The sequence below is a fragment of the Nocardia sp. CS682 genome (genome assembly GCF_004634405.1).
Lineage (GTDB): Bacteria > Actinomycetota > Actinomycetes > Mycobacteriales > Mycobacteriaceae > Nocardia > Nocardia ninae.
The window spans coordinates 456,299-917,671 of record NZ_CP029710.1 but is presented as its reverse complement, the minus strand read 5'-3'; the positions used below and the strand labels follow the sequence as shown (position 1 = coordinate 917,671).

Sequence of the window (461,373 nt, the reverse complement as noted above, 5' to 3'; positions counted from 1 at the left end):
CGGGAACTCACAACCGACGGTCTGCGCCGACCGCAACAGCGCCACCGTGTCCTTGGGCAGGCAGGACCCGCCCCACCCCGGCCCGGGGCGCAGGAATTCCTTGCCGATCCGCTGGTCGTACCCCATGCCCGTGGTCACGTCGCTGATGTCCGCGCCGAGATACTCGCACAACTCGGCGATGGCGTTCACATAGGACAGGCGAGTGGCCAGGTAGCAGTTGGCCGCGTACTTGATCATCTCCGCGCTCGCCGATCCGGTCAGCAGAACCGGCGCGTCGAGCCGCCGGTACAGTGCGGCAACACGTTCGGCGGAGTCCGGATCGTCGGCACCGACCACGATCCGATCGGGATTCAGGAAGTCGTAGATCGCGGACCCTTCCCGGAGGAACTCCGGGTTGGACACGACCGTGACATCCTCGCGGCCGATCAGATCGTTGATCCGCACCGCGGTACCCACCGGCACCGTCGACTTGTTCACCACGACACAACCGGGCAGCAGCTGGTGCCGCAACTCCGCCACGACGGACTCGAGCGTGCTCAGATTCGCCGCTCCATCGCGCCCCATCGGTGTCGGGACACACAGGATGACGAACTCGGCCTCGGCGACCGCCGCGCCGGCGCCGAGCACGAAATTCAGTCGCCCGGCGGCCAATCCGTCCACGACGAGCTCGCACATGCCCGGTTCCGCGATGGTGGATTCACCGCCGGACAATGTCTTCACCTTCGCCGGATCGACATCCGCGCAGATCACTCGATGGCCAAGCGAAGCCAGGCACACCGCCGTCGTCAGTCCGACGTAGCCGGCGCCGACCACGGCGACAGTTGTATTGAACACAGCATTCATCTCCTTGTACTTCTCACCTCCCAGCACCGAGCAGTGAACGAGTGACACGCGGGGCATGCGGGCAGAGAAAATCTCACGAACTAAGGGGTAAAGCGGAGTACGGACGGGCGAGCTCAGAGCGGAATGGCTCGAATGCCCTTGAACGGAGCCTCTTTTCCGAGATAGTCGACGGTTTCGAACAAACCGACCGCGTCCATCGGGAATCGGGCACCGGCCTCGGCGGCGAAGATGCACGGCTGGATCGTCTTGCGTTCCGAGGCGCCGGAGCCACCGCTCTTGCGAATGTGCTTGTGCGTGTGGATCAGGATCGGCATGAACCCGCCGCCGAGGAACGAACCGTTCTGCAGGATGGCACCGCCGACGCAGTCGATCACCAAACCCTTGCCGAGAATGGAATCGCGACCCTGGTAGTAGTAGGACGGTGTCGCGAGGGTGCCGTGTTCGACGTGGAAGACACCGGCCGAGAGGCCGATGATCGAGCGGCCGCTGATCCGCAGCACGGATTTGTAGAAGTCCACCAGGATCGGTCGGACCTTGGCGTCGGGCAGTTTGAACTCCGGGCACAGCAGGACGATGCGCATCAGCTCCGCGAGGGTGATCCCGGCGCCGTCCGGACCGGGAAACTCCTGGTCCCAGGGCACCAGGTAGTCCGACGGGGCGATCATGGTCGTGCCCGCATCTTCCACGATCAGCCGTTCCGCGTCCGACGTCGCGGCCGGCACCCGGGTGTGCCCGAGCACCCGCCCGGCGAGCAGGTACCGGCTCTCCAGAGTCTTGGCCTTGCTCGCGGTGATCAGCAGGTCGATCCGCGCCTCGGCGGTGTCCGGAATGGTGAACAGGTGATCGATGCCGTCGGTCGGCACGTTGATCTTCGCCTCGAGACTGCGCGCGGGCAGCGGCTCGTAGGAGTCCACGACCTCCTGGAATGCGCCGGCGAACTCGCCGAGCCCGAGCCGAACCAGTTCCTCGGCAGCGTGCGCTCGATAGTCGTAGGGGATGGACATCGAGGTCGACAGCACGACGCCGGCCAGCAGGGCCCGGTGCCGATCGTCGTCCAGCGACTCCGCGGCCAGTTCCAGCGACAGATACGCCGACCGTTCGCCGGGCCGGTGCACCCAGCTCACGGTGTAGGGGTGTTCGAATCGGCAAGCCTGCGCGAACAAGTCGTACGCGGACTCCTCGGATTTGATCTCGGTCGCGATCCGTGTGCGGGCCGACTCCACATCCGTGACCTCGGGCAGCATGTCGGGGGCAACGCGCAGCAGTGTCGAAACTTCCTCGAAGGTTTGCATGGTGAATCTCTTTCAATCGTGCGAATTGATCGCGTTTTCTAAACTTTTATGAACTGACCGCCGAGGTCTGCCATGAACTGATGCTCCGGCAGCCGCAGCGGGGGAGTGGATACCGCAGTGCGGCACAATAGATCCAACTGGATGAGCAGCGCCTCCTTGAAATGGTTTCCGGAGACCGTGAACCGATGCTGCGACGCGGCATCGCGGATATGGACGGCGTGTTCGTTCTTGTAGTCGACCGCCACGCCGTAATGCGGTTCGAATACCAGGGTCACGTGTCTGCCGGAGGCGAACTCCACGTCCGCGAAGCGGTAGCGCAACTCGTCGCCGTAGGGGATCAGTGCACGCTGGATGTGGTCCTTCGCGACATCTCCGGAGAAGGCGAAACCGGCCAGGTCCGCGAACCCGATCACGCCTTTGGACGAGGCGTAGATTTCGACCTCGGGCAAACCCGGTATCGACGTGCACACCCGCATCTCCGGTGTCACCGAGATCGGTACCGTGCGCAGGTAGGTCTGATACTGGTCGGCCGGCAGGACCGAACGCAGAATGCTCAGCATGTGGAAGAACTCGTAACCTGGCTCGCCGTACTCGGTGTCGACGAACCTGCCGTTCGCGACGTCGCGCTCCCGGTTCTTGGTGAACTCGATCGTGATCTTCCTGATCTCATCCGATGCGCGGAACCGCCGCACCGACTCGGTGAAGCGCCGTACCGCCGCGCTGTAGGCGTAGACGTCGTTGACGACGATCCGCGCGCGCGGATACCGCCGGACCAGGCGCGTCAGATCGGCGAATTCCGTTGGGTAGCATGCCGGCTTCTCGAGCAGAATGCGGGCGTCCCGTTGGTAACTCAGTACCTCGCCGAGTACCGGCAGATGCGTGGCGGTCGGCGTGGCGACGACCCACGCCGCCACCTCCGCCGGGTCGGGTACCAGCGCCAATCGGTCGAAGTTCGCCGCAGCCTTCTGGTCGACGGTGCTGACCTGGTGACCCGCCTGCGCGAAGTACGCGGCGTGCCGTGCGCCGATCATTCCGGCGCCGATGACAACGATGCGCATGTCAGGCCGCCCTGGCGCGAAGCGCGTACTCGGCGGCGTGCGTTCCGGCCGCACGGCCGAGCACCGCACCGGCCATTAGCCCGGTGCCCGCTGGATAGCCTTGGTCATACAGTCCGCCGACGATTACGCCGGCCGCATACAGTCCGTCGATCGGCTCGCCACCGCCGCGAACCTCGGCGTTTTCCGTCACCGAGAGCCCGCCGTAGGTGAAGGTCAATCCGGAGACCACCGGAACAAAAAGGAACGGCGGCGCGTCGAGATGGGTGACCGCTTGCGGGTCACTGTTCAGGCGTTTCACCTCATCGAGCAGCTGGCCGCCGTCGATGCCGAGTTGCCGGGCGCCGTCCTCCAGGGTCGGGGTGATGATGGACGCGGGGTCGCTGAAATAGCTGTCCGGCAGCAGCCCGGCATTGATGACCTTGCTGTCGAAGATCTGGTAGGCGATCTTGCCCGGCTGGTCCATGATCTTCTGCCCGAGCGTGACGTAGGCCAGATTGCTGTATTCGGCGCACTCGTCGAAGAATCGGCGTCCGGATCGGTTGACGACGATGCCGTGCGGAAAGGCGTAGCGCGTCAGCTCATGCGACCTCGACATCTGCCCTGGCAACAGGTAACTCGGCAGCCCGATGCCTTGCGGCGTCGTGTGACATTTTCGCCAGTTGCCCGCGGTATCCGCGCCGACCGCGATGGCCGCCGCCAGCGGAAGTCCGTCGTTGAACGGCACGCCGCGCAGTTTCACCTCTCGCCACGGATCACCGAGGTGGTGTCCGCGCATCTGCGCGTTTCCCTCGAATCCGCCGGAGGCGAGGATCAGCGCATCGCAGACGACGGGGAACGCCGGGCCGGAACCATGCAGGCGGTACTTCCCGCCGACCGGCTCGATGCCGGTCACCGGACTGTCGTAGCAGACGACACCGCCGAGACGTTCGTACTGCTCGAAGTTGCGTTCTTGCATGGCTTGCCCGCCGCCATCGAAAACCACGGGTACGTCGCCGGGCAGCGGATTCTTCCTCGGTACCCACCGCTGGCCGAGGCCGTGCAGCCAAGTAATGGCGTTGTTGGCGCGGTGAATAATGGACTCGATGAGCGCGGCATCGACTTGGCTGCCGGAGACGCGGAGCCAGTCGTCGAGATAGTCGTCCTCGGTGTATTCGCGCCGCCCGGCCAGCAGGTCATCCACGCGGCGGTCGTCCGGCTCGCCGAGCAGGGTGGCGATGTAGGACCGGTCGTGCCAGGGGAATCGCACACTCTTCGTCAAGGCGCTGTTTCCGCCGCGCAGTTCTTTCGGCGCCGACTCGAGTACGGCGACCGAATTCACGCCGGCCTGCAACGCTGCTATTCCCGCACAGAGACCCGCATTGCCTGCCCCGACAACAACGACCTGCCATTCAGGTGGCATACTTTTCTGGGCATTCATTCAGGACCCTCCTTTAGGTGAATTCCCCTGGGGCAGTAGGCGGCATCGCCGAATAGCCCGTAAGCGCCGTGAGACGCACGTCTTCTGCTCGAGTGGGGATGGGCTGTTGCTCGCGGACCGCAATGTGCGCGGGCGGGCCCATCGTGGGTGAACCGATGACCGGGGTGGATATCCGTGGTCCAGCGGGCGCGGTTCCGTCGGGGAGTTCGAGATCCCTCCGACATCCGAGCTCCGGCGGGGCGGATGGCAGCGGCGTTTGGTCGTTTCAGTCTTGCGGCGGGCGCTGCGGCCCGACAAGCGTTCGCGCTGTTCAGGCCGTGTTCGGGACACATCGGGCATGTTCGTGAACGTGCTCGAACATCCATCGGCCGCCTCGGCTTGCCCCGGCTACCAGCACCGACGCCCGGTTCCGGCAGCCGCGGTTCCGGCGTTGCACACCCCTTGTCCGAATCCGGGCGTGAACGAACGTTCGGCCCGGCTCTGGCCGCTCGTACTCGACAAGTACGTGTGAAAAACGGTGCCGGACAACGCTATGTAGGTAGCCCCGAATGGGGGGTCTTGGAAACACAAGTGGTGCACTGAATTTGAGCAACAGCAAGTACCTGCTACTAGGCACTTCAGTGCAATCTGTTGTGCTCCAATCGGTTCGGGACGTTAGAGACGGTCGAAGTTGGGTATACCGATTCGAAAAACTTCTGCCATGCTGGAGGCTATGGAGCGCGAGGAGGGGGAACCCGCCCTATCGTCGACCTACCTACCCGAGCCGGAAGGGGTCGGTTCTCCCACGGAGTTCATCACCGCATTGCGGCTGTTGAAGGCATGGTCGGGGTTGGCTTACCGGCAATTGGAGGGCAAGGCCGCGGCGTCCGGCGATGTGCTTCCGTCCAGCACGATCGCGACCACGCTGGGGCGCGACACCTTGCCCAGGGAACGATTCGTCATCGCGTTCACCCACGCCTGTGGCTTGGACGACGACCAGGTGAAGAAGTGGCTCGATGCCCGCAGGCGGATCGCGGTGCTGGATCAGTCGCAGCAGGTCAGGGCAGTCGCCGAGAGTGTTCCCGCCGACGAGCCGGACTCGGTCGTAGCGACCTCGGAAGACCGGCCGGGACGGCGTCTTTCGCGCTGGTGGCAGTTCGTCAACCTCGCGGTGGCCGTGGTACTCGGCGTCGCGGTCACCCTGAGTGTGCAGGATCTCGTGTTGCACAACCGCGACGACACGGTGCCCACGGCGAGTCAGCCGGTGGCGGGCTTGGCGCTCGCCGATGTGGGGAGTTGGGTACGCATCCAACCTGCCCGTACGCCGGAACTGTGCCTGGCCGAGGGGCGCGACCGTACTCAGCGTTATCCGACCGCCATTGCGGCCCAGCGCCCCTGCACGCAGTCGTCGCCGCGCGTCTACCTCGACCCGATCGACGAGGGCGTGGTGCAAATCCAGTGGCACCACGCGAAATACGGCATCGGCTGTCTCACCGTCCTGGTCGAGGGGCCGGGCGACAATTTGCTGGAGCCACGGGACGACTGCGCCGACGACAACCCCGCCCAGCAGTTCCGGATAGAGCCGACGGGTCCGACGACCGCGGCACGCTTTCGCATCCGCACTACCGCCACCAACCACTGCCTGGCGCTACGTGACCAGGACACCGTCGACGGCGCGGAGATCGTGCAGGGCAGATGTTCCGGCGCCCGAGACCAGGAATTCCTGATCCACCTGATTCCGCCCGCATAGCCGAGCGGTTGCGGTAGCCGGACTGAAACCCGGCCTCGCGCAGCGGATTACGGCTGCACACCGGCGCGCCAGCGCGCCGTCTCCCGCCCGATCTCGGTGACCGGCGGCTCGTCGTAGAGCCATTCCCTGGCGATCCGGTGCCAGTTGTTGGTGATCTCTAATTGGCCGAGCGCGGCGAAGGTGAACAGGTCGGACCGGCGAGAGAACACATGCTCGGGGGGTAGTCGCTGCTGTCGCATACCGCGGAATTCCCCGGCCCTCGGGTCGACGGCGAGAATCAAAGCGCCAGTGGCGAGTTCGGGCGTGATGGTGATCTCCTCGTCGACCAGATGCCAGCCGGCGGCCGCCCACACATACTCCAGGCATTCCTGCGCGGTGACACCCGACTGCGGGTCGACGATGCCGCGCTGGACCCACATGTCGTACAGATCGTCGCCGCGGTACTCGCCCGCGGCCCGCAGGCACGCCCGCTCCAGCTCGACGTGCACCGGGTCCATGCTGTGGTATAGCCCGAAATCCACGAAACCGAGCTTGCCGTCCGCCGCGAGCATGACATTGCCTGGATGCGGATCACCGCAGAACTCGAAGTCCGCGAAGAGCGAACTTATGTAGAAACGATAGATCAGCTCGCCGATCCGATTGCGTTCCGCGTCCGGCAGCACCCTGATCCGTTGGTACGGTTCACCTTCGAGAAACTCGGTCACCAAAACATGTGGCCCGCAATATTCTTCGATGCTGTCCGGGACCGTGACGAACGGATGGTCCCGGTAGCGCCCGGCAACCCGGTGCTGGGTCCGCGCCTCGCGCACGTAGTCGAGCTCGCTGCCGATGTTGCGCGCGATCTCGTCGAGCACGTCGGTGTCGGCCGCGCTCGGCAACATGGACTTCCACAGCCTGCTGAACGTCGCCAGATTGCGCATGTCCGCTTCGACGGCGTCGTCCACACCCGGATATTTGACCTTGACCGCGACCGCGCGCCCGTCGTGCAGCCGGGCCCGATACACCTGACCGATCGATGCCGCGGCGATCGGCGTCTCGTCGAAGTCGGCGAACACGCGCGCCATCGGCCCGAGATCGTCCTCGATCACCGTCCGCATAGCCGGGAACGCCACGGTCGGTGCTTGATCGCGCAGCTCGGCAAGCTTGACCCGGAACATTTCCCGGTGCGCTTCCGGCAGCAGGTCCACGTCGAGCACCGACAGCATCTGGCCCAGCTTCATCGCCGCGCCCTTCAATCCGCCCAGCACGGTGACGAGTTGTTGCGCCGCTTGCAAAGTCGACCGTTCGGCGAGCACCTGCCGCGCCTGTTCGGTGCGCCCGATCATCGACAACCGCGTGCCCATCCCGCGCAGCGCCTGGCCCGCCGCCAATCGGCCGAGCTTGCTCCCGCGCGCGAGACGACCTTTCGGCACCCGATCGCCCACTGTCGTACCTCCATCGGCCTACCGGCCGCTCGTCGCGGTGGCATCACTCTCGCACATTCGGCGCCCGGACTAAACTGAGCAAAGCTCATTTCGAAGGAGTACGCGATGCCGCCGAAAGCTGTGGGTCAGCGCCGCCGTCCCACGCAGGAACGGGCCAAGGCGACCCGCGAGCACATCCTGGACACCGCCGCGCAGCTGTTCGGCGAACGCGGCATCGCCAATACCTCGACCAACCGGATCGCGGCGGCGGCCGGGGTGAGCATCGGCACGGTCTACCGGTATTTCGCCGACCGCTCGGTCATGGTCGAAGAACTGCTGCGGCGCCTGCTGGAGAACATCGAACAACGGTTCTCCCAGCGGGTATTCGGCCTCGGCGAGAAGCCGAGCGTCGAGGTGATCACCGGGATCCTGGAGGTCATCGCCGACGAGCTGGTGGAGAACGCCCAGCTGGTGCGGGCACTGGTCGCGGGCGTGCAGTTCTACAGCAGCGGGATCCCCGAATTCGAACCACGGCTGCGGCTGCTGGTGAAGGTGATGGTGATCCAAATGCTCGGTCCCGGCGACGATCACGAGTACGACGTGATGACCTTCGTCATCATCAACACCGGCTTCGCGGCGGTGCTGCGGGCGACGGCGCTGGAGGTGGACAGCGCGGCGCGGGCGGAGGCGCTGCAGATGACGGCACGGATGATCGCGGCGTGGGTCGACGTGGAGACCCGAGCGGTGCGCGCCAAAAAGTGAGCACCTCGCTATCTACTGCCGAGGTCGTCGGTACGCGGGCCGGGTGTTGATTCGGTATCTCACCTGGTGAGCGGGCCAGAATGCCTTCGGCGACGAGCGCCGAAAGAGGAGTAGAAGGTGAGCCCGCGCTCGGTTTACCGTTGCTTCCACATAGCAAGAGCCCGATAACAGCGAAGTTCTCGGCCGTGGCAGACGCTCAGTTGCTTGCCGACGGCCCCCGTCGCTGCGGTTCACGGCAGACAAGGAGGCCACCGGTGACGATCGAAAGTCTCGACCGACCCGAGCTCGGTGTGCTCGAGCGACAGATTTCCGCGACGGCGCGCGATCTCGATGAACTGACCCGCGCGGTGCTCGACCACGTCGCGGCGTCCGGGCCGTTGCCCGCGGCCGCGCTGCACGGCGAGGTCAAGGTCGTGGTCCGGATCTGCCTCGGCTGGCTGATCCAGCGGTTGAACGGGCACCCGGTGCGCGCCGCGACCGACGGGCTCGAAGCCGCGGCGGCAGGCTGTGCCCGTGCCGGTGTTCCCGTCGATACGGTGCTGCACGCCGTCAACGTGGGCTGCAAGATGGGACTGGACCTGATCGCGCGTTCCGGTCCGGCGGACACCCTCGGCGTCGTCACCGGCATGGGCCGGGTCGTCGAACTGTCCAAGCTGGTGACCGCCGCCGTGTGCAAAGCCTATGTGCGCGAACACAAAGCCGACGCGGTCGAACACCACACGGCCACACACAACTTGACCTCGGTGCTGCTCGGCGGTCAGCCGATTCCACCCGAAATGCGTTTCGCCGCCGAGTATTTCGTGCTCGCCATCGCACTGCCCGCGCACCCCGACGAAAGCCGTCCCGGTCTCGACCGTCAGGTAGTCGCGCGGCGCAAATTGCGCCGCCTGCAATCAGCGCTCGCGACGCTGCTCGGTGGCGAGGCGCTGTCGCTGCTGTCCGTCGACGGCGGAACCGTGCTCGTGCCGACTACCGCGCGGACCGACGCCGAACTCGATGGCCTGGTACAGGCTTTGGCCGAGGCGGCGTGCGTGCCGATCACTGCCACCGTGGTGACCGCCCGCCCCGACCAGGTGTCCACCGCGGCGCGTCAAGCCCACGAACTCCTCGATACGGCGCAACGCATGGGACTGGAGCCCGGTGTGCACCGCTTCGCCGAATTGGCGCTGCAACACCAACTCAGCCGCCCCGGTGTCGCCCGCGACCTGCTCGGCAACCACCTCGCGCCGCTGGACGACCACCCCGAATTGCGCGAGACCTTGCAGATCTACATCGAGACCGACCTGAGCAGGCTGCGGTCGGCCGAACGCCTCGGCATCCACCCGAACACCGTCGACTACCGCCTCCGCCGCATCGGCGAGCTCACCGGTTTCGACCCGGCCCGAGCCAGCGGAGTGTGGTACCTGCGTTCGGCATTGGTCGCCCGGATGGGTGCCGCGCACGGTCGGCGGCGTTCGCAATAGCTCGGTCGCGCCGACTCGGTGTGGGGGCCAACGGGTTACGTTGACCCCCGATCGAGTTCAGTGGGCTATTGCAAGGTTTGGATAGTTCCGGCGGAGCGCTGAGCTTCGTAGTAGGTACCGCCGGGGTAGTAATCGGCGGTTGTCGAGCCGGTGACGAAGTCGCCCGCCCACGCGGTGGCTAGCGTTTGCAGGGCCGAGACGTTCTTCGCCTGCGGTGTGCCGCAAGCGATCTTGTCCGGGCCGGGTGCGCTCGAGGCCTCCACATCGATATGTGATCCGGTGGTGAGCCGGACCCCCAGGAAAGGCCGGGAGATCTGCCCGAGTAATTCCTTCGTTCCGTTACCGTCGCGGTTGCAGCTGTACGGGGGAGCGGAGATGGCCAGGATCGGCAACGAAGTATTACTCAGGTGATTGAGCGAACTGCTGAGGTTGTTGCCGACGAAACTCTTCGCGGGGTCGAACAGAATGAGCCCGCGGACTGCGGCGAAAGCGGCCGCATAATCCGACCGCAGCACCTGGGTGACATACGGTACGGCCTCACCGGCCGCGGAATGCCCGGCGAACACCATGGCCTTCGGGAGCGCCAGATCGGGCCGCCCCGCCTTCTTCTTCGCGTCGGCGAAGCTGCGGCCGAGTTTGTCGCCGGGGTCGGCGGCCTTGCCGAACAGATCGGCCACGTTGTGCAGGAAATTGGTGTTGTTGCCCAGGTTTTCCAGCGTGCAGCCGAAGATGTTGGCGGTGGGCAGGGTCGGGGCGAAGACCAGAAAGCCTTGCGCGGCAAACTTTCTCGCGGTCTCGTCGACCGCGTCGTTGGAACTGGCGAAGCCATGCTGCAACCAGAGCAGTGCCTTGGGGGCACCTGCGGGGAAGTACCAGTCGCTGCTCTGGCGCAGCATGGTGAATGCGCAACGGACTTCGACGGTATTTTCCACCTTGGCCGCGGCCGATTCGGCGCGTGCGGTGGGAATGGTGAATGCGGTGGCGGCGGCGATCAGGCCGATGGCGACCAGCAGACGTTGGATGATAGCCAACGTGACTCCTGTGTTTCACTGTGAGAAACGGTGTTTCGTGTCTCGGAAGATAAATTTGGGGCCGCCGACCCCGCTGGGTCAAGGGCGCGGACCGAAAGGAGTTGGTCCGTTGTCCATTTCGGTTCGGCGCGGAATCGTTCCTCCTTGGCCACCGTCGATCGGCGCGCCGCTGGTCCGGGCCTCGAACAACGCTGAGGGGCAACGGCATTGCGGGCCGAACAGACGCCGGGATTCTGGCTAGGGGGCTGGACGACAGGCTGGTCGAATCAGCCGTTCTGCCGCCGCGCGACGGCGTCGAGCCAGTCGCCGATCATGTCGGCGGTTTCGGCGATCAGGAGATCGCGGTTGAGATCCGGGGTGGGGCCGAGTGCGAACCGCAAGCAGGCGGCCAGTCCGGCGTTGACCATCACGAAAGCTCTGACCTCGAGTTCTTGCGGTGGTGTCGGGCCGAGTCGGTGTAGCAGATAAGCCCTGGTGAGCAGGAGTAGGCGGCGTTCGAGGTCGGGCAGGCCGACGCCGTGCGCGGTGGTGTCGGCGGCGAGTGCCCGGACCAGGCCCTCTCGTTCGGACACCACATCCAGCACCGCGGTGAGGCTGTTCGCCACCGCCTCGCGCGGCGTGACGGTCACGCCGGTCACCACGGTTTCGGCGAAGCGCTCCTCCAATTCGGTGAGCAGCTCGGCGCGGAGCACCTCGATGATGGCGTTCTTGTCGGCGAAATAGCGGTAGAGCGATCCGATGCTGATGCCCGCTTGCGCGGCGATGTGATTGGTCGACGTCTCGGCAATGCCGCGTTCGGCAAAAAGCTGAGCAGCGCTGGCCACGATGTGGTCGCGGGTTTCCCGGGAACGCGCTTGCTGTGGCCGTTTTCGCTGATCAGAGCGGTCGTTCGTAGCCATCGGGCGGCCGTCGCAAACTGGAGTAGAAGGTGAGCATTTACTCAACTTACAGTCTATTCATGACGATCGACGCCGAACGGGCCCCCGCGGAGTTCCGATACTGGGCCCGCATCACCGATCCGCGCGTACAGCGGATGCGTCGGCTGATCCGGCGCGTCGCACGATTCGATCCGCAACCGGACGCGGAGCTGGTCCGGAATTTCGCCGCCGCCTACTATCAGGCCGACCCTGTCGCCGAGGCCTTCGTCGACGAGGTGTACCTGGGCGATCTCGGCCCCAAGGCCGGCCGGGCAATGCTCGATCAAGCCCTCACTCACGGCATCGACGCGGTTCCCGACGCACCGCGCTCGCTGATTCGCCTGTTCGAGGAGTTCGACACCGCGCCACCCTGGTTGGACCAAGACCTGGTGGACCTCGGCGCCCGAGTCTTCCGCCGTTGGGGCACATCGGTATTCAGCTTCGCCACGACGAGCACCCTCGAAATGTACTCGGAGAGCTCTATCGCCAAACCGCTGTCCTACACCGGCGGCTACGCCGGCGAACGCGCCCACAAGCGGCAGCTCGAAACCGTCCGATTCTGGATCGACGTCTCCGACGCAGGCGGCCTGGCACCCGGCGCCCGAGGACGCCAGACCGCGATGCGAGTACGGATCATGCACGTGTTCATCCGGCGCAAACTGATGCAACGCCCCGAATGGGACCTCGATGCCTGGGGTGTGCCGATCAGCGTCGGCGACGCAACCCTCACGCTGATGGCAGGCAGCGTCGTACCCGGCCTGGCGCTCTGGAGCCTGGGCTACCAGACCACCATCCGCGAGATCGAAGCGACCATGCACTTCTGGCGCTACGTCGGCCACCTCCTCGGCGTCCAACCCGACTGGTACCCCACCGATTTCAAGGAGGGCGCCCAGCTGATGTTCGCCGCGATGGTCAAGCGTGCCAACACCGCAGGCACCGACGGCGCCGAACTGGTGGAGTCCTACCTCCCCGCCTTCGCCCCGAAACCCGGCACCCCCTGGCGCAAACGCCTCCGCGACGAAATCAACTACCGCATCCAAATCGGCTACACCGCCGTCTGGCTACCTCCGGCCACGTACGCCAAACACGCGATGCCCCAACGCTTCCCATGGATCCTCCACCCCATCGCCCAAGCCCCCCTGATCTTCGCCTGGGAAACCCTGCGCCGCACGATCCCCGGAGTGGACAACCTCACCGACCAGGTCCAGTGCCGACGGCGCGAGGCGTGGTATCGCCACGAGGTCGGGGATCGGCACGCGGAGTTCCGTCCGATCGAGGAATTTCGCCGCTGAAAGTCTGGCGCAGAAGAGTTTCGAAGAACTGCCCATCGGCTTGGTGGGGAACCGATGTCGACGCTACGCGCCGTAGCCGCCGACCTGTCAACCAGTAATATGCGGTTAGGTGGTGTCCCTGGATGCTGCTACTCAGCTCGTGCGTCTGGGGTGCCGCCCGGCAGGTCGGCCAGTGCAACGTACGGTTCGGCAGTCGAAGTGGCCGTTGATTCTCACGAATACTGTTGTGCAGCAATGTGTTCATGACGTTACAAACGGTCGTGCTCGCAAAGGATGATCGATCACAGCGGATGCGGCAAAACCCGAGAGTGGTTGCGGTCCAACGCAGTCTGCTGTTATACAGGAACTGGCTACCTGTAAACGCTACTTAGACGGTATGAGCGAACTTGTGTCGTACGGAGTGACATGCCCGACAACGACAGTGTCTGCGGTGACGGTCCTGTAGTAGCGCCTGTTCGTGACAGCGAAACGTGCGACGAGGTGCGGACGCTACGGCACGGGGCGTTCTGGATCGGCGTGCCGGGACTGTTGACCCTGGCGGTTGTCTATGGGTACGGCCGTTACGGATATGGGCTGTTCTTGCCTCAGCTACAACGCGAATTCGGCGGTAGTGCAGGTGTTTTAGGGGCGATATCCAGCGGCGGCTATGTCGCCGAACTGCTCGTGCTCGTTGTCGTCGCGCGGATGTCCGGCCGCTGCAGTTCCCGCGTTCCGGTCGTGATCGGCGGATTGAGTGCGAGCGTCGGCATGGCACTGATGGCGATAGCGCACAGCATCACGGTGCTGGCAATCGGGGTCGCCCTCGCGGGGACCGCACCAGGCTGGGTGTGGGCTCCGTACTCCGACGCCGTGGCGGCAGCTACTCGTCCCGGTGCACGCCGGCACGCTCTCTCGATGATCAGCGCCGGCACCACCTTCGGAGTGATGGTCGCCGGGCCCGCCGTACTACTGGTCTCCGATTCGGGATGGCGAGCCATCTGGTTGGCAGCCGCCTGTTTCGCGATGTTGGTCACCGCGTGGAACTTTCGTGTGCTGCCCAAGTCGGCGCATCGAATCTCGCTGGACGACACTTCCGGGAGCCCGCCTTGGAGAGGGCTGTTGCGCAGTAGACAACACCGCCGACTACTGACCGCGGCATTCTCTGTCGGCCTCGTTGGTGCGGTCTACTGGTCCTATGGCGGCATCATGGTGGCTGGTGCACACGCCACAGCAAGCGTCAGTGCCCCGTTGTTCTGGAGCCTGATCGGCGTCGCCGGGGTGATCGGCACCGGCACCGGCGCGCTCGTCGCGAAATGGGGCATGCCAACAGTATTTGTCGCCGCTCAAGTATCTACCTTACTGTCCTGCGGCATACTCGCAATTGGCCGCCCGTCGGTTGTCCTTTTCGTTGCGGCGGCCGCGCTCTACGGTTCGGGTTTTATGGTCGCGGGCACCTTGGTGTCGTTGTGGAGTGCCCAGTTGTTTCCCGACCGGCCGACGGCCGGACTCAGCGTGGTCATCATCGCGCTCACGGTCGGTGCCGCGGCCGGACCCGCGGCCTTCGGAGTGCTCGTGGACTTGTTCGACCTCGAGATCGTGTTCGCCGTATTGTCGATAGCGGCAGCGGCGACATTGTGGGTACGTCCGCGCCGAATGGATGTCGATGTCGGGCGTGACCCACTCGATCCGCAGGCGCGACAACCGTGAGCGAATCTTGCAGGAGTGTTCCGATGGAACTGGAACGAGTTGGGGGAAAGCTGTGTTTGGACTTCGCGAACACTGTCGGACCTCGCTACTCGCGGCCGGGCAAGGAGCCGGAAGAATTTCTGCAGAACAGCGGGGACTTCGTGCGCTGGTGCGTGGAGTCCAGCATCATCGCTGCGGGCAGCGTGACCGCGCTCGAGCGTGACGTGACCGACGAATCCGCCGGTCACGTCACGTATTCGTACTGCATCGAGATTCGCGAAGCGATCTATCGGGTCTTCTCGGCTATTGCCGCGTCACACGAACCTCATCCCGGCGACGTTTCGGCCATCTTGTCGAGTTACGCAGCGCTGCTCGATGATGCCGTGCTGCGTGTCGAGCCGGACCGTGCCACGCTGACCTGGCCCGGCATCACTGCCGGAGCGACGCTCGGGCCGATCGTGCTGTCGGCGGTGGATCTACTGCGTGAGGGCTCTTTCGACCGTATACGGCAATGCCCGGGGCACGAGGGTTCCTGTGGCTGGCTCTTCTATGACACCTCGAAGAACAATTCGCGGCGGTGGTGCAGCATGTCGATGTGCGGCGCACACTACAAATCTCATCGTCAGAACGCGCGTAAAAGCACCGCGAGGGTTTAGCCGGCATCCGCACTCACTTCGAACCCGAATCGGTCATGACTGGCTTCACGCCGGGTTCGACCACTGGCATCGTAAGTGGGGGCGGTGTTGCGGATCGGTTCAGTGCCCACAGGGCGGTGGCGCAGGCGGCGCCGATGAGGGTGAGGGTGGCCCAGATCAGTGACGGGTAGCCGGATTTGGTGAGGTGGTCGAAGACGGCGCCGGTGGTGAGGTTGCCTAGGAGGATGCCGATTCCGACGATGGTGTTGTAGAAGCCGTAGTGGGTGGCGACGAGGCGGTTGCGGGCGAGGGTGACGACGGTGTCCATCTCGCAGGGGAATACGGCGGCGGTGGCTAGTGCCAAGAGTGCGGCGCAGGTGAGTAGGGCAGTGGTGGCAACCGGGGTGCCGCCGGGGATGGTGGCGTTGGGGGCGAGGAACAGGGGGAGGAAGGCGGTCGACATGAGGGCCATGCCGAGCACCAGGCCGCGGCCTGAGCCGCCGCGGCGGGCGAGCCATCTGGTCATCGGGAGTTGTCCGGCGATGGCGACGATGCTGCTGACCGCGAAGATCGCCGCGACCAGTCCGGTGTCGGAAGCGCCTGGGCCGACTACGATTCCGGCTTGCAGCGGCAGGGCGAGGTACACCTGGAAAGACAGCACGTAGCAGCCGACCATGACGACCGAGAACAACAGGAACGGCCGATTGCGCACCACCAGACGCCAATTGGCGAGCACCGAATCGCGCACGCCGGCGCGGTCGGTGTCGCGGGTGGTCGGCAACCAGCGCAGCTGCACCACCGTGAGGACGGCGAACACGATCGCGGCCACTCCGGCGGTGGCGCGGAAATCCCACGCCGTCAATGCCAGTCCGACCAGTGGGCCCGCGAGGATGCCCGCCTGATAGAAGATGTTGAACATGGCGAAGGCCGCTACTCGGCGTTCGTCGCCGGCGTCGGCGGCCAGGTAGGCGCGCACGGCGGGGTTGAAGAGAGCGCCCGCGAATCCGGTGGCCGCTACCGCGATCAGTACGGCGGGCAAGGTGTCGGCAAGCGCGAGCAACGCGAAACTTGCTGTGCGCAAAGCGCATCCGGCGACGATGAGCGGCTTGTAGCCGAATCGGTCGGCCAGCGTGCCGCCGACCAGAAACATGCCCTGCTGGGTGAAGTTCCGCACGCCGAGCACGAGACCGACTGTCCAGGCGGCCATCCCGAGCCCGCTGGACAGGTGCGAGGCGAGGTAGGGCATCAGCATGTAGAAGCCGAGATTGATGCCGAACTGGTTGACCATCAGCACCTGGCTCGGCCGGTCGAATACGGCCCAGCGCCGCCACAACCCGCTCATCGCGACACCGCCGCGGTCGGTGCGACGACCGTGGTGCAGCGGGTCCAGTGCCGTACCACCTGCTCGCGCGGGTCGCCGACCACGTCGGGCTCGGTCGGCACCGGCAGGTCGAAGAATCCGTGTTCGGTGCAGTAGTCGTCGTTGTAGACGGTGTCGGTGTAGCGGTGCGGTCCGTCCGGGAACACCGCGGCGATCCGGGTGCCCACCGGCTGGGTGCGCGCCAGCCACCCCGCGACCAGCGCCACCGCGCCGACGCTCCACCCCCCGCTGCAATAGTGCGTTGCGGCCAAAGTCCGTGCTGCCCAGACCGCTTCGTGTGGAGCTACCCAGTGCACTTCGGCGAAGGCCGGATAGTCCACGTTCGCGGGATGAATGCTGGAGCCGAGCCCGCGCATCAGCCGGGCCGCAGCGGGTTGCCCGAAGATGGTCGAACCGATCGTGTCGACCCCGATCAGCCGAAGGTCGGGCTGGAAGCGGCGCAGCACCCGCGCCACCCCGGCCGAGTGGCCGCCGGTGCCGACCGAGCACACCAGCACATCGATGTGCCCGAGTTGGGTGAGCAACTCCAGCGCCAGCGATTGGTAGCCGTCGACATTGTCCGGATTGTTGTACTGGTCGGGACACCAGGAACCGGGATACGTGGCCAGCAGCTGCGCCACTCGATCGCGACGCGCCTGCTGCCAGCCGCCGATCGCGCAGGGTTCGGTGACCAGGTCGACGGTCGCGCCGTAGGCGGTCAGCATCCGCCGCAGCATGGGCTCCATGCCCGGGTCGGTCACCAGGGTGACCGGATGGCGATGCGCGATACCGGCCAGCGCCAGACCCAAACCAAGGGTGCCACTGGTGGATTCGATGATTCGCGCACCTGGTCGCAGGGTGCCGCGGGCCACCGCGCGTTCGACCATGTGCAGCGCGGGACGGTCCTTCATCCCGCCCGGATTGCGACCCTCGAGTTTGGCCCAGAACCCCTGGCCATCCAGGGCGAACGGCTCTCCGATCCAGAGCACCGGGGTGTCCCCGACGAGCGTCGCCGGGCGGCGGCGCGCCTGTTCCTGGGCGTGGAGATGATCGGCGGACAAGACGACACGATCGACAACGGCACTGCACATGCGTGAACTCCTAGCATCGAATCGGCATCCGAGATGCCGGGTGAATATCGGACGAACCCGCGCGTCGGCCCGCCGTTATCCGGTGGCCGACCGGGTGCCCGTCAGCACCGATCGATACAGAGATCTCGCAAAATGCCACGGCCGTCCGGCGCGGCGATCCGCCACGGCCCCCAGCCGGCGAATCTTGGCCGTCGGCTCGTATCCGCTTGTGCGTCAACACTATCGAGGTCTGCGGTGGTCGTGCCGACCTCGTGCTCGGCTTCGCGCTGCGGCGTCCTGGCCAGACAACCCTGCTCGTGGCCTTCGGTGGCCGGATCCGCATGGGTGGTCGCGCCGAGCGACTTCTCCGCGGCGACGAGGGTGGGCACCGGCTCGGCCGTCCCGGAAACGCCGGGCAGCCCCAGCACGCACATGAACAGCGCGTGGGCGAGCAACAGTGCGGCAGCGGCGAGCGCGACGGCGATGCCACGCCTGCGTGGTGCCTCGACTCGCACTGTCACGAAAATCACGATAGCGGAAAACAACGCCGTACCAAGGTCGGTGGCTCCCCAGTTGCTGCCGTTTCACGAAACGTTCGGCGAGCCGTCACCTCCAGCGCACCAACCCCATCTGTACAAGATTGCTGGCGAATGAATCGTAGGGGTGCGGCGTTGCCACTCGGCATACGGAACGGTCTCTATGATCGGTCGAGTGACATGGGTGGGTGTTGATGTCGTGGCCGACAATCTCGCTGCACGCGGGTCGTCGGGGTGTGCGTTCGAGAATGTCGACCTGGAGGTCGCGGCCGGCCGGTTGGCGGTGTTGGTCGGGTCGGCCGGTTCGGGCCGCACGTCGCTGCTGTGGGCGTTGTCGGGGCGGATGCGGCTGGTCACGGGTCGCCTCGTCGTCGGCGGTCACCGCTACGACGAAGACCCCGGCGCGATTCAGGATGCGGTGGCGATCGCGCGGCTCGATCCCGGCTGTGTGCTCGATCCGTGGCTGCGGGTCGAGGAGGTGATCGCCGAGCGTGCCCTCATCGGCGGACCACAGTTCACCGAGTCGGCATTGGCGGCGACCTTCGCCACGATGGGAGCGGCCGCACCCGCCGGGCAGCGGCTGGTGGGGGAGCTGGCGCCGGGTGAAGAATTGGTGCTCGCGGTGGCCTTGGCGGCCGCTCAGCAGCCGGGGGCCGTGGTGGTCGACGACGTGGGCGCGGGCTGCACCAGCAGCGAAGCACGGTGGGTCTGGGAGTGTCTGCGGGAGTTGACTTTTCACGGCTGCACCGTCATTGCCGCCGCCACCGCGCCGCCGCCGTTCGACGACATCACCGTGCTCACCCTGACCCCGCCGCACCCGACCGGCGCGCGGGCCGCCGACCGATCCGACCTCCAGGAGAACGCGTGAAGGCACTACGGCTGGCGCTGCTCGAGTTCCGGCGATTCCGCGGTCCGCTGCTGCGCAAGCTCGTGCCGATCGGGCTCGCGCTGATACCGCTGCTCTACGGCTCGCTGTATCTGTGGTCGAACTGGGATCCCTACGGCAAAACCGATCAGATCCCGGTCGCCGTCGTCATCGAGGACCGGCCGGTCACCGCGAACGGGCAGGTCGTCGACGCGGGCAAACAGTTCGAGCAACAGTTGCGCGCGACCCCGAAGTTCCAGTGGCACTTCGTCGATCGGCGCGCCGCGGAGGATGGACTCGTCCACGGGCGCTTCTACTTCACCATCACCGTCCCGCCGGACTTCAGCCGGAAACTGATCAGCGCCGAGAAACCGATTCCGGAACGGGCCACCCTCGGCATCACGCTCAACGACGCCAACAATTTCATCGTCGGCGTGGTCGCCGACGTGGCACGCTCCGAGCTGCAGAACCAGGTGAACAGCGCCGCCCACGCGGCCTACGCCAAGGCCATCTACGGCGACCTCACGCTGGTGAAACAGCAGCTCGAGGTCGCGGCAACCGGCGTGCACGCGCTGGTGGACTCGTCGGTGCTCGCCCAGCAGGGCACGGCAGCGCTGGCCGCCGGACTGGACGGGTCGACCGCCGGGACGGCTCAGATCTCCGACGGGGTCGCGCGACTCGCGCAGGCGAGCAACGAGGTCGACACCGCGGTGACCCAACTCGTCGACACCGGCACGGCGACCCTGCCGACGGCCGCCGGGGCACTGTCCAACGCGACCGGTGCCGCCGCGCAATCGCTCGAACTGGTCAGGGGCGGTGCCGATCTGGTGCGTCAGCAAGCCGACCAGGGCAGTGCCGACCTGCGCCAGCTGGCGGTCGCGCACCCCGAACTGCTGCTCGACCCGACGTTCCGTCAGGCGCTCGACCACGTGCAGGCCGTCGGCTCGACCGCGGGTAACGTCGCCGACACCGCCCGGCAGGCCCACGACGCCGCGGCGCAGGCCAGCGACCAGGCCGGTCAGCTGGCGGGCAGTGTCGACATCGTGCGGCAGAATCTGCGCGCCGCCGCGGCACCGTTGCACGCCCTGACCGCAGGCGCCTCGACCGTGTCCGGTGGCGCCATCCAGATCACCAACAGCCTCGCGTCCCTGCAGGCGAGTAGTCGGACCTTGCAGACCGGTGCGGACCAATTGCATTCCGGGGCAACCAAAGTCGCCGACACCGTCGACTCCGCGTTGGTGAAGATTCCGGATACCAGCCCCGAGCAGACCGCGGCCGCGGCGGATGTACTCGGCTCGCCGGTGGGTATCGTCAGCCACAATCTCAACCCGGCCGGGTTGTATGGGCGTGGTCTCACACCGTTCTTCTTCGCGATCGCGCTGTGGGTGTTGGGGCTGCTGGCTTATCTGTTCATCCAACCGCTCAACCAACGTGCGGTGGCGAGCCGGATCAGTCCGTGGACCGTGGCGGTCGCCGGGTGGCTGCCGGTGGCGGGTATCGCTGTCGCGGGCGGTCTCATCCTCTACGGGGTGGTCCAGGTGGGGCTGCGGCTCGACCCGGTACGTCCGATACAGACGGCGGGGTTGATGATCCTCGCGGCGGCGGCCTTCGTGGCGATCGATCACTTCCTGCGCGTCGCGTTCGGTGTTGTCGGAGAAGCGCTCTCGCTGGTTCTGCTGATCTTGCAGCTGACCTCTTGCGGCGGTCTGTATCCGATCGAGACAACGCCTGCGCCGTTCCGGATCATTCATCCGTTCCTGCCGATGACCTACCTGGTCGATGGGCTACGGGTCACGATTTCCGGTGGGCTCACCGGTAATCTGGTGCGGGACTGTGTGGTCCTGCTTGCGTTCTTGCTCGGCTCCCTCGCCTGCACCGCCTTCGTGGTGCGCCGGCAGCGGGTCTGGACGATCAACCGCCTGCACCCCGCCGTCGAGGTCTGAGTGGCGGTCAGGCCGGACTCCCTTGCGGTGCAGAAGAAGTCCGGCCTGCTGCGTGCTCGCGTTCTTGCCGACTAGAAGGGGCCGCCGCCGTCGAATCCGCCGCCGACGCTTGCTAGATCGCCGAATCCGCCGCCGAAGAGATCTCCGCCGCCGGATTGGTTTCGCCGGCCACCGCCGAACCAGTCGAAGTCGTCACCGCCGCCGGTGCTGAACAGGTCACCACCGCTGCTGAACAGGTCGCCGGTGTTGAACATGTCACCGCTGTCGCCACCGCTGAACATGTCTCCACTGTCGCCACCGCTGAACATGTCACCGACATCGCTGAACATGTCTCCGCCGGTGTTGAACATGTCTCCGCCGGTGTTGAACATGCCGCTGTCGCCGCCATCGCTGAACATGCCGCTGTCGCCGCCATCGCTGAACATGCCGCCGCCGTCGGCGGCATCATTGGTCCAGCTGTCGAGCCAGTCGAATCCGTCACCACCGTCGCCGTCGCCGAACGGGTCACCGCCGTCGCCGCTGTCGTCACCGTAGGGGCTGCTGCTGTCGCCGCTGTCGTCGCCGAACGGGTTGCTGCCGTCGCCGCCGTCATCGCCGAACGGATTGCTGCCGTCGCTGCTGTCGCCGCTGTCGTCGCCGAACGGGTTACTGTCGTCGCCGTACGGGTTCCCGCCATCGGAGGCATTGTCGTCGCCGCCGGACGGATCGGACCCGTCACCGGGCTGGCTCGACTGATCATCCCCGCTGTCTTGCCCCGGCTGACTCGGCGTTGGTTTGGGACGCTGGCTGTTCGGGCTACCCGGTTTGGTGCTGTCGCCAGGTTTTGTCTGGTCGTTCGGCTTGTTGGGCTTGGTCGGGTCGCTCGAATTGCCAGGCTTCCCCGACTTATACATGCTGTTCAGCTGATTGATCTCATTTTTGCTCAGCGGAGTCGGGCCATTGTTGCACCGGTTGACCGAGCTGGCCATGATGCTACAGCCGCTGTCATTGTGATCGAGGCCGATAGAGTGGAGTAATTCGTGCGCGGCGACCTCGGTGCGGTCGGCGGGATCGTAATTGCGTGTCTTCGGGTCGAGTTTCACGAACGGGCCGTTGTCCCACCCGCCGAGCCCGGCCACGTCGCCCTGGAAATGTTCGTTGCTGATGTCGATGGCGCCGTTGCCCGTTCCGGGTTTCAACACGAAGTTCAGGCCCGGCGTCGAGTTCAGGTGTTTGACGGCGTTCTCGATGCCCGCGTCTTTGATCTTGTTGTTGTAGTGGATGATTGCCTTGCCGTCGGAGTCATAGCCCTGGATCTTCGCTCGGAAGCCGAAGCTTGGCGCCTGAGCCGCCGCGGTGGCGGTGGTGGTCAGGCTGAGCGCGGCGGGCCCGATCAGGGTGCCCGCGACCAGTGCAGCGAATAGCCGGGGTGTGGCATTCGTGGGTGACTTCTTGGCGCGATGTTTTCCGCGGTAGTGGCGACGGTTGGCAGCGGGCGGCATAGCGCGGAGACCTCCGATGAGTGCTAAAGGTGGGATTTCTGCCGAGCCCGAATAGCGGCTGATGCCGGAACTATTATCAGCCGCGAATCATGAAGAGCGCGTTATGTGCTCGTGATCGGCACGGACGACTGTACCGAGGGAACGGCGAAAGAGCACAGTATGTAAGGGAGGTCTTAGCTGGTGAAGATATATCTACGGAGCAGTTAAGCCTGTATTGCAGGATTTGTTAGTTCGATTGTGGCCCAGTGCTTTCGGGCTACCGGGTGTCGAGCGCACGGGCCAGCTGCGGCCAGGAGTTGCGCAGGTCGGCTTCGAACAGACCCCAGGTGTGCGACCCCGTCCGGCGGTCGACATGGACGGCGGGCACACCGAGCGCAGCGAGTCTGCCCGCGAAGGCGGCGGTGCACCTGCTCGCGATGGCCTCGACCGGCGGCATGGGCAGACCGCTCCGGTCGATCACGCCGGGGATACCGGACGCGGCCGAGAGGTAGATGGTTTTGCCTGCGAGCGCGCCCGCCCGCGCGAACGCGTCATGCGTGCGCCACCCGTCCGAGCCCGGCGCACCCCACATGTTCACCGGGTTGCCACCGCCGCGCAGCACCTGCGCGCTGACCATCGCCATTCCGAATACGTCTGCGGACCACGGACAACCGCTGTACGCCGCGACGGCGCGGTAGAGGTGCGGCGCCTGGATCGCGAGATCGATCGCCGAGCCCCCGCTCATCGACACCCCGGCGATCGCGTTCCGGCCGGTGGTGTGCAGGTAGGCATCGACGATCGCGGGAAGTTCGCGGGTGAGGTAGGTCTGCCAGCGGGCGCGACCGATTATCGGATCGTCGGCACGCCAATCGGTGTACATGCTGAACGCCCCGCCGATCGGCAGCACCACATTGACGTTCTTATCGGCGAAGAATTCCCGGACCTCGGTGTTGTGCCACCACGAGATACCGTCCTCGCCGCCACCGATGCCGGTGAGCAGGTACAGCGTCGGCGCCGGGCCATCGGCCGCCCGGATCACATGATTGCTGACGACCTGATCCATCGACGGTGAGTAGACGTCGATGCGGGTGACGGCCCGGGTGACCGGCGTTTCGCTGATCACGCGGACCTCGGCGGGAGCCGCGGTGGCGGGCGCCGACAGCGCGGTCACCGCGACTGCGGTCACCAGCAAGCTGACGAGTGCCAACCAACACCGTGAATTCGCCATCCCCTCGGTTATACCGCCGCACGAATCGCCGGTCGGCGCCGAACACGCGCGCCACGTAACAGTGTTATCGATCGGCTATGCATTGCTTGACACTCGGTGATCCGGACCTTCGACCGGGTATGCCGAGAGAAATAGGCCTTCTCCACAAAGTGAGGTGCCGCGCGATGCTCGAGACAGAACACATCGCAAAGTTCATCGAGGACGGATTCGTGCACGTACCCGGCTCGTTTTCTCGCGCGCTCGCTGAGCGCTGTGTCGAGATCATGTGGCCGGGCACCGGATGTGCTCCGCATGATCGGACCACCTGGACAAAGCCGCTCGTCCGCTTGCCCGAATACAGTGACGAGCCATTCCGCACCGCCATCCGGATGCCCGGTCTGGAAAAAGCTTTCGACCAGCTGGTCGGCCCCGGTCGGTGGCGGCGCAGGTCCGGTATCGGCCCCATCCCGGCCCGTTTTCCGCACACCGAGTCCCCGGGCGACGACTACTGGCACTTCGAGGGCAGCTACTTCCCGGAAGGCTGGAAAGGCCACTCGTTCACCAACTACCGTTCCCGTGGCTGCGCGTTGCTCATGCTGTTCTTGTTCACCGATGTCGCCGAGTCCGACGCACCGACCCGGCTCCGCGTCGGCTCCCACCGGGCCGTGCCCGGCCGGCTGCGCCGCTACGGAGACGAGGGCATCGATGCCACCCGCATCGACGAGACCGGCGTACTCGAGGCCACCGCCGACTTGCCGGTCGCGTACGCCACCGGCAGCGCGGGCGATGCCTACCTGTGTCACCCGTTCCTGATCCACGCCGCCCAGCCCCATCACGGCGACACGCCTCGCTTCATGGCAACACCCACCCTGGAACCCACCGCCCCGCTGGAATTGGATCGGGCCGACGGCACCTACTCGCCTGTCGAGGCGGCCATTCGGGTGGGGCTCGGTATGCAGGAAAGCGAAAACCGTTGCAGGGGAGCGCTACCCGGAGGTAGGCGATAGTTCGATGGTGTCCCGGGCGGCGGTGACGGTGCGGCGGACGTAGTCGGGATGGGTAAGGGGCACTTCGAGGAGCGCTGCGGGCACGTCCAGGAGCTCGAGGACCTCGGCATGCAGGTCGGCACCGTCGATCACCAAGCGCGCCAGGACCATCGCGTGCGTCGCGGAGAACAGACTGTTGCCGATCCAGTACTTCGCCGGCCAGGACGTCGGTCACCCATGCCGTGCGCGTGTGTAGCGGACCCGCGTCTACGCGATCGATAGTCAATTCTCCAGTGCTCCCGATGTAGGTCGTGCCCGGCGCATCGCGGCCGGGTGATGGATCTAGATCAGTCGTGGAGTCCAGTACACGTGGCTGCCGGGCGCGAGACTATGCGGAGAATTGCCGAGGATCGATGCGATCTTGCGGTGCGCCGCAGACCGAAGGTGACCGTGCCGCAGGAGTTTCCGGCTCGATCAGGCGGCGATGCGCACCCCCGTCAGCCGTCCTCGGCGAGAATTCGCAACGTTTCGCCGAGCTTTGCGGCGAGGTGCTCGAGTTGGTCCGGCGTAATGCTCTTGCCGAAGGCCGCGGTATCGAGAAGCTGGCGCCGGACTTCGTCGATCTGCGCCTGCGCGAACGCGATTCGGGAGAGTTCGAGCGACGGGGGAGTGGGTCTCATCGAGGGATCCGTTCTGTCGGTGCGTGCTGTTCACAACTGCTGGTTGGGTATTGGGGCGTGTCGTTTGTTGGACACCGGGCCGTGAATCGAGTCGAATCAACCTCGTGTCGGGTCTGGATTGCGAGCTCGTATTGCGGGATATGCCATGCCATCGGTGCGGTGACGCCTTGTTCTGCGCGGTGCGAGTGCCGCATTCGTTTTTGCGCGCCGACGGTACCGAGGTGGGCGGGACCCGCACGGTAGGACTTTGCGCCGACTGTGACAAAGAGAATCCGGCGGCCCGAGCGCTCATCGACTATTTCGCGGGGTGTGGCGAGGCGGCGAGTGCGCCCGAGGCGGCGACGCTGCTCGGGGACTGGCTGCGCGAGGTCCTGCCCGCGCGGATCGACGACGCTCAGCTGGCGATGCTCCAGACCGACGGCACCGTCCGCACCTGACGGTCGACGCGGGCGGTGCCGAAATGCTCTGTCATGTCAGCACTTTGACGCCGCGCACCGCCCGCAGTTCACCGAGCAGGGCCGAGCTGACCGTCACCGGGTAATTGTCGACCGCGAGCGTGGTGCGCCGGTCGCGGTAGCACAGCACGAGGCGCACCGGGGTCCCGCCGCGGTGGGAACGCAGCGCCGATTTCAATTCAAGAACACTGTCGCGACGGGTGGACTCTGCGTTGATTTCCAGCATCAGTGGCGGCGCGTGCTCGCCACGTTCCACGGAACTGATATCGAGCGGAGCTAGATGGGTGCCGAAGATGCCCATTCTGTCCTCCCGCCAATTCACTCGGCCTTCCACTGCCACAACGGCGTCCACGACCAGGTCGGTGGTGAACAAGTTGTAACTCTTCGGAAAGAACAGTACTTCGACCGAGGCATCCAAGTCCTCGATGACCGCGATCGCCCAGCTTTCACCCTTTTTGTTGACCCGGCGTTCCAGGGCGGAGATCATGCCCGAAATCACGATCGTTCCCTCCCGTGGCGCGTTGGCCAGGACATGGGCGATCGGCTTCGGTGCCGCCTTGCGGAGAATGTGATTCGTGCCGTCGAGTGGATGCCCGGAGACATAGAGCCCCAACATTTCTCGCTCCAGCCCGAGCAAGGTCTTGCGCGGCCACTCCTCGCCGTCGAATTTCAAATGACTCAGCGGTGAGGAGTGGCTGGACGTCTCCTCGGCGCCACTCTCGACGCCGAACAAATCGAACTGCCCCATCGCCTCTTGCCGCTTGAGTCCGGTGACCGCATCAACCGCTTCCTCGTGCACGTCGATGAGCGCCTTGCGCGGATGATCGAACGAGTCGAACGCGCCGGCCTTGATGAGCGACTCCAGCACGCGCTTGTTGCAGCAGACCAGCTCCGACTTCTCGATGAAATCGGCGAACGAGGTGTACTTGCCCTTTGTGGTGCGGGTCTTGATGATCGACTCGACCACATTGGCCCCGACGTTGCGGATACCGCCGAGCCCGAACCTGATGTCGGTGCCCACGGCGGAGAACCGCAGCGACGACTCGTTGACATCCGGCGCAAGCACTTTTAGTCCGAGCTGGCGGCACTCGGCCAGGTAGATCGCCGACTTGTCCTTGTTGTCGGCCACCGAAGTGAGCAGGGCCGCCATGTATTCGGCCTGATAGTTGGCCTTGAGGTAGGCGGTCCAGTAGCCGACCAGCGCGTACCCCGCCGCGTGCGACTTGTTGAACGCGTACCCGGCGAACGGCAGCACGGTGTCCCACAGGGCCTGCACCGCTTCGTCGGAGAACCCGTTCTCGCGCATACCCGCGCGGAAGCCCTCGAACTCCTTCTCCAGGACCTCGAGCTTCTTCTTGCCCATCGCCCGGCGCAGCACGTCGGCGCGGCCCATCGAGAAGCCTGCCACCCGCTGGGCGATCTGCATGATCTGTTCCTGGTACACGACCAGGCCATAGGTCTCGGCGAGGATGTCGCGCAGCGGCTCGGCCAGTTCCTCGTGGATCGGCTCGATCGCCTGCCTGGCATTCTTGCGGTCGGCGTAATTGTTGTGCGTGTTCATCGCCATCGGCCCCGGCCGATACAGCGCGTTGACGGCGATGATGTCCTCGAACCCGGTGGGGCCCAACCGCCGAAGCAGTTCGCGCATCGCGTTGCCATCGAGCTGGAAGACGCCGAGGCTGTCACCGCGACCGAGCAGCTCGTAGGTCTTCGGATCGTCGGTGCCGAGCGAGTCGAGGTCGACCGTCTCGCCGCGGTTGGCCTCGATGTTCTCGATCGCATCGCCGATCACAGTGAGGTTGCGCAGGCCGAGGAAGTCCATCTTGAGCAGGCCGATGGCCTCACAGGACGGGTAGTCCCAGCCGGTGATCATCGAGCCGTCCTCGCGCCGCCACAGCGGGATGACGTTCGCCAGCGGCTCCGAGGACATGATCACCGCGCAGGCGTGCACGCCCGCATTGCGGATCAGGCCCTCCAAGCCGCGCGCCGTCTCGAAGATGGTGGCGACGTCTTTGTCGGTCTCGATCAGCGAACGGACCTCGGCCGCTTCGGGATAACGCTCGTGCTTGGGGTCGACGATGCCCGACAGCGGGATATCCTTCGCGGCGACTGGCGGCGGCAGCGCCTTGGAGATCCGGTCGGCGATGGCGAAACCCGGCTGGCCGAAGTGGACTCGCGCGGAGTCCTTGATCGCCGCCTTCGTTTTGATCTTGCCGAAGGTGATCACCTGAGCGATGCGGTCGCTGCCGTATTTCTCCGTCGCGTAGCGCACCATCTCACCGCGGCGGCGATCGTCGAAGTCCATATCGATATCGGGCATCGACATGCGCTCGGGATTGAGGAATCGCTCGAACAGCAGACCGTGGTGGATGGGATCCAGATTGGTGATGCCCATCGCATACGACACCAGCGATCCGGCCGCCGAGCCACGCCCCGGGCCGACCCGAATGCCTTGCTGGCGTGCGTAATTCATCAGGTCGGCGGTGATGAGGAAGTAGGCGGGAAACCCCTTCTGCACGATGATGTCGATCTCGAACTCGGCGCGGCGCAGGTACTCCTCCGGCACGCCGCCGGGCAGTCGCCAGGCGAGGCCGCGCATGACCTCCGCGCGGAACCACGAGGTCACGTCGTAGCCCTCGGGCGCTTCGTAGATCGGCATCCGGTCGGTGTGCTCCCACACCTCGGCGTAGGACTCGACCCGTTCGGCGATCAGCAGGGTGTTGTCGGCCGCGCCGGGCACCTGGGCATCCCAGTACGCTCGCATCTCGTCGGCCGACTGCAGGTAGTAACCGTCGCCGTCGAACTTGAACCGCGTCGGATCGCTGAGTGTCTTCCCCGCCTGGACACACAGCAGCGCGGCATGCGCCTCGGACTGATCCTTGGTGACGTAGTGCGAGTCGTTGGTGGCCAACGGCGGAATGCCCAGTTTGGCGCTGATCTCGAGCAGTCCGTCGCGGACCGACCGCTCGATGGGTAGGCCGTGGTCCATCAGTTCGACGAAGAAGTTCTCCTTGCCGAAGATGTCGCGGTAGTCGGCGGCCGCCTGGATCGCCTCGGCGTGCTGGCCGAGCCGCAGCCGGGTCTGCACCTCGCCGGACGGGCAGCCGGTGGTGGCGATGATGCCCTCGGCATGCCCGGCGACCAGCTCCCGGTCCATCCGCGGCTTGCGGTAGTAGCCCTCGATGCTGGCCAGCGAGGACAGCTTGAACAGGTTGCGCAACCCGCGCGCGTCGCGCGCGAGCATCGTCATGTGCGTATAGGCGCCACCACCGGAGACATCGCCGCCGACGCCCTCCCCGTTCGACCCGCGCTGATTCGCCTGCCCCCAGAACACCGGCTTCTTGTGGAACCGGCTGCCCGGGGCCAGATACGCCTCGATGCCGATGATCGGCTTGATACCCATCTTCGTGGCGACCTGATAGAACTCGTCGGCCCCGAACATGTTGCCGTGGTCGGTCATCCCCACCGCGGTCATCCCGAGCCGCCCGGCCTCCTCGAACAGCGGCTTGATCTTCGCCGCACCGTCCAGCATCGAGTACTCGGTGTGAACATGCAGGTGAACGAACGAGGACAACGGACGCCTCCAGATGGACTCAGACTCGGGAAAGGTTTATTCGAGCCGAGCGGGCGATCTTGGGTCAAACAATCGACACGCACCCTGCGACAACCAGTGGTTGTCTTGGCTGGCCCTGCGTCGCAAGCTATTCCGGCCGAGGACCGGATACACAGAGCAAGGACTGCGCGATGGTGTCGATGACGGCGTTCCGGTGCGCGGTCAGGTAGAAATGTCCGCCCGTGAAGACCGTGGTCTCGCAGCTCGCGGTGGTGTGGCGCGCCCAGTCGCTCGCCTCTGCGACCGTGGTTTTGGCGTCGTCGTCCCCGACCAGCACGGTGATCGGAGCTCGAACGGTGGCCCTCGGCGCGCACCGGTAGGTCTCGATCGCCCGGTAGTCGCTGCGGATCGCGGGCAGGATCATGCGCAGCACCTCCTCGTCCCCGAGTAACGCAGTGTCGGTGCCGCTGAGCTCCCGGATCTCCGCGACGAGCGCGTCGTCGCCCCGGGTGTGCACGTTCTCGTCGCGATACCGGGAGGGCGCCCGACGGCCGGAGGCGAAGAGCATGGCCAGCACGATGCCGTCCCGCTCCTCGAACAGCCGGGCGACCTCGAAGGCCAGGATCGCGCCCATGCTGTGGCCGAAGAAGGCCATCGGAAGGGCGGCCCACGGTTTCAGCGCGGCGTAGATCTGTTCGGCGAGTGCGCCGATGTCATCGATACACGGGTCGAGGCGACGATCTTGCCGCCCCGGGTATTGGACGGAGAGCACCTCCACCGCGCCCGAACCAGACAGCGCGGCGGACACGGGGAAGAAGAAGCTCGCCGAGCCACCGGCGTGCGGAAAGCAGATCAACCGGATCGCCGCGGCGGGCACGGGATGGGGCCTTCGGATCCAGCGGGCGTTGTCCACGATAGGTTCCGGCATGTGCTGGTACTCCTGTGATCTCTCGGTCGAAAACCCCGCTCCGCCAGCCGAATCGGCCAGCGGAGCGGGTTGGCTGCGGTCAGTAGCGGCGTTCGCCGTCGCCGCTCAGCGGCGACCACCACTGGGTGTAGTTCGTGGTGCCGTCGCCGAAGATCCCGCCTGCGCCCTCGACCACCTTGCCGTCCTGCCACTTGAGCATCTGCACGCCGGAGATATCGAGCACGTCGAACGGGGAGGTACTGCCCTCCGGTGCGCCCTTGCGCACGGCGTGAATCCGGTTGGCGTCGATCGAATAGCCGTCCTCGTTGTTGATGAGCAGCGTGACGGGCTGCATGCTCCACGTGCCGCCGGAGGCCTCCAGCATGCCCTGCACATAGGACATGAAGTCATCGATGCCGACGCGCCAACCCGCCTGCGCGTGGCTGCCCGGCGCCAGGAAGCGCAGGTCCTCCGACCAGTACAGCGCGGTCTTCTCACGGTCTCCTGAGCTGACCGCCTGGTAGGCGGCGGCGACCAGTTCGGGGGTGATCTCGGTCATTTCGTCCTCTCTTGTTCGGTTGTTACCGGCAGTGCGGCGAGCCACGAATCCACCGCCAGCGCGGCGTCTTCGGCGTGCTCACCCACGATCGTGAAGTGGTCGCCCGCGACCGCCAGGTCGGCGTCGCAGAGCTTCCAGGACGGTCCCCAATCGGCCTCGGCCAGTGGCGTTCCGTCGGTATCGGGCAGCGCGTCGGCGGCGCGCAGGAACAGCGTCGGTGCTTCGATGCGGCGCGGCTCCCAGGCGCCGAACACCTCGAAATAGCCACCCATCGCGGTGAGTGACACGTGATCCATCGACACCAATTCGCTGCGCCGCCCGAACAATCCGTGTGTGAACGCCCGGCTCAGCCGCGGATTCATCTCCAGGGGTAGATAGGTGTCGATGAGCACCACCGCGGCCGGTGGCGTATCGGTCTGCTCCAGGTGGGCGGCGACCTCGTGCGCGATCCAGCCGCCCGACGAGTAGCCGAGCAGGACGTACGGCTCGCCCGCCGCGTGCGCGAGCACCGCCTGCGCCTGCGCCTCGGCGAGCGCCGCCACCGTGCTCGGCAGCCGTTCGCCGGCACCGAATCCCGGCTCGGGCAAGACAATGGTGTCGCGGCGGTCCCGCAGCGTCGCGGCGAACCGCGCGTACTGGTGCGCACCGGACATCGCCACCACCGCGGGAAAACAGATCAACCGGGGCCGCTGTGGTCCACGGGCCAGCGGTACCGGGTTCGGCCACCGGTCGAGTTCGTCCGGTCCGTGGAACACCGGCCGCAGCCGCGCCGCGACCCGCGCCAGCTCCATGCCCGCGTCGATCCGGTCCTCGACGCACGCGAGGCGGAAGAGGGCGCCGAGCGTGTCGTCCGCCGCGGCGGCAGGCGGCGCGGCCGTTTGTGCCAATTCGTCGGACAGGAATCGGATCAGCGCAGGCGGCGTCGGGTGGTCGAAAACCAGGCTCGCGGGCAGTCGCAGGCCGGTCGCGCGTTCGAGCCGGTTGCGCAGATCTACCGCGGTCAACGAGTCGAAGCCGAGCTCGGTGAACGCCCGCCCCTCGTCGAGCACCTCCGGTGCGGAGTGACCGAGCACTGCGGCCACCTCGCGCCGGGCCAGCTCGAGCAGCGCCTCTTCGCGTTGTTCGCCGGACAATTCGGCGAGCCGGGTGGCCAGATCGTGCTCCGGCGCCGCGGCGGTATCGGTCCGAGTTGGCCGGACCAGGCCGTGCCAGATCGGGGGCAGCGGCTCGCGGGCCGCCGTGGCCCGCAGCGCCGCGGTATCCGCGTGCACCGGCACGAGCAGGGCTTCCGGCCGGGTCAGCGCCGCGTCGAACAGCGCGAGACCCGCCTCGGTGCGCAAGGGCACGAGCCCGCCGCGTACGAGCCTGCGTCGTTCGGTCGCCATGCCGTCTTCGCTGTCCCATGGACCCCAGGCCAGCGATACCGCCGGGAGCCCGTTCGAGACACGGTGCGCGGCGAGTGCGTCGAGGAAGGCGTTACCCGCCGCGTACGCCGCCTGCCCGGCCGAGCCGAGGATGCCTGCCACCGAGGAGAAGAGAACGAAGGCCGCGGTAGCACCGCAGAATTCGTGGAGGTACCACGCCGCGTCCACCTTCGGGCGCAGCACCCGGGCCAGTTGTTCGGCGGTGAGCGACTCGACCACGCCATCGTCGAGCACACCGGCGGCGTGGATCACCGCGTGCACCGAGCGTCCCGCCAGCAGGGCGGCGACCTGGTCGCGCTCGGCGACATCGCAGGCAGCCACCTCGACCCGGGCACCGGCCGCCGCCAATTCCGCACGCAGCGCGTCCATCGCGCCGCCTCGGCTGACCAGCAGCAGATCGCGCACGCCGTGCGCGGCGACGAGGTGGCGGGTCAGCAACTGCCCGAGGGCCCCGGATGCACCGGTCACCAGGACGGTGCCGCCGCTCAAATCGACCGGGGTCGAGGCGGATCCGGTGAGCTGAGCGAGCCGGGGGACGTGCACGCCGCCGTCGCGGAGGGCCGCCTCCGGTTCGCCGGACGCTAGCGCGGCAGCGAACTGCCGCCAGCCCGGCGTTCGCGCACTCGACGCGATATCGAGGGTCAGCACCCGGCCGGGGTGCTCGGCGTGGGTCGCACGCAGCAGACCGGTGAGCGCGGCCATGATCGGGTTCGTCGCGGCGTCGCGGGTCACCAGAACCAGGCGGCTGGCGGCGAAGCGCTGGTCGGCCAGCCACCTCTGCAGGACCGTCAGCACGCGGGTGGTCAGCTGGGTGGTTGCCGAGGGCAGATCGCCGCCGGGTTCGGCAGGCGCGAAGTACACCGCGTCCGGCACGGCGCCGGAAGTCGTTGCCGCCGAGCCCAGTTCCGCCAGATCGGCATACCGCTCCACCTGGCCGCCGCTGCCCCCCAGCATCGAGATCAACCACTGGTCGTCGTCCAGCACGGCCCACCACGCCGGGGCCGTGGCCTGCTTCGTCGGCAACTCCGGCCAGCGCAGTCCGAGCAGCGATCGGGGGGTCTCGGGCCGCGCGTGGTCAATCGCCGCGGGGCGCAGGGTGAGTGCGGCAACGCTGCCGACCTCGTGGCCGTCGAGATCCCAGAGGCGCAGTTCCACTGTGTCGTTGCCGGCCTGCCGGAGGCGCACCCGCAATGCGGTGTGGCCGACGGATGCGACTTGTACACCGCGCCAGGCGAACGGCAAACTCGGGGCGGCGTCGGCGGCCGCGACGAACTCGCCGAGTCCGATGGCGTGCAATGCCGCGTCCAGCAACGCGGGGTGCACGAGGTGGCCGGTCGCGGTAATACCCTCCGGCAGTGCCACCTCGGCGAAGACCGCCTCGGCGGTGCGCCACGCGGCACGCAGGCCGCGGAACGCGGGGCCGTAGTGCAAGCCGTTGTCCGCCAGCCGATCGTAGATTCCCGCGAGGTCCAGTCGCTGTGCGTCCTGCGGCGGCCATGGCGGCACGGCCACCTCGGTCCGCGGCACACCCGATTCGGTGAGGACCGCGGTAGCGTGGCGCCGCCAGGTGTGCTCGGTGCCGGACTCACGGCTGTGCACGCGTGCGGTTCTGCGGCCGGCGTCGTCCGGCGCGAGGGTTACCCGAATGTCGAGCGGCACACCGGCGTCGAGCACGAGCGGTGTCTCCAGGATCAGGTCGTCGAGCTCGCCGAGACCGCATGCCGAGCCCGCGTGCAGGATGAGATCGACCTGCGCTGTGCCGGGTAGCACGACCTGTTCGCCGACCGCGTGATCCGCGAGCCAGGAGTGTGTGTCGAGACCGATGCGCCCGCAGAACATCAGCGCATCCGACTCCGGATCGGCGACGACCGCGGTCAACATGGCGTGGTCGGCGTGGTCGACACCGGCTGCCGCGAGATCCGCCGGACCGGAGACGCGATGGTCGAGCCAGTAACGTTCGTGCTGGAAGGGGTAGGTCGGCAGCGGTGTGGCGCGTGCACCGGTGTCGGCGAAGTAGTTGGGCCAGTTCGGGTTCGCGCCGCGGGTGATGAGGTGGGCGAGGGCCGCGGTGAGGGCGTGCGGTTCCGAGCGTCCGGTGCGCACGCTGAGGCTCGGCACGGCTCCGGCGGGCAGGTGGGCGATGAGCGATGGCTCAGGACCTATTTCCAGATAGGTGCCTGCGGCGATGGTGGTGATGGCGTCGGCGAAGCGGACGGTGTTGCGGGCATGGCGGATCCAGTGCTCCGGGTCGGTGAGGGTGGCTGCGTCGACGGGCTTGCCGGTGACGGTGGAGACCACCGGGAGGACGGGCGGGGAAAACGTGAGGCTCGCGAGGGTGTCGCGGAATTGGTCGAGGATGGGGTCCATCAAGGGAGAGTGGAAGGCGTGTGAGACGCGTAGCCACTTGGCCCGATGTCCGGCGAGCCGATCGACGATGCCGGTGAGTACGGTGCGATCGCCGGACAGGACAACGGATTCGGCGCCGTTGACGGCGGCGATGCCGACTGTATCGCGATGGTTGTCCAGGTAGGGCAGCACGTCGGCTTCGGCCGCGGCCACGGCGACCATGGCGCCGCCTTCGGGTAGCGATTGCATGAGCCTGCCCCGGGCGGTGATCAGCGTGGCGGCGTCGGCGAGGGTGAGGACACCCGCGATGTGCGCGGCGGTGATCTCGCCGATGGAGTGGCCGGTGAGCGTGGTCGGCGCGATGCCCCAGTGTTCCCAGAGCCGATAGAGGGCCACTTGCAGGGCGAACAGTGCTGGTTGCGCGAGGCAGGTTCGGTCGAGCACTTCGGCGTCGGTGCCGAAGACGATCTCGCGCAACGATTCCGGGAGATGCCGGTCGAGCTCCGCGCAGGCCGCATCGAAAGTCGCGGCGTAGACAGGGTAGGTGTCGTAGAGCTCGCGGCCCATGCCGAGGCGTTGGGTGCCCTGCCCGGAGAACACCATGGCCAGACCGCTCGGGGACACTCGGCCGACGGTGACATCCGGATGCGAGCCACCCCGCGCGAACGCCAGCAGAGCCTGCCCGCCCTGCACCGGATCGTTGGCTACCACCACCGCCCGTTCGTCCAACGCGGCGCGGCCAACGGCCAGCGAGTAGCCGACGTCGGCGAGGGTGCCGTCGTCGAGAGCGTCCGCGAGCCGAGCCGCCTGGGCGCGCAACGCCGTCGGCGTGTGCGCAGACAGCACCAGCGGTACGACGGGCACGGTGCGCGCGCCGTCGGATTCGGTGTCGGACACCGGCGCTTGTTCGAGAATGATGTGGGCGTTGGTGCCGCTGATGCCGAACGACGAGACGGCGGCGCGGCGCGGTCGGTCGCTGTCGGGCCAGGCCTGGTTTTCGGTGAGTAGAGCGACCGCGCCCGCGGTCCAGTCGACTTCGGGTGTGGGTTGGTCGATGTGCAGGGTGCGGGGCAGGGTGCCGTGGCGCATGGCCATGATCATTTTGATGATGCCTGCGGCGCCTGCGGCGGCTTGGGTGTGGCCGATGTTGGATTTGATCGAGCCGAGCCAGAGGGGTTGGTCGCGGTCTTGTCCGTAGGTGGCCAGTAGTGCTTGGGCTTCGATGGGGTCGCCGAGTCGTGTTCCGGTGCCGTGCGCTTCGACGGCGTCCACCTCTGCGGGGCGGAGTCCCGCACTTGCCAGCGCTTGGCGGATCACGCGTTGCTGGGATGGGCCGTTGGGTGCGGTGAGGCCATTGGACGCACCGTCCTGATTGACCGCCGAACCACGGACGACGGCAAGCACCTGGTGTCCGTGGCGGCGGGCGTCGGAGAGCCGTTCGAGCAAGAGCAGGCCGACGCCTTCGCCCCAGCCGGTGCCGTCGGCGGTGCTGGAGAACGCTTTACAGCGTCCGTCGGGTGCGAGTCCGCCCTGTCGGCTGAACTCGGTGAAGGTGGTCGGCGTCGCCATCACGGTGACGCCGCCGGCCAGGGCCATGGTGCACTCGCCGGTGCGCAACGCCTGCGCGGCCAGATGCAGCGCGACCAGCGATGAGGAGCATGCGGTGTCGATGGTGACGGCGGGGCCTTCGAGTCCGAAGGTGTAGGAGATACGGCCGGAGGCGACGCTGCCCGCGCTGCCGTTGCCCAGATATCCGGCAACCTCCTCCGGGGCTCGGTCGAAACGCGCAGCGTAGTCGTTGTACATGACGCCGGTGAAGACGCCGGTCTTGCTGCCGCGCAACGACATCGGGTCGATGCCTGCGCGTTCGATGGTCTCCCAGGTGGTTTCGAGCAGCAGTCGCTGCTGCGGGTCCATCGCGAGCGCCTCGCGCGGCGAGATGCCGAAGAGTGCGGCGTCGAATTCGGCTGCCTCGTGCAGGAATCCGCCTTCCCCGGTGGCGGAGCCGCCGGGACCGTAGATGCTCGCCTCGTCCCAGCCGCGATCGGTGGGGAACGCGGTGACCGCGTCCTTACCGTCGGACACCAACCGCCACAGCTGCTCCGGGCTGCCGATGCCGCCGGGATACCGGCACGCCATGCCGACGATGACGATCGGATCGTTATGGGCAGCAACGGCGATGACCGGGGTGGCGTCGAGTCCGGCCGTGCCGAGCAGCTCGCCACGGAGGTGTTCGACCAGCGCGGCCGCGTTGGGGTGATCGAAGATCAGGGTGGCCGGAAGGTCGAGTCCGGTCACCGCGTTCAGGCCGTTGCGGAACTCGACGGCGGTGAGCGAGTCGAAGCCCAGGTCGTGAAAGGCACGCGTGGGGGCGATCGCGGACGGGTCGGCATGGCCTAGCACGGCCGCCGCGCGTTCGCTGACCAGGGTGTGCAGGGCGGTGTCGCCATCCGCCGGAGACATCCGGCGCAAACGCTCGCGGAACGAATCCGTCTCGCCCGCAGCGGCTCTGCGCGGCGCCGTGGACACGAGAGCACGCAGCAGCGGGGGTACCGATCCGGTGGCGGCGGCGAGCGCGTGCGGGTCGAGATGCATCGGTATCGCCACGCTGGCGTCCGCGGTCAGCGCCGCGTCGAACAGCCGCAGCCCCTCTTGCTCGGCCAGTGCCCGCATACCCCGCCGTGTGGTGGCGGTGTGCGCCATGCCGGTGTTCCAGAGTCCCCAGGCGATGCTGGTGGTGGGGTGTCCGGTGGTGGTGCGGTGGTGGGCGAGGGCGTCGAGGTAGGCGTTGGCTGCGGCGTAGTTGGCTTGGCCGGGGGAGCCGAGTGTTGCTGCGGCGGAGGAGAACAGGATGAGGGTGGTGTTGTGGTGTCGGGTGAGTTGGTGGAGGTGCCAGGCGGCGGTGGCTTTGGGGGCGAAGCTTCGGTGTAGGTGCTCGGGAGTCTGATTGGTGAGGACGGCGTCGTCGAGGACGCCCGCGCAGTGCACGATTGCGGCGAGTTCGCGTCCGTGCAAGACGGCGGTGAGTTCGGCACGGTCGGCGACATCGGCGGCGACTGCGGCCACTGTTGCTCCGGTAGCGGTCAATTCCGCGAGCAGTGCCGCGGGAATCGGGCGGCGCGCCGCGAGCACGAGGTCGCGCACGCCGTGCGTGTGCACGAGGTGGCGAGCCAGCAGGCCGCCCAGTGCTCCGGTGGCGCCGGTGATCAGCACCGTGCCCGCCGTCCAGTCCGGCCCTGCGGTGATACCGGCCTGCGCGCGTACCAGCCGGGGCGCATACATCGCGCCGCGCCGGACCGCGATCTGGTTTTCCCCGGCTGCCACCGCGGCGATGACCCGCTCGTGCCATGCGGAGTCGGGGTCGTCGACGTCCACCAGCACGAACCGTTCGGGATGCTCGGACTGTGCCGACCTGGTCAGACCCCATACCGCCGCATTCGCGAGCGCCGTGGGCACATCGGCTGGCTCGTCGTCGTGGAGCAACTGCGAGCCGGTGGTGACCACCGCGAGGCGGGTGGCCGGGGCGTGGTCGTCGGTCAACCAGTCCTGCAGGAGCGAGAGTACCTGTGCGGCAGCGTCTTCGGCGGCACCGGTGGCCGCGCGCACCGGTAGGAAGACCACCTCCGATGCCGCGGTGGGTGCTGAGTCCGGCAGCGGCATCCAGGCGGTCCGGAACAGCGAGCGGTGGAGCTGATCCGTCGCCGCCGACCGGGGTAGTGGCCGCAGTGTGAGCTGTTCGATGTCGAGCACCGGCCGATCCGCGGCATCGGTGAGCAGCAACGAGACAGCGCCTCGCCCGGCCGGGGCGATGCGCACCCGCAGGTGCCGGGCGTTGACGGCGTGCAGCGTGATGCCGCGCCAGGCGAACGGTACGACGGGAGTGTCGGCCTCGTCGAGGAACTCACCGAGGCCGATGGGGTGCAGTGCGGCGTCGAGCAGCGCCGGGTGCACCGCGAAGCGGTCCGCGTCCTCGTGCTGCGCCTCGTCCAACTCGACCTCGGCGAAGACCTCGTCGCCGCGCCGCCACATCCGGCGCACGCCCTGGAAGGCTGGGCCGTAGTGCAGGTCCGGTCGATCGCCGTAGAGCGCATCGATATTCACCGGTGTCGCCTCGGCGGGCGGCCATGCGGCGTGGTCCGCGCGGGGCCGAGCGACCTCGGCGGTGAGCCGTCCTTCGGCATGTTTGGTCCACGGCTCGTCCGGGGTGGCGTCGGCGGCGCGGGAGAAGACGGTGACGGTGCGCCCGGTGGTGTGTGGCTCGTCGACGAGGATCTGGAGCTGGACCTCGGTGTCCCTGGGCAGGACCAGGGGCGCGCCGAGGGTGAGCTCGGCCAGGTGCGGATAGTTGAGGTGTTGCCCGGCCTGCAGCGCGAACTCGACGAACGCGGTGCCGGGCAGCAGTACGTCACCGTGCACGGTGTGGTCCGCCAGCCACGGGTGGGTGCGCGGGGACAGCGTGCCGGTGAGCAGGGCGCGATCGCCGTCGGCGAGGCCGACCGCGGTATCGAACAGCGGGTGGGCCGAGTGCCCCACGGCCTCGGCCGATTCGAGCCAGTAGCGCGCGTGCTGGAAGGGATAGGTCGGTAGCGGCACGTCCTGTGCGCCGCTGTCGGCGAAGTAGTGGTGCCAGTTCGCGTTCAGTCCGCAGGTGACCAAGCGGGCAAGGGCGGCAGCGAGCGCGCGTGGTTCCGGTTGGCCTGCGCGCATGCTGGAGACGGCTCCGGCGGGCAGGTGGGGGATCAGCGCGCTGCCGGGGCCGATCTCCAGGTACGCGGCCGGGTCGCGGGTGGCGATGGTGGCAACGGCATCGGTGAAGCGGACGGTGTTGCGGGCGTGGCGGATCCAGTGCTCGGGATCGGTGAGAGTATGGTGGTCGACCGGCTGGCCGGTGACGGTGGAGACCAGCGCGATGGTCGGTGCGTGGAGATTCAGACCGGCGATGACGTCGCGGAATCGGTCGAGGATGGGGTCCATCAACGGGGAGTGGAAGGCGTGGGAGACGCGCAACCACTTGGTCCGGTGCCCGTCGAGTCGGCCGACTATTTCGGTGAGTGCGGCCTTGTCTCCGGACAGGACAAGGGAGTCCGGCCGGTTGACGGCGGCGATGCCGACCCGGTCTTCGTACCCGCGCAGCTGCGCGCGGATGTCGTCCTCGGCGGTGTCGATGGCGACCATCGCGCCGCCCTCGGGCAGCGATTGCATCAGTGCGCCGCGGTGGACGACGAGGGTGGCTGCGTCGGCGAGAGTGAGTACGCCCGCGGCATGCGCGGCGGCGATCTCCCCGACGGAGTGCCCGGCCAGCACGGCGGGCGCGACACCCCAGTGTTCCCAGAGCCGCCACTGCGCGACGTGCAGGGCGAACAGTGCGGGCTGGGCGTACTGCGTGCGGTCGAGGAGCTCGGCATCGTCGCCGAAGACGATCTCGCGCAACGGTTTCGGCAGGTGTCGGTTCAGCTCCGCACAGGCGGCGTCGAAGGCTTCGGCGTAGACGGGGTACTGGTCGTAGAGTTCGCGCCCCATGCCGAGGCGTTGGGTGCCCTGCCCGGAGAACACCACGGCCACACCGCCCTTGGCCGCGCGGCCGGTGACCGCCGCCGCGGGGTGCTCGCCCGCGGCCAGGGCACGCAGGGTCTGCCGGTACTCCTCACTCTCGCCGCACAGGATGACGGCGCGTTCCTCGAACGGAGCACGGGTGGTCGCGAGCGAGTAGCCGATATCGAGCGGGTCGGCGTCGCCCACCTGGTCGGCCAGCCGGGCCGCGTACGCGCGCAGCGCCTCCGGTGTTTTGGCCGACAGCAGCCACGGCACGACCGGCGGGTGAGTCCGGTTGTCCGCGAGCAACTCCTGCTCCGGTGCCTGTTCCAGGATCACGTGGGCGTTGGTCCCGCTGAAGCCGAACGAGGACACCCCGGCTCGGCGGGTGCCGCCGCGCTCGTCCCAGGCGACGGGTTCGGTCAGCAGTTCGACCGCACCGGAGTCCCAGTCGATTTCGCTGCTGGGCGCCTCGACGTGCAGCGTTCGCGGCAGAGTGGCGTGCCGCATGGCGAGCACCATCTTGATCACGCCGGCGATGCCCGCCGCGGCCTGGGTGTGGCCGATATTGGACTTGATGGAGCCCAGTCGCAGCGGGTGCTCGCGATCCTGCCCATAGGTGGCAAGCAGGGCCTGGGCCTCGATCGGGTCGCCGAGCCGGGTTCCGGTGCCGTGCGCCTCGACCGCGTCGACCTGATCGGCGCGCAACCCGGCATCGATCAGGGCATCCCGGATAACGCGCTGCTGCGACGGCCCGTTCGGCGCGGTGAGGCCGTTGGACCGGCCGTCCTGATTCACCGCCGTGCCGCGCACCACCGCCAGGATCGGATGACGGTTGCGGACGGCGTCGGAGAGCCGCTCGACCACGAGCACGCCCGCACCCTCGGCCCAGCCGGTGCCATCGGCGTTGTCGGAGAACGACTTACAGCGGCCGTCCGAGGCCAGGCCCTGCTGTCTGCTGAAATCGATGAACGGCGCCGGGCTCGCCATCACGGTGACGCCGCCGACCAGGGCGAGCGAGCATTCCGCACGCCGCAGCGCCTGGCCGGCCAGGTGCAGTGCCACCAGCGACGACGAGCAGGCGGTGTCGATCGTGATCGCGGGGCCCTCCAACCCGAGCGTGTACGCCAGCCTGCCGGAGGCGATGCTGCCTGAGTTGCCGGTACCGAGGAAGCCCTCGACCACGGCCGGGATCCGCGCCAGGCGCGAGGCGTAGTCGTGGTACATGACACCGACGAAGACGCCGGTGCGGCTGCCGCGCAGCGCGCCGGGCACGATGCGCGCGCGTTCCACCGCCTCCCACGCGGTTTCCAGCAGCAGTCGCTGCTGCGGGTCCATGGCGAGCGCCTCCCGCGGGGAGATGCCGAAGAACTCCGCGTCGAACTTCGCCGCGTCGTAAAGGAATCCGCCCTGCAGGGTGTCGACGCTGCCCGATTCGCCGGGTCGTGCGTTACGCAGCCCGTCGATGTCCCAGCCCCGGTCGTCGGGGAACCCGCCGATCGCATCCCGCCCGGACTCCACCAACTGCCACAGCTGTTCCGGCGTGGTCACCCCGCCCGGATACCGGCATGCCATACCGACGATGGCCAGCGGTTCGCGGCTGCTCTCCTCGGCGTCGCGCAGCCGCTGGCGGGTGTCGCGCAGCTCGGCGGTGAGCCGCTTGAGGTACTGAAGGGTCTTTTCCTCGTTCACGTCACGTCACTCTCGTCAGGACAGGCCGAGCTCGTCGTCGATGATGTCGAAGACCTCGTCCAGGTTTGCGTTGGCCAATACGTCGCCGTTGCCGTTGCCGGTCGCGGTGTTCTCCCGTGCGTCGAGCAGGGACCGCAGCCTGCTACGCACCCTGGCCGCGTGCTGCGGCTCGAGATCCGCGAGATCGGCTGCCAGCCGGTCGATCTCGGCGAAAATTGATTCCGGCGTTGCCGATGCGCCGGACAGCAACGCGCCGAGCAGGTGTTCGAGCAGCGCGGCGGGGCTGGGGTAGTCGAAGACCAGCGTTGCGGGCAGGCGCAACCCCGTCGCCGTGTCCAGCGCACCGCGCAGTTCGACGGCCATCAGCGAGTCGAAGCCGAGATCGGTGAAGGGCCGGTCCAGCTCGATCGCCTCGGCCGAGCCGTGCCCGAGCACCGCAGCGACGCGACCGCGGATCAGCTGTTCGATCCGCTGGCGTTGCTCGGGTGCGGGCAGCCCGCGCAGGGTGTCGGCCAGCGCATGGCGCGGCGCGGCCGACGCGCTGGCCGCGCGGGCCGGCCTCGGGACCAGATCGCGCAGGACCACCGGGAGATGCCCGTCCATCGCGCGGCGGCGCAGCACCGCCCGGTTCACCGGCAGCGGCACGACGACCGGTTCGGCACCGGCCACGGCCGCGTCGAAGAGCGCGAGTCCGTCCGCTTCGGTGATCGGCGCGAGACCGGTGGCCGCGAGCCGCCGCCGATCGGAGGCGCTCAGCCTGCTCGCCATGCCGGTGTTCCAGAGTCCCCAGGCGATGCTGGTGGTGGGGTGTCCGGTGGTGGTGCGGTGGTGGGCGAGGGCGTCGAGGTAGGCGTTGGCTGCGGCGTAGTTGGCTTGGCCGGGGGAGCCGAGTGTTGCTGCGGCGGAGGAGAACAGGATGAGGGTGGTGTTGTGGTGTCGGGTGAGTTGGTGGAGGTGCCAGGCGGCGGTGGCTTTGGGGGCGAAGCTTCGGTGCAGGTGCCCCGGCGTCTGGTGTTCGATCGTCGCGTCGTCCAGCGCACCCGCGCCGTGCACGACGGCGAGCGGGCGGTCCCGCGGGATCGTGTCGAGCGCGGCGGCGATCTGCCGCGGATCGGTGAGATCGCAGGCGAACTGGGTGACGGTGGCGCCCTCTGGTTCCGGTGCGTTGCCGCCCCGGCTGAGCAGCACCATCTCGCGGACACCGTGTACGTCGACGAGGTGCTGCGCGAGGAGGGTGCCCAATGCCCCGGACGCACCGGTGATCAGGACGGTGCCCGAGCTCCAGTCCGGGCCCGCCGATGCGATGGCGGGCGCGGAGACGAGGCGGGGAACGTGAATCCGGCCGCCGCGCAGCGCCATTTGCGTTTCGTCCGAAGACAACGCGTGCGGCAGCGCGGCCCACGATCGCTCGTCGTCATCGATGTCCACCAGCAGCAGGCGACCCGGTCGCTCGACCTGCGCCGTGCGGACCAGGCCCCACACCGCCGCCCCGGCGGGCGCGGGCTCGCCGTCCACCGCCACCGCGTTGGCGGTCACGACCACGAGCGTGCGATCGTCGGCGAAGGACTGGATCGTGTGCAGTACCTCGGTCACCGCGGTCAGCGCGGCGTCGGGGTGTGGGTCGTCGCCGTGGTCGGTGCGCAGCAGCACGTGCGTGGCGTCCGCGGGGCCGTGTTCGTCACCGAGGTCAATGAAAACGGCGGTCGCCCTCGGTGTTTCGAGCGGACGCCAGGCCGGAAGGAACATCGACCGACCGGCGCCGGCGAACTGCTCCGGCGCGATCTTGCGCATGGTGAGGCGCTCGATCTCGGCGATGGGCCTGCCCGTGGCATCGGCGACCAGCAGCGCGACCGCGTCCTCACCTTTGGGCGACAGGCGGGCCCGCGACACCGGCGAGCCAGCGGCGTGCACGGTCACGCCGGACCACGAGAACGGCAGGCGCGCTTGGCCGTCCTCACCGAACATCCGGCCGACGCCGACGCCGTGCAGTACCGCGTCCAGCAGCGCCGGGTGCAGGTCGAAGCCGTCCGCGCGGTGGCCCTCGTTCGGCGGGAACGCCACCTCGACGGCCACGTCCTCACCGATCCGCCACGCGGACCGCAGGCCCTGGAACAGCGGCCCGTAATCGACGCCGGCCGCGGCGAATCGAGCGTAGACGTCCTCGACCGGCAGTGCGACCGCACCCGCGGGTGGCCAGGTCTGCAGCGACCACGACGGTTCGGCGACGGGCGCGGCATCCACGATGCCGGTGGCATGCGGCTGCCACGGCTCGCCGGGTGCGTCGAGCCTGGAGTGGATGGTGACGCCGCGGCGGCCGTCGCCGTCCGGTTCGGCCACCGCGATCTGCACGTCGACGGCGCCGGTTTCCGGCAGCGTCAACGGGTTCTCCAGGGTGAGCTCCCGGAGGCCGCGTAGTCCGGCCGCCTGCACGGCCTGCAGCACGAGCTCCACGAACCCGGTGCCGGGAAACACGACCGTGCCCGCGATGTTGTGGTCGGCCAGCCAAGGCTGGGCGGCCAGGGACAACCGAGCGGTGAGCAGCACACCGCCGGTATTGGCGAGTTCCAGGCGCGCGGCGAGCAGCGGATGATCGGAGTCGGCCCGACTCGGTGCGGCGGTGGCGTCCGGCCAATAGCGGGTGCGCTGGAAGGCGTAGGTGGGCAAGGCAACTCGGCGTGCTCCGGTATCGGCGAGGTAGCCGTGCCAGTCGGGGTCGATCCCGCCCGTGACGAGCCGCGCGATGGCGACGGTGATCGCCTCGATGTCGCCCTGTTTGCGGTGCAAGGACGGGATCGCCGTACCGGGCAGGTGCGGGATCAGCGCGGCATCCGGCCCGATCTCGAGGTAGACCGAGGCCGCGGTGCGCGCCATCGCCTCGGCGAAGCGCACGGTGCCGCGGGCGTGCCGGACCCAGTAGCCGGGATCGGCCAAAGTCGCCGCGTCGACCGGGCCGCCGGTCACGGTGGAGACGAACGGCACTGCCGGAGCCGAGTACGTCAGCTGCGCGACGACGTCGCGGAACTCGTCGAGGATCGGCTCCATCAGCGGTGAATGGAAGGCGTGTGAGACGCGTAGCCAATGCGTGCGCCGCCCGGGCAGGCGGTTGGTGATCGTGCTCAGTGCGTCGTGCGCACCCGATAGGACAAGCGAATTCGGGCCGTTGACCGCGGCGAGGCCGACCTCGTCGGCGAATTCGTCGAGCAGCGGCCGGATCTCGTGTTCGGTGGTCTCGACGGCGACCATCGCACCGCCCGCGGGCAGGGACTGCATGAGCCTGCCGCGGGCGCTGACGAGGGTAGCCGCATCGGCAAGACTGAGGACGCCCGCGGCATGTGCCGCCGCGATCTCACCGATCGAGTGCCCGGCTACCGACGTGGGGGTGACGCCCCAGCTTTCCCACAGCCGGTAGAGAGCGACCTGTACGGCGAACAGTGCGGGTTGGGTGTACTGCGTGCGGTCCAACAGTCCCGCGTTGTCCCCGAACACCGCGTCGCGCAACGGATGTGGCAGCTCGACCGCGGCGCAGGCCGCATCGAAGGCCGCAGCGTACACGGGATAGGTGTCGTACAGTTCGCGCCCCATGCCGAGGCGCTGAGAGCCTTGGCCCGAGAACACCATCGCCACGCCGTCGCCCGTGCCGCTACCGGTGAGCACCCCCGCCGGGACCTCTCCGGCTGCCAACGCGGCCAACGCGCGCCTGCGATCGTCGAGATTGCGGCCGAGCACTACCGCCCGGTGTTCGAACGAATGACGGGTGGTGGCGAGCGAGTAGGCGATATCCAGCATCGAGGCGTCGGAGTCGAGCCCACGCGCCAGCTGGTCAGCCTGCGCACGCAGCGCGACCTCATCCCGCCCGGACAGCACCCACGGCACCGGGGCCGGTGTGGGTCGTGGTGCGTCGGATTCGGCTGGGGCCGGGGCTTGTTCGAGGATGATGTGGGCGTTGGTGCCGCTGACGCCGAATGCGGACACGCCTGCCCGGCGGGGCCGGTCGACCGTAGGCCAGGCGTGGTTTTCGGTGAGTAGCGCGACTTTCCCGGTGCCCCAGTCGACTTCGGGTGTGGGTTGGTCGATGTGCAGGGTGCGGGGCAGGGTGCCGTGGCGCATGGCCATGATCATTTTGATGATGCCTGCGGCGCCTGCGGCGGCTTGGGTGTGGCCGATGTTGGATTTGATCGAGCCGAGCCAGAGGGGTTGGTCGCGGTCTTGTCCGTAGGTGGCCAGTAGTGCTTGGGCTTCGATGGGGTCGCCGAGTCGTGTTCCGGTGCCGTGCGCTTCGACGGCGTCGATATCGGCGGGTGTCAGCCCCGCGTTGGTCAGTGCTTGGCGGATGACTTGTTGCTGAGCGAGGCCGTTGGGTGCGGTGAGCCCGTTGGAGGCACCGTCCTGGTTGACCGCTGAGCCGCGCAGGATCGCCAGCACGGGATGCCCGTTGCGTCGTGCGTCGGCGAGACGCTCGACGAGGAGCAGGCCGACGCCTTCCGCCCAGCCGGTGCCGTCGGCGTTGCTGGAGAACGCTTTACAGCGTCCGTCGGGTGCGAGTCCGCCCTGTCGGCTGAACTCGGTGAAGGTGGTGGGGGTCGGCATCACGGTGACGCCGCCGGCCAGGGCCATGGTGCATTCACCGTTGCGTAGGGCCTGTGCGGCCAGATGCAGTGCGACCAGCGATGAGGAGCATGCGGTGTCGATGGTGAGCGCGGGGCCTTCGAGTCCGAAGGTGTAGGAGATACGTCCCGACGCCACACTGGTGGTGTTGCCGGTGAGTAGATACCCCTCGGTGCCGTTGGCGCCGTTCTGCAGCAACGAGACGTAGTCCTGGCTGTTTCCGCCGACGAACACGCCGGTCTTGCTGCCGCGCAACGACATCGGGTCGATGCCTGCGCGTTCGAAGGTCTCCCAGGTGGTTTCGAGCAGCAGTCGCTGCTGCGGGTCCATCGCGAGCGCCTCGCGCGGCGAGATCCCGAAGAACGCCGCATCGAAATCCGCTGCCCCGTCCAGGAAGCCACCGCAGGTGGCGGTGCTGCTGCCGTGCGCGCCGTCCGCGGATTCCAGCAGCGCGCCGAGGTCCCACCCGCGGTCGGTCGGGAATTCGGAGACGGCGTCGCGGCCCGCCAGCGTCAGCTCCCACAGCTCCTCCGGCCCGCGAACGCCGCCGGGAAAGCGACAGCCGAGTGCGACGATGGCCAGCGGCTCGTCCGACTCCGTGACTGTCGTCGTCACGACATCGGTCGGCGACTCCTCGGCGAAGAGCGAGCTGAGATGCGCGGCAAGCCGGGCCGGGTTCGGATGATCGAAGACCGTGGTGGCGGGGAGGGTGACGCCGAGCGAGGCGGCGAGGCGGTCGCGCAGCTCCACGGCGGTCAGCGAGTCGAATCCGAGGTCACGGAACGCCCGGTCCAGCTCGACCTCGCCGCGGTCGGTGTGCCCGAGCACGGCCGCCACTTCCGTACTGACGAGCTCGTGCAGGTGCGTTCGTCGTGCCGCGCTGTCGAGGGCGGAGAGTGGATGCCGGGCAGCGCTTTCGGACACCTGCCGCGTGTCGAGCAGTGCGCGGGTCGCGGGCAGATCGGACAGCAGAGCGCTTGGCCGGGCGGAGACGAACAGCGGCAGGAAATCCGCCCAGTGCACGTCCGCGACGGTCGAGCAGGGCTCGTCGTCGCGGACCGCCTGCTCCAGCGCCGCGATCGCGAGATCGGGCGACAGCGGGAGCACACCGCGGCGGCGCATGTGCTCGCCGGACTTGCCCTCGGCCATGCCGCCCTCGGCCCACGGGCCCCAGGCCACCGAGGTCGCGACGAGCCCGCGATCGCGGCGGTGCCGCGCGAGCGCGTCGAGATAGGCGTTGGCGGCGCCGTAGGCGGCCTGTCCGCCGGTGCCCCACACGCCGGACACCGAGGAGAACAGGACGAAAGCGTCCAGCTTGCGGTCACCGGTCAGTGCGTCGAGATGGGCCGCGCCCGCCGTCTTGCCCCGCACGATCTCGGCGAACTCGTCGATCCCGAGGTCGGACAGGGGCGTCAGCTGGCCGGCACCGGCGGTGTGCACCACAGCGGTCAACGGGGTGTGATCCGGCACGGCCGCAAGCAGTTCCGCGACCGCCGTTCGGTCGGCCACGTCGCACGCCCTGATGGTCACCGTCGCGCCGAGAGCGGACAGTTCGGCCGTCAATTCGGCCGCACCCGGTGCCGCGGGGCCGCGGCGGCTGACGAGCAGTAGCTGCTCGGCCCCGCGGCGGGCCAGCAGGCGGGCGACGTGCGCGCCGAGTGCGCCGGTGCCGCCGGTGATCAGGATGGTGCCGCGCGGCTGCCACGGTGCGACCTCGGGCGCGGGCTGCGGTGCGTGGATGAGCCGCGCAGCGAACACCCCCGATGCCCGCAGCGCAAGCTGGTCCTCGCCCGCGGGATAGGCCAGCAGCGCGGGCAGTCGGGTCAGCGTGTGCTCGTCGAGGGTCGGGGGTAGATCGATGAGCCCGCCCCAGCCCTGCGGCCACTCCAGCGCGACGGCGCGCCCCATGCCCCAGAATTGGCTCTGTGTGGGCGAGTGCAGCCGCTCGGAGCGGCCGATCGCGGCAGCGCCGCGGGTCAGGCACCACAGCGGTGCGCTGAACTCGGTGCGCTGCAACGCTTGCACCAGGTCAACGGTCGCGGTGAGCCCGCGCGAGAGCGTCGGATGCCGCTGGTCGGGTTCCTCGTCGAAGGCGAGCAGCGACAATACCCCCGCGAGCCCCGAGCCGTCGCCGAGGTCACCGGCCTGCCCGATCCGCACCTGCGCGCCTGCGGCACGCAAGGCGGCGAGCACGGCGCGCACGTCCGCGTCGTCGTGCCCGGCCTCGGGTACCACGACGCCCCAGGTGCCCGAGAGCTCCTGCGCGGCGGTGCTGAGCGGGGTCCAGGTGACGCGGTAGCGCCAGGAATCCACCACGGACTGTTGGTGTCTGCGGCGGCGCCAGCCCGCGAGCACGGGCAACGCGGCCGCCAGCGTCTCGCGGTCGTCGCTGGCCAGTTCCCGCGCCAGCGCAGGCAGATCGGACCGTTCGATCGCACCCCAGAATCGGGACTCGGCGGCGTCCGGCTGCACCGCCGCATCGTGCGACTGCTCGTCCTGCTCGAGCCAATAGTGCTTGCGCTGGAAGGGGTAGGTCGGCAGGAGCGCGGTCTGTGCGCCGGTGTCGGCGAAGTAGTTGTGCCAGTTCGGGTTCGCGCCGCGGGCGAGCAGCCGGGCGAGGGCCGTGGCGAGTGCGGGTGGTTCTGGTTGCTCGGCACGCAGGCTTGCCACGGCTCCGGCCGGGAGGTGCGGGAGCAACGAGCGGGTGGGTCCGATCTCCAGGTGGGTGGCCGGTGCGCGGGTAGCGATGGCGGTGATGGCGTCGGCGAAGCGGACGGTGTTGCGGGCGTGACGGATCCAGTGTTCCGGGTCGGTGAGCGTGGTCGCCTCGACGGGCTTGCCGGTGACGGTGGAGATCATCGGGAGGACGGGTGCGCGGAAATCCAGTCCGACGAGGGCGCTGCGGAATTGGTCGAGGATGGGGTCCATCAAGGGGGAGTGGAAGGCGTGTGAGACGCGTAGCCACTTGGGCCGGTGTCCGTCGAGCTTGCCGACGATCTCGGTGAGCGCCGCGTGATCTCCCGACAGCACAAGGGAATTCGGGTTGTTGATGGCGGCGATGCCGACGCGATCCTCGTATCCGCGTAGGCGGGGGAGAACGTCCTGCTCGGTGGTGTCGATGGCGACCATCGCGCCGCCATTGGGGAGCGACTGCATCAATCTGCCGCGGTGGGCGATGAGGGTGGCGGCGTCGGGGAGGGTGAGGACGCCTGCGATGTGTGCGGCGGTGATCTCGCCGATGGAGTGCCCGGCGAGCACCGCCGGGGCGATGCCCCAGTGTTCCCAGAGCCGGTAGAGGGCGACCTGTAGGGCGAACAGTGCTGGTTGGGCGTGCTGGGTCTGGTCGAGCAGCGCGGGGTCATCACCGAAGACGATGTCGCGCAGGGGTTTTGTGAGGTGCCGGTCGAGTTCGGCGCAGACGGTGTCGAAGGCGTCGGCATAAACGGGGTAGGCGTCGTAGAGTTCGCGGCCCATGCCGAGGCGTTGGGTGCCTTGGCCGGAGAACACCATAGCCACCCCGCCCTCGGCGGCGCGACCGGTGACCACCCCCGGTGCGGCCGGTCCGTTCGCGAACGATCGCAGCATGTGCGCGCGTTCGGCCGCATCGCCATCGACGAGCACCAACCGCTCATCCAGTGCGGCACGCGTAGTCGCGAGGGAGTATCCGAGGTCGAGCACGTCGGTCTCGTCGCCGATCCGATCGGCGACCCGGCTCGCCAGGGCGGACAGCGCCGCCTTGTCCCGTGCCGACAGCACCCACGGCACTATCGGTGGCGGCGCCTGCGTGGTGTGCACGGGCGTCGGCTCCGGCGCCTGTTCGAGGATCACATGCGCGTTGGTGCCACTGACACCGAATGCGGAGACCCCCGCTCGACGGGGTCGGTCGCGGCCGGGCCACTGCTGATCCTCGGCGAGCAGCGAAACCGCGCCCGCGGTCCAATCGACGTGCGGGGTGGGTTCATCGACGTGCAGGGTGCGCGGCAGGACGCCGTGCCGCATAGCCATGACCATCTTGATGACACCTGCGGCGCCCGCGGCGGATTGGGTGTGCCCGATGTTCGACTTGATCGTGCCGAGCCACAGCGGCTCGTCGCGGTCCTGACCGTAGGTGGCCAGCAGTGCCTGAGCCTCGATGGGATCGCCCAGACGCGTCCCGGTGCCGTGCGCCTCGACGGCGTCGACCTCCACCGGCCGCAGCCCCGCGTTCGCCAGCGCTTGGCGGATGACGCGCTGCTGTGCGGGACCGTTGGGTGCGCTGAGGCCGTTGGACGCGCCATCCTGGTTGACCGCCGAACCCCGCAGCACGGCGAGCACGGGATGGCCGTTGCGCCGGGCGTCGGACAACCGTTCCAGCAGAACGACTCCGGCGCCCTCGCCCCAGCCGGTCCCGTCCGCGGCCGCCGCGAAGGCCTTGCAGCGTCCGTCCGCGGCCAGGCCACGCTGGCGGCTGAACTCGACGAAAGCCGCAGGCGTTGACATCACCGTTACGCCGCCCGCGAGGGCCAGCGAACACTCCCCGGCCCGCAACGACTGCGCCGCCAGATGCAGCGCCACCAGCGACGACGAACAGGCGGTGTCGATGGTGACCGCGGGCCCCTCGAGGCCGAAGGTGTAGGAGACGCGGCCGGAGACAACAGCCGTCGCCGTACCCGTGATCAGATAGCCCTCCGCGTTCTGCGCGGCGCCACCGGTGCCGTAGTGCGAGGTGGCAGCGCCGATGAACACACCGGTTCGGCTCTCCCGTAAGCCATCCACCGCGATGCCTGCCCGCTCGAACGCCTCCCACGCGGTCTCCAGCAGGAGCCGTTGCTGCGGATCCATCGCGATCGCTTCCCGCGGCGAGATGCCGAAGAGCGCGGCATCGAACTCCGCGGCGGGAATGAAGGCGCCTTCGCGGGCATAGGTGGTGCCCGGCCTGGACAGGTCCGGGTCGTAGATGCCCCCGACATCCCAGCCGCGGTCGGCGGGGAACTCCGTGACCGCGTCGCCGCCGCGAGTCACCAGGTCCCACAACGCCTCCGGCGAATCGACGGCACCGGGGAACCGGCAGCTCATCGCGACGATCACCACCGGATCGTCGTCCCAGGCCGCCGCCTCGACCGCCGGTGTGGTCTCGGCGAGGTCACCGGACAGTTCCCGCGCCAGGTGCGTTGCCAGCGCGGCCGGTGACGGATGATCGAAGACCAAGGTGGCGGGCAGCGCCAGTCCGGTCGCGGTCCGCAGACGGTTGCGCAACTGGACCGCGGTGAGCGAGTCGACACCGAGGTCCCGGAACGCGACCCGTGCGGACACCGCGTCGGGCGTGGCGTGCCCGAGCACGGTGGCCGCCTCCGTGCGCACGAGGTCCAGCAGGACCCGGTGACGTTCGGCGGCGGCGAGCCCGGCCAACCGCTGCCGCGCACCGTTGTCCGGCGAATTCGCGGCGGCAGTGCGCGGTTCGTCCAGCGCGGACCGCGCCTCGGCGAGGTCGTCGATCAGCGGGCGGCGGCGCGCCGCGCTCAGCACCGGTGCGAAGGTGCCCCATTCGATGTTCGCGACGGTGACGGTGGTGTCGTCCCCGTCGAGTGCCCGCCGCAGCGCTTCGACGGCGAGTTCGGGTGCCATGGCGGGTAAACCATTGCGGCGCAACGCCTCTTCGGCCCCGCCCTGGGCGGCCATGCCGTCGCCGCCCCAGGTTCCCCAGGCCACGGCCAAGGCATGCAGCCCACGGTCGCGGCGGGCCTGTGCCAGCGCGTCCAGGTAGGCGTTGGCGGCGGCGTAGGCCCCTTGCCCGCTGCCGCCCCACACGCCTGCGCCCGAGGAGAACAGCACGAACGCGTCCAGCGGGATGTCGGCGAACGCGTCGTCGAGGTTGCGGGCGCCGCGTGCCTTGGCCGCCCAAGCCTGGGCCAGCAGCGTGTGGTCGGTGTCGCGCAGCGACGCGGTGGTGCCGACGCCCGCGGTGTGGAACACGGCGGTGATCGGGGTGCCCAACCCGCTGCGCAGTTCGTCCAATGCGGCGCGGTCGGCGACGTCACACGCCTCGACGTCCACGCGAATGCCGGGCGCGAGTTCGGCGAGTTCGGCCCGCAACTCGCGGGCGCCGGGAGCGTCGATACCGCGCCGGCTGGTGAGCACGAGGTGCCGCACCCCTGCCTGGGCCAGCCAGCGTGCGACGTGGCCGCCGAGTGCGCCGGTTCCGCCGGTGACGAGCGCAGTGCCCGAGGTGGTCCAGGAGCGTTCGGTGACCCCGGCGGCGGCGCGGGTCAGCCGCCGGGCGAAGACACCCGAGGCGCGCACGGCGAGTTGGTCCTCGTCCCAGCCGCCCGCCAGGATGGTCGCGAACCTGGTCGCGGCCCGGTCGTCGACCTGCGCGGGCAGGTCGACGAGACCGCCCCACCAGCGCGGGAATTCGAGACCGGCCACCTGGCCGAGGCCCCAGACCGCCGCCTGATCCGGAGCGCGGAGGCGGTCCGCGCGTCCGAGGGAGACTGCGCCGGACGTCACGCACCACAGCGCGCCCGCCAGGTCGGTGTCCGCGCAGGCTTGCAGCAACGCGAGGGTCGCGGCGGCCGGATCGGCGTCGAACGCGAGAAACGAGAGCACCTGGCGCGGTTGGTGCTCGGTGAGCAGCCCGGTGATCGCGTCGTGTGAAAGCGTGCTGTCGAACGGGATTCGGATGACGTCGGGCAGTGCGGTCAGCGCGGCCGAGACCGCGGGATGGGCGGTGTGAGCGGCCGAGACGAAGGCGAGAACTCGCCCGCTCGCCGCCGCCGTGCGCGCCGCAGGAAGTGGCCGCCAGGTGATCTGGTAGCGCCACCGGTCGACGGTCTCGCGGGTGGCGCGGCTACGCCGCCAATCCGACAGCAGCGGCAGCGCGGGCCGCAGCACGTCGCGCGAGTCCTGATCGCCGACTGCCAACATCGCCGCCAGCGCCTCGAGATCCTCGTGCTCGACCGCATGCCAGAATTGCGCGTCCGCGGTATCTTCGGCCACCACGGCGCGGGCCGGTGCGTCGAGCCAGTAGCGCGTGCGCTGGAAGGCATAGGTGGGCAGGGGGATTCGACGTGCGCCGCCGAACTGTGCGGTCCAGTCGACGTCGATCCCGTTGGTCCATGCCTCGGCCGCCGCGGCGTGTACCCGGGTCTGCGCGCCGTCGTTGCGGTGCAGGGTGCCGATCGCGACCACCGTGTCGGCGGACTCCTGGATGGCCGCGGTGAGTACGGGGTGTGGGCTCGGTTCGATGAAGGTGGTGTGGGTCGGCAGCAGGGACTCGACCACGGGGTGGAACAGGACGGTCTGGCGGAGGTTGCGGAACCAGTAGTCGGCGGTGAGTTCGGTGCCGTCGAGGCGGGTGCCGGTGACGGTGGAGTGAAAGGGGATGCGCCCGCTGCTCGGGTCGACCGGTGCGAGCGCCGAGGTCAACTCGGCGCGCAGGGCGTCGACGTGCGCCGAGTGCGAGGCGTAGTCGACCGGGATGCGGCGGGTACGGACGTCTTGTGTTTCCAGTGCGGCCAGGAGGTTTTCGAGTGCGTGGGCGGAGCCGCTGACGACCGTGGACTGCGCCCCGTTGCGGGCGGCGATGCCGAGGTCGGGGTGCCCGGCGAGGAGGTGCTCGACGTCCTTGGCGGGTAGCGCGATGGCGGCCATGCCGCCGTGTCCGGCGAGGCGTTCGCCGATGATCTTGCTGCGCAGGGCGACGATGCGGGCGGCGTCGTCGAGGGTGAGGATGCCTGCGACGGTGGCGGCGGCGATCTCGCCTTGGGAGTGGCCGATGACGGCCGACGGCTCGATGCCGAGCGTGCGCCACACCTCGGTGAGGGCGACCATGATGGCCCACAGGGCGGGCTGTACTACGTCGACGCGGTCCAATGCGGAATGGTCGGTGCGCAGCACCTCGGTGAGTGACCAGTCGACGAATGGTGCGAGCGCGTGTTCGCAGCGGGTGATGGATTCGGCGAAAACCGGTGAGCTGTCCAGGAGTTCGGCGCCCATGCCGGCCCATTGCGAGCCCTGGCCGGGGAAGACGAACACGATCTTGCCCGGCGTATCGACGGTGCCCTCGACGACTGCGGGGTGCGGGTTCCCGTCTGCCAGCGCCTGCATCCCGGCGAGTAGGGCTGCGCGGTCCTCGCCGACGACGACCGCTCGGTGAGCTAACACCGCGCGCCCGGAAGCCAACGACCAGCCGACGTCGACCGGGTCGCGATCCGGTTCGGCGAGGGGCATCAGCCGGCGGGCCTGCGCGCGCAGGCCCGCTTGGGTGGTGGCCGACAGCGGCCACGGTACAGACGTCGGTGCCGGACGTGCTGCGGCTTCGGGCGCGGCGTCCGCACCGACCCCGGCCTGTTCGAGGATGACGTGGGCGTTGGTGCCGCTGATGCCGAAGGACGACACGCCTGCGCGGCGCGGTCGATCGTTGTCGGGCCAGGGTTGGTGCTCGGTGAGCAGCGCGACTTTCCCGGTGCCCCAGTCGACTTCGGGGGTGGGCTGATCGATGTGCAGGGTGCGGGGCAGAACACCGTGGCGCATGCTCATGATCATTTTGATGACACCGGCGACACCGGCGGCCGCCTGGGTATGGCCGATATTCGATTTGACCGAGCCCAACCAGAGCGGGTGCGTGCGGTCCGCGGCGTAGGTGGCGAGCAGTGCCTGGGCCTCGATGGGATCGCCGAGGCGTGTTCCGGTGCCGTGTGCTTCGACGGCGTCCACGTCGGCCGGTCGCAGTCCGGCGTTGCTGAGGGCCTGTCGGATAACCCGTTGCTGGGCAGGGCCATTGGGTGCGGTGAGGCCGTTGGAGGCACCGTCCTGGTTGACCGCGGAACCGCGCAGGACCGCAAGCACCGGATGACCGTTGCGCTGGGCGTCGGAGAGCCGTTCGAGCAAGAGCAGGCCGATACCCTCGCCCCAGCCGGTGCCGTCGGCGGTGGCGGCGAAGGCTTTGCACCGGCCGTCGGGGGACAACCCGCCCTGCCTGCTGAACTCCACAAACGTTCGCGGCGTGGACATCACGGTCACCCCGCCGGCCAGGGCCATGGTGCACTCGCCGGTGCGCAACGCCTGCGCGGCCAGATGCAGCGCGACCAGCGATGAGGAGCATGCGGTGTCGATGGTGACGGCGGGGCCTTCGAGTCCGAAGGTGTAGGAGATACGGCCGGAGGCGATACTGCCCGCACTTCCGTTACCGAGGTGCCCGGACACTTCCTCCGGAACCCGTTCGAAACGGCCCGCGTAGTCGTTGTACATGACGCCGGTGAAGACACCGGTCTTGCTGCCGCGCAACGACATCGGGTCCAGGCCCGCGCGTTCGAAGGTCTCCCACGAGGTCTCCAGCAGCAGTCGCTGCTGCGGGTCCATCGCGAGCGCCTCGCGCGGCGAGATCCCGAACGGGGCCGGGTCGAAATCGGCGGCCTCGTGCAGGAAGCCCCCCGCACGCACGCCGGACGCGCCCGGCGCGTCCGGGTCTGCGGCGAACAGTTCGTCGAGCGGCCAGCCGCGATCCTGCGGGAACGCCGAAATGGCGTCGCCACCGGAGGACACCAGGCTCCACAGTGCTTCCGGGCTGTCGACACCGCCGGGGAAGCGACACGCCATCGCCACGACCGCGATGGGCTCGCGGTCCCGGTTCTCGACCTCCGACAGCCGTTCCCTGGTCTGTTGGAGATCAGCGGTGACCCGCTTGAGATAGCTGAAGAGCTTTTCGTCCTGCGCCATGCGCACAACCGCCTGTCGATTCGAACGGATTTCGGTACGGGACTGCGTCAGAGGTTGCGGTCGATGAACTCCATCAACTCCTCCGGCGTGGTGGTGTCGGCAAGGTCGATGCCATGGCTGCCGTTGCCGTTGCCGTTGCCGTTGCCGTTGCCGGCGCCGCGCCCGTGCCAGGTCGTGAGCAGGCTCGTGAGCCTTTCGCTGACCTGTTCGTGGTCGGCCGCCGTCTCGGCCTGCAGCAGCACGGCCAGCCGATCCAGCTCCGCGAGCAGCGTGTCGGTGGCTCCGGGCAGCTCGCCGTCGAGGAACGCGGCGAGTGCCTCCGGTGACGGATAGTCGAACGCGAGGGAGGCGGGCAGCGGCAGACCGGTGCGGGCGGTGAGCCGGTTGCGCAACTCGACCGCGGTGAGCGAATCGAAGCCCAGATCGGTGAAGCTCCGGCGAGCATCGAGCGCGGCGGGCGAGGCGTGGCCGAGCGTCGCGGCGACCTCGGTACGCACCGCGTCGAGCAGCACACTGCGGCGCTCCTCGCCGCCGAGTCCGGTGATCCGGTCCCGCAGCGAGTCCGCCTCTCGCGCAGTGGCTTCGAGCTCCGGCGCGGCAGCGGGGACCAATCCACGCAACACGGCGGGCACCTCGGCCGCGTCCCGCAGCGCCGCACGATTCAGTAGCAGCGGAACGACGAGCGCCGCCTCGGATCCGAGGGCCTCGTCGAACATCGCCAAGCCCTGTTCTGCTCGGATCGCTACCACACCCGTGCGGGCCAGGCGGCGACGATCGGCCTCGTCCAGTTCGCCCGCCATCCCTGCCGTGGCATCCCACAGGCCCCACGCCAGCGAGAGCGCGGGCTGCCCCTGCTCCCTTCTGGTCTCGGCGAGTGCGTCCAGAAACGCGTTCGCGGCAGCGTAATTCGCCTGCCCTGCCGAACCGAGTACGCCGGCGGCGGACGAGAACAGCACGAAGGCCGAGAGACCCATTTCACGGGTGAGCTCGTGCAGATGCCAGGCCGCGTCGGCTTTCGGCGCGAACACAGTACGCAGGCGCTCGCCCGATTGACCGGCCAGCGTGGCGTCGTCGACCAGGCCCGCGCAGTGCACGACCGCGGACAGCGGCCACTGCTCGGGCAGCTCGACCAACAGCCGTGCCAGCGCCGCCCGGTCGGCGACGTCGCACGCCGCGAAGGCCACCTCGGCGCCGAGCGCACTTAATCGAGCGGCCAAACCGTCGGCACCGGGGGCGTCGCCGCCGCGGCGGCTGACCAGCAGCAGCCTGCGAACCCCGTGCGAGCGAACCAGATGCTCGGCGACCAGGCCGCCCAGCGCGCCGCTCGCACCGGTTACCAGCACCGTGCCGTCCCAGGAGACGGCCTCGGCGGCTGGCGGCGCGTGGCGGACCAGCCGCGGCGCATACGCCTGGTGACCGCGCAGCGCGAGCTGCGCCGCACCGGAGGCCGCGGCGGCTGCCAGTCGCGAGGCGTCGCCGTCGGTGTCCACCAGCACCAGTCGGCCGGGGTGCTCGACCTGGGCCGAGCGCACCAGCCCCCACACCGCGGCAGCGGGCAGGCGGCGATCCGGATCGCCGGACCGGAGGCCCTCGGTCACCACGAGCAACCGGGAAGCGGTGCTGGATTGCCGCGCGAGCCAATCCTGCACCGAACGCAGTACCTGTTCGGCTGTGCGCCGGGCCGATTCGGCGAGATCGCCTCGATCCGACGGTCGCACAACGACTTCGAGCACCGTGTCCCCGGGGGGTAGCTCCGTCGCCACCGGCAGCGCGACCGGCTGCCAGTCCAGCCGCAGCGAAGCGGCCCGCGCCGAGCGCGCCAGATCGGCGGAGACCGGCCGCCCGACCAGCGACGCGACCGAGACGAGTGCAGCGCCGGACGCGTCGGCCAGGTCGAGCGAGACCTCGTCCGGCCCGCGGCGAACGAGCCTGACCAGCAGCTCACTACCCGCACGACCGTGCAGTTGCACACCCGACCACTGGAACGGCAGGTTCGCCTGCGCGCCCGCGTCCACCGCGGTGGCGTGCAGCGCGGCATCGAACAGGGCCGGATGTATCGCGAAACCCTCGGTCGCATAGTCGGATCGGATCGAGGCGAACATCTCCTCGCCGCTGCGCCATACCGCACGCAGCCCCCGGAACGCCGGACCGTAGCCGATGCCGATCTCGTCCATCCGCGCGTAGAAGTCGGCGATGTCGACCTGCGTCGCGTCCGCGGGCGGCCAGCGTACCGGCTCGACGGGGCGCTCGTCGGCCGCCGCGGCCAACACGCCGTCGCAGTGCCGCGTCCACGGATCATCGGGCTCGGCGCCCTCCGGCCGGGAGAACACCGCGACCGCCCGGCAGCCTGCCGCGGGCTCGTCGACCTCGACGCGGATCTGCACACCCTCGGTCTCGGTGAGTACCAGGGGGACACCGGTGACGAGCTCCGCCAGCCGCGGGTAGCCGCTGTGGCGTCCCGCGTGCAGCGCCAGATCGACGAACGCCGTGCCAGGGAACAGCACCGCGCCGTGCACGGTGTGGTCGGCCAGCCACGGCTGGGACGGTAGCGATACCCGGCCGGTGAACAGCATCCGATCCGACGACGCAGCGGTCACCGCCGCCTTGAGGATCGGATGGTCCGCGCTGTCTAGCCCCGCCGTGCCCAGATCGATCGACCCGGCGGGCTGGTTGTCGAGCCAGAGGTGCGTGCGCTGGAACGGGTAGGTCGGCAACGGTGTCGGACGGGGGTTCGTTCCGGCGAAGTAGGCGTGCCAGTCCAGACCGACACCGCTGACGACCAGGTGCGCGAGCGCGGTGGCGAGTGCCGCTGGTTCGGGCCGATCGTGCCGCAGCGAGGCGACCGCGGTGCCGGTGACATGTGCGATCAGCGTTGCGGTTGGGCCGATCTCCACATGCACCGCAGGGGCGAAGGCCGCCATCGCGGTCACCGCGTCGGCAAAGCGCACCGCCTGCCGTGCATGCCGGACCCAGTGCTCGGGATCGGCGAGGGTGGTGTCCTCGATCGGCGCTCCCGTGACGGTCGAGACCATGGGGAGCTGCGGTGCCGAGAACGTCAAATCCGCGACGGCGCTGCGGAACTCGTCGAGGATGGGTTCCATCAGCGGGGAGTGGAAGGCATGCGAGACGCGCAGCCACTTGGTCCGATGCCCGTCGAGGCGCGGGCCGATCTCGGTGAGGGCGGCGCGATCACCGGACAGCACCAGGGAATTCGGGCTGTTGATGGCCGCGATGCCGATTCGATCCCGGTATCCGTCCAACAGTGGCAGGACATCGCGCTCGGCGATCTCGACGGCCACCATCGCCCCGCCTTCGGGCAGCGACTGCATCAACCGGCCGCGGACCGCGATGAGAGTGGCCGCGTCGGCGAGGTCGAGCACCCCCGCGACGTGCGCGGCGGCGACCTCGCCGATGGAGTGCCCGGCGACGACGGCGGGCGTGACGCCCCACGATGTCCACAACCGGTAGAGGGCGACCTGCAGCGCGAACAGGGCAGGCTGGGCGTACCCGGTCTGGCTCAACAGATCGGGGTCGGCACCGAAGACGATGTCCCGCAGGGGTTTCGGCAGCTGCGCGTCGAGATGTGCACACACCTCGTCGAACGCTTGTGTGTACACCGGGTAGGCCTCGTAGAGTGCCCGCCCCATGCCGAGCCGCTGGGAACCCTGACCGGAGAACATCATCGCCACCGTGCCCTCGGTGACACGTCCGGTGATCACGGACGGGTGCGTCGTCCCTTCGGCGAGCGCGCGCAGCGCCGCCGTTCGGTCGGTCTCGTCGGAGACGAGGACGATCGCGCGGTCCTCCAGCGCCGCCCGAGTGGTGGCCAGCGACCAGCCGACATCGAGGATCGAGTCGGCGTCGGACAGGTCGTCCGACAGTCGAATCGCCTGGGCCCGCAACGCGGCTGGGCCGCGAGCGGACAGCAGCCACGGTACGACCGGCAGCGCACGCGGTTCGTCGAGTTCGGTGTCGACCGCCGGTGCCTGTTCGAGGATGACGTGGGCGTTGGTGCCGCTGACGCCGAACGCGGAGACACCGACCCGGCGCGGTCGTGCGACAGCTGGCCAGGGCTGGTTTTCGGTGAGGAGCGCGACTTTGCCGGTGTCCCAGTCGACTTCGGGTGTGGGTTGGTCGATGTGCAGGGTGCGGGGGAGGATGCCGTGGCGCATACTCATGATCATTTTGATGACACCGGCGGCGCCTGCGGCGGCTTGGGTGTGGCCGATGTTGGATTTGACCGAACCCAGCCAGAGGGGTTGATCCCGTTCTTGCCCGTAGGTGGCCAGCAGTGCTTGGGCTTCGATGGGGTCGCCGAGTCGTGTTCCGGTGCCGTGGGCTTCGACGGCGTCGATATCGGCCGGGCGCAAGCCCGCGTTGGCCAGTGCTTGGCGGATGACGCGTTGCTGGGACGGTCCGTTGGGTGCGGTGAGGCCATTGGACGCGCCGTCCTGGTTGACCGAGGAGCCGCGCAGGATCGCCAGCACCGGATGACCGTTGCGCCGGGCGTCGGAAAGACGTTCCAGCAGCAGCAGACCGGCGCCTTCGCCCCAGCCGGTGCCATCGGCGGTGGCGGCGAAGGCCTTGCACCGACCGTCCTGCGCCAGCCCGCCCTGCCTGCTGAACTCCACGAACGGGGCGGGCGTCGCCATGATCGTGACGCCACCGGCCAGCGCCATCGAGCATTCACCCGAGCGCAGCGCCTGCGCCGCGAGGTGCACCGCGACCAGCGAGGACGAGCACGCGGTGTCGACGGTGACCGCTGGCCCCTCCAGGCCGAAGACATAAGCCACCCGCCCGGAGGCGACGCTGCCCGCGCTGCCGTTGATCAGATAGCCCTCGACATCGGCGGGCACGTCGGTGAGCCGCGCGCCGTAATCGTGGTACATCACGCCGGCGAAGACGCCGGTCTTGCTGCCGCGCAACGACATCGGGTCGATGCCCGCGCGTTCGAACAGCTCCCAGGAGGTTTCCAGCAGCAACCGCTGCTGCGGGTCCATCGCGAGCGCCTCGCGCGGGGAGATGCCGAACAGGTCCGGATCGAACTCGGCCGCGTCGTAGAGGAACGCGCCCTCGCGCGGCGCGCCCGGATCCCAGCCGCGGTCCGCGGGCATGGCCGATACGGCGTCGCCCGCGGCGGAGATGAACTGCCAGTACGCTTCCGGTGTGCTGGCACCGCCGGGGAACCGGCAGCTCATCGCGACGACGACCACCGGGTCGTCCGCGTGCTGCCCGGCGTGCGCCGGTGCCGGTGCCGGGTCCACGCGTCCGTACAGTGCCTGCTCGATGTGCTCGGCGAGCGCGGTCGGGTTCGGATGGTCGAAGACGATGGTGGCGGGCAGGCGCAGACCGGTCGCGGTGTTGAGCCGGTTGCGCAACTCGACCGCGGCGAGCGAGTCGAAGCCGAGGTCGCGGAACGCGCGCGCCGACGGCACCGCCTCGGGGGTGCCGTGCCCGAGAACCGCTGCGGCGCGGGCACGGACGAGGTCGAGCAGTGCACCCGCCCGGCGGTCGGCGGGGATGTCGGCCAGCGGGTCGGCGTCGTCGTCCTGGCGGGCCGCGGCGCGGCGCACCGGCACGCGGACCAGATCGCGCAGCAGCGGTGGGATCGCGCCGCCCGCCGCGATGAGCGCCGCGGCCTCTACCCGAAGCGGAACCAGCGCGGCGTCTTCGTGTTCGCCACGCCACGCCGCGTCGAACAGCGTGAGGGCGGACTCCGTGCGCATCGCACCGATACCGAGTCCGGCCAGGCGGCGCAGGTCCGCGTCGGTCAGCCCGGAGGTCAGCGCGCTGCGTTCGTCCCACAACCCCCACGCCAGCGCTACCGCGGGCACACCGCGCTGCCTGCGGTAGCGGGCGAGGGCGTCGAGGAATGCGTTCGCCGCCGCGTATCCGGCCTGCCCGGCGGAGCCGAGCACGCCTGCGGCCGAGGAGAACAGGACCAAGCGGCGCACGTCGTGCCGCTCGGTCAGTTCGTGCAGGTGCACCGCGGCGTCGACCTTCGGCCGCAGCACCGTGTCGAGCTGCTCCGGGGTGAGCGACTCGACGACACCGTCCGCGAGCGTCCCCGCGGTGTGTACCACGGCGGTCACCGGATGAGTGGTCTGTAAGGCCTCGAACAGTCTGGTCAGCTCCTGCCGGTCGGCGACGTCGCACGCGACGATCTCCGCCTGCGCACCGGCGGCCCGCAGCTCGGCGAGCAGCTCGGTGGCGCCGTCCGCGCGTGGACCCTGCCTGCTGACGAGCACCAGGCGGCGGACACCGTGTTTGTCGATCAACTGCCGGGCCACCAGCCTGCCGAGAGTTCCGGTGCCGCCGGTGATCAGGACGGTGCCATCGGGATCGATAAGCGCGGCGGGCGCGGTGGCCTCACTCGCGGGAACCAGCCGGGGGAATCGGGGACGGCCATGGCGCACCGCGATCTGCGGCTCGCCGCCGGCCACCGCGAGGGGCAGCCGCTGGTACGAGTCCTCGGCGTCGTCCAGGTCGGCGAGGACGAATCGGCCGGGATGCTCGGTCTGCGCCGACGCGACCAGACCCCAGACGGTTGCGAACCGGGTGGCCGCTGGGTCGTCCGGCAGGACTCGCACCGCGTGCCGGGTGACCAGCACGAGCTGCGAATCGTCGAACAGCGGTTCGGCGAGCCAGTGCCGCAGCAGTTCCGACACCCGCAGCGCCTCGTCGCGTGCGATCGCGGCCGACGGCTCGGTGCGCTCGTCGGGGCGCAGGTCGAGGCGGGCGAACACCAGGCTGGGTAGCTCGGCGTCGTCCTCGTCGAATGCCGCGGCCAGCGCGGCGAGTTCGGCCGCGTCCGACACCTCGACGTGCGAGACGATGTCCGCGGGCACCACCGAGGCAGGCGTGAACACGCTCCATTCGACGCGCAAGAGTGTGTCGGTGCGTCCGGCGCCGAGCCGGGTGAGTCCGGCGAGGTCCACCGGCCGCAGCACCAGCGCCTCGGCCTCGGCGATCAGCACGCCCGCGGTGTCGGTGATCGACAGCCTGGCCTCGGTCCCAGATACCGTGTGCAGGTGCACGAACGCCGCTGTAGCACCGGTCGTGTGCACGCTGAAGTTGCGCCACTCGAACGGCAACACCGAGGGGGCGCCCTCGCGCAGCGGAGTCGCGAGCAGCACGGTCTGCGTGGCTGCGTCGAGCAGCGCCGGATGCAGGGTGAACCGTTCGGCGGCCGCATGTTGCGCTGCGGGCAACGCTATCTCGGCGAATACGTCACGGCCGCTACGCCATACGGCCCGCAACCCCTGGAACGCCGGACCGTAGGAGTAGCCGTGTCCGGCGAAGCGTTCGTACACGGTGTCGATCGGCAGCGGTTCGGCGCCTGGGGCGGGCCGGGCTGTGGAGGTGGCCGCGGCCGGGCGGCCCGAGCGGGTGAGTGTGCCGCTGGCGTGCAGCGTCCACGCGTCCCCTGCGAGCACGTCCTCCGGCCTGGCGTGCACGCTGACCGTGTGGCGGCCGTCGCCGGTCGAGGCGACCCGCACGCGCAGTTGGCTCGCGCCGCGCTCGGGCACCACCAGCGGGGTGGTGAGCGTGAGCTCCTCGACGAGGTCGCAGCCGACCTCATCGCCCGCGCGCACCGCCAGCTCCAGCACCGCCGTACCCGGCAGCAGGAGCACACCCCCGACGGCGTGATCGGCGAGCCACGGGTGGGTGTCGAGCGAGATCCGGCCGGTGAGCAGAACTTCCCGCCCATCCGGTTGGTCGACGCGCGCTGAGAGCAGCGGATGGTTCAGCGGCGTCTGCCCGGCCGCCGCGAGATTCGCAGCGCCGGTGGCCGACTCTTCCATCCAGTAGCGGGTGTGCTGGAAAGGGTAGGTGGGCAATGGGATCGCTCGTGCGCCGGGCAGCTGTGCGGCCCAGTCGACAGCGATGCCGGTGGTCCACGCCGTCGCCGCGGCGGTGAGCAACCGGGGGAGGCCGCCGTCGGCACGGCGCAGCGTCCCGATCGCGGTGACCGCAGGCCCGGATTCCGCGAGAGCCGGAACCAGCACGGGATGCGGGCTCGGCTCGATGAATACGGTGCGGTGCTCGGCGACCAGGGTCTCGACCGTGGGGTGGAACAGCACCGGCTGCCGGAGGTTGCGGAACCAGTAGTCGGCGGTGAGTTCGGTGCCGTCGAGCGGGGTGGCGGTGACAGTGGAGTAGAAGGTGATGTCCCCGGCGCGCGGACGCACCGGTGCCAGCGCCACTTCGAGCTCGGCGCGGATGATTTCGACGCCGGGCGTATGGGAGGCGTAGTCCACCGGGATGCGGCGCAGCCGGACCTCGCGCTGTTCGAGGGTTGTCAGGAGCTGCTCCAGCTGCTGCCGCGGTCCGGCGACCACGGTGGATTGCGGTCCGTTGTGGGCGGCGATGTCCAGGCCGGGATGGTCGGTGAGGAGGTGCTCGACGTCCTCGGCGGGCAGGGCGATGGAGGCCATGCCGCCGTGTCCGGCGAGGCGTTCGCCGATGATCTTGCTGCGCAGGGCGACGATGCGGGCGGCGTCGTCGAGGGTGAGGATGCCTGCGACGGTGGCGGCGGCGATCTCGCCTTGGGAGTGGCCGATGACGGCCGACGGCTCGATGCCGAGCGTGCGCCACACCTCGGTGAGGGCGACCATGATGGCCCACAGGGCGGGCTGTACTACGTCGACGCGGTCCAATGCGGAATGGTCGGTGCGCAGCACCTCGGTGAGTGACCAGTCGACGAATGGTGCGAGTGCGTGTTCGCAGCGGGTGATGGATTCGGCGAAAACCGGTGAGCTGTCCAGGAGTTCGGCGCCCATGCCGGCCCATTGCGAGCCCTGGCCGGGGAAGACGAAGACGATCTTGCCCGCGGCGTCGGCCGTGCCTTCGACGACGTTCTCGGCCGGTGTTCCGTTGGCGAGCGCGGTCAACCCGGCGAGCAGCTGCTCGCGGTCCTCGCCCACGATCACCGCGCGCTGGTCGAGCACGGCGCGGGTGGTGGCCAGCGACCACCCGATGTCGGCCGGGTCCCGGTCGGCGACGGCCAGCAAGCGCCGCGCCTGCTCACGCAGTGCCGCAGCAGTTTTCGCGGAGAGCACCCAGGGCACCGCGACGGGCTCGGGGCGTGGGGTCGCCGGCTCGTCCGTGACGGGCGGCTCTTCGAGGACGACGTGCGCGTTGGTGCCGCTGACGCCGAAGGAGGAGACCGCCGCGCGGCGCGGGCGCCCGTGGCCAGGCCACGCCTGATCCTCGGTCAACAGCCGGACCTGCCCGGCAGCCCAGTCGATCTCGGGGGCGGGCTCGTCGACGTGCAGTGTGCGCGGCAGGACGCCGTGCCGCATGGCCATGATCATTTTGATAATGCCCGCGGCACCGGCGGCGGCCTGGGTGTGGCCGATATTGGATTTGACCGAGCCGAGCCACAGCGGTTGCGTGCGGTCGCGCCCGTAGGCCGCCTGCAACGCGTGCGCCTCGATGGGGTCGCCCAGTCGCGTTCCGGTGCCATGGGCTTCGACGGCATCCACGTCGTCGGGCCGCAGCCCGGCGTTGGCCAGTGCCTGGCGGATGACGCGTTGCTGGGCTGGGCCGTTCGGCGCGGTGAGCCCGTTGGAGGCGCCGTCCTGGTTCACCGCGGACCCGCGTACCACGGCGAGTACCGGCAGCCCGCGGCGCCGGGCCTCGGACAGGCGCGCCACCAGCAGCAGTCCCACGCCCTCGGCGGCGCCGAATCCGTCGGCGTCGCCGGCGAACGCCTTGCACCGGCCATCGGGCGAAAGCCCTTGCTGGCGGCTGAATTCGGTGAACATATGCGGCGTGGACATGATGGCGATGCCGCCGGCCAGCGCGGTGGCGCATTCACCGCGCCGTACCGCCTCGGCGGCGAGGTGCAGTGCCACCAGCGAGGACGAGCACGCCGTGTCGATGGTGACGGCCGGGCCCTCCAGCCCGAAGGTGTAGGAGATGCGGCCCGAGGCGACACTGGGGGTCGCCCCGGTCAGCAGATAACCCGCCAGCTCCTGCGGCGGCTCAGCCAGCCTGGTCTGGTAGTCGTGATAGCTCATGCCGACGAATACGCCGGTATCGCTGCCGTGCAACGACATCGGATCGAGGCCCGCGCGTTCGAAGGCTTCCCAGGCGGTCTCCAGCAGTATCCGCTGCTGTGGATCCATCGCCAGCGCCTCGCGCGGCGAGATCCCGAACAGTGCCGCATCGAAGTCCGCCGCGTCGTGCAGGAATCCACCGCGTCCCGTCACCGAGGTGCCCGGCCCGCCGGGCACCTCGGGGAGCAACCGTGCGAGGTCCCAGCCGCGGTCGGTGGGGAGGTCGCCGATCGCGTCGCCGCCGTCGGCGACCAGTCGCCACAGACCCTCCGGCGAGTCGATCCCGCCCGGATAGCGGCATGCCGCCCCGACGATCACCACCGGGTCCTCGTCGCCCGCCGCCGCGAGCGCGGCAGGTGCCTCGGTCTCGTCCGCGCCGACGAGCACGGACTCGAGATAGCGGGCGACCGCGCCTGCCGTCGGGTAGTCGAACACCAGGCCCGAGGGCAGCCGCACGTCGGCCTCGGCGCCGAGCCGGTTGCGCAATTCCACGCCGGTGAGCGAGTCGAATCCCAGTTCCTGGAACGGCTTTTCGGCCTCGACGTTGTGCGGGTCGGCATGCCCCAGCACGGCGGCGATTTGTGCAAGGACCACCTCGAGCACCGCCGCCGACCGCTGCTTCGGTGGCAATGCGCGCACCCGCGCGGCCAGCCCGGAGCCGGCCTCGTCGTCCCGGCCGCCTGCACCCGCGTCCAGTTGCGCGCGGACCTCGGGCAGCGCCTCGATCAGCGGCCGCCTGCGTGCCTCGGTGTAGGCGAGGAAGAAACGGTCCCACCGGACATCGGCCACCATGACGGTCGCCGGGTCCGCGGCGGTGCCGCCGATGAGCAGCGCCAGCGCGTGGTCGGGTGCCAGCGGCGGCACACCGTGGCGGCGCAACCGGTCCTCGACGCCGCCGACCGCGGCCATGCCGTCGCCCGCCCACGGGCCCCACGCGTAGGAGGTGGCGGGCAGGCCGAGGCCCCTGCGGTGTTCGGCGAGTGCGTCCAGATAGGCGTTGCCTGGCGCGTAGCCGCCCTGCCCCGGAATGCCGAGCACGCCGGAGATCGAAGAGAACAGGACGAATTCGGCCAACTCCAGGCCCGCGGTGAGTTCGTGCAGGTGTCGCGCGCCCTCGGCCTTCACCCGCAGCACTCGGTCGAGCTGGTCGACGGTGAGGGAGTCGACCACCGCGTCGTCGAGCAGGCCTGCGGCGTGGACGACCGAGGTCACCGGGAACCGGTCGAGCAGCTGTGCCACCGCGTCCCGGTCGCCCACGTCGCACGCCACGATGCTGACTTCGGCACCGAGGGAACGCAATTCGGCGGCCAGCTCCTCCGCGCCCGGTGCCTGCGGGCCGCGGCGACCGGCGAGCACGAGATGGCGCACGCCCTCGACGGCGAATCGTCGAGCGACGTGTGCGCCGAGCGCACCGGTGCCACCGGTGATGAGCACCGTGTCTCGTGCCACGGGCGAGGCTGTGCTGGGTGCGGCCGTGGCGTGCACCAAACGCCGTGCGAAAATCCCGGATTCACGAATGGCGACTTGATCCTCGGTGCGCTGGGCCAGCACCGCGAGCAGCCGCTCGATCGCCCGATCATCGGGCGCGGCGGTGACGTCGACGAGCCCGCCCCAGCGCTCAGGCTGCTCCAGCGCGACGACTCGCCCGAGCCCCCACACCTGGCTCTGCGCGGGATTACGCAGGCCGTCGGTCCGGTGCACCGTGACCGCACCCGATGTCAGGATCCACAGCGGCGCTTCGAATCCGGCATCGGCGAGCGCGTGGACCACCGTCAGTGTCGCCGCAGTGCCCGCCGAAACGGCGGCGCTGCCCGGATTCGGCGTCTCGTCGAGTGCAAAGAGGGACAGCACGCCGTCCACCTGCTGCGGAAGAAGCTCGCGCAGTGCAGCGCGATCCGTTGCGCCCGGCCGCAACTCGACGACCTGTGCGCCGCCCGCGCGCAGCGCCGCCCGCACCGCCGGTGCCCAGGCGGGTTCGTGCGCGGCGGACGGGGCGAGCACGAGCCACGTACCGGCCGGTGCCCCACCGGCGATCGTGGTTGCCGGTGTCCACTGGACCGTGTACCGCAGGGCGTCGAGGTCCCCACGCGCGCGGCGTGCTTCGCGCCAGCGTGCCAGCGCGGGCGTCGCCTGGGCGAGCCAGTCGGGCCGGTTCTCGGGCAGACCGAGCATCGTCGCGACCGTGTCGGTGTCGTCGGACTCAACCGCCGCCCAGAACCCGGTGTCGTCGGATTCGGCGGCCGCCGGTTGCACCGCACTGTCGAGCCAGTAGCGACTGCGCTGGAAGGGGTAGGTGGGCAAGGGGATTCGGCGGGCCGCGGGGAACTGCGCGGGCCAGTCGACGGGGGCGCCGTGCGCCCAGAGGTGTGCGGCGGCGGCGAGCAGGTCGACGCGGGAACCTTGGTCACGGCGCAGCGTGCCGACGGTGCTGACGGCAGTGTCGACCGCGTCCGCGGTGTCCTGGATGGCCGCGGTGAGTACGGGGTGTGGGCTCGGTTCGATGAAGGTGGTGTGGGTCGGCAGCAGGGACTCGACCACGGGGTGGAACAGGACGGTCTGGCGGAGGTTGCGGAACCAGTAGTCGGCGGTGAGTTCGGTGCCGTCGAGGCGGGTGCCGGTGACGGTGGAGTAGAACGCGATGCGGCTCTGTCGCGGGGCGATCTGCGCGAGTGCCGCGTCCAGCGCGGCGCGGATGCTGTCGACATGTGCGGTGTGCGAGGCATAGTCGACGGGGATGCGGCGCACCCGGATCGCGCGTTGTTCGAGGACCGAGAGCAGTTCTGCCAGCGGCTGCTGCGCTCCGGCGACCACGGTGGATTGCGGTCCGTTGTGGGCGGCGATGTCCAGGCCGGGATGGTCGGTGAGGAGGTGCTCGACGTCCTTGGCGGGCAGGGCGATGGAGGCCATGCCGCCGTGTCCGGCGAGGCGTTCGCCGATGATCTTGCTGCGCAGGGCGACGATGCGGGCGGCGTCGTCGAGGGTGAGGATGCCTGCGACGGTGGCGGCGGCGATCTCGCCTTGGGAGTGGCCGATGACGGCCGACGGCTCGATGCCGAGCGTGCGCCACACCTCGGTGAGGGCGACCATGATGGCCCACAGGGCGGGCTGTACTACGTCGACGCGGTCCAATGCGGAATGGTCGGTGCGCAGCACCTCGGTGAGTGACCAGTCGACGAATGGTGCGAGCGCGTGTTCGCAGCGGGTGATGGATTCGGCGAAAACCGGTGAGCTGTCCAGGAGTTCGGCGCCCATGCCGGCCCATTGCGAACCCTGGCCGGGGAAAACGAACACCACATCGCGCACCGTCCGCGCCGCACCGCGAACGAGCTCTGGATGCGGCCGCCCCGCGCCGAGCGCGTCCAGCGCCGCGGCGCGCTCGGTGGTGTTCGCGCCGAAAACGGCAGCGCGCCATCCGAATACCGAGCGCGCGGTGGCGAGCGTGGCACCGACCGCGACCGGATCGGGCGTATCCTGCTCGCGCAGATAAACACTCAGCTGCCGCGCCTGGGCACGCAGCGCAGTCTCGTCGACGGCCGACAGCAGCCACGGCGCGGCGAGCTCGTGATCGGTCGCACCGTCGCGTGGTTCGGTCGTCGGAGCCTCGACGGGCGGCTGTTCCAATACCACGTGGGCGTTGGTGCCGCTGATGCCGAAGGACGAGACCCCGGCGCGTCGTGGCCTCCGGTGTTCGGGCCAGGGCTGCTGCTCGGCCAGCAGTCGGACCGCGCCCGCGGACCAGTCGACGTGGGTGGTCGGCGCATCGATGTGCAGTGTGCGCGGCAGCACGCCATGCCGCATGGCCATGACCATCTTGATCACGCCCGCGACACCGGCCGCGGCCTGACTGTGGCCGATATTGGACTTGATCGAGCCGAGCCACAGCGGTTGCGCGCGGTCCGTGCCGTAGGTGGCGAGCAGCGCTTGGGCCTCGATCGGGTCGCCGAGTCGCGTCCCGGTGCCGTGCGCTTCGACGGCGTCCACGTCCGCGGGGCGCAGCCCGGCCGAGGCGAGGGCCTGGCGGATAACCCGTTGCTGGGACGGGCCATTGGGCGCGGTGAGGCCGTTGGAGGCGCCGTCCTGATTGATCGCCGAGCCGCGCACTATCGCGAGCACCGGATGGTTGTTGCGCCGGGCGTCGGAGAGGCGTTCGACTAGAAGCAGACCGACGCCCTCGGCCCAGCCGGTGCCGTCGGCGCTGTCGGCGAACGCCTTACAGCGACCGTCCGGCGACAACCCGCCCTGCCTGCTGAACTCGACGAAGATACCGGGGGAGCTCATGACGGTCACGCCGCCGGCCAACGCCATCGAGCATTCACCGCGCCGCACCGCCTCCGCGGCGAGGTGCAGGGCGACCAGCGACGACGAACACGCCGTGTCGACGGTGACGGCGGGACCCTCCAGCCCGAGCGCGTAGGCCACCCGGCCCGAGGCCACGCTGCCGGTGGTGCCGGTCAGCCGGTAGCCATCGGTACCGTCGGACGGTTCGTGCAAGCGCGGACCGTAATCCTGGGCCATCGCACCGATGAACACCCCGGTGTGGCTGCCGCGCAGCGTCTGCGGGTCGATGCCGGTGCGTTCCAGTGCCTCCCAGGCGGTTTCCAGCAGCAGCCGCTGCTGTGGGTCCATGGCGAGCGCCTCGCGCGGGGAGATGCCGAAGAACGCCGCGTCGAATTCGGCCGCATCGTAGAGGAATCCGCCCCGAGAGGTCACCGAGGCGCCCACGCCGTCGAGATCCCAGCCGCGGTCCGCGGGGAAGGCGCCGATCACGTCCCGCTCGGTGGCGACCAGCCGCCACAGTTCCTCCGGCGAGGACACCCCGCCCGGGTAGCGGCAGGCCATGCCGACGATCACCACCGGATCGTCGTCGTCGGCCACCGCGCGGGCCTGCGCGACCGGGGCAGCGGCGGACGTGCCCCGCACCCGTTCCTCCAGATGGACGGCCAGGGCCAGAGGTGTCGGATAGTCGAAGACCGCGGTCGGCGGCAGGGCGACCCCGGTCGCCCTGGCCAGGTCGGCGCACAGCGTCGCCCCGACGATCGAGGTCAGCCCCTGCGACCGGAACGGTGCCGTGTCCTCGACCGCGCCGGGAGCGTCGAAGCCCAACGCCACCGCGGTGTGCCTGCGCACCATGTCGAGCAGCACATCACGCAGGTGCTCGGTGCCCGCCTCGCGCAGGCGCAGTGCCAGCGCCGACATGTCCTGCGCCACTGCGGCGTCGAGGGTGTCGAACCAGTGATGCGTGCGTTGGAAGGGGTAGGTGGGCAACGGTACTCGGCGCGTGCCGGTGCCGAGCACCGTGGTCCAGTCGATCGCGACCCCGGCGTTCCAGGCCTCGGCGGCCGAGTTCAGTAGCCGGGTGCGGCTGCCCTCGTCGCGCCGCAGGGTGCCGATCGCCGCGACCGGCACCGCGGCCGCCTCGGCCGTTTCCTGAACGCGGACCGTGAGCACCGCATGCGGGCTCGGTTCGATGAACGTCGCGTGCCGTCGCAGCAACGCCGTCACGACGGGTTCGAACAGGACCGGCTCGCGCAGGTTGCGGCACCAGTACGCCGCGGTCAACTCGGTGCCGTCGAGGGCGCCGCCGGTGACGGTGGAGTGGAAGGCGATCTCCCCGGCCCGAGGCGTGATCGGCCCGAGGGCGTCGAGCAATTCATCGGTGACGGCGTCGACGTAGGCCGAGTGCGAGGCGTAGTCGACGGGCACTCGCCGCACCCGGACCGCGCGGTTCTCCAGCAGCTCGAGCAGTCGTTCGAGTGGTTCGGACGGGCCGCTGACCACGACCGACCTCGGCCCGTTGAGCGCCGCGAGGCCGACCTCGGGGTAATCGCCGAGAACCGAGCGCAGCTCGTCGGCGGACAGCGCGACCGTCGCCATGCCGCCCCGGCCCGCGAGGTGCGTGGCGATGATCCGGCTGCGCAACGCGACCACGCGCGCCCCGTCGGAAAGCGAGAGGATTCCCGCCACACACGCGGCGGCGATCTCACCCTGCGAGTGACCGACGACCGCTGCCGGGCGCACCCCGAGCGATCGCCACACGTCCGACAACGCGATCATTACCGCCCACAGCGCGGGCTGCACCACGTCGACCCGGTCCAGCGAGGCGGCGGGCCCGACGCCACGCAGCACTTCGGTGAGTGACCAGTCCACGAACGGCGAAAGGGCGTTCGCACACCGATCTATCGATGCGGCGAATACTGTTGAGGAGTCGAGTAATTCGGCCGCCATGCCGACCCACTGCGAGCCCTGACCTGGAAAGACGAACACCGGGTCGACCGTGCCGACCACCCGGCCGAGCGACACCGAGGCGGCAGGCTCGCTCGACGCGACCGCGGCGAGCCCGTCGAGCGCCGCGTCGACGGCGTCGCGATGGGGCGCGAGCACCACGGCGCGGTGCTCGAATCGTGAACGGGCGGTGATCAACGACCGGCCCACGTCGAGCAGGTCCGAACCGTGCTCCAGCGCGGCGGCGAGCCCGGAAGCCTGCGCGCGTAAGGCTGCCGCACTGGCGGCCGAAAGTACCAGCGGCACCGGCGTCGGCGCGGCGGCCGAGTCGTCGGCCCGGCGCACCTGCACCGGCGGTGGCGCGGAAACCGCGACGTGGCAGTTGGTTCCGCCGACGCCGAAGGAGCTCACCCCGAACACTGCCGCCGTGTCCGGCATCGGCTCGGTGGCCGTCTGGACGCGCAGATTCAGCGCATCGAGCGGGATCGCCGGGTTGGGTGTGCGGAAATCCGCGGTGGGGACCAGTGTTCCGGCGCGCACGCAAAGCGCGGCCTTGATGAAACCGGCGATTCCCGCTGCGGCCTCGAGGTGGCCGATATTCGATTTGATGGACCCGACCCGCAGCGGGTCGCCCGCCTCGCGCGCCGCACCGATCACCGCGCCCAGCGCGGCGGCCTCGACCGGGTCACCGGCCGCGGTGCCGGTGCCGTGCAGCTCGAGGTTGCCCACCGTGGCGGGGTCGATCTCCGCGAGCCGGTAGGCGGCCCGGATCGCCGCGGCCTGCCCCTCGACGGTCGGCGTCGAAAGGTGATCGCCGCCACCGTCATTGGTCACGGCGCTGCCACGGATGACACAGTAGATGTCGTCGCCGTCGGCCAGCGCCGCGGCCAGCGGCTTCAGCACGACGGCACCGCCGCCCTCACCCTGGGCGAAACCATTGGCGCGCGCGTCGAATACGTGGCAGCGGCCGTCCGGGGACAGCGCCCCGATCCGGTGCGCGGCGATGGCGTGGTGCGGGGTGAGCCGCAGGTTGACGCCGCCGGCGATGGCGATGGAGCACTCGTCGCGGCGCAGGCTCGCCGCGGCGAGGTGGACGGCGACCAGCGATGAGGCCTGCCCGGCATCGACGATGAGGCTTGGGCCCTTCGCCTGCAGGAAGTACGACACCCGATTGGCCACGATGGAGCGCTGGGACCCGGTGAAGGTGTACGGGGTGATCGTGTCGGCGCCCCGGCCGCGCACGAGGGTGGTGTAGTCGTCCCCGGCCACCCCGACGAACACACCGGCCCTGGTGCCTGCTACCGATCGATCCGGAATCCCGGCGTCCTCCAGCGCTTCCCAGCTCAGCTCCAGCATCAGCCGCTGCTGCGGGTCCATCATCGCGGCCTCCGCCGGTGACACCCGGAAGAAGTCGGCATCGAACCCAGCCACGTCGTCGAGGAAGGCGCCGCGCCGGATGATGTCGGCCTCGGCCTCGGACACACCCGCCAGTGCGTCGGGTGCCCAGCGTCCGTCCGGGACCGGTGTCTCGACGGCGGTTCCGGACGTCAGCAGCGACCACAAGGCGTCCGGGCTCGCCGCGCCGGGAAACCGGCAAGCGATTCCGACCACAGCGATGTCACCGTCGATAGGCAGCGGCATCTACTTCCCCCTTCGTGGGTTCGTGTCGACTCGGAGACCGATCGTGTCGTCTCGCGTCGGCGGCGCGGCGGCGTAATTCGAATGAAGAATTACGCCGCCGTGGCGAAAGCGGAGGCTCGACGCGATGTTTCGCATCGAACGTCGATCACCGATTGAGCGGTGTCGGCGGACCGGCGAGAGTTGTCTCTTTCTAATAATTTCTACTGAATACGGACCCGTCGGTAAAGTGGACCTTCGTACACGCAAATCAGGCTGTGTACAAAAGTTCAGTTACCCTGTCCCAAAGTCCAATTGGCGGGAATTCCGACGGGCGTCGGTCACTGCAGCAGACGAGACCGCAGGGCGGCACCGAAGTCGCCGTATGGGTAGCCGCTCGGGCACGGGTCGCTGGCCTCGGTCAACCGCGCGACTTCATCGTCATCGAGGGTGAGATCGCGGGCGGCCAGGTTGCTAGCCACCTGTTCGCTGTTGCGGGCGCCGAGCACCACGCAGCTGACACCGGGCCGGGCGGCGACCCAGGCCAGGGCGACGACGGCGGGCGTCACGTTCCTCGTGACGGCGATATCGTGCAGGATCTTCAACACCTCCCAGGTGCGATCCCGCGCGACGTGCGTGCTGTAGAGGGCCGCGACGTAGTTGTCGTGCATCATCCCGCGGTCGAGGTGCTCGCCGAAGCGGGAGCCCTCGGGCCTGGTGTGCGCGGAGTACTTGCCGGTGAGCAACCCGCCGGAGAGCGGAGACCAGGCCAACAAGCCGAGGTCGTTGGCCAGGCCCGCCGCGATGATCTCCCATTCGACCTCGCGGCACAGCAGGCTGTACTGCGCCTGGTACACCACCGGTCCGATCAGGCCGAGCGCCTTCGCCAGGTCGACGGCCTTCTGTAGCTGCCACCCGGTGAAGTTGGACACCCCGATGTACTGGATCTTGCCTTGGCGCACAGCGCTGTCCAGGAAGGTCAGCGTCTCCTCCAACGGCGTCAGCGGATCCCACGCGTGCACCTGGTAGAGCGGTATGGAGTCGACGCCGAGCTTGGTGAGCGAGGTGTCCAGCGCCCGGGTCAGATTGTGTCTGGTGTTGCCCCATTCGTTCATCGCGGCGCTGGTGGTGTATCCGCCGCCCTTGGTCGCGATCAGGACGCGTCCGCGGATCTCGGCGGGTTGCTTGCTGAACCAGCGGCCGACGATCTCCTCGGCCCGCCCGCCGGTGTAGCCGTCCGCGGTGTCCACCAGCAGCCCGCCGGAGTCGACGAAAACATCCAGCGCGCGGCCCGCTTCGGCCTCGTCGGTGGAGTCGCCGAAGGTCGCGGTGCCGAGCGCGAACACCGATGTGCCGACGCCACTGGCTCCGAGTAGTACGTGCTTCATCTATTGCCACCTCGCTGGCCTGTGGTCCCGAGCAAACGTTTTCATCCTCGCCCAAATGTGCCGCACAGTTGAATTGAACTTTCGTACAGGAACGGCCCGAAATGCACAAAGGTTCAATTCCCACCCGGGTTTCGGTGCGGTACTAACGAATTGATGTGCAGCGCACCTTCCACGGGATCCGAGGATGAGAATGTCCGATAAAGTGCCGGAAGTCGACTACGATCACCATTCGGCCGAGTACGCCCGTGATCCATGGGCCGCAAACATTGCCTTGAATCGCCGAACGCCGGTGGCCTACAGCAAGAACCACGGTGGTTTCTGGTTGGTGACCGGCTACCAGCAGGTGTCGCAGGTCGCGCACCAGCCGCAGTTGTTCTCCTCGGCGCACGAACTGCCCAACACACCGGGCCGGCCGCAGGGGACCGTCGTGCCCGCCTCCTCGTTCCGCGGGTTACCGCTCGAGCTCGACCCACCCGAATTCCTGGAGTGGCGTAAGGCGTTGGCCGCCTTCTTCTCGCCGCAGGCGGCACGGCGGCTGCGTCCCCGCATCCAGCAGTTCGCCACGTGGTGTGTGGATCAGCACATCGAGAGCGGCGAGATCGATCTCGTCCTGGATCTGGCGAACCCGGTGCCCGCGCTGGTCACGCTCGACCTCGTCGGGTTGCCGATGGATGACTGGCGGTTGTACGCCGACGTCGTGCACGCGTTGGTCTACACGCCCCCTGGCACACCGGAATTCGCGCGGGTCGAGGCGGGCTTCGCGCAGCTCATCGAGACCGTGCGGGAGCTGATTCCGCAGCGGCGCGCCGACCCCGGTGACGACCTGCTCAGCTTCTTGACCCAGCTCGAGATCGACGGCGCCAAGATCTCCGACGAGGACATCGTCGCGGTGTGCAACGCGGTCATCCCCGGCGGGGTCGACACCACGACGGCGCTGCTGGCCTCCACCCTGGACTATCTGGAGCACAACCGGGCAGCGCGGCAGCGGCTGATCGACGCGCCGGAGTCGATTCCGGCGACGTGCGACGAGTTCCTGCGCTATTACACCCCGGTAATGGGCGTCGGTCGCACCGCGACGGTGGACACCGAACTCGACGGCTGTCCGGTCGGCAAGGGCGAGCGGGTCCTGTTGTCCTGGGCCGCAGCGAATCTCGACGAACAGGTCTTCCCGAACCCCGACGTCATCGACCTGGATCGGGACGCCCGCAAGCAGGCCGCGTTCGGCATCGGCATTCACCGGTGCATCGGACGGCACATCGCCCGAATGGATTTCGAGGTCGTCATCGGTGAGGTGTTGCGGCGGATGCCCGACTACCACATCACCGCGGCCGAGAAGTATCCGACCGTCGGGCAGATCAACGGGTTCGTGCGCATGCCTGCACGTTTCACGCCGGGATCCCGGGTCGGCGCGCAAGTCGCCGGCGTAGCCGCACTACCGACGCTGTCGCACTGACCCGAGACGAGGAGAACCATGAATCAGCAGCAGCGAACGCTGCGCCTCGGCGCCTGTATCGATGGCCCCGGCGGCCACATCGCGGCCTGGCGAGACCCGCAGACCCCCGCGGACGCGCAACTGGACTTCGCGTTCCATCGGCGCAACGCTCAGGCACTCGAACGTGCCGTGTTCGACGCCATTTTCGTCGCGGATGTCGTCGCGCTGTGGGGCACGGATGTGCAGCACCTCAGTCGGACCGCCCGCAACGAACACTTCGAGCCGCTGGCCCTGCTCTCGGCCTACGCCGCGACGACCGAGCGCATCGGCCTGGTCGCGACCGCGACCACCACCTACAACGAACCCTACGATCTGGCAAGGAAATTCGCGTCCCTCGATCACCTCAGCGGTGGCCGGGCGGGCTGGAACGTGGTGACCTCGGCCGCGCCGTGGGAATCGCGCAACTTCGGCTTCCCCGAACACATGGAGCACGATCTGCGCTACGCGCGCGCGGACGAGTTCATCGCGGTGACGAACCGGCTGTGGACCTCGGGCGCCGAGCCGATCGAGCACAGCGGACAGTTCTTCAGCGTCCCCGGTCCGCTCAACGTGGCTCCCTCGCCACAGGGTCGCCCGGTGATCTTCCAGGCGGGTGCGTCGCCGGTCGGCCGCGCGTTCGCGGCCAGGCACGGCGAGGTGATCTTCACTCGGCATACCCGGCTGTCCGACGCCCAGGAGTTCTACGCCGACTTGAAGGCGCGCGCTGCCGGAAACGGCCGCAGCCCCGGCAACATCCAGATCTGGCCCGGACTGCAGCCGATCGTCGCGAGCACGCAGGCCGAGGCCGAGGATCGGCTGCGGCAGTTGCAGGAACTGATGCCCGACATCGTCGCGCTGCGCGCGCTGCAAGCCCAGTTGGGTGAGGTGGACCTGACCGAGTATCCGCTGGACGGCCCCGTGCCGGACCTTCCCGTCACGAACAACTCGCGCAGCACCGCCCAGCGCTGGATCGACCTCGCGCGCCGAGAGAACCTGACCCTGCGCCAGCTGTCGGTGCGCACGGCCGGAGACATCGTCGCGGGCACCCCCGAACAACTCGCCGACCATATGGAGACCATGTTCACTCAGGGCGCGGCGGACGGATTCCTCATCGACTTCCCTTCGCTGCCGAGTTCATTGGACGATTTCGTCGAGCACGTCGTGCCGGAGCTGCGCAGGCGGAAACTGCTGCGCGAGTCTTATGTCGACGGCACGCTACGCGACAATCTCGGCCTCACCGAGTCGGCGCTGGCAGGTACGCGATGACCCTCGTGCTCTTCGCGCAGTTGACCACCGCGGGCAGCGGCGGCGGCGACGGTCGTGCGACCTTCGCCCACGTCTGCGAGTGGGCGCGCGCCGCGCAGCGCGCGGGGATCGACGCCCTGCTCTTCGACGACAGCCAAGAAGTCCAGCCTGCGGGTCAAGGGGCCTTCGAGGCAGGCACCCTTACCGCCGCACTGGCCGCCGCGACGGACGGCATCGGCTTGGTGCCGTCGATCTCGACCGACCACCTCGCGCCGTATCACGTGGCCCGGCTACTCGCAACCATCGACTACCTGAGCGGCGGTCGCGCGGGCTGGGAAATGGCCGCGAACGGAGCGGGGCTGGCCAGGGCCGAGGAGTTCGCCGAGGTCGTCTGCGGTCTGTGGGACAGCTTCGCCGACGACGCGTTCCTGCGCGACCGCGAGTCCGGCGTCTACTTCCGGCCTGAGCGGCTGCGCTCGCTCGACCACAAGGGCGAGCACTTCGATGTGGCGGGGCCGCTGAACATAGCCCGCCCGCCGCAGGGACATCCGGTGCTGGTGCGCCGTGCCGACAGCCCCGAGGCCGCCGCGCTCGCGGGCCGGGTATCCGACATCGCTGTCGTGCCGATCGATCGGGCCGACGAAGTGCGCGAGATCGCGGACGCGGTAATCGAATCGGCGCACGCGGCTGGTCGCCGGCGCGGCGACGTGCTGATCCTGCTGGAGCGCTCGACGGCCACGCCCGTCGAGCACCTGATCCGATTGGCCGGGTCCGGTGTCGTCAACGGCTTCAGTGTGGTTGCCGCGCAGCATGATTCGGCGGAAAGGGCGTATGCCGACATGCTGGAGATCGCCGGCGCCGTGCGCCGCCGCTCACCGGCGGCGTCGGACGCGACATTGCGGGCGCGGCTCGGTTTGCGCCGTCCCCTCGGTACATGGAGCGCGGCGTGAGGACTGCTCGACCACCACAGACAGGAGCTGATCACCGATGAGCGCATATCCGAATCTCCGCGACAAGGTCGCCGTGGTCACCGGCGGAGCTTCCGGGATCGGTAAGGGCATCGCCGAGCAACTTATCGCCGAGGGGATGCAGGTGATCATCGCCGACATCGAGCGCGAGGTACTAGCGCAGACCGCGGCCGAGATCGGTGCGGTCGGCATCCATACCGACGTCAGCGATGTGGACAGCGTGCGGACGCTGGCCAAGGCGGCCATTGATCGGTTCGGCACCGTGCACGTCGTCTGCAACAACGCGGGCGTCGGGCCGATCGGCCGGATCGCCGACCTCACGATCGAGGACTGGCAGTGGATGCTCGGTGTCAATCTCTTCGGCGTCATCCACGGGGTGCAGACCTTTCTGCCGATCTTGCAGGCCAACGCGGACGGCGGCCACATCGTGAACACCGCATCGATTTTCGGGTTGTTCGCCCAGCCGCCGTTGGCGGCCTACGCCGTCAGCAAGTACGGGGTGGTCGCGCTCACCGAGGCGCTGGCCGGCGAGCTCGAGCAGGACGGATCGAAGGTCGGCACGACCGTATTGTGTTCGGCGACCGTGCAAACCAACGTTGCCACCAGTACCCGCAACCGGCCGCAGCGCTACGCGGCCGGGGGATTGAGCGACTTCGAGATGACCGAGGAGGAGTACCGGGCACAGCGCTGGCTGACACCCGACGAGGTCGGCAAGATCGTGGTCGGTGCGGTCAAGCGGGGTGACCTGTACGCCGTCACCCATGCCGAGTGGTACGCCCCGATCGAGCAACGGCACCGGGACATCGCCGCCGCCTTCGACCGGGCCGCCGCATACGGCCCGACGGTCGACTCGGCGAAATAGCACGAGCAAGAGGGCGCGGCTTCCGACTGGAAGCCGCGCCCTCTTGCTATGTGGGTAAAAAATCACCGGGTCGCTGTGGGCAGCGACCCGGTGATCATCGACTGTCAGCCACGAGTGGCGGTGATGAAGAGATAACCGTTTTCCGGCGTGGCCGCCGCGCGGCGCATGAAGCCGGTGAACTCGTCGAGTTCCTGCTCCGTCGCGTGCACCAAGAATTCGGCGCGCTTCTTTTCGACGGCGTCGGCGAGCACGATTCCCGTGCGATTGACCTTGTCGGTGATATCGGTGATCTCGACATCGATGAAACCGTTCGCGGCGAGCTGCTCGCGATACTCCTCGGCGGTGCCGAGCGAGTGGATCTTGTAGGTGGTGCGGATGTGGTCGAGGACGACCTTCCCCTCGGGGCTGACCGGGCCGCGCTCCACGACATCGGCGATCGCCAGTCGTGCGCCGGGGCGCAACACCCGGGCCGCCTCGGCCAGCACCCGACCGCGGTCGGGCATGTGCAGCATCGACTCCAGGGCCCATGCGGCGTCGAAGGAATCGTCGGGGAACGGCATGTTCATCGCGTCGGCCAACCGGAACTCGGCGCGATCGGCGATGCCGAGCTCGGCGACCCGAGCCTGCCCCTGCTCGGCCTGCACCCGGCTGATCGTGATGCCGACGACGGACACGTCCCGCGCGTTGGCCAAGCGCAGCGTCGGATTGCCGTTGCCGCAGCCGATATCGAGCACGCGTTGACCGGGCTGGGCGTTGAGGCCCGCGATCATCAGATCGGTCAGCCGATCGGTCGCCACCTCGATGGGGCTGTCCTCGTCGGTGTCGTTTTCCCAGTAGCCGTAGTGGAGATTGGCGCCCCACAGCTCATCGAGTTTGCCTTCCAGACTGAACTTGTCGGTTCCGTCGTAGAAGCTGGCCACATCGTCGGTGCTGACTGTCATCGGTGACTTCCCGTTCGGTTGCGGATTTTCAGAGGTCTTCTCGAAGTGCCAAGGCGGCATTGGGGCAGAGCCGGACGACCCGGCGCACGGTCTCGACGCGCGCGGGGTCGGGCTCGGGCTCGGCGACGACAACCCGGCCGTCGTCGCCGGAGTCGAAGATGTCGGGGGCCGCGCGTAGGCAGTGCCCCGCGCCGATGCAGCGGTCCTGGTCCGCGATGATGCGCATGCGGCGCTACCAGGTCACCGGGAACTCGTCCAGGCCGAAGATCGCGGCATCGTATTTGAACGAGAGGTCGTCGACCTCCGCGTTCAGCCGCAGCGTGTCGACCCGCCGGAACAGCGTCTCGTAGGCGGTCTCCAGCCAGGCTCGGGCCAGATTCTGGCCGATGCACTGATGGACGCCGTACCCGAAAGCCAGGTGATTGCCGGAGCCGCGATGGATGTCGAACTCGCCGGCCCGGACGAAGGCCCGTTCGTCGTGGTTGGCCGAGGCGCACAGCGCGAACACCGCGTCGCCCGCCCGGATGACCTGATCGCCGACCGCGATATCCCCGACGGCGATGCGGCCGAAGGTCGGCCCGTCCGCGACCGAGTGGTACCGCAGCAGTTCGTCTACCGCGTTCGGCCACAGTGCTGGGTCGGCGCGCAGCTCGGCGAGCTGCGCGGGGTGCCGCAGCAGGGTGAGGGTGCCGAGCATGATCATGTTCGAGGTCGTCTCGTGCGCGGCGATCAGCAGCTGCAAGACCATGCCGACGGCCGCGTTATGGGTGATCTCGCCCGTCGCGACGCGCTGGAGGACCAGTCGGCCGATGAGGTTGTCGCCGGGTTCCCGCTCGGCCCGGGTGATGGCGGCGTCGACGTAGGCGCGCAGCTCCGCGACCGGGGCCAGCATGTCCTCGGACGCCTCGATTTTGCGGGTCCGCACCCGGGACTGGAAGAAACTGTGGTCCTCGTAGGGAACACCGAGCAGCTGACAGATGCCGAGCGAGGCGACCGGCAGCGCGAACGCCTCGGCCAGGTCGGCCGGGGGACCGTCGGCGAGCATGACGTCCAGTAGCTCGTCGATCATCGCCTGCACGCCCGGCCGCAGCGCCTTGATGCGCTTGAAGCTGAATTCGGGGATCAGCATTCGCCGGTAGACGTCGTGCTCGGGCGAGTCCATGTTGAAGAACTCGCCCTCGAACAATTGATAGCGCTCGGCATCCGGGTCCGAGGTCAGCTCGGGAAACCCGGGCCGGGTGATGTCGGTACTGATCAGTGGACTGGCCAGTACCTGCTGCACCTCGGCGTATCGCGTCACCACCCACGCGGGCTGCCCATTGGGTAGCCGCACGCGGGCGAGTGGCCCCGCCTCCCGCAGCTCGGCGTATTCCGCCGCAGGCGCGAACGGACATTGACGTCGCATCGGAAAGCTGCGTATCGCAGCCTGATTCTCGCCGAGCGCCGTCACTGCGCTGTCTCTGGTAACTCTGCAACCGCTGTCGACATATTCGCAGTCTCGCGCACATCGATCTCGCGTTTGAAGTGAACCTTTGTACATTAAACCTTTGTGCGATGGACGAAGGTTCACTTTACGCCGGGCCCACGGCGCGTTTAGAAATAGTTTGTTAATGCCCAGGATTGACGGGAGAATTGGCGTGACCGAGACGAGTAGCCAGACGCGATCGGCCGTGGTCGACCAGCGATATGTCACGCAGTTCCGGGAAGACGGTTTCACGCACATTCCGAATGTGCTCACCCCGGAGGAAGTAGCAACCTACCGGGCGGCGGCGCTGGCGGAGATCGAGCGCAGCGGCGTGGTGGCAGGCATGGGCATGAAGGTCGGTGTGACGGCGGTCCGGATCACCAAAGACGCCTTCCGGAACAACGAGGTGCTGCGCGGCCTGGCCCGTCATCCGCGGGTCGGCGCGATCGCCGAGCAGCTGTCCGGCATCTCGTTGCGGGTATGGGGCGGTGAGACATTGGTGAAGTCGCCGGGCGATGCGGCGCCCACCACCTGGCACGATGATCTGACGCTCGCGCCGTTGGAGGGGCGGTTGCTGCTGAACGCCTGGATCGCCTTGGTCGACGTGCCGGTCGAGCGCGGCTGCATGACTTTCATCCCCGGCTCGCACCGGCGGCCGGAACCCTTCCGCGCTCCGCTGACCGCGGCGCAGGAGAATCCCGAATCCTATTTGTTCGACACCTATCCCGGCCTCACCTGGGATCGGCGCGTCACCGTCCCGCTGCGCGCGGGCGACGCCACGTTCCACCAGTGGCGGACCGGACATACGGCGGGCGGCAACACCTCCGACGCCGACCGTGTCGCATTCATCACCACCTACACCGACGCGGAGGCGACCTACCGGCCGCACCCGGGGCACCAGTGGGCAGACCTGGAGGCCGGGCAGCTGCCGCCCGACGATATCTACCCGCGGGTCGCCGATTTCGCGTGAGCACAACGATTTTCGAGGGAGAGCAGTGCAGCACGCGGTCGTGACCGGGGCGACGAACGGGATCGGCGAGGCGATCGCACGTCGCCTCGCCGGCCCGGACCGGATGGTAACGCTGGTGGGGCGCAGCGACTCTCGGCTCTTGGCGGCTCGCGCCCGGATCGAGGCGGCCGTACCCGGCGCCGAACTCCGCCTGGAGCGGGCCGATCTGGCGGAGCTGGGCCAGGTGCGCGACCTCGCGGACCGGCTCTCGGCCGGGCCACCGCCGGATGTCGTCGTCAGCAACGCCGCCGTGGTGACCTCGGTGGACCGCATGACCTCCGACGGCCTGCCGAGGATGCTGACCATCAATTACCTGGCGCCGTATCTGCTGCTGCGTAGGTTGGCCACGGTGCTGGAGCAGGCCAGATTGATCGTCATCGGCTCCGACCCGGTGCTGCTCGCGCACGAGCCGGTCGATCTGGACGACATCGTCTGCGCCGACACCGAACGTCTCGGCGCGCACACCGGTCTGTGGCCTTATTACGTGTATGCGCGCAGCAAGAACATGAAGACGATGTTCGCCTACGCGCTGGCGCGGCGCTTGGCCGGGACCGGCGTCACGATCAACGTCTGCCACCCCGGCACGATCGCCGGTACGGGCCTGGGCGGGGAAGCGCCTGGGCTCGGCCCGATCATCATGCAGGCCTACAGCGACGGGATTCTGCCCCAGCCCGGCCCGCAACCCGGCGTCGGGGAGTGGGAGCACGGCCGCTCCGATCCCGCGGCGCTGCCCGGCCCCGACGTCGGTGCGCGGATCCCGGTATGGCTGGCCACCTCGCCCGAGGTGGCGGGCGTGTCCGGCCGCTTCTACGTGGACCGCACTCCGGTCGAGACCGCGTCGCACACTACCGACCCGCAGCGCTGCGACCGACTGTGGCGGGAGAGCGCGGCCCTGGTCGGTCTCGCGCCGTGAAACAGGCCGTCGCTCAAGCGGATCGGCCCCACAGCCCCTCGCGCAGTTCGGCCGGCGGGAGCCAGTGTCGTGCAGGGTCGAACGGTTCGAAGTCGGCGGTGATATGCCGGATGAGTCGAGGCAGCGCGGGATGCCGGTTACGTCGGTGCCACAGCATGGAGTGCGGGTAGCCGGGTGTCGGCTCGATGATCGGAATCCGGCTGATGTCGGGATGCCAAGGCACGCGCAATCGTTCGCCAGAGAACATGTAAAGGTCCGATGATTCGGCGATCTCGTCGAGCATGTGGTCCAGGCCGAAGTTCGGACCTCCGGTATCGATGGTCAGCCCGAAGTCAGCGGTGAGATCGTCGTAGTACTGCGCCCATTCGCTGCCCGGCTCGTTGCCGGGCATCCGGGCGACGGAGTGGGCGAGATCGACGAGCCGGACCTGACGCCGGTCGGCGAGGCGGTGCCCGGGGCCGACCAGGATGTGCAGGGGTTCGAGATACGCCGGTATGTGGTCGATCTCGGGGTCGAGCGCGCCGACCACCCGCGCGAACGCGACATCGATCGTGCCGTTGACGAGGGCGGAGCGACCACTGCGCAGCCCGGGGGAGGTCACGATGTCGATCTCCACGTCGGGATGGGTCTCGTGGAACGTCCGAACCAGTTCGGTGGCCGCGAGGCGGGTACCGAGCACGTCCACCCGCAGCGGCCTGCTGCGTCCCCGCAGCGAGGCGGTGGCCTGATCGGCCAGGGCGATGAGAGACCGGGCATGGGGCAGGAACGCGGCGCCGTCCTCGGTCAGGCCGCTGCCGTGCCGTGAGCGCTGGAACAGCGTCGTACCAAGCGCGGCTTCCAGTTTCGCGATTCGCTTGGAGACCGCTTGCTGTGTCAGTCCCAGCTGGTCCGCGGCCTCGCCGAAGTGCTGGTGGTCGGCGATGACGACGAAGGCTCGGACCGCGCCGAGGTCCAGTTCCAACCCTGCTCCTTTCACAACGGCTTGGTGTCGGACGGCCTGGTCGGTTGTTGGACTTGGGCCGTCCGATCGGGTCCAATGGGTAGAACCGGGACGACAGTACAAGAAGAGGTGGGCGCGGCCGAAACTGGTCTCGGCCGGTCGTCGGCGAGGAGGCGCGGATTCTACATTCGGCTGGAATGGACTGCCACTGTGGTCGAGGAACGGTACCTCGACGGCTGCAGTACACCTGTTCAGGGCTCTCGCATGGGTGAGAGATGTTGGTGGATAACAACTTCGGAGTCGCGGGCTTCGCAGCGGTCATAGAGATTCAATGACCATGTGGCGCAACATATTCAGGTCGGTGGATGTCGAGGAGTCATGGTGTTCGAGCATGAAGCCTGTTGGGGCAGAAGCCTTGTCGGCGATCCGCTCTTCCAGTTGGAACAACCTTCGATACTCGATTAGTATCGCCGTTAGGTAGGATGTTTCCGGTGTGATCGACAGCGAGCAAGGGGGTCCACGAGTCGGGAGTCGAGGACGGCTAATTGTATATTTCTGCGGGCACATTGAATTTCTGCTGCCACTGAGCACTTTGTAGAGCCTCTGTTGGGGTCAGCTGTCACCGCAGGAGAAATGATAGCGCGTTTCTCTTGGATAACGCGGAAGTCGGGGCGGGTAGATGAACCCGCGGCAGCCAGGGGAGAGTTTTGATGTCTGAAGAGCTCGAGCAGGAAACACTGGTTCGGGAAGATTGTTCGATCGAGGTCGCTCCTCCGACATGGCACGATGAGACTGCGCGTGCGGCACTACTGTCGTCTCGGGAGATCCAAGTATTCCGGCTACTCGGAAACGGCAGGTCCAACCGAGCCATCGCCGGTCAGTTACAGATCACCGAACGCACGGTGAAGGCGCATGTAGCGCGCATCATGGCGAAGGTGGGCGTCGAATCGAGACTGCAGGCGGGCTTGGTCTCCTACGCCTATCAGCTCGCTCAACAGGGGCGCGACACCTGCCATGCAGTGGGGCGGCGCTGTGGGTGCGCCTATACGTCGAATATGCCGAGCCATCTCGGATCAGCGGTCTGCTGAACGCGATTCACCGCAGCGCGGTGGTATCCCGTCGGCCGGGCCACCACCGCACCGCGGTGTCATGTCACGCCGACTGCTCGCGTACTTCGGTCGTCGCGTCGGCGACCAGGGCTGCAATGCAGTTCGCATTGCGGAAATTTCGCACATTGACGCTGGATTGTGGTATGTCGCAGCCGAACTCGGTGCGGATGAAGCTGATCAGCTCCATCGTGTTCACCGAGTTGAGGATGCCCCAGTCGAGAAGCGGGGTCACACCGTCCAGATCGCTGGCCGGATCATTATCGAGAAACCGTTCCCGAATGAAGTCCAGCAGTCGGTTGGTCAGTTCGGCCTGTGTCATGTTGTTGTACTCCTTGTGCTTCCGGTGCGGATACCTGCTTGTGCCCGGGGGGCCGCTGCGAGCAGAGCGGCGCGGTCGGTCTTTCCGGTCCGAGTTCGCGGCAGCGACGGCACGAGGTACACCTCGTCCGGGACCATGTAGCGCGGCAGAGTCGCGGCACTGTGCCGCTTGATTTCCAGGACGCTGAGCCGCTGCTCGGGATGCGCCACCACGAATGCGGTGAGACGGCCATCGATACCGGTGCCGCGCACCGCCGCAACGACTTCGGCCACGGCGGGGTGCGCGGCGAGCGCGGCCTCCACCTCACCGAGCTCGACGCGATGGCCGCGGACCTTGAGCAGCTGGTCCCGGCGGCCGAGATAGTCGAAGGAGCCGTCATCGAGCACCCGCACGATGTCGCCCGTGCGGTAGGCGCCGTGCTGCGGCTCCTGTCCCCAGTAGCCCAGCATCACCGTCGGGCCCTCGACGATCAGCTCGCCGTCCTCGCCGCGCTCGGCCACCGTTCCATCGGGCCGCTCGGCCCAGACCTTGTCGCCACAGGTGGCCTGCCCGATCGGCACCGGGCGGTCGCGCAGCAGATCGTCGGCGCTCACCTCGTGACCGGTGCACACATTGGTTTCGGTCGGCCCGTACAGGTTCAGCAGCCGCGCACCGGTCCAGGACCGCAGGTCGCGTACCTGCCCGATGGGGAACGGCTCACCCGCGAAGAGCACGGCGCGCAATGACGGCGGGGCCGGGGTGTCGAGCATTCCACCGTCGCGCATCATCAGGGTGAGCACCGAGGGAACCGAGTACCAGACGGTGATCTGCTGGTCGTGCAAGAACTCGGCGAGTTGTACCGGGGCATAGGCGAGTTCGGCGGGGATCAGATGAACCGAGGCTCCGACGGCGAACGCCGCATAGAGGTCGAGCACGGAGAGGTCGAAGGTCAGTGGTGCATGGTTGGCGAACCTGTCGTTCGGCCCGGCCGCGAGCATGGTGACGGCCCAGTCCACGAAGGCGCGGGCATTGCCGTGGCTGATGCACACCCCCTTCGGCGCACCCGTCGAGCCGGATGTGTAGAGGATGTAGGCCAGCTCGGTGGGGGCGGTGTCGACCGCGGTGTCGATCGTGCCGTCGGGTGCGAGCAACTGGGCCGAAAGATCGAGCCATGCGGCGCCCGTAGGGAGATTCGGGACCGGTGGGCGCGTGCTGCACACCACCGCCGCGCCGCAGTCGCCGGCGAGCGCCGCCACCCGGCTCGGCGGGGTCGCGCCGTCGGCGGGCACATAGGCCGCGCCGAGCCGCAGGGCCGCGAGCATCGCGGCAATGGCGGTGGGGGACTTGTCTTCCCAGACAATCACCCGATCGCCACGACCGACGCCCAGGTGTGCCAGCGCGCGGGCCAGCCCGGCCGTAGTCCGGTCGAGTTCCGCGTAGGTCATCGCACCCAGCGGTCCGGCGACGGCCAGTCGATCCGGATATCGGACAGCCGTGTCGAGGAATCCATCGAGCAGGTTCACAAGCCCATCTCCCGTGCGATGATGTCGCGCTGAATCTCGGTGGTCCCGGAGAACAATCGCGCGGGCACCGAGTCCCGCAGGTATCGCTCGACGTCGCCCGAGACGACGTAGCCCTGCGCACCGAAGATTTGGATGGCGTCGAGACTGTTGGCCACCGCTGCCTCGGATACCGCGACCTTGGACAGCGCGGCAGCGGCGGTCTGCTCTGCGGCACCCTGGTCGATCAGCCAGCAGGCCCGATACATCAGCAGTCGGGCGCTTTCCAGTCGCTGCTTCATCATCGCGATGCGATGCGATACCGCCTGGAATCTGGCGATGGGCTTGCCGAACTGGCGCCTGCGGCGGGCATGCGCGACGCAGCGTTCGAGCTGATCGTCCATCATGCCGATATAGGTGGCGAACAGACAGGCGCGTTCCCAGGTCATGGCGTGGGCGAAGATTGCCGACCCCTGCCCTTCGCCGCCTAGCAGATACTCCTCGGACACGTGGCAGTCCTGGAATCCCACCCGCCCCGCCTGACAGCCTTCCAGCCCCATCTTGCGGATCGGATCGCCGAGTCGGACGCCGGTGTGGCCTGCGGGCACCACGAATGCCGAGATGCCGAGGAATCCGCCGTCCGGGGCCGTGGTCGCGTAAGTGACGAGCACATCGGCGGCGGGCCCGTTGCTGACGAACGATTTCTCCCCGTTGATGACGTAGGAGTCGCCGATGCGGTGTGCGGACACGGAAAGCCGACTGGTATCCGAACCCGCCTCATCTTCGGTAATGGCGTTGGCCGCCACCAGATCTCCGGCGGCGAGGCCGGGCAGCAACTCGCGGCGCAGGCGTTCGGACCCGAAATCTCGAATGGCCACGGCGCCGGCGAGGAGATGAGCGGACACCCCGAAGACGAGTCCGGTATCGGGACAGCCACGACCGAAGGCCGCCAGCGACAGCGCCGTGTCGAACGCGCCGAGACCGCCGCCGCCGTAATCAGCCGGGATGCACAACCCGGTGAGCCCGAGGGCTGCGGCCGTTTTCCACTTGTCCGCCGCAGACACGGCGTCGTCTGCCAGCCGATTCCGCGTCTCGCCGAGGACCGCCTCGTATCGCTCCAGCTGTGCGGCAGTCAGCGCAAAATCCATCTGTGTCCTCGCAACGAATTATCGGAACTGGCGTCCGGAATGGGCTTCGGAAGAACGGCGACAAAGCGGGCGGCCGCGTATTTCGACTCGGGCAGTGGACTTCCGCTGATGTCGACCCCCTTGCAGTCTTGCGCAATGGAGATCTTGTACTCAATTGGACTTTCGGACATGAACCTTCGGTCTAGTGCGTTGGTTCACTTCAATCTGTGGTGTCGAAAGTCTAAAAATAGCGGGAGTGATCCATGAGCGTCGCCTACCGTGCGAGCTCTGAACGGAAGCGGGTGTGTTCATCGTGGGTAATATATTTCTCGCCGGAGTCGGCTGTGTGCTGCCGTCTGCCGTGCCTGCCGCCGAGGCGCTGGCGGCAGGCATCTGGACGAAACGCGACGCCATCGATACCGAACAACTCGCGGTCACTGTTGCGCAGGACAACCAGTACTCGCCCGACCTCGCGGTAGCGGCGGCACGCCTGGCACTCGGGCAGGCCGGGCACTCCCCGGCGAACATCGCTCTCGCGCTGCACTGCATGATGCTCACACCGGGCGGCCGACTCTGGCACGGTGCGCCCTATGTGCACCGACAGCTCGGTGCACCGACGGGCCGGTGCCTGGCCAGTGATCTCGACGCCGGATGCGACGGCATGCTTGTCGCCCTGGAACTCGCGTGCGCGTATCTCGAAGCCCGCGACGAGGACGCTCTCGCACTCATCACCGCGGGCGATTGCTGGCGCGAGCACGAGGTCGATCGTTGGCGTACATCGAACAATCCATTCGGTGACGGCGCCGCGGCTGCGGTTGTCTCGCGGGCGGGGGGTTTCGCGCGAATCGCGGGTATCGCGTCGTTCAGCGATCCTGAATTGGAGCCCATCGGACGGGGTATGGACCCGTTCTCGCCCGAGCGGGAAAAGCTTACCGGCCCGGTATATCTGCGTACGCGACACGAAGAGATCGTGGACGGCGAGCGCATTTGGAAGGCGGTCGCCGACGACGTCCGCGGGGCTGTTACCTCGGCAACCGGCCAGGCCGGTATCAGCTTGTCCGACATCGACTATGTGGTGTGTCCCTTTCTGGGGAAACAGTTGACGACGATGCAATTTCTCGATCCACTATCCCTCGATCTGACTATCACCCCATGGGAATTCTCGCGCCGCGTGGGACATATCGGCCCGGCGGATCCGATGGCGGGTTTGGACCATCTCATCAACACCGAGCGGGTCGGCTGGCGGTACATCCTCTTGCTGGCGCACGGGCTCGGCGGAACAACCACCGCGGTCGTCCTCGAATCCACCGGGTCCGGCCGCTGAGCGGTCGGCAGCGGCGAAGGGCTGCAGCATCCTTCGGGCAACACCTACTTTCTCGCGCATAGATCATTTGGCGACGGCAGCTGTATTCCCCACTCGTCATCTGGGGTTTCACCCAGCCGATGCCGCGGCTTAATCTCCGCCCATCGGGAATTAATCCGTCCCTTTGGAGGAGCCGATATGTCCCGTATTTTTCGTCGTTCGTGTCGGCGGGTTCGGCGTGGGCCGGGCTCGGCGGTTCGGCGGCGACCGGCCGACTCGATTCAGGTGCCCGGGGCCTCGTGCCGGGCGGCGTCCTGGGTGCGGGCGCGGCGGGCAGCGGGACAGGCGAAGTCCGCGTCGGGGACTGCGAACAACGTCGCGCCGCGCACTGCGGTGGCCGGCGGTTGTGCGAGAGACAAGGGAAGTCCATGAGCAGAGTACGCAATATTCTGGCATCTTTGACCGCGGTGACGGTGTGCGGTTTTTCGACGCTGGCCCTCAATCCGGCGACGGCGAGCGGCCAGGATGATTCGCCCTACTACTGGGAAGTTCCGGTGCCGACCCAGGCGCAGAAGGACATCATCGAGCAGGCTGGGATCGAAATGGTTCCGGCGGGTCCGGGGCAGGTGACGATCGCCGCGGACGAGGCGACCGCCAAGGCGCTGCGCGAACGCGGACTCAATCCGAAAAAGGGTGCGCCGGTTTACAAGTCGTTACCGCAGGAGCGAAAAGCCCCGGACCCGACGTATTACGGCGGTTATCACACCGCGGCGGACCTGCTCAAGCACGCCTCGGACGTGGCGGCCAAATACCCGGGCATCGCTCAGGTGCACGACATCGGGAAGAGCTGGAAGGCCGAACGAGGCACCGGCGGGCACACCATGAAGGTCATCTGCCTGACCGGAATCGCGAAGAAGGCCACCGATCAGGAGAAGGCCACGGCGAAGACGACGCTCGCGCCGAACGGCTGCGCGATGTCGCCCACCGCCTCGACCAAGCCGCGCTTCCTGCTGACCGCGCAGATCCACGCCCGCGAGCTGGCGACCGGCGAACTGGCCTGGAAGTGGATCGACTACCTCGCCAACGGCTACGGCACCGACAGCACGGCGACCTCGATCCTGGACACCACCGAGATCTGGGTGGTCCCGGTGACCAACCCGGACGGGGTCGACGTGACGGCCAGCGGCGGGAACCGGCCGAAGATGCAGCGTAAGAACGTCAACAACACCCAGACACCCGCGTCCTGCTCGGTCGTCGACGGGTCCGGCAACGGTCCGGGCGTCGATCTGAACCGCAATTTCACCGTCCGCTGGGGTGGCGCTTCGCGGAACGCCTGCTCGCAGACGTTCCAGGGTCCGCGCGCCGCCTCCGAACCGGAAACCCAAGCGGTACAGCGGCTTTACTCGAGCCTGTTCACCAATCAGCGCCCCGCGGGCAGCCGGGATGTCCCGGATACCGCCAAGGGAATCGTGATTGATCTGCATGCTTATGGTAATTACGGGATCATTCCGAGCGCCGCCACCACGAAAAATGCCGGCCAGTTGCGAGCATTGGCCAAGAAGATCGTTCCCGGGTTCATCGTCGGCACCTCCGAAGAGACCGTCGGATACTCGACCACCGGGACGACCGACGATCAGGCACACGGCGCATTGGGGCTGGCCTCCCTCACGATCGAAATCGGCCCGAACAATTCGTCGGCCTGTGGCGGCTTCATGCCCCGCTACTCCTGCGTGAACGACACCTTCTGGCCGCAGATCAAGCGGGCGTTCACCACCGCGGCGCAGTCCGCGGGCGCACCGTACAAGCAAACGCAACCGAGCCCCGCCGACAACCAAACACAGCAGAGTCCGGCAGGTAACTGATTCCATTCCGCGCGCCGACCTGGTCCCTGGTGGCCGGGTCGGCGCGCGGCTGCGCGTGCCAGGAACGGTGACGTTGGTAACTGGACAGATTCTTCCGAATGTAAACCTGATAGCTTGTGCTGGCCATGCTTGCGCCACGCGGGCGATCGCTGTCCGGTAGTCGAATTCCGGTCATGATCTCACCGCCGATGTAAGGGCGGTATCGCAATGACCAACAACCGCTTGTCATTTCGGTCCCGGTGGCAATACCGGGTCGATTACCACTGGGTGGTCGATTTTCTCGAATACCATTCCGTACTCGGCCGGATAAAGGTCATGATCGGCGCGGGTGGTCTGCTGATGCTGGTGAACGCCACGCTGATGGCCATCTCGCCCGCCGGTGTGCACGGCAGGGCCGGTATCGCGGTGACCATGCTGTCCGCCGTTATCGGCGGCTTGTGGGCGGTGCGCTGGTGGGCGCTGCCGTGGCCGCGCGAGTCCGAATCGCTGGCCTGGATCGCCGTCATCGACGTCGTCACCACCGCCGACAGCATGCTCGTCCAGGATCGTGTGCTGGGCGCCCTCGGGGTCATCATGCTGGTCGCGACGGGCACCTATGTGGCGGTCTTCCACAGTCCGCGGATCCTGGCCCTGAGCCTCGGCTGGTCGTTGCTGTCGATCCTGGTGCTGTCGGCGACGATGGTGCTCGGCACCGGACGCTGGCGCGGTGATATCGCGCTCGGCATCGCGGTCGTGGTGGCCAATCTTGCGGTGATCGGTGTGGTGCTGCCGACCGTGCAGCTCTCGCACTGGCTGCTGCGGATGGACGCGCTATCCGATCCGCTCACCAGACTGCTGAACCGGCGCGGCCTGGACTCGCACTGGTCGGAGCGCGCCGGATGGGCCGGGCGCCCAACGGGTTACGCGATCGCGCTGGACCTGGACCGGTTCAAAACCGTGAACGATACGTTCGGCCATCCGTTCGGCGACGAGGTCTTGCAGCGGACCGCGGATCGGCTGCGATCGGTGGCCGATTCCGATGCCCTCATCGCGCGCACCGGTGGCGAGGAGTTCGCGGTGGTCGGCTGGGTGCGTGAGGTCCCCGCCGCCGTGGTCGCCGAGCGGCTGCGTGCCGCGATCGCGACGATGCCCGGCCTGCCGATCACCATCACCGCCAGCGTCGGCGCCGCAGTGTTCACGGCGTCCCGGACAAGCGAGCTGCCGCCGCATCAGCACGTCCTGCGCGCCGCTGATGCGGCGATGTATCGAGCAAAGCGACTGGGCGGCAACACTGTTGTCCTCGCCGAGGTAGGTCCGCCCGCTGAAGAGCCGGAGCCGAGCTGCTTCGTGCGGGCCGGCGCCGAGGTTTCCAGGCTTACTCGACCGCGACACGAGCAGCACCGCCGATCCTGACCTCGTACGGTCTACCCACGAGGAATGGATACAGCGATGACAGCAGCGTCCGACAACGTCAGGCCCGCGGCCGCGGTCGACAACGGTCGTGCCGGACCACCCGACGCCGCCGAGGTGGCGCAACTGAACGACCTGCTCGATCATGTCCGAGCCAACGCGCTGCGCCTGCAAGCCGACTTCGGTGTCCCGCCGAGCGTGCTGCGCATCCGCGCAGGGGAGGTCACGGTCGAGGCCGAGTGGCCGCAAGCCGCCGCGCCGGACCTGGGTGTCGCTGCGCACCAGCATGTTTCGAGCTCTATTGCGGGCGAAGGAGCGGTGGCGGTGGACGCGCGCCATCTCGTGCGCGCCCCTTCAGTCGGTGTGTTCTACCGGGCTCCCAAACCCGGCGCCGCGCCGTTCGTAGCCGTCGGCGACCATGTCGAGCCGAACACTCAGGTGGCGATCGTCGAAGTAATGAAGCTGATGATCCCGGTGCACGCCGGTGTCGCCGGACGGGTGGCGGAGGTGCTGGGCCCGGAGGGCGGTCCGGTCGAGTTCGACGAGCCGTTGTTCGCTGTCGAACCGGATGCGGCCACCGCCTGAACACTTCGTTCAGGCGGTGGCCGCCGGGGAGCTCAGGCAGGCACGATGGCGACGACGCGAGTCCAGCCCGCGCCTGCCCCGCCCACCGGTATCGGGAAACACGCGATCGTGAACCCGGTAGCGGTGGGCAGTTCTTCGAGATGTGCCAGCTTCTCCAGTTGCAGATATTCGCGTTGCCGCCCATAGATGTGGGCGGGCCACAGCGCGCGGGGGTCGCGGCTACGGCGGTACTCGTCGATCATCTGCCGCATCGGCCGGTCGAGACCCCACGCGTCGATGCCGATGACCCGAATGCCTTGCTCCACCAGGAATTGCGTGCCTTCGCCGCTGAGGCCCGGATAGTGGTCCAGGTAGGCCGCCGTACCCCAGAACCGGTCGGCACCGGTCCACAACAGCACGATCTCGCCTGGGGCCAGCACGTGGTCGATGCTGTCGAGCGCACCCGCCAGGTCCGCCGGGGTGATCGCCTCGCCCGCGGGCACGGCCCGCAGGTCCAGGCGAACGCCGGGACCGTAGCACCACTCGAGCGGCACCTGATCGATGCTCCGGGCCGGCTGCCCCGCACAGAGCGGACCGTAGTGCAGCGGTGCGTCCATGTGGGTTCCGGTGTGCGTGGTGAGCGTGACGGTCTCATTGGAGATCGCCATCCCGTCCGGAAAGTCCTCGGGCGCAAGGCCGAGCACGGTCGCGCCGCTGCGATGATCGAGCAGATCGATCTTCACCGGCGTCGCCTCGCTGGGCGCGTCCCGGACCACCACGCTCAGATCGATCAGCCGAGTCATGCTGCGGTCCCGGCCAATTCCGCGGTGATCCGCTCCGCCTCCGTCTTGACCGCGGCCAGATCGGCGACGCTGTTGCGCTCGACCGCGGCCTGCAACATCTCGTCGGCCTCGGCGTAGGTGTACTTCCCGGCGACCTTGCCGTCGACGGGTTCGCGCGCCACGAAGTCGTGGGTCAGCACCAGTTGGGTGCGGTCGTCGTCCAGCGGCAGCGCCCGCCACTCGCCGCCCATGTGCCCCATCAGCGGCGCCTTCTCCAACTGCTGGTAGGCGATGACGTGCCGGTCGGCGTCGAGGTCGCGGCGGGAGACCCACGACTGGTTCGCTCCGCTCACCTCGACGACGAGCCGGGCGATCTGGTGCGTCGGCGACTCCTCCAGGATGGTGACCTGCTGGGTCGGCGGGAAGATTTTGGCGTAGCCCTCGACATCGGCCAGGACGCCCCAGACGACGTCGACCGGTGCCTCGACGGTGACTGTGTGCTCGGTGTGGTGCATGGTGGCTCCGTTCGTCGGTGTGCGGCGGGCGAGGAGATCCTCGTGGTTGGCGTAGGCGGCGTCGTAGGTGATCTTCGAGCGCCACTGGGAGATGAAGCCGTGGACGTGCGGCAGTTCGGAGAAGGTCCGCAGGTCCGCGATGGTCCGGCAGGAGAACTGCGCGATGGCGTCGGCGGTGACGCCCTGTGCGCCGTCGTCGACGGGCAGCCGAATGTGTGGGCCGTGGCCGAATTGTTCGATCAGGTCCGAACTTTCGGCGAGCGCGCGTAGTCCGGTGAAGAACTGGTCGCGGTCCTGTTCGCTGACCGAGTTCGCGAAACGGTAGATGATTGTGTGGATTATCAAGCGAGCCTCCGCTGGTCGAGTGCTGTCACGCTCGATCGTGCGCGGGCGGACTCGAGGTTCACTCGTACGTGGGTGGAAGCGGCGCGGCAGGCAGCGGCCCGGCCGGTCGACCACCACAACCCCTCACGCGCTGCGTACGGAGCGCTCCGTACGCAGCGCCGCGGTGGTCGGCCGGTCGAGGTGCCATCGGTCCTGCCGCACCGAACGCCGACGGTAGTCCCGCCGATACGCACCAATGGGTGCCTAACGACTTGGCAGGCTGAGATTCATGACGACGCCAGCCGATTCCCGGTACACCTCGTCCCAGGCCGCTGTCGCGGGCCGTTGCCCGCCGCGGCTGGTGGCCCCCCTGTTCGGCAACTCCTGGCTGACGGTCACGGCGTACGCGCTGCGCGACGGGCCGATGCGCACGGGACAGTTGCGCCGCAGGATCGGCGGCATCAGTCAGAAGATGCTCACCCAGACGCTGCGGCGGATGGAAGACATGGCCCTGGTCGAACGCCGGCGTTATCCGGAAGCCCCGCCGCGCGTCGAGTATCAGCTCACCGAGGCGGGGAAGGACTTGTTGCTTCCCGTTTTCGCGTTGGGTGCGTGGGCGCACCGCCACGGTGATGCGGTGCGCTCCGCGATGGCCGAACATCCCGCCGGGCGGTAAAGCCCGGCGGGATCGCTGTTAATAAGCCACCCGGTCCTCGGTCAGCAGTTCCTGCTGAATCGACTGGAGTTCCGAGGTCGGCCGCACACCCAATTCCGCGTCGAGTACCTGCCACAGATCGCGATACGCCGCCAGCGCCTCCGCCCGCCGCCCGCACTTGTGCAGCACCTTTATCAATTGGGCATGCAGATTTTCGTTGAGCGGATTCTCGGCCACCAGTAACCGAAGTTGCGGAATAAGTCCTCGGTAATTGCCTGTCCGCTGCTTGATTTCGATGTCTAGTTCGAGCGCCGTGAGTCGTACTTCTTTCAGATAGGTGACGTAGGCGTCGAGTACCTGGCCCTTCGGAATGCCGACCAGAAACGGCCCGCGCCACAATTTGCGGGTCACCTCCAAATGATCGATGACCGATTCCACATCACCGAGTGCGTACGCTTTTGTGGCCTTGTCGACGTGCGCGATGTATGCCCGCACGTCGACCGACTCGTCGGCCACCTCGATCGCGTACCCGGACGGCCTGGTGACCAGGATGTCCTTGCCGCCGGACAGCGCCGCGAACATCTTGCGGGCGTGGTAGACGTAGGTTTGCAGGGTGGTGAGCGCGCTGCGGGGCATGTCCTCGCCCCAGAGTTCCTCGATCAAGGAATCCACGCTCACCGTCTCGCCGTTCTGAATCAACAACAAGCCGAGTAGTTGGCTTATTTTCGATTGTGTCAACAGGATCGGCCCTTCGTCGGCGACGATTTCGAACTGGCCGAGCAGCTTGAACCTCATTTTCCATTCCCCCCCGGGGTGTCGGACATGCGTCAAGACGGTCAACGTCGCACTGGTCGTAGCTGACCGTTGAATGTGTTCGAACCAAGAGTACGTCGCGCCCCGGCCGCGACGGCTCCGAATGCTGACACCGGGTCGACAGAGGAATTATCGCTCGATTCAACCCGAATCGTGTCGCTCGAATGCTATCGCGACTATTCTCGGCACCCCAAGCCCAGACTTCTGTGGTCGGCACCTATGGGTGCTCAACGATAGCCTGAGTTTCACATTGCGATTCGGTCACATAATACCTATCGTCCGAAAGGCTCATGTCCTATTTATCTGATTCGTCAACGCAAACCGTGCCGCAATGCGGCAATCTGGTCGCGCACCATGCGTTGCGACACGGCGGCATGCGCGAGTCCGATCGACGCGTGGAAGGTACCGAGATAGTGCACGATCTCGGTTTTCACGCCGGCCTGAATCAAGCGGTGCGCGAAGGAAATTCCCTCGTCGCGCAGCGGGTCGTACTCGCAGACCCCGATGAACGCGGGCGGCAACCCGGAAAGGTCCGCGGCCCGCGCCGGTGCCGCGTACTCCGACGGCAGGCCGGCGCCGAGGTAGTGCCGCCAGCACAGCGTGAGCGCGGTGCGGTCGAGCATCGGCGTGTCCGCGAAGGACCGCGCGGAGACGGTGGCGAGGCGGTCGTCGAGCTGCGGAAACAGCAGGTACAGGAACGCGATTCGGGGGCCGTGCCGGTCGCGCGCGAGCAGCGCGACCCCCGCGGCCAGCCCGCCGCCCGCGCTGAAGCCGCCGACACCGATCCGGTGTGGTTCCACCCCTAGTTCCACTGCCCGGTCTGCGGTCCATTCCAGGGCCGCGTAACAGTCGTGTAGGCCGGCCGGGAACGGATGCTCCGGCGCGAGCCGGTACTCGGGCGACACCACGACCGCGCCGACCTGATCGGCGATCCGGGACGCGAAGGTCTGCGCGGTATCCAGATCTCCGGTCACGAAGCCACCCCAGTGCGGAAATATCAAGGCAGGCAGGGGTTCCGGCCGATCTACCGGGCGATAGATCCGCACGGTCACCGGTCCGGCGCCGGGTGGGCCCGGTATCGGCCGGTCCACGATCGTCACCCGGGACGCGGCCTCGTAGGCGGGCTGACGAGCCATCACCGCGCGCAGGGCGGCGCGGGCGGCTACCGGATCCGAGTAGTCGAGCGGTCGCAGCCGCGGCACGAACGGTGCCAGTTCCGGGTCGAAATCGTAAGTCACCGGCCTACTCCCGTCATTCGTCGCCACCGCAGCAGCCGCCGCCCGGCCCGGCCGGACGCGGCGGGCGCCACCGCATGCAGGGTCAGCCGATCGTCGGCCAGCTCGATGTCGCGGTGTTGCCGCGTCCCGATCAGATAGTCGTGCGAGCTGACCAACACCCGGTGGATCACCTGCCTGCCGGACAGCTCCCAGGTGCCCGCGTAGCCCATGAAGCCGTGGCCGGTGCCCGGCGAGCGCATCATGTTCACCGACATGTGGCCGTCGGCGGCGTAGAAGAGCAGGCCGCACGGGTCGGCGCCGAGCGGACCCTCGTGCACGCCGCCGTCGTCGTCGATACTGCGATAGGCCTCCAGCCACCAGGTACCGATGAGGTCGTCCGCGCGCATCCGCCTCACCCGCCGACCGAGGACGACGTCATCAGGATTTCGTCGACCAGCGCGGTGGTGTGCGTCGCCGACCGGAATCGCTCGTGGTCGAGCACCTCGGCGAGGAACGCCGCGGTGGTGCGCAGGTGTGGACCCGACATCCGGAATTCGTCCAGCGCGCAACGCATTCGGGCGATCGCGCCGTCGCGGTGCGGCGCCCACACGATCAACTTGGCGAGCAAGGAGTCGTAACTGGCCGGCACCACGTACCCCGGATAGACGTGGGTATCGACGCGCACGAAAGGGCCACCGGGCGGCACGAATTCGGTGATGGCGCCCGGCGCCGGGGCGAACCCGTGCGCGGGATCCTCGGCGTTGATCCGGCATTCGATGGCGCAGCCGGTGGGCACCACATCGGCCTGGGACAGGCCGAGCACGCCGCCAGAGGCGATGTCGAGCTGGGCGGCGACCAGATCGATGCCGGTGACCATCTCGGTCACCGGATGCTCGACCTGAATCCGGCAGTTGACCTCCATGAAGTAGTAGTTGCCGTCGGGCGCGAGCAGGAATTCGAAGGTGCCCGCGCCGACATAGCCCGCGGCCAGCGCCCCGTCCACCGCGGCGCGGCCCATCCGCTCCGCCAACCCGGTCGGCAGCTCGGGCGCCGGGCTTTCCTCGATCAGCTTCTGGTGTCTGCGCTGTACGGTGCAGTCGCGCTCGCCGAGGTACACGCCGTTGCCGTAGCTGTCGCAGAGCACCTGCACCTCCACGTGCCGGGTCTGCGGCAGGTATCGCTCCACGTAGACGCGGCCGTCCCCGAACAAGGCCTGGGCGACCGCCTGCGTGCGATGGAAGGCCTCGTCGAAGTGCTCGCCGTGCTCGACCACGGTCATGCCGCGCCCGCCACCGCCGGCGGACGCCTTGATGATGACCGGAAACCCGATGCGCGCGGCCAACTGCCGGGCCGACGCGTGATCCAGCGGCTCGATGCTGCCCGGCAGCAACGGAATTCCCACATCCGTCATCAACGCCCGCGCGGAGGACTTGTCGCCGAGCTTGTCCATCACCGACGCGGGCGGGCCGATCAGCGTGATGCCGAGCGACTCGCAGGCCTCGGCGAAATCCGCTGACTCGGACAGGAATCCGTAGCCGGGATGGATCGCGTCGGCGCCGGTCTGCTCGGCCGCCTGCAGCACGGCGGCGGCATTGAGATAGCTGCGGCCCGGGGGAGCGGGCCCGATCTGGACCGCCTCGTCGGCGAGACGGACCACCGATGACTCACGATCCGCGGTCGAATGCACCGCGACCGTGGCGACTCCGAGCTCGCGGCAGGCTCGGGCGACCCGCACCGCGATCTCTCCGCGATTGGCGATCAGTACCTTGGTGAACATTTCCTACCTCCGCCGGGCCCAGTCTTCGATGTCGGCCAGCTCCGTCTCGACCGCGACCGAGGCGCCGAAGCCGCGGAAGCGGGCCCGTCGTGCCAGCCGCAGCTGTGTCGGTGCCAGTGCGCCCAACTCGTTCAGCGCGGCGGTCAGTGCGGACCGGAGGGTTTCGGCGGCCCGGAGCGGGTCCGCGCCGACACCGCCGTCCGGCTCCGGCAACACACCGTCGACCACGCCGAGCCGCAGCAGTTCCCGCGCGTTGAGGCGCAACGCCTGTGCCGCCGCGGTGACGGCCGTGTCGTCCTTCCAGACGATGGCCGCGCACCCCTCGGGACTGATCACCGAGTACACGGCGTCGGAGAACATCAGCACGCGATTCGCGACCGCCAAGGCCAGCGCGCCGCCGCTGCCGCCCTCGCCGATGATGACGGCCACCACCGGCACCGACAGCGTGGCCATCAGCCGCAGGTTCTCCGCGATGGCCACCGCCTGGCCGCGCTCCTCGGCGTCGGCGCCGGGGTAGGCGCCCGGCGTATCGATGAGGGTCACGATCGGTACGCCGAGCTTGTCGGCCATGCGCATCAGTCGTGCCGCCTTGCGATAGCCGGCCGGGGAGGCCATGCCGAAGTTGCGCGCGGCCAATTCTGTTGGAGTGTGGCCTTTCTGGGTGGCCAGCACCATGACCGGCAGTCCGTCCAGGAGTGCCGTTCCGCCGATCAAGGCCGGGCACTCGCCGGAGATCCGGTCCCCGTGCAGCTCGCGGAAACCTTCGAAGGCATACCCGAGATAGTCCAGCGCGGTGGGTCGATCGAGTGAGCGCGCCTTGCGCACCTGGTCCCACGGATAGGCATGGGGCAGCTGATCCGGGTCGGTGACTATGGCGGACGAACGCTCGGAGCGCCGGGCAGGGAGCCGGGGTCTGTCACCGGAGCCGTTCAGTCGCAACAGGTTTCCCAGTTCGGCGCGCAATTGTGCTCTGGGCACGATCATGTCGATGAAGCCGCGCTCCAGCAGGAACTCGGCGGTCTGGAAGTCCGCCGGAAGCCGTTGCCGGATGGTCTGTTCGATGACCCGCCGTCCGGCGAACCCGAGGCGGGCGCCGGGCTCCGCGATGATGACGTCCCCGAGTGTCGCGAAGGAGGCCGCCACGCCGCCGAAGGTCGGATCCGCGATCAGCGAGACGCACAGCACGCCCGCCCGATCGAGGTCGCTCAGGGCGGCGCTCGTCTTCGCCATCTGCATCAGCGACAGCGCGCCCTCCTGCATCCGTGCGCCGCCCGAGGAGCTGACCAGCAGCAGCGGAATGCGTTCGGCCAGCGCGGTTTCGATGGCCAAGGTGATCAATTCACCGACGGCGGTGCCGAGGCTGCCGCCGAGAAACCGGAAGTCCATCACCGCCGCGATCACCGGTTGGTCGTCGATGGTCAGGCGCGCGCAGAGCACCGCCTCCGCCATCCCGGTCTGCGCCTGGGCCCGGGACAACCGCTGCCAGTAGGGCACCGTGTCGACGAAGCCGAGCGGGTCGGTATTGGTCATCTCGAACGGCAGCAACGTGAATCGGCCGTCGTCGGCCAGCTGCGTCAGCCGCTCGCGAGCGGTGACCGGCAGATGCGCGGCACACTCGGGGCACACATGGAGGTTGCGGCGCAACCGCCTGCCGTAGATCGGTGTCTTGCAGGCGCGGCACAGCACCCACTCGACGTCGGCCGCCGGATCAGGTTCGGCGACAGCGGGGTTCAGGACAGTTTCGGTCATCGTGATTCCTCAGGGTTGTCGATCACCTGATGGGAGAAGGCGATCGCGGCCGACTCGACCTGCAACGCCTGATGCCCGGCCACCGAGTTGATGTCGCGCCAGAAGCGCTGTACCGGATGACCCGAGGCCTGGCCGCTGGTGCCGACCGCGCGCAGCAGCCGGTTGGCGACGCCGACGAGCATGTCGGTCGCCACCGCCACGTCGCGCCAGTTCCGCATGGTGTCGTAGGTCGTGATCGGTGGGGCGTCGGCGGTCGCCGCCGCGCGACCGAGCAGCAGTTCGGCCGCCTCGATCTCGGCGGCGGCGCGGGCCAGCGTGACGTCGTGGGTGGTGCGGTTGAACGTCGGCATGCCGGGCAGGGCCGGCTTCGGCTGGTTCGCGGCGGCGCGGATCTTCGGGGTGACGTGGTCGAGCCAGCCCTGCAGCGCGCCCTTCGCCGCACCGAGCACGGGGTCGGCGAACATCATGGTGGTGGCCTGCATGGGGACCGAATGACACGGCGCGGCAGAGTCGTTCGCGCGCCCGGCGAACAGCTCGGCGCGCCCGATGGTGCGCGCCTCGGGGACGAAGACATCCTCGACGATCACCATATTGCTGCCGGTCGCCGCCATCCCCATGTTGCGCCAGGTGTCCACGGTCCGCATCGCGGCGCGGGGCACGGCGAGCACCCTGGGCTCCGGCTCGCCCTCGCGCGGCACCAGCGCCGTGAGCATGCCCCAATCGGCGTAGTCGATCGCGCTCACGAACGGCCAGTTGCCCGACAGTCGATAACCGCCGGGGACGGGTTCGGCGGTGCCGGAGGGCGACAATGCCGCTACCAGTAGCGCATCCGGTCCGTCGGCCCAGATCTCCCGGTATCCCGCGGTGGGCAGGTGCGCCGCCATCCGCGAGGTGTGTGCGGCCAGCGAGGCGCACCATGCGGTCGCGGTGCAGCCGGTGCCCAGCGTGGCGACCGCCCGGCCGAGCTCGGCGAAGGTGCCCATTGTGCCGCCGCACTCGGCGGGCACGAAGTGCCGCGGAAAGCCCGCGACGACAAAGGATTTCACCACGTCGGGAGCCAAGCGCCGATTCGCCTCGGCGGTCGTGGCTTCGGCGGCCGCCACGGCCGCGACGTCGTGCGCCGCCGACAGCAACAAGGTGGGGCTGTTCTCGGACTCGGACATGAATTCTCCTCGGCTCAGGGGTTGTTCGGTGGGCGTCGGTCCCGGTTCGCACCGACACCGACCGGCACATCGGAGACCACGGTCGCAGCGGCGAGTCGAGATCCGCTCGATGCCCGCTGGGGCACCCGGCACCAGCCGGATTCGACCGGAATCCGAGCGGGCACCGCGACGCTGAGCGTCATGAATCCGGCGATCACCGCGGCCGACGACGAGTTGCGTGCGTTTCTCGACCATGCGGAACTTCCAGCGATGCTGATGACCGTTGCCCACCTCACCGGCGACCTGTCCGTGCTGCGCGACGACCTGCGCGCACCGGGCTGGCTGTTCGCGCCGCAGGGTGGCCTGACCGACGCCCAGCAGGCGCAAGCCCGAGCGGTGGCCTTCGCGGCGTTACGGCGGCTGCGCGACGAGGGACCGCCCGCGGCACCGCCCGACCGGGCCCTGCTGCGGGCGATCACTACCTGGGCCATGGGCTCAGACACCTCGGAACTCATCGGACTGCTCAGCGAGGAGATCGCGCTACCCGAGCACGACCCGAAGGCGCCGCGCTGGACCGCTGCCGGCGCTGCCGGCCCGTTCAGCGTGGCGATCGTCGGCGCGGGTTTCAGCGGATTGCTCGCCGCGTACCGGCTCGCCCAGGCCGGCGTCGACTTCGTGATCTACGAGAAGAATCCCGAGGTCGGCGGCACCTGGTTCGAGAACTCCTACCCCGGCTGCCGCACCGACGTGGCCAGCCACCTGTACAACTATTCGTTTGCGCCCAAAGCTGATTGGCCCGAACACTTCTGCACGCGGGACGTGGTGCTGAACTACCTGCGCGACTTCGCCACCCAGCACGGCCTCACCGAGCACATCCGGTTCGCCACCGAGGTTCGCGACATGGCCTGGGACGACCGGGAAATGGTCTGGCAGCTGACCACAGGCGGTCCCGACGGCGACGAGTCCGTCCGGCACAACGCGGTGATCAGCGCCGTCGGCCAGCTCAATCGCCCGCGACTGCCGGACATCCCTGGCCGCGACGAATTCGCCGGACCGGCTTTCCATTCGGCGTCCTGGGATCATTCGGTGGACCTCACCGGCGCGCGGGTCGCGGTGATCGGCACCGGGGCGAGCGCCTATCAGCTGGTGCCCGCGCTCGCCGGCACGCCCGCGGAAATCACTGTGTTCCAGCGCAATCCGCCGTGGCTGCGGCCGACCCCGCACTATCACGACGCGCTGTCCGAAGGCGCGCAGTGGCTCTTCGCGCAGGTGCCGTATTACTTGCAGTGGTACCGCTTCTGGCTGTTCGCCCCGGGTCTGCGGGGGATTCTGGAGGGTTGGATCGTCGACGAGGACTATCCGCCGAGCGAGCACGCGGTGTCGGCGCGGAACGAGGAGTTGCGTGCGTCGTTGCTGCAATCGATGCAGGCTCAGCTCGACGATGCGCCCGAACTGCGGGACAAGGTGATCCCGAGGTATCCGGTCGGCGCCAAAAGAGTGCTGCGCGACAACGGTCGATGGTTGGCGACACTGAAACGACCCGATGTGCGGCTCGTGTGCGACCCGATCGAGCGGATCAGCTGCGCCGGAGTGGTCGCGAACGGCACCGAGTTCGAAGCCGATGTCATCATCTATGCCACCGGTTTTCGTGCGTCGGAGTTCCTGCTGCCGATGCGGGTCACCGGTCAGAGCGGGGTCGACCTGCACGAGATGTGGAACGGCCAGTCGCGGGCGTATCTCGGGATCACCGTGCCGCAGTTCCCGAATCTGTTCTGCCTGTACGGGCCGAACACCAATCTGGTCGGCCAGGGCGGCAGCATCGTGTACTTCTCCGAATGCGGCACGACCTACATCCTCGACGCGATCCGCTTGCTGCTGGCGAACGGCAAACGCGCGCTGACGGTCCGCAAAGACGTGCACGACGCCTACAACGCTCGGGTCGACAACGGCAATCGCAATCGCGCCTGGCAGCGGACGACAGTGGGCGGCTGGTACAACGAGAACGGCCGCTCGGCGGTCAACTGGCCGTTCACCGCCCGCGAATACTGGGCGCGCACCAAGCGGGTGAATCCGGCGGATTACGATCTCTGCTGATCGCAACCCGCCGGAACACCCATGTGGCCTAGTCGGGCAAGCGGATCGAGAAAGAATGCCGGAAAACGTCATTGGGGTCCCACGTGCACTTGGCGCGCTGCAACCGGTCGTAGTTGTCGCCGAACATGAAGGTCGGCCAGGCGACACCGGACTGGTTGTACCGGTCATCGAAGATATCCGGGTCCGGCGAGTTGATCTGGCAGCCTTCGTAGCGATCACCGGGCACCGGATATCCGCCGGTCGACGCGAACGTCTGACCGTAGATATCCCGGACCCAGTTGATGTGCATGTCGTCGTCGGCGGCCTCGGTCCAGTAGGCCTGGAACCAGGCGAAGAAGGCCGAATTCCGTTGGAAAACCGGCGTTTCCGTTGAACTGAACGAGTTGACCTTGCCGCCGGCGATCGCGCCGAGCTGCAGCACCGCCGCGCCGGGCGGCGGGGCCTGGTAGTCGGAGCGGGTCATGTTCCGGTAGATCGCCGCGATCTGCTCGTCGGTGAAGTTCTCCCGGAAGTAGGCCGCTTTGACCGTGCTGCGCAGCGTCGCGTTGGTCATCACCGTCGGATTGCTCGTGTCGACCGTCTCGGTGGAGGCCCACCAGCCCAGCCTGCGGCGGGGGAACGGGCCGGTGATGCCGGTGCCCGCGGTGACGGTAGCGAGGTAGTCGTCGAGCAGCTTCTCCGCACCGGGCACGGTGGCGTCGACCTGGGTGAGCATCCCGATGCCGCCGCCGGACACATGCCCCACGAAGATCATGCCCGCCAACTCCCGGCCGGGGGAGTCCGGATGCTTGTTGTCCACATGCCATTGCCCGTGATTGCGGAGCAGATTCGAGAACTTCTCCTCGTCCAGTACCGCCCACGGAATGAACTGCGTGTGGATGAGAACTTCCGTAGGTGGTTGGGGCAGTTGCATCTCCGGATCGTCGCCGAAGGCGTCGCGCGAACGGAACCAGAACCGGGTGATCACGCCGAAGCTGCCACCGCCGCCGCCCGAACACGCCCACCAGAGATCGTTCAGCGCGCCGGTGTCGTCGCGGCAGGCGACCACCGCCCTGGCGCAGCCGTCGGCGTCGACCACGACGATCTCGACCGCCTCGATCAGATCACTGACATTGCCGTGCAGGCGGGACAGCAGCCCGTGCCCGCCGCCGGTCGCGTGACCGGCGATACCGGTCGACGGACATACGCCGCCGGGCAGCGTGACACCCCAACCGCGGAACAGCGTTTCATAGATTTCCATGAGCAACGCGCCACTCTCGATCGCGAAAGCGCAGCGGTCCCGGTCGTAATAGATGGCGTTCATCTGCGACATGTCGAGAATGATCTCGGCTGCGGAGTGGTAAACGAGATCCCCATACGAATGGCCGCCGCCGCGAATGGATATTCTTTTGCCGGAGTCGACCGCCTCCTGTACAGCCCGCACGACCTGCTCGGTGTTACCGACCAGCCAGACCGATTCCGGTGCGGCGACGAACCTTCTGTTCCATCCGACGACCATTTGTGGATAACGTTTGCTGTCGGGCGTGATGATCACCGGCCCGAATTCCGTTGCAGTCGACGTAATTTCCTGCACAGCACCCTCCCGTAATGCTCGCATAAAACATCCGGCGCCCGGCCGATCGGTCGCGGACGCCAAGGCACAGAAAAGAAATCCATCCCCTTGCGGTGAGGTTATCGCCAGGCCGGGCGGGCGGACAATCGCTCGAAGGTACGGGTTCGGCTACTCGACCGGCTAGTTCTGCCTGCTGCGCGTAAGTGTGAGGATGGGAGGGCGAACAGGTTCGAACGTCGGCAAGGGAGGGCCATGCAATCGAACAGCACGACCGTGGTGGGGGCAGACGCGTTGACGCAGCAGAAGACGCTGGTCAGCGATTTCATCCGGCTGTTCTACAACGAGAAGAACTTCGACCGCGCCGCCGAACTGCTCAGACCGGATTTCGTCAACCATCATCCGGGCGTGGGAGTGGGGCGGCAGCGCACCGTGGATACCTTCCGCAAAGAGGTCGGTGATCCGTTTCCGGAGTTCACCTTGACGATTCGGCGGATGGTGGCCGAGGACGACCACGTATGGACGCACGGCCTGGTGCAGCTCGAGCCGGACGGCCCCGTCGCGATCGTGGTCGACATCTGGCGCATCGAGGACGGTTTGCTGGCCGAGAAATGGGACGTGCATCAGGGGGTGCCGGAGGGCTCCAGCGTCGCGGAGATGTTGTCGGACTGGCCGTCATGATCTAGGCAACGCCGCGGTCGGAAAGCCCAGCGATCGGGCGATGGCCGCGGCCTCACCGCGCGAACCCGCGTTGAGCTTCTTCAGGATCCGCGCCACGTGAAATTTCACCGTGTGCTCGCTGATGTGCAGGTCGTCGGCGATCGCACGATTGCGGTGCCCGAGCACGAGGTGGCGCAGCACGTCGACTTCGCGCGGATTCAGCGTGCTGCGCAGGTCGGAGCGCGGTATCTCGCGGACCAGCAGCGGCAGCCGGATGGTGACGGTGGCGCCCCAGCCGGGCACCGCGTCGAGCTCGAGCGACCCACCGAGCACGGCCACCCGATCGGTGACCCGGTGCGGGGTGAACGACTCGACGGTGAGCGTGCCCGGCCCGTCGTCGCGGATCGTCATCAGGAGTTCGGTGTCGGCCAGCTCCCAGCACACCCGGATCCGGCTGATCCCGTCCTGCGCGAGCATCGACAGGACGCAGCCGCGCGCGACCGTCCGCGCGATCTCGGTGACATGCGAGGGAATGTGGCGCTGGCCGCCGTCGAACGCCGAGTATTCGAGGGTGACGGCGCCGTAGTGCGAGAGCATGCCGAGCATGTCCGACAGCCGGGTATAGGCCCGGTCGGCCCGCTCCTCGCCGAGGATGTCGGCGACGCGGTCGACGTCGTCGACCGAGCGGTGCCTGATGATCGCGGAGACCGCGATGTCGACGGCCGTCCGGCGGGCCGTCGCGTCGTCGAGGTCCCGGGCCCGCAGGGCGGCCAGCAGCGTGGACAGGGTGGCGGCGTGCTCGTCGGCGAGGTCGGCGATCGCGCGGACCCGATCGCCGCCGGCGAGTAGCCCCGAGGATTCGACGGGGGCGACGGTCTGGATCAAGTCGCGGATGCGTGCCGTGGTCAGGTCCCACAGCTGCTGCACCGTTTCAGTGGTCGCCGCGGGTGGCTCGACGTCGCCATCGGTGACGACCGCGAGCAACGCGCCCGCGGAGTTGGGCGGGGACGCCGCGAAGGCGAGCACGTCGCGCGGCGCACCGGCCAGCACCGCGCGCCCGAACCTCGGCGTGCCGACATCGACTTCCCGTGCCAGCGCCGACATTTCGGTCGTGCTGACGCACTCGGTGAGCTCGGCGTCGCCCGTCGCCCACAGCGGCGATTTCGGGCAGTCGCCGGTGAGCATGATCAGCGCGCGATGGTCGATCAGCTCCAGGAGAATCTTCGACAGGGTGGCCAGAATTCCGCTGAGTGGCGAACGCATCAATTCGTTCGCCGATGCCAAGGCCCTTGCCGAATTTCCCCAAGCCCCGCCTTCCATATGCCCGAGAATACGTCGCCCGGCCACGGGTGTCGCCGGTATCACCGAGCCGCGACCGAGCTGTGCTCGACCAGGACTCGAGCCGGGCCGCCCAGCATTACTCCAGACATCAACCCTGGAGAGAGGTCGTGTTGAGCAAGATGACCATGATCACCGAGCCCGTTGGTTCCGCGCGATGACCCCCCGCGTGGTGATTACCGGAATAGGGGTCCGTGCCCCTGGCGGCAACGGCATCAAGGAATTCTGGAACCTGCTGACCGAAGGTCGCACGGCTACCCGGCGAATTTCCTTCTTCGACCCGTCGCCCTACCGCTCCCAGGTCGCCGCCGAGGCGGATTTCGACCCGGTGTGGGAAGGCTTGAGCCAGCGCGAGATCCGCCGGATGGACCGGGCCACCCAGTTCGCGACGGTGTGTGCGCGTGACGCGGTGGCGGCCAGCGGGCTGAACTTCGAGTCGATCGACCCGCATCGGGTCGGGGTCACCCTCGGCAGCGCGGTGGCCGCGGCGACCAGCCTGGAGCGCGAGTATCTCGTGCTGTCCGACTCCGGCCGGAACTGGCTGGTCGACTACGAGTGGCTGTCCCCGCACATGTTCGACTACCTGGCGCCCAGCGTCATGCCCGCGGAGGTGGCTTGGACGGTCGGGGCGGAGGGGCCGGTGTCGCTGGTCTCCAACGGATGCACCTCCGGGCTGGACTCGGTGGGTCATGCCTGCCAGTTGATCCGCGAGGGCAGCGCCGACGTCATGCTCGCCGGCGCCACGGACACCCCGATCACACCGATCGTCGTGGCGTGCTTCGACGCGATCAAGGCGACGACGACCAATAACGACGATCCCGAGCACGCGTCGCGTCCATTCGACCGCTCCCGCAACGGTTTCGTGCTCGCGGAAGGGGCGGCGATGTTCGTGCTGGAGCGCTACGAGCACGCCCGGCGCCGGGGCGCGCACATCTATGCCGAGATCAGCGGGTACGCCAGCCGATGCAACGCCTACCACATGACCGGGCTGAAGACCGACGGTCGTGAGATGGCCGAGGCCATCCGCGCTGCCTTGGACGAGGCGCACATCGACGGCACCGCCATCGATTACATCAACGCGCACGGTTCCGGCACCAAGCAGAACGACCGGCACGAGACGGCGGCCGTCAAGCGCGCGCTGGGCGAGCACGCCTATCGGACCCCGGTCAGCTCGATCAAGTCGATGGTCGGGCATTCGCTGGGTGCGATCGGTTCGGTGGAGATTGCCGCGTCCGCGCTCGCGCTCGAGTACGGGGTGGTGCCGCCCACGGCGAACCTGCATGAGGCCGATCCCGAATGCGACCTCGACTACGTGCCGCGCGTCGCGCGCGAACTCGACGTGCGGACCGTGCTCACGGTGGGCAGCGGGTTCGGCGGCTTCCAGAGCGCGATGGTGCTGCGCCGCCCGGAAGGAACGACTCGATGAGCACCGGCAACCCCGTGGTGACGGGCATCGGCGTGGTCGCGCCGAACGGCGTTGGGCTCGAACAGTTCTGGGACGCGACATTGCGTGGTATCAGCGGGATCGATCGGCTGACCCGGTTCGACGTGGCGCGCTATCCGGTGCGACTGGCGGGCGAGATCACCGGCTTCGACGCCGCGGATCACCTGCCCGACCGGTTGCTGCCGCAAACCGACATCTCGACCCGGCTGGCACTCGTCGCGGCCGACTTGGCCATCGCGGACGCCGAGCTGAAGTCCGGCGAGCTGGTCGACTACGACATGGGCGTGGTCACCGCGAACGCTTGCGGCGGTTTCGAATTCACCCACCGGGAGTTCCAGAAGCTGTGGTCGCAGGGGCCGCAGACGGTGAGCGTCTACGAGTCGTTCGCGTGGTTCTACGCGGTCAATACCGGGCAGATCTCGATCCGCAACGGTATGCGCGGCGCGAGCAGCGCCCTGGTCGCGGAGCAGGCCGGCGGGCTCGACGCCATCGGCCACGCACGGCGGACCATCCGGCGCGGGACGCCGTGCGTGGTGACCGGCGGCGTCGACTCTGCGCTCGATCCATGGGGCTGGGTTTCCCAGATCGCCGGCGGGCGTCTCAGCGACGCGACCGATCCAGCACGTGCGTATCTGCCATTCGATTGCGCGGCACAGGGTTTCGTGCCGGGGGAGGGCGGAGCCATCTTGATGCTGGAGGATCCCGACGCGGCCAGGGCGCGTGGCGCGAACCACGCGTACGGCGAGATCGCCGGGTACGCATCGACTTTCGATCCGCCGCCCGGTTCGCCGCGGCCGCCCGGCCTGCAACGCGCGGCCGAGCTGGCGCTCGCCGACGCGGGTATCACGCCCGCCGAGGTGGACGTCGTTTTCGCCGACGCGGTGGCTCTTGCGGATGCCGACCGTGCCGAGGCAGCGGCCATCGGCAACATCTTCGGCCCACGGGGTGTGCCGGTGACGGCGCCGAAAACGCTGACCGGACGGCTGTATTCGGGCGGTGGGCCGCTCGATGTCGCCGCGGCGCTGCTCGCCATCCGGGACGGCGTGCTCCCGCATACGACGGGCACGTACGACGTGCCCGACGACTACCAGCTCGATCTGGTGCGGCAGGTGCCGCGACCGGCTCGGGTCTCGACCGCCCTAGTACTCGCCCGCGGCCTGTGGGGATTCAACTCGGCCGTGGTCGTACGGCAGGCGAGCGGCTGGCCCGCCCGTCCCGCCGTGTCCGAACACCATGCACAATCAGAGGAGACATCATGCGCAAGATCATGACCATCGACGACCTGCGACGCATCCTGATCGCCAGCGCGGGCGAACCGGACCGGCCCGTGTCCGACACCGAATTCGCGGACACCCTTTTCGAGGATCTCGGCTACGAATCGCTGGCGCTGATGGAGTCCGCGGCCCGGATCGAGCGGGAGTTCGGTGTCGGCGTGCCCGACGATCGGCTCATCGACCTGCGCACGCCGGGTGAGTTCATCGCGCTCGTCAACGAGGCCGCCTCGGACGCGGCGTAGGCGGCAGTCTTCATGCCTGCCACCGCCGATACGGCCGTGCTCTTCCGCGATGTGATGGCGCGCTATCCGAGCGGCGTCACGATCGTCACCACGACCGACGGGCCGCGACCGGTCGGCTTCACGGCCAGCTCGTTCTGTTCGGTCTCCGCGCAGCCACCGCTCGTGCTCGTCTGCCTGGCGCGGAAAGCGAACTGCTACCCCGTCTTCGCGCACGCCGACCGGTTCGCGGTGAGCATCCTGGCCACCGGCCAGGGTGCGCTCGCGAGCCGGTTCGCCAGCAAGAACGGCGACAAGTTCGGCGCGGGCGGTTTCGTGCCGACCGCGCGCGGCGGGCTGGTGGTCGCCGACTGCGTCGCGGCGCTGGAGTGCACGGTCCACGACCGGCGACCGGCCGGCGATCACCTGATCATGGTCGGTGCGGTGGAACAGCTTTGCGCCCCGAGCGAGCTACCGCCCGCGGTCTACTGCGACCGCAGGTTCGCCGAACTGGTGTAGCGCGAGGGGTCGGGGCGGTCGTTCAGCTGCGTTGCCCGGTAAGTCGTTCTACTCTCAAAGAGAGTACGCAAGAGCATTTTACGAGCTCGAGGGGAACGATGTCCGACCCTGTTGCGCCGCCCCGAACCGATCAAGCCCCCGCCTACCCGAGTGACCGGACCTGTCCTTATCAGCTACCAGAGCAGTATTCCCGACTCCGGGACGGCGACGACTCGCTGCGCCGGGTGACCCTCTTCGACGGCCGCCCGGCCTGGGTGGTCACCAAGCACGAGACCGCCCGCGTGCTGCTCGGCGACCCGCGGCTTTCCTCGGATCGGTCGCATCCGAATTTCCCCGCGGTGTCGCCGCGCTTCCAGCTGTTCCGGAACCGCCCGCGGATGTTCATCGCCCTCGATCCACCGGAACACACCGTCAAGCGGCGGATGCTGATCAGCGAGTTCACGGTGAAGCGGATCAAGCGGATGCGGGCCGACATCGAGCGCATCGTGCATGGTTGCGTCGATGATCTGCTCGCCGCAGGACCGCCCGCCGACCTCGTCGGCCGGTTCGCGCTGCCGGTGCCGTCTCTGGTGATCTGCCGACTGCTCGGGGTGCCGTACGCGGACCACGAATTGTTCCGGGACGCGAGCGGGCGGATCGTGCACGGGACCACCGCGGCGGAGGCGATCGGCGCGCGGGCGGAAGTCGAGACCTATCTGGACGGGCTGATCACCAGGTTGCAGAAAGAACCGGGTACCGGGCTGCTGTCCGCGCTGGCCGCCGAGCAACTGGCGCACGGCGGTATCGATCGGGCAGAACTGGTCGCGACCGCGATGTTGCTGCTGGTCGCAGGCCACGAGACGACGGCATCGATGATCGCGCTTTCGGTGATCACCCTGCTGGCCCACCCCGATCAGCACGCCGCCCTGCGCGCGGACCCCAGCCTCATTCCGGGTGCGGTCGAAGAACTGCTGCGCTACCTGGCCATCGCCGACGTCGGCGGCGGTCGATTCGCGACGGCCGACATCGAGATCGACGGCCACCTGATCAGGGCGGGCGACGGCGTGATCGTCAGCAATGCCATCGCCAACCGCGACGGCTCGGTCTTCGCCGATCCGGACACCTTCGACGTGCACCGATCGGCCCGCCACCACCTCTCGTTCGGCTACGGCGTACACCAGTGCCTCGGCCAGAACCTGGCCCGGCTGGAACTCGAGATAGCCCTCGCGGCGCTGTTCGAACGCATCCCGACGTTGCGCGTAGCCGTGCCCGTGGCACAGCTGATCCTGCGACCAGGCTCGACAATTCAAGGCGTGAACGAACTTCCGGTCACCTGGTGACCGACGCAGGCCCGAAAGGAGACCCCATGCGCATCACCGCCGACCGAGCCGTCTGCATCGGCGCAGGACTGTGCGCACTCACCGCCCCCGCCGTCTTCGACCAAGGGGACGACGACGGCCTGGTCGAAGTGCTCGACCCCGCCGCCATCGACGACCCCGCGGTCCGCGAGGCGGTCGACCTCTGCCCCTCCGGTGCACTAGCGTTGACGGAGTAGTCCCTCCGGCGGATGTGCTGACCCTCGGTCTGGGGGCTTGCGAGGGCGGCACTCGCTGGCAATATTGAAAAGTATGATTTTCGAATATTTCTGGTGTTCGGGTAGGGCGGGGGCCCGATGATCCGCACGGCGATTCGGTGGCTGCTCGCCGTCGGACTCGCGTCGTGTGCATTGTCTGTCGCGGGGCCGGTGGCGCGTGGCGAGCCCGGGGATTTGGTTGCGACACAGCGCTTTCCAGCCGAGTGGGGCGATGGCTACATCGTCACGTATCGCACCGAAGGCTCCGATGGTGGTCCGGCACTCGCTCGTGGCCTGGTGATGGTGCCGTCGGGGCCCGCGCCCGCGGGTGGCTGGCCGATGATCTCCTTCGATCACGGGGCGGGCGGGCTCGGCCCGACCTGTGGTGCTTCGGCTTCGGCCACTATGCCGGTGGATGTACTGTACTTCCGCAGGCTCAATTCCCTTGGCTACGCCGTTGTTTCCACCGACTACCTCGGGTTGAGCCCGGTCGCCGAGCAGGTGCACCCGTATCTGCATGCCCGCACCGAGGCCACCGCCACCATCGATATCGTCCGTGCCGCACGAGAATTCACCGATTCCGTCGGGAAGAGCTGGGCGGTGTTCGGGGTGTCGCAGGGCGGTCACGCGGCGTTGGCCACCGCCCGCCTGGCCTCGACGTACGCGCCCGAACTCGATTTCCGCGGCACTGCGGCATTGGCGCCGGGATCTCAGCTCGAGTACCTGTTTCCGCTGGCCGGACCGTACATTCCCCGTTCACCGCTGCTGGACAGTTCGATAGCGGGCGCGTCGGTGCTGCTCATTGCCTTCCTTGCCGGAATGTGGGCCACCCACCCGAGTTTCGACCTGACCCCCTACCTGACCCGCGCCGGTGCCCAGGTGCTGAGCGAGCTGCGAACCGCATGCCAGGACCGGTGGCCGGCGATCATCGGTGGGCGCGGGCTCGGCGAGCTGCTGGCGCGCCCGCTGTTCGAGGAGCCTGCCCGCCGCGCCATCGGCGACTACGTCGGGATACCGGCCGACGGATACCGCCAGCCGATCTTCCTCGGGCACGGCACTCGTGACGTCGCGGTGCCGCCGCTGCTGACCCAGGCCTTGGCGAACGAATTCGCGCTAGCCGGAACGGAATACGAGTACCGCACCTTCGACACCGATCATGAGGGGATCATGGGCCCCGGATTCGACGCCGGGGTGGAATTCTTGCAGCGGATACTCCCGACCGGGCGGTAGCGACCGGTGCGGCGTCAAGGCAGCGGGGCGGACCAGCGCAGCACGGTGCCGCCGCCGGGGTTGTTGTCGATGCTGAAGGTGCCGCCTGCTTGTTCGGCGCGGGCGGCGAGGTTGGCCAGGCCGCTGCGGCGGGTGCTGTCGGCGGGGACGCCGGTGCCGTCGTCGGTGATCTCGATGGTGACGTCGTCGCGGATCTTGAGTTCGACCGCGACGGTGGTGGCGGAGGCGTGCCGGACGACGTTGCTGACCGCTTCGCGCAGGACGGCTTCGACGTCGTCGGACAGGGGTGGGGCGAGGACGGTGACCGGGCCGGCCAGGCGGACGGTGGTGCGCAGGCCGGTGTCGGCGGTCATGTCGACGATGATGCCGTGCAAGTGTTTTCGGTATTTCGAGGAGTCGGCGGTGGTGTTGCTCTGCAGGTCGAAGATCGAGTGCCGGATATCCTGCACGATCGCTTGCACGTCGTCGATCGTCTCGGCGAGACGTGATTTGACCTCGGGCATCCGCGCGCGTTGCATCGTGCCTTGCAACGACAGACCGACGGCGAAGAGGCGTTGGATGACGTGGTCGTGCAGGCCGCGGGCGATGCGGTCGCGGTCGGAGAGCACGTCGAGTTCGCGGCGTTGGCGTTGGTTGTCCGACAGTTGCAGGGCGAGTGCGGCTTGGTCGGCGATGGCGGCCATCATCGACTGCGCCGCCGTGTCCAGCGGCGGCGCATCGGTGGGCCGCAAGGTGGTGAGCACGCCGATGACCGACTGGCCCGCGCGCAACGGAAGGACGAGCGCCGGACCGAAGGTGGCGGCGGCGTCGAACATGGCGGTGTAGGCGAGCTTGTCGACCGCGACGGTATGCCCGTCCCGGAACGCGGCGCCGGAATGCGAGCCCTCGACCGGGATTCGTTGTCCGAGCAACACTTCCGCGCCGGCGCCCGCGGCGGCGACCACCACCAACTCGGCCACCTCGTCCTGCGGAATGTCCGGGTCCTCGGGCAGGGCGAGGAAGGTGCACAACGACTCGGTGAGCGTCAACGCGCGGTCGGCGACCAACGTCAGGACTTCGTTCGGCTCGCCGCCCGCCAGCAGTTCGGTGGCCACATCGCGGGTCGCCTCCAGCCACTGCTGCCGCTGCCGGGACTGCTCGTAGAGGCGGGCGTTCTCGATGGCGATACCCGCGGCCGCGGCCAGCGCCTGCACGACGACCTCGTCGTCCTCGGTGAACTCTTGACCACCGGCCTTCTCGGTGAGGTAGAGATTGCCGAAGACCTCGTCGCGGACCTGGACCGGGACGCCGAGGAAGGTGCTCATCGGCGGATGGTGCGCGGGGAACCCCACCGAGGAAGGATGATCCGAAAGGTTCGTTAGCCGAATGGGTTTGGGCTGTTGGATCAGCACACCGAGGACGCCGTGGCCCCGGGGCAGATCGCCGATCATCACGCGGGTCCGGTCGTCGATGCCCTCGTAGACGAACTCCGACAGCTGCAAGCTGGCCTTGTCGGTTTCGCGGACGCCGAGCGCGCCGTAGCCGGCGTCGACCAGTTCGATGGCGGTGTGCACGATCGAGCGCAGGGTGTTGTCGAGGTCGAGTCCGGCGGTGATCACCAGCATCGCCTCGATGAGGCGGTCCATGCGGTCGCGGACGTCGACGATCTGGGCGATCCGGTCCTGGACTTCGACCAGCAGCTCGCGCAGCCGTAGCTGCGACAGCGTTTCGGTCACCGGCGTTCGGCCGGCTGCGGCAGGCGGCTCGCGGTCCATGCCCTGGATTCTTTCACGCTCGGACGTTTCGGGTTCCTCCCGCCGGATCTGGGGCCGGCGGGCCGGTCTTGGCCTCGGCTTCGAGGTCGGCTCGAGACCGATGAGGTTGCCGACGCCGTGAGGTCTGCGCGCCGGGCGATCGGCGTCGGAAGTCCTACGGGCAAAGGCCGTCTTCCTCTTACCCGGGCCGATACGCCGGTGCGACGGTGGGGCGACAGGAGACGGAGGCACGCGACATGGATTACGGATTGCCCGACAGCACCACCCTCGAGACCGCATTGGCACTCGCGGCGCGAGCGCCGTCGGTAGTTGACACCCAGCCGTGGCGCTGGCAGATCGGCAGCCGTTCCATCCACCTCTACCTCGATCCGGCCTGGGCGGCCGATCCCGAGCAGCGTGAGCCGGTGCTGAGTTGCGGTGCGTCCCTACACCATTTACGAGTCGCGCTCGCGGCGCTCGGCTGGTCCGCGGTGGTCCGTCGACTACCGAACCCCGCCCAGCCCAACCACCTGGCGTCGGTGCGGCTGCTGCGCCATCGCCCGACGCCGGTGGAGATCGCACTGAGCGCGGCCATTTCGCGCAGGCACACCGACCACCGGCACTTCACCTCCTTACCGATCCCGCCCGGTTGTTTAGGCCTGGTGACCGAACGCGCCACCGCCCTGGGTGCCCTCGTGCGCCGAGCCACCGATCCGGCCCGGGAACAGGTGATCGACCCGAGCTACCGAACACCCGATCCCGACTTCGCCGAGCTGCTTGTCATCGGCACAACCGCCGACGACCGAACCTCCCGGCTGCGCGCAGGCGAGGCCCTGAGCGCAGTCCTGCTGACCGCCACCAACATCGGCCTCGCCACCTCCCTGCTCACCCGACCCCTCGAGACCTCGGAGCTGCGCCGCACCGTCCGCGCAGGCGTGCTCGACGGCACCGCGCACCCGCAGGCCGTCGTCCGCATCGGCTGGGCACCGACCGGCACCGGATCGCCGGAGCCGACTCTCGAGGACGCGCGAAGCTGGGCTTGCCGCAGTCACCCGGGTCCCTGCTGAATGTGCTGGGAAGCAGCACGGCGTCGGCATGAGCGCGATTCCACCCAGGAGGATCACGGCCCGCCGCCTTCGACACTGCGCCCGACGGGTTCCACTACGGGGTGGCCGCGGCGGCGGTCGACGCGGGGGACCGCGTGGTGGTGATCGAACAGCGCGGCCGAGCGGGCACTCAGGAGGTGGCAGACGCCGGCGGGCGTACGGGCGTCGACGCGACACAGGGCGAGGGACCTCCGGTAGTTGATCCCCCATCGTCCTGCGGAGGGCACAATGCTGAGACAGTGCTGGCACGTTTTCTGCCGGGTCTCCGGCAATTCGATGGCTACCAGCGGGCGTGGCTCAGGTCCGACCTGGTCGCTGGTATCACCGTGGCCGCGTATCTCGTTCCGCAGGTGATGGCGTACGCGACTGTCGCGGGGTTGCCGCCGGTGGTGGGGTTGTGGGCGGTGCTCGGGCCGCTGGCCGTGTATGCGCTGCTGGCTACTTCGCGGCAGCTGTCGGTGGGGCCCGAGTCCACGACCGCGTTGCTAACTGCGGTCGCGCTGGCTCCGCTGGCGCTCGGCGATCCCGAGCGGTATGCCGCGCTCGCGGCGGTGCTGGCGTTGCTGGTCGGCGGGGTGTGTCTGCTCGCGGCGGTCGCGCGGTTGGGGGTGCTGGCGGATCTGCTGTCCAGGCCGGTGCTGATCGGGTATCTGGCGGGCACGGCGGGGATGATGATCGCCAGTCAGCTCGGGCGGGTCAGCGGGGTTCCGGTGAGCGGGGAATCCATTGTCGCGCAGCTGCGTTCGTTCGTGACCCAGCTGGACCAGTGGCACTGGCCGACCAGCGTGCTCGCGGCGGCGGTGTTGAGCGGGCTGTTGGTGCTGGCCTGGCGTGCGCCGCGGGTGCCGGGCCCACTGCTGGCGGTGCTGCTCGCCACCGGTGTGGTGGCGGTTTTCTCGTTGCAGCGCTACGGCATTCGGGTCGTCGGGACGATCCCTGCGGGCATCCCGGTACCCGGCCTGTCCGGGGTCGCGGTGGCCGATGTGGCGGCGCTTATTCTGCCGGCTGTCGGCATTGCGGTAGTCGGCTTCTCCGACAATGCGCTCACCGCAAGGGCCTTCGCCGTACGCAACGGCTATCGCGTCGAGGCGAACACCGAGCTGGCCGCGCTCGGAGCGACCAATGTGGCGGCCGGGGTGCTACACGGGTTCCCGGTGAGTTGCAGCGGCAGCCGGACCACGATCGCGGATGCGATGGGCGCGCGCACGCAGCTGTATTCCGTTGTCGCGCTAGGTAGTGTGCTCGCGGTGCTGCTCGGTGCGCGCGACGTCCTCGCGGCGTTCCCGTCGGCGGCGTTGGGCGCCTTGGTCATCTACGCGGCGTTGCGGCTGATCGATGTGGCCGAGTTCCGGCGGATCGCCCGATTCCGGCGCAGCGAGCTGGTTCTCGCGCTGGGCACCGTCGCGGCCGTGCTGGCCCTCGGCGTGCTCTACGGCGTGCTGGTGGCGATCGCGCTGTCGACTCTTGACCTGCTGCGGCGCATCGCCCGCGCCCACGATGCCGTCCTCGGCTTCGTGCCGGGATTGGCGGGCATGCACGACATCGACGACTATCCAGGCGCGAAACCCGTTCCGGGACTGGTGATCTACCGCTACGACGCCCCCCTGTGCTTCGCCAACGCCGAGGACCTGCACCGCGGGGCGCTCGCGGCGGTCGACTGGTGGACCGAGCACGGCGGCGAGCCGGTGCGCTGGTTCGTGCTCAACGTCGAAGCCAACGTGGAGGTCGACCTCACCGCCCTCGACGCCGTCGAACAGCTCCGGGCCGACCTGGCCGCGCGGGACATCGTCTTCGCGATGGCCAGGGTGAAGCGGGATCTGCGCGACGACCTGGACGCCTTCGGGTTGACCGCCGCGATCGGGGAACACCACCTCTATCCGACTCTGCCCACGGCGGTAGCCGCCTACGAGGCGGACCGCGAGAAGCGGTCGCCCGATGGGTGACCTTGTTCTCCGCCGGTGACAGCGCGATGCTCGAAGTCGATGGCGGACCCTCCGAAAGGACAGACCATGGCAGCCGAAAGTCCCTCGAACGCAACACGAGAACCGACGATTCTGGTCGCTGTCGACGGGTCGGCGAGCTCGTATCAGGCGGCGGCGTGGGCGGCGGTCGAAGCCGTACTGCACAACTGCCGACTGCACCTGCTCACCTCGATGGCGATCCGGCCTGGGTACGGGCCGGGGCTGGGGTTGGGGGAGACGGATCTGGAATGGTTGCGTGTCGACGGGGAGCGAGTCCTGACCGAGGCCAGCAGGGTGGCCCGCACGGCGGCGCCGGGTGCGGCGGCGCGCATCACCAGTGAGGTGTCGTTCGAGTTGGTGATCCCGATGTTGATCGAGCGTTCGGCGCGGGTGCGGATGCTGGTGGTCGGTAGCCGGGGGATGGGTGCGTTCCAGCGTGGGTTGTTGGGTTCGGTCAGTACCGCTACCACTCATCATGCGCATTGTCCGGTCGCGGTCATCCACGGGAGTGCGGCGATCGATGCCGTGTCGGCGACTCAGCCGGTGCTGGTGGGTGTGGATGGCACCGATAACAGTGTGGGTGCGGTGGAGCTTGCGTTCGAGGAGGCGTCGCGTCGGAAGGTGGGGCTGACCGCGTTGCATGCCTGGAGTGACACCAGTGGTTTCGATCTGCCGGTCGCGGGCTGGGATGGCGCGCAGCAGTCCGCGGAGGCGGTGCTCGCGGAGAGCCTGGCGGGTTACGCGGATCGTTATCCCGATGTCGCGGTGCGCCGAATCGTGGTGGCGGATCGGCCTGTTCGATCGTTGCTCGACGAATCGTCGAACGCCCAACTGGTTGTCGTCGGCAGCCACGGTCGCGGGGGATTCACCAGCATGGTTTTGGGCTCGACCAGCAACGCACTGCTGCACTCGGTCGAGGTGCCGATGATCGTCGTGCGCGAACGCTGACCGCACCGCCGGGCGCGGGGTCGAGAACACTCGGCCCCGCGCTTTTGCTGTCCGTCGAAGTCTTGACAACTCTTCTCGGTAAGCGAAGACTTACGGTTCGTAGACACTTACCAAGCAGGAGATGAATGGGGTGCGCTCGCAGATCGAATGCGGCGCACGATTGTGGAGCGCCTGGCCGAGAAGCCGCAGGCGGTCGGTGAGCTCGCGCGGGAGTTGCCGATCAGCCGCCCTGCTGTTTCCCAGCATTTGAAGGTGCTCAAAGATGCGGGGCTGGTGCTGGATCGGGCCGTCGGTACGCGCCGGATCTACCAGTTGAATCCGGACGGGATGAACGCGCTGCGTGCGCAACTCGACCGGTTCTGGAGTCGAGCCCTCGCGACGTATCAACAGGTAGTCGAGGAAGATCAGGAGAAGTCATGACCCAGACCGAAGTCGAACCGGTGCAGTTGCAGATCGTCGTCAACGCACCATTGGAGCGTGCGTTCGCGCTGTTCACCGAGCGCTTCGACGCGATAAAGCCGCGCGAGCACAATCTGCTGGCGGTCCCGATCGCCGAGACGGTGTTCGAACCGCGAGTCGGCGGGCACATCTATGACCGAGGCGAGGACGGCAGCGTATGCCGATGGGCACGGGTGCTGGCCTACGAGCCGCCGAACCGGGTGGTGTTCAGCTGGGATATCAACGGGCGCTGGGAGATCGAGACCGACCCGGACAAGACCAGCGAGGTGGAGGTCCGGTTCACCGCCGAAAGTGCGGACCGTACCCGCGTCGAGCTCGAACACCGGCATATCGAACGCCACGGTGACGGGTGGACGGCGGTGCGCGCCGGCGTCGACGGCGAGGGTGGCTGGCCACACTACTTGCAGCGGTACCTCGAGGCGGTCGACCAGGATGCTCGAGGCTGATCGACTACGCCGGGGTACCGACCACTCTCGTGCCTGCATTCGGCGCGGGCGTTGTCGGTGCGAGCGGGCCGCGGCATGGGCGGAGTGCCGCGGCCCGCTCGATCAGCGTGCCGGGCGCCGCTCCGTGCGGTCAGGGTCCTTGGTCCCTGGGCGACCGAACCAAGGTCTCCGAAAGCGGGCGGCACGTTCATCCACGTCGGGTGGTGAACACGTCGGTCAGTGGGCGTCGCGGGGTCGGGGGCGGTTCGTGGTCATCCGGTGCCGTGCCGATGCGAACGACGACCTGCGGCAGGCCGTCATAGGCGGTGAGGCCGGCCAGTAGGCGGCGGCCGGCGGGTACTTCGGTGATGTGGGTGAGGGCGCAGGTGTTCAGCCCGGCGGCCGTGCACTCGAGAAGCAGCACCGACAGCGCTTCTCCCGTGTGCAGCCACTGCATCGCGGAGTCGTCGGTCGAGCTGAGCACGACGAGTCGGGCGCGGTCCTCGATCTCGGCACGGCGCATCGAATGCGGCACCGGCGGAAACGCCCGGCCGACGCCCACCCGGGCGAAGTCGGCGTCGGAGACCATGGACGTCGGTGGGATGCCCTCCGGCATCTCACGATGTCCGGTCCACCATTGCAGTTCGGCCTGGTATTGCATGTCGTAACGGCGTAGCGCGGCCGACTGCTCCGAAGCGGTCGACAGCCGTGCTCGCGCGCTCTCGTCGAGCACGTCGAGCTCGATCTCATGCGGCGACACCAGCTTTCGCAAGGTGTGCACGATGTCGTCCCAACGTTGCGGCTCGAGCATCGGGAGCCGATCGGTGTAGCGGCGGTCGATCGCGTCGGTGCGGGCGCGGATCCCGTCGGGCGGGTCAGGCCACGGCCGGAACTCGACGGTCGCCAGATGCTGCGGCTGAGCCGGGTCGGGCAGGCGCACCGTGTCGGTGTGCCAGTGATAGGCGGCGAAGGCGCTGCGCAGGTGGTGCAGCCCGGCGCCGCAGCTGATCAGCTGCTGGCGCCCACGGGGATCGGTCGCCAGTAGCTGGCGGTCGGTGTCGGTGTAGAGGCGCAGTCGGGTTCCGTCGAACACCCAGCGCCACGGCTGCGTGTTGTGCACCGACGGCGCACGGCAAGCCAGTCGCATTGCCGCCAGCATCGTCGGGTGGTCCGGCACCACGGGGTCTTTGTCGGTCATATCGCGAGTTTCGTCCGGGTGCATGCACCACCGATATGGCCTTTGCGCAGCTGATCCGGGGACCTCCGGCCTCAGTTCTGGCGCGCGGCCGGCAGGGTCTTTGTGAGGCAATCAGACCCTACGGCCTCGGGACCTTCGGCCCTGCCCGCCCGCTGCGCGCGGTGGTGACATGGGAGCCGCCGGAAGCCGGTCGAGGGCATTCCGCCGCATTCATCGAAGCGAAGGGTAGGGAACACAGTTGCCGCGCGATCTGACACAACGCGAAATCCTGACCGACCTCGAACCGATGGCCGAGGACTGCGTGCACCGGCACCTGTCGATGACCAAGGACTGGCAGCCGCACGACTACGTGCCGTGGGACGAGGGCCGCAATTTCGCCGAGCTTGGTGGGACCGACTGGGCGGCAGGGCAATCGCGGCTCAGCGAGGTCGCCAAGGCCGCGATGGTGACGAACCTGCTCACCGAGGACAACCTGCCCTCCTACCACCGCGAGATCGCCGAGAACTTCTCCCGCGACGGCGCCTGGGGCACCTGGGTCGGCCGCTGGACGGCGGAGGAGATGCGGCACAGCACCGTGATCCGGGACTACCTGGTGGTGACTCGCGGCGTAGACCCGGTCGCGCTCGAGCAAGCCCGAATGATCCACATGACCAACGGTTTCGCCTCCGGCGCCACCGCGGCCGACGTCGCCAGCGGCGCGGGTTTCCTGCATTCCGTTGCCTATGTGAGCTTTCAGGAACTCGCCACCAGGGTCACCCACCGCAACACCAGCCGGGTCTGCAACGACCCGGTCGCCGACCGGATGTTGCAGCGCATCGCCGCCGACGAGAACCTGCACATGATCTTCTACCGCACCATCTGCGGCGCCGCCCTCGACCTGGTGCCGGACCAGGCGATCGAGGCCATCGACGCGATCGTGCAGAACTTCCAGATGCCCGGCGCGGGCATGCCGAACTTCCGGCGCAACGGCGTGCTGATGGCCAAACACGGCGTCTACGACCTGCGTCAGCACCTGGAGGACGTGCTCTGGCCGGTGCTGCGGCAATGGAACATCTTCGGCCGCACCGACTTCACCGCCCGCGGCGAACAGGTCCGCGAGCGCCTCGCCACCTACCTCGACGACCTGGCGACGGTGAAGATCCCGAAATTCGAAGAGCAGCGCGACCGTTCGCTGGCCCGCGAGCGCGCCCGAGCCTGAGTGACGCTCGGTCTGGTCTGGCACTGGGGGAGCCCGCCGTGATCGTTGAGCAAAACTACACCCCGCGTTGCTGAGTTGTCGCTTGTTGCCCTGGTCGGCCTCGGTGAAGATCATGGTGCGCCATTCGGCGTCCGTGACGTAGGTCACGGGTCGGGTGCGGTTAATTCTGTGGCGAGCCGCTGTCTTTATGGGTGTGCGCGCAGGACATCGCCGCGGTAACCAGTTGCTAGGAAGGGCAAGACTTTGGAGACGATCACCACGCCTGGGGGAATCGAGCTGGCCTTCGATCGTGTCGTCGGCGGTGACGCCGGAACGGTCATTCTGATCGGCGGAGCATTCAGCTACCGCACATTCCCCAAAATGGTGGAGCTGGCCGAGAAATTGGCCGAGCGTTATGGGTTGACGGTGGTGAATTACGACCGGCGTGGCCGGGGCGACAGCACCGATTCGCCCGGTGTGTACGACGTGGTGAACGAGATCGACGATCTGGCCGCGCTGATCGAGGCGGTCGGCGGCAAAGCCGCGGTGTTCGGCTGGTCCTCAGGGGCCGGTTTGGCGCTGTCGGCGGCGGCCTCGGGGCGCGTATCGGGCATCACGAAGGTGGTCGCGTTCGAGCCGCCGTTCGTGACCAACTCCGAAAACTTCGTGCCACCAGCGGATCTCGCTGACCGGCTGCACGCGATGATCGCCGCGGACCGGCGACCCGAGGTGGTGCGGTACTACATGACCAAGGGGATGGGCATGCCTGCCGTCATGGCCGCGGTCATGCGCTTCACTCCGTTCTGGAAGCACCTGCTGGCCACCGCCCCGGCCACCGCGCACGACTGGGCGATCATGGGCCGCTTCATGCGTGGCGAGGCATTGCGTCCGGCGGACTGGGCCGGCGTCGACGTGCCCACGTTGGTAATTTCCGGTGGCAAGAGTGGTGCGTTGTTGCGCACCGCCGCGCGCGCCATTACCGAAGTGCTGCCCAATGCGCGGCACGTGGAGGTGGCGAAGTTGACCCACAACCCGAATATCGAACTCCTGGTTCAGGCCTCGGGCGAATTCCTCGTCGGTGCGAGCCGATTCGTGGCCTGACTCGGCGGCCCGTTTTCCACACCACACCTATTTTCGACGGAGCTTCGTCATGCCCAAAAACACCCCCGGACTTTTCTTTTCGCGCAACGGCGTCGCGCGCTCGTTTGCCGCCGTGACCGCAGCGGCCTTATCGGCCATGCTGGTGACCGGCTGCGACAGCGCCGAGGCCACCGACAGCGCCGCCACGTCGGCGGTCCGCCCCGCGGCGACCGACCAAGCGTCCGCCGATGGCAACGGCCGCTACGCTGCGGTCAACGGCGGCAGGCTCTACTACGAAACCCATGGCACCGGTCAACCGTTGATCCTGTTGCACGGCGGCCTCGGCACCGGCGAATCCACCTTCGGCGCGATGATTCCCGAGTTGGCCAAGACCCGCCGGGTCATCGCGGTGGACATGCAGGCGCACGGCCACACTCCCGACTTCGCGCGGCCGTTGTCCTACGAGGCGCTGGCCGATGATGTCGCGGCCCTCATCAACCATCTGCAACTCGGCAAAGCCGACCTGCTCGGCTACTCGCTCGGCGGCGGCGTCGCCCTCCAGGTGGCTGCCCGCACCCCGGACCTGGTCGACCGGTTGGTCATCGCCTCGGCGCCCTTCCGCTCCGACGGCTGGGTGCCCGAGACCCGCGCGGGCATGGCCGCCATGAATCCGGATGCGCTGCGCGAAACCCCGTTGTTCCAGCTCTACAGCGGCGTCGCGCCGGACCCTGCGGGCTGGCACGATCTGGTCACCAAGACCAGGGACCTGCTCACCAAGGACTACGACTGGACGCCTCAGTTGGCGCAGGTCCGAGCACCCGCGCTCGTCCTGACCGCCGAGTCCGATGCCCTGTACCGCGACCACGCCGCCGACATGGTCGTCAGGCTCAATGCCGGTAAGGCCGTTTCTCGGCTCGAAATCGTGCCAGGCACAACGCATTACGACATCATGTACCGAGCCGATCTGTTGCTGTCGCTGATCGGCACGTTCCTCGACACCACTCGATAACCGCCCACCTCAGCGAGCCGCGACCGACACTTCGGTCGCGGCTCTGCTGTTTCGCATGGCCGGTCACCCCAGCACGGCCGCCTCGGCGATGGTCTCGAGGAAGGGGTGCACGAGTGGGTTCTTGCCCGCGACCGGCCACATCAGGCCGTAGTCGATCGTCGCCGCGTCGTGGAAGGGGACGAAGACCACGCCCGGTCTGGAATGGAACTGCGCGGCGCGCAACGAGACGGTGCTGACGCCGACCCCCTGGCTGACGTGCACGAGCACCTCGGGCCAGAAGTTCGTCGCGGGCCCCTGCGGAATCGGGCGCCCGAGCGGCGTGTGCCGCGGGAAGTAGCGGTCCATCCAGTAGCTCGGGATGAGTTCGTCGGCGAGGGTGACCAGCGTGGCGTTGGCAAGATCCTCCATCGACACCGATTTCCGCGTCGCGAACGGATGATCCTCGGGGACCATGAGCGCGCGTGGTTCGGCGAACATGACCGGCCCGGTCTTGATGTCCGGCTCGGCGATCGGGAACTCGGTCAGCTGGAGATCGACTGCGCCCGAACGCATCCGGCCGAGCGGGTCGATGAGCTGGATCTCCTCGATGTCGACCACCGTGTCCGGGTAGCGCAGGCGAAACATCTCCGACGCCTTGACGATCAGGTTCCCGCACCAGGGCGCGGAGAACCCGACCGTGATGGCCCGTTGGGCGCTGTTGCCCTTGCTCGCCGCGGTGACGCTGGCCGATATCTGGTCGTAGGCCGGGCGCAGCTCGTCGCGCAGCTGCTTGCCGAGTGGCGTGAGAGTTACTGTGCGGCTGTTGCGTTCGAACAGCGGTGCGCCGATGCGGCGTTCCAGCTTGCGAATCGTCTGACTGATCCGGCTTGTCGTCACATGTAGACGTTCAGCGGTCCTGCCGAAATGTAATTCGTCGGCGAGCGTGAGGAAGGCCTCCAGCTCGAGGCGTTCCAGCATGCGTGTTTCCTCGTATCGTTGAGCGAGGCTCAACGTAGCATGTTCGATTCGACCCTTGCGCTCCGTGCTGCGACATGGAACTGTGCGCTGGCGTCGGGTCCGAAACGGCCAGCCGATCGGCGGTGATCGGCAAGCTGTCGGCAGTGCATTCCGGACTTTCGGGGGGAGGTGGTGGGTCGAGGGCGTGCGTAGCGTAAATCGGCGTGGATATGGCCTTTTCGAGAATGCGTGTTCGTAAAATTGGGCTGCTCTCGGGCGTTTTCGCATTGGTTCTTGGTGGGTGCGCGGTGTCGGCTGCGGACAGTTTTGTCGCCGACATTCGGGCCGACAGTAATCGGGACGGTGTTGTCGACGGGAACGATGTGGGCGGTCGGATCGAGAAGGGTAAGTGGACAGCGGAGTACGGCGCTGTTTTGTTGCCGAATATCGGTGATGTGGTGCGGCGGTGCCCGTCGAGTGGCAGCCAGGTTTCCGACGATGAGCTCGCGGGCTGTCACGATGCGGCCGATGATGTGGCGCGCGCACCTGATTATCTGGCGCCGATGGTGACCATGCCGCTCGGTAGGGCCGCCGAGGGGGCGACCGGGCGGGTTGCGGCGGTGGGGGTCGGTGCCGAGAAGATCCGGATATTCGTGAAACGTGCGCAGGCGTGGGTAATGCTGGGGCCGGGCGCGGCCCTGACCGAATCCGAACTGCGGCATGGCGCGACCCTCGGGATCGATTCGCGCGATGTCGTGCGTGATCGGGCGGTGTGGGATGGGTCTGTCACCGTTCGCTTCACGGTCCAGCGCGGTGACCGGACGGTCACCGATGAGGTCGCCCTTCGGGTGGCGCCGGTTGTCCTTCATCACCATAACCAGAGCGTGGAGACACTGCTGGTATCCGAGAGCGGTGACGACGAAAGCCATGCCCGGTTCGTCGGCGAATTGGCTTCGGCGGCGCGCGCAAGTGGATTGAGTGCGCCACTGGTACGGCTGAATACCACCGACACCTGGGGTCAGGACTTTCTGGAGTTCGGCTATGTGTCGATGCCGGGCCGGGGCGGTAAGAGTATTTCGATCCGCATCGCGATCCGTTCCCCGCAACCCGAGCGGGAAGGCGGCCGTGCGGTTTTCGACCTCAGGGGTCCCGGTGTGGGAGCGATTCAACTCGGCGGAGTGGGTAGCGACCATGTGGACGGGTTCGGAAATGTCGAGACGATACCGCCGCACACGCACGCCGGACGAGAGTTTCCGGCAGGCCGGGTGATCATCGGCACCGGAAACGTGGACAACCCGGCCGCGACAAGTGTAGAACTGCAAAAGTTCTTCAACGCCCAGCAGATTCAGCCGCCGGTGATTCTGGACGCCTCCTGGCTGATCGTCGGGCACGTCGACGAATTCGTTCAGTTCTTGCCGACGGCCTCCGGTCGCGGGTGGCGGCCCGCGGTCACCGATCCTCGGCGCGGTCTCCAGATCCTGCGCGATCAGCAACGAGCGGGGCATGGCAGCGTGCCGGCGTTCTCCCGCCCTGGTGTCTCCGAGCAAACCATCGACGACATCCTGGCGGACCAGAAATTTGTCGCAGACAACGAACGCGCGGCGCAGAAGATCGAAGCGAACGTCGCGCGACTGCACCAGGAGGCCGGGCTGAAACCCGAGGAGTTCGTGCGCATTCCAGGTCTCTACAAAGGCGGCGACATACCGGAAGCACCGGACGCGCTGACGAGCTTCTACCCGGGCGCGGTCAACGGCGTGCTGATGAACGCGACGAACTACATCTCGGCGCGGCAGTGGGGCCCGATCGTCGACGGACGGGACGTGTTCGAAGCCGCGGTGACCGAGGCGTACCGGTCGGCCGGAGTCTCGGTGCACTACGTGGACGAGTGGGAAGCGCTGCACCTGGGTGGTGGCGAGATCCACTGCGGCACGAACGTCATCCGGCAGCTCGGCAGTCCGCCGATTAGGTGAAAACTACCGACGCGAACATTGCCCTGCTCTCGTGACGATTGGTGCATGGCAAGACGACAGTACCTACCCATCCTGACCATCGATCCGTCATGAGCCTGCGCGACCCAGCCGATCGGCCGGAAGGAACAGCTTGTCGGGGGATAGGCCCGAATACGCACCGCCACTTAACGTCAGAGCCCGGTGATCAGCCGCACGGACTGCCCTCCGTTGTCGCTGTCGGGTGGCACGGCCGATCACCGCACAGGTCCGCCGGTCTCGGTAATCGCTCGCCAGGCACCAATCCCTCGAACCTGGCCCGAGGCCGGCGGACCGATTCCCGCCCAGCGACCGCACCGCCCGCATGGCCATACCACCCCTGGAGACGTAATGCTCACCGCAGACCGGGAACTCGTGTCGTTGCGCACCTCGGCGATACTGCCGATCGTGTTCTTCCTCCCGCCGCTCGTCAGCTTCGCGGTCGCGCCGGGAGCCGTCTGGGCCGAGTATCCGGGCATCCTGTTCCATCTCGCGATTCTCGTGCTGATCGCGCGGCTGGACGCCCCGGAATGGGCCAGGGCAGCGGGTTACGGCTGGATCGTCATCGATGTGGTCACCGGCGTCCTGGTGATCAACGAGGTACCCGAGGACATCACCTGGCCGATCCGGCTGGGCGGGCACGTTCTCGCCGGTGTGTGGATGATCGCGGCGTCGCTGCTCGCAGAATCGAAGGCGGTGCGGGTCGTCGGGGTGGTCGTCGGCAGCTGGCTCGCGCTGTACAGCTTCGGCAGCCACTACCTGCCCCGGCCGTTCCTGTATCCCGCCAGCATCCTTACGGTCGTCTGGCTGGGGCTGCTCGCCGCGTTTTACCGGCCCGTCCGACGGGTCGAAACTACCGCTCGGTGAAGTGTGCCAGCGTGTTGACGACTCGCTCCGCGATATCGGCCGGCCACGGAAAAGAGGGTGCGGCGGCCTGCTGGTGGGCGAGCCCGTGCAGGCCGAGCCAGAGCGCGACCGCGTCCGCGGTGGGGTCGTCGCTGGTGGCGTCGCCGGCGGTGACGCAGTCGGCGAGGCCATCGGCGAGCAGTTGCATGCTCGTCTGACCGAGGGTGGCCACGTCGGCCGCGCTCACCGAGGACTCGTCCAGATCGGGCACCCACAGTCCGCCGAACATGGTGCGGTAGCGCCCCGGACGGTCACGCGCGAAATCCAGATAGCCGTAACAGACGGCCAGCAATCGCTCGCGCGGCGTCTTGTCCGCCGCATCCCTGGCGGTGCGCAATCGCTCGTCCAGCTCGGCGAAGGCGTTCTGCACCACGGCCAGCATGATGGCCGGCTGGTCGGGGAAGTGGCGGTAGATCGACGGGGCCGCGATCCCGGCGCGGCGCGCGACCGAACGCAAGGTGATTGCGCTTTCCTCGCCGGTTTCGTCGAGCAGTGCGACCGCGGCCGTCACGATCTCGTCGCGCAATCGAGCGCCCTCGCCGCGGGGGTTGCGTGTGCGGACAGGGGGCGCGACCTCGTTCGTTCCCATGCCGTCAGCTTACATCACAAAACTTACAGCCGTTATCTCTTGCGCAAAGTGAGTTTACAGCCGTAGCCTTACAGTCGTTAGCTCAATCGATCCGGAATGGACACCTCATGGAAAACAACACCGTCACCACTACCGTCACCGCGGTCGTCCTGCCGGGCAAGGTCGAGCCCGACGGCTTGCAGGTCACCCGCCGCGGCCTCGCCGCGCCCGCCGCCGGCCAGGTCGTGCTCGGCATGGAGGCGACGGGTGTCTCGTTCGCCGAGCAGCAGATGCGCCGCGGCAAGTACTTCGACCAGCCGCCGTTCCCGTTCGTGCCCGGCTACGACGTGGTCGGCACCGTCACCGCGACCGGCCCCGGCGTGGACACCGCGCTGATCGGACGCCGGTTCGCCGCGGTCACCAAGGTCGGCGCCTGGGCCGGCGCCCTGCTGGTCGACGCCGCTGATCTGGTGGCGGTGCCGGACGGCGTGACCCCGGCCGCCGCCGAGACCGTGGTGGTCAACGGCCTCACGGCCTGGCAGTTGCTGCACCGTTCGGCCGAAGTGCGTTCCGGCGCAACGATTGTCGTGCTCGGCGCCAACGGCGGCGTCGGCTCCACGCTCGTGCAACTGGCCCGCCATGCCGGGATCACGGTGATCGGCACGGCTTCCCCGCGGCATCACGCGGCCCTGCTCGAGCAGGGCGTGCGCCCGGTGGACTACCGCGACCCCGAAATGTATCGCCGGATAAGGGAACTCGCGCCCGACGGCGTCGACGCGGTGTTCGACCACGTCGGCGGTGCGGGGGTGGTCGAGTCGTGGCGGCTGCTGCGCCGCGGCGGAACGCTGGTCTCCTACGGCACCGCGTCGACGAAAGACGTGGACGGCAATTCGCAGCTGCCGGTGCTGAAGTTGTTCCCGCGGTTGCTGATGTGGAACCTGCTGCCCAACGGCAAGAGCGCGCGCTTCTACAACCTGTGGGCGGGCCAGCGTCGCCGCGATGCCTTCCGTAGCCGGCTGCGCGAAGACCTCACCCAGGTGCTGCGGCTGCTCGCCGACGGTGTGCTGACCCCGCAGATCGCCGCGGAATTCCCGCTCTCCGAGGCAAGTTCGGCCTTGGCGCTGGCGGAGTCGCGCACCGTCGCGGGCAAGGTCGTCATCGTGCCGGACACCCGCCACTCCTGAATCCCACCTTTCCACTTCGTGCGCACCCGCACCGATACCTCGAAGGCTCCAGCCATGACCACCTATGTCGCCACCTCGATCCCCACCATCCCGGCCGTCACCCGCAGCGGTGACGTCGACAACCGCGCCACCTACATCAGCTTCGGACTCGCCTACGTCCTCGGCCACGGTGCCGCCGCGCTCTCCCGCGGCGACAGCCCACTGGTCGCCCTGCCCGGCTGGTTGCCGATGACGCTGCTTGGTCTCGGTTTCCTGATCGGCACCGTGTGCGCCACCCGCGCCGCCCTGCACGCCCAGCGCGGCGCCGACAAATCCGAGGTGCTCGGCGGAAAACTGCTCGGCCTGTCCTGGGGTGTGGGTTTCGGGGCGCTGATCCTGGCCATCACCGGCCTCTCGTCCACGCTGGCCGTGCCCGAACTGCAGACCTTCCTCTGGCCCGCCGGTTCCGGCCTCGTCGTCGGCCTGCTCTACCTCGGCGAAGGCGCCGCGCGCCGCAACGTGCTGCACTACGGCCTCGGCGGCTGGCTCGCACTGATCTCGACCGCCGCACTGTTTTTCAGCGTCCCCGGCTTCTTCGGAATCCTCGCGGTCGCGGGTGGCGGCGGCTACGCGGTGGCCACCGTTCTCGAGTTCCGCCGTCGCGGCCTCCGCTGACCACCACCCGCCAACCCCCGGCACCTGTCCGGGGGTTGAGCCATGTAGTCAGCCGATCAGGCGGGAGCCGACCCCTCGCTCAGCCGAGCCAAGTCGGCGACCAGCCGCTCGGTCAGCGGCATCGCCACCGTGTGCTGCCGCGCGATACGCAACAGCGCCCCGCCGATCGCATCGAGCTCGAGCGGCCGTCCGGCCTCGGCGTCGCGTTGCATCGAGGACTTGGCTTCCGGCGGAAAGGCGTCGTAGAACCGCAGTGCCGCATCGACATCGGCGGGCACACCGGCCGCGCGGCTGAGTGCGGCAACCTCCGCGACCAGGTCGACCAGCTCCGCGCGGTGCACGGTCCGCATCTCCCCGACGGGACACTTGTGATGCGTTGTCATCAGGGCGAACGGCGCGAGGAAGAACAGCTTTCCCCACAGCATGGCGGCTTCGTCGTCGCGTGTCGTCGCGCGCACGCCCGCGCCATCGAGCACCGCGACCAGCTCGTCGAGCCGCTCGGATGGCGTTGTCGCACTCGCCAGATCGATCTCGACGAACGGGCTGCCGTGCTCGACGATCCCCGGCGCGACCCGCGTCGACGCCACCCGAATCACGCCGGGCACCACCAATTCCGGGCGATACCGCCCGCGCAGCGCCGCCGGATGCTCGATCCCGTTGAGCAGCGGTACCACCAAGCCGTCGCCGAGCGCGGCGGGGGACACCCGGTCGAGGGCCGCGCCGAGGACGTTCTGCTTGACCGTCACCAGGCACACGTCGACCGGCTCGCGCAACTCGGTGTCCGCCTCGGCCTGCACGGTGAAATCACCGAACATCCCACTGCGCACCTGCATTCCGTGCTCCCGCACGGCACGCACGGTTTCCGCACCGCCGAGGAACGTCACCCGATGCCCGGCCCGCGCGAGCAACGCACCCACCAGCCCACCGACTCCGCCCGGGCCCAGTACTGCCACAGACCTCGGTCGCCCTGTATTCATCGCGTCCTTTCGTTGGTAGCGGGGAACCAGATGTCCTCGGCGGCCAGATCCGCGATCCGGTACTTGCCGAGCGCGCTGATCAGGAGCCGCAGCTCCAGCTCGAACGCGACCAACAGGTTCGTCAGTCCATGATCGGCATTCTCGTCGGCGGCCACCAGCGCCGCTCGGCCGAGTCCGACGGCGGAGGCGCCGAGAGCCAGGCACTTCACCACTCTGGTTCCCTCCCAGCACCTTCCGGACACCAGCAGGCTGTTTCCGTGCCGGTCGCGGTCGGCGACCCTGCGTAAGCATTCGGCCAACGGCAGGCCGACGTGCTCGAGAAACCCGTGCGGCGCCCAGCCGGTGCCTGCTTCCGCGCCGTCGACGGTCACCGCATCGGCGCCCGCCGCCCAGGCGACCTCGGCCGCGTCGCCCACATCCCGGGCCGGCGGCAGCTTCACCCAGATGCGGCAGCGCGGATAGTTGTTGCGCATCAACCGAATCTGCTGGCGCAGGATCTCCGGGGTGAAGGTGCCCGGGGTGGCCGAGCGCAGCAACGGTGCCGCCGCGCCGTCGTAGATATCCAGCATGTCGTACTGCGCCGACAGGTGTGCGGCCCGATCGGGCGGGAGCAGGGTCATGCCGCCGAGACCGGGCTTGGCACCTTGGCCCACCTTCAATTCGAAGGCCAGGCGACCACTGGTCAGCAGCTGCTCGCTCGCCGGATCGCTGTACACCAGGTTCCACACCTCGGCGTCGGCGTCCTCGGTGCTCTGCTGGACGATCACCCCGCCGGTGTCCTCGGCGGCCATCTTGGTGTATTCGGTGAGCCGACGCAGCAGCGAGCTCTGCTCCTCGTCCGCCATCCGCCCGTAGCCGGACACCGGCACGATGTTCTCGCCGATCACCATCGGCACGCCAGCGGCACCGGCTTGCCCGGCCACCGCGACACCTAGATCGCCGTCGGCCACGGCGGTGGACCCGAACGCCGAAACATACACCGGCAGAGTCGATCGCAGGCCGCCGATAGTGGTGGTCAGATCGACGTCACCGGCCAGCGGCTCCCTGCCGAGGTCGAACATCATCTCCGCGCGCAGCGGTACGAACACGGGCGGGACCAGCCGCGCGTGGTCGATCGCGTCCAGGGAGTCCGGTGCGGCTGTCGGTTGCCCCTGCCCGAACAGAGTGGAGCCGTACTGCGCGTTGTCGGGGAACACCGAACCCGCCGCCGTCCGCGCTCGCGCCCGCACCTCGCGCTCGGGGAATCCGGGAGCCGACAACACACTCATGGCCGGAGCTCCCCCGGAATCTTGGGGTAGGCGCTGGCCTGCCAGACCGCGTCCAAGCCGCCGAGGAAGCGGGTGAACCGCTCGACGCCGAGGCCGAAACCCGCACTGGGCGAGAGGCCGTCGCGGGCCAGGGTGAGGTACCACTCGTATTTGGCCGGGTTCTCACCGGTTTCCCGCATGCGGGTGAGCAGGGTGCGGTAGTCCGATTCACGGGCGCTGCCGCTCATCATCTCGCCGAAGCCGCCGGGGAAGATCAGGTCGAAATTGCGCAGTGTGCCCGGCTCGTCGGGGTTCTCGCTGTCGTAGAAGCCGCGCGAACCCTTCGGATAGTCGGTGATGAAGAACGGGCGGGTGGCGGCGGCGGAGATGATTTCCTCACCCTGCCAGTCGATCTCGGTGTGCTCGCGCTGGTCGTGGCCGAGGTCGCGCAGCTGCGCCACCGTCGCCGAGTGCCGCCGGCGGTCATAGGGACCCGCGAGCACCTGCTTCAGCTGTTCGAGATCGCGGTCCAGGATCTCCAGCTCGCGCTGGGCATTGCTCAAGACGTGCTCCACGGCGTATTTCGTCAGCCGCTCGGCCACGTCCATGGCGTCTTCGCGCGAGCCGTTCGCGATCTCCACATCGAGCTGATGAAACTCCGCGAGGTGCCGATGCGTCACCGCGGTCTCCAGCGGCTCGAGCCGCACGTTGGGCGCCACGTGGAAGATCTTGTCGAAGGCGAGCAGCGAGGCCTGCTTGTAGAGGATGCCGCTGGTCATCAGCTTGTAGCGGTGGCCGTAGTAGTCGATGTCGACCTGTTTCGCGCCGCGCGCCCCCGGGTCGGTCACCGGACCGATGATGGGCGGCAGCAGCTCGGTGAATCCCTCTGCGGTCAGAAATTCGCGCGCGGCGGACAGGAATCGGGCCTGCACCGTCAATGCCGCGACGGTTCGTTTCGACGTGAGATGCGCACGCGGTAGTGGGGGCGCGGATACAGTCGGTTCAGTCACTTCAGGCAAAGTTCGATCCGTTCAATAGTCGTGCGAGAGTGGTCGAATTCCGTGGCGCGGATATTCGCCATCGGAGATATCTGACAAGCCGATTGTGGTGCCCGATATTCGACGATTCCTCGTATGCAATTGGTCTACTATCGACTAACGTATCTATCCACGTTAACTGTTCTCGCGTGATCGACGCGAATACGCGGTAACTGGTGGGAAACTATTGCTTGACGGCCTTCGTCGAACCCCCCTAACCTGTCGAACTGTCCTGCTAACGCACTGGTAGCGGCCCTATTCTCCCTCGTTCCGGCGAGGTCGTCCACCCCCCGAATGGGGGGTATTCCGGTTGTGAAGATCGTTTAGGAGTGCTGTTCGAGCCGTCCGAGAAGGGCCGCCGAACTAATGTGTTAACGGTGCGGTGCAGGCAGCTTATACCCCTTTGACAGCGGCGGGAAGTCGATGTAACTTTGCCTTAACAGGGCAGGGGGAGTTGGACGGGGTGCGACTTTCCATTGATGCTGAGAATCTTCTACTGTCTCCGTCGCGATAACTGGAAGTGAATCCCGAGATAATGAACTACGACCGTACGAACTTCGCACCGGTGTCTCATTCTCGAGTCGAGCCCGGAGAGCTGAGGTTCCACTGGTGCGCGCCGCTGGACAGTGGTCAGCAGAAGGCCACCGAGAAGTATCGAGTCGGCGAACTCGACTTCGACGGGATGGTGGACTTCTGCCAGGAGGCCGACGCGCTCGGCGTCGACTCCTTGCTGATGGGCATCGCCGACTACATGCCCGACCCGCTGCCGATGATCGGCGCGCTGGTCCGGGAGACCGAGAACGTCACCTTCATCCTGGCCTACCGGCCGGGCCTGTTGTCGCCGACTCTGTTCACCCAGGTCGTCAACACGATCTCGTGGATGTCCGATGGGCGCATCGCGTTGAACCTGGTCGCAGGCATCTCGCCGGCGGAGCAGGCGGGCTACGGCGATTTCGTCGCCCATGACGGCCGGTACGCCCGCACCCAGGAATTCCTCGACATCTGCCACCGGTTCTGGGGCGGCGAGAAGCCGCTGTCCTACGCGGGCGACCACTACGTCATCAAAGAGGCCGCGCTCGGCCTGGGCTACAAGGGCGGCGGCCGGCCCGAGATCTACCTGAGCGGCGCGTCGGAGATCGCGCAGGAGACCGCCGCCATGTACGGCGACTGCTGGCTGCGCTACGGCGATACGCCCGAGGGCATGGGCGCCGCGGCGCGACCGGTCCTCGACAAGGGCACCAGGGTCGGCACCCGAATGCATGTGCTGGCCAGGGAAACTCGCGCGCAGGCGCTCGCCGATCTCGCCGCCATGCAGGAGAACCCCGATGAAAAGCATCGCGAATGGGTCGCGCAGATTGTCGCCGCGTCCGACTCCGAGGCCGTGAAAACCTCCTTCCGGCTCGCCGAGCAGGCCGCCGACGACTGGCTGTCGCCGATGATCTACTCCGGCTTCGTGCCCTACCGCGGCGGGCCCGCGCTGTGCGTGGTCGGCAGCTACCAGGAGGTGGCCGACTACCTCTACCAGTACAAGGCGGCCGGGATCAGCGAGTTCATCTTCTCTGGTTGGCCGACCCGCGACGAGATGCGCATCTTCTACACCCATGTCCTGCCCCTCATCCGTGAACGCGAGAGACGGCTGGGATGAAGCAGCGGGCGGTGGCTCGGCGCCGGGGGAAGGAAGTCAGCGAAGCCGACGGGGTGGATAAGCCCAGCGGGACGGCGGTCGGCGGGTCCGACGGGCTGAACAAGCTCAGCGTCCTGTTCGCCACCGGCGTTCTGCTCGGACTGGTCGCTGAGCAAGTGGTGCTGTTCGCGGTGCCGCTATTGATCTTTCACGACACCAAGCAGGTCTCCACCCTCGGCTTCGCGTTCGCGCTCGAGTGGCTGCCCGCCCTCATCGCCTACCCGTTCGCAGGCATGCTCGCCGACCGAGACGGCGGCGCCAGGCTGTTCACCCGCGTCGCGACGATGCGCGCGCTGATCCTGGTCGCCGTCGTGCTGGTCTGCCTCGTCCGGCCCGGCTGGCTGGTGCCCGCCTTGATGACCGGTGGCGCGTGTCTTTCGGTGTGTGTCGCGCCCATCCGGATGTCGATCGAGCGGATGGTGCCGCAGCTGGCCCGCGACTCCCAGATCGCCACGGTGCAGTCGCTGGTGCAGAACATGGAGTTGCTCGCCATGGCGCTCGGGCCCGCGCTCGCGATCGTGGGCGCGGCTTTGCTCGGCAAGCTGCCACTGCTGCTGGTCGCCGCGGCCGCGTTCGGCATCAGCGCGTTGACCTGGCTGCCACTGCCACGGCCCCAGGTGCGGGCCGCCGTCGGGTGGGTGGCCCGGGAAGTGCTCGCGGAGTTGGCCACCGGATGGCGACTCATGGTGCAGATCCGCCCGGTCTTGCTGCTCGGCATCCTCAACTTCACCATCAACCTGGTGGTCGGCGTGCTGATCGTCTCGAACGCAGCCCTGGTCACCGACGTTTTCAAAGCACCCGACTCGGCCTACGGTCTGCTGAACGCGGCCGTCGGGGTCACCGGGCTGCTGAACCTCCTGCTGATGCCCGCGCTGCTCCGTCGCGTCGGTGTCGGGCCCATCGGGGTGACGGGATTCTGGCTGATGTGCGCCGCGTTCCTGATAGCCGCTCTCGCACCGTCCTATTGGGTCTACGCCCCAGCCTTTGTCGCGATGCTCGTCGGCGACGCGCTCTACAACATCTACAACCGCACCCAGCGGGTGAAGGTGATCCCGATCGAGCATCTCGGCAAGGTGATGGGGCCGTTCTATCTGCTCAACCTGTTGTCCTATCCGATCGCGGGCCTGCTGATCGGTGGTCTGGGCGCCACCATCGGCCCGCAACGGCTCGCGCTGTGGCTGGGCATCATGCTCTGCCTGTTCGGCGCGGTTTTCCTGCCGTTGACGATGGCCAGTTTCCGAAAAGCGTTGCTGGCCCGCGAGAACGCTAACGTTGAGGTCGTGACATGAACGTTCGTTTCCGGTGCGTGCTGAGCACCGTGGAGTCCGATTCCCATCTCTGGAATCTGGTGTACCTGCAGAAGCTGCTCGAGGAGAACGGTGCCTCGGTGCACAACCTCGGGCCGTGTACGCCGGTCGAGAGCGTGGCCGACGCCATCCGCGCGGACCGGCCCGACCTGCTGGTCGTGTCCAGCGTCAACGGCCACGGTTTCCACGGCGCGCAGGTGCTGCTGTCCGGTCTGCGCGAGCGCGGACTCGAGGTGCCGTGCGCCATCGGCGGCAAACTGACCACCGCGGTCTCCGACGACGACCGGGTCCGCCGCGAACTGCTCGACCTGGGCTACACCGACGTATTCCTCGGCGACGACGCCATCGCGCGCTTCCGCGGTTTCCTGCGTTTCGGTCTCGCCCAAGGGTTTTCGGCCTGGCGCGCGGACCCGGCGCTGATCACGCCGTGGGACAGCGAGAACTCCGCGACCCGAAAGGTGTCCTGATGCATATCGTCATCGTCAATCGGTGGCCGCGTTTCTTCGACGGGACCCGCTGGGACAACGAGCTCACCCGCTACGAGGAGTTCATCGACCACGACGCCAACCAGGTGAGCTACGTGGTGGACGGTCCCGGGGCCGAGGGCGTGCTCGCCGATCCGGCGAAGATCGCCTGCCAGGTACGCGTCGAGGACGTCAACGACGTCGCGGCCCTCGGCGCGGCCGTCCTGGAGATCACCGAGCGGGTCGGACCGGTGGACGAGCTGATCGCCCTGTCGGAGTTCACCCTGGAGATCGCGGCCAAGGTCCGTGAGGATCTCGGCATTCCCGGACCGACCCGCACGGAGGTCGCCGTCTACCGCGACAAGGTTCGGATGAAGCAGGTGCTGGACGAGGCGGGAATTCGGGTGCCGCGCTTCGATTCCTGCGTGAGCGCCGAGCAGGTGCGCGCGTTCGCGGCGTCCTGCGGCTATCCGCTCATTCTCAAGCCGGTCGCCGCGGCCGCCAGCATCGGTGTGCGCCGGGTCGACAACGCCGCGGAGCTGGACGCCGCGCTGGCGACCCTCGATCTCGGCGACTACGAGATCGAGGAATTCATCGCGGGGCAGATCTACCACGTGGATGGCTTCGTCGATGACGATTCCCGCATCACGTTCCAGGCGACGTCTCGCTACATCAACGACTGTCTGTCCTTCACGCATGGTGCGCCGCTCGGCTCGGTGTTGCTGAGCCCGTCGCCACGGCGGACGCTGATCGAGGACTTCTCTCAGCAGATCGTCACGGCACTCGGCTTGCGCCGCTTGCCATTTCACCTCGAGGTGTTTATCACCCCGGCCGGCGATCCGGTATTCCTGGAGATCGGCGGCCGAGTGGGCGGCGCCGAAGTTCCGCACCTGATCTACCGGGTCTTCGGCGTCAACCTGTACGAGATGTTCCTGCGGGTGCTGTCCGGCGGGCCGGTCCCGCCGGTGCCCGACCTCATCGACTCCTCCGGCGGTTGGCTGATCATGCCCAAGTCCGCCGCGCGGGCCGAGCGGGTGCTGCGGGTCGCCTCCATGCGCGACCAGGTGCCGATCGTCTGGCGCGAGCTGCTGCCCGAACCCGGGCAGGTGCTGGCGCCGGGCGGCGCGTACGACGCGCTGCACCGTGGGCGCTTCATTCTGCTGCACGAGGATGAGCACGTCGTCGAGGCCGGCATCCGAAAGATCATCGAGAACTTCGACTTCGAGGCGGAATCGCTGTGAACAGTGCACATGATGCCAACGACGACCGGGCGCGCTACGAGCAGCTGATCGGCTTCCTCACCGAGGAAGAGCGACTAGGGGTGGCGGCCGTCGGCGACAAGTTGATCGAAGCCGCGGGCGGTCGCCACAAGCTCGCCGACTACAAGGTCATGGTGGCCTACGGTGGCGGCAAGGACAGCACCTACGTCGTCGCTTTTGTGCGTGCCGTGCAATTACGTCTGCAACTCGCGCACGGCAGCACCTTCCTGATGCGGGTCGCGAACATGCGGCACGCCGGTGTGGTCGGCGCGGTGATGGAGAACATCGATCGGGTGTATTCGGCGCTGGGCCTGCTGGACGACGAGCGCGCCGAGCTGCTCACCATTGACCACACCGAGATTCGCCGTTTCCGAGTCGATCTGCCGCTGCCGGAGAAGCTGGTGGCCATCAACCGGCTCGACGTGCTGATGAACGGGCACCGCTCCGCAGGCGACGGCCGCCCCACTTTCTGCAACAGCTGCAATCTTGCGGTCGCTGACTTCTACGGGCGCGCCGCCTGGTGGCGCGGCGGCGTCGACGCGATCATGACCGGCGACTCCCGCCGGGAACAGGCCCTCTACGCCGCGTGGATTCTGCGGCTGGCCAAGGGCATCGGCATCGACGTGCAGCGCAAGGGCATGACCTTCCAGGATCTGCTCGCCGCGCTGCGCGGCGTCGGCGACGCCTACTTCCGCGAGTTGTTCGGCGACGACCGGCACGAGCCCGCCGAACGCGAGGTCGCGGTGGGGGACCGCTCGGTGCAGCCCACCTTCGTCTCCATCTACGACCTGGTGAGCTACCGGGTGCACGACCACTGGGATCTGATCGTCGATTTTCTCGGCTTCCGCTTCGACGACCTGGCGTTCAGCTTCACCGAATCCGACTGCGCCAATCCGACACTGATGGCACATTTGCGTGGACTGCGCGTCGAGTACGTGGAGGGGCGCACCTATGCGGCGGGCATCACGGAGTACCTGGAGTTCGCCGAGACGATGATGCGCCGGAAGGAAATGCCGGACCGGCTCATCGATCTCGCCCTGGCCCGCTACGACTCGCCGGACAAGATCGCCGAACGGCGCGCGGTGGCAAGTGCCTACGCCGAGAACGCCTTCGGGCTGAACGAGGACGCGTTGGTCGCGATGGTGTTCTCGCCGTTCACCGACAAGGGCGCGCGGCTGCCTGCCTTCATCGAACGCTGCCACCCCGAGTGGCGCGACGAGATCCCGGCCTTGCACGCCGCGCTGCTCGCCGAGGAGGGCAGCGACCACGCCGCCGCCTGGCTGGCGGAGGTGTCCGGGCTGTCCATCACGCACCTGCGCACGCTCTATCGCAGCTCACTGGTCGACTTCGCGGCCGGGGACACCGTGATGGCCAGGGTGCGGGCCGGTGATCCGCACAAATCTCAGGTGCACACCGTCGACGCGCAGTCGGGACTGCCCACGCTCGAACTGATCTCGGGCCGGTGACGTGGCAGGGTTTTTCGACAGTTTTGTGGCCGACCGTGCCGATGCGGGGCAGTTGGTCGTCCAGCCCCGCATGGGTTTCGGCAGCCTCGCGGCGATGCGGGCCGGTCTCGCGCGCGTTGCGCACCTGGATTTTCCGGTGATCGGCACCATCACGCTCGACAGTTACACCCGCGTCGGCGATTACCGGACGCCGCTGGAACGCCTCGCCGTCGGGGAGGAGTTGAACGGGTACCCGCTGGTCTCCCATTCGGTCGAGGACACGAAGAAGGTGCTCGCCGGCTTGTACGGGCCGACGTTTCCGGTGCAGGCGCGCCACGGCACCGCCCTGCCGTTGCGCGTCTTCCAGCGATTGGTCGAGGTCGGTCTGGACGCGACCGAAGGCGGCCCGGTCTCGTACTGCCTGCCCTACAGCAGGTTGCCGCTGCGCGACGCGGTCGATGCCTGGTCGGAGAGCACACGGTTTCTCGCGGGCGAGACCGAGTTCGGGCACATCGAGAGTTTCGGCGGGTGCATGCTCGGCCAGCTGTGCCCGCCGTCCCTGCTGGTGGCGCTGGCCGTGCTGGAGGGGTGCTTCTTTCGCCAGCACGGCCTGCGCTATATGTCGCTCAGTTATGCGCAAGGCACGCTGGCTGAACAGGATCGCGGCGCGCTGCGTGCCCTGCGGACCCTCGCCGCCGCCTACCTCGGCGACGTGACCTGGCACGTCGTGTTCTACACGTACATGGGCCTTTTCCCGAGGACCGCCGACGGCGCGACGCGGCTCATCCGCGATAGCGCCCGCCTGGCCATGGCGACGGGCTGCGAACGAATGATCGTGAAAACGGTGTCCGAGGCCTGGCAGATTCCCTCCGTCGCCGAAAACGTTGCGGCGCTGCGTATCGCGGCGGAGGAGGCCGCGGGGCCGCTCGACCCGGCGTCCCCGGCCGAGGCGGACTATTACACCGAGGTGCACGACGAGGCGCGCATCCTCGTCGACACGGTGCTCGACCTCGATGCCGACGTAGGGAAGGCGCTGCTGAAGGCCTTCGCCACCGGCCTGCTCGACGTGCCCTTCTGCCTGCACACCGACAACCTCGGTGCCACCACCTGCGTCATCGACGAGCAGGGCGCGCTGCGCTGGGGGTCGCTGGGCCGGCTTCCCTTGCCCGCCAGTGCCGGTCGCGACGATCTCGCCCGGCTCGGCTCCGACCAGCTCTACGGGATGCTCGACCACGTCGCGAACAGCTATGACAGCAGGCTGGTCCCGTGACTACCCCGAGGGGATCTTCGATGTCCGAAGCCGATTCGCCCACCGTCGTACTGGTGGACGCGTTCTCCACCGGAGCGCTGCTGGCCCGCCAGGCGCGGCAGCACTACCGCCTGATCCACGTCCGGTCCCGCGCCAACCTGTCCGCGACCTTCGCCGCAAGCCTGCCCGCCGAGTTGTTCGACGCGGACCTCTCCTACGCCGACCAGGCCGACGACGTGCTGCACCGACTGGCCGAACTGGCACCGGTCGCGGTGATCGCGGCCAGCGAGTTCGGCGTCGAGGTGGCCGACGAGATCGCGGCGAAACTGGCGTTGCGCGGCAACGATCCGGCGCTGTCGTATGTGCGGCGCGACAAGTTCCACATGGTGGAGGCGGTGGCCGCCGCAGGCCTGCGCACGGCACGGCAGCGGCGCGGCACCGATGCGGCGGCGCTGCTGGACTGGCGGCGCGAGGCAGGTCTCGGACGCACCGTGGTGAAACCGCTCGACAGCGCAGGCTCCGACGACGTGTTCATCAGTGACTCCGAAGCCGAAATCCGCGCCGCCGTCCACGCCATCATCGGCAAGACCAATCTCATGCTGCGCACCAATGCCGCTGTGCTGGCACAGGAATACCTCGTCGGCGACGAGTACATTGTCAACTCGGTCAGCCGTGACGGCAGGCACTGGTTCACCGACGCATGGATCAGCCACAAGGTGACCGTCCGCGACAACCGCAGGATCTACGACTACGAAGACCTCCTGTCCCCGGCGGACCCCCGCTGCACCGAGATCCTCGACTACGTCTCGGGCGTCCTCGACGCCCTGGGCATCGCGAACGGCCCCGCCCACACCGAACTCATCTACACCGCAGCAGGTCCCGTGCTGTTGGAGACCGGCGCCCGCATCTCCGGCCTGGCCAACCCGCCCGCCCTCGACCGCTGCACCGGGGTGAACCAGGTCGGCCTGACCATGGACTGCTATCTCGGCGAAGGCCGAGCCCTGGCCGCCCAGCCCCCGGTCTACACCCGCCATGAACATGCCCGCTGCGTCAATCTCATTGCCCACCGCGAACTCCCGCTACCGGCCCAGCTCCTCCGAGCCGAACTCGAACAACTTCCCGCCATCGAAAGCATCCGCTTCCGCATCGCCGACCAAGCAACCACCAGACCCACCGTCGACCTCAACTCCTCCCCGGGCGTCGTCTTCCTCGTACACCAGGACCCCGCCGAGATAGACCGCTCCTACCTGAAACTTCGCCGGCTGGAGCATGATCTGCTGTAGTCACCAGTGGCACTGTCGAATTCCCAAGCACCTCAGGTGATTACATGAGGCCCGCCGAGCGGGGACGGTAGCGGCGCCTCGCCGGAGTGGGGGCCGGTGAGGAGTTGTTTGATGATCTTGCCGGTTTCGCCGCGGGGGAGGGAGGTGAGGAAGGTGACGTCGCGGGGGACGGAGAAGCGGCTGAGGCGGTGGCGGATGTAGGAGCGGATCATGTCCGAATCCAGGCCGGAGTCTTCGCGTTTCACGACGAAGGCGGCGAGGCGCTGGCCGAATTCCTCGTCGGGGACGCCGACCACGGCGACCTCGCTGACCTGGGGGAGGTGGGCGAGGGCCTCCTCGACGGGGCGGGGGAAGACGTTCTCGCCGCCGGAGATGATCATCTCGTCGTCGCGGCCCGCGATGAACAGGCGCCCGGCGACGTCGAGATAGCCGAGGTCGCCGGTGTCTAGCATGCCGTCGGACTCGGCGGGGGGCGCCGAACTCACGTATCCGTCGAACAGCATGTGGTTGCCGACGTAGATGTTTCCGGTGACGCCGATCGGCACCGGGCGCCGATCGGGGCCGAGCACCGCGACTCTGGTGCCCAGCGGCGGCTTGCCCGCGGTGGTCGGGGCGGCCCGCAGGTCGTCGGGGGTGGCGATGGTGGCCCAGGAGACTTCGGTGGAACCGTAGACGTTGTACAGGATGTCACCGTAGACGTCCATGAAGCGCAGCACCGTCGCACCGGCCAGCGGGGCGCCGCAGCTGACGACCGCGCGCAGGCTCGACGTGTCGTAGCGGGCCCGCACGGCGGGCGGCAGATCGAGGATGCGGTTCACCATGGTCGGCACGACGATCATGCTGGCGACGCGGTGTTCGGCGACGAGCCGCAGACATTCCTCGGCGTCGAATCGCTCCGGCAGCACCACCGTCGCGCGCAGTGGCGTACTGATCTGGAGGCCGGCCAGCCCCCAGGTGTGGAACAGCGGAGCGGGGATGAGCATCGGCTGTTCCATGGGCAGCGGAATCCGCGACAGCAGCGCGGCGATGGTGGCGAAGCCCTTGGGTTCGGGGCGGCGCGCGCCTTTCGGGGTGCCGCTGGTGCCGGAGGTCAGCACGATCAACCGGCCCGGCCGGGTCGGGCGATGAAAATCCCGCTCGCCCTGCGCGATCAGATCCTCGATAGTCTGCCGGTGCGGCACCGGCGGGTGGCCGTCGATGTTGATGCGCGGCAGGTCGGTGTGCAGGTAGCAGACCAGCTGCTCGAGCTCGCCGTCGACGAACAGCGCGGCGATCCGGTGCCGTTGCACGATGTCCTCGATCTGCCGACCGGACAGCCCGACATTCAACAGCGCCACGTCGACGCCGAGTTTGCCTGCGGCGACCATGCATTCGACCATGCCGACGTGGTTGCGCGAGAGCAGCCCAACGGTGTCACCGAAGCCGAGGTCGAGCCGGGCCATCGCACCGGCCAGTGCGCTTGTCCGGGCGTGCATCTCGGCGAAGGTGCGGGTGCCGGATCCGTCGATCAGGGCGATCCGGTCCGGCTCGTAGGCGGCGGCCGCCGCGTAGCCACCGGCCAAGTTGAAGCCCCACTTCGCCAGGGACCGAGCCTGTTTCACGCCGATCGCGAGATTCGTGGTGCGCCCGACGCCGACGGTGACCATCTGTTTGGCCACGCTGACCTGCCTGCGCAGCGGAGCATTCTCGGCATTGATCACCGTCGAGGTCCGTGCGCCACGGATGACATCGACCGCCCGCCGCAGCCCGCTCTTCACCCACGCCACCACGGCCGCGTTGGACTGCTCGGCGATGTGCGGATGCCACCGCCCCGGTGCGAACACGGTGACCGCGACCTTGGTGCGCTCCTCGTCACCGCGCAGCTGCACCGACACGAAGCTGCCGGTCCCCGGGCACTGCAATTCGAAGCTCTCGTACCAGCGCCACACGGTCAGCCGCAGCTGATGCGTGCGGATACCGGACTCGGCGGTGCCGATGCGCACCTGCGCGATCCGGCTGTCCGGTCCGGTCTCCACCAGCTCGCAGGCGCCGATGCCCGCGAACAACCGTGGGTAGGTCTGCGGTTCGAGCAGCAGATCCCACAGCGCTTTACGGGCGACCGCGAAGTCGGCGCTCACATCGATGACGTCGGTTACCAACTCACGCACTTCTCGTCGGCCGGTTCGAACAACTCGGGGCCGGCGGGTGCCCCTCGATTCGCCGGTCACCCGTGCGGCCGATGCGTCAGCGAACCGGCAACCTGCAATCGACCCCAGTATGGGACGCGATGACGATGTTGCCCACCATTTACCGCTACATTGTGCGCCGCACCCATCGGGAGTCGACCTCGATGTGAACTCGCCCAATGCGCAACGGTTCCCGACCGGGTGCGACTAGGCGAGAATCAGGCCTCGGCGACCTTGACGATCACCTCCAACAGGTCGTTCAACGTCTGCCGATCGGTCGTCGGTGACATGAGCGCGGCGCGCAAATAGGGGCGGCCACCCAGCGCGAAGGACGAGAGATAGAACCGGCCGTCCTGGATGAGCCGGGACCGCAATTCGAGTTGCCGGTCGCCCCACGGCTCATAGCGGAAGCAGAGGATATTGCTCTGCGGCTGGTACGGCGCGGTGAAATCGGCCCGCTCCTGAATGAGCTCCCACAAATCGGTGGCGAGGCCGTATTGCCGCTCGACATAAGAGCGCAGAGAGGCTTCACCGCGATAGGCGAGCGTCAGCAAGATCTTGAGACCGAGTGGCGCCTTGGAGGTTTCGAAGGTGTACTGCCCGGGGTCCACGTCTTCGGCTTCGGGGCGATAGAGATAACTCGCGTCCTGCTTGAACATGGTGTCGAGATAACGCTTTTCGCGGAACAGCACCCCGGTGCACAGCGCCGAGGTCCGCAGCATCTTGTGCCCGTCCCACACCGTCGAGTCCGCACGCTCGATGCCGGCCAGCAGGCCGCGGTGGCGCGGCGAGATCAGCGCGGCGGCGCCGTGCGCGCCGTCCACGTGGAACCACAGGCCGTTGGCCTCGCAGAACTGCGCCACCTCGGCGATCGGGTCGTACAGGCCCGTCCCGGTGGCGCAGCCGTTGGCCACCACGGCCACCGGACGCTTACCCTGGGCGCGCACCTCGGCGAGCGCGGGCTCGAGCTCAGCCGGATCGATGCGGCCCAGCGCGTCGGTGCGCAGCGGATAGACGCCGCGTTCGCCCAGCCCCATGACGGCGGCCGCCTTGCGCACGGAGTAGTGACTGGTCGCCGGGGCGAAAATGACGAGATCGCCCGGGTTTCCGTCCCGCCACGCGGTGGCGTCGGCGTGCGAACGGGCGGCGAGCAGAGCGGTCAGGTTGCCCAGCGTGCCGCCGTTGGTGATCGCCCCGAGGCCGGTCGCGCCCCAGCCGACGTGGTCCAGCATCCACCGGCACACCGCCCGGTCCACCGCCGCGGCGGCGGGCGCGAGTTCGTACACGAGGGGAATGTTGTTGGTCATCGCCTGGAGGAGATCGGCGACCACTCCTGGGGTATCCGACGGCGCGATCTGATGCGCCATGTACCCGGGGTGATGATGGCTGGCCGAGATGTCGCTGTAGGTGCTGACGAACGACAGCAACTCGGGCAGCGTCATCCCCCCTTCCTCGATCCACCGGCGCAGCTCCAGCCGCTTGGCGACCGTATCGATATCGGCCGAGGAGACGACCTCGCCCGCTCCGGTCCTGGCCGTTTCGATATGGGCGGCAAGGGTTTCGAGGACCGCCGTCCCTACTTCTCGCACATCGTCGACCAAATCGACATGAGACATGATGGATCCTCTCTGGACTATCTCGGGAAGCTCGCCTGGCCCACGTCGGCGAGCGCGCCTCGATCAGCGCGCGGCCGTACCCACCGGGTCGTGGTCGCCGTCGATGTTGCGCATCATGATTCGGTCGATATCGACCTCGGGCACCTGGAAGTCGTGGATCAGGAACTCCTCCATCAGCAGCACGCTGAGCAAGTGCACGTAAGCGTCACCGAACGGGTACGGCACCCGGGGAGCCTCCGACGCGCGCACCTGGTCGACGAGCCGGTCCACCGCCTCGGGCACCAGGAACCCGACCCGGCGAATGGCGTTGGGGGACAGGATGTCCGAGACCCAGTCGGTGCCGTCGGGCAGTAGCGCCTCGGCGCCGGGTAGTCGCATCCCGAACTTCGGCCGGTTGACGATCCCGTGCGGCAGCCGGTCGGCATAGGCCTCACGCAGAATGTGTTTCGCCCGTGCGCCGTTCAGCTTCCACTCGATCGGCAACGAGGCCGCGTACTCGACGACGTTGGAGTCCATGAAGGGGTACCGGCCCTCGACGCCGAACCCGGTTCCGGCGCGGTCGCCAAGGCAGGTCATGCCGTAGCCGATCAGGAAGGTGTGCATGTCCACCAGCATCGATCGGTCGATGGCCGGTCGCTGATCGAAGTCGGGGAAGTCGGCGCGCAGCCGGCCGAGCAGCACGGCGTGGTCGTCGAAGACGTCGCCCGACGCATCGATGAGCTGGTCGACGGGTTCGGTTTCGAAGCGCCGCAGATGAGCCCCGAGGGTGAAGTCGCGGTCGGATCGATCCGCGTAGAACCGAAGGATCGCAGCGGCATTGGTGGCATCGCTGTAGCGCATGTCGTTCAGCGCCAGCTCCAGCTCCTCGGCCGCGCCCGCGAATGATCCACCGCGCAGGCAACGTTCGAGAATCATCGCCTCTTTGGCCACGTCGTATCCGGCGAAGAGCTCGTCGGAACCTTCGCCGCCGAGGATGACGCGCACCCCGGCCAGCCCCACCTGCTCGGCCATCACGCCGTAGGCCACCGGAGCGGTGAAGTGCAGCGGCTGCTCACACTGCCGCACGACATGCGGGAACCGCTCACGGACCTGTGCGCGCGTCACCGGTATCCGAGTGTGCTTGCTGCCCAACCGATCCACCATCGCCTGCTGGTACGGCGACTCGTCCACCGGACTGTCGGCGGCGTCGATGGAGAACGTGGTGAGCGGCTCATCGATCAGGTCGTTCATGACGGAGGAGACGACCGCGGAGTCGATGCCGCCGCTGATGTAGGTGCCCAGCGGGTAGTCCGTGCGCAGGCGCAGCCGGATCGACTCCCGGATCACCTCCCGCAGTCCGATCTTCGCCTCTTCGAAGGACTTCGGGGCCGGGACGGCATTCTGCTGCGCGATGCCGTGGTAGTACTTCGTCAGCTCGGGGCGGCCGTCGCGGACGGTCAGTATGTGCCCCGGCGGGATCGCGTCGATGCCGGTGAAACAGGTCTCGCCGGGAACGGGGCTCCAGTACCGCATCGCGCGCCGCACCTTGTCCGCGGCGAGCTCGCGCGGCACCTCGGGGAACGCGAACAGTCCTTTGACCTCGGAGGCGAAGTAGAAGGTGCCGTTTTGCTCGGTGTAGAACATGGGGCGCTCGCCGAAGCGGTCGCGGCCGAGGATCAGCTGCCGTTCCCATTTGTCGTAGAAGACGAACCCGAATTGGCCGTTCAGGCGCAGCAATGCGTCCTGTCCCCAGTAGGCCAGGGAATGCAGCAGCACTTCGGTATCGGAGTTCGTCTTGAACTGCACTCCATAGCTTTCCAGTTCGCTGCGCAGCTCGATGTAGTTGAACACCTCGCCGTTGAAGCCGGCGATGTAGCGATTGTCCGGCGTCACCATGGGCTGCTGGCCGAGCCTCGGGTCGATGACCGAGAGGCGGACCGTGCCGAGGGTGAAGGAGGAACTGTCGTACAGGCCCACTTCGTCCGGGCCGCGATGGGCGATCGCCCGAATGCCCCGCCGTACCAGATCCAGTCGCTGGTCTTTGCGTAATCCGCTGTCAATGAATCCGACCACACCACACACGGGTCTATCTCCTATTTCCTCGAGAATTACGGAGCATCGCCGACTACACCGAATCCAGATACCGGGCGCGCTCCCAATCGGTCACTTCTCGCTGCCCCGCCGCCGCCTCGCTGCGCGCCACGCGGCACAGGTTCTCCACGGTCGACGCGCCGAGTGCCCGCCGGGCGAACTCGCTCTCGCCGAACAGGTTCGCGGCCGCCCAGATGTTCGTCGGCAGGGGCGGATACTCCTGCGATACATAGGAATTCGCGGCAGGCGGTGGCGGTTTCAGGTCTTCGGTGACGCCGGCCAAGCCCGCGGTGAGCTGGGCGGCGGCGAGCAGGTAGGGGTTGGCGTCGGCGGCGGCGATGCGCGTCTCCACCCGGGTGCCACCGGCGTCGCGGACCAGGACGCGCACCGCGGCGCACCTGTTGTCCAAACCCCAGGAGAGGTTCGTCGGCGCGAACGAGTGGTCGGCGACGCGTTTGTAGCCATTGGGCGTGGGGACGGACACGAGCTGCAGCTCGGCGGCGTACTTGAGGAGCCCGGCCACATAATTGTGACCGATGCTGCTCAGCGTGCCCGCGTCCCAGAACGCATTGTCTTTCTCCTTGCGCCACATGCTCTGATGGATGTGCAGGCCGCTGCCGGAGAGGTCGCCGAACGGCTTCGCCATGAAGGTTGCCCGGAATCCGTGCCGGGGTGCCAGTTGCTTCACCGCATAGCGGAAGAAGAGCAGTCCGTCCGCCGCGGTGAGCGGGTCGGACGGGGTGAGGTTGATCTCGACCTGACCCGGCGCGTACTCGGCCCCGCACGCCTCGACCTCGACATCGGCGCTGAGCAGCGTCTGGCAGACATCGTCGAGAAACGGCTCCAGGTAATGATTGTCGTGCAAACTGTAGACCGGGTTCCGATCGCCGCGCGAGCGCAGCGTCTCCGCGTCAAGGGCGTAGAACTCGCTCTCCATGGCGATGTAGGGCGAGAGACCGGCCTGCTCGAGCTCGGCGACGGCGCGGCGGAGTACGTCGCGCGGCGCTACCGTGGCGAGCTTGCCGGCCGCATCGACCACGTCACAGAAGACCAGGGCGGTCCGCTGCTTCCACGGCACGAGTCGCAGCGTCGCCACATCGGGGCGCAGGAAGATATCGGGATAACCATTGGACCAGCTGTATTCATCGGTCTCGATGACCTCCATCTGGTAATCCCAGGCCAATACCGCCGAGGACAAACCGACCCCACCCGAAAGCCCACTGGTCAAAAACGTTTCGACCGGGATTCTCTTCCCGCGGATAGCGCCTGTCATATCCGGCGTGGCGAGCTCGACCATCGTGATCGAATGCTCTTTCAGGAATTGCTCTACCGCTTCCATATCGATCCTCTCACCCCCCGGCGGCGCGACCCCCCTGACCACTTCACAAGCGGGTGGACTCAGGTGACCTCGGCGATCGGATCGGCCCGGCCCGGGACTTCGCCACGTCCCCGGCGGACACGCGAGACAGCCGACGCGCAGCGCCCCGCCGCACTGGCCGACCCGGAACCAGCTTGGCGCGCAACGTATCTGCACTGCACCGCGTCGACATCTCGTGCGACTCCCGCGGGTGCGCGACCCGTTCCAGCATCAGTTTTCGACCGGCATCGTCGCGCATCGGCTCAGTCTGGCAGAGCCACTCGAGATCCGGCATGCCCCGGATGGGGGGTTGAAATCCGGACGGCAACCCCTGATCTTGGAGAAAACGAGATAGCATCCAGATCTCCCTCAAAGTCACCCATTTCGTGTGGGAATATGGGAAGCGAAAACCGTGACCGAAGTTTCAACCCGTGTCGGCACCGTCGCCGACCCGATGCGCGCGCCCGGGCCCACCGGCTTGGACGCGTTCCGGGCAATGGCGCAAATCCGCAACGATCCCTGCCTGGCCTTCCAGAGCCTCGTCGAGCAGTACGGCGATGTCGTCCGAATAGACATCTCGGGCGGGCAATTCTTTATCGTCAACGATCCCGAGCTCGTCGAAACCGTCTTCGTGGGACGGCAGAGCAACTACGTCAAAACCCTCAATGCCAAAGTGGCGGCAATGGCATTGGGCAATGGGCTGCTGACCAACGAGGGTGACTCCTGGACCCGGCAGCGCCGGATCATGCAACCGCTGTTCGCCCGTCGTCAGCTGGATCGTTTCGCCGAGTACATGATCACCGCGGCGGAGCGTTCGTTGCAGCGCTGGGAAACCCGTCCCGATGGGGATCACCTCGACGTCTCCGTCGCCATGAACGCCTTGACGCTCGATGTGACCGCACCCGCGCTCTTCGGTAGCGACCTGTCCGAGGACGCCGCACACGTGCACGAGGCGCTCGTCGAAATCCTGCGCTGCGTCGGCAAAGCCATGACCTCGTTGCTGACCTGGTTGCCCGCCCGGCTGCCGGGCGTCACGCCCGATATGGCGCTGCGGTTGCAGGCCCCGCGCTGGCGCAAGCTGGACGCGGCGGTCGCGGTGCTCGACAACGTCGTCGCCCGGCTCATCCGGGAACGACAGGCGAACCCGCAGGAAGACCGGCACGACCTGCTCGGCCTGCTGCTCGACGCGCGCGACGAGAAGGGTGCGGCGGCGATGAGCCCGCGCCAGGTCCGCGACGAGCTGGTGACCTTCTTGCTGGTCGGGCACGACACCACGGCCTACTCGCTGGCCTGGACCTTGATGCTGCTGTCCAACAATCCCGAGGCGCGCGAACGGCTCATCGCCGAGGTCGACACCGTACTCGGCGACCGCCGCCCCACCCCGGCCGACCTCGACCAGTTGCCGTGGACCTCGGCCGTCATCGAAGAGGCGATGCGCCTGTATCCGCCGTCCTGGCTGATCGAACGGCAAGCCGCCGCCGACGATGTGCTTGGCGGCTACGCCATCCCCGCCGGGGCGACCGTGTACGTGGCGTCCTACCTGCTGCATCACGACCCGAAATCCTGGCCCAACCCGGAAGGTTTCGACCCGCGCCGGTTCCTGCCGGAGAACAAGCAGTTCGTCTATCCCGCCACCGGTACCGGGAGCCCACAACCCCGTTCCCGCTATGCGTATCTGCCCTTCGGTGCGGGCCACCGCCAATGCATCGGACTGGGTTTCGCGCGCATTCAAGCCAAACTCATCCTCGCCATGCTCACCCAGAGCTACACCTTCGACCTCGCGGCAGGGGCGCGGATCGTCCCCGAGCACACGCTGACCTTGCGGCCGCGCGACGGACTTCCCATGGTCTTGCGGCGTAGAACCCGCACCGAGTCGGTGTAGGCCGATCATCGCGCTTGCCCCCTCGCTGGCGCGTCGACGGTGCGAACCGGTAGTGCGCTACCTCAGCTATTGAGGTAGCGCACTACTCATGTGCGCGCTTGCACAACGGAGGATGCTTGGAGCTGCCGAGAAATCTCGCCGGCAGTGAGTGTCTTTCGGCAGGCAAGGAGTGCGCCATGAACATTCGGCGAACCATAATTCTGGCCGCGGCGGCGGTCGCATTGTCGGCCTGCGGTACCTCGATACCCGATCGGGAGCCGGGCAATACGACGACTCAGCGGACATCGGAGAGAGCGACGGTCCCCGGAGCCCCCGGACGCCCGGAAAAGACCGATGCGGGGAAAGTCCCGGGCGCGCCCATTCGCATTCCGGCATTCACCGAACTCCAAGGACTTCCGCTCGTCACCGTCCGTGACTTGGCCGAGACGAGGATCGCGAAAGAATGCGACGACTGCGTGCGCATCGCTACCGCCGTGGACAGCACCGCCACTCAGTACAGCGTGTGCCAGTACGTCTCCTTCCGTGGCGGGCAAGCGGACCCGACACCGAACGAAGAGTCGCCGAACGGGTCGGTCATCCTGACTCGGGGCTCGACCCTGACGCTGATCACCGGTCCGAGCGCCCCGCAGCAACTTCCCTGTGGCACCGAGGGATACCTGCCGAAGACGTCGGTGACCGACGATCCCGACCCGACCACCGGGACCACGCCGACTACTGCGCGCCCGACCAGCAAGCCCCGTGTCACACCCACCAGCTGAGGAGCGACCGACAACACCGGCGGGGTCGGTGTTCGACGGATTCACGCAGGTTGCGAAGTCCGTCGGACAGGTGGTCGCGCCGACAACGCTGCTGACGGCCCTTCTCTTCTACTTCGGCTGGGCCCACGTCTACTGGTTCTTCCACTACTTCGGCGTCGACTCGACCACGCTGAATCCGAGCACTCGCGAATATCTGATGCGCACGGTCGACACGCTTTTCGTGCCGCTGATCGTGATCGGTCTGCTCAGCATGGCTGTGCTGTGGGGTCACGCCGCTCTGCCGAACTCGGTGCGCGAACGCCGGCCCGCGTGGTGGGTCAACGCGGTGATCGCGGTGCTGGCGCTGGCTGTTCTGCTCAACGGGGTCTCGCGGGTATTCGTGGTGACACCGCTCAACGACGGGCTCTGTGTCGCACCGGTCTCGATCATCATCGGGGTGCTGGTGCTGTGGGCCTTGGTAGTGCAGCGCCGCAACAGGTTACGCGCTCAGCTGCCGGAGGACGCGCCGCCGCGGTCAACGGCGGCGGCGGTGTCCGAATGGGCCATCCTGTTCACCGTGGTCGGTATCAGTCTGTTCTGGATCGCCGCCGACTACTCCGTAGCGGTCGGCCAGACCCGGGCCGGGGAGTGGGCCGCCCAGTTGCCGACCAGCCCGCAGGTCGTCATCTACAGCGAAAAGGACCTGCACCTTTCTCGATCGGACGTCCAAATGACGCCCTGCCACACCGACCCGACGGCCGGTTCCGCCTACCGATTCCGCTATGACGGCTTGGTCCCACTGACCCGCATCGGCGACCACTACGTGCTGGTACCCCGAACCTGGACTCCCGGCAACGGCGCTGCCATCGTCCTACCCGCAGCACCCCCGGGCGCGATCCGCTTCGAGTTCCGCCTCGCCGGTGATTCTCCGCCCCCGACCTGCTGAGCCGAGCAGGGCATCCGCCGTCCCCCATAGTCCCATTCGGCAGCAACGCGTTTCGCTTGCTACCATCCGGACCGGACAGAATCTGACGAGGGGCTTTACAACCGTCTGTGCGGTGACCCGGGCCCCGGATTCTGTAGGTTGGTCCGCACCAGTGACTTTCGACATTCCGAATATCGATGAGGTTCGAACGCTCGACCCGAGCATCGACACGTTGCCCGGCCGCTGTGTCCCGTACTACCTGGCCGCCGGTGAAGGTGTTCGATACGAACTCGGCGGTCAGCTGATCACGGTGATCGCCAGGCCGCAGGACACCGGCGGGCAGTTCGGTGCCGCATATGTGTACGGCGGCAAGGGAACCGAAACACCATTCATGTCGCACGAACAGGAGCATCGCTTCCTGTACGTCACCGACGGGCAGCTGCAAATATGGCTGCCGGAGGAAACCCACGTCCTCGTTCCCGGGGCGTCGGTCGCCGTGCCGCCAGGGACGCCGTACGCCTACCGCATGCTCGCGCACCGCACCCGGTTCCTCAGTTGGCTCACCGTGGGCAACGGGCATCGGTGGGCGCAAGCCGCCGGTCGCGAGACCGCATCGCACGTCTTCGACGTCACCGCGGACAGGTCGATCTCGCCGGGGCGGCAGTCCGAACTCGCCGGCCGATTCGGCGTTCGGATCCACGATCTGGAGAAACATCAGCTGCCGCCGCTGACCGGTACGGCGCTCCCCACCGGCGAATCACCGTACGTCCTCGACGTGGGCGAGGGTGACCGCTGGGCTGGCATGGGCCAGCTCAACACCTATCTGGCTCGCGCCGCCAACACCGGTGGCGCCTATTTCGCACTGCACACCATCGGCGGCAAGAGCCCCTACATCCCGCGGCACTTCCACCGCGCGCACACCGAGAACTTCCTCTGCGTCGAGGGGCGAATCCTGTTGCACGCAAACGGAAAAGAGCTCCTGCTGACCAAGGGCGACTTCGTGCACGCACCTGCGGGAACCGTGCACAGCTTCGCCTTCGACAGCCACCACACCCAAATGCTCGGTCTGCTGACCACCGGGGTGTTCGAGAAGTTCTTCGAGTACATGAACGAACCGACCTCGGCCTACGTGCACACCGACAGCGGGGACATGTCGTTCCCCGCGGCGGGTTACGCGCGAGCGCAAGCGGAGCTGGATCTCGAGGTCGTCGGCCCGCCGCCGGTCCGCGGTGCGGTCGGGTGATGCGCGCGGGTCAGTCCCGTACTCGGCGGAATGCGTCCCTGATCTCGGAGACCAGCAGGGCCGGCTGTTCCATGCCGGGGAAGTGGCCGCCGCGATCGAGTTCGTGCCAGCTGTGCAGGTCGAGGTAGCGGCGTTCGGCCCAGCGGCGGGCGGTGGGCCACGGATCGGCGGGGAACACCGAGCAGGCGGTCGGGGTGGTCACCGGTTGCGCGTTCTCCGCCGCTGCCGTACGCGGCACCCAGCGCAGGGCTTCCCAGTACCAGCGGGCGCTCGCCGCGCCGGTGCCGGTCAGCCAGTACAGCGCGATGTTGTCGATCTGCTGCGAAAGGCTGACGCCGCCACCGGTTTCGGGGCGAGTGTCGGCGTAGGCGGTGAACTTTTCGCCGAGCCACGCGGCCAGCCCGGCGGGGGAGTCGAGTAGCGAGTAGCCGAGGGTTTGTGGTCGGGTGCCGCACGGTGAAGCGCTCGACAGGCGGCACTATCGCCTCGTCCAGAAGGTATCGGTCACACCCCAACCGTAGGATCGGACCACCGCCGACCCAACGCTCATGATTGCCGCATACCGGTCGAGAATTGCGATCCGGCGGGCCGCCGTGTAACCGCACGATGGACCGGTCGGCCCGGGTAGCCGTGCGGTCACGCTGATTCCATTGGGGCGCAAGTATTCTCGCAGGGCCTCGGCGAACGATGTTGGCGGTAGTGTGCCCCGGAATCGACCGGGTATGCGGTAGTGGGGGAACCGGAATCGAGAGCATGCGGCGCGTGTCGCCGGCGACGCTCTCGATCTCGCACCGCAGCGGCCCACCGGGCACCGACCACGGAAGGAAGAGGATTATGGCTACTCCCGCTCCGCTACCAGAAGATCGCGCAGGCGCACCGCTCCGTGCGGTGGTGACCGGCTCCGACTCCGGCATCGGCGCGGCGATCGCTGTCGCGCTGGCCGGCGGCGGCGTCGATGTCGGCATCACGTATCACTCCGACGCGCAGGGTGCCGAACGCACCGCGGCGCAGGTGCGCGAGCTGGGCGCCACCGCGGCGGTCCGGCATCTCGACTTGGGCGATCTGCCGACCGCGGCCGCGGTGGTCGACGAACTGGCCGAGGAGTTGGGCGGCATCGATGTGCTGGTGAACTGCGCGGGCACCGGCACCGCGCAACGGGCCATGGACATGGACTTCGATACCTGGCGCCACGTGCTCTCGGTCGATCTCGACGGTGCGTTCCTCTGTTCGCAGCATGCCGCCCGTCGCATGATCGAGGCGGGCCGAGGCGGCCGGATCATCAACATCACCAGCGTGCACGAGCACGCGCCCCGGGTCGGTGCGGCGCCGTACTGCGCCGCCAAGGCGGGCCTCGGCGCACTGACCAAGGTGCTCGCCCTGGAACTGGCCGAACATGCCATCACGGTGAATTCGGTTGCCCCCGGCGAGATCTCCACGCCGATGACCGGCCAGGGAGATGTCGACCCGCGCACCGAATCCCGCCCGGGCATCCCGCTGAGCCGTCCCGGCCACGCGAAGGAAGTAGCCGCCGTGGTGGCCTTCCTGGCGACACCCGCAGCCGGGTATGTCACCGGCGCATCGTATGTGGTCGACGGCGGACTGCTGCTCATGGGACCGCAGGCGGGCACCATCCTGACCGACGAGAAGTGGCGCTCGCCGTAGCCCGCCGATCCCGCCGCGAACAGCGGCGTGCGCACAGCCACATCAACCGCACCGCCGGAGCGGACCAGGGGATCATCCGTGGTGGTCATCAGGTCGATCGGTCGCCGCTGACGAGCCGTACGGTGTTGCCTACCAAGATCTTTCGGGAAAATGTCGCCCCAGCGATGTTTCGGCAACGGGGAGCCGGGCATCCGCCAGATGAGCCCACCCCGAGGCTCGAACGTCGATCGGAAAGGAGAAACGCAATGGCAGACTCCAACAACCCGGGACAGTTCGGCAACCGGGCAGATACCGAGCAGCAGGCCAGCAAGGGCGGCCAGGCCAGCACCGGTAGCTTCGGCGACAAGAACAGCGCCGACCCTTCGGCGGCCGGTAGGAAGGGCGCCGAGGCGCAGCCGACCGAGGCCAAGGCCAAGGGCGGCCAGCACAGCGGCGCGAACCGCTGATCGACCCACAGCTCCTGCCCTGATACGCCCGCAGCCCCTGCTGAGCACTGCTCAGCAGGGGCTGGCTGCTGTCATGGCCACGGGCTTGCTCGCGGGGCAGCGCACCCCGGCGGGCAGGTCAGGCCGGCAGTCGTCGTTCAGCGGCCGCCTCGATCGATGGGTAAGCGGGGAACAGCAGGAAGGCGCCGGTCACGTCCAGCGCCCGCTGCACAGCCGGATGGTGAAAGACCAGCCGTAGGTCGAGGCCACGGGGTGCGGCGCGATGCTTGATCTCGACCAGTTCGCACGCGACGCTGAGCGAGAGGAACTCGACACTACGCAGGTCGAGAATCACCGATCCTTCGTCCAAGGAGCCGAGCGCTCTGGCAATCTTTTGGCGCAGGACGGGTATGTGGGACGCATCCAGATCTCCGTCGGCGGTGACCACAGCGGTGTCGGAACTACTGACGCGGCGGCGATTCACCATAGTGGAGAGGGGCGGCAGCTCGTCGGCTACTGCGACGGGTTTCGGCTCGGCCATGGTATCTGTCATCACTAACCCCTTGCGTCCGAGGCTTGCACTAACGACTCGTCCCGACGGCGGGCGTCCACGTGGGCAGGTGATGCATGAACACACCGCCGCACGGCAGGCGACCCGCGCAGGGGACGCTACGGCTGGCTGTTCAACCGCTTCCGGTCTACCACGACTGCTCGACGCTGTCTACAGCCCGAGACGTTTGGAAACGTCGCCCATGCTCGGCCGCTACCAGGAGACAGCGAACCGGGTGTGTTTCTCGCTGCGGCGTCCGATCAGAACGCCGGGGTGACCGCGGGGGCCACCTTCGGTGGGTCCAGTTCGTAGATGGCGTAGGCGGCGCGCAGTACCGGCTGAGCGACATTGCGTACCCGGATACCGCCCGGTGTCGTGCCGCGTTCGGAGCCCGCGTGCGCGTGACCGTGCAGTGCCAAATCGGCGCCGTTGTTGTCGATCGCTTCGCCGAGCAGGTAGGAACCGAGGAATGGGTAGATCTCCCTAGGTTCGCCGTGCAGGGTGTCGCTGACGGGGGAGTAGTGGGTGAGCGCGACGGTGACGTCGGTGGACAATCCGGCCAGGGCCTCGGCCAGCGAATCCGCCAGTGCGACGGTGTGACAGGAGAAGTCGCGCATCTGGCGCTCGCCGAAGATGCTCGCGCACTTGCCCGCGAAGCCGCCGCCGAACCCTTTGGTCCCGGCGACGCCGAGCGTCCGGCCGGAGATGGTATAGGTGGCGGCGGTACCTTCGAGCACGGTGACGCCGTGATCGACCAGCAGCTTGGTGATGTCTACCTCGGCCTCGCTGTGATAGTCGTGGTTACCGAGGACCGCGACCACCGGCACGCCGAGATCGGCGAACTCGGCGGCGACCACCTTCGCCTCCTCTACGGTCCCGTGGCGCGTCAGGTCACCCGCGAGCAGCAGTATGTCGGCGTGCTCGGGTAGCTCACGCAACGTGGGCCGCCACAGCCCGTGTGAGTCGACGCCGAGATGTACATCGCCTACGGCGGCTATGCGCATGCGGCTCAACCCCTTCCGCTATCCGTCGACCCGAGCGCCTCGCTGTCGGCCGGTGCGCCGGGACGGGTGACGTGCACGTCGTTGTGGATCCGCGCTTGCGGAAGCTGTTCGCGCACTATCGTTTCCAGCTGTTGTTTGCGTTCCTCGGTGCTCACCTCGCCGCCGAGGACCACCACGTCGCCGCGAATGGTCACCCCGATGCCCAGTTCCGCGGTGCGCGGATCCTCGGCCAGGGCTCGGCGCAGATGCGCGACAAGGTATTGCGGCTGCTCCATCTATTTCACCTTTCCGGTGTCGGTGATACCGAGATCGTCGAGCAGCCCGAGAAACGCGCGCGCATAGGGTGATTCCTCGGTCTGGCGCCGCGCCTCCGCCCAGTCGACCTGTTCGCGCAGGTCGCGCGCGATGTGCAGCAGCGGCGCGAAGTCGAGGCGGTGCGCGTCGAAGACCAGTAGCTTGTCCACCATGAGATCGGTGCCGCTGACCACCGGCGCGGAGGTGGGCCCGATGCGCATCGGCGTTGCGCGGTCGAGCAATTCGTCGGTGACGTCCCGGTAATTGGGCCGGTAGATCACGTCGATCAGGACGTCGCCGTCGTAGACCTTGCGCAGCCAGTCCTCAGGTGGATCGCAGACCCGCAACCCGGCCTCGGCCAGTGTGCGCATCGCTTTCGCGCAGTCCTCGGGTTTGACGAAGATATCGACATCGTGCTGCGAGGCGGGCCCGCCGCGTGCGTACACCGCGCAACCACCGGCCACCGCGAACTTGATGTCCGCCTCGGCCAGCGCGTTGACGGCACGGGTCAACGAATGCAGCAATTGATCGATCGTGGCGACCATGATCGGGCAATACCCGGTTACCAGTCGACTATTCGGCGGAATCGAGCGCGCGGGCTTCGCCGGACAACAGCTCAGGCAGCAGCGTCGCACCCGCGGTGGCCGCGACGGCCGACCCGGTCGCGATCGTCCAGCCGAACGGCCCCAACGGCGTGCATCCGAAGTAGGTGCACAGCCCGGGTGTCATGACCACCGCACCGAGAACGCCCGCGCTCGCGGCCGTGGTCAGCCACACCAGAGGACTGCGGTACCCCGAGACGAGGGTCTGCCCCAGCTGGGTGCCGATGAGCGCGACCAGCCCGATGGTCGCGGCCCGGCGTTCGGTGCCGGTGTAGCGGCCGAGCGTCCACGCGACGGAGGCGCCGGTGGCCGTGGCGATGCCGCGGGTGGCGATGGTCCGGGTCAGGTCGTTGCCGAGTTCGGCGCGCGGAATCTCGCTGAGTTGCGCCGACCGCTCGCGGACCGCCGCAGCGCTGTCGGCCGGATCGATGCCGCGATCGTCCGGCGACAGCGCAAGGGCCAGCGCCGGGAACATGTCGGTGAGCATGTTCACCAGGAGGAACTGACGGGTGCCGAGAGGGCCCCGGCCGCCGACCGCGGTGCCGAACAGGGTGAATGCGACCTCGCCCGCGTTACCGCCGACCAGCACGCCGACGGCATCGGTGATCCGCCGCCACATGCCGCGGCCCTCGACCAGCGCATGCAGGATCGCGATCGGATCCGGGTCGGTCAGCACCAGGTCGGCGGCGTTGCGCGCGGCGGTGGATCCCTGTGCGGCCAAACCGATTCCGATGTCGGCGCTGCGGATCGCGGCGGCATCGTTGCCGCCGTCGCCGGTCATGCCGACGACGTGACCGTTGCGGCGCAGCGCGGTGACGATGCGCACCTTCTGCTCCGGATTCACCCGGGCGAACACCGTGCTGCGCTCGATCAACTCCGCTTGCTCGCGGTCGTCGCAGCGATCCAGATCGGCGCCGGTGACGACGGTGTCGACGGCGATGCCCAGCTGGCGCGCCGCCGCGGCGGCGGTCACCGGATGGTCGCCGGTGATCATCCGGACACTGATGTTGTTGTCCTGCAAGGCGGTGATCAGCGGCAGCGTCTGCGGGCGCGGGGTGTCGGCGATGCCGAGGAAGCCGAGCAACGTGAGTTCGCCGACCGCACCCGCCACATCGTCGGGCTCGGAGGTGAGATCGCGGCGGGCCACGGCCAGCACGCGCAGGCCCTGTTCGGCCAGATCACGCACGGTCGTCTCGGCGCGCGCACGCAATTCGTCGGACAGGGCAATGGTGTCGCCGTTGCGCACCTTGGTGCAGCGCGGCAGCACGATCTCGGGCGCGCCCTTGACGACCAACCGCAGCCGGCGCGCGGTGTTGCCCAGCGCGGCGGCGTACCCGCGATTCGAGTCGAAGGGGATCGCTTCGATCGGGTGCCAGCGCCCGTCGTCGAGGATCTCGGCGGCTTCGAGCACCGCGCGATCAGTGGCATGGGTGACCGGTCCCTCGTTCGGGTCGGGGCAGGCTCGCGCGGCCGCGCGCAACAGCCTGCGTGCCTCCTCGGCGTCGGCGCCGGGCTCCCATTGCTGGTGCAGGTCGGCGAGTTTGGTCAACCGCAGCCGACCTTCGGTCAGGGTGCCGGTCTTGTCGAAACACAGCGTGTCGACCCGGCCGAGCGCCTCGACCGTGCGGCTCGCCCGGACCAGCACGCCGTAGCGGGACAGCCGCCGCGTGGCCGCGAGTTGCGCGACCGTGGCGACCAGCGGTAGCCCCTCCGGTACCGCCGCGACCGCGACGGCCACCCCGTCGGCGATGGCGGCGCGCAACGCCCGGCCGCGCAGGCCGCCCAAGACGCTCACGATCGCCCCGCCGGTCAGCGTCAGCGGCAACGCGCGATCGGTCAGTTGGCGCAATTGTGCTTGCACACCGCCCTTTTCGGGCGGCACCGCACCGGCGGTGGCCCGCCCGACCTGGGTGTCGGCGCCGACCGCGACCACGACGGCCCGCCCGCGGCCGTTCACGACGGTGCTGCCCTCGTAGATCATGCAGGCGCGGTCACTGGGCCCAGCACCGGGCGTTGCCGACAGCTGCTTCTCCACCGTGACCGATTCACCGGTCAGCCCGGATTCGTCCAGCTCGAGATCGTCGACATCGACCAGCCGCGCGTCGGCGGGCACCACCTCACCGGGGCGGACGGCGATGACGTCGCCGACCGCGAGCAGGTCGGCGGGCAAGGTTGTTTCGGCGGCGTCGGGCTTGTCCACGTCGGCACGGTCGATGACCTGCGCCGTGAGGCTCTCCCGGTCGAGCAGCGTGTGCAGGGCCGACTCGGCGCGCTGGCGCTGCCTGGCCGAGACGACCGCGTTCACGGTGAGGACCGAGGACAGCAGGATCGCATCGGACGGGGAGCCCAGAATGGCGGTAGCGGCGGCGCCGACGCCGAGGATCGGGGTCAACGGGTCGGCCAGTTCGGTGCGCAGATGGCGCAGGAACGAGGTGGTGCGCGTCAATCCGCCGAACCAGGTGTCCTGCTCGGACGGTTCCGACGTGGCACGCTCGGTCGAGGCAGGCGGCTGCGGTAGGCGAGCGAGCACCTCCTCGGGTTGCAGTGCGTGCCAAGGCAACAGCACCGAGGGCGAGGGCGGCGCCGGTGCGCGCATCGTGCGGAACCCGGCCAGTGAGCCGTTCAGCAGGCCCGCGAAATGGGCCGCGGCCATCGGTGATATCTGGGCTCGCCGGGACGGTGACACGGCGAGCAGCAATCCGCCGAGCGCGGCCGCCGAGAGCGCGAGGGACCGGCCCTGTGCGCTGACGTGACGGGCCGGTTCGATCGCCGCCAATACTCGTTCGACCTGGCTCAGTTCGCGGCACAGCGCGTCCGCGGTCCAGGGCGCCCGTTTGCGGTTGTGCCCGGTGCCGAGCAGGCCGATGGCCACATCGGACCAGGCGAGTGCCTTGTAGGCGTGGGCGCTGACCGTGGCGACCACGTGGCCGTCGCGCTGCAAGTCGTGCACGAGTTTGCTCAGCGAGGTGGCGGGGGAGACGAATTCGTCTACGCGGGAACGCAATTCACCGGCATCGGCGCTCGCGGCGAGGGTGACGCGCAGGCCTGCCTTGCGCGCTGTGGTCAGCAGCGAGTGGGCTCGCGGGTCGAGTTCACGGCCGATGAGGACCCGGCCCACCGTGCGGTCGCCGGCGCGCAGTTCACGCCGGGCCGGACGGATCGTCGCGCCCCGATCCGGATTTCCGCTGTCGGGGAGCACCAGTCGCAGCTCGTTCTTGCGCGCGGCGCCGTTCCCTTCGGACGTAGCGGGTTCGGCCGAGGACTCCGGGGGCGACCAGAGCAGCCGCTGGGCCGCACTCCAGACGTCGGCGGTCGACCATTCGGCGTCGGTGGACTCGGCATCGAGCACGACCCGACGCGGCGTGAGCAAGGCTTCGCCGTCCACGACGAGGGCGGTGAGGCGGTCGAGACGCCGCCACGCGGTGGGGTCCAGCGTCAGCACGCCGGCGCGGGCCAGCAGCGTGGTGAGGGTCGCGGCGTAGGCCTCGCGGCAGGCGCGTGCGGCCTTGGGGGCTCCGAGCGCGAGCGCGTTGACGGCATCGCCGGCATTGCCGAGGGTGGCAATGGCGGTGGCGCCCAGCACCATTGCCGATCCCGTCTCGTCGGCGACTCGCTCCAGCGGGCCGGGCGGCAGTTCGGCGGGGCGGGTGTAGCGCGGCAGCGGCTGTGCGACGCCGGGGTTGTCGTGGTGCAGGAGCTGCGGTTCCCAACCGCGCCAGCTGACCCGTCGCGCGACGGCCTCGGTCAGCAGCAGGGACCGTTGCGCCGCGTCGAGGAGCAGTGTGGGGATCCCGTCGGTCGCGTTCTCGCCGAGCGCGGTGCCGAGCGCCGAGACGAGGGTCAGGGCCAGATCGGTGCGCGCCCGCCCCAGCCGTTGCTCCAGTTGGTCGCGGACCCGCGGCTGTGTCTCGGCGATCGAGGCGAGTGCTCGCGCCGCGCGCAGGGGCGGACGCAGTGGTGGCGCCACCCCGGCCAACGAGATCGCGACGGCGCACAGATCGCCTGCGACCTGAATTGCCGCCGCTATCACCGGTTCTCGGTCACCCGGGTAGTCGAAATCGCTGTCCCAGCCCTGCTCGTCGACCTCGGTATCCTGCTCGATCCGGTCCACCGTCGCGAGCAGTTCCGGCAGATCCGCCGCGCCGCGGGCCAGGGTGGCGACCACCCGTCCGGTCACCGCGTTCACCTGCCACCAGCGCACGCCGCCGAGGCTCTCCAGACGCCGCTCCAGTGCGCGGGCGACGGTGGCGCTGCTGCCGCCTGCCAGGCCGCGGACCTCGATGGTCGCGCGCCTGCCGTGCATGGCGACGCGTCGCCGGGTGCGTTTCAGATGCGGGTCGACCAAAGCCGCCACGTCGTCGCGCAACTGACCAGGCTCGGGCACATCGAGGAGTTGCCCGGCCTCGGCCGCTTTACCGGCCACCGTCTCGATGGCCTGCAACGGTGCGGCGGCGAGCTGGGTGGCCGCGCCGATGGCCAGTAACCCGCCGCGGCGGACGGCTCCGGTCACCGCCGCCGCAGGCGCCTCGATCCACCAGGCAGGTCGCAGATGACGTGTCGATAGGCCCATAACGGGCAGCTACCCCGCAGGTAGCCAGGTAAACAAGGTCGGAGTTGCGCTCGCGGAGAACAAGTTCGGTGGATGCACCGGCGCTCGCGTGTGGAGCAGTTTCTCGGTCGGCATACGGGGTAACGCCGGGGCATGACCTCATCGAGTGACGGCCGGACTGCCCGGCTGGGTTTGCCGGACACGATCACGGTCGCGCTGTTCGATCTCGACGGGGTCCTCACCGATACCGCGTCGGTGCACCGGCGGGCGTGGACCACGGTCTTCGACGAATACCTCGCGCAGCGTTGTGGACCGGGCTTCGTGCCGTTCACCGAGGACGACTATCTGCGTTATGTCGACGGCCGCCCGCGCGCCGACGGCGTCCGCGAGTTCCTGCGGTCCCGGGATATCACCCTGCCGGAGGGCGATCCGGCGGACGAGCCGGGAGATGCGACGGTGCACGCGCTCGGCAATCGTAAGAACAGCGTGCTGCTTGCGCTGATCGAGCACGAAGGCGTCAAGGTTTACCCCAGTTCGGTCGACTATGTGGCCGCGGTCCGCGAGGCCGGGCTGAAGGTAGCCGTGGTGACCGCATCCGCCAATGCCGTTGCGGTGCTGGAGGTCACGGGCATCGCCCGCTGCGTCGACGAGCGGGTCGACGGCAACGACGTCACCAGGCTCGGGCTGCGCGGGAAGCCCGCACCCGACGGATTCCTCGAAGCCGCCGCGCGATTGCACGTAAAGCCCGAGCAGGCAGCGGTTTTCGAGGACGCGGTGGCAGGCGTGGCGGCGGGCCACGCGGGCGACTTCGGGTTCGTCGTCGGTGTCGACCGCGTCGGCGACGGCAGGCACGGGCCGGAATTGACGGCGGCGGGCGCCGATGTCGTCGTCCGCGATCTGGCGGAGCTGAAGGAGTAGCGAAATGGCTGCGGACTGTCGCGGTTTCGAGGTGGACCCATGGCAATTGCGGTGGTGCGGGCTGGATGTGGACGCGCTGCGGCGGACCGAGTCGATCTTCGCCTTGTCGAACGGTCACCTCGGTCTGCGCGGCACCCTGGAGGAGGGGGAGCCGGTCGGTGAACCGGGCACCTACCTGAACGGGTTCTACGAGAAGCGCCAATTGCCTTATGCCGAAGTGGGTTACGGATACCCGCAGCAGGGGCAGACGGTGGTGAACGTCACCGACGGAAAGATCATCCGGCTGCTCGTCGGCGACGAGCCGATGGACATGCGCTACGGCCATGCCCGGGAGCACGAGCGGGTGCTGGATTTTCGCTCCGGAACATTGCGCCGCAGCACGGTGTGGACCTCGCCCACCGGTCAATCGGTGCGGATCCGTTCGGAGCGCCTCGTCTCGTTCACGGAGCGGGCGCTGGCCGCCATCCGCTATGAGGTCGAGCCGCTCGACGAGGATCTGGATCTGGTGATCCAATCGGATCTGCTCGCCAACGAGCCGGTCGTGGCGCGCCAGGGTGATCCCCGGTTCGCGGCGGCGCTGGATCGCCCGCTGGTGGCCGACTTCGCGGCCGCACGGGATTTCCACGCGATACTCGCCCATCACACCCGGCAATCCGGGCTGCGGATGGCCGCGGGGATGGATCACGAGCTGGCGGTGCAGGCCACGCCACGGTGCTCGGTGCACACCGAGGACGATCTGGCCCGGCTGACGATCGCGGTCGACGTCGCGCGGGGCGACACGGTGTGCGTGACCAAGTATTTCGCCTACGGCTGGTCCAGCCAGCGTTCGATCCCCGCGCTGCGCGCCCAGGTCGAAGCGGCGTTGGCGGCGGGGCTGGAGACAGGCTGGGACGACCTGCTGACGCGCCAACACGCCTATCTCGATGATTTCTGGGCCAGCGCGGATATCGAGCTCGACGGTGATCCCGAAATGCAGCAGGCCGTTCGCTTCGCACTGTTCCATGTGCTGCAGGCGGGGGCCCGTGGCGAGACCCGCGCGATACCGGCGAAGGGGTTGACCGGCCCCGGCTACGACGGTCATTCCTTCTGGGACACAGAAACTTTCGTGCTTCCCGTGCTCACCCATACGGTGCCCGCAGCGGCGGGTGACGCCCTGCGCTGGCGGCATTCGACGCTCGAGCCGGCCCGGCAGCGGGCCCGTGAACTCGGGCAGTCGGGGGCGATGTTCCCGTGGCGATCGATCAATGGCGAAGAGGGCTCGGGCTATTGGCCGACCGGCACCGCGGCGGTCCATGTGAACGCCGATATTGCCGACGCGACCATCCGCTATCTCGCCGCGACCGGAGACGAGCAGTTCGACCGGGACTGCGGGGTAGAGCTTTTGGTGGAGACCGCTAGGTTATGGGCGGTCCTGGGGCATCGGGATTCGGCCGGGAACTTCCGGATCGACGGTGTCACCGGGCCCGACGAATACTCCGCGCTGGCCGACAACAACATCTATACGAATCTGATGGCCCAGCGGAACTTGCGCGGCGCGGTGGCCGCGTGCGAGCGGCAGCCCGAGGTGGCACAGCGGCTCGGGGTCACCGAGAGCGAGATCGGCCGCTGGCGGGACTGCGCCGCGAAAGCCGCCATGCCGTACAACGACGAGCTCGAGGTGCACGAGCAGTCGGAGAATTTCACCCACTACATGCGCTGGAACTTCGCGGATACCCCCGCCGAGCGGTACCCGCTGCTGCTGCACTATCCGTACTTCGATCTGAACCGTAAGCAGGTGGTCAAGCAGGCCGACCTGACCCTGGCGATGTACCTGTGCCCGGACGAGTTCACGCCGGAGCAGAAACTACGGAACTTCGACTACTACGAAGCACTGACGGTCCGCGACTCTTCCCTCTCGGCCTGCGTCCAGGCGATCATGGCGGCGGAAGTCGGTCACCTGTCGCTGGCCTTCGACTATTTCGTCGAATCCGCGCTGACCGATCTGCACGATCTGCACCACAATGTGGCGACCGGATTGCATATCGCCTCGCTGGCCGGCACCTGGAGTTGCTGCGTCGCGGGTTTCGGCGGCATGCGCGAATGCAATGGCGAAGTGCGTTTCGCCCCACGCCTGCCCGAAAACCTCGACCGCCTCGCCTTCCGAATCCTGTGGCGCGGCAGCCGAATATCGGTCGCCATCACCCGCGACGCGGCGACGTACTCCCTGCTGTCCGGTGACTCCTTCACCTTCCGTCACCATGGCCAGCGGCACACGCTGGACGGGACACCGCTGGAATTGGGTATACCGGACCTGCCGAATGTCTCGAAGCCCGAACCACCGGCCGGCCGGGCCCCATACCGCCGGGATTAGATTCGACCGCGCCCGCCGCTGCGCCACAACTTAACCCGCATGGATCCCAGCGGGGAGTCAGAGCTCGTGTTCGGGGGCTCCCGGATTGCACAGTGCTGCGACGGTGTCCGGATAGCCGACGGCAGGGCGCCACGGCTCGAGGTTCCAGCTCGGCTTGTCCGGCATGGCGATTCGCGCCCAGTCCCAGTGGCAGAGGAACTGATCGCGCATGCCGGGGGTATCGGTATCGCCGGCCTGGTGTAGTACTTCCTGCCAGGCGCGTTCCTCGGCCGGCGGGAAAGGGTCCTGGCGTCCGGCGACGGTCGGGTAGATCATCAGCCGTGTGCTGTCGGCACCGTGGGTCCAGACGACGTGGTCGATGAGCGGGCGATCGAGAAACGGATCGAAGTTCTCCGCGCTGGATCCCGTCGAAATGGGCGCGGCGGACAGCGTTTTCGAGAGGGGCGGCTGCTCTTCGGCGGATAACGCCGGGGTGGCTCCCGCCGGTCCGGCGGCCGTGGTGAGGGCCACCAGCATGGCTACGGTGCCGGTGGTGCGGATCGCAGATCTTCGCATCGCAGTGAATCTTTCGCGGCGGGTCAGCCGTTGGCGGCCGGGTGCAGGGCCTCGGTGATTGCTTTGGCGGATTGTGCGACAAGGGGGTCGTCGGCGGGGGCGTTTTCCTCGGTGTTGATCGACAGCACGGTGATCACGATCGGCGCGTCGCTGTTGGGCGGCCAGGTCACCGCGGCGTCGTTGGTGAGGCCGTAGTCGCCGCCGCCGGTCTTGTCTCCGGTCTTCCAGTCCTGCGGCAGTCCGGCGCGGATCCGGTTCAGGCCGGTGGTGCTGCGCAGGAGCCATTCGATCAGCTGCTCGCGCTCCGGCGCGGGCAGCGCGTCGCCGGAGACCAGCGCGCGGTAGTCCGCGGCGAGCGCGGCGGGCGTGGTGGAGTTGTGCTCGGGGTTGGTGTCGCCGCTGTTGCTCAGTGGCTCCCAGTCGTCGAGGCTGGTGGCCGTATCGCCCAGCGTGCGAACGAACTTCGTGATGGCGGTGGGTCCGCCGAGCAGTTTCAGCAGCTCGTTGGTCGCGGTGTTGTCGCTCTTCTCGATGGCCGCGGCGGCCAGCTCACGCACCGTCATGCCGGTGCCGACGCGCGTCTCGGTCACCGGCGAGTACTTCACCAGATCGTCGGCGGTGAAATTGATGACGGTGTCGAAATAACCGTCGGCCAGTGGATGCTCGCGGAGCAGTGCGGCCACCGCCAGCGTCTTGAAGGTCGAGCCGATCGGAAACCGCTCGTTCTCCCGGTAACCCAGAAAGACGCCCGTCTTCGTATCGACGGCGAAGGCGCCGACTCGGGCGTGGTGCGCGGATTCGAGATCCCGCACCTGAGCGGTCGCCCGCGCGGCGGTGGCGGCATCGGGCACCCGGGTGGGTGCGGTCGTGGGTTCCGGCACAGAGCACGCGCCGACCAGTGCGGCTGCCGTGATCGCGACGGTCAGAACACCGATTCTGGACTTTGCTGTCATGACTGCTCTCCTCTGCAATGGCTGACAAGCGGGGTGCGACGGAGCATGGCATTCGCTCATTCATGCAGTCCAAGGCTCTAAAGCGTCGATTGATGCCGAACTGGCATACTGGCTCGTCGTGGATATGGTCGAAGCCTGCCGAGCGTTCGTGGTGGTCGGCGAGTACGGCAGTTTCACCGACGGTGCCGCGGTGGCGCGTATCCCGCAGTCGGTGGCCAGCAGGCGCGTCGCGGCCTTGGAGCGGCGTTTCGGCGCTCGACTGTTCAACCGGTCCACCCGCGCGGTCACCTTGACCTCGTTCGGCCGTGAGGTGCTGCCCTCGGCCAAGCGCCTGGTCGAACTCGCCGACACCCTGGACCACAACGCCGAACGCGCCAAACTGCGGCCCTTTCGGATGGCGGTGCCCACGATCTGCAGCCCGCTGCAGCTGGCACGGTTGATCGCCGCCGGGCGGCGCAACGGACTGAATCTGGACCTGCACGCGGCCGATCCCGGGGAGCGCGCGGAGTTGCTGCGCACGATGGAGGTGCGGGCGGCCCTGGTCGCGATCCCGCCTGGGGAGGGCAGTTGGCGGGTGCCGCTCGGCCTGGCCGGTGGCGGCGCGCGGAAAAGCCGGGCGCTGTATGTGGAGTCGTTGCGGCCGAGCCGCGCCGACCGGGACGCCCGCAGGCGCCGCATCTGGGTGCAACCCGAAGACGATGTACCGCACATTCGTGACCCGCTCACCCGGCTCGGCGCCGCGGTGGGCTTGCAGCCCGCGCAGGTGCTGGTGGCGAACTCGTTCGCCGCCGCGGCGGCGGACGCGCTCGCCTCGACCGATCTGCTGCTCTGCTCAGCGAGTCAGGCCGGTGAACTCGGCCTGCATTGGCTGCCGATCGGTGAACTCGCCCAGCTGGCCCGGGGCTACCGGCTCGTCACCGGGCTGAGCGAGGACACGCAGCGAACCCAGTTGCTGCCCGCCGCCGAGATCGGTCACTGCCTCGGCGAACCGGACGCCGATGGTTGCGAGTGTTGACCCAACAGACAGGATGTGGACGTGGGAGTGGCTGAGATTCTGCGGGCGGCGCGCGAGGACTTGGACAGCGCGGGGTTACGCGGTTCCTTCTTGGTGCGCGACCTCGACACCGGCGACGAACTCGGTATCGACCCCGACACGGAGTACCCGTCCGCATCCCTGGTCAAAGTTCCGCTCGCGGTCGCCACGCTCGAACGCGTCGCCCGCGGCGAACTCGATCCGACGACGCCGATCGTGGTGCAGCCGGGCCGCGTGACGGCGCCCGGCCCGGTCGGCATCACCAAATTCCGGCATCCCGCCACCATCGCGCTGGCAGACCTGCTGTACCTCACCCTGTCGATCAGCGACAACGCCGCCGCAGACGCACTGTTCGGGCTCACACCACCGGAGGCCGTGACCGCCGAGCTGGCTCGACTCGGCATCGAGGGCATCTCCGTGCGTCACCTCTTGCGGGAACTCACCCGCACACCCACCGAAATGCTCGACCCCGCGCACGCCCACCTGGCGCACACCCTCGCGATCACCGCCACCACGGCCGGCCACGGACACCCGGTCCCGCAACTCGACATCAGCCGAGCCAACACCGGCTCAGCCCGCGCCTTCGTCGAACTGCTGCAGAAGATCTGGCGCCCCAGCCGCATCCGGCCCGAGGCCGCGGCGCAGGTCCGCCGACTCATGGGGGAGAACATGCTGCGCAACCGGCTGGCCCCCGACTTCGGCTGCGACGCGTCCCGATGGTCTTCCAAGACCGGCACCTTGATCAACCTCCGCCACGAAATCGGCGTTGTCGAACACGCCGACGGCCAAGCCTTCGCCGTCGCCGCCCTCACCGAATCCACCGTCTCCGCCACCGCCCAACCCGCCGCGGAAGCGGTGATGGCCGGCGTCGCCAGGCTGCTCCGCGACGAACTGCGACGGATGTAGCACCCCCGGACCGCAGGCAGTGGCGGTGGGAAGTGGGACGCCCGTGAGAGTTTCGTGCGATGCTCGGACCATGACGTGGTCGGTTCTCGGTGGTTTCGTATTTGCGGTGGCACTTGCGGCGATGGTGCCCGGACCCACTACCGCGCTGGTGATTCGGCGCAGCGCGCTGGGTGGCGCGCGGGCAGCGGTGCCGATCATCGGCGGCATGCAGGTCGGGTTGTATGCGTGGATCGCGGCTTCGGCGTTCGGGCTTTCCGCGCTGGTGGCGGCCAGTGATGTTGCGTACGTGGTGATTCGGGTAATCGGTGCGGCGGTGCTGATCTATCTCGGTGTGCAGGCTTGGCGGGCGGCGCGCAATCCGTCCGGCGAGGCGCTGGTCGACGAGGATGCGGTGGGGGCGAAGCCCTGGCGGGCCGCGGGAATCGGCATGCTGACGAACTTGACCAACCCCAAGGTGGCGGTGTTCGCCTTCGCGTTCTATCCGCAATTCGTTGCGCCGGAGGCGAATATCCTCGCCACCACCCTGCTGCTCGGCCTGCTCCATCTCGTCATCGACGCCACCTGGTTCCTCACGGTCGCCCTCTTCGTCGGCCGCGCACGCGCGTTCTTCGCCGAAACCAGGGTGCGCCAGTGGCTCGAGCGCATCACCGGCACCGTGCTGGTTGCGCTCGGCGTCCGCCTCGCCGTCAGCGAGGTCTAGCGGTCAACTGCGGGTATGTGGGGGTGGGGGCTCCGCATAGAGTGATGCGGTGGCTGTTGTCGTAGGTGTCGTCGTCGTGCTGGTGGTTTTCGGCGGGCTGCACTGGTATCTGTGGCGGCGGCTCGTGCGGGATACGACAGTGCGCGGATCGATCGGGCGCCGGGTGGGCACCGGGATGATCATTGCGGGGCCGGTGTTGCTGATCGGCGCGTTCGTAGCCGAATCGGCCGGGATTCCGTTCCTGCTCATCCAGATCGTCGCCTGGCCCGGGTACATGTGGGGCGCGCTGTTCGTCTATCTCGTGTTGTGGCTGCTGGTGAGTGAACTGGTGCGGCCGCTGGTCCGGCGGTGGATCACCCGCTCGGACAGTTCCGCGACCAAGGCGCCGGAAGATGTGCTGATTCCCGCGACCGGGGGAGCGGACACCACACCCCGCGATGAACCGGCAGCGCCGGTTTCGCGGCGGCTGTTCGTTTCTCGCGCGGTGGGCGGTGCGGCGGCGCTGGCGGCGGTGAGCACCGTCGGTTACGGCACGCACAGTGTGCTGTCCGGTCCGCAGGTGAAACGCCTGACGATCCCGCTCGCGAATCTGCCGCGCGCCGCACACGGCTTCCGGATCGCCGTGGTCAGCGATATCCACCTCGGGCCGATTCTCGGCCGGGGGTTCGCGGAGCGGGTGGTCGAGACGATCAACGGTACCCAGCCGGATCTCATTGCCATCGTTGGTGATCTGGTCGACGGCAGTGTCGAACATCTGCGCTCGGCGGTGGAACCACTGGCCCGGTTACGCGCGCGCCACGGCGCCTATTTCGTCACCGGCAACCACGAATACTTCTCCGGCGCGGAGCAGTGGATGGAGCACGTGCAGGAACTCGGACTGCATCTATTGGCGAACAGTCGCACGGAACTGCCGTATTTCGATCTCGCCGGTGTCAACGACATTCAGGGCAAACGCATCGGGCAGGGCCCGGATTTCACTGCGGCACTAGGTAACCGCGATCTCGGGCGCACCGCGGTGCTGCTCGCGCATCAGCCGGTACAGATCCACGACGCCGTCGAGTTCGGCGTCGATCTGCAACTGTCCGGCCACACCCACGGCGGGCAGGTCTGGCCGGGCAATTTCCTTGCGGAGCTGGCCAATCCGACCGTCGCCGGATTGGAGCGCTACGGCGACACGCAGCTCTACGTCACCCGTGGGGCAGGCGCGTGGGGACCGCCGGTCCGGGTGGGCGCGCCCTCCGACATCACCGTCGTGGAGCTCGCCTCGAAACAGGCCTGACTCCTGCGTCAGGAGTCGAGCAGATACTGAGCGACGATGTAACCGGAGTTGCCCGAAACCCCCGCACCGGGCCAGGTTCCCGCGCCGAGCACGTACAGATTGGGAACGAAGGTGCGGTGCCCCGGCGCCGCCGCGATGGGCCGCAGCGCGAAGCTCTGCGCGAGATCCTGCGCGCCGCCGTAGGGGTCGCCGGGGCCGCTGTTGGGGTTGAACGCGGCCAGGGTGGCGGGAGTGATGATCGCCCGGGTGAGGATCGTTGCGGTCAGTCCCGGGATATGGCGTTCGACCACCTCCAGCACCCGGTCGGCGTAGCGGTTCACCACCTCGTCGTTCCAAGTGCCGTCGGTGGCGATCACCCCCGCGGCATCACCGCGCGGACGGGTCGGCACATCGGTCACCTGGATCCGCAGCACGCTGGTACCCGCGGGCGCGCGCGTCGCGTCATGCGCGGTCGGCGAGTCGATGGTCATCGTCGGCCACGCGGGCAACAGCCCGGCCCGCGCCTGGGCGACGTGCAACGACAGCCCGTCGAGTGAATCGGTGAGGAACGGTTGCCCGATACGCTCGAAACGCTTGTCCGCCCAGGGAATCGGCGCGCAGGTTGCGAGGTGCAGCTGGAAAAGCCCGGTGCCGTACCGGTATCGCCGGGCCTGCGCCAGAATGTGCTCGGGCACTTGTGTTTCCGCCAGCAGCCACTCGTAGAGCTGGTCCGGGTTCACCGAGGCGACGACGCTGTTCCTGGCCCGATACGCGCTACCGTCGGACAATTGGACACCCACCGCGCGCCCGTCGGCCACCCGGATCCGGGTGACGGTAGCGCCGGTCTGGATGACACCGCCGTGCTCGGTGACGACGCCGGCGAGCGCCTCGGCCAGTTTGCCGATGCCGCCCTGCGGAATCGGCATGCCGCCACCGGTGAAGCCGAGCGGGAAGATGGTGGTCCAGAACGCGCCGCCCGCGTCGTCGGGCCCGTGGCTCACGTGCGCCGGCCATGAGCCGAAAAGGCTGCGCATGGCGGGAGATTCGATCTCCGACACGGCCGAGCGCGCACTGTCCAGCGCCAGTTCGGCCACCTCGGACCAGCCTTTACCGTCGCGCACCAACTGAGCGAGCGTGGCACGGGCCGCGTCGGAGGTCAGATCCTGACCCATCAGACCGAACGCCGCACCGGTCGACGGTCCCAGGGCGGAGATGATCTCGGCGACCGCCGAACTGTCGCCTGGATGCAGCCGGTCGGCCTCCTCGGCCAGTGCGACAGGGTCGCGCGGGAACACCGCGGTGGTGCCGTCTTCCAGTGAAACCCCGGTCGGAAACTCGGGTTGCACAATCTCCAGACCTTGCTTCTGGAGATCCGGGCCGAGGTCGCGCCACGCCGGACCACTCGTGAACAGGGGCACCGCGGAGGAGAATGGATCGTAGATCACCCCCGGCGCCAATTCCGCGCTGCGAACGAATCCGCCGACCCGATCGTTGCGATCGATGACGAGGACCTCGTGTCCGGCTCGGCTCAGATAGGCCGCCGCGACCAGCGCGTTGTGGCCGCCGCCGACGAAGATGTGGTCGAAATTCTGCATGCCGTCAGTCGACCAGCCCGTCGTGGCGGCGTCGATAGCTCTTGTCACTGAACGGACCGGGACTTTCCGGTATCGGCGGGCGGCTTGGTGGCGGCCACGATCTCGAACGGCCCGGGCAGCACCTCGACGTCGTGGAAACCGATCTCGCCGAGCATGCCGCGGTAGTCGGCCACCTCGCGCAGCATGCTGGTGCAACTGTCGACACCGATCAGGAAATAGGACCAGAAGAATTGGCGGGCGAGCCGTTCGGCGTCGCGGAATTCCTCACAGATGAGCACCCGCCCGCCCGGCGGGAGCGCCTGATACGCCTTGGCCAACAGTGCACGCGCCTGCGGTCGCTGCCAGTCGTGCAGTACTCGGACGAAGGACAGGATGTCGTATCCGGTGGGTAGCGGTTCGGCGAGAAAGTCGCCACCGACGAACCCGAGACGGTCGCCGCAGCCCGACTCCGTGCGCGTTCGGTCCACCAGGGTGCGCACCGCAGGCAGGTTGTAGACGTCTGCCCGCAGTGTCGGGTTGTCCCGCAGCAGGCGCGCGGCCAGCGTGCCGTCACCGCCGCCGACATCCAGCAAACGCGTTCCGCCACTCCACAACTCGGCGTGCATCCGAAATGTTTCGGCGATCGGGCCGATCCCGGCGGCCATACTGTGTTCGAAACCGGCGACCTGTTCGGCGCTGTCGAGCGGCCAGGTGAAAGCCGTCGGCGGCATGCTGAGCTCGCCGCGGAGCACGTCGGGGAGTTTGCCGTGCAGCGTGCGCCACGGGTAACTGTCTCGGTCCCGTTCGAGCGAGTCCGGGCCGAGCACACCGGATACCGCATCGCGCACACCTTTGATCGCGTGATACTCGGTGTCGCGCAGCACATCCGACGAAATTCGCGTGACGAGGCCGAGGCATTCGAGACAGTCGAGCAGTTTGTACAGGCGCACCGGCACCACCCCGAATCGGTCACCCAGTTCGCCCAAGCGAGCAGGCCCGGCGTCCAGCGCATCGAGGATGCCGATTTCCCATGCGGTCCGCACGACGTCAATGGCCTTGTCGCCGTTGAACAGCAGACTCATCAACGCACGAGGCGAGAACGCGATCTCGCTCATCCGCGCAAGGCCTTTCGTTCCGCAACGAGCGCATCCATGAATGCGTCCACCTCGTCGACGGTGTTGTAGATGTGCGGCGCCACCCGCAGCCCCTCGCGCCAGCTGCACACCATGGCGCGCTCGGCCAGCCGTTTCTTCACCGCCTCGTCGCCGGGAAAGTGCAGGCAGACAACCCCACCGCGCTGATCGGTCGGGTATGGCGTGCGCACCGGGATCCCCGCGTCCACCGCACGGGCCATGATGCGATCGGTACACCGCAGCGAATGCGCGCGGATCGCCGGCACACCCACCTCCGCCAGCAGATCGAGGCCGACCCGAGACATCATGGCGGTCAACGGAATCGGTGTGCCTCCGGCGAGCCGCCGCGCATCCGGAGCCCAGTCTTCGGCAGGCCGGAAAGTCAGCGGATCGCGACCGGCGAACCAACCGGTGGCCGCCGGACGCAGCGTCGGCAGCAAATCCGCCCGCGCGTAGAGAAATGCCGTGTGCGCCCCGCACAGCCATTTGCCCGCACCGCCGAGGACGAAATCGATATCGATCGCCCGCAGGTTCAGCGGAACCACTCCCGCCGTCTGAAAGGCGTCCGCGATGACGAGCGCGCCCATCCGATGTGCCTGCGCGACAATGCGTTCGAGATCGAGAACAGCCCCGGTGGTGTAGCTGCCGTGCGCCACACAGACCAGTAAAGTCCGCTCGTCGATCGCCGACACGACCGCATCGGTGTCGAACTCCACCACCACCCGCTCGGCGCCGTACCTGGCGAAGCCTTGCCACAGGAACGGCACGGTGGGGAATTCGCGGTCGGTGCTGACCACTCTGGTGCGTTCGCCGCGGAAGTCGAAACAGGTGGCGAGCCTGCCGAGCAGCGTGGTCAGGTTGGTGTCGGTGACCACCGTTCCTGCTGGGGCACCGAGGAATTCGGCCAATGCGCGCAGATAGTCATCCAGTTCGTCCAGCCAGCCGCCCCATGCGTCGTCGCGCCACGTGCGCATCGTCTCCCAGTAGCGACCGAGCACCTGCTCCACGCCGCGCGGCAGCGCACCGGTCGAGTTGCTGTTCAGGTAGATGCAGCTCTCGAGCACCGGGAATTCGGCACGCAGCGAGGCGATCCGCGACTCCTCGTTCATCGGGCCGTCGACCTGCGCGCCGCGCCCGGCGCGTAACCGCCCTCGCGCCGCCAGTTTTCGGTCAGCTCACCCCTGACCTGCCACAGCGCGCGAAACAGTGGTTTGGTCATCCGGCCCGTCAGCACCCTGGTCGGCACGCCGTCCAGGGCATTGACCCCTTGTCCGACGCCGATCGTCCGGCGCACCAGCATGAAGTGGGCGACGAGCCACAGCTGGAAACGCTCATCGAAGTCGACCAGCAACTCGCAGAGGCGTTTGAGATCGGGCTGCGCCCCGGCGGCGTACACCTCCGCGAGCTCGACGCTGCGGCGGCCGAGCAGCCGATCCAACACTGCCGCAACATGTTCGGCTGCGGTGAGCACCGCGTTGTAGCCCGGCGACTCCTGGCCGCTGCCCTTGCCGAGGCTGCGCCGGATGACCTGATAGGTATCGGGCGTCATGGTCTCGAGCACCCGTATCTCCCGCGCAAGGCATTCGGCGATCCGATTCGCCCGGTCCAGCCGCGCGGCCGCCGCCCACAGCGCGTCCCGGTCCACCTCCTCGACGACCCCGGCGAGCTCGTGCGCCAGCAGCTTGAGCCAGACCTCCTGGGCCTGGTGCACGATCTGGAACATGAGCTCGTCGGAGTCGGTGAGCTCGTCGACCGCCGTCTGCAACGACAGCAACTCGGGCGTGCGGAGATAGACCTCGTAGTCGGTGGTGCCGTCGCCGACCCAGGCCTTCAAGACCGTATTGAAGATCGGCTTCGACAGCGTTTCACGCAGTTGGTCCGCCGCGGTGTTTCCCTGCATCGTGGACAAGGCGTTGCCTCCCTGGCGACTCATCGCCGTTGGTTGTTCGCAACGGTTGTCACCCCAACGCCGGTATCCAGCGACCGCCAACCGAAATAGTCGGGGCCACCGTGGCATACCGGCGTCGGCGGAGGCATCGTTTCGGTCCGGCCAGCGGATCAGCGCAGACCGAGCAGTTCGGGCCTGCTGGCCCGAGTGCGCAAGCTCGCGGCCGGGTCGTCGACCAGGCGCCGCGTGCGCAGGTCGAGCAGCGCACTGACACTGCTGATCTCGGCGACGAGCGTCCCGTCCGGCTTGCGCAGGACATGCTCGACACGGTGCGTCTTGCCCGTACCCCAGACGAACGCACACGACACGTCGACCTCGTCGTCACCGCGCAGTTCGTGGTGATACCGCAGGGTGGTTTCGAGATTGATCGGGCCGAGCCCGTCGGCAAGCAGCTTGTCGGGGGACAGCCCCGCCGCCTGCGCGCAGGCGAAGCGAGATTGATCCGCGTACTGCATGTAAACGGTGTGCGCGACATGATGCTGGGTGTCGAGCTCGTAACTGCGGACAGCGAATCGGATGGTGAACGGCTCGGTGGTCATGGTTGCCTCCTCGGCATTGCGATGGATAGGGACTGGTGACCGCAGGTGGTCAAGCGGCGTACATGGCGGCGATGAGGTCGGCGTGCTCGGCGTGCACGACCGGACGTTTGACCTTGCCGGTCGATGTCAGCTCCCCGCTCCGGTCGGTCCACGGCGTCGGCAGCACTCGCCACGCCTTGACCTGCTGGAATGTGGCGAGGCGGGCGTTGGCCGCCGCGACCGCCGACTGCACTTCCGCCAGCACCACCGGATGCTCGGCCAGTTCGGCCGGGTTGCCGGCGAGACCGCGCGCCGCCGCCCACGCCTGGACCACTTCGCTCGCCAGGGTGAGCACGGCGACCAGATGCGGTCGCCGATCGCCGAAGACCACAGCCTGCCCGATGAGCGGGTGTTCCTTGAGCAGGTTCTCCACCGCGGCGGGCGCGATGTTCTTGCCGTTGGTGGTGATGATGATTTCTTTCTTCCGGCCGACCAGCGACAGGAAGCCATCGGAATCCAGCACGCCGAGGTCGCCCGTGTGCAGCCAGCCGTCGCTGTCCACCAGTTCGGCTGTCTCGGTGGGTAAGCCGAAGTAGCCCGGGGTGCGCGCCGCGCCGCGGACCTGGATCTCGCCGTCGGGAGCGAGGCGGAGTTCGATACCCGGCAATGCGCGACCGACCGTCCCCAGTTTGAAGGCGACGGGGTTGTTGCCGGTGACCGCGCCGGTCATCTCCGTCATTCCGTAGACGTCGAGAATGAGCAGCCCGAGTCCCGCGAAGAAACGCGAAACCTCCACCGGCAGTGGGGCACCGGCGCTCATCGTGTACAGCACCCGGTCGAGCCCGAGCTGTTCGCGCAGCCCCGCGAGCACCGCCGCGTCGGCCGCCGCGAACTTCTCGGCCGTCGCCGTGGTCGGCGACCGTCCGTACTGGCGACTCGCCACGTAGGCGCGCCCGGCCCGCATCGCCTCGGCGATGGTCGCGGTCTCGCCCTCCCGCGCGAATCGCGCCTGGACGACGGCCATCATGTGTTCCCAATCCCGGGGTACGCCACGGAAGATGTGCGGGCGGGCCGCACGCAATACGGCGGGCAACTGGGCGAGGTCGGCGCAGAAATGGGTGTGCGAACCGCGCACCACCGGCATGTACAGGTTGAACATCCGGGTGGACACGGCCGTGAACGGGATATGGGACACCTCGGTGCTGCGCGCCGCGGACGCGGCCGCCGACGAGACGGCCTCCTGGTAGAGCGCCATTCGATGGGTGATGATCACGCCCTTCGGATTACCGGTGGTCCCCGAGGTGTAGAGCAGGGTGAGCGTACTTTCGGGAGTCAGTGCCTGCCAACGCTTGTCGATCGGTGCGGCCGCCAGCCGCTGCTGCCCGATGCGCAAAAGCTCAGTCCAGCTGAGGAATTGATCACCTGGTGGACAGGCCGCCGCGTCGACCACGATCACCGTGCGCAGTTCCGGCAGGTCGGCCAGTACCGGCAGCCAGCGGTCGAGCTGTTCCCGGCCATCGAGTACGGCAAACGTCGCGCCGCAATCCCTTGCGACATAGGCGATCTGGTCGGCCACGAGGCCATCGTGAACGGTGCTCGGTACCGCACCGGCGTGCACCGCGCCGAGGTCGGCGAGGACGTGCTCGGTGCGGTTACCCATCGCCAGGACCACCACGTCATCGGGGGCCATCCCCAACTCGGCAAACCCTGCGGCAACCTCGAGCACTCGCTGCCGCGTCTCGCCCCACGTCATGGTCGACCCGTGCTGGGTGAACGCGGGCAACTCGCCATGGTGGCGTGCCGTGTCCGCGAGGGCATCGCAGATCGTCCGGCCCGCGATCGCTCGTTCGAACTCCGCCCGTTCCGTCGCCGCCTGCGCGCCGCCGACCACCGGGCTACTCAACAACTTCATGAGTGAGAACCCTGCGCAGCCCACGACGGGGATACCAAGAGTCTCGCGACACTGGTGTTGGCAACACCTGGCAACCGATTGCTCGATGATGGATCATGGGCCGGTGCCTGTGACCGCCCCTTCCGCCCGCCGTACCGAGCTCGCGGCCTTCCTGCGTAGTCGCAGGGACCGCGTCACGCCCGCCGATGTCGGCATGCCGCCCGGATTGCGGCGCCGGACACCGGGTTTGCGACGGGAAGAGGTCGCCCTGCTCTCCGGAATCGGCGTCACCTGGTACACCTGGCTGGAACAGGGCAGGCCGATCAACGTCAGCGGCCGGGTGCTCGACGCGATCGCCGACACCCTCCAGCTCAGCGACCCCGAACGCGACCACCTGTACCACCTGGCCGACGTGCCGATCGCCGCGGTCGCCACCAGCGCCGCCCGGATCACGCCCACCGTGCAGGCGATTCTCGACAGCATGTCCGGTTTTCCGGCCGCGGCGCTCAACAGCCGCTGGGATCTGCTCGGCTGGAACACCCCGTGTGCGGCGTTGTGGCCGCGGCTGACCGCGCCGGACAGCTCCCGCAACGTGCTGTGGGAGCTGTTCACCACCCCGGAGTGCTGCCGCCGCTTCGTGAACCGGGATACCGGCTTGCCGCACATGGTGGCCTCGTTCCGGGCCGCGTTCGGACAACACCTCGAAGACCCGTCGTGGACCGAACTGATCCGTCGGCTCGCGGCGGCCAGCCCCGAGTTCGCACGCCTGTGGGCCACTCACGATGTCGCGACACCACCCAGCGCGGTCATGACCTACCGGCACGCCGCAATCGGCGACCTCTCGTTCTCACTGACCCGCCTCGACCTCACGGCAACCCCCGAGACCCTCATCACCGTGTGGACCCCGGCCGACGAGGAGAGCAAGCACCGAATGGACTGGCTACTCGCACACCCCGGCGCCCCCTCGGTCGACCACACGCACTGAGACCCCAACACCGCACCCTCTCGGGTTCCGCACTGGCTATGGGTCCCGAAGCCGGTGCGGGTCCCGGGAGAGTGCGGGATCCGAGAGAGTGCGGGATCCGACGGGAACCTCGGTGGTATCCGAGTGGCGTGCGCACCGCGGGCGCCCGTAGCGGTTAGGGTGGACGTGCCCATGCGGACGTGGCGGCGTCCCTGGGTGAACGGGGAAGTGGCCCGCCCGGCCGGAACGCGAGTTCCAGCCGGGCGGGCCACACACCGGATCCGCGCACGGCCCGCGCGTCAACCGAGATCATCTGGGTATTGGACGAAGATGGCCCTCGCACTGAAACGGGCGGTGAGCACACCGCTGCTGTATTTCTTCATTCTCGGCGACATTCTCGGGGCCGGCGTCTACGTGCTGGTCGGTGCGGTGGCCGGCGAATCGGGCGGTGCGATCTGGCTGCCGTTGCTCACCGCGCTCCTGCTCGCCACCCTCACCGCCGGTTCCTACGCCGAGCTGGTCACCAAGTTTCCGCGCGCGGGCGGTTCGGCGCACTACGTGACCACCGCTTTCGGGCCCGCCGCCGGATCGTTCGTCGGATTCTGCATGCTCGCCGCCGGGCTGGTCTCGGTGGGCGCGCTGGCCAGGGCGTTCGCGGGGGACTATCTGCAAGCGCTGATCTCGCTGCCGTCGATGGCGGTCGTGGTGGTGTTCCTGGCCGCGCTGGCCGCACTCAATATTCGCGGGATCAAGGAGTCGTTGCGCGCCAACGTGGCGGCGACGCTGGTCGAGCTCGGCGGTCTGGTACTGGTCATCGGCCTCGGTGCCTGGATCATCGCGCGTGGCGACGCCGACCTGGATCGGCTCACCCAGGTCGGCACCGCTGACCACGGTGCGGTCGGTGCGGTACTGGCCGGCACGGTGCTGGCGTTCTACTCGTTCGTCGGATTCGAGACGTCGGTGAATCTGGCCGAGGAGGTGAAGAACCCGCGAAAGTCTTATCCCGCAGCACTATTCGCGGCGCTGCTCACCGCGGGCGTGGTGTACGTATTGATCGGCATCGTGGCCGGCGCGAGTGTGCCGACGGAGCAACTGACGCAGTCCAGCGGACCGCTGCTGGAGGTCGTCCGCGCGGCGGGTGACATACCGGACTGGGTGTTCAGCCTGATCGCGCTGGTCGCGGTCGCCAACGGTGCGCTGCTCACCGGCATCATGTCGTCCCGGTTGGCCTACGGCATGGCGCGTGACGGGTTGCTGCCGCCGGTGCTGAGCCGGATCTTGGCAGGCCGCCGCACCCCATGGGTCGCGATTCTGGCGACGACCGCCGTGTCGCTGGTCCTCGCATTGACCGGTGAAGTCGATTCGCTGGCAGCGACATTGGTGCTGCTGCTCCTGATCGTCTTCTCCTCGGTCAACGCGGCGGTGCTGGTGCTACGGAACACTGAGGGCGAGGCGGATCATTTCCGGATCCCGACCGTCATACCGTGGCTGGCACTGGCCTCGTGCCTGTTCCTGTTCACCCGGATCGAGGGCGAGGTCTGGGTACGCGGTCTGATCCTGGTCGGCGTCGGCGTACTGCTCGCCGCTGTCAACGCGGCCCGTGCCCGCCGGGGCGATCTGGTGCTACAAGGTCAGGACAGCTAGGCCCTGTGTCGAAGTCCCATCCGGCGCCTCCGGGTGCCGGATTTCGATACAGGGGCCTAGGCCACGGCGCCGAATTCGGTGGGGGCAGTTGGCAAAACCGCGTTCTACCCTGCCGTCGGAGGGCGGGCAGAGACTCCGAGCGAATGGCTCAACTCGCGCGACGAGTGCGCTTGCGATGACTGGTATCGCACAGCGGATAGTTCTTCGACCGCTTGCACAGACACAGCGCCACCTGGAAGCGATCGCAGTCGATTCGAGTGCCGTCGGCGGTGACGATCTCCACCGGCCCTTCGATCAACGCCGGACCGTCCTCGGTGAAAGTTATTCGCCGCCGGTCACTTTCGGGTCCTGTCGGCACGGATCACCACCAATTCCTCGTCCTGCTGCCCCGGTTGGATCAATCCTTCGTCGACGAGGTGATCGCTGCATTGCCGCATCACGGGTCCGAACGGGATCGTCGTGCGCGCGACCGCCGCGGCTTTCAACCCGCCGCGCCGCAGTTGCGTGATGGTCAGATCCGGGTCGGCGACCATGGAGTGCACGATCAACGCAGTACCGTTGGGGGCCAGCAGATTCGGGGTCGCCGCGCAGAGCCGGTCCAGGAACGACCGGCCGTCCTGCCCGGCAAACCAGGCCCGCGCCCGGCCACGCGGCGGCGGTCCCTGCCGGGCAGGAACATACGGGGGATTGGCGAGCAGCACATCGAATTGGCGGTCCCGCAGCATCGCTTCGAAATCCCCGCGCAACACCTCGACGTCGATGCCGCGCAGCCGGCAGTTGAGCCAGGTGGACATGCTCGCCCTACGGGAGATGTCGACCGCGGTCACCGTGGCGGCACCCGCCAAGCCGGCGTGCACGGCCAGCGCGCCGGTTCCGCTACAGATATCGACCACGCGCCCGCCACGGGGGAGTGCGGCATCGGCCAGCGCGGCGGCCAGCAACCATGTGTCTGTCTGCGGTCGGTAAACACCAGGGGTGCGTATCAACATCACCTTCGGGCAATGCCCGTCCGCGTCGAGATCAATCATGATCACCTAGGGGTTCGCGCAGCGAAGTACGGTCCGCGCGCCAGCACCCGAGCACATGGTCGGCGAACCGGTCTTCGAGCATGTTGGTCACCTGGATCCCCAGCACCACGGACTCGCGCAACTCGGGCTCGCGATCCAGCAGATCGGTGATCGCTTCGCGCAGCACCTGCTCGTGTACCGCGTCGGCCTCGACGTGTTCGTTGTAGAACAGCGCACAGGCCGGATCGGAATCCCACCGCCCCAGCGCCTCCGCCATCCGGCGCGAGCCGGGCGGGGAGGTGATCTCCACGGTCGCGAAATGCCCCACGAGCGCGCCGCGCAGGGCCCGATGCAGGCCGAACAGCGACATCATGTCGACCAGCGCGAGCATCGGCGCGGGCACGATGTCGAGGTAATGCAGGTAGTCCGGATTCAATCCGGCACCGGCCAGCAGGTCGGCGTAGAGCTTGGCGTGCACGCGTTCGCCGCGCCCGCCGCCGAACTCGTCGAACTCGACCGCGACCAGCGACGCTTTGGCCTGTCCACGCAGCCGGGGAATCACCCACGCGTACGGATCGGCTTCCTTGTGGTGGTAGATCGAGCGGTGCACGAAGTACTCGCGCAACTGCCACGGCGCACCCTCGTCCCGCAGAAACGCGCTGACCCCCGTCTCCTCGACCGGAGTCACCAGCAGCTGCTCGAGTTCGGCGTCCAGATCGGTCCCGCCGGGCACGTCCGCCCGCAACGCGCGCAGATAGTGCTGCTCCATGGTCGCGCGCAGGGCGAGCAGCCCCGGATCCCACTCCCAGCCGTCGTCGACCGCCTGGTAACCGTAGTAATGCAGTTCGTAGCAGGTATGCAGGGCGAGCTGGAAGTCCTCGCCGTACGGGTCGACCTCGGGCAACGTCGGGACAGCACTGCCGGGAGCGCCCGAGAGCACATCGATGATCCCGGCGGACAGCTCACCGCGTGGCGCGGGCAAGGCGCCGACCTCGGTGTGGTGAGAGGTAGTCATGATCCCCAGATACCCCTGATCCAGCATTCGACGCGCAACTTCGCGCGTCGGCGACATCGGCCTCGTCACATATCTGCCGTGACGCCCGGCGAACCGCCGGTCAGGAGTGGTTTGTGGCTCCGGCGCTGGGCATACCGCTAGTGCTTGCAGGCTCGGGGTGGTCGCCCAGCGGTTCAGCGACGTTTCAGTGATCCGTGCGGCCCTTCGCGGCGGCGGCGGAAGCTTCGTCGATCCCGCCGCGGTGGCCGGGATCAGCAGGTGGTCATCGCGTCGCGGACCATCGTGAGGTGATGTTGAACGGTCGGCGCGGCGTCGCGAGCCAGCCTGGTGACTCGCTCGTCGGTGCCCAGCTCCAGCTGACGAGCTCCGGCCTGCAACGCCTGGACATGGAAGCGCTCCTGCATGCGCAGCCAGGACAGGTCGAAGTCGCGTCCGATCCGCATCCCGGTATCCCACATCTGCTGGGATTGTTCGGCGTTCGGCGTCAAGGGCAGTGCCACGCCGTTGGGTAGCGCGACCGCGGCGCCCATGGCGTCGAGCCGGGTGTGGTCGACGACCAGCATGGCGCCGATCGCGCGCACCGCCGGACACTCGCCCGCCAGCGCGGCGCGGCTGCCGGAGATCATCTCCGACATGTGCGACTGATGCGAAGCCACCAGGTAGGTGCTGTCCTGGTCGGACAGCGCCACCGGGTCGGCGGGTTGCGCGGAGCCGACCCCGACGGTGCCGAATCCTACTGTCGCCGCGCCGAATCCGAGGACTGCGGCCACGGCGGTGGTTCGGAGCGCGCGGTGTAGAGATCTCATTGTTCTTCTCCTTGATCGACGAGCTTCTTGCGGCTCGGGTGCCCGCTCAGGACTCAGGTATGCGACGTCACCACTGCGCGTCGACCAGCCCCGGAGCCGGGCGAATCCCCAGCACCAGGGCCCGGATTTCGCACCCGACGCGGACACGCCGCGTGAATAGCCCGATGTGGTTTGCGGTCTCGGCCGCCGGGTAGGCGTTCGACGACGCGCACCGTCGCCACTGACGGCCGGATGTCGTGGCGCCGGTCGCTCCCTCACCACGGTGGCCGGTGCCGTCGAACACCGGCCGCCGCTGCGCCGCGGCGAATATCAAGCAGCCGAACCTGATTCACCGAAGGTCTCGAAGGAGTCCAGATGAGTTACATCGATAAAGCCAAGGAACAGTTGACGGATCTGGTGGGCAAGGTCATCGACTCCGGCAGCGGCGGTGGCGGTGGCGGTGGCGGCACGCAGACGGTCACCATCGGCCGCCCGCGGGCCGAGGTCGAACAGTTCTGGCGCGATCCCGACAAGTTGTCGCGGGTCCTCGGTGACCTCGCCGAGGTCCGTGCGACGGGGCCGACGAGCTACGAATGGATCCTGCACCGCCCGGACGAGGAGCCGGTCACCTGGGATACCAGGCTGGAGACGGAGGAGAACGGCCTGCGTTTCGTGCGTGCCACCGGGAACGGCGACCCGTCCGAGGCGGCGGAGATCCGAGTGACGTTCCGGGACGCGCCGCGCAATCTCGGCACGGAGGTGACCCTGCGGGTGAAGTCGCCGGTACCCGACTTACTCACCGGCGCAGCAACATTCAAGGCGCTCTACCGGGCCCGTGCACTGATGCAGACCGGTGAGCTGCCCACCCTTGCCCACAATCCGAGCGCGCGTGCGGCCGCGCACTGACCTGGGAGACGACAATGCGTGCACTCTGTTGGAACGGCGTGAACGAACTGGCGGTCGAAACCGTCGACGATCCGTCCTTACTCAATCCACACGACGTCATCGTGCGGGTCGGGCTGACCACCACCTGTGGTTCGGACCTGCATTTCATCGACGGCTATCTGCCCGGCATGCGCGAAGGCGACGTGTTCGGGCACGAGTTCATGGGCGAGATCGTCGAGGTGGGCGGCGAGGTCACCGCGCGCAAAGTCGGTGACCGCGTGGTGGTTCCGTCGTTCATCGGCTGCGGGTCGTGCTGGTTCTGCGAGCACGAACTGTGGTCGTCGTGCGACACCACGAACCCGAACGCCGAATTGCAGCAGCCGATCCTCGGGTATCCGACCGGCGGAATCTACGGTTACACCCACCCGTTCGGCGGTTACCAGGGGTCCCACGCGCAGTACGTGCGTGTGCCGTTCGGCGACGTCAACTGTTTCACCATCCCCGAAGGCATCACCGACGAGCAGGCCCTGTTCCTCTCCGACGCCGTGCCGACCGGACTGATGGGTGCGGACTTCTGTGACATCGCACCCGGCGACACGGTCGCCGTGTGGGGTAGCGGTGGTGTCGGCCTCATGGCCGGGCACACCGCCCGCCTGCTCGGCGCGGGCCAGGTCATCGTCGTCGATCGGTACCCGGAGCGACTGGCGTTGGCGCGCAAGCAGTTCGGTGCCGAGACCATCGACTACACCGCGGTGGACAGTGTGCCGGAGGCGATCCGGGAAATGACCGGCGGCCGCGGCCCGGACGCCTGCATCGAGGCCGTCGGGATGGAAGCGCACGGCACTGGATTACAGCAGATCTACGACCGCGCAAAGCAATTGCTACGGCTGGAAACCGACCGCGCGACCCCGTTACGCGAGGCGATCATCGCCTGCCGCAAGGGCGGTATCGTGTCGGTGCTCGGCGTCTACGGCGTGACCGACAAGTTCCCGATGGGTGTGGTCACCAACAAGGGTCTGACGATCCGGTCCTCGCAGCAGCACGGTCAGCGCTACGTGCCACGGATGTTCGACTACATCCAGCGGGGCGACCTCGATCCGTCCTATCTGATCACCCACGACATGCCACTGGAGGACGCGGTGCGCGGCTACGACATCTTCAAGAACAAACGGGAAGGCTGCATCCGGGCGGTCTTCCGCCCATGACCGAGAATCAGCGCCGCCTGGGCGGTTACACGGCGACGATGACGCTCTACGCGATCATCGTCGCCGCAGTCGCACTGTTGGGCAGGGTGACCGATCGGCAACTCCCGCGCGCCATGACCGCGCGGGACCTGATCACCACCGCCGCTGCCGCACACAAACTTTCCCGCACGGTGACCAAAGCCGCCGTCACCAGACCCGTGCGGGCCCCGTTCACCGAGGAGACCGACACCGGCGGCCCCGGCGAAGTAATGGAGCAGCCGAAGAGCGACGCGGGCCTGCAGCACAGCTTCGGCGAATTACTGAGCTGCCCATTCTGTTTCGACGTCTGGGCGGTCACCGCCCTCACCATCGGCCACGTCTTCGCGCCCCGGGCAACCCGCCTGGTGGCCGACGGCATGGCGGCGCTGGCCGGCGCCGACTTCCTGCACCTCGCCTACGCCAAAGCCCAACAGCTGGCCGAAGGTTAGGTCCCACTGTGCGGGCTCGGTGATCGGCGAGCCCGCACAGCAGGACCTTCACCGGCCGGTCATCGCGCCGGTGTCGAAGGCGCGGTCGATGAGCTCGGCGACGTCGATGCGGCTCGACGCGAAAATCGTGTTTACGCAATGGGTTCAGCGGTAGATGCGTCGGGAAGGGGATTACGTCGGCGGCCGGAGGCCCGACATGTATCGTCATACCGACCATTTGCAATTCGACGTCGAACCGGAGAAGCCGGACCCGGTGTACGCGCGGAAACTACAGGAGCTCATCGGCGGTGCCTTCGGTGAGATGACGGTGACCATGCCGCGCTCGACCGAGATGGGCACCCAGGCGGGTTTGATCGGCAAGATCAAGGACACGTTGGATCCCCACAAGCCTTGGCGGGCAAAGTTTAACCGACGGTGTTTTCTTACTGACACGGTCGAAGGCACCGGCGTGTGCCGGTGCCTTCGAGCCATGGAAATCGTGCCGGTGCCTCGCACGGCCGGAGTGCAGTCCAGCTCGCGATGCGTTCCGGCGGCACACCTTTCGGGTTACTTGCCGTACTCAGCACCCCTTGCCCACACGCGGTGTTCCGGCAGCAGCGCGGCGATCGCATCGAAGGCCGCGGCGACGGTCTTGGTGGCCGCGACGCCGGCCGAGCTGTCCGGGATACCGGCGGCGCGAAGGGCATCCGCCCCGTCGGGGGTGTAGGCGATCCCCTTGAGGTGGCGATGCGCCTCCTGGAGGAGCAGGGTGAGTCGTACGTCGTCCGCGGTGCTCGCGATGACGAGTGCGTCGAGCTCGATGGAGCGGACGGTGTCGAGGGTGCGCGACACCGTCACTTGCGTTCCGCCCCTTTCGAGTTCGCCGCCGTGCGGCGCGATCACCAGCGGGGTCATCGACTGCCCCGAGATGGTGGCGACGGTGGCGGCCAGGTCCTTCAGGTCGGTCGACTCGTCGGCGAAGATACCGATGATCCGGCCGTCGGTGGGCCACTTGCCGCCGAGTTGGGAGAGTGCGGGCGACACCGCCACCTTGACCTTCTTGGCTGCCTTGCCCGCCGGAAGCGGCAAGCCGAGACCCGCGGCGACGGTTTGGGCGAGTTGCTCATCGATCTGCCGCAGCACCGTCACGGCGCGCTGTTTGATCGCTTTCTCGTAGCACTTGCCCAGCTCGAAGGTGTACGCCTTGGCGACGTGTGCCTGCTCGACCGGCGAGAGGCTGGCGTAGAACAGCCGGGCCGAGCTGAAGTGGTCATCGAAACTCTTCGGCGCCTCGCGCACTTTCTTGCCCGCGACCGCCTCCGGGTACTCGATCAGCGCGGCGTCTTTGTTCCCGGCCAGGAAGGGGCAACCGCCGTCGAGGCTGTTCGGACGGTAGGGCGCGACGCCGGAGTGCACTGCGGTCTGGTGCATTCCGTCGCGGAACATGTCGTTGGTCCCGACGTGCGGCCGGTTGATCGGCAGCTGCGCGAAGTTGGGTCCGCCGAGGCGCGAGATCTGGGTATCGAGGTAGGAGAACAGGCGGCCCTGCAACAGCGGATCGTCGGTGTGGTCGATGCCGCGCACCAGATGGCCGGGGTGGAAGGCCACCTGCTCGGTCTGCGCGAAGTAGTTCGTCGGGTTGGCGTTGAGCGTCATCGTGCCGATGACCTGCACGGGCGCCAGCTCTTCCGGAACGAGCTTGGTTGGGTCGAGCAGATCGATGCCTTCGAAGGTCTGGTCCTCGGTGTCGGGGAACACCTGCACGCCGAGGTCCCACTGCGGGAAGGCGCCGGCTTCGATGGCATCGGCCAGATCGCGACGGTGCATGTCCGGGTCGACGCCCGCGGCGATCTGCGCCTCTTCCCAAAGCAGCGAGTGCACACCGAGTTTCGGCTTCCAGTGGAACTTCACCAGGACGGTCTTGCCGCGCGCGTTGATCAGCCGGAAGGTGTGCACCCCGAAGCCCTCCATCATCCGATAGGAGCGCGGGATGCCACGGTCGGACATGTTCCACAGGGTGTGCGCGGTGGCCTCGGTGTGCAGCGTGACGAAATCCCAGAAGGTGTCGTGCGCGCTCTGGGCCTGGGGGATCTCCCGATCCGGGTGCGGCTTTCCCGCGTGGATGATGTCGGGGAATTTGATGCCGTCCTGGATGAAGAACACCGGGATGTTGTTGCCGACCAGGTCGAACACGCCCTCATCGGTGTAGAACTTGGTGGCGAAGCCGCGGGTGTCGCGCACCGTGTCGGCCGAACCGCGCGAACCGAGCACGGTGGAGAAGCGCACGAAAACCGGCGTCTCCTTACCCTTCTCGAACAGCGACGCGCAGCAGATCTTCTCCGCCGCGCCGTTGGCCGCGAACACCCCGTGCGCGGCCGCGCCGCGGGCATGCACGACGCGCTCGGGGATGCGCTCGTGATCGAAGTGGGTGATCTTCTCGCGGAGGTGGTGGTCTTGCAGCAGCACCGGCCCGCGCGGACCCGCCTTCAGCGAGTGGTCGGTATCGGTCAAGCGTGCGCCCTGCGCGGTCGTCAGGTAGGCGCCCTGCTGCGCCATCGCCTCGACGGGTGCCGCCACGGGCGCCCCGGTCGGGGTACTCGGCCTGGGGGCCGCCTGGTCCGGTTTGGGCGGCAGCGGTTCGTGCGGCTGCGTCGGCTCGGCCACCGTGGGGGCGGTGACGGCCGGAGCTCCGGGCACGACTGGCGGCGTTTTCGACTTCGGACGACGGCTGGATCCGGGCATTCGACGCACCTCCTGGGGCGAGCGGGCACAAAGGTCTCTCGCGAGCGGCTATGCCCAGCTGTCCCCGAAGCAAACAGTCCTGGTCGGATGGGTCTGCGGTGCGGCGCTCAGTTGGCGGGCAGGATCGTCGCGGCCGGTGCCGCGGCGACGGCGGGTGCGGCGGTGACGGCTTCGGCGGTGGTCGCGGGGTAGTAATCGGCCGTTTTGGTGCCCGCGATGAAGTCGTCGGACCAGCCGCGGGCGAGCACTTGCAGCACCGACGTGTTCGCCACGTCCGGGGTGCCGCACAGGAGGTTGCCCATCGAATCCGAGCTGGTGCCCTCGGCGTCGGTGTGCAGGCCGTTACCGAGCCGGATGCCGAGGAACGGGCGGTTCAGGCGGTGCTGTACGGCGTCGGTGCCGCTGCCGAGGTTGTTGCACAGCGACGGTTGCGCGGCGATGGTGAGGATCGGCAGATCGGTGGGGTCGAGGTCGGCCAGCGCTCGGTCGGTGTTGTCGCCGAGGAAGGACTTCACCGGGTCCAGCAGTACCAACCCGCGCAGCCGGTGCCAAGTGTCCGGGTAGGCGACGTGCAGACGGTGCGCGACGAACTCGACCGCTTCCGCGCCCGCGGAGTGCCCGACGAAGACGAAGTCGCGCGGCAGTGGCGGGGGGAGCCGGCCCGCGTCGGCAGCCGCAGCCGCGAGGCTTCGCGACAGTGCGCCCTCCGGGTCTGCCGCGGTGCCGAACAGGCGCGCGACACTGTCGAGGAAGCGGGTGTTGTCCCCGAGATTCTGCAGTGTGCATCCGGCCAGATCGATGAAGGGCAGTGCGGGTGCGAAGACGAGGTAGCCGCCCGCGGCGAAGGTGGTGGCCAACTGCGCGACATTGCTGTGCGTGCGGGCGAAGCCGTGCTGGATCCAGACCATGCCCTTCGGGACGCCGGTCGGCAGATACCAGTCGACGCCCTGATGCAATGTGGTTGCGGCGCAGGGAATATCGACGACACCGGGCAGCCTGGACAGGTCGGCGGCGGTGGCCGGTGCGGCGGCGGTGAGACAGGCGACGATGGCGGCAGCGGCGGCGAGTGCCGGACCTCGAAAATTCATGGCGACTCCAACGGCGATGCCCAGGGTGTTTCCCTTGATGGAATGGCGTTTCTTAGCCGTTGGTGTTCATTAGCACCTAGATCGGGATGACTGTCAAGCGGTGGAATGGCTTTGGGTGGGCTTGAAACAATGCAGGAAGACGCTGGTGCCGCTCCGTTTGTGTTTCCTTGTGGGAAACTATGTTTCGAATCGTTGACCTGATGTGTGGCGGCTGGTTACTGTGATTCGGTGCTCGACTCCGGCCGTGGTCCTGGTGTTCGGCCTACCCGAGCCGCGCGGGTGCGATCCGCGCTGTACGTGCCCGGCAACCGGCCCGAACTGTTCGACAAGGCGCTGGCGGGCCCGGCGGACGTGATCCTGCTCGACCTGGAAGACGCTGTGCCGCTGGCCGACAAGGACTCGGCGCGCGCGGCGGTCTCCGGCTGGTTGCGTGAGGTCGCCCTTGCCGGGCGACAGCTCTGGGTCCGTGTCAATTCTGGAGTTGCCGGGCACGATGATCTGGCGGCAGTAGCACTGCCCGCGGTGTCGGCGGTCTGCCTGGCGAAAACCGAGTCGGCGGAGCAGGTCCGGGCCGCGGCCGAGGTGCTGGGGAAGTACGAACCGCGGCCGGGTGCGATCCGAATCTGCCCGCTGCTGGAGAGTGCGGCGGCCGTGCTCGACGCCCGTGCGATCGCCGCCGGCCCACGGGTGGCGCGACTCCAGCTCGGCGAGGCAGACCTGCGGGCGGAGCTCGGTATCGAGCCGAGCGCCGACGACCGCGAGCTGCTGGCGGTGCGCACTCAGGTGGTCTTGGCCAGTGCGGCAGCGGGTATCGCGGCGCCGCTGGGTCCGGTCAGCACCGACTTCCGGGACCCACAGCAGTTACGCGAATCCACACGGGCATTGGCGCGCATGGGCTTTCGTGGCCGCGCATGCATCCATCCGGCGCAGCTCCCGGTGGTCAACGAGGTATTCACGCCTGCCGCGGAAGAGCTCGACCGCGCGCGAGCGCTGGTGGACCGCTTCGACGCCGCGGCGGGCGGGGTCGTGCTCGACGAAGCGGGCAGAATGGTGGATCTGGCCGTCATCCGCCAGGCCCGTCGCCTGCTGGAAGGCTGAAGTACATGACATATGCACGCGAAGTCCTATTCGGCGCCTCCGGTGGCCGGATCCGGCCGGACTTCGACACACGGCTCATGGATTCCGCGTGATCGTCTCAGGCATCTTCCTACTGCTCGCGGTCGGGCATCTCGCCCTCGCACTGATCGGTGTATCGCAGATCCGCGCCGGTGTTTCGCGGATGTTCTTGCTGCCCACGGTGTTGTGTACGGCACTGTGCTACGACAACGCTGTGCTCGCCTTGGGGAGCATGCTGGGTGAAGGGCGCCCCCTCGAGCTGCTGAGCGTGCCGCGCTTCGTCATGCACGCGATCCTTACCCCTTTGCTCGTGCTCTGGGCGCGCGCCGCGATGGATAGGGCGGACATCCCGGTAGCGCGTCGTCGCGGCGTTCAGGCCGGCGCGGTCGCTCTCGCCGTCATGCTTATCGCGATCGGGAGTCTGCACGTCCGCCAGCTCGACCTGCGCCCCCGGTGGTGGGCGGGTGCACTGCGTTATACGGACGTCGCAGGCTCTGCTGCGACGGCACTGCCCGCGATCATCGCCGGCTTGGTCGTGCTCGCGGCCGGCATAGCCCTGTGGCGCCGACATCGCTACCGCCTGCTCTTCGCAACGGCAGCGGTCATGACGCTGGTCGCCGGAGCCGCGCCCGTCATCCCGTTGCTCGGCAACGCAGGCGAGCTCGTCCTCTCGGCGGGCTTGCTTGGCACCGCAGGCTGGCTCCGGCGGCGTGACGCGGACCGCTCAATGGTCCCGCAGTAGCGAGCCCGCGCCCTCGATCCGGTCCCGGATACCGTTGTCGCGCAGCGCCATCCACCAGGTCGCGGCATTGATGGCGATCACCGGTTTGCTCAACCAGCGCTCGGCCTCGTCGGCCAGGCGCACCATGGACAAATTGGTGCCGCACTGGACGAGGGCATCGACGTCGTCGCTGTCCACCTCGAGCAGCGCGGCCCGCAGGTCGCTCTCCGGGACATGGGCGATGGATACCGCGGTGGGGCACCGCAATCCCTTGATCGAGGCCACCTCGAACCCCAGCTCGCCGAAGAACCGGATTACGTTCGCATCACCGATCGGTTGATACGGCGTCACCACGCCGATCCGCTTCGCGCCGTTCAGCGTCAGCGCGCGCCGGCACGCCTCGGCGCCCGTGGCGACCTGGAGTCCGGTCGCCTCCTCGATCTGCCGCACGAACTGCTGGTTGCCTGCCACACCGCCCCAGAACGTCTCGGCCGACATGCCCATCACCATGTAATCCGGCTCGCACGTCAGCACCCGCGCGCAGGTCGCGTCCATTTCGGCGCGGATCTGCTCGAGCAATCGGTCCATCCCCGCATCGTCACCCATGCTCTGGTCCCGGATATGGATGCGACCGAAATGCGCGGTGACCCCGGGCACCCCCATGCGCGCGAAATCCGGCTCCACCACGGTATTCGTTGACGGGGCGAGCACCCCGAACTTGCGCCGCCAGCCCAAAACGTCAGGCATAGAACATCTCCCAATCGCTACGATTCCTCGTGCTCATTCGGCGAACAGGTCGCGCCGCCGGAACGGTGCGGCGGCGAAGCGGCCGAGCACCTTCGGTGTGGTGAGCCAGCGGACATGCGCGCCGTTGCGCGGGTGCGCGACAGCGCGTTCGGCCAGCCACGGTGCCACGGTATCGACCCGATCGGCGAGGATGTTGAAAATTCTGCGCGCCTTCGCCAATTCGCCGGGATCGGCGTAGCCGTGCGTCAGCAGGTCGGTGACGACCATGCCGGGGCTCAGTAGACCGACACAGACACCGGTGGGCACCTCCTTGGCCAGTGCTTCGGTCAGATAGGTGAGTGCTCGCTTGCTCGCACCGTAGACCGACAGTCCGGCTACCGTGCGGCCGTCGCTGCCGAGACCCTCCATATTCCACACGTACCCGCCGCCCGCGTCCGCCATGCCCGCGATCGCGACGGCGGAGCCGTTGAGCGCACCGATCAGGTTGGTGTCGACCACCTTCCGGACATCCTCGGCGGGCAGCTCCCACATCGGCATTCGGGTGTGCGTGATACCCGCGTTGTTGATCCAGACATCGATCCGGCCGAAGCGGGCGACCGCGGCATCCCAGAGCGCTTGCAGCTGAGCGCGATCGGTGACGTCGGCGGCCAGCAGCAGTGCGGCATCGGAGAGCTCGGACCGCAGCTCGTCGATCCGTTCGGTATCGGTGCCGCACAACGCGACTCGATGCCCCCGGTCGAGCAATGCCCTGGCCAGGCCGAGCCCGAGGCCACGGGTGCCGCCGGTGACCACGACGGTTTTGCTCGCAGGCGCGCTCATGAACGCACCAGCACGCCGTGCAGCACAGCGCTGAGGCTGTTGTGTTCGAACAGTTCGTAGACCACGGCGAGCTCGGTACCCGCGCCCATCCCCGGTTCGGCATCCAGCATGAATTCGCGTCCGTTGAGTTTGCCGCCGTCGGACAGGTGCAGTACCGGATAGTTGGCCCGGCCGTAGGCCGTCGCGTTGCCCCAGGCGCCGGGCCCCTCGTGGAACGAGCGGACGCCGTCGCGGCGCACCGTCGCCTCGAAGGTGCGGTCGAGCGCGCCGCTCCAGGTGACGCGGTGCTCGGCGGTGAGCAAGCTCAGCGGCGTCACCTCGAGGACGATCCGCACCGTGCCGCGGTGCTGCTGGTCGGCGCCCCACAGCTCGCAGTCACCGGCGTAGCGGCAATCGTCTTTGGTGGGCAGCACGAAAGGGGTAGCTCCACAACGTGTCTCGTGTTCGATGAGGTCGTCCCGCAGCGCGGGGTCGCGGGTGTAGACGCCATTGAACACACCGATCATCGCAGGCCCCTGGTACAGCACCGAGGAGTACACCTGCGTATCACCGAGGGTCTGGCTCCAGGTGTTCAAACCCACCTGCCAGCCGGGTCCGTAGTAGTGCGCGTCGACGAAGCCGCCGTACGGCCTGCCCGCACCGTAGAAGTCGGGGCCGGTGTAGAGCCGATCGTTGTCGGAGTCGACCACCCCGAAGGCGAACGGCGCGCCGAGGGCGAACCGCCCCGCGAGCTCGCCGCCGCCGGTGAGCCCGCCGTCCATGTAGTAAGTCGTTGTCCCGTCGGCGAAGACCGACGAGCGGCGGATGTCCTCGAAACCACGCCAGACCCCGTCGGCGGCGAACAGCGACGGCCTGCCGACCCATTCGCCGGCGATCCGCTGCTGCCACTGGCTCGGCGCCGCGGCGGCGGTCATCCGAGCAACTCCGCCCGCACCCGCTCGGCCTGCTCGTCGCCGAGCAAGCCGGCCACCTGCGCCCACACCAGGTCCACCTCGGGGCTGAACAGGTTCGCGCGGTTAGCGCGGTCGCGGGCCGCGGTATCACCGGTGACCGCGGGAACTCCCTTGTCCACCAGGCTGAGCCAGTGCTGGAGATAGGCCTCGACGGTGGCATCCAATGCCTGGAAGGCGGATTCGGTGGCTCGGCACACGACCATCCACGGCGACATCATCGCCCGCTGCCGCGGTCCGATCGCGGCCGCCGATACCCCGTCGAGCTGCCATGCCGCCTCCAGTAGCGGGGTGAGCGGCAGGTATGCGGCATCGAGGTAGGCGAGATGCACCGCGAGGTCGGCACGGGGGATGAGATCGAGGTGCATGGCGTGATAGTGAGTGGACCGCACCGAGTCCAGGGTGAAGTGCGGAATTGCCGAATCCGCCGGGGTGAACGCGAAGATCATATGGCTGTCCAAGCCGATGGCCGGGACAACCAGATCGACGGTGACGACCTTGTCGATCGGGCCACCGCGCAATACGCGCAACCTGCCGACCGGGTCGGGCGACATGGAACTGGTCAGCGCGATGTCGTCGGCGGTAGTGAGTTCGAGGGTGGTGCTCAGCGTCCGCAAGGTGCGTTCGCTGAGCTCGGTGGGCAGGCTCATCGCGGTGTTCCTCCGTTGCGGGCCTTGTGCACCCAGGCCTGATCGAGTTCGGGATTGTCCCGCCGAGCGGGCGAGGCGATGACGGTGGCGGTGCGGCGCGGACCGTCGCCGGTGATGATGTCGTCGGCACCGAGCCACCAGCCGTCCTTGATCAACTGGGCCCGTCTGCGCCGGTACGCGATTTGCAGGGCGTCGCTGCGCACATGCAATTCGTCGGCGAGGTCGAACGGCAGCAGTTCGGGGCGCTGCGCCTCGACCACCGGTTTGTCCTGCAGCAGAATGTCCTTGATTCTTCTGCGGGTGTCGGCGTCGGCCCAGCGGCCGGTGAAGAAGTTCCGGTAGCCGAGGATCTTGATCAGCGTACGGTTCTGCGACAGCGGGATATTGAAGTCGTAGAGCAGCAGATCGCCGATGGGCAGCCGGATGTGCAGCTTCACCAGGTTGGGCAGGTACCAGCCGTTGGTCACCGTGACGAACTCCGGGCGCGGCTTGTTCCTGGACAGCACACCCCAGAGTCCGCTCGGTGGTGGCGGACTGAGCTGGATGTCGGCCTCCGCGGACCAGTCATCCTTGCGGACAGTGAAATTCGGGATCTCGGGCTTGTCCGGATTGCCGAACCTGGTGCCGTGCACGAACGGCGTGTGCGAGGCGTCGACGACGTTTTCGAAGGTGCGCTCGTAGTTCGCCTCGACCTCCATCTCGAACTGCACCATCCGGAAGGCCGGATCGTCGTGCACCGGGATGTCCGGGATCGGCGGGCGCTGGTGCTCGGGCAGGTCGCCGAGGAAGGCCCAGACCATGCCGTAACGCTCCTGCGTCGGGTAGGCGTCGACCCTGGCCTTCTTCGGAATGAGCCGATCCGCGGCATTCGCCGGTATCCGTACGCAGGCGCCCTCGGCGTCGTACTGCCAGCCGTGGTACGGACAGGCGATACAGTCGCCGGTGACGGTGCCCATCGACAGCGCGCCACCGCGGTGCACGCACAGGTCCGACAGGCACACCGCCGTGCCCGCGGTGGTGCGGTACAGCACGAAGTCCTGGCCGAGGCAGGTGACCTTTTTCGGTGTTCGGCCGACCTGGTCGGCGAATTCCAGGGCGTACCAGAAGTTTTTCAACATTGTTCGTGCTCCGCTAGGTGGGGCCGCAGCACCTGCGCCGCGACGTAGTCGGCGAGTTCGGTTCGGGCCGTTGCCGAATCGTGCAGGTGCGCGTGCAGGAAACTGGACGTGAGCCGGGCGAACGGTGCCAGCGCGTCCACGTCGCCCGGTCCGTCCAGGAAGGCCCGCGCCGCGGTCGGATCGGCGTCGGCGATCCCGAAGTGGTTGGCCTCCGGGACGACCGCGAGCAGATGCTCACCCGGCGGTAGTGCTTCGGCGAAGGTCCGGGCCACCGGGTCGGGCCGGTCGTCGCCGTCCTCGCCGTACCGGTCGGCGCTGCCGTTGATGACTCCGTCGTTGGTGCCGACGCCGAGCAACACCGGGCAGTTGACCTGTGCGGGCAGCACGGTGCCCGCGGGCCAGCCGAGCATGGTCGCCACCATCGTGTGCGCGCCCCACGCGAAAACCGCACCGACCGAAGGGAAGAAGCGCGCCGACTGGAGCGCGACAGTCCCGCCCGCGGAATGCCCGCCGAGTGCGATGCAGTCCAGATCGAGTGCACCGCGCAACGGGCCTTCGCTGTTCAACTCGGTGAGCGCGTCGAGGATGGCGCCGATGGTCGGACAGGTCGGGCGGGTGCCGTAGGCGTCGGGCCTGGCCGCGTCCAGGTCGACCCCGACCGTCAATCCGCGTAGTCCGCCGAACAATTCGGCGACCCGATCGAAAGTCACCACCACGAAACCGGTCTCGGCGAGTGCGGTGGCGAAGCGGCGATAGGAATCCTGGCCGACATTGACCCCGGAGAGAAAGACCACCACCGGATATGGCGCGGCCGCCGGATCGAGCGCGAAGACGCCGGTCAGCCGCTCGTGGTCGGAGCCGGTGGCGATCGCGGGGTAGTAGACCTTCAAATGCGCGGTATCGAAGGGTGCGTCGCCCGGGGTGCGCGCCGACCACCAGAGCGAACGGACGATGCTCATGACCGCGCCTCGCGGACACTCAGCGATGCTGCACCGGTCGGCCTTTGCAGCACGCGGTCGCCACCCCAGAGGCCACGTACCAGGCGCTGGGTGAGCTCGGCCCCGAACATGCGCTCGCCCATCACATTCGCGGGATCGCGTTCGGCGATATTGCGGCGCACCGCCAGGTCACGTGCCGCCAGGGCGGCCTGCTCGTCGGCGGGCACCGGCGCGGCGGCGTCGACCCAGCCGAGCCACTGCTCGACCCGCGCGCCGAGCAGCGCGGCGACGGTCTCCCGATTGGCCCGATGCGGCGGGAAGGAGTAGCAGTACGCGGTGGGCGACAGGCTGCCACGGATGAAACCCGTGCGGCTGGTGAACCAGGTGAAATCGGGGTGCTCTTCCTTGAACGCCAACCACGGTGCGTCGTTCTCGGCGTAGTAGCTGTCGAAGTAGTCACCGTCGCCGACCAGATCGCCACGCGGCACCGCGTCGACGTAGAACCAGCCCTCCGGCCACAGCAGCAAAGCGATGCCCAGGTGCGGGACCCTGACCTGCGGACCGAGCCACACGGTGAGGTGCAGATTGACGAAACCTGTTGCGGGGTCGCCGATCCAGGAATGCACCAGCCAGTCGATCTCGGGCCCGGTGTAGGCGGCCAGGCTGCCGGACGGGCCGGTGGCCGGGTCGCCGTAGCTGTCCAGCTCGTCGGTCGACGGATCTCTGGTGAGGTCGAACCGTTCGGCGATCCGAGACTTCAGCCCGCTCAACAGGTCTCGCCACTCCTGAAAGGTCTCGGTGACGTCCGTCCTGGCCGTCTCATCGACCAACTGCTCGACATGTCGGACTGTTTCACTCATCGTCGCTCCGGGTTCTGTCGTCACTGTGCTTCTGTCGTCATGGCGTCGAGCGGGTGCCGCGGACGCCCGTCCACCAGGTCGGTGCCCCGGGATACGGCGCGGTTCACGGCCTGCGCGGGCCGCACGGTCGCGCGCACGCTCGGCGCGCCGGGTGGGGCTTCGGTCACGATGGGGTGGCTGATTACGCCGGTGAACGGCCCGCTCCACGCGGTCCACAAGGTGAAATCGGGGCTCAGCGCGTAGATCGCGCCGACGAGTCCGCCGCGCTCGTCGCTGCCCGCGGCGACGATGTTCATCCTGTTCTCCGCGGCACGCTCGGCCAGGCCGAGGGGCAATTCCCATGGCTCGGTAGGTGAGTACGGCACCGCGACGACGTCCACGTCCTGAATCGCGGCCAGCCGGAAGCTCTCCGGGAACAGCGCGTCGTCACCCACCACGAGTGCCATTCGCCCCCAGGACAACTGGAAAACCGCCAGTGCACTGCCCTGCCGGGTCAGCCACGGATGACGGTTCGTCGGGTGCAGCTGCGGCTGGCAGCCGACCACGCCGTCGGCGTCGACCAGCACGCCGTGATGCGCGCCGCCGGTCCGTACGCTGAGCACCGCGTGTGCGGTCGTACCACGCAGTGCCCGGACGAGTTCCGGGACCGGCACCGCCGCGAGGTCGGGGAGCACGATGAGGTCTACGCCGTCGGCCGCTAGCTCGGCGACCAGCCCGGTGTCGGCGATCGCGAGCGCGGCCGACAGCGTCGGCGACCCGGCCGGTGCACGCCGGCCGAGTGGTGCGCTCGTCAGCGGGGCGTAGAGCTCGGGCCTGCGTGCGGCGAGGATGTCGGTGCCGTCGGGCCTGCGTTTGTCGTCGGCCAGCGGCACGTCGATATCGGCGACCACGATCGCCTCGCCGGTGACGGGCGCCATCGCGACCAGCCTGCCGTCCGGGCCGACGATCTGGCTTTCGCCCGCGCCGTGCAGGCGATCCGGCGGCACGCCGAGCCGGGCGGCGATGTGCGGCAGCTGCTCGGCGGGCAACAGGGGCCCGACCTTGTTCGCGGCGACCACCCACACCTTGTTCTCGGCGGCGCGCACCGGTATGTGCAGGCTCGCCTCGTCGATGGCGAACGAGTTGAGGCTGTTGAGCAATAGCTGTGCGCCGCGCAGCGCCAGCGACCGGGTGACTTCGTTGATGACGCCTTCCATGCAGGCGTACATGCCGATGCGGCCCAAAGGCGTAGCTATCACCGGTGATTCAACCGTGCCCGCGTCGAGATAGTCGTTCTCGGCGCCCATCAGGATCTGCTTGTCGGACTCGCCGAGCAGTGCACCGTCCGGCCCGAAGAGCAGGCCGGTGCCGGTGGTGCGGCCGTCGGCCCGGGCCAGCGTGACGCCGATCTTCACGTAGCAGCGGTGCCGCCGCGCCCGCTCGGCGACGGCGGTGAGGAAGGTGTCGCCGAGCGTGCAGGCCATTCGGCGCGCATGCGCCCGATCGTCGTACCAAGATAGATGGTTACAGAATTCGGGCAGCACAACGAGTTCCGCCGCCGCGTCGGCGGCCTGGTCGATCATCCGGAGGCAGGCGTCGAGGTTGACCGCGACGTCGGTTCCCGCAGCGAGTTGTGCGGCCGCGACTCGGGTCATGGACTCGGACCCTTTCGTTCATTGCGTTTCGTAGGACGAAACGCGGTTTCCATCTTGTTCCGATTCTGTACCCCGGCAAAGGATCTGTCCAGGGGTGGCGAGACATTCGCCTTGACACTGTCCGACGTCGCGGGCACGATATGGCAATCGTGAAACTGCGTTTCCCTCAGTGGAACGCGAGTGGAGGTTACGGATGACGAGGCATCGCCCATCCCCCGGTAATGCGGACAGCGGGCACCCGTCACGGACTCCGATCGGCCACGCCAACCACCCTCGATACGGCGCGAGTGTTACCGCGGCAGTGCTCTGCGCGGTCGCGGCGGGGCCGGTGGCGGGTGGACAGTTGGTGCTGCTCGGCAAGCCCTTCGGTGGTGTGCTCGGGGTGCCCGGGGCGGTGGTCGGCTATCTGGTGCTCACCGCCGGGGTGCTCGGTCTGCTCGCTGCGGCGCTGTGTCTGTGGCGAGTGCGGCTTTCTCTCGATATGGCAAGTGCGAGTGGGAGTCTCGCGGGTATCGCGGTAGTCGTAGCGGGTGTCGTCGATACCGTCGCGGTGTTCACGATCGCGGTGCTCGTCGCGGGTGCGGCGACGGGTCCGCTGCTCCTGGCAGGTCGTGCCCTCGTGGCCGAGCTCGGTCGCGGAAACTTCGTCCTCCTCCATGCGGCGGGAGCGGGGGGAGTAGCCGTCGCCGCATGGCTGAGTGGTCACTACTACGAGGAGCCCGGCACGGGCGTCCTCATCGCGGGCGCGCTGACCACCGTCCTCGGCGTGGCCGCCGGACTGGCCGGGCTTCGTGGCGCAGGCGGGTCGCCTGCTGTCCGAGTCGGACAGCAGGCCGTCCCTCCTCGCTCGGTCTTGATCGGTTATGTCGCAATAGGACTCGCGGTCGGCGGTACCGTGCTGCCCGCGCTGCATCTATTGCTGTTCCGGTGGAATGAATTCGGCGCCGAGCAATTCACCTGGCTCGCTGTCGCTGTCGCGCCGGCCGTGGCCATCCTCGCGCTGCCCGGACGTCGGCCCGCCGCCGTCCCCGTGCTGTTGATCCTGGCGGCGGGCGGGGCGGTGCTCGTGGTGACCGCGCCGGGGCCGGTGACGTTGACGATCGGGCTGGCGGTGACGTTGGCAGCCGCTGCCCGCGCGATGACCGCGCTCGACGAACTGGTCTGGGAGACCGCGCCGCACGCCATCGGTGTTTGCGCACTCGTTGTGGCGACCGCGGGGTTGGCGGGCCTGGGTCTGGTCGACCTGCTGGGCCGGCTCATCGGCACGGGGTCGGCGCTGACTGTTCTCGGTATGTGCGTACTGATTGCGGCGTGGCTGTCCGGCCGACCTGACCAACGCCTGCTCCCCGGCACGCGCGGATCGTCCAGCGAAAGAGGTGCGCCATGAGGAGTTTCGGTACGACGGCTCGGGTGGCGGTGACGCTGGCGCTCAGTGGCTGGCTACTCGCCTCTCCGGCGGCGGCGTTCGCGGACGAACCCGCGGCAATCCAGGTCGACGCAGCGTCCGAGCTGACCGACGGCCAGCGAATCACACTGAGCGGCAGTGGCTTTCGTGCTGGCCTTGCCGCCGTCGCCGTGGGCATGTGCAAAGCGGGCTTCAGCAACGGACTGAAGGACTGCGACTTGTCCGGGGGTGCGACGTTCGTCAATATCGGCGCGGACGGCACCTTCGGCCCGCTGACCTTGACCGCGCACCCCCGATTCCACGAGATCGACTGCACCCAGCAGCAGTGTGTGATCGCGGCCGCGCCCCTACCCGGCACCGAACCGCCTGCCGTCATCGCGGCGAATTCCGCCGCGGTGCCGATAACTTTCGCGGGCGCGCGGGCGCCGACCGCCACGGCACCCGTCCCTGCCGCGGCCGCGCGCTCGGACACCGACATCGAAGGGCCGTCCACCGTGCTGTGGGCGGCCACCGCCGGCCTGCTCGTGCTCGTCGCCGGTTTCGCCCTCGCCGATCGGCGGCGACTGTGAAATCCATCAGGAGGAAAATGTGAAGCTCATCGGTACCCGGCCCGGGACAAACGGCATATTCGGTAGACCACGTCTTGTGGCGCTGGCCGCGCTCACCACGGTCGGGCTGCTCGGCGGCGTGCCGACCGCGCTGGCCGCGCCGGCTCTCCAGGTGAGCCAGTCCACGGGACTCGCCGTGGGGCAGACGGTCACGGTGACCCTGGACGGCCTGCCCGCGAATATGGCGGCGGTCGCGGTCGGCCAATGCAAACCGCGGATCGCGGGTCCGGGTGACTGCAATCTCACCGGTTCGATGATGGGTGCCGCTGATGGGCAGGGCAGTTGGCAACCCACCGGGGACAAACGGGCCATCACGCTCGTCGGTGCGGTCGGTGGCACCGACTGCACCGCGGCACCGGGTGCCTGCACGATCAGTGTCACCAGCCTGACCAACGCGACGGAGATCATCGCCTCGGTGCCGTTGACCTTCGGCCCGCCTGCGGAGACTCCGAAACCCACTGCTGCCGACAGTGATTCAGCCGAGAGCGATGACTCCGACAGCAACACTCCCGTCATGGCGGGGATCGGTATCGCCGCGGCGGTGCTCATCGCGGCCGCCGTGGTGCTCGTGGCCCGCCGCCGTCGCAACTGATCGCACGAATGATCCGGGGCGTACACGAGTCGTCCCGGATCATCGGTCGCGATCGGGCCGGGACCGGTGGCGTGTGCTTGCCTGAGGGCGCATGCGCGGCGCACAGTGGCGGCGGGGATCTGCCAGTCTGTCGTGAAAGCCGGTATCGACAGGGCTCCGGGGATGCGCCGGGAAGGCACTGGCCGGTTACCGTGAAATCTGCTATCGGTGGGGCTCCGCGGACGCGCCCGGATAAGCACCGGCGGGTAGACCGGCGCCACCCGCGCGGAAGGCGCCTGGTGCGTGCGTGACGGTCGGCTGAACGTACTCGCACAGACCTTCTTGTGCGTACTCCCGGCCGAAGCCACTGTTCTTGGTCCCGCCGAACGGGGCACGCAGCGACATGCCGGTGCGGTTGTGCGTATTGACGAAGGTGAAGCCCGCTTCGATGCGGGCGGCGACGGCGAAGGCGCGGTCCTCGTCGGCCGACCAGACCGACGCGGCCAGGCCGAGCTCGGAATCGTTGGCGCGCACGAGGACCTCGGCCTCGTCGCGGTAGGTGAGGATCGGCACCGCCGGGCCGAACTGCTCCGTGCGGACCAGATCCGCGTCGTCGGGCACCCGGAGCGCGAGTATCGGATCGAGGAAATATCCCGCACCCGTCGGCGCGCAGGCGAGCGGGACGATCAGCGCACCGAGGTCCCTGGCGTCGGTGACCAGCCCGCGCACCCGTTCGGCGGCTGCCCGGGTAACTACCGGCCCCATGGTGACGGTTTCATCGAGCGGATCACCGACGAGCAGGATCCGTTGCGCGGCAGCTATATACGACTCGACGAACTCGGCGAGCCGAGTCTCGGGCACGTAGAGCCGCTTCGCGGCCATGCACACCTGTCCGGCCGTGGCGAACGAGGCGAGCACCAGACGCTCGAAATCCGCTGGGGTCAAGGCGAAGTCGTCCAGGAAAATGGCCGGGTCGTTACCGCCGAGCTCCAGCAGCACCGGCGTTATCGCCGCACCCGCCGCCGCCGCGATGGCGCGTCCGGCCTGCGCACCGCCGGTGAAGGCGACCTTGCGCACCAGCGGATGGGCGATCAGCGCGTGCACCGTATCCGGGCCACCGTGGATCACCGTGGTGGCGGGCAGCAATTCGGCGGCAGCGGTAAGGGCGAGTGGTGCCAGCGGGGAGGGTTTGAGCACCACCGCATTACCTGCGGCGAGGGCGGGACCGAGCTTGAGCATCGACAGCATGATCGGCGCGTTCCACGGCGTGATCGCGGCGACCACGCCGAAAGGCCGTGGCGACACGATGACTCGGCCTTGCGCGTCGTCGGTGGTCCGGGCACTGAGCACCTCCACCGCGTGCGCCCGTACCCAGCGTAAATAGGTTGCGGCGAAACCGATCTCACCGCGGCAATCGGTGACGGGTTTACCGGTCTCGCGCGCTAGCAAGGTCGCTAACTCGGCAGTGCGGGCATCGAGGGCGTCGGCGGCACGGCCGAGCGCGGCCAGTCGAGCCTCCAGCGGTTGCTGCGACCATTCGCGAAACGCCGAGTGCGCCTTGCCGACCACAGCGTCGACCGCGTCGGGCTGCGTCGCGGTCACCGTTCCCACGATCTCCTGCGGCCGCGCCGGGTTCTCGCGTTCGATCCTCACGGCCGGATCTCCAGTGAGTCGAGCAAACAGGCCCGCCGCAGATAGGTGCGGGCCGCGACCGGGTCGGCGGCCAGTTCACGCAACTGCTCGCGGTGGCTCGCCGCCGCGCCGCGGAGCCGGTTCCAGTTGTCGTGGCTGGTGCGTTGCACGTGGTCCACGGCGACGCGATGACGGTGCGCTGCAACCTCGTCCAGCCGCGCGTCGGGTCCGCCGTCGATGACATCGGCCAGTGCGGACGCGAGTTGAACGGCATCGTGGATGCCGCTGTTCATGCCCAGCCCGCCGAGTGGATTGTTGACATGGGCGGCATCGCCGATCAGCAGCACCCGGCCGTGCCGGAACCGGTCGGCGACCCGCTGATGTACCCGATACAGCGTGGCGTGCGCGATCCGCCACGGCCTGCCGAGGTCGGCGACGGCCGCCAAACGATCGGGCAGCCTGCGCAATTCGTCCTCGTCGTCGCTGTCCGCGGGTGTCGGCAGCAGCACTCGCCAATGCTCCGGTGTGCGCAGCAGCACCAGCCATTCGTCGGGATCGAAGACGTAGTTGATCGGTGCGATACCGGGCAGCACCTCGGCCAGATTTTCCTCGACCGACGCGACCAGGAAGCGTTCCGGATAGGTGCTGCCACCGAATGCGACACCGAGACCGTGTCGGACGGCGGAGTGCGCACCATCGGCACCGATAACCCAGTTCGCACGCACCGGACCCTTGGCCGTGCGCAGCACCACGGCATCGTCGGTGCTCAGTAAGCCGTCGACGCGGTAACCGAACCGTACGTCGCCACCGAGGGCATCGAGCAGCAGCGGAGTGAGTTTGCTCTGCTCGCATTGCACCCGGAACGGGAACGGGGTGTCCTCGGCCAGCACGGCGAGATCCAGGGTGGCGATCTCGCCGCCGCCACGCTCGCGGTACTGGAAGGTCGACGCGACAATGCCGCGGTGCAGCAGCGCATCCAGGACGCCGAGGTCGCGCAGCATCTCCAGGGTCGGCGGGTGAAAGGTGGACGCGCGCGACTCGGTGGCCAGCTCCGCGCCCTGCTCCAGCACGGTCACCGCGATCCCGCGGCGCGCCAGGGTCAGCGCGGCGGTCAGCCCGACCGGCCCGGCACCGACCACGACTACCGTTGGCGTGCTCATGACGTGTGCAGGGCGAAGCGCCCTTCGACGCCGACGACGCGCGCGCCGGTGAAGAAGCGCAGCGTCTCCGCGGTGCCCTCCTCGCCGAGGCCGGACAGCCCCCACGCGGGCCGTGGCGTCATCAGGTGCAGGCTCATGATCGAGGAGCCGTTCACCTTCACCTCGCCCGCCCGGATCTGCCGGGCGACGCCGAGCGCCTGTTGCTCGTCGGCGCCGCAGACATAGCCCTCGAGACCGTAGGGCACGGCGTTGGCCAGCGCTACCGCCTCCTCGATCCCGCGGTAGGTGGTGACACCGGCCACCGGGCCGAACACCTCGTCGCGCAGGTCGCCGTCGAGCAGCGTTGGGGCGAAGTAGTTTCCGTCCTCCGGCAGGACACCGAAGCTCTGCGAGCCGCGTGCGTCGAGCGAAGAGCGCAGCTGCTGAACGTGTTTCGAGTGCACCAGCGGGCCGAACTCGGTCAGCGGATCCATCGGCGGCCCGACCCGCAGCGCCGCGAGTCGTTTGCCGATGCCGTCGAGCAGCTCGTCGGCCCGGTCCGCCGGGAGGATCAATCTGCCAAGCGCCCGGCACCACTGGCCGTTCAACGTGGTCAGTAGTTCGGCGGCCATCCGGGTCGCGGCGTCGGGATCGGCGTCGGGCAACACTACGAGCGGATTGTTGCCGCCCAGCTCGAGCTGGCACGGGCGGAACATCGCAGCCGACGCTGTGGCGACCGAACGACCGCCGGCCAGCCCGCCGGTGAACGAGACCGCTGTGATCCGGGACGCGGCGACCAATTGCGCACCGACTTTCGCACCGCCCTGCACGAGCTGGAACATGCCCGCGGGCACGTGCTCGGCGACCACCTCGGCCAGCACCATCGAGCTGTAGGGCGCGAGCTCGCTGACCTTCAGGATCACCGGACAGCCCGCGGCGAGCGCGTTGGCCACCTTGTGCGCGGCCATGGGGGCCGGCGCATTCCACGGGACCAGGCACAGCGCCGGTCCCAGCGGCAGCCGAAGCACCTCGACGCCGTCCTGCTCCTGGCGCAATGCGCCGGACCGGATCTGCTCGGCCGCGAGCCGGAACGAACCCGACACGATCGGCCCCAGCAGGGTCGTCTGCGCGATCGGGACGCCGGTCGCGCGGGCATCCAATTCCGCGATCCAGGGCAGCCGTGCTTCCAGGTCGGTGGCGATGGCGTCCAGCACGGCGGGTTCGATTCGGCCGGAGGCGGTTTCGGCGACCGCAAGCCCACGCTCGACTCGGTCGGTTGCGGTGGCGACGGCCCTGGCCACCGGCGCTCCGGTGGCCGGATCCTCCAGCGCGACACCGAGATCCACCGACGGTGTGCCCCATTCGCCGTCGATCAGGTCGGCGACGGCGGGTAGTTCGGTGCTCACCGGCCCGCCTCGGCCGGTGCGGTGGCGAACAACTCGTTCGCCTTGGCGTCGGTGACGATGCGGGCCACCTCGAGCATGCCGCGCTCGGCCGGGAAGGTCATCACCAGGCCCATCGCCAGATCGCGCAGCGCACGCCCCGCCACCCCGCTCATCGCGGCGGCCGAGGTGCCGCCCGCCTTGAAGGCGCCGAGTGCCACCTGGAAACAGGCCTCGGTCACCGCACCCTTGCCGAGGCGCCATTGGGTGAACACCTCCTGCTTCGGTTTGAACGGCGGCTCGGCGGTCTCCACCGCGAGTTGGTAGCGCAACCAGAGGTACGCGGTCTGCAACTGCCGGGTCATCTCGCCGATGAGCACCTGGTGCACCGGGGAGGACGCGATCGGATCGCCGGTGTCGGCGAAGGTCTTCGTGGTCGCGGTAGCCAGCATCTCGTCGTAGACGTTCTGCGCGCAGCCGGTGTAGACCGCCGCGATGGCGAGTTGGTTGCCGACGAAACTGCCTCTGCTCATGCTGAGCATCTTGGTGAACGCGCCGGGCACGGCCAAGGCCTCGTCCTGCGGAATGAACACCTCGTCGAGCCGGATGCCGTTGTTGGCGGTCGCGCGCATGCCGAGGCCGTCCCAGGGGGCGCGCACGTGTACGCCGGGTGCGTCACGGGGGACGAAGAAGGTCGCCAGTCCCTCTGCGGTGTCGTAGCCCTCGATTTTGGCGGAGGTGAGGTAGTAGTCGGCCACGCCGGTCGCGCAGCCGAACGACTTCTCGCCCTGCAGGATCCAGCCGCCGTCGACCTTGCGGGCGGTGGTGGCGATGGTGATGTTCGCGGCGGCGGTCTTGATCGCCTCGGAGGCGAAATTGGCCAGCCAGCAGCCGTCGGCCATCCGGGTGAGCAGCTTTTCGGCGAAGGCCCGGACGACGGGAATCTCGTCGTCGGCGAACAGTCCGGCGTCGATCGCCTCCAGCGGCAGCAGGCCGCGCGAGGCGCTGGTGTTGTGGAAGAAGTAGGCCAGCGCGGTGGACGGGCAGGCGGTGCCCATGGCGAAGGTGGCCGCGGCCAGATCGCGCAGCGTGCCGCCGAGTCCGCCGAACTTCTCCGGCACCACCAACCCGAGCAGTCCGGCGTCGCGGAGCAGGTCGACGTGGGTGGGCGGGAAGGCGCCGAGCCGGTCGGCTTCCTCGGCGGCGGCACGCAGCGCGGGCAACACGGCGTCGACCCGTTGTGCGCGTTCGCGTTCGGCGTCGGTCATATCTTCGACGAGTCGTGCACCGATCATCGGACCATCCTCTAGCGGTCTGTATTGCTGTTTCGATAGTCGAAACATTGTTACGCACACGGTAACGCCGCGCCTCGGCGGCACGCAAGCCGTGATGGGGATGGTGTTTCCCATCGGGAAATCCACCGCCTACACTCGAGGCGTGTCCGAAACCGAATCCGACAACCAGAGCCGGTCGATCGCGGCGGTCGAACGCGCCATGGATGTGCTGTTGCTGTTCGGCCGCAGCGGCAGGTCCGACCTCGGCGTCACCGAGATCGCCACCGAGCTCGGCATCACCAAGGCCGCAGTGCATCGCATCCTCACCGCACTGCGCAATCGCGACCTGATCGCCCTCGAACCCAGCACGCGCCGTTACGCGCTCGGCCACGCCGCCATCGCGCTCGGTCGGGCTTACCTGGCGCGCACCGATCTTCGGGTGATGGCCGCGCCGGAACTGCGCAGGCTGGCGTCGGTGACCGGCGAGACCGCGACACTGTCGATCCGGCGCGGCGACACCCGGATGTACGTGGATCAGGTTGTGCCGGACCAGGAATTGCGGATGGAGGTCGCGCTCGGGGTGCCGTACCCGCTCTACGCGGGCAGCTCCTCCAAGGTGATCCTGGCGATGCTGCGCAAGGAGGAGATCGACGAGTACCTGAGCAGGCACGAGCTCACCGCCTTCACCGACGCGACGATCACCTCCGTTCGCAAACTACGCACCGAACTGAACGCCACGAAGAAGCGCGGCTACGCGATCTCGATGGGGGAGCGCCAGATCGGTGCCGCGTCCCTCGCCGCGCCGATCCTCGACCACGACGGTGGCGTGGTGGCCGCGATCAGCGTGTGCGGGCCGCTCTCGCGGTTCCAGCCGCGGATGGACGAGTACGTGCCGATGCTGCTCAAGGCGGCCGGCGCGGTCTCCGCTCAGCTCGGCTACACGCCGTAACCACCGCTCAGAGGGCGGCACCGGGTTTGAACACGCCCAGTGCCGCCGCGGCGAGCACGCTGCCCCAGATCAGCCACACGTACGGCAGACAACCGTCGACGCTGCGGCGCAAGGTGCGCTCGACGGATTCGCTGGAGCCGGTGGTCATCAGTGTGCCGAAGGCAGGCCCGAAGGGGCGCAACGTCATTCGGATGCCGAGCCCGGCCGCGATGGCGAGCGTGTAGAGCAGGATCTTGCCGCCGAGCCAGCGTGGATCGGTGGTGACACCGAACGGCTCGTGCACGAGCAGGGCATAGACGCCTGCCCCGGTCATCCCTGTGATGACCGCGAACCGCAGGCAGAGATCGGCTCGGCGCACTGCGGCGAGTTGGCCGTGTGTGCGGTGGGCGAGCACGGTGAGCGTCAACCACACGGCGGCGAAGAGCCACACCGCCACGACGAACCACCAAGGGAACAAATCGATTCCGAACGCGCTGGCACCGTGCGGCTCCAGCGCCATCAGTGTGACGCCACTGGGTAGGAACAGCACCAGGCAGATCTTCGGTGCGAGATCCAGACCGCTCATGATGGACAGTGCGGTCGCGCGAGCGGGTGGGGTGAGTGCGGGGTTGATGACGAACCGGCTGGAATAGAAGACGCCGAGATCGCCGCCGAGCCAGCAGACGAACAGCACCAGGTGCAGCATGATCCACCAGCCGTGCGGGTGTGCGCCCATAGGAATCCTCTTGTCGGCTAAGCGAGTTCCGCGCCGGAGGCGGTCTCGGGAAGGTCGTGGAGGCTGCTGTCCGCTGAGCGCAATACGGCCAGCGCCGCGGTGCGGCTCAATACGTCGGCGTACTTGATGTCCAGGTCGAGCAGATTGGCCTCGTGTAAGGCGGTATTGCGATCTCCACAGGCCTCGGCGACGACCAGCGGGCGGAAACCGTGCTGGAGCGCGTCGGTCGCGGAGGCGCGCACGCACCCGCTGGTGGTGAGGCCGACGATGACGAGGGTGTCGATGCGGCGCGCGGCCAGGAGCGCGGCCAGTGGGGTGGCGTGGAAGGCGCTGGCGTACTGCTTGGTGATCACCAAGTCGCCGGGGACCGGTGCGGGATCGTCCAGAAAGTCGCCGAGTGGATTGCCCGCCTCGAATACCCGCAACACCGGCACCTTTCGGCGGAACAGTCCGCCGTCGGGGCCACCGGGCTCGAAGCGCACCCGGGTGAAGATCACCGGAAGGCCGGATTGCCTTGCCTGAGCGACGATTTCGGCGGCCGCACGCACTGCGTCGGCCACCGGCGCGTACAGCGGCGAGTCCTCGGTGACGTAGGCGGCGCAGATGTCGATCACCAGCACGGCGGGGGAGTCGCCCGCACCGAGGCGCGCGCTGTAGCCGGAGCGGCGGTACTCGCCGGATCGCTCGGTCACCCGGCGGCTTTCAGATGATGCCATCGGCGGTGAGCTGTTCGATCGTGTCCGGGTCGAGGCCGAGCAGGTCGCCGTAGATGTCCTGGTTGTGCTCGCCGAGCGCGGGCCCGGGATGGCGTACGGCGCCGGGCGTCTCGCTCAGCTTCGGAAAGACGTTCTGCATCGGTAGCTCGCCGAACTCCGGATGTGCCAGTCGCACAATGGCTTCGCGGGCCGCGAAGTGCGGATCGGCGAACATGTCGCGCGCGGTGAAGATGCGGCCCGCGGGGACGCCCGCCGCGTGCAGCCGGTCGAGCAGGTCGCCGGTCTCGATGGTCGCCGTCCAGCCGGCGATCAGTTCGTCCAGCTCGGCCATCCGTGCGCCACGGGCGGTATGGGTGGCATACCTTTCGTCGGTGGCCAGTTCGGGGCGGCCCATGGCCTCGGCGAGACGGGCGAACACGGTGTCCTGGTTGGCGGCGACCAGAATCATTTCGCCGCCCGCGGTGGGATAGACGTTGCTGGGGGCGACATTCGGCAGCACCGGTCCGGTGCGTTCACGCTGGTATCCGGTCACCGCCCACTCCGGCAGGAGCGACTCCATCATCGCCAGCACCGCCTCGTAGATGGCCGAATCGACCATTTGGCCGCGCCCGGTGTTCGCGCGGTGGTGCACCGCGGCGAGGGTGCCGATGGTGGCGAATACCGCGGCGAGCGAGTCACCGAGGGAGATGCCGGTTCTGGCCGGGGCGTGCTCGGGATCGCCGGTGACATAGCGAATACCGCCCATGGCCTCGCCGATCGAGCCGTATCCGGCCCGCGGCGCGTACGGGCCGGTCTGGCCGTAACCGGTGACCCGGGTCATGATCAGTTCCGGATGGTGCTCGCGCAGCCGGTCGAACCCGAGGTTCCAGCGCTCCATGGTGCCGGGCCGGAAGTTCTCGATGACGATGTCCGCACGGTCGATGAGCTGGCGCGCGAGCCGTTGCCCGGCCTCGTCGCGGAGGTTGCAGGTCACCGACTTCTTGTTCCTGGCGACCACCGGCCACCACAGCGATTTGCCCTGCGACTGTTCCCGGCCCCATTGCCGCATCGGGTCGCCGGTGCCCGGCGCTTCCAGCTTGATCACCTCGGCGCCGAGATCGCCGAGCAGCTGACCGCAGAACGGCCCGGCGAGCAGTTGCCCCATCTCGACCACCCGCAGATCGGCAAGCGGCCCTGTCGATTTCGTCGCCTCGACTGCCATGTGGCGGGTCTCCATCCTGTTGCACCCCGGAGCTTCGAATTGGATACAATGTATCCCTCAGTGGAACATGGCCGCAAGGCGAGTTGGAGGATCTGTGAACGTCACGCTGGTCGAGGTCGCCCCCAGGGACGGCTTGCAGAACGAGCCGGAAATTCTCGCCGTCGACGACAAGGTCGAGCTGGTTCGGCGCAGCGTCGATGCGGGATTGCGGCGGATCGAGGCGGTGAGCTTCGTGAATCCGCGCCGGGTGCCACAAATGGCGGATGCGGAGGCGGTCATGGCCGGGGTGCCGCGAATCGATGGTGTGTCGTATGCGGGGCTGGTATTCAACGATCGCGGTTTGGATCGCGCGCTGGCGGCTGGTGTCGACGAGATCAATGTTGTTGTCGTGGCGACGGATTCGTTCAGTCAGCGCAATCAGGGGTGTTCGACTGCGGAAGGTGTCGAACGGTGGGCGAAGCTGGCGACCAGGGCGCGGGAGGCCGGGTTGCTGCGCACGGTGACAATCGCGGCTGCGTTCGGCTGCCCGTTCGAGGGGGAAGTGTCCGAATCGACTGTGCTGGAACTGATTCGCCGCGTCGCCGAGGCGGGGCCGGACGAGATCGCGCTGGCCGACACCATCGGTGTCGGTACACCGGATCGGGTACGCGCGCTGGCGGCCGGTGCGGCGTCGATCGCGCCGGAGGTCGATCTGCGTTGTCATTTCCACAACACCCGAAACACCGGCTACGCCAATGCCGTCGCGGCGTTGGCGGCGGGTGTCCGAGTGCTGGATGCCAGCACCGGTGGCATCGGCGGATGCCCGTTCGCGCCGGCCGCGACCGGCAATATCGCCACCGAGGACCTGCTGTACACCTTGGATCGGATGGGGGTCGAGACCGGTGTGCGGATCGAGCCGGTCATCGAAACCGGATCATGGCTCGGCGACGTGCTCGGTAAGCCGGTGCCTGCCTTGCTCGGCCGGGCAGGCCTGTTCCCGGCCCCGTCACTTCCTCAGCAGTGACATCAGCTCGTCGAGGTCTCGGTAATCGGCGAGGCTGAACACCACCTTGCTGATCCGGTCCGCGCGATCCGCCGACAGCGTGTGCTCGGTGTTCAGGCGGAACTTGGTGGCGAGCTCGTCCTCGGACAGTGGATTGCCCGGCCCGCCCCGGTTCATCTCGACCCGCTCGGTGCGGACGCTGCCGTCGCGCAGCCACGCGGTGAGCACGGCGGGGAACTGGTGCGGGAAAACGGCGTCGGAGCGTGCGTCCGCGACACAGGTGACGCGGGCGGCGAGGGCAAGCCGCTGCGCGTCGGCGGCCGCGGTGTCGGTGAAGTCTTCGTGGAAAACGCCGAGACCGCCACCACCGAGCAGTGCGGCAGCGACGGTGTAGGGACCGGAGAAGGCGGCGTGGTAGCCGGACTGCGGGCGGATCTTCGCCGCGTGTGGCTCACCGATGGTGCGCAGCACCGCCGTTGGTGCGCCGAGCTCGAGGCGAACGATATCGGCGGCGGTGATGCCGTCGGCCCGCAGGCGTAGCGCCGCGTCGATCCCGGCGTGGGTGAAGTGGTTACAGGGGTAGGGCTTGAAGACCACCTTCGGCAACTCCCAGTGCTCGCCCAGGCCGTCGAGGATCGCGGCCGGATCGCACTGATCACCGCAGAACGCTTGGAGTAGACCGAATCTGCCCTCGAAGACGGTCGGTGGTCCGGTCAGTCCGGCGCGGGCGAGACCGGCCGCGGTGACGGCGGCGTGCGCGGCCCAGCCGCAGTGCACCCGCTTCACGGTGCCGCCGGTACGGTTGGCTTCCAACAGGCCCGAACCCATGCTCGCCGCGATAGCGACCGCATGCGCGATGGTATCGGCGTCGGCTCCGGCGAGCATGGCGGCGGCCGCCGCGCCACCGAGGGCGCCGCAGATGGCGGTCGCGTGCAACCCGCGCTCGAAGAAGATCGAATTGCCCAGCGCCGCATCGTAACCCGCCATGCCGACGCGCACCGCCAGCTCGATCCCGACCGCGACGGCGTCGAGTAGTGCAGCACCGCCGGCGTTCTGGGCTTCGGCGGCGGCGAGGGCGGCCGGGACCACCGTCGCCGAGGGATGCAAGACCGACGGCAGGTGGGTGTCGTCGAAATCCAATGCGTGCGCGAGGGTTCCGCCGAGTAGTGCCGCACTGGCGGCAGGCCACCGGCCCGGCAGCCCGAGAGCCGTAGCTTGCGGCGTGCCGCCCCATTCCGCGACGACGGTGCGCACCGCTTGCACGGCGGGCGCGTCGAGTGCGGCGAGGCTGTTGCCGAGTGCGTCGAGCACCCGCTGGGCGGCGTTCGCGCGCAACGCGGGACCGACGCCGCGGTCGCGGGCGGACACGGCGAAGGCGGCGAGTCGCTGCACGATGGTTGCTTCGTTCATCGGCTGACCGCCGCGAGCGGACGGATGGGGGAGCCGGTGCCGCCCACAATGCGTAAGGGCGCGAGCAGGAAAGTGAACTCACCGGGCCCGCTCGCCGCGAGCTCTTCCAGTGCGAGATGCTCCATGATGTAGATGCCGGATTCGACCAGCAGCACCCGGTGCACGGGGAGCACGCGGTGACCGGCGCCGGGCGGAATACATTCGTACGCGGTGGTATCCGAGCCGGTCGCCGTGACTGCGCGCGCGGCGAGCCACTGCGCCGCGGCGACACCGACTCCTGGGACGCCGGTTTCCTTGCCCAGGTAGGCGTCCGGTTCGCCGAACAGTCGCGACCATCCGCTGCGGATCAGCACGACATCACCGGCCGCGACCTCGATTCGCGCCTGCCGGGCCGCCGTCTCGAGGTCGGCCACCGTGATCTCGTACCCACCCGGGAGCGTGTCGGTTTCGTGTGCGGCGGCGATGTCGAGCAGCACGCCGCGGCACAGCAATCCGGGAAGGTGCTCGGCGCCGTGGGTGGTGAACCGGCCGCCACGCTGGGCCTCGTGTGCGTCGACACCGCCGTGCAGTGCGCCGTGCTGGCTGACGTGGCTGAGCGCGTCGATGTGGGTGCCGACATGCCCGCCGGTCACGATGATCTCGTTGGCGGCCGAGCCGCCGTCCGGACGCACCAGGTCACCGTGTCTGCGCGCCAGCGTCATCCGGAAGCCGGGGTGGTTCGGCGAGCACGGCATGCCGGTGAAGAACGGCTGGCCCAATTCGATCAGCCGGACGCCGCCACGCACCGCCGCGAGCAGCGGATCAACGATTGTCGGCCGGTGAGCGGCCCGTGGATGCGTCATCGGATCACCCCGGCGGCGCGGAGCTCGGCCCGCTCGTTCTCGTCGACGTCGTAGCGCGCCAGCACCTCGTCGGTGTGTGCACCCAAAGGTGGGCCGGTCCACCGTATCTCGCCGGGTGTCTCGGAAAGCCGGAACAAAATATTCTGCATACGCACGGTGCCGAGCTCCGCGTCCGGTAGTGCGATGATCGAACCGAGCGCCCGGTACTGCGGATCCTCGAGCACGTCGGCTGCGGTGTAGATCGGAGCCACTGCGGCCTCGGCTTTCTCGAAGGCGCGCACCACCTCCTCGGTGCTGTGCCTGCTGATCCAGCCACCCACCGCCGCATCGAGTTCGTCGGCGTGCCTTGCTCGTTCTGCGCCGGAGGCGAACCACGGCTGATCGATGAGATCGGGGCGGCCGACCAGCCAGAGCACTCGCTCGGCGACGGACTGTGCGCTGGTGGAGACCGCGACCCAGCCGCCGTCGGCGGTGCGATAGGTGTTGCGGGGTGCGTTGTTCGAGGATCGGTTGCCCATGCGCGGCTGTAACTCGCCCAGCTGATCGTAGGCGATGATCTGCGGTCCGAGCAGCGTCAGGATCGGTTCGATGATGGCCAGGTCGACCTGTTGGCCGGTGCCGTCTCGTTCCCGGGCGCGCAACGCCGTCATGATCGCGAATGCTGTTGTCAGTGCGGCGATTCCGTCGGCGAGGCCGAACGGTGGCAGGGTTGGCGGGCCGTCCGCCTCGCCTGTTACGGCGGCGAATCCGCTCATCGCCTCGGCCAAGGTGCCGAAGCCGGGACGCCGTGCGTACGGCCCGATCTGGCCGAAGCCGGTGACCCTGGCCAGCACCAACCGTGGGTTCAGTGCACGGAGTTCGGGATAGCCGAGGCCCCAGCGTTCCAGGGTGCCGGGGCGGAAGTTCTCGATCACCACGTCCGCCTCGGCGACCATCCGCCGGAAGATCTCTTGGCCCTGCGGCGCACCGAGATACAGCGTCACCGACTTCTTGCCGCGCCCCAGCATCTTCCACCACAGGCCGACGCCGTCGCGCTGGGCGCCGTGGCTGCGCACCGGATCACCCTTCGGGTGCTCGACTTTGATGACGTCGGCGCCGAAGTCGGCGAGCAGCGTGCCCGCCAGGGGACCGGCGAACAGTGTGGCCACGTCGAGCACTCGGATTCCGGCCAGCGGTTGCGTCATCGCCAACTCCTTAGTGCCGCGACGCGTTTCGCTCAGCGAAACACTGATACGGGATCGCGGCATTGACTACCAGCGCATGCTACTGCGATGATCGCCGAAATGGTAACTGCGTTTCGCGTAGAGAAACTGGAGGGCTGCCGTGCCCGCGACCGAACTGCTGATCCGCAACGCCCGTGTGGTCCGTCCGGGCGACCCCGCGTCGGACGATCCCGCACTCGCCGACATCGCCGTTGCCGACGGCCGGATCGTTGCGATCGGGCCCGGCCTGCCGGGCGGTGACCAGACGCGCATCGTCGACGCGGACGGGCTGCTCGCATTCCCCGGTGTGGTCGACGCGCATCAGCACTGGGGCATCTACCGCGATCTCGCCGACGACACCGCGAGCGAAAGCCGTGCTTGCGCACAGGGCGGGGTCACCACCTCGCTGACCTATATGCGTACCGGCCGCTACTACCTCAACCGCGGTGGACCGTATCGGGAGTTCGTGCCCGAGGTCCTCGACCGGATGGCCGGGCGGTCCCACGTGGACTACGGCCTGCACCTCGCACCGATGACCGCCGAGCACATCGACGAAATTCCGTACCTGGTCAAGGAATTCGGCGTCACGTCGTTCAAGATCTTCATGTTCTACGGCGGCCACGGCCTGCACGGCCGATCCTCGGATCAGTCCTCGTTCCTGATGATCCCGCCGGACGAACGCTACGACCTCGCCCACTTCGAGTTCGTGATGCGCGGCATCGAGCGGGCCCGTGCGCAGACGGGTGAGCCGCTGTCGCTGTCGCTGCACTGCGAAACCGCCGAGATCATGGCCGCCTACACCGCGCTGGTCGAGCAGGACGGTACGCAAACCGGCCTGCGCGCCTACAGCGCCTCGCGCCCCGCCCATTCCGAAGGTCTGGCGATCACCATGGCGTCCTACCTCGCGCACGAAACGGGCCTGGCCGACATCAACCTGCTGCACCTGTCCTCCGCGAAGGCCGTCGCGGCCGCACTGACGATGGCGCAGGCCTTCCCGCACGTGAACTTCCGCCGCGAGGTCACCATCGGGCACCTGCTCGCCGACGTCGACACCGCACACGGCATCGGCGGCAAGGTGAACCCGCCGTTGCGCGAACGCGCCGACGTCGAGGCGCTGTGGCAGCACCTCCTGAGAGGCGACATCGATTGGGTGGTCAGCGATCACGCATGCTGCCGCGATGAAGCCAAATTCGGCGCCGACCGTGACGACGTCTTCCTCGCCAAATCCGGCTTCGGCGGCGCCGAGTACCTCTTACCCGGCTTGATCGGCGAAGGCCGCAAACGCGGCCTCTCCCTGCACCGCATCGCCGAGCTGACCGCCGCCAACCCCGCCCGCCGTTACGGCCTGACCCGCAAGGGGACTCTGGCCGAAGGCTACGACGCCGACATCGTGCTGGTAGATCCCGCCGCCCACTGGACCGTCCGCGCCACAGACTCCGAGTCCGCCCAGGAATACACCCCGTTCGAAGGCTTCGACATGACCGCCAAGGTCACCGACGTCTTCTTGCGCGGCACCCACATCGTCCGCGACGGCAAGGTGCAAAACACCCCCCACGGCCACTACCTCCACCGCCGTTCATGATCAACGGGACATCGGGGCGGGCGTACTCGCACGTTGCCGCCCCCATATCCCGGTTGATCATGAAGCTGCCGGAGGGCTACTGGTAGGTGGGGGTCGGCCACTGGCCGATGGAGCGGGAGCGGACGGGTTCGACGGGGCGGGGGGAGAGGCTGTGCGGGATGTCTGGACCCCAGTTGGTGGGGTCGCCGGTGATTTCGATCTTGGCGTTGTTTGTGTACCAGTCGACCAAGTCGGCGTCGGAGCGGACGATCCAGGTGCAGCCTTGCTCTGCGTCGGCGGTGAAGTCGCCGTGGCGGATGAGGGCGGGGCGCCAGAAATAGGTGCCGGGCCACATCTTTCCGAAGTTGTAGTCGAATCCGCCTGCTAAGCAGTAGGCCTCTTCGCTGCACGGGTGATGGGCCAGGGGTTCCTCGCGCCAGCCGGGCTTGGCCTTGATGAGGCGGGTGTAGAAGCCGGTTTCCGCGTCGCGGTGCAGGAGCTTGATGTAGAGCCCGGGGACGGGTGTGCCGCCCAGGTCGAAACGCATTGGGCTGCCGTCTTTTACATCGATCCACGGCATCGCTGCGGTATCGAGCACCACCAACTTCTGGTCTGCGCGGACGAAGTCGCGATCGGTGTCGGCCGGCTCGAATCCCCAGTCGCCGCCTTCGCGGAACAGCAGGATCTCGGTGCCCGCGGCGACGGACAGTGGTGGTGTCCGAACACCTTTGGGCGCAGACCAGAAACCTTCGGCCCCGAGCTCGGTCTCGCCGACGGTCACCTGACCGGACAGGACGAACCATTCGGTATCGGCGCTGTGCACCCCGGCGGGGCGGGACCAGTCGCTGAGGAAACGGACTTTCAGCGAGGCCGAACCGTCCTCCTCGTCGTAGCTGAGGTTGCGCTGTTCGGCGCTGCCGGTGGCGTGCTGGAACTCGGCGAGGTGCGGGATCAGATCGCGGTCGTCGATGAGTTCGACATGTGGACGCATGGGTCCTCCTGGGGCGAGCAGTAATTCCGCTACAGAATGTACTGCTTATCAATAAGCAAAACAAGATGTATCGTTTATTGTGTGAACAAGCCAGGACGCCCCGCCGGCCCCGCCGCCGACACCGAAGAGATCGTGCTGACCGCCGCCTTGGGCCTGCTGCTGACCGAGGGCGGTACCGCGTTGACGCCGCAGCGGCTGCACACCGTCACCGGCGTGGCGCGCACCACGATCTACCGGCACTGGCCGACCCCGAGGGACTTCCTCGCCGCCCTCATCTCCGTCGCCCCGCATCCGGCGGCGCAGCCGACCGGTGACCCGGTGGCGGACCTGCACGCGGAGGTAGATCTGCTCTGTGATCGCCTGCGCGACAAGCCCGTTGCGGCCTTCCTGCGCGCGCTGGTGACCGCCGCGTCCACCGATCCGGAGTGCGTCCCCTTGCGCCAGCGGTATGTGCTGGACCTTTTCGCCCCCGTGCAGCGGTCGATCCGCGCGCTCGGTGTCGCTGCCGAAGCCGACATCGAGGAGGCGGCAACGGCGATCGTCTCGCCGCTGCTCGTGGACGCGCTGCTGCTGGACCGGACCGCCGACCGGCGGCGAGCCCACCGCGCCGTCGACGACGTGCTGACCCGGATCGCCGACCCTATTCGCTGACAAAACCGCTGCCCGCCAAGGAAGTACGCAGATGACCAATGCCGTCGGCCCGCGCGCCGTCTTCGGGGTGATCGTGCCGAGCACGAACACCGTTGTCGAACACGACTATTGGCGCGCCGCGCTACCCGGCATCGCCTACCGCGCCGGATCGATGTACATCCCGAACCCGGTGATGGGCAACGACGAGGACTTTCAAGCGCTGCTCGGACAGATCCGCGCCTCCATCGACACCGCGGTGCGCGATGTCCTCACCGCCGAACCCGATCGAATGGTCATGGGCATGTCCGCCGAGACGTTCTGGGGTGGTGTCGCGGGCAACGCGGCCTTCGAGCAGCGCCTGCGCGACCGCACCGGACTGCCCGTGACCACCGGCGCGAGTTCCTGCCGGGCCGCGCTGCACGCACTGGGCTGCCGTCGGATCGCGGTCTTCTCGCCGTATCAGCCGATCGCCGACATCGAGGTCGGCCGGTTCTTCACCGAGGCCGGTTTCGACGTCGCCGCGATCACCGGCCTGCGTTGTCCCACCGCACCGGACATCGCCCGCGTCGACGCCGACCGAATACGCGAGGCGGTCGCGTCGATCGACGGGCCCGACGTCGAGGCCATCGTTCAGGTCGGCACCAACCTGTCCTTCGTCGCCCAGGCCGAGCAGCTCGAACACGAACTCGGCAAGCCGGTCGTCGCCATCAACGCCGCCACCCTGTGGCACGCGCTGCGTGAGCACGGCTTCGACGACCGTGTCGAGGGTGCCGGACAGCTACTGCGCGAGCACTGAACGCATCCGGCCGGACATCGGCGCAGGCCTAGCCGGCGGATGCTACCAGTGCGTTCCACGTCTGGGTCGCCGGGTCATACGCGACGTGTCCCGAGGCGGCAAAACTTTCGAGCCACCCCAGCATCGGCCACCGCCCCCACCGGCGATGAAAGACCTTGGCATTACTGAGAATATCGGTGAGATGTTCGATCGGCGGATCCGGCACGGGATGGTGCTGGTGGTAGGCGTCGGCACCGCCGGCCCACCGCAGCCGGGCGCCGATGGCGGCAGCCTTGTATGCGAAGTCGGTGTCTTCGCCTCCATAACCCCGGTAACGCGTGCAGAAGCCGCCGATGCGTCGCCAGGTATCGGCGGTGAGCGCGAACGACAGGGACCAGAACAGGTCGAAGTCGCTGCTGTCGACGTGGGTGCCCGCGGGCGGGTCCGGGCGCGCGGGGTGCGGATCGCGGTGCCGGTAGGACGAACCGATCGACGGAGCGGGGCGCCTCGATCAGCCTGCGCTGCACGACATGGGGATGACGCAGAACGTGCGGCCTTCGGCCCCACTGCTTTTCGATCTCCGCGGCCGCGCCCGGTGTCAGCGTGATCAAGGCGTCGGCGGCGGGGATCAGCACATCCAGTTGTGCTCGATGCCCCTGTGGATCGGGCTGGTGCGGATTGCGCAGATCGTGCGCGGTGTAGACCAGCGGCTTGCCGTGCTCACGGAGCTCGCCCACGATGTCGGTGAGCACCTCGGGCTCGACCGCGTCGAAGCCGAAATGGACATGGAAGACGTCGAACTGGTGCTGGTGACGGCGAATCCACTGCGGGTCGAGCATGACCGGCGGCCACCAGCCACCCGGCACGGTGCGCCCGTCAGCGGGCCGCGGATCCGGCAACCGCACCACCCCGTCGGCCTGATCGACGGGAGACAGGTGCCGGACGTAGACATGGGATGCGGGCACCGAGGCGATGCGCAGCGTGCGGCTCGGTGCGGCGAGCGGCGCACTGCCGGTGACGGTCCGCGTCATCTCGGCTGCTGTCCTGGCGTTGCGGGTGCGTTTCCCGCGGGGCGAATCAGTCGACTACCTCGCGCGATCTGCATGCCGTACCCAACCTTTCCGGATGATCATGGACCAAGTTCTCCGGTCCCACCCGGGCCGTTGAGCCGTAAACCCGGCCTGCTTCGCCGCCGCGTACCCTGCGAGGTCGACCCGTCCGGTCGCCACGTTTTCGCGGAAGCCGGTGCCGTCGCCTCGGTGGGAACCAAGACTAGAGTTGAGGTAGCAGAGGGGAGTGCACCGTGGAGCACGCATCCGACAACGACCCGCCGCGCCGTGGCGCCGGGCGGGAGCGCTCCGAACCCGGTGGCCGGGCCCGGTTCACCGTCGATAGCGGCTCCCTGTTCACCGGCATCGGCACCTTGTGTGCGACCGCGGTGCGGCTGACGGGGGTGGACGGGGCCGCGGTGGCGGTGCTGAGCTCGACCTCGCAGGCCAGGGAACTCGTCTACGCCACCGACGCCACCGCTCAGCAGATAGACGAATTGCAGTTCGTCATCGGTGAGGGACCGTGCCTGGACTCCTATCGGCACGCGGGCGTCGAACTCTGGGCCGACCTAAGCGACGACGCCGCGGCCGAGCGCTGGCCCGCTTTCATCCCGGACGCGCTGGCCATCGGAGTGCGCGCCGCCTTCGCGTTCCCGCTTCTCGGTAGCCGGCTGCCGATCGGTGTGCTCGAGCTGTACCGCAGCACGGTCGGCGAGTTGGATGCCGGAGCGCAGGAGTCGGCGACGGCCTGCGCCGCCGCCGTAGCGGGCACGCTGTCCGCGAATTGGGCTGTGCGCGTACATAAGGCGGGCGGAGTCGAGCAAGCCATCGAGCTGAGCGAACTCGAAGAGCGCGTGGAGACCGAGGACGAGTTCTCCCGCACCGAGGTCTACATCGCTGCGGGCATGGTGGCGGTGCAACTGGCCGTGCCCTCCGACGAGGGGCTGGATCGGTTGCGCGCCTACGCCTATGCGCAGCGACGCTCCATCGCGGCCGTGGCGGCCGATATCGTCGCTCGTCGACTGTCCTTGCGGGGCGACCGCGACCGGATCGAAGGTGAGCAGTGATGGACACTGTGCGGACGCGGCTGGCCGTCGCGGAGCTGACCGCGGCGCTGGCCACCGATTCGATGTGCCCACCGTGCTGTACTCGATAGCCAGGCATGCCGATGAATGCTTCGACGCGTTCTCCGCTGTGGTGGTCCTGCTCGATGACCGGAACAGCATGGCGGAGAAAACGATCCACATCGTCGCGGAAGCACTGCGGGAAGATCGCTCGGCGGATCCGCGGCTGCACGCGATCGGCCCCGGCTATACCAGCGCTTGCGACGGGGCGGTGACGATGATCTCGGATCTGCGCGCGCCCGACGACACCCGGTGGCCCCGCTACCGTGAGCACGCGGTCGCCGCCGGTATGCGGGCGGTCCGCGCGTACCCGGTGCGGTGTTCGACCGCCTCGCTCGGTTCGTTGATCGTGCACACCGACGACCCTTGGGGAACCGAGCGACCCAACGAATTCGGTCAGGTCCTAGCCGATCTGACCGGGATCGCTCTGTCGCTCGGCAGTGTCGACGGCCGCCGGGCCAGCACCAGGGAGACCGCGGAAGCCGTACTGGACGGCACCAAGGTGATCGCCGTCGCGCTCGGCATCCTGGTCGAGCAGCTCGACCTCGATGTCGAGCAGGCGCGTGTCAGTTTGGTTCGGCTGGCTCGGTTGCACGGCGTGTCACCTACCGAACAGGCGCGGGCCGTCATCGCCGGGCAGGATGCCTATCCCGCTGATCCAGCCCAGTCCGGTGCGCTACATCCACCTTTGGGTCTGGCGCCGCCGAGGCGTATCGACGGCTGAACCCGGTCTTGGCCGGCGAAAGAGGCTCCCCGCCTTGATCTCTTGCCATTTCTTGATCGTGGTGCTAAAAGAAATCTATGTCATGGAACATAGGTTATCTAGGCGACGTTGTACAGAAAGAGTTAGATGTGCCCGCGTGGGGCACGGCGAAAGGGCGTGCGGTATAGGCTCGTAAGGGGTGTTCAATGATGGCCGACCATGATCTGGTATCCGACGACCTCGCGACGGGCTTGAAGGAATTGACCCGGACGCTGGTCGCCGCGTGCGATATCGAGCAGGCGTGGGACGAGGTCGCCGCCATCGCCGCACGAATGGTGCCCGAGCAGTCGATGACCGGTGTCACGCTGCGCATTGGTGGCCACGTCCGCCTGGTGGCCGCCAGCGACAAGACCGTCGCGCGGATCGAGGAAGCTCAGCACCGTAGCGGGTGCGGCCCTGGTCTGGAGGCGCTCGATACCGCTGCGCCGGTGTCGGTTCCCGATATCGGCGCCGAACGGCGCTGGGCGGAGTGCCGTGCGGAAATGCTGGCCGAGGGCATCCGGTCGCTGCACTGCGAGCCGCTGATCACGGACGGCGCCCCGACCGTCGCGCTGAATTTCTATTCGAAGACCCCGTACGCGTTCGACCACAGGGCCCGCCAACTGATCACGATCATCGCCGCGGTCGTCGCCGCGGTCGTCGCCGCAGCGACCGCGGCCGCGCGGCAGGCGGAGTTGAGTGAGCAGCTGCGGGCCGCGCTGGCCTCGCGGTCGGTGATCGATCAGGCGTTGGGCATCATCATGGGTCGTGAGCGCTGCACCCGGTCGGGCGCCGTGGCGATCCTGCGCGATGTCTCGCAACGGCGCAATACCAAGCTGGCGGTCGTGGCCGTCGAAGTCATTCGCAGCTGTACCGGCGCCGATCCTGAAGACCTGCATTTCAACGAACCCGGCCGCTCGCCCGTGCCGCCGGGTAAACGGACAGGCTCACAGCATCCCCGGTGAGAACTATTGCCACGCCTCGACGCTACCGCGGTAGCGTCGAGGCGCAGGCCCCTCCGCCGACGTCCTGTCCCGTTTGCTGTGCACGAAACCGGCGGTGCCCCTACAGCTTTCATGAGCTACTCAAGGCGTGTCGTGCTGGGTGTCTTCGTTGTCGGCCGCCCCGTCGGGCCCCGGCTGCAGCAATGCCTGCATGTCTTCACCTCCTTACCCTCGTCGGAGTGTGGATCAGGTATCGCTTCGCAGCCTTCCGGCGGTAGCCAGGTGGCCCCGGCGTGGCTGGGCGGGCCCGCGCGACCGCCACCCCTACCCGGGCGGGGGACGTACACTTCACGCCGTCGCGCCTGCAGCACGTCGGCTACCTCGTGGGCGACCACGACACCGCCGCCACCGAGGCCGAGCAGTATCGGGTTTATGCCGCGGCTGCTGCGCGAGTTGGCGGCCTGCCGCGCGACGATCGAGAAAAGACATAGTGCTCCCAAGTCCGGTGCTGCAAGGGGGTAAGCCACTCTTCGGGACTTGGAGACAGCACCGAATCTACGCCGCGCGACCAGATGGACAAACATGTTTCACAACATTTGCCAATGGCACCGCAAAGCTGGGCCTGATATCCCGATATCGGGGCGCGCCGCCGCATTCGGGCAGGTGAACAGTGACCCGCAGCCCGACTGTCCGGTATGCCGGTTGGGTCGGCTGATCGTTTGCCAGCAGGTGCGTCGCGTCGGTCGATGGCGCCGGTCACGCGGCAACCGCTACGCCGGAGGTTTGCGCCCAATACTTCAGGCGCGCAAATAAATCCAGGCCGGCCCCTGGAAGGGGCCGGCCTGGATAGGTCGATAGATCAGGCGAGATCGAAGCGATCGTTGTCGACCACCTTGACCCACGCGGCGACGAAGTCGTTCACGAACTTCGCCTCGGCGTCCTGCTGGGCGTACACCTCGGCGACCGCACGCAGCACCGAATGTGCCCCGAAGACAAGGTCATTGGCGGTGGCGGTCCACTTGGTCCGGCCGGAGGACCGGTCGACGCCCACGTAGACGTTCTCCGCCGAATCCGAGGCCTTCCACTCGGTGTTCTGGTCGAGCAGGTTGACGAAGAAGTCGGTCGTCAGCACGCCCGGCCGCTCGGTGAACACGCCGTGCTCGGTGCCGCCATAGTTGGCACCCAGCGCGCGCAGACCGCCGATCAGCACCGTCAGTTCCGGCGCGGTCACGTCGAGCATGTACGCGCGATCGAGCAGCAGACGCTCCAGCGGCGCCTTCTCGCCCGCCCGCACGTAGTTGCGGAAACCGTCGGCGCGCGGTTCGAGCACCGCGAACGACTCCACATCGGTGCTCTCCTGCGACGCATCCGTCCGGCCCGGCGCGAACGGCACCGTGACGTCGTGACCGGCGTCCTTGGCGGCCTTCTCGACCGCCGCGGAACCGGCGAGCACGATCAGGTCGGCCAGCGAGACCTTCTTGCCGCCGGTCGCCGAACCGTTGAAGTCCTGCTGGATCTGCTCGAGCACCGGCAGCACCTTGGCCAGCTCGGCGGGCTCGTTGACCTCCCAGTTCTTCTGCGGCTCCAGCCGAATCCGGGCACCGTTGGCGCCGCCGCGCTTGTCGGTGCTGCGGAAACTCGCCGCCGACGCCCACGCGGTCTTCACCAGCTGCGCGACCGAGAGCCCGGACTCGAGGACTTTGCTCTTGAGCGCCGCGATGTCCTGCTCATCGATCAGCTCGTGATCGACGTCGGGCACCGGGTCCTGCCAGATCTGCGGCTCGGGCACCCACGGTCCGAGGTAGCGGCTGACCGGTCCCATGTCGCGGTGCAGCAGTTTGTACCAGGCCTTGGCGAAGGCCTCGGCCAGCTCCTCGGGATGCTCCAGCCAGCGGCTGGTGATCTCCCGGTAGATCGGGTCCTCGCGCAGGGCCAGATCCGAGGTCAGCATGGTGGGCTTGCGGGCGGGTCCGTCGAACGGATCCGGGATGCTGGCCTCGGCGTCCTTCGCCGTCCACTGCCACGCACCGGCGGGGCTCTTGGTCAGCTCCCACTCGTGGCCGTAGAGGTTCTGCAGGAAGCCGTTGCTCCACCTGGTCGGGGTCGAGGTCCAGACGACCTCCAGCCCGCTGGTGATGGCGTCGCCTGCCTTGCCGCTGCCGTGGGCGCTCTTCCAGCCAAGGCCCTGCTGCTCGAGCGGGGCGGCTTCGGGCTCGGGGCCGACCAGGTCGGCGTTGCCCGCACCGTGCGTCTTGCCGAAGCTGTGCCCGCCGACGATCAGCGCGGCGGTCTCCTCGTCGTTCATTGCCATGCGGCCGAACGTCTCTCGGATGTCGCGCGCCGAGGCCACCGGATCCGGCTGGCCGTTGGGGCCCTCCGGGTTCACGTAGATCAGACCCATCTGCACGGCGCCGAGCGGGCCCGACAGCTCACGGTCGCCGCTGTAGCGCTCGTCGCCGAGCCAGGTGTCTTCCGGACCCCAGAACACCTCTTCGGGCTCCCAGACGTCGGCGCGGCCGAAGCCGAAGCCGAAGGTCTGGAACCCCATCGACTCCAGGGCCACGTTGCCGGCGAACACCAGCAGGTCGGCCCAGGAGATCTTGCTGCCGTACTTCTGCTTGACCGGCCAGAGCAGGCGGCGCGCCTTGTCCAGGTTCGCGTTGTCGGGCCAGCTGTTCAGCGGCGCGAAGCGCTGGGCGCCCTGCCCGCCGCCGCCGCGGCCGTCGGCGATGCGGTAGGTGCCCGCCGCGTGCCAGCTCATCCGGATGAACAGGCCGCCGTAGTGGCCGTAGTCGGCCGGCCACCAGTCCTGCGAATTGGTCATCACCGCGGCGACGTCGGCTTTCAGCGCGTCGACGTCGAGCTTCTTGAACTCTTCGGGGTAGTCGAAGTCCGCGCCCAGCGGGTTGGACTTGGATGAGTGGGCGTGCAGCACCGACACATCGATCTGCTCCGGCCACCAGTCGCTGTTGGTGTGCGGGCGGCCCTCCTTGACGGTCGGCGACGGGATCGCCGGATTCTCACTCTCGCTTGCGCTTCGGGTCTCAGAGTCCGGAGTGGGCGGGCGGCTTTCGGATGACACAGAATTCCTTCCTGATCGAGTTATCTGGGCTGTGGTCAGGGGTGGGCGGTCGGTGCCGCCGAGCAGTCGGGGCACAGACCCCAGTAGATGACCTCGGCCTCGTCGATCGAGAAGCCGTGGTCGTCGGACGCGGTCAAACACGGTGCCTCGCCGACGGCGCAGTCGACATCGGCGATGGCCCCGCAGTTCCGGCACACCACGTGGTGGTGGTTGTCGCCGACCCGCGTCTCGTACCGCGACACCGAGCGCGACGGTTGGATGCAGCGGAGCAGGCCTGCGGCGGTGAGCGTGTGCAACGAGTCGTACACCGCCTGGTGCGAAACCGTCGCCAGCCGGGACCGCACGGCACGGATGATCGAGTCCGTGTCGGCGTGTGGATGCTCGTGCACCGCGCTCAGCACCGCGACGCGGGGAGCTGTCACGCGCAGCGAGACTTCCCGCAACATCTGCTGGAACTCTGTGGCCGTCGTCACGTCGGAGAGTCTTGTCCCTTTTCTGGAATGAGTCAAGCATTTGTTTCGCGATCGAGGACAGGCGGATTGGGGCGGCCGATACCGGGTACGCGCCGAATGTCAGTCGTTCGTCGGATCGGTCGGAGGTTATTGCTGTGTCGGAGCAGGGAAGCGGACCCCGCGAGGGTGTCGAAGGTGTCGTCGAGGACGTGAAGGGCAAGGCCAAGGAGGCGGCCGGCGTCGTCACCGGAGACGAGAATCTGAAGGGCGAGGGCCAGGCGCAACAGGACAAGGCCGAGTCCGAACGCGAAGCCGCGGCCAAGGAAGCGGCCGCGGAGAAGGCGCGCGCCGAGGCCAAGGTCGACGAGGCGCGGCAAGCGAGCCACCAGCACGACGGTCAATAGCGGGTACGCGCACACAAGTGGCTGGTAGGCAGGCGAATCCGCCTGCCTACCAGCATTTTTCGGGTGCCCTCGGGTCGAGGCGGTAATGCTCGGCGGCGCACTGTTTGCCGGGTCGCTCGGCGGGCATCTTCCCGAGCATGGAAACTCCAGCGACGGTCGGTGTCGAAGAGGAATTCTTGTTGGCCGACCCGGACACCGGCGCCCCCGTCCCGAAGAACATCGAAGTGGCCCGCACCGCCGAGGACGTCGGGGTGGAGTTGCAGTTGGAACTGACCAGTTGTCAGGTCGAAACCAGCACGGGGGTGCACTCGGACACCGCAGCACTGCTGAAGGAGCTCGGCAAACTGCGGCGTGACGTCGCGGCATGCGCCGAACGCAACGGTGCCCGACTGCTCGCCGTCGCGGTTCCACCTACCGTGCCCGACCAGTACCCGATCACCGAAACACCCCGCTATCAGCGCATCGCGCGGGAATTCGGGATGATCGCCCGTGAGCAGGGCCTGTCCGGTTGCCACGTCCATGTGGCGGTTCCGGATCGGGAAGTCGCCGTGCAGGTCAGCAACCACCTGCGGCCCTGGTTGCCGGTCTATCTGGCAATGACTGCCAATTCGTCGATCTATCGCGGCTCGGAAACCGGGTATGCCAGCTGGCGCAGCATCCTGTGGCGGCGGTGGCCGAGCGCGGGTCCGCCGCCGTACTTCGACTCGCTCGACGACTACGAGAGCATGGTCGACATGATGCTGTCCAGCGGCAGCATCATGGATCGAAAGATGGTCTATTGGGACGTTCGACCGTCGGAATCCTTTCCGACCGTTGAAGTTCGGGTGAGCGACGTCCCCGCAACGGTCGCCGAAACCGCGCTGCTAGCAACCCTTGTCCGCGCCACCGTGCTGACCGCGCTGGCCGCGATCGAGCAGGGTCGCCCCGCTCCTGACGTGCCTGCGGAGGTACTGCGCGCCGCCTACTGGAACGCCGCGCGCTCCGGCCTCGACGGGGAGGGCCTCGACCCGCTGACCCGCCGCGTCGCACCCGTCCGCACATTGATCGCCGGGTTGGTCGACCACACCCGATCCGCCCTCGACGAACTCGGCGCCTATCCGTTCGTCGCCGACACACTCGGCGAGTTGTCGCAGCGCGGCAACGGCGCCCGCCGCCAGCTCCGCGCCCTGCGCACCCGCGGCGAAATCACCGATGTCACAGCCGAACTCGCGACCGCGACGTTGGAGGGCTGCCAATGAGGGTGGCACAGGGCGCACCGGCCCGCCGACCCAGAGTGTTTGGGCAGGGCGAGGCCGGTTACCACCCAGTAGAGGCGGATGCGTCCGGCTCATCCACGGATCGAATCAACCGACCCCGCGACCGCGATGCACCAGCGCATCCGATCGCCACGCAGACGGGAGAATTCATGACCCACCAGGACGTTATCGCGCAGCTGAAGCAGGACATCACCACGGCCGAGGACGCCGACGACAAGGCGACCGCCGATCGGCTCCGCGCCGAACTGGCGGAGGCCCAGCGCGCGGCCGGTGGGGGCCAGGAGAGTCGATCATGATGGTGTCGATAACCGAGGTCTAGTCATGGCTTTCGATCTGACCCCGACGGCGGCCCAGCACGATCTGGCCAAGCGGGCACACGAGTTCGCGCAGGACTGCATCAGGCCGGTCGCGCAGCATTACGACCAGGCTCAGGAGTTCCCGTGGCCGGTCCTCGAAGAGGCCGCCGAGCGGGGGTTCTACAGCCCGCTGTTCTATCGCGACCTCATCGGTGACCCGACCGGTTTGTCGCTGCCGATGTTCATGGAGGAACTGTTCTGGGGCTGCGCGGGCATCGGGTTGGCGATCGTGATGCCCGCGCTGGCCTTGTCGGCCATCGGCCAGGCCGCCACACCGGAGCAGATGTTGCAGTGGGCCCCTGAATGTTTCGGCACGCCAGGCGATTTGAAGCTCGCCGCGCTCGCCATCTCCGAACCGGAGGGCGGCAGCGATGTGCGCAACCTGCGCACCAGGGCGGTCCGTGACGGGGACGACTGGATCATCGACGGCCACAAGATGTGGATCGGCAACGGCGGCATCGCCGACGTGCACGTGGTGAACGCGGTGGTAGACCAGGAACTCGGCCATCGCGGGCAGGCACTCTTCGTAGTGCCGGGCGGCACACCGGGTTTGGAGCTGGTTCGCAAGCTGGACAAACTGGGTTGCCGCGCCTCGCACACGGCGGAATTGAAGTTCGACAACGTGCGCGTGCCCGCCGACAATTTGCTCGGCGGCCTCGACAAGCTCGAGCACGCACTGGCCAAGCGGCGCGAAGCGGCTCGCGACGGCGCCCGGTCCGGTTCGGTTACGCTGGGTACCTTCGAGCAGACCCGCCCGATGGTGGCCGCACAGGCGCTCGGAATCGCCAGGGCCGCTTTGGAATACATGACCACCTACGCGAACCGGCGCGAGGCGTTCGGCGCGCCGATCATCGACAATCAAGGCGTCTCGTTCCCCATCGCTGACCTGGCCACCCAGATCGATGCCGCGCGGTTGCTCACCTGGCGAGCGTCCTGGATGGCGGCCAACGGGGTGCCCTTCGAGCGCGGTGAAGGATCGATGGCGAAACTGGCGGCCAGCGAGGTCGCCGTCAAAGCCACCGAACGCGCCATCCAAACCATGGGCGGCTGGGGGTACATCACCGACCATCCGGTGGAGAAGTGGTACCGAGATGCCAAGCTGTACACCATCTTCGAGGGCACCAGCGAGATCCAGCGCATCGTTATCTCGCACGCGCTCGGCGCGGTCGACGGCAGGCCGCCACTGCACGTCGACCTCGAGCCCTCGGGCGGGCCGCTGAACAAGGTGTTCGGCCGCGGCACCGAGGTGCGCGGCCGAGCGGCGGCCTCGGCGCTGAACATGCGCGATCACGTCCCGGGGCCGATCCTGAAGGCCGCGCTCAAGATCCTGCGCCCGCCCCGCTGAATAGGTGAACACCGTTTGATATTCGCGGAACCGGGAATCGCGAAGTCACATCCCGCCCGACGACCGGAGGTCCTAGCTCATGGCAGTGTCGCGCACCCGCCCGAACGAACCCGCTCTCATCGACAATGTCCCCGGCGTGCTCTTGACGCTGCTGTTGCTGATCGTGCTCGGCGCCCTCGTCCTCAACTACACCCTTACCGCCGCGATCCCGTACTGAGGCGCTCAGTCCAGGCAGAATTCGTTCCCCTCGGGGTCGGTCATCACGATGTGGCCCGCCCCCAGCGGCGGCTCGGGGTCGTGGCGCTGAACTCGCTTCGCGCCCAGCGCGACCAGCCGATCGCTCGCGGCCTCCAGCGCCGCCATCCGCTCCTCGCCCTGCAACCCGGGTGCCGCGCGAACGTCGAGATGGACGCGGTTCTTGGCAACCTTGTCCTCCGGCACCTGCTGGAAAAACACGCGCGGGCCCTGCCCGTCCGGATCCTCGATGGCCGATCGCGTATTGCGCTGCTCCGGCGGCACCCCGATCCGTGCGAGGAACTCGTCCCACGCGGCCAGCGGGTCGGCGCCGCTCGGCAGCTCGACCCCGGGCGGGCCCGGATGGACGTAGCCGAGCGCGTCGCGCCAGAAGGTCGACAGTGCTCGCGGGTCGTGCGCGTCGAAGGTGATCTGGATCTGGCGGCTCATCGGGTTGCTCCGTTCGTGGGTCGGTTCTGGTTCCAGACGAAGGTGTCTGCCTCCACCCGACTATCCTGACACCCCTAGCGGACAGCATCGGTCCGCTATTGCGGACAGGCTGGGGGAGTGCGGATGGCAGGCGGTGACGAGCGGGGCACGACCGAGCGGGTGCTGACCCTGCTCGGCCTGCTGCAACAACGTCCGGTGTGGACCGGTCCCGAACTCGCCGAGCGGCTCGGCGTCACGCCGCGCACGGTCCGGCGCGATGTCGAACGGCTGCGTGCGCTCGGCTATCCGGTGCACGCCAGCCACGGTGTCGGCGGCGGTTACCAACTCGGTCCGGGACAGGACCTGCCGCCACTGCTGCTCGACGACGAAGAAGCCATCGCCACCGCGGTCTCGCTGCTCGTCGGTGCGGGCGGCGCGGTCACCGGCGCGGGCGATGCCGCACTGCGGGCGCTGACCAAGCTCGATCGGGTGCTGCCCGCCCGGCTACGACACGAGGTACGTGCGCTGGCCGGCGCGGTGGAGTCGTTCGACATCGGTTATCCGCGAGTCGATTCCGAGGCGCTGATGGTGCTGGCCCGAGCCTGCCGCGACGAGGTCGAGGCGGGCTTCGACTATCCGTCCGGAGACCGGACGCGACGGCGACGAGTCGAGCCCTATCGGCTGGTCGCCTCGGACCGGCGCTGGTATCTGCTCGCCTACGACCTCGACCGGGACGACTGGCGCACCTTCCGCGTCGACCGGATCACCGACGTAGCCGCCCGCACCTGGCGTTTTCGGCCGCGCGCCATGCCGGATGCGGCGAGCTACGTGCAGGAAGGCGTGGCAAGCCGGGCGTACCCACACCAGGCCCGCTTTCTGGTGCATGCCGCAGCCGACACCGTGCGCGCGCAAGTTCCGGCGGCGGCGGCCGTGGTCCACCCCCGCGACGACGGATACTGCGAGCTGATCAGCGGGGCCGCCAGCCTCGACGTCGTGCTCATGCACGTGCTCCTGCTCGGTCACGACTTCGAGGTACTCGACCCGCCGGAGCTGGCCGCACGCTGCCACACTTTCGCGCAGCGATTGCACGCGGCCGGTGCGGCATCGGCGCCGTTGCCGGACCCGGCGCAGTCTTGAGCCGGGGATCAGCGGCTCAGCGCAGACCGATCGATGCCGATCGGGCTCGTCACAACAGCTTGCCCGGATTCGCGGCCACTGCCCGGCGCAGCGTGGGTCGATCGGCTCGGTAAGCCGCCACCACCGACGCCAGCTCGTGCGGACTTGCCCCGTGCATGATCACCGAGTGACAGCCGAGATCGAACTCCCGCGCGATCTTGCGCACACACTGCTCCGGCGTCCCGTACGCGGCCGAGTCGAGCCATTCGTCGGGGATGAGGGCGTCGAGTTGCTCGAGTACCTCGACGGAGGCGGACGCATCGATGGGTCCCGCGGCTGCGGCGTCCAGGTAGAGCTGTGTGGTGCGGATCCGCTCCCAGACCCGGGGATCCCAGCCGTTGGCGGAGATGAGCACGTCGGCGTAGGCCTGTAGGTAGGTGGCCAGCCGGCCCGTCCGCCGCCGCAGCTGGTCCTCTTCGGAGAGCGCGTCGCTCGCCGTCGCCAAGCAGGACCAGATCCGCACGCTGTCCGGGTCCTTGCCTGCCCGTTCGGCGCCGCGGCGCACCGCCGCAACGGATTTCGCGGTGGCCTCGTCGGAGAAGAAGGTGTGCAGGACGACGAAGTCGCCGATCTCGCCCGCGAGCTCGAGGGTCTTCGGGCCGACCGCGACGAAGCCGATCGGGGGCGCGTCGGCGAGTCCGTTCTGGTGGTACAGGACCGGCCACGAACCGGCGGGACCTCGGTGATCGATGATGGTCTCGCCGGCCCAGAGGCGGCGCAGAATTCCGACGAAGTCGCGCAGTTGTGCGCCGGTGACCGCGGGCAGGCCGATCGCCTTCCAGTTCGCCGCCATGCCGCGGCCGAAGGCCATGGCGTATCGCCCCTCGCTGATGGCCTGCATCGTCGAACCGATGGTCGCGGTGACCATCGGGTGCCGGGTGTGATGATTCGTGGCCGCCGCCGCGATGCCCAGGGTGGTCGTGCACCCGGCGACGCCACCGGACAGCACCGCGGAGTCCTTGACGGTCATCCGTTCACCGATCATGCACGCGCCGAGACCGATCTCCTCTGCCGTGCGTGCCTCCGGAAAGAGCACCCGAGCGTCGGCGGGGTGGCGGGTAATGCAGTAGTAGGCCAGTTCGTTCAGTTGCTCGATCACGAGAATGCTGCTCCCACAAGAATTTCGGCACGATGGATGGCGACGGCGTCGATCAGGCGCCGACTTCGGCGAGCAGCTGTTCGACGAGCGAGCGGTGATGGAACAACGTCTCGATGTTGTCCGGGCGCGCTATCTCGCCGAAGTGGACCTGCCGTCCGCCCGAGCGCATGAAGACGACGCAGTAGTTGAGGGCGGCGTACAGCGTGTACCAGGTGAGGTCGCCGACCTGCACGCCCGAGTACTCGCGGTAGGTCGCGAGCACTTCCTCCGTGCGCAGAAAGTCCGGCATTCCGGGCAAGCCGAAGGTGTTGGCGATCGTCTGAAAAACGCGATGCGCGAACACCAGCCAGGCCAGGTCCAGCTCGCGGGGGCCGATCGTCGACAGTTCCCAGTCGAGCACCGCGACGGGCTCGAAGTCGCGGTACATGCAGTTGCCGATCCGGGCGTCGCCCCAGGAGAGGACGGCCTCGGCGGCCGCGGTCTCGGGCAGATTCGCGGTGAGCCACACCAGGATCCGCTCCGCCAGCGGCGACCGCCCGGAGTCGCGGGCCGCGAACTCGTACCAACTCCTGGCGCGATTCAGGGTTCGTTCGAGCGGGCTCGCGCCGGGGTGGCGCGGGTCGAGAAAGGCGAAGGCGCTCGGCGCATCCGGGATGGCGTGCAATGCGGCGAGCGTCTGGATCGTGCGACGCTGGAGCCGCTGCTGCTGCTCGGGGGTTGCGTCGAAAAGCCAGTTGTCGCCGAAGGTGTAGGGCATGACGTCCGGCGGCACCACCCCGTCGACGCGGTCCATCAGCAGGAAGGGCGTGCCGAGCACCTCGCCGGTCGGTTCGATGAACCGCACGCGCGGAACAGGGACGTCGCTGGCTTCGGCCACGATGCGCATGACGTCGAATTGATCCTGCATGGCGTAGTGCTCGAGGACGGGGAAGTCGCCGGGGGCGGGCACCATTCGAGCGATCAGGTCGGTGACCTGTGCGACGCCGGCCTCGGTCCAGCTCAGCTGGAGCACCAGCGTCTCCGCCGACATGCCGTTGCTGTCGATGCCGGACCGCAAGGCGACCTTCGGATCGGCGGGCACCGGCAGCCGGCCGGCGAGCCACTCGGTGAGACGCGGGATCAGCGTGCTCGTCTCGCGGCTGCTGCGTTGCAGCCGCATGCCCGGCTCGGCCGGTGGTGTTGACATTGGTCGCCCCTGACAAGATCGCGAACTGTTGAGGCCAACCTTCGGCCTGCCCGATCGCGAGTGTCAACAAGCGTTCTCGATGAATGGGACCTGGTGCAGGCGGGCCGCGATCGACTCGACCGGACCCGGCCTGCACTCAGTGCGTCGGCATGAGCGCTATCGGCGACGGCGCCAGTTCCACGAACGCGCCCCGGTACCGACGCCGGCTAGGTGCAGTGCGACGAGCAGCAGTCCGAGGGTGGTGAGGGTGCCTGCGGTGATTTCGTCACCGAGGCTGGCATCGGTCAGATCGAACAGCAAAGCGAGCCCGAACGCGACAGCGGCGGCAATGGCCATCATGGTGAACCTCCTGTAGTGCCACGGAATTACCCGCTGTTCGTCCGCGCAACCATTGCCGTTGCGGAATTCTCGAAGAACTTCTTAACGACATTAAGAACGACACTGCGGACAATTCATGATTCGAGAATTTGATTTAACGTGGTCGGCGGATCGCCCAGCCGAAGAGACCGTGTGCAGGAGTCAGTGATGCGTTCGCCCAAGCGCTATGTGGTCACCACGCTGGTGACCGTCGGCGTTGCCGTTGGTTCGTCCGGTGTCACCGCGGTGGCACACGCCGAACCAACTACGTGCGCAGCAACATTCAACCTGTTCATCCCCGGCACCTGGGAGACCGACGAGGATGCCGACCCGGCGCGGCCCATCGGCATGCTCGCGCCGATCGCGGAGGCCATCCAGCGCCAGCAGGGGCCGAGGTCCGAGATCTACTTCACGCCATACATGGCTCGCGCTTTCGACAACGGCTACACCTACGCCGACAGCAAGAACACCGCGCTGGAGAATGCCACCGCGGCGCTGCGGGATTACGGAACCCGCTGCCCGACAGCACGATTCACCATCAACGGGTACAGTCAGGGTGCCGACGCCGCGGGCGATCTGGCCGCCGCCATCGGCAACGATCGCGGTCCGGTGCCCGCCGATCGCGTCCTGGCCGTCGGCCTGCTCGCCGACCCTGGTGCGGGCACACCGGGCGAGATCGTCGTCGGGCCGGGAACAGCGGGCACGGGCATCGCCGACCCGCGGCCGCAAGGCATGGGCAAACTTTCCGGCCGGGTCACTTCGATCTGCGATCCGAAAGACCTGTACTGCTCGATCCAGAAGAGCGCCAATCCACTGCTCGGCGCGTTGGGCTCGATCCTGAGCAAGGCACTCAGCGGTGGTGCGCCGCCACCGGACGCGAATTTCCCGATCGGCGCCGCGCTGACCTCGGACTTCTCCAAGGCGGACCTGCCAGGACTGGCGAGCGCCGTGGCCGGGCTGACCGCAGGCCTCGCTGCCCCCTCGGGGGTCGATCTGGCCCAGGTCCGCGGCAGTGCGGAAAAGTTGCTGGACACCCTCAACCCCCTTGTGGACCTGATCGATTCCGGCGCGGCCAACCCCGCTGCCACGGCCCAGCTGGTCGCCGCGCCGACCGGTACCGCCGAGCGCGACGCGGGGAGGTGCTGACTCAGCTCGACCAGTCAGACCTGTCGGGCGCCGTCGCGGCCATGACCACGATCGCCGACACCGCGACCGAACTACTGGACAACGGCGTCGGCACGCTCCGGCCGAATTCCCCCAAGGCCCGCTCGCTGCGTGCCGCGGCCAAGTCGGTCCGGCGTGAGGTCGCGCCGCTGGCCGCCACCTCGCCCGAAACCCTCGGCGCCGCAACAAGAGTCCTCTCGCTGCTCAAACCCACGGTGCTGGTCGATCAGGCGCTCGACGTCGCCGCCGACGTCACCACGTTCGACTTCCCCCGGATTCTCGACAACCTCATGCTGCTGCCGCAGAAGATCGTCGCGATGGACGCCGAGGGCGCCAACGAGGTCGCCGCCGAGCTGAACGACCAGCTGCAGCCCGTGCTGAAACTCGTTGGGACCGTTGACCTGAAGTGGATCTCGCAGGTGCTGTCGGTGATCCCGGACGCGCAGGGCTTCACCGAGGTCGCGGCGCAGGTCACCTCGATCCTGTCCAACTTCGACATCACCCGGCTGGTGCAGATCATCGGCCGGATCCAGGACGTCGCATGGTCGGTGCTGCAGAAGCTCGTGCCGCCGCCGGGGCAGGCACCCGACCTGGCCGGCGCGGGCGTCGCCCTGTCCGGCCTGCTACCGATCGGCGCCGACTTGGCCGCGGCCACAGTCGATCTGCTGACCGGCAAGGCGCAACAGACCCCGCCGGTGGTGCTGGGCAGGCGGGCCGACACTCCGGCCAAATCCATCGCCGAGCCGGGTCCTGACCTCGACGACCTGACCGGCCCGCTCACCCGGATCACGACCTTTCACGACATCAACCTGGTCAACCTCATCGTCGACGGCCTCAGCGCCGCGAACTTTGTCGCGTCCGGCGCGCACGTCAACTACGGATCCCTGGTTGTCGACGGCGCCGGTCGTAACGCCGTTCAGTGGCTCGGTGACTGGATGAACCAGCGGATCGGCCACGTCAAATGACACCCGAAAGTGGCTGCCGGACTGCGGGTTACCCGCTGCGCCGGCTATCCGACGACCTGACCCGGCTGTCTGCTCTCGAACGCGCCCGGCGCGAATCGCTGTGCGCCGACCGATGTTCGGCGCTCCGCGCTGCGATCGGTCGCGTGCAACAGGGACTTCGCGGGCTGCCAGAAGCGCAGCAGGGTCTGTTCGTCGGGGACGTCGGCCCCACGGGCGGTCGGTTCGCCCGCCGGTTCGCCGCTGTTGTCGCTCAGCCGTTGAGCCGCCAGCACCAGCTCGGCGACCATCCGAATGTTCTCCTGGTCGTCCTCGATGACGCTGGTCTCGATCAGCTCGTCGACCGCGGTCGGCAGCGGCAGCACGTAGCGGGCGACGATCTCTGCCGCGTCGTGGATCTCCATCCGCCGGCGGTGCAGTCGCTCCTGGGGCGAAACGTTCCAGTTGTCGGCCCATTTCAGCTGGAAGACGACCTGCGGCGCGGCGGCGGTCAGGTCCCGCCAGAGCGGATACACCCGGCGCGCGGCGCGCGATTCCCGGTCCAGGCGCAGCAGTTGCACGACGGCCTGCACCGAGGACGGCAGGAACACCATGATCAGCGCGCTGAAGAAGAACAGCCCCGGCTCGCCCGTGGCGAATCCCTCGGCCACCATGTTGTACGCGTTGTCGGTGAACGCGCTGCCCGCTCCGGCGGCGTCCAACGCCACCGAGACCGCGATGAGGCAGGCGGGCAGCGAGCTGGCGATACCGAAGATGACCAGGGCGGCCACCGTGAGCCGTTCCCGCAGCGTGGTCGTCCGCCACATTGTGCCCCTGGTTTTCAGCACGTAGTAGTAGGTCGAAACAATAACGGGCAGAGCGGAATACAGCCCGATGTAAACGCCGTAGCGCCAACCGCCGTACTCGGCGATGGACGACATCCCGTTGGCCCGGGCCGGCGCGCTCAGCAGCAGGAAGGCCAGGCCGATCGCGACCGACGTGCCGATCACGACCTTGAACTGGATCCGGTATCGCACCGGCCCGTTCTCGTGCAGCAGTGCCATGCCGAGTCCGCAGGCCCACGCCGTGACGGTCAGCCAATGCCAGGTGTCGAACACGGTGGGCAGGCCGCCGGGGACGAGCCGGGAGATCGGGCGCGCGAACAGCGGCTCACGCAGGATGGCCGCTGCCGCGTCGAAGCCCAACAGGATGTTGATCATGCGGCCGAACACCGAGGTGTGCAGGGTCAGTGAGAGCCGGATCAGGGCGATGACCACGATGAACAACGTCGCTGAGACGGTGACTCCCGCGGGTAGGTGGTCGTGCGGCCACATGCGTCACAACTCCTTCAACATCGGGTCGCGACGTGGTCCGACGGTCCTGGCACGGAAGCCGATCAGGGTCGCCAACAGTTCGGCTTCGTACTCTTCGATGGAGGCGTAACTCGATACTCCGCGCGCCGCGCGGACCGTGGTGAGGTCGATGTCGTGATTCAGCGCCACCCCGCTCGTCAGTGTCGACCATTCCACCGCGGAGATCGACGTGTCCTGTCCGTGGTCGAGCAACATATGGCTGACCTCATGCAAAGTTACGTGCAGTTCTACCGCCGGGTCGGCGGATTGCCGAAGAAAGATCACGTCGTAGTCCTTGCACGCCAACCACAGTCCGCACAAGCCGACCGGCGCGGTCGTCGGCAGGAGTAACCGCACGATCCGCCGCCCGCGCATGCGCTCGACGCACGCGATGAACTCCTCGATGGTCCAGTCCGCAGGCAGTTCGAGCCGGTCGACCACCGCTTGCAGGCGGGCGCGGGTGGAGATCTTTCCTCTAGGTTTCCAGGTGAGGGCGGCGACTTTGCGCCGGATCAGTTTCAACATCGCACCTGCCTCCTCGTCCGAGTGAGGCGGCGCGCGTCGGTGATGTCCGGCTCGTCGGCATAACCGCTGGTCCGAGCTGCTACGCCCGCGTCGAGGCCGGTGGAATCGAGAGCATATCCAATCACGACTTCCTCCCCCGAGCACCTGTGGAGATCTGATCTTGCTCACCGCGCGAACAGCGGCATCGTTGCCGCCGGCGCGGTGTCGTTCGCCGAAGTCATCCAGTTCAACGGTTCGTTGAGGCCATCGGTTCAACGGGGGCACGACGTTATCCATTGTTCCGAATTGTCTTCAGGGGCCGGCATGTCGACACGCGTCGACTCGTCGTCATCGGCTTGCCGGGCTCGCCTATACCCTACCTGGCGCTGCGGTCCTGGGTAGGGGGTGTTTTTGGGACACGAATCGCGAACTATGCGTGTGACCTGCATGGATACCGGCGGACGGCCGTGCAAGATCGAACATAGGGGGAGGCGGGAATTTTGTTCCCCGCGGCTGCGCTCGCCCGCGCGCAGCAGTTTCGGCGACGGCACCAACGCCCGGATGATCACAAGGGCGAACAGTACCCGTTCGCATGTCGAAAGATCCTGCTGTCGAACATGTTTCGGCGGACCCCGTGCCACATCGATGGCAGCGGAGCCTGGCCAGGGCTTATCCGACGCATAGGCGCCGCGGTACGTGCGTCCGCGGCCGGCTTCTTCGCAGGTTTACGTCTCCGGGGTGTCGTCTCGCTCGGATTCGTGCCCCGGATGTCCGGGGTCGGCGGTATTTTGCAGCGCCTGAAGCAGCCGATCGATCGCGGTCTTCGGGAAGACCAGCTGATACCCCTCGGTGTGGCTGCGTGCGCGCTTCAATTCGATGCCGAGCCGGTCGAGCTCGGTGACGAGATCGACGACCGACCGATGTTTGCGGGCCAGATTCTGCAGTGCGCTGACGCCGCTCTCGACGTCGTCGTCCACCGCTGGTGCGGCGGGCGGCTCGTCGGCGGGCGGCACGAGCGTGCCGCCGTGATACAGCGCCGCGGTCGCACTCCCGGCCGGCAAACCCAGGGCTTCGAGTGCTCGGTTGTACTTCGCCTCCGTGGTGGCGCTTATCGTGTCGACCTGCCCGCTTTCGATCCGGGACTGAACATTCCGCGTAGGACCTCCCAGGTCATGGATGAGCTGGTGTGTTACCAGGTCATCAGGAAGATTTCGCTGCCGGAACGCTTTCAGCTGCCGTCCGAACCGCTGTCCAGCCGACTCGACTTTATTACGCTTCACGGTCTCGCTGGCGCCCAATTCGTCGCCCATGGGAAGCATCGTACCACTTGTTTGCGCAGAGCTGGTCATCATGCACACCTGCCGCCGCGCGGGTCGGTCTCGGTGCGCCGCAAGAGTAAGACCGTGCCCTTACGGCACGACTGGGCACCGAATACCGTCCACGGCGATGCGCATCGGCGGCTATGCGACGCACACGGATGCACACGGATGTATTGACATGAGTGGTTGTGGTCGTTAAATTCTGTCCATGAGTGCGGATCTGGGCACTTGACGTGAGGTGGGCACCGATCATGTGGACGTTCAGCGCGACGAGAACTACTCCCGATGACCTGATGCCTGCCTGCGCCGACCAGTCCAACCGCCTCATCGACCACGACGCGTCGCATGCTCGGCGTCTCATCAGCTCGAGCCGACCATCGCACGATTGTGGATCGCGTGCTCACTTTGTTGTATTGAGTTCGGCCAACGATGTCGGTGCCGCTGCTTGCCGCAGCCGACGGGATATGGCCGGCACGGGGTTCGGCAACGGCCGGGAATGCGAAACCGCCCGGTCGGCGACCGAAAGCCATTCGAATGGCGACCATCTCGTTGCAACAGTCATGTTCTTCGAGGGGGGAACATGACCGATGGTGATCAATCAAGCCTGTCCGATATCGCCTCGCACACGGGATCGATGCCGCCGTCGCGCGCATCGCCACCGCCCAGCGGGTGGTCGATATAAATCCTGATCGGCTCGCGGGCAACAAATGGCGTTGCCCGCGATGTCGATAGTTGTGTGGTTACAAAACGAAGGTAATGCGATGGAATCTGTGCACAGCTCCTCGATCGAGGCCGAGTCGACCGCGCACGAGGGCATAGCCGTCGTGGGAATCGGTTGCCGGTTTCCAGGACAAATTTCCGATGTGAGCGACTTCTGGCAACTGCTGCTCGACGAGCGGGATGCGGTCCGAGAGGTCCCGGAGGACCGGTGGTCCGGCGCTGCCTTCTACGACCGCGATGCGGCAAGGCCCGGTCATCTGCGCACGCGATCGGGTGGATACCTCGACGACGTCAGTTCGTTCGACGCCCAATTCTTCGGCATCACACCGCACGAGGCCGCGCGGATAGACCCGCAGCAGCGCCTCTTCCTCGAGACGACCTGGGAAGCACTGCAGGACGCGGGCATCGTCCCGGAGAACCTGGCGGGCACCAAGACCGCTGTCTACGCGGGCGTCTCGGGCCACGACTACGGCATCATCCAGCTCAACCCGGAGAACCGTTACCTCATCGGTGGCCACACGATGACCGGTGTCACGAACTGCATCGTGGCCAACCGCGTCTCCTACCTGCTCGACCTGCGCGGACCCAGCATGACGGTGGACACCGCGTGCTCGTCCTCGCTCATCGCAATCCACCTGGCCTGCCGCAGCATTCGCACCGGTGAGGCGACGATGGCCATCGTCGGCGGCGTCAGCACGCTGCTCATCCCCGAGGCGACCATCGGCTTCAGCCAGGGCACCTTCCTCTCGCCGGAGGGCCGGTCCAAGTCGTTCAGCGAGAACGCCGACGGCTACGTGCGCAGTGAGGGCTCGGGCACGATCGTGCTGAAGCCGCTGTCCGCGGCTATCGCCGACGGCGACCGGATCTACTCGGTGATCCGCGGCAGCGCGACGAACCAGGACGGCCGCACCAACGGCATCTCCGTGCCGAGCGAAGAAGCGCAGGCGCAGATGATCGAGGACGCCTGCCGCGACGCAGGCGTCGCGCCCGCCGACATCAGCTATGTCGAGGCGCACGGCACCGGCACCTCCGTCGGCGACCCGATCGAGGCCCGCGCGCTCGGCAAGGCCCTGGCGCCCGGGCGTAATGGCAACGGCCCCTGCATCGTCGGCGCGGTGAAGTCGAACCTCGGCCACCTCGAGTCCGCGGCCGGTATCGCAGGCGTCATCAAGGCGTGTCTGGTGCTGTCCAACGGTGAGATTCCCGCGAACCTGCATGCGGAGGTGCCGAACACCTCGATCCCGTTCGAGGAATTGGGTCTGCAACTGGCTCAGTCCCGGCAGGCGTGGCCGAACGGGCGTCCGCGCCTGGCCGGTGTGAACTCCTTCGGGTTCGGTGGATCGAATGCCCACGTGATCCTGGAAGGCCCGCCGGAAGGCGTGGCGAAGGAGAACACGGACGCGGCAAACGCCAACGCGGACACGATGACCGAGCGTTCGGCGACCGAAACGGCCGAGCCGGTGCTGTTCGCGCTCAGCGCGAAGACCAAGGACGCGCTGCGCGCCTACGCCGACAGCTACGCCGACTTCCTGGCCGAGCCCACCACGAAGCTGTCCGCCATCGCGGCCACCCAGGCGAAGACGCGGGCGCACTACGACCACCGGCTCGCCATGGTGTGTTCGTCCACCGACGAGCTACGCGACGCGCTGCGTGAGGTAGCGCGCGGCGCGGCGCCGGAGGTGCTGCGCACCGGCGTGAAGGCGCCGACCACCTCGAACATCGCTTTCGTGTTCTCCGGCCAGGGCCCGCAGTGGTGGGGCATGGCGCGCGAGCTGCTCGCCACCGACGCGGTGTTCCGCCAGACCGTCGAACGGGTCGATGCCGAGCTGAGCAAGCACGCCGACTGGAGCGTCATCGAGGAGCTCGGTCGTGACGAGGCCGACAGCCGCATCGGCGAAACCTTCATCGCCCAGCCCGCCGTGTTCGCGGTGCAGCTCGGTTTGGCCGCCGTGTGGCAGAGCTGGGGCATCGTCCCCGCGGCCGTGGTCGGGCACAGCATCGGTGAAGTCGCCGCCGCCTGTGTGTCCGGGGCGTTGTCGTTCGAGGACGCGGTGCGAGTCATCTTCCACCGGAGCCGGGTACAGCAGCAGGCCTCCGGCAAGGGCAAGATGCTCGCGGTCGGCCTGACGCACAGCGAGGTGGAGGAGCGGGTCGCCGGCTATCGCGGGCGGGTCGCCATCGCGGCGCTCAACGGCCCGCAGTCGGTGGCGCTGGCCGGTGATCCGGACGCGCTCGAGGAGATCGAACGCGAGCTGAGCGCCGAGAAGATCTTCTGCCGCATGCTCCAGGTCAGCGTCGCCTTCCACAGCCATCACATGGATCCGCTGCAGGACGAGCTGATCTCGTCGCTAACCGGTCTCACCTCCGGCCCGGCGACCATCCCGATGTACTCCACGGTCTCCGCGGACATCGTGCCGACCGGTGGACTCGATGCCGAGTACTGGTGGCACAACGTGCGCGAGCCCGTGCGGTTCGCGCCGACCATCGATCGCCTGATCGAGGACGAGCACCTGGCATTCGTGGAGCTGGGCCCGCACCCGATTCACGCGACCGCCATCTCGGAGCTGCTCGCGCAGCGCAACGCCGAGGGCATCGCCGTCGCCTCGCTGCATCGCAAGCAGAGCGATCGCGTCACCCTGCTGTCCTCGCTGGCCTCGTTGTATGCCGCCGGGTTCGACCCGGCGTGGGGCGCCCTGTTCGACGGGGCCGGCGAGCGGGTCCCGGTGCCGTTCTACCCGTGGCAGCGCGAAACCTATTGGGTGGAAACGCCTTCGGCCCGCGAGCGGCGCTTCCCGTCGCTGGCCCATCCGCTGGTCGGTGAGCAGGGCCGGGTCGCGGACGAGCCGGACAAGCACGTGTGGGAACTGGTGCTGGACCCGGCTGTGTACCCCTGGCTCGACGACCACCGGGTGCAGGGCCCCATCGTCTTCCCCGGCGCCGCCTATCTGGACATGGTCCTCGGGTGTGCGGAAGACGCCTTCGGCCCCGGCCTGTACTCGCTCGAGGACGTCGAGTTCCGCCGCGCGCTGTTCGTCTTCGACGACCGCCCGGCCCCCGTCGTCCAGGTCGTGCTGACCCAGTCGATGCACTACTCGGTGTACAGCCGTCAGGACGGTGACAAGGACTGGACCCTGCATTCGGTCGGCACGCTGCGCCGCGGCGCGCCCGCCACCGAACTGCCGGTGCCGTTCGCCGAGCTCGAGGCGGAGTGCCCGCTCGAGATCGAACCCGCGAAGGTCTTCGCCAAGCTGCGCAACAACGGCCTGATGCTCGGCCCGACGTTCAAAGCGATCACCAAACTCGGGTACGCCGAGCTCAAGTCGCTCGGCCGGATCGACACCCCGGCGGCCCTCGAAGACGAGGCGCCCCGGCACGCGATCCATCCGGCGGTGCTCGACTCGTGCTTCCAGTCGCTGTCCATCTCGATGGGCAACGACCCGAACAACGAGGACAAGACGCTCTACCTGCCGGTCGAGGTGAAGCGGCTCAGCTTCTACGCCAAGGCCACCGGCCGGGTCTACTGCTACGGGCGTGCGCAGGTCAGCGACGACATTGCGTACTGCCACGGTGATCTGTGGATCGTCAACGAAGACGGAACGCTCGTAGCGGAACTCGAAGGCTTCCGCGGTAAGTCGATCACCACGACCACCGAGGACAGCGACGCGCTGCTGCAGTGGCTCTACGAGTTCCGCTGGCATCAGGCGCCGGTGCGCACCAAGACTCGCCTGCCCGCCGCGCTGCCCTCGGTCGAGGCGCTCGACACCGCCGTCGAGCCGCTGGTCGACGAGCTGCGGTACTGGTCGGTCAACCGCGAGTACCACGCGGGGACCGAAGCGGTGATGGACCGGCTCTGCATCGGGTACGTGACCGAGGCCTTCTACGAGCTCGGCATGGACCTCACCGCGGGCCGGCGCTTCACCCTCACCGAGCTCGCGGCCGAGATGGGCGTGCACGACAAGCACCACCGCTACCTCGCGCGCCTGCTGGAACTGCTGTCCCAGCACGGGATCACCGAAAAAGACGGTGACGCATGGCAACTGCTGATCGTGCCCGAGCGGTTCGACACCGCTGCCGAGCTCGCCCGGCTGAAGGACGAGCATTCCGAGTGCGAGCCCGAATTGGCCGTGCTCGGCCGCTGTGGCACGGACGTGGCGGCGGTGCTGCGCGATGACGTGAATCCGATCGAGTTGATCTTCCCCGAGGACGAGTTCCAGTCGGTCGCCGACCTGTACGGTCCGTCGTTCTCGTTCGGCAAGGCCAATCGCATCGTCAGCCAGGTCGTCGCCGGGTGCGTGGCCGCGCTGCCGAGCGACCGGCCGATCCGGGTGCTCGAGATCGGCGCAGGCACGGGCGGCACCACCCCGTACGTCCTTTCCGAGCTGCCGCCGGAGCGTGCGGAGTACGTGTACTCCGACATCACGCAGCTGTTCCTGGGTAAAGCGCGGCATCGGTTCAGCGAGTACGACTTCATCGACTACCGGGTCCTCGACATCGAACACGACATCGAGGGCCAGGGTTTCGACCCGCACTACTACGACATCGTGGTGGCCTCGAATGTCGTGCACGCCACCGCCAGCCTGACCGCCACCCTGGAGAACGTGCAGCGCCTGCTGACCTCGCAGGGTCTGCTGCTGGTCGTCGAGGCGACGGTGCCGCCGCACTGGGTCGACCTGACCTTCGGCATGACCGAGGGCTGGTGGAAGTTCAGCGACCACGACGTACGGCCCGACTACCCGCTGATGCGGGAGGCGAAGTGGCGGGAGTTCCTGCCCAGCATCGGCTTCGAGGGCGTGCAGATCTTCTCCGATATGGCGACACCGGAGGAGACCGGCAACGCGGTGATCCTGGCGCGCACCCAGAGCATCGACCTCGAGCCGCACCAGCCGCGCATCGATCAGGCGCCCTGGGTCGTGCTCGCGGACGCGGACGGTGTCGGCGAACGCTACACCGCGCTGCTCGGCGAGGCAGGTTCGTCCGGCGTGATCGTCACCCGCGGTGCCGAATTCGAGCAGGTCGACGCCCGCAGCTTCCGGGCACGCCCCACCAGCAGCGCGGATCTACAGCGCGTGCTGGAGCAGGTGCGAGCCGACGCGGGCGACGTGGCCGGCGTGCTGCACCTGTGGAACCTGGATTTCGCGGGGACAGAGCTGACCACCGAACTGCTGTCCGCGGTGGAGAGCGACGGCGCCTACAGCGTGATCGCGGCGGCCCAGGCCGTCGAGGAGCTGGACTGGGTGCAGGCCCCGCGGTTGTGGGTGGCCACCTCGGGCGCGCACGTGCTGGATCGAGCGGAACGTGTTGCGCTGAGCCAGGTGCCGAGCTGGGGCATCCTGCGGGTGACGTTGAGCGAGCACAGCAGTCTGCGTGCGAAGATCTTCGACTTCGATCCGGCCGCGTCCGCCGAGCAGCGGGCCACGCAGCTCTTCGATGAACTGCTGCACGTGGACGCGGCGGACGAGGAGATCGCCTTCCGCGGCGAGACCCGGTTCGTCGACCGCCTCGAGCATGTCTCGCTCGCCGAGTTCGAGGCCTCGGTCGCGACCCCGGCGAAGGTGTCGGACGAGACCCCGTTCGCGCTGGCGGTGCCCGCTGAGCCGGGGGTCGAGCAGCTGCGCTACGAAAGGCAGGAGCTGCCTGCGCTTTCCAGCGGCGAGATCGCCATCCGGCCACTGGCCACCGGCCTGAACTTCCGCGACATCATGCTGACGCTCGGCCTGCTCTCTGCGGGTGCGACCTACGGCGGGTTCTACGACAACAACCTGGGCGTGGAGTGCGCCGGCATCGTCACCGAGGTCGGACCCGACGTGACCGGACTGGCGGTGGGCGATCGCGTGGTCGCCTTCGCCCGCGGCTGCTTCGGCAACCTGGTGGTCGCCGATGCCCGGCGGGTATACCCGGCACCGGCGAGCCTGTCGGATGTCGAGGCCGCGACGCTGCCGATGGCGTATCTCACCGCGTGGTATGCGCTGGTGGAGGTGGGCAGGCTGCGCGCGAGCGACCGGGTGCTGGTGCACGCGGCCGCCGGCGGCGTCGGCCTGGCCGCGGTGCACATCGCGCAGTCGTTCGGCGCGACGGTCGTCGCCACCGCGGGCAGCGAGGAGAAGCGGGACTACCTGCGCTCCTTGGGCATCGAGGATGTCTTCGACTCTCGGTCGCTCGACTTCGCCCAGGAGATCCGGCAGCGCTACGACGGCGTCGACATCGTGCTCAATTCGCTGCAGGGCGAGACGATTCCGAAGAGCCTCGAGCTGCTCCGCCCCCGCGGCCGCTTCCTCGAGATCGGCAAAAAGGACATCTACGACAACTACAAGCTGGGTCTGAAGCCGTTCGGCAACAACCTGAGCTACTCGGCGATCGACATCGACCGGCTGCTCGGCGAGGACCCGGCGCTGTGCCGCGAGGCGATGACCAAGGTCATCGAGGCGGTCAACGCAGGCACCCTGCCCGCGTTGCCGCACACCGATTTCGACGCGACCGAGGTGGCCGCCGCCTTCCGGTACATGGTCACCGCCAAGCAGATCGGCAAGATCGTCGTCGAGTACCAGCCCGACACCGAACTGCTGGTGCACCCGACGTCCAACGGCGCGGAGACCTTCGACGCCGACGGCACGTACCTGATCACCGGTGGCTACAGCGGTTTCGGTCTGCGCACCGCCGAGTGGCTGGTCGAGAAGGGCGTCCGCACCGTAGTGCTGGTCGGCCGCCGCGGCCAGATCGACGAGGAGAACGCGGCACCGATCGAGGCGATGCGGGCCCAGGGCGTCAACGTGGTGCTCGAACGGGCCGACGTGTCCATCGAGGCCGAGGTCGAGGGTCTGCTCGAGCGGATCGCACCGCTGCCGCCGCTGCGTGGGATCTACCACGCCGCAATGGTTCTCGCCGACGGACCGCTGGCGGGCATGACCGAGGAGCAGTTCCTGCGCACCGTGCAACCCAAGGTCGACGGCGCGTGGCATCTGCACAATCACACCCGCGACCTCGAGCTCGACGCGTTCGTCATGTACTCGTCGATGAGCTGGAACGTCGGCACCCCCGGCCAGGCGAACTACGCGGCGGCCAACGGGTTCCTGGAAGCCCTTGCCACGCACCGTCGTGAGCTCGGACTGCCTGCCCTGACCATCAACTGGGGCGCCCTCGCCGAGGTCGGGTTCGTCGCACGCAACAAGCTCGACACGCTGGCCCGGCTCGGCTGGACGCCGATCCTGCCGGACCACGCACTCGAGTTCGTCGGCCGGTGCCTGGCCCAAGGCGTCACCAGCACCAGCGTTTTCGGGGTCAACTGGGCGAAGATGAACCAGGTCATGCCGATCATCCGGAGCTCGCCGCGGCTGGCCCATCTGGCCATCGCCGACACCGTCGGCACCGCGAGCACCGGCGGCACCGAGGGCCTGCGCGCCGAACTGCTCGAACTGGATGAGGACGCACGCCAGCCCCGGCTGGTGGAGGCCTTGTCGCAGCAGATCTCGCGGATCTTCGACATGCCGATCGACCGTCTCGCGCACGACGTCGCGCTGACCGACCTCGGGATGGACTCGCTGATGGCGGGTCAGATCCGCAACGCGCTGGCCAAGCACCTCGATATCGACTTCCCGACCATGGGCCTGATGCGCGGACCGACGCTCATCGAGCTGTCGAACGAGGTCCTCGCGCAGGTCTTCGGTGAGGCGACCGGTGTGCTGCCTGCCGTGGCGGAAAACGCAGGCCCGCAACGCTGGATCCACACGGTGAAGGGCCGGTCCAGCACCGCCTCGCTGCGGGTGTTCGCTCTGCCGTTCGTCGGTGGTGGCGCCTCGGTCTTCACGCCGTGGCCGAACTTCCTGCCGGACACCGTCGAGGTGGTGGGTATCCAGTACCCGGGCCGCGAGGATCGGGTCAACGAGGTCCCGATCGACGCCATGCCCGAGTTCATCGAGGAACTGGCCGACGCCATGTTGCCGCACCTGGATCGCACCTTCGCGATCTACGGGCACAGCATGGGCAGCCTGCTGGCCTACGAGCTCACCAAGTATCTCGAGCAGAACTACGCCGAGGTCCCGCTGAAGCTGATCATCGGCGGCTGGCCCTCACCCGCCCTGGTGGAAAGCTACGTGCGGAACCTGAAGCACATCCGCGACGGCTTCGACATGGATCGGGAATCCGACAGCCGGGTGCTGCAAGTGTTGCGCGACAACGAGCTGCTCACCATTCCGGTCGAGGACGAGGCCTCGGTGAAGCCGATGATGCCCGCGGTGCGGGCGGACCTGAAGATGCTGGGCGACTACCGCTTCGAACACGGTGTCGCGTTGCGGGCGCCGATCACGGTGCTGCGCGGTGCCGAGGACCACCTGTTCGAGGCCGACCAGCTGCAGGGCTGGGAGAAGTTGACCAGCGGCCGGTTCGAACTGAAGACCGTGCCCGGCGGCCACCTGTTCATCCAGAACCCGAGTGCCCAGGTGATGCGGACGATCGCCGACGAACTGTCCGCCGACGACGCCTTCCCGTCCTTCACCAGCCTTTTCGAAGAGCGCTGACCAGCTCGAACGGAGTAGAACCATGAAACCGATCGAACGTTACGACGTGGTGGTATGCGGCGGCGGCCTGGCGGGATTGACCCTGTCGCGCCAGCTGAAGCGGACCATGCCCGACCTGACGGTGCTGGTCCTGGAACGGACCACGGGAGACATCCCGGACGGCGCCTACAAAGTCGGTGAGGCGACCGTCGAAGGCGGCGCGCACTACTTCACCGAAAAGCTCGGCCTCACCGGGTATTTCAACAAGCAGCACCTGCACAAGCTCGGGCTGCGCCTGTTCTTCGGCGATCAGCACGGCCCCTTCGAGAACCGGCCCGAGATCGGGGCGCGACGGTTCCCGCGGGTGCCGTCCTATCAGGTCGACCGCGGCATCTTCGAGCGGGATCTGCGCCGCGGCGCCAAGGATCTCGGCATAGATCTGATCGAGCAGGCCAAGGTGACCGAGATCGACCTGGCCGAGGGCGAGGACGATCACGTGGTCACCTATGAGGTGGCCGGCGAGGGGGAGCGTTCGGTGCGCACGCGCTTCGTCGCCGACGCCTCGGGTCGCGGAAAGCTGTTGCAGCGCAAGCTCGGCCTGAGTGCGCCGAGTCCGCACAAGATCAACGCGGCTTGGTGGCGCCTGCGCGGCGAATACGACGTCGAGGTGATGGCGGACGCGAAGAACCCGAGCTGGTATCCGAAAACCCAAGAGCGCCGGTGGTTCTCCACCAATCACCTGATGGGCACCGGGTACTGGGTGTGGATGATCCCGCTGGCCTCCGGCAACACCAGCATCGGCATCGTGACCGACGAGCGCATCCATCCGTTCAAGACGTACTCGACGGAGACGAAAGCGAAGCAGTGGATCGCCGAGCACGAGCCGGCGCTGGCGAAGTTCACCGAGAACGCCGAGCTGCTCGACTTCCTGGTGCTGCGCAACGCGAGTTACGCCTCGACGCAGGTCTTTTCGCACAATCGCTGGGCCTGCGTCGGTGAGGCGGCGGTCTTCCTGGACGCGTTCTACAGTCCGGGCTCGGATTACATCGCCTACACCAACACCATCACGACGCGGATGATCGAACTCGACCGCAAGCGTGCGCTGACCCCCGACGTCGCGCAGACCTACAACCGCTTGCTGCTCGAGGATCTGTGGCCGAACTACCTGCAGATGTACAACGACAACTACCAGATCTTCGGGCACGCTCCCGCGATGTTCACCAAGGTCATGTGGGATACGTCGTTCTACTGGGCGCTGCCCTCGCAGATGTTGTTCCGTGACTTGCTCACCAGCACCGACGCGGCGGCGGAGTTCCACCCCATCGCCCAGCGGTTCCTCGGCATCCAGACCCGCATGCAGGCGAATCTGCGTGCGTTCGCCGCACAGGCGCCGCAGCCGGACAAGTACCTGTTCGTCGAGTACAGCAAGGTACCCATCTGCGCCCAGCTGCACCTGGATCTGCTCACCGACAAGACGCCCGAACAGACCTTCCGCGATATGCGCGGCAATGTCGACCGGTTGGAAGCGTGGGCGGACTCGTTCGAGCAGGAGATCGCCGCGAAGGTGGATCTGCCTGCGCGGCCGGCCGAGCCGGCCCTGCAGGCATCCGTCCAGTAACGCGTTCGTCCGACAACACCGCGGAGGCGGGAATTTGACGCAATTCGAGGGCCGGGTCGCGATTGTCACCGGTGGCAGTCGCGATATCGGTAAGGCGCTGGGCCCGGCGAACTACTTTGCCGCTATGGCGGCAAGCGGTTCGCCGAGCGTGTCGAAACCATGGGAGGGCGCGTAGCGTGCGAGTTGCTCAATTCGCGAACACGAGGTCACTGTGTCGCTGACCCACCGCATCCGGTCCTACGGAATCCTCACGCGGGCCCTGCTCGAAGGGGCAGGCTCGCATCGAACACTGGCACTCGAGTTCGAGCGCCGCAGCGGGCAGCCGGGTCAGGCGGCGCGTCCCTTCCTGCTCTACGGGGATCAGCAGTTCGATTACGCGCAGGCCAATCGCCTCGTCAATCGGATCGCCCACGCGTATCGGGCCAACGGCCTGCGCAAGGGCGACGTGCTCGCGCTGCTGATGGAGAACCGCCCCGAGTTCGTCTGGCATTACCTGGCGGCCGGAAAGCTCGGCGTCGTGGTGGCTTTCGTCAATACGCGGGCCAGGGGAGACGGGCTCGTGCACGCACTCACGGTGTGCGGGGCGAGCCACGTGATCGTCGGTTCGGAGTGCCTGGCCGCGTTCCTCGCGGTGCGCGACCGGGTGCCCGACGAGCTGCTCGACCGCTGCCGGGTGGACGAGGATGTGAAGGCACCCGCTTCCGACGCAACGGATCTGGCCCGATTCGAGCCGAGCGCGACGTCGGACGATCCGGCGGAGACCACCCAGCACACCCTCGGCGACACCGGCGCGTACATCTTCACCAGCGGCACGACCGGGCTGCCCAAGGCCGCGGTGATGAGCTACACCCGCTTGACGACCGTCGGACGGGTCACCGGCGCGCTGGCCTGGCGGCTCGAACCCGGCGACATCGTCTACAACTGTCTACCGCTGTTCCACACCAACGCCCTGGTGATCGCCCTGTCGGCTGTCCTCACGCACGGATCCACCTTGGCGCTCGGCCGCCGGTTCTCGGCAGGCACGTTCTGGCACGACATCCACCGTTTCGAAGCGACGGGCTTCAACTACATCGGCGAGATGTGCCGATACCTGGTCAACACCCCGCCCGACGACCGCGACCGCGGCCATCGGGTCCGGGTGATGGTCGGACAAGGGTTGCAGTCCGATGTCTGGGCGGCGATGCAGGAGCGGTTCGAGATTCCGCGGATCGTCGAGATGTACGCGTCCACCGAGGGCAATATCGCCACCATCAACCTGGCAGGCACGGTCGGGTCGGTCGGCAAGCTGCGCCTCGGCGGCAAGCTGGCGAAGTGGGACTTCGAACAGGACGACTTCGTCCGCGACAACGGGCGCCTGGTCGAGTGCGGGCCCGGCGACACCGGCGTGCTGCTGGGGCCGATTCGCAAGCGCACCCCGTTCGGCGGCTACCGGGACGAAAAGGCCACCCGCGCAAAGGTTGTCACGAACGCCTTCCACGAGGGCGACGCGTTGTTCAACACCGGCGACGTGTTCCGGATCGACGCCAAGAAGAATCTGTTCTTCGTCGACCGGCTGGGTGACACCTTCCGCTACAAGGGCGAGAACGTGTCGACCACCGAGGTGCAGGAGCAACTCGTGCGGTTCCCGGACATCGCCGCCGCCAGCGTGTACGGCGTGCCGATCCCGGGCCGCGAGGGGCGGGCCGGAATGGCGGCGATCGTGCTCGCCGACGGTGCGCGGTTCGACGGCGCGGCGCTCGCCGCGTACCTCGATGAGGCGTTGCCTGCTTACGCACAGCCGATCTTCATTCGGGTGTGCGCGTCGCTGGAAACGACGGCGACCATGAAGCTGGCCAAACTCGCTTTGCAGCGTGCGGGTTTCGCGCCCCGCGACGGGGAGGCCATCTACGTGCGCGACGCGGGGGACCGTGTCTACGAGGAGCTCTCGCAGGAGCGTTACGAAGCACTTCGCAGGGGACATCAGGGGGATCGAACCCAGGAAAGAACCGAGGTGCCATGACTGTAGAAGGAACCTTCGACGCGGCGGACGCACCCGCCGCCGAGCCGATCGTGGTCCGGACGTCGGGGACCGGGCCGCCGGTTGTGCTGGTGCACGGCGGCATGCCCGCCCCGATGACCTGGGCCGCGCAGCAGGAACTGGACGCGGCGTGGTCGCTGATCGTGCCGAACCGGCGCGGCTTCATGCCGAGCCCGGCCGCGCCGTCGCAGGACTTCCTCGCCGACGCAGACGATTTGGTGGAACTCATCACCGACGTGCCCGGCGGCGTGCACCTCGTCGGCTTCTCCTACGGCGGTCTCGGCGCGTACCTCGCGGCCGAGCGCCTGCCGCACCTGGTTCGCTCGCTGACCCTGATCGAGGCGCCGCTGTGGAACGCGGCGCCGGAGGACGAAGCCGTGCGGGAGCTGGCGGACCTGGCCGACCGCTTCGCCGCCAGCCCGGACGACGTCGCGGCCGAGGACGAGTTCCTCGCGCTGGCCGGGGTGAATCAGGAAATGCTGGCCGGGGTGGGCGACGACGTGCGCCAGGCGATCGAGCTGGGGCGCAAGCTGCGTTCCCCCTGGGAGGTCAAGCCCCGGTTCGAGGCGATCACCGACGCGGGCATCCCGGCGCTGGTGTGCTCGGGCGAGCACAATCCCGCGCTCGAGCGGCTGTGCGATGCCCTCGCCACACACCTTGGCGCACAACGGGTCCGGTTGCCCGGAGCCGAACATGCCGTGCAACACGCGCCTGGATTCAACACGATATTGGCAACATTTCTGACAGCCGCGGAACAGAGCCGCGGCAATGGAGCAGGAGGCACCAATGAGCGATGAGGCGACGATCCACGGACACGACAAGGTCCTGGAACATACCATCGAGTTGTTTCGCAGCTTTACCCCGCCCGGCGTCACCCTCCAGCTGCCACCGCCTTCGGCGAAGGAAATGGACATGCAGTTCGAGGAGTACGTGCCCGGTCAGTCGCTGACCGCGACGGTGGTGGCGCCCCCGGCGTATGCGAATGCGGTGGGAATCCTGCAGGGCGGCTTCATCTCCGCGATGTTCGACAACCTCATCGGTCCGCTCAGCTACCTGACCGCACGGGGTCCGACGACGTCGCTGGAGCTCGGCACGCACTTCATGCGCACGGTGGTCACCGGCGAACGGCTGAAAGTGACTGCCACCGTGCGGAAGCCGGGACGATCGGTCATCTATCTCGCTGCGGACGCGCACAACAAGGACGACAAGCTGGTGGCCACTGCGGTGTCCACCGTGCAGGTGCTAGCGATGCCGAAGTAGTAACCGAGTGCCCACCTTCGCAAGCGAAGGTGGGCACATCTTTCCCCCTCAGCGAGGATTTACGATGCCCTCTCTACTCGAAGTCACGACGCAGTTCTTTTTGCAGGTCGCGGTCATTCTCGTGGCCTGCCGCCTGCTCTGGCCGCTGTTCCGGCGGCTGGGTCAGGTCCAGGTGGTGGCGATCATGGCCGCCGGCTTCGTCTTGGGGCCATCGGTTTTGGGCGCGATCTGGCCGGCCGCGCAGGAATGGCTTTTCCCCACGACATTGGCGGTAGGTGCGGAGACGATCACTCATCCGAACCTGACCGCCATCTATGTCGTCGGCCAGCTCGGTCTCGTGCTGTACATGTTTCTGGTCGGTGCCTCGTTCAAGCTCGATATTCTCCGGTCGCATCTGGGCAAGGCAGGCGCCACGTCCGCCGCGGGCATCGGCGTTCCGCTGCTGCTCGGCGGCGCGCTCGGCGCGTGGATGGTGAGCCAGGGCGACTACTTCACCAGCAAGGTCGGTACCTGGCAAGGCGGGTTGTTCGTCGCGGCGGCGGTGGCCATCACGGCGTTTCCGATGCTGGCCTGGATCATCTACGACTCGGGTCTGCTGAACACCCGGCTCGGCACGATGTCGCTGTCGTGTGCGGCGGTCGACGACGCCTGCGCCTGGGTGCTGCTGGCAACGGTGATCGCCACCACCAAGGACAGCATGTCCGGTGCCGCGCTCGCGTTGGGTGGCGGCCTGGCCTATTTGATCTTCATGATCGTGGTCGGACGCCGCTTGCTGTTGCGGCTGAACACGTGGGTGCCGCGCTCGGGCGATCGCGAACACAGCGGTGGTCTCGCCGTCGGCCCGCTCACCGTCGTTCTGCTGGTCGTTCTGCTGGCGAGCTGGTTCACCGATTACGTCGGAATCTACTCCGTCTTCGGCGCTTTCGTGGCGGGCACGGTGATGCCGCGTGGCCAATTGCTCGACACCATTCGTGAGCGTTTCGAACCCCTGGTCGCTTACCTGCTGTTGCCTGCCTTCTTCATCTACTCGGGGCTCAACACCGAACTCAGCCTGATCTTCGAGCCGAAAGTGCTGCTTGTCGCGGTCATCGTGATGGTCGTGTCCTTCGCGGGCAAGTTCGGCGCCATCGGCCTGGTGGCGCGCTGGCAGGGGATGGGCTGGCGGGAAGCGGGCGCGATGGGCGCGCTCGCCAACGCACGCGGCTTGATGGAGCTGATTCTGCTCAACATCGGTCTGGGCGCGGGCCTGATCACCGGTCAGCTCTACACGATCCTCGCCTTGATGACGATGGTCACGACCTTCGTGGCCACGCCGGTGATGCGGATGTTCGAACGCAGCGGCTGGAAGGAAGGTGTCGTTTTCGGACCCACCGGCGAAGAACCAGTCCCCTCGGAAGAACCCCGAACGCCGGCGAAACTGATCGACGTCTCCCGCCCACCTGTGGCTGACGGTCCGCCATGACGCTCGGGTTCAGATCAGATCAGGAAAACCAGCTGCACAACGGTCGTCGCCGCCGGGTCGGGATAGGCACGCCCGCCGTGGTCCAGGAGCGGACCCTGCTGGTCGCCTCCGACTTTCCGTTCGCCCGAACGGATTTCGAGGACGCGGTCGCGGTGCACGACGGTTTCGCACTGGCGGGTACCTGCGCTTGGCGCGAGGTGGTGGACCGGACCGCGCGCTGGCGCCCCGACGTGGTGCTGCTCGATGCCTCGGTGTCGCGCCTGGCCGGGCTCGCCCCGACGGTGACCCGGCTGCGGGAACTGCCGCATTCGCCGATGATCACGCTGCTGGTGGAGCACGGCGCCGCCAAGGCGGATGTGGACCTGGTCGACGCGGTCGTGGCGATGGAACACGGCGCGGACGAGGTGCTCAAGGTGCTGGAGGTGCTGATCTCGGGGACGGTGCTGGCGATGGCACCGCAGCAGAGCCGGGTGCACGCCGGGGTCACGATGGATTACGAAGTGCGGCAGCGTCTTTCCACGCTGACCAAGCGGGAGCGGGAGATTCTGCGGCTGGTCGTCGACGGACTGTCCAACCGGGAGGTCGGGTCCCGGCTGTTCATCAGCCCGGAAACGGTGAAGGAGTACGTCAGCCGGATCCTCGCGAAGCTCGAGGTGACCAGCCGAATCGAGGCGGCGGTGGCGGCCGTCCGCGCGGAGTTCGACAATGGCGACTGGTAGCCGATCGATGCGATCGCTACTGGCTCGCCTGCGCGAACGAGCGGATGGTGTCGGCCACCGCGGCCAGCGCCATCAGGCGCACCAGGTCGACGTCGGCCGCGACGGAACCCGTTGCGGCGGTGATGAATCCGTCGCCGTCGAAGCGGCCGTGCGGCGGGGTGAGGGCGCGCGACAATCCGTCGTGCGCGCCTTGCGCGACGATGTGACAGCCGATCTTGTCCAGCCGGGCGTTGGTGAGCACGACGCCGATCGTCGTATGCATCCGCGCGGCGGGATCGACCAGGCCGCCGAGTTGGGTGACCGAGTCCATGGCGATCTCGGCGAGGCCGTCGTCGATGTCGCCGAACGCGTTGACCACGCACAGCGCACCGACCACGAGCTCGTTCCAGCGTCGTTCGGTGTAGGCGAGGCCGCCGGGCTTGCGGTCGACCGGTCCGCGCCAGTGTGCGGTGTAGGCACCCGCGCCCGCGCCGATGCGACCGGCGAGCACCTGCTCGCCGGTGGTGGCACAGGCCGCGGTGTATCCGTGCTCGGCCGTCGGCCGCGCCTTCGGGTCGCCCGCGCTCAGATCGAACAGGGCGAGCGCGGGCACGATCGGCACCTTGCCGCCGGGAGTCGGTATGCCACGCCCGATTTCCTCGAGGTAGCGCATGACGCCGTCGGCGGATGCGAGACCGAAGGCCGAACCGCCGGTCAGCACGACCGCGTCGATGCACGGCACGGTTTTGTCCGGGGCGAGCACGTCCAATTCCCGGCTGGCCGGCGCACCGCCGCGCACCTCGCAGGACGCGACCGTGCCTTCGGGGAGAATGACGACAGTGCAGCCGGTTTCGCCGAGCGGATCGGTCCAATGGCCGACCCGAATCTCCGGAATGCCTATCGTCATACCCACCTCGGCTCAGGAATTCTCGTTCGCGATCACGACGAAGAAGTCGTCGGTAGTCGTGGGGAAGCCCATTTTGTGCACATCGGTCGGCAATGGCTGATAGTCGAACAATTGCCGCTCGTTGTATGCAAACAACTCCGCCCCGGTCCTTCCGGAAGAATATATCGTGACGCTCTTGGTCCACGCTACTTGGCTCGGATCGGTCACTGGTCGAAGTGCGACATTTTTGTATCGGTCCGCGTCGTCGGTGTCGCGATAGGGCGGCCGAACGGCGGAATGGCGGTTGGCGAGCCAACTTTCGTCCGAGTAATCGGGGGCGTCGGCGTCGGTACCCGTGAAAACGGACACCCACGGACCCCACGAAGGCAGGTTTTCCATCGGGGCAGGCACACCGTCGGCTCGGCTTTGCAGATGTTTGCCGAATTCGTCATCGGCCGCGGCGCCGGTTTCGGTCAGCACGTGCGGGCGGTCGGCCGCCAGCGACGTGGCGGCCACGGTATCGCGGCCGTCGAACGTGACCACGAACGCATTATTCGAGTCGGCTATCACCAGGTGGAATCCGGGCATCCGCCGGGCGCCGTCCAAAGCTGGCAGCAAGCGCGACTCCACCAGCTGAACGGCGTCGCGCGCCGAATCGGCCGTCACGCAATCCAGCGGAAGCCCGCTGGCCGAGACGAATTCGTCCCCGGTCGCGGTATCGGCGAAAATCCGGCAATAGACGCCGGTGCCGCGGTGGAAAGCGAGCCACGATCCGCCATCGATATCGAGGCCGCCGACGACCTCGGCCGGCACCGGGGTACTCGCGTCACCGATCGTGAATACCCGGTCGCGCAGTCCGGGGTTCGCGAACCAGTGCGGTCCATACGAAAAGCGGTGTTCCAGCCCGAGTTTGCGGGCCGCTTCGTAACCGTGCGGGCGATGTATCGACTGGTCACGGGACTCGATCGCGACGAATCTCCCGTTTCGGCTGTCGAGGAGGAACAGGCAGGTGCTCATGGTATTTCCGTCTCACGTCTCGTTAGGTCAGGGTCAACGAAATGTTGTCGATCAGCCTGGTGCTGCCGACGTGCGCCGCGACCAATAGGCGGGCGGGGCCCGAAGTGGGCGCGGGTCCGAGCTCGGTGTCCCGCAATTCGAGATACTCGACCTCGACTCGGGCCTGGGCGTCGAGGATCGTGCGGGCAGCGGCGAGCACGGCCTCGGCTCCCGAACCGCCCGCCCGTGCACCCGCCTGCAATGCCGCGGGCAGTGCGACGGCGGCTTGCCGCTCGGCCGGATCGAGATACCGATTGCGGGAGGACAGTGCCAGCCCGTCCGCCTCGCGCACGGTCGGGACGCCGACGATCCGAATGCCGAAGTTCAGGTCCCGGACCATCTGCTGGATCAATATCAGCTGCTGGTAGTCCTTTTCGCCGAAGTACGCGACGGTCGGCCCCGCGATCTGCAAGAGCTTCGCCACCACGGTCAGCATCCCGCCGAAGAGCGCGGGCCGGGTGGCGCCGCAGAGTTCGGCGCCGAGCGGGCCCGGCAGCACGGTGGTCCGGCGGCCGTCCGGATACATGTCCGCGGGGGAGGGTGCGAAGACCAAGGGCACGCCGGCTTCGCGGAGCAGTGCGAGATCGGCCTCCAGCGTTCGTGGATAGCGGTCTAGATCCTCGTTTGCCCCGAATTGTAATGGGTTGACAAAGATCGAAACAATGACCTCGGATTTGCTTTCCTGCGCTTGTTCGACCAAAGCGAGATGGCCGTCGTGCAGTGCTCCCATTGTGGGCACGAGAGCGACATCTCGACCGCTCGCGCGCAGCTCGCGAGATACCTCGGACATGGTTATCGGATCATGATGAACGGTCAATGCGCCATCTGCATAATTGCTGACGCGCGGTCTCTCCAACGATTCTCCCCTCCTGCTTGTTTCGAACGCCCTCGGTCGGTGCGACGGAGGTATGGGTGAACCACTTCGACCGTACCTGAACCGTGCCGATAACGCAGCTGTATAACACACCCTGATTGGTTTGTTGATGAATCATTATTCGGTCTTCCGGACAGCTCGAAAACTGTTGCAGCGCATGCGCGGACCGTGCTAGTGTTTGCAAACGGAACAAAAAACTATCGGCGGCCCAGGGGAGGGCCAGGCGGCCCGGCTGTCTCCTCGCGGGAATTAGGCGGGTACTAATGGTCACTCCAGTCAATACTAATGTCGGTGCATCGGTGTACGACAATGTCGCCGATCTCGATCCGGCCGAAATCGAATTTCTCCAGTGGCGAGCGCTGAGCGCAGGCGAGGGTGCCGAGTTCTACGACAGCGTCCTGGCCGACGATGCCGTGCTGGCGGTGCCGTCCCCGCATGCGTCGCTCTCGCGGCAGATCGCGCTGAACGCGGTCGCCGGAGCGCCTGCGATCGAGACGTACCAGATACTCGAATTCCACGAGCGCCCATTAGGCGCCGACGCGCACATAGTTTTCTATGAGATGTATCAGAAACGCGTGGGCCTGGACGGTATATACGCCGCTATTTCTACGGTGTATATCAAGCGCGACGATCGCTGGCTGATGCAGTATCACCAACAAACTCCGCTGCGCAGGGAATCAGGCAAGGGAGTTCAATCATGAGTCACAAATTCGACGTTCTGATATTGGGCTCGGCACTTTCCGGTAGCTCGCTGTCACTGTGTCTCCAGGCCTCGGGTCTGAGCACCTGCATGGTCGATCCAAAACCGCATCCGAAATTTGCCATCGGTGAATCGACCATTCCGAACACCTCGAAGCTCTACAAACTGATGAGCATCAAATACGGCGTGCCCGAGCTGGCTGTGCTCTCGTCGTTCGACAATCTCATCGGGTCGGTCGGCACCTGCGGCATGAAGAACAACTTCGGCTTCGTTTATCACGAGCCGGGCACCATCGCGCAGAAAGTGCATCAGTTCCCGCTGTCCGAAATCGTGGAAACCGAGTCGCACCTGTTCCGGCAGGATGTCGACCACTGGCTCGCGCTGCGCGCCCGCGATTACGGCGCCGTGCTATTGGAAGGGGTCGCCACCCGCAAGCTGGATATCACCGACGCGGGTGTGCACTTCGAAGGCGACGACGGGACCCGGATCACCGCCGAGTACGTCGTCGACGCGGGCGGCCGCAATTCACCGCTGGCGGCGCAACTGGGACTGCGCACCACCGAGGGGCTGCGCGCCTGGTCGAAGTCCATCTTCACGCATATGAGCGGCGTTCTCCCGTTCGACGACATCACCGAAGTCCACGGCCCGCGGCAGTGGCACACCGGCACGCTGCATCACGTCTTCGACGGCGGCTGGATGTGGGTGATCCCGTTCGACAACACCGAGAAATCATCCAATCCGCTGTGCAGCGTCGGCATCGTCTGGCGCATCGATGACGGCGACGAGAAGCCGCACCCGAACCCTGAGCAGGCTTTCGCCGATTTCCTGGAGACGTATCCGGAGATCGGCAAGCAGTTCGCGCACGCGCGCAACGAGCGCGAATGGGTGAGCGCGGGCCGGTTGCAATACTCGTCGAAACAAACGGTCGGCGACCGGTGGTGCCTCACCTCCAACGCCGCGGGCTTCATCGACCCGCTGTTCTCCCGCGGCATGCAGAACACCGCGGTCGTGGTGGATCGGCTGGCCGAGCGGCTCATCGAACAATTCGAGGGCGGCTTCACGCCGCGCACGTTCGACGACATCGAACAGATGCAGGCCAGCCTGATCGAGGAGAACGATTTCATCGTCGGCAACGCCTTCCGTTCCTTCACCGACTACCGGCTCTGGAACGCCTGGTTCCGGGTCTGGCAGGTCAATCAGGTGACGGGCACCATGCGCACCGAAGCCAGATTGCGCCAGGTCGCCGACCAAGCCGCGGCCCGCGCCGCCGGGCAGGGTGCGCTACCGAAGCCCGCGTCGGCGCCGGGCGCCGGGCTGGACGGTTTCATCGACGCGTTCTACCAGAAGTCCGATCAGATCATGGAGTCCTACTGGCGCAAGGACATCAGCCTCGAAGCGGCGGTCGCGGAGTTCGGCACGCTGTTCGCCGATGTCGACTTCGTCCCACCGTCGTTCGGCCTGACCGATATGTCGCAGCCGTACTTCGACATCGACATGGACAAGGTGGCCAGCGCGATCGAGTGGGCACGCACCGCTCGGCCCGGCATTCGCGAGCTCTATCTCGGCGGCCTGCCCGCCTCGGAGAGTTAGGTGGATATGAAGGGGGTAGCCATCTCGTCCTACAGCGACCGGGTAGCGGCGGCCGTCTCCGGTTCGCTGAACGGACTGCTCCGATTCGACCGCTCCATGGTGACGTCGCTGGACGGCCTCGAACACGACGAGGCCGAGCAGCCGATCGTCGTCATGCTGCGCGCCTACCTGTATCTGCTCGGCGGCGTCCGGCCGCCGGTGGAGGTGGTCGACGCGCTGCGCAAGATCGACGCCGGCTCGCTGTCCGCCTTGGAAGCCGCCCACCTCGACGCGATCCGGCACCTGCTGCACGGCGCGTACGGAGCGGCCGGCGATACCCTGCTCGACATTTCCCGGCAGTTCCCGACCGACGAATTGGCCTTGGCCGCAGGGCATCAGGTCGATTTCCTGACCGGTGCGACGGAGACGCTGCTGTCGCGCCTGTCCAGCAGTCCGCTGTTGACCGAGGGTGCAACCGAAACCTACCCGTACCTGCTGGCGATGCTCGCCTTCGCCTACGGCGAGAACCACGAGTTCGCCAAGGCGTACGAGGCGGGTAGCCGAGCGCTGTCACTGGCCCCGCAGGACAACCCGTGGGCGGTACACGCCTGCGCGCACGCGCTGTTCGAGAGTCGCGACCACGGCGCCGTGTCGGAGCTGCTGTCGGCCACCCGCGGCCGGTGGAACTCGGAAAGTTGCCTGCTGCGTACGCATCTCAGCTGGCATCACGCCTTGAACTCGATGGCCGAGTCCGACCACGACGCGCTGACCGGCCTCACCGGCGATGTCACCGCCGTGCTGGCCACCGAGTGCTCAGCCATGCAATTCTGCGATGCGGTCTCCTTGCTGTGGCGATTGCGGCTGGCGGGCATTGTCGGGCCGGACGATTTCGCCGCGGTCGCGGACAAGGCACTGGATATCCGCAGTGCGTCGAACTCGGCCTTCGTCGACCTGCACGTGCTGCTGGCGGTCATCGGCGCCGATCGGCACGAGCTGGCCATGCGGCTGGCGCAAGAAATAGGTGCGGACGCCACGGATATGGCGGCGCACCTGACCGGAACCCGCCGCACCGCGGTCGGCGTGGCCGAGAGTTTCCTCTATTACTGCCAATCGAACCCGGAACAAGCAGTGCGACGCTTGATTTCGGTGCTGCCCGCCGTGGTGGGTATGGGCGGCAGCATGGTGCAACGCGATCTCGCGCTGGAACTTCTGGTCACCTGCACGCACGGCCGAGGATTGGATGTGACCGTCCCGGCCGGAGTCGGCATCGATAGACGTCCACTGGTGACGTATCTCCGCTCGTGAAGGGAATGATCGACATGGATACCGATTCGTATCCCCTCTGCACCGACCTCATCACCGGCCCGGCTGCCTGGAAGAGCAGCGACTTCACCGATCCGGCCCAGTGGACGACGCCGCTGACCTCCGACGATATCGGCGAACTGTTCGCAGCGCTGGAACACGCCCGGCAGACGGGCAAAGAGCTCGGTAGCATTACCCGCGAAGACTTTCCGCTCGACCAGCTCGCGCAGAAGCTGAAAGCCGTTTCTCACGAACTCACTTCGCAGAGCGGCCTGGCCGTGCTGAGCGGTTTTCCCATCGGCTCCGATATCCCGCGCGCCGATATAGAGCTCATGTATTGGGGCCTGTGTGCCCATCTCGGGCCCGCGGTGACACAGAACGCGCGCGGCGAAATCATGGTGCCGGTCAAGAACTATGGCAATGGTGGACTGTTGAACGCGGCGACCCGTGGTTACCAGACCAACGAGGCGCTGCCGTTCCACACCGACAGTTCCGACATCGTCGGCCTGCTGTGCCTGCAATCCGCGGGCGAGGGTGGATTGAGCAGTATCACCAGCTCGATGACCATTCACAATGAGCTGCTGCGCAATCATCGGGAACTGCTCGGCCTGTACTACGCCGGATTCTATTACGACCGGCGCGACGAGCAGCTCGACGGTGAGGTGCCGTACTACCGCAATGCCGTCTTCGCCTGGCACGAGGGCAGGCTCACCTGTCGCTATTATGTGCGGCACTTCATCGAGTCCGCGCACGAGCGATTCGATCTGGAGCTTTCCCCGGTGGAACGATTGGCGCTCAAAACGTTCGAGGAGATCGCCGACCGGCCGGAAAACAAGATCACCATGCGGATCAATCCCGGCGATATCCAGTTCTTGAACAACAATGTCGTGGTGCACGCCCGTACCGCATTCGTCGACGCCGATGAGATCAACCGTGAACTACTGCGTGTCTGGCTGAACCCGTTCGACGCGCCGACCCCGCCGCCGGGGCATGCGGCGTTCCGAGAAGGTATGCCGCAGAAGCAGATTCGCTGACCGACGACGACACGCGTGGTATGGCTTGCTCGTTCAGCTTCCGAAAGAGGTCCGTAGTGCTAAATTCTAGTCTCGCCACTGGATTCCAGTTTCGCAATATTGCTGTTCGCACCGTGGGGAGCGTAATTTGAGGCGCGTACGTCCGATTGCTGTTGTTGCGCTGGCCCTGGTGGTCGCGCTGTCGAGTGCCTGCGGGACCGGCGGTGAGGTCGGCCCCGACGGGACCGATGCGAGCCAGTCGACCCAGGCCGCGACGCCACCGGACGATCAGCTGAACCTGAACGGCACGGTGAACGTCCGATTCGCCCTGGAACCGGCGAGCCTGAACACCTTCACCCAGTCCGGTGTCGCACTCGACCAGGTGCTGATCGACAACGTCTACCAGGGCTTGGTCTCGGTCGACACCAACGCCAAGGATCAGCTCGTGCCGTCGCTGGCCACCTCGTGGGAACAGTCGCCCGACGGCCTGACCTACACCTTCCGCCTGGTGCAGAACGCGAAGTTCCACGACGGCTCGCCGTTGACGTCGGCGGACGTCGTGTGGTCGTTGCAGCAGGTGATCGCGCCGGGCTCGAAGTCGTTGCGCGCGCAGGACTTCACCGCCGTGGCCGAGGTGTCCGCGCCCGACCCGGCCACCGTGTCGATCCGGTTGAAGCAGCGCGACACCACCCTGCTGTGGAACCTGGCCCATCGCGGCGGCATCGTCTACAAGAGCGGTACCGACTTCGCCACCCTCGACGGTGCGGAGAACGGCTCCGGGCCGTTCCGGGTGACGCAGTGGAACCGCGGCTCCACCCTCACCCTCTCGCGGTGGGACGACTACCGCGGGCCCGCGCCGAAGGTGGCAAAGGTGGTGTTCCACTACATCATCGAGCCAAACACCGCGAACAACGCCGAACTGACCGGGCAGATCGATATCCTGACCGCGTCCGATCCCACACTGCTGCAAGCGTTCCGCGGGCAGGAGGACAAGTTCAGCGTGCTGCGCGGGACCAGCACCGACGAGTACACCCTCGCGTTCAACGAGGCCAATCCGGTGCTGGCGAATCCTGATGTGCGCCATGCCATTCGGCAGGCGCTGGACAAGGACGCCATCATCAAGACGTTCGGCGCGGGTATCCGCATCGGCGGCCCGGTGCCGCCGCAGGATCCCTGGTACGAGGACCTGACCTCGCTGGACCAGTACAACCCGGAGAACGCGCGCAAGCTGCTCGCCGCCGCCGGCTACGGCAACGGTCTGCAACTGACCGTGGAGTACCCGAACCACTACATCCCCGCGCTGAGCGACATCCTCGTGTCCAACCTCAAGGACGTCGGCATCACGCTGAACGTCCGGGTGGTGGAGTTCCAGACCTGGCTGTCGAAGGTGTACAAGAACCATGATTACGAGCTGAGCGTCGTGATCCACGCCGAAGCCCGCGACATCGGCAACTATGCCCGCCCTGGCTACTACTTCAACTACGACAACAAGCAGGTGCAGCAGTGGTACCGCGACGCGCTGTCCGCGGAGACCGAAGACGCACGTAACGACCTGCTGCGCAAGATGACTCGGCAGATCGCCGAGGACGCGCCGTGTGACTGGCTGTTCCTCGTCGAGCTGAACACGGTGGTGCGCAAGGGCATCTACGGCGTCCCCCAGCACGAGACCAACAACCGGTTCCCGCTGAGCAAGCTCGCGGTCGCCAAGTGACGGAGGTGTTTTGCTCTGGTATCTGATCCGGCGAGCCGGGCTGCTCCTGCTGTCGCTCGCGGTGGCGAGCGTGCTCATCTTCGCGATGCTGCGCTTGCTGCCCGGCGACGTCGCGGCCACCGTCGCGGGCATCCAGGCGACGCCGGAGCAGATCGCCGCCCTGCGCGCCGACCTCGGCCTGAATCGGTCGCTGCCCGAACAGTATCTGTCCTGGATCGGCGGGGTCTTCCACGGTGACTTCGGGCATTCCCAGCTGAACGGCACCTCGGTGGGGGCCGAGCTGGGCGAGAAGCTCGCCGTCACCGCGCCGCTGATCATCGGATCGCTGCTGATCGCCCTTGGGCTCGCGGTGCCGCTCGGCACCTGGGCCGCGGTCCGGCATCGCACCAAGACCGGCGAGGCGGCCAACGCGCTGTCCCAGCTCGGGACCGCGGTGCCGGGTCTGTGGCTGGCGATGCTGCTGATCCTGGTCTTCGCGGTGGAGCTGCAAGTGCTTCCGGCACAGGGCTTTCCGGTCAACCGGTGGGAGCAGCCCGACGAGGCGGTGCGCAGCCTGATCCTGCCGTGTGTGACGCTCGGCCTGTCCGAAGGCGCGGTGCTGTTCCGCTTCGCGCGCTCGGCCATCCTGGGGGTGCTGTACTCGGAGTATCTGCGCACCGCGCGCGCCAAGGGCATGACCCGGACGCAGGCGTTGGTGCGGCACGGTTTCCGCAATGCCGCGCCTTCGGTGGTCTCGATCCTCGGGTTGCAGTTCGCGGTCCTGATCGTCGGGGCCGTGGTGATCGAGCGGGTGTTCACGCTGCCGGGTGTGGGCAGCATGCTGCTGTCGGACGTGGCGAACCGGGATCTGGTGAAGGTCCAGGGCGAGGTGCTGTTGATCGTCTCCGCGGTGCTGGTACTGGGCTTCGTCGTCGATATCGTGCACCGGCTCATCGACCCCCGGCTGGAGGCCAGGCTGTGATCCACGCCGTCAACCGGCCCAAATGGGCGCGCAGGCGCCGCGCCCTGCAGGTGATGGGCGCCGCGCTGATCCGAAGGCCCAGCGGGGTTTTCGGGCTGATCATGGTGGGCACGCTGGTGATTGCCAGCCTGGTGTCGCTGTTCTGGACGCCCTATGATCCGCAAGCCACCAACCCCGGCCGGGCCTGGTTGCTGCCGCTCAGCAACGGCCATCTGCTCGGTACCGACCGGGTCGGGCACGACGTCTTCAGCCAGGTGCTGGCCGGTGCGTGGCAGACCCTCGCGGTGGCCCTGGTGGTCGCGGCGATCGCCGGCGTGCTCGGGCTGATCCTGGCGCTGGCCACTCAGCTGACCCCGCACCTGGTCGGCTCGGTGGTGGTGCAGCTGATCGACATCATGATCGCGTTCCCCGCGCTGTTGCTGGCAATGGTGCTGGCGGCGGTCTACGGCGGCTCGATGATGACGGTGGCGGTCGCCATCGGCATCAGCTCGGGCGTCGCGGTGGCCCGGGTCGCGCGGGCCGAGGTCGCCCGGGTGCTGACCAGTGATTTCGTGCTCGCCGCGCGGGCGTCCGGCGCGTCCACCGCTCGGATCGTGCGCAAACATCTGCTGCCCGCCATCGCGCCGACGCTGATCGTGCAGCTGTCCTGGGTGATGGCCTTAGCGGTGCTCGCCGAGGCGGCCCTGACCTACTTGGGTTACGGCAGTTCACCGTCCGCGCCGTCGTGGGGCGGCATCCTGCGTGCGCAACAGGACTACATCAAGGTGCGGCCACTGCTGGTGGTGTGGCCGGGCTTGGCGGTGGCGCTCACCGTGCTCGGCTTCAATCTGCTCGGTGACGCGCTGCGCAGCGTCACCGATCCGCGGCTGCGCAAGGGGGTGCCGGTGCGATGACGCTACTGAAGGTGACCGACCTGACGGTCGAGATCGGCGAGCAGGTCCTGCTCGACCGGGTCGACCTGGCCATGGACGCCGGTGCGCGCCTCGGCCTGATCGGCGTCTCCGGATCCGGGAAATCCCTGCTCGCACTGGCGATCATGGGCCTGCTGCCGGAGGAGGCGCGGGTGCGCGGCAGCATCACCCTGGACGGCGTCGAATTGATCGGCCGCAGCGACCGGCAGCTGTCGAAGGTCCGCGGCAGCCGGATGGCCATGGTGTTCCAGGAACCGCTGTCGGCGCTGAATCCGCTGATGCGGGTGGGCAGGCAGATCGCGGAACCGCTGCGGCTGCACCAGGGGATGGGTCGTCGGCAGGCCCAGGCCGCGGCGACCGAACTGGCGGCCCGGGTGGGGCTGCCGGATCCCGCGCATACCGTGCGCGCCTTTCCGCATCAGCTCTCCGGTGGGCAGCGGCAGCGGGTCGGCATCGCGATGGCACTGGCCGCCCGGCCCGCGCTGTTGATCGCCGACGAGCCGACGACGGCGCTGGATGTCACGGTGCAGGCCGAAATCCTGGCGCTGCTCCAGGATTTGGTGTCCGAGGACGGTTCGGCGCTGCTGTTCGTCACGCACGATCTCGCGGTGCTCGCGCAGATGACGCAGCGCGTGGTGGTGCTGGGTCAGGGGCGCGTCCTCGAGGACGGCGACCTGGGGGAGATCCTGCGCGGGTCGACCCATCCCTACTTGCAGACCTTGTTGGAGCTGGCGCGGGCCTCCTCGTTCCGCCGTGGCTCCGGCGCGACGCGCCTGGGCGTCGACAGCGACTCGGCGGAGGTTGTGTCGTGATCCTGCTCGAGGCCGAGGGATTGAGCCGGTCGTTCCGGTTGCCGCGCACCAGCCTGTTGCACCGCGCACCGCAGCGGCACGCGGTGCGCGACGTCGACCTGACGCTCGCGGAGGGCAGCCATCTCGGCATCGTCGGCGAATCCGGTTCCGGCAAGTCGACTTTGCTGCGTCTGCTGCTCGCCCTGGACCGACCCGATCAAGGCGTGGTCCGGTATCAGGGCAAACCGGTGACCGGTCGCGATCTGGCCTGGTTCCGCAGGGAAGTCCAAGTGGTGCTGCAGGATCCGTTGAGTTCGCTGGATCCGCGGATGATCGTCGGCGACTCCATCGCCGAACCCCTGGAATGCCTGCGGATACCGGGCAACCACGACTACCGGGTGGCCGAGCTGCTGGTGGCGGTCGGGCTGGAACCCGATGCGTCGGCGCGTTATCCGCACGAATTCTCCGGCGGCCAGCGCCAGCGCATCGCGATCGCCCGTGCGCTCGCGCCGAATCCGAAGGTGCTCGTCGGCGACGAACCGTTCTCCGCGCTGGACGCGCCGACCCGCGCCCAGATCATCGAGCTGCTGCGCGATCTGGTGCAGCGATTCGGGCTGTCGCTGATCCTGGTGTCCCATGACGTGGGCGTCGTGCAGCAGCTGTGCGATCAGCTGCTGGTGATGAAAAACGGAGCCATCGTCGAGCGCGGCGCCGCGGCGACGGTGCTGGAGAATCCCCAGCACCCTTACACGCAAGCCCTGCTCGACGCGGTCCCCATGCTGCCGTTCTGAGCCGAAAACTGTTCTGCTGTCAGTTGTCCAACGCGGTGACCACGAGACGTGCGCCGCGCGCGGGCACGTTGGTGATGTTGCGGACGCGTCCGCGCTCGGGTGCACCGGGCAGCGCGAGCTGGTAGCGGGTCAGCACCGCCCGCAGCACCACGGCGCCCTCCATCAGCGAGAAGCCCGCGCCGATGCAGCGGCGGACCCCACCGCCGAACGGCAGCCAAGTATTCGGCGCGACCGTGCCTTCCAGAAAGCGCTCGGGCCGGAAGCGTTCCGGCGCAGGGTGATTGGCCGGATTCTGGTGGGCGAGCACGATCGACGTCGACACCCGGGTGCCCCGCGGCAGCGCGACGCCGCCGATCGTCATGTCCTTGGTGAGCTGGCGCTGCACCCGGCCGATCACCATCCGGTGGCGCAGTGCCTCTTTCACCACCGCCTCCAGATACTTGTCGTCCCCGTCGCGGGCGGCCTGCCTGGCCCGATCCTGAATCTCCGGGGCAGCGGCCAATTCGTGCAGCGCCCAGGACAGCGCCGACGCGGTGGTCTCATGGCCGGCCAGCAGCAGCGTGACGAGTTGGTCGCGCAGTTCCGCATCGCTGAGCGGTGCCGTGCCGGGATCGTCGCCGGAGCCGACGGCGAGCAGCCGGGACAACACATCGGCGTGCTGATCGATCTCCGGATGGGCTCGGCGGCGGGCGATTTCGGCATAGAGCAGCTCGTCGACCGCGGTGAGCGCGTCGCGCATCCGCCGCCACGGCCCGAAGCGCCGCAGCAGCGGCCACTTCCAGCCGAGCAGTACCACCGGGCTCATGTCGGTGATCCGGCGCAGCTGCGGGGTCAGTTCGGCCCTGCGCTGCTCGTCGGCCACACCGAAGACCACCTGCGTGATCACATCGAGCGTCAAATCCTCCATCCGGCTGAGGATGTGCTCGGTCGAACCGGCGGTCCACCGCTCCACCTGGGTCTTGGCGATGTCCTCGACCAGGGCACGGTAGCCGTTGAGGGCCGCGCCGGCGAAGGCGGGCATCAGCAGCCTGCGGGCGCGTGCGTGCTCGCTGTCGTCGGTGAGCAGCACCGAGTGCTCGCCCATGATCATCGACAGCTCCCGGTACGCCTCGCCCGCATGCAGATCCGCCGGACCGGCGGTGAAGATCTCCTTGATGTGGTCGGGCCGGGAGAACACCACGATGCGCTCCGGATACGGCGGCAGCAGCCGCACGGTGAAGACATCACCGAAGCGGCGCGCCTGAGCGCCGAGGAACTGGGCGTGCCGCTTGGTGTGCAGCACGGTCTGTAGCAGCCGCGGTAACCGTGGGGCCGGTGGGTATGTGCCGGTCATGGGGTGGTCCTTTCCGCCGGGTCGTGCTGGAGCCGCTGCGCCGCCGTCGCGCGCCGCGCCAGGCCCTCGATGACGAGGAAGGCGACCGCGCTGAGTGCCGCGGCGGCGATGGGGAGCGCGAAGGGGCTGAACAGGGACAGCGTCACGCCACCGGCGATGCTGCCGAGGGTGACGCCCAAATAGGTCGACGAGGAGTTGAGTGCCAGTACCTGGGTCGCCGAATCCGGTGCGGCGTCGAGCAGCATCGTCTGCATTGCGGGCGCGTTCCAGTAGAGCGCCAGCGACCACACCAGCGTCAGCGCCACCAGCACCGGCATCGGGATGGGCGCGAACATCGTCAGGATCGAGAAGACGACCATGGTGCCCAGGAACAGGCCGAACCCGATGCGCAGCGCGGCCGACGCGCCCTTCTTGTCCACGAAGATGCCGCCGACCACCGAGCCGATCAGGCCCGCGATGCCGGCCACCGCGAACAGCAGACCGCGTTGGCGCAGTGAGGTATTCGAGAAGTCGGCCGCGAACGGCCCGAAATAGGTGAACATCATCAGCGCGCCGCCGAGCAGGATGGTGTTGCCCAGCAGAACGGTGAGCACCGGCCTGCTGGACAGAGCCGTGAGATGCGTTCGGGCCGAAACTATTTCGCCCGGCGCACGCAGATACTTACGGACACCGAACAGCAGCGCCATCGACAGCACGCTCAGCCCCGCGAAGACGACGAAGTTGCCGCGCCATCCGAAGACACTGGCGATCAGCGTGCCGAAGGGCACCCCGAGCGCGAGGGCGCCGACGATGCCGGAGGACACGATGCCGATGTAGGCGCTGCGCTTCTCCGGCGGCGCCAGCGTCGGCGCGAGCGCGAACATGGCGGGCAGACAGGCGGCGGCGGCGCCGGCGGCCAGCACCCGCAGCACCATCAGCACCCAGAACGTATCGACGAGGGCGGACAGCAGATTCGCGAGGGTGAAGACGATCGAGGCGATGACGAAAACGCTGAGCCTGGTGCGCCGCGCCGACGCGAACGCGATCAGCGGCGCGCCGATCACCAGCACCAGCGAGTAGGCCGAAACCAGCTGGCCCGCTGTGGATTCCGAGACACCGAGGTCGGCGGCCAGTTCGGGGAGCACGCCCGCGATCATGTAATCGTCGGTGTAGAAGACGAATACGGCGAAGGTGATCGCTATCAACCAGAACGGCATCGGGCCTCCAGTGGGACGAGTGGTCAAGGAATGAGGTAGTCCACGGCGATCTGCTGCGGGTCGATGCGCAGCGACTGCTGCCTCATTGTCGATCGATCGAAGGTTCCGGTGGCGTAGATCGCCGCCCAGTCCCGGTGATACAGCGGATCGCCATCCCACGGCCGCCATGCGGTGTGCGGCGTCAGCGTGACGCGGCCCTTGTCGATCCAGGGCCGCAGCAACTCGGCCCGGTCGTCGGTTTCGACGTCGCTGGTGAGCCGCCCGGAACCGTCGGCCAGCCAGCGCAGCAGCGCGTCGCAGTCGACCGGGGACGAGCGCGCCGGGTTGATCAGATGCCCATCGAGGCGCAGCCTGCGCAGCAGCGCGTCGTCCACGAAGTTCACCACCTCCGGTATGCCGGGCAGCGCGACGACCATCAGGTGCGCGAATCGGTTCGGCAGGTGCTCGAGCGGGGTGGCCGCCACACTGCCGAACGGATGCGCGGTCCGGCACCGCGGCCGGACAACGGTCACCCTTGCGCCGAGCCCGGCCAAGGTTTCCGCGATGGTGCGGCCGAACGCGCCGTAGCCGACCACGAGTGCGTTGCGCCGGTGAAAAGGCTTGGGCGCGTCGTCGATCGGCTCCTCGGCGCAGTGCAGGACGTGCTGGGTGATGACGTACTCCGACAGCGACGGCGCGTAGGCCCTGGCGCTTCTGGTCACCAAGTTGTTGCGCGCGAGCGTCGGGATGTGCGGATAGTTCGGCCCGGACGACACCAGGTGCACCCAGGAACCTCTGGTCATGGCGGAGGTTTCGGCGAGCTCGTCGTCGGTGAGGTCGTGCGCCGCGAGGGCGACCATCCGGTGGCCGAGCGGGGTGCCCGGCGCCACCGGCTCGACCCGCACCGGGTGGGCCCGTAGCGCACCGGCCACGGTGACCGGATCGGTCGAGGTCCCCATGCAGTAGAGCGTCGACGGGTCGACGGTGACGGCGCGCATCAGCTGGTCAACGCCAGCGGAGCCCGGATATGTCCGTGTAGGACAATGGAATCCCGCCATTGGCGGCCCGGTAGCAGTCTGGCGTTCGGATAGGCGGACAGGAAGCTGCCGACCGCCACCTGCCCCTGGACCTTCGCCAAGGACGCGCCGAGACAGCGGTGCACGCCGGTGGAGAAGCTCATGCTCGTCCGGGTGGCGACGTTGGCCACGTCGAGCCTGCCCGGGTTCGGGTAGGCGCGGGTGTCGTAGTTGATCGCGCCGACCCAGATCAGCGCCCCGGTGCCCGGGGCGACGACCCGATCGCCGATCTTGGTCTCCACCCGCGCGGTGCGGTGCGTCAGCTGGATGGGGGAGTCGTAGCGCAGCAGTTCCTCGAACCAAGGGTCGGTCAGTCGGCCGTCGGCGAGCACTTCGGTGCCCAGGCCGTGTTCCAGCACGGTGACAATGGAGTTCGCGATGAAGCTGACGGTGGTTTCGAAGCCGGCCGCGAAGACGAAGCCCACCAGGGTGAGCATCTCCCCGAAGGTGAGCTCGTCCGCGAGGTGCATCCGCACGCAGTCCTTCAGGAAGCCGTCCTGGAGCTGGTCGGGATCCTTCTTGCAGTCCGCGACGAAGGCGGTGAACTTGCGCGCCTCGGTCATGCCGCGCCGGTACTCCGGAAAGGTGATGCCGACGTCGAGCAGTTTGGCCCCGTGCCCGCCGAGCGAGTCGAGCATGTCGTCGCCGAGATCGGGGATGCCGAGGAAGTCGGAGATGACCCGGATGGGGATCTTGCGGGCGAAATCGGCGACCAGGTCGATGGTGTCGCGGCCGTCGAGCTCGGCGAGCACCGTCTCGGTGTGCTCGGTGATGACGTCGATCGATCCGGTCACCGCGCGATGGGTGAACATCGGGAAGACCAGTTTTCGCAACCGGGTGTGCTCGGGCGGGTCCATGAAGACCAGGGCGGGAGCGTCGAGGGCGATGGGCACCGACCGCTGGGTCAGCCACCGGTAGAACCCGGCGGTCGGCGGCAGCGCCACGGGCTGGTCCGCGGACCAGTCGTTGCTCCGCAGGATCTCTTCGCTTTCCTCGTAACCGGTCACCACCAGCCCGGCGGCGCTGTCGTGCACGCCGGCGTCCGCACCGATCTTCGTCAGGATCGCCCGGTAGGGATCGCCCTTCTCCGGTGGCCGGAGAAAGAGCCTGCCGACGTCGTTCTCGGCGCCGAGCATCGAGTCGGGCAGCAGCCGCAGCGGACCGTGTAGCAGGAACCAGCGAATCGGATCAGTGACCACCGAGCTCACGGAGGACAACGTCGACACCCCCTTGGCGTTTCATTGCGGCGTAGAAGTTTTCGCGTTCGAAGCGGAACAGCGCGGCTTGCTTGTGCGGTAGATCGATCTCGCCGAGTTCGTGGCCGTCCACGATCTTGCACACATTCCGGTCCAGCGTGCGGACCAGCTGATTGGAGGCGGTCGGATCCGAGATGACGCCGGTGCAGTCGGGGTAGGTCTCGAAGACACCGGCGATGAGCGCGACCCAGAACGGCAGGGCGTACCCGAAATAGTCGGGCTCGCCGATGCAGCCGTGCATGCCCATGTCGCGGTCCGGCGTGTCGTAGTAGTCGGCGACCACGTCGAGCGCGACGCGGTACAGCTCGACGTAGCCGCCGCGTCGGCCGTCCTGCCCGACGAGGAAGGGCCGAGTCTTGTTGTCGGAGAACTGGAACTCGATCTCGGCCTGCCAGCCGTCGCGGTCCCAGTCCTTGTGCATCGCGAACTGCACGTGTGGCTGCGCCATCCAGTGCACCACCTGATCGATCTCGGCGGCGGTGGCCGGGGTGACCGGCGTGAGCTCCCACGGTGGCGGGAGCGTCGGCACCTGCCATTCCTGAAAGGCGAAGTCGGTCAGCGGTTTCCCGTAGCGCCGGGACCGATCGATGGGCTGTCGCTTACTCGCCACTCATTGCACCTCGTTCGCGACCGCCAGCAGTTCGAGTGCGGCCAGCACGGCTTCGGTGCGGCCGGTGAGCCGGGCCCGTCCGCCCAGGGCTATCCGGTCGAAGGTCGCCTCGACGCCGAGGTGTCCGATACGGTCGGCCCCGGCGACCGGGCGGCCGACGTGCCACAGCCACCCGCCCGAGACCTCGGGATCCACCTTCGGCTCGGACCAGTCGAGCCCCGCCTGGATCCGGAGGTTGAGCAGCTCCAGGTCGATGCCGGTGATCACCCTGGATTGGAACGGGACCTCGCCGCCGGACGCCCGCGCGCACACCTCGCTGACCACGACATCTTCGAAAGTGTCACCGCTGGAGAGGTATTCGACATGGGCGGTGAAGATTCCGTCGAGGCCGAGCGCCGTGCAGGTCCGCACGGCAAGCTCGGCCAGCCGCGCCTCCGTCGCCGGGGCGACGCGCGCGGAACCCGAGGGGCCGCCCTTGGTGAGGTCCAGCAGCGAACGGATGTAGAGGCCCGAAAACAGGTGTGTCACAGTGCCGTTCGCGATGAGCACCTCGGAGTGGAACTGCGGGCCTTCGAGCAGCCGTTCGACCGTGCCGTCGCCGAGCGCGGCGGTGTCGACGTTGTCGAACCGTTCGATCCGGATCCCGCGCAGGTTGGCCTCTGCGGCCGGCTTGACGATGACCAGCTCGTCGTCGTCGAATCCGGTGCAGCCGCCCGCCTTTTCGACGCTGCCGCCGGTCACGATCAGCGTCTCCGGCACCGGGATGCCCGCGGCCTCCAACGTCCGGCGCATGACCCCCTTGTGCCGGTAGTTCTCCAGGGAACCGACGGGAATCGGGGAGCTCAGGCCGAACTCATCGCACAGCTGCGCGGCCAGGCCGAGCAGGTACTCGTCATTGGTGACGATCGCGGTGGTCCCGGCGGGGATCAGCGACCGCCACTCGTCGATCTCGGCGATGCGTTCGTCGCCGAGCCCCTCCAGTGCTACATCGGCATCGCGGACCAGGGGCACCTCCCCGGTCCGGAGTATCCGCAGTTCGGCGCCGGACGCCGTGACGGCGGAACCGAACTCGGTCAACCCGACACTGCCGAGCGACTGCTTCGCCTGCAACAGCACCACCGTTGCGCGATCACCTGATGACAACACGCCTCCAAGCCTCGAGGTGCTGGTCGACGCGCTGGCAACCGGTGACGACGGAGTCCGGATCGCGCGCCAGCGATATACGGATCAGATCGGTGCCGAGGTGCGGCTGCGCCCAGTAGAAAAGCTCGCCGGGCAGCACGTGCACGCCGACCTCGCCCAGCTCAGCGTACAACGCGCTGGCCGCGACGCCTTCGGGAAGCCGGAAGGTGTCGACCGAGATCCGGGAGTCCGGGTAGGCCGGTGTCAGCTTGATGTTGTTGCGCGCCAAGCGCCGATTGCTCTGAATACCGTCGCGCAGTAGGTCGTAGCCGCCGTGCACGCCGTCGTCGGCGAACAATTCGATCACCCGCAGGATGAACGGCGACGCCGAAAGCATGTGGTCGGAGTACATCCGGGCCAAGGGGAGCGGATTGCCGACGTTCCAGTTCAGGAACCCCGCCTTCAATTCCTGTAGGGGCCAGAGCTTTCCGGTGTCCTCGATGATCACCCAGTCGAGATCGTAGCGCGCGAGCACGGCGTACATGTCGTACTGCGCTCGCAGATCCTGTGCCCGGAAACAAGAGTCGATCACGAGCACGGTGTCGCGGTCGGCGCAGGCGGCCGCGATCCGGTGCAACCGGTCCTCGTCGATCACGGTGCCGGTCGGATTGTTCGGCGAGACGGTGAACAGCACCCCGTGCGCGGGCGGCAGGTGTTCCAACGGCCCGGTCGCCAACTCGGCTTCGGCGACCGACCGAATGTTCAGCCCGTGGCCGGCCAGCAGATCGTGCAGGTTGTCGAAGGTCGGCTCGACCATCACCACCGGCCGGTCGGCGAGCCGGATCGCCTTGCCGATCATGTCGATGGCGGTCGAGGAGGAATAGCAGCTGCGGAAGTCGACGTTGTCGGCGAGCGCGCCGTGCTGGCCGATCGAGGACAGGAACGCGGTGCGCGAACTCTTCTCCACCACGTCGACCGGCAGCTTGCGCGTCTGCGCGAAGACCTCCGCGAAGCCGGCGACGATCTCGGTTTGGCTGGGCGACAGCGACATTCGCGGGTGCCCGTCGGACAGGTTGACACCGTCGACGAGCGCCCTGACTTCCAGGTCGGTGATGTTATCGGGCATGCAGACGACCATCCTGTTGCGTCGTGGTCCGCCGGGCGGCAGCGGCGAGGGTCATGATTTCGAAGATCACCGCGACACCGAGGTGTGCGGTGATATCGGCGGTGTCGTACGGCGGCGAGATCTCGACCAGCGACACGGTGCGAATGTCGGGCAGGTCGAGTTCGCGCAGCAGCCGCAACGCGAAAGCCGACGAAGGCCCGCCGACTTCCGGCGTCCCGGTACCCGGCGCGCACGAGGGATCGACGAAGTCGATATCGAAGGTCAGCGCGACCGGATTGGTACCGACCTTGTCGCGGACGATCCGGCCGAGTTCCCGGCAGCCGAGCTCGATCGCCTCGTCGCTGTGGATCACGGTGAAGCCGAGCCCGTCGTCGGCCAGGTCTTCCCGTGGCACGCTGCCGCGCATGCCGATCTGGATGCTGGTCGTCGGATCGATCAAACCCTCTTCGGCCGCCCGGCGATACACCGTGCCGTGAAAGTGCTTTACCCCGAAGTAGTCATCGAGCACGTCCCGGTGCGCGTCGAGCTGCACGAGCGACAGCGGCCCGTGTTTCTTTGCGGCCGCGCGTAATTCGGCGATCGCGAGGCTGTGGTCGCCGCCGACGAGGATCGGCAGCGCGCCGATACCGTGCACGGCGTCGACGCTCTTCTCGATCAGCTCGAGCGTTTGCAGGTGGTAGCCGGGCACGATGTGCACGTCGCCGCCGTCGACGACGGTGAGCAGATCGGTGATGACCAGGCCGCGTTCCCGGCTGCCCAGCCGGGCGAGCGTGCTCGCCGAGCGGACGGCCTCGGGTCCGAAGCGCGCGCCGCTGCGGTAGCCGGTGGCGCCGTCGATGGGCACGCCGAGAATGACGGCGTCGACACCGTCGTTCTCGGTCAGCTCCCGCACCGGCCGGTAGGGGAGCCGGAAGAAGGTCCGCGGTCCCGAACTCAGCCGGGAGACCGCCTGGCTGTCGGTGTAATCAGTCATGCTTCGGTTTCCTTGGACCGCAACAGCATTGCGGTCACGATCCCGGTTTCGTCGAGGCCGGGGGTGTCGACATCCTCCACGACCACCTCGAGGCCCTCGCTGGCGTACAGGTCCGCCCAGTACTGCTTGGGTGCCAGTCGCTGGTCGGTGAACGGGTGCAGCAGGAAGTAGTGGTTGTAGTAGTTGGTGCGGTGCGGGTCCTTCATCTTTTCCGCATCGTCCCAGCAGTAATCGATGTCGATGACCAGGAGTTCGAGGCCGGGGTTGTTGTCGAACAGCGTCCGGAGGAACTTCCGCACCCCGGCTTCGCCGTCCTGGCCCAGGATTTCGTGGATGACGAAGCTGATGATGCCGAAGTCGTAGTGGGATTCGGTCTGCTCGAGATGGCCGATCGCATCCGCATTGACGATGTCGATCCGGTCGGCATGCGCGGACCCGGACACGAACTCTGTCGCGGCCGCGGCGCCCTCGGGACTCGGCTCGATGCCGGTCAGCCGCATCTGCGTGTACTTGTCGGCCAGGGTGGTCAAGAAGATGCCACTGCCGCAGCCGAGATCGATGCCGCTGCGATAGCTCTTGCCGCGCTGGTCGAGTACCCGGTACATGAGCGGGATGGCGTCGTGCACGCTGATCGCGCAGCTGCCGACGCCGACCATGCGGCCGTCGCGCGGTACTGCGGCGGGCGAGGTGAAGCCCTGCCCGATCTCCAAGAAGGTACGGCCGTAGCCGCCGATCATCATCTGGTACCAGCCGCGGGCTTCCCAGATCTGCACGAGCTTGTCGGTCGCCCGATCATTGTCGGTGTAGCCGGCCGTGCGCAGGAACAGTTGCAGTGCCTCGACGCGCTCGGGTGTGGTGATGACCGATTCCAGCGCCTTGCGGGCCGAAATTCCATTGACCACAATTTGTTCCAGGATGCCGTGCTCGATCAAGTTGTACAGCACTGCCGACTGCACGTATCCGCTGAACGGCTCCAGCGCTTCGATCAGGCGGTTCCGGGTAAGCATGGTGTTCATACCTCTCTTTCGGGACTTTCTCCGCCTGTCAGCCAGCGGCGAGCCGATCGGGATCGCCGACGAAAGCAAGCTCGTATTTGTTCTGCCGATAGCCGTACGCCCCCGAGGAAAGGTTCGTGAACAACGTCCAGTCGGACAGCTGTGGCGCGGCGGGGACCAGGCCGTGCTGGGTGGTTCTGCCGGGTTTGGGGCAGATGAGATCGAGTCCGGCGATCTGCGCGAGCAGGGTAGAAGCGCCCTCGATGCGCTCGGTGAAATTGCCGATGCCCTGCAGCAGCATGGTGCGGTCGGCGGCCCAGAAACCGTAGCGATCGTCGAATGCCGCCGACTCGATCGCGGCGGTGAAATCACGCTGAGTGCTCGCGGCGAACCGACGAAGCTTCGCCAGGATCACGCCGGGTTCTTTGGCGGAGGTCTGCCCGCCGTCGAGCACCCGCTCGGCCAGCGTGTAATACATCTCGGCCTTGGCCGCCATCCGCCCCAGCGCCTGGATCCAGGCGGGGTGGGTCATGCCGGTCCTGGCGCGCAACGTATTGCACTGCGCCACCGAACCATCGATGAACACATGGGAGTTGGGGACGAACGCGTGGTCCAGCTCGATGATCGCGTCTTGTTCGTCGAGCGCGTCGATCGATTCGTCCGGAATCTCGTGCGCGGCACGGAAGCCGGCCCTGGAGTGCACCGTCACGCCGGCGCTGTCGGGCGTGATCGCGACGCACAGCGCGGTGTAGTCCTCGGCCTGGGTGAGCATCCGGTAGGGGTAGATCAGCAGCACGTCGGCGTACATCGCCAGGGTGGCCAGCTGTTTGAAGCCGCTCAGGTAGATACCGTCGGCGTCGCGGGCCACCACCTTGAGCAGCCGATCCTCGGCGATCCGCCCGCGTTCGGAGATGTCGGAGATCGCATGCGTGAGAATCGAATTCTCGGCCCGGCACTGCCGGTGGAACTCGCGCAACTGTTCCGCGCCGTCGCCGAAGTGGTCCGCGTTGGCGGCCCAGGCGGACACGATGCCGGCCAGGAAGTCGGGGCTGCGCCCGAGCAGGCCGCCGCTGTGCGTCGCGAACCGGCGCAACTGCCCCGCGTACTCCAGAAACTGTTCGTGTGTTTCCGGTGGTGTCCAAATGCAGTCCCAGAATAATTTCAATTCCGGATTGGTGCGCAGGCCGTCCAGGGTTTTGGCGAATGGGGTACTCATCCGGTCGGCGAAAGCGACCGAATGATTTTCGGCCGAGCGGCTGATCTGCTGAGTTTCCAATGGACGTCCTTGCCTTTAGATCTAATGCACAGCCCCACCGTTCACAAGGCGGACAACCCGTAGCCTGCCCCCGCACTTCAAGATAGTCGACCGGTCGGTGGGTAACCATTTTATGCCCATGTGACGCTTCTCACATCGTACCATTTCGTGATCCCTCATCAAATGAGAGCCGTGGCCATCTTGTCGGCATTGATCAGGCAATATGTAAACCCCCCGATCGGGGGGATTCGAATTCGCCGATAGCCCCCTTTTCGGGGGGTTGCGGATTCTCTGCAGTTGACGAGAATGAAGCGTGGCCGGGTATGAAACATCCTGTGCCGCAATGGTCTCGCATCTCTGTGCCCGGTGGTGGAATATGCTGGAAACAGCGTTGCGAGGGGGTTGTGTCGGTGCTAGATTCGGGGCCACCAGGGGCTGAGCTCTCCCTGTTTCGGGTATTCGGTGAAAGCTCTCGAATAATGAGAACAATTCAGGCCATGACCCCGATGTCCGAAGGGCGGTATTGGTGGAGACGAATCGGGTCGGGTCCGCTGCCTTCGATCGAACGGCGATCGAGGAATGGGTGGCAGCGAAGATAAGCCAGATCATCGGAGCGGATCCGCAGGCGATCGACCGGACCACCACTTTCGCCGCCTACGGGTTGACGTCGTCGGACGCGGTCGGCCTCTCGGGTGAACTGGAGGAATGGCTCGGGTGCAAACTCCCCGAGACCCTGCTGTACGAGCATCCGACGCTGGAGACATTGAGCGCGGCACTGGTCGGCGAGACTGCCGCTACCGACATCAGCGCGGACATCGCCGAATCGGACCTGCTCGACCAGGAGCCCGCTGCCGACGATGGCACCGTGTGCATCGCGGGCATGGCGTGTCGATTCCCCGGTGGTGCGAACTCACCACAGTTGTTCTGGCGCAACCTGGCCGACGGCATCGACACCGCCACCGACGTGCCGTCCCAGCGCTGGGACGCGCAGCGCTACTTCGATCCCGATCCGTACGCTCCCGGAACGGCCTACACGACGCGCGGCGCCTTCGTGGACGACCTCGCCGGCTTCGACGCCCGGTTCTTCGGCATCTCGCCCCGCGAGGCATTGCGGATGGATCCGCAACAGCGGATGCTGCTGGAGACCGTGTGGGCGGCGTTCGAGGATGCCGCCCTCCCGGCCGACCAGCTCCGGGGTACGCGCACCGGCGTATTCGTCGGCATGATGGCGGACAGTCGCTACGGCAACGTGCTGATCGATCACGGCGGCCGGGCGGAACTCGACGACCCGTATCTGGGTCTGGGCAGCGCGTCCAGCGTGATGGCCGGTCGGCTGTCCTACCTGCTCGATCTGCACGGGCCGAGCCTGGTCGTCGACACGGCCTGCTCGTCGTCACTGGTCGCATTGCACCTGGCGGTCAACAGCATTCGCAACGGCGAGTGCGATCGCGCGGTCGTGGCGGGGGTCAGCGCGACCGTGCACCCCGACACCTTCCTGCAGGCCTGCAAGATGCGAATGCTCGCCGTCGACGGCCGCTGTAAAACCTTCGACGCCGCGGCCGACGGGTTCCTGCTCGGCGAGGGCTGTGGCGCGGTCGTCGTCGAACGGCTCGCCGACGCCCGCGCCCGCGGGCATCAGGTGCTGGCGGTGGTGCGCGGGTCGGCGGTCAACCAGGACGGCATGAGCAACGGACTGACCGCGCCCAACCGCGCGGCACAGGTCGCCGTGATTCGCGCGGCGCATCGAAGTGCCGGAGTCAGCGCCGAGCACATCGACTATGTCGAGGCGCACGGCTCCGGGACCCAGCTCGGCGACGCGATCGAGATCGGCGCGCTGACTGAGGTTTTCGGTACCGCCCGGCCGGACGACCAGCCACTGTATGTGGGCGCGGTGAAGACCAATATCGGGCATCTGACCGGCGCGGCCGGGATAGCCGGATTGATCAAAACCGTGCTGGCGCTGAATCGTCGCACGATTCCGCGGAATCTGCATCTGCGCGAGCCGAATCCGGCGATCGACTGGGCCGCGAGCCCGGTTCGCCTGCCGTACGAGAACATTCGCTGGCCGCACGCGGACCTGCGCACACCCACCGCCGGTATCAGTTCGTTCGGCTGGTCGGGTACCAATGCCCACGTGGTGCTGACCGCCCCGCCGGTCGCCGCGGTCGAGCCGGAATCCGCCGACGACCAGCGCTGGCACATCCTGCCGCTGTCGGGGCGCTCGCCCGAGACGCTGACCGCCACTGCGCACGCCGTAGCGGAGTACCTGCGCAGCAACCCCCGACTCGCGCCGGCGGCGGTGGCCGCTACCTTGCAGACCGGGCGCAGCCCCATGCCGTGCCGCACGGCCATCGCCTTCCGGACCCTGCTCGCCGCCGCCGAGGCACTCGACGAGGTCGGGCGCCGGGTACCGGTGCAGACGGCGCCGTCCGGCAGGCAGCCGACCGTGCGATTCGTGTTGCCGGGCACCGGCGATCAGTTCCCCGGCATGGGACGCGACCTCTACCGCACGCAACCGGCATTCCGCGCGGCGATCGACCACTGTGCCGAGGTGGCGGCCGAATCGCTGGGCATGGACCTGCGCACCGCCCTGTACCCGGACGCGGCACCGGCGGCGGCGGACCCCTTCGCCGCCCTCCGGCGCGACACCGAAGTCGGCCCCGGCGAGCTGGTTACCCGCATCGACCTGGCCCACGCGGTCATCTTCGCGTTGAACTACGCGGCAGCGAGACTGTGGCAGAGCTATGGCATCGAACCGAGCGGCCTGCTCGGCTACAGCCTCGGCGAGTACTCCGCCGCCTGTCTCGCAGGCGTATTCGACGTCGAGGCCGCGCTACCACTGGTCGTGCGACGTGCCCAGCTAGTCGCGGCGGCCGAACCCGGTGCCATGCTGACCGTGGCGACCTCCGAGGACCGCATCGCCGAGTTCCTCGGCCCGGACCTGTCCTGCGCCGCGGTCAACAGCCCCACCACGGTGGTGATCGCCGGTGCCGAAGCCGCGATCGCCGCGCTCGAACAGCGCCTCGAAGCCGCCGAGATCGCCGCGCGCCGGGTGCCGACGACCCGGGCCATGCATTCCCACCTGCTGAATCCCTTGCGCGAGCGGTTGGTCGAGTTGTTCGACGGAGTCGAGCTGCGCGCTCCGCGAATTCCGTTCGTGTCCAACCTGACCGGGGGCTGGATCCGGGACGACCAAGCGCGCGACCCGCAGTACTGGGCCGAGCACATGTGCGCGACGGTCTCGTTCGCCGACGGCGTGGATACCCTGGCAGGCTCGGACCCGTGCGTGCTGGTCGATCTCGGCGCCGGTCACCTCGCCAGCCTGGCCAGCCAGACGCTGATGCAGACCGGTGGCACTGCGGCGCTGCCCACGCTGCGGGGCTCCTCGGTGCGCGAGCCGGACCGGATGATCGTCGCCCGCACGCTCGGCCGGCTGTGGGCCGCGGGGGTGGACGTGGACTGGGCCCGCGCCGGCTCGGCCGGACCCACGCTGTCGTTGCCGACGTATTCGTTTCAGCACGAACAGTTTTGGCCCGCGACCGAACAAGGTACCGTGCCGACTCGGTCTGTCGCGGCGACCGATACGGCGGCCACGGAGGTCCTCGAACCCCAGTGGGTCACGGTGCCCGCCTCCGGTGCCGCGGACCGGCACGGCCCTTACCTGGTCTTCACCGACCCCGAAACATGCAGCGCCGAGCTGGCCGGGTACCTGGCGAAGGCGCTCGACGGTGCCGACTGGGTAACCGTCGGGCCCGGAACCGGATTCGAGGCGACCGCCGCCGACGAATACCGCATCCGGCCCGGCGAGCGGGCGGACTACGCCGAACTGGTCACGGCACTCGAAGAACGAAACCTGCTGCCGCGCACCGTAGTCCACTTGTGGTCGGTGAACGGTAAGAGCGCCGACCCAGGAAACGCCGACAGCGTGACCGCGCATCGCCGCCTCGGTTACGACAGTCTGCTGGCGCTGGCCGGACAGCTCGGTCGCCGCTGCGTCGACGGCTGCCGCGTCCTGGTGGTCACCGACCATGCCCAGCTGGTCGACGCCGAGGACGACCTGCATCCCGGAAAAACGACGGTGGCAGGCCCCGCGTTGACCACGAGTCAGGAATACCCCGGCCTGGCGGTACGCACATTCGACGTGGTCACCCCCGTCGACGACGCGGACGGCTCGTGGGACGAGCTCACCGCCGCTGTGCTCACCGAAATGCAGTGGCCGGGAGATGATTCCGCGATCGCCCGGCGCGGCAGGCGACGCTTGGTGAAACGCTTCAGACCCCTCACCCTCGACGCACCAGCGCCTTACGTGCGCGACGGCGGCGTCTATGTGATCACCGGCGGCACGGGAAGCATCGGCCTCCAGGCGGCGGCGCACCTGGCCGCCGCAGCCGCAGGCGTCAAACTGGTGCTGCTGGCCAGGACACCATTGCCGGACCTGGACGGCGCGGAATCCGTTGCGCAGCTGGACGATAAGTCGCGCGCCCGAGCGACAGCGGTTCGTGCGCTGGCCGACGCCGGTGCCGAGGTGCAGGTACTGACCTGCGATATCGGTGACCGCGATGCCACCATCGCCGCAATCGCCGAGGTCCGCAACCGCTTCGGCGCGATCGATGGCGTGATCCATGCCGCGGGCGTGCTGTCGCCGGACGCGTTCACCACCATCGAGGACACGTCGCCGGAGGTCAGCGCCGCGCATTTCCGCGCCAAGATCGATGGCACGCTCGCGCTGGCGGACGCACTGCGCGGCGAGCGTCCGGATTTCGTCGTCCTGCTGTCCTCGATGTCGGCGGTCCTCGGTGGCATCGGTTTCACCGCCTATGCGGCCGCCAACGCTTTCCAGGACCAGTTCGTCGCGATCCGCGGCCTGCCCGGCGGATCCGCGTGGCGTTCCGCGTGCTGGGACACCTGGCAGGACACGGTCCATTCCGGCGAAACCCCCGGTGTCGCAGACTCACTGGACAAATATTCGTTCGCCGCCTCGGACGCCCTCGCCGTGCTGGACCGGCTCATCACGGGCGGCCCGCGCCGCGCGGTCGTCTCCGCCGGGCGGCTGCCCGAGCGCCTCGCGGCCTGGGTCGGCGGCAACGACCCGCTCGCGGAATCCGCCACTTCGCCGAAACCGGGCTCAGCGGAGCCCAGCACGGCACCGCCCGGCCGAACCATCGAGGACTACCAACGCCGCCTCGCGGAACTCTGGCAGGAGGCGCTGGGCGTCGACCACGTCGGCCTGCACGAGAACTTCTTCGAGTCCGGCGGCAATTCGCTGGTCGGTCTGCAACTGATCAACTCGATCAAGAAACAGTTCCGCGCGGTCATCCCGACCGTGGCGCTGTTCGAAGCGCCGACGATCGCCGATATGGCCGATTACCTGCTCACGGCGACCGCGCCCGAAAGGAAGTCACGGACATGAAACTTGTCGGAGTCGTCGGGGCAGGCGTGATGGGCTCGGGCCTCGCGCAAGCCCTTGCGGCGCATGGATACTCCGTGGTGCTGGTGGACCGTGCCCAGGCCCAGCTGGACCGGGCGGCGGACGAGGTCGTCCGGTACGCCCGTACCGGGCGCCTGTTCGGCCACGACACCGAGAAGTACGGCGACCTGACCCAGCGGGTGAGCTACACGACCGAGCTCGGCGACCTCGGCGCCGCGGAGTTCGTCATCGAGAACATCACCGAGAACTGGTCGCTCAAGGCCGAGATCTACCCGCGATTGGACGAGATCTGCCCGCCTGAAACAATTTTCGCGGCCAACACGTCGTGCATCCCGATCACCAAGATCGCCGGGGCCACCAAGCGCCCCGATCGGGTGCTCGGCATGCACTTCATGAACCCGGTGCCGATGAAGTCCACCGTCGAGGTGATCCGCGGCTGGCACACCTGCGACGACACCATCGCCACCGCGATGGAGCTGCTCGACGGCCTGGAGAAGCGGGGCATCGTCGTCAACGACATGCCGGGCTTCGTCTCCAATCGGGTACTGATGCTGATGGTCAACGAGGCGATCTTCTTGCTCCAGGACGGTGTGGCAGGGGCTGCCGAGGTCGACGAGATCTTTCGGTCCTGCTTCGGGCACGCGTCGGGTCCGCTGGAGACCGCGGATCTCATCGGGCTCGACACCATCCTGTACAGCATCGAGGGCCTCCAGGAGTTCTACGGAGACAGCAAGTATCGGCCGTGTCCGCTGCTCCGCAAGATGGTCGACGCCGGACTACACGGCCGGAAAACCGGTCAGGGCTTCTTCTCGTACTCGTGAGAGACCCCGAACCCTTTGCCCCCGTTACCGACAGGACGCAGTTATGTTCTCCGATGCCCGTTCCGAAATCCGTGAATTCGTCGCCAAGCGATTCCCCGACGGCCGGCTCGAAGACGATCACGACATCTTCGAAAGCGGCTTCGTCAACTCGCTTTTCGCGATGGAACTGGTGATGTTCATCGAGCAGCACCTCGGCGACCGCATCCCCAACGACGAGCTGATGCTGGACAACTTCCGGACGGTGAACGTGATGACCGACCTGGTCGGCAGGCTCAACGGTGGTGGCGCGGCCACCGAGGTCGCGTGATGCCGGTGCAGGCGGCGTCCGGCGTCGGCGCGTGGTCGCGGGCCGAGATCGCCGCGTTCGTGGACAAGGTGGTCGCACCGCGGGCCGCCGAGTTCGATCAGGCGGCCCGGATCGACCCGAGCATCATCCCCGAGTTCGCCGCACGGGGCCTGTGGGGTGCGGTGCTGTCGGAGACGGATGGCGGCACCGGTGCGGGCATGACCACCCTCGCCGAAGTGCACGAGGAGGTGGGCCGCGGCTGTTCGTCCATGCGCAGCCTGCTGACGGTGCACTCGATGGCGCTGTACGCGCTGGACCGCTGGGGGACCGATACGGCCAAGCAGCGGTGGAAGGCCGACCTGGTCGCCGGGAACGCGCTCGGCGCGTTCTGCCTCACCGAGCCCGAGGCGGGCAGCGACTTCGCCGCGCTGCAGGCCTCGGCCCGGCGCACCGATGACGGGTGGGTGCTCGACGGCCACAAGCTCTGGGTCACCGGTGGCCAGCTCGCCGACGTGCTGCTCGTCTTCGCGCGCACCGCGGTGGGCCCGGCCGCCTTCCTGGTGGAGGCGGCGAACCCCGGCATCAGCCGAATCCCGGTGCGCGACATCACCGGAACCCGCGGCAGCCAGGTCGCCGAGATCGTCTTCGACAACTGCGAAGTCGGTGCCGACGCACTCATCGGACCCGAGGGCATGGGGTTGGCCATCGCGACCGGCGTGCTCGATATCGGACGCTTCAGTGTCGCCGCCGGATGCGTCGGCATCCTGCAAGCGTGCCTGAATGCCTGTGTCAGTTACGCGAACTCGCGCCACCAGGGCGGCGCGCTGCTGCGCGAACACCAACTCGTGCAGCAGATGATCGCCACCATCGCCACCAACACCCGGGCGGCCCGGCTACTGGTCTGGCAGGCCGCGCGGCTCAAGGACACCGGCAGCCCGGACACCATCATGGCGACCTGCATCGCCAAACAGTTCGCCGCCACCGCGGCGGCGGCCGCGGCCAACGACGCGGTCCAATTGCACGGCGCGCGTGGCTGTACCGACGAATATCCGGTCGGGCGCTACTTACGCGATGCCAAGGTCATGGAGATCATTGAGGGCAGCACGCAGCTGCAACACATACTCATCGCCGCCGACGCGTGCCGAAATCAGGCGCGCGTCATCCCCATCGACTGAGGCACGACCGGAACCGCGCAGAGGCTAAGGAAATTCGATGAACTCCGATGTCGGTAAGCGTCCCCGCCAGATCAAGTGCGTGGTCTGGGATCTGGACCACACCCTGTGGGACGGTGTCCTGCTGGAGAACGCCACGGTCACCGATCTCAAGCCGGGGATCCGGGAAACCATTGCCACGCTGGACGAGCGCGGGATCCTGCATTCGGTCGCCAGCCGCAACGATCCGGAGATCGCGCTGGCCAAGCTCGCCGAGCTGGGGATCGCCGAGTACTTCCTTTACCCGCAGATCGGGTGGGACAACAAGTCCGCCTCGGTCGCGGCGATCGCCGAGCGGCTCAATATCGGGATCGACACGCTCGCCTTCGTCGACGATCAAGAGCTCGAGCGCGATGAGGTCCGGTTCGCCCATCCCGAGGTGCTCTGCATCGACGCCGTGGACGCGATGTCCCTGGTGGACCGGCCGGAATTCCAGCCGAAGCACGTGAGCGCCGACTCGCGGATGCGCCGCCACATGTACCGGGCGAGCATCGAGCGGACCACCGCGGAGGAACGGTTCTCCGGCACCAATGAGCAGTTCCTCGCCACCCTCGGTATGCGTTTCGCGATCAGTCCGGCCCGCGCCACCGACATCGGCCGGGCCGAGGAACTCGTCGTCCGGACCAATCAGCTGAACTCGACGGGAATCATGTACTCGGCGGAAGAACTTGCCGCCCTTGCCGAATCCGACGATCACCTGCTGTTGATGGCCGAACTGGAGGACAAGTACGGGACCTACGGGCAGATCGGTCTCGCGCTGGTGGAGCGTGGTGCCACGCAGTGGCGGCTCAAGCTGCTGCTCATGTCGTGCCGGGTGATCTCGCGCGGCGTCGGGACGGTGCTGCTCAACCATGTGGTGCGGCTGGCCCAGGCCGAGGGCGCGCGGCTGGTCGCCGAATTCGTGCCCACCGATCGGAACCGGATCATGTACATCACTTACCGATTCGCCAATTTCGAGGAGATCGGCGAGGAGGACGGCGTTACGCTGCTGGGCGCTTCGACGACACCGCCACCGCCCCCGCCGGACTATCTGACGGTAGAGACGGCCTCCACGGCGGCCCGGCTATGAACGCGCCCACCATCGATACCCGCAAATGGATGCCGTACCCGCCGATCGGCGGCGCGGCGACGACCCTGTATTGCCTGCCGCACGCCGGGGCGGGGGCCTCGACCTACCTGCCGTGGCGCAAACAGCTGCACCCCGATATCGACGTGGTGCCGCTCCAGCCACCGGGGCGCGAAATGCGCATGCGGGACGAGCCTTTCGAGCACCTGACGCCGCTGCTGGACGACTTGCTCGCGGCGATGGAGGGTGCGTGGCGGGCGCCGTTCGTGCTGTTCGGGCACAGCTTGGGCGCGCTCATCGCCTACGAGCTGGCGCGGCGGCTCTGCGCGGGGGCAGGGCCGCGTCCGGCGCGGCTGATCGTGTCCGGACGTCGTGGGCCGCAACATCCTTCGCGGCTGCCGTGGATCCGTTTCGCCTCCGACGAGATGCTGCTGGATATCGTGCGGATGCTCGGCGGTACCCCGGCGGAGGTGCTCGCCGACGAACAGATGCGGCAGTCGGTCCTCACGCTGACCCGGGCCGATCTCGGCGTCGACCAGACGTATGTGTATCGGCCGGACCCGCCCCTCGATATCCCGATCACCGTGTTGAGCGGCAGCGCCGATCCGCACGTGAACGCGACCGAGCTCGAGCAGTGGAACGAGTGCGGCTCGGCCGGGGTCGACATCCGGATGGTGCCCGGCGGGCACTTCTTCCCGATCTCGCACCGCGACGCCGCACTGCGCCACGTCCGGGACTGCGTGGTGGGGTCGCCATGATCGGCGGCACCGCGCTGCGGCGGAGGATCGGGTCCGACGAGGTCGAACTGTGGTGGGTGCGGCTGACGGGTGCGCATTCCGCCGAGGATCGCCGGGTGTTGTCCGCCGGGGAGTTCGTGCGCAGCACCCGGTTCGACACCGCCGAGTTCACGGCCGACTTCATTCGTACCCGGGCCGCGCTACGGCGGGTGCTTTCGGCCTATACGGGCAGTCTCCCCGAGGACCTCGTCTTCGCTACCGGACGCCACGGGAAGCCGGAATTGGCCGACAGTGCAACGGCATTCAATCTCACTCACACCCACGGGCTCGCGGTCGTCGCGGTGGCAGGGTCGGGATCGATCGGCGTCGACGTCGAGTCGGTCGACACCGATTTCGACCTGGACGGGCTGGCGCCACGGGTGCTCACAGCGCGCGAAGCCGCCAGGGTAGGCACCGATCGGCGGCGATTTCTGCACCACTGGGTTGCTAAAGAGAGCTACCTGAAGTGGTTGGGTAGCGGACTGACGGTGTCGCCCGACGCGATCGAGTTGCGCGCCGATCCGCGCGGACGCGCCATCATCGCGGCCGTCGATGGTGAGCTGCCGACGGCGTACGTCCAGCATTTCGGCCTGAACTCGTGGCACGCCGGTGCCTTCGTCGGCGACCACCCCGAACCTCGTTTCACGCTGCGCCCGGCCGAATCGGTCTGTGTTGCAGCGAATCTCCGTCGCCGGACCTCAGGAGTGCAAGCATGACAACCAATTCCCCGGTCGAACCGGCCACCCTCGTCGAGCTGCTGACCATGCGCGCCGCCGCCACGCCGGACGAGGTGCGTTTCCATCACCTCGGCGACGGTGACGAGGTCACCGCGACACTGACTTTGCCGGAGCTCGACGGCAGCGCCCGTGCCGTCGCCGCGCATCTGGCGGGGATCACCCAGCCGGGGGAGCGGGCGCTGCTGCTCTATGCCCCTGGCCTGGAATTCGTTGTCGCGTACTACGGGTGCCTCTATGCCGGTGTCGTCGCGGTGCCGGTGGCGCCGCCGCAGCCGAACAAGCTGGCGGACAGCCTGGCGCGCCTGGCCGCCATCACCGCCAATTCCGGTGCGCGCCTGCTGCTCACCGGCGCCGAGATCGAGCCGCTGCTGACCCCGGTGCTGGCCGAGGCCGACGGGTTCGCGGGGCTGCGCACGGTGGTCACCGATCGTATCGATCTCGCCGAGGCGGATGGGTACCACGATCCCGGCGTCACGGCGGACAGCGTTGCGCACCTGCAGTATTCGTCCGGATCGACCGGGGAACCGAAGGGTGTCGTGCTCACGCACCACAACGTCCTCGCCAACCTGCGGCTGGTCACCGATGAGATCGGCGCCGGGGTCGGGGTGGCTTGGTTGCCGACCTTCCACGACATGGGTCTGCTGAGCATGGTCACCTATCCGGTGTACAGCGGCTCCACCGTTATCAGTATGTCCCCTTGGCATTTGTGCAGCGGCCCGCGCGCTGGATCGCGGCGATGTCCCGGTTCGGGGCCACCCACACCGTCGCCCCCAACTTCTCCTTCGGGCTCGCCGTGCGGCGGGTGCCTGCCGAGCAGGTCGCCAACTACGATCTGTCACCGCTGCGGGTAGCACTCTGCGGTGCGGAGCCCGTGCGCGCGGACACCATGGCCACCTTCGCAGACCACTTCCGTGCGGCGGGCTTCGACGCGCACAGCCTCTTCCCGTGCTACGGCCTCGCCGAGGCGACGCTGCTGGTAACCGGCGGCCCGGCCGGCAGCGGACTCACCACGGTCGAGGTGGACCCGACCGCGCTCGCCAAGGGGCGGGTCGAGCCGGTGTCCAGCGGTGGCCGCAGGCTGGTGGCCAGTGGTCAGCTGAATGACGCCTACGAACTCGTCCTCGCCGATACCGAGACGCTGACGCCGCTGCCGGAAGGTCAGGTCGGCGAGATCTGCCTGCGCGGCGACAGCATCGGAAAGGGGTACTGGGACGCACCGGAGGCGGTAGCCGCCACCTTCGCCGCCACCGTCACCGGTCGCACCGGGCACTTCCTGCGCACGGGTGATCTCGGCTTCGTGCACGAGGGGCAGCTGTACGTCACCGGACGCAGCAAGGACCTCATCATCGTGGACGGCTACAACCACTACCCGTCCGATATCGAGGCCTCCGCGATGTACTCGCATCCGGCACTGCGCCCCGACCGCTGCGTGGCGTTCCAAGTGCTCGACAGTGACGAACCCGCTCTGGTCGTGGTCGCCGAGATGAATCGAGGCGAGAACCCCGACGCCACCGCCAAGTCAGCGATCGTCACGGCCGTGCGTCGAGCGGTCGGTGAGCATCACGGACTGCGGCTCAACGACGTGGTGCTGGTGACGACCGGCTCGGTACCGCTGACCTCCAGTGGCAAGATCCGCCGCTACGCGGTCCGCGAGCAGTATCGAGACGGTGCGCTGACCGTGCTGCCCTGATTCCCGTTCGTGGCCGCCGCGACTTCCGGTCGGGGCTGTTTCACCTGTGCCGGACAGGGAACGCAGTACCGATGAAGGACGAGTTGGAACGCGAAAGTAAATGGGACGTCGACCCGGCCTGCACGCTGCCGGCGCTCGATGATCTCGTCCCCGACAGCCGGGTCGAGAAAACAGAGGTCGAGCTGACGAGCACGTACTTCGACACCGCGGACCACGACCTGCTGGCCCAGAACGTCACCTTGCGCCGCCGTACCGGGGCCGACGAGTCCGGCTGGCAGTTGAAGGTCCCGCAGGCGGACGGCCGCGTCGAACTGACCGCCGCGCTGTCCGACGAACTGCCGCGTGAACTCGCCGAGCTGGTCACCGGCGTCGCACTGGGTAAGGAACTGGCCCCGGTCACCACGATTCATACCGTGCGCACACGGCATCGCGTCTTCGGCGCGGACGACGAACTGATCGTCGAGGTCGATGACGACACGGTGCACACGACGCCCGCCGAGCCGGACGCGGGCTCCCTCGACTGGCGCGAGATCGAGATCGAACTCGGCCCGCAAACCGACACCACCCCAACAGTTTTGGTGGATCGGCTCGTCGCGGCGGGCGCACGGCCGTCGACGTATCCGTCCAAACTGTCTCGTGTGCTGCCCGCGCGGCCCGGCCCGGAGCTCAGCACCGATGCCGAACGCGCGATCCACGACTACATCACTGCCCAGATCGACACGATCTTCGCCGGCGACATCGCGCTGCGCCGCGGCGAGAACCCGATCCACGACACCCGGGTCGCGTCCCGGCGCCTGCGCAGCACGCTGCGGGTATTCGGCAAGCTGCTGGACCGCTCGGCGATCGCCGACATCGAGGACGAGCTGAAGTGGTTCGCAGGCCTGCTCGGCGAGGTACGCGACTGCCAGGTGCAACGCCGCCACCTCGCCGACAAGATCAGCGAACTGCCCCTCGAACTCGTGCTCGGCCCGGTCGCCACGCGTATCGATACCACTCTGTTGAGTAAGCAGCTCACCAGTCGTAAGGAGCTCGCTGAGGCCATGAACTCCCCGCGTTACCTGAAACTCCTTGCGACGCTGCGTGAATGGAAGTCGAATCCGCCACTCGGCCTGCGGATCAAGGGCCGAAAGCTGGTCCAGCGCGCCGACCGCGCCGCCCGCAAGGCCGATCGCCGCCTCGCGGTCGCTCTCCAGGATCAGCGCGACGAATCCCTGCACCGCGCCCGCAAGGCCGCCAAACGCGCTCGTTACGCCGCCGAGCTGCACGAACCGGTCCGCGACCGCGCTCAGGCGAAGTCGAACATCAAGCATTACAAGCAAATCCAACGCGTGCTCGGTGACCACAACGACAGTGTCGTGTCCGCCGCCTTCCTCTGGCGCATCGCGACCACAGCCGGAACCGCGGCCGGCGAGAACGGCTTCACGTTCGGCCTGTTGTACGCCAACGAGAAGCACGCGGCCGCCGACGCACGAGAGAAGATCGCCGAAATAGCCGCAGCCAGATAACCGCTGCCCCTTCGAATATCTTGTGGTGCTTCAGGGCTCGCGGGGAGCAGGGATGTCGAGAAGGCCGAGGAAGGCACTGGCGGCCGGAGTGCGAGTGGCGGTGTTCCAGATGACATATTCGACTCGGGTAGGCGCGTCGGCGATTTCGATCGTGACGACGTCGGTGAGACGGGGAGTGTAAGCCGCGGGCAGCATGGCGATGGCCAGGCCGGGGGCGACCAGTCGGGTGATGTAGTCGGCGGTGGTTACCTCGAACGCGACGTCGCGGATGAGGCCGGCCGCGGCAAAGGCCTGGTCGGATTGGCTGCGGCCCGCGGTGCCGGCCGGCAGGTCCACGAAGACTTCGGTGGCGAGCCTGCGCAAATCGGCGGTGGGTTCGGCGGCTAGTGGGTGGTCGGGGGCGACGACGGCCACCAGCCGGTCGCGGGCCAGTTCGTGCACCGCGACGCCGTGCGGGCGTGCGGTGGTCGGCAGTCCGAGGAAGGCGACGTCGAGCGTGCCGTGCTCGACCTGGTCGATCAGGTCATCGCTGGCGCCGACCCGCAAACTGATGCGCACGTGTGGGTAGCGCGCGCGGAAGTCGCGCAGGGCCTCCGGAATATCGACCGCGGCGACGGTAGGGATCAGACCGACCGCGAGGCGGCCGCGGATCTCACCGACGGCCGCGGCCACCTCGGCGGCCGCCCGGTCGGCGGCGTCCAGGCATTGGCGGGCGGCGGGCAGGAACGCCGCTCCGGCCGGGGTCAGCCGCACCCGGCGGCTGGTGCGCTCGAACAGTCGCGCACCGAGTTCCTTTTCCAGCCGGGCGATTTGATGGCTGAGCGCCGACTGCACCACCATGCACCGCTCCGCGGCCCGGGTGAAGCTGTTCGTCTCGGCGACGGCGAGGACGTAACGCATCTGCTGGAGCTCCATGGATCAATCTTGACCGGTGATCAATCGGATGACAAACATGCATTGGACTCATGGATCGTCGTCCAGCCAGACTGACCGTATGAAAAGTGCAGCAGCGCAGGAGGTTCTGAGATGAGGCGGATGCTCGGCATAGCGGTGGCACTGGCCTGCGTCGGGACGCTCGCACCCGCGCATGAGGCGACCGCCCGAGAACCGTTGTTTCCCACCACGATCGACCTACCGGCGGGGTTCCGGCCGGAGGGCATCGCCATCGGGCAGTGGCCGGTGGCCTATATCGGATCGATGGCGGACGGCGCCATCTATCGAGCCGACCTGGTGACCGGACAGGGTGCCGTGCTGAGTCCCGGACCGGGTACGCAGGCCCTCGGCCTCCAACTCGACGACCGCGGCAGGCTTTTCGTCGCAGGCGGCACCGGGGGTGACGTCCGCATAGTGGACGCCGCTACCGGCGCGGTGCTGGCACGTTACCAATTCGGCACGCCGCCGGATACTTTCGTCAACGACGTGGTGCTGACGCCCTCAGGCGCGTGGTTCACCGACTCGCGCGCACCGGTGCTCTACCACCTGCCGATCGGCCCGGACGGCGCCTTGCCGTCACCGGATGCGGTGGTGCGCGTCCCGCTGACCGGCGATATCGCCTATGTCCCAGGAGAATTCAACGCCAACGGCATCGTGCGCACTCCGGACGGCACGGCCCTGATCGTCGTGCAGTCGGTGACCGGCCACCTGTTCCGGGCCGACCCGGCGTCCGGCGACACCCGGCGCGTGGATCTCGGCGCCGAGTCGGTACCGCACGGCGACGGACTGCTCCTGCGCGGCAACAGCCTGCTGGTCGTGCAGAACAGGCAGAATGCGATCGCCGTCATCGACCTCGACCCCGCCGGAACCACCGGCACGGTCCAGCGGCGACTGACCGACCCACGCTTCGACGTGCCCGCCACCGTCGCGGCGTTCGGCGACCGCCTCTATCTGCCGAACGCCCGCTTCGACACGCCACCGGAGCCGACCACGCCGTACACCGCCGTCGCGGTCGGCGACCCCTGGTAGCGGGCGGCGCTACCCGGTCGTCTTCAGCTGACCGGAGTACGCGTCGACCTGCACCTCGTAGTCGTCATCGGTGGCGCCGGGCTGCTGGACATCGAACTCGTACTGCGCAGAGTTGTCCTTGCCCTCGATCTTCCACTTCTCGATCGGGCCCGAGCGGGCCTTCGAGGCGGTGGCCATCGCGTCGTTCAGCGGGACCGCCCGGTCGTAGTCGACGGCCTTGCGGGTGCGTTCGGTGCCGCGTTCGTCCGCGTCCAGGTTCTCCTTGTGCTCGGAGATGACCGCGCCGGAATCGGCGGCGAGCTGAATGGTGTATTTCTCCGTATCGGAGAGCATCTCCACCTTGTACACGTAGGTATTCCGGGTGTTGACGCCCTCGCGCTCCAGTTCGAGCTTCGACAGCGTGCCGTCGAAGTTCTTCTTCGCGGTGTTGAGGGCGTCGGTGGGGCTCACCGGGAACGAGTGGTGCGCCAGATCGACCTGCGCCGAGTCCGGCGCGCCGGACGCCGTCGAGCTGCCGATCACCGACACCGCGGTGGTGGGATCGGCCGAGTCCTGTCCTGAGTCGTCACCGCACGACGCTGCTGCTATCGCCGCAGCAACCACGATCGGCGTGATCAGTACCGCTTTCATCGCTATTCCTCCCTGCTCGAACAAGCCAACTTCGGAATGCGCGCAGCAATCGTCGGCGACGCCGCGACAGGGCCGGTATGCCCCGGGTATGCGGGCGCTAAACAATCGGGCCGAACGCGAGCGGCCCGGTCTGCGGCCGAGCAGCGCGCCGGGTGCTTATCCGACAAGCGTTGATATTCATATCAGCGTTCGACCGATGATGAGGCGGCCGTTCCGGCGTTATTCTGACCTCAATTGATCATGCCCGGTGGGCGGGTGGCTCCCTCGGTGAGCCGCATATTCATATCGAGTGCAGCGAGGAGCGTGCCGATGTCGACCGGTGTAGCTCCGGGGGACTCGCGAGACGCACGGCAGGAAATTCCGGCCATATTTTCCGGTAATGAACGGGTACGCGAAATATTGGCCGAGCGGGTCGTCGCCGGGTCGCCGAACATGGTGCTGGCCAGCACCTATGTGCCGCCCGATGGGGCAGTGGCGGCGTATCTGCTACATCGGCTGCTCAGCCGAGGCGATAACACCGGCGTCGCATGGCATTCGGTGTTCGTGAATTCCGGCGTCGAGGCACTGGGCACGGTCGTGAAGTACTTGCGCAACAGGCACAATCGCGCGGGAAGCCCGGGCTCGTGCCGAATTCTGGTACTGGATCCGACCGGCACCGCGCGCTACGCGTTCGGGCACGCGGTCCCGGGCCTGCCCGAGCTCGTCGCCGACGGCATGGCGATCGTCGGCACCGTCGATGAGTTTCTGCACCGGATCGACCCGGGCTGGTCAGCATACGTAGTGGTCGTAGACGGTCTCGCGGGGGACGGGCTGGCACCGGTGCGTAGCGCGATCGAGGTCGCGCGTGCGCGCGGTGCCGCGGTGGCGTGGGGCCTGCTCGGCGCCGCGACCGCCCTGGAAACCCTGCGCGGCTCGGTGGCCGCCGCCGACCTGGTGTTCCTGGGTGAGGTGGTCGTTGACAATGAGATGCCCTGCGGCACTGTGTCGCTCACCCGCGAGATGTTCGCGCTCTGGAACAACACGATGGACAGCATCGCGCACGTGTCGACCTTCGGCGGCAATGGCCTCGCAATGCACATGCTGTGCGAGACACTGACGCGCTGGCGGCCGACGGACCGGCACGAACGCGCGGCGATACACCGCATGCGGCACAACAGATTCACCCGCAGTGCCCGCCTGCGCATGCACAGCAACACCTGGCAAACCCGGTCGATCGATCTGGCGGCCATCAACATGACCTTCGACCGCGCCGAGGGCGTCAGGTACCGGCACGGCACGCGCACCTACACCGACCTCGCTTCCGGCACCGGCCCCGCGTTCCGCGGGCACAACGTGCAGTCGCCCGAGGTGATCCGAACAGCGGGCACGGCGGGCGACGAAACATCAAGGCTGGAAGCCGCATTGGCACGCTTCACCGGCTTGCCGATCATGCTGCCCGCGGTGAGCGGGCAGAGCGCGGTCGACAACGCGGTGCTCGCCGCGCTGTGCTGCAAGCCCGGCCGCGCGACCGTACTCACCTGTCGTGGCAACTATTCCGGCAAGGGCCCCATCTCGCTGGCGTTGAGCAGGACGAGTTCGTTCTTCCGGGATCGCGATCAGCACGCCTTCAGCCCGTACCCAGTCGGGGTGATCGAGGTCGATCTCGCGGACATCGACGGACTGCGGCAGGCACTGCGGCGCACCGACATCGCCTTGGTCTGGCTGGAACTCGTGCAAGGCTACGACTGTGTCGAGATACCGGGAGAGGTACTCGACGAGATCGAACAACGGCGCGCGACAGCAGGATTCCTGGTCGGTGTCGATGAGGTCTTCACCGGCTTCTGGCGCGGCGATATCGACAACTTCCTGACCTGTACCGGTCGGGGCTTCCGCCCGGACCTGGTGGCGCTGTCCAAGGCCCTCAGCGACGCACTCGTCCCGATCGGCGCGGCGCTGACCTCGGCCGAAGTCTTCGCGCAGATGTCGCGCGCGGCACCGGATATGACGCACTGGCTGCGCACGCACTACCGCAACGACATGGCGGCCGGGCTGGCCCGCGCCGCGCTCGAAGCGGCCGAGCACGACCGGCGCGGGGCGGCCGATATCGCGGCGGCCATGGACGCCATGCTGCGCCGAGCGGCGCGATCACCGCTGTTCGCGGGCTATCGGCGGGTCGGCTTGCTCGGCAGGCTGGTGCTGTCGCCGCGCGCGATCGGCGCGCGGCCGCGCCCGTCGGTGCAGAACTATGCCGAGGCGGTCGTCGCCCGGTTGATCGGAAAGCGCTGCGGCGCAATTACTTTGCAGATGCGGTTCGCGCCGAGCACGGCGGGCGACGGTGCGCCGGAACTGATCGCCGCCATGGCCGAGGTCGGTGCGTTTCTGGAGCGGCTGCCGCGCTGGACGGTGGATCGCACCACCCTGGGCTCATTACTCGGCACGGCGGGTCGCGAAATTGCGGCCACGGTACTGCGCGTGCGTGAGACGTACGGCGATCGAAAGGACACGACGCTCGATTGAGAATTGCATCATCGGGGCTTCGATAAATCGGCAATGTGCACATCGAGAATTGTTGAATTGCACAGTGCGGGTTCGGCTGAAACAATGCGGTAATCAAACAATAAGTGCTACCCTGGTGAACATTCGCTGGGACTGATGGGAGCGTGAAATGTCTTGTCACGCAATGGGACCAATCCAGCGGAATGTCGTGCACAGCAACTTCCCGGCGCGATCACCGGACCTGTTACCGCACCGCCGCCCGGTGCGGTGAGCGAATGTCGTGGATCGGGCATGACGGCGCACAGACCGGTGACAATTCGCCTGGTGGTCTGTGCGGACAGTGCCCTGATGCGGTCGGGTCTGCGCGTCCAACTCGATCGTGAGCCAGATATCGATGTCGTCGACGACGTGGCCGGTGGGCACAGTCTGCTCGGCGCCATCAAAGCGCACGCACCCGATGTCGTATTGCTCGTCGGCGCGGTCGAGGGAAAACACCGCCTCGCCGAAATCGTCGCGGCCGCGAAGGTCATCATGGTGATGACCGAGGAGGACGTGGCTCGCGCCGTCAAACTGGTTCGGGCGGGCGTACGCGCCTTACTGTCGTCGGGCTGCTCGCCGTTCGAATTGCTCTGTGCCATCCGGGTGGTCGCGGTGGGCAATCGACTGGTGGTTCCGCCCCAGATCATCGGTGGCCTCGATCATGTGGTGGCCTCCAGCGTCAGCCGTAACCTCGATATCCAGGTGGCCGGGAGCCTGACCCGGCGCGAGGCCGAGGTCCTCGGCCTGCTCGCGCACGGCCGCTCCAACGCCGAAATCGCCCGTCAGCTTTCGGTTTCGGCGACCACCGTGCGCAGTCACGTGCATCACGTGCTGCAAAAACTGGCGGTGGCGACGCGCGGACAGGCCGTCGCGGTGGCCTACGAGACCGGATTGATCGCGCTGCTCGACGACAGCACGGGCAACGGCAGAGTTCTGGCACCACAGCAGGTCAACGGGTGGCCCCGAGGTCGTCAGTGGCCCATCCCGAGCCCGCCGTCCACCGGGATCACCGCGCCGGTGATGTAGCCCGCGTCGTCGCCGGCGAGAAAGGCCACCACCCGCGCGATCTCGTCGGCACCGGCGATCCGCCCGAGCGGGATCTTCCTGGTGACCTCGGCTCGCCACTGCGGCGTCAGCGCGGCCGTCATATCGGTGTCCACGAAGCCGGGAGCGACCACGTTGACGGTGATGTTGCGGGCGCCGAGTTCGCGCACGAGCGAGCGCGCCAGGCCGATCATGCCCGCCTTGGACGCGGCGTAGTTCGTCTGACCCGCCGAGCCGAGCAGCGCCGTCACCGAGGACACCAGGATGATCCGGCCGCGACGCTGCCGGATCATGGTGCGGGCAGCCCGGTTGATCACCCGGAACGTGCCGACCAGGTTGGTGTCGACCACGGCGGCGAACTCGTCCTCGGTCATCGCCGCCAGCAGAATGTCCCTGGTGATGCCCGCGTTCGCGACGAGGACGTCGACCGGCCCGAGTTCCTGTTCGATGGTGGTGAACGCCGTGTCGACCTGCCGTGCGTCGGTGACATCACAAGGCACACCGAACAATCCGTCGGGTGGCGTACCCTTGCGGACGGTCACGGCCACCGGTTTGCCGGTGCGTGCGAGCTCGCGGGCGATGGCGAGTCCGATACCGCGATTGCCGCCGGTGACGAAGGCGGAGTGGTTCATCAGCGCACCTCCCTGGCGGCTCAATCGGAGCGTTCGCGAATGATCGCGGCGAGGTCGAGGCCATGAACGGCACGCAGTCCCGGTAGCAGCGACACGGTCGCGACAGCCAGGATCGCGAGCGCCGCGACACCCAGCGTGCTCGGCCGGACGACCAGCTCCAGCTGGAACTGATCGTTGGAATAAGTGGACAGGAAGCTGTGGCCGCCGAGTACGCCGAGCACCAGACCCGGCGCGATACCGAGCAGCGTCATCAGCAGGTTCTCTCCGGTGATCAGCCGTGCCAGCATCCCCGGTGGCATGCCGCCCGCCCGCAGCACGCCGACCTCGCGGCGCCGCTCGACGATATTGATCGACATCGTGGTGAAGATGATCGCGAAGGCCAGCACCCCGCCCAGCCCGAGCATCACCCCGATGAACACGAAGAAGAATCCGGCGTACCGATCGATCAGCCGGTTCAGCGCGTCCAGATCCTCGTACGCTGCGATACCTGCGCGGCCGGACAATTCGCGCCGGATCTGCTCGGGATCGGCGCCCGGCGCCAGTCGCAGCAGCGCCGAGTCGACCGGCACCGGCGCCCCTGCCAGCGCGTCGAGTTGTTCGATGGACAGGTAGGCGAAGGCGCCGATCGGTTCATCGAGTACCCCGGCGATCGGTACCCGAACATCCTGCACGCCGGGCACTTTCACTGCGACGGTGTCGCCGGGGCCGACTCGCAGTAGGTGCCGGACCCCTTTGCCGATGAGGATGCCGTCGTCGGACAGGGAGGCTGGGGAGCCGGGTACGGGTCGGAGCCCGTGCATCGTGGTGTCGCGGGGCAATGCGATGAGCGCGGTCGAATACGTATCACCGTCTGCGGTGAGGATGATCGGCAGCCGCACCATGGGTTCGGCGGCCACCACACCCTCGGCGCCGGTCAACTCGGTCAGCTTGCGCTGATCGACCGGGCCGGTGAAATCGACTCGCGCGTCGGCGGTTTGCACCTGACGGAACGACACGTCCAACGCAGCGGCCATGGTGTCGAGCATCGTCCACGAGGTGAGTACGACCAGCAGTGACAGGGCGGTGCCGAGCACGGTGCTCCAGGTCCGCCGCGGACTGCGGCCGATATTGCGCAGCACCAGTAGCCAGCGTGCGGGCAGCCGTCGGAGTACCGGAAAAAGGCGCTCGGGCAGGCTGATTCGGCCAGGACCGAGCGGCGCGGACCCGCGCATCGCGGTGGCGGGCGGCGTACGAAACGCGAGCACGGCGGGTGCCAGTGCGCCGAGCGCGCCCGCCGCGATGCCGAAGACCAGCCCACCGAGAATGGTGATCGGCAGAACTTCGACGACCGCCGCCGATTCCGGCAGGCCGATCGCCCGGAGATAGACCCGGCTCAGTGCGCCGGATCCGGCCAGCCCGAGCATGATTCCGCCGAGCGACCCGGTCGACCCCGCCACGATGCCGAATTGCAGGTAATGCCAGAGGATCGTCCGTCGGTCCATCCCGCCTGCCAGCAGCACGCCGATCACCGGACGCTCGGCCTGGACCCGCCGGTTCAACAGGACATAGGCCACCAGTCCGGCGACGCTGAGGAACAGCAGCGGGAACAGATAGGCGAGTTCACCGAAGGCGTCGATATCCATGCGCAACAACCAGTTCGACGGCTGTTCGGCGCGGCTCAGCACTTCCGTCGCGCCGAGGCTGCTCGCCATGCTCCGAATCCGGTCGAGCGAAGCCGGGCTCGGTGTTCCGGTGAAGCGGATCAGGACTTGTTCGGTCACGCCGGTGGCCGGCATCGGCTCGGTCGCGAAGATCACCCCGAAGTTGTCGGGCACGGGGAACATCTCTTGGCGGCTGCGCGCGGGCCAGAGGTACTCCGCCGAGGACGCCACACCCGCTACCGAAACCTCGCGCCAGCCATGCGTCCCGAGCATCGACAGCGTTGCGCCGGTTGCTAATCCGAAGTGCCCGGCCATGTGGTGTTCGACCAGCACTTCGTTCGCCGTCGGATAGTGGCCGGACAGTATCGTCGGCGCGTTGACGGTGGGCGGCCGATCCGCAGGCAGGCCGATGATCCGGCCGCGCAGCTTGTCCGCGCCGACCCGCAGCGGCAGTTCGGCCTGCCTGCGCACGACGACGTCCGCGATGCCCGGCAGGGTGCGTGCGCCGGAGGCTATGGCCGCCGAATCGCCACCGGTGACCCAGACGTGGGCGAATCGCTCCGCCTCGAACGTCCCGTCGTAGGAGGCCGTCAGGTTCCGGTACGCGCCATAGGACGCGGTGAACAGCGCCACCCCCAGCACGATGATGGTCACCTGCGCGGCGAATTGGGACCACTGGGTACGGATGTCGCGCAAGAGTTTACGGCGCAGCGTCGGATGCCGATTCACCACGAGACCTCGCTCGCGGGCGTCGGCGCGTCCTGGCGCACGGCGGCCACGATATGACCGGAGCGCATGCGCAGCACCCGGTCGGCGATGGCGGTGATGGCCTGGTTGTGCGTGACGAGCACGACGGCATGCCGGTCGCGCTGGCACAGATCTTGCAGGAGGGTGAGCACGCTGCGCCCGGTGTCCAGATCCAGTGCGCCGGTGGGCTCGTCGCACAGCAGCAGTCGCGGCCGATTCACCAGCGCCCGCGCGATCGCCACCCGCTGCTGCTGGCCGCCCGACAGCTGGGCCGGGAAGCGGTCCGCACACTCGGCCAGTCCGACCTGCGCGAGTACCTCGCCGACCCGGCGCCGGACCGAACCGCCGGTCAATTCGGCCAGTACCGCGATGTTTTCGTAGGCGGTGAGAGTCGGCACGAGGTTGAAGAACTGGTAGACGAAGCTGAGCGATTCCCGGCGCAGCGCCGACACCCCGTTGGCATCGAGGCCGGCGAGTGAACGCCCGTCGATGCTGATCTCTCCCGTGGTCGGCGCTTCGATGCCGCCGAGCACGTTCAGGAGGGTGGTCTTACCCGATCCCGAAGGGCCGAGGACCACGAGCAGTTCACCGGCGGCGATGGTCAAGTCGAACTCCGCGAGCGCGTGCACGGCGGTGTCGCCGCAACCGAAGGTCTTCGACACGCCCCGCAGCACAGCGAGTGTCGGCGCGACCGGAATCGTCGTCGCGCGGTGCTCGCGGCCGGCGTGGAACATCGCTCAGCCGGGCCGTTTGGTCGCGTACACCCGGACCTGCCCGAGTCTGCCCGCCGCGCCCTGGTCCGCGAGCGTCTCGAAAAAGGCGAGCCCGTCGTCGAAGAGCTTGTCGCCGAGCACTTCTCGCCCTTGCGGCGCGAAGAGTCGATACGACTCGGCCCACCGCCGGTTGATCGCGACGAACATCGCTGTGCTGTCGTGGATATCGATGTCGGCGAAGCCCGCGTGCGCCAGCAGCCGCCGGTATCCGGACGGCGTCTGCGGGAACAGGCGGCCGTAGACGGATAGAGCGCGCAACGTATCCGCATCGCGCGGGAGCGGGCCGGTCAATACCTCGTCGGTGAAGACCAGGCGGCCACCGGGTTTCAGCACTCTCGCGCATTCGGCGACGACCCGATGCCGATCCGGCACGATGACGAGGCTGTCCACGCTCACCACCGCGTCGAATGTCGCGGTGGGATAAGGCAGGTCGCGGGCGTCGCCGTGTTCGAACCGGATCGGCGGATCGAGTTCGGCCGCGCTGTGCCGCGCGATATCGATCGCGGGCGCGGAGTAGTCGAGGCCGGTCATCGCACAGCCGGTGGTCGCGGCCAGATAGCGGGCGATGCCGCCGGTGCCGCAACACAGATCGAGGCCGGCCTTTCCTGGCGCGAGCGCGGTGGCACGGGTCAACTCGCGCAGCTGGGTTCCGGTGGTCCAGCTCAGCTGGCCGAGATAGCCGCCCCAGTCCCGCCAGAGGTAGGCCATCATGGCCTGACCGGCCGGGGTGAGGGTGATCTGACGATGCGTCAGGTCGTAGATTTCCCGGGTTTCCTCGATCACGGTGCGCACGGGAGCGTCTCCTACTTGTTGGTTATCCGGACGTCAGCGAGGCGCCGCCGTCGACCACGATGGTCTGGCCGCGGATCCAGCCCGCGTCGTCGGTGCAGAGGAACGCGACCACCTTGGCGAGGTCCTCGGGCCGCCCGATCCGCCGCATCGGAGCGGCCTCGGCCACCTGCCGCATCCACTCCGGTGCGCCCGCCAGTGCGCGCACCGACTCGGTCTCGATGAGCCCACCGCAGACGGTGTTGACGTTGACCCCGGGCGCGAGCTCGACGGCCAGGTACCGGCCCATCGACTCGATCGCCGCCTTGCACACGCCGAGACCGCCGTAGCTGGGTAGATAGCGACGGCCGCCCATGCTCGACAACAGCACGATCGCGCCGCGGCCCCCCGGCATGAGCTCATAGGCCGCCCGGCAGCCGAACAACGCCGCGGTGACATTCGTGTCGAGGGTGTAGCGCCAGTGCGGGGTCTCCAGCGCGAACAACGGCTTCATGATGGCCGACGCGGCATTGTTGACGTAGAAGTCCAACCCGCCCCACTGGTCGGCCACCTCGCCGAAAAGCCGCTTCAGCTGGTCGCTTTCGCCCACGTCGACCCGCAGCGCGAGTGCACGCCTGCCTTTACGTTCGATCTCCGTGACCACCTCGCGCGCGGCGGAGCGCCGACGCCAGTAGGTCAGGATCACGTCCGAGCCGCGGTCGGCGAACTCCAGCGCGATGGCTCGGCCGATGCCCCGGGAACCGCCCGTGACCAGGACGGTGCGTCCGGCCAGATCCGCTGTCATGCACCCCACCTCTCTTCTTTTCGTGGTGCGCCGAGCACCAGCGCGGCGACCTCAGGGCCGTCCACGTTCCGGCTGAGCGTGACCGCGTATCGCGCGTCGAGTGCGCACGGCCGGTCCGCGACGACGTCGACCCTGCGGGCGGCAGTGTCGACCTTGTCCAGGTTGAGCGTCGGCGGGATGACGCCGTCGCGCACGCTCAGACAGGCGAAGGCCACCTCAGCGACATCGGTGGCCGGGCCCATGTGACCGGTGGCGGGCTTGGTGCCGGTGAGCCGCACCCGCCGGTGGCGCGCCAGGGTTTCCGCGATGCCGTGTAACTCGGAGCGATCGCCGTCCGCGGTGGCGTCGCCGTGCCCGTACACATAGCCGACCTGGCCGGCATCGATGTCGGCGTCGGTGATGGCGCGCGCGATCGCGCCGCGCACGCCGCTGCCGCCGGGATCGGGGGACAGCGGCTTGCCTCGATCGGTGGCCGCCCCGAAACCGACGACCTCGGCCAGCACGTGCGCGTCGTTGGCCCTGGCCAGGTCGAGTTCGGCGAGGACGAGCGCGGCGGCCCCCTCGGCGCAGATGTATCCGTCGCGGAACCGGTCGTAGGGCCGGACCGAGCGCACTCCGTTCACGCAGGACGAGGTCAACCCGAACTCGCGCAGCGCCAGGCGCGCGAATTCGTCGGCGCCCGCATCGGTTCCGCCGCAGACCGCGACGTCCACGCGCCCGTCGCGCACGGCGCGGAAGGCCCGGCCGACCGCGCACAGACCCATGGCCGAGCCATCGACCAATGTGCTGTTGGCGCCGCAGATCTCGTGCCGGATGGTGATCTGGCACAGTGCCGCGTTGGGCAGCCCGGACAGCAGGAAGTCGGGTTTCGCCCGGCGCAGCGCCGCATGGCCGAGTTGGGCGTAATCGAGACTGCCGTCGGTTCGACGGGCGGTGGCCAGAACTGGGGCGAACCGTTCGAGATAGTTCTGCTCGTCCTCGTTTTCGTTGGAGCCGATGTAGATTCCGCGTCGCGGTGCCGCCGCAGCGCGGAAGACCGGACCCGCGTCGGCGACCGCCAGGTCGGCCGCGAACACGCCGAGCCGCGATGCTCTGGTCAGTCGCTTGAGATGCTTGCGATCGGCCGACCCGACGGGATGCACGGCATCGTCGACAGCGCCGAAATATCCGAGCTGCGCGGCACTGTCGCTGTCTCGCCGCCGTAATCCGGTCTCGGCGGCCAGAATTCGCTGCCACTGCACGCGATAGTCGGCACCGAGACAGGACAGGATCCCCGCACCGACGACTACGACGCGGCGCTTCATTTCCCGCGCACCTTCGAACCGTTCAGCCGCAGCACTTGATAATGCCGACGGGTATGTTCGGGATCCTCGAACTCTGCGAGCGGGTAGCTGCGGCAACGGAAGGTAGCGGTGGCGATCTTGCGTCCGTGCGCCTGCGCGGTACCGCGAAAATCGAGTTCCCTTGCCGGGAAGGCTGGCCCACCGCCGTCGAGGTGGTCCACTTCGACGGTCAGCCGATCGCCCGGCACGGCGAAGTCGATGAACTTGCTGTGCTGCACCGCGCTCAGCACGACGGTGGTGCGGAAGCCGCTGCCGGTGATCACCAGCCAGCGCGCCAGCTGCGTCATCGCCTCCAACACCAGCACGCCGGGCAGAATCGGCTGCTGGGGAAAGTGATCGGCGAAGTAGTCCTCGCTCATCGCGGCATTCTTCACGCCGACGGCGCGGCGTCCGTCGTCCAATTCGGTGATCGCGTCGACCATGAGGAACCGCACGGATACTCCTATCCCACTCCGCCGACCAGGATGGCCTGCCCATTGAGGTACGCACTCTCTCGTGCGCCGAGAAAGACCGCCATATCGGCGACATCGTCCGGTGCTATCGGTCGTGGCATCGCCGCGCGCCGGGCGAGATAACCCGCGACCGCGCGGATGTCGACCTCGAAGCCGCCGAAGTACTCCCGGCTGACGCCGCTGTCGGCCAGCGTCGGGCAGATCGCGTTGACGCAGATGCCGCGCCTGCCGACCTCCTGCGCGACGCTGCGGGTGAAGCCGATCACCGCCGCCTTCGCCGTCGCGTACGCGACTTCGTCGGCGCCGCCGGTCAATCCGAGGGCCGAGGCGACATTGACGATCCGGCCGGCGCGGCGCGGCAGCATCCGGCGTACCGCCTGCCTGGTGCAGTAGAAGACAGTGTCGAGATTGACCCGCAGCATCCGGTGCCAGTCGGTGTCGGTGTGGAAGACCAGCGGCGAGCGTAGTGCGCTGCCCGCGTTGTTGATCAGTACATCGATTCGGCCGTACGTGTCATCGGCATGCTCGAATAGTTTGCTCACTTCGGCGGGCTCGGTAAGGTCGGCGGCGAACGCGGTAACCGGCACGGCGGCAACGGCTTCGACCGCCTTCACCGTCGCCCGCAGTCGGGTCTCGTCGAGATCGGTGAGCACAAGCGACGCGCCTTCCTCGGCGTACCGGGTGGCGATGGCCGTCCCGAAGACGCCCGCCGCCCCGGTCACCATGGCCACGGAGTCAGCAAGTCGGTTCATGTGCGCACTCCTTCGGTCCCCGCGAGTAGCACGTAGGCGACGGCATAGTCGCCGTCGTGACTCAATGACAGTGCGGCACCGGTGATGCCGAGCCGCCGTGCGCGCGTCAACAGGCGGTTGTGCAGCAGTAGCTGTGGTGCGCCGGTCGACCGGCAGACCTCGATATCGCGGAGGCGCCTGGTCGCTGGTGGCAGGCCGAGCCCGACGTGCAGCGCCTTCAACGTGGCTTCCTTGGCGCTGAACCGAGCGGCGAAATGCGGTGCCGGATCGCGGAATGCGGCGCAGTAGGCAATCTCCGCGGGCCGGAACACTCGCTCGGCGAACCTGTTTCCCCCGGCGAGCATCGCGCGCACCCTGGCGACCGCGGCGATATCGACGCCGACCGTCATAGCCGCCGCGCCCGAGATCGCAGGCAGCAGAACGGATGCCGGGGTGGCCGTCATGGCCGTCGCTCCATGTCGGGTGCGGCACCGGACCTGCCCGCACCGACAGGCGACTCGTAAAGACGTTCGACGGCTTGCCGATAGGCCAGGTTGAGTCCGATGACGGCCCGTTTCTTCGCCGCGGGCTGCGGGCCGGGCAGTGGGTCGGTACCGACGTAGCGACGCAACCGCTGGCGGGTCACCGCACGGGAATAGGTAGTGGTGTAGAGGTATTCGAGGCCGTCCACCAGTTGTCCCACGGTCATCGCGACCGGCGCGACGCAGGCACGCAGGTGCGAGGGTCCGCCGGGGCCGGGGTCGAGCATGCGCCCTTCGCGCAGATGTTCCTGGTACAGCGGCACTCCCGGCCCACTGCCGAGCGGATTGAAATGGCAGATCTCTATTTCGTTCTCGACAACGAACTCCAGGGTTCGTTCGAACACATCCGGTGTGTCGCCCGCGAAACCGAACACGAACGAGCCGATCACCCCGATCCCCGCATCGTGCAGCCGAGCGATGAGCTTGCGGTAGTCGGTCGGCCTGCTCCAGCTCTTGTCCGACGAGATCAGATTCTGCGGCCGCACCGATTCCAGGCCGATGAACACGAGCATGCAGCCCGCGCGCCCGGCAGCTTGCGCCAAGGACTCGCGCTGCGCGATGGTGATCGTCGCCTGACTGCCCCACAGCACCCGCAGCGGTTCCAGCTCAGTGAACAGTGTGCGCGCATAGCGCGGGTTCCCGACGATGTTGATATCGGAGAACTGCACGAAATCGCCGGTGCGCGCCTCGATCTGGGCGAGCACCCGGTCGATCGGCCGGGTGCGGAACACCTCGTGATGGAACCGGGTCTCGATGCAGAAATTGCACGAGAACGGACACCCCCTGGTGGCCTCGACCGGGAAAACGTAGTCGTGCGGCGGCAGGTGCTCGGGACCGTACTGCGGCAGCGTCGCCAAATCGACCGGCCCGCCGAGATAGCAGGGCCGCAGCCGGCCGCGGACCGCGTCCGCGAGCACCTGCGGCCACACCTGCTCGACCTCGCCGCGGATGATCGAGGAGACGTTGATCCGCTCCGCCTCGGGGGCGTAGCTGGGGAAGTAACCATCGATGACGACCGGCGTGCCCAGTTCGCCGAAACCGTGCGCCAATTCGGCGGTCCGGCGTTCACCGAAGAACTTCGACGTGACGGCCACCAGGTCGACATCGGCAAAAGCAGCGAAATCGGTGATGGGCGTGGCATTCTCGTCGACCACCGTCACCTGGTGCTCGGCCGCGGTCATGGCCGCGCGGTAGCCGAGGTTGACCGGAACCGGGTTGAGCATGCGGTTGCCGTAGATCACGCTCTTGTCCCGCACGTCGGGGTTCACGAACAACACGTGCATATGCGCCGATCCCATCCTCAGACTGGTGCCGTCGAGTCGTCGTCGGCGCGGCGCACCACCAGGCTGCCGTTCTGTCCGCCGAGGCCGAACGAGTTGGTCAGTGCCACTTCCACCGGCAGCCGCCGCGCCTCGCCGGGCACATAGTCGAGATCGCATTCGGCGTCGCGATGGCGATAGTTCACCGTGGGCGGCACGGTGGCGGTGCGCACGCTCAGCACGGTGCTGATGAACTCCACGGCACCGCATGCGGCGATGAGGTGCCCCGTCATCGATTTGTTCGCGGTGACCGTGAGTTGTGGTGCGGCGCTGCCGAAGACCTGTTTGATAGCGATGGTTTCCACCCGGTCGTTGAGGACGGTCGCGGTGCCGTGGGCGTTGACCAGCCCGACCCGGTCCGGGCGCACGTGCGCGTCGGCCAGGGCCGCGCGCATCGCCAGCGCGGCGCCCGCACCCTCGGGATGCGGTTCGGTGAACCGGTGCGCATCGAGGGATCGGCCGAACCCGGCGACCTCCGCGTACCACGGCGCGGACCGGCGGCGGGCGTGCGCCTCGGTTTCCAGCACGACCATGCCCGCCCCCTCGCCGACCACGAAACCTGTTCGGGTCGCGTCGAAAGGTCTGCCGGTCCGGCCCGGCAGGTTGTCGGTGGACGGTGCGCCGAGCGCGACGAGCCCGGCCATGCCGAGCGGGTTGATCATGGAATCCATTGCGCCGCACAGCACTACATCGAGACCGCCCCGCCGGAGCAGGCGGAACGCGGTACCGATGGCGTGCGCGCCCGCCGCGCAAGCCGAGGTGATCACCGTGGTCGGCCCGGTGATCCCGAGATGCTCGGCAAGCAGCCCGATCACCAAGTCCTGCGGATCGCGGATCAGCGATACCGGATCGATCGTCGACCGGTCCGCCAGGGGAGTGGGCAGCCGGAACCGGCCGTCGTCGTCGAGATGTCCGGCGATGTCGGCCATTCGGACGAGGCCGAGTCCCGCGCCGATCACCAGGCCGACCCGGTCGGCCGCGATCGGCGGGCTTGTCCGGGTCAAGCCGCTGTCGGCCCAGGCCATGGCGCAGGCCGCGAGCGCGAAACGGGCCTGCCGGTCGGCACGGAGCTCGGCGGGGAACGGACCGTCCCAGTAGTCATGGACCTCGAAATCGCTGACCTCGGCGGCGATCCGGGTCGGCAGCGCAGAGGCATCGAAAAGGGTGATCGGTGCCTCACCCGAGGTCCCCGCGACCAGGTTGTCCCAGAATCGGCGGTAGCCGAGCCCGATCGGCGTCACCGCGCCGAGCCCGGTCACCACCACCCGGTTCACCGGTTCACCGGCCTGGTCGGTACCGCACGAACCCGGTCGAGCGGCCAGCCGGAGTAGTACCGGAACCGGTTTTCCTCCGCCGCCACCTCGGCTGGGTCGTGGATGTCCTGCAACACGTAGTTCAGCCGCGCGATCCGCGCCACGAGCGCGGCATCGTCGTACGCGGTGCAGCTGAGCTGCGCCCAGCGTTTGCTCAGGCCGAGCATGCGGGCCTCGACCCGCATCGCGCGCCCCGGCGGCAGCTCGCCGACGATCTCCGCCCGATCGATGAGGCACAGAAAGGCCGACACGGTGAAGTCGGTGCTGAAATGGACCAGCCAGCCCGCGACCTGGGCCATCGACTCCAGCAGCAGCGAACCGCTGAGCAGCCTGCGGCCCGCGTAGCCATCGCCCAGATGGTCCTCGGTGAGCGACACATGCTTCACCGCGACCATGGATTCGCCCTTGGTCGCCTCGAGCACGCGGTCGTAGAGCAGGAATCGCATCAGGCCCCCTTCGCCTCGAACGCGCCGAAGACGACGCACTCGCTCTGTCCGCGGAACCCGGCACCGAGGCATGCGACGGCGTCTCCGGTACTGATGCGTCGCGGACCGCCGCGTACCAGGTCGAGGCTCGAATCCGGTTCGGGATGACGAAGATTGGCGATCGCGGGTAGGTACCGTTCGACCAGGCTGTGCACCGCGAAAACGCTGTGCAGCGGCAGCGCGGCGGCCAGCAGATGACCGGTGGCGCCCTTGGTGGACGTCACGGGGCAATTGGCGGCGTGGCTGCCGAGAACCGCGCTGATCGCGGCCGCCTCCACCGCGTCGCCGGACGGCAGCCCGGGCGCGTCGGCGTACACAGCGGCGAGCCGGTCCGGCGTCACCTCGGCATCGTCGAGGGCCGCGGCGAGCGACTGTTCGATCGCCTCGTGGGGTGGGTGCGGTTCCCCGCCGGGCGGAACACCCACGGCGGCAGCGTGACCGAGCACCTCGGCGAGAATGTGCGCCCCTCTGTCCCTGGCGTGCGTGAGTGTCTCCAGTACCAGCACGGCCGCGCCCTCGCCGGGCACGGTCCCGGTGCGGTCCCGATCGAACGGCCTGCACGATCCCGCGGCTGGATCAGTGGTCTGCGCGACGATGCCGAGGTAGAGAAAGCGTTGCAGCGCCGAAAGATTCAGCCGGGGACTGACCCCGCCGGCGAGCATGACCTGCGCGTCGCCTTCTTGCAGCATGCGCAGCGCCGCACCGATGGCTTGACCGCCCGCCTCGCCGAACGGGCTGAACGAGGCGTTCGGCCCGTGCAGCCCGTACTGCATGGCGATCTGGCAGAGCGTGGCATTGTTGAGCATCACGATCGAGACCATGGGGGAGATGGCGCGCCAGCCGGTCCGGCAGAACCGTTCGATGTCGAAGCCGATCGGATCGTGCAGCGAGCGCCGCGCGGCGAGCTCCAGGTCGGCGATGTCGTAGTCGATCATGGTGACCCCGAGCGTGATTCCGGTCGCGTCGGCATCCACGTTGCCCCGATGGATCTTCGCCGACGTCATGGCCTGCCCGGTCGCGGCGAAGGCCATGTGCGTGTGCAGCCGCATGGCGCGGGCGGCCTTGCGATCGCTGATCCAGTCGAGCGGGTCGATCCCGTGCACCCGCCCGGCGGCCAGCGGCCGGTCGGCGCTCTCGCCCAGGTCGATGTCCTCGGCGAGACCGTGCAGCGCGCCGACGCCGGATGCCCCGCGTAGCAGCGCGTTCCACTGGGTGCGCGGCTCGTTGCCGAGCGCCGACACCGCACCGACCCCGGTGACCACCACGCGTTCACCCATGACCGTTGCCGTCCGCTCGGCCGGGCCACTGGCGCAGCACGATGCTCGCGTTCTGTCCGCCGAACCCGAACGAGTTGCTCATCGCGACCCGAACCTGCTGCGCGCGACTAATATTCGGCACGTAGTCCAGATCACAGTCCGGGTCCGGGAATTCGTAGTTGATGGTCGGCGGCACCAGCCCGGTACGGAGCACGTGCAGGCAGGTGACGCATTCGATGGCGCCTGCGGCGGCGATCGAGTGGCCGATCATCGACTTCTGCGAGCTGATCGGAATCGAGGTGGCCCGGTCGCCGAAAACCTTGTGCACCGCTCGGGTTTCGGCGCGATCGTTGATCAGCGTCGAGGTGCCGTGTGCGCTGATGTAGTCGATGTCCTCGGCCCGGAGCCCGCCGTCGATGAGGGCGCCCGACATCGCCAGTACGGCGCCCTCACCGTGCGGCGGGCTGTCGGTGATGCGGTAGGCATCGCAGGATGCGCCGTACCCCGCCACCTCGGCCAGCGGTTCGGCACCGCGCCGCAGCGCGTGCTCGAGCTCCTCCAGCATGACGAAGGCGGCGCCCTCGCCCATCACGAAGCCGCATCGCCTGCGGTCGAACGGACGGCTCGCCGCAGCCGGCCGGTCGTTGAACCGGGTTGCCAGCGCGGTGAGCAGGTCGAACGACGAGATACCGAGGAAAGTGAGCAGCGAATCGCAGCCACCCGCCAGCACCGCGTCGGCGTCGCCCTCCCGGATCCAGAGCGTGGCCTCGCCGATCGCCTGGGTACCCGAGGCACAGGTCGCCGACACCGTCATGGTCGGCCCGGCCGCGCCGCAGACATTCGCCAGCGCGGCGGCCGCGGCGTTCTTGCGCATGCTGTGGCGTTGCGCGGCAAGCAGGCCGATGAACTCGCGCCCGGGACCCGTTGTGCCGGAGGTGAATTCCCTGCTCCGGAGCAAGCCGTCCAGTGCGTCGATGTCGTACATCTGACCGGAGGTCCCGACACACACCCCGAACCGCTCGGCAGGCGTATCGGTCAGCCGGGCCCGGTGTTTCGTGGCGGTACCCGCGGCCAGCCCGAGCTGTACCGCACGCGGCGCTGTTCTCGCCAACTCCTCGGCACCGGTCAGGTAGCCTGCCGACTCCGCCGCGGCGAGAAATCCGTCACCGACCTCGGCCCCGACCTGGGAGCCGAGGCCGGAAGCGTCGAATCGGGCGATGGTGCGAACTCCGGAGCGACCGTCGACGAAGCCGCGGAAGGTCGTCTCGGCATCCCAGCCGAGCGGCGTCACCATCTCCGCCGCGGTGATGACCACCCGTCGCGTCTGCGCCTCGCCGAGCATCGGTCACTCCGCGACGGCGCTGGCCGGTGCGGGTGCGCTCGCCTGGGCGGTCGCGGCTTCGGCTTCCGCCGCTTGCGCGCGGCTCTGCTCGACCAGTCGCGCGACCTCGTCGAGTTCCCGGATCTCCTCGAACCACTGCTGGTTCAGTTCGTCTCCGGGTACCGCGGTGAGTTCGGTTGCGCAACTGTCGCATTCGGCATGGAACTCGCCGTCCGCATTGCGCACGAAGGTTCGGCCGCCGCCACAGACCTGGCACTTCTCCGGAATGGTATCGAGCAGCCGCTGGCACAGCCCACTCCAGGTCCGCACGGTCCACAGCGCGGCGACGTCCTCGACCCGCATCCCGGGCTCGACCTTGCTCAGGTCGACGCCGAGCAGCCGTTCCCGGACCAGGTAGGCGCCCAGCGGGGTCAGCCTGCGCAGCGTGTCGACCGCGGCGCCCGCGCCGAACACGTCCTCGGCCTGTTCGTTGAGGTCGTCGCGCGGCACGGAGATGGGCAGGAATTGTTCGAGCCGGAACGTGATGTCCAGGAAGTCGATCGATTCCGCGCCGAGCTCCGGGATCAGCAGTTTGTCCGACGTCACCTCGTCCGGCTCGACGGCGAGCGCCAGCGCGACCGCGCTCCGGACGATATCGGAGAGTTCCTCCGAACTCAGCATGGATCCCACGGCGTTCCTCCTCGGATCGGTGTACATGGGTGGGTTGCTCTGTGCGGTAACGGGTTCAGCCTTTGGCGGTGAGGCGGGTATAGCGGGCGAAGACGCCGTCGAGGCGTCGATAGAGCTCGTCGACCTCCTCGGTGGTGATGGTGAGCGGCGGGACGATGCCGATGGTGCCGCCGAGCCCCTCCGCGCCCTGACTGCCGATGATCAGTCCGCTCAGCGCGAGGCGATCCTCGATCACCTGCCACTGCTGTTGCGGGATAGGCTCTTTGGTGGCGCGGTCCTTGACGAGCTCGATGCCCATCAGCAGTCCCGCGCCGCGAATGTCGCCGACGATCGCGTGCTCGCGCAGATTCTCGAACTTGTCGAAGAGGTACTTGCCGGTCTGGCGCACCTGGTCGACGATGCCGTCGCGCTCCATGATGTCGAGGGTGGCCAGCGCCGACGCGCAGCACAGCGGGTTGCCATTGGTCGTGCTCCCGGTGGCGATGAAACCGTCTACTGCCGAGAGGAATTCGCGGTACACAGCGTCATGCACGACGACCGCTCCGAACGGCAGGTAGCCGCTGTTGATGCCCTTGGACAGCGCCATGAAATCCGGTCGCACACCGAAGTAGTCGGCGCCGAACCACTCGCCGAGCCTGCCGAAACCGGTGATCACCTCGTCGTAGGCGAGCAGGATGTCGTTGCTGTCGCAGATCTCGCGCAGCCGCTCATGATATTCGCGCGTCGGTACGATGGCACCGCCGACGCCGAGCGCGGGTTCGACGAGCACGCCGGCGATGTTCGCGGCACCCAGCCGCTCGACCATCGTCGCGACGGCATCGGCACACGCGAGCGAGCACGTTCCGGCGCAACCAGATTCGCAGCGATACGCGTATGGCGTCGGCGCGTGGTGGAAGCCCGGCGCCAGTGGCTCGAACTGTTTCCGGAACCGGCGGAATGCGGAGCCGGTGGCACTCAGCGCGCCGTAGGTGACGCCGTGATAAGCCCGGTCCAGGGCGATCACCCCGAGTTTCGTGGTGTCCTCGCCGAAACGCAGCCGCTGGTACTGGCGCATCATCTTGAGGATGGTTTCGTTGGCCTCGGAGCCGGTGGTCGCGTAGAAGACGGTGTTCATGCCCTCCGGGGTCACCCTGGCGAGTCGGCGGGCGTACTCGTCGGCGGCCGGATGGGTGGCGCGCTCGATGGGGAAGTACAGCAGCTTGCCCGCCTGCTCGCGGATCGCCGCGATGATCTCCGGGTGCGCGCCGCCGAGGCTCAAATTGCACAGTCCGCCGAATGCGTTGAGGTACCTGTTGCCTTCGGTGTCCACCACCCACACGCCCTCGGCCGAGGCGATACTGATGCCGCGCCTGCGGAAGCCGCGCATGTTGGTGAATCCGTGCCAGAAGGTCGAATCTGGCTCCGACGCAGTATGATTCGACATGACACTCCTTGCGTCGGCACTGCGGAAGCTGACCGGGGGTGGAAGATGTTCCGAGAGAACCCATCCGTCTGAGACGACGATATCCTTGGGTACGGCCCTGTTTCCTCGGCCGAATGGTCACTCCTGTCTCAACGCTTGATGGAGGTCGCCGCGGCGCTCCGCTGAGCATCGAGAGGTGCCGCCGGGGCGGCGGACAGGGTTGCGAGGTCCCATCCGGCGCGGCGGCAGCGCAGTCCCGCCTCGGTGGCTTCGGCGGCGATTGTCCGCATATCCAGGGCCGACCACTGCTGGGTGCTCACCGACTCGCGCACGGTCTGCCCGTCCCGTAGCACCCGGCACGTCGTGATCAATTCGATCCGTCCCTGGCCCTCCACCGGGCGAGAGGCAAGCCAGATCTCATGTTGTCGCGCACCGAATCTCGCGACGCCCACTCGAATCGGCCGGACCGGGCGATCCGCGGGAAACGGCGCTGCATCCACCACCGCGCAGCAGTCGGGCGCGAGACGATCTGCGAGAAGGCGCCACAGCTGTCGCCGCTCGTCCGGCGCGAAGTAGCCGAGCACGCCGCACGCGACCACGCCACCGAGCCGGTCGGGCAGGGTCGTGTCCGCGAGGGTGGTCGCTTGGATGGTCACTCGTCGCGCGAGGGCTGGATTCGCCAGTACTCGACTGGCGAGCGCGGCGCGCATAGCGGGCGAGGGTTCGATCGCGAGGATCGGGACTTCGGTGAGTGCGGCACCGACGATCTCGACCACGAGCCCGGTGCCCGCGCCGATATCCACGATCGGCGAATTCGTCTGTGTCGCAGCGGCCAACGCCTGGATCAACGCGCTGGTTCGCGGCTTCCAGTAGGGGCGACCGGCGATATCGTAGAACTCCGCCGCGGTGCCGTAGCCGTCGGCCATGCCGGCTCACCGCCCGCCGACGGGTGCCGAGCCTACCCGCAGGCGATGCTCGAGAATCTGTTGCATATTGCGCAGTTCCAGCACGTCGCAGGCGTGGAAGAGCGGCCAGAACGACCCGGGCCAGACGCGGCCGCGCCGGGGTGACAAATGCGGGTACGGGTTCTTGGCGTAGTACGGATGGCGCCAGATCGTCCACGACACCAGCGCTCCGCTGCGGTTCTGCACCCGGCGGGCGGACAGGACGCGGCCGCAGAACACCATCCACAGATCGTCGCCCTGGTCGAACGCCGATTCGTAGTCGACGGTCCCGACCTCGGCATTGCCGTGGATGCGCAGATGGATCTTGGTGGCCGGGTCCGTCGCGTCCTCGCCCACGTACCGGCCATCGGGACCGTCGGGCCGGAAACTGCGCATGCTGTAGGTGAATTCCTCGACGCTGCGGATATCGAGCAGGTAGTCGTAGAGCACCTCGGGCGGGCAGTCGACGTGCTGATGCACCGTGTACACGTCGTCGTCGGCGCGGCCGCGCAGCTGTTTGGTCAGCGCGAGCAACTGCGCGGTGGCGTCGGTGCGCGAGACCGTCTCGCACCGGAAGAGTCCGGGGATATCGTCCAGCTGCGTCGTTGTCATGGGGGCTCCCTCGGCTTGGTGCGTTTCAGATCGGGCTGTTGTTCCAGCGGTCGAGCTCGCGGCAGATGACCGGTGTCGGGAAGTAGCGCAGTCCCAGGTCGCGGCAGTGCCGGGCGATCGGCGATTGCAGCATCATGAACTCGCCGAACACCCTGGCCCGGTGCTGTTCGGCATCGACGCGAGGCATGCGGCGCCGGGCGAAGCGGGTCAACGCGATGTCGATGTGTGCGGTGTCGACGCGCACCAGTTCGTCGTCGAGCACCGCCGCCGACTCCATCGCCAGCGACGCGCCGATTCCCGTGGTCGGCACCAGTCCGGCGGCGGCGTCCCCGAGCAGCACGATCCGGCCCCTGATCCACTGGGGGACGGTGACTTCCACCAGATCCAGCCAGTCGACGCGATCGGCGTCGGGCAGGGTGCGCAGAATCCAGCCTTCGTCGGTGCGGCGCGGGTCGCTCGGTGGCCACTGCCCGGTGCCCGCCGAGGGGTTCGCGCCGCCGAACGAGCCGGCGATCGCCACGAAGCAGGCAACCCGATCCTGGGTCGGATACGCGGACATGATCCGCCGCAGCCCCCACGTTTCGTGCAGTTCGCCCGGTGGGGTGACGCCGCGCTGGGCCCACCACCACCAGAGCCGCCAGCCGAACCGATGTTCGGCGGTGTCGAGTTCGGCTTGCTCCCTGGTACGCGAGCGCAGACCGTCCGCACCGACGACCAGGTCGAAATCGCGTTCTCTGCCGTCGTCGAACCGGACCCGCACGGTGGACCCGATCTGGCGCATCCGCTGCACCTCGGTCTCCAGATCGACCGGGGTGCCGCCGTTCGCCGACTCGAGCACGGCAAGCAGCTCGGCGCGCGGGGTGACGCGCGGCAACCCGTTGCGCGCCTCGAGGCGCTCCAGATCGAAGGTGCGCAGGACCTCGCCGTGCCGATCGTGCACGACATAGCGCCACAGCGGCACGCTGGTGTCGATGAAGGAGTTCCACAGACCGAGGCCGTGCAGGACGCGACTGCCGGTCGGCCACAGTGTGATCGCCGTTCCAGCGCGGCCGTAGCTACCGATGGTGTCGATCACGGTGGGGCGCAGCCCGCGCTGGCGCAGCCGGGCCGCGAGGGTGAGCCCGGCGATCCCGCCGCCGACGATCAGGATTCGCACCGAAGGGCTCCCCGCGGCGCCGAAAGCAGCGCTGCGGCAGCGCTTTCGCCGGAGCGGCAGCAGGCCTCGAGCGAGGTGCCGAGTAGATAGTCACCCGCCAGTGCGACACGGGGGAGTGCGGCGGCTGCCGCGGTGAGCGCGTCCAGGAAGTCGCTGTAGTGCGGTAGGTAGGCGCAGTAGGCCTGCGGCCAATGCTGCACCGCCGCGGCTGTTCTCGGTTGTCGCGCGGTGCCGAGGTGCGTGCGCAGCTGTTGTTCGGCGTCGGTGACCAGGTCCAAGACCTCGGTTTCGGTGGGATCGGTCAATCGGCCGTCTCTGCCCGAGAAGGTGTATCGGACAATGTTTCTCGTTTCCTTGCCGTAGCTTCCCGCGTTACTGCACGGCTGACCGTCGAGTGCGATGGCGCGGACATCGGCGGCGAAGACGTTGTGCACGTATCGCACGACCGCGACGGTGGCCGGGAAGTACCGCACCGAGTGCAGCAGGTCGGACAGCGGTGCGAGTAGCGGTGCAGCGGCGTAGGCGGGCGTGCCGACGACGACGGCGTCATACCGCGCTTGTCTCGGCCGACCGGCCGCGTCGGCGAGGTCGAGAACTACGCCGTCATCGCCCTGCGTGATGCGGGTAACCGTTGTGCGGAAATGGATTTCGACGAACGCGGTGATACGGGTGAGCAAGGTGGACAGCCCGACCGTCGGCTGCTCGAACTTGTCGAGCAGCATCCCCATATTGGTGGGAAAGTTGCCGTAATATGCCTCGTCCGGCTCCGCGCCGTTCATGCGAACTGTGATCGGCCGCAAGAAGTTGGCGGTGGTGCGCTTGCCGAAATGCTCGGACAGCGGCCGATCGTCGTGGCGGCCGAGCTTCCTGGCGAGATCGGAGCCGAGGAACCGGGCCGAGTCCGCCGACCGCACTTTTCGGGCGAGGCCGTCGAGGGTGCTGAGATCCCGCCAGTCGCACATGCGCAGAATGCCGTGCAGCGTCTCGGCCCGGTTGTCGCTGTCCAGACTGACGAGCCTGCCCGCGACCAGTCGCGAGGTATTGATGCCGAAGGGTTCGTAGCCGGTGCCGCCGAGCGAGTCGAGCATGGCCCGAAATCGCGAGTAGGCGCGCCCGATGTTCTTGCCGCCGAGCAGTACCTCGCCGCCGTCCAGGTCGGCGAAGCCGAGGCGGCCACCGATCCGATCCGCGCGTTCCAGTATCTCGACGGTGCGGCCCGCACGGTGCAGCGCCAGGGCGGCGGCGATACCGGAGACCCCGGCCCCGACCACCGCGACTCGTTCCGGTGTCCTCACCTGGTGCCCCCGTCAGCCGGAGCCGGATTGGTCGAGCACCTCGAGGGTGATGCCGCCCAGCGACTCACCCGCCTGTTCGAAGGTGACGTGCACCCGGTGCCGCAGACTCGGGCCCGGATCGCCGGAGCCGACGATCTCGGCACGGCAGCCGGTGACCAGATCTGGTTCACAGAAATTGCCGAAGTCGACTTCGCAGCCGACGATCAGGCACCGGCGTGGATCGGTGCCCCGATGCTCGGACAGCGTCGCGAGACTTGCCTGTCTGCCCGCCTCGAGCATCAACATGCCGGGAACATGATCCATCGGATGGTCGAAGAACACCGGATGGGTCTGGTCGACGACCAGCAGGAATGTCGTGGTGCCGTCCTCGGTCGCGATGCCGTTGGCGAGCAATACATTTCGAGTTTGGCCTCGGCCGACTCGGTCCGGTGCGAGCATCGCCGACGGGTCGACCGGGCGCGCCGGTTCCGGGCCGCGGGCCAGGGTCTTCTGCCGTGCCCGCTCGCGAATGTATTCGTAGTAGTGCAGCGGCAACGGCAGCCATCGCCCGCCGGCCCGCCCGCATTCGTGGCCGTCGACGATGATGCTCACCGGGTGCTGCGCGAGTCGCTCGGAGGTGCGCGCATTGACGATGGTCAGCACGCGCGCGGGCGCGGGCCCGGCCCGTAATCGTTCGGGCGCGAATACCTCGATCCGCATGTCGCGGAAGACCAGGAACTGGTTGTCCGGCACATGGACGAACCGGTGCGCCACGTACTCGGTCACCTGCCGGGTGACCTCCATGATCGCGATCGTGTCCTGATGATCGGGGTTGCCGCCGTCGTTGAACAGCATGTGACTGCGGGGAAGCATGGCCGCGACGGCCCATTCGCGTTTGCCGATGGCCGCACCGTCGGTGAGGAACACCTCGTTCACCGCGGCACGATGCACCAGCGCGCGCGGCACCGTCTGCTCGAAGCTCAACGCCGCCAGTGCGGCTCGGGTGTCCTCCGGCGCGGGGCGGGTGGTCACTGCTGTTTCGTCCACGGTTTCCTCTCGTCGAGGCGCTGTCCGTGCCGCGGCCGGTGTCGCACACCGGGCTTCGCGATTCGAGCTACCGCGAGCGTATCGACGTGACCTGCCCGGATCATCGTGCGTTCGATGAAGCGATCTCAACGTCTGACCGAATACCGGTGCCGCAGCGGCCGATACGCTCGTGCTGTGCTCGATACCCGGTCCGCAGGCTGTGCGGTGATCTTTCCCGGCCAGGGTGCGCAGCGGCCCGCCATGGGCGAGCGGTGGCGCGACACGGCGCAGTGGCGGATCGTCGGTGAAGTGTCCGAATGGACCGGCTACGACATTGCCGAGCTGGTATTGCGGGCGGGCGAACAGCGTTTGCGGAGCACCGATTCGGCGCAATTGTCGATATTCACGATGTCGTTGATGGCGCTGGACTATCTGATCGAGCACCGCATGATCGGCCGGGTGCACGCGTGCGCGGGGCACAGTCTCGGGGAGTACACGGCGTTGGTGGCGGCGGGCGCGATATCGGCGCGCGCCGGTGCGCGGTTGGTCGCGGCGCGTGGTGCGGCGATGCGGACGGCCACCGGGCAGCGGCCGGGGACGATGGCGGCGATTCTCGGGGCGAGCGGTGCGGTCGTCGAAGAGTTCGCCGCCGCAGCGCGTTCCGAAGGTGCGCAGGTGTGGGTGGCCAACGTGAACGGCCCGCGGCAGGTCGTGGTGTCCGGCACGGTCGATGGAGTCGAGGCGGTAGCGCGGGCGGCGCGGGAGTCCCGGCTCAAGGTCGTGCGGATCGGCGTCGACGGGGCATTTCATACCCCGCTCATGGCAACCGCGGCACCGCAGCTGCGTGCGGCCTTGGACAGCGTCGAATTCCGCGCGACCGGCACGGCGGTGGTCGCGAATGTGGATGCGGGGCTGTATACCGCCGCGCGGTGGCGCGAGCTGGCCGAGCGGCAACTCACCGCGCCGGTGCGCTGGACCGACGTGATCCAGACGCTCACTCGATTAGGGTGTGCGCGGCTGGTGGAGGTCGGGCCGAGCCGGGTGCTGGCGAAATCCATCGGCCGAGGCGAGTCGGCGCTGACCGTACGGTATTTCGGTTATCCGGGAGAGCTCGGACCGTGAGCTCGAGGTTGCGGATTCCAGCGCGTGATCTCCGAGATCACCAGGTTCTCGGGCATCGCGCGCAGTAGGACGTTGCGCACCGCGGTGCCGAACCCGGTGCGGCGCAGCATCACCGGGATGAGCCACCGCGATCGGTTCTGCACCGCGTCGACCCGGGTGCGGCGCCGTTGCACATAGTGCCGCAATGCATCGGGTGCCCGCGCCGCATCCACCTTCGAGAGTTCCTCGGCCAGCACGAGAGCCGACTCCATCGCCATCGATGCCCCGACCCCTGCCGTCGGCAGAAACGCGGCGGCCGCGTCGCCGAGCAACGCCACCCGGCCGTACTGCCAGTGTGGCATTCGCAGATCGTCGAGGTCGAAGGCGCCGATCTCGTCGATGTCGGCGAGTGCGTCGATCATCCAATTCATCGGGCCCGCAACGCCGTCGAGGCGGTCGCGGAGCTGCTTCGGGGTCGCCGGGGCGCCCGACGCCGGGAGCGCTGCCGCGCAGCCGACCGGCCCGGTGGTCGGGTTGTAGCCGAAATACCGTGCCTTGCCCCAGAACTCGTGCGACTCGTCCGTGGCGACACCTGCACCCGACGTCCACCAGGTCCACAGCCGCAACTCGGTGCGGTGCATGGGCACGTCGCCCGCAACGAGTCTGCGCACGCCCGAGTCGATGCCGTCGGCCCCGACCACCACGTCGTATTCGGCGGTCGCACCGTCATCGAAGGTCACGACGACGAGGTGGTCGTCCTGCTCGATGGCGGCCACGGTGCGTGCCATGTGCACCTCGGTGCCTCCGCCATAGGAGCCGAGCAACTCGATCAGTTCGGACCGTTTGAGCGCGCGCGGGACAGCGTCGCCGAGGCGGCCGCGGAAGTCGAAGGTTCGCAGTGCGCGGCCGCCGTCGACGTGCGTCGAGTACGTGTTGATTGGCACGGTGCGCTCGTCGAACCGTCGACCCAGTTCGAGATGGTTCATGACCAGCCGGCCCATCGGCCACAGCGTGATCACATATCCGACGTCGCCGTACCGGGCGACCCGTTCCACGACCGTCGGTTCGATCCCGTTGCGCCGCAACGCCGCCGCAAGGGTAAGGCCAGCAATACCGCCGCCGACAACCAGCACCCGCGGCGCGCTCACGGGGACTTCCCGGGCGAACCGTCGCTGCTCCTACCGGAATGCGCTCTGGTCACTGACGAAACCTTCCGCCGGCACTGACCGCGAGTCTATTTCCGTCGACGCGATTCGATCATCGGCCGAACGTTGATCCTGAGCAACGCGGGGTGCGGTTCGTTGAGTACGGCTCAGCTACCGGTGTAGGTCGGTAGTGCGCGTGTGCGTGGCTGGCAACAACAACTTGTTCAGCAGGTAGGCCGCGGCGGCGATCAGTAGCGCGGCATCGAGGTAGTGGCAGGCCATCGCACCCAGATAGGTCGGGCCGCCCCAGGCGTTGACAGTGAAGTTCGGGTCCAGCCCGGCGAGGATCTGCACACCGATCCGGAACGGGCAGTAGACCAGCACGACCATGGCCGGGACGGCGAGCAGGATGCGCAGTAGAGCGCTTGGGCGGTGCGGGATCGCACGCAGCGTGTGCGCGAGCCGTCGCACAGCTGTGGTGCCGAGCGGAGCGGGCAACAGCTGGATCGTTGCCTCAACGCCGCGCCTGCGCAGGATGACGGTGCAGACGGCGGCGGCCAGCGCGAACAGCATGAGGTGCGGCAACCACGCGGACGTGCCATCGACGTACGTCGCGAGCTCAGGGGAACGGTTGAGGTAGATCGTGCCGCCGAACACGATGCCCGCGGCCAGGGAGGTGGTCGCGATCGCGACCAGCGGACGGGAGAACTGCCTTCGGCGGCCGTCGGAGGAGGCGACGCGTTCGGTGTATGTGCTCATGCCCCAACTCTGACCCGCTGACCTGCACGTTGTCGTCAGCCGCCGGCCGCGAACTCGCTACCCACCATCGGCGGACGCCGGCGGTCCCCTGCGACTTGCGGATGACCCGAACCGGCGACCTCGGAGCGATGTTTCCGCAGCGTCCGCCGGTTAACGTCAGCGCTATGGCGATTACTTCCCTGCCGCACCCGGACACCCGACCGGCACCGTGGCATCAGCGGCTCACCGCACGCCTGCACCGCAGCGATCCCGGGCCCGATTGGGTCGACCTCGGCATCGCGGTGGTCTGCTTCGCGGCGTTCACGCTGCCCGTGCTGATCGGGGCGACCAGCGGGCACGGCTCGCCGCTGGCCATCGCCGCCCTCGGTGCCGCCGTGGTCGCGCCGCTGATCGTCCGCCGTCGCCGGCCGCTGGCGGTGCTCGTCGCGGTGACGGTCGTGCTGTGCCTCGCCGCCGTGCTGGGTGTGCGGTTCACGCCGTGGGTGAGCAATGCCGGTCCCGCCTTCGGTGTCGCGGTTCTCACGCTGGCCGACCGGTGGTCGCGGCGCGAGTCAGTGCTCGCCACCGTTGGGGCACTCGTCGCTATCTACATCACCGCGATGGTCGCCGCGCCGCTGCATCCGGACCAGGATCAGAACTTCGTCGAGCTGTTCATCGCGATCCCAGCCTGGCTGGCCGGTGACATGCTGCGAACCCGTCGCGACTATCGGAACAGTCTTGCCGCGCAACAACTTCGGCAGGCCGAAGAAGAGGAGCGCCGGATCCGGGCCGAGGAACGGTTACGGGTGTCGCGCGACGTGCACGACCTGATCTCGCACACCTTGAGCATGGTCGCCGTCCGTTCCGGGGTGGCGCGCCTGCTGATCGACGAGCAACCGGGCGAGGCGCGGGAGGCGCTGAGCACCATCGAGACGGCCAGCCGCTCGGCGTTGCGGGAGCTGCGGCGAGTGCTGGCGCAGATCCGGGAGCCGGGGCCACAGGACGAGCCGGGGGAGCCGGGACTCGCCGAGATAGCGACCCTCGTCGAAGGACTGCGCCACAACGGTCTGACCGTGGAGTACGACGTCGTCGGTGCGCCCGTCCGTTATCCAGCCTTGTTGGCGACGACCGTCTACCGCATCGTGCAGGAGGCCCTGACCAACGTCGTCAAACACGCGCAGACCGACCGCGCGCGGATCGAGATCCGGCATGCGCCGCGCGAGCTGACCGTGTCCATCGCCGATGATGGACCGGTGACGCACTCAGTCGGACAGCCGGTGGTCAGCGAAGGTAGTGGTCTCGGGCTCGTCGGGATGCAGGAGCGGGTATCGCTGTTCGGCGGCCGGCTCGACGCCGGGCCACGACCCGAGGGCGGCTTCGCCGTCACCGCGCGTTTCCCCCTCGAGACGGACGACCATGTCTGAAGACGCGTCCGGCAGCGCGATCCTGGTCCTGATCGCCGACGACGAAGCCCTGGTCCGGGCGGGGTTCCGGGTGCTGGTCGACTCCGCCCCGGATCTCACCGTCGTCGGCGAGGCGAGCAACGGCGGCGAGGCGGTGCGGCTCACTCGTCAGCTGCGACCCGATGTCGTCCTGATGGACATTCGAATGCCGATCATGGACGGTCTCGAGGCGATGCGGCATATCGCCGCGGGGGAGACCCAGGGTCCGCATGTGTTGATCGTGACCACCTTCGATCAGGACGAGCACGTCTTCCAGGCGCTGCGCAGCGGCGCGAGCGGCTTCCTCCTCAAAGACTCACCGCCCGAAGAACTTCTGCACGCGATCCGGGTGGTCGCCAACGGTGACGCCTTGCTGACGCCGAGCGTCACCCGCCGGATGATCAGCACGTTCGCCCGCCAACCCGTGGCACCGGCCGCGCCGCCGGAGGTCTTGGCTGCGCTGACCGACCGCGAACGCCAGGTTTTCGAACACGTCGCGGCGGGGCTTTCCAACGCTGAGATCGCAAGCACCCTCCATCTCAGCGTCGCCACCGTCAAAACGCATGTCGGACGCCTGCTCACCAAGTTGGCCGTGCGCGACCGCGCTCAACTGGTCGTCCTGGCCTACGAAACCGGAATCGTGGTGCCGGGCAACCGCTGACCGGGGGATGCTCACCGTTCGCTGTTGTGCCCGCACGCGGACGCGGGTAGTTTTGCAGGAGGTTCAGACACGAGCCGATGGTGGCCCCACACCTCGATCGGCTCGCGGCGACGCGGCCGAGCCCGGCGCGGGCTACCACCGAATCACGCTGGGTGGCAGATCCGTTCGGCGCTGACCCGGAGCGTTGCGCATGACGAAACAGCTAAGCCCTCGCCAGCCTCGAATGTCTCGACGACTGCTGTCGCATTGCCACCCACCGGCGAGCATCAGCGAATACTCGCAGGGACAGCTGCGAATCCGCGGCAACACCACGCCGCGGGGCGTCCGCGTGCTCGCCATCGTCGGCGAGCTCGACCTGGCCACCGCGCCGCTGCTGGAACTGGCACTGGACGACAGCCAGCACGCGTCGGCTGTGGTCGCGGACATGAGCAAAGTCGCCTTCCTCGGCTTCGCCGGCGTCGACGTGCTCATCCGCGCTGCCGCCCGCGCCGACAGCCGCCTACGCCGGTTCGCCGTCGTGGCATCGACCCGCCCGACCCAGCGGGCCCTCAGCTTGACCGACGCGTACGACCACGTATCCTGTTATGCCCGTATGGATCTCGCGATGCGGGCTGTCGCGGAATAGTGACGCGGTGGCCACCCTCCGCTCCCGTTGCGAGCAGGTGGTGGCCGAATTTTGTGTCCGGTGCCGCCGCTCTTCGGCGGGTGTGTTGCGATGGTTGATATGACCTCGGGTGCAGTGGAATCGTCATCGGCGGATGGTGTGCGGGCGTTCGACGGGCTGGCCACGGCGTGGTCGCGGGGGATGGGCCTGCGGGTGCCGGTGGTGAACGCGCCGATGGGGGGAGTGGCGGGCGGACGATTCGCGGCGGCGGTGACGGCCGCGGGCGGGCTCGGGATGATCGGGATGGGGAGCACCGGGTCGGCGCGGGCGCTGGAGCGGGAGCTGCGCGAGCTGGGCGACGTGCGCGGTCCGTTCGGGATCGGGGTGGTGGATTGGGTCGTCGGTGCGGAACCGGAGTTGCTCGAGGCCGCCATGGCGGCCTCGCCTGCGTTGATCTCGGTGAGTTTCGGTCGGGACCTGTCCTGGGTGGAGCGGGTACGGGAGGCCGGAATACACACGGCCACACAGGTATACACCGTCGACGAGGCGCGTCGGGCCGAGGATGCGGGCATCGATGTCGTGGTGGCGCGCGGCGCGGAGGGCGGCGGCCACGGTGCGCCGGAGATGGCGACCCTGCCGTTGCTGGACGCGGTGGTCGGCGCGGTATCGGTCCCGGTCCTGGCCGCGGGCGGTATCGGCTCGCCGGCGAGTCTCGCGGGCGTGCTCGCCGCGGGTGCCGCCGGAGCGTGGGTGGGTACCCGTTTGGCCGCGTGTTCGGAGTCGTTGCTGGCCGATGGCGCGCGCCGGGCGATGGTCGCCGCCGAGGGCACCGACACGATGCTGACGCGGGTCTTCGACGTCGGCATGGAATGGCCTTGGCCGACAAGGTTTCCCGCCAGGGTGCTGCGCAACGAGTTCGCGAACCGGTGGACCGGTCGGGAGCAGCGGCTGTCCGACGACGAGCAGGCCAAGCAGGCCCTCGCCGCCGCGATGAGCGCGGACGACCCACGGATCGCTCCGGTCGATGCCGGGGAAGCCGTCGGGATGGTTGCCCGGGTCGAACCGGTGGGCGCGGCGATCGAGAATCTCTGCGCCGGTGCCGCACGATTGCTCGAAGGGCGCACGCCGCGTCGGTGATCACCCGCCCGAGTTACCGTCCTCGATACCGGCTCTCGATGTGTTAACAAATGTAAATCGCCGGAGAACCCACGGTTTCCGAATGATCACCGGAACGGCGGCGAAACACCCGTACCGTGCGGTATTTCCGCTGGATTCCGGGTTTTCACGCAGGTGGGGCTGTTACGGGAGACAACGCGCGCCCGGCCTCCGATGACCACGACATTGCCGCGGCCTCACCGCGCACAATGCGCTGCGGCGGGGTGTGAGGAAACTGTTTGGACGCACGTCCCCGCGTCCTTACAGTCGGAGCACCAGCCCGATTTTCACAGCTCGAAGGGGGCGTCGTGGCACAATCACGGACCGACCGACCATCCGCCGACGCCGGCGACGCACTCCTGCGATTGGGCAAGTATTTTCACCGCGGCGAGATTTCGGCGGACCAGCGCACGCTGCACAAAACTGGTGGCCGCGGCGCCGACGAGTTCTATCGCGACCGCTGGTCGCACGACAAAGTGGTGCGTTCTACCCACGGTGTGAACTGCACGGGATCGTGCTCCTGGAAGATTTATGTCAAAGACGGTGTGATCACCTGGGAATCGCAGCAAACCGACTATCCCTCGGTCGGCGCGGACAAACCGGAGTATGAGCCGAGAGGTTGCCCGCGCGGCGCCTCGTTCTCCTGGTACACCTATTCGCCCGCCCGCGTGCGCTACCCGTACGTGCGCGGGGTGCTGCTGGAGATGTACCGCGAGGCCAAGTCCCGGCTCAAGGACCCGGTCCTCGCGTGGGGTGAGATCGTCGAGGACGCCGCGAAAGCCAAGCGCTACAAGTCATCTCGCGGCAAGGGCGGTTTCGTGCGCGCCGAGTGGTGGGAAGCCGCCGAAATCGCGGCAGCGGCGCACGTCTACACGATCAAGCAGTACGGCCCGGACCGGGTGGCGGGCTTCTCGCCGATTCCCGCCATGTCGATGGTCAGCCATGCCGTCGGCGCGCGGTTCATCTCGCTGCTCGGCGGCTCGATGCTGTCGTTCTACGACTGGTACGCCGACCTGCCGGTTGCCTCACCGCAGGTGTTCGGCGACCAGACCGACGTCCCCGAGTCGGCGGACTGGTTCGACGCGGGCTACCTCATCATGTGGGGCTCGAATGTGCCGGTGACCAGGACACCGGACGCGCACTACATGACCGAGGCGCGCTACCGCGGGCAGAAGGTCGTGGTGGTTTCGCCCGACTACGCCGACAACACCAAGTTCGCCGACGAATGGGTGGCGGCGCGGCCGGGAACCGATGCGGCCCTTGCCATGTCGATGGGGCACGTGATGCTCAAGGAGTTCTTCGTCGACCGGACGACGGACCGCTTCACCGACTACGTCAAGCGCTACACCGATCTGCCGTTCCTGATCACCCTCGACGAGCGCGACGGCGCGCACGTGCCCGGAAAGTTCCTCACCGCAGCTGATTTGGCGGCCGCCGGTACGGTTGCGCAGGGGGCAACCGAACCGCGCACTCCCGGCGCGGAGGGCGACGAGTTCCGCACGGTGCTGCTGGACGCGGACGCGAATCCGGTGGTGCCCAACGGATCCCTCGGCGACCGGTTCGGCGCCTCGGGTACCGGACGGTGGAACCTCGACCTGGCGGACATCGATCCGCTGCTGACGCTGCACGGCCGTACCGACGATGCTGCGGCCGTGCGGTTTCCCCGCTTCGACACCGATGTGCCCGGTGTGCTCACCCGCGGCGTGCCGACGATAGTTGTTGCAGGCAAACGGGTTACCACGGTGTTCGACCTGTTGCTGGCGCAGTACGGTGTCGGCCGCGACGGCCTGCCCGGCAACTGGCCGACCGGCTACGACGATGCGTCCGAGCCGTACACCCCGGCCTGGCAGGAGGCCATCACCGGCGTCCCCGCCGCGCAGGCGACACGCATCGCGCGTGAATTCGCGGACAACGCCGACCGTTCCGGCGGCCGCTCGATGATCCTGATGGGCGCGGGCACCAACCACTGGTTCCACTCCGACCAGATCTATCGCGCGTTCTTCACGCTGACCCTGCTTACCGGCTGCCAGGGCGTCAACGGCGGCGGCTGGGCCCATTACGTCGGCCAGGAGAAGTGCCGTCCGGTGACCGGCTGGTCCACCCTGGCGTTCGCCGCGGACTGGCAACGCCCGCCGCGGCAGATGCAGGGCACCGTCTTCTGGTACCTCACCAACGACCAGTGGCGCTACGACCCGTTCACCGCAGAAACCTTCGCCTCGCCGTTGAACGAGGGCCGGTTTGCCGGCCGCACCGCCGCCGACAATATCGCGCTGGCCAGCAGGCTCGGCTGGATGCCGAGCTACCCGACGTTCGACCGCAATCCGCTGGACCTGGCGGACGAGGCCGAGCAGGCAGGCAAGTCGGCGCCCGAGCACATCGTGGACGAGCTGAAGTCCGGCGACCTGCGCTTCGCCTGCGAGGACCCGGACGCGCCGGAGAACTTTCCGCGGTGCCTGACGGTCTGGCGGGCGAACCTGCTCGGCTCCTCCGGCAAGGGCAACGAGTACTTCCACAAGCACCTGCTCGGCGCGGACTCGAATCTGCAAACCACCGACGTCACCGGTGTCCGCCCGCAGGAGCTGGTCTGGCGCGACCAGGCGCCGACCGGAAAACTGGATCTGCTGCTCTCGCTGGATTTCCGGATGACCAGCACCACGCTGTTCTCCGATATCGTGCTGCCCGCCGCGACCTGGTACGAGAAGCACGACCTGTCCTCCACCGACATGCACCCGTTCGTGCACGCCTTCTCCCCGGCGATTTCGCCGCCGTGGGAGGCCAAGACCGACTTCGACGCGTTCCATCGGATCGCGCGCGGGTTCTCCTGGATGGCGGAGAAGCACCTCGGCGTCCGCAAAGACATCGTCGCGGTGCCGCTGCAACACGATTCGCCCGACGCCATGGCGCAGGCGGGCGGCCGGGTCCTGGACTGGAAAGCCGGTGAGTGCGAGCCGATTCCGGGCAAGACCATGCCGAAACTGGTCATGGTGGAACGCGACTACCCGAAGATCGCGGAGAAGATGGCGGCCCTCGGCCCGCTGATCGACACCCTCGGCCTGACGACCAAGGGCGTGACCACCTACCCCGACGAGGAAGTGAAGTACCTCGCGGCGACCAACGGCACCGTGGTTTCCGGTGTGGCACAGGGGCGGCCGTCGCTGGCCAAGGACACCCACGCCGCCGAGGCGATCCTCGCGCTGTCCGGCACCACCAACGGCAGGCTAGCGGTACAGGGCTTCGAGGCACTGGAGCGGCGCACCGGTACCGAGCTGGCCGACCTGGCCGCCGAACACGAGGGCAAGCGAATCACCTTCGCCGACACCCAGGCTCGGCCCGTCCCGGTCATCACCTCGCCGGAGTGGTCCGGCAGCGAGACCGGCGGGCGGCGGTACTCGCCGTTCACCATCAACACCGAACGGTTGAAGCCGTGGCACACCCTCACCGGCCGCCAGCACTTCTACCTGGACCACGACTGGATGCTGGAACTCGGTGAGCAGCTGCCGATCTTCCGGCCGCCGCTGGACATGACCGCGTTGTTCAGCGAGCCCGATGTGGGCGCGGTGACCGAAAAGGGCGTGACAGTCCGGTATCTGACGCCGCACTCGAAGTGGTCGATCCACTCGGCGTACCAGGACAACCTGCACATGCTGACGTTGTCGCGCGGCGGCCAGTCGATCTGGATGTCGGAGAAGGACGCCGCGAAAATCGGTGTCGCCGACAACGATTGGATCGAGGCGGTGAACCGCAACGGTGTCGTCGTCGCACGGGCCATCGTGTCGCACCGGATGCCGGAGGGCACCGTGTTCATGTATCACGCGCAGGACCGAGCGGTGGACGTGCCGCGCATCGAGGATCGGCCGGAGGTCAACGACGCCCGCGGCAAACGCGGCGGCATCCACAACGCGCTGACCCGGATCATGATCAAACCCTCACACCTCATCGGCGGCTACGCGCAGCAGTCCTTCGCGCTGAACTACCACGGCCCCACCGGAAACCAGCGCGACGAGGTAACGACTATTCGCCGCCGCTCGCAGGAAGTGGAGTACTGACATGGCCCGACGAGGTACCGACGCTCTGTCCGATGGCCGCTCGCAGGAAGTGGAGTACTGACATGGCCCGACGAGGTACCGACGCTCTGTTCGATGGCCGCTCGCAGGAAGTGGAGTACTGACATGGCCCGACGAGGTACCGACGCTCTGTTCGATGGCCGCTCGCAGGAAGTGGAGTACTGACATGCGCGTCATGGCCCAGCTCGCCATGGTGATGAACCTGGACAAATGCATCGGCTGTCACACCTGCAGCGTCACCTGCAAGCAGGCGTGGACCAACCGCGGCGGCACCGAGTACATGTGGTTCAACAATGTGGAAACCCGTCCGGGACAGGGGTATCCGCGCCAGTATCAGGACCAGGAGAAGTGGAAGGGCGGCTGGCAGCTCAACCGCCGCGGCAAGCTCACCCTGAAATCCGGCTCCCGGATGAAGCGGCTGCTCAACATCTTCGCCAACCCGGACCTGCCCACGGTGGCGGACTACTACGAGCCGTGGAGCTACGACTACGACAACCTGTTGTCGTCCCCGGCGATGGACACCACCCCGGTCGCGCGCCCGAAATCGCTGATCACCGGCGAGGACACGAAGATCACCTGGGGCGCCAACTGGGACGACGACCTCGGCTCCGGCCCGGAACAGGTGGGCAAGGACCCCCTGCTGTCCCGGCTGTCCGATCAGGTGAAGCTGGAGTTCGAGCAGACCTTCATGTTCTACCTGCCGCGGATCTGCGAGCACTGCCTGAACCCCTCGTGCGCGGCGTCGTGCCCGTCCGGCGCGATCTACAAGCGCGCCGAGGACGGCATCGTGCTCGTCGACCAGGACAAGTGCCGCGGCTGGCGCCAGTGCGTCACCGGCTGCCCGTACAAGAAGATCTACTTCAACCACAAGACGGGCAAGGCAGAGAAGTGCACCTTCTGCTACCCGCGGGTGGAGGTCGGTATCCCGACGGTCTGCTCAGAGACCTGTGTCGGCCGCCTGCGCTACATCGGCGTGATGCTCTACGACGCCGACAAGGTTCTGGAGGCGGCCTCGGTCACCGAGGACAAGGACCTGTACCCGTCGCAGTTGGGCGTGTTCCTCAACCCACACGACCCACGGGTAATCGCTGAGGCGGAGCGGGCCGGTATCTCACCGGAATGGATTCAGGCGGCACAGGATTCGCCGATCTACAAGCTGATCGTCGACTACCAGATCGCCTTGCCGCTGCATCCGGAGTACCGCACCATGCCGATGGTCTGGTACGTGCCGCCGCTGTCGCCGGTGGTGGATGTGCTGTCGGAGACCGGCCACGACGGCGAGGACGCACGGAACCTGTTCGGCGCGATCGACGCGCTGCGGATCCCGGTGGAGTATCTGGCCGAGTTGTTCACGGCGGGTGACGTCGGACCGGTGCGCGCCGCGTTGCAGCGGTTGGCGGGGATGCGGGCGTTCATGCGGTCGGTGAACCTCGGCGAAGAACCGGATCCGGCGATCGCCCCCTCGGTGCGGCTGGAGCCGGAGGAGATCGAGGCGATGTACCGGCTGCTGGCGATCGCGAAATACGAACACCGGTACGTGATTCCGTCGGGTGCGGGGTCGGAGGCGCATCAGCTGGACGCGTTGGCCACCGGGTGCAGCCTGGACAACGACGGCGGGCCGGGGATGACGGCGTTCGACACGATGGTGGAGAAGTTCCACCTGACCGACACCAATGGTGCTGCGCCGGAAGAGAAGTCGAACCGGGTCAACCTGCTCAACTGGGATGGGCAGAGCACCAACGGCTTGCTGCCCTCGCCTCCCAACGGTAAGGCCCCGAGCAACGGCGCGGCGCTGGACGGCGCGTCCGACGACGGTGTGGCAGCCGATGGAAGCAATGGCGCCGTACCCGACGGCGTGCCGCCCGTAGCCACGACTACCGGAGCACCCCAGTGAGCGCGCGCGTCCCGAATTCGAGCGAGGGTCCGTCATGTCGCTGCTGAAGGTGCGCCGCAGGCCCGAGCCGGCGGTGCCGATGGCCGAACGCGACCGGCGCGTGGTGTGGCGGATCGCCGCGCTGCTGCTCGACTACCCGAGCGAGCAACTCCTCGCGATGACCGACGACCTGGTCAGCGCCGCAGCGCAATTGCCGGAGCCGGTGCGGGAGCACCTGATCCAATTCCTCACCCACCTGCGCGCGAGCGCACCGCTGGACCTGGCGACGCGCTACGTCGAGACCTTCGACATGCGCCGCCGCTCCAGCATGCACCTGACCTTCTACGCCTACGGCGACACCCGCAAGCGGGGGATGGCGCTGCTCCGGTTCAAACACGCCTACCGGCACGCGGGTGTCGAGCTCGGTGACGAGGAGCTGCCCGACCACCTGCCGGTGCTGCTGGAGTTCGCCGCGACGGTCGATCCGATCGGCGGTGAACGGCTGCTCGGCGAGCACGTGCCGGTTATCGAACTGCTCCGGCTCTCGTTGGCCGACAACAGGTCTCCCTACGCCGCCGTGCTGGCGGCGGTGGTCGCCACACTGCCGCCGCCGACCACTGCGGACCGGCGCCGCATCGCCGAGCTGGCCGCGCAGGGACCACCGGAGGAAGAAGTGGGACTCGAACCGTTCGCCATGGATCCCACCATGTTCGCGCAAGGAGAAGGCCGCCGATGACCAGCACCCTGTGGTTGACCCTGCCGTATGTGGCATTCACCTCGTTCGTCCTTGGCCACCTGTGGCGGTACCGGAACGACCAATTCGGTTGGACCACCCGCTCTTCCCAGGTCTACGAGAGCCGCCTGCTGCGCCTGGGCAGTCCGCTGTTCCACTTCGGCATGCTCGGGGTGATCGGCGGTCACGTGATGGGCGTCCTGATACCCGAGTCGTGGACCGCCGCGGTCGGGATCTCCAAGCACGCCTATCACCTGGTCGCGGTGTCGGCGGGTTCGGTGGCGGGCGCGGCGGTGCTGGCCGGTGTCGGCATCCTGCTCTATCGCCGGTTCACCGTGCCCGCGGTCCGCAAGGCCACCACCGCCAACGACAAACTGATGTACGCGCTGCTGGCCGCCGCCTTGATCACCGGCCTGCTCAATACCTGGGGGAGCAACCTGCTCTGGGGTACCTACAACTATCGCGAAACCGTATCCCCGTGGTTCCGTAGTCTTTTCACGCCGAATCCCGAGCCCGGCCTGATGGTCGGTACGCCGTGGACCTTCCAGGCGCACGGCTTGGTCGTGCTCACCCTGATCGGCATCTGGCCCTACACCCGCCTGGTCCACATGTTCAGCGCGCCCCTCGGCTACCTGACGCGCCCCTACATCGTCTACCGCCGCAAGGAATCCAACGCCCCCGACACCCGCCGCTACGCTCGCGCGTGGGACGCACCTGTCACCCCGGAACACTGGCGTTGATCCGCGCTCCGCGAGTAGCACTTCCACGCACCTGAAACGCCGCCGTGGCACGTGGGATTGTTCTGCGCGGGGGTGCCCAGGCGGTAGTCCAGCGACTCGATCTCGTGCGCGTCGAGGTAGCGGATTCCACCCCGGAGGGTGGTCGCCGACCGCGTCGAGCGGGCATGTGCTTGGGTGAACGCGTGCGGAAACGGACCTGGCTCAGCATCGGCAGCGGTCTTGTACTGGCGATCCTGTGGGGTGAGTGGGAGAACTGGCGCGCGTCGCGCAGGGTGGTCGGGTCCGTCGCGGGTGACTCCGAGGCCGTGGTCGTGCTCGGGTATCGCGACGCCGGAACGCGCGCCAACCTGATGAATCGGTGGCGGGTGCGGGCGGGGCTGCGGTCCATCGATCCGGCCGCCACCCGGACTCGGCTGGTGCTGTGCGGCGGGGCCTGCGCCGGCTCGCATACCGAGGCGGCGCTGATGGCGCGCTATGCCACCGAAAGCGGTGGGTATCGCGGGGAGCTCGTGTTGGAGGAGTCGAGCCGAAGTACGTGGGAGAACATCGCTTTCGCGATTCCCTACCTCGAGGACGTCGAGCGGATCAAGATCGTCTCGTTGCCGTTCCACGCCGAGAAGGCCCGGCGCTATCTGCGCAAGCAGCGCCCAGACCTGGCCGACCGCCTGGTGCGCGGCAGCGAGTATCGGTTCGGCGACCTGCTGCCGTTCACGCCGCTGCTCGCCGTGTACTGGCGGCTGAAGGATGCCCGCGACGTCCCATGACGCTCGGCTGAATCAGCCTGTGCGCCACAGGTAATCGCCGATCAGCGCCGACCGGATCCGGAGAGCTCGAAGGCGTCGGCCTTGGGTTCGCGGGTCGCGCGCCAGTAACTCGTGCCGGTGCCCGGCCAGGACTGCCGATTGCGGCCGGTGTGATCGAGGAACCAGCTGTGGCACCCGCCGGACACCCACACGGATTTGTCGAGTTTGCCGTGCAGCCAGGTGTTGAACTCGCGCTGCACCTCGTCGCGCACCTCGAGCCGCGTCGAACCCCGGTCCTCCATCATGCGCAGGCATTTCACGATGTAACGCACCTGGGATTCGATCAGGAACAGGATGGATTGCGCGCCGCCACCGGAATTCGGGCCCATGATCATGAAGAAGTTCGGGAAACCCGCCACCGTCATGCCGTAGTAGGCCTGCATGCCGTCGCGCCAGGCCTGCTGAATGGTGAGCCCGTCCCGGCCGACGATGTGCTCGTCGGCGCAGCGGTTGCCGGTGGCGAAGCCGGTGCCGAGAACGACCACGTCGGCCTCGTGCAGTGCGCCGTCGGCCGTGCGGATTCCGGCTTCGGTGAATTCCTCGATGCCCTCGGTGATCAGGCTGACGTCCGGACGTTGTAATGCCGGATAGAAGTCACTGGAGAACAGGATGCGTTTGCAGCCGAAGGTGTAGGACGGGGTGAGCTTCGCGCGCAGCTCCGGGTCGGGCACCTGCTTCTTCAGCTGGTGCAACGACATCCATTTGAGCAGGGTGTTCAAACGGGGATGGAAATATCCGGCCACCGGAGCCTCGTGCAGCCAGAAGGCGGCATTGCGGTAGATCTTCATCGCGCCGGGGAAGGCCTTGAACAGGCGCTGCTCCAGGGTGCTGACCGGGCGGTCCAGCTTCGGCAGCACCCAGTGCGGGGTGCGCTGGAAGACCTCGACATGTGCTGCGGTATCGGCGATTTGGGGTACCAGCTGGACGCCGCTGGAGCCGGTGCCGATCACCGCCACTCGTTTGCCGGTCAGGTCTACCGAATGGTCCCACTGGGCCGAATGGAACACCGGGCCCTTGAAGGTGTCGCGCCCCTTGAACTCCGGAATATTCGGGACGTGGAGTGCGCCGTGCGCGGCGACCACGGCACGCGGCCGATACTCGTCACCATCGGCGGTGCGCACCACCCACCGGTCGCTGGTGGCGTCGAATTCGTAAGACACGGCTTCGGATTGGAATCGGATATACGGTTCGAGCTCGTAATCCTTGACCACCCGCCGGATGTAATCGAGTATCTCCGGCTGCGGGGCGTACATCCGGGTCCAGTCGGTATTGGGCGCGAACGAGTACGAATACATCATCGACATGATGTCGCAACCGCAACCGGGATAAGTGTTTTCCCGCCACACGCCCCCGACCCCGTCGGCCTTCTCCAGGATGACGAAATTCCGCTCGCCCGCCTCCAGCAGCTTGATCGCCATTCCCACACCGGCCAACCCGGTACCCACGATGAGAACGTTCGGATCCTGCCCGCTCACCTGATCCATAGACGCCATGTTTTCCCTTCACTGCACCTAGACGGGAAGGTTAGCGTTTCGAGAACCCCCCGGTACACCCCCCGAGCAGGTGGACTTTCCGCCGGTTACCCGGAGCCCGCCAGGGCTGGCCTCAGCAAGCCGACACCCTTTCCATAACCCGCACACCGTCTCTACCTGGTGTGCGGGTTACGAAAAGGGTGTGCGCTGCGGCGAGTCAGGCGGGGTGGTTGGAGATTGAGACGACGGAGTTGTCTACGCGGACCTCGTACACCGGCAGTCGTGCCGAGTCGTCGTCGAGGCAATGCCCGTCGATCAGCGAGTACGCCTGCTTCAGTAGCGGTGAGATGACGACAGGGGTGCCGTTGCGGTCACCGACGAGCCCGCGGGAGATCACGGCCGCGCGGGCGATGGGGTCGATATTGCCGACGGCGGCGAGGGTGTCGTCCGACAGGCGGAACAGGGCGGCTTGGGCTGCGGTCTCGCCGCTGCCCAGCAGCACTGCTACGCCGCGACCGGGGATCAACCGGTCGATGCCGCATGCCCGGGTCCACCTGGTGCCGAGAATCGCAGCGCTGCTGAGGGTTTCGACGGTCGTCATCGGGAGCTGCTCGCCGCGGCCTCGGCCTCCAGCACGAAGGTCTCCGCCTCGACCACCACGTCGGCCTCGGTGCGGTTGCTTGGCCTGCGCAGGAAGACGGCCCAGACCACCACGGCACAGGCGACATAAAAGCCCATGAAGACCCAAAATGCGGTGGTGGCCGACTGGGTGGACGCGTAGGACGAGCGCAGCATCAGGTTGATGCCGACGCCGCCGAGCGCACCGATCGCGCCTACGAAACCGATGAGCGCGCCGGAGGTGTTGCGTGCCCACGCGGCCTGCTCGTCCCGAGAAACGTTGAGGCTCTTGGACTTCGCGTCGAACACCGACGGGATGATCTTGGTGACGGACCCGTTGCCGATGCCGGACAGAATGAACAGTGCGATGAAGCCCGCGATGAGTGTCACCATCGCCGCGCCGCTCGGCACCCCGCCGTTGCGATCACCGAGCGTGCTCGCCACCACGACGGCCACCGCGGCCACCATCATCGCGCCGAAGACATACAGGGTGACCTTGCCGCCGCCGATCCGGTCGGCCCACTTGCCGCCGTACGGGCGGGCCAGCGACCCGAGCAACGGGCCGATGAACGCTATCTGCGCCGCGTGCAATGCGGCCTGCGCCGCGCTGTCACCGCCGGCCTTGAAACTGATCTGCAGCACCTGACCGAAGGCGAAGCTGTAGCCGATGAACGAGCCGAACGTGCCGATGTAGAGGAACGCGATCGCCCAGGACTGCGGCACCTTCAGCGCCGCGACCATGTCCGCCAGGTCAGCCTTCTGGTTGCGCAGATTGTCCATGTAGACGGCGGCGCCGAGCGCGGCGAGCGCCACCAGGACGAGATAGATCGCGCAGATCAGCGACGCGTAGCCGTTGCCGAGGGTGGCGATGATCAGTAGGCCGAGCAGCTGGATCGCCGGAACGCCGATATTGCCGCCGCCCGCGTTGAGCCCGAGCGCCCAGCCCTTGAGCCGCTGCGGGTAGAACGCATTGATATTGGTCATCGACGAGGCGAAGTTGCCGCCGCCGAAGCCGGCGAAAGCGGCCACCACCAGGAACGTCGTGTACGAGGTGCCCGGCTGATTGATGAAATACAGCGTGAGCAGCGTCGGGATCAGCAGCAGGAATGCACTGAAGATGGTCCAGTTGCGGCCGCCGAACTTCGCGGTGGCCACGGTGTACGGAATGCGCAGGATCGCGCCGACCAGGGTCGGCACGGCGACGAGAAAGAACTTGCCAGCGGGATCGATGCCGTAGGTCTCGGTGGGCATGAACAGCACCATCACCGACCAGATCGACCACACCGAGAAGCCGACATGCTCGGCGAATACAGACCAGATCAGATTCCGCTTGGCTACGTCCTTACCGCCGGCTTCCCAGGCCACCACATCTTCGGCATCCCAGTTCTCGATGTCACGGTTACGCGTCAGCGTGCTCAACTCAGGCCTCCCACAATCGGTTGTCTCCGACGGTAGGCAGCGGGTATTGCCGACATGATTCGTGGAATGACCAGGAGATCAACGGTTGCTCACGGAGCGCTGAGTGGCCGCGTGATGCCGGGTGCCGCTCGCGCGGTTCCAGCCGGTCAGTCGGCGCGAGGCCGGAGCACGTCCTCGAAGAGGGCATCCACCAGATCCTGGGGATAGGTGAGCCCGTCAGTGCGCGGAAAACTAGGGGCCCGACGACGGCGTCGATATTGGCGTAGGTCCCGACCGAGATGTTCACCGAGGTGATGGTCACCAACGCCCTGAGCCCGCTGCGCGCCGTCGAGACCCTCCGCGACCTCGTCGTCCCTGGCGGAACCGTCGCGATCATGTCCTCCGAGCAGGGCAGCATCTCGCAGAACACCGAAGACGGCTACGAGCTCTACAAGGCGAGCAAGGCCGCTCTCAACCAATTCATGCGTAGCTACGCCACCCGCCATGCTGACGACAGCCACACCAAACTGCTGATCGACCCCGGTCACAACCGAACCGAACTCGGTGGCCCCGACGCCCCGCTCGCGCCGGCGGAGAGCATTCCTGCTGTTGTCGACGTCCTCGAAGCCCAGTCCGGAGACCCGGCCTGCAGTTCCTGGATCGCCACGGCAAAACCGTTCCCTGGTAACGCTTAATGCCGACGGGCACCCGCTGCCTGCCTCGAGATAGGTTATCGACGCTGTCACGCGCAGGGTGGGCACGGCATAGAACTTGGGGGATTGCGATGTTTCGACGGTTGGCATTGATCGCTCTACTGATGGTGACCGCGGTTGCCTGCCAGGAGAACGCGGCGAACCCGCCGGAGCCCCCGGTCGCGACCGGGCCGGAGGCGGAGATGTTGGCGCGGTTGCGCACCACCGACATCTGCGCACTGCTGCCGCGCGCGGAGCTGGCGAAACTCGGCCCGGTCACGGCCGTCGGCACCGATCAGTTGTACGGGTGCAGAGCCAAATTCGGCACCGACCGCAACACCGGGACCGAGGTGGATTGGCTGGTGCGTGCGGTCGATCAAACCGGGCCGGACCAGGGAGCCACCGTCACCATCGACGGCATGACCGTGAACCTGCTCGGTGACAACGATGTCCGCTCGCCGGAAGAGGTCATGAGTGCGTCGACCCGCACCTGCACCGCCTATGCACAGCTGCCGACCGGCGGCTCCATGTCCCTGATGGTCACGATCCCACCGGGAGTCGAACCATGCCCGGCCGCACAATCCCTCGTCACCGTCGCGCTGGCCGAGTGGAAACGCCATCCGCGCGTAGGTGATTCGCCGGACACGGTGCGAACGGCGGTCACCGGCAAGGATCCGTGCGCGGTACTGGCGAAGTTGCCGGATGCGATCCGCGGCGATTCCGAATGGGTCGATCGCTGCTGGTTCAGACTCGACGGCGACGCGATCTATGTCGGCTACGGGCACTCGGCCGACCGCGAGTTCAAGAACTACGAGCGCGTGGAAGTCGCTGGGCAGCACGCATACTGGACATCCAACCAAGCCAATGGCAGCTACCGGATTCGCGTCGGCCAAACCTTCGATCCCGTCGCCGACAACTCCGACTACGCGAGCGTGCCCGCCGTGACGATCAACGGCCGCGACCGAGCAACCCTCGAAAAGGTCACCGCCGCAGTCCTGGAAGTGCTACCAGCAGTGAAATGACCAGGGCCCGAACGACATCGAGCAACCGACACGACCTGGACGACTCTCGGGCCGGGAAGGGCGGCGTCGGACCATGGCAGACGACCTGACTGTAACTCGGTTGCTGGTGATACCCGCAGCCGAGCTACACGAACGATTCTCCCGATCGTCCGGTCCGGGCGGCCAGCACGTCAACACCACCGACAGCCGAGTAGAGCTATCGTTCGACCTCGCCAACTCACCCTCGGTACCGGAGTGGCTGCGCCCCCGAATGCTCGATTGCCTGTCCACCCGCCTGGTCGACGGCGTGCTCACGATCGCCGCATCGGAGCACCGCGCACAGCTACAGAACCGCGCCGCCGCCCGCGACCGCCTGGCCGCATTACTGCGTGAAGCCGCCGCCCCACCACCAGTTCGCCGCGCCACCAAGCCCTCACGCGGAGCAAAAGAACGCCGCATCGCCGCCAAGAAGCGGCGCGGCATCACCAAACGCAACCGCCGCGCGTCCCCCGACGACTAGTTCGAACAGGCCCTTCCCGCTTCGAGATCCAGAGGCGGCGACAGGCCTCCGTGGACCTCACGGCACGGCGTCGCTAGCCGCGGCGTCGAAACGCGCTGCGATCATCCTGACCAAGGCACGTACCGATACGGCAGAACTGCTCGACGCCTTGAAAACGGTTGCCGCCAATAAGAATTGATGGGTGCGGCGTACCCTCGGGTGGTATGACCGAACCGAAACGGAGGCGCGTCAGGGTCGAGACGAGTCAGAAGCGGGTACGGGTCTACCTCGGCGGGCACCTGGTGGCCGATTCGACCCGGCCGGTGCTGGTTTGGCAGACCCCGCACTACCCGGTCTAATATCTGCCGGTCGCCGACCTGTGCGTGAAACCACACAGGTTTCCCGCCACTCGAAAGAAAACAAATGGAACGCCGAAAACTATTGCACGGCATCATAACTGGAGTCGATAAGGACGGTTCTCCCGATGCCTGCAACCATCTACTGCTATCGCACGGCAACGGCTCAGCCACCCGACTTTCCCGATCAGGCGGTCCCCGGTGACTGCCGGATCGATGCGACTCCAGCGAATACACGGTTCGTCAGATGTGGACGTTCGCGACCGCGCTGTAGGCGGCATTCGAGTGTGCACGACTCCTACAGCGCGAGGCGCTCAATTGCGTGAGCGGGGCTCGATGGGCCTGGGTATTGTTGCGGTGCCGCCGACTCGGACTCGTGGGCCGCGCGGTCCGGGGCGAGTAGTGGCTGTGATGGTGGATGGTTGGTCGAGCGAGTCGCCCATGTCGACATCCAGTGCGGAGAAGCCGTGATCGGCGAGATGTGCTGCCAGGCAGGCGGTGCTGTTGGCGTTGGCGATGTCTTCTGGCACACCGATCCCTGGGGCGAACATCCGAGCCGCGGCGTGTCCGTCCGGGGTCGGTGTGCTGTAGACGTAGCAGCCCAGCAGTCCCAGCTGGTCGCACGCGTCGCGTAGCCGGGCCATGTCCGGTGCCAGGCCGCTCAGGATTGCGCGGTCGGGAACTTGTACGAGCATTCGGGGCCGACCGACCGAAGCGATACGGCATGGTGCGCACGCCTCGGCGGGATCGATGCCCACGGCGGTCAGCACCGGCTCGCTCTCTGCCATGGTGGGCGTGCTCAGCTCAACGGGTCCGGGATCGAAAAATGCCTCGTATCGGGTGCCGTCGCCGGTGGCCCGACCGCGAAAAGTGCGGCCGCCGGACCGCAGCACGGCCTCGTACTCCTGCATCTGCGCACGGTGGGCCAGAACCGCCAGTGCAGCGACGGTGCCGTGTCCACAGGCCGGCAGTTCGCCTGCGGCAGTGAAGAAGCGCAATGAGACAGCCGCGCGGCCGGGCCGGACAAACACACCGTGCGATGCGCCAACCACACCGGGTAATGCACAGCGCTCGGCGTCGCTCAGCGTTGGCTTCTCATCGGCCACCACGGTCGGACTTCCACCCTGTCCTGCACGTTGGCAGACGTGGACGAGCAGCATCTCCGGCCCCATGAAACCAAAAGACTAACAAAGGGTTTCATCAACTCCCGGCCGTAGAGTGTGAAATAGCAAGCGTCTATCGACAGCCTGTCGTCCCCTTGAACGCACTCAGCTCGGCGGCTGCCGGCGCTCGAGCGCCGACGACGGTCAAATCCATCGCGACCCGCAGCCCCACGGCCACCAACACCGTGCCTGTGAATCGTTCCAGCGGCAGCCGTACGCGCGGGCGCTGCAACGCCCGGCCGAGCGCGCGCCGACCAGTTGCGCAGGACCAAGACGTTTGGCGACCTTCATGCCTCGGCAGGGTTCTGCTCTTGCGTCTGCGCCCAGGTGGTCGCCCATTCGTCGAGCGGTCGGAGGGCATGAATGAGTGCTTCCCCCAGCGGAGTGAGCTCGTAGCCATCGGCGGAGGGGGCGATGATCCCGCTTGATGTGAGTTCGCGAAGCCGTTGGTAGAGGACACTGGAGGACAGGCTGCCGCATCGTGTCAGCAGCGTGCGCGCACCGAGCGGACCCGCGCGCAGTTCCCAGAGAATTCGCAGTGCCCACCGACGGCCGAAGAGGTCCAGCGCGGCCATGATCGGACGGCCGGTAGTCGATCCACGAACCGGTGTTCCGGGGCGCGGTGTCGGCATGATCCTCCTTGCGTTTCGTTTTTCGAAACATTAACATCCGTCCGGTGTTTCTAATTCCGAAACAGCCTCGACGGGAGTGCCTACACCATCGCGGCGCTGGTCGGCATCGGCGCCATAGCGATCACGACGTTGATAAGCCTCGCACTCGCCGTCGGCGCTTGTGCGAGACCAACCCGTAAGTCAGATCTACTCGTTCCAACACTGGAGGTTCCATGCCCAAGGGCTACTGGGTCAGCGTCTACCCCACCATCGAGGACCCCGAGAGGCTTGATACCTACAACGAACTGGCCGGTCTAGCCGTCGCGGGCGCGGGCGGGCGGGTGCTCGCCGGCATCGGCAGCCGGGTCGACGCACACGAAGCCGGAATCGCCGAGCGCGTGGTCCTGATCGAGTTCGACAGCTTCGAACAGGCGGTCGCCGCACGCGCGAGCGCGGCCTACCAGAAGGCGTTGGCCGAACTCCCCGACGGCTTCGAGCGCGACTTCCGCATCGTCGAAGGCATCGACTGACCAGGGTCCAGTCGGATCTCACTGAAGATCGGCGAGTTTCCCCGCTCCACGGACTCGACCACCGTCCCGTCCGGCAACCACCGCGTCGCGCCGTCGCACGCGGAAGTATCGGACTCCTGCGGTTGGGGTTGCCCGGTGCTGATCACGACGGTCAACCGCGATTCGTGTCGAACCGCTGCTGTCGCTGCTTTCCGAACCGCCGCTGCTCACCTGGGCAGTGCACATCCGGCTGCTGCAGGCCTGCCGCAACTCGGGTTTGCAACCGCCTGCCGCTGACGCCTTGCGGACCGTCGACAACCTGCATGTAGCGACCGCCCTCGCCGATCTCACTGACCGGTAACCCGCCTCGCAGCATCGGAAATATGCCTTGCCCGCCAGCCGATTCGGACGCTAGGCCGGTGATCGTTCATGCCGGTAGGTGGTTGGGGGAGTTGGGGACTGGGATTTGGAATTGCCAGGGGCCGGGGAGGGTGGGGTGGGCGGCGGCTTGGGTGTGTAGGTGCAGGTAGTCCGTGCGGGGGAGGTCGATGGCGCCGAGGGAGGTGAGGTGGGGGGAGGTGATCTGGCAGTCGATGAGGGGGAAGTTCCAGGCGGCTAGTTGGGTGCAGAGCCAGTACAGCGCGATCTTGGAGGTGTCACGGGCGCGGGAGAACATGGACTCGCCGGCGAAGGAGCGGCCGCATGCGACGCCGTAGAGGCCGCCGACCAGGTCGCCGTTGCGCCATACCTCGACCGAGTGCGCATGGCCGAGCTGGTGCAGTCGCTGGTAGGCGGCGAGCATGTCGGGGCCGATCCAGGTTCCAGCCTCGCTGTCCCGCGGTTGCGCGCAGTTCGACATCACCTCGGCGAAGGCGCGATCCATGGTTACCGCGTAGTCGGTGTTGGCGACGGATCGGCGATAGGACTTGCTTACTCGCAGGTCGGTCGGCACGAGGATGCTGCGCGGGTCCGGGCAGTACCAGTGGATCGTTTCGCCGGGGTTGTACCAGGGAAAGATGCCCGCGGAATAGGCGCTCAACAGCCGCTCCGGCGACAGGTCCCCGCCGAAAGCGACCAGTCCGGACGGATCGGCGAGCTCGACAGGCGGGAAAGGCTGGTCTGGATCGACCAGATACATCCGCATCAGGTCGGTAGCGTCGGTCACCGGACAGAGATTACCGACCTGCCGCAGGCTGCGGCGACGCCTATTTCCGGGGAAACGGCCGGTGGCTGAGGCTTCGATGCACCATCTCGGTGAGGGTGACGATGTCGAAGACGGGGAGGCCGAGGCGGTCTTGGATGGCGTGGCTGTAGGGGGCCAGGTCGGTGCATTCGATGACGAGTGCGCCCATGTCAGGGTTGGCCGAGGCCAGTTGCTCGATCTCGGTGAGTACCTCGATTCCGAGGCGCTCGACGTCGAGTGTCGTCCGGCGTCCTTCCAGGATGACCTCGCGAAACTCGGGCTGGGCGGCCATCCCGGCGACGCAGATCGGTGCCGACTCACCGCCGATCGCCGCCAGATGACGCCGGGTGAGCGACTCCTTCTTGGCAACCAGCAGGCCGACTTTGCGATTCGCAGCGAGCATGCGGTGCACCATCGGTAACTGGATGAGGCTCGAGCTGTACAGCGGAATCCCCACGGCGTCGGCCAGCTGCTGCTGGAAGATGACGAGGAAACCGCATCCGCTGGTAATCGCCGCCACACCACGGGATTCGAGTTCCTTGGCGGCGATGATGAACGGCTCCAGCAGGGTCGGATCGGCCTCGGTCACCATCCGCTGCGGTGTCGCGCCCTGCACCACCTGGTAGACGACCGGGAAGTCGAAGGTCGTCGGATTGCGGATGTGCCCCGGGATCTTGGTGAACGCGGTGTCGAGGCAGAGGACGCCGATTGCTTGCTCGCCCTTGGTATTCGGTTGGTGGGCCACGGTTATCGCCTTGTCGATTCGGTGCTGCCGAACCGATCCGGCCGCAGCGGGGCCGGCTCGGTGATCGGTTGTTCGCCCGCCAGGATGTGGCTGATGAGCTCGCCACCGGCGGGCGCGAGCCCCATCCCGATGTGGCCGTAGCCGACCGCGACCAGCAGGTTGCGCAGCCCGGTGCGCCCGATCAGTGGCAGTCCGTCCGGCGTGCACGGACGCAAACCGCTCCAGGTTTCGCGGGTCTGCGTTTCTTCCAACTCGGGCAGGTATTCGCGGACGGTCCGCAGCATCCCTTGGACACGCCGGTCGGAGATGTTGTTGTTCATCCCGGTGAGCTCGAGCCTGCCGCCGATGCGCAGCCGGTCACCCAGCGGAACCATCGCCACCCGGCCCTCGCTCAGCAACACCGGCCTGCTGGGACCGCTCGGCGGCATGTCCATGGTGACGCTGTATCCCTTGATCGGTTGCAGCGTCAGCCCGATCCCCGCCAGCCGAGCACACTCGGTCGACCATGCACCCGCCGCGACGACCACGTCACGGGGGCGAAGATCCCCGCGGTTCGTATGCAGCCCTACGACTTTCCGAGCTCGGACCTCGAGACCGAGCACGTCGGTGCGCTCGCAGATCTCGATGCCCATCTCGCGCAGCAGCCGACCGAATTCGATCACGAACTCCGGTACGCGCAGATAGGCCCCCTCCGGGTTGTACAGCGCCCCATGAATGGCGAAACGGGTCTTCGGCTCGAGCTCGTCGAGTTCCCCCGGTCCGAGGATCCGCAGCGGTACTCCGCTCGCGACGGTCCGTGCCACCGATCGACTCGCAGCCGCGAACCCTTCTGCGGTCCGATAGGTCAGCACTATGCCGGGCGACTCGAAAGTGGCAGCGATGCTTGGTGATTCACACAGTCCGAGCAGTATCTCGAGGCTGCGCTTCTTCATCCCGACCAGCGCCCGAAAACCGGCCGCCGCAGCCGGCGCCGAGCAGGCCCGCCCGAAATGCCCGAGCCAGCGCAGCAATTCGCCGTCCAGTCGCGGCTTGACGTAGAACGCGGCATCCGGACTCAACATCCCGAGCGTGCGCAGCGACCGCATGCCTGGCTCGGCCAGCGGCGCGGCACCGTGGGTGCCGACGAAACCGGTGTTCCCGTACGAACACGACTGCGGCCCACCGAGCTCCCCGCGCTCCAGCACAGTCACCGAGGCCCCGCTGCGGCGCAGCTGATAAGCACAGAACAAACCGGCGACCCCGCCGCCGACAACCACCACATCCGGGTCGCTGCGCACGGGAGCCGCCCCCTCACTCGTCACGAACCCGACCTACACGGTGACGACGAAGAAGTTGGTGGGTAGGTTCACCACGACCCGCTCGTAGATCTCCGCCATGACCGCCGCACCGGGTTCGCTGAAGGTGCCCGGCGGCGGCTCGGCGAATCGGATCACCGACCGTCCCGCGTCGAACAGCTGTGCGCCGTGGCCGAAGTCGCCCACCAGGGCGGTGCCCGGCTCGACCAGGCGGGTGCGGACGATGAACATGCCGTTCTGCTCGAGATCGTCCATCAGCGTTCCGGTGCCCATGGCGCGGTAGTAGTCGACCGGGTTGATGATCATGCCGTCGGCGGTGCCACCCATCTGCTCGACCTCGTTGCAGGCGCGCAGGATCGTCGAGGCGAACGGCCCGGGGGAGGTCATCCGTTCGATCCCCGGCATGTTCAGCAGGCCGCCCTCGCCGCTGATGATCGTGTGGTTCTCGGCGGTACAGAGCCGGACGATCAGCCGGTAGTTGATGAAGGATTCGAACGTCTCCGGGTCCTCCCACAGCTGCGGCGGCACCTGCACCCAGGCCGTAGTGGTGAGCAGTTCGGGGATCGGCGACTTGTGGAACCGGCTGGCCAGTTCGCGGCGCACGTCGGCGCCGTCGATCGGGGCGTCGTCCGCGCCGGGTGCGCTCTCGTGCCAGTAGAACTCGCGCGGATCACGCGATAGATCAACGGCTTTGAGCATATTGCGCGCCGGGTAGCGCGGTTTGCGACGCGAGCTGGTCAGCGAGTCGGTGATGGTCACGTCGTACTCGACGGCGGCGTCGAGGCCGTCTTTCGCGCAGGCCTCGACGAACATCCGCCCCGGCGAAGGCTCTTTCTTCCGGTCCGCGACAACCTGCGCCAGCGTCTCTTTGACGCCTTCGGTCTTCAGCATGTGTGATTCCTTCCGTGTCATCGGCAACGGTGCCGAGAGCAGTGCTGTCACTCCGGTTTCGCGGTGGCCTGCCAGGGCAGATGGGCCGCGGACGGTCCGAGCACGCTCGCACCACCATCGACCAGCTGCACCGTGCCGGTGAGGTAGGAGGCCCGCACACTCACCAGAAAGGTGGCCACGGCGGCCATTTCCGCAGGCCGGGCGATCCGCCCCACCGCCGTGTGCCTGCCCATCGCCTCGAACTGCGCTTCGCTCGGTCCCTCGGTAGAGCGTTGTGCCACAACACGTTCCAGCAGGGGAGTGCGGGTTGCGCTGGGCGCGAGCACATTGACGGTGACGCCGTCCCGGCCGACCTCGGCGGCCAGCGACTGAGCGAATCGGACGAGGGCCGTGCGGGTTACGCCGGACATGGCCAGGCCGCTGATGGGGACGCTCGCCGTCTCCGAGGCCACGAAAAGCATTCGGCCCCAACCGGCGTCCCGGAGATGGGGCAGCGCGCCGAGCGCCACATCGACCGCCGGGATCAGCACCGCGTCGACCGCGGCCCGATAATCCGCTGTCGCGAAGGCAGTCGCGTGGCCGGTCGGCGGCGTGCCGCCACTGATGACGACGATGTGCAGTCCGCCGAATTCGGCGGCGACCTCGTCGATCCAGCGGCGGGTCGCCGCGCTGTCGGTGATGTCCACGCTCGTGGCATGCACCCGGGCACGCGCCACCTCTTTGGCGGCACGCTCGGCCGCCGCGAGCCGCCCGGCGTCGCGCGCGCCGATCGCTACGTGGGCACCCTCGGCGGCCAGTTCCTGTACGATCGCCAAGCCGATCCCACTGGATCCGCCTGTCACCAGCGCGACCTTGTTCTCCAGCCCCAGGTCCACTCGGCTAGCCCTTTCCCATCGAGTCCGCGGCGCCGAACTCGTAGCCGTATCGGCGCGACAGTGGCCACGACAGTGCCGCGACCGTTCTCCTGGCCGATTTCGACAGCCCCCGCCGCCAGGAGTCGTCGGTCGGACGCACTACGGTTTCGCCGATCTTGAAACGATCCGGATTCCCGGTAACCGTGTGATTGGTATGCAATTCGACCGTTCGATCGGTGACCGGGTTGACCGCGGGATCGGTCGCGCACAGCCGCAGCAGGCGGTCGATCGTGCCCGCCGGATCCGCGATGAAGTCCTCGTACCGCAGGAACATGGACCGTTCCGGATAGCGCCGGGTGATCGCATGCGTGGCGAGATTGAAGCCGGTCCAGTACCCGGTGCTCTTGCCCGGTGCCATGGCATACACGTAATCCTTTGGCCTGCTCCAGGATTGGGCCACCGCACGCGGGTCACGGACCAGATGGACGTAATACGGGGTGATCCCGTCGAGGTGTGCCAGCAACGCCGCTTCACCGGGAATCTTCGTGGTATCCACGATCACCCGTGCCTCGCTGCGTTCCGCGACGGCCCGGTAAACCTGGGTCATCAGCGCCGCATGCGCACGGATCTGCTCGTTGTGCAGTCCACGACCGAGCACCCGCCAGGTGTGCCGGGTCCGGACGCTGCCGAGTTGCCGCCGGATCACCGCGTCGGCGTGCTCCACCAGGGTGGTCCCCGCAGGTTGCCCGATCGGCAGGATCGTCGACCAGAACGGGCAGTTGACCAGTTTGCGTCCGCAGCCGCATTCCTCGTTCACCCCGCGACCCGCCGCGTTCTTCCAGAGGAAGTGCAGCTCGCCGACGTGGAAGAAGCCCGGAATCTCATTGAGGATGTTGCCGATAATGGTGCTGCCGTTGCGGCACCAGCCGGTAATGCACAGGACCTTCACTGTGTTCGTCACCTGTCGACCGCCTTCTCCGTGGTCACCGCTTGCCGGATTGCCATGGCCAGCGCCGAGGCCGCCAGCGCGCAGCCCGCGCCGACCACGAAGACGGCCGGGTAGCCGAACCCGGTGGCGATCGCGCCGGTCACCGGCCCCCACACGAACAACCCCAGATCCCAGAACGAGGTGTAAGCGCCGAGCGCGGCCCCCTGTTTGGCGCTGTCGGTGTTGTTCATGACCATCAACGCCAACGACGGGTGCAGCAGCGAGAATCCGACACCCATCACCACGGCCCCCAGCACCGCCACCGCAAGATTCGGCGCCCACGCGATGATCAGCAATCCGGCCGCTTCGCCGAGCCCGCACCACGCAGCGACTCGCCGCGGCCCGTACTTGTCCGGCAGGTGCCCGATGAACAAGCGGGTGCCCGCGTACACCGCGCTGAAGGTGCTCAAAACGACTACGCCCGAGTCGATTCCGCGCACTTGCAGCCCGTGGATGACGAACGCGGCCAGGCCGACGTAGCCCGCTGCCCCCAGCGCAAGGCCGAGACCGGGCAACACGGCGGGCCGCAGCAGCAGCCCGCGCCCGCTGGTCGGCGTGGCGTGCGGTTGCGGCGCAACGAGGCTGATCAGCACGAGACCGATGAGCGGTGCGACGGAGCAGAAGCTCCACACCGCGGTGATGCCGAAGTGCCGGATGGCCGCGCCGAGCGCGGTGCCCAGCGAGATACCGCCCCACATGGCAACGCCGTAGAGCCCGATCACCTGCCCGCGACGGTGGTGCGGCGCGAGCGTGACGGTCCAGACCGCACCTGCGGTGAACAGCGCGGCCTCACCGACGCCGAGCAGCAGGCGCACCATGATCAGTCCGACCAGGCCTAGCGGCAGGAAGTAGAGCAGGCCGCCCGCCGCGATGGCGAGCGCACCGAACTGCATGACGTTGCGGTGTCCGTGCCGATCGGCCAGGCCGCCGAAGATCGGACGGGTGAGCAGCGCGGTGAGCGCGGTGGACGTGACCGCGAGGCCCACCGCGAGATCACCCGCGCCGAACTCGTCCCTGACGTGCGCGGGCAGCACCGGAATCGCCGCGGCCAGGCCGAGGTAGCCGCAGAACAGCCCGCCGAACACTCCGGCCAGTGCGAGCCGGGGGAACGCCCCGGTGTCCGAGGATGTTGTCATCGCCGGCCGGCCCAGGTGGAACTGGAACCTTCTTCGTTGTCGAGGGTTTCGGCGGCGGTCAGCGCGCCCGCGACCTTGCGCACCGCGGCGACCAGGTGGTCACAGTCCGCCTGCGACAACGTGGAGGACAGCGGAATGTCCACTGCCCGTTGCAGATACCGTGTCGCGTTCGGCAGCAACTCCTTGATGGCCGCGGTCTCCATCCCGGTGAACATGAACCGCCAGTTCCAGAACGCACGGATATTGCGATCGGCGTCCGAACCGAGGTTGCGCGCCTCGATGCCCTCGTGGCACAGCGCTTGCGCGAACCACTGTGCGCGGCCGTTCGGCACCTGGAAGATGAAAGCCTCGCCGAGATAGGCGCCGGGTGCCACCGGCCGTCGGATCCGGATCCCGGCGACGTCGGCCAATGCGGAGGCCACATAGTCGTAGTTGCGCCGGAACGCGGCCAAGCGCACCGGCAGCCTGCCCAGCTCCGCCCGGAGCAGCGCGGCCCGGATCTCGTCCATCCGGAAGCTGAGCAGCGGCAGGTCCAGATCGGTGGCGATCGGCGGTTCGCCGTCGGGGAAGTGCCGCCGCAGCCGTCCCTCGTAGGCGCCGGAAAGCACGGTGGCACGGGCGAACAGCGCGCTGTCGTCGGTGACCAGGAAACCGCCCTCGCCGCTGTTGAGCGACTTGTCCGACTGGGTGCTGAACGCGCCGGCCAGGCCGAAGGTGCCGAGTTTGCGGCCGTCGAGTTCCGCGCCGAGGGCGGGGACCGCGTCCTCGAAGACCGGCACGTTCATGTCGTCGGCGAAGCGGAGCAGCGCACCCATGTCGCCGGCGAAGCCGCGCATGTGCACCACCATGATGCCCTTGACCTGCGGGGTCCATCGGCTGCGCAGGTCGGCCACGTCCAGGTGCAGGTTCTCGTCGACGTCGACGAGGAAGGGCGTGCAGCCGGCCAGGATGATGGCGCTCGGGGTGGCGGCGAAAGTGAAACCGGGACAGGCGATCAGGCTGCCCGGTGCGATACCCGCGGCCATGATGGCCAAGGCCAGCGCGGTGGTGCCGCTGGAGGTCGCCAGGGCGTGCCGGCAGTCGAAATAGCGGCACAGGTCCGCCTCGAACTTGCCGCATTCGGTTTCGTGCGGCGGGCGATAGTCGTAGCGGAAGTAGAGGTGACTGCGGATCGCGCGCAGCGCGGCTTCCTCGTCATCGGGGTGGACGCAGACCGCCCCTCGGTCGTAGGTCGGCCAGGGGGCCCGGCGAATGGGATTTCCGCCGTCCAAGGCCAGTCGCGAATCGGCGGCTATTCGGGTTCCCGGCAACTGCCGGGCTGCTGCTGAATGGTCGACTTCGTTGTCCGCCATCGTAATTCCCTGCCCAACTCTTAAAACATCGGCGAGCCGCCACCTCATCGCCGGTCGAGCTTTCGCCGAAGCTCGTAGGACGATTCCGAAAACGCTACACCGAAGTTTCAATCTGGATACCCGAAATCGATTGTTCAGCAATGGCATTGGTTGCTGCGACTTCACTGGGATCGTTTTGTCCAGGCAGGTGGAATTCGGGATGGGGGATATGGCACTGATGCGCCAGTGGGCCAAAACAGTCGCGGCCGAACGCGTTTCAGTGCTGAAACTCATTCGGCTGCCGTGTCGCTTTCGCGCCTGGTTATTCCGTCGTCTGCTCGGCGCGCCTGCGCAGCAGGTGGTGTCTGATGGCGACGGCGCCGCCCGCGACGACGACCAGCGCGGCCAGCAGGGGATGGATGTCCTTCGAAAGGCTCTGCGCCGGGTCCGGTCGGAGGGCCCAGATGGCCAGTGGGACAGCGTAAGCCATGGCGAGGGCGGCGGCCCACCAGCGCAGCGGGCGGAGCCGGGCATCGCGCAGGGTGCCGATGAGGACGATGGTGACCGGAACAATGGCCACCATCGCGAACTGACCGACGATGAGGACGGGAACGGCCCACGCCGCGATGAGGACGGGCCGTGCGGCGGGATACGTCTCCAGATCGGGTCGAGGTGTGCTGGTGAACATGGTCTGCTCCTTGATGAATGGGCCGGCAAACGGTCGTGGCTAGGGTCGAACGCCGAGTGTTGCCAGCAGCACGTGCATGTCGGAGTTCACCCAGTACTCGGCGATCCGATCCCGCGCGAGGCGCAGCATGTCCGTGCCGGTGAACCGGACCGCGGTGCCCGAAGGGGCGGTAGCGCCGGGGAATCCGGCGTGATAGGTGCCGACGGCGACCCAGCGGAGCGCGAGGTGGTCGCGCTCGACAATGGGCCCGACCTCGACGCTGAACACGAGTTCGGTGAAGGCGGCTCGGGTCTGCGCGATCCAACCGACCAGGCCGTCCGGTCCGTGGACGGCACTGCCGTCGCCGCCGCCCAGGAGTGCGGCGTGCAAGCGGAAGTCCGGTGTGACGACGTGCTGGGCAAGGGCGTAGTCGCCGTTCCAGAGGGACATCCATCCCGCCAGTAGGTCCCGGTAGGCCGGCGGATCATCGATGGTCGTCGTTCGGGTGTTCTGTTCCACGGCAATGCCTTTCGTACGGTCATGTCCCGGCGAGGGTTTCGAGGTCAGTCCTGATCCGGGATCCAGTGCCCATGGATGCCTGCGGGTACCCGCTGCGGGAGATCGACGGCGGCGACCGGCGCCTTGGTGAGGTCGGAGGCATCGAGCACCAGCAGTTGCGACGCGTCGGCGGCAAGGTCGCTGACGATGGTGAGGAGGTATCCGTCGTCCTCCCCGGTGGCGCCCTCGGCCGGCACGAAGACGGCTTCGCCCGGCATGCGGTCCGGTCCGTGCGCGAACAATTGGCGCTGTCCGGTCAGGGTGTCGAATTTGGCCGTGTGGTAGCCGGTGAGTCCCGCGCCGGGGAAGGCGACGGCGTAGCTGTAGCGGTTGTGCGTTCCGGTGTGGTCGTCGTTGATGGCGGGGAACTCGACCACCAGATCGTCGAGCGCCTCCTCGGTGACCTTGCGGGTGGCCGGGTCGAGGATCCAGCGATGGAAGGTCGTGCCGACGCCGAGGGTGTCGGGGTAGCCCGCGGCACCGACCCACCACTTCCACGATGTTTCCCAGGCCGCACGGTCGAAGCGGGGGCATTCCAGGATGATTCGTCCGCGGTCGTCGACGTAGGAGTTGGCAACGTGCAGGATCGCCCCTTGGCTCTCGACGTCGAACCAGACGACCTCGCCTGGCGCGTGCCGCGGCAGCACGCCGAGGCGGAACGGGACTTGGTCGTGCCAGCGGTACGGGATGCCGGACTGTTCGGCGTGGTCGAAGACGACCGGGGAGCCGAGGAACACGGCGTGCTCGCGGGTGATCGCGAAATCGTGCATCAGCGCCGGGCCCGCACCGTCGATCGGCGTGGACCGGATGATCTCGCCGCGGGCGTCGGCCACGTAATAGATCAGGTAGGGCGGAAAGGGGCTGTAAGAGAAGAAATGTAGTTCGCCGGTCGCCGGGTCCACCTTCGGATGGGCGGTCATCGAGGTGGTCAGCTTGCCACCGAAGTTGTGCACGCCGACCGTCTCCAGCTCACCGGTGACCTCCCAGGGCAGGTTCGCCTCCTGCAATGCGAGGTAGCGCCCGCCGTGGAAGATGATGCTGGTCGCGGCGGCGCTGACGTCGAGTTCGGTGCCGGTGAACGGGACACCGTCCAGGTACGGCGTCCGCACCCAGCGGTTGCGGTACCACTCGGCGCGGCCGCCGGTCAGCCGGATACCGTGCAGCATGCCCGCGCCGCGGAACCAATGCGTAGGTGTGACACCGGGTTTGGGGTTGTGGCCGTTGCGGAAGTAGCGCCCGTTCAACTCCGGTGGCAAGGTGCCGTGCACGGTCAGGTCGAACGAGGTGCGCTCGTCGGCAGTCGGTGCGAAGTGGCCGGTGAGGTAGGGCAGCGGTCGCGTTTGCATGATTGTCAGTTTCGTGACGGGGGACGTTCGCTCGCGTCGGTGATTTCTGCCTATACGTAGGTAGGCGGTACCTATTGCCTGCGTTTGGCATGGGAGGTCGATTCGCGGAAGGATCGGCTCGTGAGCGAGCGTCCGTCAGTGAATCGAAGGCACGTTGTGTGGGAGCGTGCGACGGAGCCGAGCGCTGGCGAGGCGCGGTCGTGAGCTACCTGGTCGGGCGATCCGATGAAACTGCGCGGCTGCTCGCGCTGCTGCACGAGGCGCGGGAGTCCCGTGGCGGGGCATTGCTGCTGCTGGGGGAGCCGGGTATCGGTAAGAGCGCGCTTCTCGACCATATCGCCCAGGCCTCCTCGGGCTTCCTGATCATGCGAGCGTCCGGGGCCGAATTCGAGACGGAACTCCCGTACTCGGCACTGCACCAGCTGTGCGCCCCGGTGCTGGAACACCTCGACGCACTGCCCGCACCCCACCGCACCGCGCTGCGGATCGCGTTCGGCCTGGACACCGGCACCCCGGACCCGTTCCTGGCCGGCGCGGCGGCACTGGGTCTGCTGCTGGAAAACGATCGACCGCTGCTCTGCCTCATCGATGACGCACAGTGGCTGGACCATGCCTCGGCCCGCGCGTTGGCGTTCGTGGCCCGCCGGATCGGCGCCGAACGCGTCGCGATGGTGTTCGCCGCGCGGGCAGACGTGGGTGGGTTGGCGCAGTTACCGCAGGTCGACGTCGAGCGGTTGAGCGAATCCGAGGCGCGCGCGTTGCTGGTGCGCGAGGTACCCGCGTCGCTGGACGAGCGAGTGCGCGACCGCATCCTGGCCGAGGCGCGCGGCAACCCGCTCGCCCTGCTGGAACTGCCGCGGACCGCGGGATTGGCCGGCATGGCCGGGGGATTCGATCTACCCGCGCCGCGCGCCGCCGAACGCAGCTTCCGCGCCCGCCTCGCGACGTTGTCGCCCGAGGTGCGGTTACTGCTGACCGTGGCCGCCGCGGAGCCGGTCGGCGATCCCGGCTTGCTGTGGCCGGCGGCGAAGCTCTTGGGTGTCGAAGGTGCCGCGGCCGAGGATGTTTCGCTGGTCGAGTTCGGCACCCGCGTTCGTTTCATTCATCCGCTGGCCCGCTCGGCGGTGTACCAGGCCGCGACCGCGGCGGAGCGTCGCCGTGCCCACGGTGCGCTCGCCCAGGTGAGCGACCCGGTCGCCGACCCTGACCGGGTGGCCTGGCATCGCGCACTGGCCAGCGCCGGGCCGGACGAGGAAGTGGCGTCCGCGCTGACGCGATCGGCGAAACGGGCGCAGGCGCGCGGCGGAGTCGCCGCCGCGGCGGCGTTCCTGGAACGTGCCGCCGCCTTGACGCTCGACCCGGTCCTGCGGTCCGAGCGGGTGCTGGCCGCGGTCGAGGCCAAGCTGTCGGTCGGGGATTTCGGCGTCGCCGCCGAACTGCTCTCGACCCTGGACTCCGACGATCCGCGCGTCGACCTGCTGCGCGGCCGGATCTCCTTCGCCCGCTTCCGCGGCGGCGACCAGCCGACCGACCATCTGCTCCGCGCCGCCACCCGGCTCGCCGACCACGATCCGATCCGGTCCCGTGAGTGCTACGTGGACGCGATCGAGATGAGCCTGCTGACCGGCGGATTCGACGCGGTGATCAAGGCCGCGCGCACCGCGCCGCCGCCCCCGCAACCACCGGCAGGCGCCGATCACATCCTCGACGGCATGATCGCGCTGACCGTCGAGGGACATCAGGCGGCCGCGAAGCTGCTGCGTCCCATCGTGGCCGACGGTGCCGACGCGGCGTGGGCGCGGTGGCCGACCCTCGGCTTCCTGCTCGCCCTCGAACTGTGGGACATCGACGCCATGCGCGGCATCGCCACCAGGGTCACCGCGTCCGGCCGCGAGGTCGGCTCCTTCCACATGCTGCCGATCGGGTTGGCCATGCTGGCCACGGTCACCGCGTACTCCGGCGACTTCGGCGCCGCGACGGCGATGATCTCCGAGGAGGAGGCGATCGCGGAGGCCACCGGTGCCGCCCCGCTCGTCTATCCGCGAATTCATTTGGCCGCCTTGCGCGGTCGGCGCGCCGAGGCCGAGGAACTGTTCGCCGGCGTCGGCCCGCACATGACCCTCAGCGTGCAGTACGCCACCGCCGTCCTCAATAACAGCCTCGCCGATTACCCCGCGGCGATGCGGGCCGCTGAACGTGCCGTCGCCACCGGCGATCTCGGGCTGGCGGGCCAGGCGCTGCCCGAACTGGTCGAGGCGGCGGTGCGCTGCCACGAACCGGACGTCGCCCGTACCGCGCTCGCGACGCTCACCGAACGCACGGGTGGGCACCCGTTCGGAATCGGAATTCAAACGTACGCAAAAGCTTTGGTCGAGGACGACGAGGACTCCTATCGTCAGGCCGTGTCGCTACTGGATTCCAGCGCCTTCGCCGTCGCGGCCGGCCGTGCCCATCTCGCCTACGGCGAATGGCTGCGGCGCCAAGGTCGCCGCCGCGACGCCAGAACCGAACTGCGGCACGCCCATGAGGTGTTCGCTGCTCTCGGCGCCGAGGCCTTCGCGGCCCGCGCGGCCGGTGAACTCCGTGCCACCGGCGAGCACACTCGCAGCCGCTCCGCCGATGTCTCCGACGCGCTCACCGTGCAGGAAGTGCACATCGCCCGCTTGGTCGCCGAGGGCGCAACCTCCAAAGAAGTAGCAGCCAAACTGTTCCTGAGCCCGCGCACCGTAGATGCCCACCTACGCAACATCTTTCGCAAATTGGGCATCACCTCCCGCCGTCAACTCCGAGATCTCCCCGACCTCCGGTAGCCTCCGCCCCGTCGAAATGCGGCCACGGACGGACCTCCGCCTGTGTCCCGCGCCACCAGCCTGCATCCACCGCGGTCGGCTATGGTCGACTCGCTCTCCTCGACCACTACCCTGCGGCGGATTCCATGCTGATCGAGCTCGTACTTGCGGCGGTTGCCGTACTGGAGGCCATCGGACTGGTGGTGCTGCTCGTGCTGCTGGTGGGCAGCCGCCGCCGGTCCGCGGAGCTGCAACGCCGGCTCGACGACTTGCAGCGCAGGTTCGATGCCAGGCAACTCCTGCGCAATGGTGGCCGGGAAGCGGTGAAGACCGTGTGGGATACCGCTAACCTGTTGCGCAAGAAGGGGTTCCGTGGTGCGGTCCTCACCTCGATCGAGAACCTGGCGGGTTGGGCGCAGGTCGAACGACCGGATCTGGCCGGCCTGACACCGGACGGTCACGTGGTGATCATGTTCTCCGATATCGAAGGCTCCACCGCCCTGAACGAACGCCTCGGCGACCAAGCCTGGGTCAAACTCCTCGACCGGCACGACCGCCTGACCCGCCAGTGCGTCGCCGAACACGGCGGGCACATCGTGAAAAGTCAGGGTGACGGCTTCATGATTGCCTTCGCCGAGCCCGTACAGGCCGTCTGCTGCGCTCTGGACATGCAGGCCGCCCTCCACGACTCCACCAAATCCGGTGGCCGCGTTCGTGTGCGGATCGGCATCCACATGGGCAAGTCCGTCCGTCGCGGCGACGACCTCTTCGGCCGCAACGTAGCCATGGCCGCCCGAGTGGCCGACCAAGCCGATGGCGGCGAAATCCTTGTCAGCACCCCGGTGCACGACGCGATCACCGACCACCCCGACATCACCGTCACCGCCGAACGCCAGGTGGAACTCAAGGGCTTGCACGGCACCCACCACCTCTACACCGTCGAACGCACCCGCACCACGTCGACGGACCGCCGCTCGTAGCAGCTCGCCCGGCATTTGGTAGACATCACCTGACAGCTATGGGGAGGAGCGGTGCCGCAGATGGAGGCTCGTGAGCAAGCTCAGCCGTCGCGCGCGGTAAGTGGGTGGACGGTCGGGCTGGTGTGTGTGGCGATTGTGGCGAGTGGCGTCATCGTCGGTGGGCTGCTGCACGAGCCGGAGCCTGCGTTGACGACCAAGCCGGTGCCCACGGCTACCCCATCCCGGCCGCGAGCCGAGAGCTCCTATGTCACCCCACCTGTTGTGTTCCCGGTAGAGATTCCGGGCTGTGCCGTGGTGGAGCCGCCCACCGAGGGCAACTTGATGGCGTGGGCCAGCTACGGCACGTTCGGTTACGACAATCCGGCGTATCCGTGGTTCTCCGGTCCGAAGGCTGTCGCGATGTCGCAGGCGCTGCGGGACGGGTTGCCGGATGATGTCGAGGTCGCCTTCGCGTCGGACGAGCAGTCGCTGCTGTTTCAGCCCATCCTCGATGATCCGGAGGACGCCGATTCGCCGCCGGGGCCGACGGCTGGACCACCGCGAGTGGCACGCTGCGCCGGGGTGCGGGGGAGGGTGGGCTGATGGTGACGGTCCGGCAGTCCGCAGCACCTGTTCCGCCCTGTGTCGCAGGGGATCTCGATGAGCGGCGTCGGCTCGCCGATGGCACGACGGTCGATGTGCAGGACACCTGGTACGAGATCGATAAGGTTCGCACGCTGTCTCGCACTGCCCACGCGTACTTGCCGGACGGTACCGCGGTCACCACCGCCGCCACCGATCAGAGCTCGGACGGCAACGGGCATTCCGGCACGGTGCCGCTGACGGTCGACGAGCTCGCGGCGCTGGCCACCGCTCCTGGCCTGCGCGTCACGACGCCGGTGCCGCCGGGCACCCCGGACGTGCCCGAAAGCTGTTCCGGTGCAACGGAGACCGGTGGGCTGATCGACGAGGGCGTTATCCGCCGGTTGGACGCGGTGCTGGCGCGCATCCCGCTCGACGGTCTCACGCTCGATCGGCCACTGGGGCAGTTGCGACCGGCGGGCCCCGGCGCGAGCGGGGTGTGCCAAGCGGTTCGGATCACCACGCCCGGGCGGGAGTCGCGGTTGACTGTCGCGATCGCCACGGAACAGCGCCTTCCGGAGGACGCGCCACCCAACCGTGACGGTGACCGCGTGACGACCCGGCGACTCCCGGACGGGACGGTGGTCGAGACCCGGGAGTCACGCTATACGGTGCAGTCGCAAAAGCCGGGGGCGCAGCCCGTACCGGAAACCATGCGCACGGTCGCCGTCACTCGCCCCTCGGGCACCAGGGTCCACGTGTCCTCTACCGCCGCCGACCCGATCGAGCCTTTCCCTTTCGCGCAGCTCGAAGCGATCGCCACCACTCCCGATCTCGAGGTGCGGTGATGGCGCCGATCCCGGGCTTGCGCAATCTGGTGCTGGCCGCTGCCGCTGCGGTAATCACCAGTGCCGGAGCCGTTTACGTCCTGATGCAGTCCGACGACGCCACCCGCAAGATCACCGGCACCGTGGCCGCGGCTCCCGGCCTCGCCTGGTCGGTCGATGCCGCCGCCACCGCCGACGGCGCGTCCCTCGAATTCCGTGATCCGGTCCCGGGCACCGAATACGACATCGGCGGTGCGGGTTTCGTCGACGCGGGCGACACCCTCGTCGCCGTGGTCGGTTCGTCGGACGGTGATATGAGCCTGCGAGATCCGACGATGGTCGGTATCGATGCCGCATCCGGCGCGGTGCGCTGGCGTACCCCCGCCGCCCACCTCGGTGGCTGTGCGCGCGCTCCGCTCGACAACCACCTCGTCTGCTTCACCGGACCGTCCGAGCCGCCCGCTCTCGTCGGCTACGACATCGGCAGCGGAAAGGTCACCCGCACGTCCCTCGAGTGGTCGGTCTTCGCCCTCGCGACCGCCGAGGATCGCCTGTATCTCGCGGAAGGCGATGTCGAGTCCGACGACGTGCGCGTGCATTCCGGCACGCTCGCCGATCCCGACGCCCACTGGACCCGTGCCTTCACCATGGGCACCTCCTGGGAATCCCTGCCCGCCGACGCGCTGGACGTTACGCATGGGCAGGGCCTGTTCGCCCTCGGCGCCGATCTCGCCGGATTCGACCTGCGCACCGGCGCACCCACCTGGACCGCGGAGCTGACCGGGTGTTCCCGTACAACCCAAACGAACCCGGCGCTGGTCGTGCGAGTCCACACCGACTGCACCGGCTACCGGATCACCGGCTCCGACATCCTCGACCGCGCCGGGCGGGTGCTGGCCACCACCGATCACGAAGCCGCCCATAGCCTCTCGATCGACCTGCCGACCGACGACACCGTCCCCGTGCTGCTCGCCGACGGCGCCCGCGACCGCCGCACCGGACAGCTGATGTGGACCAGCCCCGATCTCGTGACCCAGCCGCGTACGCCCCAGAGCGAGTACGGAAACGCCACTTCCGGCTCCGCGATCGCACTGCTCGGCGACGTCGCCCTGCTCCGAGATGACGCCGCGGGCACCACGACCGGGCTGGATATGCGTACCGGGCACCGATTGTGGCAGCTCGTGACCGAGCGTTCCGGCACACCGCACGCGTGGGACGGCGAGGTCGTCGTATTCGCCGACTCCACCGGTCTGTGGGCGATCGACCCGAAATCCGGCGGCACGGTGTGGGACATCCCGTTCCGCGCGGTGACCGAAGTCCCCGACGCCCTCAGCGACGGCGGCCTACTGACTGCTCGCGGCAAGGGTCACTACGGCTACGCCTCCGCACGCACGTTGATCGGCCTGCGCCCACTGGGGCGGTAGACCGACTTCTTTACCTGAGACAGCTCGTCACAGGGAGGTAGTGTGGGCATGTCAGAGCTCGTTCCCGCGCAGCGTGGTTAAGGACCCCCATGCCATCGAATTTCGCTCTCAAGACAATGAACACGGCCCATCGCGCCCTCTTGAAGGTCAGTTGCGGCAAGCTGGGCAACGACTTCAGCGGGATGCCGTCGATCGAACTCGTGACCAACGGGCGCAAGTCCGGGCGGCCGCACGCGGTGATGCTGACCGCGCCGATCGTCGACGGCGATACCTACGTCGTCGTCGCCTCCCGCGGCGGCGACCCGCAACACCCGGCCTGGCTGCACAATGTGCGCGACAACCCGGATGTCCAGGTCTCGGTGCGCAGCGGACCCCGGCAACCGATGACCGCCCGGATCGCCAACGCCGAAGAGCGGGCCGAACTGTGGCCGCGGGTGATCGCCGCACAGAAGGTTTACGCCGGTTATCAGAAGAAGACGACGCGCGAGATCCCGCTGGTCCTGCTGACGCCGAAGCCCGCCTCGGCCAACTGACCACCGAGCGGCTAGTTCGGTCGATTCGCTTTCGCGGCAGAGGGAATGGCATGAGCGAAGCGGGTTCGTACATCATTCGCGGCGGTATCCAGGGGCGCGAACGGTTGCGCGTCTTGGCCGGCGTGCTGGCGCCGCGCACCCGGGCGATGCTCGAGCAGTTACCTGTCCGCCCGGGCGACCGGTGCTGGGACGTCGGTTCCGGCGGCGGCGATGTGACACTGATGATCGCGGATATGGTCGGCCGGGACGGTCGAGTGCTCGGCACCGACCTCGACCCGGCCAAGGTGGCGCTGGCCGAAGCCGAAGCCACCGCTTATCCACAGGTGGAATACCGGGTCGCCGACATCACGGGGGAGCCGCCCGCGGAAGTCTTCGACATCGCGCACGCCCGATTCCTGCTCTCGCACCTGACCGACCCCGCCGCGGCCATCGCTGCCATCGCCAGGACACTTCGGCCGGGCGGCACCCTGGCCGTCGCTGACGTCGACTTCAGCGCACCCCTCTGCTGTCCCGACTCACCCGCATTCCGCGCCTACCACGACCTGTACATTCGCACCGGCCGTCACCGGGGCGCCGATCCGCTGATCGGCCCCCGGCTGCCCGCCCTGCTGCACGCCGCCGGCCTCACCGACATCCACATCCAGGTGAACCAACCCGCCGAACCGGACCCCGCCACCAAACTCGTCCACGTCCTCACCCTCGAGAACATCGCGGACGCCGCGCTCACCGCCGGACTGACCAGCACCGCCGAACTCGACGCGATCCACACCGATCTCCGTGCGGCAGTAGATGATTCATCGATGGTGCTGGCCGCTCCCCGAATGGTCCAGACCTGGGGCCGCACGCCGCGATGACCGCACCGCCCGGCGGTCGAGCGGCATCGAGGGCGGCGCGCACGGCGGAGGCGCAGCAGGTGGCGGCGGCACTGGTGGACCTCGTGAAGGACGCGGCCACCGGCTGAAGAGGCACCGCTTTGCGGACCCTCGGCTTTCGGCAGATGTCGTGTGGATTGTGTGGACAAGTGGTGGGGCGGGCGGTGGCGCGAGCGACTCGAGTAAGACTCACGGGGTGAACGGGACTTGGGAGTTGTGGGGTGGGGTGGTGCTGGCCGCGATCGCCGCGCTACCGGTGGCGGGTGTGGTGGCGTGGTGGCTGGCTCGGCGGCGCGGCTGGCGGGTGGCGCTGTGCGAGGTAGGGATGGTGGTGGGTACCGCGCCGTGGCTGTGGATGATCCTCACGCCCAAGGGATCTGGGCGTTCGTTGAATCTGGTGCCGCTGCGTGACCTGGCCGATCAGCTGACCGACGGAAGGGTGATCGAGCAGTTCGGCGGGAATCTGCTGGTCTTCGCCGCGCTCGGGTTTCTGCTGCCGGTGCGCTTCGCCTGGTTCACTCGCTCGTACCGCGTCCTGCTGGTGGGCGCCTGCGCGTCGATCGTGGTGGAGACAGCGCAGTTCGCGCTGGCCATCGGCCGTCACTCCTCCATCGATGACGTGCTGTTGAACGCGACCGGTGCCTACCTTGCGGCCCAGCTCTCCCGGCATTGGTGGGTGTCGCGCGCTGATCCCGCGTAGCCCGGTCAGGGCCCCTTCGGATCGACCATCGTGGCCATCGCGGCTGTGCGACTCGACGGCGATAGATCGCAGCGGATCAACGCCGCGGCTCTGCGGAACTCGGCCGAATGTGCTTCGGCCGCTTGCGTTGCCGTGGCGGCGAGAAACGTCGAGTCGATGCTCGCGACATGATCGGCGATGCGCCGGGTCTCCGGCAGGCCGAGGCCGGCGGCGATCGTCAGGGCGGTCTTCCAGTGCTTGCGCGCGACCGAGAAGTGCGCAGAGCAATAACTGACCGTGGCGATGGCGTCGTAGGCCAGCATTTCCTCATACGGCGAGCCCGACGCATAGGCGATGTGCAGCGCGCGTTCGTAGTGGGCGAGCGCTTCCCGGTAGTGACCCTGCCTGCGATGGATATCCCCGATACCCAGATACGCGCAGCATTTGAGGATCAGATCATTGCTGCGCTCGGCCCGCGCCAGCGCCACCCGGAAATTTTCCACCGCTGTTTCATACTGCTTCAGCTGACAATAGGTATTGCCGATGCGGATCGAAAAATAGTTGTGGAAAAGGGTATTCGGCGACATCGGCGTCAACGTTTTACGCGCGTCCTCCAGGTGTGCGAGCGCGTCGTCGTATCGGTCGACCCGCATGTCGGCATCGCTGATGCGCATGAGGGCACTGGCGCGCAGGTACGGATCACCGGTTTCGTCGGCGATATCGACGGCTTGCCGCAGATAGTCGACGGCGTCCTCGCAATGCCCCATCCGCTCGTGGACCTGCCCGAGCCCTTGCAGCGCATAGCCTTCCATGTATCTGTTACCGCTGGACCGGGACAACGACAGCGCTTGGTGATACCCCATCAGCGCATCCCGATACCGCGCCAGCCGGAAGTAGACCAGCCCGCTGTGATGCATGGCCCGCGCCGCGTTGGCGTGGTCGCGCATACCGTGCGCCAGCCCGACGGCGTCGTTCAACACCACCAGCGCCTGCTGGCAATGCCGCATCCGCCAGAGCGTGTAGCCCAGATTGACCAGCAAACGACACTCTTCCGCGTGTTGACCGCTGCTGCGCGCCACCTCGACCGCGTCGAAGTGCAAGGTGATCGCGTCGTCGGAGCAGCGCAGGCCCGTCACGTAAGGCCACCAGAGGATTTCGGAGAAGAGCCTGGTGTAGCCGGACCAGCGGGCCTTGGTCGCTTCGCGAGCGATCGCCAGCAAGTTGAGCCGTTCGCTGTGCAACCAGGTCACGCACTCGTGGTGCGTGACGAGCGCGGGCACAGGCGTCGTCGGCCTGGGCAGATCGGCGACGCGGAAGGTGCGGTCGGGCAGTATTTTGGTGCCGACCGCCCACGCGGCATACCGGTAGTAGTCGAACAGCCGGGTCAACGCGGCGTCGCCGTCGAGATCGGACGGCTCGCTCAGTGTCGCTGCGTAATCGCGTACCAAGCTGTGGAATCGATAGCGCTCGGAGACAACCTGCTCCAGCAGGTGAACATCGACGAGCGCCTCCAGGATCTGCTCGGCGGCGTCGATCCCGATATCGGCGAGGGCGGCGGTGGCATAGGTGTCGAAGTCGCGGCCCGGGTGCAGGCCGAGCAGCCGGAACACGCGCTGCTGATCGATCGACAGGTCTTGGAAACTGGCGGTGAGGGCGGCCGCTACGCTGCGAGATCCCGCGGACAGGTGTTCCAGCCGGCTGGGATGTCGGAGCCGCTCGGCCAACCGGTCGATCGGCCAGACCGGTCGCGCGCGCAGCCGTCCGGCCGCGATGCGAATGGCCAGCGGCAGATAACCGCACAACCGGACGGTTTCCTGCACCGCCTCGGGCTCCGCCGCGACGCGCTCGTCATGCACGATGGTGGTGAACAGCGCGGTGGCGTCTTCGCACGAAAACACGTCCAGTGACAGGGTTCTGGAGACCTCCAGGTCAACGAGCCTGCGCCTGCTCGTGATGAGCACCAGGCAGCTCGCTGTGCCAGGCAGCAGCGGTCGCACCTGATCGACGTCGGCGACGTTGTCCAGCACCAGCAGCGCCGAACGGGCGGCGATTCTGGTGCGCCACATGGCGGCTCGCGCGTCCAGATCCGGCGGTATCGACTCGCTCGGCACGCCTACCGCGCGCAACAGCCGGTCCAGCGCGACCATCGGTTCGACGGGCGCGCTCTCGGCGGCGTGCCCGTGCAGGTCGATATAGAGCTGGGCATCGGGAAAGCGGCCGCTGAGCTGGTGCGCCGCGTGAATCGCCAGCGTCGTCTTACCGACACCGGCCATGCCGTCGATGGCCTCGATCAACACGGTCGGGCGGGCTGCTTGCGGCGGTATGTCGGCCAGGAGACGGTCCATCTCGCCGGTGCGGCCGGTGAAGTCCGCGATGTCGCCGGGCAGCTGATTTCGGCTGGGCAACACCTCGGGCTGGAACTCTGTCTTGTCCCCGCCGCCGATCTCGCCCAGTGTGGGGGCGCCCTCGGCAGCCACATTCGCAGCGGGCCGCGCCGCCTCCTGCTCACGCCCGGTGAAATCGGTTGTGCTGTAGCGCGATTCATGCCGACCGGTCGGTGTCGAGACGCCGCCCAGCGGCGGCTCGATCTCGTCGCGCAGAATCCTGCGGTGCAGCTCGCGCAGTTCGCGTCCCGGCTCGATCCCGATCTCGTCGGCGAGATGGCGCTGTGCGTCCTGAAAGACCAGCAGCGCCTCGGCTTGCCGCCCGCAGTGGTAGAGCCCGAGCATGAGCAGCGTTCGAAACCGTTCCTGCAGCGGATAAGAGGTGACCAGCGGGGCGAGCTCGGCGACCGCTTCGGCGTGCTGACCGCGGGCGAGTTTGATCGCGGCGCGGTGCTCGAGCGCGGTCAGGTAGCGCTCCTGCAACCTGCGGCGCTCGGCCTCGATGATGGGGCCCGCCAGGCCGCTGAACGGTTCGCCGCGCCACAGTGCCAACGCGGCATCGGTATGCGTGGCGGCCGCGGCGAGGTCGCTGTCGCGCCGGCATCGCTCGGCGGTAGCGAGGAGCCGGTCGAACGCGACGTGGTCCGACAGCGAGGGGTCGCCGTGTAGCACGTATCCGGTCTCCGCCCACACCAGCGCGGGTTCGGTGGCCTTGCGGCACGGCGCCAAGGCGCGACGCAGCCTACTGACGTAGGTCTGCACACCGTTGCGCGCGTCACCCGGGGGGTGTTCGCCCCACACCCCGTCGATGATCGCGTTCACCGTTACCGGCCGGTTCATCTCCAGCATCAGTGCCGCAAGCACCGCTTGCTGTTTCGCTGGGCCCAGCTCGATTTCACAGTCGTCGCGCCTTGCCGTGAACGAACCGAGCACCCCGTATCTGATCTGCGTGTGCGCCATGGACAAGCCCTCCTGAACCATGTGCTACCAGCGCTGAGCATAGGTGGCGCCGGACTCCTCCGAGGGAGGAACACTGGATAGTTACCACTTTGACCAGTCATTTATGCGCTAGTACAGCGGCAGTTACGCAGCTCGAGACATCCTGATCGAGTGTGCGGCAGCGGGATTCGGGGGAGACGAGTTCATCGGCAGCCGACCAGCTGTCTGGTCAGCAACAGCTCATCTAGTTGTGAGCAAGCGTCCGCTTCCGGGCTTAGTCCCGCGCCGCACCAGTTGAATCGCCGTTTCGCCCTGCTGTCGCAGGCTGCGGACAGGGTTGTCGCGCACGGTGATTCGGGGTGGGTGCCGCACCGGTGGTCAAGCAAGTGGCCCGGTGCGGATTCGTCGACGGGGGCGGCGGCAGTCGACCGGGGACATCGAGTGTCCCCACCTTTGCCAGCGCAGCGAGCTGGGCGCGCGGCGGTGCAGTACGACGATGCACCCGCGGCCCGCCCGCATCGCCGAAAACGATTCCGTTCGGCCAGCAGCGGATCGGTACGGCCCGGCAAAGGTGATAAGCGAGGGAGTTTGTCATGCAATCCGGTAACAAGTCACTGCTGCGCAGTCTGACATCGATTCAGAAAGAACTTTGGCTGGCCCACGAGCTTTCCGATATTCCCAATAATTGCCTGATATATATCGACATCGAGGCCGAGGTGGAACTCGGCCATTTCGTCACCGCGCTGCGGCAGGTGTTCGCGGAATCGGAAGCGCTCACGGTGAACTTCGTCGGTGGCGCCGACGGGCCGATGCAGATCGACCGGGACACCCGCGATTGGATGCCCGCCTATCTCGATCTCACCGAACAGCCCGAGCCGATCTCGGCCGCCTTCGACTACATGTCCCGCGAGCTCGAGCTTGCCTTCGATCTGGAGCTGGACGCGCTTTTGCGCGTCGCACTGCTCAAAGTCGATGCAGGACAATTCTTTTTGTCGATGTGCTTCCACCACATCATCATGGATGGGGTCGGTGTCGCGACCTGGGCGCAGCGGGTGCTGGATGTATACGGCGCCCTGATCGCCGGAATGCCCATCGAGCCTGCCGATTTCGTGCCCGTCGACGAGATCATCGAGAGCGATCGGGCCTACCGTCGCAACCAGCAGGCGATCGATCGGGAGTACTGGCGCGGGCAGATCCCGCCCGGGATCGAGCCGCTGCGACTGCCGGGCAATGCCGCACCGGACGCCAAGCCCGGGCGGATCGGTTGCACACACGGCTTTTCCGGCGCGGAACTCGGCAGGCTGATCGACTCGGCGCAGGCGATCGGCGTGAAGCTGCCCTACCTGTTGATGTCGGTCGCGGCGGCCGCGGTCCAGCGCTACGCGCAGCGCGACGAATTCTGCGTGCAGATGCCGGTCTCCAATCAGAATGCCATCGCCCGGCGCACGCCGTGCCAACTGTCGGATACCGTTCCCCTGCTGGTGAATTCGGGCCGGGACCTCTCGCTGGGGCAACTGTCCCGACGACTCCAGGACAGCATCGCGGGTGCGCGCGACCATCTCCGGTACGGGATGTCGGAGATCCGGCGCGACTTGAAAATGCCTCCCGCACAGGGGAATCCGTTCGGGCCGGTGATCAATGTCATGTCGTTCTTCGGTGCGTTGCGGATGACCGGTGGGACAGCTGATCTGCAGGTCTACTCGGCAGGCAACAGCGGGGATCTGTCCATCGTCCTGCATTACGAAAAGCAGTCGGCCCGCGGCGGATACCTGCGGATAGAAGGCGACGCGCAGCTCTACACCGAAGACGATCTGCGCGGCTACCTCGACTCGATCGCGCGCTATCTGACGCAGGCGATCACCGACCCGGCGGCGACGATCGGGGCGGTGGATATCCTCGGCGACGATCGGTCGCTGGTAGTCGAGGCGTGGAACGACACCGCGGTGCCGGTCGATCCGGCGGCGACTCTGCTGGGGTTGTTCGATGATCAGGTACGCCGGGCCCCGGACGCGGTGGCCGTGGTGTCCGGGGGTGCGCGGCTGTCGTATCGCGAACTCGATGCGCGGGCGGATCGCGTCGCGCAGACTCTGCTCGTCGCGGGCGTGCGTCCGGACAGCGTGGTGGCAGTGGCCTTGCCGAGGTCGGCGGAGCTGATCGTCGCCATCCTGGCGGTGTCGAAGGCCGGCGGCGCGTATCTGCCGATCGACCCGGGTTATCCGGCCGAACGGTTGGCGTTCGTGCTCGCCGATGCCGCACCGATCGCGGTCCTCACCGACCGCGCCACCTCGAAAGCGCTGCCGCAGCACGAGGTTCCGCGCATCCTGCTCGACGAGGCCGAAGTAGCACGCCATGACATGGTGCGGCCCGCCGCGCCGCTGCCCGGCAATCTCGCGTATCTCATCTACACCTCCGGCTCCACCGGCACGCCGAAGGGCGTGGCCGTCACCCATCGCAATGTGGCCTCGCTGTTCCTGAGTACCGCACCGTGGTGTGAATTCCGGGCCGATGATGTGTGGGCTTGGTGTCATTCGCAGGCCTTCGACTTCTCCGTGTGGGAGATCTGGGGGGCGCTTCTGCACGGTGGCCGGGTCGTCGTCGTGCCGTGGGACGTGGTGCGCACGCCCGCGCAGCTGTGGGATCTGGTCGTCGCCGAGGGCGTGACCATTCTCAATCAGACCCCCTCGGCTTTCCACGCACTGGCTGAAGCCCGGTCGGTGAGCGGCAGCGTCGATTCGGCGCTGCGCATGGTGATCTTCGGCGGGGAAGCGTTGCACCACAGCCATGTACAACCGTGGTACGCGGCCGGCGATGCCGGCCCGGCCCTGGTGAACATGTATGGGATCACCGAGACAACGGTGCATGTCACGAAGCTGGAGCTGCTGGCGGAGCATGGTGCCCGGGGCGAGAGCCCGATCGGGACACCGCTGGGGAACATGCGGGTGTTCGTGCTCGACCCGTGGCTGACGCCGGTTCCGGTGGGGGTGGCCGGTGAACTGTATGTGGCCGGTGCGCAATTGGCGCGAGGCTATCGCGGTCGGCCAGGGTTGACCGCAACGCGGTTCGTCGCCGATCCGTTCGATCGCACCGGTGGCCGGTTGTATCGGACCGGCGATGTGGTGCGCTGGACTCCGGCCGGGGTGCTGGAGTTCGTGGGGCGCGCCGACGATCAGGTCAAGATCCGCGGCTTCCGGGTGGAGCCGGGCGAGGTCGAAGCGGTGCTGGTGCGACATCCTGCGGTGTCGCAGGCCGTGGTGCTGGCCCGCGACACCGGGACCGGCGCCGACAAGCAGCTGATCGGTTATGTGGTCGCCGATCGGAGCAACGGCAACGGCGGCGCGAACGGAGACGCGCTCGACGGGGCACAGGTGCGCCGGTTCGCCGCGGAGCGCCTGCCGGAGTTCCTGGCGCCGACCGTGGTGATGGTGATCGACCGCGTGCCACTGACCCCCAACGGCAAGCTCGATCGGGCCGCGCTGCCCGCCCCGGAGTTCGCCTCCTCGCGGGCCTATCGAGCGCCGGGCAGCGAGCGCGAACGGGTGCTCGCGAGGTTGTTCGGCGAGGTGCTGGGGATCGACCGGGTCGGCGCGGACGACAGCTTCTTCGAGCTGGGCGGTCATTCGTTGTCCGCCACCCGGCTGATCAGCCGGATCCGGGTGGTGCTCGGGGTGGAGGTGCCGATCCGGACGGTGTTCGACGCGCCGACGCCTGCGCAGTTGGTGACCCGGCTCGATGCCGGCGTCACCATGCGCCCGATGCTGCTCGCCCGGCCGCGACCCGCGGTGATTCCGCTGTCGTTCGCGCAGCGGCGACTCTGGTTCATCCACCGGCTGGAGGGGCCGTCGGCCACCTACAACATGCCGCTGGCCGCCCGGGTGACAGGCGCCTTCGATGCGACGGCGTTCGCGGCGGCGGTGCGCGATGTGGTGGCCCGGCACGAGAGCCTGCGCACGGTCTTCGTCGAAACCGACGGCGTCCCAGCCCAACACGTCCGCGAGGCACACGACGTCGAGGTGCCGGTGACCATCGCCGACGTAGCTCCCGATGCGGTGGACGCGGCGGTCGCCGAGGCGGCGCGGTATCCGTTCGAGCTGTCCACGCAGATCCCGATCCGCGCGGGCGCGTTCCGGTACGGGGACGACGAGTGGACGGTGCTGGTGCTGATCCACCACATCGCCAGCGACGGCTGGTCGGCGGCGTCGCTGCTGGACGATCTGTCGACGGCGTACGCGGCGCGCCGGGCAGGGCGGGCACCGGAATGGGAGCCGCTGCCGGTGCAGTACGTCGACTACACGCTGTGGCAGCAGGAACTGCTCGGTTCGCCGGACGATCCCGACAGTGTGCTGGCGCGCCAGTTCGGCTACTGGCGCACCGAACTCGACGGTCTGCCCGAGCAACTGCGATTGCCGACCGACCGGCCGCGGCCGCGGGTGGCCAGCTACCGCGGCGACGTGGTGTTGTTCGACATCGAACCCGAGGTGCGTACCGCGGTGGAGCGGTTGGCGGCCCGCGAGGGCGCGACGGTGTCCATGGTGTGGCAGTCGGCGCTGGCGGTGCTGCTGGCGAAACTCGGTGCCGGCGAGGATATCCCGATCGGCTCGCCGATCGCCGGCCGTACCGATGACGCGCTGGCCGATCTGGTCGGCTTCTTCGTCAACACCTGGGTGTTGCGTGCAAGGGTCTCTCCCGCAGCGTCATTCACCGAGATTCTCGATGGTGTCCGCGCGAAAGCACTGGCGGCCTACGACAATCAGGACGCGCCGTTCGAGTTGCTGGTCGAGCTGCTGAATCCGACTCGCTCGTCGGCGTACCATCCGCTGTTCCAGGTCCTGCTGACGTTGCAGAACAACACGTTGCCCACCCTCCGGCTGCCGGGGTCGCGGGTAACGCCGCACATGCCGGCCACCGACACCTCGCGCTTCGACTTGACCTTCAATATCGGCGACGCCCCGGCCGGTGCCCGCGACAACGGCGCAGGGTGGGACGGATACATCGAATACGCCACCGATCTGTTCGATCGGTCCACGGTCGAGGCCATGGCGGGTCGGCTGGTGCGGATCCTGCGACAGGTGGTGTCGAATCCGGACACCGCGGTGGGGGCGGTCGATGTCCTGGACAGCGACGAACGTGACCTGGTCTTGTACCGGTGGAACGACACCGCTGCCCCGGTCGACCGGGACGCCACCGTGGTCGCGGCGTTCGAGGAGCAGGTCGCGCGCACGCCGGACGCGGTGGCCGTGGCCTGCGGGGACGACGAGATCTCGTATCGGGAACTCGACACGCGGGCAACCGAATTGGCGTGCGTCCTGATTTCGCGCGGGGTAGGCCCCGACACCATCGCCGCCGTGGCGTTGCCCCGGTCGGTGGAGTTGATCGTCGCGTTGCTCGCGGTGTTGAAGGCCGGTGGCGGGTACCTGCCGATCGATCCGACCTATCCCTCGGATCGGCTGGCGTTCATCCTGACCGACGCGGCCCCCGTGGTCGTCGTGACCGATTCCGCCACCGTCGATCTGCTGCCCGAGACGGCGGCACCGCACCTCTACCTGGACACGACCGATGTGGTGGAGGGCGCCACGCTGGATCGAGCCGTCGCGGCGGCGTCGCAGAACCTGGCCTACGTGATCTACACCTCGGGCTCCACCGGAGTTCCGAAAGGTGTTGCCATTACGCACCGCAACGTGGTTGCCTTCGCGACCAAGCACAGTTGGCGCGACGGTGCGCACGCGCGCGTGCTGGTGCATTCATCGGTCGCGTTCGATGCCTCCACCTACGAGATCTGGGTGCCGCTGCTGGGCGGCGGCCGGATAGTCGTCGCGCCGCCGGGCCGCACCGATATCGCGGTGCTGGGACGGCAGTTGGCGGCGCACAAGGTGACCGCGGTATTCCTCACCACTCGGTTGTTCGAGTTGTTCGTCGACCATGGCGCGGACGCACTCGCCGGGCTTCGCGAGGTGTGGGTCGGCGGCGAGGAGATGCCGCCGGAGGTCTTTGCGCGGGCACTGCGACTGTGCCCGCAGACCCGCATCGTGCATGTCTACGGGCCCACCGAGACAACGACCTTCGCGATCCGCCGGCCGTTCCGGCCCGGTGAGCACTTCGATGAGGCCTTGGTGCCGATCGGCGCCCCGTTGGCGAATGTTCGGGCGTTCGTGCTGGATTCGTGGTTGGCGCCCGTCCCGCCAGGGGTGGCGGGTGAGTTGTATGTTGCCGGTGCGCAGTTGGGCCGGGGCTACCACGGCCGGGCCGATCTGACCGCGGCACGGTTCGTCGCCGATCCCTTCGACCCGAACGGTGGCCGGCTGTACCGCACCGGTGATCTGGTGCGCCGGAATCACGGCGGGCAGGTGGAGTTCCTCGGTCGCATCGATGACCAGGTCAAGATCCGCGGCTTCCGGGTCGAACCCGGCGAAGTCGAATCGATACTGGCGCAACATCCTTCGGTGGCGCAGGCGCTGGTGGTGGTACGCGAGGGCGACACCGGTGACAAGCAGCTGATCGGCTATGTGGTCGCCGACCGCACCGGTGACCGCAACGACTTCGTCGGCGCGCAGGTGCGCGACTTCGCCGCCGAACGGCTGCCGGAGTTCATGGTGCCGACGGTGGTGATGGTGATCGATTCGGTGCCGTTGACCGCGAACGGAAAACTGGACCGCGCGGCGCTGCCCGCGCCGGAGTCGGTGTCCTCGGTCCGGTACCGCGCGCCGGGTAGTGCGCGCGAGCGGGTGCTGGCCGAGTTGTTCGGTGCGGTGCTCGGACGCGACCGGGTGGGCGTGGATGACAGCTTCTTCGAGCTGGGCGGCCACTCGCTGCTGGCGACCCGCCTGGCCAGCCGGATTCGGGTGGAGCTCGGCATCGAGGTACCGATCCGGACGGTGTTCGACGCGCCGACGGTGGCGCAGTTGGCGACCCGGCTCGACGCGGGCGTGCAGGTGCGTCCGGCCCTGCTGGCCCGGCCACGGCCGGAGGTGGTTCCGCTCTCGTTCGCCCAGCGGCGACTGTGGTTCATCCACCGGTTGGAGGGGCCGTCGGCCACCTACAACATGGCGCTTGCGGTGCGGTTGCACGGCGTGGACGTGGCGGCGTTGACCGCCGCGATCGGCGATGTGGTCACCCGGCACGAGAGCCTGCGGACGGTCTTCGTCGACGCCGATGGTGTGCCCTCCCAACGGGTTCTGGACGTGGACAGCGTCGAGGTACCGGTCACGGTGGCGGACATGCGGGCCGCCGATCCCGCCGAGACCGACGCGGCGGTGACCTCGGCGGTGCGCTACGGCTTCGATCTGTCGTCGGAGATTCCGTTGCGCGCCACTGTGTTCCGCCGGACGGACGATGCCGCCGTGCTGGTGTTGCTGATCCATCACATCGCCGGTGACGGCTGGTCGTTGACGCCGTTGCTGCGCGATCTGTCCGAGGCATACGCCGCACGAAAGGACCATCAGGCACCGCGGTGGCGGCCGTTGCCGGTGCAGTACGCGGATTACACGCTGTGGCAGCGGGAACTGCTCGGCTCGGCGACCGATCCGGACAGCGTGTTGTCGCAGCAGTTCGAGTATTGGCGCCGGGAACTCGAGGGACTGCCCGAGCAGTTGCGGTTGCCGACCGATCGGCCGCGGCCGCGGGTGGCCAGCTATCGCGGCGACATGGTGCACTTCCAGATCGAGCCGGAGATCCGTGCGGCGGTAGAGCGGTTGGCGGCCCGTGAAGGTGCGACGGTGTCGATGGTGTTGCAGTCGGCGCTGGCCGTGCTGCTGTTCAAACTCGGTGCCGGAGAAGATATTCCGATCGGTGCGCCGATCGCCGGCCGGACCGACGAGGCCCTGGCCGAGCTGGTCGGGTTCTTCGTCAATACCTGGGTGCTGCGGGCGGCCGTCGTCCCGGACGCGTCGTTCACCGAGATCTTGGGTGTGGTGCGGGAAAAGGCGTTGGCCGGTTACGAGAATCAGGATGTTCCGTTCGAGCTGCTGGTGGAGTTGCTGAACCCGGCCCGCTCGGCCGCGCATCATCCGTTGTTCCAGGTGACGTTGGCCTTCCAGAACAACACGCTGCCCGCACTCGAGCTGTCGGGCGTGCGGATCGAGCCCTATCCCGCGGCCACCGCGACCGCGCGGTTCGATCTGTTCTTCAACATCGCCGAAGCCCCCGCCGGTGACCCGTGGAGCGGATTCGTCGAGTATGCGACCGAACTGTTCGACCGGTCGACGGTCGAGGCGATGGCGGCCCGGCTGGTCCGGCTGTTGCGGCAGGTCGGGTCGGATCCCGAAGTCCCAGTGGGCGCCATCGATGTCCTCGACACCGACGAGCGCGAACTGGTGCTGCGCCGGTGGAACGACACCACGGTCGAGGTACCGGCCACCGCCACCCTCACCGAACTGTTCGCCGCGCAGGTCGCCGCGACTCCGGATGCGATCGCGGTCGTCTGCGCGGACGCGAAGCTGACCTACCACGATCTGGACCGGCGCGCCGATCGGCTGGCGCGGGCGTTGATCTCGCGCGGCGTCGGCCCGGACGGTGTGGTCGCGGTGGCGTTGCCCCGGTCCACGAACCTGATCGTGACCCTGCTGGGTGTGCTGAAAGCCGGTGGCGGATATCTGCCGATCGATCCCGCGTATCCCTCGGATCGGCTGGCGTTCGTCCTCGCCGACGCCGCGCCGGTGGTCGTCGTGACCGACTCGGCGACCGCGCACGCGCTGCCACCGACCGCGACGCCACACCTCTATCTGGACTCCATGGAAGCGCTCGACGGTGATCGGGCCGGTCTGGACCGGGTGGTCCCGGTGGGCGCGCACGATCTGGCGTGCGTGATCTACACCTCGGGCTCCACCGGTGTCCCGAAAGGTGTTGGCATCACGCATCATAACGTTGTCAACCTGGTCAACCAGGCGTGGCAGGCGGGTGTCGAGGACCGGGTGCTGGTGCATTCGTCGATCGCCTTCGACGCGTCGACCTATGAGATCTGGCCTGCCCTGTGCGGTGGTGCGACATTGGTCGTCGCCGGTGAGCAGCGCTCGGACCCGGGGGAGATCACGCGGCTGGTGGAGACCTGGTCGGTGACGAAGATGTTCGCCACACCACCGTTGCTGTCGGCGTTGGTCGATCATGTGGAAGCGTTGCCGGACAGTCCTTTCCGGAGTCTGCGGCAGGTCAATACCGGTGCCGATACCTTGACCTCCGGGTTGGTGCGGGCGCTGCGTGGCACCTGCCGCGATCTTCGGGTCGACAACCTTTACGGCCCGACCGAGGCGACCGTCGACGTGACCGCGTATCGGGTGCCCGAGGACGAACCGGGTGCGGTGGTGCCGATCGGGGTGCCGGTAGCGAATTCGCGAGTATTCGTGCTGGATTCGTGGCTGGTGCCGGTGCCGGTGGGGGTTTCGGGCGAGTTGTATGTGGCGGGCGCCCAGCTGGCGCGCGGCTATCACGGGCGGGCCGGACTGACCGCGGCCCGGTTCGTGGCCGACCCGTTCGATCGGACCGGTGGCGGCAGGCTGTATCGCACCGGCGACGTGGTGCGCTGGACCGCGGCGGGAGTGCTGGAGTTCGCGGGCCGGGTCGATGACCAGGTCAAGATTCGTGGCTTCCGGGTCGAACCCGGCGAGGTGGAAACCGTCCTGGCCCAACATCCTTCGGTGGCGCAGGCGGTGGTCGTGGCGCACGACTCCGCGGCCGGAAAGCAGTTGGTCGGGTACGTGGTCGCCGACCACTCGGGGGCCACCGTCGGCGAAGGCGAACTGGTGGGGCAGTGGCGGCGGGTCTACGACGACCTGTACGCCGGCGCCGAGCATGCACCGGACATCGGTGCTGTCGATGGTGCCGAGGTCGGCTTCGTTACCGGTTTCGGCGGCTGGAACAGCAGCTACACCGGGGGCGCGATCCCGGTGGAACAGATGCGCGAATGGCGCGCGACCACCGTCGAGCGTATTCGGGGGCTGCGGCCACGGCGGGTGCTGGAGATCGGGGTGGGGTCGGGCTTGCTGATGTCGCAGCTGGCACCCGACTGCGCCGAATACTGGGCAACCGACTTCTCGTCCGCGACCATCAGCACGCTGCAACGACAGCTGGGTGAACTGAACGAGGAGTGGGTCGACCGTGTCTCGCTGAGCGTGCGCGGCGCCGACGAGACCGAAGGGTTGCCGGAACACTATTTCGACACGGTCGTGTTGAACTCGGTGATCCAGTACTTCCCCAGCCAGAGTTATCTGCGGCGGGTACTCGAACGGGTGCTGCGGGTGCTGGCTCCGGGTGGCGCGGTGTTCATCGGTGACGTCCGGAATCTGGCGCTGCTGGAGGAGTTCACCACCGCCGCGCAGATCGCGCGCAACGGCGGCGACGATCCGGTGGCGGTCGCCGACCGGGTTCGCCGCGACATCTCCGCCGAACAGGAACTGCTGCTGGCGCCGGAGTACTTCCTCGCACTCGGCGAGATCCTCGATATCGGTGCCGTCGACATCGAACTCAAACGCGGATACTCGATGAACGAGTTGACGCGCTACCGGTACGACGTGGTGCTGCATCCGGCTGCGGTGAACCAGCTGTCGGTCGCCGAGGTACCGAAAGTCGCGTTCCGCGACCATGATTCGTTGCAGACACTGCTGCGCGACCAACATCCGGACGGTATCCGGATCACCGGCATCCCGCATGCCGGCCTGGTCGGTGAGGTCGAAGCGACGCATCGGATCAAGGCGGGCCACGCCGGTATCGCTACCGATGCACTCGGTGTCGGCTTCGAAGGGATCCTCGAAACGATCAGCGATCGCGCGGGTGTCGTGCCGGAAGACCTGCATCTGCTCGGCCGTCGACTCGGCTACGCGACCGCGGTCACCTGGTCCGCCCAGCCCGACCGGATGGATGCGGTCTTCGTCGACGCCGCGACCCTCGACGACAGGCCACTGGCCGACGTGTACACCACCGCCGACCCGGTGGGTGATCCGGCGGCGTACGCCAACAACCCGCAGGCGGGTCTGCTGGCCGCCGACGTGCGCCGGTGGGCGAGTGACCGCTTGCCGGAGTTCATGGTGCCCGCGACGGTGATGGTGATCGGGTCGGTGCCGTTGACCTCCAGCGGAAAACTGGATCGCCGGGCGCTGCCGGATCCGGAGTTCGCCTCGTCGGCGGAGTACCGCGCGCCGGACAGCGAGCGCGAACAGGTCTTGGCCGAATTGTTCGCCGAGATCCTGGGTCTCGACCGGGTCGGTGTGGACGACAACTTCTTCACCCTGGGTGGTCACTCGCTGCTGGCTACTCGCCTGGCCAGCCGGATCCGCGCGGTGACGGGGGTCGAGGTCCCGATCCGGACGATCTTCGACGCACCGACGGTGGCGCAGTTGGTGACTCGGCTCGATGCCGATGTGCAGGTGCGTCCGCCGCTGCTGCCCCGGCCACGGCCGGACGTGGTTCCGCTGTCGTTCGCGCAGCGCAGGCTGTGGTTCATCCATCGGCTGGAGGGGCCGTCGGCTACGTACAACATGCCGTTGCCGGTGCGGCTGAGCGGCGTGTTCGACGCGTCGGCCTTCGCGGCCGCGCTCGGTGATGTGGTGGCCCGCCACGAGAGTTTGCGGACGGTTTTCGTCGAGGCTGAGGGGGTGCCGACCCAGCAGGTACTCGCGGCGGACAGCGTCGAGGTGCCGGTCACGGTCGAAGTGGAGACCGTAGAGCCGGCGGAGCTGGACGCGGCCGTGAACGCCGCCGTGCGCTACGCGTTCGATCTGTCGTCGGAGATTCCTATCCGCGCCACCGTGTTCCGATCCGGCGGTGCCGAGTGTGTGCTGGTGCTGCTGGTCCACCACATCGCGGGCGACGGCTGGTCGGCGGCACCGCTGCTGCGGGACCTGGCCACCGCCTACGCCGCGCGCCTCGAACATCGGGCGCCGCGCTGGGCGCCGCTGCCGGTGCAGTACGTGGACTACACGCTGTGGCAGCGAGAATTCCTCGGGTCGCCGGACGATCCCGACAGCGTGCTGTCCCAGCAGTACGAGTACTGGCGTCGTGAGCTCGACGGGTTGCCGGAGCAGCTGCGGTTGCCGACCGACCGGCCGCGGCCGCGGGTGGCCAGCTACCGCGGTGACATGGTGGTCTTCGGTATCGAGCCGCAGATCCGTACCGCGGTGGAGCGGCTGGCGGCCCGCGAGGGCGCGACGGTGTCGATGGTGCTGCAGTCGGCGCTGGCGGTGCTGTTGTTCAAACTCGGCGCCGGAGAGGATATTCCGCTCGGCTCGCCGATCGCCGGCCGGACCGATGAGGCGCTGGCCGACCTGGTCGGGTTCTTCGTCAACACCTGGGTGTTGCGGGCAACTGTCGCTGCGGCAACGTCTTTCGCCGAGGTAGTGGCGCAGGTGCGGTCGAAGGCGTTGGCGGCGTACGAGAATCAGGATGTTCCGTTCGAATTGCTGGTGGAGTTGTTGAATCCGGCCCGCTCGGCGGCGCATCACCCGTTGTTCCAGGTGTCGTTGGCCTTCCAGAACAACGCGCTGCCGACCCTGCGGCTGCCGGGGGTCGGGTTCGAGCCCTATCCCGCGTCCATCGCCGCCTCGCGGTTCGACTTGTTCTTCAACGTCGCCGACGCGCCCGCCGGTGATCCGTGGAGCGGGTTCGTCGAGTATTCGACCGACTTGTTCGACCGGTCCACGGTCGAGGCCATGGTGGCCCGGTTCGTGCGAATACTGGACCGGATCGTGACAGACCCCGGTGGCCCGGTGGGGGCGATCGACGTCCTCGATGCCGAGGAACAAGAGTCGGTGCTGCGGCGGTGGAACGACACCACTGTCGCGGTCGCGGATACCACCATGGTCGGGTTGTTCGAGGCCCAGGTCGCCCGGACACCGGCGGCCACCGCCGTGATCGGCGGCACCGAGATCTCGTATCGGGAACTCGATACCCGAGCCGACAGATTGGCGCGCACCCTGGTCGCGCGCGGCGTACGCCCGGACTCGCTGGTCGCGGTGGCCCTGCCGCGGTCGGTGGAGTTGATCGTGGCGCTGCTGGGGGTGTTGAAGGCCGGTGGCGGTTATCTGCCGATCGATCCCGGCTATCCGTCGGATCGGTTGTCGTTCATCCTTTCCGACGCCGCGCCGGTCGTTGTCGTGACCGACTCGGCTACCGCCCACTTCCTGCCCGGCACGGCAGTCCCGCACCACTATCTGGACGCGCCGGTCAACAACGGCGGCGAACCCGGGGATTCGGCTGGGATCGGTCTGCGGCCACAGCATTTGGCCTATGTGACCTACACCTCCGGTTCCACGGGGGTTCCGAAAGGTGTGGGGATCACCCACCGCAACCTGGTGAACCTGGTTGCCCGAGCCTGGCCGGTCGATCCCGAGGACCGGGTATTGACGCATTCGTCGATCGCTTTCGACGCCACGACCTATGAGATCTGGCCTGCCCTGGCCGGTGGCGCGGCGCTGGTGGTAGCGGAATCCCCGCGTTCGGATCTGGTCGAGCTCACCGGTCTGATCGAGAGTCGTTCGGTGACAAAGATGTTCGCGACGCCGCCGCTGTTGTCGGCGTTGGCCGATCATGTGGATGCCTTGCCCGGCGCACCGCTGCGCAGTTTGCGGCGGGTGATCGCCGGTGGTGCCGAGCTGACAGCGGCCGTCGTGCGCAAGCTGAATGCGAAACACGCTGGTGTGCAGGTGATGAACGGTTACGGGCCTACCGAGACAACCGCGTGCGTGACCGACTACGACGTGCTCGGTGACATCGAAGGTGCGGTGCCGATCGGGCGGCCGTCGGTGAATGTGCGCGTCTTCGTGTTGGATTCGTGGTTGGCGCCGGTGCCGGTGGGCGTCGCGGGGGAGCTGTACGTGGCTGGCACGCAGTTGGCGCGGGGTTACCACGGGCGCGCGGGACTCACCGCGGCCAGGTTCGTCGCCGACCCGTTCGATCCGGTCGGTGGCGGTCGCCTGTATCGCACCGGTGATGTGGTGCGCTGGAACAACTCCGGGCAGTTGGAGTTCGTCGGCCGAGCCGACGATCAGGTCAAGGTCCGCGGCTTCCGGGTGGAACCCGGCGAGGTGGAAACCGCGCTGGAGCAACACCCTTCGGTGTCCCGCGCGGTGGTCGTCGTGCGCGACAGCAGCACCGGTGGACAGCAGCTGGTGGGCTATGTGGTCGCGGACCGATCCGGGCCCGTCGTCGGTGAAGAGGAACTGGTCGGGCAGTGGCGCAAGGTGTACGACGACCTGTACGGCGCTGCGGGCCAGAAAGCCGACAGGTCCGGAAACGGCACCGGGGACAAGGCCCCGGCGGGCTTCGGAATGGATTTCGGCGGCTGGAACAGCAGCTATACCGGGACGTCGATTCCCATCGAGCAGATGCGCGAATGGCGCGAAGCCACGGTCCAGCGCATCCGCGGCCTGGCACCGCGGCGAGTACTCGAGATAGGTGTCGGCTCAGGCTTGTTGTTGTCCCAATTGGCACCGGACTGCGACGAATACTGGGCCTCGGACTTCTCCGCCGCGACCATCGCCACCCTGCAACACCAGTTGGACGAACTCGACGCGCCGTGGACCGAGCGAGTTTCGCTGAGTGTCCGATCCGCGGAGGACATCGCGGGATTGCCGGAAGAGTATTTCGACACGGTGGTCGTGAACTCGGTGGTGCAGTACTTCCCCGGCGAACGGTATCTGCGTCGAGTCCTCGAACAGGTGCTCGGCCTGCTGGCTCCCGGCGGCGCGATATTCGTCGGTGACGTCCGCAATCTGGGTCTGCTGGAGGAGTTCACCACGGCGGTGCAGATCGCCCGTAACGACGGCGACGACCCGGCGGCCATTCGGGAACGCGTGCGCCGCACCGTCTTCGCCGAACAAGAACTGCTGGTCGCGCCGGAATATTTCCACGCGCTGTGCCGGGCCACCGACTTCGAGACCGTCGATATCGAACTCAAACGCGGCTACTCGGTCAACGAGTTGACCCGCTACCGATACGACGTGGTCCTGTACAAGACGCCCACGAAAGCGCTGTCCGTCGCCGAGGTGCCGAGAGTCGAGTTCCGCGACCACGACTGGTTGCGCACCCTGCTGCAAACCCGACACCCGGACGGCATCCGGGTCACCGGGATCCCACACGCCGGGCTGACCGGCCAGATCGAGGCGGTGAACCGAATCCGAACCGGCGAGCCCGTTCCGTCCGCTCCGCGCACCGATCCGCGGGCAGCGGGATTCGAGGGCATCCTCGCCGACCCCGCCGCTCGACGGGAGGCCGGATTGCTGCCCGAAGACCTGCACGTACTCGGCGACCGACTGGGCTACACCACGGCGGTCACCTGGTCGGCGCAGCCGGATCGGATGGACGCGGTGTTCGTCGACGCCGCGACGGCGCAAAGCCGTCCGTTGACCGACGTCTATATGCCGTCGGCAGAAGTAGCTGATCCGACGCCGTACGCCAGCAACCCACAGGACACGCTCCTGCCCGCGGCGGTACGGGAACTGGCCGCCGAGCGGTTGCCGGAATTCATGGTGCCGTCGGTGGTGATGGTGATCGACGATGTGCCGCTGACCGCGAACGGAAAACTCGATCGCGCGGCACTGCCGGACCCGGAGTTCTCGGCTGCGGCGGAGTATCGGGCACCGAGCAGCGAGCGGGAACGGGTGCTCGCCGAATTGTTCGCCGAGATCCTCGGACTCGACCGGGTCGGCGTGGACGACAGCTTCTTCGCGCTCGGTGGGCATTCGTTGCTGGCGACCCGTCTGGCCAGCCGGATTCGGGCGGTGCTCGGCGTCGAAGTCCCGATCCGGGTGATCTTCGACGCCGCGACGGTCGCCGAACTCGACCGCCGATGGCCGGAATTGGCGCCATCGCGCAGACCGGCGCTGCGCAGGATGAATCGAGAGGTGGGTCTGTGATGATTCCGTTGTCGTTCGCCCAGCGCCGGTTGTGGTTCATCCACCGGTTGGAGGGACCCTCGGCCACCTACAACATGCCGTTGACGGTTCGATTGCGCGGCGGGTTCGACGCGCCCGCCTTCGCGGCGGCGATCGGTGACGTGGTGGCCAGGCATGAGAGCCTGCGCACGATCTTCGTCGAAGCCGACGGAGTGCCCGGCCAGCAGGTCCTCGACGAGGACACGGTCGAGGTGCCGGTGCTCATTTCCGAGGTCGAGCCCGCCGCCCTGGATACGGCGGTCACCGAGGCGGCGCGCTACGAGTTCGACCTGGCGACAGAGATTCCCATCCGCGCCAACGTTTTCCGCTGCGGTGTAGACGAATGCGTCGTGGTGTTGTTGATTCACCACATCGCCGGTGACGGCTGGTCGATGACGCCGTTGCTGCGGGACTTGTCGACGGCGTACGCCGCTCGGCGGCAGGGTCGTGCGCCGGGGTGGGAGTCGCTGCCGGTCCAGTACGTGGACTACACACTGTGGCAGCAGGAACTGCTCGGCTCACCGGACGATCCGGACAGCGTGCTGTCCCAGCAGTTCGAGTACTGGCGGCGAGAGCTCGACGGCCTGCCGGAGCAGCTGCGGCTGCCGACCGATCGGCCGCGGCCGCGGGTGGCCAGCTATCGCGGGGACATGCTGGTTTTCGGTATCGATGCGAAGACCAGAGCGGAACTCGAGGAGCTGGCGAGTCGCTCCGGCGCGACCGTGTCCATGGTGTTGCAGTCGGCGCTGGCCGTGTTGCTGTTCAAACTCGGTGCCGGGGAGGATATTCCGATCGGCTCGCCGATCGCCGGCCGCACCGATGACGCGCTGAACGAACTGGTGGGGTTCTTCGTCAACACCTGGGTGCTGCGGACGGCGGTGCAGCCGGCGGCCTCGTTCACTGACATCCTCGGCCAGGTCAGGGCAAAAGCGCTGGCGGCCTACGAGAATCAGGATCTGCCGTTCGAGCTGCTGGTCGAGCTGCTCAATCCGGCCCGCTCGGCGGCCCACCATCCGTTGTTCCAGGTGCTGCTGAGCTTCCAGAACAACACAGCGGCCACCCTCGAGCTGTCGGGGGTCGGGTTCGAGCCGTATGCGCTGCCCGCACTGACCTCACGATTCGACCTGACCTTCAATGTCGGCGACGCCACCAGCGGTGGGCGCAGCAACGGTGTCGCCGGGTGGGACGTGCACGTCGAGTACGCCACCGACCTGTTCGATCGGTCCACGATCGAGGCGATGGCGGCGCGATTGGTACGGATTCTGCGGCAGGTGGTGGCGGACCCGCATGGGCCGGTGGGGTCGGTCGAGGTGCTCGACACCGAGGAACGCGAGCTGGTGCTGCACCGGTGGAACGACACCGCCGTCGACGTGGACCCGGCCGCCACCCTGGCCGGATTGTTTGCGGCACAGGCCGCTCGGACACCAGACGCGACCGCGGTGGTCTGCGGTACGGCAGAGGTGAGCTATCGGGAACTCGACAGCCGCGCGGAACGACTTGCCCGCCTGCTGGTTTCGCACGGTGTGGGTCCGGACACCCTCGTCGCCGTGGCATTGCCGCGTTCGGTGGAGTTGATCGTGGCGTTGCTGGGTGTGGTGAAAGCCGGTGGTGGGTATCTGCCGATCGATCCGGGCTATCCCTCGGATCGGCTGGCGTTCGTCCTCACCGATGCCGCGCCGGTTGTCGTCGTGACCGATCGTGCGACCTCGGATGCCCTGCCACACAATGCGACACCGCACCTGTATATCGATGCACCGGCGGTCGAGGACCGGAGTGGCCGAGATCCGATCCCGGCGCGGCCGCAGAATTTGGCGTATGTCATCTACACCTCCGGCTCCACCGGTGTGCCGAAAGGTGTTGGCATCACCCACCGCAACGTGGTGAACCTGGTCGTGCAGGCCTGGTCGGCGGGTACCGAGGATCGTGTTCTGGTGCATTCGTCGATCGCGTTCGACGCCTCCACCTACGAGATCTGGCCCGCGCTGTGCGGCGGGGCGAGCTTGGTGGTGGCCGGTGAGCGGCGCTCGGATCTGGCGGAGATCACCCGGCTGATCGAGACCCGGTCGGTGACCAAGATGTTCGCCACGCCACCCTTGCTGGCGGCGTTGGTCGAGCACGTCGAATATCTGTCCGACAACCCTTTCCGCAGCCTGACGCAGGTGAATACGGGCGCCGACACGCTCCCGTCCGGGTTGGTGCACGCACTGCGGGACAGCTGGGGAGACATCCGGATCGACAACCTGTACGGCCCGACCGAGGCGACGGTCGACGTGACGTCCTACGAGGTCCCCGCCGACGCGGCGGGTGCGGTGGTGCCGATCGGTGCCCCGGTGGCCAATGCCCGAGTGTTCGTCCTGGATTCGTGGCTGACGCCGGTGCCGGTGGGCGTTGCGGGGGAGTTGTATGTCTCCAGCGCCCAACTGGCGCGCGGCTATCACGGCCGGGCCGGGCTGACCGCTGCACGGTTCGTCGCCGACCCCTTCGATCCCACGGGTGGTCGGCTGTATCGCACCGGTGATGTGGTGCGCTGGAACAACTCCGGGCAGCTGGAGTTCGCGGGCCGGGCCGACGATCAGGTCAAGATCCGTGGCTTCCGCGTGGAACCCGGCGAGGTAGAAACCGTGCTGGCGCAACATCCTTCGGTATCGAACGCGGTGGTGGTGGCGCGCGACACCGGAACCGGCGACAAGCAGCTCATCGGGTACGTGGTTGCCGAGCGGACCGGTTCGGTCGCGGGCAACGGACGCGGGCGGACGAACGGGCGGCCCTGCGGCGCCGAACGCGTGGCCGCCAATCGTCTCGACGGTGCGCAGGTGCGCCGGTTCGCGGCCGAGCGGTTGCCGGACTTCATGGTGCCGTCGGTGGTGATGGTGATCGACAGTGTGCCGTTGACCGCGAACGGGAAGTTGGACCGAGCGGCGTTGCCGGTCCCGGAGCTGCGGTCCTCGGTGCGGTATCGGGCCCCGGGCAGTATCCAGGAACAGATGCTGACCGAGCTGTTCGCCGAGGTCCTCGGCCACGAGCGGGTCGGGCTGGACGACAGCTTCTTCGCGCTGGGCGGTCACTCGCTGCTGGCGACCCGCCTGGCCAGCCGGATCCGGGTGGTGCTCGGCGTCGAGGTCCCGATCCGGACGATATTCGATGCGCCGACGGTGGCGCAGTTGGCAATTCGGCTGGGCGACCGTACCCGGCTGCGGCCGGTGCTGTCGACGCGGCTGCGGCCGGCGGTGCTGCCGTTGTCGTTCGCGCAGCGGCGGTTGTGGTTCATCCACCGGCTGGAAGGGCCGTCGGCCAACTACAACATCCCGGTGGCGGCGCGGTTCCACGGGGTGGATGTGGCGGCGTTGGCCGCCGCGATCGGTGATGTCGTGGCTCGACACGAGAGCCTGCGCACGATCTTTGTGGAGACCGATGGCGTGCCGTCCCAGCGGGTAGTCGACGCCGACGGCCTCGAGGTGCCGGTCACGGTGACCGACCCGGCTCCCGGCGAGGTGGACGCCGCGGTGAGCGCTGCGGCCCGCTACGGGTTCGATCTGTCCGCGCAGATCCCGATCCGGGTCACGGTGGTGCGGTCCGGCGCCGACGAATGCGTTGTCCTGGTGCTGATCCACCACATCGCCGCCGACGGCTGGTCCGCCGCGCCGCTGCTGCGCGATCTGTCGACGGCGTACGCGGCGCGGCGGCAGGGCCGGCGGCCGGAGTGGCAGCCGTTGCCGGTCCAGTACGCGGACTACACGCTGTGGCAGCAGGAACTGCTGGGGTCGCAGACCGATCCGGACAGTGTGCTGTCGCAGCAGTTCGAGTACTGGCGTACCGAACTCGACGGGTTGCCCGAGGAACTGCCCTTGCCGACCGATCGGCCGCGGCCGCGCGTGCCGAGCTACCGCGGCGACGTGGTGAGCTTCGACATCGATCCGGAGATCCGTACCGCCGTGGAGGATCTCGCGCGCCGCGAGGGTGCGACGGTGTCGATGGTGCTGCAATCGGCGTTGTCCGTGCTGCTGTTCAAACATGGTGCCGGGGAGGACATTCCGATCGGGACGCCGATTGCGGGCCGGACCGACGACGCGCTGGCCGAGCTGGTCGGGTTCTTCGTCAACACCTTGGTATTGCGGGCGCCGGTGGTAGCGGGGGCGTCGTTCACCGAGATCCTCGGCCAGGTCAGGTCGAAAGCGTTGGCCGCGTACGAGAATCAGGATGCGCCGTTCGAATTGCTGGTCGAGTTGCTGAAACCGGCTCGCTCAGCGGCGCACCATCCGTTGTTCCAGGTGTCTTTGGCCTTCCAGAACAACGCCTTGCCCACCCTCGAATTGCCGGAGGTGCGGATCGAGTCCTATTCCGCGTTCACCGCGACCGCACGGTTCGACCTGTCGTTCAATATCGCGGACGCGCCCGTCGGTGAGCAGTGGACCGGGCTCGTCGAGTACGCCACCGATCTGTTCGACCGTTCCACCATCGAGGCGATGACGCAGCGGTGGGTGCGGCTGCTGCGGCAGCTGGTGGCGGACCCGGCGGCCGCGGTGGGGTCGATCGACGTGCTCGGCGCCGAGGAACGCGAGCTGGTGTTGCGCCGGTGGAACGACACCACCGCTGAGGTCGTGGACGACACGCTCGTCGGGCTGTTCGAGGCACGGGTCCACGCGGCTCCGGACGCACCGGCCGTCGTCAGCGGGGACACCGAGCTGTCCTATCGAGAGCTCGACAGTCGAACCGACCAGCTTGCGCGCGTGCTCATTTCGCAAGGAATGCGGCCGGACAGCATCGTCGCGGTCGCGCTGCCACGGTCGGCGGAGTTGATCGTGGCGCTGCTGGGTGTGTTGAAGGCCGGTGGTGGGTACCTCCCGCTCGACACGGCCTACCCGCCGGAGCGGTTGGCGTTCGTCCTCACCGATGCCGCGCCGTTCGCTGTCGTGACCGATGCCGCGACCGCAGGGCTGCTGCCCCCGACTGCGACACCGCACCTCTACCTCGACCGGCTCGACCCCGCAGTGTCCGGACCGGTGCCTGCTCGGGTCGGTCCGCTGAACTTGGCGTATATGACCTACACGTCGGGTTCGACCGGCGTCCCCAAAGGTGTTGCCATCACCCACGGTAACGTGCTGAACCTGCTCACCCAGGTGCGTGCGGTGGGTGCCGGGGATCGGGCGCTGACCCACCACTCGCTGGCCTTCGATGCCTCCGCCTATGAGATCTGGCCCGCGCTGGTCGGTGGCGCGGCACTGGTCGTGGCCGAGGAGCCGCGTTCGGACCTCGCGGAGATCACCCGGCTGGTCGAGGCACAATCGGTGACGAAGATGATCGCGACGCCACCGTTGCTGTCCGCCTTGGTCGACTATGTCGAGTCCATGCCCGGCAACCCCCTGCGGACGCTGAGACGGGTCATCGTCGGCGGTGCGGAGCTGCCCGCGAGCGTGGTGCGGAAGTTGCACGCACGCAACGCCGAGGTCGAGGTCGTCAATAGTTACGGGCCGACGGAGACCACGGTCCTGGTGACCGAATGCGCGGCGGGGAGCGAGGTCGGGAGCGTTGTCCCGATCGGCCGCCCGCTGGGCAATGTGCGGGTATACGTGCTGGATTCGTGGTTGTCGCCGGTGCCGGTGGGCGTCACCGGTGAGTTGTATGTGGCCGGTGCGCATCTGGCGCGTGGCTACCACGGTCGAGCTGGGATGACCGCGGCACGGTTTGTGGCGGACCCGTTCGATTCGGCCGGTGGGCGACTGTATCGGACCGGCGATGTGGTGCGCTGGAACAACTCCGGGCAGCTGGAGTTCGCGGGCCGGGCCGACGAACAGGTCAAGATCCGCGGTTTCCGGGTCGAACCCGGCGAGGTCGAAACCGTACTGGCAGAGCATCCTTCGGTGTCGCGAGCGGTGGTCGTGGCAAGCGACGTCGGTGGCGGCAAGCAGTTGGTCGGCTACGTCGTCGCGGATCGATCCGATTCCGGCGCAGTCGAACTCGACGGCGGTGCCGTGCGCGAGTTCGCCGCCGCGCGCCTGCCCGAGTTCATGGTGCCCGTGGTGGTGCTGGTGATCGACGCGGTGCCGTTGACCCAGAACGGGAAACTCGATCGGGCCGCGCTGCCGGATCCCGAATTCACCGCGTCGACGAGGTATCGCGCGCCGCGCAGCACTGAGGAAGGAGTCCTGGCGACGGTGTTCGCCGAGGTGCTCGGTCTCGAGCGAGTAGGGGTGGACGACAGCTTCTTCGAGCTGGGCGGGGACAGTATTCGCTCGATCCAAGTGGTGTCACGGGCGCGCGAAGCCGGGGTGGAGGTCAGCCCGCGTGAGGTGTTCGAGCATCAGACCGCGGCAGCGTTGGCCGCGATAGCCCGCGGACGTGGAGCGACCGGTCCGGTACTGAGCGAGTTGCCCGGTGGCGGCGTGGGCTGGCTACCGTTGTTGCCCGCGGCTCGGTTCGTGCGTGAGCTGGGCGCGGGGTTCGATCGGTTCACCCAGTCGATGCTGCTGGACCTGCCGACGGGTATTGATCGGGCGGGACTGCTGGCGACGTTGTCGGCGGTGATCGATCGCCATGATGTGCTGCGGTCGCGGTTGGTCGACGACGAACGCGGGGCGGGTCTCGAGGTCGGGCCGGTGGGTTCGGTGGATGTGGGCCAGTTGCTGCATCGTGTCGAGCTGGCTGTCCCCGAACAGGATTCGGCGCAGCGGACCGAGATGATCACCGAACAGGTCGATGCGGCCGTGCACCGGCTCGCGCCGCAGGCCGGGGTGATGGTGCAGCTCGTGTGGTTCGATGCGGGACCCGCTCAGAGCGGTCAGCTTTCGATCGTGGCGCATCATCTGGTGATCGACGGTGTGTCGTGGCGGATCTTGTTGCCGGACTTGGCCTCCGCGTGGCAGGCGGTGTCGGCGGGAGAGACACCGGTGTTGCCGAGGACGGGAACCTCGGTGCGGCGCTGGGCGCACGGATTGGTCGAGCAGGCGGCCGCGCCACAGCTGACGGAGCAGTTGTCGTGGTGGCGTTCGGTAGTGGACGGCCCGGACCCGATGCTGGGTGCGCGGCCGGTCGATCCGGCAGTCGATGTGATGGCGACCGTGCGGCACGTCGATGTCGAGCTTCCGGTGGCGGTGACCGAGGCGTTGTTGACCACGCTGCCCGCTGTGTTCCACGGCGGTGTGGAGGACGGGTTGTTGGCCGCTTTGGCGGCGACGATCACGCATTGGCGGGATACCAACGGCCGCAGCGACGCCGAGCAGCCGGTGCTGATCCGGTTGGAAGGCCACGGCCGCGAGGAAGACACGGTTCCGGGTGCCGACTTGTCCAGTACGGTCGGCTGGTTCACGAGTGTGTTCCCGGTGCGACTGTCCGCCGCTCGGTCGCCCTGGGCGGAGCTCTGCGCGGGCGGCCCGGCCGCGGGATCCTTGCTGAAGGCGATCAAGGAACAACTGCGTGCGACACCGGACAAGGGCATCGGGTACGGCCTGCTGCGTTACCTCAATCCGGACACCGCCGGTGTGCTGCAACGGTATTCGACCGGCCAGATCGGGTTCAACTACCTCGGTCGGTTCAACGCCGCGGATCTGCTGCCGCAACGACTGCGCGGCGCGGGCTGGACACCGGCGGCGGACGGTGCGGCGGCCAGTGCGGCCCCCGATCCGGCGATGGCCGCGTTGGCGGTACTGGATGTCAACACGATGGTCGTCGATACCAGCGACGGCCCGGTGCTGCGTGCGGTGTTCGCGGCACCGGAGGGAGTGCTCGCCGAGGCTGAGACCGCGAATCTTGCCGAACTGTGGCGCAGTGCGCTGACGGGCCTGGCGCAACATGCCGGAATGCCGGGTGCGGGCGGTTTGACGCCGTCGGACTTGCCGCTGGTCCGGCTGGGGCAGCACGAGATCGAGGTATTAGAGGCGCGGTACCCGGACTTGGCGGATGTGTGGTCATTGACGCCGATGCAGTCGGGCTTGCTGTTCCATCAGGCGCTGGCCGGCTCGGGATTCGACGCGTACCACATGCGGGTGGTGTTCGGGCTCGCCGGACAGGTGGATCCGGAGCGGATGCGCGCGGCGGGACAGGGGTTGCTCGATCGGTATCCGAATCTGCGGGTGGCCTTCGCCCCTGGCCCGCATGGTAAGCCGGTGCAGGCCGTCGTGGCCGACGTCGAATTGCCATGGCGGGTAGTGGATCTGCGTGATCGTGACGAAGCCGAGCGGGATGCGGCGTTGGACCGACTGCTCGTCGAAGATGACCACGCCCATTTCGACATGGCGGTCCCGCCGCTGCTGCGTTTGACGCTGGTGCTGATGAGCGAGCGCCGTGCGGAGTTGGTCATGACCGCCCATCACGTCCTGATGGACGGCTGGTCGCTGCCGCTGATCATCCGAGATCTGTTGCGCCTCTACAGCTCCGACGGTGTGCGTGCTGCCTTGCCGCAGCCAGCCGCTTACCAGGAGTTCTTGAAGTGGCTGGGCGAGCAGGATATCGAAGCAGGCGTGCGGGCGTGGCGCCGCGAGCTCGACGGTGTCCACGAACCCACCTTGCTCGCGAGCAGTGTGCGCGGGACCGATGAGGCAGCCGTCGGTGTCGAGCGGGTCGGGGTGCCGCTGACCGCGGCTGTCGGTACGGCATTGAGCAGGCGGGCGGGCGAACTCGGCGTCACCGTGAACACCGTCGTCCAGGCCGCGTGGGGCATCCTGCTCGCCGCGGCGACCGGACGCCAGGACGTGATCGTCGGCGCCACGGTCTCGGGTCGTCCCGCGGAGATCACGGGCGTTGATTCGATGGTCGGGTTGTTCATCAATACCGTGCCCGTGCGGGTGCGGTTCGGCCCGCGTGACACCCTCGCCGGTCTGCTGACCGAGTTGCAAGGTCGACAGACTGCCCTGCTGGACTATCACCACGTCGGTCTGAGCGATATCCACCAGGCCGTCGGGTTGAACGTCCTGTTCGACACGCTCATCGCGTTCGAGTCGTACCCGGTCGATCACACCGGCCTCGAGGAGGCCACCGACACCAGCGGGATCACGATCAGCGATCTGCGTCCGAACTCGGTGACGCATTACCCGTTGACCGTCATCGCGGGCGCAGCGCCCACCTTGACGCTGTACCTCGACTATCGCTGCGATTCGTTCGACCGCACCGCGGTCGAGGCGATGGCGGACCGGTTGGTGCGGATCTTGCAGCAGGTGGTCGCGGACCCGGCGACACCGGTGGCCGCGATCGATCTCCTGGGCCCGGACGAGCGCGAGCTGGTGTTGCACCGGTGGAACGACACCGCGATCGACATCCCGGACACCACCGTCATCGGGCTGTTCGAGGCGCAGGCCGCTCGGGTTCCGGAGGTCGTCGCCTTGGTCGGCGCGGGTGGCGAAGTGTCGTACCGGGAGCTCGACAGCCGAGCGGATCGCCTTGCGCGAGTGCTGAGTTCGCGCGGTGTGGGTCCGGACTGCCTCGTCGCGGTGGCATTGCCGCGTTCGGTGGAGTTGATCGTGTCGTTGCTGGCGGTGCTGAAGGCCGGTGGCGCGTATCTGCCCATCGATCCGGCCTATCCGTCGGATCGGCTGGCGTTCATTCTTTCCGACGCCGCACCAGTCGTTGTGGTGACCGATCGCGCCACCGCGAGCATTCTGCCGGAAACCGTAGCCCCGCTGCTCTTTCTCGACGCACTCGACGCAGTAGACGTAGCGGACGGAGACGGCCGAGCCGAGGTCCGGCCGCAGAATCTGGCCTACGTGATCTACACGTCGGGCTCGACCGGTGTTCCCAAAGGTGTTGGCGTCACCCACCGTAACGTGGTGAACCACGTCTCGCAGGGCTGGCTGACCGGCCCGGACGAACGCGTGCTTGTCCATTCGTCGATGGCTTTCGACGCTTCGACCTACGAGATGTGGGCAGCCCTGTGCTCGGGCGCCGGACTGGTATTGACGAGCGAGCTGCGTTCGGATCCGGCCGAGATGCTGGACTTGATCGCCTCTTGCGCGGTGACAAGGATGTTCGCGACCCCGGCGCTGCTGGCAGTGTTGCTCGACCACGCAGAGACTTTGCCCGCCAACGCGTTGGCGCGCCTGACCCAGCTGATTGCCGGTGGCGCCGAACTGCCCGCCGCGCTGGTGCACCGGGTGAAGCGGATCGCCGACCGGGTGGCGGTGGTCAACGGCTACGGTCCGACCGAGACCACGGTGTTCGCGACGGTGCACGACGCCGATGACGTATCGGCCGGCTCGGCGCCGATCGGTCGGCCCTTGGCCAATATGCGGGCGTATGTCCTGGATTCGTGGTTGCAGCCGGTGCCGGTCGGGTTCGCGGGTGAGCTGTATGTAGCCGGCGCACAGCTGGCGCGGGGGTATCAGGGCCGAGCCGGGTTGACCTCCGCCCGCTTCGTCGCCGACCCCTTCGATGCGGTTGGTGGCCGGTTGTATCGCACCGGTGACGTGGTCCGATGGACCGCGGCGGGGGTGCTGGAGTTCGTCGGCCGGGTCGACGATCAGGTCAAGATCCGTGGCTTCCGCGTCGAGCCCGGCGAAGTCGAATCGGCGCTGGCACAACATCCTTCGGTGTCGCAAGCGGTGGTGGTCGCCCGCGATACCGAGACCGGCGGCAAGCAGCTGATCGGGTACGTGGTCGCCGACCGCGCCGGGTCGGTCGATGGTGGCCGCCCCGTGCTCGACGGCGGCGCGGCGCGCGATTTCGTGGCCGAACGGCTGCCAGATTTCATGGTGCCGACGGTGGTCATGGTGCTCGACTCGCTGCCGTTGACCGCGAACGGCAAATTGGATCGGCAGGCGCTGCCCGATCCGGAGCTGAGCTCGTCGCGGGCGTACCGGGCACCGGTGTCGGCGGAGGAACAGATCCTGACCACCGTGTTCGCCGAGGTCCTTGGCCTCGAGCGGGTCGGGTTGGACGACAGCTTCTTCGAACTCGGCGGCGACAGTATCCGTTCGATCCAGGTGGTGTCACGGGCCCGCGAGTTGGGCGTGGAGATCAGCCCGCGCGAGGTGTTCGAGCATCAGACGGCGGGCGCGTTGGCGGCGGTCGCCGCAGGACGCGAGATCGCCGGTCCGGTGCTGGCGGAGCTGCCCGGTGGTGGGGTCGGCTGGATGCCGTTGTTGCCGGTCGCTCGGTTCGTCCGAGAACTGGGCGCGGGATTCGACAGTTCCACGCAGTCGATGGTGCTGGATCTGCCGGTCGGTATCGAGCGGGCCGGGCTGGTGGCGACCTTGTCGGCGGTGGTTGATCGCCATGACGTGATGCGGTCACGGTTGGTCGACGACGAGCGCGGGCCGGGTCTCGAGGTGGCGCCGGCGGGTTCGGTGGCCGTCGACGAATTGGTGACCCGGGTACCGGTGGCCGGGGTCGAGGAGATGTCCGAAGCGGTCATGCCCGAGATGGGCGCCGCCGTCGGTCGGTTGGCGCCTGCCGCAGGGGTGATGGTGCAGTTCGTGTGGCTCGACGCAGGCCCCGATCGCGCGGGCTGGTTGGCGATCGTGGCGCACCATCTGGTGGTCGACGGTGTGTCGTGGCGGATTCTGTTGCCGGACTTCGCCGCCGCCTGGCAGGAGGTGTCCGCCGGGGCGACGCCGGTGTTGCCCAAGACCGGAACTTCGATGCGGCGCTGGGCACACGGCTTGGTCGAGCAGGCCGCCCGGCCGGAGCGGGTCGCCGAATTGCCCTGGTGGCGCGCGATTCTCGACGGGCCCGATCCGCTGCTCGGTAGCAGGCCACTGGATCCGTCGATCGATGTCATGGCCGGTGTCGGCCATGCGCAGGTCCGTATTCCGGTGCCGACGACCGAGGTGCTGCTGACCACGCTGCCCACGGCCTTCCACGGCGGGGTCGAGGACGGATTGCTGGCGGCCTTGGCGGTCGCCGTGCACCGCTGGCGCGAGCGCAAGGGTGTCCGCGCCGAATCGGTGTTGATCCGGCTGGAGGGGCACGGCCGCCAGGAGAACATCGTTCCCGGAGCGGATTTGTCGACGACCGTCGGCTGGTTCACCAGCATGTTCCCGGTGCGGTTGACCGCGCCCGCTACGGAGTGGGACGAGCTGCGCACGGGTGGCCCGGCTGCGGGCGCGTTGGTCAAAGCGGTGAAGGAACAGTTGCGGGCGGTGCCGGACAAGGGCATGGGCTACGGCATGCTGCGGTACCTGAATCCGGAGACCGCCGCAGTGCTGCAACAGTATTCGGCCGGGCAGATCGGCTTCAACTACCTCGGCCGTTTCACCTCGACGGACCTGCTGCCGCACCGGCTGCGCGGCGCGGGCTGGACGCCGTCGGTCGATGCCGGGCAGTTGATCACGCCGGTGGATCCGGCGCTGGAATCGATGCCCGCCATGGCGGTGCTGGATGTCAACACGATAGTGCTCGACACCAGCGACGGGCCGGTGCTGCAAGCGATATTCGCCGCGCCGTCGGAAGTGCTGGCAGAGAACGAGATACAGGAGCTGGCGGACCTGTGGCGAGAGGCCGCCGAGGGACTGGCGGCGCATGTGTCGGCCGGTGGGGGCGGCTTGTCTCCCTCGGATGTAGTGGCAAAGGGCTTGGCGCAAGCCGATATCGACGTGTTGGAGCAGCAGTACCCGGACCTGGTGGATGTGTGGCCGTTGACGTCGATGCAGTCGGGTCTGCTGTTCCATCAGGTGTTGGCGGGGTCGGGCTTCGACGCGTACCACATGCAGATCGTGTTCGGGTTGGTCGGCCGGGTGGACCCGCAGCGGATGCGGTCGGCCGGTCAGCGACTGTTGGACCGGTACGCGAACTTGCGGGTGGCGTTTGTGGCCGATCGTCGTGGTGACGCGGTTCAGGTCGTCGTGGACAAGGTGGAGTTGCCGTGGCGTCTGGTGGATTTGGGCGACTCGGTCGAGGATGCGGCGTTGGAGCGGTTGCTGGCCGAAGACCGGGACGCGCATTTCGATGTGGCCGTTCCGCCGTTGCTGCGGTTGACGCTGGTACGGATGGACGCGGATCGGTGGGAGTTGGTACTGACGGCTCACCACGTCCTGGTGGACGGGTGGTCGTTGCCGCTGCTGGTGATGGATCTGTTCCGCCTGTATGACGGATCGGCTGAGCTCCCGCCCGCGTTCGAATACAAAGAGTTTCTGAAGTGGTTGGGGGAGCAGGACTTCGACGAGGGCGTGCGAGCCTGGCGCCGCGAACTCGACGGCGTGCAAGAACCCACCCTGCTCGCCGACAGCGTGGGCGGCACCGAGCACACCGATGGTGCCGAGTTGCCCGAGGTGGCGCGGATCGAGGTGCCGCTGTCGCCGGACACCGCGGCGGCCTTGACTCGGCGGTCGACGGAGCTCGGAACCACCCTCAGCACGGTCGTGCAAGGCGGCTGGGGACTCGTGCTCGCCGCAGCGACAGGCACCCCCGACGTGATAGCGGGCGCCACCGTGTCGGGTCGCCCTCCGGTGATCCCCGGGGTGAATTCGATGGTTGGGTTGTTCATCAACACCGTGCCGGTCCGGGTCCGGTTCGACCCTCGCGGCACCCTGGCCGACCTGCTGAGGGACTTGCAGACCCGGCAGACTGTGCTGCTGGACTATCACCATGTCGGTCTGAGCGATATCCACCAAGCCGTCGGCTTGAACGTCCTGTTCGACACGCTCATCGCGTTCGAGTCCTATCCGGTCGACCACACCGGCATCGGCGAGGTCACCGATACCAGCGGCATCGCCATCAGTGATTCGCGTCCGAACGCACCGACGCACTACCCGCTGACGGTCATCGCGAACACCGCGCCGACGCTGACGCTGCACTTGGAATATCGCCCCGACTCGTTCGATCGGGCCGCGGTGGAAGCGATGGCGGCTCGATTGGTGCGAATTCTCGCGCAGGTGGTGTCGGATCCGGAGGTGCCGGTGCGCGCCATCGATATGCTGGGCGCCGAGGAACGCGAACTCGTGTTGCGTCGGTGGAACGACACCACCGCCTCGTTCGGGCCGGGCCGAACCCTTTTGGGGTTGTTCGAGACTCAGGTATCCCGGACCCCGCAGGCGGTCGCGCTCATCGGCACGGACACCGAAGTGTCGTATCGAGAGCTCGACAGCCGTGCCGATCGCCTTGCCCAAGTGTTGATTTCGCGCGGCGTGGGACCGGATTGCATTGTGGCCGTCGCGGTGCCACGGTCGGTGGCGCTGATCGTGTCGATGCTGGCGGTGCTGAAGGCCGGTGGCGCGTATCTGCCCATCGATCCGGCCTATCCGTCGGATCGGCTGGCGTTCATTCTCTCCGACGCCGCACCGGTGGTCGTGCTGACCGATCGTGCTACCGCAAGCATTTTGCCCGACACGACACCGCTGCTCTACCTCGACAACCTCGAAACACTCGACGTAGTGGGCCGAAACGGTCGACCCGGAATCGGACCGCAGAATTTGGCGTACGTGATCTACACCTCCGGCTCCACCGGTATCCCCAAGGGCGTGGCGATCACGCACGACAACGTGGCGAACCTGGTGTGCCAGAACTGGTCTACCGGCCCCGGCGACCGCGTGCTGATGCATACGTCGGTGTCGTTCGACGTCTCCACCTACGAGATCTGGTCGACGCTGTGTGGCGGTCACGCACTCGTGCTGACCGCCGAGCTGCGCTCGGATCCCGCCGAAATGGTCGAGCTGATCGAGACCCGCGCAGTAACCAGGCTGTTCTCGACGCCGGGCCTGTTGCCGGTGCTGCTCGATCGGGTCGAAGCCCTGCCGGGCAATCCTTTCCGCACGCTGGCGCAGGCCGTCGTCGGTGGTGCCGAGGTGTCCGCCGCGCTGGCACGCCGGTTGCGGGCGGTCGCTCCCGGCGTCGAGGTCGTCAACGGCTACGGGCCGACGGAGGCCACGGTCTTCGCGACGGTGTGCGTCGCCGATACCGCCGCGGCCGGGAACGGCTCCGTGCCGATCGGGCACCCGTTGACCAATGTGCGCGCCTTCGTGCTGGATTCGTGGTTGGCGCCGGTTCCGGTAGGTGTCGCGGGTGAGCTGTATGTAGCCGGAACCCAAACGGCCCGTGGGTACTACGGCCGACCGGGGATGACGGCGGCCCGATTCGTGGCCGACCCCTTCGACACAGCGGGTGGCGGCCGGCTGTACCGCACCGGCGACGTGGTGCGCTGGAACCGTTGCGGACAGTTGGAGTTCCTCGGCCGGGTCGACGATCAGGTCAAGATCCGTGGCTTCCGGATCGAACCCGGCGAGGTCGAAAGCGTGCTGGCCCAGCATCCTTCGGTCTCGCGGGCGGTCGTCGTGGCGCACGACACCGAGACCGGCGGCAAACAGCTGGTCGGCTATGTGGTGCCCGACCGCACGAGCTCGGCTGCGGTCGAGCCGCGGCAGGTGCGCCGATTCGCCGCGGACCTGCTGCCCGAATACATGGTGCCCGCGGCGGTGCTGCTGATCGACTCGGTGCCGCTGACCGTGAGCGGAAAACTCGATCGCAAGGCGCTGCCGACACCGGAGTTCACCTCGTCGGCGCAGTACCGCGCGCCCCGAAGCGACGACGAACGGGTGCTGGCCGAGTTGTTCGGCGAGGTGCTCGGCCGCGACCGCGTTGGCATCGACGACAACTTCTTCGAGTTGGGCGGCCATTCGCTGCTGGCCACCCGGCTGGCCAGCCGGATCCGGGTGGCGCTCGGGATCGAGGTGCCGATCCGGGCGGTCTTCGAGGCGCCGACGGTGGCGCAGTTGGCGACTCGGCTCGATGCCGACGCGCAACTGCGGCCCGCACTGCTGGCCCGCTCGCGGCCGGACGTGGTCCCGACGTCGTACGCCCAGCGGCGACTGTGGTTCATCCACCGGTTGGAAGGGCCGTCGGCGACCTACAACATCCCGGTCGCGGTGCGGATGCGTGGCCTGGAGGTGCCGGTGTTGAGCGCGGCGATCGCCGATGTGATCGCACGGCACGAGAGTCTGCGCACCGTCTTCATCGAAGCGGATGGCATGCCTGCCCAGCAGGTGCTCGACGCGGACTCGGTCGGGGTGCCGGTGGTCGTGACCGACACCGACCCGGCCGAGTTGGATGCGGCGGTGGCCGCGGCCGTGCGCTACGGGTTCGACCTGTCCAGCCAGATCCCGATCCGGGTCACCGTGCTGCGTCCCGGTGCGGACGACTGCGTGGTGGTGCTGCTGATCCACCACATCGCCGGTGACGGCTGGTCGATGGCGCCGCTGCTGCGGGATCTGTCGGTGGCCTACGCGGCCCGGCTGGCGGATCGGGCGCCGGAGTGGGCGCCGCTGCCGGTGCAGTATGTCGATTACACGCTGTGGCAGCGGGAACTGCTCGGCTCGCCGGAAGATCCCGACAGCCTGCTGGTGCGGCAGTTCGAGTACTGGCGTGCGGAACTCGAAGGGCTGCCGGAGCAGTTGCGGTTGCCGACCGACCGGCCGCGCCCACGGGTCGCCAGCTATCGCGGCGACATGGTGCTGTTCGACATCGACGTGGAGACCCGGACCGGGGTGGAGCGGCTGGCGGCGCGCGAAGGTGCCACGGTGTCGATGGTGTTGCAGTCGGCCCTGGCCGTGCTGTTGTTCAAACTCGGTGCCGGAGAAGATATTCCGCTTGGTTCACCGATCGCCGGCCGCACCGATGAGGCGCTGTCGGACCTGGTCGGCTTCTTCGTCAATACCTGGGTGCTGCGCACGCGGCTGGCGCCGGGGGCGGCGTTCACCGAGGTCCTCGGTCAGGTCAGGGCGAAAGCACTGGCCGCGTACGAGAATCAGGACGCACCGTTCGAGTTGCTGGTCGAGTTGCTCAACCCGACCCGCTCGGCGGCCCATCATGCGCTGTTCCAGGTGACGCTGGCGTTCCAGAACAACAGCCTGGCCAACTTGGAACTGCCGGGCGTCGGGTTCGAGCCCTACAACGCGTCGCTGGCCGCCTCGCGCTTCGACCTGTTCTTCAATATCGCCGATACCCCGGCCGGGCTGCCGTGGAACGGGCTCATCGAATACGCGACGGAGCTGTTCGATCGGTCCACGGTCGCGGCGATCGCCGCGCGGTTTGTGCACGTATTGCGTTCGGCCGTAGCTGATCCGGGCATGTCGGTGCGGTCGATCGAGGTACTCGACGCCGACGAGCGCGAAGTGGTGTTGCGGCGGTGGAACGACACCGCGGTCGACATCGACCCCGACCTCACCGTGATCGGTTTGTTCGAGGCCCAGGTCGCTCGGAGTCCGGAGGCGGTCGCGGTGGTCTGCGCGGACACCGAGGTGTCGTATCGAGAACTCGACCAGCGCGCTGAATCCCTTGCTCGGGTGCTGGTTTCGCATGGGGTCGGCTCCGACAGCATTGTCGCGGTCGCGGTCGCGCGGTCGGTGGAGTTGATCGTGGCGTTGCTGGCGGTATGGAAGGCCGGCGGTGGGTACTTGCCGATCGATCCGGCCTACCCGTCGGATCGGTTGGCGTTCATCCTCGCCGATGCCGAGCCGGTCGTAGTCGTCACCGACCGGGGGACCGCGGCCGCCTTGCCCGATGGCCGCACGCCGCGGCTGTATCTGGACGAACCCCTGAACGAAGCGGCTACGACCGACCTCGATCAGGTGGTGCGGCCGCAGAACCTGGCGTACGTGATCTACACCTCCGGTTCGACCGGTATCCCCAAAGGTGTTGGCGTCACGCACCGTAACGTGGTCAATCACGTCTCGCAGGGCTGGCTGACCGGCCCGGCCGAGCGGGTGCTCGTGCATTCCTCGATGGCTTTCGACGCCTCGACCTACGAGATGTGGGCGGCGTTGTGCGCAGGCGGCGGACTGGTCTTGGCGAGTGAATTGCGTTCGGACCCGGGCGAAATGCTCGAGCTGGTCGCCACCCGGTCGGTGACGAGAATATTCGCGACACCGGCGCTGCTGTCGGTGCTGGTGGAGCGCGCCGAAGCAGTGCCCGGCAATGCCTTCGACGGCGTGACCCAGGTGATCGCGGGCGGCGCCGAACTCTCCTCGGCCTTGGCGCGCAGAGTGCGGAACGTGGCTGCCGACATCGAGGTGGTCAATGGTTACGGACCGACCGAAACCACCGTCTTCGCCACAACATGCACTGCCGACGCCGACGCGGAAGGGTCCGTGCCGATCGGGCGGCCGCTGGTCAATATGCGGGCGTATGTCCTGGATTCGGGCTTGCTGCCGGTGCCGGTGGGCGTCGCCGGTGAATTGTATGTGGCGGGTGCGCAGTTGGCGCGCGGCTATCGGGGCCGTGCGGGATTGACCTCGACACGCTTCGTTGCCGACCCGTTCGATCCGACAGGCGGTCGGTTGTATCGCACCGGTGACGTGGTGCGGTGGACGTCGTCGGGCACGCTGGAGTTCGTCGGCCGAGTCGACGATCAGGTCAAGATTCGCGGCTTCCGAGTGGAGCCCGGCGAAGTCGAAACCGTACTGGCGCAGCATCCTTCGGTGTCGCAAGCGGTGGTCGTCGCCCGCGAGACCGACATCGGCGGCACACAGCTGATCGGCTATGTGGTGCCGGATCGGTCCGGACCGGCGGTCGGCGAGGACGAGTTGGTCGGCCAGTGGCGCCGGGTCTACGACGACCTGTACTCCGCGCCCGACGAAGCCGACAGCGGCACGGACGAAGACACCGGCCATGTCCCGTTCGGTTCGGATTTCGGTGGCTGGAACAGCAGCTACACCGGGTCCGCTATTCCCCTGGAACAGATGCGGGAATGGCGGTCGGCCACCGTCGAGCGGATTCTCGGCCTGCGGCCGAAGCGGGTGCTCGAGATCGGCGTGGGATCGGGCTTGCTGCTGTCCCAGGTGGCCCCGGAGTGCGCCGAATACTGGGCCACGGACTTCTCCGCCCCGACCATCACCACGCTGCGCCAGCGGTTGAACGAGCTGCACGAGGACTGGGTCGACCGCGTCGTGCTGAGCGTGCGCGGCGCCGACGACACCACCGGACTGCCGAAGCACCACTTCGACACCGTGGTGTTGAACTCGGTGGTCCAGTACTTCCCCGGCGAAGGATATCTGCGTCGGGTGCTCGAACAGGTCTCGACGCTACTGGCGCCCGGCGGTGCGGTGTTCCTCGGTGACATCCGCAACCTGAGCCTGCTCGAGGAGTTCACGACCGCTGTACAGCTCGCGCGCAACGGCGAGGCGGATCCGGCGACGGTGCGTGATCGGGTGCGTCGAGATATGGCCGCCGAGCAGGAATTGCTGTTGGCGCCGGAGTACTTCGCGGGTGTCTGCCGCGAGGTGAGCGGTTTCGGTGCCGTCGACATTCAGCTCAAGCGCGGGTTCTCGGTCAACGAGCTGACCCGGTATCGATACGACATTGTGCTGCACAAGGATCCGGCGGAACGCCGGTCCGTCGCCGACATCCCGGCAGTCGAGTTCACCGACCTCGGCCAGGTGCGCTCCGTGCTCCGAGCTCGGCAGGGTGCGGGCATCCGGGTCACCGGGATTCCGCACGCCGGGTTGTTCGCCGAAATCGCGGCCACCGAACAGATCCGAGCGGGCCTGCCCGGCACGGCCACACCCGGTGTCGGTTTCGAAGGAGTGCTCGGCTCGGATGACGAACGAGCGGGCGCGTTGCCGGAGGACCTGCATCTGCTGGGGCAGGACTGCGGATACACCACGGCTGTCACCTGGTCGGCGATCGCCGGCCGGATGGACGCGGTCTTCCTCGAAGCCGCCGCCGAGCACCGCCCGCTGACCGATGTGTACCTCACTTCGGACCCTGCGGCGGACCTGGCGAAGTATGCCAACAGCCCGCAGGCGAGCGTGCTGTCGGCCGATGTGCGCCGGTGGGCGGGCGAGCGGCTGCCGGAGTTCATGGTGCCCGCCACGGTCATGGTGCTGGACAGTCTGCCGTTGACGGCGAACGGAAAGCTCGACCGCGGCGCGCTGCCGGACCCGGAACTGTTGTCCACCAGCGAGTATCGGGCCCCGCGCGACGAGCGGGAGCGAATGCTGACGGAGTTGTTCGCCGAGATCCTGGGACTCGACCGAGTCGGGATCGATGACGACTTCTTCGCACTGGGCGGCCATTCACTGCTGGCCACCCGCCTCACCAGTCGACTCCGGGCTGTACTGGGTGTCGACGTCCCGGTCCGGGTGATCTTCGACGCCCCCACCGTCGACAAACTGGCCGCCCGGCTCGACGAAGGTGGCGCCGTCGGAACGGATTTCGATCCGGTGCTGACATTGAAGAGTTCCGGCACGCGCGAACCGCTGTGGTGCCTGCACCCCGGCGGTGGCCTCGGCTGGTTCTACCAGCAACTCGGGCGGCACCTGCCGGACCGGCCGGTATACGCCATTCAATCCCGTGGCCTGGACGGTGGCCCGACCGCGGGTTCGATGGCGGAGATGGTGGCGGACTACATCGAGCGGATACAGACATTCCAGAGCGAGGGCCCCTACTATCTGCTCGGCTGGTCGTACGGCGGCGTGGTCGCGCAGGCGATGGCGGCCGAATTGTCCCGTCGGGGAATGGAAGTCGGCTTCGTTGCTGTGATGGATAGTCAGCCACCGCAAGGGTCGGCCGCCGATTCCGACGTGACCGAGGAGGAGGCCATGGCCGGCGTCAAGGCCTGGGCCGACGACAGATTCGGCGACCAGCTCGACGCTCCGGTCATCCTGGAATTGGTGCAGCGGCTGACGACAGTGCTCGTCAACAACTGCAAACTGTGGGAAGGCTACTCCTCGCCGTTCTACGACGGCGACCTGACGATCTTCGGCGCCACCCTCGATGCGGATGGCAACCGCACCGTCGACGCCAAGACCGAGCTCGAAGAAGCCTGGCGCTCCTACATCGGCGGCCACATCGAAGTCATCGAGATGGACTGTGCGCACGGCGACTTCGACCGCCCCGAAATGATGAGCGTGGTGGGCCGCATCCTGAACACCCTGTTGTAGCTCGGATCAGCGGGGCAGCAGCGTGATTCGGGCGTTGTGCACCGGGCTCAGGCCGGTGTGATAGCGGCGCGGCGGCTCGATCGGGCCGGGAGCCGGTGCGATGCGCCGGTTCTCGAGGACGACACGGAAGAGGATGCGCGCCTCGGCGAGGGCGAACTGGGCGCCCAGGCAGCGGTGCGGGCCCGCGCCGAAGGTGAGCCAGGTGTGGCCGCTGGGCCGCTCGTCGAGGAAGCGCTCGGGACGGAAGGCCATCGGATCCTGGTAGTGCCGCGGTGATTCGTGGATCAGCAGGATCGGGACGATGACGATGGCGCCCTTGGGGATGTGCACCCCGTTGATCACGGTGTCGCGCAACGCCCGTCGGCCGGTGAACGGCGACACCGGGCGCAGCCGCATGGTTTCGGCGACAACGGCGTCGAGGTAGGCATCGAGGCGGGCGCTGTCGCCCGCGTCGATGGCCGCGTCCAGTTCGGCCATGGTCTCGGGATGGCCGGCCAGCATGGCGGCGATCCAGCCGAGGGTGATCGCGGTGGTCTCGTAGGCGCCGAGCAGGATGCCGCGCATGTTGCGGGCCAGCGCGGCGTCGTCGTGCTGGTCCAGTTCGGTGCCGACGTAGCGGGACAGCACGTCTTTCCGGGAGCCCGCGTCGCCGGGCGTGGCGCGCCGGGCCGCGATCTCCTCGATGATGACGGCGTCGACCTCGGCTTGGCGGCGCCGCAGCGGCGGGTAGGGCAGCGTGTATCCGCCGACCAGCGGGGTGATCAGGGTGACCGCGAGGAACCCGCGGCTCTCGATCTCGCCGAACCACGCCTTGACCGCACGCTGGAGCCGGTCTCGGCGGACCGGCGCGACATCACCGAAGACGACGCCGAGCAGCACGCCGATAGCCAGATCGTAACCCGCTGTCAGGAACTCGAACTCCTCGCCGACCGGCCACTTGGGCAGCTCACGTTCGACCACCTCGACCATGAGTTCTTCGTAGGACCGCAGCGCCTTGCTCTGGAACGGCGGAGCGAACAGCTTGCGTTCGCGGCGGTGTTCGTCGCCGTCGAGGAAGATCAGCGTCTGCTTGCCGAACATCTGGTCGTGGCTGGAGAACCGGCTCAGCACCTGGCCGATCGAGAAGTCGTCGTGGTTGGTGAACAGGTCGCGCACGTCGTCCATGTCGTAGGTGACCAGCATGGTCGGAAAGCCCGGCGGCGAGATGACGAACCGTTCGCCGAGCTCCAGCAGCGGGGACTCGTGGGTGCCTGGCCGCATCAATCCGCCGATCTGCCCGAGGTGGCGATTGCGGAGGCGGGGCAGATCGCGCAGCGATACGGAGGTCTGTGGCACTGGGCCATCCTGACCGGTGGTTCGGCTGCGCGCAAACCCGAAATCGGCGCGGCGGCAACGGTGCCCGTGACGTTGCTGCCCCTATTTTTCGGGGCTCCGACCAGTGCGTTGTTGATCTTGTGGAGGTCGGAGACCGGCGTACCGACAGCTATATTGTGGCACTGACAGTCACAACGCACCGTGTGCCACTCCTCGTAGATCAGGGGACCAGGACCGGCCGAATTCAGGCTCCACCGTTAGAGGAAGCAGCTCGTGCACAACACTTTCGTCGACACCCTGTTCGCCCAGGTCGAGAAGCGGCCGACCGATGTGGTGTACCGGTTCCTGGACAGCGGAGACGTCGACGGTGTCGTCCGCGAGATCTCGTACGCGGACCTGGGTACCCGCGCTCGGGCGATCGCGGCCGCGCTGCAAGAGGGGCTTCCGCAGCGGGCGCTGCTGCTGTACCCGGCCGGCCCGGAGTTTGCCGAAGCGTTCTTCGGCTGCCTCGCTGCGGGTGTGGTTGCGGTGCCTGCGCCACTGCCGGAATGGGAGAACCGTTCGCTGCGGCGGCTGCGCCGGATGGTCGCGCACGCCGAGGTCGAGGTGGTGCTTGCGCCGCGGCGGGTGGTCGCGGATTCGGCGGCGCTGTGCGCGGAGATTCCCGAGCTGGCGGGCGTGCGGTGGCTGGCCACTGACGAGACCGCCGATGATCAGGCGGCACAGTGGCGCGAGCCGGAAGTGGGCGCGGAGTCGGTCGCGTTCATTCAGTACACCTCCGGCTCGACCAGCGCGCCGCGCGGCGTCCTGCTCACCCACGAGAACCTGCTGCACAACCAGCGTGCGCTCGTCGCCGGGCTCGGCCACGATCGCGTGCTGGCGGACGGTTGGGACGGTGCGCTTTTCGCCAGCTGGCTGCCGATGTACCACGACATGGGCCTCATCGCGCCGCTGCTGCACACGGTGTATATCGGCGCCGAGTCCGTGCTGATGTCGCCGCTGTATTTCCTGCAGCGGCCCGAGCGGTGGCTGCAAGCGATCAGTACCTATCGCGCGCACACCAGCGGTGGCCCCAACTTCGCTTACGAACTGTGCGTGCGCCGGATCGCGCCGGAACAGATCGAGCGGCTCGATCTCAGTAGCTGGCGAGTAGCGTTCAACGGCTCCGAACCGGTGCGCCCCGCCACGGTGCGGCGGTTCACCGAGACCTTCGGCCGGGCCGGATTCCGCGCCGAATCCCATCAGCCGGTCTACGGGTTGGCCGAGGCGACGCTGATCGTGACCGCGCCGTCCACCACGGCGCCGCCGACGTTCCATGAGGTGACCGGCGACCGCGCACGGGGCGCCGAATTGGTCGGCGTCGGGCCCGCGGCGGCGGGCATGTCGATCGCGATCGTCGATCCCGAGCACGGCATCGAGCGTGCCGAGGGTGTCGAAGGTGAGATCTGGGTCGCCGGAAACAGTGTCGCCGCAGGGTATTTCCGGGACGAGCAGGCCACCGCCGAGGTGTTCGGCGCGACGCTGCCCGGTGATGATCGGCGCTACCTGCGCACGGGGGATCTCGGATTGTGCTCCGGCGGTGAACTGTTCGTCACCGGTCGGCGCAAGGATCTGCTGATCATCGACGGCCGCAATCACTATCCGCAGGACCTCGAATCGACCGTCGAGGCCGCGCACGACGCGGTACGAGCGGGTTGTGTCGCCGCGTTCTCGGTCGATCTCGGGCTCGACGGCGAGCAGCCGGTCGTGGTGGCGGAGGTGCGCGGCGAGGACCTGGCCGAACTCGAGGGCGCGGTGCGCGCCGCGGTGGCGACCGAGCACGGGCTCAATCTCGCTGCGGTGCTGCTGATTCGACCGGGCACCATCTTCAAGACCAGCAGCGGGAAGATCCAGCGTTCGGCCTGCCGGGCGGCGTATCTGTCCGGCGAGCTGCTCGCGCTGCTGGCGGGCGCGGTGCGCTCGCCCGAGGACGAACTGGACTACTACGACCCGGAAGCGGTGACCGAGGAGCCCGCGGCCGTGGTCGAGGACCAGCCGTCCGCCGAGTCGCTGCGCGCCTGGCTGGTGACCGCGATCGCCCGGCACGCGGACCTGGATCCCGAGCGCATCGACATCCATCGGCCGCTGGTCGAATTCGGTTTGGGCTCGGCCGATTTGGTGGAGCTCGTGGTCGATCTGTCGGATTTCGTCGGACGCTTCCTCGACACCAATCTGTTCTTCGATCACCCCACCATCGACGGGGTGGCCACCGTGCTGGCCTCCGTCACGGCGACCGAGCCCGGCACGCCCGAACCCGAGACTGCCGACACGGTCGACGACATCGACGACGCGGACGACGACGCGATCGCGATTCTCTCGATGTCCTGCCGATTCCCTGGCGGCGCGGATTCCCCCGAGGCGTTGTGGCGGCTGCTGGACGGTAACGGCGACGCGATCACCGACATGCCCGCGGGCCGCTGGGACATCGACGGCCTGTACGACCCGGACACCTCCGCGCCCGGCAAGGCGTACACCTTCCGCGGCGGTTACGTCGACGGCATCGATCGCTTCGATGCCGCCTTCTTCGGGATCGGCCCGCGCGAGGCCACGGTGATGGATCCGCAGCAGCGGATGATGTTGCAGCTCAGCTGGGAGGCGATCGAACGGTCCGGGCGCGATCCGCGCAGCTTGCACGGCAGCGCGACCGGTGTCTACCTCGGCGTCTACAGCACCGGCTACCTGGCCGATCCCGCCCCGGAACAGCTGAACGGCCAAGTAGGCACCGGTCTTTCGCCGAGTGTCGCGTCCGGCCGGATCTCCTACACCCTCGGGCTGCACGGACCCGCGGTCACCTTGGACACCGCGTGTTCCTCGTCGATCGTCGCGACGCACCTGGCGATGCAGGCACTGCGCGCGGGCGAGTGCGATCTCGCGTTGGCCGGCGGCGCCACGCTGCTGATGTCACCGACCGCCCACATCGAACTGTGCCGTTTGGGCGTGCTGTCGCCGACGGGACGCAGCGCGCCGTTCTCCGCGGCGGCGGACGGAACGGTGTGGGCCGAGGGTGCCGGTCTGTTGCTGCTGAAGCGGCTCGGTGACGCCCGCCGCGACGGTGACCGGGTACTCGCGGTCATTCGTGGTTCGGCCGTCAATCAGGACGGCCGCAGCCAGGGGCTCAGCGCTCCCAACGGTGCTGCGCAGGAACAGGTGCTGCGCTCGGCGCTGCGGGTGTCGGGGCTGGCGCCGCACGAGATCGACTATGTAGAGGCGCACGGGACCGGTACCGCGCTCGGCGATCCGATCGAGGCGCGGGCGCTGGCCCGGGTGTTCGGGCCGGGTCGCGATCCGGAGCGCCCGCTCGGGCTCGGATCGCTGAAATCCAATGTGGGGCATACGCAGGCGGCGGCCGGTGTCGGCAGCATCATCAAACTGGTGCTCGCGCTACAGCATGAACGCATTCCCGCGACTTTGAACGCGAGTGTGCCGTCACCGCAGGTGGATTGGGCTAATAGCGGGCTGACGGTGCAGGCCGAACCGATGTCGTGGCGACGAGGTGACCGGCCACGTCGCGCCGGGGTGAGCGCCTTCGGGCTCAGCGGAACGAACGCGCATCTGATCTTGGAGGAAGCTCCCGCCGAGCCAGCCCCGATCGCGGCGGCGGACAGTCATGGTGTTGTGCTGCTGCCGATCTCGGCGCGCAGTCAGGCCTCGTTGCAAGGTCAGGCCGAGCGGCTGCTCGACCTGGTCGCCGCCGATCCGGGGCTGGCACCGGGACCGGTGGCGCGCGCACTCGCGTTGCAGCGCACCCAGTTCGAGCGGCGTGCCGTGGCGGTGGCCGCCGATCGGGACGAGATGATCGGCGCGCTGCGCGATCTGGTGGATGGGCGGTCGTCGGCGAATGCCGTCCTCGGCGCCGGGGCGGTGCTCACCAACGCGAAAACCGCGTTCGTCTTTCCCGGGCAGGGCGCACAGTGGGTCGGCATGGCCCGTGACATGCTCGCCGACTCCGCGGCGTTCCGGGCGGAATTCGAGCAGTGCGACAAGGCGTTCGGCGCGCACACCGGCTGGTCGCTGGTCGAGAAATTGACCACCATGACCGCGGCAGACTTCATCGACTTTCCGGTCGTGCAGCCGCTGCTGTTCGCGACCATGGCCGCGCTGGCGGCGAGCTGGCGCGCGGTCGGGGTTACCCCGGACGCGGTGATCGGCCACAGCCAGGGCGAGATCGCCGCTGCCTACTGTGCCGGTGTCCTCGAATTGAGCGATGCCGCACGGATCGTCCTCACGCGCAGTCGCCTGATGCAGGCCATTGCCGAACCCGGGGCGATGGCGATGATCGGCTTGCCCGAGGCCGAGGTCGCCCCGCGGCTGGCGGCCTTCGACGGCCGGGTGTCCATCGCGGCGGTGAATGTGCGGCGTTCGACGATCGTGGCGGGGGAGCAGGCCGCGGTCGAGGAGCTGCTGGCCGAGTTCGCCCGTGCGGGAACCTACACGCGTCTCGGTGCCTCCGGCCCCGGCTTCGCCGGGCACTGCCGGTTGATCGAGTCCATCCGCGATCCGTTCGCCGTCGAGCTGGCCGGTATGACGGCGGATGTGCCGGCGACGCAATGGTATTCGACAGTGACGGGCGAGCCCGTGACAGGCGCACCGATCGGGCCCGAGTACTGGTACCGGAACGCGCGGGAGACCGTGCGCTTCGCGGCCACCATCGAGCGCATGATCGCCGACGGGTACCGATATTTCGTGGAACTGGGTGTGCACCCGTCGCTGGCCGCGGCCGTGCAGACGGTGTCGGAGGAGATCTCCCGCGAGGTGGTGTCCGTTGGCTCACTGGTCCGAGACCAGGACGGGCCGACCTGCCTGGCCAGGGCACAGGCCGCGCTGTATGTCGCAGGCCACGAACTCGATTGGACCAGGCTGGTTCCCGAGCACGGCCGGGTCGAGCTGCCCACCTACGCCTTCGATGAGCGGCGATTCTGGACCGAGGGAGCCAACCGCGACACCTCGTCGCTCGGGCTCGCCGATGCCGCCCACCCTGTGCTTGGTGCCGTGGTGCCGCAGCCTGATTCGGGCGGCGTCAGCCTGACCGGCCGGTTGTCGCGGCAGCAGCAGCCGTGGGTGACCGATCACGCCGGACCGAACGCGGTGCTGCTGCCCGGTGCCGCGTTGGTCGAACTGGCCGTCCGCGCGGGCGACGAGGCAGACGCTCCGGTGCTGCGTGAACTGGTATTGCGGGCGCCGCTGCTGGTGCCCGAGCGTGGCGCCGTGCAGATCCAGACGGTGGTCGGCGGCGCCGACGCCGAGGAACGTCGCACGGTACGCATCTATGCGCGCGACGACAACGATTCGGATGCGCAGTGGTTGCTGCACGCCGATGGCATCGTCGGCGCGGACTTCGAACAGGCTCCGCCCCAGGCGGATTCGGCCGCCTGGCCACCTGTGGACGCGGTGCGCGTCGACGTCGAAGCCTTGTACACCGAGCTGTTCGCGCGCGGCCACCAGTACGGTCCGCTGTTCCGGGCGATGCGGGCGGCATGGCGGCGCGATGACGAGATCTTCGTCGAGGTCGAGCTGGCCGAAGCCGCGCACGGCGACGCCGCGAAGTTCGGCATCCATCCCGTCCTGCTGGACGCCGCGTTGCACGCCACGGCCCTGTTCGCCGCCGACGGCGCACACGCCATGCTGCCGTTCGTGTGGACCGACGTGGCGCTGTGGGCCACGGGTGCCACCGCGCTGCGCGTGCGGCTGACGCGCTCGGGACCCGACACCGTCACCATGGCCGCTACCGATCGGACCGGACGGCCGGTGGTGTCGGTGGGTTCGGTGCTGTTGCGTCCGGTCGCAGCCGCGCAATGGGACGCGGCGTCGATTGCTCCGGCGTTCCGTCGCATGTTCCGGATGGAGTGGTCGGAGCGCGCACTGCCCGTGCCGGACCGGACGCTGACCATAGGCGACTGGGGTTCGGCCGCTTCGGAAGCCGTCGACGCGCTCATTGTGCCGGTGCCCGAAGGGAATTCGCCACGCCAGGTGCACGACACGGCTCAACAGGTACTGGCCGCGCTGCAAACAATCCTGGGCGACAGCCGATTCGAGCAAGCAACGCTGGTCGTGCGCACGCGCGGCGCGGTGGCCCTGCCCGGCGCGGACAGCCCGAATCCGGCCGGTGCGGTCGTGTGGGGGCTGGTGCGCTCGGCGCAGTCGGAGAATCCGGGGCGGATCGTGCTGATCGATTCGACCGACCCCGATATCGACATCCCCGCCCTGCTCGCCACTGGCGAACAGCAATTGGCCGTGCGCGACGGCGTGGCATTCGTGCCGCGACTGGCGCGGCTGCCCGAGAACGCCGCCCGAGCGGCTGATCGAGTGTCACTCGGTGACGGTGCGGTACTCATCACCGGTGCTCCCGGGCGGCTCGGTTCGGCGCTGGCCCGGCACCTGGCCGACACCTACGGCGTGCGAGACCTGGTTCTGGTCAGCCGTCGCGGCATCGATGGACCCGGCGGTGCGGAGTTGCGCGACGACCTGGAAAGGCGCGGGGTCCGTACGCGATTCGCCCGCTGCGACATCGCCGACCGCGCGTCGCTGGCCCAGCTGCTCGACGGTCTGCCACTGGCGGGCGTGATCCACGCGGCCTGCGTGCTCGACGACAGCACCTTAGCCGCGTTGACCCCCGCACAGCTCGACGCCGCACTGCGGCCGAAAGTCGATGCGGCACACCATCTGCACGAGCTGACGGCGGATCGTGAGCTGTCGCTGTTCGTGCTGTTCTCCGCGGCGGGCGGACTGTTCGGCACACCGGGGCAGGCCAACTACGCCGCCGCCAACGCCTACCTGGACGCGCTGGCGCTGCGCCGCCGGGCACTCGGGCTACCCGCGCAGTCGCTCGCCTGGGGCGCGTGGGAGGTCGACATGCACGACCACATGTCGCAGGCCGACATCCGGCGGATCACCCGCGCGGGCATCCGCGCGTTCTCGGTGCCGGAGGGCATGGCGTGCTTCGACGCCGCACTGCGCCTCGATGATCCGATTCTGGTGCCGCTGCTGCTCGATACCGACGTGCTGCGGCGCGGACCGGCCGTTCCGCCGCTGCTGCGCGGCCTCGTCCGACGCGCGCCGCGGCGCGCCGTGGCCGACCATGCGACCGTGGACGTAGCGGCGGGAACGCGCTTCGCCGAACAACTTCGGGCCGTCCCTCGGCCGGCGGCCGTCACCATGGCGATGGCCGCGATGGCGGAGTGGACGGGCCAGGTGCTCGGTCATTCCGGCAGCGAGACGGTCGCGGCCGAGGAGACCTTCCAGAGCCTGGGTCTGGACTCGCTGATGGCCGTCGAACTGCGCAACAAGGTGCGCGAGCACACCGGCGTCACGGTGCCGCTCGGCGCGATGCTCGCGGAGCAGAATCTCACCGAGCTCGCCGAGTATCTCGTCGGAGAAGTGTTGCGGCAGTCCACTTCCGACGGCGCGGGCACCGCGGCCGCCGAGGTGCCCGACGTCGAAACGTTGCCGGTGACCAGGGACATGATGCGGCTGCTGCGGACCGAACAGCTCGGTATCCCGAGCGCCGCGCAGACCGGCGGTGTCGCCGTGCGGGTGGCGGCCCGGGTCACCCGGGCACAGCTGGAACAGGCGCTGGCCCGCCTGGCCCGCCGACATGCCGCGCTGCGCACCACCATTGCGCCGAGCGAGGAGCACGGACGGCAGCTGGAGATCCGCCGCGAGCCCGGCGCCCTGGCCGAGTGGCGCGACCTCGACCACCTGGATGACGCAGTGGTCCAAGAGCATTTCCGTGCGCTGATGGCGCGGCCGTTCGACCTGACCACCGGTCCGCTGTGGCGCTTCGAACTGCTCAACGCCGAATCCGTTGATCAGGTAGTGCTTTTCGGCGCTCATCACAGCATGAGCGATGTGCAGTCGATGCTGCTCGTCGCGGGGGAACTCGCCGCGGAGCTGTCCGGCGCACAACTCGACGACACGGTGACCAACCGGGACATGCACCAGTTGCTTGCCGCCCAGCCGAGCAAGCGAGCGGGCGACGACGCCGCGGTCACCCGCTGGCGCGCGGCCTTCGCCGGAGCGCGCAGGCTCGAGTTGACCTTGGCGCAGCCACGGCCCGCCCAGCGCAGCTACGGTGCCGGATCGGTCGCGCTGGACATGCCCGCCGGCCTGCACGATCGGGTCGCGGACCGCGCCCGCGACCTCGGCATCACGCCCGCCGCGGTCTTCCTCGGAGCGCTGACCGTGCTGTTGTCCCGTCGCCAGCGGGTCGACCGGTTCGCCCTCGCGGTTCCGGTGGATACCCGCATGCACGCCGACGCCACGGACGCCGTCGGATACTTCGGTGTGCCCGTGCCGTTCCCAGCGGCGGTCTCAGCGAATGACCTGGTCACCGATGTGCTGCGCCGTACCGGTGAGCGGCTGCGGACGCTGCTCGCGCCCGGTGCGGGCTTCGCCGACGTGCTCGCCGCACTCGCCACCGAAGGCCTGTACCGGGAGAACGCGCCGCTGATCGAGGTGTATTTCAACTACCTGCGCGCGAATTCGGCGGTCGCACCGGTCGAGGTCGTTCCGGTGAGCACCGGCTACTCCGATCTCGACCTGATGGTCGCGGTGCTGCCGGACACCGGCCAGGTGTGGTTCACCTACAACAGCGACATCATCGACCCGCGCACCTGCACTGAGTTCGGGACGGAATACCTGGCCACGGTCGCGGCGGCGGTCGCTGATCCCGGTGCGCCTGTGCTGCCGGAAACCGTTGCGCAGCAATCGGAGTCAGGTGTACGTGCGGCTCTGGCCGCGACCTTCACGTTGGGCAGACTGCCCGAGCTTATGGTGGCGGCGTCGTCGGACGGCACGGCGATCACCGTCGCGGAAGCGCCTTATCACCATGTGCTGTCCTGTCTGCGCGACCCGTCGGGCGTGTTCGCGCAGCCCTCCACGGCGCTCGGCATCGTGCTGCTGCGGGCCACGGATCTGGAACGCTTCGGCGCGGTATCCGACGATCTGCTCACCGAGCTCGCCGCCGAGTATCCGGCGGCCGTGCGCGAGGTGGCCGAACGCACCCGCAGGCCGCTCATCGTCGGCATCCTGCCGTCGGCGCGCCCGGTGGAACGGTTGCTCGCCTGGGAGCGGCTGGTCGCCGAACGCCTCGGCGATGTTCCCGGCGTCGCGGTGCTGGAGCCGAGCGCGTGGACGCGGCATCATCCGGTGGACCAGCCCTTCGACGACCGGACCGAGATCCTCGCCCATCTGCCCTTCACGCCGGAGTTCCAGGCGGCGGTGGCGCTCACCCTCGTCGCGACCGTCGGCGCGGTGACCGAGCCCGCCCCGAAGGTGATCGCGGTGGACGGCGACGACACGTTGTGGAGCGGGACGGCGGGCGAAATCGGCGCCGCTGCCGTGACTTTCGATGCACCGCGCCGTGCGCTGGCCCGACGGCTGGCCCAGTGGCGCGCGGCAGGCACGCTGCTGGTGCTGGTCAGTAACAATGACGAAGATGTCGTCCAGGCCATCCTGAACCGGCCCGACAGTCCACTGCGCCCCGGGGATTTCGCGGCCGTCTCCACTGGCTGGGACGGCAAGCCGCAGCGGCTGGCGGAGGTCGCGCGCACACTGGGGCTCGGCCTGGACAGCTTCTGCTACCTCGACGACAACCCGGTCGAGGTGGCGCGCATGCGTGCGCAGCTGCCCGAAGTGCTCTCGGTAACGTGCCCGCCCGTCGACGAGGTGGTCGATTTCCTCGCCCGGTTGTGGCCGATGGTGCCGATCGCGGCGACGGCGGAAGACCGGGCCCGAGCCGACTTCTATCGGCAGGAGCAGCAGCGTGACAGTGCCCGCGCCACAGCGGAATTCGCGGATTTCCTCGCGCAGCTGAACCTCGAGGTCGAGCTGGAGCCGATGACCGACGCCACGCTCGGGCGAGCACGCCAGTTGGTGCGACGGACCACGCAGTTCACCCTGTCCGCCGTCACCGTGGCCGATCTGGACCGGTGGCGCGCCGAGGGCGAGGTGTGGACGGCGACGGCGCGGGACCGCTTCGGCGAGTACGGCCTGATCTCGGTGCTCGCACTGCGGGTGGACGCGGACCGCCTGGTGATCAGCGGGTGGCAGCTCAGCTGCCGTGCCCTCGGACGCGGCGTCGAGGAACGACTACTCGGCTGGGCGGCGGACCGGGCCGAGGTGCTCGGCTGCACTACGGTGCAGATCTCGGTCGAGCACACCGAGCGCAACGAACCGGCCCGGCGCTTGCTCGGGCGGCTCGGCGGGAGCGCCGACGAACAGCGACTGGACGTTTCGGTGACACCGGACCGCCTGCGCGAATTCCGCTCCTGGGCGACCAACGATGCGGAGGTGACCCCGTGACCGGCCCGGATGAGCGAACCTCGGTGCGCAACTCGGCTGTCGACCGCCGTCTGCGCGGCGAATCGCTCGAACGGAGCACCGCCGCAATGGATGTCGCCGCCCTGCTGGCACGCACCGGCGCCGCACCGGTGGCGCGGGCACCACGCCCGCCGGCGACAACCACCGCGCGGCAGTGGGATGCCGAGACGCTCGCGGCGGCGATCACCGCCGTAGCGAATCGGTTCACCGAGACGCCGATCGACGCCGACACCGACTTCTTCGACGCGGGCGGCACCTCCCTCGCCGCAGTGGAACTCGTCGCGGCACTGGCTCGTGAGCTCGACATCCATCCGGATCTCGACACCGTGTTCTTCGACGCGCGCCCGCGCAGGCTGGCCAACCGCTGGCTGGCCGACCATCCCGCATCCGGTCCGCGCTCGGACGAGCAGCCCGACACCGACGACCTCGCGCAACTCTTCGCCGACCTCGCGGGCGCCGACCGGCTACCGCTGGTCGCGGCGCCGGAGCGGGTCGCCCCGCGCCGCATCCTGCTGACCGGGGTCACCGGGTTTCTCGGTAGCCACCTGCTGCTGGATCTACTGCGGCACAGCGAAGCACACGTGGTGTGCCTGATCCGGGCCGACGACGATGTCGCCGCCACGCAGCGGTTGGAGCACGCCCTGCGACGCTTCGCACTGCCGTGGTCGCGCGAGGTACTCCGGCGCGTGACACCGCTGGCGGGCGACCTGCGCAGCCCCCGGCTCGGTCTGAGCGACGAACGGTGGGAAACCCTTGCCGCCGAGGTGGATTCGATCGTCAACGCGGGCGCCGCGGTGGACTTCCTGCGCGGCTACCCGTCGCTGCGCCGGACCAACGTGCTCGGCCCGCTGACCCTGGCGGAGCTGGCCTGCACCGGTCGCCCGAAACCGCTGCACCACATCTCCTCCCTGGCCGTGTTCAACGGTGCCGACGCGGTCACGCTGAGCGAGGACGAGCCGACCGCCAATGTCGCCGCGCTGCCCATCGGCTACGACCGATCCAAGTGGGCCGCCGAGGCCGTGCTGCGCCGGGCGGGCGAACACGGCCTCGTGGTGACGATCCTGCGCCCCGGCGGCATCGGCAGCCACCCGGAGACGGGCGCGCACAACCCGCGCGACCTCAACTCCGGAATCACCGCCGCCCTCATGCGTTTTCGCACCGTGCCCGGCTTCCGATATCTCAACGCCGCACCGGTCGACTGGGTGAGCCGGGTGGCGGCGGAGATAGTCGGCACGCCGAGCGCATGGGGCCACACCTATCACCTCACCGGCCCACCCACCTCGCTCGAACAGGTGGTCGCCGAAACCACGCTGGGCGGCCTGGGTATTCGCGTGCAGCACTGGGAGCAGTGGTGCACGGACGTGGTACAGGCGATCGAGGACGGCCCGGTGCCGGAACTGGCATCGCTGGCGCAGGTGCTGCAAAGCCCGGTGGCCCGGACGCAGCTGGCGGCCATGGTGACCGCGCCGTCCGCGTCGGCTGCCCGCACCGACGCCTTCGTGGCGGCCAACGGCCTGCCCGCGCCCGTCGTCCCCGGCCCGGCGGCCCGCGCGAAGATGCTCGCGGCCATGACGGGCCTCGGACCGCAGCCGGGCGAGGATCCCTATCTGCGGTTCCACGAAACACTCACCGGGGCAGTCGGTCCGGTCGATGCCGCCGCCGACCTGCCCTGCGACCTCCGGTTGACGCTGTCCGTGGCGAGCAGCGCCCAGGCGTTCAGTGCGCGCACGCTGGACGTGAAGGGCGAGCTCACGTGCGCCGAGCTACACGAGGGGCCGCTCACGGTCGAGGGCACCGCGACGGTCCGGCCACACGACGGCACTCCGCTGCGGCACGAGGTGCGGCACCCGATCATGCATTACCAACTGACGCTGCGTGATTCGTCCGGCGGCACCTGGTGGCTGGAGGGGTACAAGTTCGCGGCGGCGCGCCGTCGCCTGGTCCGCCAGCTCGGTACTCAGGTGATCGAGATCGGCCGCACGGGGGAGCCCGCGTCGTATGCCGGCGAGGTGGCCGTCCCGATGCACACCTACCTGCCCGATCAAATCGACGGCATCGAGATCGATCCACGGCTGTCCGAACGGCAGCAGCGGCTGGCGAAACTGTTGTGGCTCAGCTGGTTCGGTAGTCAGCTCGGTAAGAGCCTGCTGGAGCCGGTTCTGCGCGTCGGGATCGATCTACTGGATCTGCGCCGTGCCATGCGTAAGGAGCACCGCCGATGACCGGATCAGCCGAACTCGCCCGTGCCGAGGTGATCTCGTTCCGCACTGCCGACGGCGTCGACCTCGAACTGCGCCGCGTCGGGCCCGCCGACGGGCCCGCGGTGCTGCTGGTGCACGGGCACGGTGTGTCGTCGGAGATGTTCGCGCTGCCCGAGATCCGCAATGTCACCGACGTCCTGGCCGACGCGGGCTACCAGTCGTGGCTACTGGACTGGCGCGGCAGCAGCCGCCTGCCGCACAACGCCTCCGGACGGCCCTACACCTTCGACGATGTCGCCCTCTACGACCTCCCGGCGACGGTCGCGCAGATCCGAGCGGAGATCGGCGACCGCCCGCTGTTCGTCGTCGCACACTGCATCGGCGCGCTGGCCTTGTCGCTGAGCATGACCGGCGGCCTGCTGCCCGACCTGGCGGGCGTGGTCGCCCAGGGGGTGTTCCTGACCCCTAAGGTGAGCACCTCGGCGCGGGTGCGGGTGCTGCTCGGCAGCGAGCTGCTCGGCACCCGGGTCGGCCATATCGAATCCGACTTCCGCAAGGTCGGGCTGTGGAACCGGCGCACCCTGCTCTACGCCGCGCTGTCCCGCAAGGGCGACTGCCCCGACCCGACCTGCCGCATGGTGCAGCACGGATGGGGAATGGGCGCCAAGCTCTTCGAACACGACCACCTCGACGCGCGCACCCACGACCGGATCGCCGACCTGTTCGGCCCGATACCGCTGTCCGTGCTGCCGCATCTGCGGCAGATGGAGTTGGCGCACGCGGTGCTGCGCTGGAACGTCGACGACGAGCGGTACGGCGCGCTCCCGGAGAACGCGCTCGATCGAGCCGATCGAATCGACTGTCCGGTGCTGTTGCTGGCGGGCAGTCGTAACGAAGCGTGGCTCGACTCCAACAAGCTGTGCTACGAGGTACTTTCGGCGCGCAATCCCGGAGTCGACGTGCGCTACACCGAGATTCCCTCCTACGGGCACCTCGATACGTTCATCGGCCGTGGCGCGGCGCTGGACGTGTTCGGGCACATCGTCGATTTCCTCGACGAGACGTCAGCTCGGCTGGCGTAATGGCAGGCCTGCGGCTTGATAGATGGCATCGATGACGGTCATGGTCGCGACGGCGTCGCTGGGTCCGGTGGCGATCGGCTCGCCGCGCAGTATCGCGGCGACGAAGGCGTCGAGTTGATAGTCGTAGGAGGGGCGACGCCCGAAGCGCCGCAGCCGCCTGCCGTCCACCGAGCGGACCGACAGCACGTGCCCGAGCTGCGGCAGGATCGGATTGAGCAACCGCATCCGGCCTTGCTCGCCGACGACGGTGGCACTGGCGCTCAGCACGTCCGCAGACCACATCGAGCAGCGGATGCGGCCGGTGTGACCGGACGGGAAGCGCAGCTCGGCGGTCATCGCGCGATCGATCTCGGGTCCGCGCAGCTTCGCCTGCGCCGCAACCACTTCCGGGTTCTCGCCGCCGAGCACGCGGGCCAGGTGCACGGGGTAGCAGCCCGCGTCCATCAGGGCGCCGCCCGCCAGGCGGTAGTCGTAGCGGATGTCGGAGGACTTCGACAGCGGGAAGGAGAAGGCCGCTTCCACGCGCAGCAGCTTGCCCAATTCGCCGGAGGCGATAATCTTTTCGGCGCCGGCGATGAGCGGGTGGTAGCGGTTGTGGAAGGCCTCCATCACCACGACGCCGGAATCGTTGGCCAGCGCCTCGATCTCGCGCGCCTCTGCGGCATTGGCGGTGAACGGCTTCTCGCACAGCACATGTTTCCCGGCCGCGATCGCGGCGCGGGTCCAGCGGCCGTGCAGCCCGTTGGGCAGCGGGATGTAGACCGCGTCGAGATCCGGCGCGTCGACGAGTGCCTGATAACTGTCGTAGACCTGTGCGATGCCGTGCTTGCGGGCAAACCCCTCCGCCCGCGACCGGTCCCGTGCGGCGATCGCCGACACCACGACCTCCGGGTTCCGCCCGGCCGGTGCGATCAGGGCGGCAGGCGCGATGGCGGCCGCGCCGAGGATCCCGATCCGGAGTCCGGGGCGCGTGTCTTCGGTCATGCGCAGACATTAACATCGGCACCGCACCGCAGCCGGGCTGCGCCGACTCCCGCCGATCCCGACCATGTACGCCCAGATCACGAACGAAAGTCGAGAGTATGCGTATCGCGTTGTTGACCGCGGGAACCCGGGGCGACCATCAGCCGTATCTCGCCCTGGCCGACGAATTCCGTTCGCGCGGACACCAGGTGGAGATCACCGCCACCGAGAACTATGCGGAGGTGGTGCGGCGCTCCGGCTTCGAGCCACACGTCATCCCGTTCAACTCCGCCGAGCTGCTGGAGTCACCCGCCGCCAAGCGTGGGCTGTCCTCCGGCAATCCGCTGCCGTTCCTGCAGATCATGCGGGATACGGTCAAGATCATGGCGGGGGAGCGTGGCGAGCGGATGCACGAGGTGCTGTGCGGCGCATGCGAATCGGCCGAGGTGATCGTGTCGTGCGCCTCGACGCTGCCGTGGGCGATGGAGCGGCGGAGAAGACCGGGCAGATGGTGATCGGCGGGCTGCCGTATCCGCTGGAACGCACAGCGGAGTTTCCGTCGTCGTTCACGGTCAAGCGCATGGTGAACTCGCGGCGCGTGCGGTTGGCCAGCTACACGGCCTTCGAACTCGCGTACGGGCTGGCCTACCGCAAGATGGATCGGCGGGTGCGTGAGCTGATGGGGTTGCCGGGCAAGCCGCAGAACCCGTTCCGCCGCATCCGCGCCGACGGTATTCCGTTGGTGCACATGGTGAGTCCGGTGCTGTTGCCGAAGCCGAGTGACTGGCCGGACCGCGCGACCGTCGTCGGTGCGCCGATCCTGCCGTCGCACATGCGCGCGGCGTGGGGTGAGGCGGCGGTCGATCCGGCGCTCACCGAGTGGCTCGACGAGGGCGAGCCGCCCGTCTACTTCTGCATGACCGGTATGCCCATCCTCGATCCCGTCGGCAGCTGCGACCTGATCGACACCGTGTGCCGCAGGCTGGGGGTTCGCGCCCTGGTAACGGTGAAGGGCGACGGCTTCCCCCGGGGCATCGGGTACGGCCGCAGGCTGTTCGTGCTGGACTCATTCGACTACGACCGCATCCTGCCGCGCTGCCGCGCCGTCGTCCACCACGGCGGCAGCGGCAACACCCACGACGTGCTGCGCGCCGGGCTGCCCGCGGTGGTGATCGGCGTGCACAGCGACCAATTCTTCTACGGCTGGCGGATTTCGGCGCTCGGCATCGGGGCGGACTTCCCGTATCCGTCGCTGACCGAGGATCGGTTGCACGACGCGCTGGTTCGGACGTTGACGCCGGAGGCGGCCGAGCGCGCCGCGGAACTCGGGCGCGTGGTGTCCACCGAGAACGGTATTCGTGCCGCTGCTGACGCGGTGGAAAAACTCGCCGTCACGACATCGGCCTGACCCGTGGGCGATTCCCTGCACGTAGCGATCTTCACCGACTTCCACCCGGCCACGCTCGGCGGCGTGCAGACCGCCATGCGGTCGCTGTGCGACGGCCTGCGCGGCCTCGGTCACCGGGTGACCGTATTCTGCGCTCCCGCACCGGGATCGGTGTCGCCCGAGGCCGACACCGTTGTGCTCGAAGCCGTCCCGTTCTCGATGTCGAACGGGTTGCCGCTGGTGCTGCCTACCCGCGCCAACCGGCACTTGATCGATGCCGCGTTCGCCGAGCGCGGCCCGATCGATGTGGTGCACGCGCTGACCACCTACGGCTGCGGGATCCTGGGCGCACGCGCCGCACGCAGACACGGCATCCCGGTTGTGCAGACCATGCAGAGTCGCGACGACACGGTGATCGAAAAATACTCTCCTTCACCGTATCTGGCGGCTTTGACGATGCGGTGGCTGCACGGAGCCTTCGTGCGCTCGCGCAAGCCACCCGTCTATCCCGGAGACGGCCGCATCGCCCGGCTCGCGTGGCGCCCGCTGATCGCACAAGCCCAGGCGGCCGATCGGGTAACCGTGCCGACCCGCCACTTCGCCCGCCGCCTGGCCGCCCGCGGCGTGGACCGGCCGATTCACGTGGTGTCCAACGGGATCGATGACGCTCTGCTCGACCGCATCCGCAGCGTGGGCGCCCCGCCGTCGACCCCGGACGCACCACTGCGTGCCCTGTGGTGCGGCCGCCTGTCCATGGAGAAGCGCCCACTCGAAGCAATCGAGGCGGCCCGCCGAGTCGACGACTGCACCCTCGACATCTACGGCAGCGGCCCCCTCGCCGACCGCGCCCGCACGGCAATCAACGAGGCCGACCTCGGTCACCGCGTCCACCTACACGGCGAAGTCGATCAGTCAGACTGCCTCACCGCCATGCGCACCCACGACGTGCTCCTACTCACCTCCGACTGCGACACCCAGGGCATGGTGCTGCTGGAGGCCGTGGCAATGGGCCTGCCGATCATCTACTGCGACCCCGAACTCTCCGAAACCATCCCCACCGCAGGCGGACTCCGCGCCCCCAACCCTTCGGTATCCGCAATCGCCACCATCCTGCAGTCGCTCGCCCAAGACCGCACCCAACTGCACACGATGCGCGCCGCCCTCACCCCCCACGCCGACGAACCCCGCCAATCCCGCCACCTGGCCGACATCCTCGCGGTCTACGCCGAAGCACGCACCGCGCGGCAACGGCCCACCGCCGGTCGGACCTGATCGATCAGTCGACCGCTTCAGTTGGTGTACGCCCTAGCTTGCGGCGGCCTCTGACATCGGCGTCAACTGAGCCGGCGAGCCACCTCGCCGAGTCCATCGGCGATGGCTTTGCGTTGCGCGGGGGTCAGGACGTCGATCAGTAGTTCGCGGACCAGTGCGACGTGGCCGGGGGCGGCGGCTTCGAGTTTGCGCCGGCCGGCCGGGGTGAGAGTGGCGACGATGCCGCGGGTGTCGTCGGGGGAGGGGGTGCGGCGGACGAAGCCTGCCTTGGCGAGTTGGTCGATCTGGTAGGTGAGGCCGCTCTTGGAGGTGAAGAGGGCTGCGGAGAGCTCGGTCATCCGCAGCTGGTGGCCGGGGGCCTGGGACAATCGGACGAGCACCTCGTACTGGGTGTGTGACAGGTGCGCGTCGTCCTTGAGCTGCTGTTCGATCCGTCGGTTCAGCAGCGCCGTGGCGGCGAGGAACGCCGTCCAGGCCCGCATTTCTTCGTCGTCGAGCCAGCGCGGCTCCGTCATCGCCCACCTCTCATGGTTGTTCAAATTCGAACAATAATCTACCATCGGGCTAGAAGTTCAAATTTGAACTACCTGGAAGGATGGCGAGACGATGCGGATGCCGGTGCTCTACCTGTCGCACGGTGCGCCGCCGCTGGCCGACGACCCCATCTGGCCGAGCCAGCTGGCCGCGTGGTCGGCGGAGTTGCCGAAACCCGAAGCGGTGCTGATGATCTCGGCGCACTGGGAGGACGCACCGCTGACCATCGGCGCGACAAGCACGGTTCCGCTGATCTACGACTTCGGCGGCTTCCCGCGCCACTACTACGAGGTGACCTACCCGGCGCCCGGCGCGCCCGAACTGGCCGATGACGTGCGCAAACTCCTGCGTGGACCCGGCATGTCCGTGCACGACGCACCGGACCGAGGGCTCGACCACGGTGCCTATGTCCCCCTGGTGGAGATGTACCCGGAAGCCGACGTGCCGGTGCTGCAGATGTCGATGCCGACGCTGGACCCGGCGGGCCTGCTGGACATCGGCCGCAAACTCGCCCCGCTGCGCGATCAGGGCGTGCTGATCGTCGGCAGCGGCTTCTTCACACACAACCTGCGCGCACTGACCCAGGACGGCTCCGTGCATCCGGTGATGACGGAGTTCGACGAATGGGGCCACCGCGCGCTGGCCGCCGCGGACCTCGACGAGCTGCTCGACTTCGAACACAAAGCCCCCGCAGCGCAGTTGGCGCATCCACGCACCGAACACTTTGCCCCGCTGTTCGTTTCGCTCGGCGCCGCGTCCGCCGAGCTGGGCACCCAGCGCAGCGTCATCGACGGCTTCTGGCGCGGCCTGGCCAAACGTTCACTCCAATTCGGCTGACCCCCTGTAACCCACCGAAAGGCACCTCGAATGAGTTCCACCGCAACAGCTTCGCCGTCCACCTCGACTGCTCACTTGGAAAAGTCGTCGGGCTATGGCGCGACTCCACACGCCTACGACGCCGGACTGCTCCTGCTGCGCATCGCGGTCGGGCTGACCATGGCCGCGCACGGCGCGCAGAAGCTGTTCGGCATGTTCGGCGGTGGCGGGCTGGACGGGACCGGAAAGTTCTTCACCAGCAAGGGGTATCCGGCCGGTGAGACGATGGCCTTGGTCGCGGGCGTGACCGAAACCTTCGGCGGTCTGGCGCTGGTGGTCGGGCTGCTCACCCCGCTCGCGGGCGCGGCCATCGTCGGCACCATGCTCAATGCCCTTGCGGTGAAGGGAACGGGAGCCTTCTTCGCCCCCAAGGGCATCGAGTACGAGCTGATCCTGGCCGCGGCCGCCGCCGCGCTGACCCTGACCGGTCCCGGTCGATACGCCGTCGACCGCTTCCTGCCCATAGTGCGCTCGCACCGTTTGGTTTACGGCCTGGCCGCGATCGTGCTGGCGCTGCTGGCCGCCGGTGCCGTGCTGCTGGTGCGCAACTGACTCAGGGTTTACCGGGGATGATCGGCGGGACGTAGTCGAACGTCATGCCGAGCAACCACACGAGCAGCAGCACCACCGGTAGGTGGAACATGAACTGCAGGAACGTGAATCCGACGAGGTCGCGCGCCCGCAGCTTCAAGACGGCGAGCAGCGGCAGCATGAAGAACGGATTGATGAGGGTGGGCAGCGCCTCGGCCACGTTGTAGATCTGCACCGTCCAGCCGAGGTTCATCTGCACGTCGGTCGCCGACTGCATCACGTAAGGCGCCTCGACCAGCCATTTTCCGCCACCGGACGGGACGAAGAAGCCCAGCGCGATGGTGTAGACGGCGATCACGATGGCGAAGCTGCCGCCGCCGCCGATGCTGGTGAAGAACTCGGCGAGGTGCTCGGAGACGGTGTGCCCGCCCCGGCCCTTTGCCTTGGTGAGGACGGCGGCCATCGCGGCGTACAGCGGGAACTGGACGAGAATGCCCGCCGTTGCCGGCACAGCGAGGGAGACGGCCTGCAAGAAGTTGCGCGGCGTGCCGTGCAGCACCAAGCCGAGCATGAGGAAGACCAGCAGATAACCGTTGAGGCTGCTGACCACCGTGAGTGCAGGCTTGGAAAAGAACTGCGAGACCAGCCATCCCAACGTCAGCGCGCCGAGCAGGATCGGCAGGATGCGGCTGTACTCGAGCCATTCCCCGGGCCTGCTGCGCGGTGTCGCTTCCGCGGGCTGGTCGTCGAGGTCGACTTCCAGTTCCTCCGCGGTCTTGATGGCCGCGCCCTTCGGCGCCGACACGTGCGCGATCACCACGGTCATCGCCATGATGATCACGCACATCAGCATGGACTGCCAGGTGAAGATCGTGGTTCCGAGGTCGAGCACGCCGGTGATCTTCAGCAGGGCAGGTGGCAACGACGTTGCGGTGGCTTGAAGTTGGGCGGCCGAGGACGACAGGCCCAGTGCCCACACGGCACCCAATCCCATGAACGCCGCGGCGCCGAGGGCGCGGTAGTCGACGCGCAGATCGGTCCGGCGGGCGATGGCGCGGGCGAGCAGGCCGCCGAACACCAAACTGAGCCCCCAATTCAGCAGGGACACCGACATGGCCAGGAATGCCACGAAACCCACTGCGCTGCTCGCGGTCTGCGGAACCGTGGCGAGCCGCTCGATGAGCCGGGCCACCGGTGGCGACGTGGCGACGACGTAGCCGGTGAGCACCACCATGGCCATCTGCAAGGTGAAAGCGGTGAGGTCCCAGAAGCCATCGCCGAAGGCGTTCACCACTGTCGCCGGTGACGAGCCGTTGGCCAGCGCGGCGACGGCGACCACGACAACGCCTAACAGTGCGAAGACATAGGCGTCCGGGAACCACTTCTCCGTCCACTTGGCGAGCGATTGCGCTACTCGCGCTAGGCCCTTTTCGGAGCTGGCTTCTTCTTCGATCGTGGACGTCATTCGGGTGTTCCTCTACTTTCCACACGCCGCCTCGCACGGATGTGACGCACCGCACACAGGCTCGGTTGGACAGTATTGATGGCACCCTCTGCACAGACAAGGGGGAATTGCGCAGGCATCGTCTGCAAAAGTGCAGAAACCGCCAGTGCGCTGGCTTTTCATGTCTGGACGGCTATTTCGTCACCCAATTCATAGCCACCGGTCAGCCGCAGCCGGTCGCCGCTCCAAAAGCGGCCGGGGTCATACCAATTGGGGCTGCGGTCCGACGGCAGCAGCTCCATCGCCTGGTATGTCGTCGCCACGATCTCCGCGCAGTACGCGTTTTCCAGCTCGCGGGCCACCGCCTGACGGCGCTTGCGACGCGGAATGCTTACTCGGCCACGCAGCCAACGTCCGGCGAGACCGGCCGTGGAGGGAAATGGCGTGCCGTCGAGCCGGGCGATGGTGCGCAGCACACTGTCTTCCATCTCGCGGGTGGCCGGCTGATTCAACTGGCGCAACCACGCCTGCTGGCCATAGCGATTCGCCCATACCAGCACCGCATCGCGCAGATTGTGCAGCTGCACGCCGCGGTGCTCGTTGCCCGACCACATGTCCGGCAACGATCGGCCGAGCTCGGCATGCCAGATCAAGGCCGGCAGATCGTCGAGCACCACCGACATGCCGACATGATTCACCGGACTGTTCGTCGTCATCCGGATTGCCCGGTCAGCCGCGGAATGTCCGCGGAACAACCAGATGTCGCCGGTTCTGGTGAGCTCCAGCGCGCGGTCGAGTGTGATGGCCGTACCCGTCATGGCCGTAGCCTATGTGCCATGAGGTGGTGGAAGGCAGTGGGATTGGCGGGTGCGGCCGGTGTGGTCGCCACCGGTGTCGTGGTGGTGCGCGCCGAGCGTCGCCGCCGCGCCTACACGCCGGAGCAGGTTCGCGAGCAGCTGCATGTGCGATTCGCGCAGGCGACGGCGGTGCGGGAAGCCGAGACCGCGCCCGAGGCACCGCAGGCCGCTGCCGGTATCCGTGGTCGGCTCCGGCGGTTGTTTCGGCGCTGACCCAACGCCCGGACTTGTCACGCAGATGTGTCGCTGATCCGTACCTGCGTTCACCCGCTGGTGGTCTGCTCGGACGATCGTGTGGTGGCGGGGGACAAGCTGTTTGCGGAGGCCCGCTGTCGGTGGCCGCTGCTTCGTAGACGACAGTTAGTGCCCAAGGAACACCACTGCTAGCAGGATGCGTAGGCGCCCGTGGTCACAGGAACATCTACCGGCCCGGCGCCGGGATTCGCTGCCGCGTCGAGTGCGGTCGTGGATGCGCCGCCGCCGACCACGCAGGCCTCGGCACCGATGCCGCCGGTGCGGGGCAGCGAGTACGCGGTGCTGATGCGCCGGATACGTCAGGCGGGACTGCTCGACCGGCAGGTGCGCTACTACGCCTGGAAGAGTGCGATCACGGCCGGGGCATTCGTCGCCGGGTGGACGGCGTTCTTCTTCCTCGGCGACTCGTGGTGGCAGCTGGCCGTCGCGGTGTTCCTCGCGGCGGTGTTCGCCCAGCTCGCCTTCCTCGGCCACGATGCCGGGCATCGGCAGATCTTCGCCGGACGGCGGGGCAACTACGTGTTCGGCCTGATCGCAGGCAATCTCGCCACCGGGTTGAGCATCGGCTGGTGGACCAGCAATCACAACCGGCACCACGCGCATCCGAACACCGAGGGCGCCGACCCCGACGTGATGGGAATCCTGGCGCACTCCGGTGACCGCGCGCGCACCGGTAAAGGCCTTCGGCGCCTGATCTTCCGGTACCAGGCTTGGCTGTTCTTTCCGTTGCTCTTGCTCGAGGCGGGCAGCCTGCACTACTCGAGCGTCCGCGCGGTGTTCCGCTGGCCGATCCCGCATCGCGGGTGGGAGGGCGTGCTGCTCGCGGCGCACTTCGCCGGATTCCTCGGAGCGGCGTTCCTGGTGCTGTCGCCGGGCAAGGCGGTGGTGTTCATCCTGGTGCAGCAAGGCCTGTTCGGTTTCTACATGGGCTGCACGTTTGCACCCAACCACAAAGGCATGGCAATGCTGAACGAAGACGATGCCACCGACTTTCTCCGCCGACAGGTGTTGACCTCCCGCAATGTTCGCGGCAGCGCCGTCGTCGATACCGCGCTGGGCGGACTGAACTACCAGATCGAACACCACCTCTTCCCGTCCATGCCCCGGCCCAACCTGCGCCGGGCCCAGCCGATGGTCATCGAATTCTGCGCCGAACTCGGTGTGCCGTACTGCCAGACCAGCCTGCTCGACTCCTACGCACAGGCGCTGCGGCACCTGAATACGGCAGGCCGATTCGCCGACGGGCAACGTAGTCTTTGAACCGCTGGCGTCAGACGGACTTTCTGGGGACACTGTTCCCAGGTACGGGGACGTTCCCGACGACATGACCACCTGAAGAAAGACAGTCATCGGCGCTCGAGCGGACACGGAGCGCCATCGCCGACCGGGCACCCACCCGGCAGTGAACACGGAGTACACGATGGTTTCGCGATGGAAGCACACCGCCGCATGCGCGGCAGCGATGGTCACGGCCGCACTACCGGTCGGCGTCGCATCGACCGCGCACGCCGCACCGCAGGACTGCCCTGACCTGTATGTCGTGGCGATACCCGGTACCTGGGAGACCTCGAATGCCGAGCCCGGCAAGGGAATCCTCGCCGCGGCCGCCGACAACCTGCCCGGCAATGTCCGCACCGATTACGTCGCGTACCCGGCGACCGCGTTCCCGTGGGAGGGCGACGTGTACGGTCGCTCCAAGCAGGAAGCCGTCAAGGGTGCGCGCGCCCTGCTCGGCGCGATGGCACAGCGTTGTGACAACACCCGATTCGCGCTGCTCGGCTACAGCCAGGGCGCGGATGCCGCCGGTGACGTCGCCGCGGAGATCGGCACCGGGCTCGGTGTCGTGCCGCCCAACCGCGTCGAGCTGGTCGGACTCGTCTCCGATCCGCGTCGTTCGCCCACCGACACCCTCATCGGCCCGCCCGTCGCGGGCGCCGGCGCCGGCGGTCCGCGCCTCGGCGGCTTCGGCTGGCTCAGCCCGCAGACCTACACCTTCTGTGCCCCAGGCGATCTGTACTGCGCCACCCCCGACGGCGACTTCGCCGCACGCTTCGCCGGCTTCTTCGCGCAGATCTCCAACCCCAACCCCGCCATGTTCGACATTTACCAGCAGCAGGCGAACGAACTCATCGCCGACGCGCTCGCCGCAGGCGGACTCGGGTTGCTTGCCGACCAGCTCAACAATTCGGCCTATGAAGAGCGCAAACGGCAGGTCGACGACTTCCTGAAGTCCGGTATCCACCAGAGCTACCCCGGTTACGCCATCGGCGGGGGAGCCACGCCGCTGACCTGGTTGCGGCAGCGGTTGATCGAGGCGACCCGCAGGTGATTCGAGACCGGTCCGGTGTTGTCACCGGACCGGTTTTCTCGCTGGGTTGAATTACTTGCTGGGCAACTGGTTCCGGTCACGGATGACCGCGCACAGCGCGGCGGCCTCGTCGGGGTCGGTCTCGAAACGATCGAAGCCTTGGGGCACACCGACTCCCGCGAACGACACCGCGCCGCCGGTAGCTCCGGGCACCGGCACACGAACGGCAGCGTGCAGGTCCGCGACACTGGTAGCCTCGATCACTCGAACGGCATTGGCCGCGCGCACGCCACCGCACGCCATCACCTCGATCGCCCCGAAACCCTGCCGCACCAGCTCTTTGATCAACGGTGCACCATCCAGCACGGAGCGCTGCCGCCCCGAAGTCAGCACCCGGGTGAAGCCGAATCCGATCGCGTCGTCCAACGCCCGCTGCGAAGAAGCACTGACATCGATCGCACGGTGCAACGTGACCTCCAAACCTTCCGCCGCCTCCACGAACGCCGCACACGCCGGATCGAGCGCACCCGACGAATCCAGCGCCCCGACCACGACCCCCTCGGCTCCAGCCGCCCGAGCCGCCGCAATATCCCCGACCATCACCGAAACTTCCTCAGCTGCATAGTGAAAGTCACCCGGCCGCGGCCGAACAAGCACGTGCACTGGGATTCCCCATACCACCGCCCGCTCGATCAGCGCCACACTCGGCGTCAACCCCCCATCAGAAAGCCCAGCACACAACTCGACCCGATCCGCCCCCGCCCTCGCAGCAACCCGCACCCCGGCGATCGACTCGACACTGATCTCTATCCGCACCCCAGCGAGTATCCCCGCAAGCGGCACCGACTCGATAGATACCAGCATGGTGGGCGCGGTGTATGCCGCTGATCTGCACACGCGCGGCGGAGCCTGGACCGGTGCCACGATAGGAACGTGACCCTGATAGAGGTAGTGCTCGGCGACATCACCGACGAGACCGTGGATGCCATAGTCACCGCGGCGAACGAATCGCTGCTGGGCGGTGGCGGTGTCGACTGGGCGGTTCACCAGGCGGCCGGGCCGCGACTGGCCCAGGCAGGTGCTGCGATCGCACCGTGCCTGCCGGGCGATGCGATGGCGACACCGGCGTTCGACCTCGAACCACCGGTCAAGTACGTGATCCACACCGTCGGGCCGGTGTGGGATGGCGGGGCCTACGGTGAGGCCGACACGTTGGCGTCGTGCTATCGGCGTTGCCTTCAGGTGGCCGACGAACTGCAGGTCCGGAGTATTGCGTTTCCGGCCGTTGCCACCGGGGTCTACGGGTTTCCGCCCGCTTCGGCCGCGCGGATCGCCGTTGCGACGATCCGGTCCACGCGAACCACCGTTTCCCTGATCCGCCTGGTGGCCTTCGACCAGGCAACCCATGACTTGCTTGTCGAAGCAACCCGAACAGACGATCTGGCGGTGGAAGAGAACCCACACCGATAACCCGGATCACGAGGTGCCGCAACCCAAATCGGCAGGTCGTCGAACCGTCATGGATGCAGACGCGGTGCAGCGGCACCCGCTATTTGCGGCGAAAGAGGTGGTGTTCCAGCCGATGCCGACCATCGTCGCAAAATACGGAGGCGGATGGGGTGGCGCGCGACTAGCGTCGCAGGGATGTTGCCTTGGTCTGCTGAGCTCGCCGGACGTCTCGATGAACATGTCTTCGACAGTGTGTTGCTGCGGGACAATCCGTTGCGGGATCCGCACGAGCGGCCGTTGTGGGTTTATGTGCCACCGGGTTACGAAGAGGCGGGGGATCGGCGGTATCCGACGGTCTATGTGATTCAGGGCTATACCGGGCATGTCCAGATGTGGCGGAATCGGATGGCGTTTCGCCGTCCGTTCACCGAGACCGCCGATGAGGTGTTCGCGACGGGGGAGGCGCCGCCTGCCATCGTGGTGTATGTCGATGCGTGGACTGCCTATGGGGGTAGCCAGTTCGTGGACTCGGTGGGGACGGGGCCGTACCACTCGTACCTGTGCGATGAGATCGTGCCGTGGGTCGATGCGCACTATCGCACGGTCGCCGATAGTGATCACCGCGGCATCATGGGCAAGAGCAGTGGCGGATTCGGCGCGATGATCACGCCGATGCTGCGGCCGGATCTGTTCGGCGCCTTGGCGACGCACGCCGGTGACGCACTCTACGAGTACTGCTACCTGCCGGGCTTCGCGGCCGCGGTGCGTCAGCTTCGCCCGTACGACGGCGATATTCATCGGTGGTGGGCGGAGTTTCAGCAGCGGGTGTCCTTCACCAAGCCCGAAGATCAGGATCTGCTGTTGTTGTACGGGGTTACGGCCTGCTTCACGCCGGGTCCGGACGGACGACCGGAGCTGCCTTTCGATCCGCGCACCGGCGTGCTGAAACCCGATGTCTGGCAACGTTGGCTGGAACGGGACCCGGTCCGCATGGTGCCGAAGTACGCCGAGGCCATGCGCTCGATGCGGGCGATCTGGATCGACGGCGGCACGCAGGACGAGTGGTACCTGGATATCGGTGCCGAGGCCTTCCGGCAGGCATTGCTGGACAACGGAGTGCCGTCGGACATCATCGCCTTCGAACTGTTCGACGCCAAACACGGCGGCATCGACTACCGCTATCCGATGTCGCTGGCGTGGCTGGTCAAACAGCTGGATACGCCGGTCGCTGCGGAAAACCAGTGACCGGCTGAACTATTCGAGCGCGTCGTGCTGGTCGGCGATCACCACGGCGTTGCCGCCCAATTGCTTCGCCCGATACATGGCCGCGTCCGAACTGCGGAACACGATGCGATGGATCGCTGCGGGATGCGGCCCGTAAGTCCGGACGGGTTCGAATTCCGCGGCCCCGACGCTGGCGGTGATGGGGCTCGGCAGGCCGGGCATCGACTCGACCGCATGCCGCAGCCGCTCGGCGACGGCACCGATGGATTCACCGTGCAGGTGGCCGACGACCATGAACTCCTCTCCGCCGGTGCGCACGACGATCGCGTCGGGTCGCGCCGCCGCCCGCAAACAGTCGGCCGTCCGGATGAGCACCTCGTCGCCGAACGAATGCCCGAAGGTGTCGTTGACGGACTTGAACCGATCCAGGTCCAGCGTCACCACATAGACGCCGCCGCGGCTGCGCGGGCCGAAGAACCGGGGCAGGTGCGATTCGAGACCACGCCGGTTCAACAGCCTGGTCAGCGGGTCCGACAGCGCGTCCACCCGCAGCAGCCAGCTACAGAAGTGCACGACCGGCAGCACCACGACGGTCACCGCGAGCACGACGAGCACGACCACCAAGCCGAGCGCGACATCGCCTTTCCCGTGGCCCGTGCCCGGCGGCATGCCGAGAACCATCATCGTCGCCAACACCACGATCGAGACCACGGACCAGCCGACATGCAGTGCCAGCACCTGCGGACCGTGGAAGATGGTGATGTATCCGCCGGTGGTCACCAGCAGCACGCACCCCATCGCGCCGAGCAGGCGATCCTGGATCATCACATTGTTGGCGGTGATGGCGATGTCCACCCCGGCGACCCACAGCAGCGACTCGATCTCGCTCGGCCACGGCAACAACCACCAGCGCAGCGTCCATACCCCGGCGAGCCCGACCACAACGATGGCCTGCATATCGCCGACGGTCCCGGTCTGGCCCGCATGGGAAATCAGCGCCAGCACCGTGATCAACCCGAGGACGATGCCCCCGGACCCGAGCATGGTTTTCAACGGTCCGAGCGCGGAGTGGGATTCGAGCGTGTCGATCAGCCACCGGTAATCGACCCGGTATCGCCACCAGGCGCGCACCATCGCTCGACTGTTGGTCACCGATCCACCGCCTTACGCTGGCAAATCTCCGGTAACTGGAAGTTCGCCAACCAAAGTATCAAAGAAAATGCGGGGTCTACGGAAGCGGTAGATCCGGTCAGGCGTCCTACTGGTTGTCGGCGAGCGGCGCGAACCACCGCGGAATCACGTCCCAGATGAACGAGCTGATGCACTCGGCGGTGGGACCCGACAAGATTTCACCGACGAAGTAGATGCCGTGTCTGCCCTGAATGTCCGCTATGCGGTCGAACCAGCCCGCACGGACCGCGGCCGCACTCGGGTACGCAGGCCATTCGGCGATGGTCTCGGCGACCAACTGCGGGTCGGGGAACAGGAACAGGCTCTCCTTGGCGAGGGACCAGGCTTGCGCGTCCGATATCGAGGTGTCGGAATTGCTGAAGCACACCCAGTACGGGCCTGGGTGCTGCTTGTTGGCCGCGGTGATGCGGTGCCTGGCCTGTTCGGGATCGGTGTCGGTATAGCTGCCGTACGGGTCGATCACCCAGAACCCCAGGGGCTCAGGCGAATCCGGTCGCCGCGGGAAGGCGAGGATCTCCTCCGGCACCCGGATGAGATAGCTGCGCGTCCAGGCCCGCGGACAGTTCCGTTCGGCGAACAGCTCATGGATCTCGCCGGTGCGGAAGATCTCTCGGATCTGGGTGGCGCGCGTGGTCACCACCACCCGCGAGTAGATTGCGCTGCGCGGTGCGCCGTCCACCGTGTAGGTGACCCGAACCCCTTCTGCGGGAACAGGTTCGATTCCGGTTACCCGACTGTTCACCGTGACCGCGAGCCGATGGTCATCGAGCACCTGGCGCAGGAAACTGACGAACCCCTGCGGAAAGCTCACGCTGACCGGTCGGCGTGAACCCATCTGCGCGACCAATGAAGCCGGCATCCGCGCCAGCAGCGCCTGCTTCTCCGAGGGATACAGCGACAGGATCAGCTTTGCCAGCTGCGAGACGTGTCCGCAGATGTGCGCGTTGATGTTGATGATGGTCTCGGCGGGCTGGCGCGGTCGACGCATGTTGGCGTAGATCGCCAAACCCTGCAAGACCTCGCCGACCAGCGGTGCGTGGCGCGCCCGGTACGTCTCCCAGGTCTCGCCGGGAATCCGATCGAACGCCAATCCGCCCGGCCCCGGCGCGGTCCTGTTCCGGATCGCCTGCTCGAGGATGGTCCAGGCCTCGATCAGCTGGTCGACCGCCTGCTCCGGGGTCAGGGTCCGGAACAGCGGAAGGAAATGTGGCGGCACCGCCAGTTGCGGCTTACCGGACTCGGATCTGCCGACGAAATACAGCGCTTCGGGCTGCGTCCGGACCGGATGCCTTCGCATCAACTCGTGGATGGCGGTGCCCGTCATATCCTCGCCGAAGTCCTGCTGGGCGACGAGATGCGCTTGGAAATCATAGATTTCACCCTCGACCTCGACGGTCTGCGCGTAGCCGCCGAGCTCCGAGCTTGCCTCGAGAATATCGATGTTCTCGAACCCGAGTTCGCGCAGTTTCGCCGCCGCCAGAATCCCGCTCTGGCCGGCACCGACAATGCAGACGGGTGCCGCGAGATCCATGAGGACTCCTACGGGTCGACGAACGCGGGGCCGCGCGTGCCCTGAGTATGCGGCACCGAAGTTCCGGGACGGTCCAGTTGGAAAACAGTTCCGCGCGGTCCGGACGGCGGGATGTGCCGACGTCAGGCGCGCGTCGCTCTGGCTACGGCGTCGACCAACCGCTCGATGTCGTGTTCGTTGTTGTACCCGTGCGGGGAGATGCGCAGCCCGCCCGCACGCGCGGACACCGCGATACCCTCCGCCTGTAATTGCTTGGCCAGCAAGGGAATCGGCAGGCCACCGGGATGAACGGCGACGATCCCGGACCGTCCCTCGGATGACCGGTCCGATAAAACGGTCGCGCCGACCGCCGCGAGACCCGAGCACGCCAGCTCGCACAGGCGATCGACATGCGACCAGATCGCCGGGACGCCCGCCGCGTGCAGGAGATCGATCGATGCACCGAGGGCGGCGATACCGGTCACATTCGGCATGCCGCCTTCCAAACGCCGTGCGGTGTCGTCGAATACCAGCTCGAGGTTGTCCCATTCCTCGCGGTGCGCCACCGAATTCCACCCGGGCTCCAGCGGCCGCAGCAACTCCAGTCGCGAGCCCCGCACGTACAGCACGCCGCAACCTTCGGGCCCGAGCAGCCACTTGTGTCCGTCGGCCATCGCGAAATCGACACCCCAGGCGTCCAATTCGGCGGGAATCACGCCGAGCCCCTGGATGACGTCCACGCACAACAAGGCGCCAGCCTCGCGGCACACCCGGCCCAGTTCCGCGAGATCGACCCGCCAGCCGCGGCCGAACTGGACCCAACTGGTGACGACCAGCTTCGGTGGCGGTCCGGCCTGGATCCGGTCTGCGAACGCCGCCGTGGTGAGTTTTCCGCCGGGGCCTTCGGGCTGGACCCGATCCACCCGAACACCCCGATCGGCCAGCGCCAGCCAGGGGTAGAGCGTGGACGGGAATTCCAGATCCGGCACGACCACGCGGTCGCCGGGGGACCAGTCCAGACCGTTGGCGACCATGCCGAGTCCGGTGGTGGTGTTCTTGACGAACGCGATATCGGTCGACGGCACCCCCATCAGTCGTGCGGCCGACGAACGCACCCGTTCGATCTCGGCACTGTGCGCCGGGTAGGTGAACTCACCGTCCAGGGAAACCTCGGTCGCGCGCCGGTGCATCGCGTCGACCGCAGGCTGGGGCAACGGGCTGATTCCGGCGTGATTGAGATAGGACCAGCGGCGCGCGGCCGGGAAGTGTTCGCGGGGAAGGGCAGTGGTGGCGCCGGTCGCGGGCATCGCATTACCTCCGGATCAAGCGGACAGCATGTCCATTTCTGTTACTCGAAGGGTACGACTCAAGCGGGCATCGCGTCCACTTGTTGCGGCGGGTGGGTAATTGTCCGGTTCGGCCGGGTGGCGCGGTGCCGGTGGAAGATCCTTTGGTCTGCGAACGTTATGGTCGATCGTGATCGAAACGACGAGCGTGCCGCTGGTGGGACTGATCGCATGCTGATCGGTTTGATCGCCGCACTACTTGCCTGCGTGGGATATGGGTTGGGGTCGGTCTTGCAGGCGTATGCCGCGCGCCGGTCGGCTGCGGTGGCGCTGGAGTATGGGGTGGGTGGGCAGGTCACCGAGACCGGTGCACCGACCGTTGCCTCCACGGTGGCCGCGGCATTGACGGTGTGGTTCATCGTCGGCAGCGTGCTCGACGTCGTCGGTTTCGCGGGTAACGCGGTGTCTGCACGCTTGATCCCGCTGTTCCTTTCCCAGACCATCATGAGCGCGAACCTGATCGTCACCGCGGTGCTGGGCATCTTCATCCTCGGCATCCGCCTGCACCTGCGCGACTGGCTGGCGATCTGCACGGTGATCCTCGCGCTGGCCGCACTCGGCGGGGCCGCAGGCCACGAAGGTGGTGGCAGCGACAACCCGGTGATGCACTGGGGCGTCCTGATCGGCTCGGTGGTGTTGTTCGCCGGCAGTCAACTGGTGGTGCGCCGCCTCGGCTCCAGGGGCGCAGTGGCCGCGGGCTTGGCCGCCGGAATGCTGTTCGGCGCCTTGGCAATCGCGGTGCGCATCGTGCACGGAATCGACCCGTTGGACATCCCGACCCTGCTCGCCGACCCCGCCGCCTGGACCATCGCGATCGCCGGCATCGGCGGCTTCTACCTGCACACCGTTGCGCTGCAACTGGGTTCGGTGAACGGCGCCACCGCAGCACTGGTGGTCGGTGAGACCGTCATTCCCGGCATCGTCGGCGTACTCGTCCTCGGCGACACCGCGCGCCCCGGCCTCGAATGGCTCGTCGGTGCCGGCTTCGTCCTGGCCATCGGCGGAGCCGTCGCGGTCGCGGTGTTCGGCAATGTATCCCAACTGGAAACTGCGGACGTGTAAATCAGCTCTCCGTCACAGAGGGGCGGTCGGACCTGAATGCCGCGTCGAACGAGGCGCTCGGTGGAGTGATGGCGTTGAGGCGGCGGACGAAGGCGAGGGCTTCGGGGGCGCCTGCGAGACGATCCATGCCCGCGTCTTCCCATTCGATGGAGATCGGTCCGGTGTAGCCGATGGCATTGAGGGCGCGGAAGCAGTCCTCCCACGGCACATCGCCGCGGCCGGTGGACACGAAGTCCCAGCCGCGGCGCAGGTCGGCCCACGGTAGGTGGGAGGACAGGCGGCCGCGGCGGCCGTCGCCGCAGCGGACCTTGGTGTCCTTGCAGTCCACGTGGTAGATGCGGTCGGCGAAGTCCAGGATGAAGGCGACCGGATCGAGGTCCTGCCAGATGAAATGCGAAGGGTCCCAGTTCAACCCGAAGGCAGGGCGGTGATCGATGGCGGCCAGGGTGTGCACGGTGGTCCAGTAGTCGTAGGCGATCTCGCTGGGATGCACCTCGTGTGCAAAGCGGACTCCTTCGGCGTCGAACACGTCGAGGATCGGATGCCACCGCTGCGCGAAGTCTTGGTAGCCGCGTTCGATGGTCTCCGGTGGCACCGGCGGGAACATCGCGAGGGTGTGCCAGATACTCGATCCGGTGAAGCCGACGACCGTGCGCACGCCCAGCCGCGCGGCCGCCCGCGCCGTATCGGCCATTTCGGCGGCCGCGCGCCTGCGCACACCTTCCGGCTCACCGTCGCCCCAGATACGCTGCGGCACAATGGCTCGGTGCCGCTCATCGATCGGATGATCGCAGACCGCCTGACCGACAAGGTGATTGGACAAGGCGAAAACCTGTAGTCCGTGTCGCTCAAGGGTCTTGCGCTTGCGTGCCGAGTAATCGGGATCGGCGAGCGCCTTGTCGACTTCGAAGTGATCGCCCGAGCAGGCGATTTCGAGCCCGTCGTAACCCCATTCCGCCGCGAGCCGACACACCTCCTCGAACGGCAGGTCGGCCCACTGCCCGGTGAACAGCGTGATCGGTCTCATGGTTGTCCTCCTCCGATGACGGTCCAGCGCCCGTCGTCCGCCGCGCTGGCCTCGACCGCCGCGAGTACCCGCTGCACTGCGAGTCCGTCGGCGAAGCCGGGGCTCGGGTCTTTGCCCGCCGCGATCGCGATCACCAGATCGGCCACCTCGTTGGTGAACGTGTGGTCGTATCCGAGCCCGTGCCCGGCGGGCCACCAGGCTCCGGTGTAGGGGTGCTGCGGTTCGGTCACCAGGATGCGGCGGAACCCGGCGGTTTCCGGTTCTTCGGTGTGGTCGTGGAACCACAACTCGTTCATCGACTCCAGGTCGAAGGCCAGGCTGCCGTGGGTGCCGTTGAGCTCCAGGCGAAGCGAGTTCTTGCGCCCGGCCGCCACCCTGGTCGCCTCGAACGACGCCAGGCCGCCGCCGGAGAGCCGCCCGAGGAACAGCGCGGCGTCGTCCACCGTGACCGGACCGCGGCCGCCCCCGTCCGGCAGCGGGCGTTCGGTGACGAACGTGTCCAGCAACGCCGAAACCCCCGTCAGCGTCTCTCCGGTGACGAACTGGGTGGCGTCGATGATGTGCGCGCCGATATCGCCGAGCGCCCCCGACCCGGCGCGCCGTCGATCGAGCCGCCAGGTCAGCGGTGCGCCCGGATCGGCAAGCCAATCCTGCAGATACAGCGCCCGCACATGCCGGACGGTGCCGATTCGCCCCTGCGCCACCAGATTTCGGGCCAGCGCCAGCGCGGGCACCCGCCGATAACTGAACCCGACCATCGACCGGACCCCGCGAGTCGCGGCCTGCTCGGCGGCGGCGGCCATCGACTCCGCCTCGGCGACGGTGTTGGCCATCGGCTTCTCGCACAGCACGTGTTTGCCGGCTTGCAAAGCGGCAATGGCGATTTCGGCATGGCTGTCACCGGGCGTGCAGATATCGATGAGATCGACATCGTCGCGGTCGAGCAACTGTTTCCAGTCGCCCACCGCGCCGGACCAGCCGAGCCGGGCGGCCGCGACCGAGGCCCGATCGGCGTCGCGCCCCGCGAGCACGACGGGCACCGGCCGCCACGGCAGGTCGAAGAACGCGTCCACACTGCGCCAGGCATGCGAATGGGCGCGCCCCATGAAGGCGTGGCCGACCATCCCGATACCGAGCGTGCGGCGGTCTGTCGAGGTCATCTGGCTCCGATCGGTCAGTAGCCGTTCGCTAGGTACTGTTCGGCGTTGTCCTTGGTGACCACCGCGGAGAATGTGGTGATCTTCGCGGGCACATCGTGTTCGGCGAGATCACCGAGGGCCCGGCGCTGCCCGAGCAGCCGGGCGAGCGCGACCGCCGAGGAGGCCATCGCCGGGCTGTAGAGCACAGTGGCTTGCAGCGGCGAGTTGCCCGCCTGGATCTCGCGCATGGCCTGGGCCGAGCCACCACCGCCGACCATGACGAATTCACCGGATCGGTTGGCCTGCTTGATCGCGCCGAGCACGCCGATGCCCTGGTCGTCGTCGTGGTTCCACATCGCGTCGATCTTCTTCGTCGCCTGCAGCATCTGGCTGGCGACCTGCTGACCGCCGGCGGCGGTGAAATCGGTGGATTGCCTTGCCGCGACGCGGAATCCGGCGGCGGTGAGGGCGTCCTGGAAACCTCGGCTGCGCTCCTGGGTGAGCTGGAGATTGTCGATGCCCGCGATCTCCACGATCACCGGATCGGCGATACCCGCGTCCTTCATCTTGCGGACGATGAACGTGCCTGCGTTGACGCCCATGCCGTAGTTGTCGCCACCGATCCAGGTACGGTAGGCCAGCGCCGAGGCGAAGACCCGGTCCAGGTTTATCACCGGAATCCCGGCGGCCATCGCGTTCTTCGCCACCTCGGTGAGCGCGTTGCCGTCGAACGGCAACACCACGAGCACGTCGACCTTCTGGTTGATCATCGACTGCACCTGCTCGATCTGGCGACTGACGTCGTTGGTGCCCTCGGTGACGTTCAGCGTGACGTCGGCGAATTTCTCGGCCTGCGCCCGCGCGTTGCGGGTGACCGCCGCGGTCCAGCCGTGGTCGGCGGCGGGCGCGGAAAACCCCACGCGCACTTGCTTTCCGGCAGCCGAGTTGTCGCCGGTACCACCGGCTACCTGCGTGCTGGCGGTGGTGTCGTTCGAGGTGCACGCGGCGGCGAGGACGCCTGCGCCTGCGGCCAGGCCGGAGAGCAGGATGCCGCGACGGGGGAGCGAGTGTGTGGAGCCCATGATGTTCCTTGGTGAAGAGTTCAGGTGAGGGTGGGGACCGCGCGGGCGCGACCGAAGCGCTGGAACAGCAGGACGGCCACGATGATGGCGCCCTTGCCGATCGCCTGGATGGGTTGTTCGAGGTTGTTGAGGATGAACAGGTCCTCGATCACGGTGAAGACGAGCACGCCGAGGATCGAGCCGGTGATGGTGCCGAAGCCGCCGCTGAGCAGCGTGCCGCCGATGACCACCGCGGCGATCGCGTCCAGCTCGTAGAGCTGACCGTTGGTGCTGGTGCCGGTGGTGGTCTGCGCGGTGAGCATGACGGCGGCGATACCGCAGCACAATCCCGACGCCGCGTAGAGGAGCAGGGTGTGCCTGCGCACGTCGATCCCGGCCAGCCGGGCCGCCTCCGGATTGCCGCCCACCGCCGCGCTGCGTCGGCCGAAGGTGGTGCGCTCCAATACGATCCAGCCGATCGCGACCACCACCACGAACAGGTAGACCAGCAGGGGGATGCCGAGCACCCGGTTCTGCGCGAGGGCGAGCAAGTCGGTGGTGACGAGCTGCGATTGCCGCCCGGAGATCTGCTCGGCCAGCCCGCGCGCGGCCACCATCATGGCCAGCGTGACGATGAACGGTACTAATCGGCCGTAGGCGATGAGCGCCCCGTTCAGCACTCCGCAGCCGAGGCCGACGAGTAGCGCGCACAGCACCATCCCGGCCACGCCGTAGGACTGGGTGGCGGTGGTGGTGCACCAGACCGAGGCCAACGCGATGATCGCGCCGACCGAGAGGTCGATGCCGCCGCCGATGATCACGAACGTCATGCCGACGGTCACCACGCCGATCACCGACGCCAGGGTCAGGATGGTGATCATATTGCCGGTGCTGAGAAAGTCCTCGCCCTTGGTCAAGGCGCCGACGAGCAATAGCGCGATGAGCGCGACGATCAGCGTCAGGTGCTTGCGTAGTTCGCCGCGTCCGGCCTTGCGTCGGCTCGTGGGCGGCGGATCACCGTCCACCGCCGGTGTTTTCGCCTCGGCGCGAACCGTGGGTGTGCTGCGGATGCGTTCGGTCACAGCGCACTCCCTTCCATGATCATGGCGATGATGTCGGGCTCGGTGAGCTCGGCCGCGGCCGCCGCGTGGATGATCTCGCCGTCGCGCAGGACCAGCACCCGGTCGGCCAGCCCGAGCAGTTCGGGCAGGTCGCTGGACACCATCAGCACCGCGACACCCCGTTCGGCGAGCCCACGGACCTGCGCGTACACGTCGGCGCGGGCACCGACATCGACCCCGCGGGTCGGCTCGTCGAGCAGCAGCACCCGGCAGTCCTCCAGCAGCCAGCGGGCCAGTACCGTCTTCTGCTGATTGCCACCGGAGAGGCCACGCACGGGGTAGTTCGGGTCGGCGGGGCGAACGCCGACGCGAGCGAGCACGCCGCCGGTCTCCGCGCGTTCCCTGCGGCGGTCGAACCAGCCGAACCGCGAATAGCGCGGCAGTGACGCGGCAGAGATGTTGCGCCCCACTGATTCCAGCAGAAACAACCCCTGCGATTTGCGCTCCTCGGGCGCCAATCCCATCCCGGCGGCCACCGCCGCGGTCGTGCTGCCCGGCCGGACCCGGTTACCGTCGACCTCGACCAGCCCCGTCGACGCGGGCCGTGCGCCGTAGATCGTTTCCAGCACTTCCGAGCGGCCCGAGCCGACCAAGCCTGCGAGGCCGACGATTTCGCCTGCGCGCACCGCGAACGAGATGTCCCGGAACCGCCCGGCCAGACCGAGTCCGGTCACCCGGAGCACCTCGGCGGCATCCTCGGCATACGAAGGCTGTTGCGCGAGCAGCTTTTCGGCACCATTGCCGCCGGTCATCAGCGCGACGACCTGGTCGGTGCCGGTGGTGCGGGCGGGTAGTCCGGTGGCGACGGTGCGACCGTCCTTCAACACGGTGATCCGGTCGCCGATGGTGCGGATCTCGTCCAGCCGATGCGAGATGTACACGACGGCAACACCGTCGGCGCGCAACTGATCGATGATGCGGAAGAGGTTGGTCACCTCGTCGTTGCCGAGCGCGGCGGAGGGTTCGTCCATCACGATGAGGCGGGCGTCGTAGGACAGTGCCCGCGCCATGCTGACCACCTGCTTGGCCGCCGCGGGCAGGGTGCCGACTATCGTGTCCGGCCGCAGCTCCCCGTGCCCGAGGCGGTCGAGCAGGGCGGTCGCGGCGCGGGCGGTCGACCCGCGGCGGGTGAATCCGGCCCGCGCCTGTTCGTGCCCGAGGAAGATGTTCTCGGCGATGTCGAGGCCGTCGCACAGATCCAATTCCTGGTAGATCGTGGCGATGCCGAGCCGGGTGGCGGCGGCGGGGCCGGACAGTCGCACCGGTGCGCCGAGCCAGTGCAGCTCGCCGGCGTCCGGATGATGCGCTCCGGCAAGCACTTTGATCAGGGTGGACTTGCCCGCGCCGTTCTGGCCGAGCAGGCAGTGCACCTCGCCGGCGCGGACGTCGAGGTCGACGTGGTCGAGGGCGCGCACGCCGGGGAAGTCCTTGACGATGCCCCGCATGGTCAGCACGGTGTTCATGGCCGAGTTCCTTGCCGTGTGGTCAGGCGACGCTGAAGATGTGATCGCTGATGAGCCGCGCCGCGCCGATCACGCCGCCGAGCTCGGCGAGCTCGGAGAGCACGACCGGCAGATTGCCGGTGGCCAGCGGCGACGACCTGCGATAGACCACGCTGCGGATCTCCGCGAGCAGCGGATGGCCGAACCCGGTGAGTCCGCCCGCGATCACCACCAGCCCCGGGTTGAAGAAGCTGACCAACCCGGCCAGCGCGGTCCCGAGATGGGTGCCCGCATCCCGAATCATGGCCACCGCCAACGGGTCTCCCGCTGCGGCGGCGTCGGCCAGGTCGGTCGCGGTGAGTGCGCCCGCGGTGGCGAGGCGGTCGGTCAGGAACGGTGACCGCGCGGCGCGGGCGGTGGCTTCTCTGGCCAACGCGGCGCCACCGGCGTAGGCCTCGAGGCAGCCGCTGTTGCCGCAGGCGCAGACCGGGCCGTCGTCGGTGATCCGCAGGTGGCCGATATCGCCGGCGCTGCCGGACACGCCGCGGTAGATGCCGCCGTCGACGACGATGCCGCAGCCGATCCCGGTGCCAGCCTTGACGAGCAGGAAATCCGCCACCGAATGTGCTGAGCCGGCCTGCATCTCGCCGAGCGCCAAGATGTTCACATCGTTGTCGACCAGCACCGGGCAGCCGAGCTCCTGCGCGATGGCCTCGCGCACCGGAAAGCGGTGCCAGCCCGGCATTATCGGCGGCGCGACCGGCATGCCGTCCCGGAAGCTCACCGGGCCGGGCACGCCGACACCTGCCCCGTGTAGCCGCCCGGACATGCTCGGGTCGGCGCGGAGTTTGCCGAGCAGATCGAGCGCCCGCTCCAGCACCGCGGCCGGACCCTGCCGGATATCACCCGGCTCGGACAGCTGCCCGAGCACGCGCAGCTCCCCGTCGGTCACCGCGACGTCGATGGACGTCGCGCCGATATCGATGGCCGCGAAACGCAGACCCGACGCCAGCATGGCGATCGCCGAACGTCGGCCGCCGCTGGAGGCCGCCAACCCGCCGGCTTCGATCAGCCCGAGCGCGGTGAGCCGATCGAGTTCGACCGCGAGCTTGGACCTGGACAGCTCCATCGGCTGACCGAGTTCCGACCGCGACTGCGGCCCGCGATCCCGCAGCAACCGCAAAATCCGGGCCTGGTGGGCATTTTCAGGTCGTGCCGCGATCCGCATCAGATGCTTCTTTCTCTGCAACTGAGCGAATTCAACCGCACTTCCGCAAGTTCCGGAGGTGCTTTCGGTAAATCGAGACGAAGTTTGTTCTCTGACAGGACAAAGCAGTCGATGCCAGGAGACCAGTGGGACGAACGTGCTGCGTGGCCGACGATCAGCCTGGGGGCGAGGGCGTCTGACCGATCACATCATCGTGGTCGGATCCGCGTCGCGGCGCTCGATCTCGGCTTGCAGCGCGGCCCGCGCGGCGGCGAACGCGGCAGCCCAGCCGTCTGCCGCGGGACGGTCGAACAGGTAGGACAGGTCGACCTCGCCGAATGTCTGCTCGATGAACGCGGTGTCCGCCGCCGACGGCTGCCATTCCGCGACCACGGCGGTCACCTGCTCGGCCCGAATGTTGTGCTCTGCGACCAATTTCTGCCAGGCGCACCGCACCGCGTGGTCGTCCTGCGTCTGCACCATGGCGAGGAAGCCGTCGTCGGGGTCGGGCCCCACCATGAAGACCACGACGCTTTCCGTGGGGCCGGCAACGTTCATCAAGCTCTCCCGATCCGATCCGATCCGACAGGTGGCAGCGCCCACTTCAGCACAGGCGACGGACCGCCCCTGATTTCAGGGGCGACCGGCGAAGGGGAAGATGGACCGATGCCCGGAGAAACGGATCGCAAGGGAAAGGTGGGCCGACCACCGCGGCTGTCGCAGGACGCCATTGTCGTCGCTGCCGATCGACTGCTGCGGACCGAAGGGGCCGACGGCCTCTCGATGCGGCGGTTGGCGAAGGAACTGGGCAGCACGCCGATGGCGCTGTATCACCATGTGCGTGACAAGGACGAACTCCTGCTGCTGCTGTTGGAGTCGCATGCCCGGCATATCCCGCGGCGGGAGTACTCCGATGACCCGCGGGAGCGGCTCCTCGAAGTCGCCTGTGCCCTGTACGAAGGCCTCGCCGAGCGTCCGTGGATCATCGAGGTATTGACCTCCGACCCGCTGTTCGTGCCCTCGGCGATGGGGATGGTCGAGCTGATGGTGGCCGCTGCTGTGGACTGCGGGTGCAGCACCGAGGAAGCCGTCGACGTGTACCGCACCATCTGGTACTACATCGTGGGCGACCTCATCATCCGGGTGAACCGGGAGCGCCGGAAGTCGCGGCTCGAGACGGCTATCGACCCGGCCATGGATCGGCTCGATGCCGAAGAGCTGCCCACGCTCGCCGCGATCGCCGACGAGTGGGGTGAGCTGACCTACCGCGATACGCATCGGAAAGGGCTGGCGGCCATAGTGAACGGGCTCTTGCCGCCACGCTGACCGGAGCCGGGCTCGTCACCACACTACGACCGAGCGCAGCACGTCGCCGTGGTGCATGGCGGCGAAGGCCTTTTCCACCTCGTCGAGTGAGATGCGTTCGGTGACAAAGCGTTCCAGGGGGAGTCGGCCCTGGCGGTAGAGGTCGATCAACATCGGGAAGTCACGCTCGGGCAGGCAGTCGCCGTACCAGGAGGATTTCAACGCGCCGCCGCGCGAGAAGAGGTCGATCAACGGCAGCTCGAGGATCATCTCCGGGGTCGGCACGCCGACCAGCACGACGGTGCCCGCCAGGTCGCGGCCGTAGCAGGCCTGCTTCCAGGTCTCCGGGCGGCCGACGGCGTCGATCACCACATCGGCGCCGAAGCCGTCGGTGAGTTCCTGGATCCGCTCGACCACGTCCTCGGCGCTCGCGTCGATCTCGTGGGTGGCGCCGAACTGCTTGGCCCAGGCGAGTTTTCGTGGATCGCGGTCGACCGCGATGATGGTCGCGGCCCCGGCCAGCCGTGCGCCGGCGATCGCGGCATCGCCGACACCGCCGCAGCCGATCACCGCCACGCTGTCCCCGCGCGAGACATTGCCGGTGTGCATCGCCGCGCCGATGCCCGCCATCACGCCGCAGCCGAGCAGTCCGGCGACGGCCGGGTCGGCGGCGGGATCGACTTTGGTGCACTGTTTTTCGTGGACGAGCGTCTTGTCGGCGAACGCGCCGATGCCCAGAGCCGCGGTGAGCTCGGTGCCGTCGGTGAGCGTCATGCTTCTGCTGGCATTGCTCGTGTCGAAGCAGTACCAGGGACGCCCGCGGCGGCACGCGCGGCATTCGCCGCAGATCGCCCGCCAGTTCAGGATGACGAAATCGCCTACGGACACGTGGGTGACGGATTCCCCGACGATCTCCACGATGCCCGCCGCCTCGTGGCCGAGCAGGAACGGGAATTCGTCGTTGATGCCGCCCTCCCGGTAGTGCAGGTCGGTGTGGCACACCCCGCACGACTGCACGCGTACCACGACGTCGTGCGGTCCGGGATCGGGGATCACCACGTCGACCAGCTCCACCGGGACGCCGATGTGGCGGGCGATGACGCCGCGAACGGTTTCGGGCACAAATCCTCCTACGGGGTGGCGATGGCCGCGGGCCGCCGCTCGATCTGCTTGCGGTACCTGGTGAACAGGCGTGCGTTGTCGATGGCGAAGACGGCGACGGGTACGCCGTCGCGTTCGTAGACTGCGGTGCACGACGGTGTGGACGGGTCGCCGTCGACGAAGCGCAGCACGTCGTCCGGTCGGCGGTAGCCGGCGAATTGGATCATCCGGCCGTACTGGCGTGACCAGAAATAGGTGGACGGAACGGGCTCCGCTGGTGCGCCGGTCAGGGCGGCCGCGACGATCCGGGCCTGCGCGGTGGCGTTCGACCAGTGCTCGCAACGATGGAGTGCGCCGAGCTCATCGTGATAGGAGCGGGCGCAGTCGCCGATGGCGTAGATGTCCGGAACCGTGGTGTGGCAGCGGGAATCCGTGACGAAGCCGTCGCCGATGCGCAGCGGCGAGTCCTGTGCCCATTCGGTGTTGGGGATCGCGCCGATACCGATGATCACGGCATCGGCGGGGAGTAGCGTGCCGTCGGTCAGCCGGACCGCGCTGACGCGGTCGTCGCCCACGAATTCGGCCACGGCGATGCCGGTGCGTAACCGGACGCCGTTGGCCGCGTGCAGATCCGCGCACAGTGCCCCGAGGCGTGGGCCGAAGACACCGGCGAGTGGGTCGGTGGCGAGTTCGACGATGGTCGCCTGCACGCCGAGAGTGGCGGCGGTCGAGGCGATTTCGGCACCGATCAGGCCCGCGCCGACGATCACCACGGCGCGTGCGGTGTGCAAGGAGGCGCGGATCGCGCGCGCGTCATCGATGGTGCGCAGCGTATGGATACCGGAGAGTGTCTGTGCGCCGGGCAATGATCGAGCGCGGGCCCCGGTGGCGAGCACCAGCGATTGCCCGGCGACCACTGTGCCATCGTCCAGAGTCACGCCGGGACCGCTTGCCGCCGAGGTGATTCCGACTGCGCGGCGGCCGAGCAGCCAGCGGGTGCGGGGATCGTCGGCGCCGTCGTCCAGGGCGATATCGACATCGCCGTGCAGGAACTCTTTCGACAGCGGTGGGCGGTCGTAGGGCGGATGTACCTCATCGCCGATGACGGTGATATCGCCGTCGTAGCCATGCGTGCGCAGCCCCCGTACCAGCGAGAACCCGGCCAACGAGGCGCCGACGACGACCACGCTCATGACTGCGCCTCGCTCGGCAGCGTCGTGTGCGTCGTCGACCGCAACGCACTCATGACGCCTCTGTCGAGACCACGACGTCGCCGTCGAGCACCCGCACCGCATAGGTTCGTACCGCGACCTTGGCCGGTGGCCCCGAGACCCGCCCGGTGCGCAGATCGAAACACGATTCGTGCAGCGGGCATTCGACCGTGCAGTTATCCACCCAGCCGTCGGCGAGGGACGCGTCCTGATGGGTGCAGGTGTCGTCGATCGCGAACAAGCCCTCCTCGGTGTGGAATACCGCGATCGGCGTGCCGTGGTCCGGTCGCACGGTGGCGACTTCGCCGACCGGCAGGTCCGCGAGGCGCGCGACGAACAGTTCCGTCCCGGAGGGGGCTGTCTGTTTCGCAAGGGATTCCATAAACCCTCCAAGAGTTGCTCAGAGCGCAACTGATATCGCAATACGCAACAGTGTGCGCCGGTTAACGGCAGCCGTCAACCCCCGAATCGCCCTGTGAACAACAGGTTTCCACCTGTTGACAGCGCGCCTCCGCAGGCGGACTATTTGTTGCGTAATAAGAATTAGTTGCGCTACAAGCAACACCGGAGGCACCCTTTGGCTAACCCGAGAGTTGTCATCATCGGAGCCGGGATAGTCGGGACATCTCTCGCCGACGAAATGACCGCCCGCGGTTGGTCCGATATCACCGTGCTCGATCGGGGACCACTCTTTCGTACCGGCGGATCCACCTCGCACGCACCGGGTTTGGTGTTCCAGACCAACCCGTCCAAGACGATGACCGAGTTCGCCCGGTACACCACCGAAAAGTTCGGCGCGCTCGATCATTCCGGCGGGCGAGCCTTCGACCCGGTCGGCGGCCTGGAGGTGGCGACCACCCCGGACCGCTGGCGCGACCTGCACCGCAAGGCGGGCTGGGCCCAGTCGTGGGGCATCGAGGGGCGCCTGCTGGATGCGTCCGAATGCGCGGCCCGGTATCCACTGCTCGATGTCGATCAGGTTATCGGTGGATTCCACACTCCGGCAGATGGTTTGGCGAACGCGCTGAACGCCGCGGCGGCTCAGGCGCGGGCGGCGGCCGGTCGTGGTGCGCGTTTCCGGCCGAACCAGGAGGTGCTCGGCATCGAGGAGAGCGGTGGCCGAGTCGTCGGTGTGCGGACGGCCGACGGCGTGCTCGCCGCGGATATCGTCGTCTGCGCGGCGGGATTCTGGGGCGCGGAGCTGGCGCGAAAGGTCGGCCTCGTCGTGCCGCTGGTGCCGATGGCCCACCAATACGCCAAGACCGGACCGCTGGCCGCGCTGGCAGACCGCGGCCGGGCCGCAAGCCTGCCGATCCTGCGTCACCAAGATCAAGATTTGTATTTTCGCCAGCACGGCGATCGCATGGGCATCGGCTACTACGGCCACGCCCCGATGCCGGTGGACATGTCCACGCTGACATCGGCGACCGCCGGCGAAGCAATGCCCTCGATGCTGCCCTTCACCGAGGCCGATTTCGTGCCCGCCTGGCGGGAATCGATGAAAGTGCTCCCGGCGCTCGGCGATTCGAAACCGGAAGAAGGTTTCAACGGGATATTTTCCTTTACCCCCGACGGCTTTTCGATCATGGGTGAACACCGTGAACTCGCGGGATTCTGGGTTGCCGAGGCCGTATGGGTCACCCATTCGGCCGGCGTGGCCAAGGCGACGGCGGAATGGATCATCGACGGCGCGCCGGGCACCGACGTGCACGAGTGCGATCTCTATCGTTTCGAGGACGCCGCGCGCAGCGGGGAATTCATCATGCAGACGAGCTCGCAGGCCTTCGTCGAGGTCTACGACATCATCCATCCGCACCAGTATCGGACCGCGCTCCGCGGTCTGCGGACCAGCCCGTTCCACGGTCGCCAGGAGCAACTAGGCGCGTTCTTCTTCGAGGGTGGCGGCTGGGAGCGTCCCGCGTGGTATGAAGTCAATGCTGAACTGGCGCAACGACTTCGCGACGACGGGCTGCCGTTCCCGGAACGCGACGAATGGTCGAGCAAGTTCTGGTCGCCGATCGCCATCGCCGAGGCACACTGGACCAGGGAGCGGGTCGCGATGTTCGATATGACCCCGCTGACCCGATACGAGGTCGCCGGTCCGGGCGCGCTGGACCTCCTGCAACGGCTCACCACGAACAATCTGGACAAGAGCGTCGGCTCGGTGACCTATGCGCTGCTGCTCGACGAGACAGGCGGTATCCGCAGCGATCTCACCGTCGCCCGGCTCGGTCCGCAACGCTTCCAGGTAGGCGCCAACGGTCCGCTGGACTTCGACTGGTTCACCAGGCACCTGCCCGCCGACGGATCGGTGCTGCTGCGCGACATCACCGGCGGCACCTGCTGTATCGGCGTGTGGGGCCCGAACGCGCGAGATCTGGTGCAGCCTTTGTGCTCCGATGATCTGTCGCATGCGGCGTTCAAATACTTCCGGGCCCTGCACACCCACCTCGGCGCCATCCCGGTCACCATGCTGCGCGTCTCCTACGTCGGCGAGCTCGGCTGGGAGATCTACGCGACCGCGGAGTACGGCAACGCGCTGTGGGACCTGCTGTGGGCCGCAGGCGCCGCACACGAGGTCATCGCGGCGGGCCGGATCGCGTTCAACAGCCTGCGCATCGAAAAGGGCTACCGCAGTTGGGGCACCGACATGACCGCCGAGCACCTGCCCGCCGCCGCGGGTCTCGACTTCGCGGTGCGGATGACCAAGCCCGACTTCATCGGCAAGAGCGCCCTGGAACAGGCCGCTCCGCCAGGAAAGCTGCTGCGCAGCATCGTGTTCGAGAATCCCTCGGCGGTCGTCCTCGGCAAAGAACCGGTTTACCTGGACGGCTCGTGCGCGGGATACGTGACCAGCGCGGGCTACTCGACCACCCTCGGCCGCTGCGTCGCCTATGCCTGGCTACCCGCGGCGGTCGCCGTGGGCGACACCGTCGAGGTCGACTATCTCGGCTCCCGCTACCTCGCTTCGGTGCACACCGAGCCGGTGGTGGATCCCGAGATGTCCAGGATCAAGAGGTAGTGACATGACCACGGCCACAACGGGTTACGACGCTATCGTGATCGGCGTCGGCGGCATGGGCAGCGCCGCCGCCTATCACCTCGCGGCCCGCGGTCAGCGGGTGCTCGGGCTGGAGAAGTTCACGCCCGCGCACGACCGAGGCTCCAGCCACGGCGGCTCTCGCATCATCCGGCAGTCCTATTTCGAAGACCCCGCCTACGTTCCGCTGCTGCTGCGTGCCTACGAACTCTGGGAGCAGCTGGCTACCGACGCCGACCGCGAGGTGACTCGACGCACCGGCGGCCTGTATCTCGGCCCACCGGACAGCCTGACGGTCGCGGGCAGTCTGCGAGCGAGTCGCGAATGGTCGCTGCCGCACCAGGTTCTGGAGTCCGCCGAAATCCAGCGGCGTTTCCCGCTTTTCACGCCCGCGCCCGACGACATCGCGGTGTATGAACCCAACGGCGGGTTCGCGCGCCCCGAACTGACCGTGCAAGCCCACATCGACCTGGCGCTGCGGGCCGGCGCGACCCTGTCGTTCGGCGAAGAGGTGCTCCGCTGGGCGGAGACCGATTCCGGCGTGACAGTGACCACGACCAGAGCTACCTACCGCGCGGAACAGCTGGTCGTCTGCCCCGGAGCCTGGGCGCCACAGTTGCTGGCGGACTTCGGCATTCCGATCACCATCGAACGCCAGGTGCTCTACTGGTTCGATCCGATCGGCGGGACCGCCGCGTTCGAAGACCAGCCGATCTACATCGCCGAGGACGAATCCGGCACGCAGATCTACGGCTTTCCCGCCATCGACGGGCCGACCGGCGGGGTCAAGACGGCGTTCTTCCGCAAGGGCATCGTCTGCACACCGGACACCATCGACCGCGTTGTGCACCCACACGAGGTCGAGGAGATGCGCGACCGCGTCGCCGCGTTGGTTCCGGCCGTCTCCGGTCCGTGCGTCCACACGGCGACCTGCATGTACTCCAACACCCCCGACCAGCATTTCGTGATCGCCCGCCATCCCGGCGGCACCCGCGTCACCATCGCCTGCGGCTTCTCCGGCCACGGCTTCAAATTCGTCCCGGTGGTGGGCGAGATCCTGGCCGACCTGGTCATCGACGCGAAGACCGCGCACCCCATCACACTTTTCGACCCGCAAAGGTTGGTGACCAGTGGAAACAACCTCGCATAGCGATTCCGGTGGGGCGACGCATGCGCCACCGGCGCTGATGCCGACCCTGGGCGGCAAGTGGTATGTCGACGACCGCGTCTTCGCGGCCGAACAGGAGCAGCTCTTCGAACGAATGTGGTTCTGCGCCATCAGAACCGGCGATATCGCACAACCTGGACAGTTCAAGCGGGTGCGGGTCGGCCGCGAGAGTGTCCTGATCGTGCGCGGTCGCGACGAGAAGTTGCGCGCGTTCCTGAACATCTGCCGCCACCGCGGCGCGATGCTGTGCACCGAGGACACCGGACAGGTGCGCCGCAACCTGCAATGCCCGTACCACGCGTGGACCTACGCACTCGACGGCACCTTGGTCGCCGCGCCGAACATGGGCGCGCTGAAGGACGCCACCGGCGCGGACATCGATCGGGTCGCCTACGGACTCGTCCCGGTCGCGCTGCGGGAATGGCTCGGCTACGCCTGGGTCTGCCTGGCCGACGAGCCCCCGTCGTTCGAGCACGACGTGATGGGCGCGGTCACCGAACGCCTCGGCGACCCGGCCGCGATCGACGCCTACGAGATCGACACCCTCGAGGTGGGCCGCCGGGTGGTCTACGACGTCGCGGCGAACTGGAAGCTCATCGTGGAGAACTTCATGGAGTGCTACCACTGCGCGACCATCCACCCCGAGCTGACCGAGGTGCTGCCCGAATTCGCCCAGGGCCTGGCCGCACAGGTGTTCGTCGGTCACGGCGCCGAATTCGGACCCGATATCGCCGGATTCACCGTCGACGGTTCGCCGGGTTTCGACCGGCTACCGGGGGTTACTCCCGAACAGGACCGTCGCTACTTCGCGATAACCATCAGGCCGACGGTTTTTGTGAATCTGGTCCCGGATCACATCATTTTTCACCGGATGTTCCCCGTGTCGGCAGACCGCACTATCGTCGAGTGTGATTGGTTGTATACCAAAGATGTGGTCGCGTCGGGACGAGATGTGTCCCGTTCTGTCGAATTGTTCCACCGGGTCAACGAGCAAGACTTCGCGGCATGTGCGCGAACACAACCGACCATGTCCTCCCGCGCCTACCGTAAGGGCGGGGTGCTCGTGCCCGCCGAGCACCACATCGCGGAGTTCCACGAATGGTTGTCCTGTCGGATCGGTGACGTGAGGTGAATGTGATGAATGGCGACCCTGATCTACTCATCGGCGGTCGATGGACGCACGCCGCGGACGGCGGGCTGCGCCAGATCACCGACCCGGCCAACGGCGCGGTCGTGGCCACGGTGGACGAGGCGGCACCACAGGACGCGCGCGACGCCGTCGCCGCCGCACGGGCCGCCTTCGACGAGGGAAGCTGGGCCGCGACGCCGGTTATCGATCGGGTGGCGCTGCTGCTGCGGATCGCGGACCTGCTGGCCCGCGACAAGGAGCGGCTGGCGCGGCTGGAGACGGCGGACACCGGGAAGACGCTGGTGGAGAGCCGGATCGACATCGACGACGTGATCTCGGTGTTCCGCTATTACGCGGGCTTGGTCGGGGTGCAGTCGGACCGACTGGTCGACGTAGGCGATCCGGCGGTGATCAGCCGGGTGGTGCGCGAGCCGATCGGGGTGTGCGTGCTGATCGCGCCGTGGAACTATCCGCTGCTCCAGATGTCGTGGAAGGTCGCGCCCGCGCTGGCGGCGGGCTGCACGATGGTGCTCAAGCCGAGCGAGGTCACGCCGCTGAGCACGATCGAGTTCGCGCGACTCGCCGAAGAGGCGGGTGTTCCCGCCGGGGTGTTGAATCTGGTGCAGGGGAGCGGCGCGGTCCTCGGTACGGCGCTGACCGACAATCCGGAGGTCGATTTCATCTCGTTCACCGGCGGGCTCGCCACCGGCCGGACGATCAGCCGGGTCGCCGCCGAGCACGTCACCAAGGTGGCGGTGGAACTCGGCGGCAAGAACCCGCACATCATCTTCGCCGACGCCGAGTGGAACAGCGCCGTCGACCACGTGCTGACCGGGGTGTTCCTGCACTCCGGGCAGGTCTGCTCGGCGGGCACCCGGTTGATCATCGAGGAGTCCATCGCCGACGACTTCGTCGCGGAACTGGCGACCAGGGCCGAACGGATCAGGGTCGGTCCCGGCCTCGACCCGGCCAGTGAAACCGGCCCGCTGGTCTCCGAGGAACACCGCGCGAAGGTGGAAGCCTATGTCGCGCTGGGCATTTCGGAGGGCGCGAAGCTGGTGACCGGCGGCGCCAGGCCCGACGACCCTGCTCTGCGCGACGGCAGCTTCTACCTGCCGACCATCTTCGACCGCTGCGACCGGTCGATGCGGCTGGTGCAGGAGGAGACTTTCGGCCCGATCCTGACGGTCGAGCGATTCAGCACCGAGGCCGAGGCGATCCGGCTCGGCAACGACACCGAATACGGTCTAGCAGCGGGGGTTCGCACCTCGGATGCGGCCCGTGGCGAGCGGGTGGTGCGCGCGCTGCGCCACGGCACCGTGTGGCTCAACGAATTCGGCTATTACACCGCCGGCGCGGAATGGGGCGGATTCAAGAGATCCGGCAACGGCCGCGAGCTGGGCCCGACCGGATTGGCCGAATACCAAGAAATCAAACACATTTGGCACAACACGGCACCGAAGCCTGCGGAGTGGTTCAAGGGCGTCTGATCGTAGTTTCATTGTCGGCCGGACAGCCCGTACCGGCCATTACCGCGAAAGAGTAACGATGGTAGTCACAGAGCGCGGGGTGCCCGACGGTACCGGCATGGCGGATTTCGGCTACAAGGAATCCCTGGACCGCAGCATCGGAAAATTCGCGAGCTTCGCGGCCGGCGTCAGCTATATCTCCATCCTCACCGGCACATTCCAGCTGTTCTATTTCGGATTCGGCAGCGCCGGACCCGCATATCTGTGGTCCTGGCCGCTCGTTTTCGTCGGACAGTTGGCTGTCGCGCTGTGCTTCATGGAACTCGCGGCGCGCTATCCGGTCGCCGGGTCGGTCTACAACTGGTCGAAGTCGCTGGGCAGCAGAATCGTCGGATGGTCGTCGGGCTGGCTGATGCTGACCGCCTCGATCGTGACGCTGGCCGCCGTGGTGCTCGCGCTCCAGTTGAACTTGCCGCGGCTGTGGACCGGTTTCCAGATCATCGGCGACGGGACCGGCGAGTACGACTACGCCACCAACGCGGTGCTGCTCGGCACCATCATGATCCTGTTCACCACCACGATCAACGCGCTCGGCGTGCGGCTGATGGCGCGGATCAACAGCTCGGGCGTGTTCATCGAGCTCATCGCGGCGGTGCTGATCGTTATCATCCTGGCGGCCAACGCGACTCGTGGTCCGCAGGTGTTCTTCTCGACCCACGGCTACGGCGCGGGGGAGTCCGGCGGCTACCTCGGCGCGTTCCTGGTGGCCTCGCTCGCCTCCGGCTACGTGATGTACGGCTTCGACACCGCGAGTTCGCTGGGTGAGGAGACGGTCGAGCCGCGGCGCACCGCGCCGAAGGCCATTCTGCGCGCCGTGCTGGCCTCGTTCGTCATCGGCGGGGGCATCCTGGCCTTCGCCGTGATGGCGGCGCCCGATCTCGACGACCCGCAGATCGGCAGCTCCAGCGGCGGCCTGCAATACATCGTCGAGCAGGTGATGTGGGGTCCGCTCGGCACGATCTTCCTGTGCTGCATCGTGATCGCGGTGACGGTGTGCTCGCTCGCCGTGCACACGGCCGCCATCCGATTGACCTTCGCGATGGCCAGGGACAACGCGCTGCCGTTCGGCGAGAAGCTCGCCCGGGTACATCCGAAGACCCAGACGCCGGTGATTCCGGCCATCCTCATCGGCGTACTCGCCACGCTCATCCTGGTGGTCAATGTCGGCCAGCCCAAGATCTTCACCGTGCTGACATCGATCGCGATCATCATGATCTACCTGGCCTATTTGATGGTGACCGGGCCGATGCTGAAGAAGCGGCTGCAAGGGCAGTGGCCGCCGAAGGAACTGGCCGAAGGCGGCTACTTCACGATGGGACGGTGGGGCATGCTCGTCAATATCGTCGCGGTGGTGTGGGGTGTCGGCATGGCGCTCAACCTGGCCTGGCCGCGCCCCGGGGTGTACGGCAGTCCCTGGTACAACACCTGGGGCGCGTTCGTCTACATCGGGTTGATCCTCGGTTCCGGCCTGCTGTGGTACGCGGTGAAGGGGCGCAATCGAATCGGCACGCTGGCCTCGCACGCCGCGGAGGTGCGGGCCGATGGCTGACACCGTGTTCGACTACGTAATCGCGGGCGGCGGGACCGCCGGGTGTGTGCTCGCCGCCCGGCTCAGCGAGGATCCGGACGTGTCGGTGTGCCTGCTGGAGGCGGGCCCGTCCGATGTCGGCGATCGCGCGATTCTCGAGCTCACCCGCTGGATGCACCTGCTGGACTCCGGGTACGACTGGGACTACCTGATCGAACCGCAGGAGCGCGGGAACAGCTATCTGCGCCATGCCCGCGCGAAAGTGCTCGGCGGATGTTCCTCGCACAACTCCTGTATCGCGTTCTGGCCGCCCGCGGAAAATCTGGACGAGTGGGCCGCCCTCGGCGCGAAGGGGTGGAGCGCGGCCGAGGTGCTGCCGTACGTCACGCGGCTGGAGACCAACGACGCCCCCGGCGAGCAGCATGGTCGCACCGGACCTGTTCGGCTGCGCGATGTTCCGCCGGTCGACCCGTGCGGCCTGGCGGTGCTCGAAGCGGCGGCGGCGGTCGGTTTGCCGACGGTGCAATTCAACCGGGGTGCCACCGTGCGCAACGGGGCGGGCTGGTTCCAGATCAACGCGGCCGAAGACGGTACGCGCATGTCGACATCGCACGCATACCTGCACCCGGTGCTGAACTCGCGCCCGAATCTGGTGGTGCGCACCGACTGCCGGGTCAGCGAGATCCTCTTCGACGGGGCCCGCGGCGCGACCGGCGTGCGCTACCAACGCCCCGACCTCACCGGCTACGACACCGTCTCGGCGCGGCGCGAGGTCGTCGTCACCGCGGGTGCCATCGATACGCCGAAGTTGTTGATGCTGTCCGGCATCGGGCCCGCCGATCATCTGCGGGAGATCGGCATTCCGGTGCTGGTCGACGCGCCCGGCGTCGGCGCGAATCTGGACGACCATGTGGAAGGACTGGTGTTCTGGGACGCCGCCAAGCCGATGGTGGAGACCTCGACGCAGTGGTGGGAGATCGGCCTGTTCGCCACCACCGACGAAACACTGCGCCTGCCGGACGTGATGATGCATTACGGCAGCGTGCCGTTCGACATGAACACCCTGCGCCACGGCTACCCGACCACCGACAACGGTTTCTGCCTGACCCCCAACGTGACCCAGGGGCGCTCGCGCGGCACCGTCCGGCTACGCACTCGTGACTTCCGGGATCGGCCGAAAGTCGACCCGCGATACTTCACCGATCCGGATGGTCACGACGAAAAGGTCATGCTCGCCGGTATCCGGCTGGCCCGCCGGATCGCCGAGCAGTCGCCGCTGCGCGAGTGGGTCGCCGCGGAACTCGCCCCCGGACCGGACGCGACCACCGACGACGAACTGCTGAGCTATATCCACGCCACCCACAACACCGTCTACCACCCGGCCGCCACCGCGCGGATGGGTGCGCCCGAGGATCCGCTGGCGGTGCTCGATCCGGAGCTGCGGGTGAAGGGGGTGTCGCGGCTGCGGGTGGTCGACGCGTCCGCGATGCCGAAACTGCCCGCGGTGAACCCGAACATCACCGTCATGGCCATGGCCGAGAAGTGCGCGGACCTGATCAGGGGATCAGCCTAGAATGACGGCGTCATGGCGAAACAGGATGGTGAGGACACGGGTCGGGCCGCTGCGGTGCAGTCGGTCGACCGCGCGCTGCTGGTGATGGAGATCATCGCCAAGCTGGGGCAGGCCGGCGTCACGGAGATCGCCGCCGAGCTCGGCGTGCACAAATCTACCGTCTCCCGGTTGGTCGCCGTGCTGGAATCACGCGGTTACGTCGAGCAGCTCTCCGACCGCGGCAAGTACCGGCTCGGGTTCTCCATCGTCCGGCTGGCCGGATCCACCAGCGCGCAGGTCGATCTCGTCGGGCAGAGTCAGGGCGCGTGCAACGCGCTGGCGGCCGAAACCGGCGAGACCACGAATATTGCTGTGCTGGACGGGAATCGGATCATCAATATCGTCGAGGCGGCGGGCACCGGCTCGATCGCCCTGCGGTCCTGGGTCGGGCAGAGCTGCCCGGCGCACGCCACGTCGAGCGGCAAGGTGCTGCTGTCCGGGCTCGCACCGGCGGCGCTGCGCAAGCAGGTCGGCCCGAAGCTGGAGGGCTACACCGCCAACACGCTGACC

At 67.8% G+C, this 461,373-nt stretch carries 335 protein-coding genes and 4 pseudogenes (2 of these 339 only partly in view); 166 read left to right on the top strand and 173 right to left on the bottom strand.

The window, feature by feature from the left end:
• The 4 genes from DMB37_RS03770 to DMB37_RS03755 form a co-directional block, all read right to left on the bottom strand.
• Window positions 1-843, bottom strand: the 5' portion of a protein-coding gene (locus DMB37_RS03770; protein WP_240772228.1) for a UDP-glucose/GDP-mannose dehydrogenase family protein. 489 nt of this gene lie to the left of the window's left edge; only the first 843 of its 1,332 coding nucleotides appear in the window; it begins with the start codon at window positions 841-843; the stop codon falls past the left edge of the window.
• 113 nt (window positions 844-956) lie between these two features.
• Window positions 957-2,135 (bottom strand): hypothetical protein, encoded by a 1,179-nt coding sequence (locus DMB37_RS03765; protein ID WP_135231480.1) that lies wholly within the window; start codon window positions 2,133-2,135, stop codon window positions 957-959.
• Window positions 2,136-2,173: 38 nt separating this feature from the next.
• Complete coding sequence (locus tag DMB37_RS03760; RefSeq protein WP_135231479.1) at window positions 2,174-3,193, bottom strand: Gfo/Idh/MocA family oxidoreductase; 1,020 nt, start codon at window positions 3,191-3,193, stop codon at window positions 2,174-2,176.
• Window position 3,194: 1 nt separating this feature from the next.
• On the bottom strand, window positions 3,195-4,610 hold the full coding sequence (locus DMB37_RS03755) for an FAD-dependent oxidoreductase (protein ID WP_240772227.1): 1,416 nt from the start codon (window positions 4,608-4,610) through the stop codon (window positions 3,195-3,197).
• Window positions 4,611-5,310: 700 nt separating this feature from the next.
• Here DMB37_RS03755 and DMB37_RS03750 point away from each other — a divergent pair.
• Window positions 5,311-6,339, top strand: coding sequence for an RICIN domain-containing protein (locus DMB37_RS03750; protein WP_135231478.1), 1,029 nt, complete (start codon window positions 5,311-5,313; stop codon window positions 6,337-6,339).
• Window positions 6,340-6,386: 47 nt separating this feature from the next.
• Here DMB37_RS03750 and DMB37_RS03745 read toward each other — a convergent pair whose 3' ends face one another.
• Window positions 6,387-7,763, bottom strand: coding sequence for an AarF/ABC1/UbiB kinase family protein (locus DMB37_RS03745; RefSeq protein WP_135231477.1), 1,377 nt, complete (start codon window positions 7,761-7,763; stop codon window positions 6,387-6,389).
• A 105-nt stretch (window positions 7,764-7,868) separates the two neighbouring features.
• Here DMB37_RS03745 and DMB37_RS03740 point away from each other — a divergent pair, with 105 nt between their 5' ends.
• Both DMB37_RS03740 and DMB37_RS03735 read left to right on the top strand, forming a co-directional pair.
• The gene (locus DMB37_RS03740; protein ID WP_135231476.1) at window positions 7,869-8,504 is read left to right on the top strand and encodes a TetR/AcrR family transcriptional regulator; all 636 of its coding nucleotides are present in this window, start codon (window positions 7,869-7,871) and stop codon (window positions 8,502-8,504) included.
• Between the two features lie 254 nt (window positions 8,505-8,758).
• Window positions 8,759-9,967 carry a CdaR family transcriptional regulator gene (locus DMB37_RS03735; RefSeq protein ID WP_135231475.1) on the top strand — a complete coding sequence of 403 codons (1,209 nt, stop codon included), beginning with the start codon at window positions 8,759-8,761 and terminating at the stop codon, window positions 9,965-9,967.
• Window positions 9,968-10,032: 65 nt separating this feature from the next.
• On the opposite strand, the gene DMB37_RS03730 is transcribed toward DMB37_RS03735, so the two are convergent.
• Both DMB37_RS03730 and DMB37_RS03725 read right to left on the bottom strand, forming a co-directional pair.
• Window positions 10,033-10,998, bottom strand: coding sequence for an alpha/beta hydrolase (locus DMB37_RS03730; RefSeq protein ID WP_135231474.1), 966 nt, complete (start codon window positions 10,996-10,998; stop codon window positions 10,033-10,035).
• A 266-nt stretch (window positions 10,999-11,264) separates the two neighbouring features.
• Window positions 11,265-11,897: a TetR/AcrR family transcriptional regulator gene (locus DMB37_RS03725; protein ID WP_135231473.1), complete on the bottom strand. Its 633-nt coding sequence runs from the start codon at window positions 11,895-11,897 to the stop codon at window positions 11,265-11,267.
• Between the two features lie 59 nt (window positions 11,898-11,956).
• Between DMB37_RS03725 and DMB37_RS03720 the strand changes: the two genes are divergently transcribed.
• The 3 genes from DMB37_RS03720 (at window position 11,957) to DMB37_RS41195 (ending at window position 15,528) form a co-directional block, all read left to right on the top strand.
• Window positions 11,957-13,207, top strand: coding sequence for an oxygenase MpaB family protein (locus DMB37_RS03720; protein WP_135231472.1), 1,251 nt, complete (start codon window positions 11,957-11,959; stop codon window positions 13,205-13,207).
• Window positions 13,208-13,612: 405 nt separating this feature from the next.
• The gene (locus DMB37_RS03715) at window positions 13,613-14,893 is read left to right on the top strand and encodes an MFS transporter (protein WP_135231471.1); all 1,281 of its coding nucleotides are present in this window, start codon (window positions 13,613-13,615) and stop codon (window positions 14,891-14,893) included.
• Window positions 14,894-14,916: 23 nt separating this feature from the next.
• Window positions 14,917-15,528 carry an ABATE domain-containing protein gene (locus tag DMB37_RS41195; RefSeq protein WP_135231470.1) on the top strand — a complete coding sequence of 204 codons (612 nt, stop codon included), beginning with the start codon at window positions 14,917-14,919 and terminating at the stop codon, window positions 15,526-15,528.
• A 13-nt stretch (window positions 15,529-15,541) separates the two neighbouring features.
• On the opposite strand, the gene DMB37_RS03705 is transcribed toward DMB37_RS41195, so the two are convergent.
• The 3 genes from DMB37_RS03705 to DMB37_RS03695 all read right to left on the bottom strand — a co-directional run bounded on the left by DMB37_RS03705 (window position 15,542) and on the right by DMB37_RS03695 (window position 18,458).
• Window positions 15,542-16,849 (bottom strand): MFS transporter, encoded by a 1,308-nt coding sequence (locus tag DMB37_RS03705; RefSeq protein WP_135231469.1) that lies wholly within the window; start codon window positions 16,847-16,849, stop codon window positions 15,542-15,544.
• Window positions 16,846-17,958: a PLP-dependent cysteine synthase family protein gene (locus tag DMB37_RS03700; protein WP_135231468.1), complete on the bottom strand. Its 1,113-nt coding sequence runs from the start codon at window positions 17,956-17,958 to the stop codon at window positions 16,846-16,848. Before DMB37_RS03700 ends, DMB37_RS03705 begins: the two co-directional genes overlap by 4 nt.
• Before the next feature lie 101 nt (window positions 17,959-18,059).
• Window positions 18,060-18,458 (bottom strand): hypothetical protein, encoded by a 399-nt coding sequence (locus DMB37_RS03695; protein WP_135231467.1) that lies wholly within the window; start codon window positions 18,456-18,458, stop codon window positions 18,060-18,062.
• A 190-nt stretch (window positions 18,459-18,648) separates the two neighbouring features.
• On the opposite strand from DMB37_RS03695, the gene DMB37_RS03690 reads away from it, so the two are divergent.
• Window positions 18,649-19,341 carry an ATP-binding cassette domain-containing protein gene (locus tag DMB37_RS03690; protein WP_167768722.1) on the top strand — a complete coding sequence of 231 codons (693 nt, stop codon included), beginning with the start codon at window positions 18,649-18,651 and terminating at the stop codon, window positions 19,339-19,341.
• Complete coding sequence (locus DMB37_RS03685) at window positions 19,338-21,281, top strand: YhgE/Pip family protein (RefSeq protein WP_135231465.1); 1,944 nt, start codon at window positions 19,338-19,340, stop codon at window positions 21,279-21,281. Before DMB37_RS03690 ends, DMB37_RS03685 begins: the two co-directional genes overlap by 4 nt.
• A gap of 71 nt (window positions 21,282-21,352) precedes the next feature.
• Here DMB37_RS03685 and DMB37_RS03680 read toward each other — a convergent pair whose 3' ends face one another.
• Complete coding sequence (locus DMB37_RS03680) at window positions 21,353-22,762, bottom strand: matrixin family metalloprotease (RefSeq protein WP_135231464.1); 1,410 nt, start codon at window positions 22,760-22,762, stop codon at window positions 21,353-21,355.
• A gap of 256 nt (window positions 22,763-23,018) precedes the next feature.
• Window positions 23,019-23,969 (bottom strand): alpha/beta hydrolase family protein, encoded by a 951-nt coding sequence (locus tag DMB37_RS03675; RefSeq protein ID WP_135231463.1) that lies wholly within the window; start codon window positions 23,967-23,969, stop codon window positions 23,019-23,021.
• Window positions 23,970-24,133: 164 nt separating this feature from the next.
• Between DMB37_RS03675 and DMB37_RS03670 the strand changes: the two genes are divergently transcribed.
• A complete protein-coding gene (locus DMB37_RS03670; protein ID WP_135231462.1) occupies window positions 24,134-24,955 on the top strand; it encodes a phytanoyl-CoA dioxygenase family protein in 822 nt (273 codons plus the stop codon).
• On the opposite strand, the gene DMB37_RS40395 is transcribed toward DMB37_RS03670, so the two are convergent.
• Both DMB37_RS40395 and DMB37_RS03665 read right to left on the bottom strand, forming a co-directional pair.
• The gene (locus tag DMB37_RS40395; RefSeq protein ID WP_167768721.1) at window positions 24,935-25,105 is read right to left on the bottom strand and encodes a hypothetical protein; all 171 of its coding nucleotides are present in this window, start codon (window positions 25,103-25,105) and stop codon (window positions 24,935-24,937) included. The genes DMB37_RS03670 and DMB37_RS40395 overlap by 21 nt on opposite strands.
• 326 nt (window positions 25,106-25,431) lie before the next feature.
• Window positions 25,432-25,614 (bottom strand): DUF6374 family protein, encoded by a 183-nt coding sequence (locus DMB37_RS03665; protein ID WP_135231461.1) that lies wholly within the window; start codon window positions 25,612-25,614, stop codon window positions 25,432-25,434.
• A gap of 140 nt (window positions 25,615-25,754) precedes the next feature.
• Here DMB37_RS03665 and DMB37_RS03660 point away from each other — a divergent pair, with 140 nt between their 5' ends.
• On the top strand, window positions 25,755-26,051 hold the full coding sequence (locus DMB37_RS03660; protein WP_255508363.1) for a DUF6300 family protein: 297 nt from the start codon (window positions 25,755-25,757) through the stop codon (window positions 26,049-26,051).
• 31 nt (window positions 26,052-26,082) lie between these two features.
• Here the strand turns inward: DMB37_RS03660 and dnaE are convergent, their stop codons facing one another.
• The 7 genes from dnaE to DMB37_RS03625 all read right to left on the bottom strand — a co-directional run bounded on the left by dnaE (window position 26,083) and on the right by DMB37_RS03625 (window position 75,674).
• A complete protein-coding gene (dnaE, locus tag DMB37_RS03655; protein ID WP_135231459.1) occupies window positions 26,083-29,643 on the bottom strand; it encodes a DNA polymerase III subunit alpha in 3,561 nt (1,186 codons plus the stop codon).
• A 127-nt stretch (window positions 29,644-29,770) separates the two neighbouring features.
• Window positions 29,771-30,550, bottom strand: coding sequence for a thioesterase II family protein (locus tag DMB37_RS03650; protein WP_135231458.1), 780 nt, complete (start codon window positions 30,548-30,550; stop codon window positions 29,771-29,773).
• A 79-nt stretch (window positions 30,551-30,629) separates the two neighbouring features.
• Window positions 30,630-31,088 (bottom strand): nuclear transport factor 2 family protein, encoded by a 459-nt coding sequence (locus tag DMB37_RS03645; RefSeq protein WP_135231457.1) that lies wholly within the window; start codon window positions 31,086-31,088, stop codon window positions 30,630-30,632.
• On the bottom strand, window positions 31,085-42,082 hold the full coding sequence (locus DMB37_RS03640; protein ID WP_135231456.1) for a type I polyketide synthase: 10,998 nt from the start codon (window positions 42,080-42,082) through the stop codon (window positions 31,085-31,087). Before DMB37_RS03640 ends, DMB37_RS03645 begins: the two co-directional genes overlap by 4 nt.
• A 15-nt stretch (window positions 42,083-42,097) precedes the next feature.
• Window positions 42,098-56,383, bottom strand: coding sequence for a type I polyketide synthase (locus DMB37_RS03635; RefSeq protein WP_135231455.1), 14,286 nt, complete (start codon window positions 56,381-56,383; stop codon window positions 42,098-42,100).
• Window positions 56,384-56,430: 47 nt separating this feature from the next.
• Window positions 56,431-74,310: a type I polyketide synthase gene (locus DMB37_RS03630; protein WP_135231454.1), complete on the bottom strand. Its 17,880-nt coding sequence runs from the start codon at window positions 74,308-74,310 to the stop codon at window positions 56,431-56,433.
• Window positions 74,311-74,627: 317 nt separating this feature from the next.
• The gene (locus DMB37_RS03625) at window positions 74,628-75,674 is read right to left on the bottom strand and encodes an aldo/keto reductase (RefSeq protein WP_135231453.1); all 1,047 of its coding nucleotides are present in this window, start codon (window positions 75,672-75,674) and stop codon (window positions 74,628-74,630) included.
• A gap of 190 nt (window positions 75,675-75,864) precedes the next feature.
• On the opposite strand from DMB37_RS03625, the gene DMB37_RS03620 reads away from it, so the two are divergent.
• From DMB37_RS03620 to DMB37_RS03605, 4 genes are read left to right on the top strand one after another with little or no spacing between them, the layout of a single operon-like run.
• Window positions 75,865-77,127, top strand: coding sequence for a cytochrome P450 (locus DMB37_RS03620; RefSeq protein WP_240772226.1), 1,263 nt, complete (start codon window positions 75,865-75,867; stop codon window positions 77,125-77,127).
• Between the two features lie 18 nt (window positions 77,128-77,145).
• Window positions 77,146-78,411, top strand: a complete 1,266-nt coding sequence (locus DMB37_RS03615) for an LLM class flavin-dependent oxidoreductase (protein ID WP_135231451.1) — start codon at window positions 77,146-77,148, stop codon at window positions 78,409-78,411.
• A complete protein-coding gene (locus DMB37_RS03610) occupies window positions 78,408-79,340 on the top strand; it encodes an LLM class flavin-dependent oxidoreductase (protein ID WP_135231450.1) in 933 nt (310 codons plus the stop codon). The genes DMB37_RS03615 and DMB37_RS03610 overlap by 4 nt, the downstream gene beginning before the upstream one ends.
• Before the next feature lie 37 nt (window positions 79,341-79,377).
• Window positions 79,378-80,220 (top strand): SDR family NAD(P)-dependent oxidoreductase, encoded by an 843-nt coding sequence (locus DMB37_RS03605; RefSeq protein WP_135231449.1) that lies wholly within the window; start codon window positions 79,378-79,380, stop codon window positions 80,218-80,220.
• Between the two features lie 104 nt (window positions 80,221-80,324).
• Here DMB37_RS03605 and DMB37_RS03600 read toward each other — a convergent pair whose 3' ends face one another.
• Genes DMB37_RS03600 through DMB37_RS03590 form a run of 3 tightly spaced genes read right to left on the bottom strand, consistent with a single transcriptional unit; the run spans window position 80,325 to window position 82,566 of the window.
• Entirely contained in the window at window positions 80,325-81,161 is an 837-nt protein-coding gene (locus tag DMB37_RS03600) for a cyclopropane-fatty-acyl-phospholipid synthase family protein (protein ID WP_135231448.1), read from the bottom strand.
• Window positions 81,162-81,189: 28 nt separating this feature from the next.
• The gene (locus DMB37_RS03595; protein ID WP_135231447.1) at window positions 81,190-81,387 is read right to left on the bottom strand and encodes a ferredoxin; all 198 of its coding nucleotides are present in this window, start codon (window positions 81,385-81,387) and stop codon (window positions 81,190-81,192) included.
• Between the two features lie 6 nt (window positions 81,388-81,393).
• Window positions 81,394-82,566 carry a cytochrome P450 gene (locus DMB37_RS03590; protein ID WP_135231446.1) on the bottom strand — a complete coding sequence of 391 codons (1,173 nt, stop codon included), beginning with the start codon at window positions 82,564-82,566 and terminating at the stop codon, window positions 81,394-81,396.
• A 232-nt stretch (window positions 82,567-82,798) separates the two neighbouring features.
• Between DMB37_RS03590 and DMB37_RS03585 the strand changes: the two genes are divergently transcribed.
• Both DMB37_RS03585 and DMB37_RS03580 read left to right on the top strand, forming a co-directional pair.
• Window positions 82,799-83,596: a phytanoyl-CoA dioxygenase family protein gene (locus tag DMB37_RS03585; protein WP_167768720.1), complete on the top strand. Its 798-nt coding sequence runs from the start codon at window positions 82,799-82,801 to the stop codon at window positions 83,594-83,596.
• Window positions 83,597-83,621: 25 nt separating this feature from the next.
• The gene (locus DMB37_RS03580) at window positions 83,622-84,548 is read left to right on the top strand and encodes an SDR family NAD(P)-dependent oxidoreductase (protein ID WP_135231444.1); all 927 of its coding nucleotides are present in this window, start codon (window positions 83,622-83,624) and stop codon (window positions 84,546-84,548) included.
• 13 nt (window positions 84,549-84,561) lie between these two features.
• Here DMB37_RS03580 and DMB37_RS03575 read toward each other — a convergent pair whose 3' ends face one another.
• Window positions 84,562-85,509: a LysR family transcriptional regulator gene (locus tag DMB37_RS03575; RefSeq protein WP_135231443.1), complete on the bottom strand. Its 948-nt coding sequence runs from the start codon at window positions 85,507-85,509 to the stop codon at window positions 84,562-84,564.
• A 689-nt stretch (window positions 85,510-86,198) separates the two neighbouring features.
• Between DMB37_RS03575 and DMB37_RS03570 the strand changes: the two genes are divergently transcribed.
• Window positions 86,199-86,576: a response regulator transcription factor gene (locus DMB37_RS03570; protein ID WP_135231442.1), complete on the top strand. Its 378-nt coding sequence runs from the start codon at window positions 86,199-86,201 to the stop codon at window positions 86,574-86,576.
• 64 nt (window positions 86,577-86,640) lie between these two features.
• Here DMB37_RS03570 and DMB37_RS03565 read toward each other — a convergent pair whose 3' ends face one another.
• Genes DMB37_RS03565 through DMB37_RS03555 form a run of 3 tightly spaced genes read right to left on the bottom strand, consistent with a single transcriptional unit; the run spans window position 86,641 to window position 89,542 of the window.
• Window positions 86,641-86,916, bottom strand: coding sequence for an acyl carrier protein (locus DMB37_RS03565; RefSeq protein WP_135231441.1), 276 nt, complete (start codon window positions 86,914-86,916; stop codon window positions 86,641-86,643).
• On the bottom strand, window positions 86,913-88,418 hold the full coding sequence (locus DMB37_RS03560; protein WP_135231440.1) for an amino acid adenylation domain-containing protein: 1,506 nt from the start codon (window positions 88,416-88,418) through the stop codon (window positions 86,913-86,915). Before DMB37_RS03560 ends, DMB37_RS03565 begins: the two co-directional genes overlap by 4 nt.
• The gene (locus DMB37_RS03555) at window positions 88,415-89,542 is read right to left on the bottom strand and encodes an acyl-CoA dehydrogenase family protein (protein WP_135231439.1); all 1,128 of its coding nucleotides are present in this window, start codon (window positions 89,540-89,542) and stop codon (window positions 88,415-88,417) included. Before DMB37_RS03555 ends, DMB37_RS03560 begins: the two co-directional genes overlap by 4 nt.
• Window positions 89,543-89,834: 292 nt before the next feature.
• Here DMB37_RS03555 and DMB37_RS03550 point away from each other — a divergent pair, with 292 nt between their 5' ends.
• The 4 genes from DMB37_RS03550 (at window position 89,835) to DMB37_RS03535 (ending at window position 94,660) form a co-directional block, all read left to right on the top strand.
• A complete protein-coding gene (locus tag DMB37_RS03550; RefSeq protein ID WP_135231438.1) occupies window positions 89,835-90,845 on the top strand; it encodes a ketoacyl-ACP synthase III family protein in 1,011 nt (336 codons plus the stop codon).
• Between the two features lie 119 nt (window positions 90,846-90,964).
• Complete coding sequence (locus DMB37_RS03545) at window positions 90,965-92,686, top strand: M14 family zinc carboxypeptidase (RefSeq protein WP_240772225.1); 1,722 nt, start codon at window positions 90,965-90,967, stop codon at window positions 92,684-92,686.
• 207 nt (window positions 92,687-92,893) lie between these two features.
• A complete protein-coding gene (locus DMB37_RS03540; protein WP_135231437.1) occupies window positions 92,894-94,078 on the top strand; it encodes a diguanylate cyclase in 1,185 nt (394 codons plus the stop codon).
• Between the two features lie 36 nt (window positions 94,079-94,114).
• Window positions 94,115-94,660, top strand: a complete 546-nt coding sequence (locus tag DMB37_RS03535; RefSeq protein WP_135231436.1) for a biotin/lipoyl-containing protein — start codon at window positions 94,115-94,117, stop codon at window positions 94,658-94,660.
• Window positions 94,661-94,692: 32 nt separating this feature from the next.
• Here the strand turns inward: DMB37_RS03535 and DMB37_RS03530 are convergent, their stop codons facing one another.
• Both DMB37_RS03530 and DMB37_RS03525 read right to left on the bottom strand, forming a co-directional pair.
• The gene (locus DMB37_RS03530) at window positions 94,693-95,442 is read right to left on the bottom strand and encodes a cyclase family protein (RefSeq protein ID WP_135231435.1); all 750 of its coding nucleotides are present in this window, start codon (window positions 95,440-95,442) and stop codon (window positions 94,693-94,695) included.
• Entirely contained in the window at window positions 95,439-96,281 is an 843-nt protein-coding gene (locus DMB37_RS03525) for an aromatase/cyclase (RefSeq protein WP_135231434.1), read from the bottom strand. The genes DMB37_RS03530 and DMB37_RS03525 overlap by 4 nt, the downstream gene beginning before the upstream one ends.
• A 268-nt stretch (window positions 96,282-96,549) precedes the next feature.
• Between DMB37_RS03525 and DMB37_RS03520 the strand changes: the two genes are divergently transcribed.
• Window positions 96,550-96,936 (top strand): helix-turn-helix domain-containing protein, encoded by a 387-nt coding sequence (locus DMB37_RS03520; RefSeq protein ID WP_135231433.1) that lies wholly within the window; start codon window positions 96,550-96,552, stop codon window positions 96,934-96,936.
• A gap of 18 nt (window positions 96,937-96,954) precedes the next feature.
• Here DMB37_RS03520 and DMB37_RS03515 read toward each other — a convergent pair whose 3' ends face one another.
• The 6 genes from DMB37_RS03515 to DMB37_RS03490 form a co-directional block, all read right to left on the bottom strand.
• The gene (locus DMB37_RS03515) at window positions 96,955-97,710 is read right to left on the bottom strand and encodes an AfsR/SARP family transcriptional regulator (RefSeq protein WP_135231432.1); all 756 of its coding nucleotides are present in this window, start codon (window positions 97,708-97,710) and stop codon (window positions 96,955-96,957) included.
• Window positions 97,711-98,039: 329 nt separating this feature from the next.
• Entirely contained in the window at window positions 98,040-98,966 is a 927-nt protein-coding gene (locus DMB37_RS03510) for an alpha/beta hydrolase (protein WP_135231431.1), read from the bottom strand.
• Window positions 98,963-99,352, bottom strand: coding sequence for a lipocalin-like domain-containing protein (locus tag DMB37_RS03505; protein WP_135231430.1), 390 nt, complete (start codon window positions 99,350-99,352; stop codon window positions 98,963-98,965). The genes DMB37_RS03510 and DMB37_RS03505 overlap by 4 nt, the downstream gene beginning before the upstream one ends.
• Window positions 99,353-99,357: 5 nt before the next feature.
• Window positions 99,358-100,722 carry an acetyl/propionyl/methylcrotonyl-CoA carboxylase subunit alpha gene (locus tag DMB37_RS03500; RefSeq protein ID WP_135231429.1) on the bottom strand — a complete coding sequence of 455 codons (1,365 nt, stop codon included), beginning with the start codon at window positions 100,720-100,722 and terminating at the stop codon, window positions 99,358-99,360.
• Between the two features lie 3 nt (window positions 100,723-100,725).
• Window positions 100,726-102,471, bottom strand: a complete 1,746-nt coding sequence (gene accD / locus DMB37_RS03495) for an acetyl-CoA carboxylase, carboxyltransferase subunit beta (RefSeq protein ID WP_135231428.1) — start codon at window positions 102,469-102,471, stop codon at window positions 100,726-100,728.
• A complete protein-coding gene (locus DMB37_RS03490) occupies window positions 102,468-103,634 on the bottom strand; it encodes an acyl-CoA dehydrogenase family protein (protein ID WP_135231427.1) in 1,167 nt (388 codons plus the stop codon). The genes accD and DMB37_RS03490 overlap by 4 nt, the downstream gene beginning before the upstream one ends.
• A gap of 180 nt (window positions 103,635-103,814) precedes the next feature.
• On the opposite strand from DMB37_RS03490, the gene DMB37_RS03485 reads away from it, so the two are divergent.
• On the top strand, window positions 103,815-105,707 hold the full coding sequence (locus DMB37_RS03485) for an NAD(P)/FAD-dependent oxidoreductase (protein ID WP_305036217.1): 1,893 nt from the start codon (window positions 103,815-103,817) through the stop codon (window positions 105,705-105,707).
• A 28-nt stretch (window positions 105,708-105,735) separates the two neighbouring features.
• Here DMB37_RS03485 and DMB37_RS03480 read toward each other — a convergent pair whose 3' ends face one another.
• Window positions 105,736-107,241, bottom strand: a complete 1,506-nt coding sequence (locus DMB37_RS03480; protein ID WP_135231426.1) for an FAD-binding protein — start codon at window positions 107,239-107,241, stop codon at window positions 105,736-105,738.
• A gap of 270 nt (window positions 107,242-107,511) precedes the next feature.
• Here DMB37_RS03480 and DMB37_RS03475 point away from each other — a divergent pair, with 270 nt between their 5' ends.
• A complete protein-coding gene (locus DMB37_RS03475; protein ID WP_135231425.1) occupies window positions 107,512-107,937 on the top strand; it encodes a nuclear transport factor 2 family protein in 426 nt (141 codons plus the stop codon).
• Here the strand turns inward: DMB37_RS03475 and DMB37_RS03470 are convergent.
• Window positions 107,932-109,179, bottom strand: coding sequence for a LuxR C-terminal-related transcriptional regulator (locus tag DMB37_RS03470; protein WP_135231424.1), 1,248 nt, complete (start codon window positions 109,177-109,179; stop codon window positions 107,932-107,934). The genes DMB37_RS03475 and DMB37_RS03470 overlap by 6 nt on opposite strands.
• 232 nt (window positions 109,180-109,411) lie before the next feature.
• Here DMB37_RS03470 and DMB37_RS03465 point away from each other — a divergent pair, with 232 nt between their 5' ends.
• From DMB37_RS03465 to DMB37_RS03435, 7 genes are all read left to right on the top strand, one after another.
• Window positions 109,412-110,680, top strand: coding sequence for a beta-ketoacyl synthase (locus tag DMB37_RS03465; protein WP_135231423.1), 1,269 nt, complete (start codon window positions 109,412-109,414; stop codon window positions 110,678-110,680).
• Window positions 110,677-111,969 (top strand): ketosynthase chain-length factor, encoded by a 1,293-nt coding sequence (locus DMB37_RS03460; protein ID WP_135231422.1) that lies wholly within the window; start codon window positions 110,677-110,679, stop codon window positions 111,967-111,969. Before DMB37_RS03465 ends, DMB37_RS03460 begins: the two co-directional genes overlap by 4 nt.
• A complete protein-coding gene (locus DMB37_RS03455) occupies window positions 111,954-112,214 on the top strand; it encodes an acyl carrier protein (protein WP_206055172.1) in 261 nt (86 codons plus the stop codon). Before DMB37_RS03460 ends, DMB37_RS03455 begins: the two co-directional genes overlap by 16 nt.
• A gap of 12 nt (window positions 112,215-112,226) precedes the next feature.
• Window positions 112,227-112,709 carry a flavin reductase family protein gene (locus DMB37_RS03450; protein WP_135231421.1) on the top strand — a complete coding sequence of 161 codons (483 nt, stop codon included), beginning with the start codon at window positions 112,227-112,229 and terminating at the stop codon, window positions 112,707-112,709.
• 98 nt (window positions 112,710-112,807) lie between these two features.
• Entirely contained in the window at window positions 112,808-114,028 is a 1,221-nt protein-coding gene (locus DMB37_RS03445; RefSeq protein ID WP_135231420.1) for a cytochrome P450, read from the top strand.
• Between the two features lie 26 nt (window positions 114,029-114,054).
• Entirely contained in the window at window positions 114,055-114,243 is a 189-nt protein-coding gene (locus tag DMB37_RS03440) for a ferredoxin (RefSeq protein ID WP_135231419.1), read from the top strand.
• A 117-nt stretch (window positions 114,244-114,360) separates the two neighbouring features.
• Window positions 114,361-115,491, top strand: a complete 1,131-nt coding sequence (locus tag DMB37_RS03435) for a lipase family protein (protein WP_135231418.1) — start codon at window positions 114,361-114,363, stop codon at window positions 115,489-115,491.
• Window positions 115,492-115,505: 14 nt separating this feature from the next.
• Here the strand turns inward: DMB37_RS03435 and DMB37_RS03430 are convergent, their stop codons facing one another.
• Window positions 115,506-117,245 carry a GAF domain-containing sensor histidine kinase gene (locus DMB37_RS03430; RefSeq protein ID WP_135231417.1) on the bottom strand — a complete coding sequence of 580 codons (1,740 nt, stop codon included), beginning with the start codon at window positions 117,243-117,245 and terminating at the stop codon, window positions 115,506-115,508.
• 236 nt (window positions 117,246-117,481) lie between these two features.
• Here DMB37_RS03430 and DMB37_RS03425 point away from each other — a divergent pair, with 236 nt between their 5' ends.
• The 5 genes and pseudogenes from DMB37_RS03425 (at window position 117,482) to DMB37_RS03405 (ending at window position 122,144) form a co-directional block, all read left to right on the top strand.
• Window positions 117,482-118,291: an NAD(P)H nitroreductase gene (locus DMB37_RS03425; protein WP_206055171.1), complete on the top strand. Its 810-nt coding sequence runs from the start codon at window positions 117,482-117,484 to the stop codon at window positions 118,289-118,291.
• 278 nt (window positions 118,292-118,569) lie between these two features.
• The gene (locus tag DMB37_RS03420) at window positions 118,570-120,273 is read left to right on the top strand and encodes a SulP family inorganic anion transporter (RefSeq protein ID WP_135231416.1); all 1,704 of its coding nucleotides are present in this window, start codon (window positions 118,570-118,572) and stop codon (window positions 120,271-120,273) included.
• Window positions 120,274-120,339: 66 nt separating this feature from the next.
• A complete protein-coding gene (locus DMB37_RS03415) occupies window positions 120,340-121,239 on the top strand; it encodes a universal stress protein (protein ID WP_135231415.1) in 900 nt (299 codons plus the stop codon).
• Between the two features lie 99 nt (window positions 121,240-121,338).
• Window positions 121,339-121,659: pseudogene (locus tag DMB37_RS03410) on the top strand (ArsR/SmtB family transcription factor); the annotation flags it as partial.
• The gene (locus DMB37_RS03405; protein WP_135231413.1) at window positions 121,656-122,144 is read left to right on the top strand and encodes an SRPBCC family protein; all 489 of its coding nucleotides are present in this window, start codon (window positions 121,656-121,658) and stop codon (window positions 122,142-122,144) included. The pseudogene DMB37_RS03410 and the gene DMB37_RS03405, both read left to right, overlap by 4 nt.
• A gap of 187 nt (window positions 122,145-122,331) precedes the next feature.
• On the opposite strand, the gene DMB37_RS03400 is transcribed toward DMB37_RS03405, so the two are convergent.
• Complete coding sequence (locus tag DMB37_RS03400; RefSeq protein ID WP_135231412.1) at window positions 122,332-123,321, bottom strand: hypothetical protein; 990 nt, start codon at window positions 123,319-123,321, stop codon at window positions 122,332-122,334.
• Window positions 123,322-123,559: 238 nt separating this feature from the next.
• On the opposite strand from DMB37_RS03400, the gene DMB37_RS03395 reads away from it, so the two are divergent.
• The 3 genes from DMB37_RS03395 (at window position 123,560) to DMB37_RS03385 (ending at window position 126,587) form a co-directional block, all read left to right on the top strand.
• A complete protein-coding gene (locus DMB37_RS03395) occupies window positions 123,560-124,519 on the top strand; it encodes an acyl-ACP desaturase (protein WP_135231411.1) in 960 nt (319 codons plus the stop codon).
• A gap of 243 nt (window positions 124,520-124,762) precedes the next feature.
• Window positions 124,763-125,599 (top strand): alpha/beta fold hydrolase, encoded by an 837-nt coding sequence (locus DMB37_RS03390; protein WP_135231410.1) that lies wholly within the window; start codon window positions 124,763-124,765, stop codon window positions 125,597-125,599.
• Window positions 125,600-125,648: 49 nt separating this feature from the next.
• Window positions 125,649-126,587: an alpha/beta fold hydrolase gene (locus DMB37_RS03385; protein WP_135231409.1), complete on the top strand. Its 939-nt coding sequence runs from the start codon at window positions 125,649-125,651 to the stop codon at window positions 126,585-126,587.
• A 63-nt stretch (window positions 126,588-126,650) separates the two neighbouring features.
• On the opposite strand, the gene DMB37_RS03380 is transcribed toward DMB37_RS03385, so the two are convergent.
• The gene (locus tag DMB37_RS03380; protein WP_135231408.1) at window positions 126,651-127,544 is read right to left on the bottom strand and encodes a LysR family transcriptional regulator; all 894 of its coding nucleotides are present in this window, start codon (window positions 127,542-127,544) and stop codon (window positions 126,651-126,653) included.
• Window positions 127,545-127,831: 287 nt separating this feature from the next.
• Between DMB37_RS03380 and DMB37_RS03375 the strand changes: the two genes are divergently transcribed.
• Together DMB37_RS03375 and DMB37_RS03370 are read left to right on the top strand one after the other, a co-directional pair.
• Window positions 127,832-129,493, top strand: coding sequence for a protein-arginine deiminase domain-containing protein (locus DMB37_RS03375; protein ID WP_167768719.1), 1,662 nt, complete (start codon window positions 127,832-127,834; stop codon window positions 129,491-129,493).
• A 366-nt stretch (window positions 129,494-129,859) separates the two neighbouring features.
• On the top strand, window positions 129,860-130,375 hold the full coding sequence (locus tag DMB37_RS03370; RefSeq protein ID WP_135231406.1) for a hypothetical protein: 516 nt from the start codon (window positions 129,860-129,862) through the stop codon (window positions 130,373-130,375).
• Here DMB37_RS03370 and DMB37_RS03365 read toward each other — a convergent pair.
• Window positions 130,362-131,003: a TetR/AcrR family transcriptional regulator gene (locus tag DMB37_RS03365; RefSeq protein WP_135231405.1), complete on the bottom strand. Its 642-nt coding sequence runs from the start codon at window positions 131,001-131,003 to the stop codon at window positions 130,362-130,364. The genes DMB37_RS03370 and DMB37_RS03365 overlap by 14 nt on opposite strands.
• A gap of 107 nt (window positions 131,004-131,110) precedes the next feature.
• On the opposite strand from DMB37_RS03365, the gene DMB37_RS03360 reads away from it, so the two are divergent.
• Entirely contained in the window at window positions 131,111-132,166 is a 1,056-nt protein-coding gene (locus DMB37_RS03360) for a medium chain dehydrogenase/reductase family protein (protein WP_135231404.1), read from the top strand.
• Between the two features lie 54 nt (window positions 132,167-132,220).
• A complete protein-coding gene (locus DMB37_RS03355; protein WP_135231403.1) occupies window positions 132,221-132,820 on the top strand; it encodes an ABC transporter permease in 600 nt (199 codons plus the stop codon).
• Between the two features lie 56 nt (window positions 132,821-132,876).
• On the opposite strand, the gene DMB37_RS03350 is transcribed toward DMB37_RS03355, so the two are convergent.
• Genes DMB37_RS03350 through DMB37_RS03340 form a run of 3 tightly spaced genes read right to left on the bottom strand, consistent with a single transcriptional unit; the run spans window position 132,877 to window position 136,054 of the window.
• The gene (locus DMB37_RS03350; RefSeq protein WP_206055170.1) at window positions 132,877-133,773 is read right to left on the bottom strand and encodes a ketopantoate reductase family protein; all 897 of its coding nucleotides are present in this window, start codon (window positions 133,771-133,773) and stop codon (window positions 132,877-132,879) included.
• A gap of 20 nt (window positions 133,774-133,793) precedes the next feature.
• Window positions 133,794-135,065 (bottom strand): glutamate synthase-related protein, encoded by a 1,272-nt coding sequence (locus DMB37_RS03345; RefSeq protein WP_135231401.1) that lies wholly within the window; start codon window positions 135,063-135,065, stop codon window positions 133,794-133,796.
• Window positions 135,062-136,054, bottom strand: coding sequence for an asparagine synthetase A (locus tag DMB37_RS03340; RefSeq protein WP_135231400.1), 993 nt, complete (start codon window positions 136,052-136,054; stop codon window positions 135,062-135,064). Before DMB37_RS03340 ends, DMB37_RS03345 begins: the two co-directional genes overlap by 4 nt.
• Before the next feature lie 592 nt (window positions 136,055-136,646).
• Between DMB37_RS03340 and DMB37_RS03335 the strand changes: the two genes are divergently transcribed.
• Genes DMB37_RS03335 through DMB37_RS03305 form a run of 7 tightly spaced genes read left to right on the top strand, consistent with a single transcriptional unit; the run spans window position 136,647 to window position 144,772 of the window.
• On the top strand, window positions 136,647-137,726 hold the full coding sequence (locus DMB37_RS03335; protein ID WP_240772224.1) for an LLM class flavin-dependent oxidoreductase: 1,080 nt from the start codon (window positions 136,647-136,649) through the stop codon (window positions 137,724-137,726).
• 11 nt (window positions 137,727-137,737) lie between these two features.
• Window positions 137,738-139,054 (top strand): MFS transporter, encoded by a 1,317-nt coding sequence (locus DMB37_RS03330; RefSeq protein WP_240772223.1) that lies wholly within the window; start codon window positions 137,738-137,740, stop codon window positions 139,052-139,054.
• Window positions 139,051-139,539 (top strand): cobalamin B12-binding domain-containing protein, encoded by a 489-nt coding sequence (locus DMB37_RS03325; protein ID WP_135231398.1) that lies wholly within the window; start codon window positions 139,051-139,053, stop codon window positions 139,537-139,539. Before DMB37_RS03330 ends, DMB37_RS03325 begins: the two co-directional genes overlap by 4 nt.
• The gene (locus tag DMB37_RS03320; protein WP_135231397.1) at window positions 139,539-140,777 is read left to right on the top strand and encodes an acetyl-CoA carboxylase biotin carboxylase subunit family protein; all 1,239 of its coding nucleotides are present in this window, start codon (window positions 139,539-139,541) and stop codon (window positions 140,775-140,777) included. Before DMB37_RS03325 ends, DMB37_RS03320 begins: the two co-directional genes overlap by 1 nt.
• Window positions 140,774-142,261 (top strand): hypothetical protein, encoded by a 1,488-nt coding sequence (locus DMB37_RS03315; protein ID WP_135231396.1) that lies wholly within the window; start codon window positions 140,774-140,776, stop codon window positions 142,259-142,261. Before DMB37_RS03320 ends, DMB37_RS03315 begins: the two co-directional genes overlap by 4 nt.
• Window position 142,262: 1 nt before the next feature.
• Window positions 142,263-143,510 carry a methylaspartate mutase gene (locus tag DMB37_RS03310; protein WP_135231395.1) on the top strand — a complete coding sequence of 416 codons (1,248 nt, stop codon included), beginning with the start codon at window positions 142,263-142,265 and terminating at the stop codon, window positions 143,508-143,510.
• A gap of 20 nt (window positions 143,511-143,530) precedes the next feature.
• Entirely contained in the window at window positions 143,531-144,772 is a 1,242-nt protein-coding gene (locus tag DMB37_RS03305) for an ATP-grasp domain-containing protein (RefSeq protein WP_135231394.1), read from the top strand.
• A gap of 32 nt (window positions 144,773-144,804) precedes the next feature.
• Here the strand turns inward: DMB37_RS03305 and DMB37_RS03300 are convergent, their stop codons facing one another.
• The 4 genes from DMB37_RS03300 to DMB37_RS03285 all read right to left on the bottom strand — a co-directional run bounded on the left by DMB37_RS03300 (window position 144,805) and on the right by DMB37_RS03285 (window position 151,962).
• Window positions 144,805-146,910, bottom strand: a complete 2,106-nt coding sequence (locus DMB37_RS03300; RefSeq protein WP_135237314.1) for an AMP-binding protein — start codon at window positions 146,908-146,910, stop codon at window positions 144,805-144,807.
• A 245-nt stretch (window positions 146,911-147,155) separates the two neighbouring features.
• Window positions 147,156-148,553, bottom strand: coding sequence for an aminotransferase class I/II-fold pyridoxal phosphate-dependent enzyme (locus DMB37_RS03295; protein WP_135231393.1), 1,398 nt, complete (start codon window positions 148,551-148,553; stop codon window positions 147,156-147,158).
• 63 nt (window positions 148,554-148,616) lie between these two features.
• Window positions 148,617-150,605, bottom strand: a complete 1,989-nt coding sequence (gene asnB, locus DMB37_RS03290; RefSeq protein WP_167768718.1) for an asparagine synthase (glutamine-hydrolyzing) — start codon at window positions 150,603-150,605, stop codon at window positions 148,617-148,619.
• 52 nt (window positions 150,606-150,657) lie between these two features.
• Window positions 150,658-151,962: a glutamine synthetase family protein gene (locus tag DMB37_RS03285; protein ID WP_135231391.1), complete on the bottom strand. Its 1,305-nt coding sequence runs from the start codon at window positions 151,960-151,962 to the stop codon at window positions 150,658-150,660.
• A 430-nt stretch (window positions 151,963-152,392) separates the two neighbouring features.
• Here DMB37_RS03285 and DMB37_RS03280 point away from each other — a divergent pair, with 430 nt between their 5' ends.
• The 4 genes from DMB37_RS03280 (at window position 152,393) to DMB37_RS03265 (ending at window position 156,767) form a co-directional block, all read left to right on the top strand.
• Window positions 152,393-153,862, top strand: coding sequence for a cytochrome P450 (locus DMB37_RS03280; protein WP_135231390.1), 1,470 nt, complete (start codon window positions 152,393-152,395; stop codon window positions 153,860-153,862).
• 176 nt (window positions 153,863-154,038) lie between these two features.
• Window positions 154,039-154,620: a hypothetical protein gene (locus tag DMB37_RS03275; RefSeq protein WP_135231389.1), complete on the top strand. Its 582-nt coding sequence runs from the start codon at window positions 154,039-154,041 to the stop codon at window positions 154,618-154,620.
• Between the two features lie 28 nt (window positions 154,621-154,648).
• Complete coding sequence (locus DMB37_RS03270) at window positions 154,649-155,545, top strand: hypothetical protein (protein WP_135231388.1); 897 nt, start codon at window positions 154,649-154,651, stop codon at window positions 155,543-155,545.
• Window positions 155,546-155,696: 151 nt separating this feature from the next.
• On the top strand, window positions 155,697-156,767 hold the full coding sequence (locus tag DMB37_RS03265; RefSeq protein ID WP_135231387.1) for a quercetin 2,3-dioxygenase: 1,071 nt from the start codon (window positions 155,697-155,699) through the stop codon (window positions 156,765-156,767).
• A 10-nt stretch (window positions 156,768-156,777) separates the two neighbouring features.
• Here the strand turns inward: DMB37_RS03265 and DMB37_RS40915 are convergent, their stop codons facing one another.
• Window positions 156,778-156,969: an alpha/beta fold hydrolase gene (locus DMB37_RS40915; RefSeq protein WP_206055169.1), complete on the bottom strand. Its 192-nt coding sequence runs from the start codon at window positions 156,967-156,969 to the stop codon at window positions 156,778-156,780.
• Window positions 156,970-157,601: 632 nt separating this feature from the next.
• Here DMB37_RS40915 and DMB37_RS03255 point away from each other — a divergent pair.
• Together DMB37_RS03255 and DMB37_RS03250 are read left to right on the top strand one after the other, a co-directional pair.
• Entirely contained in the window at window positions 157,602-158,429 is an 828-nt protein-coding gene (locus tag DMB37_RS03255; protein ID WP_135231386.1) for an SDR family oxidoreductase, read from the top strand.
• A 245-nt stretch (window positions 158,430-158,674) separates the two neighbouring features.
• On the top strand, window positions 158,675-158,875 hold the full coding sequence (locus DMB37_RS03250) for a hypothetical protein (protein ID WP_107657057.1): 201 nt from the start codon (window positions 158,675-158,677) through the stop codon (window positions 158,873-158,875).
• A gap of 118 nt (window positions 158,876-158,993) precedes the next feature.
• Here DMB37_RS03250 and DMB37_RS03245 read toward each other — a convergent pair whose 3' ends face one another.
• The 5 genes from DMB37_RS03245 to DMB37_RS03230 form a co-directional block, all read right to left on the bottom strand.
• Window positions 158,994-159,407 (bottom strand): STAS domain-containing protein, encoded by a 414-nt coding sequence (locus DMB37_RS03245; RefSeq protein ID WP_135231385.1) that lies wholly within the window; start codon window positions 159,405-159,407, stop codon window positions 158,994-158,996.
• Window positions 159,408-159,664: 257 nt separating this feature from the next.
• Window positions 159,665-160,408, bottom strand: coding sequence for a metallophosphoesterase (locus DMB37_RS03240; RefSeq protein WP_135231384.1), 744 nt, complete (start codon window positions 160,406-160,408; stop codon window positions 159,665-159,667).
• Window positions 160,409-160,413: 5 nt separating this feature from the next.
• Complete coding sequence (locus DMB37_RS40390; protein WP_167768717.1) at window positions 160,414-160,683, bottom strand: BON domain-containing protein; 270 nt, start codon at window positions 160,681-160,683, stop codon at window positions 160,414-160,416.
• Window positions 160,684-161,247, bottom strand: a complete 564-nt coding sequence (locus DMB37_RS03235; RefSeq protein ID WP_167768716.1) for a nucleotidyltransferase family protein — start codon at window positions 161,245-161,247, stop codon at window positions 160,684-160,686.
• A 28-nt stretch (window positions 161,248-161,275) separates the two neighbouring features.
• Window positions 161,276-165,874 (bottom strand): cation-translocating P-type ATPase, encoded by a 4,599-nt coding sequence (locus DMB37_RS03230; RefSeq protein WP_135231383.1) that lies wholly within the window; start codon window positions 165,872-165,874, stop codon window positions 161,276-161,278.
• Between the two features lie 132 nt (window positions 165,875-166,006).
• On the opposite strand from DMB37_RS03230, the gene DMB37_RS03225 reads away from it, so the two are divergent.
• Both DMB37_RS03225 and DMB37_RS03220 read left to right on the top strand, forming a co-directional pair.
• Complete coding sequence (locus DMB37_RS03225; RefSeq protein ID WP_135231382.1) at window positions 166,007-166,771, top strand: HAD family phosphatase; 765 nt, start codon at window positions 166,007-166,009, stop codon at window positions 166,769-166,771.
• A 4-nt stretch (window positions 166,772-166,775) separates the two neighbouring features.
• Entirely contained in the window at window positions 166,776-169,121 is a 2,346-nt protein-coding gene (locus tag DMB37_RS03220; RefSeq protein WP_135231381.1) for a glycoside hydrolase family 65 protein, read from the top strand.
• A 57-nt stretch (window positions 169,122-169,178) separates the two neighbouring features.
• Here DMB37_RS03220 and DMB37_RS03215 read toward each other — a convergent pair whose 3' ends face one another.
• The gene (locus DMB37_RS03215) at window positions 169,179-169,676 is read right to left on the bottom strand and encodes a DUF2599 domain-containing protein (protein ID WP_135231380.1); all 498 of its coding nucleotides are present in this window, start codon (window positions 169,674-169,676) and stop codon (window positions 169,179-169,181) included.
• Between the two features lie 23 nt (window positions 169,677-169,699).
• Complete coding sequence (gene bla, locus DMB37_RS03210) at window positions 169,700-170,629, bottom strand: class A beta-lactamase (protein ID WP_135231379.1); 930 nt, start codon at window positions 170,627-170,629, stop codon at window positions 169,700-169,702.
• 124 nt (window positions 170,630-170,753) lie between these two features.
• Here bla and DMB37_RS03205 point away from each other — a divergent pair, with 124 nt between their 5' ends.
• The 4 genes from DMB37_RS03205 (at window position 170,754) to DMB37_RS03190 (ending at window position 174,547) form a co-directional block, all read left to right on the top strand.
• On the top strand, window positions 170,754-171,644 hold the full coding sequence (locus tag DMB37_RS03205; RefSeq protein WP_135237313.1) for a LysR family transcriptional regulator: 891 nt from the start codon (window positions 170,754-170,756) through the stop codon (window positions 171,642-171,644).
• 21 nt (window positions 171,645-171,665) lie between these two features.
• Window positions 171,666-172,568, top strand: coding sequence for a serine hydrolase (locus tag DMB37_RS03200; RefSeq protein WP_135231378.1), 903 nt, complete (start codon window positions 171,666-171,668; stop codon window positions 172,566-172,568).
• Between the two features lie 70 nt (window positions 172,569-172,638).
• Entirely contained in the window at window positions 172,639-173,268 is a 630-nt protein-coding gene (locus tag DMB37_RS03195) for a LysE family translocator (protein WP_135231377.1), read from the top strand.
• A 49-nt stretch (window positions 173,269-173,317) separates the two neighbouring features.
• A complete protein-coding gene (locus DMB37_RS03190; RefSeq protein WP_135231376.1) occupies window positions 173,318-174,547 on the top strand; it encodes a metallophosphoesterase in 1,230 nt (409 codons plus the stop codon).
• 8 nt (window positions 174,548-174,555) lie between these two features.
• On the opposite strand, the gene DMB37_RS03185 is transcribed toward DMB37_RS03190, so the two are convergent.
• The 6 genes from DMB37_RS03185 to DMB37_RS03160 form a co-directional block, all read right to left on the bottom strand.
• On the bottom strand, window positions 174,556-176,121 hold the full coding sequence (locus DMB37_RS03185; RefSeq protein ID WP_135231375.1) for an NAD(P)/FAD-dependent oxidoreductase: 1,566 nt from the start codon (window positions 176,119-176,121) through the stop codon (window positions 174,556-174,558).
• A 44-nt stretch (window positions 176,122-176,165) separates the two neighbouring features.
• The gene (locus tag DMB37_RS03180) at window positions 176,166-177,215 is read right to left on the bottom strand and encodes a methyltransferase (RefSeq protein WP_135231374.1); all 1,050 of its coding nucleotides are present in this window, start codon (window positions 177,213-177,215) and stop codon (window positions 176,166-176,168) included.
• Window positions 177,212-178,342 (bottom strand): aminotransferase class V-fold PLP-dependent enzyme, encoded by a 1,131-nt coding sequence (locus DMB37_RS03175; protein ID WP_135231373.1) that lies wholly within the window; start codon window positions 178,340-178,342, stop codon window positions 177,212-177,214. The genes DMB37_RS03180 and DMB37_RS03175 overlap by 4 nt, the downstream gene beginning before the upstream one ends.
• Complete coding sequence (locus tag DMB37_RS03170; protein WP_240772222.1) at window positions 178,339-179,166, bottom strand: tryptophan 2,3-dioxygenase family protein; 828 nt, start codon at window positions 179,164-179,166, stop codon at window positions 178,339-178,341. Before DMB37_RS03170 ends, DMB37_RS03175 begins: the two co-directional genes overlap by 4 nt.
• Window positions 179,167-179,291: 125 nt before the next feature.
• Entirely contained in the window at window positions 179,292-179,720 is a 429-nt protein-coding gene (locus DMB37_RS03165; RefSeq protein WP_135231372.1) for a thioesterase family protein, read from the bottom strand.
• A gap of 49 nt (window positions 179,721-179,769) precedes the next feature.
• Complete coding sequence (locus DMB37_RS03160) at window positions 179,770-181,611, bottom strand: long-chain fatty acid--CoA ligase (protein ID WP_135231371.1); 1,842 nt, start codon at window positions 181,609-181,611, stop codon at window positions 179,770-179,772.
• Window positions 181,612-181,714: 103 nt separating this feature from the next.
• Between DMB37_RS03160 and DMB37_RS03155 the strand changes: the two genes are divergently transcribed.
• Complete coding sequence (locus DMB37_RS03155; protein WP_206055167.1) at window positions 181,715-182,575, top strand: helix-turn-helix transcriptional regulator; 861 nt, start codon at window positions 181,715-181,717, stop codon at window positions 182,573-182,575.
• Between the two features lie 309 nt (window positions 182,576-182,884).
• Window positions 182,885-184,198, top strand: a complete 1,314-nt coding sequence (locus DMB37_RS03150; protein WP_135231370.1) for an APC family permease — start codon at window positions 182,885-182,887, stop codon at window positions 184,196-184,198.
• Between the two features lie 148 nt (window positions 184,199-184,346).
• On the opposite strand, the gene DMB37_RS03145 is transcribed toward DMB37_RS03150, so the two are convergent.
• From DMB37_RS03145 to DMB37_RS03130, 4 genes are all read right to left on the bottom strand, one after another.
• Window positions 184,347-184,556 (bottom strand): CDGSH iron-sulfur domain-containing protein, encoded by a 210-nt coding sequence (locus tag DMB37_RS03145; RefSeq protein WP_135231369.1) that lies wholly within the window; start codon window positions 184,554-184,556, stop codon window positions 184,347-184,349.
• On the bottom strand, window positions 184,534-185,226 hold the full coding sequence (locus tag DMB37_RS03140; RefSeq protein ID WP_240772221.1) for a HemK2/MTQ2 family protein methyltransferase: 693 nt from the start codon (window positions 185,224-185,226) through the stop codon (window positions 184,534-184,536). The genes DMB37_RS03145 and DMB37_RS03140 overlap by 23 nt, the downstream gene beginning before the upstream one ends.
• Window positions 185,219-186,220, bottom strand: coding sequence for an iron-containing redox enzyme family protein (locus tag DMB37_RS03135; protein WP_135231368.1), 1,002 nt, complete (start codon window positions 186,218-186,220; stop codon window positions 185,219-185,221). Before DMB37_RS03135 ends, DMB37_RS03140 begins: the two co-directional genes overlap by 8 nt.
• Before the next feature lie 251 nt (window positions 186,221-186,471).
• Window positions 186,472-187,026: a DUF4142 domain-containing protein gene (locus DMB37_RS03130; protein WP_135231367.1), complete on the bottom strand. Its 555-nt coding sequence runs from the start codon at window positions 187,024-187,026 to the stop codon at window positions 186,472-186,474.
• Window positions 187,027-187,380: 354 nt separating this feature from the next.
• Here DMB37_RS03130 and DMB37_RS03125 point away from each other — a divergent pair, with 354 nt between their 5' ends.
• From DMB37_RS03125 to DMB37_RS03110, 4 genes and pseudogenes are all read left to right on the top strand, one after another.
• Window positions 187,381-187,911 carry a hypothetical protein gene (locus DMB37_RS03125; RefSeq protein ID WP_135231366.1) on the top strand — a complete coding sequence of 177 codons (531 nt, stop codon included), beginning with the start codon at window positions 187,381-187,383 and terminating at the stop codon, window positions 187,909-187,911.
• 14 nt (window positions 187,912-187,925) lie between these two features.
• A complete protein-coding gene (locus DMB37_RS03120; protein WP_135231365.1) occupies window positions 187,926-189,095 on the top strand; it encodes a zinc-dependent alcohol dehydrogenase in 1,170 nt (389 codons plus the stop codon).
• Window positions 189,092-189,562 (top strand): DUF1360 domain-containing protein, encoded by a 471-nt coding sequence (locus DMB37_RS03115; protein ID WP_135231364.1) that lies wholly within the window; start codon window positions 189,092-189,094, stop codon window positions 189,560-189,562. The genes DMB37_RS03120 and DMB37_RS03115 overlap by 4 nt, the downstream gene beginning before the upstream one ends.
• Window positions 189,563-189,758: 196 nt before the next feature.
• A pseudogene (locus DMB37_RS03110) lies at window positions 189,759-189,938 on the top strand (manganese catalase family protein); the annotation flags it as partial.
• Between the two features lie 170 nt (window positions 189,939-190,108).
• Here the strand turns inward: DMB37_RS03110 and DMB37_RS03105 are convergent.
• Together DMB37_RS03105 and DMB37_RS03100 are read right to left on the bottom strand one after the other, a co-directional pair.
• Window positions 190,109-192,283 carry a catalase gene (locus DMB37_RS03105; RefSeq protein ID WP_135231363.1) on the bottom strand — a complete coding sequence of 725 codons (2,175 nt, stop codon included), beginning with the start codon at window positions 192,281-192,283 and terminating at the stop codon, window positions 190,109-190,111.
• Window positions 192,284-192,390: 107 nt separating this feature from the next.
• Window positions 192,391-193,371 carry an alpha/beta hydrolase gene (locus tag DMB37_RS03100; RefSeq protein WP_135231362.1) on the bottom strand — a complete coding sequence of 327 codons (981 nt, stop codon included), beginning with the start codon at window positions 193,369-193,371 and terminating at the stop codon, window positions 192,391-192,393.
• Between the two features lie 228 nt (window positions 193,372-193,599).
• Between DMB37_RS03100 and DMB37_RS03095 the strand changes: the two genes are divergently transcribed.
• Together DMB37_RS03095 and DMB37_RS03090 are read left to right on the top strand one after the other, a co-directional pair.
• Window positions 193,600-194,469: a CoA ester lyase gene (locus DMB37_RS03095; protein WP_240772220.1), complete on the top strand. Its 870-nt coding sequence runs from the start codon at window positions 193,600-193,602 to the stop codon at window positions 194,467-194,469.
• An 88-nt stretch (window positions 194,470-194,557) separates the two neighbouring features.
• The gene (locus tag DMB37_RS03090) at window positions 194,558-195,229 is read left to right on the top strand and encodes a hypothetical protein (protein WP_135231361.1); all 672 of its coding nucleotides are present in this window, start codon (window positions 194,558-194,560) and stop codon (window positions 195,227-195,229) included.
• Here the strand turns inward: DMB37_RS03090 and DMB37_RS03085 are convergent.
• The 8 genes from DMB37_RS03085 to DMB37_RS03050 are packed head-to-tail and all read right to left on the bottom strand — an operon-like array spanning window position 195,212 to window position 202,924.
• Complete coding sequence (locus DMB37_RS03085; protein ID WP_135231360.1) at window positions 195,212-195,955, bottom strand: arylmalonate decarboxylase; 744 nt, start codon at window positions 195,953-195,955, stop codon at window positions 195,212-195,214. The two genes, DMB37_RS03090 and DMB37_RS03085, sit on opposite strands and share 18 nt — an antisense overlap.
• Before the next feature lie 33 nt (window positions 195,956-195,988).
• Window positions 195,989-196,774: an SDR family oxidoreductase gene (locus DMB37_RS03080; RefSeq protein ID WP_135231359.1), complete on the bottom strand. Its 786-nt coding sequence runs from the start codon at window positions 196,772-196,774 to the stop codon at window positions 195,989-195,991.
• Window positions 196,771-197,688, bottom strand: a complete 918-nt coding sequence (locus DMB37_RS03075; protein WP_135231358.1) for a hypothetical protein — start codon at window positions 197,686-197,688, stop codon at window positions 196,771-196,773. Before DMB37_RS03075 ends, DMB37_RS03080 begins: the two co-directional genes overlap by 4 nt.
• Complete coding sequence (locus tag DMB37_RS03070; RefSeq protein ID WP_135231357.1) at window positions 197,685-198,374, bottom strand: hypothetical protein; 690 nt, start codon at window positions 198,372-198,374, stop codon at window positions 197,685-197,687. Before DMB37_RS03070 ends, DMB37_RS03075 begins: the two co-directional genes overlap by 4 nt.
• On the bottom strand, window positions 198,371-199,492 hold the full coding sequence (locus DMB37_RS03065; protein WP_135231356.1) for an aromatic ring-hydroxylating dioxygenase subunit alpha: 1,122 nt from the start codon (window positions 199,490-199,492) through the stop codon (window positions 198,371-198,373). Before DMB37_RS03065 ends, DMB37_RS03070 begins: the two co-directional genes overlap by 4 nt.
• Window positions 199,486-200,451: an alpha/beta hydrolase gene (locus tag DMB37_RS03060; RefSeq protein WP_135231355.1), complete on the bottom strand. Its 966-nt coding sequence runs from the start codon at window positions 200,449-200,451 to the stop codon at window positions 199,486-199,488. The genes DMB37_RS03065 and DMB37_RS03060 overlap by 7 nt, the downstream gene beginning before the upstream one ends.
• On the bottom strand, window positions 200,448-201,290 hold the full coding sequence (locus DMB37_RS03055; protein ID WP_135231354.1) for an oxidoreductase: 843 nt from the start codon (window positions 201,288-201,290) through the stop codon (window positions 200,448-200,450). The genes DMB37_RS03060 and DMB37_RS03055 overlap by 4 nt, the downstream gene beginning before the upstream one ends.
• Before the next feature lie 20 nt (window positions 201,291-201,310).
• Window positions 201,311-202,924 (bottom strand): nitrilase-related carbon-nitrogen hydrolase, encoded by a 1,614-nt coding sequence (locus tag DMB37_RS03050; RefSeq protein WP_135231353.1) that lies wholly within the window; start codon window positions 202,922-202,924, stop codon window positions 201,311-201,313.
• A 193-nt stretch (window positions 202,925-203,117) separates the two neighbouring features.
• On the opposite strand from DMB37_RS03050, the gene DMB37_RS03045 reads away from it, so the two are divergent.
• From DMB37_RS03045 to DMB37_RS03035, 3 genes are read left to right on the top strand one after another with little or no spacing between them, the layout of a single operon-like run.
• A complete protein-coding gene (locus tag DMB37_RS03045; protein ID WP_135231352.1) occupies window positions 203,118-204,311 on the top strand; it encodes a hypothetical protein in 1,194 nt (397 codons plus the stop codon).
• Window positions 204,308-204,898, top strand: a complete 591-nt coding sequence (locus tag DMB37_RS03040; RefSeq protein WP_135231351.1) for a GPS-CTERM domain-containing protein — start codon at window positions 204,308-204,310, stop codon at window positions 204,896-204,898. The genes DMB37_RS03045 and DMB37_RS03040 overlap by 4 nt, the downstream gene beginning before the upstream one ends.
• 19 nt (window positions 204,899-204,917) lie before the next feature.
• Window positions 204,918-205,529, top strand: a complete 612-nt coding sequence (locus DMB37_RS03035) for a neocarzinostatin apoprotein domain-containing protein (protein WP_167768715.1) — start codon at window positions 204,918-204,920, stop codon at window positions 205,527-205,529.
• 201 nt (window positions 205,530-205,730) lie between these two features.
• Here DMB37_RS03035 and DMB37_RS03030 read toward each other — a convergent pair whose 3' ends face one another.
• From DMB37_RS03030 to DMB37_RS03015, 4 genes are read right to left on the bottom strand one after another with little or no spacing between them, the layout of a single operon-like run.
• Window positions 205,731-207,161 carry an aldehyde dehydrogenase family protein gene (locus DMB37_RS03030; RefSeq protein WP_135231349.1) on the bottom strand — a complete coding sequence of 477 codons (1,431 nt, stop codon included), beginning with the start codon at window positions 207,159-207,161 and terminating at the stop codon, window positions 205,731-205,733.
• Window positions 207,158-208,300: an NAD(P)/FAD-dependent oxidoreductase gene (locus DMB37_RS03025; protein WP_135231348.1), complete on the bottom strand. Its 1,143-nt coding sequence runs from the start codon at window positions 208,298-208,300 to the stop codon at window positions 207,158-207,160. The genes DMB37_RS03030 and DMB37_RS03025 overlap by 4 nt, the downstream gene beginning before the upstream one ends.
• On the bottom strand, window positions 208,297-209,685 hold the full coding sequence (locus DMB37_RS03020) for an aldehyde dehydrogenase (protein ID WP_135231347.1): 1,389 nt from the start codon (window positions 209,683-209,685) through the stop codon (window positions 208,297-208,299). Before DMB37_RS03020 ends, DMB37_RS03025 begins: the two co-directional genes overlap by 4 nt.
• Window positions 209,682-210,956: an acyl-CoA dehydrogenase family protein gene (locus tag DMB37_RS03015; protein ID WP_240772219.1), complete on the bottom strand. Its 1,275-nt coding sequence runs from the start codon at window positions 210,954-210,956 to the stop codon at window positions 209,682-209,684. The genes DMB37_RS03020 and DMB37_RS03015 overlap by 4 nt, the downstream gene beginning before the upstream one ends.
• Window positions 210,957-211,098: 142 nt before the next feature.
• Here DMB37_RS03015 and DMB37_RS03010 point away from each other — a divergent pair, with 142 nt between their 5' ends.
• The gene (locus tag DMB37_RS03010) at window positions 211,099-211,884 is read left to right on the top strand and encodes an IclR family transcriptional regulator (RefSeq protein WP_135231346.1); all 786 of its coding nucleotides are present in this window, start codon (window positions 211,099-211,101) and stop codon (window positions 211,882-211,884) included.
• A gap of 7 nt (window positions 211,885-211,891) precedes the next feature.
• Here the strand turns inward: DMB37_RS03010 and DMB37_RS03005 are convergent, their stop codons facing one another.
• Genes DMB37_RS03005 through DMB37_RS02995 form a run of 3 tightly spaced genes read right to left on the bottom strand, consistent with a single transcriptional unit; the run spans window position 211,892 to window position 214,516 of the window.
• Complete coding sequence (locus DMB37_RS03005; protein WP_135231345.1) at window positions 211,892-212,599, bottom strand: hypothetical protein; 708 nt, start codon at window positions 212,597-212,599, stop codon at window positions 211,892-211,894.
• Between the two features lie 17 nt (window positions 212,600-212,616).
• Window positions 212,617-213,315, bottom strand: a complete 699-nt coding sequence (locus DMB37_RS03000; RefSeq protein WP_135231344.1) for an isochorismatase family protein — start codon at window positions 213,313-213,315, stop codon at window positions 212,617-212,619.
• On the bottom strand, window positions 213,302-214,516 hold the full coding sequence (locus DMB37_RS02995) for a CaiB/BaiF CoA-transferase family protein (protein WP_135231343.1): 1,215 nt from the start codon (window positions 214,514-214,516) through the stop codon (window positions 213,302-213,304). Before DMB37_RS02995 ends, DMB37_RS03000 begins: the two co-directional genes overlap by 14 nt.
• Window positions 214,517-214,583: 67 nt before the next feature.
• On the opposite strand from DMB37_RS02995, the gene DMB37_RS02990 reads away from it, so the two are divergent.
• Window positions 214,584-215,519, top strand: a complete 936-nt coding sequence (locus tag DMB37_RS02990; RefSeq protein WP_135231342.1) for a hydroxymethylglutaryl-CoA lyase — start codon at window positions 214,584-214,586, stop codon at window positions 215,517-215,519.
• Here the strand turns inward: DMB37_RS02990 and DMB37_RS02985 are convergent.
• From DMB37_RS02985 to DMB37_RS02975, 3 genes are read right to left on the bottom strand one after another with little or no spacing between them, the layout of a single operon-like run.
• The gene (locus DMB37_RS02985; protein ID WP_167768712.1) at window positions 215,502-216,908 is read right to left on the bottom strand and encodes an MmgE/PrpD family protein; all 1,407 of its coding nucleotides are present in this window, start codon (window positions 216,906-216,908) and stop codon (window positions 215,502-215,504) included. The two genes, DMB37_RS02990 and DMB37_RS02985, sit on opposite strands and share 18 nt — an antisense overlap.
• Window positions 216,905-217,750 carry a cyclase family protein gene (locus DMB37_RS02980; RefSeq protein ID WP_135231341.1) on the bottom strand — a complete coding sequence of 282 codons (846 nt, stop codon included), beginning with the start codon at window positions 217,748-217,750 and terminating at the stop codon, window positions 216,905-216,907. The genes DMB37_RS02985 and DMB37_RS02980 overlap by 4 nt, the downstream gene beginning before the upstream one ends.
• Entirely contained in the window at window positions 217,747-218,934 is a 1,188-nt protein-coding gene (locus DMB37_RS02975; RefSeq protein ID WP_135231340.1) for a CaiB/BaiF CoA-transferase family protein, read from the bottom strand. Before DMB37_RS02975 ends, DMB37_RS02980 begins: the two co-directional genes overlap by 4 nt.
• 139 nt (window positions 218,935-219,073) lie before the next feature.
• Between DMB37_RS02975 and DMB37_RS02970 the strand changes: the two genes are divergently transcribed.
• Window positions 219,074-220,534, top strand: a complete 1,461-nt coding sequence (locus DMB37_RS02970; protein WP_135231339.1) for a dihydroorotase family protein — start codon at window positions 219,074-219,076, stop codon at window positions 220,532-220,534.
• Between the two features lie 76 nt (window positions 220,535-220,610).
• Here the strand turns inward: DMB37_RS02970 and DMB37_RS02965 are convergent, their stop codons facing one another.
• Window positions 220,611-221,504 (bottom strand): DUF4437 domain-containing protein, encoded by an 894-nt coding sequence (locus DMB37_RS02965; protein ID WP_135231338.1) that lies wholly within the window; start codon window positions 221,502-221,504, stop codon window positions 220,611-220,613.
• Window positions 221,505-221,585: 81 nt separating this feature from the next.
• Here DMB37_RS02965 and DMB37_RS02960 point away from each other — a divergent pair, with 81 nt between their 5' ends.
• Window positions 221,586-222,155 carry a TetR/AcrR family transcriptional regulator C-terminal ligand-binding domain-containing protein gene (locus DMB37_RS02960; RefSeq protein ID WP_135231337.1) on the top strand — a complete coding sequence of 190 codons (570 nt, stop codon included), beginning with the start codon at window positions 221,586-221,588 and terminating at the stop codon, window positions 222,153-222,155.
• 31 nt (window positions 222,156-222,186) lie between these two features.
• Window positions 222,187-222,930 (top strand): arylmalonate decarboxylase, encoded by a 744-nt coding sequence (locus tag DMB37_RS02955; protein WP_135231336.1) that lies wholly within the window; start codon window positions 222,187-222,189, stop codon window positions 222,928-222,930.
• 28 nt (window positions 222,931-222,958) lie between these two features.
• On the opposite strand, the pseudogene DMB37_RS02950 reads toward DMB37_RS02955, so the two are convergent.
• Both DMB37_RS02950 and DMB37_RS02945 read right to left on the bottom strand, forming a co-directional pair.
• Window positions 222,959-223,384: pseudogene (locus DMB37_RS02950) on the bottom strand (glycosyltransferase family 2 protein); the annotation flags it as partial.
• A 1-nt stretch (window position 223,385) separates the two neighbouring features.
• A pseudogene (locus tag DMB37_RS02945) lies at window positions 223,386-223,940 on the bottom strand (glycosyltransferase); the annotation flags it as partial.
• A gap of 272 nt (window positions 223,941-224,212) precedes the next feature.
• Here DMB37_RS02945 and DMB37_RS02940 point away from each other — a divergent pair.
• The 3 genes from DMB37_RS02940 (at window position 224,213) to DMB37_RS02930 (ending at window position 226,789) form a co-directional block, all read left to right on the top strand.
• On the top strand, window positions 224,213-225,025 hold the full coding sequence (locus tag DMB37_RS02940) for a GAF domain-containing protein (protein ID WP_135231335.1): 813 nt from the start codon (window positions 224,213-224,215) through the stop codon (window positions 225,023-225,025).
• 64 nt (window positions 225,026-225,089) lie between these two features.
• The gene (locus DMB37_RS02935) at window positions 225,090-225,806 is read left to right on the top strand and encodes an ANTAR domain-containing protein (RefSeq protein WP_167768711.1); all 717 of its coding nucleotides are present in this window, start codon (window positions 225,090-225,092) and stop codon (window positions 225,804-225,806) included.
• Window positions 225,807-225,991: 185 nt separating this feature from the next.
• Window positions 225,992-226,789 (top strand): GAF and ANTAR domain-containing protein, encoded by a 798-nt coding sequence (locus DMB37_RS02930; RefSeq protein ID WP_135231333.1) that lies wholly within the window; start codon window positions 225,992-225,994, stop codon window positions 226,787-226,789.
• Between the two features lie 838 nt (window positions 226,790-227,627).
• Here the strand turns inward: DMB37_RS02930 and katG are convergent.
• Window positions 227,628-229,850 (bottom strand): catalase/peroxidase HPI, encoded by a 2,223-nt coding sequence (gene katG, locus DMB37_RS02925; protein ID WP_135231332.1) that lies wholly within the window; start codon window positions 229,848-229,850, stop codon window positions 227,628-227,630.
• A 35-nt stretch (window positions 229,851-229,885) separates the two neighbouring features.
• Window positions 229,886-230,296 carry a Fur family transcriptional regulator gene (locus DMB37_RS02920; protein ID WP_305036234.1) on the bottom strand — a complete coding sequence of 137 codons (411 nt, stop codon included), beginning with the start codon at window positions 230,294-230,296 and terminating at the stop codon, window positions 229,886-229,888.
• 161 nt (window positions 230,297-230,457) lie between these two features.
• Here DMB37_RS02920 and DMB37_RS02915 point away from each other — a divergent pair, with 161 nt between their 5' ends.
• From DMB37_RS02915 to DMB37_RS40380, 5 genes are all read left to right on the top strand, one after another.
• Window positions 230,458-230,706: a CsbD family protein gene (locus DMB37_RS02915; RefSeq protein ID WP_135231330.1), complete on the top strand. Its 249-nt coding sequence runs from the start codon at window positions 230,458-230,460 to the stop codon at window positions 230,704-230,706.
• 137 nt (window positions 230,707-230,843) lie between these two features.
• Entirely contained in the window at window positions 230,844-231,944 is a 1,101-nt protein-coding gene (locus tag DMB37_RS02910; RefSeq protein ID WP_135231329.1) for a glutamate--cysteine ligase, read from the top strand.
• 167 nt (window positions 231,945-232,111) lie between these two features.
• Window positions 232,112-232,258 carry a hypothetical protein gene (locus DMB37_RS40385; protein ID WP_167768710.1) on the top strand — a complete coding sequence of 49 codons (147 nt, stop codon included), beginning with the start codon at window positions 232,112-232,114 and terminating at the stop codon, window positions 232,256-232,258.
• 25 nt (window positions 232,259-232,283) lie between these two features.
• A complete protein-coding gene (locus DMB37_RS02905) occupies window positions 232,284-233,663 on the top strand; it encodes an acyl-CoA dehydrogenase family protein (protein WP_135231328.1) in 1,380 nt (459 codons plus the stop codon).
• 79 nt (window positions 233,664-233,742) lie between these two features.
• A complete protein-coding gene (locus tag DMB37_RS40380; RefSeq protein ID WP_167768709.1) occupies window positions 233,743-233,880 on the top strand; it encodes a hypothetical protein in 138 nt (45 codons plus the stop codon).
• Window positions 233,881-233,885: 5 nt separating this feature from the next.
• Here the strand turns inward: DMB37_RS40380 and DMB37_RS02900 are convergent, their stop codons facing one another.
• Window positions 233,886-234,347, bottom strand: a complete 462-nt coding sequence (locus tag DMB37_RS02900) for a VOC family protein (protein WP_135231327.1) — start codon at window positions 234,345-234,347, stop codon at window positions 233,886-233,888.
• Between the two features lie 123 nt (window positions 234,348-234,470).
• Here DMB37_RS02900 and DMB37_RS02895 point away from each other — a divergent pair, with 123 nt between their 5' ends.
• On the top strand, window positions 234,471-235,463 hold the full coding sequence (locus DMB37_RS02895; protein ID WP_206055166.1) for a YafY family protein: 993 nt from the start codon (window positions 234,471-234,473) through the stop codon (window positions 235,461-235,463).
• A gap of 49 nt (window positions 235,464-235,512) precedes the next feature.
• Here the strand turns inward: DMB37_RS02895 and DMB37_RS02890 are convergent, their stop codons facing one another.
• The 3 genes from DMB37_RS02890 to DMB37_RS02880 form a co-directional block, all read right to left on the bottom strand.
• Window positions 235,513-236,598: a TIGR03857 family LLM class F420-dependent oxidoreductase gene (locus tag DMB37_RS02890; protein ID WP_135237305.1), complete on the bottom strand. Its 1,086-nt coding sequence runs from the start codon at window positions 236,596-236,598 to the stop codon at window positions 235,513-235,515.
• Between the two features lie 55 nt (window positions 236,599-236,653).
• Window positions 236,654-237,787: a phosphotransferase family protein gene (locus tag DMB37_RS02885; RefSeq protein ID WP_167768708.1), complete on the bottom strand. Its 1,134-nt coding sequence runs from the start codon at window positions 237,785-237,787 to the stop codon at window positions 236,654-236,656.
• A gap of 156 nt (window positions 237,788-237,943) precedes the next feature.
• Window positions 237,944-238,126 carry a hypothetical protein gene (locus DMB37_RS02880; protein WP_135231325.1) on the bottom strand — a complete coding sequence of 61 codons (183 nt, stop codon included), beginning with the start codon at window positions 238,124-238,126 and terminating at the stop codon, window positions 237,944-237,946.
• Window positions 238,127-238,312: 186 nt separating this feature from the next.
• Here DMB37_RS02880 and DMB37_RS41865 point away from each other — a divergent pair, with 186 nt between their 5' ends.
• Together DMB37_RS41865 and DMB37_RS41860 are read left to right on the top strand one after the other, a co-directional pair.
• Complete coding sequence (locus DMB37_RS41865; RefSeq protein ID WP_370465312.1) at window positions 238,313-239,290, top strand: cutinase family protein; 978 nt, start codon at window positions 238,313-238,315, stop codon at window positions 239,288-239,290.
• Entirely contained in the window at window positions 239,284-240,273 is a 990-nt protein-coding gene (locus tag DMB37_RS41860; protein WP_370465311.1) for a hypothetical protein, read from the top strand. Before DMB37_RS41865 ends, DMB37_RS41860 begins: the two co-directional genes overlap by 7 nt.
• Before the next feature lie 44 nt (window positions 240,274-240,317).
• Here DMB37_RS41860 and DMB37_RS02870 read toward each other — a convergent pair whose 3' ends face one another.
• The 3 genes from DMB37_RS02870 to DMB37_RS02860 all read right to left on the bottom strand — a co-directional run bounded on the left by DMB37_RS02870 (window position 240,318) and on the right by DMB37_RS02860 (window position 243,415).
• Window positions 240,318-241,583: a DUF6545 domain-containing protein gene (locus tag DMB37_RS02870; protein ID WP_135231324.1), complete on the bottom strand. Its 1,266-nt coding sequence runs from the start codon at window positions 241,581-241,583 to the stop codon at window positions 240,318-240,320.
• A 3-nt stretch (window positions 241,584-241,586) separates the two neighbouring features.
• Window positions 241,587-242,126 (bottom strand): hypothetical protein, encoded by a 540-nt coding sequence (locus DMB37_RS02865; RefSeq protein WP_135231323.1) that lies wholly within the window; start codon window positions 242,124-242,126, stop codon window positions 241,587-241,589.
• 704 nt (window positions 242,127-242,830) lie between these two features.
• Window positions 242,831-243,415, bottom strand: coding sequence for a hypothetical protein (locus tag DMB37_RS02860; RefSeq protein ID WP_107656979.1), 585 nt, complete (start codon window positions 243,413-243,415; stop codon window positions 242,831-242,833).
• 770 nt (window positions 243,416-244,185) lie between these two features.
• Here DMB37_RS02860 and DMB37_RS02855 point away from each other — a divergent pair.
• From DMB37_RS02855 to DMB37_RS02825, 8 genes are all read left to right on the top strand, one after another.
• Window positions 244,186-252,654 carry a type I polyketide synthase gene (locus DMB37_RS02855; protein ID WP_167768707.1) on the top strand — a complete coding sequence of 2,823 codons (8,469 nt, stop codon included), beginning with the start codon at window positions 244,186-244,188 and terminating at the stop codon, window positions 252,652-252,654.
• 22 nt (window positions 252,655-252,676) lie between these two features.
• Window positions 252,677-254,251 (top strand): NAD(P)/FAD-dependent oxidoreductase, encoded by a 1,575-nt coding sequence (locus DMB37_RS02850; protein ID WP_135231321.1) that lies wholly within the window; start codon window positions 252,677-252,679, stop codon window positions 254,249-254,251.
• A 34-nt stretch (window positions 254,252-254,285) separates the two neighbouring features.
• Complete coding sequence (locus DMB37_RS40375) at window positions 254,286-254,426, top strand: hypothetical protein (protein WP_167768706.1); 141 nt, start codon at window positions 254,286-254,288, stop codon at window positions 254,424-254,426.
• 36 nt (window positions 254,427-254,462) lie between these two features.
• Entirely contained in the window at window positions 254,463-256,250 is a 1,788-nt protein-coding gene (locus tag DMB37_RS02845) for a long-chain-acyl-CoA synthetase (RefSeq protein ID WP_167768705.1), read from the top strand.
• The gene (locus DMB37_RS02840; RefSeq protein WP_135231319.1) at window positions 256,247-257,065 is read left to right on the top strand and encodes an alpha/beta fold hydrolase; all 819 of its coding nucleotides are present in this window, start codon (window positions 256,247-256,249) and stop codon (window positions 257,063-257,065) included. The genes DMB37_RS02845 and DMB37_RS02840 overlap by 4 nt, the downstream gene beginning before the upstream one ends.
• Entirely contained in the window at window positions 257,055-257,528 is a 474-nt protein-coding gene (locus DMB37_RS02835) for a PaaI family thioesterase (protein WP_167768704.1), read from the top strand. Before DMB37_RS02840 ends, DMB37_RS02835 begins: the two co-directional genes overlap by 11 nt.
• Before the next feature lie 64 nt (window positions 257,529-257,592).
• Entirely contained in the window at window positions 257,593-258,990 is a 1,398-nt protein-coding gene (locus DMB37_RS02830) for a cation:proton antiporter (protein ID WP_135231317.1), read from the top strand.
• Window positions 258,987-259,709 carry a LuxR C-terminal-related transcriptional regulator gene (locus DMB37_RS02825; RefSeq protein ID WP_135231316.1) on the top strand — a complete coding sequence of 241 codons (723 nt, stop codon included), beginning with the start codon at window positions 258,987-258,989 and terminating at the stop codon, window positions 259,707-259,709. The genes DMB37_RS02830 and DMB37_RS02825 overlap by 4 nt, the downstream gene beginning before the upstream one ends.
• Window positions 259,710-259,725: 16 nt before the next feature.
• On the opposite strand, the gene DMB37_RS02820 is transcribed toward DMB37_RS02825, so the two are convergent.
• Genes DMB37_RS02820 through panC form a run of 3 tightly spaced genes read right to left on the bottom strand, consistent with a single transcriptional unit; the run spans window position 259,726 to window position 262,486 of the window.
• The gene (locus DMB37_RS02820) at window positions 259,726-260,595 is read right to left on the bottom strand and encodes a P1 family peptidase (protein WP_135231315.1); all 870 of its coding nucleotides are present in this window, start codon (window positions 260,593-260,595) and stop codon (window positions 259,726-259,728) included.
• A 12-nt stretch (window positions 260,596-260,607) separates the two neighbouring features.
• Window positions 260,608-261,591, bottom strand: coding sequence for a hypothetical protein (locus DMB37_RS02815; protein ID WP_135231314.1), 984 nt, complete (start codon window positions 261,589-261,591; stop codon window positions 260,608-260,610).
• 22 nt (window positions 261,592-261,613) lie between these two features.
• Complete coding sequence (panC, locus tag DMB37_RS02810) at window positions 261,614-262,486, bottom strand: pantoate--beta-alanine ligase (RefSeq protein WP_370465309.1); 873 nt, start codon at window positions 262,484-262,486, stop codon at window positions 261,614-261,616.
• Window positions 262,487-262,803: 317 nt separating this feature from the next.
• Here panC and DMB37_RS02805 point away from each other — a divergent pair, with 317 nt between their 5' ends.
• From DMB37_RS02805 to DMB37_RS02765, 9 genes are all read left to right on the top strand, one after another.
• A complete protein-coding gene (locus DMB37_RS02805) occupies window positions 262,804-263,205 on the top strand; it encodes a nuclear transport factor 2 family protein (RefSeq protein WP_135231312.1) in 402 nt (133 codons plus the stop codon).
• Window positions 263,202-264,794 (top strand): NAD(P)/FAD-dependent oxidoreductase, encoded by a 1,593-nt coding sequence (locus DMB37_RS02800; protein ID WP_135231311.1) that lies wholly within the window; start codon window positions 263,202-263,204, stop codon window positions 264,792-264,794. The genes DMB37_RS02805 and DMB37_RS02800 overlap by 4 nt, the downstream gene beginning before the upstream one ends.
• Window positions 264,795-266,078 carry a hypothetical protein gene (locus DMB37_RS02795; protein WP_135231310.1) on the top strand — a complete coding sequence of 428 codons (1,284 nt, stop codon included), beginning with the start codon at window positions 264,795-264,797 and terminating at the stop codon, window positions 266,076-266,078. It begins immediately after the preceding gene.
• Between the two features lie 14 nt (window positions 266,079-266,092).
• A complete protein-coding gene (locus DMB37_RS02790; RefSeq protein WP_167768703.1) occupies window positions 266,093-267,109 on the top strand; it encodes a TauD/TfdA family dioxygenase in 1,017 nt (338 codons plus the stop codon).
• A gap of 127 nt (window positions 267,110-267,236) precedes the next feature.
• Window positions 267,237-268,799 carry an ABC transporter substrate-binding protein gene (locus DMB37_RS02785; protein WP_135231308.1) on the top strand — a complete coding sequence of 521 codons (1,563 nt, stop codon included), beginning with the start codon at window positions 267,237-267,239 and terminating at the stop codon, window positions 268,797-268,799.
• A gap of 10 nt (window positions 268,800-268,809) precedes the next feature.
• Complete coding sequence (locus DMB37_RS02780) at window positions 268,810-269,760, top strand: ABC transporter permease (protein ID WP_135231307.1); 951 nt, start codon at window positions 268,810-268,812, stop codon at window positions 269,758-269,760.
• Window positions 269,757-270,653 carry an ABC transporter permease gene (locus DMB37_RS02775; RefSeq protein WP_206055165.1) on the top strand — a complete coding sequence of 299 codons (897 nt, stop codon included), beginning with the start codon at window positions 269,757-269,759 and terminating at the stop codon, window positions 270,651-270,653. The genes DMB37_RS02780 and DMB37_RS02775 overlap by 4 nt, the downstream gene beginning before the upstream one ends.
• Window positions 270,650-271,483: an ABC transporter ATP-binding protein gene (locus tag DMB37_RS02770; RefSeq protein WP_135231306.1), complete on the top strand. Its 834-nt coding sequence runs from the start codon at window positions 270,650-270,652 to the stop codon at window positions 271,481-271,483. Before DMB37_RS02775 ends, DMB37_RS02770 begins: the two co-directional genes overlap by 4 nt.
• Complete coding sequence (locus tag DMB37_RS02765; RefSeq protein ID WP_135231305.1) at window positions 271,480-272,253, top strand: ATP-binding cassette domain-containing protein; 774 nt, start codon at window positions 271,480-271,482, stop codon at window positions 272,251-272,253. The genes DMB37_RS02770 and DMB37_RS02765 overlap by 4 nt, the downstream gene beginning before the upstream one ends.
• A gap of 19 nt (window positions 272,254-272,272) precedes the next feature.
• Here the strand turns inward: DMB37_RS02765 and DMB37_RS02760 are convergent, their stop codons facing one another.
• The 10 genes from DMB37_RS02760 to DMB37_RS02715 are packed head-to-tail and all read right to left on the bottom strand — an operon-like array spanning window position 272,273 to window position 283,135.
• Window positions 272,273-273,586, bottom strand: a complete 1,314-nt coding sequence (locus tag DMB37_RS02760) for a cytochrome P450 (protein WP_135231304.1) — start codon at window positions 273,584-273,586, stop codon at window positions 272,273-272,275.
• On the bottom strand, window positions 273,583-274,782 hold the full coding sequence (locus DMB37_RS02755; RefSeq protein WP_167768702.1) for an MFS transporter: 1,200 nt from the start codon (window positions 274,780-274,782) through the stop codon (window positions 273,583-273,585). Before DMB37_RS02755 ends, DMB37_RS02760 begins: the two co-directional genes overlap by 4 nt.
• Before the next feature lie 23 nt (window positions 274,783-274,805).
• Window positions 274,806-275,720 carry an NAD(P)-dependent oxidoreductase gene (locus DMB37_RS02750; RefSeq protein WP_167768701.1) on the bottom strand — a complete coding sequence of 305 codons (915 nt, stop codon included), beginning with the start codon at window positions 275,718-275,720 and terminating at the stop codon, window positions 274,806-274,808.
• Between the two features lie 38 nt (window positions 275,721-275,758).
• Window positions 275,759-277,045: a cytochrome P450 gene (locus DMB37_RS02745; protein WP_135231301.1), complete on the bottom strand. Its 1,287-nt coding sequence runs from the start codon at window positions 277,043-277,045 to the stop codon at window positions 275,759-275,761.
• The gene (locus DMB37_RS02740; RefSeq protein ID WP_135231300.1) at window positions 277,026-277,703 is read right to left on the bottom strand and encodes a GNAT family N-acetyltransferase; all 678 of its coding nucleotides are present in this window, start codon (window positions 277,701-277,703) and stop codon (window positions 277,026-277,028) included. Before DMB37_RS02740 ends, DMB37_RS02745 begins: the two co-directional genes overlap by 20 nt.
• Window positions 277,704-278,849: an acetyl-CoA carboxylase biotin carboxylase subunit family protein gene (locus tag DMB37_RS02735; RefSeq protein ID WP_135231299.1), complete on the bottom strand. Its 1,146-nt coding sequence runs from the start codon at window positions 278,847-278,849 to the stop codon at window positions 277,704-277,706.
• Window positions 278,833-279,951 carry a pyridoxal phosphate-dependent aminotransferase gene (locus DMB37_RS02730; RefSeq protein ID WP_167768700.1) on the bottom strand — a complete coding sequence of 373 codons (1,119 nt, stop codon included), beginning with the start codon at window positions 279,949-279,951 and terminating at the stop codon, window positions 278,833-278,835. Before DMB37_RS02730 ends, DMB37_RS02735 begins: the two co-directional genes overlap by 17 nt.
• Window positions 279,941-280,924, bottom strand: a complete 984-nt coding sequence (locus tag DMB37_RS02725; protein WP_135231297.1) for an arginase family protein — start codon at window positions 280,922-280,924, stop codon at window positions 279,941-279,943. Before DMB37_RS02725 ends, DMB37_RS02730 begins: the two co-directional genes overlap by 11 nt.
• Entirely contained in the window at window positions 280,921-281,940 is a 1,020-nt protein-coding gene (locus DMB37_RS02720; protein WP_135231296.1) for a methyltransferase, read from the bottom strand. The genes DMB37_RS02725 and DMB37_RS02720 overlap by 4 nt, the downstream gene beginning before the upstream one ends.
• A gap of 28 nt (window positions 281,941-281,968) precedes the next feature.
• Entirely contained in the window at window positions 281,969-283,135 is a 1,167-nt protein-coding gene (locus DMB37_RS02715) for a 4-hydroxyphenylacetate 3-hydroxylase N-terminal domain-containing protein (protein ID WP_135231295.1), read from the bottom strand.
• 622 nt (window positions 283,136-283,757) lie between these two features.
• Here DMB37_RS02715 and DMB37_RS02710 point away from each other — a divergent pair.
• From DMB37_RS02710 to DMB37_RS02665, 10 genes are all read left to right on the top strand, one after another.
• Complete coding sequence (locus DMB37_RS02710; RefSeq protein WP_167768699.1) at window positions 283,758-288,584, top strand: type I polyketide synthase; 4,827 nt, start codon at window positions 283,758-283,760, stop codon at window positions 288,582-288,584.
• Window positions 288,581-289,423 (top strand): 3-hydroxyacyl-CoA dehydrogenase family protein, encoded by an 843-nt coding sequence (locus tag DMB37_RS02705; RefSeq protein WP_135231293.1) that lies wholly within the window; start codon window positions 288,581-288,583, stop codon window positions 289,421-289,423. The genes DMB37_RS02710 and DMB37_RS02705 overlap by 4 nt, the downstream gene beginning before the upstream one ends.
• Before the next feature lie 43 nt (window positions 289,424-289,466).
• The gene (locus DMB37_RS02700; RefSeq protein WP_135231292.1) at window positions 289,467-289,730 is read left to right on the top strand and encodes an acyl carrier protein; all 264 of its coding nucleotides are present in this window, start codon (window positions 289,467-289,469) and stop codon (window positions 289,728-289,730) included.
• Window positions 289,730-290,884 (top strand): acyl-CoA dehydrogenase family protein, encoded by a 1,155-nt coding sequence (locus DMB37_RS02695; RefSeq protein ID WP_135231291.1) that lies wholly within the window; start codon window positions 289,730-289,732, stop codon window positions 290,882-290,884. The genes DMB37_RS02700 and DMB37_RS02695 overlap by 1 nt, the downstream gene beginning before the upstream one ends.
• A gap of 37 nt (window positions 290,885-290,921) precedes the next feature.
• A complete protein-coding gene (locus tag DMB37_RS02690) occupies window positions 290,922-291,989 on the top strand; it encodes an HAD family hydrolase (RefSeq protein ID WP_135231290.1) in 1,068 nt (355 codons plus the stop codon).
• Complete coding sequence (locus DMB37_RS02685; RefSeq protein ID WP_135231289.1) at window positions 291,986-292,744, top strand: thioesterase II family protein; 759 nt, start codon at window positions 291,986-291,988, stop codon at window positions 292,742-292,744. The genes DMB37_RS02690 and DMB37_RS02685 overlap by 4 nt, the downstream gene beginning before the upstream one ends.
• Window positions 292,741-293,478, top strand: coding sequence for a 4'-phosphopantetheinyl transferase superfamily protein (locus tag DMB37_RS02680; RefSeq protein WP_135231288.1), 738 nt, complete (start codon window positions 292,741-292,743; stop codon window positions 293,476-293,478). The genes DMB37_RS02685 and DMB37_RS02680 overlap by 4 nt, the downstream gene beginning before the upstream one ends.
• Window positions 293,475-294,350 carry an AMP-binding protein gene (locus tag DMB37_RS41685; RefSeq protein ID WP_135231287.1) on the top strand — a complete coding sequence of 292 codons (876 nt, stop codon included), beginning with the start codon at window positions 293,475-293,477 and terminating at the stop codon, window positions 294,348-294,350. Before DMB37_RS02680 ends, DMB37_RS41685 begins: the two co-directional genes overlap by 4 nt.
• Entirely contained in the window at window positions 294,236-295,189 is a 954-nt protein-coding gene (locus DMB37_RS02670; protein ID WP_135231286.1) for an AMP-binding protein, read from the top strand. Before DMB37_RS41685 ends, DMB37_RS02670 begins: the two co-directional genes overlap by 115 nt.
• A gap of 71 nt (window positions 295,190-295,260) precedes the next feature.
• Window positions 295,261-296,694 (top strand): CYTH and CHAD domain-containing protein, encoded by a 1,434-nt coding sequence (locus DMB37_RS02665; protein WP_135231285.1) that lies wholly within the window; start codon window positions 295,261-295,263, stop codon window positions 296,692-296,694.
• 30 nt (window positions 296,695-296,724) lie between these two features.
• On the opposite strand, the gene DMB37_RS02660 is transcribed toward DMB37_RS02665, so the two are convergent.
• A complete protein-coding gene (locus tag DMB37_RS02660; RefSeq protein ID WP_135231284.1) occupies window positions 296,725-297,609 on the bottom strand; it encodes a LysR family transcriptional regulator in 885 nt (294 codons plus the stop codon).
• 111 nt (window positions 297,610-297,720) lie between these two features.
• Between DMB37_RS02660 and DMB37_RS02655 the strand changes: the two genes are divergently transcribed.
• Window positions 297,721-298,656 carry an SMP-30/gluconolactonase/LRE family protein gene (locus DMB37_RS02655; RefSeq protein ID WP_135231283.1) on the top strand — a complete coding sequence of 312 codons (936 nt, stop codon included), beginning with the start codon at window positions 297,721-297,723 and terminating at the stop codon, window positions 298,654-298,656.
• Window positions 298,657-298,665: 9 nt separating this feature from the next.
• On the opposite strand, the gene DMB37_RS02650 is transcribed toward DMB37_RS02655, so the two are convergent.
• The gene (locus DMB37_RS02650; protein WP_135231282.1) at window positions 298,666-299,286 is read right to left on the bottom strand and encodes a PepSY domain-containing protein; all 621 of its coding nucleotides are present in this window, start codon (window positions 299,284-299,286) and stop codon (window positions 298,666-298,668) included.
• 309 nt (window positions 299,287-299,595) lie between these two features.
• Here DMB37_RS02650 and DMB37_RS02645 point away from each other — a divergent pair, with 309 nt between their 5' ends.
• Together DMB37_RS02645 and DMB37_RS02640 are read left to right on the top strand one after the other, a co-directional pair.
• Complete coding sequence (locus DMB37_RS02645; protein WP_167768697.1) at window positions 299,596-301,782, top strand: aminotransferase class III-fold pyridoxal phosphate-dependent enzyme; 2,187 nt, start codon at window positions 299,596-299,598, stop codon at window positions 301,780-301,782.
• 270 nt (window positions 301,783-302,052) lie between these two features.
• On the top strand, window positions 302,053-302,826 hold the full coding sequence (locus DMB37_RS02640) for a response regulator transcription factor (RefSeq protein WP_135231280.1): 774 nt from the start codon (window positions 302,053-302,055) through the stop codon (window positions 302,824-302,826).
• Here DMB37_RS02640 and fabG read toward each other — a convergent pair.
• The 21 genes from fabG to DMB37_RS02535 all read right to left on the bottom strand — a co-directional run bounded on the left by fabG (window position 302,772) and on the right by DMB37_RS02535 (window position 324,096).
• A complete protein-coding gene (gene fabG / locus DMB37_RS02635) occupies window positions 302,772-303,476 on the bottom strand; it encodes a 3-oxoacyl-ACP reductase FabG (RefSeq protein WP_135231279.1) in 705 nt (234 codons plus the stop codon). The genes DMB37_RS02640 and fabG overlap by 55 nt on opposite strands.
• A 20-nt stretch (window positions 303,477-303,496) precedes the next feature.
• Entirely contained in the window at window positions 303,497-305,845 is a 2,349-nt protein-coding gene (locus DMB37_RS02630; protein ID WP_135231278.1) for an ABC transporter permease, read from the bottom strand.
• Window positions 305,842-306,597 (bottom strand): ABC transporter ATP-binding protein, encoded by a 756-nt coding sequence (locus tag DMB37_RS02625; protein WP_135231277.1) that lies wholly within the window; start codon window positions 306,595-306,597, stop codon window positions 305,842-305,844. The genes DMB37_RS02630 and DMB37_RS02625 overlap by 4 nt, the downstream gene beginning before the upstream one ends.
• A gap of 3 nt (window positions 306,598-306,600) precedes the next feature.
• Window positions 306,601-307,428 (bottom strand): class I SAM-dependent methyltransferase, encoded by an 828-nt coding sequence (locus DMB37_RS02620; RefSeq protein WP_135231276.1) that lies wholly within the window; start codon window positions 307,426-307,428, stop codon window positions 306,601-306,603.
• Window positions 307,429-307,450: 22 nt separating this feature from the next.
• Complete coding sequence (locus DMB37_RS02615) at window positions 307,451-308,209, bottom strand: SDR family oxidoreductase (protein ID WP_135231275.1); 759 nt, start codon at window positions 308,207-308,209, stop codon at window positions 307,451-307,453.
• A complete protein-coding gene (locus DMB37_RS02610) occupies window positions 308,206-309,513 on the bottom strand; it encodes a beta-ketoacyl synthase (RefSeq protein WP_135231274.1) in 1,308 nt (435 codons plus the stop codon). The genes DMB37_RS02615 and DMB37_RS02610 overlap by 4 nt, the downstream gene beginning before the upstream one ends.
• Window positions 309,510-309,986 (bottom strand): 3-hydroxyacyl-ACP dehydratase FabZ family protein, encoded by a 477-nt coding sequence (locus tag DMB37_RS02605; protein ID WP_135231273.1) that lies wholly within the window; start codon window positions 309,984-309,986, stop codon window positions 309,510-309,512. The genes DMB37_RS02610 and DMB37_RS02605 overlap by 4 nt, the downstream gene beginning before the upstream one ends.
• Window positions 309,987-309,994: 8 nt before the next feature.
• Entirely contained in the window at window positions 309,995-310,756 is a 762-nt protein-coding gene (locus tag DMB37_RS02600; protein ID WP_135231272.1) for an SDR family NAD(P)-dependent oxidoreductase, read from the bottom strand.
• On the bottom strand, window positions 310,753-311,199 hold the full coding sequence (acpS, locus tag DMB37_RS02595) for a holo-ACP synthase (RefSeq protein ID WP_206055164.1): 447 nt from the start codon (window positions 311,197-311,199) through the stop codon (window positions 310,753-310,755). Before acpS ends, DMB37_RS02600 begins: the two co-directional genes overlap by 4 nt.
• Complete coding sequence (locus tag DMB37_RS02590; protein ID WP_167768696.1) at window positions 311,196-312,560, bottom strand: radical SAM protein; 1,365 nt, start codon at window positions 312,558-312,560, stop codon at window positions 311,196-311,198. The genes acpS and DMB37_RS02590 overlap by 4 nt, the downstream gene beginning before the upstream one ends.
• A 17-nt stretch (window positions 312,561-312,577) precedes the next feature.
• Window positions 312,578-313,870 (bottom strand): beta-ketoacyl synthase, encoded by a 1,293-nt coding sequence (locus DMB37_RS02585; RefSeq protein WP_135231270.1) that lies wholly within the window; start codon window positions 313,868-313,870, stop codon window positions 312,578-312,580.
• Window positions 313,867-314,355 (bottom strand): hypothetical protein, encoded by a 489-nt coding sequence (locus DMB37_RS02580; protein ID WP_167768695.1) that lies wholly within the window; start codon window positions 314,353-314,355, stop codon window positions 313,867-313,869. The genes DMB37_RS02585 and DMB37_RS02580 overlap by 4 nt, the downstream gene beginning before the upstream one ends.
• On the bottom strand, window positions 314,355-315,671 hold the full coding sequence (locus DMB37_RS02575) for a beta-ketoacyl synthase (protein WP_135231268.1): 1,317 nt from the start codon (window positions 315,669-315,671) through the stop codon (window positions 314,355-314,357). Before DMB37_RS02575 ends, DMB37_RS02580 begins: the two co-directional genes overlap by 1 nt.
• A complete protein-coding gene (locus tag DMB37_RS02570) occupies window positions 315,664-316,992 on the bottom strand; it encodes a beta-ketoacyl synthase (RefSeq protein ID WP_135231267.1) in 1,329 nt (442 codons plus the stop codon). Before DMB37_RS02570 ends, DMB37_RS02575 begins: the two co-directional genes overlap by 8 nt.
• Before the next feature lie 3 nt (window positions 316,993-316,995).
• On the bottom strand, window positions 316,996-317,652 hold the full coding sequence (locus DMB37_RS02565; protein ID WP_240772476.1) for an acyl carrier protein: 657 nt from the start codon (window positions 317,650-317,652) through the stop codon (window positions 316,996-316,998).
• Window positions 317,653-317,716: 64 nt separating this feature from the next.
• Window positions 317,717-319,084 (bottom strand): aspartate aminotransferase family protein, encoded by a 1,368-nt coding sequence (locus tag DMB37_RS02560; protein ID WP_135231265.1) that lies wholly within the window; start codon window positions 319,082-319,084, stop codon window positions 317,717-317,719.
• 128 nt (window positions 319,085-319,212) lie between these two features.
• Window positions 319,213-319,989, bottom strand: coding sequence for a class I SAM-dependent methyltransferase (locus DMB37_RS02555; protein ID WP_135231264.1), 777 nt, complete (start codon window positions 319,987-319,989; stop codon window positions 319,213-319,215).
• Window positions 319,990-319,995: 6 nt separating this feature from the next.
• On the bottom strand, window positions 319,996-320,619 hold the full coding sequence (locus DMB37_RS02550) for an SRPBCC family protein (protein WP_135231263.1): 624 nt from the start codon (window positions 320,617-320,619) through the stop codon (window positions 319,996-319,998).
• Window positions 320,620-320,644: 25 nt separating this feature from the next.
• Window positions 320,645-321,775, bottom strand: a complete 1,131-nt coding sequence (locus DMB37_RS02545; protein ID WP_167768693.1) for an NAD(P)/FAD-dependent oxidoreductase — start codon at window positions 321,773-321,775, stop codon at window positions 320,645-320,647.
• Complete coding sequence (locus DMB37_RS02540) at window positions 321,763-323,070, bottom strand: FAD-dependent oxidoreductase (RefSeq protein ID WP_135231261.1); 1,308 nt, start codon at window positions 323,068-323,070, stop codon at window positions 321,763-321,765. Before DMB37_RS02540 ends, DMB37_RS02545 begins: the two co-directional genes overlap by 13 nt.
• Window positions 323,071-323,082: 12 nt before the next feature.
• Window positions 323,083-324,096: an AfsA-related hotdog domain-containing protein gene (locus DMB37_RS02535; RefSeq protein ID WP_167768692.1), complete on the bottom strand. Its 1,014-nt coding sequence runs from the start codon at window positions 324,094-324,096 to the stop codon at window positions 323,083-323,085.
• Window positions 324,097-324,270: 174 nt separating this feature from the next.
• Between DMB37_RS02535 and DMB37_RS02530 the strand changes: the two genes are divergently transcribed.
• Window positions 324,271-325,197 carry an ACP S-malonyltransferase gene (locus DMB37_RS02530; protein ID WP_167768691.1) on the top strand — a complete coding sequence of 309 codons (927 nt, stop codon included), beginning with the start codon at window positions 324,271-324,273 and terminating at the stop codon, window positions 325,195-325,197.
• On the opposite strand, the gene DMB37_RS02525 is transcribed toward DMB37_RS02530, so the two are convergent.
• Both DMB37_RS02525 and DMB37_RS02520 read right to left on the bottom strand, forming a co-directional pair.
• A complete protein-coding gene (locus DMB37_RS02525; protein WP_135231258.1) occupies window positions 325,173-326,324 on the bottom strand; it encodes an NAD(P)/FAD-dependent oxidoreductase in 1,152 nt (383 codons plus the stop codon). The two genes, DMB37_RS02530 and DMB37_RS02525, sit on opposite strands and share 25 nt — an antisense overlap.
• 168 nt (window positions 326,325-326,492) lie before the next feature.
• Window positions 326,493-327,080: a hypothetical protein gene (locus DMB37_RS02520; protein ID WP_206055163.1), complete on the bottom strand. Its 588-nt coding sequence runs from the start codon at window positions 327,078-327,080 to the stop codon at window positions 326,493-326,495.
• A 164-nt stretch (window positions 327,081-327,244) separates the two neighbouring features.
• On the opposite strand from DMB37_RS02520, the gene DMB37_RS02515 reads away from it, so the two are divergent.
• The 9 genes from DMB37_RS02515 (at window position 327,245) to DMB37_RS02475 (ending at window position 339,095) form a co-directional block, all read left to right on the top strand.
• A complete protein-coding gene (locus tag DMB37_RS02515; protein WP_167768690.1) occupies window positions 327,245-328,483 on the top strand; it encodes a sensor histidine kinase in 1,239 nt (412 codons plus the stop codon).
• Entirely contained in the window at window positions 328,476-329,162 is a 687-nt protein-coding gene (locus DMB37_RS02510) for a response regulator transcription factor (RefSeq protein ID WP_135231256.1), read from the top strand. Before DMB37_RS02515 ends, DMB37_RS02510 begins: the two co-directional genes overlap by 8 nt.
• Before the next feature lie 223 nt (window positions 329,163-329,385).
• On the top strand, window positions 329,386-329,787 hold the full coding sequence (locus DMB37_RS02505; RefSeq protein WP_167768689.1) for an STAS domain-containing protein: 402 nt from the start codon (window positions 329,386-329,388) through the stop codon (window positions 329,785-329,787).
• 99 nt (window positions 329,788-329,886) lie between these two features.
• Entirely contained in the window at window positions 329,887-330,903 is a 1,017-nt protein-coding gene (locus DMB37_RS02500; protein ID WP_135231254.1) for a nitronate monooxygenase family protein, read from the top strand.
• A gap of 326 nt (window positions 330,904-331,229) precedes the next feature.
• Window positions 331,230-334,967 carry a nitrate reductase subunit alpha gene (locus DMB37_RS02495; RefSeq protein ID WP_135231253.1) on the top strand — a complete coding sequence of 1,246 codons (3,738 nt, stop codon included), beginning with the start codon at window positions 331,230-331,232 and terminating at the stop codon, window positions 334,965-334,967.
• Between the two features lie 184 nt (window positions 334,968-335,151).
• Entirely contained in the window at window positions 335,152-336,879 is a 1,728-nt protein-coding gene (narH, locus tag DMB37_RS02490) for a nitrate reductase subunit beta (protein WP_135231252.1), read from the top strand.
• 34 nt (window positions 336,880-336,913) lie between these two features.
• Entirely contained in the window at window positions 336,914-337,594 is a 681-nt protein-coding gene (narJ, locus tag DMB37_RS02485) for a nitrate reductase molybdenum cofactor assembly chaperone (RefSeq protein WP_135231251.1), read from the top strand.
• Window positions 337,591-338,331 (top strand): respiratory nitrate reductase subunit gamma, encoded by a 741-nt coding sequence (gene narI, locus DMB37_RS02480; RefSeq protein WP_135231250.1) that lies wholly within the window; start codon window positions 337,591-337,593, stop codon window positions 338,329-338,331. The genes narJ and narI overlap by 4 nt, the downstream gene beginning before the upstream one ends.
• A gap of 182 nt (window positions 338,332-338,513) precedes the next feature.
• Window positions 338,514-339,095: a YdcF family protein gene (locus DMB37_RS02475; protein WP_206055162.1), complete on the top strand. Its 582-nt coding sequence runs from the start codon at window positions 338,514-338,516 to the stop codon at window positions 339,093-339,095.
• A 41-nt stretch (window positions 339,096-339,136) separates the two neighbouring features.
• Here DMB37_RS02475 and DMB37_RS02470 read toward each other — a convergent pair whose 3' ends face one another.
• The 3 genes from DMB37_RS02470 to DMB37_RS02460 all read right to left on the bottom strand — a co-directional run bounded on the left by DMB37_RS02470 (window position 339,137) and on the right by DMB37_RS02460 (window position 342,643).
• Entirely contained in the window at window positions 339,137-340,618 is a 1,482-nt protein-coding gene (locus DMB37_RS02470) for an NAD(P)/FAD-dependent oxidoreductase (RefSeq protein ID WP_240772218.1), read from the bottom strand.
• Between the two features lie 205 nt (window positions 340,619-340,823).
• Entirely contained in the window at window positions 340,824-341,207 is a 384-nt protein-coding gene (nirD, locus tag DMB37_RS02465; protein ID WP_135231248.1) for a nitrite reductase small subunit NirD, read from the bottom strand.
• Window positions 341,204-342,643, bottom strand: a complete 1,440-nt coding sequence (locus DMB37_RS02460) for an MFS transporter (protein WP_135231247.1) — start codon at window positions 342,641-342,643, stop codon at window positions 341,204-341,206. Before DMB37_RS02460 ends, nirD begins: the two co-directional genes overlap by 4 nt.
• 278 nt (window positions 342,644-342,921) lie before the next feature.
• Here DMB37_RS02460 and DMB37_RS02455 point away from each other — a divergent pair, with 278 nt between their 5' ends.
• From DMB37_RS02455 to DMB37_RS41180, 4 genes are all read left to right on the top strand, one after another.
• Window positions 342,922-343,317, top strand: coding sequence for an SDR family oxidoreductase (locus tag DMB37_RS02455; RefSeq protein WP_240772217.1), 396 nt, complete (start codon window positions 342,922-342,924; stop codon window positions 343,315-343,317).
• 101 nt (window positions 343,318-343,418) lie between these two features.
• On the top strand, window positions 343,419-344,336 hold the full coding sequence (locus tag DMB37_RS02450) for a hypothetical protein (RefSeq protein ID WP_135231246.1): 918 nt from the start codon (window positions 343,419-343,421) through the stop codon (window positions 344,334-344,336).
• A 73-nt stretch (window positions 344,337-344,409) separates the two neighbouring features.
• Window positions 344,410-344,835, top strand: coding sequence for an alternative ribosome rescue aminoacyl-tRNA hydrolase ArfB (gene arfB / locus DMB37_RS02445; RefSeq protein ID WP_135231245.1), 426 nt, complete (start codon window positions 344,410-344,412; stop codon window positions 344,833-344,835).
• Between the two features lie 203 nt (window positions 344,836-345,038).
• Window positions 345,039-345,173, top strand: a complete 135-nt coding sequence (locus tag DMB37_RS41180; protein ID WP_167768688.1) for a DUF427 domain-containing protein — start codon at window positions 345,039-345,041, stop codon at window positions 345,171-345,173.
• Between the two features lie 311 nt (window positions 345,174-345,484).
• On the opposite strand, the gene DMB37_RS02440 is transcribed toward DMB37_RS41180, so the two are convergent.
• Window positions 345,485-346,330, bottom strand: coding sequence for a PhzF family phenazine biosynthesis protein (locus tag DMB37_RS02440; protein WP_240772474.1), 846 nt, complete (start codon window positions 346,328-346,330; stop codon window positions 345,485-345,487).
• Between the two features lie 290 nt (window positions 346,331-346,620).
• A complete protein-coding gene (locus tag DMB37_RS02435) occupies window positions 346,621-346,965 on the bottom strand; it encodes a helix-turn-helix domain-containing protein (RefSeq protein WP_206055160.1) in 345 nt (114 codons plus the stop codon).
• 212 nt (window positions 346,966-347,177) lie between these two features.
• Here DMB37_RS02435 and DMB37_RS02430 point away from each other — a divergent pair, with 212 nt between their 5' ends.
• Window positions 347,178-347,474, top strand: coding sequence for a DUF1330 domain-containing protein (locus DMB37_RS02430; RefSeq protein ID WP_135231243.1), 297 nt, complete (start codon window positions 347,178-347,180; stop codon window positions 347,472-347,474).
• 406 nt (window positions 347,475-347,880) lie between these two features.
• Here the strand turns inward: DMB37_RS02430 and aat are convergent, their stop codons facing one another.
• The 11 genes from aat to DMB37_RS02375 form a co-directional block, all read right to left on the bottom strand.
• A complete protein-coding gene (aat, locus tag DMB37_RS02425) occupies window positions 347,881-348,618 on the bottom strand; it encodes a leucyl/phenylalanyl-tRNA--protein transferase (protein WP_240772216.1) in 738 nt (245 codons plus the stop codon).
• Window positions 348,619-348,658: 40 nt separating this feature from the next.
• Entirely contained in the window at window positions 348,659-349,381 is a 723-nt protein-coding gene (locus tag DMB37_RS02420) for an aspartate/glutamate racemase family protein (RefSeq protein WP_135231242.1), read from the bottom strand.
• A gap of 2 nt (window positions 349,382-349,383) precedes the next feature.
• A complete protein-coding gene (locus DMB37_RS02415) occupies window positions 349,384-350,682 on the bottom strand; it encodes an FAD-binding oxidoreductase (protein ID WP_135231241.1) in 1,299 nt (432 codons plus the stop codon).
• Window positions 350,683-350,691: 9 nt separating this feature from the next.
• Window positions 350,692-351,567, bottom strand: a complete 876-nt coding sequence (locus DMB37_RS02410; protein ID WP_135231240.1) for a family 3 encapsulin nanocompartment shell protein — start codon at window positions 351,565-351,567, stop codon at window positions 350,692-350,694.
• 47 nt (window positions 351,568-351,614) lie between these two features.
• Entirely contained in the window at window positions 351,615-352,442 is an 828-nt protein-coding gene (locus tag DMB37_RS02405; protein WP_135231239.1) for an SDR family NAD(P)-dependent oxidoreductase, read from the bottom strand.
• A gap of 4 nt (window positions 352,443-352,446) precedes the next feature.
• Window positions 352,447-353,382, bottom strand: a complete 936-nt coding sequence (locus tag DMB37_RS02400; protein WP_135231238.1) for a sulfotransferase — start codon at window positions 353,380-353,382, stop codon at window positions 352,447-352,449.
• Window positions 353,379-354,545 carry an MFS transporter gene (locus tag DMB37_RS02395; protein WP_135231237.1) on the bottom strand — a complete coding sequence of 389 codons (1,167 nt, stop codon included), beginning with the start codon at window positions 354,543-354,545 and terminating at the stop codon, window positions 353,379-353,381. Before DMB37_RS02395 ends, DMB37_RS02400 begins: the two co-directional genes overlap by 4 nt.
• Entirely contained in the window at window positions 354,542-355,897 is a 1,356-nt protein-coding gene (locus tag DMB37_RS02390) for a DegT/DnrJ/EryC1/StrS aminotransferase family protein (RefSeq protein ID WP_135231236.1), read from the bottom strand. The genes DMB37_RS02395 and DMB37_RS02390 overlap by 4 nt, the downstream gene beginning before the upstream one ends.
• A gap of 301 nt (window positions 355,898-356,198) precedes the next feature.
• Entirely contained in the window at window positions 356,199-356,564 is a 366-nt protein-coding gene (locus DMB37_RS02385; protein WP_135231235.1) for a hypothetical protein, read from the bottom strand.
• Window positions 356,565-356,603: 39 nt separating this feature from the next.
• Window positions 356,604-357,062, bottom strand: a complete 459-nt coding sequence (locus DMB37_RS02380) for an ester cyclase (RefSeq protein WP_240772215.1) — start codon at window positions 357,060-357,062, stop codon at window positions 356,604-356,606.
• Window positions 357,063-357,106: 44 nt separating this feature from the next.
• Window positions 357,107-358,447 carry a carotenoid oxygenase family protein gene (locus DMB37_RS02375; RefSeq protein ID WP_135231234.1) on the bottom strand — a complete coding sequence of 447 codons (1,341 nt, stop codon included), beginning with the start codon at window positions 358,445-358,447 and terminating at the stop codon, window positions 357,107-357,109.
• A gap of 200 nt (window positions 358,448-358,647) precedes the next feature.
• Here DMB37_RS02375 and DMB37_RS02370 point away from each other — a divergent pair, with 200 nt between their 5' ends.
• The 8 genes from DMB37_RS02370 (at window position 358,648) to DMB37_RS40910 (ending at window position 367,133) form a co-directional block, all read left to right on the top strand.
• Window positions 358,648-361,257: an AAA family ATPase gene (locus tag DMB37_RS02370; RefSeq protein ID WP_135231233.1), complete on the top strand. Its 2,610-nt coding sequence runs from the start codon at window positions 358,648-358,650 to the stop codon at window positions 361,255-361,257.
• Between the two features lie 125 nt (window positions 361,258-361,382).
• A complete protein-coding gene (locus DMB37_RS02365) occupies window positions 361,383-362,216 on the top strand; it encodes an adenylate/guanylate cyclase domain-containing protein (RefSeq protein WP_135231232.1) in 834 nt (277 codons plus the stop codon).
• 51 nt (window positions 362,217-362,267) lie between these two features.
• Window positions 362,268-362,798: a hypothetical protein gene (locus tag DMB37_RS41175; protein ID WP_240772214.1), complete on the top strand. Its 531-nt coding sequence runs from the start codon at window positions 362,268-362,270 to the stop codon at window positions 362,796-362,798.
• Window positions 362,798-363,625, top strand: a complete 828-nt coding sequence (locus tag DMB37_RS41170) for a hypothetical protein (RefSeq protein WP_240772213.1) — start codon at window positions 362,798-362,800, stop codon at window positions 363,623-363,625. The genes DMB37_RS41175 and DMB37_RS41170 overlap by 1 nt, the downstream gene beginning before the upstream one ends.
• Window positions 363,625-365,028 (top strand): PQQ-binding-like beta-propeller repeat protein, encoded by a 1,404-nt coding sequence (locus tag DMB37_RS02355; RefSeq protein WP_135231231.1) that lies wholly within the window; start codon window positions 363,625-363,627, stop codon window positions 365,026-365,028. Before DMB37_RS41170 ends, DMB37_RS02355 begins: the two co-directional genes overlap by 1 nt.
• Window positions 365,029-365,117: 89 nt before the next feature.
• On the top strand, window positions 365,118-365,561 hold the full coding sequence (locus DMB37_RS02350) for a nitroreductase/quinone reductase family protein (RefSeq protein WP_135231230.1): 444 nt from the start codon (window positions 365,118-365,120) through the stop codon (window positions 365,559-365,561).
• A 50-nt stretch (window positions 365,562-365,611) separates the two neighbouring features.
• Window positions 365,612-366,415, top strand: coding sequence for a methyltransferase domain-containing protein (locus tag DMB37_RS02345; protein WP_135231229.1), 804 nt, complete (start codon window positions 365,612-365,614; stop codon window positions 366,413-366,415).
• A gap of 214 nt (window positions 366,416-366,629) precedes the next feature.
• The gene (locus DMB37_RS40910; protein ID WP_206055159.1) at window positions 366,630-367,133 is read left to right on the top strand and encodes a VanZ family protein; all 504 of its coding nucleotides are present in this window, start codon (window positions 366,630-366,632) and stop codon (window positions 367,131-367,133) included.
• A gap of 5 nt (window positions 367,134-367,138) precedes the next feature.
• On the opposite strand, the gene DMB37_RS02335 is transcribed toward DMB37_RS40910, so the two are convergent.
• Window positions 367,139-370,456, bottom strand: coding sequence for a BTAD domain-containing putative transcriptional regulator (locus DMB37_RS02335; protein ID WP_167768686.1), 3,318 nt, complete (start codon window positions 370,454-370,456; stop codon window positions 367,139-367,141).
• Between the two features lie 572 nt (window positions 370,457-371,028).
• On the opposite strand from DMB37_RS02335, the gene DMB37_RS02330 reads away from it, so the two are divergent.
• Both DMB37_RS02330 and DMB37_RS02325 read left to right on the top strand, forming a co-directional pair.
• The gene (locus DMB37_RS02330) at window positions 371,029-386,268 is read left to right on the top strand and encodes a non-ribosomal peptide synthetase (protein ID WP_135231226.1); all 15,240 of its coding nucleotides are present in this window, start codon (window positions 371,029-371,031) and stop codon (window positions 386,266-386,268) included.
• Window positions 386,268-407,081, top strand: a complete 20,814-nt coding sequence (locus tag DMB37_RS02325; protein ID WP_135237296.1) for a non-ribosomal peptide synthase/polyketide synthase — start codon at window positions 386,268-386,270, stop codon at window positions 407,079-407,081. Before DMB37_RS02330 ends, DMB37_RS02325 begins: the two co-directional genes overlap by 1 nt.
• A 6-nt stretch (window positions 407,082-407,087) precedes the next feature.
• Here DMB37_RS02325 and DMB37_RS02320 read toward each other — a convergent pair whose 3' ends face one another.
• On the bottom strand, window positions 407,088-408,416 hold the full coding sequence (locus DMB37_RS02320; RefSeq protein ID WP_135231225.1) for a cytochrome P450: 1,329 nt from the start codon (window positions 408,414-408,416) through the stop codon (window positions 407,088-407,090).
• A 252-nt stretch (window positions 408,417-408,668) separates the two neighbouring features.
• Here DMB37_RS02320 and DMB37_RS02315 point away from each other — a divergent pair, with 252 nt between their 5' ends.
• From DMB37_RS02315 to DMB37_RS02305, 3 genes are read left to right on the top strand one after another with little or no spacing between them, the layout of a single operon-like run.
• Complete coding sequence (locus DMB37_RS02315) at window positions 408,669-418,733, top strand: type I polyketide synthase (RefSeq protein ID WP_135231224.1); 10,065 nt, start codon at window positions 408,669-408,671, stop codon at window positions 418,731-418,733.
• Window positions 418,730-420,973, top strand: coding sequence for a thioester reductase domain-containing protein (locus tag DMB37_RS02310; protein ID WP_240772212.1), 2,244 nt, complete (start codon window positions 418,730-418,732; stop codon window positions 420,971-420,973). Before DMB37_RS02315 ends, DMB37_RS02310 begins: the two co-directional genes overlap by 4 nt.
• Entirely contained in the window at window positions 420,970-422,034 is a 1,065-nt protein-coding gene (locus tag DMB37_RS02305) for an alpha/beta fold hydrolase (protein ID WP_135231223.1), read from the top strand. Before DMB37_RS02310 ends, DMB37_RS02305 begins: the two co-directional genes overlap by 4 nt.
• Here the strand turns inward: DMB37_RS02305 and DMB37_RS02300 are convergent.
• Entirely contained in the window at window positions 422,017-423,018 is a 1,002-nt protein-coding gene (locus tag DMB37_RS02300) for a Gfo/Idh/MocA family protein (protein WP_135231222.1), read from the bottom strand. The two genes, DMB37_RS02305 and DMB37_RS02300, sit on opposite strands and share 18 nt — an antisense overlap.
• A gap of 98 nt (window positions 423,019-423,116) precedes the next feature.
• Here DMB37_RS02300 and DMB37_RS41165 point away from each other — a divergent pair, with 98 nt between their 5' ends.
• From DMB37_RS41165 to DMB37_RS02290, 3 genes are read left to right on the top strand one after another with little or no spacing between them, the layout of a single operon-like run.
• A complete protein-coding gene (locus DMB37_RS41165; protein WP_240772211.1) occupies window positions 423,117-423,512 on the top strand; it encodes a glycosyltransferase in 396 nt (131 codons plus the stop codon).
• Entirely contained in the window at window positions 423,455-424,405 is a 951-nt protein-coding gene (locus DMB37_RS02295; RefSeq protein ID WP_240772210.1) for a glycosyltransferase, read from the top strand. Before DMB37_RS41165 ends, DMB37_RS02295 begins: the two co-directional genes overlap by 58 nt.
• 3 nt (window positions 424,406-424,408) lie before the next feature.
• Window positions 424,409-425,656 (top strand): glycosyltransferase, encoded by a 1,248-nt coding sequence (locus tag DMB37_RS02290; RefSeq protein ID WP_240772209.1) that lies wholly within the window; start codon window positions 424,409-424,411, stop codon window positions 425,654-425,656.
• 62 nt (window positions 425,657-425,718) lie between these two features.
• On the opposite strand, the gene DMB37_RS02285 is transcribed toward DMB37_RS02290, so the two are convergent.
• The gene (locus DMB37_RS02285; protein WP_135231221.1) at window positions 425,719-426,171 is read right to left on the bottom strand and encodes a MarR family winged helix-turn-helix transcriptional regulator; all 453 of its coding nucleotides are present in this window, start codon (window positions 426,169-426,171) and stop codon (window positions 425,719-425,721) included.
• Between the two features lie 97 nt (window positions 426,172-426,268).
• On the opposite strand from DMB37_RS02285, the gene DMB37_RS02280 reads away from it, so the two are divergent.
• Together DMB37_RS02280 and DMB37_RS02275 are read left to right on the top strand one after the other, a co-directional pair.
• The gene (locus tag DMB37_RS02280; RefSeq protein WP_206055300.1) at window positions 426,269-427,027 is read left to right on the top strand and encodes a dioxygenase; all 759 of its coding nucleotides are present in this window, start codon (window positions 426,269-426,271) and stop codon (window positions 427,025-427,027) included.
• Between the two features lie 75 nt (window positions 427,028-427,102).
• Complete coding sequence (locus DMB37_RS02275) at window positions 427,103-427,618, top strand: DoxX family protein (RefSeq protein WP_240772208.1); 516 nt, start codon at window positions 427,103-427,105, stop codon at window positions 427,616-427,618.
• 1 nt (window position 427,619) lies between these two features.
• Here the strand turns inward: DMB37_RS02275 and DMB37_RS02270 are convergent, their stop codons facing one another.
• Window positions 427,620-429,062, bottom strand: coding sequence for a short-chain fatty acid transporter (locus DMB37_RS02270; RefSeq protein ID WP_135231218.1), 1,443 nt, complete (start codon window positions 429,060-429,062; stop codon window positions 427,620-427,622).
• Window positions 429,063-429,220: 158 nt separating this feature from the next.
• Entirely contained in the window at window positions 429,221-429,859 is a 639-nt protein-coding gene (locus tag DMB37_RS02265) for a hypothetical protein (protein ID WP_135231217.1), read from the bottom strand.
• A gap of 18 nt (window positions 429,860-429,877) precedes the next feature.
• On the opposite strand from DMB37_RS02265, the gene DMB37_RS02260 reads away from it, so the two are divergent.
• The 3 genes from DMB37_RS02260 to DMB37_RS02250 all read left to right on the top strand — a co-directional run bounded on the left by DMB37_RS02260 (window position 429,878) and on the right by DMB37_RS02250 (window position 432,482).
• On the top strand, window positions 429,878-430,111 hold the full coding sequence (locus DMB37_RS02260; RefSeq protein ID WP_135231216.1) for a hypothetical protein: 234 nt from the start codon (window positions 429,878-429,880) through the stop codon (window positions 430,109-430,111).
• A 252-nt stretch (window positions 430,112-430,363) separates the two neighbouring features.
• Window positions 430,364-431,413, top strand: a complete 1,050-nt coding sequence (locus DMB37_RS02255; protein ID WP_240772207.1) for an acyl-CoA desaturase — start codon at window positions 430,364-430,366, stop codon at window positions 431,411-431,413.
• A 160-nt stretch (window positions 431,414-431,573) separates the two neighbouring features.
• The gene (locus DMB37_RS02250; protein WP_135231215.1) at window positions 431,574-432,482 is read left to right on the top strand and encodes a cutinase family protein; all 909 of its coding nucleotides are present in this window, start codon (window positions 431,574-431,576) and stop codon (window positions 432,480-432,482) included.
• A 51-nt stretch (window positions 432,483-432,533) separates the two neighbouring features.
• On the opposite strand, the gene DMB37_RS02245 is transcribed toward DMB37_RS02250, so the two are convergent.
• On the bottom strand, window positions 432,534-433,325 hold the full coding sequence (locus tag DMB37_RS02245; RefSeq protein WP_135231214.1) for a copper homeostasis protein CutC: 792 nt from the start codon (window positions 433,323-433,325) through the stop codon (window positions 432,534-432,536).
• Between the two features lie 87 nt (window positions 433,326-433,412).
• Here DMB37_RS02245 and DMB37_RS02240 point away from each other — a divergent pair, with 87 nt between their 5' ends.
• Window positions 433,413-433,931 carry a macro domain-containing protein gene (locus DMB37_RS02240; RefSeq protein ID WP_240772206.1) on the top strand — a complete coding sequence of 173 codons (519 nt, stop codon included), beginning with the start codon at window positions 433,413-433,415 and terminating at the stop codon, window positions 433,929-433,931.
• A gap of 174 nt (window positions 433,932-434,105) precedes the next feature.
• Complete coding sequence (locus DMB37_RS02235) at window positions 434,106-435,155, top strand: esterase family protein (protein ID WP_135231213.1); 1,050 nt, start codon at window positions 434,106-434,108, stop codon at window positions 435,153-435,155.
• A 9-nt stretch (window positions 435,156-435,164) separates the two neighbouring features.
• On the opposite strand, the gene DMB37_RS02230 is transcribed toward DMB37_RS02235, so the two are convergent.
• The 3 genes from DMB37_RS02230 to DMB37_RS02220 form a co-directional block, all read right to left on the bottom strand.
• Window positions 435,165-436,286: a GGDEF domain-containing protein gene (locus DMB37_RS02230; protein WP_135231212.1), complete on the bottom strand. Its 1,122-nt coding sequence runs from the start codon at window positions 436,284-436,286 to the stop codon at window positions 435,165-435,167.
• Between the two features lie 106 nt (window positions 436,287-436,392).
• Window positions 436,393-437,856 (bottom strand): NAD(P)/FAD-dependent oxidoreductase, encoded by a 1,464-nt coding sequence (locus DMB37_RS02225; RefSeq protein ID WP_135231211.1) that lies wholly within the window; start codon window positions 437,854-437,856, stop codon window positions 436,393-436,395.
• 122 nt (window positions 437,857-437,978) lie between these two features.
• Window positions 437,979-439,142, bottom strand: a complete 1,164-nt coding sequence (locus DMB37_RS02220; protein ID WP_135231210.1) for an aminotransferase class V-fold PLP-dependent enzyme — start codon at window positions 439,140-439,142, stop codon at window positions 437,979-437,981.
• 210 nt (window positions 439,143-439,352) lie between these two features.
• Between DMB37_RS02220 and DMB37_RS02215 the strand changes: the two genes are divergently transcribed.
• Entirely contained in the window at window positions 439,353-440,243 is an 891-nt protein-coding gene (locus DMB37_RS02215) for a hypothetical protein (protein ID WP_135231209.1), read from the top strand.
• Between the two features lies 1 nt (window position 440,244).
• Here the strand turns inward: DMB37_RS02215 and DMB37_RS02210 are convergent, their stop codons facing one another.
• The 7 genes from DMB37_RS02210 to DMB37_RS02180 all read right to left on the bottom strand — a co-directional run bounded on the left by DMB37_RS02210 (window position 440,245) and on the right by DMB37_RS02180 (window position 447,798).
• Window positions 440,245-441,270 (bottom strand): sugar phosphate isomerase/epimerase, encoded by a 1,026-nt coding sequence (locus DMB37_RS02210; protein WP_135231208.1) that lies wholly within the window; start codon window positions 441,268-441,270, stop codon window positions 440,245-440,247.
• Window positions 441,267-442,430 carry a Gfo/Idh/MocA family protein gene (locus tag DMB37_RS02205; protein WP_135231207.1) on the bottom strand — a complete coding sequence of 388 codons (1,164 nt, stop codon included), beginning with the start codon at window positions 442,428-442,430 and terminating at the stop codon, window positions 441,267-441,269. Before DMB37_RS02205 ends, DMB37_RS02210 begins: the two co-directional genes overlap by 4 nt.
• Window positions 442,431-442,444: 14 nt before the next feature.
• Window positions 442,445-443,491, bottom strand: coding sequence for a substrate-binding domain-containing protein (locus DMB37_RS02200; RefSeq protein WP_135231206.1), 1,047 nt, complete (start codon window positions 443,489-443,491; stop codon window positions 442,445-442,447).
• Between the two features lie 20 nt (window positions 443,492-443,511).
• On the bottom strand, window positions 443,512-444,552 hold the full coding sequence (locus DMB37_RS02195) for an ABC transporter permease (protein WP_240772205.1): 1,041 nt from the start codon (window positions 444,550-444,552) through the stop codon (window positions 443,512-443,514).
• A complete protein-coding gene (locus DMB37_RS02190) occupies window positions 444,549-446,054 on the bottom strand; it encodes a sugar ABC transporter ATP-binding protein (RefSeq protein WP_135231205.1) in 1,506 nt (501 codons plus the stop codon). Before DMB37_RS02190 ends, DMB37_RS02195 begins: the two co-directional genes overlap by 4 nt.
• 22 nt (window positions 446,055-446,076) lie before the next feature.
• Window positions 446,077-447,261, bottom strand: coding sequence for an ROK family transcriptional regulator (locus tag DMB37_RS02185; protein WP_206055157.1), 1,185 nt, complete (start codon window positions 447,259-447,261; stop codon window positions 446,077-446,079).
• A gap of 183 nt (window positions 447,262-447,444) precedes the next feature.
• Window positions 447,445-447,798 (bottom strand): hypothetical protein, encoded by a 354-nt coding sequence (locus DMB37_RS02180; RefSeq protein WP_135231204.1) that lies wholly within the window; start codon window positions 447,796-447,798, stop codon window positions 447,445-447,447.
• Between the two features lie 108 nt (window positions 447,799-447,906).
• Here DMB37_RS02180 and DMB37_RS02175 point away from each other — a divergent pair, with 108 nt between their 5' ends.
• Entirely contained in the window at window positions 447,907-448,566 is a 660-nt protein-coding gene (locus DMB37_RS02175; RefSeq protein ID WP_135231203.1) for a TetR/AcrR family transcriptional regulator, read from the top strand.
• Between the two features lie 15 nt (window positions 448,567-448,581).
• Here the strand turns inward: DMB37_RS02175 and DMB37_RS02170 are convergent, their stop codons facing one another.
• Genes DMB37_RS02170 through DMB37_RS02160 form a run of 3 tightly spaced genes read right to left on the bottom strand, consistent with a single transcriptional unit; the run spans window position 448,582 to window position 451,239 of the window.
• A complete protein-coding gene (locus DMB37_RS02170; protein ID WP_135231202.1) occupies window positions 448,582-449,667 on the bottom strand; it encodes an S-(hydroxymethyl)mycothiol dehydrogenase in 1,086 nt (361 codons plus the stop codon).
• A gap of 8 nt (window positions 449,668-449,675) precedes the next feature.
• Window positions 449,676-450,839, bottom strand: coding sequence for an NAD(P)/FAD-dependent oxidoreductase (locus tag DMB37_RS02165; protein ID WP_135231201.1), 1,164 nt, complete (start codon window positions 450,837-450,839; stop codon window positions 449,676-449,678).
• A 49-nt stretch (window positions 450,840-450,888) separates the two neighbouring features.
• The gene (locus DMB37_RS02160; protein WP_135231200.1) at window positions 450,889-451,239 is read right to left on the bottom strand and encodes a bifunctional 3-phenylpropionate/cinnamic acid dioxygenase ferredoxin subunit; all 351 of its coding nucleotides are present in this window, start codon (window positions 451,237-451,239) and stop codon (window positions 450,889-450,891) included.
• Window positions 451,240-451,434: 195 nt separating this feature from the next.
• Here DMB37_RS02160 and DMB37_RS02155 point away from each other — a divergent pair, with 195 nt between their 5' ends.
• The 7 genes in view from DMB37_RS02155 to DMB37_RS02125 are tightly spaced (at most 58 nt apart) and all read left to right on the top strand, a layout consistent with a single transcriptional unit that may run on beyond the window.
• Complete coding sequence (locus DMB37_RS02155; protein ID WP_135231199.1) at window positions 451,435-453,879, top strand: FAD-dependent oxidoreductase; 2,445 nt, start codon at window positions 451,435-451,437, stop codon at window positions 453,877-453,879.
• Window positions 453,880-453,883: 4 nt separating this feature from the next.
• Window positions 453,884-455,047 (top strand): N-methyl-L-tryptophan oxidase, encoded by a 1,164-nt coding sequence (gene solA / locus DMB37_RS02150; RefSeq protein WP_135231198.1) that lies wholly within the window; start codon window positions 453,884-453,886, stop codon window positions 455,045-455,047.
• 37 nt (window positions 455,048-455,084) lie between these two features.
• Window positions 455,085-456,197, top strand: coding sequence for an aromatic ring-hydroxylating dioxygenase subunit alpha (locus tag DMB37_RS02145; protein ID WP_135237289.1), 1,113 nt, complete (start codon window positions 455,085-455,087; stop codon window positions 456,195-456,197).
• A 5-nt stretch (window positions 456,198-456,202) separates the two neighbouring features.
• Complete coding sequence (locus DMB37_RS02140; RefSeq protein WP_135231197.1) at window positions 456,203-457,684, top strand: aldehyde dehydrogenase family protein; 1,482 nt, start codon at window positions 456,203-456,205, stop codon at window positions 457,682-457,684.
• A 58-nt stretch (window positions 457,685-457,742) separates the two neighbouring features.
• Window positions 457,743-459,272: an APC family permease gene (locus DMB37_RS02135; RefSeq protein ID WP_135231196.1), complete on the top strand. Its 1,530-nt coding sequence runs from the start codon at window positions 457,743-457,745 to the stop codon at window positions 459,270-459,272.
• Window positions 459,265-460,824, top strand: a complete 1,560-nt coding sequence (locus DMB37_RS02130) for a GMC family oxidoreductase (protein ID WP_135231195.1) — start codon at window positions 459,265-459,267, stop codon at window positions 460,822-460,824. Before DMB37_RS02135 ends, DMB37_RS02130 begins: the two co-directional genes overlap by 8 nt.
• A 12-nt stretch (window positions 460,825-460,836) precedes the next feature.
• Window positions 460,837-461,373, top strand: the 5' portion of a protein-coding gene (locus DMB37_RS02125) for an IclR family transcriptional regulator (protein ID WP_135231194.1). It continues 249 nt past the right edge of the window; only the first 537 of its 786 coding nucleotides appear in the window; the start codon lies at window positions 460,837-460,839; the stop codon falls past the right edge of the window.

Excerpts from the sequence above, each read along its gene's own strand:
- DMB37_RS03285 (WP_135231391.1), bottom strand. The coding sequence starts at position 151,962 with ATGGAAGCGGTAGAGCAATTCCTGAAAGAGCATTCGATCACGATGGTC.
- DMB37_RS02345 (WP_135231229.1), top strand. The coding sequence starts at position 365,612 with ATGAGCGAAGCGGGTTCGTACATCATTCGCGGCGGTATCCAGGGGCGC.
- DMB37_RS02995 (WP_135231343.1), bottom strand. The coding sequence starts at position 214,516 with ATGGCAGTCGAGGCGACGAAATCGACAGGGCCGCTTGCCGATCTGCGG.
- bla (WP_135231379.1), bottom strand. The coding sequence starts at position 170,629 with ATGACAGCAAAGTCCAGAATCGGTGTTCTGACCGTCGCGATCACGGCA.
- DMB37_RS03750 (WP_135231478.1), top strand. The coding sequence starts at position 5,311 with ATGCTGGAGGCTATGGAGCGCGAGGAGGGGGAACCCGCCCTATCGTCG.
- DMB37_RS02250 (WP_135231215.1), top strand. The coding sequence starts at position 431,574 with ATGGTTTCGCGATGGAAGCACACCGCCGCATGCGCGGCAGCGATGGTC.
- DMB37_RS02980 (WP_135231341.1), bottom strand. The coding sequence starts at position 217,750 with ATGACGCATCCACGGGCCGCTCACCGGCCGACAATCGTTGATCCGCTG.
- DMB37_RS03765 (WP_135231480.1), bottom strand. The coding sequence starts at position 2,135 with ATGCAAACCTTCGAGGAAGTTTCGACACTGCTGCGCGTTGCCCCCGAC.
- DMB37_RS02625 (WP_135231277.1), bottom strand. The coding sequence starts at position 306,597 with ATGTTCCACGCCGGCCGCGAGCACCGCGCGACGACGATTCCGGTCGCG.
- DMB37_RS02670 (WP_135231286.1), top strand. The coding sequence starts at position 294,236 with ATGTCCCGGTTCGGGGCCACCCACACCGTCGCCCCCAACTTCTCCTTC.
- DMB37_RS02505 (WP_167768689.1), top strand. The coding sequence starts at position 329,386 with ATGTCTCGACGACTGCTGTCGCATTGCCACCCACCGGCGAGCATCAGC.
- DMB37_RS02395 (WP_135231237.1), bottom strand. The coding sequence starts at position 354,545 with ATGACAACATCCTCGGACACCGGGGCGTTCCCCCGGCTCGCACTGGCC.
- DMB37_RS02245 (WP_135231214.1), bottom strand. The coding sequence starts at position 433,325 with ATGCTGGTATCTATCGAGTCGGTGCCGCTTGCGGGGATACTCGCTGGG.
- DMB37_RS03245 (WP_135231385.1), bottom strand. The coding sequence starts at position 159,407 with ATGACAGATACCATGGCCGAGCCGAAACCCGTCGCAGTAGCCGACGAG.
- DMB37_RS02760 (WP_135231304.1), bottom strand. The coding sequence starts at position 273,586 with ATGACCGGCACATACCCACCGGCCCCACGGTTACCGCGGCTGCTACAG.
- DMB37_RS03240 (WP_135231384.1), bottom strand. The coding sequence starts at position 160,408 with ATGCGCATAGCCGCCGTAGGCGATGTACATCTCGGCGTCGACTCACAC.
- DMB37_RS02205 (WP_135231207.1), bottom strand. The coding sequence starts at position 442,430 with ATGACCTCGACAGACCGCCGCACGCTCGGTATCGGGATGGTCGGCCAC.
- DMB37_RS02695 (WP_135231291.1), top strand. The coding sequence starts at position 289,730 with ATGCCGGTGCAGGCGGCGTCCGGCGTCGGCGCGTGGTCGCGGGCCGAG.
- DMB37_RS02690 (WP_135231290.1), top strand. The coding sequence starts at position 290,922 with ATGAACTCCGATGTCGGTAAGCGTCCCCGCCAGATCAAGTGCGTGGTC.
- DMB37_RS03025 (WP_135231348.1), bottom strand. The coding sequence starts at position 208,300 with ATGAGCACGCCAACGGTAGTCGTGGTCGGTGCCGGGCCGGTCGGGCTG.
- DMB37_RS03125 (WP_135231366.1), top strand. The coding sequence starts at position 187,381 with ATGAGTTACATCGATAAAGCCAAGGAACAGTTGACGGATCTGGTGGGC.
- DMB37_RS02215 (WP_135231209.1), top strand. The coding sequence starts at position 439,353 with ATGCTGATCGGTTTGATCGCCGCACTACTTGCCTGCGTGGGATATGGG.
- DMB37_RS02300 (WP_135231222.1), bottom strand. The coding sequence starts at position 423,018 with ATGACCGAAGACACGCGCCCCGGACTCCGGATCGGGATCCTCGGCGCG.
- DMB37_RS03725 (WP_135231473.1), bottom strand. The coding sequence starts at position 11,897 with ATGGCTACGAACGACCGCTCTGATCAGCGAAAACGGCCACAGCAAGCG.
- DMB37_RS03345 (WP_135231401.1), bottom strand. The coding sequence starts at position 135,065 with ATGAGTGTGTTGTCGGCTCCCGGATTCCCCGAGCGCGAGGTGCGGGCG.
- DMB37_RS03180 (WP_135231374.1), bottom strand. The coding sequence starts at position 177,215 with ATGAGCGAGATCGCGTTCTCGCCTCGTGCGTTGATGAGTCTGCTGTTC.
- DMB37_RS02200 (WP_135231206.1), bottom strand. The coding sequence starts at position 443,491 with ATGGGCTCCACACACTCGCTCCCCCGTCGCGGCATCCTGCTCTCCGGC.
- DMB37_RS02235 (WP_135231213.1), top strand. The coding sequence starts at position 434,106 with ATGTTGCCTTGGTCTGCTGAGCTCGCCGGACGTCTCGATGAACATGTC.
- DMB37_RS03515 (WP_135231432.1), bottom strand. The coding sequence starts at position 97,710 with ATGAGGTTCAAGCTGCTCGGCCAGTTCGAAATCGTCGCCGACGAAGGG.
- DMB37_RS03470 (WP_135231424.1), bottom strand. The coding sequence starts at position 109,179 with ATGCGTTCGCCACTCAGCGGAATTCTGGCCACCCTGTCGAAGATTCTC.
- DMB37_RS02650 (WP_135231282.1), bottom strand. The coding sequence starts at position 299,286 with ATGAAAGCGGTACTGATCACGCCGATCGTGGTTGCTGCGGCGATAGCA.
- DMB37_RS02840 (WP_135231319.1), top strand. The coding sequence starts at position 256,247 with ATGACTGTAGAAGGAACCTTCGACGCGGCGGACGCACCCGCCGCCGAG.
- DMB37_RS02305 (WP_135231223.1), top strand. The coding sequence starts at position 420,970 with ATGACCGGATCAGCCGAACTCGCCCGTGCCGAGGTGATCTCGTTCCGC.
- DMB37_RS03360 (WP_135231404.1), top strand. The coding sequence starts at position 131,111 with ATGGAAAACAACACCGTCACCACTACCGTCACCGCGGTCGTCCTGCCG.
- DMB37_RS03440 (WP_135231419.1), top strand. The coding sequence starts at position 114,055 with ATGCGCATCACCGCCGACCGAGCCGTCTGCATCGGCGCAGGACTGTGC.
- DMB37_RS02355 (WP_135231231.1), top strand. The coding sequence starts at position 363,625 with ATGGCGCCGATCCCGGGCTTGCGCAATCTGGTGCTGGCCGCTGCCGCT.
- DMB37_RS02190 (WP_135231205.1), bottom strand. The coding sequence starts at position 446,054 with ATGAACACCGTGCTGACCATGCGGGGCATCGTCAAGGACTTCCCCGGC.
- DMB37_RS02725 (WP_135231297.1), bottom strand. The coding sequence starts at position 280,924 with ATGACTGATTACACCGACAGCCAGGCGGTCTCCCGGCTGAGTTCGGGA.
- DMB37_RS03455 (WP_206055172.1), top strand. The coding sequence starts at position 111,954 with ATGCGCAAGATCATGACCATCGACGACCTGCGACGCATCCTGATCGCC.
- DMB37_RS02260 (WP_135231216.1), top strand. The coding sequence starts at position 429,878 with ATGAGGTGGTGGAAGGCAGTGGGATTGGCGGGTGCGGCCGGTGTGGTC.
- DMB37_RS03630 (WP_135231454.1), bottom strand. The coding sequence starts at position 74,310 with ATGCCGCTGCCTATCGACGGTGACATCGCTGTGGTCGGAATCGCTTGC.
- DMB37_RS03650 (WP_135231458.1), bottom strand. The coding sequence starts at position 30,550 with ATGCCGGAACCTATCGTGGACAACGCCCGCTGGATCCGAAGGCCCCAT.
- DMB37_RS02130 (WP_135231195.1), top strand. The coding sequence starts at position 459,265 with ATGGCTGACACCGTGTTCGACTACGTAATCGCGGGCGGCGGGACCGCC.
- DMB37_RS03380 (WP_135231408.1), bottom strand. The coding sequence starts at position 127,544 with ATGCTGGAACGCCTCGAGCTGGAGGCCTTCCTCACGCTCGCCGACGAA.
- DMB37_RS02705 (WP_135231293.1), top strand. The coding sequence starts at position 288,581 with ATGAAACTTGTCGGAGTCGTCGGGGCAGGCGTGATGGGCTCGGGCCTC.
- DMB37_RS03305 (WP_135231394.1), top strand. The coding sequence starts at position 143,531 with ATGTCCGAAGCCGATTCGCCCACCGTCGTACTGGTGGACGCGTTCTCC.
- DMB37_RS02755 (WP_167768702.1), bottom strand. The coding sequence starts at position 274,782 with ATGCCGTTCTGGTTGATAGCGATCACCTTCGCCGTATTCGTCTTCTAC.
- DMB37_RS02870 (WP_135231324.1), bottom strand. The coding sequence starts at position 241,583 with ATGTGGCCGCACGACCACCTACCCGCGGGAGTCACCGTCTCAGCGACG.
- DMB37_RS02715 (WP_135231295.1), bottom strand. The coding sequence starts at position 283,135 with ATGAGTACCCCATTCGCCAAAACCCTGGACGGCCTGCGCACCAATCCG.
- DMB37_RS03170 (WP_240772222.1), bottom strand. The coding sequence starts at position 179,166 with ATGAGTCGCCAGGGAGGCAACGCCTTGTCCACGATGCAGGGAAACACC.
- narI (WP_135231250.1), top strand. The coding sequence starts at position 337,591 with ATGACCAGCACCCTGTGGTTGACCCTGCCGTATGTGGCATTCACCTCG.
- DMB37_RS03540 (WP_135231437.1), top strand. The coding sequence starts at position 92,894 with ATGACCAACAACCGCTTGTCATTTCGGTCCCGGTGGCAATACCGGGTC.
- DMB37_RS03595 (WP_135231447.1), bottom strand. The coding sequence starts at position 81,387 with ATGCGCATCATCGCGGACCAGGACCGCTGCATCGGCGCGGGGCACTGC.
- DMB37_RS41685 (WP_135231287.1), top strand. The coding sequence starts at position 293,475 with ATGACAACCAATTCCCCGGTCGAACCGGCCACCCTCGTCGAGCTGCTG.
- DMB37_RS03275 (WP_135231389.1), top strand. The coding sequence starts at position 154,039 with ATGAACATTCGGCGAACCATAATTCTGGCCGCGGCGGCGGTCGCATTG.
- DMB37_RS02330 (WP_135231226.1), top strand. The coding sequence starts at position 371,029 with ATGCAATCCGGTAACAAGTCACTGCTGCGCAGTCTGACATCGATTCAG.
- DMB37_RS02165 (WP_135231201.1), bottom strand. The coding sequence starts at position 450,839 with ATGAGCGTGGTCGTCGTCGGCGCCTCGTTGGCCGGGTTCTCGCTGGTA.
- DMB37_RS02225 (WP_135231211.1), bottom strand. The coding sequence starts at position 437,856 with ATGGATCTCGCGGCACCCGTCTGCATTGTCGGTGCCGGCCAGAGCGGG.
- DMB37_RS03130 (WP_135231367.1), bottom strand. The coding sequence starts at position 187,026 with ATGAGATCTCTACACCGCGCGCTCCGAACCACCGCCGTGGCCGCAGTC.
- DMB37_RS02410 (WP_135231240.1), bottom strand. The coding sequence starts at position 351,567 with ATGCTGAAGACCGAAGGCGTCAAAGAGACGCTGGCGCAGGTTGTCGCG.
- DMB37_RS03535 (WP_135231436.1), top strand. The coding sequence starts at position 94,115 with ATGACAGCAGCGTCCGACAACGTCAGGCCCGCGGCCGCGGTCGACAAC.
- DMB37_RS02655 (WP_135231283.1), top strand. The coding sequence starts at position 297,721 with ATGAGGCGGATGCTCGGCATAGCGGTGGCACTGGCCTGCGTCGGGACG.
- DMB37_RS02965 (WP_135231338.1), bottom strand. The coding sequence starts at position 221,504 with ATGCGTCCACATGTCGAACTCATCGACGACCGCGATCTGATCCCGCAC.
- DMB37_RS03365 (WP_135231405.1), bottom strand. The coding sequence starts at position 131,003 with ATGGGAACGAACGAGGTCGCGCCCCCTGTCCGCACACGCAACCCCCGC.
- DMB37_RS03660 (WP_255508363.1), top strand. The coding sequence starts at position 25,755 with ATGCCATGCCATCGGTGCGGTGACGCCTTGTTCTGCGCGGTGCGAGTG.
- DMB37_RS02900 (WP_135231327.1), bottom strand. The coding sequence starts at position 234,347 with ATGAGCCGCCAGATCCAGATCACCTTCGACGCGCACGACCCGCGAGCA.
- DMB37_RS03320 (WP_135231397.1), top strand. The coding sequence starts at position 139,539 with ATGCATATCGTCATCGTCAATCGGTGGCCGCGTTTCTTCGACGGGACC.
- DMB37_RS02375 (WP_135231234.1), bottom strand. The coding sequence starts at position 358,447 with ATGCAAACGCGACCGCTGCCCTACCTCACCGGCCACTTCGCACCGACT.
- DMB37_RS03015 (WP_240772219.1), bottom strand. The coding sequence starts at position 210,956 with ATGATCGGTGCACGACTCGTCGAAGATATGACCGACGCCGAACGCGAA.
- DMB37_RS03205 (WP_135237313.1), top strand. The coding sequence starts at position 170,754 with ATGGTCGAAGCCTGCCGAGCGTTCGTGGTGGTCGGCGAGTACGGCAGT.
- DMB37_RS03705 (WP_135231469.1), bottom strand. The coding sequence starts at position 16,849 with ATGAGCGGGTTGTGGCGGCGCTGGGCCGTATTCGACCGGCCGAGCCAG.
- DMB37_RS02835 (WP_167768704.1), top strand. The coding sequence starts at position 257,055 with ATGAGCGATGAGGCGACGATCCACGGACACGACAAGGTCCTGGAACAT.
- DMB37_RS02850 (WP_135231321.1), top strand. The coding sequence starts at position 252,677 with ATGAAACCGATCGAACGTTACGACGTGGTGGTATGCGGCGGCGGCCTG.
- DMB37_RS02350 (WP_135231230.1), top strand. The coding sequence starts at position 365,118 with ATGCCATCGAATTTCGCTCTCAAGACAATGAACACGGCCCATCGCGCC.
- DMB37_RS03565 (WP_135231441.1), bottom strand. The coding sequence starts at position 86,916 with ATGACACAGGCCGAACTGACCAACCGACTGCTGGACTTCATTCGGGAA.
- DMB37_RS03355 (WP_135231403.1), top strand. The coding sequence starts at position 132,221 with ATGACCACCTATGTCGCCACCTCGATCCCCACCATCCCGGCCGTCACC.
- DMB37_RS03195 (WP_135231377.1), top strand. The coding sequence starts at position 172,639 with ATGACGTGGTCGGTTCTCGGTGGTTTCGTATTTGCGGTGGCACTTGCG.
- DMB37_RS03230 (WP_135231383.1), bottom strand. The coding sequence starts at position 165,874 with ATGGGCCTATCGACACGTCATCTGCGACCTGCCTGGTGGATCGAGGCG.
- DMB37_RS03085 (WP_135231360.1), bottom strand. The coding sequence starts at position 195,955 with ATGCCTGACGTTTTGGGCTGGCGGCGCAAGTTCGGGGTGCTCGCCCCG.
- DMB37_RS02520 (WP_206055163.1), bottom strand. The coding sequence starts at position 327,080 with ATGAGCACATACACCGAACGCGTCGCCTCCTCCGACGGCCGCCGAAGG.
- DMB37_RS02580 (WP_167768695.1), bottom strand. The coding sequence starts at position 314,355 with ATGCGATTCCTGCTCTACGACCGCGTGCTCGAGGCGACCAAGGGCGAA.
- DMB37_RS02930 (WP_135231333.1), top strand. The coding sequence starts at position 225,992 with ATGATGGCCGACCATGATCTGGTATCCGACGACCTCGCGACGGGCTTG.
- DMB37_RS03485 (WP_305036217.1), top strand. The coding sequence starts at position 103,815 with ATGAATCCGGCGATCACCGCGGCCGACGACGAGTTGCGTGCGTTTCTC.
- nirD (WP_135231248.1), bottom strand. The coding sequence starts at position 341,207 with ATGACGACCGTCGAAACCCTCAGCAGCGCTGCGATTCTCGGCACCAGG.
- DMB37_RS02140 (WP_135231197.1), top strand. The coding sequence starts at position 456,203 with ATGAATGGCGACCCTGATCTACTCATCGGCGGTCGATGGACGCACGCC.
- DMB37_RS03115 (WP_135231364.1), top strand. The coding sequence starts at position 189,092 with ATGACCGAGAATCAGCGCCGCCTGGGCGGTTACACGGCGACGATGACG.
- DMB37_RS03070 (WP_135231357.1), bottom strand. The coding sequence starts at position 198,374 with ATGAGCCTGCCCACCGAGCTCAGCGAACGCACCTTGCGGACGCTGAGC.
- DMB37_RS02430 (WP_135231243.1), top strand. The coding sequence starts at position 347,178 with ATGCCCAAGGGCTACTGGGTCAGCGTCTACCCCACCATCGAGGACCCC.
- DMB37_RS02750 (WP_167768701.1), bottom strand. The coding sequence starts at position 275,720 with ATGGGGACCTCGACCGATCCGGTCACCGTGGCCGGTGCGCTACGGGCC.
- DMB37_RS02555 (WP_135231264.1), bottom strand. The coding sequence starts at position 319,989 with ATGGCCGACGGCTACGGCACCGCGGCGGAGTTCTACGATATCGCCGGT.
- DMB37_RS02600 (WP_135231272.1), bottom strand. The coding sequence starts at position 310,756 with ATGAACCGACTTGCTGACTCCGTGGCCATGGTGACCGGGGCGGCGGGC.
- DMB37_RS03225 (WP_135231382.1), top strand. The coding sequence starts at position 166,007 with ATGACCTCATCGAGTGACGGCCGGACTGCCCGGCTGGGTTTGCCGGAC.
- DMB37_RS03065 (WP_135231356.1), bottom strand. The coding sequence starts at position 199,492 with ATGTTGAAAAACTTCTGGTACGCCCTGGAATTCGCCGACCAGGTCGGC.
- DMB37_RS02825 (WP_135231316.1), top strand. The coding sequence starts at position 258,987 with ATGACGCTCGGGTTCAGATCAGATCAGGAAAACCAGCTGCACAACGGT.
- DMB37_RS41165 (WP_240772211.1), top strand. The coding sequence starts at position 423,117 with ATGCGTATCGCGTTGTTGACCGCGGGAACCCGGGGCGACCATCAGCCG.
- DMB37_RS03250 (WP_107657057.1), top strand. The coding sequence starts at position 158,675 with ATGGCAGACTCCAACAACCCGGGACAGTTCGGCAACCGGGCAGATACC.
- DMB37_RS03675 (WP_135231463.1), bottom strand. The coding sequence starts at position 23,969 with ATGGCGAATTCACGGTGTTGGTTGGCACTCGTCAGCTTGCTGGTGACC.
- DMB37_RS40385 (WP_167768710.1), top strand. The coding sequence starts at position 232,112 with ATGACCCACCAGGACGTTATCGCGCAGCTGAAGCAGGACATCACCACG.
- DMB37_RS02730 (WP_167768700.1), bottom strand. The coding sequence starts at position 279,951 with ATGCCCGATAACATCACCGACCTGGAAGTCAGGGCGCTCGTCGACGGT.
- DMB37_RS03135 (WP_135231368.1), bottom strand. The coding sequence starts at position 186,220 with ATGACTACCTCTCACCACACCGAGGTCGGCGCCTTGCCCGCGCCACGC.
- DMB37_RS03150 (WP_135231370.1), top strand. The coding sequence starts at position 182,885 with ATGGCCCTCGCACTGAAACGGGCGGTGAGCACACCGCTGCTGTATTTC.
- DMB37_RS03120 (WP_135231365.1), top strand. The coding sequence starts at position 187,926 with ATGCGTGCACTCTGTTGGAACGGCGTGAACGAACTGGCGGTCGAAACC.
- DMB37_RS03425 (WP_206055171.1), top strand. The coding sequence starts at position 117,482 with ATGGATTACGGATTGCCCGACAGCACCACCCTCGAGACCGCATTGGCA.
- DMB37_RS03545 (WP_240772225.1), top strand. The coding sequence starts at position 90,965 with ATGCCGCGGCTTAATCTCCGCCCATCGGGAATTAATCCGTCCCTTTGG.
- DMB37_RS03760 (WP_135231479.1), bottom strand. The coding sequence starts at position 3,193 with ATGCGCATCGTTGTCATCGGCGCCGGAATGATCGGCGCACGGCACGCC.
- fabG (WP_135231279.1), bottom strand. The coding sequence starts at position 303,476 with ATGAACCACTCCGCCTTCGTCACCGGCGGCAATCGCGGTATCGGACTC.
- DMB37_RS03415 (WP_135231415.1), top strand. The coding sequence starts at position 120,340 with ATGGCAGCCGAAAGTCCCTCGAACGCAACACGAGAACCGACGATTCTG.
- DMB37_RS03295 (WP_135231393.1), bottom strand. The coding sequence starts at position 148,553 with ATGTCTCATGTCGATTTGGTCGACGATGTGCGAGAAGTAGGGACGGCG.
- DMB37_RS02160 (WP_135231200.1), bottom strand. The coding sequence starts at position 451,239 with ATGGAATCCCTTGCGAAACAGACAGCCCCCTCCGGGACGGAACTGTTC.
- DMB37_RS02440 (WP_240772474.1), bottom strand. The coding sequence starts at position 346,330 with ATGCTGCTCGTCCACGTCTGCCAACGTGCAGGACAGGGTGGAAGTCCG.
- DMB37_RS03615 (WP_135231451.1), top strand. The coding sequence starts at position 77,146 with ATGAATCAGCAGCAGCGAACGCTGCGCCTCGGCGCCTGTATCGATGGC.
- DMB37_RS02815 (WP_135231314.1), bottom strand. The coding sequence starts at position 261,591 with ATGAGCACCTGCCTGTTCCTCCTCGACAGCCGAAACGGGAGATTCGTC.
- DMB37_RS03050 (WP_135231353.1), bottom strand. The coding sequence starts at position 202,924 with ATGACCCGAGTCGCGGCCGCACAACTCGCTGCGGGAACCGACGTCGCG.
- DMB37_RS03055 (WP_135231354.1), bottom strand. The coding sequence starts at position 201,290 with ATGAGTGAAACAGTCCGACATGTCGAGCAGTTGGTCGATGAGACGGCC.
- DMB37_RS02855 (WP_167768707.1), top strand. The coding sequence starts at position 244,186 with ATGGAATCTGTGCACAGCTCCTCGATCGAGGCCGAGTCGACCGCGCAC.
- DMB37_RS02510 (WP_135231256.1), top strand. The coding sequence starts at position 328,476 with ATGTCTGAAGACGCGTCCGGCAGCGCGATCCTGGTCCTGATCGCCGAC.
- DMB37_RS02550 (WP_135231263.1), bottom strand. The coding sequence starts at position 320,619 with ATGACAACGACGCAGCTGGACGATATCCCCGGACTCTTCCGGTGCGAG.
- DMB37_RS03670 (WP_135231462.1), top strand. The coding sequence starts at position 24,134 with ATGCTCGAGACAGAACACATCGCAAAGTTCATCGAGGACGGATTCGTG.
- DMB37_RS03600 (WP_135231448.1), bottom strand. The coding sequence starts at position 81,161 with ATGACAGTCAGCACCGACGATGTGGCCAGCTTCTACGACGGAACCGAC.
- DMB37_RS03460 (WP_135231422.1), top strand. The coding sequence starts at position 110,677 with ATGAGCACCGGCAACCCCGTGGTGACGGGCATCGGCGTGGTCGCGCCG.
- DMB37_RS02185 (WP_206055157.1), bottom strand. The coding sequence starts at position 447,261 with ATGCGGATCGCGGCACGACCTGAAAATGCCCACCAGGCCCGGATTTTG.
- DMB37_RS41180 (WP_167768688.1), top strand. The coding sequence starts at position 345,039 with ATGACCGAACCGAAACGGAGGCGCGTCAGGGTCGAGACGAGTCAGAAG.
- DMB37_RS02895 (WP_206055166.1), top strand. The coding sequence starts at position 234,471 with ATGGCAGGCGGTGACGAGCGGGGCACGACCGAGCGGGTGCTGACCCTG.
- DMB37_RS02325 (WP_135237296.1), top strand. The coding sequence starts at position 386,268 with ATGATTCCGTTGTCGTTCGCCCAGCGCCGGTTGTGGTTCATCCACCGG.
- DMB37_RS02880 (WP_135231325.1), bottom strand. The coding sequence starts at position 238,126 with ATGATGGCCATTGCCGCCGCTGTCGCGTTCGGGCTCGCTTTGCTGTTC.
- DMB37_RS03610 (WP_135231450.1), top strand. The coding sequence starts at position 78,408 with ATGACCCTCGTGCTCTTCGCGCAGTTGACCACCGCGGGCAGCGGCGGC.
- DMB37_RS03175 (WP_135231373.1), bottom strand. The coding sequence starts at position 178,342 with ATGAACGAGGAGTCGCGGATCGCCTCGCTGCGTGCCGAATTCCCGGTG.
- DMB37_RS02210 (WP_135231208.1), bottom strand. The coding sequence starts at position 441,270 with ATGAGACCGATCACGCTGTTCACCGGGCAGTGGGCCGACCTGCCGTTC.
- DMB37_RS03045 (WP_135231352.1), top strand. The coding sequence starts at position 203,118 with ATGACGAGGCATCGCCCATCCCCCGGTAATGCGGACAGCGGGCACCCG.
- DMB37_RS02985 (WP_167768712.1), bottom strand. The coding sequence starts at position 216,908 with ATGAACGAAGCAACCATCGTGCAGCGACTCGCCGCCTTCGCCGTGTCC.
- DMB37_RS03555 (WP_135231439.1), bottom strand. The coding sequence starts at position 89,542 with ATGGATTTTGCGCTGACTGCCGCACAGCTGGAGCGATACGAGGCGGTC.
- DMB37_RS02145 (WP_135237289.1), top strand. The coding sequence starts at position 455,085 with ATGCCGACCCTGGGCGGCAAGTGGTATGTCGACGACCGCGTCTTCGCG.
- DMB37_RS02955 (WP_135231336.1), top strand. The coding sequence starts at position 222,187 with ATGACCAATGCCGTCGGCCCGCGCGCCGTCTTCGGGGTGATCGTGCCG.
- DMB37_RS02660 (WP_135231284.1), bottom strand. The coding sequence starts at position 297,609 with ATGGAGCTCCAGCAGATGCGTTACGTCCTCGCCGTCGCCGAGACGAAC.
- DMB37_RS02905 (WP_135231328.1), top strand. The coding sequence starts at position 232,284 with ATGGCTTTCGATCTGACCCCGACGGCGGCCCAGCACGATCTGGCCAAG.
- DMB37_RS02830 (WP_135231317.1), top strand. The coding sequence starts at position 257,593 with ATGCCCTCTCTACTCGAAGTCACGACGCAGTTCTTTTTGCAGGTCGCG.
- DMB37_RS02885 (WP_167768708.1), bottom strand. The coding sequence starts at position 237,787 with ATGTCAACACCACCGGCCGAGCCGGGCATGCGGCTGCAACGCAGCAGC.
- DMB37_RS03715 (WP_135231471.1), top strand. The coding sequence starts at position 13,613 with ATGCCCGACAACGACAGTGTCTGCGGTGACGGTCCTGTAGTAGCGCCT.
- DMB37_RS03665 (WP_135231461.1), bottom strand. The coding sequence starts at position 25,614 with ATGAGACCCACTCCCCCGTCGCTCGAACTCTCCCGAATCGCGTTCGCG.
- DMB37_RS41865 (WP_370465312.1), top strand. The coding sequence starts at position 238,313 with ATGCGTTCGCCCAAGCGCTATGTGGTCACCACGCTGGTGACCGTCGGC.
- DMB37_RS03740 (WP_135231476.1), top strand. The coding sequence starts at position 7,869 with ATGCCGCCGAAAGCTGTGGGTCAGCGCCGCCGTCCCACGCAGGAACGG.
- DMB37_RS02285 (WP_135231221.1), bottom strand. The coding sequence starts at position 426,171 with ATGACGGAGCCGCGCTGGCTCGACGACGAAGAAATGCGGGCCTGGACG.
- DMB37_RS03005 (WP_135231345.1), bottom strand. The coding sequence starts at position 212,599 with ATGGGCGCACACCCGCACGGCTGGTGGATCATGCTGCACCTGGTGCTG.
- DMB37_RS03430 (WP_135231417.1), bottom strand. The coding sequence starts at position 117,245 with ATGGACCGCGAGCCGCCTGCCGCAGCCGGCCGAACGCCGGTGACCGAA.
- DMB37_RS02175 (WP_135231203.1), top strand. The coding sequence starts at position 447,907 with ATGCCCGGAGAAACGGATCGCAAGGGAAAGGTGGGCCGACCACCGCGG.
- DMB37_RS03505 (WP_135231430.1), bottom strand. The coding sequence starts at position 99,352 with ATGCGCGCGGACGACCTCATCGGTACCTGGTGGCTGGAGGCCTATCGC.
- DMB37_RS02560 (WP_135231265.1), bottom strand. The coding sequence starts at position 319,084 with ATGTCGAATCATACTGCGTCGGAGCCAGATTCGACCTTCTGGCACGGA.
- DMB37_RS02610 (WP_135231274.1), bottom strand. The coding sequence starts at position 309,513 with ATGAAGCGCCGCGTCGTAGTCGTCGGTGCGGGGATCCTGTCCTGTCTC.
- DMB37_RS03435 (WP_135231418.1), top strand. The coding sequence starts at position 114,361 with ATGATCCGCACGGCGATTCGGTGGCTGCTCGCCGTCGGACTCGCGTCG.
- DMB37_RS02590 (WP_167768696.1), bottom strand. The coding sequence starts at position 312,560 with ATGCACGTGTTGTTCGTGAACCCCGACGTGCGGGACAAGAGCGTGATC.
- narH (WP_135231252.1), top strand. The coding sequence starts at position 335,152 with ATGCGCGTCATGGCCCAGCTCGCCATGGTGATGAACCTGGACAAATGC.
- DMB37_RS03220 (WP_135231381.1), top strand. The coding sequence starts at position 166,776 with ATGGCTGCGGACTGTCGCGGTTTCGAGGTGGACCCATGGCAATTGCGG.
- DMB37_RS03400 (WP_135231412.1), bottom strand. The coding sequence starts at position 123,321 with ATGACCGACAAAGACCCCGTGGTGCCGGACCACCCGACGATGCTGGCG.
- DMB37_RS03185 (WP_135231375.1), bottom strand. The coding sequence starts at position 176,121 with ATGCAGAATTTCGACCACATCTTCGTCGGCGGCGGCCACAACGCGCTG.
- DMB37_RS03370 (WP_135231406.1), top strand. The coding sequence starts at position 129,860 with ATGCTCACCGCAGACCGGGAACTCGTGTCGTTGCGCACCTCGGCGATA.
- DMB37_RS02800 (WP_135231311.1), top strand. The coding sequence starts at position 263,202 with ATGAGTCACAAATTCGACGTTCTGATATTGGGCTCGGCACTTTCCGGT.
- DMB37_RS03465 (WP_135231423.1), top strand. The coding sequence starts at position 109,412 with ATGACCCCCCGCGTGGTGATTACCGGAATAGGGGTCCGTGCCCCTGGC.
- DMB37_RS03680 (WP_135231464.1), bottom strand. The coding sequence starts at position 22,762 with ATGCCGCCCGCTGCCAACCGTCGCCACTACCGCGGAAAACATCGCGCC.
- arfB (WP_135231245.1), top strand. The coding sequence starts at position 344,410 with ATGGCAGACGACCTGACTGTAACTCGGTTGCTGGTGATACCCGCAGCC.
- DMB37_RS03635 (WP_135231455.1), bottom strand. The coding sequence starts at position 56,383 with ATGGCGCAGGACGAAAAGCTCTTCAGCTATCTCAAGCGGGTCACCGCT.
- DMB37_RS03000 (WP_135231344.1), bottom strand. The coding sequence starts at position 213,315 with ATGGCATCATCTGAAAGCCGCCGGGTGACCGAGCGATCCGGCGAGTAC.
- DMB37_RS02385 (WP_135231235.1), bottom strand. The coding sequence starts at position 356,564 with ATGTTCACCAGCACACCTCGACCCGATCTGGAGACGTATCCCGCCGCA.
- DMB37_RS03645 (WP_135231457.1), bottom strand. The coding sequence starts at position 31,088 with ATGACCGAGATCACCCCCGAACTGGTCGCCGCCGCCTACCAGGCGGTC.
- DMB37_RS03625 (WP_135231453.1), bottom strand. The coding sequence starts at position 75,674 with ATGAAGCACGTACTACTCGGAGCCAGTGGCGTCGGCACATCGGTGTTC.
- DMB37_RS03385 (WP_135231409.1), top strand. The coding sequence starts at position 125,649 with ATGCCCAAAAACACCCCCGGACTTTTCTTTTCGCGCAACGGCGTCGCG.
- DMB37_RS03060 (WP_135231355.1), bottom strand. The coding sequence starts at position 200,451 with ATGAGCATCGTCCGTTCGCTCTGGTGGTCGGCGCGCACCCCGGGCGAC.
- DMB37_RS03755 (WP_240772227.1), bottom strand. The coding sequence starts at position 4,610 with ATGAATGCCCAGAAAAGTATGCCACCTGAATGGCAGGTCGTTGTTGTC.
- DMB37_RS02720 (WP_135231296.1), bottom strand. The coding sequence starts at position 281,940 with ATGAACACCATGCTTACCCGGAACCGCCTGATCGAAGCGCTGGAGCCG.
- DMB37_RS02820 (WP_135231315.1), bottom strand. The coding sequence starts at position 260,595 with ATGACGATAGGCATTCCGGAGATTCGGGTCGGCCATTGGACCGATCCG.
- DMB37_RS03520 (WP_135231433.1), top strand. The coding sequence starts at position 96,550 with ATGACGACGCCAGCCGATTCCCGGTACACCTCGTCCCAGGCCGCTGTC.
- DMB37_RS02575 (WP_135231268.1), bottom strand. The coding sequence starts at position 315,671 with ATGGGTGAACGCGTGGTGGTCACCGGGGTCGGTGCGGTGTCGGCGCTC.
- DMB37_RS03100 (WP_135231362.1), bottom strand. The coding sequence starts at position 193,371 with ATGAATTTTCGAGGTCCGGCACTCGCCGCCGCTGCCGCCATCGTCGCC.
- DMB37_RS03530 (WP_135231435.1), bottom strand. The coding sequence starts at position 95,442 with ATGACTCGGCTGATCGATCTGAGCGTGGTGGTCCGGGACGCGCCCAGC.
- DMB37_RS03700 (WP_135231468.1), bottom strand. The coding sequence starts at position 17,958 with ATGTGCAGTGCCGTTGTCGATCGTGTCGTCTTGTCCGCCGATCATCTC.
- DMB37_RS03255 (WP_135231386.1), top strand. The coding sequence starts at position 157,602 with ATGGCTACTCCCGCTCCGCTACCAGAAGATCGCGCAGGCGCACCGCTC.
- DMB37_RS02335 (WP_167768686.1), bottom strand. The coding sequence starts at position 370,456 with ATGGCGCACACGCAGATCAGATACGGGGTGCTCGGTTCGTTCACGGCA.
- solA (WP_135231198.1), top strand. The coding sequence starts at position 453,884 with ATGACCACGGCCACAACGGGTTACGACGCTATCGTGATCGGCGTCGGC.
- DMB37_RS02990 (WP_135231342.1), top strand. The coding sequence starts at position 214,584 with ATGGCCGCAAGGCGAGTTGGAGGATCTGTGAACGTCACGCTGGTCGAG.
- narJ (WP_135231251.1), top strand. The coding sequence starts at position 336,914 with ATGTCGCTGCTGAAGGTGCGCCGCAGGCCCGAGCCGGCGGTGCCGATG.
- DMB37_RS03570 (WP_135231442.1), top strand. The coding sequence starts at position 86,199 with ATGTCTGAAGAGCTCGAGCAGGAAACACTGGTTCGGGAAGATTGTTCG.
- DMB37_RS02910 (WP_135231329.1), top strand. The coding sequence starts at position 230,844 with ATGGAAACTCCAGCGACGGTCGGTGTCGAAGAGGAATTCTTGTTGGCC.
- DMB37_RS02920 (WP_305036234.1), bottom strand. The coding sequence starts at position 230,296 with ATGTTGCGGGAAGTCTCGCTGCGCGTGACAGCTCCCCGCGTCGCGGTG.
- DMB37_RS02700 (WP_135231292.1), top strand. The coding sequence starts at position 289,467 with ATGTTCTCCGATGCCCGTTCCGAAATCCGTGAATTCGTCGCCAAGCGA.
- DMB37_RS03605 (WP_135231449.1), top strand. The coding sequence starts at position 79,378 with ATGAGCGCATATCCGAATCTCCGCGACAAGGTCGCCGTGGTCACCGGC.
- DMB37_RS03235 (WP_167768716.1), bottom strand. The coding sequence starts at position 161,247 with ATGGTCGCCACGATCGATCAATTGCTGCATTCGTTGACCCGTGCCGTC.
- DMB37_RS02265 (WP_135231217.1), bottom strand. The coding sequence starts at position 429,859 with ATGACGGGTACGGCCATCACACTCGACCGCGCGCTGGAGCTCACCAGA.
- DMB37_RS40395 (WP_167768721.1), bottom strand. The coding sequence starts at position 25,105 with ATGGTCCTGGCGCGCTTGGTGATCGACGGTGCCGACCTGCATGCCGAG.
- DMB37_RS03450 (WP_135231421.1), top strand. The coding sequence starts at position 112,227 with ATGCCTGCCACCGCCGATACGGCCGTGCTCTTCCGCGATGTGATGGCG.
- DMB37_RS40380 (WP_167768709.1), top strand. The coding sequence starts at position 233,743 with ATGGCAGTGTCGCGCACCCGCCCGAACGAACCCGCTCTCATCGACAAT.
- DMB37_RS02680 (WP_135231288.1), top strand. The coding sequence starts at position 292,741 with ATGATCGGCGGCACCGCGCTGCGGCGGAGGATCGGGTCCGACGAGGTC.
- DMB37_RS02640 (WP_135231280.1), top strand. The coding sequence starts at position 302,053 with ATGACGGCGCACAGACCGGTGACAATTCGCCTGGTGGTCTGTGCGGAC.
- DMB37_RS40390 (WP_167768717.1), bottom strand. The coding sequence starts at position 160,683 with ATGGAGCAGCCGCAATACCTTGTCGCGCATCTGCGCCGAGCCCTGGCC.
- DMB37_RS03105 (WP_135231363.1), bottom strand. The coding sequence starts at position 192,283 with ATGCCCGGATCCAGCCGTCGTCCGAAGTCGAAAACGCCGCCAGTCGTG.
- DMB37_RS02220 (WP_135231210.1), bottom strand. The coding sequence starts at position 439,142 with ATGCCCGCGACCGGCGCCACCACTGCCCTTCCCCGCGAACACTTCCCG.
- DMB37_RS02565 (WP_240772476.1), bottom strand. The coding sequence starts at position 317,652 with ATGCTGAGTTCGGAGGAACTCTCCGATATCGTCCGGAGCGCGGTCGCG.
- DMB37_RS02500 (WP_135231254.1), top strand. The coding sequence starts at position 329,887 with ATGACCTCGGGTGCAGTGGAATCGTCATCGGCGGATGGTGTGCGGGCG.
- DMB37_RS03445 (WP_135231420.1), top strand. The coding sequence starts at position 112,808 with ATGTCCGACCCTGTTGCGCCGCCCCGAACCGATCAAGCCCCCGCCTAC.
- DMB37_RS03215 (WP_135231380.1), bottom strand. The coding sequence starts at position 169,676 with ATGCGAAGATCTGCGATCCGCACCACCGGCACCGTAGCCATGCTGGTG.
- DMB37_RS03405 (WP_135231413.1), top strand. The coding sequence starts at position 121,656 with ATGACCCAGACCGAAGTCGAACCGGTGCAGTTGCAGATCGTCGTCAAC.
- DMB37_RS03475 (WP_135231425.1), top strand. The coding sequence starts at position 107,512 with ATGCAATCGAACAGCACGACCGTGGTGGGGGCAGACGCGTTGACGCAG.
- DMB37_RS02615 (WP_135231275.1), bottom strand. The coding sequence starts at position 308,209 with ATGACAGCGGATCTGGCCGGACGCACCGTCCTGGTCACGGGCGGTTCC.
- DMB37_RS03080 (WP_135231359.1), bottom strand. The coding sequence starts at position 196,774 with ATGAGCGCGCCTGCGAGCAAAACCGTCGTGGTCACCGGCGGCACCCGT.
- DMB37_RS02470 (WP_240772218.1), bottom strand. The coding sequence starts at position 340,618 with ATGGATCAGGTGAGCGGGCAGGATCCGAACGTTCTCATCGTGGGTACC.
- DMB37_RS02135 (WP_135231196.1), top strand. The coding sequence starts at position 457,743 with ATGGTAGTCACAGAGCGCGGGGTGCCCGACGGTACCGGCATGGCGGAT.
- DMB37_RS02455 (WP_240772217.1), top strand. The coding sequence starts at position 342,922 with ATGTTCACCGAGGTGATGGTCACCAACGCCCTGAGCCCGCTGCGCGCC.
- DMB37_RS03325 (WP_135231398.1), top strand. The coding sequence starts at position 139,051 with ATGAACGTTCGTTTCCGGTGCGTGCTGAGCACCGTGGAGTCCGATTCC.
- DMB37_RS02365 (WP_135231232.1), top strand. The coding sequence starts at position 361,383 with ATGCTGATCGAGCTCGTACTTGCGGCGGTTGCCGTACTGGAGGCCATC.
- DMB37_RS03140 (WP_240772221.1), bottom strand. The coding sequence starts at position 185,226 with ATGATTGATCTCGACGCGGACGGGCATTGCCCGAAGGTGATGTTGATA.
- DMB37_RS41170 (WP_240772213.1), top strand. The coding sequence starts at position 362,798 with ATGGTGACGGTCCGGCAGTCCGCAGCACCTGTTCCGCCCTGTGTCGCA.
- DMB37_RS03160 (WP_135231371.1), bottom strand. The coding sequence starts at position 181,611 with ATGAAGTTGTTGAGTAGCCCGGTGGTCGGCGGCGCGCAGGCGGCGACG.
- DMB37_RS02685 (WP_135231289.1), top strand. The coding sequence starts at position 291,986 with ATGAACGCGCCCACCATCGATACCCGCAAATGGATGCCGTACCCGCCG.
- DMB37_RS03490 (WP_135231427.1), bottom strand. The coding sequence starts at position 103,634 with ATGTCCGAGTCCGAGAACAGCCCCACCTTGTTGCTGTCGGCGGCGCAC.
- DMB37_RS03500 (WP_135231429.1), bottom strand. The coding sequence starts at position 100,722 with ATGTTCACCAAGGTACTGATCGCCAATCGCGGAGAGATCGCGGTGCGG.
- DMB37_RS02645 (WP_167768697.1), top strand. The coding sequence starts at position 299,596 with ATGTCGACCGGTGTAGCTCCGGGGGACTCGCGAGACGCACGGCAGGAA.
- acpS (WP_206055164.1), bottom strand. The coding sequence starts at position 311,199 with ATGACGGCCACCCCGGCATCCGTTCTGCTGCCTGCGATCTCGGGCGCG.
- DMB37_RS03590 (WP_135231446.1), bottom strand. The coding sequence starts at position 82,566 with ATGCGACGTCAATGTCCGTTCGCGCCTGCGGCGGAATACGCCGAGCTG.
- DMB37_RS02975 (WP_135231340.1), bottom strand. The coding sequence starts at position 218,934 with ATGACGCAACCGCTGGCCGGAATCCGAGTGCTCGACGTGGCCACACTG.
- DMB37_RS02435 (WP_206055160.1), bottom strand. The coding sequence starts at position 346,965 with ATGCCGACACCGCGCCCCGGAACACCGGTTCGTGGATCGACTACCGGC.
- DMB37_RS02865 (WP_135231323.1), bottom strand. The coding sequence starts at position 242,126 with ATGTTGAAACTGATCCGGCGCAAAGTCGCCGCCCTCACCTGGAAACCT.
- DMB37_RS03165 (WP_135231372.1), bottom strand. The coding sequence starts at position 179,720 with ATGACCACCGAGCCGTTCACCATCCGATTCGCTGTCCGCAGTTACGAG.
- DMB37_RS02570 (WP_135231267.1), bottom strand. The coding sequence starts at position 316,992 with ATGCTCGGCGAGGCGCAGACGCGACGGGTGGTCATCACCGCGGCGGAG.
- DMB37_RS02270 (WP_135231218.1), bottom strand. The coding sequence starts at position 429,062 with ATGACGTCCACGATCGAAGAAGAAGCCAGCTCCGAAAAGGGCCTAGCG.
- DMB37_RS02515 (WP_167768690.1), top strand. The coding sequence starts at position 327,245 with ATGGCGATTACTTCCCTGCCGCACCCGGACACCCGACCGGCACCGTGG.
- DMB37_RS03075 (WP_135231358.1), bottom strand. The coding sequence starts at position 197,688 with ATGACCGCCGCCGCGGCGCCGAGCCAGTGGCAGCAGCGGATCGCCGGC.
- DMB37_RS02770 (WP_135231306.1), top strand. The coding sequence starts at position 270,650 with ATGACGCTACTGAAGGTGACCGACCTGACGGTCGAGATCGGCGAGCAG.
- DMB37_RS02790 (WP_167768703.1), top strand. The coding sequence starts at position 266,093 with ATGGATACCGATTCGTATCCCCTCTGCACCGACCTCATCACCGGCCCG.
- DMB37_RS03040 (WP_135231351.1), top strand. The coding sequence starts at position 204,308 with ATGAGGAGTTTCGGTACGACGGCTCGGGTGGCGGTGACGCTGGCGCTC.
- DMB37_RS02665 (WP_135231285.1), top strand. The coding sequence starts at position 295,261 with ATGAAGGACGAGTTGGAACGCGAAAGTAAATGGGACGTCGACCCGGCC.
- DMB37_RS02390 (WP_135231236.1), bottom strand. The coding sequence starts at position 355,897 with ATGGCGGACAACGAAGTCGACCATTCAGCAGCAGCCCGGCAGTTGCCG.
- DMB37_RS02860 (WP_107656979.1), bottom strand. The coding sequence starts at position 243,415 with ATGGGCGACGAATTGGGCGCCAGCGAGACCGTGAAGCGTAATAAAGTC.
- DMB37_RS02180 (WP_135231204.1), bottom strand. The coding sequence starts at position 447,798 with ATGAACGTTGCCGGCCCCACGGAAAGCGTCGTGGTCTTCATGGTGGGG.
- DMB37_RS03720 (WP_135231472.1), top strand. The coding sequence starts at position 11,957 with ATGACGATCGACGCCGAACGGGCCCCCGCGGAGTTCCGATACTGGGCC.
- DMB37_RS03620 (WP_240772226.1), top strand. The coding sequence starts at position 75,865 with ATGTCCGATAAAGTGCCGGAAGTCGACTACGATCACCATTCGGCCGAG.
- DMB37_RS41195 (WP_135231470.1), top strand. The coding sequence starts at position 14,917 with ATGGAACTGGAACGAGTTGGGGGAAAGCTGTGTTTGGACTTCGCGAAC.
- DMB37_RS02280 (WP_206055300.1), top strand. The coding sequence starts at position 426,269 with ATGCCGGTGCTCTACCTGTCGCACGGTGCGCCGCCGCTGGCCGACGAC.
- accD (WP_135231428.1), bottom strand. The coding sequence starts at position 102,471 with ATGACCGAAACTGTCCTGAACCCCGCTGTCGCCGAACCTGATCCGGCG.